General features: G+C 36.1%; 409 protein-coding genes, 11 tRNA genes, 1 other RNA gene and 5 pseudogenes (2 of these 426 only partly in view). 227 read left to right on the top strand and 199 right to left on the bottom strand.

Annotation, left to right across the window (positions count from 1 at the left end):
• From ribB to C4H12_RS03840, 6 genes are all read right to left on the bottom strand, one after another.
• On the bottom strand, positions 1–98 hold the start of the coding sequence (gene ribB / locus C4H12_RS03860; RefSeq protein WP_106097758.1) for a 3,4-dihydroxy-2-butanone-4-phosphate synthase. The gene continues 1,027 nt to the left of window position 1, outside the view; only the first 98 of its 1,125 coding nucleotides appear in the window; the start codon lies at positions 96–98; the stop codon falls past the left edge of the window.
• A gap of 52 nt (positions 99–150) precedes the next feature.
• Positions 151–696, bottom strand: coding sequence for a hypothetical protein (locus tag C4H12_RS03855; protein ID WP_106097757.1), 546 nt, complete (start codon positions 694–696; stop codon positions 151–153).
• The gene (locus C4H12_RS03850; RefSeq protein WP_106097756.1) at positions 696–2,213 is read right to left on the bottom strand and encodes a helicase HerA-like domain-containing protein; all 1,518 of its coding nucleotides are present in this window, start codon (positions 2,211–2,213) and stop codon (positions 696–698) included. Before C4H12_RS03850 ends, C4H12_RS03855 begins: the two co-directional genes overlap by 1 nt.
• A 124-nt stretch (positions 2,214–2,337) precedes the next feature.
• The gene (locus C4H12_RS13765; protein ID WP_217352120.1) at positions 2,338–2,538 is read right to left on the bottom strand and encodes an SGNH/GDSL hydrolase family protein; all 201 of its coding nucleotides are present in this window, start codon (positions 2,536–2,538) and stop codon (positions 2,338–2,340) included.
• The gene (locus C4H12_RS03845; RefSeq protein ID WP_217352119.1) at positions 2,535–2,978 is read right to left on the bottom strand and encodes a GDSL-type esterase/lipase family protein; all 444 of its coding nucleotides are present in this window, start codon (positions 2,976–2,978) and stop codon (positions 2,535–2,537) included. Before C4H12_RS03845 ends, C4H12_RS13765 begins: the two co-directional genes overlap by 4 nt.
• Before the next feature lie 77 nt (positions 2,979–3,055).
• The gene (locus C4H12_RS03840; RefSeq protein WP_106097755.1) at positions 3,056–3,649 is read right to left on the bottom strand and encodes a master DNA invertase Mpi family serine-type recombinase; all 594 of its coding nucleotides are present in this window, start codon (positions 3,647–3,649) and stop codon (positions 3,056–3,058) included.
• A gap of 165 nt (positions 3,650–3,814) precedes the next feature.
• On the opposite strand from C4H12_RS03840, the gene C4H12_RS03835 reads away from it, so the two are divergent.
• A complete protein-coding gene (locus C4H12_RS03835; protein ID WP_129588204.1) occupies positions 3,815–4,099 on the top strand; it encodes a hypothetical protein in 285 nt (94 codons plus the stop codon).
• The gene (locus C4H12_RS03830) at positions 4,096–4,620 is read left to right on the top strand and encodes a TaqI-like C-terminal specificity domain-containing protein (protein ID WP_106097754.1); all 525 of its coding nucleotides are present in this window, start codon (positions 4,096–4,098) and stop codon (positions 4,618–4,620) included. The genes C4H12_RS03835 and C4H12_RS03830 overlap by 4 nt, the downstream gene beginning before the upstream one ends.
• Before the next feature lie 147 nt (positions 4,621–4,767).
• Here C4H12_RS03830 and C4H12_RS03825 read toward each other — a convergent pair whose 3' ends face one another.
• The gene (locus tag C4H12_RS03825) at positions 4,768–8,424 is read right to left on the bottom strand and encodes an Eco57I restriction-modification methylase domain-containing protein (protein WP_106097753.1); all 3,657 of its coding nucleotides are present in this window, start codon (positions 8,422–8,424) and stop codon (positions 4,768–4,770) included.
• Between the two features lie 431 nt (positions 8,425–8,855).
• Between C4H12_RS03825 and bshA the strand changes: the two genes are divergently transcribed.
• From bshA to recQ, 9 genes are all read left to right on the top strand, one after another.
• Positions 8,856–9,974 (top strand): N-acetyl-alpha-D-glucosaminyl L-malate synthase BshA, encoded by a 1,119-nt coding sequence (bshA, locus tag C4H12_RS03820; RefSeq protein ID WP_106097752.1) that lies wholly within the window; start codon positions 8,856–8,858, stop codon positions 9,972–9,974.
• A 59-nt stretch (positions 9,975–10,033) separates the two neighbouring features.
• Positions 10,034–10,888, top strand: a complete 855-nt coding sequence (locus tag C4H12_RS03815) for a YicC/YloC family endoribonuclease (protein WP_106097751.1) — start codon at positions 10,034–10,036, stop codon at positions 10,886–10,888.
• Between the two features lie 61 nt (positions 10,889–10,949).
• Positions 10,950–11,516, top strand: coding sequence for a guanylate kinase (gmk, locus tag C4H12_RS03810; protein ID WP_106097750.1), 567 nt, complete (start codon positions 10,950–10,952; stop codon positions 11,514–11,516).
• Positions 11,513–12,097 (top strand): nicotinate (nicotinamide) nucleotide adenylyltransferase, encoded by a 585-nt coding sequence (gene nadD, locus C4H12_RS03805; RefSeq protein WP_106097749.1) that lies wholly within the window; start codon positions 11,513–11,515, stop codon positions 12,095–12,097. The genes gmk and nadD overlap by 4 nt, the downstream gene beginning before the upstream one ends.
• 71 nt (positions 12,098–12,168) lie before the next feature.
• The gene (locus C4H12_RS03800) at positions 12,169–12,528 is read left to right on the top strand and encodes a VOC family protein (protein ID WP_106097748.1); all 360 of its coding nucleotides are present in this window, start codon (positions 12,169–12,171) and stop codon (positions 12,526–12,528) included.
• 44 nt (positions 12,529–12,572) lie between these two features.
• The gene (locus C4H12_RS03795) at positions 12,573–13,040 is read left to right on the top strand and encodes a low molecular weight protein-tyrosine-phosphatase (protein WP_106097747.1); all 468 of its coding nucleotides are present in this window, start codon (positions 12,573–12,575) and stop codon (positions 13,038–13,040) included.
• A 4-nt stretch (positions 13,041–13,044) separates the two neighbouring features.
• The gene (gene recR, locus C4H12_RS03790; protein ID WP_106097746.1) at positions 13,045–13,665 is read left to right on the top strand and encodes a recombination mediator RecR; all 621 of its coding nucleotides are present in this window, start codon (positions 13,045–13,047) and stop codon (positions 13,663–13,665) included.
• 29 nt (positions 13,666–13,694) lie between these two features.
• Positions 13,695–14,270 carry a DUF3109 family protein gene (locus C4H12_RS03785; RefSeq protein WP_106097745.1) on the top strand — a complete coding sequence of 192 codons (576 nt, stop codon included), beginning with the start codon at positions 13,695–13,697 and terminating at the stop codon, positions 14,268–14,270.
• 114 nt (positions 14,271–14,384) lie between these two features.
• Positions 14,385–16,574 carry a DNA helicase RecQ gene (gene recQ / locus C4H12_RS03780; protein ID WP_106097744.1) on the top strand — a complete coding sequence of 730 codons (2,190 nt, stop codon included), beginning with the start codon at positions 14,385–14,387 and terminating at the stop codon, positions 16,572–16,574.
• 79 nt (positions 16,575–16,653) lie between these two features.
• On the opposite strand, the gene C4H12_RS03775 is transcribed toward recQ, so the two are convergent.
• Positions 16,654–17,826: an alanine dehydrogenase gene (locus tag C4H12_RS03775; RefSeq protein WP_106097743.1), complete on the bottom strand. Its 1,173-nt coding sequence runs from the start codon at positions 17,824–17,826 to the stop codon at positions 16,654–16,656.
• On the bottom strand, positions 17,826–19,244 hold the full coding sequence (gene dnaA / locus C4H12_RS03770; protein WP_106097742.1) for a chromosomal replication initiator protein DnaA: 1,419 nt from the start codon (positions 19,242–19,244) through the stop codon (positions 17,826–17,828). The genes C4H12_RS03775 and dnaA overlap by 1 nt, the downstream gene beginning before the upstream one ends.
• 199 nt (positions 19,245–19,443) lie before the next feature.
• Between dnaA and C4H12_RS03765 the strand changes: the two genes are divergently transcribed.
• The gene (locus C4H12_RS03765; protein ID WP_106097741.1) at positions 19,444–19,857 is read left to right on the top strand and encodes a thioesterase family protein; all 414 of its coding nucleotides are present in this window, start codon (positions 19,444–19,446) and stop codon (positions 19,855–19,857) included.
• A gap of 96 nt (positions 19,858–19,953) precedes the next feature.
• On the opposite strand, the gene C4H12_RS03760 is transcribed toward C4H12_RS03765, so the two are convergent.
• The 3 genes from C4H12_RS03760 to C4H12_RS03750 all read right to left on the bottom strand — a co-directional run bounded on the left by C4H12_RS03760 (position 19,954) and on the right by C4H12_RS03750 (position 22,736).
• Complete coding sequence (locus C4H12_RS03760) at positions 19,954–20,940, bottom strand: hypothetical protein (protein WP_106097740.1); 987 nt, start codon at positions 20,938–20,940, stop codon at positions 19,954–19,956.
• A gap of 131 nt (positions 20,941–21,071) precedes the next feature.
• Positions 21,072–21,899: a purine-nucleoside phosphorylase gene (locus tag C4H12_RS03755; protein ID WP_106097739.1), complete on the bottom strand. Its 828-nt coding sequence runs from the start codon at positions 21,897–21,899 to the stop codon at positions 21,072–21,074.
• A gap of 21 nt (positions 21,900–21,920) precedes the next feature.
• On the bottom strand, positions 21,921–22,736 hold the full coding sequence (locus tag C4H12_RS03750; RefSeq protein ID WP_106097738.1) for a M48 family metallopeptidase: 816 nt from the start codon (positions 22,734–22,736) through the stop codon (positions 21,921–21,923).
• A 608-nt stretch (positions 22,737–23,344) separates the two neighbouring features.
• Between C4H12_RS03750 and C4H12_RS03745 the strand changes: the two genes are divergently transcribed.
• From C4H12_RS03745 to C4H12_RS03725, 5 genes are all read left to right on the top strand, one after another.
• Positions 23,345–23,824, top strand: coding sequence for a leucine-rich repeat domain-containing protein (locus tag C4H12_RS03745; protein ID WP_129588203.1), 480 nt, complete (start codon positions 23,345–23,347; stop codon positions 23,822–23,824).
• A 103-nt stretch (positions 23,825–23,927) separates the two neighbouring features.
• Entirely contained in the window at positions 23,928–24,317 is a 390-nt protein-coding gene (locus C4H12_RS03740; protein ID WP_106097736.1) for a hypothetical protein, read from the top strand.
• A 124-nt stretch (positions 24,318–24,441) separates the two neighbouring features.
• The gene (locus C4H12_RS03735; protein ID WP_106097735.1) at positions 24,442–25,701 is read left to right on the top strand and encodes a lipopolysaccharide assembly protein LapB; all 1,260 of its coding nucleotides are present in this window, start codon (positions 24,442–24,444) and stop codon (positions 25,699–25,701) included.
• Positions 25,702–25,796: 95 nt separating this feature from the next.
• Complete coding sequence (truA, locus tag C4H12_RS03730; RefSeq protein ID WP_106099416.1) at positions 25,797–26,552, top strand: tRNA pseudouridine(38-40) synthase TruA; 756 nt, start codon at positions 25,797–25,799, stop codon at positions 26,550–26,552.
• A gap of 54 nt (positions 26,553–26,606) precedes the next feature.
• Positions 26,607–27,131, top strand: a complete 525-nt coding sequence (locus C4H12_RS03725; RefSeq protein WP_106097734.1) for a hypothetical protein — start codon at positions 26,607–26,609, stop codon at positions 27,129–27,131.
• Here the strand turns inward: C4H12_RS03725 and gldA are convergent.
• Positions 27,128–28,027, bottom strand: coding sequence for a gliding motility-associated ABC transporter ATP-binding subunit GldA (gene gldA, locus C4H12_RS03720; RefSeq protein ID WP_106097733.1), 900 nt, complete (start codon positions 28,025–28,027; stop codon positions 27,128–27,130). The two genes, C4H12_RS03725 and gldA, sit on opposite strands and share 4 nt — an antisense overlap.
• A gap of 365 nt (positions 28,028–28,392) precedes the next feature.
• On the opposite strand from gldA, the gene C4H12_RS03715 reads away from it, so the two are divergent.
• The 8 genes from C4H12_RS03715 (at position 28,393) to C4H12_RS03680 (ending at position 38,342) form a co-directional block, all read left to right on the top strand.
• Positions 28,393–31,059: an AsmA-like C-terminal region-containing protein gene (locus C4H12_RS03715; RefSeq protein WP_106097732.1), complete on the top strand. Its 2,667-nt coding sequence runs from the start codon at positions 28,393–28,395 to the stop codon at positions 31,057–31,059.
• A gap of 19 nt (positions 31,060–31,078) precedes the next feature.
• Positions 31,079–31,825: a 2,3-diphosphoglycerate-dependent phosphoglycerate mutase gene (gene gpmA, locus C4H12_RS03710; protein ID WP_106097731.1), complete on the top strand. Its 747-nt coding sequence runs from the start codon at positions 31,079–31,081 to the stop codon at positions 31,823–31,825.
• 125 nt (positions 31,826–31,950) lie between these two features.
• Entirely contained in the window at positions 31,951–33,279 is a 1,329-nt protein-coding gene (gene ffh, locus C4H12_RS03705) for a signal recognition particle protein (protein ID WP_106097730.1), read from the top strand.
• Positions 33,280–33,318: 39 nt separating this feature from the next.
• The gene (locus tag C4H12_RS03700; RefSeq protein ID WP_106097729.1) at positions 33,319–33,780 is read left to right on the top strand and encodes a DUF2750 domain-containing protein; all 462 of its coding nucleotides are present in this window, start codon (positions 33,319–33,321) and stop codon (positions 33,778–33,780) included.
• Positions 33,781–33,795: 15 nt separating this feature from the next.
• A complete protein-coding gene (gene folD / locus C4H12_RS03695) occupies positions 33,796–34,674 on the top strand; it encodes a bifunctional methylenetetrahydrofolate dehydrogenase/methenyltetrahydrofolate cyclohydrolase FolD (RefSeq protein ID WP_106097728.1) in 879 nt (292 codons plus the stop codon).
• A gap of 13 nt (positions 34,675–34,687) precedes the next feature.
• Entirely contained in the window at positions 34,688–36,430 is a 1,743-nt protein-coding gene (locus C4H12_RS03690) for an ABC transporter ATP-binding protein (RefSeq protein ID WP_106097727.1), read from the top strand.
• A gap of 23 nt (positions 36,431–36,453) precedes the next feature.
• Positions 36,454–37,548: a chorismate-binding protein gene (locus C4H12_RS03685; RefSeq protein WP_106097726.1), complete on the top strand. Its 1,095-nt coding sequence runs from the start codon at positions 36,454–36,456 to the stop codon at positions 37,546–37,548.
• A 38-nt stretch (positions 37,549–37,586) separates the two neighbouring features.
• A complete protein-coding gene (locus C4H12_RS03680) occupies positions 37,587–38,342 on the top strand; it encodes a DUF4369 domain-containing protein (RefSeq protein WP_106097725.1) in 756 nt (251 codons plus the stop codon).
• Between the two features lie 58 nt (positions 38,343–38,400).
• Here C4H12_RS03680 and C4H12_RS03675 read toward each other — a convergent pair whose 3' ends face one another.
• The 6 genes from C4H12_RS03675 to C4H12_RS03650 form a co-directional block, all read right to left on the bottom strand.
• On the bottom strand, positions 38,401–39,036 hold the full coding sequence (locus C4H12_RS03675) for a hypothetical protein (RefSeq protein ID WP_106097724.1): 636 nt from the start codon (positions 39,034–39,036) through the stop codon (positions 38,401–38,403).
• A gap of 111 nt (positions 39,037–39,147) precedes the next feature.
• Positions 39,148–39,543 carry an ankyrin repeat domain-containing protein gene (locus C4H12_RS03670; RefSeq protein ID WP_371514493.1) on the bottom strand — a complete coding sequence of 132 codons (396 nt, stop codon included), beginning with the start codon at positions 39,541–39,543 and terminating at the stop codon, positions 39,148–39,150.
• Positions 39,544–39,702: 159 nt separating this feature from the next.
• Positions 39,703–40,080, bottom strand: a complete 378-nt coding sequence (locus C4H12_RS03665; protein ID WP_106097722.1) for an immunity protein — start codon at positions 40,078–40,080, stop codon at positions 39,703–39,705.
• Positions 40,081–40,113: 33 nt separating this feature from the next.
• On the bottom strand, positions 40,114–40,542 hold the full coding sequence (locus C4H12_RS03660; protein ID WP_254424805.1) for a hypothetical protein: 429 nt from the start codon (positions 40,540–40,542) through the stop codon (positions 40,114–40,116).
• A 633-nt stretch (positions 40,543–41,175) separates the two neighbouring features.
• Positions 41,176–42,129: an acyltransferase family protein gene (locus tag C4H12_RS03655; protein WP_106097720.1), complete on the bottom strand. Its 954-nt coding sequence runs from the start codon at positions 42,127–42,129 to the stop codon at positions 41,176–41,178.
• 465 nt (positions 42,130–42,594) lie between these two features.
• Positions 42,595–42,668, bottom strand: a tRNA-Ala gene (locus C4H12_RS03650).
• 90 nt (positions 42,669–42,758) lie between these two features.
• On the opposite strand from C4H12_RS03650, the gene C4H12_RS03645 reads away from it, so the two are divergent.
• From C4H12_RS03645 to C4H12_RS03595, 11 genes are all read left to right on the top strand, one after another.
• Entirely contained in the window at positions 42,759–43,526 is a 768-nt protein-coding gene (locus C4H12_RS03645; RefSeq protein WP_106097719.1) for an enoyl-CoA hydratase/isomerase family protein, read from the top strand.
• On the top strand, positions 43,523–44,632 hold the full coding sequence (gene alr, locus C4H12_RS03640; RefSeq protein WP_106097718.1) for an alanine racemase: 1,110 nt from the start codon (positions 43,523–43,525) through the stop codon (positions 44,630–44,632). The genes C4H12_RS03645 and alr overlap by 4 nt, the downstream gene beginning before the upstream one ends.
• Before the next feature lie 69 nt (positions 44,633–44,701).
• A tRNA-Met gene (locus C4H12_RS03635) sits at positions 44,702–44,774 on the top strand.
• 299 nt (positions 44,775–45,073) lie between these two features.
• Positions 45,074–48,037, top strand: a complete 2,964-nt coding sequence (locus tag C4H12_RS03630; protein ID WP_106097717.1) for a SusC/RagA family TonB-linked outer membrane protein — start codon at positions 45,074–45,076, stop codon at positions 48,035–48,037.
• A gap of 18 nt (positions 48,038–48,055) precedes the next feature.
• Positions 48,056–49,672, top strand: a complete 1,617-nt coding sequence (locus C4H12_RS03625) for a RagB/SusD family nutrient uptake outer membrane protein (protein ID WP_106097716.1) — start codon at positions 48,056–48,058, stop codon at positions 49,670–49,672.
• Positions 49,673–49,687: 15 nt separating this feature from the next.
• The gene (locus C4H12_RS03620; RefSeq protein WP_106097715.1) at positions 49,688–50,785 is read left to right on the top strand and encodes a substrate import-associated zinc metallohydrolase lipoprotein; all 1,098 of its coding nucleotides are present in this window, start codon (positions 49,688–49,690) and stop codon (positions 50,783–50,785) included.
• 7 nt (positions 50,786–50,792) lie between these two features.
• Positions 50,793–52,142, top strand: coding sequence for a DUF4302 domain-containing protein (locus C4H12_RS03615; RefSeq protein WP_106097714.1), 1,350 nt, complete (start codon positions 50,793–50,795; stop codon positions 52,140–52,142).
• Between the two features lie 283 nt (positions 52,143–52,425).
• Complete coding sequence (gene pckA, locus C4H12_RS03610) at positions 52,426–54,009, top strand: phosphoenolpyruvate carboxykinase (ATP) (RefSeq protein ID WP_106097713.1); 1,584 nt, start codon at positions 52,426–52,428, stop codon at positions 54,007–54,009.
• Between the two features lie 168 nt (positions 54,010–54,177).
• A complete protein-coding gene (locus C4H12_RS03605; RefSeq protein ID WP_106097712.1) occupies positions 54,178–55,593 on the top strand; it encodes a S1C family serine protease in 1,416 nt (471 codons plus the stop codon).
• A 92-nt stretch (positions 55,594–55,685) separates the two neighbouring features.
• The gene (gene rlmH, locus C4H12_RS03600) at positions 55,686–56,159 is read left to right on the top strand and encodes a 23S rRNA (pseudouridine(1915)-N(3))-methyltransferase RlmH (RefSeq protein WP_106097711.1); all 474 of its coding nucleotides are present in this window, start codon (positions 55,686–55,688) and stop codon (positions 56,157–56,159) included.
• A 35-nt stretch (positions 56,160–56,194) separates the two neighbouring features.
• Entirely contained in the window at positions 56,195–57,340 is a 1,146-nt protein-coding gene (locus C4H12_RS03595; protein WP_106097710.1) for an MFS transporter, read from the top strand.
• Here C4H12_RS03595 and C4H12_RS03590 read toward each other — a convergent pair.
• The 6 genes from C4H12_RS03590 to C4H12_RS03565 all read right to left on the bottom strand — a co-directional run bounded on the left by C4H12_RS03590 (position 57,299) and on the right by C4H12_RS03565 (position 65,353).
• The gene (locus C4H12_RS03590) at positions 57,299–58,087 is read right to left on the bottom strand and encodes a 1-acyl-sn-glycerol-3-phosphate acyltransferase (protein WP_106097709.1); all 789 of its coding nucleotides are present in this window, start codon (positions 58,085–58,087) and stop codon (positions 57,299–57,301) included. The two genes, C4H12_RS03595 and C4H12_RS03590, sit on opposite strands and share 42 nt — an antisense overlap.
• Positions 58,088–58,124: 37 nt before the next feature.
• Positions 58,125–59,717, bottom strand: coding sequence for a DUF4139 domain-containing protein (locus C4H12_RS03585; RefSeq protein WP_106097708.1), 1,593 nt, complete (start codon positions 59,715–59,717; stop codon positions 58,125–58,127).
• 72 nt (positions 59,718–59,789) lie between these two features.
• Positions 59,790–61,358 carry a flotillin family protein gene (locus C4H12_RS03580; protein ID WP_106097707.1) on the bottom strand — a complete coding sequence of 523 codons (1,569 nt, stop codon included), beginning with the start codon at positions 61,356–61,358 and terminating at the stop codon, positions 59,790–59,792.
• Between the two features lie 173 nt (positions 61,359–61,531).
• Positions 61,532–63,316, bottom strand: coding sequence for a pentapeptide repeat-containing protein (locus C4H12_RS03575; RefSeq protein ID WP_106097706.1), 1,785 nt, complete (start codon positions 63,314–63,316; stop codon positions 61,532–61,534).
• A 54-nt stretch (positions 63,317–63,370) separates the two neighbouring features.
• Positions 63,371–64,108 carry a hypothetical protein gene (locus tag C4H12_RS03570; protein WP_129588201.1) on the bottom strand — a complete coding sequence of 246 codons (738 nt, stop codon included), beginning with the start codon at positions 64,106–64,108 and terminating at the stop codon, positions 63,371–63,373.
• Positions 64,109–64,444: 336 nt separating this feature from the next.
• On the bottom strand, positions 64,445–65,353 hold the full coding sequence (locus tag C4H12_RS03565; RefSeq protein ID WP_106097704.1) for a GYDIA family GHMP kinase: 909 nt from the start codon (positions 65,351–65,353) through the stop codon (positions 64,445–64,447).
• Between the two features lie 68 nt (positions 65,354–65,421).
• Between C4H12_RS03565 and pdxA the strand changes: the two genes are divergently transcribed.
• The 11 genes from pdxA (at position 65,422) to C4H12_RS03510 (ending at position 74,701) form a co-directional block, all read left to right on the top strand.
• On the top strand, positions 65,422–66,480 hold the full coding sequence (gene pdxA / locus C4H12_RS03560) for a 4-hydroxythreonine-4-phosphate dehydrogenase PdxA (protein ID WP_106097703.1): 1,059 nt from the start codon (positions 65,422–65,424) through the stop codon (positions 66,478–66,480).
• 11 nt (positions 66,481–66,491) lie between these two features.
• Entirely contained in the window at positions 66,492–67,382 is an 891-nt protein-coding gene (locus C4H12_RS03555; RefSeq protein WP_106097702.1) for a Ppx/GppA phosphatase family protein, read from the top strand.
• Positions 67,379–68,341 carry an SIS domain-containing protein gene (locus tag C4H12_RS03550; RefSeq protein ID WP_106097701.1) on the top strand — a complete coding sequence of 321 codons (963 nt, stop codon included), beginning with the start codon at positions 67,379–67,381 and terminating at the stop codon, positions 68,339–68,341. The genes C4H12_RS03555 and C4H12_RS03550 overlap by 4 nt, the downstream gene beginning before the upstream one ends.
• A gap of 163 nt (positions 68,342–68,504) precedes the next feature.
• Positions 68,505–69,035, top strand: a complete 531-nt coding sequence (locus C4H12_RS03545) for a hypothetical protein (RefSeq protein WP_106097700.1) — start codon at positions 68,505–68,507, stop codon at positions 69,033–69,035.
• Positions 69,036–69,049: 14 nt separating this feature from the next.
• Positions 69,050–69,595 (top strand): crossover junction endodeoxyribonuclease RuvC, encoded by a 546-nt coding sequence (ruvC, locus tag C4H12_RS03540; RefSeq protein ID WP_106097699.1) that lies wholly within the window; start codon positions 69,050–69,052, stop codon positions 69,593–69,595.
• An 11-nt stretch (positions 69,596–69,606) separates the two neighbouring features.
• Positions 69,607–70,752: a radical SAM family heme chaperone HemW gene (gene hemW, locus C4H12_RS03535; RefSeq protein ID WP_106097698.1), complete on the top strand. Its 1,146-nt coding sequence runs from the start codon at positions 69,607–69,609 to the stop codon at positions 70,750–70,752.
• A gap of 133 nt (positions 70,753–70,885) precedes the next feature.
• Positions 70,886–71,233, top strand: coding sequence for a 50S ribosomal protein L19 (gene rplS, locus C4H12_RS03530; RefSeq protein ID WP_106099415.1), 348 nt, complete (start codon positions 70,886–70,888; stop codon positions 71,231–71,233).
• Between the two features lie 101 nt (positions 71,234–71,334).
• The gene (locus C4H12_RS03525) at positions 71,335–72,663 is read left to right on the top strand and encodes an exonuclease domain-containing protein (RefSeq protein ID WP_106097697.1); all 1,329 of its coding nucleotides are present in this window, start codon (positions 71,335–71,337) and stop codon (positions 72,661–72,663) included.
• Positions 72,656–73,129, top strand: coding sequence for a hypothetical protein (locus tag C4H12_RS03520; protein ID WP_106097696.1), 474 nt, complete (start codon positions 72,656–72,658; stop codon positions 73,127–73,129). Before C4H12_RS03525 ends, C4H12_RS03520 begins: the two co-directional genes overlap by 8 nt.
• A gap of 245 nt (positions 73,130–73,374) precedes the next feature.
• A complete protein-coding gene (locus C4H12_RS03515) occupies positions 73,375–74,202 on the top strand; it encodes a transposase (protein WP_254424804.1) in 828 nt (275 codons plus the stop codon).
• A 19-nt stretch (positions 74,203–74,221) separates the two neighbouring features.
• Entirely contained in the window at positions 74,222–74,701 is a 480-nt protein-coding gene (locus tag C4H12_RS03510) for a hypothetical protein (protein WP_106097694.1), read from the top strand.
• Between the two features lie 285 nt (positions 74,702–74,986).
• On the opposite strand, the gene C4H12_RS03505 is transcribed toward C4H12_RS03510, so the two are convergent.
• The 3 genes from C4H12_RS03505 to C4H12_RS13810 all read right to left on the bottom strand — a co-directional run bounded on the left by C4H12_RS03505 (position 74,987) and on the right by C4H12_RS13810 (position 78,848).
• On the bottom strand, positions 74,987–75,475 hold the full coding sequence (locus C4H12_RS03505) for a DUF1735 domain-containing protein (protein WP_106097693.1): 489 nt from the start codon (positions 75,473–75,475) through the stop codon (positions 74,987–74,989).
• A 35-nt stretch (positions 75,476–75,510) separates the two neighbouring features.
• Complete coding sequence (locus C4H12_RS03500; RefSeq protein WP_106097692.1) at positions 75,511–78,246, bottom strand: carboxypeptidase-like regulatory domain-containing protein; 2,736 nt, start codon at positions 78,244–78,246, stop codon at positions 75,511–75,513.
• Between the two features lie 326 nt (positions 78,247–78,572).
• A complete protein-coding gene (locus C4H12_RS13810; protein WP_254424803.1) occupies positions 78,573–78,848 on the bottom strand; it encodes an outer membrane beta-barrel protein in 276 nt (91 codons plus the stop codon).
• A 522-nt stretch (positions 78,849–79,370) separates the two neighbouring features.
• Between C4H12_RS13810 and C4H12_RS03490 the strand changes: the two genes are divergently transcribed.
• The 11 genes and pseudogenes from C4H12_RS03490 (at position 79,371) to C4H12_RS03440 (ending at position 96,003) form a co-directional block, all read left to right on the top strand.
• Positions 79,371–82,514, top strand: a complete 3,144-nt coding sequence (locus tag C4H12_RS03490) for a TonB-dependent receptor (protein ID WP_106097691.1) — start codon at positions 79,371–79,373, stop codon at positions 82,512–82,514.
• A 21-nt stretch (positions 82,515–82,535) separates the two neighbouring features.
• Complete coding sequence (locus tag C4H12_RS03485) at positions 82,536–84,209, top strand: RagB/SusD family nutrient uptake outer membrane protein (protein ID WP_096088742.1); 1,674 nt, start codon at positions 82,536–82,538, stop codon at positions 84,207–84,209.
• Positions 84,196–85,572, top strand: coding sequence for a DUF4960 domain-containing protein (locus tag C4H12_RS03480; RefSeq protein WP_106097690.1), 1,377 nt, complete (start codon positions 84,196–84,198; stop codon positions 85,570–85,572). Before C4H12_RS03485 ends, C4H12_RS03480 begins: the two co-directional genes overlap by 14 nt.
• A gap of 12 nt (positions 85,573–85,584) precedes the next feature.
• Positions 85,585–87,042, top strand: coding sequence for a glycoside hydrolase family 32 protein (locus C4H12_RS03475; RefSeq protein ID WP_174688428.1), 1,458 nt, complete (start codon positions 85,585–85,587; stop codon positions 87,040–87,042).
• A 572-nt stretch (positions 87,043–87,614) separates the two neighbouring features.
• Positions 87,615–87,842, top strand: a pseudogene (locus C4H12_RS03470) (IS1595 family transposase); the annotation flags it as partial.
• A gap of 91 nt (positions 87,843–87,933) precedes the next feature.
• Positions 87,934–88,212: a SemiSWEET family transporter gene (locus tag C4H12_RS03465; protein WP_096088745.1), complete on the top strand. Its 279-nt coding sequence runs from the start codon at positions 87,934–87,936 to the stop codon at positions 88,210–88,212.
• 178 nt (positions 88,213–88,390) lie between these two features.
• A pseudogene (locus C4H12_RS03460) lies at positions 88,391–88,618 on the top strand (IS1595 family transposase); the annotation flags it as partial.
• Positions 88,619–88,640: 22 nt separating this feature from the next.
• A complete protein-coding gene (locus tag C4H12_RS03455) occupies positions 88,641–90,857 on the top strand; it encodes a GH32 C-terminal domain-containing protein (protein ID WP_106097688.1) in 2,217 nt (738 codons plus the stop codon).
• Between the two features lie 211 nt (positions 90,858–91,068).
• Entirely contained in the window at positions 91,069–92,229 is a 1,161-nt protein-coding gene (locus C4H12_RS03450; protein ID WP_174688415.1) for an MFS transporter, read from the top strand.
• 158 nt (positions 92,230–92,387) lie between these two features.
• Complete coding sequence (locus C4H12_RS03445) at positions 92,388–93,266, top strand: carbohydrate kinase (protein ID WP_095902078.1); 879 nt, start codon at positions 92,388–92,390, stop codon at positions 93,264–93,266.
• Position 93,267: 1 nt separating this feature from the next.
• The gene (locus C4H12_RS03440) at positions 93,268–96,003 is read left to right on the top strand and encodes a substrate-binding domain-containing protein (RefSeq protein WP_106097686.1); all 2,736 of its coding nucleotides are present in this window, start codon (positions 93,268–93,270) and stop codon (positions 96,001–96,003) included.
• A gap of 130 nt (positions 96,004–96,133) precedes the next feature.
• Here the strand turns inward: C4H12_RS03440 and C4H12_RS03435 are convergent, their stop codons facing one another.
• On the bottom strand, positions 96,134–96,421 hold the full coding sequence (locus C4H12_RS03435; protein ID WP_129588200.1) for a hypothetical protein: 288 nt from the start codon (positions 96,419–96,421) through the stop codon (positions 96,134–96,136).
• Between the two features lie 25 nt (positions 96,422–96,446).
• Here C4H12_RS03435 and C4H12_RS03430 point away from each other — a divergent pair, with 25 nt between their 5' ends.
• The 4 genes from C4H12_RS03430 to C4H12_RS03415 all read left to right on the top strand — a co-directional run bounded on the left by C4H12_RS03430 (position 96,447) and on the right by C4H12_RS03415 (position 100,164).
• Positions 96,447–96,887, top strand: coding sequence for a hypothetical protein (locus C4H12_RS03430; protein ID WP_106097684.1), 441 nt, complete (start codon positions 96,447–96,449; stop codon positions 96,885–96,887).
• Positions 96,888–96,963: 76 nt separating this feature from the next.
• Positions 96,964–99,219 (top strand): TonB-dependent receptor, encoded by a 2,256-nt coding sequence (locus tag C4H12_RS03425; RefSeq protein ID WP_106097683.1) that lies wholly within the window; start codon positions 96,964–96,966, stop codon positions 99,217–99,219.
• Between the two features lies 1 nt (position 99,220).
• Positions 99,221–99,568 (top strand): heavy-metal-associated domain-containing protein, encoded by a 348-nt coding sequence (locus C4H12_RS03420; RefSeq protein ID WP_106097682.1) that lies wholly within the window; start codon positions 99,221–99,223, stop codon positions 99,566–99,568.
• Between the two features lie 68 nt (positions 99,569–99,636).
• On the top strand, positions 99,637–100,164 hold the full coding sequence (locus tag C4H12_RS03415; RefSeq protein WP_106097681.1) for a DUF4136 domain-containing protein: 528 nt from the start codon (positions 99,637–99,639) through the stop codon (positions 100,162–100,164).
• Positions 100,165–100,253: 89 nt separating this feature from the next.
• Here the strand turns inward: C4H12_RS03415 and C4H12_RS03410 are convergent, their stop codons facing one another.
• Both C4H12_RS03410 and C4H12_RS03405 read right to left on the bottom strand, forming a co-directional pair.
• Positions 100,254–100,946 carry an LrgB family protein gene (locus tag C4H12_RS03410; RefSeq protein WP_106097680.1) on the bottom strand — a complete coding sequence of 231 codons (693 nt, stop codon included), beginning with the start codon at positions 100,944–100,946 and terminating at the stop codon, positions 100,254–100,256.
• Positions 100,946–101,290: a CidA/LrgA family protein gene (locus C4H12_RS03405; protein WP_106097679.1), complete on the bottom strand. Its 345-nt coding sequence runs from the start codon at positions 101,288–101,290 to the stop codon at positions 100,946–100,948. The genes C4H12_RS03410 and C4H12_RS03405 overlap by 1 nt, the downstream gene beginning before the upstream one ends.
• A 129-nt stretch (positions 101,291–101,419) precedes the next feature.
• On the opposite strand from C4H12_RS03405, the gene C4H12_RS03400 reads away from it, so the two are divergent.
• Entirely contained in the window at positions 101,420–102,400 is a 981-nt protein-coding gene (locus C4H12_RS03400) for a hypothetical protein (protein WP_106097678.1), read from the top strand.
• A gap of 21 nt (positions 102,401–102,421) precedes the next feature.
• On the top strand, positions 102,422–104,830 hold the full coding sequence (locus tag C4H12_RS03395) for a glycoside hydrolase N-terminal domain-containing protein (RefSeq protein ID WP_106097677.1): 2,409 nt from the start codon (positions 102,422–102,424) through the stop codon (positions 104,828–104,830).
• An 86-nt stretch (positions 104,831–104,916) separates the two neighbouring features.
• Here C4H12_RS03395 and C4H12_RS03390 read toward each other — a convergent pair whose 3' ends face one another.
• A complete protein-coding gene (locus C4H12_RS03390; protein ID WP_106097676.1) occupies positions 104,917–106,572 on the bottom strand; it encodes a ribonucleoside-diphosphate reductase subunit alpha in 1,656 nt (551 codons plus the stop codon).
• 178 nt (positions 106,573–106,750) lie between these two features.
• On the opposite strand from C4H12_RS03390, the gene C4H12_RS03385 reads away from it, so the two are divergent.
• Positions 106,751–107,584 carry an S-adenosyl-l-methionine hydroxide adenosyltransferase family protein gene (locus tag C4H12_RS03385; RefSeq protein WP_106097675.1) on the top strand — a complete coding sequence of 278 codons (834 nt, stop codon included), beginning with the start codon at positions 106,751–106,753 and terminating at the stop codon, positions 107,582–107,584.
• A gap of 85 nt (positions 107,585–107,669) precedes the next feature.
• Here the strand turns inward: C4H12_RS03385 and C4H12_RS03380 are convergent, their stop codons facing one another.
• The 5 genes from C4H12_RS03380 to pyrH all read right to left on the bottom strand — a co-directional run bounded on the left by C4H12_RS03380 (position 107,670) and on the right by pyrH (position 112,551).
• Positions 107,670–108,725, bottom strand: a complete 1,056-nt coding sequence (locus C4H12_RS03380) for an efflux RND transporter periplasmic adaptor subunit (protein WP_106097674.1) — start codon at positions 108,723–108,725, stop codon at positions 107,670–107,672.
• Between the two features lie 295 nt (positions 108,726–109,020).
• On the bottom strand, positions 109,021–110,016 hold the full coding sequence (locus C4H12_RS03375; protein WP_106097673.1) for a leucine-rich repeat domain-containing protein: 996 nt from the start codon (positions 110,014–110,016) through the stop codon (positions 109,021–109,023).
• An 80-nt stretch (positions 110,017–110,096) separates the two neighbouring features.
• A protein-coding gene (prfB, locus tag C4H12_RS03370) for a peptide chain release factor 2 (RefSeq protein ID WP_129588199.1) occupies positions 110,097–111,222 on the bottom strand; the annotation gives its coding sequence in 2 pieces (ribosomal slippage) (positions 110,097–111,158 and positions 111,160–111,222; 1,125 coding nt in all).
• Between the two features lie 48 nt (positions 111,223–111,270).
• A complete protein-coding gene (gene frr / locus C4H12_RS03365; RefSeq protein ID WP_106097671.1) occupies positions 111,271–111,825 on the bottom strand; it encodes a ribosome recycling factor in 555 nt (184 codons plus the stop codon).
• An 18-nt stretch (positions 111,826–111,843) separates the two neighbouring features.
• Positions 111,844–112,551, bottom strand: coding sequence for a UMP kinase (gene pyrH / locus C4H12_RS03360; protein WP_106097670.1), 708 nt, complete (start codon positions 112,549–112,551; stop codon positions 111,844–111,846).
• A gap of 695 nt (positions 112,552–113,246) precedes the next feature.
• On the opposite strand from pyrH, the gene C4H12_RS03355 reads away from it, so the two are divergent.
• The 11 genes from C4H12_RS03355 to C4H12_RS03305 all read left to right on the top strand — a co-directional run bounded on the left by C4H12_RS03355 (position 113,247) and on the right by C4H12_RS03305 (position 126,880).
• Positions 113,247–114,161 carry an LLM class oxidoreductase gene (locus tag C4H12_RS03355; protein ID WP_106097669.1) on the top strand — a complete coding sequence of 305 codons (915 nt, stop codon included), beginning with the start codon at positions 113,247–113,249 and terminating at the stop codon, positions 114,159–114,161.
• 4 nt (positions 114,162–114,165) lie between these two features.
• On the top strand, positions 114,166–115,224 hold the full coding sequence (locus C4H12_RS03350) for a YARHG domain-containing protein (protein WP_106097668.1): 1,059 nt from the start codon (positions 114,166–114,168) through the stop codon (positions 115,222–115,224).
• A gap of 8 nt (positions 115,225–115,232) precedes the next feature.
• Positions 115,233–116,183, top strand: a complete 951-nt coding sequence (locus tag C4H12_RS03345; protein WP_106097667.1) for a hydrogen peroxide-inducible genes activator — start codon at positions 115,233–115,235, stop codon at positions 116,181–116,183.
• Between the two features lie 46 nt (positions 116,184–116,229).
• Positions 116,230–118,326, top strand: coding sequence for a carboxy terminal-processing peptidase (locus tag C4H12_RS03340; protein ID WP_106097666.1), 2,097 nt, complete (start codon positions 116,230–116,232; stop codon positions 118,324–118,326).
• Between the two features lie 351 nt (positions 118,327–118,677).
• Positions 118,678–121,806 (top strand): TonB-dependent receptor, encoded by a 3,129-nt coding sequence (locus C4H12_RS03335; protein ID WP_106097665.1) that lies wholly within the window; start codon positions 118,678–118,680, stop codon positions 121,804–121,806.
• A gap of 14 nt (positions 121,807–121,820) precedes the next feature.
• Positions 121,821–123,287, top strand: coding sequence for a RagB/SusD family nutrient uptake outer membrane protein (locus tag C4H12_RS03330; RefSeq protein ID WP_106097664.1), 1,467 nt, complete (start codon positions 121,821–121,823; stop codon positions 123,285–123,287).
• A gap of 226 nt (positions 123,288–123,513) precedes the next feature.
• On the top strand, positions 123,514–124,113 hold the full coding sequence (locus C4H12_RS03325; RefSeq protein WP_106097663.1) for a hypothetical protein: 600 nt from the start codon (positions 123,514–123,516) through the stop codon (positions 124,111–124,113).
• Between the two features lie 160 nt (positions 124,114–124,273).
• A complete protein-coding gene (locus tag C4H12_RS03320) occupies positions 124,274–124,642 on the top strand; it encodes a hypothetical protein (RefSeq protein ID WP_106097662.1) in 369 nt (122 codons plus the stop codon).
• Positions 124,614–125,186, top strand: coding sequence for a mechanosensitive ion channel family protein (locus C4H12_RS03315; RefSeq protein ID WP_254424801.1), 573 nt, complete (start codon positions 124,614–124,616; stop codon positions 125,184–125,186). The genes C4H12_RS03320 and C4H12_RS03315 overlap by 29 nt, the downstream gene beginning before the upstream one ends.
• A 75-nt stretch (positions 125,187–125,261) precedes the next feature.
• A complete protein-coding gene (locus tag C4H12_RS03310; protein ID WP_106097661.1) occupies positions 125,262–126,683 on the top strand; it encodes a heparan-alpha-glucosaminide N-acetyltransferase domain-containing protein in 1,422 nt (473 codons plus the stop codon).
• Positions 126,684–126,807: 124 nt separating this feature from the next.
• Positions 126,808–126,880, top strand: a tRNA-Gly gene (locus tag C4H12_RS03305).
• 53 nt (positions 126,881–126,933) lie between these two features.
• Here C4H12_RS03305 and C4H12_RS03300 read toward each other — a convergent pair.
• The 9 genes from C4H12_RS03300 to guaB all read right to left on the bottom strand — a co-directional run bounded on the left by C4H12_RS03300 (position 126,934) and on the right by guaB (position 137,363).
• Entirely contained in the window at positions 126,934–127,467 is a 534-nt protein-coding gene (locus C4H12_RS03300; RefSeq protein WP_106097660.1) for an RNA methyltransferase, read from the bottom strand.
• 6 nt (positions 127,468–127,473) lie between these two features.
• Complete coding sequence (locus C4H12_RS03295; protein WP_106097659.1) at positions 127,474–129,672, bottom strand: bifunctional (p)ppGpp synthetase/guanosine-3',5'-bis(diphosphate) 3'-pyrophosphohydrolase; 2,199 nt, start codon at positions 129,670–129,672, stop codon at positions 127,474–127,476.
• 22 nt (positions 129,673–129,694) lie between these two features.
• Complete coding sequence (locus tag C4H12_RS03290) at positions 129,695–130,477, bottom strand: 3'-5' exonuclease (RefSeq protein WP_106097658.1); 783 nt, start codon at positions 130,475–130,477, stop codon at positions 129,695–129,697.
• Positions 130,478–130,497: 20 nt separating this feature from the next.
• The gene (locus tag C4H12_RS03285; RefSeq protein WP_106097657.1) at positions 130,498–130,788 is read right to left on the bottom strand and encodes an ATP-dependent Clp protease adaptor ClpS; all 291 of its coding nucleotides are present in this window, start codon (positions 130,786–130,788) and stop codon (positions 130,498–130,500) included.
• Between the two features lie 876 nt (positions 130,789–131,664).
• Positions 131,665–132,597: a hypothetical protein gene (locus C4H12_RS03280; protein ID WP_106097656.1), complete on the bottom strand. Its 933-nt coding sequence runs from the start codon at positions 132,595–132,597 to the stop codon at positions 131,665–131,667.
• Positions 132,598–132,896: 299 nt separating this feature from the next.
• A complete protein-coding gene (locus tag C4H12_RS03275; protein WP_106097655.1) occupies positions 132,897–133,556 on the bottom strand; it encodes a TrkA family potassium uptake protein in 660 nt (219 codons plus the stop codon).
• Between the two features lie 3 nt (positions 133,557–133,559).
• Positions 133,560–134,888: a TrkH family potassium uptake protein gene (locus C4H12_RS03270; protein ID WP_106097654.1), complete on the bottom strand. Its 1,329-nt coding sequence runs from the start codon at positions 134,886–134,888 to the stop codon at positions 133,560–133,562.
• A gap of 12 nt (positions 134,889–134,900) precedes the next feature.
• Positions 134,901–135,770, bottom strand: a complete 870-nt coding sequence (locus C4H12_RS03265) for a mechanosensitive ion channel family protein (RefSeq protein WP_106097653.1) — start codon at positions 135,768–135,770, stop codon at positions 134,901–134,903.
• 123 nt (positions 135,771–135,893) lie between these two features.
• Positions 135,894–137,363 carry an IMP dehydrogenase gene (gene guaB, locus C4H12_RS03260; RefSeq protein WP_106097652.1) on the bottom strand — a complete coding sequence of 490 codons (1,470 nt, stop codon included), beginning with the start codon at positions 137,361–137,363 and terminating at the stop codon, positions 135,894–135,896.
• Positions 137,364–137,866: 503 nt separating this feature from the next.
• On the opposite strand from guaB, the gene C4H12_RS03255 reads away from it, so the two are divergent.
• Positions 137,867–139,588, top strand: a complete 1,722-nt coding sequence (locus tag C4H12_RS03255) for an alpha-amylase family glycosyl hydrolase (protein WP_106097651.1) — start codon at positions 137,867–137,869, stop codon at positions 139,586–139,588.
• 19 nt (positions 139,589–139,607) lie between these two features.
• Positions 139,608–140,372, top strand: a complete 765-nt coding sequence (locus C4H12_RS03250) for a Mur ligase (RefSeq protein ID WP_106097650.1) — start codon at positions 139,608–139,610, stop codon at positions 140,370–140,372.
• Between the two features lie 86 nt (positions 140,373–140,458).
• Here C4H12_RS03250 and C4H12_RS03245 read toward each other — a convergent pair whose 3' ends face one another.
• From C4H12_RS03245 to mnmE, 34 genes are all read right to left on the bottom strand, one after another.
• Positions 140,459–141,475, bottom strand: coding sequence for a quinone-dependent dihydroorotate dehydrogenase (locus C4H12_RS03245; RefSeq protein ID WP_106097649.1), 1,017 nt, complete (start codon positions 141,473–141,475; stop codon positions 140,459–140,461).
• A 75-nt stretch (positions 141,476–141,550) separates the two neighbouring features.
• Positions 141,551–141,632, bottom strand: a tRNA-Tyr gene (locus C4H12_RS03240).
• A gap of 44 nt (positions 141,633–141,676) precedes the next feature.
• Positions 141,677–142,528 carry a glycosyltransferase family 2 protein gene (locus tag C4H12_RS03235; RefSeq protein ID WP_106097648.1) on the bottom strand — a complete coding sequence of 284 codons (852 nt, stop codon included), beginning with the start codon at positions 142,526–142,528 and terminating at the stop codon, positions 141,677–141,679.
• Positions 142,528–143,211 carry an ABC transporter ATP-binding protein gene (locus C4H12_RS03230; RefSeq protein WP_106099414.1) on the bottom strand — a complete coding sequence of 228 codons (684 nt, stop codon included), beginning with the start codon at positions 143,209–143,211 and terminating at the stop codon, positions 142,528–142,530. The genes C4H12_RS03235 and C4H12_RS03230 overlap by 1 nt, the downstream gene beginning before the upstream one ends.
• 28 nt (positions 143,212–143,239) lie before the next feature.
• Positions 143,240–143,818: a non-canonical purine NTP diphosphatase gene (locus tag C4H12_RS03225; RefSeq protein WP_106097647.1), complete on the bottom strand. Its 579-nt coding sequence runs from the start codon at positions 143,816–143,818 to the stop codon at positions 143,240–143,242.
• On the bottom strand, positions 143,815–145,590 hold the full coding sequence (locus C4H12_RS03220) for a DUF349 domain-containing protein (RefSeq protein WP_106097646.1): 1,776 nt from the start codon (positions 145,588–145,590) through the stop codon (positions 143,815–143,817). Before C4H12_RS03220 ends, C4H12_RS03225 begins: the two co-directional genes overlap by 4 nt.
• A gap of 16 nt (positions 145,591–145,606) precedes the next feature.
• Positions 145,607–146,755, bottom strand: coding sequence for a cysteine desulfurase family protein (locus C4H12_RS03215; protein WP_106097645.1), 1,149 nt, complete (start codon positions 146,753–146,755; stop codon positions 145,607–145,609).
• Positions 146,756–146,786: 31 nt separating this feature from the next.
• The gene (locus tag C4H12_RS03210) at positions 146,787–147,062 is read right to left on the bottom strand and encodes a DUF6722 family protein (protein WP_106097644.1); all 276 of its coding nucleotides are present in this window, start codon (positions 147,060–147,062) and stop codon (positions 146,787–146,789) included.
• 41 nt (positions 147,063–147,103) lie between these two features.
• Entirely contained in the window at positions 147,104–148,960 is a 1,857-nt protein-coding gene (locus tag C4H12_RS03205) for an SLC13 family permease (RefSeq protein ID WP_106097643.1), read from the bottom strand.
• A 51-nt stretch (positions 148,961–149,011) separates the two neighbouring features.
• On the bottom strand, positions 149,012–149,503 hold the full coding sequence (locus tag C4H12_RS03200; RefSeq protein WP_106097642.1) for a phosphoribosyltransferase family protein: 492 nt from the start codon (positions 149,501–149,503) through the stop codon (positions 149,012–149,014).
• A gap of 107 nt (positions 149,504–149,610) precedes the next feature.
• Complete coding sequence (gene queA, locus C4H12_RS03195) at positions 149,611–150,657, bottom strand: tRNA preQ1(34) S-adenosylmethionine ribosyltransferase-isomerase QueA (RefSeq protein ID WP_106097641.1); 1,047 nt, start codon at positions 150,655–150,657, stop codon at positions 149,611–149,613.
• Between the two features lie 29 nt (positions 150,658–150,686).
• Positions 150,687–151,250, bottom strand: a complete 564-nt coding sequence (locus C4H12_RS03190; protein WP_106097640.1) for a hypothetical protein — start codon at positions 151,248–151,250, stop codon at positions 150,687–150,689.
• A 27-nt stretch (positions 151,251–151,277) separates the two neighbouring features.
• A tRNA-Pro gene (locus C4H12_RS03185) sits at positions 151,278–151,350 on the bottom strand.
• 97 nt (positions 151,351–151,447) lie between these two features.
• Positions 151,448–152,806: a peptidylprolyl isomerase gene (locus C4H12_RS03180; protein ID WP_106099413.1), complete on the bottom strand. Its 1,359-nt coding sequence runs from the start codon at positions 152,804–152,806 to the stop codon at positions 151,448–151,450.
• Positions 152,807–152,865: 59 nt separating this feature from the next.
• Positions 152,866–154,035, bottom strand: a complete 1,170-nt coding sequence (locus tag C4H12_RS03175) for a hypothetical protein (RefSeq protein ID WP_106097639.1) — start codon at positions 154,033–154,035, stop codon at positions 152,866–152,868.
• Positions 154,016–155,188, bottom strand: coding sequence for an AIR synthase related protein (locus tag C4H12_RS03170; protein WP_106097638.1), 1,173 nt, complete (start codon positions 155,186–155,188; stop codon positions 154,016–154,018). The genes C4H12_RS03175 and C4H12_RS03170 overlap by 20 nt, the downstream gene beginning before the upstream one ends.
• Before the next feature lie 333 nt (positions 155,189–155,521).
• Positions 155,522–156,715, bottom strand: a complete 1,194-nt coding sequence (locus C4H12_RS03165) for a hypothetical protein (protein ID WP_106097637.1) — start codon at positions 156,713–156,715, stop codon at positions 155,522–155,524.
• Between the two features lie 94 nt (positions 156,716–156,809).
• Positions 156,810–158,015 (bottom strand): hypothetical protein, encoded by a 1,206-nt coding sequence (locus C4H12_RS03160; protein ID WP_106097636.1) that lies wholly within the window; start codon positions 158,013–158,015, stop codon positions 156,810–156,812.
• A 688-nt stretch (positions 158,016–158,703) separates the two neighbouring features.
• A complete protein-coding gene (locus C4H12_RS03155) occupies positions 158,704–159,444 on the bottom strand; it encodes a hypothetical protein (protein ID WP_106097635.1) in 741 nt (246 codons plus the stop codon).
• Between the two features lie 10 nt (positions 159,445–159,454).
• Complete coding sequence (locus C4H12_RS03150) at positions 159,455–161,347, bottom strand: SIR2 family protein (RefSeq protein ID WP_106097634.1); 1,893 nt, start codon at positions 161,345–161,347, stop codon at positions 159,455–159,457.
• 4 nt (positions 161,348–161,351) lie between these two features.
• Complete coding sequence (locus C4H12_RS03145) at positions 161,352–163,457, bottom strand: AAA family ATPase (protein WP_106097633.1); 2,106 nt, start codon at positions 163,455–163,457, stop codon at positions 161,352–161,354.
• 5 nt (positions 163,458–163,462) lie between these two features.
• Positions 163,463–164,392, bottom strand: coding sequence for a hypothetical protein (locus tag C4H12_RS03140; RefSeq protein ID WP_106097632.1), 930 nt, complete (start codon positions 164,390–164,392; stop codon positions 163,463–163,465).
• A 5-nt stretch (positions 164,393–164,397) separates the two neighbouring features.
• Positions 164,398–166,311 (bottom strand): AAA family ATPase, encoded by a 1,914-nt coding sequence (locus C4H12_RS03135; protein WP_106097631.1) that lies wholly within the window; start codon positions 166,309–166,311, stop codon positions 164,398–164,400.
• 74 nt (positions 166,312–166,385) lie between these two features.
• Entirely contained in the window at positions 166,386–167,063 is a 678-nt protein-coding gene (locus C4H12_RS03130) for a lipopolysaccharide assembly protein LapB (protein WP_254424800.1), read from the bottom strand.
• Between the two features lie 87 nt (positions 167,064–167,150).
• Positions 167,151–167,450: a DUF4236 domain-containing protein gene (locus C4H12_RS13805; protein ID WP_254424799.1), complete on the bottom strand. Its 300-nt coding sequence runs from the start codon at positions 167,448–167,450 to the stop codon at positions 167,151–167,153.
• Position 167,451: 1 nt separating this feature from the next.
• Positions 167,452–168,204: a hypothetical protein gene (locus C4H12_RS03125; protein ID WP_106097630.1), complete on the bottom strand. Its 753-nt coding sequence runs from the start codon at positions 168,202–168,204 to the stop codon at positions 167,452–167,454.
• 20 nt (positions 168,205–168,224) lie between these two features.
• Entirely contained in the window at positions 168,225–169,367 is a 1,143-nt protein-coding gene (locus C4H12_RS03120) for an IPT/TIG domain-containing protein (RefSeq protein ID WP_254424798.1), read from the bottom strand.
• Between the two features lie 402 nt (positions 169,368–169,769).
• The gene (locus tag C4H12_RS03115) at positions 169,770–171,089 is read right to left on the bottom strand and encodes a phage terminase large subunit (RefSeq protein ID WP_106097629.1); all 1,320 of its coding nucleotides are present in this window, start codon (positions 171,087–171,089) and stop codon (positions 169,770–169,772) included.
• A gap of 11 nt (positions 171,090–171,100) precedes the next feature.
• A complete protein-coding gene (locus C4H12_RS03110; protein ID WP_254424797.1) occupies positions 171,101–171,469 on the bottom strand; it encodes a hypothetical protein in 369 nt (122 codons plus the stop codon).
• Positions 171,470–171,524: 55 nt separating this feature from the next.
• Positions 171,525–172,403, bottom strand: coding sequence for a hypothetical protein (locus C4H12_RS03105; RefSeq protein WP_106097628.1), 879 nt, complete (start codon positions 172,401–172,403; stop codon positions 171,525–171,527).
• 2 nt (positions 172,404–172,405) lie between these two features.
• Positions 172,406–172,720: an AlpA family transcriptional regulator gene (locus C4H12_RS03100; RefSeq protein ID WP_254424796.1), complete on the bottom strand. Its 315-nt coding sequence runs from the start codon at positions 172,718–172,720 to the stop codon at positions 172,406–172,408.
• A gap of 90 nt (positions 172,721–172,810) precedes the next feature.
• Positions 172,811–173,578, bottom strand: a complete 768-nt coding sequence (locus tag C4H12_RS03095; RefSeq protein WP_106097627.1) for a hypothetical protein — start codon at positions 173,576–173,578, stop codon at positions 172,811–172,813.
• Positions 173,579–173,584: 6 nt separating this feature from the next.
• Positions 173,585–174,712: a site-specific integrase gene (locus tag C4H12_RS03090; RefSeq protein WP_106097626.1), complete on the bottom strand. Its 1,128-nt coding sequence runs from the start codon at positions 174,710–174,712 to the stop codon at positions 173,585–173,587.
• A 170-nt stretch (positions 174,713–174,882) separates the two neighbouring features.
• A complete protein-coding gene (mnmE, locus tag C4H12_RS03085) occupies positions 174,883–176,298 on the bottom strand; it encodes a tRNA uridine-5-carboxymethylaminomethyl(34) synthesis GTPase MnmE (protein WP_106097625.1) in 1,416 nt (471 codons plus the stop codon).
• Between the two features lie 92 nt (positions 176,299–176,390).
• On the opposite strand from mnmE, the gene C4H12_RS03080 reads away from it, so the two are divergent.
• Positions 176,391–177,083, top strand: a complete 693-nt coding sequence (locus C4H12_RS03080) for an SAM-dependent methyltransferase (protein ID WP_106097624.1) — start codon at positions 176,391–176,393, stop codon at positions 177,081–177,083.
• Here the strand turns inward: C4H12_RS03080 and C4H12_RS03075 are convergent.
• The 9 genes from C4H12_RS03075 to C4H12_RS03035 form a co-directional block, all read right to left on the bottom strand.
• Positions 177,067–177,936, bottom strand: coding sequence for a CPBP family intramembrane glutamic endopeptidase (locus tag C4H12_RS03075; protein WP_106097623.1), 870 nt, complete (start codon positions 177,934–177,936; stop codon positions 177,067–177,069). The two genes, C4H12_RS03080 and C4H12_RS03075, sit on opposite strands and share 17 nt — an antisense overlap.
• Positions 177,937–177,939: 3 nt before the next feature.
• A complete protein-coding gene (locus C4H12_RS03070; protein ID WP_106097622.1) occupies positions 177,940–180,021 on the bottom strand; it encodes an alpha-L-fucosidase in 2,082 nt (693 codons plus the stop codon).
• A gap of 26 nt (positions 180,022–180,047) precedes the next feature.
• A complete protein-coding gene (locus tag C4H12_RS03065; RefSeq protein ID WP_106097621.1) occupies positions 180,048–181,139 on the bottom strand; it encodes a CapA family protein in 1,092 nt (363 codons plus the stop codon).
• On the bottom strand, positions 181,136–182,278 hold the full coding sequence (locus C4H12_RS03060; protein ID WP_106097620.1) for an AAA family ATPase: 1,143 nt from the start codon (positions 182,276–182,278) through the stop codon (positions 181,136–181,138). The genes C4H12_RS03065 and C4H12_RS03060 overlap by 4 nt, the downstream gene beginning before the upstream one ends.
• A 292-nt stretch (positions 182,279–182,570) precedes the next feature.
• Positions 182,571–182,972: a hypothetical protein gene (locus C4H12_RS03055; protein WP_106097619.1), complete on the bottom strand. Its 402-nt coding sequence runs from the start codon at positions 182,970–182,972 to the stop codon at positions 182,571–182,573.
• A 141-nt stretch (positions 182,973–183,113) separates the two neighbouring features.
• Positions 183,114–183,842 (bottom strand): Bax inhibitor-1 family protein, encoded by a 729-nt coding sequence (locus tag C4H12_RS03050; RefSeq protein ID WP_106097618.1) that lies wholly within the window; start codon positions 183,840–183,842, stop codon positions 183,114–183,116.
• Between the two features lie 101 nt (positions 183,843–183,943).
• Positions 183,944–185,011: a class II fructose-bisphosphate aldolase gene (gene fbaA, locus C4H12_RS03045; RefSeq protein WP_106097617.1), complete on the bottom strand. Its 1,068-nt coding sequence runs from the start codon at positions 185,009–185,011 to the stop codon at positions 183,944–183,946.
• Positions 185,012–185,208: 197 nt separating this feature from the next.
• Entirely contained in the window at positions 185,209–185,922 is a 714-nt protein-coding gene (recO, locus tag C4H12_RS03040) for a DNA repair protein RecO (protein WP_106097616.1), read from the bottom strand.
• 10 nt (positions 185,923–185,932) lie between these two features.
• On the bottom strand, positions 185,933–187,201 hold the full coding sequence (locus C4H12_RS03035) for an acetyl-CoA hydrolase/transferase family protein (protein WP_106097615.1): 1,269 nt from the start codon (positions 187,199–187,201) through the stop codon (positions 185,933–185,935).
• Between the two features lie 114 nt (positions 187,202–187,315).
• Here C4H12_RS03035 and C4H12_RS03030 point away from each other — a divergent pair, with 114 nt between their 5' ends.
• From C4H12_RS03030 to creD, 6 genes are all read left to right on the top strand, one after another.
• Positions 187,316–187,726, top strand: coding sequence for a BrxA/BrxB family bacilliredoxin (locus C4H12_RS03030; RefSeq protein WP_106097614.1), 411 nt, complete (start codon positions 187,316–187,318; stop codon positions 187,724–187,726).
• 483 nt (positions 187,727–188,209) lie between these two features.
• On the top strand, positions 188,210–188,842 hold the full coding sequence (locus C4H12_RS03020; RefSeq protein ID WP_106097612.1) for a hypothetical protein: 633 nt from the start codon (positions 188,210–188,212) through the stop codon (positions 188,840–188,842).
• The gene (locus C4H12_RS03015; protein WP_106097611.1) at positions 188,835–189,581 is read left to right on the top strand and encodes a hypothetical protein; all 747 of its coding nucleotides are present in this window, start codon (positions 188,835–188,837) and stop codon (positions 189,579–189,581) included. The genes C4H12_RS03020 and C4H12_RS03015 overlap by 8 nt, the downstream gene beginning before the upstream one ends.
• Positions 189,582–189,592: 11 nt before the next feature.
• Positions 189,593–190,054 carry a hypothetical protein gene (locus C4H12_RS03010; RefSeq protein ID WP_106097610.1) on the top strand — a complete coding sequence of 154 codons (462 nt, stop codon included), beginning with the start codon at positions 189,593–189,595 and terminating at the stop codon, positions 190,052–190,054.
• Positions 190,055–190,092: 38 nt separating this feature from the next.
• The gene (locus tag C4H12_RS03005) at positions 190,093–190,392 is read left to right on the top strand and encodes a transcriptional regulator (RefSeq protein ID WP_106097609.1); all 300 of its coding nucleotides are present in this window, start codon (positions 190,093–190,095) and stop codon (positions 190,390–190,392) included.
• Between the two features lie 121 nt (positions 190,393–190,513).
• Positions 190,514–191,878: a cell envelope integrity protein CreD gene (gene creD / locus C4H12_RS03000; protein WP_106097608.1), complete on the top strand. Its 1,365-nt coding sequence runs from the start codon at positions 190,514–190,516 to the stop codon at positions 191,876–191,878.
• 72 nt (positions 191,879–191,950) lie between these two features.
• On the opposite strand, the gene C4H12_RS02995 is transcribed toward creD, so the two are convergent.
• On the bottom strand, positions 191,951–192,550 hold the full coding sequence (locus C4H12_RS02995) for a 50S ribosomal protein L25/general stress protein Ctc (protein ID WP_106097607.1): 600 nt from the start codon (positions 192,548–192,550) through the stop codon (positions 191,951–191,953).
• A 22-nt stretch (positions 192,551–192,572) separates the two neighbouring features.
• On the bottom strand, positions 192,573–193,517 hold the full coding sequence (locus tag C4H12_RS02990) for a ribose-phosphate pyrophosphokinase (protein ID WP_106099410.1): 945 nt from the start codon (positions 193,515–193,517) through the stop codon (positions 192,573–192,575).
• Positions 193,518–193,938: 421 nt separating this feature from the next.
• On the opposite strand from C4H12_RS02990, the gene C4H12_RS02985 reads away from it, so the two are divergent.
• On the top strand, positions 193,939–195,075 hold the full coding sequence (locus C4H12_RS02985; RefSeq protein WP_106097606.1) for a PLP-dependent aspartate aminotransferase family protein: 1,137 nt from the start codon (positions 193,939–193,941) through the stop codon (positions 195,073–195,075).
• A gap of 46 nt (positions 195,076–195,121) precedes the next feature.
• Positions 195,122–196,117, top strand: a complete 996-nt coding sequence (locus C4H12_RS02980) for an aspartate-semialdehyde dehydrogenase (protein WP_106097605.1) — start codon at positions 195,122–195,124, stop codon at positions 196,115–196,117.
• A gap of 68 nt (positions 196,118–196,185) precedes the next feature.
• Here C4H12_RS02980 and C4H12_RS02975 read toward each other — a convergent pair whose 3' ends face one another.
• The 7 genes from C4H12_RS02975 to C4H12_RS02945 all read right to left on the bottom strand — a co-directional run bounded on the left by C4H12_RS02975 (position 196,186) and on the right by C4H12_RS02945 (position 201,115).
• Positions 196,186–197,052, bottom strand: coding sequence for an outer membrane beta-barrel protein (locus tag C4H12_RS02975; RefSeq protein ID WP_106097604.1), 867 nt, complete (start codon positions 197,050–197,052; stop codon positions 196,186–196,188).
• The gene (gene arsC, locus C4H12_RS02970) at positions 197,049–197,399 is read right to left on the bottom strand and encodes an arsenate reductase (glutaredoxin) (protein WP_106097603.1); all 351 of its coding nucleotides are present in this window, start codon (positions 197,397–197,399) and stop codon (positions 197,049–197,051) included. Before arsC ends, C4H12_RS02975 begins: the two co-directional genes overlap by 4 nt.
• Positions 197,400–197,401: 2 nt before the next feature.
• A complete protein-coding gene (locus C4H12_RS02965; protein WP_106097602.1) occupies positions 197,402–198,166 on the bottom strand; it encodes a DeoR/GlpR family DNA-binding transcription regulator in 765 nt (254 codons plus the stop codon).
• 135 nt (positions 198,167–198,301) lie between these two features.
• The gene (locus C4H12_RS02960) at positions 198,302–198,895 is read right to left on the bottom strand and encodes a DNA polymerase III subunit gamma/tau (RefSeq protein WP_254424795.1); all 594 of its coding nucleotides are present in this window, start codon (positions 198,893–198,895) and stop codon (positions 198,302–198,304) included.
• A gap of 11 nt (positions 198,896–198,906) precedes the next feature.
• A complete protein-coding gene (gene dnaX, locus C4H12_RS02955) occupies positions 198,907–199,995 on the bottom strand; it encodes a DNA polymerase III subunit gamma/tau (protein WP_106097601.1) in 1,089 nt (362 codons plus the stop codon).
• Positions 199,995–200,507: a hypothetical protein gene (locus tag C4H12_RS02950; protein WP_106097600.1), complete on the bottom strand. Its 513-nt coding sequence runs from the start codon at positions 200,505–200,507 to the stop codon at positions 199,995–199,997. Before C4H12_RS02950 ends, dnaX begins: the two co-directional genes overlap by 1 nt.
• Before the next feature lie 134 nt (positions 200,508–200,641).
• Complete coding sequence (locus tag C4H12_RS02945; RefSeq protein ID WP_106097599.1) at positions 200,642–201,115, bottom strand: hypothetical protein; 474 nt, start codon at positions 201,113–201,115, stop codon at positions 200,642–200,644.
• Positions 201,116–201,442: 327 nt separating this feature from the next.
• Here C4H12_RS02945 and C4H12_RS02940 point away from each other — a divergent pair, with 327 nt between their 5' ends.
• From C4H12_RS02940 to C4H12_RS02890, 11 genes are all read left to right on the top strand, one after another.
• The gene (locus C4H12_RS02940; RefSeq protein ID WP_106097598.1) at positions 201,443–202,393 is read left to right on the top strand and encodes a transketolase family protein; all 951 of its coding nucleotides are present in this window, start codon (positions 201,443–201,445) and stop codon (positions 202,391–202,393) included.
• Positions 202,394–202,403: 10 nt separating this feature from the next.
• Positions 202,404–203,939 carry a DUF6138 family protein gene (locus C4H12_RS02935; RefSeq protein ID WP_106097597.1) on the top strand — a complete coding sequence of 512 codons (1,536 nt, stop codon included), beginning with the start codon at positions 202,404–202,406 and terminating at the stop codon, positions 203,937–203,939.
• A 153-nt stretch (positions 203,940–204,092) separates the two neighbouring features.
• The gene (gene tig, locus C4H12_RS02930; RefSeq protein WP_106097596.1) at positions 204,093–205,421 is read left to right on the top strand and encodes a trigger factor; all 1,329 of its coding nucleotides are present in this window, start codon (positions 204,093–204,095) and stop codon (positions 205,419–205,421) included.
• 95 nt (positions 205,422–205,516) lie between these two features.
• Positions 205,517–206,155 carry a hypothetical protein gene (locus tag C4H12_RS02925; protein ID WP_106097595.1) on the top strand — a complete coding sequence of 213 codons (639 nt, stop codon included), beginning with the start codon at positions 205,517–205,519 and terminating at the stop codon, positions 206,153–206,155.
• A gap of 42 nt (positions 206,156–206,197) precedes the next feature.
• Entirely contained in the window at positions 206,198–206,857 is a 660-nt protein-coding gene (clpP, locus tag C4H12_RS02920) for an ATP-dependent Clp endopeptidase proteolytic subunit ClpP (RefSeq protein WP_106097594.1), read from the top strand.
• Positions 206,857–208,104: an ATP-dependent Clp protease ATP-binding subunit ClpX gene (clpX, locus tag C4H12_RS02915; protein WP_106097593.1), complete on the top strand. Its 1,248-nt coding sequence runs from the start codon at positions 206,857–206,859 to the stop codon at positions 208,102–208,104. The genes clpP and clpX overlap by 1 nt, the downstream gene beginning before the upstream one ends.
• Positions 208,105–208,188: 84 nt before the next feature.
• The gene (locus C4H12_RS02910) at positions 208,189–208,800 is read left to right on the top strand and encodes a thioredoxin family protein (RefSeq protein WP_106097592.1); all 612 of its coding nucleotides are present in this window, start codon (positions 208,189–208,191) and stop codon (positions 208,798–208,800) included.
• A gap of 1 nt (position 208,801) precedes the next feature.
• Positions 208,802–209,437, top strand: a complete 636-nt coding sequence (locus C4H12_RS02905; protein WP_106097591.1) for a hypothetical protein — start codon at positions 208,802–208,804, stop codon at positions 209,435–209,437.
• Between the two features lie 4 nt (positions 209,438–209,441).
• Positions 209,442–210,119: a tRNA (guanosine(37)-N1)-methyltransferase TrmD gene (trmD, locus tag C4H12_RS02900; protein WP_106097590.1), complete on the top strand. Its 678-nt coding sequence runs from the start codon at positions 209,442–209,444 to the stop codon at positions 210,117–210,119.
• A 12-nt stretch (positions 210,120–210,131) separates the two neighbouring features.
• Positions 210,132–210,641 carry a hypothetical protein gene (locus C4H12_RS02895; RefSeq protein WP_106097589.1) on the top strand — a complete coding sequence of 170 codons (510 nt, stop codon included), beginning with the start codon at positions 210,132–210,134 and terminating at the stop codon, positions 210,639–210,641.
• A 29-nt stretch (positions 210,642–210,670) separates the two neighbouring features.
• Positions 210,671–211,735: a nucleoid-associated protein gene (locus tag C4H12_RS02890; protein WP_106097588.1), complete on the top strand. Its 1,065-nt coding sequence runs from the start codon at positions 210,671–210,673 to the stop codon at positions 211,733–211,735.
• 60 nt (positions 211,736–211,795) lie between these two features.
• On the opposite strand, the gene C4H12_RS02885 is transcribed toward C4H12_RS02890, so the two are convergent.
• From C4H12_RS02885 to C4H12_RS02815, 14 genes and pseudogenes are all read right to left on the bottom strand, one after another.
• A complete protein-coding gene (locus tag C4H12_RS02885; RefSeq protein WP_106097587.1) occupies positions 211,796–212,014 on the bottom strand; it encodes a hypothetical protein in 219 nt (72 codons plus the stop codon).
• 3 nt (positions 212,015–212,017) lie between these two features.
• Positions 212,018–213,343: an MFS transporter gene (locus tag C4H12_RS02880; protein WP_106099408.1), complete on the bottom strand. Its 1,326-nt coding sequence runs from the start codon at positions 213,341–213,343 to the stop codon at positions 212,018–212,020.
• Between the two features lie 10 nt (positions 213,344–213,353).
• Positions 213,354–214,283 (bottom strand): DUF368 domain-containing protein, encoded by a 930-nt coding sequence (locus C4H12_RS02875; protein ID WP_106097586.1) that lies wholly within the window; start codon positions 214,281–214,283, stop codon positions 213,354–213,356.
• Positions 214,284–214,429: 146 nt separating this feature from the next.
• Positions 214,430–217,357 carry a pitrilysin family protein gene (locus C4H12_RS02870; protein ID WP_106097585.1) on the bottom strand — a complete coding sequence of 976 codons (2,928 nt, stop codon included), beginning with the start codon at positions 217,355–217,357 and terminating at the stop codon, positions 214,430–214,432.
• 85 nt (positions 217,358–217,442) lie between these two features.
• The gene (locus C4H12_RS02865) at positions 217,443–217,778 is read right to left on the bottom strand and encodes a 2Fe-2S iron-sulfur cluster-binding protein (RefSeq protein ID WP_106097584.1); all 336 of its coding nucleotides are present in this window, start codon (positions 217,776–217,778) and stop codon (positions 217,443–217,445) included.
• On the bottom strand, positions 217,779–218,879 hold the full coding sequence (locus C4H12_RS02860) for a sugar-binding protein (protein ID WP_106097583.1): 1,101 nt from the start codon (positions 218,877–218,879) through the stop codon (positions 217,779–217,781). It lies immediately after the preceding gene.
• A 34-nt stretch (positions 218,880–218,913) separates the two neighbouring features.
• Complete coding sequence (locus C4H12_RS02855; RefSeq protein ID WP_106097582.1) at positions 218,914–219,972, bottom strand: NAD(P)/FAD-dependent oxidoreductase; 1,059 nt, start codon at positions 219,970–219,972, stop codon at positions 218,914–218,916.
• Positions 219,973–220,347: 375 nt separating this feature from the next.
• Positions 220,348–222,981: an alanine--tRNA ligase gene (gene alaS / locus C4H12_RS02850; RefSeq protein ID WP_106097581.1), complete on the bottom strand. Its 2,634-nt coding sequence runs from the start codon at positions 222,979–222,981 to the stop codon at positions 220,348–220,350.
• A 60-nt stretch (positions 222,982–223,041) separates the two neighbouring features.
• Complete coding sequence (locus C4H12_RS02845) at positions 223,042–223,998, bottom strand: nitronate monooxygenase family protein (protein WP_106097580.1); 957 nt, start codon at positions 223,996–223,998, stop codon at positions 223,042–223,044.
• Positions 223,999–224,001: 3 nt separating this feature from the next.
• Complete coding sequence (locus tag C4H12_RS02840) at positions 224,002–224,421, bottom strand: VOC family protein (RefSeq protein ID WP_106097579.1); 420 nt, start codon at positions 224,419–224,421, stop codon at positions 224,002–224,004.
• Between the two features lie 5 nt (positions 224,422–224,426).
• Positions 224,427–224,903: pseudogene (gene imm9, locus C4H12_RS13800) on the bottom strand (Imm9 family immunity protein).
• Positions 224,904–224,906: 3 nt separating this feature from the next.
• Entirely contained in the window at positions 224,907–225,371 is a 465-nt protein-coding gene (locus tag C4H12_RS02825; protein ID WP_106097576.1) for a hypothetical protein, read from the bottom strand.
• A gap of 12 nt (positions 225,372–225,383) precedes the next feature.
• Positions 225,384–225,806: a hypothetical protein gene (locus C4H12_RS02820; RefSeq protein WP_106097575.1), complete on the bottom strand. Its 423-nt coding sequence runs from the start codon at positions 225,804–225,806 to the stop codon at positions 225,384–225,386.
• 88 nt (positions 225,807–225,894) lie between these two features.
• Complete coding sequence (locus C4H12_RS02815; RefSeq protein ID WP_106097574.1) at positions 225,895–227,379, bottom strand: cellulose synthase family protein; 1,485 nt, start codon at positions 227,377–227,379, stop codon at positions 225,895–225,897.
• A 500-nt stretch (positions 227,380–227,879) separates the two neighbouring features.
• Between C4H12_RS02815 and C4H12_RS02805 the strand changes: the two genes are divergently transcribed.
• Positions 227,880–228,476 (top strand): peroxiredoxin-like family protein, encoded by a 597-nt coding sequence (locus C4H12_RS02805; RefSeq protein WP_106097572.1) that lies wholly within the window; start codon positions 227,880–227,882, stop codon positions 228,474–228,476.
• A gap of 30 nt (positions 228,477–228,506) precedes the next feature.
• Here the strand turns inward: C4H12_RS02805 and C4H12_RS02800 are convergent, their stop codons facing one another.
• The 3 genes from C4H12_RS02800 to gyrA all read right to left on the bottom strand — a co-directional run bounded on the left by C4H12_RS02800 (position 228,507) and on the right by gyrA (position 234,705).
• Entirely contained in the window at positions 228,507–229,715 is a 1,209-nt protein-coding gene (locus C4H12_RS02800) for an alpha/beta hydrolase (protein ID WP_106097571.1), read from the bottom strand.
• Between the two features lie 22 nt (positions 229,716–229,737).
• A complete protein-coding gene (locus C4H12_RS02795; protein ID WP_106097570.1) occupies positions 229,738–232,086 on the bottom strand; it encodes a hypothetical protein in 2,349 nt (782 codons plus the stop codon).
• Between the two features lie 105 nt (positions 232,087–232,191).
• Entirely contained in the window at positions 232,192–234,705 is a 2,514-nt protein-coding gene (gene gyrA / locus C4H12_RS02790; RefSeq protein WP_106097569.1) for a DNA gyrase subunit A, read from the bottom strand.
• 640 nt (positions 234,706–235,345) lie between these two features.
• On the opposite strand from gyrA, the gene nth reads away from it, so the two are divergent.
• From nth to C4H12_RS02775, 3 genes are all read left to right on the top strand, one after another.
• A complete protein-coding gene (gene nth, locus C4H12_RS02785; RefSeq protein ID WP_106097568.1) occupies positions 235,346–235,975 on the top strand; it encodes an endonuclease III in 630 nt (209 codons plus the stop codon).
• Positions 235,972–237,243, top strand: a complete 1,272-nt coding sequence (gene bioA / locus C4H12_RS02780) for an adenosylmethionine--8-amino-7-oxononanoate transaminase (RefSeq protein WP_106097567.1) — start codon at positions 235,972–235,974, stop codon at positions 237,241–237,243. Before nth ends, bioA begins: the two co-directional genes overlap by 4 nt.
• Before the next feature lie 136 nt (positions 237,244–237,379).
• The gene (locus C4H12_RS02775) at positions 237,380–239,071 is read left to right on the top strand and encodes a murein L,D-transpeptidase (RefSeq protein WP_106097566.1); all 1,692 of its coding nucleotides are present in this window, start codon (positions 237,380–237,382) and stop codon (positions 239,069–239,071) included.
• Here the strand turns inward: C4H12_RS02775 and dapA are convergent.
• Positions 239,068–239,940, bottom strand: coding sequence for a 4-hydroxy-tetrahydrodipicolinate synthase (dapA, locus tag C4H12_RS02770; RefSeq protein ID WP_106099407.1), 873 nt, complete (start codon positions 239,938–239,940; stop codon positions 239,068–239,070). The genes C4H12_RS02775 and dapA overlap by 4 nt on opposite strands.
• 11 nt (positions 239,941–239,951) lie before the next feature.
• On the bottom strand, positions 239,952–240,470 hold the full coding sequence (locus C4H12_RS02765; protein ID WP_174688414.1) for a hypothetical protein: 519 nt from the start codon (positions 240,468–240,470) through the stop codon (positions 239,952–239,954).
• Between the two features lie 65 nt (positions 240,471–240,535).
• On the opposite strand from C4H12_RS02765, the gene C4H12_RS02760 reads away from it, so the two are divergent.
• The 3 genes from C4H12_RS02760 (at position 240,536) to C4H12_RS02750 (ending at position 242,413) form a co-directional block, all read left to right on the top strand.
• On the top strand, positions 240,536–241,324 hold the full coding sequence (locus tag C4H12_RS02760; RefSeq protein WP_106099406.1) for a 5'-nucleotidase C-terminal domain-containing protein: 789 nt from the start codon (positions 240,536–240,538) through the stop codon (positions 241,322–241,324).
• 5 nt (positions 241,325–241,329) lie between these two features.
• Positions 241,330–242,244 (top strand): bifunctional UDP-sugar hydrolase/5'-nucleotidase, encoded by a 915-nt coding sequence (locus C4H12_RS02755; protein WP_106099405.1) that lies wholly within the window; start codon positions 241,330–241,332, stop codon positions 242,242–242,244.
• A gap of 89 nt (positions 242,245–242,333) precedes the next feature.
• Positions 242,334–242,413: transfer RNA gene (locus tag C4H12_RS02750), tRNA-Leu, on the top strand.
• Positions 242,414–242,543: 130 nt separating this feature from the next.
• On the opposite strand, the gene C4H12_RS02745 is transcribed toward C4H12_RS02750, so the two are convergent.
• The 3 genes and pseudogenes from C4H12_RS02745 to C4H12_RS02735 all read right to left on the bottom strand — a co-directional run bounded on the left by C4H12_RS02745 (position 242,544) and on the right by C4H12_RS02735 (position 245,535).
• Complete coding sequence (locus tag C4H12_RS02745) at positions 242,544–243,887, bottom strand: TolC family protein (protein ID WP_106097564.1); 1,344 nt, start codon at positions 243,885–243,887, stop codon at positions 242,544–242,546.
• A 3-nt stretch (positions 243,888–243,890) separates the two neighbouring features.
• Positions 243,891–244,502, bottom strand: coding sequence for a TetR/AcrR family transcriptional regulator (locus C4H12_RS02740; RefSeq protein WP_106097563.1), 612 nt, complete (start codon positions 244,500–244,502; stop codon positions 243,891–243,893).
• A gap of 98 nt (positions 244,503–244,600) precedes the next feature.
• Positions 244,601–245,535, bottom strand: a pseudogene (locus tag C4H12_RS02735) (phospholipase A).
• A gap of 353 nt (positions 245,536–245,888) precedes the next feature.
• On the opposite strand from C4H12_RS02735, the gene C4H12_RS02730 reads away from it, so the two are divergent.
• A complete protein-coding gene (locus tag C4H12_RS02730; protein WP_106097562.1) occupies positions 245,889–247,034 on the top strand; it encodes an alpha-hydroxy acid oxidase in 1,146 nt (381 codons plus the stop codon).
• A gap of 254 nt (positions 247,035–247,288) precedes the next feature.
• On the opposite strand, the gene C4H12_RS02725 is transcribed toward C4H12_RS02730, so the two are convergent.
• Positions 247,289–249,628, bottom strand: a complete 2,340-nt coding sequence (locus tag C4H12_RS02725; RefSeq protein WP_106097561.1) for a beta-N-acetylhexosaminidase — start codon at positions 249,626–249,628, stop codon at positions 247,289–247,291.
• A gap of 194 nt (positions 249,629–249,822) precedes the next feature.
• Here C4H12_RS02725 and pdhA point away from each other — a divergent pair, with 194 nt between their 5' ends.
• From pdhA to C4H12_RS02710, 3 genes are all read left to right on the top strand, one after another.
• Positions 249,823–250,821 carry a pyruvate dehydrogenase (acetyl-transferring) E1 component subunit alpha gene (gene pdhA, locus C4H12_RS02720; protein WP_106097560.1) on the top strand — a complete coding sequence of 333 codons (999 nt, stop codon included), beginning with the start codon at positions 249,823–249,825 and terminating at the stop codon, positions 250,819–250,821.
• Positions 250,822–250,858: 37 nt separating this feature from the next.
• The gene (locus C4H12_RS02715) at positions 250,859–252,448 is read left to right on the top strand and encodes a pyruvate dehydrogenase complex dihydrolipoamide acetyltransferase (protein ID WP_106097559.1); all 1,590 of its coding nucleotides are present in this window, start codon (positions 250,859–250,861) and stop codon (positions 252,446–252,448) included.
• Between the two features lie 184 nt (positions 252,449–252,632).
• Positions 252,633–255,809 carry an efflux RND transporter permease subunit gene (locus C4H12_RS02710; RefSeq protein ID WP_106097558.1) on the top strand — a complete coding sequence of 1,059 codons (3,177 nt, stop codon included), beginning with the start codon at positions 252,633–252,635 and terminating at the stop codon, positions 255,807–255,809.
• A 106-nt stretch (positions 255,810–255,915) separates the two neighbouring features.
• Here the strand turns inward: C4H12_RS02710 and pyrE are convergent, their stop codons facing one another.
• The gene (gene pyrE / locus C4H12_RS02705) at positions 255,916–256,554 is read right to left on the bottom strand and encodes an orotate phosphoribosyltransferase (protein ID WP_106097557.1); all 639 of its coding nucleotides are present in this window, start codon (positions 256,552–256,554) and stop codon (positions 255,916–255,918) included.
• A gap of 6 nt (positions 256,555–256,560) precedes the next feature.
• On the opposite strand from pyrE, the gene C4H12_RS02700 reads away from it, so the two are divergent.
• The 15 genes from C4H12_RS02700 to C4H12_RS02630 all read left to right on the top strand — a co-directional run bounded on the left by C4H12_RS02700 (position 256,561) and on the right by C4H12_RS02630 (position 271,561).
• Positions 256,561–257,145, top strand: coding sequence for an NUDIX hydrolase (locus C4H12_RS02700; protein ID WP_106097556.1), 585 nt, complete (start codon positions 256,561–256,563; stop codon positions 257,143–257,145).
• A gap of 226 nt (positions 257,146–257,371) precedes the next feature.
• Positions 257,372–257,743: a fluoride efflux transporter CrcB gene (gene crcB, locus C4H12_RS02695; RefSeq protein WP_106097555.1), complete on the top strand. Its 372-nt coding sequence runs from the start codon at positions 257,372–257,374 to the stop codon at positions 257,741–257,743.
• 11 nt (positions 257,744–257,754) lie between these two features.
• The gene (locus C4H12_RS02690) at positions 257,755–258,369 is read left to right on the top strand and encodes a DUF4230 domain-containing protein (RefSeq protein WP_106097554.1); all 615 of its coding nucleotides are present in this window, start codon (positions 257,755–257,757) and stop codon (positions 258,367–258,369) included.
• A 20-nt stretch (positions 258,370–258,389) separates the two neighbouring features.
• On the top strand, positions 258,390–259,160 hold the full coding sequence (locus C4H12_RS02685; RefSeq protein WP_106097553.1) for a DUF695 domain-containing protein: 771 nt from the start codon (positions 258,390–258,392) through the stop codon (positions 259,158–259,160).
• 28 nt (positions 259,161–259,188) lie between these two features.
• Positions 259,189–259,581, top strand: coding sequence for an orotate phosphoribosyltransferase (locus C4H12_RS02680; protein ID WP_106097552.1), 393 nt, complete (start codon positions 259,189–259,191; stop codon positions 259,579–259,581).
• Positions 259,581–260,648: a chorismate synthase gene (aroC, locus tag C4H12_RS02675; RefSeq protein ID WP_106097551.1), complete on the top strand. Its 1,068-nt coding sequence runs from the start codon at positions 259,581–259,583 to the stop codon at positions 260,646–260,648. Before C4H12_RS02680 ends, aroC begins: the two co-directional genes overlap by 1 nt.
• 12 nt (positions 260,649–260,660) lie before the next feature.
• On the top strand, positions 260,661–260,942 hold the full coding sequence (locus tag C4H12_RS02670; RefSeq protein WP_106097550.1) for a hypothetical protein: 282 nt from the start codon (positions 260,661–260,663) through the stop codon (positions 260,940–260,942).
• Between the two features lie 2 nt (positions 260,943–260,944).
• Complete coding sequence (locus C4H12_RS02665) at positions 260,945–261,301, top strand: hypothetical protein (protein ID WP_106097549.1); 357 nt, start codon at positions 260,945–260,947, stop codon at positions 261,299–261,301.
• Positions 261,302–261,308: 7 nt separating this feature from the next.
• A complete protein-coding gene (locus C4H12_RS02660) occupies positions 261,309–262,385 on the top strand; it encodes an AI-2E family transporter (RefSeq protein WP_106099404.1) in 1,077 nt (358 codons plus the stop codon).
• 2 nt (positions 262,386–262,387) lie between these two features.
• Complete coding sequence (locus C4H12_RS02655; RefSeq protein ID WP_106097548.1) at positions 262,388–263,815, top strand: DKNYY domain-containing protein; 1,428 nt, start codon at positions 262,388–262,390, stop codon at positions 263,813–263,815.
• A gap of 5 nt (positions 263,816–263,820) precedes the next feature.
• The gene (locus C4H12_RS02650) at positions 263,821–265,482 is read left to right on the top strand and encodes a DKNYY domain-containing protein (RefSeq protein WP_106097547.1); all 1,662 of its coding nucleotides are present in this window, start codon (positions 263,821–263,823) and stop codon (positions 265,480–265,482) included.
• Positions 265,483–265,488: 6 nt separating this feature from the next.
• On the top strand, positions 265,489–267,144 hold the full coding sequence (locus C4H12_RS02645; protein WP_106097546.1) for a DKNYY domain-containing protein: 1,656 nt from the start codon (positions 265,489–265,491) through the stop codon (positions 267,142–267,144).
• A gap of 6 nt (positions 267,145–267,150) precedes the next feature.
• Positions 267,151–268,797, top strand: a complete 1,647-nt coding sequence (locus tag C4H12_RS02640) for a DKNYY domain-containing protein (protein WP_106097545.1) — start codon at positions 267,151–267,153, stop codon at positions 268,795–268,797.
• A gap of 535 nt (positions 268,798–269,332) precedes the next feature.
• Entirely contained in the window at positions 269,333–270,730 is a 1,398-nt protein-coding gene (lpdA, locus tag C4H12_RS02635; RefSeq protein ID WP_106097544.1) for a dihydrolipoyl dehydrogenase, read from the top strand.
• Positions 270,731–270,814: 84 nt separating this feature from the next.
• The gene (locus C4H12_RS02630; RefSeq protein WP_106097543.1) at positions 270,815–271,561 is read left to right on the top strand and encodes a hypothetical protein; all 747 of its coding nucleotides are present in this window, start codon (positions 270,815–270,817) and stop codon (positions 271,559–271,561) included.
• Here C4H12_RS02630 and C4H12_RS02625 read toward each other — a convergent pair.
• The 4 genes from C4H12_RS02625 to asnA all read right to left on the bottom strand — a co-directional run bounded on the left by C4H12_RS02625 (position 271,503) and on the right by asnA (position 276,567).
• Positions 271,503–273,428: an ATP-dependent DNA helicase RecQ gene (locus C4H12_RS02625; protein WP_106097542.1), complete on the bottom strand. Its 1,926-nt coding sequence runs from the start codon at positions 273,426–273,428 to the stop codon at positions 271,503–271,505. The genes C4H12_RS02630 and C4H12_RS02625 overlap by 59 nt on opposite strands.
• Complete coding sequence (locus tag C4H12_RS02620; RefSeq protein ID WP_106097541.1) at positions 273,421–274,182, bottom strand: endonuclease I family protein; 762 nt, start codon at positions 274,180–274,182, stop codon at positions 273,421–273,423. Before C4H12_RS02620 ends, C4H12_RS02625 begins: the two co-directional genes overlap by 8 nt.
• Before the next feature lie 32 nt (positions 274,183–274,214).
• On the bottom strand, positions 274,215–275,462 hold the full coding sequence (locus C4H12_RS02615; protein ID WP_106097540.1) for an ABC transporter permease: 1,248 nt from the start codon (positions 275,460–275,462) through the stop codon (positions 274,215–274,217).
• 100 nt (positions 275,463–275,562) lie between these two features.
• Positions 275,563–276,567, bottom strand: coding sequence for an aspartate--ammonia ligase (gene asnA / locus C4H12_RS02610; RefSeq protein ID WP_106097539.1), 1,005 nt, complete (start codon positions 276,565–276,567; stop codon positions 275,563–275,565).
• 448 nt (positions 276,568–277,015) lie between these two features.
• Here asnA and htpG point away from each other — a divergent pair, with 448 nt between their 5' ends.
• The 8 genes from htpG (at position 277,016) to C4H12_RS02570 (ending at position 288,594) form a co-directional block, all read left to right on the top strand.
• Entirely contained in the window at positions 277,016–278,905 is a 1,890-nt protein-coding gene (htpG, locus tag C4H12_RS02605) for a molecular chaperone HtpG (RefSeq protein ID WP_106097538.1), read from the top strand.
• Positions 278,906–279,081: 176 nt separating this feature from the next.
• On the top strand, positions 279,082–279,654 hold the full coding sequence (locus C4H12_RS02600; RefSeq protein ID WP_106097537.1) for an alkylphosphonate utilization protein: 573 nt from the start codon (positions 279,082–279,084) through the stop codon (positions 279,652–279,654).
• A 164-nt stretch (positions 279,655–279,818) separates the two neighbouring features.
• Positions 279,819–281,366 (top strand): exo-alpha-sialidase, encoded by a 1,548-nt coding sequence (locus tag C4H12_RS02595; RefSeq protein ID WP_106097536.1) that lies wholly within the window; start codon positions 279,819–279,821, stop codon positions 281,364–281,366.
• 421 nt (positions 281,367–281,787) lie between these two features.
• The gene (gene pta, locus C4H12_RS02590) at positions 281,788–283,863 is read left to right on the top strand and encodes a phosphate acetyltransferase (protein ID WP_106097535.1); all 2,076 of its coding nucleotides are present in this window, start codon (positions 281,788–281,790) and stop codon (positions 283,861–283,863) included.
• A gap of 89 nt (positions 283,864–283,952) precedes the next feature.
• The gene (locus tag C4H12_RS02585; RefSeq protein WP_106097534.1) at positions 283,953–285,158 is read left to right on the top strand and encodes an acetate/propionate family kinase; all 1,206 of its coding nucleotides are present in this window, start codon (positions 283,953–283,955) and stop codon (positions 285,156–285,158) included.
• 89 nt (positions 285,159–285,247) lie between these two features.
• Positions 285,248–285,955 (top strand): hypothetical protein, encoded by a 708-nt coding sequence (locus C4H12_RS02580; protein WP_106097533.1) that lies wholly within the window; start codon positions 285,248–285,250, stop codon positions 285,953–285,955.
• A gap of 302 nt (positions 285,956–286,257) precedes the next feature.
• Entirely contained in the window at positions 286,258–287,649 is a 1,392-nt protein-coding gene (locus tag C4H12_RS02575; RefSeq protein ID WP_106097532.1) for an arginine decarboxylase, read from the top strand.
• Between the two features lie 18 nt (positions 287,650–287,667).
• On the top strand, positions 287,668–288,594 hold the full coding sequence (locus C4H12_RS02570) for a DUF4421 family protein (RefSeq protein ID WP_106097531.1): 927 nt from the start codon (positions 287,668–287,670) through the stop codon (positions 288,592–288,594).
• A 2-nt stretch (positions 288,595–288,596) separates the two neighbouring features.
• Here C4H12_RS02570 and C4H12_RS02565 read toward each other — a convergent pair whose 3' ends face one another.
• Positions 288,597–289,274, bottom strand: a complete 678-nt coding sequence (locus C4H12_RS02565; RefSeq protein WP_106097530.1) for a hypothetical protein — start codon at positions 289,272–289,274, stop codon at positions 288,597–288,599.
• Positions 289,275–289,689: 415 nt separating this feature from the next.
• Here C4H12_RS02565 and C4H12_RS02560 point away from each other — a divergent pair, with 415 nt between their 5' ends.
• From C4H12_RS02560 to C4H12_RS02515, 10 genes are all read left to right on the top strand, one after another.
• On the top strand, positions 289,690–292,725 hold the full coding sequence (locus tag C4H12_RS02560; RefSeq protein ID WP_106097529.1) for a virulence factor SrfB: 3,036 nt from the start codon (positions 289,690–289,692) through the stop codon (positions 292,723–292,725).
• A 2-nt stretch (positions 292,726–292,727) separates the two neighbouring features.
• Positions 292,728–295,517 (top strand): virulence factor SrfC family protein, encoded by a 2,790-nt coding sequence (locus C4H12_RS02555; protein WP_106097528.1) that lies wholly within the window; start codon positions 292,728–292,730, stop codon positions 295,515–295,517.
• Positions 295,489–296,217: a hypothetical protein gene (locus C4H12_RS02550; protein WP_106097527.1), complete on the top strand. Its 729-nt coding sequence runs from the start codon at positions 295,489–295,491 to the stop codon at positions 296,215–296,217. Before C4H12_RS02555 ends, C4H12_RS02550 begins: the two co-directional genes overlap by 29 nt.
• 3 nt (positions 296,218–296,220) lie before the next feature.
• Entirely contained in the window at positions 296,221–296,718 is a 498-nt protein-coding gene (locus C4H12_RS02545) for a hypothetical protein (RefSeq protein WP_106097526.1), read from the top strand.
• A 180-nt stretch (positions 296,719–296,898) separates the two neighbouring features.
• A complete protein-coding gene (locus tag C4H12_RS02540; protein WP_106097525.1) occupies positions 296,899–298,254 on the top strand; it encodes a S8/S53 family peptidase in 1,356 nt (451 codons plus the stop codon).
• Between the two features lie 4 nt (positions 298,255–298,258).
• Positions 298,259–299,227 carry a hypothetical protein gene (locus tag C4H12_RS02535; protein WP_106097524.1) on the top strand — a complete coding sequence of 323 codons (969 nt, stop codon included), beginning with the start codon at positions 298,259–298,261 and terminating at the stop codon, positions 299,225–299,227.
• A 10-nt stretch (positions 299,228–299,237) separates the two neighbouring features.
• Complete coding sequence (locus C4H12_RS02530; protein WP_106099403.1) at positions 299,238–300,620, top strand: hypothetical protein; 1,383 nt, start codon at positions 299,238–299,240, stop codon at positions 300,618–300,620.
• A 16-nt stretch (positions 300,621–300,636) separates the two neighbouring features.
• Positions 300,637–302,028 carry a hypothetical protein gene (locus tag C4H12_RS02525; protein WP_106097523.1) on the top strand — a complete coding sequence of 464 codons (1,392 nt, stop codon included), beginning with the start codon at positions 300,637–300,639 and terminating at the stop codon, positions 302,026–302,028.
• 7 nt (positions 302,029–302,035) lie between these two features.
• A complete protein-coding gene (locus C4H12_RS02520; RefSeq protein ID WP_106097522.1) occupies positions 302,036–302,269 on the top strand; it encodes a hypothetical protein in 234 nt (77 codons plus the stop codon).
• A gap of 11 nt (positions 302,270–302,280) precedes the next feature.
• A complete protein-coding gene (locus tag C4H12_RS02515) occupies positions 302,281–302,970 on the top strand; it encodes a hypothetical protein (RefSeq protein ID WP_106097521.1) in 690 nt (229 codons plus the stop codon).
• 57 nt (positions 302,971–303,027) lie between these two features.
• Here C4H12_RS02515 and C4H12_RS02510 read toward each other — a convergent pair whose 3' ends face one another.
• The 13 genes from C4H12_RS02510 to C4H12_RS02450 all read right to left on the bottom strand — a co-directional run bounded on the left by C4H12_RS02510 (position 303,028) and on the right by C4H12_RS02450 (position 318,006).
• A complete protein-coding gene (locus tag C4H12_RS02510) occupies positions 303,028–303,762 on the bottom strand; it encodes a shikimate dehydrogenase (protein ID WP_106097520.1) in 735 nt (244 codons plus the stop codon).
• Between the two features lie 4 nt (positions 303,763–303,766).
• Positions 303,767–304,378, bottom strand: coding sequence for a hypothetical protein (locus tag C4H12_RS02505; RefSeq protein WP_106097519.1), 612 nt, complete (start codon positions 304,376–304,378; stop codon positions 303,767–303,769).
• A 441-nt stretch (positions 304,379–304,819) separates the two neighbouring features.
• Complete coding sequence (locus C4H12_RS02500) at positions 304,820–305,671, bottom strand: hypothetical protein (protein WP_106097518.1); 852 nt, start codon at positions 305,669–305,671, stop codon at positions 304,820–304,822.
• A gap of 42 nt (positions 305,672–305,713) precedes the next feature.
• Positions 305,714–306,715, bottom strand: a complete 1,002-nt coding sequence (locus C4H12_RS02495) for an aldose epimerase family protein (RefSeq protein ID WP_106097517.1) — start codon at positions 306,713–306,715, stop codon at positions 305,714–305,716.
• A gap of 23 nt (positions 306,716–306,738) precedes the next feature.
• On the bottom strand, positions 306,739–307,995 hold the full coding sequence (locus C4H12_RS02490; protein WP_106097516.1) for a hypothetical protein: 1,257 nt from the start codon (positions 307,993–307,995) through the stop codon (positions 306,739–306,741).
• Positions 307,996–308,133: 138 nt separating this feature from the next.
• Positions 308,134–309,381, bottom strand: coding sequence for a methionine adenosyltransferase (metK, locus tag C4H12_RS02485; protein WP_106097515.1), 1,248 nt, complete (start codon positions 309,379–309,381; stop codon positions 308,134–308,136).
• A 478-nt stretch (positions 309,382–309,859) separates the two neighbouring features.
• Complete coding sequence (locus C4H12_RS02480; protein ID WP_106097514.1) at positions 309,860–310,423, bottom strand: hypothetical protein; 564 nt, start codon at positions 310,421–310,423, stop codon at positions 309,860–309,862.
• Between the two features lie 53 nt (positions 310,424–310,476).
• Complete coding sequence (locus C4H12_RS02475) at positions 310,477–311,514, bottom strand: DUF445 domain-containing protein (RefSeq protein WP_106097513.1); 1,038 nt, start codon at positions 311,512–311,514, stop codon at positions 310,477–310,479.
• A gap of 112 nt (positions 311,515–311,626) precedes the next feature.
• Positions 311,627–311,974: a DUF2853 family protein gene (locus tag C4H12_RS02470; protein WP_106097512.1), complete on the bottom strand. Its 348-nt coding sequence runs from the start codon at positions 311,972–311,974 to the stop codon at positions 311,627–311,629.
• 38 nt (positions 311,975–312,012) lie between these two features.
• Complete coding sequence (menD, locus tag C4H12_RS02465; protein WP_106097511.1) at positions 312,013–313,686, bottom strand: 2-succinyl-5-enolpyruvyl-6-hydroxy-3-cyclohexene-1-carboxylic-acid synthase; 1,674 nt, start codon at positions 313,684–313,686, stop codon at positions 312,013–312,015.
• A complete protein-coding gene (ppk1, locus tag C4H12_RS02460; RefSeq protein ID WP_106097510.1) occupies positions 313,687–315,792 on the bottom strand; it encodes a polyphosphate kinase 1 in 2,106 nt (701 codons plus the stop codon). It abuts the gene before it with no gap.
• Between the two features lie 2 nt (positions 315,793–315,794).
• Complete coding sequence (locus tag C4H12_RS02455; protein ID WP_106097509.1) at positions 315,795–317,075, bottom strand: ABC transporter permease; 1,281 nt, start codon at positions 317,073–317,075, stop codon at positions 315,795–315,797.
• Between the two features lies 1 nt (position 317,076).
• On the bottom strand, positions 317,077–318,006 hold the full coding sequence (locus C4H12_RS02450; protein ID WP_106097508.1) for an ABC transporter ATP-binding protein: 930 nt from the start codon (positions 318,004–318,006) through the stop codon (positions 317,077–317,079).
• A 522-nt stretch (positions 318,007–318,528) separates the two neighbouring features.
• On the opposite strand from C4H12_RS02450, the gene tgt reads away from it, so the two are divergent.
• From tgt to mgtE, 4 genes are read left to right on the top strand one after another with little or no spacing between them, the layout of a single operon-like run.
• Positions 318,529–319,659, top strand: a complete 1,131-nt coding sequence (gene tgt, locus C4H12_RS02445; protein ID WP_106097507.1) for a tRNA guanosine(34) transglycosylase Tgt — start codon at positions 318,529–318,531, stop codon at positions 319,657–319,659.
• Positions 319,660–319,672: 13 nt separating this feature from the next.
• Positions 319,673–320,749, top strand: a complete 1,077-nt coding sequence (locus C4H12_RS02440; RefSeq protein ID WP_106099402.1) for an LptF/LptG family permease — start codon at positions 319,673–319,675, stop codon at positions 320,747–320,749.
• Between the two features lie 4 nt (positions 320,750–320,753).
• Positions 320,754–321,527, top strand: a complete 774-nt coding sequence (gene rsmA / locus C4H12_RS02435; RefSeq protein ID WP_106097506.1) for a 16S rRNA (adenine(1518)-N(6)/adenine(1519)-N(6))-dimethyltransferase RsmA — start codon at positions 320,754–320,756, stop codon at positions 321,525–321,527.
• A complete protein-coding gene (gene mgtE, locus C4H12_RS02430) occupies positions 321,509–322,864 on the top strand; it encodes a magnesium transporter (RefSeq protein WP_106097505.1) in 1,356 nt (451 codons plus the stop codon). Before rsmA ends, mgtE begins: the two co-directional genes overlap by 19 nt.
• Before the next feature lie 76 nt (positions 322,865–322,940).
• Here mgtE and C4H12_RS02425 read toward each other — a convergent pair.
• The 14 genes and pseudogenes from C4H12_RS02425 to C4H12_RS02365 form a co-directional block, all read right to left on the bottom strand.
• Positions 322,941–323,507, bottom strand: a pseudogene (locus tag C4H12_RS02425) (Hsp70 family protein); the annotation flags it as partial.
• Positions 323,508–323,693: 186 nt separating this feature from the next.
• On the bottom strand, positions 323,694–324,485 hold the full coding sequence (locus tag C4H12_RS13795; protein ID WP_254424794.1) for an ATP-binding protein: 792 nt from the start codon (positions 324,483–324,485) through the stop codon (positions 323,694–323,696).
• Positions 324,486–324,488: 3 nt separating this feature from the next.
• Positions 324,489–325,439: an ATP-binding protein gene (locus C4H12_RS13790; protein WP_254424793.1), complete on the bottom strand. Its 951-nt coding sequence runs from the start codon at positions 325,437–325,439 to the stop codon at positions 324,489–324,491.
• 5 nt (positions 325,440–325,444) lie between these two features.
• Positions 325,445–326,467, bottom strand: coding sequence for an SIR2 family protein (locus C4H12_RS02415; RefSeq protein WP_106097504.1), 1,023 nt, complete (start codon positions 326,465–326,467; stop codon positions 325,445–325,447).
• Between the two features lie 79 nt (positions 326,468–326,546).
• Positions 326,547–328,478, bottom strand: coding sequence for a molecular chaperone DnaK (gene dnaK / locus C4H12_RS02410; RefSeq protein ID WP_106097503.1), 1,932 nt, complete (start codon positions 328,476–328,478; stop codon positions 326,547–326,549).
• Positions 328,479–328,654: 176 nt separating this feature from the next.
• Positions 328,655–331,243 (bottom strand): ATP-dependent chaperone ClpB, encoded by a 2,589-nt coding sequence (gene clpB, locus C4H12_RS02405; RefSeq protein WP_106097502.1) that lies wholly within the window; start codon positions 331,241–331,243, stop codon positions 328,655–328,657.
• Between the two features lie 462 nt (positions 331,244–331,705).
• The gene (locus C4H12_RS02400) at positions 331,706–332,488 is read right to left on the bottom strand and encodes a hypothetical protein (protein ID WP_129588198.1); all 783 of its coding nucleotides are present in this window, start codon (positions 332,486–332,488) and stop codon (positions 331,706–331,708) included.
• A 13-nt stretch (positions 332,489–332,501) separates the two neighbouring features.
• Positions 332,502–332,885, bottom strand: a complete 384-nt coding sequence (locus C4H12_RS02395) for a hypothetical protein (RefSeq protein WP_106097500.1) — start codon at positions 332,883–332,885, stop codon at positions 332,502–332,504.
• Positions 332,863–333,180 (bottom strand): hypothetical protein, encoded by a 318-nt coding sequence (locus C4H12_RS02390; RefSeq protein ID WP_106097499.1) that lies wholly within the window; start codon positions 333,178–333,180, stop codon positions 332,863–332,865. Before C4H12_RS02390 ends, C4H12_RS02395 begins: the two co-directional genes overlap by 23 nt.
• A gap of 50 nt (positions 333,181–333,230) precedes the next feature.
• Positions 333,231–335,345, bottom strand: coding sequence for an ATP-dependent DNA helicase RecG (gene recG / locus C4H12_RS02385; protein ID WP_106097498.1), 2,115 nt, complete (start codon positions 335,343–335,345; stop codon positions 333,231–333,233).
• A 20-nt stretch (positions 335,346–335,365) separates the two neighbouring features.
• On the bottom strand, positions 335,366–336,607 hold the full coding sequence (locus C4H12_RS02380) for an ABC transporter permease (RefSeq protein WP_106097497.1): 1,242 nt from the start codon (positions 336,605–336,607) through the stop codon (positions 335,366–335,368).
• Between the two features lie 38 nt (positions 336,608–336,645).
• Complete coding sequence (locus C4H12_RS02375) at positions 336,646–337,131, bottom strand: DUF2271 domain-containing protein (protein WP_106097496.1); 486 nt, start codon at positions 337,129–337,131, stop codon at positions 336,646–336,648.
• Between the two features lie 6 nt (positions 337,132–337,137).
• Positions 337,138–338,499 (bottom strand): ankyrin repeat domain-containing protein, encoded by a 1,362-nt coding sequence (locus tag C4H12_RS02370; protein WP_106097495.1) that lies wholly within the window; start codon positions 338,497–338,499, stop codon positions 337,138–337,140.
• Positions 338,500–338,513: 14 nt separating this feature from the next.
• Positions 338,514–339,200 carry a PAS domain-containing protein gene (locus C4H12_RS02365; RefSeq protein ID WP_106097494.1) on the bottom strand — a complete coding sequence of 229 codons (687 nt, stop codon included), beginning with the start codon at positions 339,198–339,200 and terminating at the stop codon, positions 338,514–338,516.
• Between the two features lie 634 nt (positions 339,201–339,834).
• On the opposite strand from C4H12_RS02365, the gene C4H12_RS02360 reads away from it, so the two are divergent.
• The 7 genes from C4H12_RS02360 (at position 339,835) to C4H12_RS02330 (ending at position 345,145) form a co-directional block, all read left to right on the top strand.
• Complete coding sequence (locus C4H12_RS02360) at positions 339,835–340,518, top strand: MarC family protein (protein WP_106097493.1); 684 nt, start codon at positions 339,835–339,837, stop codon at positions 340,516–340,518.
• 17 nt (positions 340,519–340,535) lie between these two features.
• Positions 340,536–341,324: a 3-deoxy-8-phosphooctulonate synthase gene (gene kdsA / locus C4H12_RS02355; RefSeq protein ID WP_106097492.1), complete on the top strand. Its 789-nt coding sequence runs from the start codon at positions 340,536–340,538 to the stop codon at positions 341,322–341,324.
• The gene (locus C4H12_RS02350; RefSeq protein WP_106097491.1) at positions 341,324–342,742 is read left to right on the top strand and encodes a CCA tRNA nucleotidyltransferase; all 1,419 of its coding nucleotides are present in this window, start codon (positions 341,324–341,326) and stop codon (positions 342,740–342,742) included. Before kdsA ends, C4H12_RS02350 begins: the two co-directional genes overlap by 1 nt.
• Positions 342,743–342,833: 91 nt before the next feature.
• Complete coding sequence (locus C4H12_RS02345; RefSeq protein ID WP_106097490.1) at positions 342,834–343,370, top strand: 30S ribosomal protein S16; 537 nt, start codon at positions 342,834–342,836, stop codon at positions 343,368–343,370.
• Positions 343,371–343,372: 2 nt separating this feature from the next.
• Complete coding sequence (gene rimM / locus C4H12_RS02340; RefSeq protein ID WP_106097489.1) at positions 343,373–343,906, top strand: ribosome maturation factor RimM; 534 nt, start codon at positions 343,373–343,375, stop codon at positions 343,904–343,906.
• Positions 343,907–343,950: 44 nt separating this feature from the next.
• Positions 343,951–344,370, top strand: coding sequence for a hypothetical protein (locus tag C4H12_RS02335; protein WP_254424792.1), 420 nt, complete (start codon positions 343,951–343,953; stop codon positions 344,368–344,370).
• A gap of 1 nt (position 344,371) precedes the next feature.
• Positions 344,372–345,145 (top strand): hypothetical protein, encoded by a 774-nt coding sequence (locus C4H12_RS02330; protein ID WP_106099401.1) that lies wholly within the window; start codon positions 344,372–344,374, stop codon positions 345,143–345,145.
• A gap of 123 nt (positions 345,146–345,268) precedes the next feature.
• Here the strand turns inward: C4H12_RS02330 and C4H12_RS02325 are convergent, their stop codons facing one another.
• The 5 genes from C4H12_RS02325 to uvrA all read right to left on the bottom strand — a co-directional run bounded on the left by C4H12_RS02325 (position 345,269) and on the right by uvrA (position 353,987).
• Positions 345,269–347,104, bottom strand: coding sequence for a HEAT repeat domain-containing protein (locus C4H12_RS02325; RefSeq protein ID WP_106097487.1), 1,836 nt, complete (start codon positions 347,102–347,104; stop codon positions 345,269–345,271).
• A gap of 9 nt (positions 347,105–347,113) precedes the next feature.
• Positions 347,114–348,943: a HEAT repeat domain-containing protein gene (locus tag C4H12_RS02320; protein WP_106097486.1), complete on the bottom strand. Its 1,830-nt coding sequence runs from the start codon at positions 348,941–348,943 to the stop codon at positions 347,114–347,116.
• Between the two features lie 123 nt (positions 348,944–349,066).
• Positions 349,067–350,512: an SWIM zinc finger domain-containing protein gene (locus C4H12_RS02315; RefSeq protein WP_106097485.1), complete on the bottom strand. Its 1,446-nt coding sequence runs from the start codon at positions 350,510–350,512 to the stop codon at positions 349,067–349,069.
• A 27-nt stretch (positions 350,513–350,539) separates the two neighbouring features.
• Positions 350,540–351,148, bottom strand: coding sequence for a DUF6707 family protein (locus tag C4H12_RS02310; RefSeq protein WP_106097484.1), 609 nt, complete (start codon positions 351,146–351,148; stop codon positions 350,540–350,542).
• Between the two features lie 7 nt (positions 351,149–351,155).
• On the bottom strand, positions 351,156–353,987 hold the full coding sequence (gene uvrA, locus C4H12_RS02305; protein ID WP_106097483.1) for an excinuclease ABC subunit UvrA: 2,832 nt from the start codon (positions 353,985–353,987) through the stop codon (positions 351,156–351,158).
• 536 nt (positions 353,988–354,523) lie between these two features.
• Here uvrA and C4H12_RS02300 point away from each other — a divergent pair.
• Entirely contained in the window at positions 354,524–356,386 is a 1,863-nt protein-coding gene (locus C4H12_RS02300) for an ABC-F family ATP-binding cassette domain-containing protein (protein WP_106097482.1), read from the top strand.
• A gap of 1 nt (position 356,387) precedes the next feature.
• Positions 356,388–357,233, top strand: coding sequence for a hypothetical protein (locus C4H12_RS02295; protein ID WP_106097481.1), 846 nt, complete (start codon positions 356,388–356,390; stop codon positions 357,231–357,233).
• An 83-nt stretch (positions 357,234–357,316) separates the two neighbouring features.
• On the opposite strand, the gene yajC is transcribed toward C4H12_RS02295, so the two are convergent.
• Positions 357,317–357,586, bottom strand: coding sequence for a preprotein translocase subunit YajC (yajC, locus tag C4H12_RS02290; protein WP_106097480.1), 270 nt, complete (start codon positions 357,584–357,586; stop codon positions 357,317–357,319).
• 32 nt (positions 357,587–357,618) lie between these two features.
• Positions 357,619–358,560, bottom strand: coding sequence for a transcription antitermination factor NusB (gene nusB, locus C4H12_RS02285; RefSeq protein ID WP_106097479.1), 942 nt, complete (start codon positions 358,558–358,560; stop codon positions 357,619–357,621).
• Between the two features lie 657 nt (positions 358,561–359,217).
• On the opposite strand from nusB, the gene C4H12_RS02280 reads away from it, so the two are divergent.
• The 14 genes from C4H12_RS02280 to C4H12_RS02215 all read left to right on the top strand — a co-directional run bounded on the left by C4H12_RS02280 (position 359,218) and on the right by C4H12_RS02215 (position 374,315).
• Complete coding sequence (locus tag C4H12_RS02280) at positions 359,218–359,493, top strand: HU family DNA-binding protein (RefSeq protein ID WP_106097478.1); 276 nt, start codon at positions 359,218–359,220, stop codon at positions 359,491–359,493.
• Between the two features lie 189 nt (positions 359,494–359,682).
• Positions 359,683–360,468 (top strand): DUF1444 family protein, encoded by a 786-nt coding sequence (locus C4H12_RS02275; protein WP_106097477.1) that lies wholly within the window; start codon positions 359,683–359,685, stop codon positions 360,466–360,468.
• A complete protein-coding gene (locus tag C4H12_RS02270; protein WP_106097476.1) occupies positions 360,468–361,157 on the top strand; it encodes an NAD-dependent deacylase in 690 nt (229 codons plus the stop codon). The genes C4H12_RS02275 and C4H12_RS02270 overlap by 1 nt, the downstream gene beginning before the upstream one ends.
• Entirely contained in the window at positions 361,154–361,393 is a 240-nt protein-coding gene (locus C4H12_RS02265; protein WP_106097475.1) for a hypothetical protein, read from the top strand. The genes C4H12_RS02270 and C4H12_RS02265 overlap by 4 nt, the downstream gene beginning before the upstream one ends.
• Positions 361,383–362,183 carry an orotidine-5'-phosphate decarboxylase gene (gene pyrF / locus C4H12_RS02260; protein ID WP_106097474.1) on the top strand — a complete coding sequence of 267 codons (801 nt, stop codon included), beginning with the start codon at positions 361,383–361,385 and terminating at the stop codon, positions 362,181–362,183. Before C4H12_RS02265 ends, pyrF begins: the two co-directional genes overlap by 11 nt.
• A gap of 71 nt (positions 362,184–362,254) precedes the next feature.
• Entirely contained in the window at positions 362,255–362,899 is a 645-nt protein-coding gene (locus C4H12_RS02255) for an epoxyqueuosine reductase QueH (protein ID WP_106097473.1), read from the top strand.
• Positions 362,900–362,939: 40 nt separating this feature from the next.
• On the top strand, positions 362,940–364,436 hold the full coding sequence (gene truB, locus C4H12_RS02250) for a tRNA pseudouridine(55) synthase TruB (RefSeq protein WP_106097472.1): 1,497 nt from the start codon (positions 362,940–362,942) through the stop codon (positions 364,434–364,436).
• The gene (locus C4H12_RS02245) at positions 364,436–365,488 is read left to right on the top strand and encodes a glutaminyl-peptide cyclotransferase (protein ID WP_106097471.1); all 1,053 of its coding nucleotides are present in this window, start codon (positions 364,436–364,438) and stop codon (positions 365,486–365,488) included. Before truB ends, C4H12_RS02245 begins: the two co-directional genes overlap by 1 nt.
• Positions 365,489–365,822: 334 nt before the next feature.
• Positions 365,823–366,074, top strand: a complete 252-nt coding sequence (locus C4H12_RS02240; protein ID WP_106097470.1) for a type B 50S ribosomal protein L31 — start codon at positions 365,823–365,825, stop codon at positions 366,072–366,074.
• A gap of 62 nt (positions 366,075–366,136) precedes the next feature.
• A complete protein-coding gene (locus C4H12_RS02235) occupies positions 366,137–369,682 on the top strand; it encodes an AAA family ATPase (RefSeq protein WP_106097469.1) in 3,546 nt (1,181 codons plus the stop codon).
• Between the two features lie 112 nt (positions 369,683–369,794).
• On the top strand, positions 369,795–370,829 hold the full coding sequence (locus C4H12_RS02230) for a VWA domain-containing protein (protein ID WP_106097468.1): 1,035 nt from the start codon (positions 369,795–369,797) through the stop codon (positions 370,827–370,829).
• A 33-nt stretch (positions 370,830–370,862) separates the two neighbouring features.
• Complete coding sequence (locus C4H12_RS02225) at positions 370,863–371,774, top strand: tetratricopeptide repeat protein (protein ID WP_106097467.1); 912 nt, start codon at positions 370,863–370,865, stop codon at positions 371,772–371,774.
• A gap of 31 nt (positions 371,775–371,805) precedes the next feature.
• Positions 371,806–373,548, top strand: a complete 1,743-nt coding sequence (locus C4H12_RS02220) for a BatD family protein (RefSeq protein ID WP_106097466.1) — start codon at positions 371,806–371,808, stop codon at positions 373,546–373,548.
• Between the two features lie 11 nt (positions 373,549–373,559).
• On the top strand, positions 373,560–374,315 hold the full coding sequence (locus C4H12_RS02215) for an SH3 domain-containing protein (RefSeq protein ID WP_106097465.1): 756 nt from the start codon (positions 373,560–373,562) through the stop codon (positions 374,313–374,315).
• Between the two features lie 66 nt (positions 374,316–374,381).
• Here the strand turns inward: C4H12_RS02215 and C4H12_RS02210 are convergent, their stop codons facing one another.
• The 6 genes from C4H12_RS02210 to C4H12_RS02185 all read right to left on the bottom strand — a co-directional run bounded on the left by C4H12_RS02210 (position 374,382) and on the right by C4H12_RS02185 (position 380,682).
• On the bottom strand, positions 374,382–376,088 hold the full coding sequence (locus C4H12_RS02210) for a phospho-sugar mutase (protein ID WP_106097464.1): 1,707 nt from the start codon (positions 376,086–376,088) through the stop codon (positions 374,382–374,384).
• Positions 376,089–376,227: 139 nt separating this feature from the next.
• Complete coding sequence (locus C4H12_RS02205; protein ID WP_174688413.1) at positions 376,228–376,983, bottom strand: carboxypeptidase-like regulatory domain-containing protein; 756 nt, start codon at positions 376,981–376,983, stop codon at positions 376,228–376,230.
• Positions 376,984–376,988: 5 nt separating this feature from the next.
• Positions 376,989–377,711: a carboxypeptidase-like regulatory domain-containing protein gene (locus C4H12_RS02200; RefSeq protein WP_106097463.1), complete on the bottom strand. Its 723-nt coding sequence runs from the start codon at positions 377,709–377,711 to the stop codon at positions 376,989–376,991.
• Between the two features lie 5 nt (positions 377,712–377,716).
• Entirely contained in the window at positions 377,717–378,472 is a 756-nt protein-coding gene (locus C4H12_RS02195) for a rhomboid family intramembrane serine protease (RefSeq protein WP_106097462.1), read from the bottom strand.
• Positions 378,473–379,213 (bottom strand): hypothetical protein, encoded by a 741-nt coding sequence (locus C4H12_RS02190; RefSeq protein ID WP_106097461.1) that lies wholly within the window; start codon positions 379,211–379,213, stop codon positions 378,473–378,475.
• Between the two features lie 2 nt (positions 379,214–379,215).
• Positions 379,216–380,682 (bottom strand): S41 family peptidase, encoded by a 1,467-nt coding sequence (locus tag C4H12_RS02185; protein ID WP_106097460.1) that lies wholly within the window; start codon positions 380,680–380,682, stop codon positions 379,216–379,218.
• Between the two features lie 303 nt (positions 380,683–380,985).
• Here C4H12_RS02185 and mutL point away from each other — a divergent pair, with 303 nt between their 5' ends.
• Positions 380,986–382,836: a DNA mismatch repair endonuclease MutL gene (gene mutL, locus C4H12_RS02180; RefSeq protein WP_106097459.1), complete on the top strand. Its 1,851-nt coding sequence runs from the start codon at positions 380,986–380,988 to the stop codon at positions 382,834–382,836.
• A gap of 35 nt (positions 382,837–382,871) precedes the next feature.
• On the top strand, positions 382,872–383,912 hold the full coding sequence (locus tag C4H12_RS02175; RefSeq protein WP_106097458.1) for a ferredoxin--NADP reductase: 1,041 nt from the start codon (positions 382,872–382,874) through the stop codon (positions 383,910–383,912).
• Here the strand turns inward: C4H12_RS02175 and rnpB are convergent.
• An RNA gene (gene rnpB, locus C4H12_RS02170) (RNase P RNA component class A) lies at positions 383,912–384,215 on the bottom strand. The genes C4H12_RS02175 and rnpB overlap by 1 nt on opposite strands.
• A gap of 128 nt (positions 384,216–384,343) precedes the next feature.
• Between rnpB and C4H12_RS02165 the strand changes: the two genes are divergently transcribed.
• The 10 genes from C4H12_RS02165 to C4H12_RS02115 all read left to right on the top strand — a co-directional run bounded on the left by C4H12_RS02165 (position 384,344) and on the right by C4H12_RS02115 (position 398,731).
• Complete coding sequence (locus tag C4H12_RS02165) at positions 384,344–385,186, top strand: transketolase (protein WP_106097457.1); 843 nt, start codon at positions 384,344–384,346, stop codon at positions 385,184–385,186.
• A 24-nt stretch (positions 385,187–385,210) separates the two neighbouring features.
• On the top strand, positions 385,211–385,690 hold the full coding sequence (locus C4H12_RS02160; protein ID WP_106097456.1) for a hypothetical protein: 480 nt from the start codon (positions 385,211–385,213) through the stop codon (positions 385,688–385,690).
• Positions 385,691–385,784: 94 nt separating this feature from the next.
• Positions 385,785–386,546: an endonuclease/exonuclease/phosphatase family protein gene (locus tag C4H12_RS02155; RefSeq protein ID WP_106097455.1), complete on the top strand. Its 762-nt coding sequence runs from the start codon at positions 385,785–385,787 to the stop codon at positions 386,544–386,546.
• A 57-nt stretch (positions 386,547–386,603) separates the two neighbouring features.
• Entirely contained in the window at positions 386,604–388,454 is a 1,851-nt protein-coding gene (locus tag C4H12_RS02150) for a DNA topoisomerase IV subunit B (RefSeq protein WP_106097454.1), read from the top strand.
• A 721-nt stretch (positions 388,455–389,175) separates the two neighbouring features.
• Entirely contained in the window at positions 389,176–390,345 is a 1,170-nt protein-coding gene (locus C4H12_RS02140; protein ID WP_106097452.1) for an AGE family epimerase/isomerase, read from the top strand.
• Positions 390,345–391,523 (top strand): cyclically-permuted mutarotase family protein, encoded by a 1,179-nt coding sequence (locus C4H12_RS02135; protein WP_254424791.1) that lies wholly within the window; start codon positions 390,345–390,347, stop codon positions 391,521–391,523. The genes C4H12_RS02140 and C4H12_RS02135 overlap by 1 nt, the downstream gene beginning before the upstream one ends.
• A gap of 11 nt (positions 391,524–391,534) precedes the next feature.
• Positions 391,535–392,782 carry an MFS transporter gene (locus C4H12_RS02130; RefSeq protein WP_106097451.1) on the top strand — a complete coding sequence of 416 codons (1,248 nt, stop codon included), beginning with the start codon at positions 391,535–391,537 and terminating at the stop codon, positions 392,780–392,782.
• 46 nt (positions 392,783–392,828) lie between these two features.
• The gene (locus tag C4H12_RS02125) at positions 392,829–393,752 is read left to right on the top strand and encodes a dihydrodipicolinate synthase family protein (RefSeq protein ID WP_106097450.1); all 924 of its coding nucleotides are present in this window, start codon (positions 392,829–392,831) and stop codon (positions 393,750–393,752) included.
• A gap of 47 nt (positions 393,753–393,799) precedes the next feature.
• Positions 393,800–397,138, top strand: coding sequence for a TonB-dependent receptor (locus C4H12_RS02120; protein ID WP_106097449.1), 3,339 nt, complete (start codon positions 393,800–393,802; stop codon positions 397,136–397,138).
• A gap of 12 nt (positions 397,139–397,150) precedes the next feature.
• Positions 397,151–398,731 (top strand): RagB/SusD family nutrient uptake outer membrane protein, encoded by a 1,581-nt coding sequence (locus C4H12_RS02115; protein WP_106097448.1) that lies wholly within the window; start codon positions 397,151–397,153, stop codon positions 398,729–398,731.
• A 277-nt stretch (positions 398,732–399,008) separates the two neighbouring features.
• Here the strand turns inward: C4H12_RS02115 and C4H12_RS02110 are convergent, their stop codons facing one another.
• On the bottom strand, positions 399,009–399,545 hold the full coding sequence (locus C4H12_RS02110; protein ID WP_106099398.1) for a shikimate kinase: 537 nt from the start codon (positions 399,543–399,545) through the stop codon (positions 399,009–399,011).
• Positions 399,546–399,686: 141 nt separating this feature from the next.
• On the opposite strand from C4H12_RS02110, the gene C4H12_RS02105 reads away from it, so the two are divergent.
• The 5 genes from C4H12_RS02105 (at position 399,687) to C4H12_RS13680 (ending at position 403,858) form a co-directional block, all read left to right on the top strand.
• Positions 399,687–399,759 (top strand) — tRNA-Lys (locus C4H12_RS02105).
• 36 nt (positions 399,760–399,795) lie between these two features.
• Positions 399,796–399,868 (top strand) — tRNA-Lys (locus tag C4H12_RS02100).
• Between the two features lie 31 nt (positions 399,869–399,899).
• A tRNA-Lys gene (locus C4H12_RS02095) sits at positions 399,900–399,972 on the top strand.
• Positions 399,973–399,985: 13 nt separating this feature from the next.
• Positions 399,986–400,069: transfer RNA gene (locus C4H12_RS02090), tRNA-Leu, on the top strand.
• A gap of 144 nt (positions 400,070–400,213) precedes the next feature.
• Entirely contained in the window at positions 400,214–403,858 is a 3,645-nt protein-coding gene (locus tag C4H12_RS13680; protein WP_164997587.1) for a gliding motility-associated C-terminal domain-containing protein, read from the top strand.
• 1,507 nt (positions 403,859–405,365) lie between these two features.
• Here the strand turns inward: C4H12_RS13680 and nqrF are convergent.
• From nqrF to C4H12_RS01965, 20 genes are all read right to left on the bottom strand, one after another.
• The gene (gene nqrF, locus C4H12_RS02060; protein WP_106097447.1) at positions 405,366–406,679 is read right to left on the bottom strand and encodes an NADH:ubiquinone reductase (Na(+)-transporting) subunit F; all 1,314 of its coding nucleotides are present in this window, start codon (positions 406,677–406,679) and stop codon (positions 405,366–405,368) included.
• Positions 406,663–407,409, bottom strand: coding sequence for an NADH:ubiquinone reductase (Na(+)-transporting) subunit E (gene nqrE, locus C4H12_RS02055; protein WP_106097446.1), 747 nt, complete (start codon positions 407,407–407,409; stop codon positions 406,663–406,665). The genes nqrF and nqrE overlap by 17 nt, the downstream gene beginning before the upstream one ends.
• Positions 407,410–407,429: 20 nt before the next feature.
• Positions 407,430–408,077 (bottom strand): NADH:ubiquinone reductase (Na(+)-transporting) subunit D, encoded by a 648-nt coding sequence (locus tag C4H12_RS02050; protein ID WP_095897812.1) that lies wholly within the window; start codon positions 408,075–408,077, stop codon positions 407,430–407,432.
• Positions 408,078–408,081: 4 nt separating this feature from the next.
• Positions 408,082–408,819, bottom strand: coding sequence for a Na(+)-translocating NADH-quinone reductase subunit C (locus C4H12_RS02045; RefSeq protein ID WP_106097445.1), 738 nt, complete (start codon positions 408,817–408,819; stop codon positions 408,082–408,084).
• A 3-nt stretch (positions 408,820–408,822) separates the two neighbouring features.
• Complete coding sequence (locus C4H12_RS02040) at positions 408,823–410,052, bottom strand: NADH:ubiquinone reductase (Na(+)-transporting) subunit B (protein WP_106097444.1); 1,230 nt, start codon at positions 410,050–410,052, stop codon at positions 408,823–408,825.
• A 16-nt stretch (positions 410,053–410,068) separates the two neighbouring features.
• Complete coding sequence (locus tag C4H12_RS02035) at positions 410,069–410,575, bottom strand: ClbS/DfsB family four-helix bundle protein (RefSeq protein WP_106097443.1); 507 nt, start codon at positions 410,573–410,575, stop codon at positions 410,069–410,071.
• A gap of 6 nt (positions 410,576–410,581) precedes the next feature.
• The gene (locus tag C4H12_RS02030) at positions 410,582–411,457 is read right to left on the bottom strand and encodes a hypothetical protein (protein ID WP_106097442.1); all 876 of its coding nucleotides are present in this window, start codon (positions 411,455–411,457) and stop codon (positions 410,582–410,584) included.
• A gap of 54 nt (positions 411,458–411,511) precedes the next feature.
• Positions 411,512–412,198 carry a suppressor of fused domain protein gene (locus tag C4H12_RS02025; protein WP_106097441.1) on the bottom strand — a complete coding sequence of 229 codons (687 nt, stop codon included), beginning with the start codon at positions 412,196–412,198 and terminating at the stop codon, positions 411,512–411,514.
• Positions 412,199–412,232: 34 nt separating this feature from the next.
• Entirely contained in the window at positions 412,233–413,588 is a 1,356-nt protein-coding gene (locus C4H12_RS02020; RefSeq protein ID WP_106097440.1) for a Na(+)-translocating NADH-quinone reductase subunit A, read from the bottom strand.
• Between the two features lie 87 nt (positions 413,589–413,675).
• The gene (ftsY, locus tag C4H12_RS02015; protein WP_106097439.1) at positions 413,676–414,638 is read right to left on the bottom strand and encodes a signal recognition particle-docking protein FtsY; all 963 of its coding nucleotides are present in this window, start codon (positions 414,636–414,638) and stop codon (positions 413,676–413,678) included.
• A gap of 113 nt (positions 414,639–414,751) precedes the next feature.
• Positions 414,752–414,904: a DUF4295 domain-containing protein gene (locus C4H12_RS02010; protein ID WP_002680984.1), complete on the bottom strand. Its 153-nt coding sequence runs from the start codon at positions 414,902–414,904 to the stop codon at positions 414,752–414,754.
• A 9-nt stretch (positions 414,905–414,913) separates the two neighbouring features.
• Positions 414,914–415,096, bottom strand: coding sequence for a 50S ribosomal protein L33 (gene rpmG, locus C4H12_RS02005; protein WP_002672545.1), 183 nt, complete (start codon positions 415,094–415,096; stop codon positions 414,914–414,916).
• 23 nt (positions 415,097–415,119) lie between these two features.
• Positions 415,120–415,356, bottom strand: a complete 237-nt coding sequence (gene rpmB / locus C4H12_RS02000) for a 50S ribosomal protein L28 (protein WP_106097438.1) — start codon at positions 415,354–415,356, stop codon at positions 415,120–415,122.
• Positions 415,357–415,619: 263 nt separating this feature from the next.
• Positions 415,620–417,662, bottom strand: a complete 2,043-nt coding sequence (locus C4H12_RS01995; RefSeq protein WP_106097437.1) for an HD family phosphohydrolase — start codon at positions 417,660–417,662, stop codon at positions 415,620–415,622.
• A 42-nt stretch (positions 417,663–417,704) separates the two neighbouring features.
• Positions 417,705–418,739: an OmpA family protein gene (locus C4H12_RS01990; protein ID WP_106097436.1), complete on the bottom strand. Its 1,035-nt coding sequence runs from the start codon at positions 418,737–418,739 to the stop codon at positions 417,705–417,707.
• Positions 418,740–418,923: 184 nt separating this feature from the next.
• Entirely contained in the window at positions 418,924–419,709 is a 786-nt protein-coding gene (locus C4H12_RS01985; RefSeq protein ID WP_106097435.1) for a zinc ribbon domain-containing protein, read from the bottom strand.
• A gap of 2 nt (positions 419,710–419,711) precedes the next feature.
• Positions 419,712–420,809, bottom strand: a complete 1,098-nt coding sequence (locus C4H12_RS01980; protein WP_106097434.1) for a Nif3-like dinuclear metal center hexameric protein — start codon at positions 420,807–420,809, stop codon at positions 419,712–419,714.
• 5 nt (positions 420,810–420,814) lie between these two features.
• Positions 420,815–421,354 carry a tyrosine-protein phosphatase gene (locus C4H12_RS01975; protein ID WP_106097433.1) on the bottom strand — a complete coding sequence of 180 codons (540 nt, stop codon included), beginning with the start codon at positions 421,352–421,354 and terminating at the stop codon, positions 420,815–420,817.
• Positions 421,351–422,013 (bottom strand): RNA methyltransferase, encoded by a 663-nt coding sequence (locus tag C4H12_RS01970; protein WP_106097432.1) that lies wholly within the window; start codon positions 422,011–422,013, stop codon positions 421,351–421,353. Before C4H12_RS01970 ends, C4H12_RS01975 begins: the two co-directional genes overlap by 4 nt.
• The gene (locus C4H12_RS01965) at positions 422,010–422,519 is read right to left on the bottom strand and encodes a GNAT family N-acetyltransferase (protein ID WP_106099396.1); all 510 of its coding nucleotides are present in this window, start codon (positions 422,517–422,519) and stop codon (positions 422,010–422,012) included. Before C4H12_RS01965 ends, C4H12_RS01970 begins: the two co-directional genes overlap by 4 nt.
• A 515-nt stretch (positions 422,520–423,034) precedes the next feature.
• On the opposite strand from C4H12_RS01965, the gene C4H12_RS01960 reads away from it, so the two are divergent.
• Positions 423,035–423,799 (top strand): ABC transporter ATP-binding protein, encoded by a 765-nt coding sequence (locus C4H12_RS01960; protein ID WP_106099395.1) that lies wholly within the window; start codon positions 423,035–423,037, stop codon positions 423,797–423,799.
• A 46-nt stretch (positions 423,800–423,845) separates the two neighbouring features.
• Here C4H12_RS01960 and C4H12_RS01955 read toward each other — a convergent pair whose 3' ends face one another.
• The 5 genes from C4H12_RS01955 to C4H12_RS01935 form a co-directional block, all read right to left on the bottom strand.
• Positions 423,846–425,831 (bottom strand): leucine-rich repeat protein, encoded by a 1,986-nt coding sequence (locus tag C4H12_RS01955; RefSeq protein ID WP_106097431.1) that lies wholly within the window; start codon positions 425,829–425,831, stop codon positions 423,846–423,848.
• A 107-nt stretch (positions 425,832–425,938) separates the two neighbouring features.
• Positions 425,939–426,769, bottom strand: coding sequence for a ComEA family DNA-binding protein (locus tag C4H12_RS01950; RefSeq protein WP_106097430.1), 831 nt, complete (start codon positions 426,767–426,769; stop codon positions 425,939–425,941).
• Positions 426,770–427,418: 649 nt separating this feature from the next.
• Positions 427,419–427,703, bottom strand: coding sequence for a hypothetical protein (locus C4H12_RS01945; protein ID WP_106097429.1), 285 nt, complete (start codon positions 427,701–427,703; stop codon positions 427,419–427,421).
• 26 nt (positions 427,704–427,729) lie between these two features.
• Complete coding sequence (locus tag C4H12_RS01940; protein WP_129588197.1) at positions 427,730–428,371, bottom strand: hypothetical protein; 642 nt, start codon at positions 428,369–428,371, stop codon at positions 427,730–427,732.
• Positions 428,372–428,401: 30 nt separating this feature from the next.
• Positions 428,402–428,776 carry a transcriptional regulator gene (locus C4H12_RS01935; RefSeq protein WP_106097427.1) on the bottom strand — a complete coding sequence of 125 codons (375 nt, stop codon included), beginning with the start codon at positions 428,774–428,776 and terminating at the stop codon, positions 428,402–428,404.
• A 166-nt stretch (positions 428,777–428,942) separates the two neighbouring features.
• Here C4H12_RS01935 and C4H12_RS01930 point away from each other — a divergent pair, with 166 nt between their 5' ends.
• Together C4H12_RS01930 and C4H12_RS01925 are read left to right on the top strand one after the other, a co-directional pair.
• Complete coding sequence (locus C4H12_RS01930) at positions 428,943–429,578, top strand: hypothetical protein (RefSeq protein ID WP_106097426.1); 636 nt, start codon at positions 428,943–428,945, stop codon at positions 429,576–429,578.
• Positions 429,579–429,598: 20 nt separating this feature from the next.
• Positions 429,599–429,943: a hypothetical protein gene (locus C4H12_RS01925; RefSeq protein WP_106097425.1), complete on the top strand. Its 345-nt coding sequence runs from the start codon at positions 429,599–429,601 to the stop codon at positions 429,941–429,943.
• 14 nt (positions 429,944–429,957) lie between these two features.
• Here the strand turns inward: C4H12_RS01925 and C4H12_RS01920 are convergent, their stop codons facing one another.
• On the bottom strand, positions 429,958–430,365 hold the full coding sequence (locus tag C4H12_RS01920; protein WP_106097424.1) for a hypothetical protein: 408 nt from the start codon (positions 430,363–430,365) through the stop codon (positions 429,958–429,960).
• 44 nt (positions 430,366–430,409) lie between these two features.
• On the opposite strand from C4H12_RS01920, the gene C4H12_RS01915 reads away from it, so the two are divergent.
• The 32 genes from C4H12_RS01915 (at position 430,410) to C4H12_RS01780 (ending at position 451,659) form a co-directional block, all read left to right on the top strand.
• Entirely contained in the window at positions 430,410–430,637 is a 228-nt protein-coding gene (locus C4H12_RS01915) for a hypothetical protein (RefSeq protein ID WP_095912999.1), read from the top strand.
• Positions 430,638–430,674: 37 nt separating this feature from the next.
• Positions 430,675–430,938 (top strand): hypothetical protein, encoded by a 264-nt coding sequence (locus C4H12_RS01910; protein WP_106097423.1) that lies wholly within the window; start codon positions 430,675–430,677, stop codon positions 430,936–430,938.
• 109 nt (positions 430,939–431,047) lie between these two features.
• A complete protein-coding gene (locus tag C4H12_RS01905) occupies positions 431,048–433,894 on the top strand; it encodes a primase-helicase family protein (protein WP_106097422.1) in 2,847 nt (948 codons plus the stop codon).
• A 9-nt stretch (positions 433,895–433,903) separates the two neighbouring features.
• A complete protein-coding gene (locus tag C4H12_RS01900; protein WP_106097421.1) occupies positions 433,904–434,188 on the top strand; it encodes an ASCH domain-containing protein in 285 nt (94 codons plus the stop codon).
• Positions 434,189–434,209: 21 nt separating this feature from the next.
• Positions 434,210–434,482 (top strand): hypothetical protein, encoded by a 273-nt coding sequence (locus tag C4H12_RS01895; RefSeq protein WP_106097420.1) that lies wholly within the window; start codon positions 434,210–434,212, stop codon positions 434,480–434,482.
• A 4-nt stretch (positions 434,483–434,486) separates the two neighbouring features.
• Positions 434,487–434,750, top strand: coding sequence for a hypothetical protein (locus C4H12_RS01890; RefSeq protein WP_106097419.1), 264 nt, complete (start codon positions 434,487–434,489; stop codon positions 434,748–434,750).
• A complete protein-coding gene (locus C4H12_RS01885; protein WP_106097418.1) occupies positions 434,722–434,973 on the top strand; it encodes a hypothetical protein in 252 nt (83 codons plus the stop codon). Before C4H12_RS01890 ends, C4H12_RS01885 begins: the two co-directional genes overlap by 29 nt.
• 108 nt (positions 434,974–435,081) lie before the next feature.
• A complete protein-coding gene (locus C4H12_RS01880) occupies positions 435,082–436,917 on the top strand; it encodes a hypothetical protein (protein ID WP_106097417.1) in 1,836 nt (611 codons plus the stop codon).
• Between the two features lie 14 nt (positions 436,918–436,931).
• Positions 436,932–437,708: a hypothetical protein gene (locus tag C4H12_RS01875; protein WP_106097416.1), complete on the top strand. Its 777-nt coding sequence runs from the start codon at positions 436,932–436,934 to the stop codon at positions 437,706–437,708.
• Positions 437,708–438,079: a hypothetical protein gene (locus tag C4H12_RS01870; protein ID WP_106097415.1), complete on the top strand. Its 372-nt coding sequence runs from the start codon at positions 437,708–437,710 to the stop codon at positions 438,077–438,079. Before C4H12_RS01875 ends, C4H12_RS01870 begins: the two co-directional genes overlap by 1 nt.
• An 11-nt stretch (positions 438,080–438,090) precedes the next feature.
• Positions 438,091–438,588, top strand: coding sequence for a hypothetical protein (locus tag C4H12_RS01865; RefSeq protein ID WP_106097414.1), 498 nt, complete (start codon positions 438,091–438,093; stop codon positions 438,586–438,588).
• Between the two features lie 123 nt (positions 438,589–438,711).
• Positions 438,712–439,158: a hypothetical protein gene (locus tag C4H12_RS01860; protein ID WP_129588196.1), complete on the top strand. Its 447-nt coding sequence runs from the start codon at positions 438,712–438,714 to the stop codon at positions 439,156–439,158.
• A 38-nt stretch (positions 439,159–439,196) separates the two neighbouring features.
• Positions 439,197–439,790, top strand: coding sequence for a hypothetical protein (locus tag C4H12_RS01855; RefSeq protein ID WP_106097412.1), 594 nt, complete (start codon positions 439,197–439,199; stop codon positions 439,788–439,790).
• 64 nt (positions 439,791–439,854) lie between these two features.
• On the top strand, positions 439,855–440,226 hold the full coding sequence (locus C4H12_RS01850) for a hypothetical protein (protein ID WP_106097411.1): 372 nt from the start codon (positions 439,855–439,857) through the stop codon (positions 440,224–440,226).
• A complete protein-coding gene (locus tag C4H12_RS01845) occupies positions 440,226–440,516 on the top strand; it encodes a hypothetical protein (RefSeq protein ID WP_106097410.1) in 291 nt (96 codons plus the stop codon). The genes C4H12_RS01850 and C4H12_RS01845 overlap by 1 nt, the downstream gene beginning before the upstream one ends.
• A gap of 7 nt (positions 440,517–440,523) precedes the next feature.
• A complete protein-coding gene (locus tag C4H12_RS01840; protein WP_106097409.1) occupies positions 440,524–441,462 on the top strand; it encodes a hypothetical protein in 939 nt (312 codons plus the stop codon).
• Entirely contained in the window at positions 441,440–441,589 is a 150-nt protein-coding gene (locus C4H12_RS13675; protein WP_164997586.1) for a hypothetical protein, read from the top strand. Before C4H12_RS01840 ends, C4H12_RS13675 begins: the two co-directional genes overlap by 23 nt.
• Positions 441,590–441,610: 21 nt before the next feature.
• Positions 441,611–442,111, top strand: a complete 501-nt coding sequence (locus C4H12_RS01835; RefSeq protein ID WP_106097408.1) for a hypothetical protein — start codon at positions 441,611–441,613, stop codon at positions 442,109–442,111.
• 12 nt (positions 442,112–442,123) lie between these two features.
• Positions 442,124–442,594, top strand: a complete 471-nt coding sequence (locus C4H12_RS01830; protein WP_106097407.1) for a hypothetical protein — start codon at positions 442,124–442,126, stop codon at positions 442,592–442,594.
• A gap of 1 nt (position 442,595) precedes the next feature.
• Entirely contained in the window at positions 442,596–443,141 is a 546-nt protein-coding gene (locus tag C4H12_RS01825; protein WP_106097406.1) for a hypothetical protein, read from the top strand.
• Positions 443,142–443,226: 85 nt separating this feature from the next.
• Positions 443,227–443,607 carry a hypothetical protein gene (locus tag C4H12_RS01820; RefSeq protein ID WP_106097405.1) on the top strand — a complete coding sequence of 127 codons (381 nt, stop codon included), beginning with the start codon at positions 443,227–443,229 and terminating at the stop codon, positions 443,605–443,607.
• 18 nt (positions 443,608–443,625) lie between these two features.
• Positions 443,626–443,919 carry a phage holin family protein gene (locus C4H12_RS01815; protein WP_106097404.1) on the top strand — a complete coding sequence of 98 codons (294 nt, stop codon included), beginning with the start codon at positions 443,626–443,628 and terminating at the stop codon, positions 443,917–443,919.
• Between the two features lies 1 nt (position 443,920).
• A complete protein-coding gene (locus tag C4H12_RS01810; RefSeq protein ID WP_106097403.1) occupies positions 443,921–444,427 on the top strand; it encodes a hypothetical protein in 507 nt (168 codons plus the stop codon).
• Between the two features lie 21 nt (positions 444,428–444,448).
• Entirely contained in the window at positions 444,449–445,033 is a 585-nt protein-coding gene (locus tag C4H12_RS01805) for a hypothetical protein (protein WP_129588195.1), read from the top strand.
• A gap of 3 nt (positions 445,034–445,036) precedes the next feature.
• Entirely contained in the window at positions 445,037–445,510 is a 474-nt protein-coding gene (locus C4H12_RS01800) for a hypothetical protein (RefSeq protein ID WP_106097401.1), read from the top strand.
• A gap of 63 nt (positions 445,511–445,573) precedes the next feature.
• Positions 445,574–445,726 (top strand): hypothetical protein, encoded by a 153-nt coding sequence (locus C4H12_RS13670; RefSeq protein WP_164997585.1) that lies wholly within the window; start codon positions 445,574–445,576, stop codon positions 445,724–445,726.
• Complete coding sequence (locus C4H12_RS13665) at positions 445,695–445,907, top strand: hypothetical protein (RefSeq protein ID WP_164997584.1); 213 nt, start codon at positions 445,695–445,697, stop codon at positions 445,905–445,907. The genes C4H12_RS13670 and C4H12_RS13665 overlap by 32 nt, the downstream gene beginning before the upstream one ends.
• Positions 445,904–450,439 carry a zincin-like metallopeptidase domain-containing protein gene (locus C4H12_RS01795; protein ID WP_164997583.1) on the top strand — a complete coding sequence of 1,512 codons (4,536 nt, stop codon included), beginning with the start codon at positions 445,904–445,906 and terminating at the stop codon, positions 450,437–450,439. The genes C4H12_RS13665 and C4H12_RS01795 overlap by 4 nt, the downstream gene beginning before the upstream one ends.
• Positions 450,440–450,442: 3 nt before the next feature.
• The gene (locus C4H12_RS01790; protein ID WP_106097399.1) at positions 450,443–450,646 is read left to right on the top strand and encodes a glutamyl-tRNA amidotransferase; all 204 of its coding nucleotides are present in this window, start codon (positions 450,443–450,445) and stop codon (positions 450,644–450,646) included.
• A gap of 21 nt (positions 450,647–450,667) precedes the next feature.
• The gene (locus C4H12_RS13935) at positions 450,668–450,793 is read left to right on the top strand and encodes a hypothetical protein (RefSeq protein WP_256387547.1); all 126 of its coding nucleotides are present in this window, start codon (positions 450,668–450,670) and stop codon (positions 450,791–450,793) included.
• A 154-nt stretch (positions 450,794–450,947) separates the two neighbouring features.
• Positions 450,948–451,208 (top strand): hypothetical protein, encoded by a 261-nt coding sequence (locus C4H12_RS01785; protein WP_106097398.1) that lies wholly within the window; start codon positions 450,948–450,950, stop codon positions 451,206–451,208.
• A gap of 1 nt (position 451,209) precedes the next feature.
• Positions 451,210–451,659, top strand: a complete 450-nt coding sequence (locus C4H12_RS01780) for a PIN domain-containing protein (RefSeq protein WP_106097397.1) — start codon at positions 451,210–451,212, stop codon at positions 451,657–451,659.
• A gap of 288 nt (positions 451,660–451,947) precedes the next feature.
• On the opposite strand, the gene C4H12_RS01770 is transcribed toward C4H12_RS01780, so the two are convergent.
• Both C4H12_RS01770 and C4H12_RS01765 read right to left on the bottom strand, forming a co-directional pair.
• Complete coding sequence (locus tag C4H12_RS01770; protein ID WP_106099394.1) at positions 451,948–453,114, bottom strand: site-specific integrase; 1,167 nt, start codon at positions 453,112–453,114, stop codon at positions 451,948–451,950.
• A 124-nt stretch (positions 453,115–453,238) separates the two neighbouring features.
• Positions 453,239–453,312: transfer RNA gene (locus C4H12_RS01765), tRNA-Met, on the bottom strand.
• Between the two features lie 321 nt (positions 453,313–453,633).
• Here C4H12_RS01765 and C4H12_RS01760 point away from each other — a divergent pair.
• Genes C4H12_RS01760 through C4H12_RS01750 form a run of 3 tightly spaced genes read left to right on the top strand, consistent with a single transcriptional unit; the run spans position 453,634 to position 456,202 of the window.
• A complete protein-coding gene (locus C4H12_RS01760) occupies positions 453,634–455,169 on the top strand; it encodes a YifB family Mg chelatase-like AAA ATPase (protein WP_106097395.1) in 1,536 nt (511 codons plus the stop codon).
• 31 nt (positions 455,170–455,200) lie between these two features.
• Positions 455,201–455,761: a hypothetical protein gene (locus C4H12_RS01755; protein ID WP_106097394.1), complete on the top strand. Its 561-nt coding sequence runs from the start codon at positions 455,201–455,203 to the stop codon at positions 455,759–455,761.
• A gap of 3 nt (positions 455,762–455,764) precedes the next feature.
• Positions 455,765–456,202 carry a hypothetical protein gene (locus C4H12_RS01750; RefSeq protein WP_106097393.1) on the top strand — a complete coding sequence of 146 codons (438 nt, stop codon included), beginning with the start codon at positions 455,765–455,767 and terminating at the stop codon, positions 456,200–456,202.
• Here the strand turns inward: C4H12_RS01750 and C4H12_RS01745 are convergent.
• Together C4H12_RS01745 and panD are read right to left on the bottom strand one after the other, a co-directional pair.
• A complete protein-coding gene (locus C4H12_RS01745) occupies positions 456,132–457,088 on the bottom strand; it encodes a lysylphosphatidylglycerol synthase transmembrane domain-containing protein (RefSeq protein WP_106097392.1) in 957 nt (318 codons plus the stop codon). The two genes, C4H12_RS01750 and C4H12_RS01745, sit on opposite strands and share 71 nt — an antisense overlap.
• On the bottom strand, positions 457,085–457,435 hold the full coding sequence (gene panD / locus C4H12_RS01740; protein ID WP_106097391.1) for an aspartate 1-decarboxylase: 351 nt from the start codon (positions 457,433–457,435) through the stop codon (positions 457,085–457,087). Before panD ends, C4H12_RS01745 begins: the two co-directional genes overlap by 4 nt.
• A 576-nt stretch (positions 457,436–458,011) precedes the next feature.
• Here panD and sucD point away from each other — a divergent pair.
• From sucD to fumC, 3 genes are all read left to right on the top strand, one after another.
• Positions 458,012–458,884, top strand: a complete 873-nt coding sequence (gene sucD / locus C4H12_RS01735; RefSeq protein ID WP_106097390.1) for a succinate--CoA ligase subunit alpha — start codon at positions 458,012–458,014, stop codon at positions 458,882–458,884.
• Entirely contained in the window at positions 458,881–460,035 is a 1,155-nt protein-coding gene (locus tag C4H12_RS01730; RefSeq protein ID WP_106097389.1) for a serine hydrolase, read from the top strand. Before sucD ends, C4H12_RS01730 begins: the two co-directional genes overlap by 4 nt.
• Positions 460,036–460,365: 330 nt before the next feature.
• On the top strand, positions 460,366–461,373 hold the 5' portion of the coding sequence (gene fumC / locus C4H12_RS01725; RefSeq protein ID WP_106097388.1) for a class II fumarate hydratase. 390 nt of this gene lie beyond the right edge of the window; 1,008 of the gene's 1,398 nt are visible here — the first part of the coding sequence; it begins with the start codon at positions 460,366–460,368; its stop codon lies off the right edge, out of view.

The raw sequence follows: 461,373 nt of genomic DNA, 5'->3' as shown, positions 1-461,373 counted from the left end.
TCATTTTCGCGGTTCTCGTCGTCTACAACAATAACTACTTTACCTTTTTTAATATCATCAATAGCTTCATCGATGGTATTTAGTTTGATGTTGTTCATTTTAGTATTTTATTTGATTTTTCACACAGATTGGACTATGTGAGGTTTTGTTTTAGAAATTAATAGTAATGCGAGTGATTTTAGCGTTTTCGTCTATATCATTCTCGGTAATAGCATCGGTAAGGCTGAAAGCATTTTTCAGTGCTGAATGAGCAAAAGTAAAATAGAAATTCTGTCCTTTTGGGCTTACAATAACACTGCTAAGAGAAGGTTCGATACTCAATTCAGGGTATTTGGTTTTTACATCTTTAAAAGTGCTTTCCAATGAAATTCCTTTTTCGGTAGTGTATTGAGATGAGAGTACAAATACACTTTCCACTACTTTTTCTCCTTTATCATTAGTGGTAGGAGTGATTTCAAGTAGTTCTTTACCGTCTTTGCTAAAAATAGTAATACGTTCAGCACTAGCATAGCGTAATTCGCCTTCTAATGAAGAGTTCACAATAGAATCTTTTGCAAAAATAGAATCTAATTTTTGTATAGGAGTATCTTTTTGTAGTACTCCTACATTGGTATTTGTAATTAAAAAGTCGTTTTTGCTGTTATTACAAGCAACAAGCCCTATAAGAGCTACGGCAGTGATAATGTACTTTTTCATTATTTAATAATTTTTTTTAATATTCCTAATACGCCACGCATAAATGTAGCACTAGTAACCATCTTTACTAAAGGGTTTTGTGTAGTGCGTTTTGTGCTTTTTGTGGCAGGAGCTTTTTCGGCAGCCTTTGTTTCCTCTTTCTGTTTTTCTTCTTCTTGGTGTACTTCTTCTATTTTTTTGTTTAGTATTTCGTAAGCACTTTCACGATCTATTACTTCATTATATTTTGTCACCAATTCAGACTTATCTACTAAGAGATTAATTTCCTCATCTGATAATACATCCATCCTACTCATAGGGGCGCGCATCATTGTAGATACTAAGGGTGTAGGGATACCCTTTTCATTAAGAGCAGTGATGAGTGCTTCACCTGTACCTAAAGAGGTAAGTGTTTCGGTAATATCATAAAATTCGGAAGTAGGGTAATTCTCGGCAGTGAGCTTAATAGCTTTACGGTCTTTGGCTGTAAAAGCACGAATGGCGTGTTGTACTTTTAAACCTAATTGAGAGAGTACTGCATCGGGTATATCGGTAGGGTTTTGGGTACAGAAAATGAGTCCTACGCCTTTAGAACGTATTAGCTTTACGATATTCTCTAACTGGTTAAGTAGTGGCTTGGAAGCCTCATTGAATATAAGATGCGCCTCATCAATAAAAATTACTAATTTAGGTTTTGCTAAATCACCTACTTCGGGGAAAGTAGTGTAGATTTCAGCTAACAAACTGAGCATAAAGGTAGAGAACAGCTTAGGGCGGTCTTGAATATCGGTAAGGCGGATGATGTTCACATACCCTTCACCTGCTGCATTGGTACGCAAGAGGTCTTGTGGATCAAAACTGCGTTCGCCAAAAAACAAATCGCCGCCTTGGTGCTCTATTTCGACCAGCTTTCGCAGGATAGCACTAGTGGATGATTTGGAGATTGTTCCGTATTCTTTATCAAAACTTGCTTTACCTTCTTCGGTAGCGTATTGTAGTATTTTTTTTAGGTCTTTTAGGTCTAATAACGGTAGAGAATGGTCGTCACAGTATTTAAATACTACTGCTAATACGCCTTCCTGTACATCGCTTAATTCTAAGATGCGTGAAAGGAGTACTGAGCCAAATTCGGAAATTGTAGCTCTCATACGGATACCTTTTTGCTTAGAGATACTAAGCAGCTCGGTAGGGAAAGCTTGAGGCTGAAAATCGAGCCCCATTTTGCCTAATCGTTCGAGTATAAAGGGTTTTACCTCACCACTCATACCAATACCACTAAGGTCGCCTTTAAGGTCCATTAGCAGTACGGGTACTCCTTTTTTGGAGAGGTGTTCTGCCATTACTTGTAGTGATTTGGTTTTACCTGTACCTGTAGCCCCTGCTATGAGTCCGTGGCGGTTTAGGGTTTTGAGAGGTATATTAACATACACTTTATCAAGAGGTTGTCCTTCATATACAGCTCCTCCAAGGGTGATGTAATCTCCTTTGAAGGTATAGCCGCTGTGCATAGTTTGTTTAAAAGTGTCGATATTAGCCATTGAGCGAATTAACAATTAAGAATTAGCAATTAACAATAAGTGATAGTGATTTGAGAGTGCAAAGATAGAAAAAAAACTGAAAAGTAGAAAGGGAAGGCTAAAAAAAGTTTTTTAGGGTGGCTATTTAAAGGTATGGTTTTATAATTTCGCTCCACAATAAATATCCTTCGCCCAGCAAATGCAATCCGTCATTGGTATAGATTTTATTCATTTTATTGGTTCCTTTTTCAAGGAAATGAGAATATATATCGATGTATTTTACTTTATACTCTTGGGCTATGTTTTGGTAGTGTAGGTTAATTTCTTGAATAAGCTGGGGTTTCATATGCCCTTTAAACATTTCGAAATCGGGATTGTTTGAATATAAATTTTTGTTTTGGGCGATTCGGTTTGTATTTTTTCAACAATTCGCCTCATATTCATTACAATATTTTCTACTTTTATTCCGCGAGAAATATCGTTAATACCGATGAGAATGAATATTTTAGCGGGCTTACCTTTAACAACGGGGTCTAATCGGTCGTAGACACCTTCGGAAGTATCGCCGCTAATACCTCTGTTTTTTACGTGTTTTTGAGGAAAGAGTTCAGCCCACTCGGCACCATTGGTAATACTATTGCCAATAAAGACAATATCTTTAGGGGTGATAGGCAGTTTGCTAAATAAACTAGCACGCTGCATATAAAAGGTTGAATATTTTTGAGTTTGTGCTTGGCTTACTTGAGTAAGTGATAGCGCAAAAAAGATAATTAAGATGCGTTTCATATTTCTGTAAATATTAAAAAAGTGCTACAAATGTATTATAAAAAAGTTGGAAAGCCTAATAAAATCAGATAATAAACTTATAATCGTTCTTTTACAAAAGCACTTACTGTAAGCCTATGCACCCCAAGAATACGCCCAATAGCCGAATACGATACTTTTTTCTCTAAAAGCTCCTTAATTTTCTTTTCTTGCCCTGTCAGTTTTGTTTTAGCGGACTTACTACCTTTAGGGCGACCGAGAACTACTCCTTCAGCTTTCTTGCGTGCTAATGCCTCTTTGGTACGCTGACTGATAAGGTTACGTTCAATCTCAGCAGAAAGTCCAAAAGCAAATGCCAACACTTTGCTATTGATATCGCTCCCCAAGCGATAATTATCTTTGATAGTCCACACCTGAATATCGCGGTTCATACACTCATTGAGCACCCCCATAATCATCAGTAAGTTACGCCCCAAACGCGAAAGCTCTGAACAAATAAGCACATCGCCTTTTTTCATTTTTTTGAGGAGTTTACCCAATTGTCGTTCTTGTACTTCTTTAGTACCTGAAATAGTTTCTTCAATCCACTTATTGACAACTAATTGTTGTTTTTCACAAAACTGATTAATTTCAAAACGTTGGTTTTCTACTGTTTGTCGGTCTGTACTGACTCTAATGTATCCGTAAATCATCTTTTAAAAATTATTTAAATAGTTATTAAAAAAACAATATACAAATTTTGTAGAAAATAAATCATTTTCTGTCTATATTAATACTGCTATACCCCTTTATTTTTTACCAGCCTTTACGTTAGGCAACACGCCCAATACACCCAATTTAAAAATGCAGATAGCTGGGTGATACTTTCCGATATAGAACAGCGTATCAAGGCTAAAATTGAAGCTATCGGTACCCCGCTTAAAGATTGGGATATCAATATTTACAGAGGAATTCTAACAGGTTATAATGAAGCCTTTATTATAGATAAAGCAAAAAAAGAAGAGATTTTAGCCAATTGTCAAACAGAAGAAGAACGACAAAGAACCGCTGAAATTATAAGACCCATTTTGCGTGGCAGAGACATAAAAAGGTATGGATATGAATTTGCTGATTTATACTTGATTAATACTCATAATGGATAAAAGAAAAAGGTATAAAACGCATAGATATAGATGATTATCCAGCTGTAAAAGTTCATTTAGATACTTTTTACGAACAATTAGAAAAAAGACAAGACAAAGGTGATACTCCTTACAATTTAAGGAATTGTGCTTATATCGAGGATTTTTATAGCCAAGTATTAGCTTGGCAAAGAATAACAAAAGAAAATCAATTTTGCTTAACTGAAAAAGGTATGGTAATACTTGATAGTATGGCTTTTATCTCAGGAATTGAACAATATAAATATTGGCTCTTAGCTCTATTGAACTCAAAGTTAATATATGCTTGGGTAAAATGGAATGTTCATGAATATGGAGACACCGGTTTTAGACTTTCAAATCAATATGTTCAAGAAATACCTATTATTTTTCCCAAGGATAAGGAAATTGAACAAGAAATAATTACATTACTCAATGAAAAACAATATCATAAAATAGATATAATTATATATAAACTTTATGATTTATCAGATGAAGAAGTTGATTTTATTGAAAACATTTAGAATGTGATAATAAAGTACCTCCTTCTTTTTCCGGAGGTACTTTATTGTTCTTACCTTAAATATTTTCTATAAAAGCAATTTCATCTTCATTAAAATTAAAAATATCATTTATAAAACAATTAATTTGATTTTCTAAATTATAGGTATCTATATTTCTTTTTTCAATTCGACAATCTCGGAAACTTTATTTTCTATTATTTTTATCTTATCAGACTTTAATTGAGGTATTGGAATTCTTGTCAATGATTGTATATTTAGCATAATGTCTCCCGCTCCTGTTGTATCACTATTGTTATAGATAAAATATTTTCCAAAAGAGCTACATAAAAAACCTAATATGTAATATAAGTTAATCTTAGCTGTTATAAAAGAAGCAGGAGCTGTAAGAAATTTTCCTTCTTCCAAAATAGAAAAAGCTAAATTTTTTCCTACTGCTTTCCACACAATTTTCTGTTTATAAAAATCCTCCCAATAGCTTATGCTATCTTGTGTTTCAAACCATTTATTATTAGTCTTTTTTCTCGCTCCTTTATCACCTGTTTGTTTCAGTCTATCATAACCGAAGCTTAAAAGATGTTGTTTTACAGCAGGATAGCTTTCTATATCTATCTTTAGGCTTGGAAAAGTGGTAATAATGTAAAGGTCTGCAAATTCATAACTATATCGCTTAATATCACGCCCTCTCAATATCGGTCTTATAATTTCTTCACTTTTAGGGTCTTGGGCTATAAGTTCAGCACGTTTTTTTCCATCTATGATAAAAGCATCATTAAAGCCTGTTTTGATACCATAGTTTATCTGTATATCCCAATCTTTAAGTGGGGTACCGATAGCTTCAATCTTAGCCTTAATGCGCTGTTCAATATCGGAAAGTATTACCCAGCTATCGGCATTTTTAAACTGAGTGGTTTGGGCGTGCTGCCTAACGTAAAGGCTCAATTCTTTTAACTCCTTATCTTTTACAATACAAGCCAACGTATTAAAAGTATTTTTTTCTTTGACATATAGCAGTATGTTTACATCTACCGTTGCCGTTTCAAACACTTTAACTCCTGCAAAATCTATAAGAATAAGAGGGTTCGTATTTTCTATAAAGAACTTACGAGTTGCTTCACCATAACCAGCTCTCATCCACTTATTAGAAGTAATAAAATTACAAATACCACCTTGTTTTAATAATTGATATGCTTTTTCGTAAAAGAGGCAATAAATATCCCCTGTACGTGCAAAAGTTTGAAAGGACATTTTTTCTAAGATAGTAGTCATTTCTCCCATCTTTTGCAATTGTATATACGGCGGGTTGCCCACTACTATATCAAAACCTATATAGTTCCCTTCATCATCTAAAACCTGCGGAAACTCAAAACGCCATTCAAAAGCATTTTCATAAATTTTATTACTATTAATAGCTTCTATTTCGGTTTCTATTTTTTCTATAGCTGACTCTAATTGCTTTTTATGCTTCTCTTGTTCGGGTGTAAGGGCATCCTGAAAAAGCTGTGCTGACTCATATTTTAAAAAGTACTCCGATTTAAGTTTTTGCAATTCTTTTACTTCTTTGCTATTCTTATTAATTTCAGTACGGAAATTATTTTTAATTTTATCTATAAAATGTTCTAATTCCCACTTTTGTTCCTTATTTTCAGCATTTTGGTACTTATGAAAAGCATTTTTATACTCTGCTATCGATATTTTAGTCTTTTTTAAAGCTGTTTTTAGGTCGGTATCAAGAGGAAAACGGCTTAATAAAGAGTTACCATTCTTGATATTGATATCAATATTAGGCAAAGTTTCTAATTCAGTAGCATTTTTGTAGTAAGCATTCTTCAAAAGCTCAATCCATAAACGCAAACGACAAATTTTTACTGAATTGGGGTTGATATCTACCCCGAAAAGACAATTTTCAATGATAGTCTTTTTCTCATTAAAAAGTGTTTTTTGCACTATTTGGCTTTCGGTATTCTTAGGGTTGTAGCGGAAAAAGCGTTCGTTATCATCAGCTTCATATACTAAAAGCTCGTCGTTTTCTATCTTTATTTGGTGATGAATGCGGTTTTTATGCTCGTCTTGCAAAATCTTCAAATCGCTTTTCATCGCTATAAACTCATTAAGGGCAGAAACCAAATAATGCCCCGACCCTACTGAGGGGTCACATATTCTAATTTGGTTAATAATAGCATTAGCTTCCTCTCTGGCTTCTTTATTAAAAGGGTCGATACGGTCTTTTAGTTCATCGAAGTTATTAAGGTGCCAACCTTTTATTTCATTGAATTTCTGTACAGTAGCTTTTCGCAAAGACTCTTCACACATATACATTGTGATAATACCAGGGGTGAAGAAAGAACCGTCTTTATAACCATTTATTTTTTCAAAGATAAGTCCTAATACTGCTGCATTGATAAGAGTTTTGTTTTCTTCTTGAATCTCAACAGAACCTTCACTACTAAAATCATAAGCATCTAAAAAATCGAGTAAGTATTGCAACGATTTAAGAGACCCTGTACGTTTTTTGCCTTGTGTATTTTTTAGCACTGTAGTAGGCAGCAAGGGGATTGTTTTATCATCAGGGAGATTACTTATAAGCAAAGTGCTATGCTCTAATTCAGTAGGTTCAAATAATGAACTATTCAGGTAAGGTATTTTCGGATAGGCAGCTGCAATTTCCTTGCTTCTATCATTGTAATCTTTAGCAAGTACTTCAAAAAATAAGCGTTCCAAAATATCATACTCGGTTATTTTGTTGAAGTTCAAAAATGCATAGTCTTGCTCATTATCTTTATGATAGGCAATAAGCTGAGCTTCTAACAATTTGAGGAAAAGCACTCTATTAATCCAAGTAATATTGAGTTCTAAAGCTACATTAAAAAGGCGTTCTTCATAAGTTTCGCCATACGAAGCTGCATTTTTTAGTTGCTTAATTTTATTGAGACTGTGCAACTTAGAAATGGTTTCTTCTAACATTGTCCCTTCGTTGCGTTCTCCCTCTTTAGGACGTTCTATAAGTATTTGTCCGCCGTTTTTAGTTTCAGCAAGCCCAATAATATGAAGCAGTTCAGCATAAAAGCCTTTATCTAAAGTATTACTGTCGTTTACAAAAGGTAATTTTAAAAGATGTTGGGGAGATAAGATTTTGTACAGAGGGATTAACTCATTATCATCTTGAGAATTATCATTTTCAACAATACTTTGAAAGTCTTTAAGGTTGAAATAAGTATAATGAAGTTCTTCTTTTACTTTCTCAATAAAAGGTTGTGCGATTTCTTTATAAAAATGTTCAGTTTTATTACCTAAAGCAGTGCCATTAATAAAATCAGTATAGTGCTTTACAAGAGTTTTATTTTGGGCAAATAATTTTTCAAATATTTGAGCATCAAAAATAAACCACTCATACACATTGGTAATGATAAGGTGTTTTATATCAATGTTTTTCTGTGTAATGCGCTCACCTAAAAAATACCATACAAGTTCTTGTAAAGCCTTAGCATTCAAGTCTTCACAAGTTACCATTTCGGACTTATTAGAGAACTTTTTTGTCTCAATAATCACACCTGCAGTATTATCAGGTAGCGCTCCATTGCGAATAACAAGGTCTTTACGCTCTTTAGTATTCATAAAGTACGCTTGCTTATAGTAAGTATTTTTGAGAAAATCAGAAATGAGATTTTTATTATACTCTTCACTTTCATTATCATTAATGAGAGTGAAGAGGCGCTTGAAATTTTCCTTAAATTCGTTTATTTCACTCCTACTAGGTTTAAGTTTTAGGAAAGCCTTATTAAGATTTGTTAAGATATTATTTTTCATATTATATGCTCTTTTTAACAGGGCAAAAGTAGCAAATGTTTTTGAAAGAGCAAAGTTTTATTGAATGAAAGCTTAGTATTGTTTGCATACTTTTGTATATCATATATTTAGCTGTGCTGGCTCACTGACTTTTTCTAGACTACGCCTATGTACATATTTATTTGTGTGAATTTGCTGATAATCCTTTGTTGTTTGTTCTTTTATTCTACGTTGTGGAGCCACTGTAGAGCCACTGTGGAGCCACTAGAAGAATTAGAAAATTAGCAAATGTGAAAATTAGGAAATTAGCAAATGTGAGAATTGGCAAATGTAGAAATTAGCAGATGTGAGGTGAGGGTTTGGAGTAAAAAGTTGTTGGGAGAGTGTGGTAGGGAGGAAAGTTGTTTTTTCAAAATAAAGTCGTATCTTTGCATTAACTTAAAAACAAAAAAATGAATATTGCCATTGTATGTTACCCTACTTTTGGGGGAAGTGGCGTGGTTGCTACTGAATTGGGACTGGCGCTGGCGCGCAAAGGTCACCAAGTGCATTTTATCACTTATAGCTATCCTGTGCGGCTTGATTTCTTGGAAATGAATATCCATTTTCACGAAGTACACGTGGAGGAGTACCCTCTGTTTCATTACCAACCATACGAGTTGGCATTATCGAGCAAAATGGCTTATGTGATAAAAACGTATCGTATTGATGTGCTACACGTGCATTATGCTATTCCGCATGCTTATGCGGGTTATATGGCTAAACAAATGCTTAAGCGTGAGGGGATTGAGGTTCCTATGATTACTACATTACACGGTACTGATATTACACTGGTGGGAAATCATCCCACATATAAGGATGCGGTGCGATTTAGTATTAACGAGTCGGATATAGTAACCTCGGTATCGGAAAGTTTGAAGAGTGATACGCTGCGTCTTTTGGGAGTGGAAAAGGATATTAAGGTGATTCCGAACTTTATCAATCTTAAAAAGCCTGCCCCTATATCACCTTGTAAACGTGCGATAATGGCGGCACCGGATGAGCTTATTGTTACGCATATAAGTAACTTTAGGAAGGTGAAACGCGTGGATGATGTGGTGAGGATTTTTAATGGCATTCAGCAACGGCTTAAAGCTAAGCTTATAATGGTAGGTGATGGGCCAGAACGTGAGATTGCAGACCAGTTATGCAAGGATTTGGGTATTAAGAAGAAAGTGCTTTTCTTGGGTAATACATCGGATATTGATAAGATTTTGTGCTTTACAGACTTGTTCTTATTGCCTTCGGCTTCGGAAAGCTTTGGTTTATCGGCTTTGGAGGCTATGGCTGCTGGGGTGCCTGTTATCTCTAGCAATGCAGGAGGTTTGGGAGAGGTGAATGTACAAGGGGTATCGGGCTATTTGTGTGATATAGGTGATGTGGAGGCTATGGCTGAAAAGGCTATTTACATCTTAGAAGATACAGAACGATTGGCTACTTTTAAAAAGAATGCTAAGAAAGCGGCGGAACGTTTTGACGAAGAAACTATCATACCTATGTATGAAAAATTGTATATGGAAATTGCTAATTAGCAAATTTGCTAATTTGTAAATTATTCGTATCTTTGCATTTAATTTAAAAAAACGATATTATGATACAATCGATGACAGGCTTTGGCAAAAGTGTATTTTCGTTGCCCGATAAACATATCAGCATAGAAATAAAATCGCTGAACAGCAAAAGTATTGATATAAGCACTCGCATTCCGTTAGTATACAGAGAGAAAGAGCTTGAATACAGAAAGCTTATAGGAGAGCAATTGTTGAGAGGTAAAGTAGATTTTAACATTTTTGTAGAAAATATAGGTACGCAAACGCCTTCGACTATTAATCAGAATATCGTAAAATCATATATCGAACAGATGCGCTCTATAGTGGATGGTGAGCCTGTGGAACTGCTAAAAATGGCAGTGCGTATGCCTGATGCCCTACAAAATAGCTCTGAAAGTATTTCGGAAGAAGAATTTGGTACGATAATGACTAATATACAGCTGGCTATAGCTGATTTGCAGGCATTTCGTACCCAAGAAGGTAAAGTGTTGGAAAAGGACTTTGTACTGCGTATAGGTAATATAGAGCAGTTGTTAAAAGAAGTAGAAGCCCTTGATAGTGAACGCCTTTTACTAATAAGAGAGCGCTTAGAAAAGGCAGTAACTGATATTAAAAATGTAGATGCGAACCGCTTTGAACAAGAACTTATTTTCTATCTTGAAAAGCTAGATATTACTGAAGAAAAAATACGCTTGAAGAAGCATTTGGATTACTTTTTGGAAACCTTACGCAGTAATGATAGTAATGGGAGAAAACTTAGCTTTATAGCTCAAGAAATAGGGAGAGAAGTGAATACGTTAGGCTCTAAAGCTAACTTTGCCCAAATACAGCAGTTGGTAGTACAAATGAAAGATGAATTGGAGAAGATAAAGGAACAAGTACTAAACGTTCTATAATGATGTACAGATAGAACTATAAAACAACATTAAACGTATCAAACTGAGGTTATAAAGAGAAATGAATAAACTGATTATTTTTTCGGCTCCTTCGGGAAGTGGTAAGACTACTATAGTGAGGCACTTGCTATCACTTGAGAAGCTGAATTTAGCTTTTTCCATTTCGGCTACTTCAAGAGCTCCGCGTGGGACTGAGGAGCATGGTAAGGAATATTATTTTCTGACGGCTGAAGATTTTAAAGATAAGATTGGACAAAACGCCTTTATGGAATGGGAAGAGGTGTATGCGGGGTGTTATTACGGGACACTAAAGGCAGAAGTAGAACGCCTTTGGGCTATGGGCAAACATGTAGTATTTGATATAGATGTGGCAGGAGGATTGCGATTAAAACAACAATACCCTGAGCAGACTTTGGCTATTTTTGTGCAGCCTCCTAGCTTAAAAGTCTTGGAAGAGCGCTTGCGCAACAGACAAACAGAAACAGAAGAGAAAATACAGATGCGCCTTGCTAAAGCTGAGCAAGAAATGGCTACCGCTAAGGGGTTTGATGTCATTATTAAAAATGATGATTTGCAACAAGCCTTACAAGAAGCAGAACGTGTAGTAACTGAATTTATCGGTAGATGAACAAGCAAGTAGGTTTATTTTTTGGGTCATTTAACCCCATTCATATAGGGCACCTAATCATTGCTAATCACTTGGTAGAGCATAGTACAATGGATGAGTTATGGTTGGTAGTTACGCCTCAAAATCCGTTTAAGGAGAAGCAATCATTATTGGACAATCACTTACGATTGGAGATGGTGAATTTGGCAGTAGAACAGTACCCTAAGTTACGTGCCTCAAATATTGAATTTCAGTTGCCACAACCGAATTATACAGTAAATACCTTGGCATATTTGGAGGAGAAATATCCTAATGTAAGCTTTGCCCTAATTATGGGAGAGGATAACTTAAAGAGCCTGCATAAATGGAAGAACTATGAGCATATTTTGGCACACTACCCTATTTATGTGTATCCGCGTATATCGGAGGGTGAATTTCCTGATACTTTAATACAACACCCACAAATAAAGCGAGTAGCAGCTCCTATTATAGAACTATCGGCTACTTTTATCCGTGAAGAAATAAAAGCAAAACGGAATGTACATCCGCTACTACCTGAAAAAGTGTGGCAGTATATTGATAAAACAGGGTTATACAGTTGATAATTAGCAATGAGTAATTAGCAAATAAAACTTGTTGAAGGAATTTATAAAAATTAGCTTTAAACTTTGCAATGAGTACAAATATTAAGAAGTTTGTAATTCCTATTACTACTCATAAGAAAGAAGAAACTATTGAATTTTACAAAATATTAGGGTTTGTTTGCTATAATAAAGATACTTTTTTTAATGGTAATTTCTTTCTGAATATTTATGAAAAGGATGCTTATGTAGTAAAGGGTTTGAGTGATAATATGCAACATAACAATCTCTTTTTATTTTCAATGCAAATTGAAGATTTAGAAGCCTTTAAAACAGATTTATTAACTCATAAGATTTCTATAGAAAGAATAGATGAAATACCTATTGGAGAATATATTACAATAAAAGATCCTAATGGGTATAAGATTGTTATATATGAGTTGTATATCTGATTGTTTCCTCTGATAAATAGGGAACTGAAATAGTAAAAAAGAAAATGAAGAAAACAAAAATACTTATGGTTTGCTTGGGAAATATATGTAGATCACCTTTGGCAGAAGGTGTGATGAGAAGCAAACTTCCTGCTGATCGTTTTGAAGTTGATTCGGCAGGTACAGCCAATTACCATGTGGGCGATGCTCCAGACCCACGCTCTGTAGCTTCGGGTAAAAAACATGGAGTAGACATCTCGGAACTGAAAGGACGACAGTTCTCGGCTGCTGACTTTGCTGCTTTTGACTATATTTTTGTAATGGATAGAAGCAATTATAAGAACCTTATAAAACTAGCAAGCACAGACCGTGAACTACAGAAAATTTCGTTCTTAGCTGATGCTCTTGGTACTATGGAAAAACATGAAATACCAGACCCTTACTATGGTGAAGCAGCTGACTTTGAGAAGGTATATCAGATGATTGATATAGCTTGCAATAAGGTAGCTGAGAAACTAATTTCTAATAATTAAAAAATTGGATTTTTCATCAAAACTATTAGAGAATGCAGTGTATGAAATATCGCAGTTGCCTAGTATAGGAAAGCGTACTGCACTGCGATTGGCATTACATTTATTAAAACAACCTGAAGAACAATCGTTGCAATTAGCGCAAGCTATTGTAGATTTGCGTACCCATATACAATACTGCCATAATTGTCATAACATATCGGATGTAGACCTCTGTGAAATATGCGCTAACCCTATGAGAGATATAGGTGTGATTTGTGTAGTAGAGGATTTTCGTGATGTGATGGCTATAGAAAATACAGGTCAGTTTAAAGGACAATATCATGTGCTGGGTGGAAAAATATCACCTATTGATGGTATAGCTCCTTCCAATCTACATATAGCTTCATTAGTAGAAAAAGTGAAAGAAGGTAAAGTAAGTGAATTGATACTTGCCTTGAGTAATACTATGGAGGGAGATACTACTAATTTCTATATTTACAAACAAGTAGAACCTTATAATATTACAATTTCGACCATTGCACGCGGTATAGCTGTTGGAGGTGAATTGGAATATACTGATGAGGTAACATTGGGGCGTAGTATAGCACAAAGAATTCCGTTTGAAAAGGCTATTAAAGCAGTATAGCTTTAGATTATGGATAACACAAAAAGAAAATGATACAAGTAGCAAATACGATAATTTCAGAAGATATAGTAGAAAATGAATTTGTGTGTAACCTCAATGCTTGCAAAGGAGCTTGCTGTATAGAAGGTGATGCTGGAGCCCCAGTAGAAGAAAGTGAACTGAAGGTGATGAAACGCATCTACCCAGAAGTAGCTCCTTACCTTACTGATAAAGGGCGTGCAGCTATTGAGGCACAAGGTGTGTATGTAAAAGGTGAAGATGGCGAATGGGAAACACCACTGATTGATGGAGGTGAATGTGCTTATGTAGTACACAATGAACAAGGATGGGCATTATGCGCAATAGAACAAGCGTATAATGACAAAAAGATAGATTGGAAGAAGCCTATATCATGCCACCTATATCCTATTCGCTTGCAAGAGTACAGCTCATTCACGGCAGTGAACTATCACCGTTGGAGCCCGATATGTGATGAGGCTTGCTCCTTAGGAAAAGAACTGCAAGTACCTATCTATAAGTTTGTAAAAGAAGCTCTTATAAGAAAATTTGGAGAGCAATGGTATGAAGAACTCTGCTTTATAGCTGAGCACTTAAAGCAGAAATAAAGTGTTATAGATATTTTTTTAGGTAAAACTTTTGTAGTATGGGAAAAAGCCGTATATTTGTAAAATAAAACGACTAACAAAATACTCAAGCATAAGAAATCAAAGAAATTTACTATGAAAATGACAACAGACGACTTACATAAATCCCTGAAACACTACTTTGGTTTTGAAGCGTTTAAAGGGCATCAAGAAGAGATTATAATGAGCGTAATTAACAGGGAAAATACCTTTGTAATTATGCCCACAGGGGGTGGTAAATCATTATGTTACCAGCTACCTGCCTTGGTATTGGAGGGAACGGCTATTGTTATATCACCACTTATAGCCTTAATGAAAAACCAAGTGGATGTGGTACGCGGTATCTCATCTACTGATAGTATAGCCCACGTGCTGAATTCATCACTTACAAAAAATGAAATACGTGAGGTGATGGATGATATTAGTAATGGTAAAACAAAACTGTTATATGTAGCTCCTGAATCACTTATTAAAGAAGAATATGCTAATTTTCTTAAAACAGTGCCTATCTCATTTGTAGCAGTAGATGAAGCTCACTGTATTTCGGAATGGGGGCATGATTTTCGTCCTGAATATCGCAATATTAAGACAATTATTGAGCGTTTAGGCAGTAATATTCCTATTGTAGCTCTTACAGCTACAGCTACTCCTAAGGTGCAGGAGGATATACTCAAAAACTTAGGTATGCAGGAAGCTAATGTATTCAAATCATCATTTAACCGCCCCAATTTGTACTATGAAGTACGCCCTAAAACTAAAAATGTTGATGCTGATATTATCAGATTTGTAAAACAAAATGATAAAAAATCGGGGATAATATACTGCTTAAGCCGTAAAAAGGTAGAAGATCTTGCGCAGACATTGCAAGTAAATGGTATTTCGGCAGTGCCTTATCACGCGGGATTGGATGCTAAAACGCGTGCTAAACATCAAGATATGTTCCTTATGGAAGAGGTAGATGTGGTAGTGGCCACTATTGCCTTTGGTATGGGAATAGATAAACCGGATGTACGGTTTGTAATTCATCATGATATTCCTAAAAGCATTGAGAGCTATTATCAGGAGACGGGACGTGCAGGACGTGATGGAGGTGAAGGACATTGCTTGGCTTTCTACTCATATAAAGATGTAGAAAAGTTAGAAAAGTTTATGATAGGTAAGCCTATTGCCGAACAAGAAATAGGACAAGCCCTTTTGCAAGATATAGTAGCATACGCAGAAACATCTAGTTCACGCCGTAAGTTCATATTACACTATTTTGGTGAGGAATTTGACGAGGTAAATGGTGAAGGTGCAGATATGGATGATAATGTACGCTTCCCCAAAGAAAAGAAAGAAGCTAAAGATGATGTAGTAAAATTACTAAATGTAATTATAGCTACAAAACAGAAATTTAAAGCTAAAGAGTTAGTAAATACCTTAATAGGAAAAGTAAGTGCTTTGATAAAAGCACACCGTATTGATGAACAAGATTTCTTTGGTATAGGGAAAGACAAAGAAGATGTGTATTGGATGGCATTGTTACGACAAGTAATGGTAAATGGCTTGATACGTAAAGATATTGAAACCTATGGGGTAATGTTTATTACTGATAAAGGTAGGGAATTTCTTAAAAAAGTACCTTCGTTTATGATGACTGAAGACCACTCTTTTGAAGAAGAACCTGAAAATATAAATAGTGATAATGCTTCGGTAGCTGACCCTGTATTATTGGAAATGTTGAAAGACCTGCGCAAAAAGGTAGCTAAACAAAAAGGCGTACCACCATTTGTAGTATTCCAAGACCCTTCATTGGAAGATATGGCGCTTAAATACCCTATTACTATTCAGGAGCTTACTAATGTACATGGTATAGGTGAGGGAAAAGCTAAGAAGTTTGGGGCTGAATTTGTCAAACTTATTGAGAAATATGTAGAAGAGAATGATATTATACGTCCGGAAGATCTTATTGTGAAGACTACAGGTTCTAACTCGGCATTAAAATTATTTATCATTCAGAATGTAGACCGTAAACTACCTTTACCTGATATAGCTCAAGCTAAAGGTTTAGAAATGGATGAGTTCTTGAAAGAAATGGAACAAATAGTGTACAGCGGAACTAAACTAAATATTGATTATTGGGTGAATGAAATATTAGATGAAGAACAACAAGAAGAACTTCATGAGTATTTTATGGAAGCTGAAAGTGATAAAATATCACTTGCTTCTAAAGAGTTTGCTGGTGACTATGAAGATGATGAACTGAGAATATACAGATTAAAGTTCATTAGTGAAGTAGCTAATTAAGAAAATAAAACTTTTATTATTTTTTGTATAACAAAAAAGGAACTGTTCAATAATAATTGAGCAGTTCCTTTTTTTATATCTATAAAAACAATAAATTAAGGGGTTTATAAGGCAAATCAAACCATTGGGAAACCGTATCATTGGTGAAAATTCCGTGGTATAAATATAGTCCGTTACGGAAGCCTTTATCAGCTTGTAGAGCGTTTTCAAAGCCGCCTTCTTCTCCTATTTTTAGTAGATAAGGTAGCAGTACATTACTAAGAGAAACTGAAGCTGTATGAGCATAACGTGAAGGTAAATTTGGCACTCCGTAATGTAACACCTCATGAGCTACAAATGTAGGATTATTAAAAGAGGTAAGCTGACTGGTTTCAATACAGCCACCTGTATCAATTGTAGTATCGATAATTACAGAACCACGTGGCATTAGTTGAACCATTTCATTGGTAATTACTACAGGTGAGTATTTTTCGCCACGCATAGCTCCTATTAATATATTACAATGTTTTAGGTTTTCTTTGAGGAGTGAAGACTGTAAAGTAGCTGTAAATACAGAAGGTAATAGTTGTTTTAGCTTTCGCAAATCGGAAAGAGATTTTGCGAATATCTTTACATTTGCTCCTAAACTTAAGGCTGTTTGGGCTGCAGCTGTTGTTATTTCATTGGCCCCTAAAAGTATTACTTCGGCAGGGGGCACGCCTACTATATTACCCAAAAGAACTCCGCTTTCTTGGCTTAGAAGCTCGGCGGCTATAAGTACAGATGCTACACCTGTTATTTCACTAATTGACTGGCGTATGGGGTAATTTTCTTGCTCATCCTTAATATACTCAAAAGCTAAAGCTGTAATTTGTTTTTGAGCAAGCGCCTCAAAATACTCAGTAGTAAGTGTATTAAGAGGTAAAACTGAAATTACTACGGTATTGGGTTTTATGTAGGTTATTTCTTCATAAGTAAGGGGGGCTACCTTTAATATGATAGGACAGGCAAATACATCTTGAGTATCATATATTATTTCAGCGCCTACCTCACTGTAATCTCTATCGGTAAAGTTAGCTTTTTTGCCTGCTCCGCTTTCTATCAAGATATGGTGCTCATTGGCTGTTAGTACAGCAACATCAGAGGGAGTAAGGCAGATGCGTTGCTCCCCAAAGCTATGCTCTTTAGGTATCCCTATTTTTAGAGACTGTTGCTTAGTGGCTACAGCCAAGCGTTCTTCTTGAGGTATGAGCTGAGCAAATGTGTGTGGCATTAGTCAGAAAATTTAGTTTCTAAATCGCTTACATATTTTTTGAATTCACGATCGGTTTCGATAAGGTTTTCAACCGTTTTGCAAGCGTGAAGTACTGTAGCATGGTCACGTTGGCCTATTTGGCTACCAATAGTTGATAGGGAACTTTTGGTGTATTTTTTACTGAAAAACATAGCTAACTGCCTAGCTTGAACGACATTGCGCTTACGTGTTTTAGAATGTAGAGACTCAATATCTAAACTAAAATAATCGGCTATGATTTGCTGAATATGATCGATAGTTAAATCATGGCGGTTATTTTTAACTGATTTTTCAATAATACTTTGAGCAAGCTCTATAGAATACTCTTTTCGATTAAAAGCAGCTTGTGCAATGAGTGAGTTACTTACCCCTTCTAACTCACGTATGTTGGTGCGTATATTCTCGGCTAAATAGGCTATAATATCTTCATCTATTTCGGCCCCATCGTTATAGAATTTGTTTTTTAGTATTTCATAACGGGTTTCATAATCGGGTAATTGTAGTTCGGCTGATAGTCCCCATTTAAAGCGAGATAACAGGCGTTGTTCAATATCAAACAAATCAACAGGAGCTTTATCGGAAGTAAGTATTACTTGCTTGCCGGTTTGGTGTAGATGGTTAAAGATATGAAAGAAGGCGTCTTGGGTTTTTACTTTACCTGAAAGGAATTGGATATCATCTACTATTAGCACATCGATAAGCTGATAGAAGTGAATAAAATCATTCAGGTTATTTTTATTGTCCTTGGCAGTAGAAGCGCTGATGAACTGCTGGGTGAACTTTTCGGCTGATACATAAAGTACTTTTTTCTTAGGGTGTTTTTCTTTAATATCAACCCCGATAGCGTGTGCTAAGTGTGTTTTACCTAGGCCTACCCCACCGAATATAAATAGGGGGTTAAAAGCAGTGCCTCCTGGCTTATTAGCTACAGCTATTCCTGCCGAGCGTGCTAATCGGTTGGAATTACCTTCGACGAAGTTATCGAAGTTGAGTTGTAGGTTTAGCTGAGGATCAATAGTAATTTCTCTGATACCAGGTATTACGAATGGGTTTTTCAGTTCGGGGTCCTTAGTTTCGGTAGCTAAAGTAACTGATTGTTTTGCCAACTCGGGGCGGTTGGTACTAGGTAATTGCTGCCTATTGGCATCCTTGCCTATAACATATACTAAGCGTGAATTTTGCCCTAAAGAGAAGTTCAAAGCAGATTTGAGGAGGGATATATACGTTTCCTCAAGCCACTCATAATGGAGCCGTGATGGCACCTTTATTTTTAGCTTGTTATCTTCTAAACTTTCGGGGATTATAGGGGCGAACCACATATTAAATTGTTGTTCTTCTATGTTGTCTTTAATGAAATCAAGACACTTTTCCCATACTTTTTCAGCTGCTTCTTTCATAAAAAAAATGTTTTTTAAGACATCTATTTTGCTAATCGTTTGATTATTAGATTTTTTTAGTAATTTTGCCTTCTAAAAATGCACTGTTATTTCAGTGAGCAAAATTGTGAATAATTTTTGAATAAAAAAAATATTTAACACTTGTTTTTTTACTTTCTTTTTATATGGGAGATTTAAGAATTTTTATATTTATATGATTATGAGTAGATTACAGTTTGACTATGAACTGCGTACTAGGTATGCAGAAACAGACCAAATGGGGGTTGTGTACTATGGGAATTACCCTCAGTATTTGGAATTGGGGCGTGTAGAGTGGTTACGTTCTATTGGTTTTACCTACAAAGCTATGGAGGAAGAGGGTGTTATGATGCCTGTGGTATCTTTGCAAATACAATATAAAAAGCCCGCTTTATATGACGAGCTTATTACTATTCGTACTATCCTTAAAGAACTTCCTTCTAAAAAAATAGAGTTTGATTACGAGATTTACAATGAAAAGGGCGAATTACTTTCTACAGCTAATACTGTATTGGTATTTGTAGATGCAAAAACTTTTCGTCCTGTACGTTGTCCTGAAAAGGTGTTACAACTTATTGGAAAGGCTATAGGTTAGCCTTTAATCAGCTTAACTTGTTAGTTGAAAAGGTAAAAAAAATAGGGAAACATACTGAAGAGAGATAAGACTTTGTGAGAATAGTGTTTATGCTTACTACTTCAGTCGTTTTAATAAAATATGCCACATTGCATCGTAAAAAAGAGCGGTGGATAAATGGCCTGTGTTCCAAACTTCCACTTCGAGATTTCCATAAGCTGGAGCATGCTGGTGAAGTGGTAAAAACGCATCATAGCGAGCCATCACAGGAAAAGCATTGGGTGATTGAATTTCCTGCCATTGGGCTGAGAAATTTAGGTGTTGTGTAATGATTTTGTTTCGTTCAATTTCACTTTCAGTGGTATTTTTTTTGGGGAAAATAAAAAACTTTTCGTGTGCTACTGTTCCTACTATTGGCACATAGAAATCGGCTGAATTATAGGCTACCCGATGCCTATTTGCTATTACAGCTCCTAAGCTGAATCCGCCAATTCCGATAGTTGGTACTCCTTTTTGTCGTAAAGAGTGAATTAGCTTTTCGGTTAATTTGACACTTGTTGCCATTGTTGCCATAAAGGTGGATAAGGAGGCTGTTCCTTGTTTCAAATTTCCTTTTTGCTTGTGAAAAGGAGTACGGACTACAATTAGGTTCACACTCAAATTATCTAGTGTTTCTTTTTTGAATATATTAGAGAAAATGCCATAAAAAGGATATTCTGATGCTCCGTGGTGAAAAATGAGTGTATTGGAAGTGTTGGAATTCCATTTATATACTAAAAAAGCGGGGTCTAAGATGCCTGCCTTGGTAGAAGCTTTTACCTCATATAATCCTTCGCTGTTCCAATCGGGAATATCTAAATTTATTGCTTCTAAGTGTTGAAAGAAATTGTCTGTTTGCACTCCGTTGGGAAAGTAAATAGGCTGAGAATAGGCTATTTTATCTACTGCGAAATTTAGATTAAAAGCAGGAATTTCTTTTTTAATTGTAGCATCGGACGCTTGTATGAATGTTTTATTTATTTTTTCATAAGATGGATTCCGGAATAGCCACATAAGAGCAATTGCTAAAAAGCTAATAAGTGATAATAAAAATAAGTATATCATCTTTTTACTTTAATTTTCAAGGAAAGGTTTCTTTAATAATATTTTTGGATTACTACAAGTTGAATTAATTAAAATCAGACCAGTTTGGCAAGTAAAACAAGCTAAACTGGTCTGATTATTAAAGGGAACTACTAACGGTAGTTTTTTATAAGGTTTTTAACTAGTAATATCACGTTGGGCATAGCGATATTGGCAGCGTTCAGTACTTCTTCGTGAGATACATCGGGGGATATTTCAGGGCCTCCTAAATCGGTGATTACTGATAGGGCGCATACTTCCATATTTTGGTGTCGTGCTACAATTACTTCGGGCACGGTACTCATACCTACAGCATCGCCGCCTAAGATGCGTACCATACCGTACTCGGCAGGGGTTTCAAAAGAGGGACCTTGTAGCCCTACATACACACCTTTTTGTAATTTAATATTATTTTCTTTGGCGATTTTTTCGAGTTCGGCAATCATAGCGTGGGTGTATGGTTTGCTCATATCGGGGAATCGGGTGCCGAAGAGGTCTAAGTTTTTGCCACGTAGGGGATGTTCGGGGAACATATTGATATGGTCACGGATTACCATTACATCGCCTATTGAAAAGTTGGGATTTACGCCTCCTGAGGCATTGGATACAATGAGGCGCTTGATGCCTAACTGGTGGAATACGCGTATTGGGAAGGTTACTTCTTGCATAGTGTAGCCTTCATAATAGTGTACGCGACCTGCCATCATTAGTACGTAACGTCCTTCGATTTTACCGTAGATGAGTTTTCCTTTGTGTCCTGATACAGTGGACTTAGGGAAGTTGGGGATGTTTTTGTACTTAATTTCGGAAATTACTTCAACTTCGTCTTCTAATTTGCTGAGTCCTGATCCTAAAATGATAGCAAACTCGGGGGTGTGTTCTGGAATATACGACTGTATGATGCGAGCCGTTTCATTAATTTTATCGTAAAACTGTTGCATATTGTTTATAGTTTTTATTATCTATTTAAATGAGGTTACGCCGAATTTGGCTGCTTCGGCACGTGCTTTTGGCACTAATTGGGTTAAGTTTTTGATGCGAGAAGCATCGGAGGGGTGTGTGCTGAGGAGAGGGTTACTTTCCTTACCACCTTTAAGGGCGGACATACGTTTCCAGAGTTCGGGGGCTTCGGCAGGGTCATATCCTGCGATGGCCATAATTTGGATACCTATAGCATCGGCTTCGGTTTCATTAGAGCGGCTAAAGGGGAGCATAACACCTACATTGGTACCTAAGCCATAGGCTAGCGAAAACAGTTCGTTATACTGACTTTTATTGGTAACTTGGAGGGCTACAGATCCTGCTGCTGCGCCTATTTGTTGTAGGGTGGCGGCACTCATACGTTGAGCTCCGTGATCGGCTAGGGCGTGTGCTACTTCGTGCCCCATAACTACGGCTAAGCCTGCTTCGGTTTTGGTAACAGGTAAGATGCCTGTATATACTACGATTTTGCCGCCAGGCATACACCAAGCGTTCACTTCGGGGCTATCAACAAGGTTATATTCCCATTGGTAATCTTTTAGATATCCTTTATATCCGTTGGCATCGAGCCATACTTCGGCGGCTTTGGCTATGCGTTGGCCTACGCGTTTTACCATAGCGGCATCGTTGGTACTGCTGATTACCTTATTGGAATTGAGGAAGGTAGAATACTGACTGAAAGCCATTGGAAAAACGGTACTATTAGGCATAAAGTTTAGGGTGCTTTTTCCTGTAAATGGGTTGGTTTTGCAAGAAAAGGCAGCTAACAATGATAATGAAATAATAAGTTTCTTCATAAAATTCTATTTTTTAATCGGTGCAAAGATAATAAATAATTATCAATTAACAAGTAAAAATTTATATTTTTTTTAGACTTTGGGAGTTAGAAAGAGGGAGTTAGAAGGCAGGTAAAGATTGAGAAAAATGCAATGTTTTTGAGGATTTGTTGTGAATTATATAAAAAATGGTTTTGTGAAAAAGTGCTTGATAATCAGTATGGTTATGTTTATCCTTCGTTTATAGTTCGTTTATCCTTCGTTATAGGTTCGTTCATCCTTTGGTAAAGGTTGGGTTATTATAGGGGTACACTTGAGATAAAAACTATTGATAATGAATGTATTACGGTTTTGAGGTTGAGATTGATTGGAGGTTGGGGGATATTGAAATATTTTTATTAAAATGGTATAATTATTGCGGCATTTGATTATATGGAAAAAGAGGTAGAGATAAAGTTTGGTGGGAATAAAGATGAGATGCCCCAATTAGCGGCTTTTGACTTTGTAGAAGAACTTTTTGTTTTTGGACTCGGATAGATGATATATCGGAAATTGAGCATCTTCACAATCTTAAAAAACTTTACTTAGATAATGGTGATAATACAAGGATTGATTTTTCAAACTTTCCGTTGCTGGAAGAGTTGCTATCGTGGAGTAGGAAAGGTATAGAGGAGGCTTGGGATATAGCGAGCTTGAAAGTACTTAAATTATATGGGCTAAAGAAGGAACAATACAAGAAGGGAAGGGCTTTGACATCGGTTTTGGAATTGGATTTAAGAAGTACAACGGTAGAAGATTTATCGTTTTTGGCTGATTGTAAGAACTTAAAGAACCTGCATTTATCTTATATGAAACGCCTAAAAGACCTTAACTTTTTAAAGAACTTAACAGAGTTGGAGGTTTTGGTAATTGAAGGGAATAAGATAGAAGACTTTGGTGTAGTATCGTGCTTAAAGAGACTAAAACAATGCAGTTTGGATAGCAAAATAGGAACAGCCAAGAGTGATGATTTTATTCATTTAAAGGCTCTGGAAAGTTTTGGTCTATACGGGAACAAAACAATGCAGAAAGTGAGCCGTGAAGTGAAAGAAGTATTGGGATTAAAGTAGATAAAGTATTATGGACAGAAGGTTCCTATTTATATTTAATAGGGAATTATAGGAGAAGTTAGCAGAAAAGTAAGGGAGCTTTTGAAAAACAAATTAGTAAAGCATGAATGTACTAAATATTATTGAGAGAAATTTCTTTTTAAAAGAACTTTATCCTAATGGGTTAAGTAACTTTTATATGGGTAGAATAGAGCTTACTGCTTTTGATAAGCTAACGCTTGTACTTCACTTTAGAGAAATACCTGCTATAGAAGTTGCTAAATGGGGCCGGTGGGGTAAAGACTATAACATAATTACAGCAGAATTAACAGGCTGTATGATTAAAAGTATACAAATAATAGATTGGCAAAACAACCAACGGGAGTTGTGCGAATGTGAGGTGGAATTGACAACTGATGATTATATTTTGCTTACTTTTAGAGGTACAGATTGGAAAGTGGTTATTGAATTAAAATCATTACTTTTGCAAAGAAATACGGTGTATATGGAATAAAAATACCCAACCTAATAGTTGTTTTATAATATCTAAGTCCTAAAAAAATTTGGTACTTTCAAAAATATGTATTACATTTGCCCCTTGAAAATGTTACTTAATTAAAAGTTAATTACAAAACAATATGAAAAAACCATTATTAATTGCTTCAGCGCTATTGTTTGCAGCTGTGGCTTTCGGTCAGAAAAAAGAACTTAAAGAGATTGAAAAACAAATCCGTAAAGGAGAGCTTCCTGCTGCTCAAACAGGTTTAAATGCTATTAAAGGAAGTATAGATGGGACAGAGTTTGCTCCTCAGTTTTACTTTTTAGAAGGAGAATTAAACATTGCTTTTGCTAAGAAAAACACAAGAACAGCGGCTTCATTACAAGCAGCTACAGAGGCTTTTGCTAAAGTAAGACAACTAGAGGGAGGTAAAGGAAAATACTCTGGACAGATTCCGGCTTTGGCAAATGAGGCTGTGAATATCGCGATTACAGAGGCACAAAATAGCTATGATAAGCAACTTTACAAAAATGCAGCTATAGCTTTTGAACAAGTATATCGTTTGAGTCCGAGAGATACTGCTTTCCTGTACAATGCGGCAGTAGTATCAGTACAAAATAAGGATTATGACAATGCTGTACGCATTTACAAAGAATTAAAAGACTTGCGTTATGATGGTAGCGAAAAAGTATACTATGCTACTGATAAGCAAACTAAAAAGGAAGTAGCTTTTGGTGATAAAAATCAGCGTGACTTGATGGTTAAAGCTAAGACTCACGAGCGTCCTCGTGATGAAAAAACCCCTTCAAAACGTGCTGATATAGTTAAAAACATTGCCTATATTTATGTAGAACAAGGTAAAAACGAAGAGGCACTTAAGGCTTTTGAAGAAGCAAGAAAATCATATCCTAAAGATGCAAACATTATCTTGAATCAAGCTAATATCTATTTGCAATTAGGTGATAAAGAGAAGTTCAAAGAATTAATGGCAGAGGCAGCTCAAATTGAGCCTAACAACCCTGACTTACATTACAATATGGGGGTTATTAATATGGAACAAAAAAACATTGCAGACTCACGTAAAAACTTTGAGCAAGCCCTTCGTATTAAACCTAACTACCCTGATGCTGCTTTGAACCTTTCAACAACTTATCTTGAAGAAGGTAATGCCTTGGTAGAACAAATGAACAAATTGGGTACCTCAAAGGCTGATAATGAGAAATTTGACAAGCTAAGAGGTGAAAAAGATGAATTGTTCAAAAAAGGAGCTAGTATATTGGAAGACTTTATTAAAGTTCATGGTAATACTGATAGCATTTTGGAGCAGCTTAAAATTATTTACGGTGCTTTAGGTGACACATCTAATTTCCAACGCATTAAAAAGATGCTAGATAAATAAGAATTTAGGAATTAGAAAATAAAGAAATTAGGAGTTAGGAAATAGCTGTTTCCTAACTCCTTTGTTAATTGATAACTACTAATTATTTTATTGTTTTGCGTTACTTTATCAAATTTTCTTTTTTTGGGAAGCATTATCACGGTTGGCAAATACAACCTAAGGCTATTACAGTGCAGGAAGTATTGCAACAAGCTTTGAGCACCTTGTTGCGTGAATCTATAGCTGTAGTTGGAGCAGGGCGTACTGATAGTGGGGTACACGCTGAAGAAATGTATGCCCATTTTGATACAAAAGACACTCTGCCTATTGACTTTGTACGCAAACTTAACTCGTTTCTTCCGAGTGATATTGCTATTGATAGTATTTTTGCAGTTACTCCTGAGGCACATGCGCGTTTTGGTGCTATAAGTCGTACGTACCAATATCACATAAGTACGCGAAAAGATGTATTTAAGCGTGATTACAGTATGTACTTTACTTTGCCACTGAATGTATCCTTAATGAATGAAGCTGCCCATATACTGTATTATTACACCGACTTTCAGTGTTTTTCTAAAACGCATACCGATGTAAAGACTTTTTTATGCAAAGTGTATGAGGCTAATTGGGAACAGGTAGGGCACGAGCTGATATTCACTATTACTGCTGATAGGTTTTTGCGCAATATGGTGAGAGCTGTAGTGGGTACCCTTATAGAAGTAGGACAGCAACGCCTATCACTTACTGATTTTGAGGATATTATTATGAGTAAGAGCCGTAGTAATGCAGGAGCATCGGTGCCTGCTTGTGGTTTGTTCCTGACACGTATTGAATATCCTGAAACTATCTTTATAGAAAAAATAACTGAATAATTAGGATATATCAATAATTATTACTAATTTTGCGGACTTTTAAAACAAATTTAAATGAAATATCTACAAAACAAATATCTAAAAATAGTATTAGCAGTACTAATAGTGGCGTGGGCTGTACAGCAGTTTGTACAGGGTAATATAGGGAATGGTATTGCCCTTATATTCTTATCATTAATACCTATTTTATTGTATTTTAGGAATGAGTATATTTTGCTTACTTTTTTGCGCTTGCGCAAGCAAGATATGGTAGGAATGGAGAAGTATTTGAGCAAGATAGTAGAGCCTGAAACTGCCCTTATGCGTAAACAACAAGGGTATTACAACTATATGTACGGTATTATCTATTCGCAAAAGAACCTTACTCAAGCTGAGAAGTATTTCCGTAAGGCTTTGCAATTAGGGCTTAATATGGATTATGATGTAGCTATGGCCAAACTTAGTTTGGCGGGTATTATGATGCAGAAACGCAAGAAACGTGAAGCACAAGAGCTGCTTACAGAGGCTAAAAAGCTTGACAAGCAACACCTAATGAGTGAACAAATACGTATGCTACAACAGCAACTTAAAAAGATTTAGTAACCACGAGTTACTTGAAGAAATTTCTCCTCCAAGTCAGTATGTTTATGATTGATTTGGAGGATTTTTAGTCCGTTTTGGTTAGCAAAATCAAATACTGTGGGACGCATATCGGTTTGGGTATCAAACTGTAACTGGTAGAGAAATTCATAAACATTGCTAACTGAAACAATATTGGGGAGGTTACGCAAGAGGCGTTCTTCGACACGGAAATCAAAAGCTACTTCTATAATTTGATCTTTTCCTTGTAGCTCGGTCATCTTCTTATCGAGCACTATGTTTCCTTTATTTATAACTATTACGCGGCTGGCAACGGCTTGTATTTCTTGCATAATATGTGAAGAAAGCAATACTGTTTTGTGCTTGCCAAGCTCTTTGATAATATGACGTATTTCGACTAACTGGTTGGGATCAAGACCGGTAGTAGGTTCGTCTAAAATGAGTATTTCGGGGTCGTGAATGAGTGTGGATGCTAAACCTACTCGTTGGCGGTATCCTTTGGAAAGTGCTTCAATCTTCTTATTACTTTCGGGCAATAAACCGGTAAGATTTATTACTTCTTCAATTCTGTTTTTAGGTACATTAGGGTAAAGTCCTGCCATAAAATGGAGGTACTCACGCACGTACATCTCGGTATAAAGGGGGTTATGTTCGGGGAGATAGCCTATTTTTTTTTGTGCTTCGATAGGGTTTTTAAGCATATTGATGCCGGTTATGGTTATGCTACCGGCTGTGGGGGTAAGAGCTCCTGTGAGCATTTTCATAGTGGTGGTTTTGCCTGCCCCATTGGGACCTAAAAAGCCTGTGATTTCTCCTTTTTCAAGTTGGAAATTAATAGCATTTACAGCGGTTTGCTGTCCGTATATTTTTGTTAAGTTTTGAACTTCTATTTGCATTTTGAGTTATATTTGCGGCAAAGGTACAAAACAATTATCAAATAACAAGATTTGGTGGTTAGTTTTTGGTGTGTGGTGCTTTTTAACTATCCTTCGTTTATAGTTCGTTTATCCTTCGTTTATCCTTCGTTCAACTTTATATTATATTATGTGGTTGTTATATGGTGATTGTATAGCTATTGTATGGGTTTTGTAGGGTGATTTTTGTTGTGGTTATTTTTTTGTTTCTGTTGTAATAGGTTTCTTTTCTGTTTTGAAGCGGATGGAGTTTAGGTGGTTTGCTGTAAAAAATTGAAGATAATGATTGAACATTGAAAATTATTTTGTACTTTTGCGCTCAGATAAAAATATAATAAAAAAGTGCTATGAAAATAGTTAAGAAAATACTGAAATGGGGAGGTATTGTGCTTTTGTTACTCCTTATTGCAATGGTGGCTATTCCTTACTTTTTTAAGGATACGATTAAGGAAAAGGTAATAGCGATGGTGAATGAGAATTTGAAGGCGACTATTGCTTTGGAGGATGTGGATATCAGTTTGTTAAAGAATTTTCCGAAAGCACAGGTTACCCTCAAGGACTTTGTATTGGTAAATAAAGAGCCTTTTGTGGGGGATACGCTTTTTGCTGCAAAACATATTGATGTGTCATTGAGTATTAGAGACTTAATGGCGGGTAATTACAACTTGTTGGGGGCTAATGTAAAGGATGCTTCGGCTTATATTCACCTTAATAAGGAGGGGGATGGTAACTTTGATATTGCTATTCCGTCGGACAAACCAGAAGAGGAGTCAGCTCCTATAAAGTTGGATATTCAGCAGTATAGTGTAGAGAATTTCAAGTTCACTTTTAAGATGGATGATGGTGATATTTTTATGCAAATAGGTGATATTTACCATAGTGGAAAGGGGAATTTTGCTGAAGAGGTGCTTGATTTGGACACTCAAACAAAGGCTAATGTTACTTTTGCGATGGGTAAAAGTACTTTTATGAAGGAAGTTCCTATTACTTTACAGGCTCTTTTGGGTATTGACCTTAAAAATCAGAAGTATACTTTTAAGGATAACAAAGCTACTGTAAACCGTTTGGATTTGGTATTTGATGGATTTATCCAACTGCTGGAGGAGGGACAACGTTATGATCTTACTTTCAGTACACCAACTAATAGTTTTCAAAATTTCTTGGCTCTTATTCCTGAAGAGTATTCAAAAAGTATTGAGAATGTAAAGACTACGGGAAATCTTACCTTGAAGGGATTTGCTAAAGGTGATATGGTGGGGGATAAAATTCCTGCTTTTGGGCTTGAAATGTATGCGGATAATGCTACTGTAAAGTATCCTAATCTGCCTAAGACAATACGTGATATTAGTATTGATTTAAAAGTAAATAATGCTACTGGTGTGATGAATGATACGAAGGTGAACCTTCAGAAATTTGCAATGAGTATTGACCAAGATAGTTTTTGGGCGCGTGCTAATGTGAGCAATATGATGGTAAACCCTTATGTAGATTTGGCTGCTAAAGGTACTATTAACTTGGCAAACTTATCACAGGCTTATCCTATTTCATTAGATAAAAAGTTGGCGGGTATACTAAAAGCAGATATAGCTACACAACTGGATATGAAATCGGTAGAGGCTAAGAATTATCAAAACATCAAGGCGCAGGGTCATCTTTCACTAGCACAGTTTGTGTATGCTGGAGAGGAGTTTGTGAAGCCTTTCCATATTAATGAGATGAGTTTGTCATTTAATCCTTCGCATATAGGTTTATCTAAATTTGATGCTCATACAGGGAATAGTGACTTGCATTTGGATGGTACTATTGATAATTTTTATGGTTTTGCATTTAGAAAAGAGACATTGAAGGGTAACTTTAATTTTTCGGCTAATAAGTTGGTTGTAAACGATTTTATGCAACCTACAAGTGCTACAGCTACCCCTACAGCGACTACAGAAACTACTAAGAGTGGAACTACAGCTACTGCAGCCTCTATAAAAGTACCAGCCTTTTTGGATTGTACTCTTAATGCTAAAGCAAATACTGTGGTTTATGATAACTTGAACCTTAGTAATGTATCGGGTAAGTTATTGATAAAGGATGAAAGGGTGAGCATTCAGAACTTGCGTACTGATATTTTTGGTGGTAGTATAGGTATAGGCGGGGGGTTATCAACCAAAGAAAAGACACCTACCTTTGATGTAAATCTAAACCTCAGTAAGCTAAATGTTACAGATGCTTTTACCCAGATAACAATGTTGGAGAAAATAGCTCCTATAGCTAAAGTAGTACAAGGGAAGGTAAATACAGTTATCAATGTAAAAGGGAATTTAAAAAATGATTTAACTCCTGATATTAATAGTATTTCGGGTGATTTTTTTGGGGCATTACTAGATTCGCACGTAGCAGCAGAAGCCTCTCCCCTACTCTCGGCCTTGGACAGTCAATTTACAGGTTTGAATTTATCTAAGTTGAATTTAAATGATGTTAAAGCTTCGGTTACTTTTGAAGAAGGAAAGGTAGTATTTAAACCTTTTACTATTAAATACAAAGATGTGGCTATTAATGTAGCAGGATCGCATGGTTTTGACCAACAAATGAACTATAAACTTACTTTTAATGTGCCACCACAAATGTTGGGTAAAGAAGCTGAAGGTTTATTGGCTAAACTTACTCCTGATAATCAGAAAAAAATAGGCAATTTACCTGTAGTAGCTACTGTAGGAGGTACTTTTCAAAAACCTCAGGTAAGTACAGATTTGCAAACAGTAGTAAAAGATTTGGCTACCCAAATAGCTAAGAACCAAATTAATAATCTTACGAATAAAGGAACAAATGCCTTACAAGAAGCATTGGCAAGCAAAACAAACTCGACCACAGCTGGAGAAGTAACACAAGCTATAGAAGGTATGATGAAAAACAAAGATAGTACTCTTACAGCTGTAAAAGAAAAAGCTAAAGAAGAGGCTAAGAAAGAAGCGAAGAAGCAGATAGGTAATTTTCTTAAAGGATTAGGAAAAAAAGAGGAAGAATAAAATATAAAAATTGAAATATATGTATAAAGTAGTACTTTTACGCCACGGACAAAGTGAGTGGAACAAGCTCAATCTATTCACAGGGTGGCAAGATGTTGATTTAACTGAGCAAGGAGTGCAAGAGGCACGTGAGGCTGGACGAGTGATGAAAGAAGAAGGCTTCAAATTTGATGTGGCTTATACATCGGTATTGAAACGTGCTATTAAAACCTTAAATAATGCCTTAGAAACAATGGGTGATTTGTGGGTACCTACTCACAAAAGCTGGCGCCTAAATGAAAAAAGCTATGGAGCATTACAAGGTTTGAACAAAGCAGAAACAGCTGCTAAATACGGTGATGACCAAGTGCTTTTATGGCGTCGTTCATACGATGTACGTCCGCCTCTTATTGAGAAGACAGATGAGCGTCACCCTTCACACGACCGCCGTTATGAAGGTTTAACTGCAGATGAAAAAACAGCTGGAGAGAGCCTTAAAGATTGCTACGACCGTATGTTGCCAATTTGGTTTAATGAAATAGCACCTGATATTAAAGCAGGTAAAAGTGTAATTATTGCTGCTCACGGTAATAGTTTACGTTCACTTGTTCAGTACCTTGATGGTCTATCAGAAGAAGAAATTTTGAAGCTTAATATTCCTACAGGGGTGCCTTTGGTATATGAATTAGATGCTAATTTAAAACCTACTAAGCACTATTATTTGGGTGACCAAGAAGCTATTGCAGCCGCTATTAACAGTGTTGCAAATCAAGGAAAAGCAAAATAATTTTTTGTTATTTATTTCATAAAAAGAAGAGGATACCTTATTTTTTTTGGTATCCTCTTCTTAATATTTTTTTTAGTTTCCAGTTTTTTTATTACCTTTGCCCCACTTTTATAAACTGAATAAAGATGTTTGACAATTTAAGTGATAAATTAGAGAAAGCCTTTCATAACTTGAAAGGGCATGGTAAGATTACCGAAATTAACGTAGCAGAAACGCTGAAAGAAGTACGCAGAGCCTTATTGGATGCTGACGTCAATTATAAGATAGCTAAAGATTTTACTAACAAAGTAAAAGAAAAGGCTATTGGACAACAAGTACTTACTACCTTACAACCAGGACAACTAATGGTTAAGATAGTGAAAGATGAACTTACCGAATTAATGGGAGGAGATGCTGCCGGGGTAAACCTATCGGGCAATCCTACTGTAATTTTGATGTCGGGGTTACAAGGATCGGGTAAGACTACTTTTTCGGGTAAATTGGCTAACTATCTTAAAAATAAGAAGAATAAGAAACCATTACTGGTAGCTTGTGATGTTTACAGGCCTGCTGCTATTGACCAATTACATATTGTAGGTGAACAAGTAGGAGTACCTGTGTTTTCGGACAAAGGTAATAATAATCCTGTAGAAATAGCTCAAAAAGGAGTACAATACGCTAAAGAAAATCACTTAAATGTAGTGATAGTGGATACTGCTGGACGCTTAGCAGTAGATGAGCAAATGATGAATGAAATATCAAACATTCACAAAGCACTTAATCCGCAAGAAACCCTTTTTGTAGTAGATGCTATGACAGGGCAAGATGCCGTAAATACTGCTAAGGCATTTAATGATGTGCTAAATTTTGATGGAGTAATACTTACTAAATTAGATGGCGATACTCGAGGTGGAGCTGCTATAACTATCAAATCGGTAGTAAATAAACCTATTAAGTTTGTAGGTACAGGAGAAAAGATGGATGCCATTGATGTGTTCTATCCAGACCGTATGGCAGATCGTATTCTTGGTATGGGTGATGTGGTATCACTTGTAGAGCGTGCACAAGAGCAGTTTGATGAAGAACAGGCTCGTAAGTTACAGAAAAAGATAGCTAAAAACCAATTTGGTTTTGACGATTTCTTGGAACAAATACAACAAATAAAGCGTATGGGGAGTATGAAAGATTTACTTGGTATGTTACCAGGAGTTGGTAAAGCAGTAAAAGACCTTGATATTAAGGATGATGCTTTCAAACACATTGAGGCCATTATTCATTCTATGACACCTAAAGAACGTAGTACTCCTGCTATTATTGATGTAAGTAGAAAGAAACGTATTGCTAAAGGTAGCGGACGTGATATTCAAGAAGTAAACCAACTGATGAAACAGTTTGAACAAATGAGCAAAATGATGAAGATGATGCAAGGTGGTGGAGGCAGAAAAATGATGCAGATGATGCAAGGAATGCGATAATTACTCAAATTAATAATTAACAATTAAGAGTCAGTAGATATGCTTGAAGATTTTGTTAAAACTGTGGTAAAGAATAGAAAAGTATATTACTTATGGTTAGGAGATACCTTTGCTATATTTGTGTCAAAAGTTTTTTATCAGGCTGAAAATCATAGAGAACTTCCTGTAGTGTATTTTTGGGATAGTGCTGCTAAGGCAGAGGCTTGTAAAGTAGAAGATTGGATTGAAGGAGAGATAAAAAGCCTTTCTTTAGAAGATTTTATTTATACATGCTTTGAAATGCACACTGAAACTATGATTGCAGGAATTAATTACAATGCAGACTTAACAATAGGAGAGGAATCTATACCTATGGATGTAGTAAAACAGCTTGTAGCAGAAATAGAAATGACTAAGACTCCAGTTACTTTTAAAGGCTCATTTACTTCATTGACAGATGTAAAACAGACAGCTAATGAAATGATGCCTGATATTGAAGATGAAGAAGAACCCAACAACTAAAAATAATAGCTAAATATGACTATCTTAGACGGAAAAAAAACCTCAGAAACACTCAAAAAAGAAATAGCTGAGGAAGTAAAACAACTAAAAGCCGCTGGTAAAAAAGCTCCTCACCTAGCAGCTGTGTTAGTAGGAGATGATGGAGCTAGTCTTACTTATGTGGGTAGCAAGGTCAAAGCTTGTGAACAAGTAGGTTTTGCATCAACTTTAGTAAAATTACCTGCTGATATTAGTGAGGAAGCCCTACTAGAAGAAATAGCTGAACTGAATGCTAATGATGATATTGATGGTTATATAGTACAGTTACCCTTACCAAAACATATTGATGAACAAAAGATACTTTTGGCTATAGACCCAGCTAAAGATGTAGATGGTTTTCATCCAGCTAATTTTGGACGAATGGCATTGGATATGGAGGCTTTTATTCCTGCAACTCCTTTTGGTATTATGGAACTATTGAAACGATACCAAGTACCTACAAAAGGCAAACATGTAGTAGTAGTAGGTCGCTCACATATAGTAGGTCGTCCTATCAGTATATTATTAAGCCAAAAAGGGGCACAAGGTAACGCTACTGTGACCCTTACCCATAGTCACACTCCTAATCTAGCTGAATTTACACGTAAAGCAGATATTATTGTTATGGCGTTGGGTATACCTGAATTTCTGAAAGGAGATATGGTTAAAGAAGGCGTAACTGTAATAGATGTAGGTATTACTCGCTTAAAAGATGATACAAGTCCAAAAGGTTACCGTATTGTAGGTGATGTAGCTTATAATGAAGTAAGCCCTAAAGCTAGTTTTATAACCCCTGTTCCGGGAGGAGTAGGACCTATGACCATTGCTATGTTATTAAAAAACACACTCTTAGCATACCAATGGAAGGACTTATAACAAACACAAATTAATGGCGCACCTTAAACACATACGCAAATATTTCTTTAAATATAAGTATCATCTGCTCTTGGGAGTTTTTATTACCGTAGTATCGCGCATATTCTCATTGTTTATGCCTAGGTATGTAAAAAACTCAATAGCTGCTATTGAGCAATATACCCAATCGGATAGTAAAGATGCCTCACAAATGACTTCTTTATTGGTGGAGTATGCTCTTATTATTATTGGGGCAACTATTATATCAGCTATATTGATGTTTTTTATGCGACAACTCATCATTAATGTATCTCGTTATATAGAATATGATATGAAAAATGAGATATTTAGGAAGTATGAGCAACTATCATTGAGTTTTTATAAACGCAATAGAGTAGGAGACTTGATGAATCGTATTAGTGAGGATGTTTCAAAAGTGCGTATGTATGCAGGGCCTGCTATTATGTATAGTGTACAGACTATTACTCTCTTCGCTTGTGTTATTCCATTAATGTTTATTATTTCTCCTAAACTTACCTTATTTACACTTATTCCTCTGCCTATCTTATCTCTTCTTATTTATAAGATGAGTAAAAGAATTAATGCAGAAACAATGAAGGTACAAGCATATTTATCAGATCTTTCTACTTTTTCACAAGAAACCTTTTCGGGTATTGGGGTAATTAAAGCCTATAACAATGAAGCCGCTACTGATGCTCAATTAGCTGTATTAGCTGAAGATGGAAGACAGAAAAACATTAAGCTGGCTAAGATACAAGCATTTTTTATTCCTACAATGATATTGATGATAGGCTTGAGCCTTATTTTTGTTATATTTATTGGCGGTAGATTGTACTACACAGGAGAAATACAATCAATAGGGGTGATAGTAGAGTTTAGTATTTATGTAATGATGCTTACATGGCCTGTAGCTACAGTAGGTTGGGTAAGTTCTATAGTACAACAAGCTGAGGCTTCACAAAAACGTATTAATGAATTTCTTTCGGAAGTGCCAGAAATACGTAATTATGTAGGAGAGCTAACGCCTATAAAAGGTAGTATTACTTTCAGGAAGGTATCTTTTAGTTATTCAGATACAGGTATCGAAGCTCTTAAAGAAGTATCTTTTGATATTAAAGCAGGAGAAACTGTTGCAATTATAGGTAAGACAGGTAGTGGGAAAACTACTATTTTAGACCTTGTAGCTCGTATGTATGACACTACTGAAGGTGAAATACTTATAGGGGGAATACCTATAAAAGAACTTAATTTACATAGTTTACGTAAAGCTATTTCGGTAGTACCACAAGAAAACTTTCTATTTTCGGATACCATTAGGAATAATCTTCGATTTGGTAATAATGCTACTGAAGAAGAAATGATAGATGCTTGTGAAAAAGCAGTAGTACACAATAATATAGTAGAGTTCACCAACCAATATGACTCAATTTTAGGAGAACGAGGTGTATCACTTAGTGGAGGACAACGCCAGCGAATAGCTATAGCAAGAGCTTTGTTAAAACCTGCAGAGATTTATTTATTGGATGATTGTCTTTCAGCAGTTGATACTGATACAGAAGAGAAAATACTCACTAACTTACGTGAAAGCTTAACAGGCAAAACGGTACTGATAGTAAGTCATAGGGTATCAATCACTAAATACGCTGATAAAATACTAATGCTTAGTGATGGAAAAGTGGTAGAACAAGGTACTAAAGAAGAGTTATTAGCACAAAATGGTGTATTTAAGGCCTTTTATGATACTCAAGCAATATAGGCATAAATGGCAGTATTTTTACTATGAAGATAGAACCTAAAGATTTTATTTTATTTGAAGAACTATTACAACTAGCACAACATAAATATGTTGAGCAGTTGCCTTTTGTATGTTTTAAATACCCTAATCATAAATCGGTGTGGCTTATAGGACAAGAGGATAATACACTTCATTACTTTACACCTCATAAAAAAGTTCAAAAGGGATTTATTTTTGCACCTTTTGATACTGCTAATTCTCCTATTATCCTAACCCCTGATAATGTTACTATAAGTAATCTTCCTATACAAGAAATAGCAGAAAGTAACTATTTTGGAACGGCACAAGAAACTGAAGCTGAAAAACAAGCTCATATAGATTTAGTAACGAAAGCTATTGAACAGATACATCAAGGTGCTTTTGAAAAAGTAGTACTTTCTCGTAAAATTACACTTCCTTTTGTAGCAAATCCTTTTAAGAGTTTTGCTAATATGGTAATACGTTATCCTTCAGCGTATTGTTATTTGTTTTTTCATCCTAAAGTAGGTACTTGGCTGGCTGCTACACCTGAATTATTATTGTTTAATGAAAATAATAATTTTAATACTATGGCTTTAGCTGGTACTATCCCCTCCCCCACCCTAAAGAAAAATACTATAGAATGGCTCCCTAAAGAAAGAGAGGAACAGCAGATAGTTACAGATACTATAGTACGACAACTGCAAGGATATGTAGATCAGTTTGAAATTTCAATACCTAAAACAATACAAGCGGGAAAGGTTATGCACTTATGTACTGAAATTAAAGGAAAAATAAAGGAAGGTAAGGTCTTTGATGTGATAAAAAGCCTCCACCCTACTCCTGCAGTTTGTGGTTATCCTACTAATAAAGCACGGAAATTTATCATAGAAAATGAACTTTATGATAGACAGTATTACACTGGCTATTGTGGAGAAATATCGGATAATTTTCAGGCATTATATGTGAATTTGCGCTGTATGCAAATTACTAATACAGAAACCTATTTATATGTAGGAGGAGGTATTACTAAAGATTCTATTTCTGAAAAAGAATATGAGGAAACACAGAATAAAGCTATGACAATGAAGTTAGTAGTTAGCACAGATACTAACAACTAAGAATGAAAATTAATACCAAAGACTAAATAATAGATACAATGAAAAGAATATTAATGGCTGTGTCGGCACTATTGATGATAGTAGCTTGTGACAAAAAAGAAGAAAACACAATGATTGTGGAAGGGAATATAGACGGACTAAAAGTCGGTACTATTTATTTGCAACAATATGTAAATGATAAACTTACTAATATAGATTCGGTAGTAGCTGATGGCAGTGGTAAGTTTACTTTTAAAAGACATCTAGAAAGCCCTGAAGTGTTTTATATTTACCTTGACCTGAAAAAACAAGCTGGCACTGATTTGGGAGACCGATTAATGTTTTTTGGTGAAGATACTATTATAAATATTAATAGTTCATACGATATGCTAGAAGTGAAGGCTAAAATTAGCGGTTCTAAATCACAAAAACAATATGAGGACTATTCACATACAATGAGACGATTTGGAATGCGTAATGCAGAGCTATTAGAAAAACAAATTAATGCATTTAAGGTAGGCAATACTACTTTGGCTGATTCACTGAATATGGCTTCGGAAAGGAATAACTACCGTAGGCATCTTTTTGTATTGAATTATGCACTGACCCATCCTGACTCATATATTACTCCTTATGTAGTGCTTGTAGATGCACCGAATACACGTGTAAAATACTTAGATTCTATTTATGGAAAACTTAATAAAGAGGTAGCAGCCTCTAAATATGGTAAAGAGTTTAAAACTTATATAGAAGTAGCAAGAAAACGTGAAAATGAAAGAACAGCTACAGATACTACTACAGAAAATGCAGAGTAAATAAATGCTAAAATTGTTATAAGAGGACATTACAAAAGTGATGTCCTCTTTTTTAGTTTTAATCTTTTATGTAAAACTTATTTTTGACTAAAGAACTTTCATCAAAAAAGTGAATGTCCTTTATTTCAATACGATATATTATATTGTACTCTGCTTCAGGAGGATTATAAGATTGAATAGAAAGTACTACTTTTCTATAAGTTTTAGGATTCTGATAAATATAGTTACTCTTTTTTGTGTCTTTGGCTTGAAAAACAGGATCATAAAAAACACTTCCTATTTTTTCTGTTAATTCAGGAAAAGAAATAGGATATTTGGCCTTATCATAACAAACTTCTCCTTTTATCACACTATATCTGCTATTGATAGAGAAAATTAATGTATATGCTTTTTTATCTCCTTTGGTATAAAATGATAGTAAGGCATTTTCATCATATTTTTCTCCTTTTAAATCAGCGAAGGCTACTTTTTCTTTGGTGAATCCTGCTAAGTTACTTTTCTTTTGGTTAGGAAGAAAATATACCTTCTCTGGGGATATACTTTGAAAAATATAATACATTTTTTCCTCTGAAGGATTTTCTTGAGTTATTTCTTGACAAAAATCAAGTAATATATCTATTAAGCGAATAGAGTTCTGTGCCTTTATAGGAAAATAGACACATAAGAATAGAATAATTAGTATCTTTTTTTTCATTGTTTTACGTAATTCTTGTTACTATCTTCTTTTAATTAAAATGTAAATATAACTTATATTAGGTTTGCTATAATTTTACTGCTTGTAAAATTATAGTTTGTATATAATACATTACTGGAAAAACTTCTTGACATCAGAGGCTATATTATTAGCCAAAGAATAAGCACTTACCCCATAATTATTTTCTAAATAAATATTAGCTCCTTTTTCTATCAGCTTATTAATTATTTCAGTATAAAAATCTGTATCTCGGTTATAATTAAAAACAGCAGAAGATAAAATACTATTTCCATTTATATCTTGAGCATTTACATCGGCTCCTTTTTCTATGAGATAATTAAAAGCCTCTAAATTTTTAGTAATAACGGCTAAATGAAGTAGAGAATATCCAAATTGTTTATCTTCTTGCTTTTGATTGATATTTGCTCCATATTTAAGAAATATATCCATTACTACTTGAAAAGATATTTTCTCATTTTTTCTAGGTTTTAAATAGTAATGTAATATAGAATTCCCGAATTTATCATATTCATTAATTTAATATTCTTTTAAACTTTCTTCCAGTTTAGCTAAATCTGATTCTAAAAGAATTATTTTTAGGTTGTCTATGTGCATAGCCTTAATAATTTAATATTTATATTTTCGTCTATTAATAGTGCTTTCTCTTTATAACTCTAACCAACTTATATTTGTAGGTTTATTATGTGTTTCGAAAAAATATTGAGTACTTTCATAAAATTTATTTATAGGAATTACACTAGATTTTGGGAGAAAAACTTCACAACCAAAACCTTCTGCTTCATAAAATACTTCATTCCCCTTGCTGTGAATATTATGACCTTTTGAAATAAAACTTTTTTGCGTATCTAAGTAGTATATTACTGATATATCTCTTTTTACAAAACAAGATAATTGAGGAAAACCATAATCTTGAAAGGTTAAAATGAAATGATTAGATTCTTGAAAAAAACGTTTCACTAATATATTATTTAATTCATTTAATGAATTTATTAAGTATTCCTGTTTAAAGTCATTCAAATACATAACTTAATTATAGTTAAAGGCTTTTTGTAGGCTTCATTCTCCCCACTTAAATAAGGTAGCTTTATTAAACATTGTTGTATCAATACTTTGAAAATTAAAGCATTTTGATTCTGAATTTTTTGATTTTATAGTATAAATATACTTGTCATATTCTCTGAAAATTTCATCTTTTTTCAATACAAAATCATTTTCTTTGAAATCATTATTCCAGCAGCAACTTGTGCTTACCTCTAATTCGACTTTTTGAAGTAAACTATCCTTAAATAGGAATCTTTTTTGAGATAATATTTTTATAAAACCTTCTTTTTCCTCAATCTTAGTAATATAAAGGCTATCATTATTGGGGAAAACTTCTAAATCTTTGTAAATATTAAATCTTTCTTGAATATCTTTAATCGTAGATTTTCCTAATACAAACGATTTTTCATTGATAAATCCGTTACATAAATCTTTATGACGCATTTTTATGCGCGATAAAAATATAAATGAAATCAATATACATATTGATATAATTATTTTTTTATTTGAGATTTTCATCTTACGTTTTTTTGGGTTATATAACAATTATAAAATCTGAAAAAGTTTGAGGATTATACCCATTAGAAACTTTTAGGGTTACTTCGTATCTGCCTTTTTTAAAATAAACTATAGCAGGAAGGAGGTGTGTTTTAGCCCAAAATAAAAGCTCCAGCTATTTCAGATATAAAGCGGTTGTTATTTTTCTCTCTCACTCAATAGGCTATAAGAATTTGTTTATGGCAATGAGGACACTCAAAAATAGTGTATAATATAGTTTTTTATTTTAATTGTTAATACAGTTTGTTTGCTTAAAATTCCCTTTTCGTATAAGTCTTTAAAAAGAAATGTTTTTGTGCCATAGTGAAATTCAAAAGTATTGAAATTCTCTCAAATACATTTAAATTTTAGATATGTAGGTCTTTGGTAAAATTGTTCAAAAATATACTGATGTAGCTATTAATATTGGTACGAATTTGTTATTAATTAGGCTTTAAAATCGTTTCTATTTATTATTCTGTTTATTCAACATATTTAACACTTGATCTTCACATTAGATTTATATTAACTTGATAGGAATTAAAATCTGCCATAAAGAAGCCTTCTGAGCCATTTAACTTGTTGGACTAAGCGTTGTATTACATCGCATAATGCAATAGCTAAAAGAGTAAATACAAGGGCATTAAGGTAGAGATTATCACCTAAAATGGTTTTGATATAAGGTACTAAAAAAATACAATAGTAATGAGTTACGTATATTTCTAACGATATTCCGCCTAAATATTTTAGTAGTTGTTTGGTTTTGGTTTGGTAATGGCAAAACTTTTCCCATAATACATAGGAGGCGGCTATGCCTGTAAGAGCTAAGGTGTATAACCTAATGGTATAGAGTATAAAGTTTGTTTTTTCGACAGGAAATAATAGCAAAAGGGGAAAGACTATGAGGCTTGCCCAAGCAAAGGGACGTAGTGTAGTGATTGCCTTTTCTTCGTATTTATGAAAGGCGTACCCTAAGGAGAAATAGATTAGGTACCAACAGAGTTCGGGCAGCCCATAAAAGATAGCTTGTGCGCCTGTAATGCGGTGTGTGAAAACGAGAATACTCCAGAGCCCTATCATTGCCCATAATTCATTATTTTTTTTGATTTTTAGGGCTATATACAATATGACGCATTGCCAAAATAATAGCCATAGGAACCACATCCCTTTTGTGGGTTCATAAATGAGCTGGGAGAGGTAATGATATACTTTTTCGGAATTGAGAATATAACCGTGATAGGCGGCAGAGATAAGAAACCATATAAAGAAAGGGATTACAAGTACTTGGAAGCGCTTGCTTAGGCTGATTTGTCCTTTTGTATTAAAGTTCACATAGCCTGAAAGGAACATAAAGAGGGGCATGTGAAAGGCATAGATGGTTACATATAAAGGGTTGGTGCGATCATCGGCAGTGAACCATTGTGAGGCGTGCCCTATGACGACCAAGATGATAGCAAATCCTTTGAGAACATCGATAAGAGGATTACGAGGCATAGCGTTTGTTTTTTGATGGAGCAAAAATACAAAATAATTTGTAATTAGCAATTTAGGGGATAGGGTTTAGGAAATAGGAATTAGTGGTAGGCAGAGAAAAGGGAGGGCTTATCTTAGATCATAACTTGGAATTAATAGCTTAGAACTATCGTTCGCGACATACTTAGCTGCACCAGCTGGCTAACTATCCTTCGTTTATAGTTCGTTTATCCTTCGTTATTCGTTCGTTCAGCTTAGAGTTATGGATTGAGGTATTCGGCAGTAGTTATAGGTAGAGGCAGGTGGTAGTTGAAGATAAGTTGGGGAGAGAGTGTTGGGGTGTGGTAAATGGATGAGATTTGGAGAGGATTTGAGTTGGTGATTTGTAGTGAGGAGATGATAGATATATGGTTTGATTATAAGGCTTATAAAAAAAAGAGCTAAAACAGAGATGTACTCTGTTTTAGCTCTTGTTATATTGTTTTGTGGAGAAGATGGGGCTCGAACCCACGACCTTTTGGCTGCCAGCCAAACGCTCTAGCCAACTGAGCTACATCCCCATTTTTGCGCTGCAAAGGTAAAATATTTTTTTAAGATTGACAAACTATTTACGAAAAAAATCATACTTTTGCAATAAATTTGTTGTAATTATGACTGATAGACAAGAAGGATCGTTGTACACGACGATAGATAAACAACTGGCAATCACCACCTTTGGTCATCCGAATGCTAATTCATTTCCTTTAGAGCTTTTGAGAAGGCTTACTAAAGAAATAGATATGCTTTCTGAAAATAAGGATGTAAGTATCATACTTTTAAGAAGCGAGGGCGATAGGGCTTTTTGTGCGGGGGCTTCATTTGATGAGCTTTTGGCAGTGAGCAATGAGGCTGAAGGTAAGCGTTTTTTTGAAGGGTTTGCTCATCTTTTTTTAGCAATGCGCCGTTGTAAGAAACTTATTATTGGAAGAGTACAAGGTAAGGCTGTAGGAGGAGGCGTAGGCTTATTGGCTGCATTGGATTACGTGTTTGCTACAGAAGCGCTGAGTATTAAGCTTTCGGAACTATCACTGGGAATAGGTCCGTTTGTAATAGCGCCTGTAATTTTGCGTAAAGCAGGACAAGCCGCTTTGAATGAGCTTTTTATGGCTCCTGACCAATGGAAAAGTGCTTATTGGGCTCAGCAAAAGGGATTGGTGGCGCGTGTATTTGAAAATAATAAAGATATGGATGAAGGCATAGAGCATTTTGTAACTACACTGTTAAAATCAAACCCTATAGCTTTATCGGAAATGAAACGTGTTACTTGGCAACATACTGGGCATTGGGAGGAAGAACTGATAGAAAATGCTGCTATCTCGGGTAGATTAGTTTTATCGGAACAAACAAGATTAATGTTGGAAAAATTAAAGAATAAATGAAAACTGAAGAAACAGTATTAGAAATTGACCTTAACGCTTTAGAGAGAAATATACATTATTTGAAAAGTAGGCTGAAACCTACGACTTGGTTTTTAGCAGTAGTAAAGGCCTCATCATACGGAAACAACTCTGTAGCTATAGCTACTCATATTCAGAAAAAGAAGTTGGCTAACTACTTTGCCGTAGCTTATACCTCTGAAGGGATAGCTCTACGAGAAGCAGGGATTACCTTACCTATACTAGTATTACACCCCCAACCTATTCATTTTGATGATATTGTAAAATACAATTTGGAGCCCACCTTATACTCAAAACGTATTACGGATTTGTTTTTGGAGTATGGTAAAAATCATAATTTAAATAAATACCTGGTGCACTTAAAATGTAATACAGGGTTAAATCGGTTAGGATTTAATATAGGCGAGGTAGATGAGGTACTTGATTTATTAAAAAATAACAGTGTGGTAGAAGTAAAAACTGCTTATTCACATTTGGCAGCTTCGGAGGATTTGGCTGAAAGGGAATTTACAGAGAACCAGATAAAGACTTTTATAGCTTTCCAAGAAAAAATAACTTCTGCTCTACCCTACAAGGTAATTTATCACCAATGTAATACATCGGGGATTTTGAACTATCCGCAGGCGCAGTTTGATATGGTGCGTTGTGGTATAGGTATGTATGGTTTTGCTAATGATGTTGTATTACAGAAGAATTTGACGCCCATAATGGCTTTGAAGAGTGTTATTTCACAAATTCATACTTTGCAAGTAGGCGATAGCTTAGGTTATAATCGTGGTTATATAGCAGATCATATTACTAAAACAGCAACTATACCAGTAGGACACGCAGATGGTATCAATCGTATTTATGGTAAAGGTAAAGGGTTTGTTTTTATTAATGGGCAGAAAGCACCTATTATAGGGAATGTATGCATGGATATGATTTTGGTAGAGGTTACAGACATAGCTTGTGAGGAAGGAGATGAGGTAATAGTATTCGATAAAGAGCATACAGCGGAGGTTTTGGCAGAATCGGCAGGTACAATTTCGTATGAGTTGATAACTTCTATGGCTCACAGAATCAGGAGAGTATATATTTTGAAGTAAAAAAAATAAAAAAAAGTTACCAAAAAGTTTGGTATTTAAAAAAAAGGTTGTACTTTTGCACCCAGAAATCGCGGGATAGAGCAGTAGGTAGCTCGTCGGGCTCATAACCCGAAGGTCACTGGTTCGAGTCCAGTTCCCGCTACTATATAGGCGTAATTAGTTTATTTAAAGCTGATTGCGCCTTTTTATTTGGGTTTAATTATTAAATTTTAGTTATTAGGGTAAAAAATTGGTATTTTGTTATTTAATTTATTATTCTTATTACAAGTTATAAGGTAAACATAAGGACTTCTTTTCTATTTTGATACAGAAAAATTTCCTATGCTTACCTTAATTTTTTATTAATTTTTTGTATTAGTATTTATTTTTTATTACATTTGCGCCCTGAGAGTAACAACTATTCTTACGAACAAAAAACAACTATCTTATTAAAATTAAAAGATGAATATGCAAAAACTAAAAACACTATTTTTTTTGCTATTAGTTATGAGTGGGTGTATGTCTGTTTTTGGGCAGATACAAACTCGTACAAGCACTACTACTCTTACTTCGGGTAGTGCTACTCTTACTACTGGCACAACCACAAATACTACTACTGCGCAAACACCAATGAATACAAATACACGTGGAGCTACTTCTATATCGGGGTCTACTAAACCGTTATGGGTGCTAAATGGTGTGGTATTGCAAGGAACTATAGATTTAAAGCCTGAAGATCTTGTATCGGATGATGCTAAGATGCTTATAGCAGCAGCTATACCAGGCCTTACAGCTGAGAGTATAGAGAGTTTTAAGGTACTAAAAGATGCTTCAGCTACAGCTATCTATGGGCAACGAGCTATAGGAGGGGTTGTAGCAATTACTACTAAACGAGGTAGTACAGGTGGTAGTAGCATTACCTATACAAATGAATCAACTTTTAGATTTATACCTACATACGGTGAGTATAATATTATGAACTCACAAGACCAGATGTCGCTAATACAAGAACTTATGAGAGGTGGGCACTTCAAATCGGAAAACCAATCTATTACTCAAAATAAGGGACTTATAGGGCGAATGTATGATTTGTTTTATGTATTAGATCGTAATGGGAACTCGGTAGTACCTAATACAGAAGCAGGCCGTACTGCTTACCTGCAGGCAGCTGAAAGGAGAAATACTAACTGGTTTAATGAGCTATTCCAAACAAGTATAATGCAGAATCATACACTCTCTCTTTCATCAGGTACTGAGAAATCGACCTATTACGCTTCACTAAGTGGTCTTTTTGATCCAGGATGGACAAAAGGAGATAAACTGAGTCAGTTTTCAGGTAACTTAAATGCAAACTACAACTTATCTTCTAAGTTTAAACTTAATGTTATTTCAGACCTTTCATATCAAAAACAAACTACTCCTAAGCAAGATATATACGACTATGCTATAACACACTCACGCAGCATGAATCCTAAGGAATATTACGTAAATGATTTTGCTCCTTACAATATCTTCAATGAAATAGATAATGCTTATAAAAATATCAATATCGCAAATCTCAGACTACAAGCTGAACTTACTTATAAAATTACTAAAAAAGTAGAAGCGACAATGATGGGGGCTATTAGATATTATGCTAATCAGCAGAATACTGAGTTTAAAGAAAATTCTAACTATGCACTATCGTACAGAGCAATGCCTAACTCATTAGTGCGCCGTTATAACCCTAATTTATACGATGACCCTAATGATCCTTACGACTTACCTAGTGTAGTTTTGCCAGAAGGAGGTGTGCGTGAACGAAGAGATCGTAGTATTACTAGTAATCACTTTCGTGCTACTTTGCGCTATAACGACAGCTTTAAAGGCGGACTTCATAGCGTATCGGCATTTGCTGGGGTAGAAATGGATAACTACAAAAGTACTGATGATAAAAACCAAAACTATGGAGTGCTATTTGACTCTGGCAACTATAGTTATTACACTTATCTGTTTTTTAAAAAACTACAAGAAGCAAATAGCACTTACTATAGCATTTACAATACTACAAGTAATTATCAAGCATTTTTCACTAATGGGAGTTATACCTTTGCTAACCGTTATACTATAAATGGTACTCTACGTTATGATGCATCTAATAAATTTGCTGAATCACGTTATATACGATGGATGCCAACTTGGAATGTGGGGGTAAATTGGAATGTGAGCAACGAAAAATTCTTTAGTAAACTTAAACCTCTTTCACACTTATCATTTAAAGCTTCATTTGGAGTAACAGCTATTTCGCCATCAGTTAGCAATTCACTTTCACAAATTTATACCTATGTACCTTGGCGGAACTCATCAAAACGTGAGATAGGGCTAAATATAGTTGATAATGCTAATCATGATCTTACTTATGAAAAGAATCAGGAGCTAAACCTTGGTACTCAGTTTGGTTTGTTTAACAATCGTATTAATATATCAGCAGAATGGTTTAACAGAAGGAGTTATGACCTGATAGGTAGTATAGCAACACAAGGTGTAGGTGGTACTATTACTAAAAAAGGAAATATGGCAGAGCTAAGTATACACGGAGTAGAATTAGGATTAGAAACTAATAATATCAAAACAAAAGACTTCAGTTGGAAAACTTCCTTTATATATTCACGTTCTAAAAATGAAATAACAAAACTTCTTACAAATCCTACTATACGTAATATGATAGGTTACTCAAGTAGTTCAAAATCAGTAGGAGGTTTTGCTAAGGAAGGTTATCCTCTGCGTTCTATCTTTTCAGTCCCTTTCAATGGATTGAATGATAAAGGACTACCTACTTTCTTAGATGCCAATGGTAATAGCACAGTAAGTGGTATCCGTTTTGATAATCGTAATGTAGACTTTTTAGAATACTCAGGTACACTTATACCTACTGATAAAGGAAGTTTTAGTAACTTGTTTAACTACAAAGGCATTTCACTAGGGGTGGTACTTACATATTCATACGGCAATGTAGTTCGCTTACGTAAACTAACTAATTCATATAACGACTTTTGGGTAGCACCACGTGAACTAAACAACCGTTGGCAATATCCTGGTGACGAAAATCACACTAATATACCTGTACTTTACACTACCTATATGTATGATCTTTATGGAGGTTATAGTAATATAAAACAAGCTTATGATACCTATGATTACTCAAATATTAGGGTAGCTAAAGGTGATAATATACGGTTAAAAGAAATTTCAATAGGCTATACCTTTGGTAGAGAATTCTTAAAGAAAAACAAATTGCGTCAGCTTAGTATGAAGTTACAAGGCACTAATCTTGCTCTACTATATGCAGATAAAAAACTAAATGGTGATGATCCCGATTATTTGACTAGTGGCTATTCGCCTATTGCGGCAAAACGGCTTATTTTCACCCTACGTGTAGGACTCTAATTTTTAAATAGAAAAGAAATGAAAAAAATATATATATTAATTAGTATTAGCGCTCTGTTTTTCACTGCTTGTAATGCATTACTTGATGAATTACCAGATAATCAAGTGCGTATTGATACTCCTGAAAAAGTAAGAAGATTAGTAACTATGGCCTACCCTACTGCAAGTACAGCAGTAATAAGTGAGCTTTCATCAGATAATATAGCTGATATAGGTACTATTATAACCTATGCGAACTATCTAAGTCAAGAAGCTTCATATTGGCAACGAATACAAGAATATTCTGATTCTGATGGATTACAAAATATATGGACAAGCCATTACAAAGCTATCAACCATGCTAATACAGCTTTAGAAGCTATTGAAAAAATGGGTAACCCTGAAGCTACTAATGCTAGTAAGGGGGAGGCTTTGGTAGCACGTGCTTATGCTCACTTTGTACTAGTTAACTTTTTTTCTAATAGCTATAACCCTAATAGTAGTGCTACTGATTTGGGGATTCCTTACATGTTACATTCAGAAAATGAGCTTGATGGCAGATATAAGAGGGGTACTGTGGCCCAAGTATATGCTCAAATAGATGCAGACCTAGATGCTGGTTTGCCTCTAATAGATGATAACAGCTATGAGATGCCTAAGTATCACTTCAATAAAAAAGCTGCATACGCCTTTGCTGCAAGATTTTATTTATATTACCAGCAATGGCAAAAAGCCCTAGATGCAGCTAATGTAGTTTTAACCACAAACAACGCTACGACTAAAAATATGCTGCGTAACTGGCAAGATTTTAGAGATGCTACTAAAACAGGAGGAACTGATATAGAAAAATTTGGCATTTATTACACTCGTGAGGATGAAACAGCTAATCTTATGTTACAGCCTGTTATTTCAATGCTTTCATCTAGTTATTTTGTTACTGCTTATGCAAGTCGATTTATACATAATCACCGTATAGCAGGTGAAACACTAGCTACTGCCAACCCTTGGGATAAACAAGGTAACTCGGGAAAACCTAATTTTGGTTATGAGTTTTATTGGTTTACCCCTTTTGATGTATTTGATAATAGGCGAGATGCTGTAATTTATGGTAAGTTTCCAACTTTCAAAGACAATAGTACTCGTACAATAATGATTCCTTTTACTACAGATGAGACTTTATTGGTAAGAGCTGAAGCTAAAATACTTTTAGGACAATATGATAGTGCTGTATTAGACCTAAATATGTTTACTTCTAAATTTATTCAGCAAACAACCATCAATGGATATGCTAGTAGTAATACAGTAACAAAAAATGAAATTGTAAGTTTTTATAATGGTATAGCTTACTCAGAAAGTACAGTAAATGGAGCTACCCAAAAGAAGCATCTCAATCCCTCATTTAGTATCACTAATGATGGAGTACAAGAACCTTTATTACATTACGTACTACAGTGTAGACGTATACTAACCTTAGGTGAAGGATTACGTTGGCAAGATGTACGTCGCTATAATATAGAAGTAGCTCGCTACCAAAGTGATAACTCAAATCGTAATGAAGCTACAGTAAAATCAGTATTACCTGCTAATGATTTGCGAAGAGCTATTCAGCTGCCTGATGCTGTAATAGGTAAAGGAATAGAGGCAAACCCAAGATAATAAAAAGAATAAACTATGAAAAAAATACTATATACACTTTTAGCCTTATCATTTTTAGGCTGTAATAATGACGATAAATTAGTTGATGAAAGTGTTATCATTCGGAATGGGGAAGAAAGCCAAAGTTTGAATCCTCAAAACGATTTGGATAAGTACTTAGATGAGAATTTTGCTAAACCATATAATATACAGATATTATATCGTTTTTTAGAACGTGAAATAAGTAGAACTTATACTTATACTCCTACTAAGTATAGTAAAGCTATAGAATTTGCTAACATATTCAATTATTTATTTATTGAACCCTATGTGAAGCTTACCTCTAAGGCTTTTATGAAAGAACATTCATTTAACACTCTTATCTTAATAGGAGAGCCAGCATTTAATCCTACAGGTACTAAGTTAGTAGGACTTGCTACTGCAGGTATAAAGATACACCTAACAGAGATAAATCACTTAGAACCTAATAATATTTATTGGTTAAATGATAATATCTTGGCAACCCTTTATCACGAAAATGCTCACACTTGGCATCAGGCAAAGCTATATACTACAGATTATGAAAAAATATCCGCAAGTGATTATAAGAATGACCGCTGGGTAAATGAATGGAATTTTAATACTAAAAATTACCTAAGAGCTGGATTCATTACAGCCTATTCAAGCTTTGATCATGATGAAGATTTTGTAGAATTATTAGCACGTTATATAGTATATTACAATGCAAGTTTAGATTGTGACTGTGCTACTACTGATAGTAGTTTAGATGCTAATGGAGATGGTTTTAACGATACTCTATACACTGCTTGGAAAGCAAAATTTAGTAATTATGGCAACCTCCTCTCAGAAAACTATACTCCATATGAATCAACTAGCGTATGGGAAGAAGTTCTAAAAAGAGCAGATAGAAAAATAAGACCTACTGAGACCTATACTGGTAAACAAAAAATAGAACAAAAAATAGCTATAATGAAGAAATATCTACAAGATGAATGGAATATTAATCTTGATGAACTACGTGCTGAGATTCGCAACCGATACCCATACGTAGCAGGTAAAACTTTTGATGGTGTGCCTGTAGAACGAAAAGATTTTACTAAATTAATCCGTTAATATAACAATGAAAAAATATATATTCTTATCATTATCTTTCCTTCTCTTTATAAGTTGTAATTATAAAGAAGAGGAAACTTTCACACAGAGAGCCTCAGAGCGTACTGTAAATTCACTTAATAGTTATAAGGAGATCTTAGAAAATGACAACTATTGGCTGTTAACTTACTACCCAGAGCAATATAAAGTAGGTTATTGGGTATACCCCTATCAGCCTGAAATTTTTGCTACTGATAAAGATTTCCCAAAAGCACACAGAAGCATAGGAGGTTATAATTTTTTGATAAAACTGAAAGATGGTAAAGTGGCAGCTTCATCAGAAGTAAGTTACACTAATACAGAAGAAACTTCTTTTTTTTCATACGATATTACAGAGGGACCTACTCTTAGCTTTGATACCTTCAATAACGTGTTACATCACTTTAGATTTGTATCTTCATCATTTCCTAATGCACGTGGGGGTGAAACTGACTTTATCATTTTGAAGTATGAAAATGATACTTTTACCTTGCGGGGACGTACTTCTAACAATATTATGACTTTAAAAAAGTTCACAGGAAATAGAGAAACTTTTTTGAATAAAATACGTGAGAATAGTAAAGCTCTCCTGTACAAAGGTCTTTTGCCTATCAATGTAGGAGGTACTGAGGTAATACTTAAGTTATTTCCGAGTTACAGACAACTTACTTTTATATACAATAACAATCAAAAATACATACAGTCAGCATTTATTATTACTGAAAAAGGTATTAAACTGTATGAACCTATTAAAATTAATGGAGTAACTTTTGAGGAATTCTATTTTAATGACACTAAAACTGCCTTAGTAAGTGCAGATGGCAGTATTACTAGTAATTTTGTAACCTCACCTATTACTCTAAGTAGTAATGCTGCGTACATAACTTTTGACACCTATAATGCTTCAGAAAAAGCTATGAATATATTTAATAAGGCTAAAAAAGCAGTAGAAAATTCGAAAGATAAAAGTTATACCTTACTAAACTATATCAGATTAGTAACTTTTATGGGTAATGACCAAGAACAAGCAGCAGGAATACATGGTTATATAGCAGAAAAAAATAACCTTGATAATACTAGCAGTATATATTACGAAATGGACTTTGTAGGGATGGCTAATAGTAGTAATGAAAAACAGTTAGAAATACTTATAAAAGATATGCCTACTATAGGAGATAACACTTACAAAAATAGTCTTTTTTATTATAGAGAAGCAGAACGTCTATTTTTAGATTTAGCTAAGGCAGGTCCCTATAAAACATCTGTTTATAATGATAATTACACATATTTAATAAGTGTGAAAGACCCTGATATATGGTTCTTAGTATATATACCTTAAAAAAATGCTAGAATATTTTTTTTATACAAATTTTATTTGTACATTTGCAGCGTTTTTCAAGGATACCTTGCTGTAGGTATGAAATAGGAATTATAGAATTCTAATTGAAAAACATAGTTTTTTGAAATGTCACCTAGGTATTTTTGAAAACATTTGTCTTTCATTCTGCTTATTTAGTAACAATAAAGTAGATTTTTTACTATTTTATTTTATAAATTGATCTATCTCTTTGAAAATATAAAATTGTAAATTACAGAATTATAAATAAAAAATTTAAGAAATTATGAGTAACCCAAAAACAATTTCAGTAGAAAACTACGGAATTAAAAATGCTAAGGTTCGTTACCAACTTACTGCTGACGAACTACACCAAGAAACTTTAGACAAAAAACTTGGAGTTGAAGCTTCTTCAGGAGCTATTGCTATCAACACAGGTAAATTTACTGGTCGTTCTCCTAAAGACCGTTTTATCGTAAAAGATGAAATTACCAAAGATCGCGTATGGTGGGGAAATATTAACATCCCTTTTGAGCCTGAAAAATTTGACAAGCTATATGAAAAAGTAGTAGCTTATCTTTCAAGTAAAGAAATCTATGTTCACGATGGTTATGTTTGTGCAGATCCTAAATACCGTACTAATATCCGTACTATTACTGAACTTCCTTGGAGTAACCAATTTGCTTACAATATGTTCTTGCGTGTAGAAGATAGTGAGCTTGCTTCTTTCAAAGAAGATTGGTTAGTAGTAAACGCTCCTGGTTTTGAAGCTGATCCTGCTGTAGATGGCACTCGTCAAACTAACTTTGCAATCCTTAATTTTTCTAAAAAAATTGCTTTGGTAGGTGGTACTGGTTATACTGGAGAAATTAAAAAAGGTATTTTCTCTGCAATGAACTTTGAATTGCCTGTGTTCCGTAACACTATGCCAATGCACTGTTCTGCTAACGTAGGTAAAGACGGCGATACTGCTATCTTCTTCGGTCTTTCTGGTACTGGTAAAACTACCCTTTCTGCCGATCCTAACCGCCACCTCATCGGTGATGACGAACACGGTTGGACTCCTGAAAATACCGTATTCAACTTCGAAGGTGGTTGCTACGCTAAAGTAGTAGACCTTACCGCTGAAAAAGAACCTGAAATCTTCGCAGCTATCAAAAAAGGCGCTATCCTTGAGAACGTAATTATGGATGATAAAGGTGTTGTAGATTTCGCTCGCACCGATATTACTGAAAACACTCGTGTTTCTTATCCTATTTACCATATCAATAATATCCAACCTGGATCTATAGGTCATAACCCTAAAAACATCTTCTTCCTTACTTTTGATGCTTATGGTGTATTACCTCCTATTTCTAAATTGACTCCTGAACAAGCTGCTTACCAATTCGTTTCTGGTTATACCTCAAAAGTAGCAGGTACTGAGGTAGGTATTACTACTCCACAAAAAACTTTCTCTGCTTGTTTCGGTGCTGCCTTCATGCCTCTTCACCCAGCTGAATACGGAAAACGTTTGGCTGAGAAAATCAAAGAAACAGGCGTAAATGTATGGTTGGTAAACACAGGTTACAATGGAAAAATGAAAAGATGTAGTTTGAAAGATACTCGCGCTCTTATCACTGCTGCTCTTACAGGCAAACTTAACAATGTTGAGTACAAAGAATTACCTATCTTTGGATTTAAAGTTCCTCAATCTTGTGAAGGTGTATCAGATCAGAGCATCTTGAACTCAGAAAACACTTGGGAAGACAAAACACAATTCAGTGCTAAATTAAAAGAATTAGCTGAATCATTCGTACAAAACTTTAAAGATAAGAAGTTTGAAGACGGTGCTACTCCTGATGTTCTAGCTGGTGCTCCTAAATTGTAATTTGATTTTTAAAAGAATTTTACAAACCAAAAAGGCTGCTTCCTAAAGAGGAAGCAGCCTTTTTTATATTCTAAATAGTTAATTCTCTGTTTTTTGAAAACTGAAAGCTGAAAAAACTGGCACACTTATTGCCTAATTCATTTTGAAAAATTAAATAAAACAAAGAATATAATGAAGAATTACACAACACTCATAACTGCTGCCTTTTTGGGAGGAGTTTTAACCTTAGGAGGTTATAAACTTTTTATAGACAAACATGATGCTAAGCAAGAAGCTTTAGAACTACTATCACGCCCTGCAATAGTACAAACTAATCATACCACTCCTGAAAGGGCTATGACTGGCGAGACTAACTTTGTGGAAGCTGCTAACAAGACCGTAAATAGTGTGGTGCATGTGAAAAACACTGTGAAATCTAAAGGACAAGTTACTTCTATTTTTGATCTTTTTTATGGAAATGGAGGAGATGAACAAACTCAAGTAGGGACAGGTTCTGGTGTTATAATAACTCCTGATGGTTATATTGTAACTAATAATCACGTCATAGCTGATGCTACAACTTTAGAAGTTACCTTAAACAATAATAAAACTTATTCAGCTAAACTAATAGGTACTGATCCTTCATCTGATATTGCTCTTATAAAGATTGATGCTGATGAAAAGTTACCTTTCCTTACTTTTGCTGACTCGGATAATACTCAAGTGGGAGAATGGGTATTAGCAGTAGGAAATCCTTTTAACCTTAATTCGACTGTTACAGCAGGTATTATTAGTGCTAAAGCACGTAATATTAGTCAGCGTAATGGAGACAAAATAGAATCGTTTATACAAACTGATGCTGCTGTAAATATGGGAAATAGTGGAGGTGCTTTGGTAAACCTTAATGGAGAACTTATTGGTATTAACACTGCTATTTCATCTACTACGGGAGTATATATGGGTTATTCGTTTGCTGTACCTAGTAATATTGCTAAAAAAGTAGTAGAAGACCTTATTGAATTTGGTAATGTACAGCGTGGTGTATTAGGTGTACGTGGTACTGATTTGGATTCGGAAAGTGCTAAAAAACTTAACATTAAAGAAACTGAAGGTTTTTATGTAGGTTCAGTAGAGGAAGAATCGGGAGCAGGAGTTGCTGGGCTTGTAAAAGGTGATATTATTAGGCAACTTGATAATGTAAAAGTACACAAATATTCAGACCTTAGCGGCTATATAGCTTCAAAACGCCCTGGTGATGTGATAAAAGTAATTTATGAACGTGATGGAAAAGAACGTATTGCTAATATTACTCTTAAAAAGAATACTACCTATGTAATACAATCATTAGGTTTGGAAGTAAAGAACTTATCAGAAGCTGACTATAAGCGTTTTAAAACAAAATCGGGAGTGAAAGTTACTGCCGCTGGACAGTTTTATGAGTACAATAATATAAACATTGTAGGAAAAGTATTGCTTTCTGTAAATGGCAAAGCTATTAAGGATGTAGATGAACTAAAAAGTACTATGTCTAGTTTATCATCACGTAATCGTAATTCATTAGAAATATTAAATGAAAAAGGAGAAAAAGAAAGATTCTTCTTTTAGGAAAATAGAAATTAAAGAATAGATACTTTTGCCAAAGGTGCAAGCCAAATAGGCTTATACCTTTGGCTTTTTTTAGGTAAAACTTTAAAAAGATGAATATTAAACTAATCGCTGTGGGGAAAACTGATAACTCTGCCTTACAACAGCTTATTGGCATGTATGAAAAAAGATTATCATACTATATTAACTTTGAGTTACAACTTTTGCCTGATATTAAGAATAATAAATCACTATCAGAAGAGCAACAAAAAGTAAAAGAAGGTGAACTTATACTTGGGAATCTAGAACCATCACATCATCTTATTCTTTTAGATGAAAGAGGCAAAGAATATACTTCTATAGCCTTTGCAGATGAACTTCAAAAGAAAATGAATGCTGCTATTAAGCAACTAACTTTTGTTATTGGTGGTCCATACGGTTTTTCACAGCAGGTATATCAGCGAGCTAATGGTAAATTATCTCTTTCAAAACTCACTTTTTCACACCAGATGATACGATTGTTTTTTGTAGAGCAATTGTACCGTGCTTTTACTATTTTGAGAAATGAGCCCTATCATCATCAATAATTTTTTATACCTTTGCGCGCTTAAAGATAAAAACTATGATTAAAAAACTTTGGCCTCTAGCTATAGGAGGCTTAGCCTTAGGAGCTACAGAGTTCCTAATAATGGGGTTATTGCGCGTAATAGGCGAAGATATGGGCCTAACAGATGCTATTACGGGTAGATTTATTTCAGCTTATGCTATAGGCGTAGTAGTAGGAGCACCTACACTCATTGCTTTGGCTGCCTCATATAACCCAAAGAAGATACTTTTGTTTTTTATGCTACTCTTCTCTCTCTTCAATGGACTTTCGGCCTTTTCACCTGATTATACTACTTTATTATTAGCCCGTTTCTTTTCGGGATTACCACATGGAGCTTTTTTTGGAGTAGGTGCTATTGTGGCTAAACAATTAGCTCCTAAAGGCAAAGAAGCTTTTGCTATCTCAATTATGTTTGCAGGGCTCACTATTGCTAATTTAATAATGGTGCCTTTACTTACTTATGTAGGGGCATTAGCAGGTTGGCGTATTGCAATGGGGTGTGTATCAGTGTTGGGATTACTTACTATGCTTTCTATATTCTTTTTTTTACCTAATGTGGAGAATAAGAGAGACCTCGGGGTGAAGCGTGAAGTGCGTTTATTCTTCAATCCGAGGTCTTTGTTAGTATTGGCTATTACTGCTTTGGGTTGTGGTGGGCTTTTTGCATGGTTCAGCTATATACAACCTTTAATGTTAGAATCAGCTCACATAGACCCTGATATGAAATCGGTAGTGATGATAGTAGCAGGGGCAGGAATGGTAGTGGGAAACCTCTTTGGAGGATGGCTCACAGACCGCTCATCGCCGGTTAAAGCTACTATTTATATTTTGCTATTGCTTATTAGTATACTACTATTAGTCTTCTTTTTCTCACATATACAACCTGTAGCATGGTTACTAACCTTTATATGTGGAGCTATGTCGATGTCATTAGGAGCGCCGCTAAATATGCTTATCTTTAGATGTGCACCACAATCGGAAATGATGGGGGCAGCTTTTATGCAGGCAGGCTTTAATACAGCTAACTCTATAGGCGCTTATGTAGGAGGGTTGCCTTTGCTATATGGACTTAGTACTAATTATCCATCACTAATGGGAGCAGGACTAGCTAGTATAGGATTACTGTTTACCTTCTACTTGTGGCGCATTATTCGGTTCTAACTTTTTAACTTTTAAGAATGACTCATGTTGCTCAATAGCCATTTCTATTTGAGTAACGATTTCTTCAACTGTATCATTCTCATAATCTATCTGTAAAGGGGGTTTAATAATCATTGATTGTTGAACCCCTTTCTTTTTAATGTTAATTCCCTTTTTATCAAAAGAACGCCTAAAGCCATCAATTACTATAGGTACAACTACAGGTTTGTACTGCTTGATGAGGTGTGCTGTACCTTTGCGAATGGGTTTCCAAGGAGAAGTAGTACCCTGAGGAAAGGTAATTACCCAGCCATCGGAAAGGGCAATACCTATGTTTTCGACATCGGCTTGGCGCACTTCACGATGTATTTCTTTGCCTTTTTCGCGCCAAGTCCTGTTTACTGGTATAGCTCCTGCATAGCCCAATATTTTGGGCAATATGCCAGACTTCATTGTTTCGGAAGCTGCTACATAATAAATGTTAAGCTTAGGATTCCATAAGTAGCCTACGTTATTTAAAGTATCTTTGCGCCCTTTGAGGCTTGCATTAAATACGTGATACATAGCCGTTACATCGGCAAAGTAGGTTTGGTGGTTAGAAATGAATAATACATTGGTAGGAGGTAACTCTCGAATCACATCTGAGCCTTCAATATTGAGTTGGTTAAAACCATCATAGCGACTATGAGTAATGAGTCCGAAGAGGCGAATGAGCCATCTTTTGACAAAAAGAGTATGCCCAAAAGGGTCTTTTTTAAATAAAGTCATTATTGATTTGCTAATTTACTATAAACTAATTTGTAACTTACAAATTGCCTATTACTTCGTTTTTAGGATATTTTACTTTATAGCTAATGCGGAACTTTTTAGTTTCGCCTGCCTTGAGGTTTGTATCCCAAGTAAGGACACCTATTTCTTTATTAATTTCAGCTTTTGACGACTCCAACAATTCTATTTGAATTTTCTCGTCATTACTAAGAGGGTATTGATCTTTTAGTTTGAGATCGATAGCCTCTTTTTTATTATTTTTTACAGTTATTTCATAGGTAAAGGTTTGCTCTTTATAACTTGAAATGAACTTAGTTTCTGATTTATCGGTTATCTTTTCGCGCTTTATACTTATCTTCTTATCATTACCCATTGTGAGCTGTATGCTCTCGGTAGTTTGGTTAGGATCAATAAGGGTTTTACCTACATACATATCTTCAAAGATAACGTTAGCCTCGCCAGTAAGTAGGTTGTACTGTGAATAATCATCAACTAAAGCGATTAAATACACCCCATTATCAACACGAGGGGCAGCATAATACTCATATTTTGCTTTAATTTTGAGTTCTTTGAGTGATACACTGTGGTATTTGTTATTGGACAATATATCATAAGGGGTAGTAATATCGAAAGAGGTATTAAGCTGATTTTCATTTAGGTTTGTATAATTGGATACAGTAGATTCTTCTACCTTATCTGCGGCAGCAACCTCTTTAGCCACACGTTTGTAAGCTATGCTATTGAGCATTAAGGTTTCTTGACGTTCATATCCAAAACGCAGATACCATGCCTTGAGCAAAGTAATCTGGTTATTTTGGTTGGGATTACCACTGGAAAGGGTAAGCCTTACGTGCTTCCAATCAACTCCTGTATTTTGGCGTATTTGAGCCTTATATAGCAAACTTATAGGCTGGGTAATACTCTCGGCTCGGAGGTCATAGAAAGGAGACCAAGATGCATTGGGACTTATGTAACTAAGAGTAAAATCGGCTTTGGTAGGAGTATCACACATTACCTGTAATACTAACTTACCATTAGAGAGCGTTTCTTCTTTCCCTACTTCGCCTTTTAAACGTTGTTCTAACTCATAACGGAGAGTGCGCAACTTATTTTGTTTATCGGTATAAGAATCAATATTATTGAGTGTAGTTGTTAGTTTTTCTTTAGAATAATCAATAAACTTAGCATATTCGGTTACATTTAGAGGAGTATTACCTAATACAGACTTGTTACTTTTTAGCTTTTCAAGAATTTCTTTTTCGGCTATAATTTGGTTATTGAGTTTATCTATCTGATTGCTAAGCAAATCAATACTATCCTTTACTTGCTTGGATTTAGGTAAAAGATTATTACTATCGGTAGAGGTATATTGTGTAGTGAACTGAGCTGATAACACAGTTACATTTTTAGGAGCTAAGATGCGTATTGTATTTTCATTAAGGCGATTGGCTACGTTCTTTACTACTATTTCATTAGTGCCTTTGGTAAGGTTTGCGCTGAAATAATGGGTTAACTCGGCTGAATTAAAGTATACAGTAGCAGCATCGAGTTTGGCATTGGTGAACTGTACTTTTTGTGCTAGCATAAAGGCTGAGCAGCAAAAGAATATAGAAGTTACTAAGTATTTCATTATGTGTAAGGTGTTAGGTTAAAAAATATAAAAGACTTTGACAAAGCTTAAAACTTTGTCAAAGTCGGGGTGTTATTCTACTTCTTGAGCAGGTATATCTTTTGTTTTTCCTGCTTCATTTTTAGTTTTTTCCGCCTCTTTGGCAAGGTAGGTAGGAAGGTTTAGCCCTGCCATATTAAAGAGATCATTTAAAGGAGGTACAGTCTTCATCATACCTGATACGAAGTTGGCTGTAGCGGTATTACCATCTTCATTTTTGCCAGAATCCCATACGGTAACTTTATCAATTTTGATATTTTTAACAGCTTCAACCTGAGTGCGTACCAATTCGGGTAGTTTTTCGATGAGCAATAGTTGAAAAGCTTTTGTAGGATCACCACCTGCAGCGCCTACCACATCTTTGTAACCTTCGGCTTGCTTGGTAAGGATTTGGAAGAGACCCTTAGCTTCGGCTTCCATTTTGGCATATATAGCATCGGCTTCCCCTTTTGCTTTTTCACGAAGGCGTTCGGCTTCGGCTTGAGCCTCGATAATGGCACGTTGTTTATCAATTTCGGCAGGGACAATGATGTTTGCCATTTGGGTAGCGCGTTCACGCTCTGAACGAGCTGTTTCGGCTTTTTCTTCGGCAGAGTAGGCTTCTTCTAACGCTTTGGCTTGTTGTACTTTTTCGGCTGAAATAGCTATGCGCAATGATTCGGCTTCTTTTTCACGGCGTAGCGCTTCGGAGTTGGCAATGGCTATTCGCGCCTCATTTTCACCTTGTATAGCTACTGCATTGGCTTCGGAAATCTTAATACGGCTATCGCGATCGGCTTCGGCTTTACCTATTGATTCAAACTTTTTAGCCTCGGCAATACCCACAGTTTCATCTTTTTTAGCTTCGGCGATGCTAATTTCTTTATCTTTTTGGGTGATAGCTATTTTTACATCTCTATCACGATGCGTTTCGGCAATTTGGGTATCTTTCTCACGGTCGGCAAGAGCTTTACCGGTCTCCCCTATTTTCTCTTGTTCGGCAACACTGATCTTAGCCTCGTTGATAGCTTTGGCAGCGGCTTCTTTACCCAAGGCCTCGATATATCCAGATTCGTCCTTAATATCGGTTACGTTCACGTTGATGAGTTTTAGGCCTATTTTTTTAAGCTCACTATCGACGTTTTTAGAAATATTTTCAAGGAATTTATCGCGGTCGGAGTTAATTTCCTCAATGGTCATAGTAGCAATTACCAAACGCAACTGACCAAAAAGGATATCTTTTGCCAACTCCTGAATCTGTTCGGGTGAAAGCCCCAAAAGGCGCTCGGCAGCGGCGTTCATATTTTCGTGTTCGGTAGAGATGGCGATGGTAAAGCGGCAAGGTACATCGACACGGATATTTTGACGGCTTAGGGCATTGGTAAGATTCGCCTCGATGGATAGAGGGCGCAAATCTAGATAGGCATAATCTTGAATTACAGGCCATACAAAGGCGCCCCCCCCGTGGATACACTTGGCTGAAGAGCCACCGGTTTTACCATAGATAACCAAAATTTTGTCGGAAGGGCAACGTTTGTAACGAGCTACGAGTGATGAGATTGTAACAAAAAGGACAATAGCGAGTATTACTATGAGCCCTATAGGTGAATTAAGTACATCCATTTTGAATATAATTTTTAAGTTTAAACTTTTGGAGGGACAAAAGTACAAAACAATTATGAATTAACAAAGAACAATAAAGATTTTTTATTTAACTATAAAACAGTAAAAGTAGCTAAAAGTGTGAAACTGTTGGTTTTTGCTTTTCTCTGCTAAGGGTGGGGCATTGTTATAGATTAAGATTTACCATATTTTCTAAAGGCTTGAATGGTTTGGTAATAGCCGTATCCTATAAATATACGACCTATAAAAAGAAATAGGTATGACAAGCCAGACAACTTTAAAATGTTATTTTCATCTTTTTCAAAAGGTTTTAAATCAATAATATTTAGTGTATTTAGATATTGCTGAATAAATGAATCCCAATTTATTGCAAAAGGAAAACTACAAAAGCAAAGAATAGTTACATATAAACAACATAAAAATACAAAAAAAACTTTACTGAGCATTTCATTTATACTTCTTGCCTTGTTGATTATTACAAAAAATGAAACATAAATTAATAACACGCTAAGTAAATTATTAACTTTTCCTTCTATAAGTAAAATTATTGAATAAGTAATAAAGCCACTTAACATAGTAAATAAAAGCCCTTTACCCCAATCTGTACCATAATTATTTGAAAACTTATTAGCTAACAGTATAAATTTATCTAATGAAAAAGGTTTTAGTTCTTTTTCATAAACTAACATTTCTTTTTTTGAAAACTCTAAAGCTTCTATTCTATTATTTTGAGAGTAAAAATAGCTTTTAATGATACGATAAGTTTCACGCATTTTTTTATATATTGTAGGAATATTTTTAGTAGATTTAGACTCTTCTTCAGGATTTTCAAAATCATCTAAATACTTGGAAGAGGTAAAAATGTCTCCCTCTTCTAACTCAATATTCCAAAAATTAACTTTATCATTAAAATTGCTACGAGAAATATCTAAACTTCTTTTAAATACAGCGCTCTCAAAACCTATATATGAATTGCTATCTGTTCGACAATAAAGAAATTGGGCTTCTTCGTGAAAAACAGTATTAGAAAAAATAGCTTTATCAAGAAAAATTGTTGAATAAAATTGTTGTGCTTTATAGAATTTAACTAAATGAAAATCTACTAATTTTTCAAATTTAGTATTTGTGAAATTAGTCATATTTTCAAATACACTTTCACGGAATATTGCATTTTCTTCAAAAACTGCATCATTAAATGTGATACTAAAAAAAGAGTTTTCCTCATTCCTATCATTTTTATTCTCTATAAATTTAGGTGTATTCTCCAGTAAACCTTTTAATTTCACCACACTCTCTTCAATACATTTTTCTAACATATATGTATATTCATCATATTCAAGATCATTTTTTTTATGACTTCCAAATTCTACATTAGAAAAATTAGCTTCTCCTTCAAAAATAGCTCTTTCAAACCAAACTATCTTTTTAAAATTTGCATGTGAAAAATCAATACTTGATTTTAGATTAATATTTTCACAATAAAAATCTTCAAAAGAATGGATAAAAGAAAAATTATTTTTTACTCCTTCAAATACTGTATCAGAAAAGTCAGATTTTGAGCAAAAAAATGCTCCTCTAAAATTTGTTCTTTCTTTGAAAATACAATTTATAAACCCTACTCGTTCATTAAAAGCACATTTTGAAAAAGATACTTCTTTTTTAAAAATACATTTTTCAAAACCGACACAATCTTTAAAAGAAATATAATTAAACTTTACTGATTCATTGAAAGTAATATCTTTAAATATTAGGGGTTTTTGCCAATATTTTCCATTATTATATTCCAAATAATCATCTACAATGATTTTATAATCTTGATTTTGAAAATGGGATATTATTTCTAATATTATAATGATTGGATTAATTGTAGGAGTATCTGAAAAATTTCCAATCCATATTTCTGTTTTATCAATATCAGGATTATATTCTTTCTTTTTTATATATTTTTCTAAATCCATAATATAGTTTTTATTGTTAATGAAAAGTTCTAAAAAAATAGTAAAGTGTGATGGTTATTTAGTTTGTTTGTTATAAAAATCTTTCCAATAGGCTATTTCTTGCTGGATATAGTCTTCGGTGAGGTGCTGTAGGGCATAATTGTTCTTTTTGGAAGATTGTTCTAATATATAACTATAAGCTTCTTTGTCTGAATCTTTTACTAAATAGATGGTATTTAGAACGGAATCACATCCTACAAGGCAAATTTCATAGTTGGAGAGCTTCAATACCTCTGTAACATACTTATTTACACGCTCTAACCAAGGTGTGCTGGAAGGTATAGTCATTTTAGGGTCTTTGTAAATTCGGTTGTTTATCACTACAATTGCAGGGGCTAAAACAGTGGCATAAACGGCTCTTTGCTGATCCTTAGCAAGATTGCCTGTGCTTTTGATAAGAAGTACTTCATTATCAGATACTTTATGCACATAGTATTTGCCCATATTTTTGGATGTATCGGATTTTGAATCTTTTAGGTGGAAACCTATATAATTATCATCACGCTTTTTGTAAGTGCCTTCGGTAATAGTAAAGTTCCCTATGGCACATAGCCCTGAAGAATAGCTTTGGAAAGTGCCGTTAGGAGAGAGGGTAATACTACTTAAAAAACCTCCTTTTTGGAGGATGTAAAAGTCGGTTTGCTGTGGTGCTGTACCAAATATTCTGTTGATTTCCCACTGCTGATCAATAAGATTTTGGGCTGAAATAAGGCAGGTATAAAGAAAAACGAGAGAGGTTAAAAGTGTTTTCATTTTTGGAGTGTTTTTAGTTATAGGAGGCAAATGTACAAAATAATTTTTAATAATCAAGTTAGTTTTAAGGGAAGGTAAGTTAGGGTGTGCAAGCTCACAACTATCCTTCGTTTATAGTTCGTTTATCCTTCGTTATTCGTTCGTTCAGCTTAGGTTGATCTTAAACTGACCTTATGTTTGTTTGTTAAGATAGCTAGGGGGTAATGAAGGGGTAAGTGTATTGAAGGTGGGAATATGCTGTATTTAAGTTGGTTATAAAGTGATGGATTGGGGGTATAAAAAAGAGGCTTCGGTACAATTGCGAAGCCTCTGAAAGAATAGGAAAATAAAGATAGATTAATTGATAATCATATCATTATAGGGGATGCAGGTTTCATACCCCTTATTTTTGAAATAGGTTATTGTGTTTTGATGCTGGGAAATAGCCATTACAAAATCGCCACCCCAAGCGCCTAAACTCTTGATAGTGCCCTGAAAATCGGGAAAAAGCTGGTCTTTAACCGTTGGGAGACCTATATATTGGCTGATGAGAAGCTCATGCTGTTGTATAATAGCACTGAAATCGGCTATAGTTTGGCTTAAAATGAGCTGCTCGGTGAGTTGGGTAATGCTATCGGCTAATTTGCGTTTGCTTTTGGTTATTTTTCGGTAACGGGTGATGCCTTCTTTACTGTTTTGCTTTTGATTGAGATAGATGAAATGAATTTGCTCCTTATAAGGGAATTGAAATTGCAAAGGATAAGTGTGGGGTTTTTCGTGTTCTAAACGATATAATATAGGGGTAGAGTTTTGGGCGCAAGCGATATCATACCCACTGCCCCCGAAGCTTTTGAAAAGCAGCTGATAGGGATTCACTTTCGCCCATTGAGCGATGTTATTGATAAGGGTAGATGAGGTACCTAGCCCCCATAGGCGAGGAAATTCTAAAAAAGTTTGTACATAGCAGTGAGTGAGCTGTTTTTTAAAGTTGGGGTTAAGAGAGCAGGCTGCTTGTAGGATATTGAGCAGGGTATTCCAGACTTTATGATCGGTTTCGGTATGTAGGTGTTTGCTACTGAACCACAAGCAGTTATCATTATCATAGGCCTCCCACAAGAGCTGTTTGTCGGGGTGAGAAGATACTTTTAAGGATTGACCTTTTTGAGTGGGGAGAGCGAGGCTGAGAGCGCCATCAAGCACGGCATATTCACCAGTGATGAGTAATTTTCCGTTACTATGAAATTCTGAAATTTGTGTTACTTGCATATTTTTTTATATCTTTGCACTTTCAAAACACAAAAGTAAGAAATATTTATTTTTTAGCCTAATATTTTATGAAAGAAAAATTAGTAAGAGTAGGTATCAGCATTGGTGATATGAATGGGATAGGGCTGGAAGTTATCCTGAAAACCTTTGAAGACCACCAGATATTGGAGCTGTGTACCCCTATTATATTTGCATCGAATAAATTGGTTTCTTTTCAGCGGAAGCACTTCAATACTATGACTAATTTTCAAGGTATTGAGAGTGTAACAGCAGCGCTGGAAGGGAAACTAAATGTAGTGAACTGCTGGAAAGAAACCCCTACAGTGAATTTTGGGGAGGAAACAGAAGAAGGAGGTAACTTTGCTTTTCTGTCATTACAAGCAGCAGTGGAAGCCCTTAAAGCAGGAGATATTGATGTGCTAGTAACAGCCCCCATCAACAAAAATAATATACAAAGCAATGATTTTCATTTCCCAGGACATACTGATTACTTGGCCAAAGAATTGGAAGGTAATAGCCTGATGTTTTTGGTAAGTGAGGAACTAAAAGTAGGCTTAATGACTGATCACGTGCCGCTGAAAGAAGTATCAGCACTCATTACAGAAGAGCTTATTATTGAAAAAGCACGCTTGATGAATGAATCATTAGTAAAAGATTTCCGCTTACAACGTCCTAAAATAGCAGTACTGGGAATAAACCCACATTGCGGTGATAAGGGAGTAATAGGTAAAGAAGATGACGAGGTGTTACGCCCAGCCCTTAAAAAGCTTTATTTTGACGAGAATATTTTAGTATTTGGTCCGTTTGCAGCAGATAGTTTTTTTGGTTCACAGACCTATAGAAATTACGATGCTGTACTAGCACCTTATCACGACCAAGGGCTTATAGCTTTTAAAACTCTTGCTTTTGGCAGTGGAGTGAATTATACTGCGGGATTGAATAAAGTGCGCACATCACCAGACCACGGCACAGCTTACGAAATAGCTGGTAAGGGCATTGCAGACCCTGAATCATTTAGACATGCTATTTTTATGGCTATAGATGTATTTCGCAATAGAGAAGAATACGCTGAACTGACAAAAAATCCGTTGAAAGTACGTACTTTAGAGTTAGATAAAGACAGGTAAAGGGAAAGACTATGAATATTCAGAAATTAGGAGCTATAGATATAGGATCAAATGGGGTAAGACTTCTTATTTCCAACGTATTGGAAGAGCAAGGAGAAGCGCCTAAATTCACGAAAGCCAGCTTGGTGCGTGTACCTATTCGTTTGGGAGCAGATGTGTTTTTGGATGGACTTATTTCGGAAGAAAACTTAAACCGGTTATCAGAAACAATGCAAGCATTTAGCTTACTAATGAAAGTGAACCAAGTGCGAGCCTACCGAGCTTGTGCGACTTCGGCGATGCGAGAGGCTACCAATGGGCAGGCAGTAGCGGATGAAGTATTTAAACGTACAGGAGTGCGCATTGAGATTATAGACGGAGCAGAAGAAGCACGTATTATAGCCTCAACCGATATATCGAGCTTTATACAGAAAGATAAGGATTATTTGTATATAGACGTAGGAGGGGGTAGTACAGAATTCACTATATTCTCCAAAGGAAAAGAGAAAAAAGCACGTTCATTCCCGATAGGTACTGTGCGCTTATTAGACAATAAAGTAACTGAAGATACCTGGCACGAGGTGCAACATTGGATAGAAAAACACACCAAAGATTGTGAACATATTGAAGCAATAGGCTCGGGCGGGAACATTAATAAAATACATAAAAACTCTAACAGTAAAGATGGAGACCCGCTTACATACGAGTATCTTACTGACTATTATAATTATGTATCGGGGTATAGTTATGATGAAAGGATTAGACTTTTAGGATTTAATCCTGACCGTGCCGATGTAATTTTGTACGCCTTAACAGTATTCATAAATGCGATGAAATGGTCGGGAGCACAGAAAGTACACGTACCACGCATAGGTTTGGCCGACGGTATTATCAAAACGATTTACAACGAAGAAAATAAATGAAAACAAAAGACATTATAGCTATTGCCCTGCAAACTATCACCGAAGAGGCAAAAGCTGTAGCCCAGCTTACTAATTACATTGATGAGGATTTTACCCAAGCGGTACAATATATTCTTAACTCAAAAGGGCGCGTAGTGATTACAGGAATAGGTAAAAGTGCTATTATTGCAAACAAAATTGTAGCAACAATGAACTCAACCGGCACTCCTGCTATCTTTATGCATGCTGCCGATGCAATTCATGGTGACTTGGGTATTATACAAGAAGATGATGTAGTAATTTGCATTTCAAAAAGTGGTAATACCCCTGAAATAAAAGTGCTAGTACCCTTATTAAAACGCGGTAATAACAAGCTGATAGCTATCACCTCAAACAAAGGATCAGTACTAGCTCAACAAGCTGATTGTGTGCTATATGCGCACGTAGAAAAAGAGGCTTGCCCTAATAACTTAGCCCCTACCACTAGTACTACTGCTCAGTTAGTATTGGGTGATGCTTTAGCAGTTTGCTTATTAGAGATGAAACACTTTGGCAGTAGTGATTTTGCTAAATACCACCCAGGAGGAGCTTTAGGGAAACGTCTTTACCTAAAAGTAGGTGATATAGTGGTGAATAATCAAAAACCTGAAGTAAGCCCAGAGACTGATATTAAGCAGGTAATAATAGAAATTTCGGCAAAGATGTTGGGAGTAGCTGCTGTAATAGCTAATGATGAGATAGTAGGAGTAGTAACTGATGGAGATATACGGCGTATGCTAAGCAAAACAGATACTATAAAAGGGCTTACTGCAAAAGATATTATGAGTGTGAACCCAAAATCTATTGATTGGGATAGCCTAGCTATTGATGCCTTGCACCTGATGGAAAAGAATAAAATAACACAGCTGCTGGTAACCCAAAACGGAAAATATGCAGGCATCATTCACCTACATAACTTAGTGCAAGAAGGACTATTGTAATATATGGTGCCTATAGCAGAGATGCTATTGGCCTAAGAATAAAATAGGAGCTTTTAAAATGGTTATGATAAGTTAATTTTTCTGTATTTTGATATAAAAAATTTTCTAAATCAAAAAAAAGTACTACTTTTGCCGTACGAATATTAATATTTTATATTTTACAATGAAATACATTTGGTTTTTAGCCCTAACATTATCATTAGTGGCTTGTAAGAAAAAAGGAACTGAACTCACTGCTGAACAAAAAGAGGCAAAGTTACAAGCGCAATTGGATTCAATAGCCAATATAAAATTTGAAGAAGTAATAAAAGAAGAAGTTGATACATATCCAATCTTTAAGGGAGTATGTGATACAGCTACGACTAAATTAGCACAAAAAGAGTGCTTTGAGAAGACTTTTGTAGCTATGTTTCAGGAGCGCCTTAAAAAAGACCCTTATGAGGTGACAGAACCTGTTAGCGATAGTATTATTTTAAATGTAAAAGTAGATAATACTGGTAAAGTAGTACTTATTGATATGCAAGCCGATGAGCGTACTAAAGAACTACTTACTACTGAGAATGAAACTTTTGAAGATTCATTACGCGCTAATCTTTCAATGCTTTCTGAAAATGATGCTATAACCCCTGCTACTAAAAACGGTCAGAAAGTGAGTACCCAGTTTAGACTTCCGGTTAAAATTAACGTTAAATAAAGTTATCGGTAGTTTTGGAACGCATTATTTTGGGTATAGACCCGGGTACTACTATTATGGGATTTGGGCTGATAAAGGTAGAGAATAACCAAATGAAGCTATTGCAACTGAATGAATTACAGCTAAGCAAGTATAGTAATCATTATATGAAATTGGGGGTTATTTTCAATCGGACTTTAGAACTTATAGATACTTATCACCCTGATGAACTTGCTATTGAAGCTCCTTTTTTTGGTAAGAATGTACAATCGATGCTAAAATTAGGGCGTGCACAAGGAGTAGCTATGGCTGCAGGACTATCACGTGAAATACCTATTACTGAATATGAGCCTAAAAAAGTAAAAATGGCTATTACTGGTAATGGAGCAGCTTCAAAAGAACAAGTGGCAAAAATGCTACAACAGCTTTTAAACCTAAAAGAACTTCCTAAACATTTTGATGCTACTGATGGACTGGCTGTAGCTGTATGTCATTATTTTAACGGTGGTAGAGCTGAGAAACAACAGAGTTATAGTGGTTGGGATGCTTTTGTAAAACAAAACCAGCACCGTGTAGGTTAATCTTCATTATTTTGTACAGTTTATATATTCATATTCCTTTTTGCCGTAGGGCTTGTTACTATTGCGATTTTCATTTTTCTACAACCTTGAAACACAAAGCTAAAATGGTAACTGCAATCTGTAAGGAATTGGAATTACGGAAGGAGGAAGCTGAGGGAACTGAACTACAAACAATATATTTAGGAGGAGGAACCCCCAGCATACTTAGCAATGAGGAATTGGCAGCTATCTTCAATACTATTTACTTGCATTATAAAATAAGTTCTTTTGCTGAAATTACATTAGAAGCTAATCCTGATGATTTTTTTAGAGATACTACTCCAAAAGAACGATTGCTTGCCTTACAACAATTAGGTATAAATCGGCTTAGTTTGGGGGTACAATCATTTTTTGCGGAAGATTTACAATTAATGAACCGCATACATACTACTGAACAAATAGAGACTTTACTTCCGATTGCACTTCAGTATTTTGATAACATTACTATTGATTTAATTTACGGTATTCCTACAATGAGTAATGAGCGTTGGCAGAAAAATATTGATAAAGCATTAGATTTTGGGATACCTCATATTTCGGCTTATGCTCTTACTGTAGAAGAAAAAACAGCTTTGCATAAGTTTATTGCTACAGGTAAAATACCACCTATAAATGATAACTTAGCTTATGATCATTTTATAACGCTTATTGATAAGCTAGAGACTAAGAAATTTGTACAATATGAGTTTTCTAACTTTGGAAAAGAAGGTTACTTTAGTAAGAATAATACAGCTTATTGGTTTGGCAAACCCTATATGGGAATAGGCCCCTCGGCACATAGTTTTAATGGTAAAGAACGTAGTTGGAATATAGCAAATAATATTAAATACTTACAACAAATACTACAAGAAGGTAAATTACCCCAAGAAAAAGAAATACTTAGCATTAATAATCGTTATAATGAGCTTATTATTACCCGTATTCGGACTATGATAGGTATTAATATAGATGAGGTAGCACTCAATTTTGGGAAGGAATACAAAAATTATTTATTACAACAAGCACAAAAATACCTTGAAGAAGAAATGTTATTAATAGAATCTAATCACCTGAAAGTAAGTAAGAAAGGGAAGTTTTTATCAGATGGTATTGCGGCCGATTTATTTAGGGTAGATTAGAAAAATTGTAAAATGCTAATTGACATACTTGCTAATTAGAAAATATTTTGTATTTTTGCCCCCGATTTGGTGTAACCTCTGGCGAGAGTCGTGTATGTTACCCATTGATAACATAATTTATTTTTATATTTTTATGGAACCACTATTAAAGTACGTACAAGACAACTTTATCGAGAAAAAAGATTTCCCTGAGTTTTCAGCAGGTGATACTATCACCGTTTACTACGAAATTAAAGAGGGTGATAAGAAACGTACTCAGTTTTTTAAAGGTGTTGTAATACAACGTAAAGGTCATGGTGTAACCGCTACTTTTACCATTCGTAAAATGTCGGGTACTATAGGGGTAGAACGTATTTTCCCTATTAATATGCCTGCCCTTCAGAAAATTGAAGTGAACAAGAGAGGTAAAGTACGACGTGCTCGCATTTACTATTTTAGAGGACTTACAGGTAAAAAAGCCCGTATTAAAGAAGTTCGCTAAGCTGTTAATGAACAACATAAAAGCAAAGAGAGAAGCACGTTTTCCTCTTTGCTTTTTTTATTACTAAAATCTAACACCTAAAATTTAATATTTAAAAAGAATTGTACGCAATACTGGACATAGAAACTACAGGCGGTAAATACGATGAAGAAGGTATTACTGAAATTGCGATCTATCAATTTGATGGACATGAAGTAACTGATCAAGTTATATCACTTGTAAATCCGGAACGCCCTATACAAGATTTTGTTACTAAACTGACTGGTATTAATAACAAAATGCTACACAACGCTCCTAAATTCTATGAACTTGCTAAACGAATTGTTGAAATTACTACTGATTGTATTATTGTAGGTCATAATGCAGCTTTTGATTACCGTATTTTGCAAACTGAGTTTCGACGTTTAGGATATGATTATGTACGTACTACTCTATGTACTGTTGAGCTAGCCCAGTTACTTATTCCTGAACAAGAGTCGTATAGTCTGGGTAAGTTGGTACGTTCTTTAGGCATTCCTATGAGTGAGCGGCATCGTGCTTCTGGAGATGCCTTGGCTACCTTGAACCTATTTAAATACTTATTAGAAAAAGACACTAAAAAAACAATTATTACTACTTTTGTTAAAAATGATGTTCGCCTTGAAATGGCTTCACGTCATCTGAAAATATTGGATGAATTGCCTGAAAAGTTAGGTGTTTTTTATATGTATAATGAGGAAGGAAAGATTATTTATATAGGGAAGCACAAAAGTATTAAACAACGTGTGAACCAGCTATTCACTTCAACTTCCAAACGTGACAGATACTTGCAACGCCATACTTATAAAGTTACTTATGAGGCTACAGGTAATGAACTGATAGCAATATTAAAAGAGCGAGAGGTAATACAGCTGAATCTTCCAAAATGCAATAATCTCAGTTTGCATAACAAAACTAATATACATTACATACTTACTTCTTTTTTTAATCAAGCAGGGTACCTTTGTTTTGCTATACAACTTATTGAAACTCAAAATAGAATTATAACTACCTTTGAAACTCAAACCCAAGCAAAGGCTTTTTTATGCAAAATAGAAAAAGAATTTCAGCTTAATGAGGCAAACTTCAATAGTGAACCTCCAGAAACTTATAATATTCGTGCTCAGCAAGTGCTTACAAAATATGGACTTTTCAAACAAAACCTTGCTATAGTAGATAAAGGTAGAAAAGTAGGTGAAAAAAGTATTATTTTGATAGTAAATGGAGAAATTAAAGGTTATGGATTTTTCAATCTAAACTATCAACTTACTCAACTATCAATACTGCAAAATATAGTTACTCCCTTACCTAATACATTGGCTAACCAACATACCTTACATACTTACTTACGCCAACATTCACAGTTAAAAATAATAAATCTTGACGAACAAAAACCTTTTCATAATGAATAAAATAACATCTTTTACCCTACTTAGTATTGTTACTTTTTTTACTGCGTGTCAAAATACTGACAGTAAGCTTAGTCACACTGAAATCAATGAAACAGCTCAAATTATAGCTAAGCTAACCGATTCTATAGAAAGCCTTACAGCACAACGTGATGAGGCTTTAAATTTCAGCTTAGAAACTAATGAGTTATCGCAACAGTATTTTGAAGATTTAAAAGTTAATAATCCTTCACAAATAGTTCTCAATGCCCTAATGGAACTGAATGTGAAAGATAAAAACCCTTATATTACAGCTGAAACTAATGGTAAATTTCTTATTAACAAAATTAGGATTTTGAATGAAAGATGGGTAATTTGTGAATTTACTGACAGTGAGATTTGGGGTGATTTACTTTTAGAATACCACATTGATGGGAATCTCTCACCTAGTTTCAAAGTATTAGACGAAATTATTCATCCAAAGAATTAGAAATAAATAATATTAGTATCAAATGAGCAATTAATTGGATTGCTCATTTTTTATTAGTGCCTGATAAATTTTAAAAGCTTTTTTGAATCTCATAAAAAAAGATCTAAAACGTATGTTAGAAGAAGATCAAAATAGACCTTCTATTAGTTCCTTTGTGTTATACAAACTATTGCTTATAATATGGAAGCTGTTTAAACTTTTTCCTATAATAAAATAAAAGTTCCCGAAAATTAGTAATTTTGTGTTTGAGAAAAAAAGAACACCAAAATTCAGGAACTTTGGGCAAAGATACAATAAATAATTGGATTATTCCCTTTTTAAGTGTAGGAAAAAGAGGATTTAAAAGTAATTTTGATTTGGCTACAATATTTTTATTGATTCTCAAGAGGTTAAAAACAGGGGTGCAATGGAGAGAACTTCCAATTGAAAGCTATTTTGAAAAAGGTGAAATCTCTTGGCAAAATGTCTATTACTACTTCAATAAATGGAGTAAAGATAGTAGTTTTCAGCAAGTATGCTTGAATCTATTAAGTAAGAAGAAAAGAAAGTTAGATATGTCTTGCGTTCAATTGGATGGTAGTCATACACGTTGTCGTCAAAAAGGAGCGTCAGCAGGTTATCAAGCAAGGAAAAAAGCTGTAACCACCAATAGTATTTTTTTGTGTGATAATAAAGGGCAAATGATAGCAATGGGAAGTCCTAAAGCTGGAAATCACAATGACTTATATGAAATAGAAGAAGTACTAAAAGAAATCTTAGCTTTATTAGAAGAAGCAGGAATAGAATACAAAGGTCTGTTTCTCAATGCTGATGCAGGATTTGATAGCAAATCTCTTAGAGAGTTTTTAGAAAGCAAAGAAATTATAGCAAACATTAAACCTAATCCTCGAAATGGAGAGCAACCAGATGTTTATTTTGATGAAGAATTGTACAAAAATAGGTTTAAAATTGAACAAGTAAATGGTTGGCTTGACGGATATAAAGGTTTGATAATGAGATACGAGTATCTTGATGTAAGTTGGATTGGAATGCTTTTATTAGGGTTTATCTCCAAGTTCCTAAAAAAAGTTTAAACACGTTTATGAAATAATTATGAAGTATATATATTTATTAAGTTTAATTACCTTATTATACTCTTGTAACATAATAAAAACGAGTAACTGTAGCCCTTATAACATCATTGAGATTACTAATTGGGGGACAAATGAAATAGACAAAAAGAATTTTATTTTATATGAATATGATACACTTAATGTCTTTCTAAAGACAATAGATATAAATGAAATAAGGGTATACAATAAAACAACTAATCCTGACTATTATGGATCGATGAGAATCTTTTTAAAGACATCTTTATGTCCTGATAAGAGTTATAAATTAATTATATCAGACTCTTTGCAATACAATATTCAAGAAATGGATATGATTAGTTTTTATAAAAGGGCGATGTTATCAAAAGTTCATTATAGGGGTATTAAATCATATAAGGTAAATAATATTAAACTTTCTCCGAAGGAAGCTCATGTTATTTATTTTGATAAAGATTTAGCCATTCCTTACAATAAAGAATAACAGTTACAAATATGAAGCATAGATATTAACTGTAAAACATATTGCTCTTAAAAGTAAAAGAATTATTGTAAAAACATTCGCACAAGCTTAGCATTAGTTCTATATATTTGGTGATTTTCTATAAATAGTACTCTTACTTATGATGATAAAGGCAAAACGTTTTTCTCAACTACTTGAAGGTAGTTTTGAATTAGTAAATTAGCCAATAGACTAATAAATCAATAAAAAATCCCCGTGCAGTACCTACTGCACGGGGATTTTTATTAGAGGTAAAGGAATAGATATTTATTCCTTTTTCTTAATAATAAGCAAACATTCATTTTGTCCTATGAGTACAGGAGTATTTTTAATTCCTAGTAATTGTACAGGCAAAGCATATACTTCATTGTTACTGAAATTAATATCTTTTAGAACCAATGCAACCCTTGATTCTCTTTCTCCCTCGTCAAAAATTACATTTTCATAAATATTGTACTTTGCAGGGGGTAATAATTGGTAATTAGTACCAAACTGTGTATTATAAGCTGTTAGCAGTTCTTCATTCCCTGAGATAAGAGGCAAAGCTATTATCTTTTTTGAAGGATATAACAATTTTACCTTTAGATTGTCAATGACATTTTCTTCAGTAGCTTTTACCTCCAAAGTAAGTGCTCTATTTACATCTAAATAAGCGCGTTGTTCACCTCCTAATGGGGGTTGGATACTATCGTCTTTCCATTCTTCTTGGCAAGCCATAAGGCTTAATAAACCAAGTATTAAAAATATTTTTCTCATTGTAGTCTTCTTTTAATCTGTGAAATACTAAAATACTAAAACAGTATATTTACATTAAGTCCGTAGCTTCTTAAGCTAGGTAACATAAAAAGATCATAACCAGAACGAGCCTCAGCCGATGGTATTATTTCAGGGTCAAAAGGAGCTTTGTTATATAACATAAGTAGATTATTACCTACTAATGATATATTAAACTCCTCTAATCCTTTTAAACGCTTTGTGTTTAATTTATAAGTAAGAGAAACTTCTTGCAAACGTACATTGGAAGCACTGTATAAGTAATCACTGTTAAGTGCTGAAAATCCTTGTCCGGCATCACGCACTACTCCCGAAGCTTTTGATACCCCATATTGGTCAAGGTACCTTTCAGTATCCGATAGTACTTTGCCACCCAACCGAGCACTTACTAAAGCATCAAGAGTTAATGTACGCCAACTGATATTTCCATTTAAACCTAATAACCATTTAGGGTTGTTATCAAACTCAAGACTATTAGGATAATTATGGACACTACGTTGATTGTAAGCTGCTACTAAACCTATTTTATTCATAATGTATTCATTATTATTAATATAGGTGTTAAGTAAATAACTTAGTTTCATTTCAACTCCTTTATTTTCTACTTTTCCTGCTTGTGTCCACTGTTGGGTATAATGAGCAGTGCTTAGTGGGGTTATTACCAACTGGTTGTTAGTAAGACTCCGGTAAAAAGTAGTATCAAAAAGAAGATGTTTGTTAAACCAACGAGTTCTAAAACCTACTTCACAAAGCTGGGTCTGTTCTCTTTGTAATTCTTGAGGTAAATACACTTGTTTTCCCCAGCCTTTGTAGTGAATAGGTGCAGCAATTTGGCTATAATTAGCTATCATATCCAAGCTACTTAGGGCTGTAGTACTATCCAAAACAAAAACAAATAAGTGATTCAAAAAAGCGTGTACTCCTACCGAATAGCTTATTATAGGGGCATTGTTTTGGTAAATAAGTTGTGAAGGAAAATCAGAACGTACAGTAGCTGTAAGGGAATGATAATTCCACTTCAATTCTCCTTGCATAAAAGCAGCAAAGTTTTGATATAAATTATCATTAGTGTTGTTTGTAGCTATGCTTTCAGTATGATTTATATTACTATAATCAAACTGATTAGGTTGTAGTAAGTTACCACTATAGCTTTCCCATAAATGTTTGTACTGTTCATGTGATACCCCTCCTAACAAATTAAAATGAAAAGAGTTTTTAAAAGCCCAAATGTGTCCTCTGTACTGAGCTATAGCATCAGCATATATGTGCTTTAAATTGCCATTACTAGTGCCATAATATCCATTTATGCCAGCATAAGAGGGTAAAGTAGATGCAAAACGTTTATCTTCTCCTTTCCACTGAGTTTTATCAGCTTTTATACTTGTTGATATATCAAAATTATCACCTGTCTTATAAGTAAGTTTTACTGATGCCATCATACGGTCTTTGCTATTGTGTCGCAAATTTCGGTAGGCTATCCAATAAGGGTTTTGAATACCAGCCCCCATATCTGTAGGATTATGAGTAGTACCTGCACCCGCATACCAATACTGTTTAGCATAACCTAAAGCAGAATCATAACGCTCAAAAGCTTCCTCCTGAGCAAATTGTTCTCCTCTCGGGTACAAGTATAAACCTACAATAGGGTTGAACTCCAGTCCGTCAGCTTTTTGGTTGCGTTCATACCCTTTGGTATAAGCAGTAGTAATATCTAAAAATAAGTCATCAATTAAAAACTTTCCTACACTGTGGTAAAACAGATTGTAACGGTTATATACGCTATTAGGTAGTACCCCTTGTGTACGCAGTGATGAAGCTGAAAGATAAGTATGGTCATCACTATTTCCTGTCCTATAGCTAATAGTGTTTTGAGCAACATAACCTGTTCTGAAGAAACTATTTATCTTATGTTGTGAAGGAGTACTCATTTTATTACCCCATGAAGTGTATTGCCCTATAGCATTACTATAGGTATCTTGAAATTCAGGAAGAAATAGTGGATTATTAAATGTAAGTGATGATGATATTTGTATTCTATTACCATACCCATCTTTACCATTTTTGGTGTTGATAAGCATAACCCCATTGGCAGCACTTGCTCCATATAGGGATGCCCCAGCTCCTGAAAGCACTGATACACTTTTAATATCATCAGGATTTAGATCTGAAGGGTTATAGGTAGGCATTCCATCAATTACATATAGTACATTATTATTACCTAATATTGATTGCTCACCTCGTAACACTGCCCTTACCTCGCCTATCCCTGTAGCAGGGATTTGTATCTGTAATCCAGCTACTTTATTACTCAATCTACTAATAACATTGGTTTGTTTTACCCTGTTAAGGTCTATTTGTTCTACTTGAGATAGCTGATAAGGCAAGCTTTCTTTTATGTGTTTTATTCCTAAAGCAATTGGAGTTTTTACTACAGTAAAAATGGGGTGAGAACAAATATAATCGCTCTCTTTTAGCTTTATATATAGATTTTTTTGTTTACCTACAAGTACGCTTTCATTTCTATACCCAAGATAGCTAAATTCTAACATACTTCCTACTCTTGTACTGATTTCATATTTACCATCAATATCAGTTTGAGTACCCATAGTAGTACCTTTAATAAGTACTGCTACTCCAAATAGAGGTAGTCCTTTTTCATCAGTTACTACCCCTTTAATTGTTCTTACTTGCGCCATTACTGTTCCTAAAAATAAGAGTAGTAGGCATACTGTGAGTTGTATTTTCTGTTTCATAGCGTTAAGTATATCAAATACACACCGCAAAGATAGAAAAAAAATCTCAATAAACAATAAATAAGAATAAAAAAATATTAGTATCTATTAAAATTAAAGGATTAGTTGTAAAGTTTAGCCAGATACTAATAATTTTCAACGTAATCAACTTAAGCAAATGTTATACATAGTGTACAACAAAAATCTTCTATCAATATTGTTTAGAAGTAATAAGCAAAACCTATATTCATATAGGTAGGATACATATTATAAAGGTAATGGTTTTGAAGTATTTTTAAAAATATTGTTTATTCCATAGGATAGTTCGGTATTGATGTTGAAATGTTTTAAAGCTTCCAAGCACCTCCTATCATTGTGCTCCAATGCCAATGGCGGAGATGATTGCTAAAATCATAAGAGGCTATCTGTTCGTTAGTAAAGCTCACTTTCTCACTAATAGAATTACCTTCTCGTAAATAACCTTCGGTTACATAGCCTGAGAAATTGCCGTCCATACGATAAGAAAGAAATGTGCCTAAGCGCAGTTTCCAACGGTTTGTAAAGCGATGATTTACAGCTATAGGTAGGGTGACGAATGAAACTTTTATAGATAGTATGTACATCACCCGTCCAATAGCTCACCACGTGATTGCCTTGTACTATAATTTTTATTCTATACTTCTTTATTACTGCTTTTAGTTCGTATTCCTAACTTTTTTCTTCCGATTGAACAAGTATTCAGTAAGTTTATTTTGAACGTATAACAAACTGCTGAATAGTATTAAACATAGAACTAATACAGTTTTACAAAACGAGAGACAGGACTGTAATGTTCAAAATGTTTAAAAGTTTCATCTTTATGAGTCTTGAGTTAAATAGATTGCAGAAATATCAAGTAATTAGTAAATTATCAAATTGTTTTTGTTTGTTAAAACAAAAACAAATAGAAAAAACGCTATCATTTTTTGTTCATTATTTGTTAAAATTAACTAAGTTACTCATTTATAGTATTTTATTTTATTACATCTATTGTTTTTACCCCAAAATTAGCCACAAATTTGGTAGTAATTGACCTGTTTTTGATAGTGCTTTGCTTTCTTTTGCCCTACCTTTGCCACCGAAAATTAATTGTAAAAAACACCAATATGATGAGTAGAAAAATAAACAAACGCATTTTGCTATCGCTTTTGCTCTGTAACTTTTCTGGTGCTCTTTTCGCCCAAGAGGTAAAAGGAGTGGTAAAAGCAAAAGCCGATAACAGCCCTATGATGGGTGTAACGGTGATGGTGAAAAACAAAACAGTAGGCGCTTCTACTGATTTTGACGGGAATTATACCCTTCATCCCGTCGCTGCCACCGATAGTTTGGTCTTTTCATACATTGGCTACAAAACCCAAACCGTAGCTGTGAAAGGACGCAAGAATATAAGTATAACCTTAGAAGAAGAAGTAACTGCCTTAGAAGGGGTTACCATATCGGTAGGGTATCGCGCTGAACGCAAAACCGACCTTACAGGGGCAGTATCGGTAGTAAAGGTAAACGAAATGATGTCTACCTCCGAGAACAACCCTATGAAAGCCCTACAAGGTCGTGTAGCAGGGATGCAAGTAACTGATAATGGTGGTCCTGCAGGGAAAGCAACCATTCGTATTCGCGGTATCGGTACGCTCAACAACAACGACCCTCTTTATATTATTGATGGAGTACCTACCCAAGGCGGTATGCACGAGCTGAACTCTAACGATATTGAGAGCATACAAGTGTTGCGAGATGCTTCGGCTGCTAGTATCTACGGGTCGCGTGCTGCCAATGGGGTTATCGTGATTACCACTAAAAAAGGTAAGAAAGGTGTGCTAAAAGTAGATTTCGACCATTATACTACTGTATCGATGTTCCACTCACGTATGAAAATGCTCAATGCTAATGAGTACGCACAAGTGCTTTGGAAAGCGGCGGTGAATCGTGGCAACAACCCTAACCAAAACCCATTAGGCATTCACTATGATTACACTACCGATGCCAATGGACATGCTACCCTCAACAATTTGTACTACCCCCGCGAGTATTTTGACAAAACAGGTAGCCCTATGTTACCTTCTAATACCGATTGGTTCAAAGAAATCACCCGTATGGGGGTAACCGAATCGTACAACCTTTCAGTTACTAATGGTACTGAAAAAGGGAATTACTTCCTCTCTTTGGGCTATTACAACAACGATGGTATGGTAAAGAATACTGATTTCTCTCGTCTTTCAGCTCGTATCAATACTGATTACAAGCTCTTTGGCGATGTGGTAACCATAGGTGAAAATTTCACTGTAAACCGTACCAGCGAGGTAGAACAACCGCACCAAATCACCGAATCGGCAATGATAGCGGTACCTTTCATTCCAGTACGCACTACCGATGGCAAACACTGGGGCGGACCTGTAAACGGATTGCCCGACCGTCAGAACCCTGCACGCCTTGTAGCCGATAATAAAGATAATCGCTACAACTATTGGCGTATGTTTGGAAATGCCTTTGTGAATATCCAGCCTATCAAAGGATTGAATGTGCGTTCTAACTTTGGTATAGACTATGGCAACTTCTACAAACGTGTGCTCAACCGCTCGTATGTTTCAGGATTTATGGAAGAAGGCAAAGAAAAAACTTTCTCTCAACTCGAGCAAGCCCACTGGACAAAATGGAACTGGGCTAATACTGCTACTTACGACTTTGAACTCGGCAAGAGTCGTTTTGAAACCCTTGCAGGGATGGAAATGTACTCAGAGAACGACCTTAATTTCGCTATCAAAGGGAATAACCTCGCGGTAGAAACACCTGAATATATGTGGCCTTCATTGGCAACTGGGGGTGTGAGTGGTAGTGGTTCAACTACGGGCTACAAGTTGCTTTCTTTCTTCGGAAAAATCAACTATGCTTTCGATAATAAATACCTCGCTTCAGTAACCCTCCGCCACGATGGTTCTTCACGTTTTGCCAAAGATAATCGCTGGGGTACTTTCCCTGCGTTCAACTTAGGATGGCGCATCTCTCAAGAGTCCTTTATGGAGAAAATCAACCATACTGTTTCCGACCTCAAATTGCGTTTCGGTTGGGGACAAAACGGTAACCAAGATATCAACAACTACGCTATCTACGACATCTTCGACCCTTACTATGGCGTAACAGGCGACTTTATATGGAACGGTATCTGGAAAACCTCTTACGACCTCGACGGTAAGGGCTCAGGACAATTAGCTTCAGGATTCCGTCGTACACGTCTTGGTAACAAAAACCTCAAATGGGAAACCACTACCCAAACTAACTTTGGTATCGATTTCGGTTTCTTCGATAATAGCTTGTATGGCTCAGCTGAATACTATATCAAGAAAACTAAAGACATCTTAGTAGAACCTCCTTATGCAGGTATTAAAGGAGAAGGTGCTTACCAATGGGTAAACGGTGCTGCTGTTGAGAATAAAGGTTTAGAAGTATCAGTAGGTTATCGCAATGAAACTAAAGGCGGACTCAAATATGATATCAACGCCAATGTCGCTACTAATAAGAATAAAATCACAGAGCTCCCTACTTCAGTAATCAACTCTTATGGTGGTAATGGTAAATGGGACAATGGTTTAGGTCGCCCTATAGGCTCTAACAACTTCTATGGCTATGTAGCCGATGGCATTTTTAAAACTCAAGAAGAAGTAGATCATCATCCTATACAAAACGGTAAAGGTATTGGTCGTATCCGCTACCGCGATTTGAACAACGATGGCAAAATCGATGAAGACGATCGCACTTGGATAGGCAATCCACAACCCGATTTTATCTATGGTCTTAACCTCAATTTGGAGTATAAAAACTTCGATTTCACTGCTTTCTTCCAAGGCGTACAGAATGTAGATGTAGTGTCTAACGTAAAACGCCACACTGATTTTTGGAGTGTACAAGATACTTATGGTAACAAAGGTCGCCGTTTGCTCGATGCTTTCGACCCCGTTACCAACCCTGATTCTGATATTCCAAGTGTATCAAGCGTAGACGACAACAACGAAGGACGTATGTCTACTTACTATGTAGAAAATGGTTCATACCTCAAACTTCGCAATGTACAATTGGGCTATACCTTGCCTAAAGAACTATCTGAAAGGATAAAACTCAGTAAGTTGCGCTTGTATGTAAGCGGTCAGAACCTATGGACACTCAAAAGCAAATCGTTCACTGGTAAAGACCCTGAAAATCCTAACTACGGCTATCCTATCCCAATCACCTTTACGATGGGACTCAATGCTAGTTTTTAGCCCACTAAAAATAACAGACAAATGAAAAAGATAATATATACCACCGCGATATGTGCAGCGCTTTTTACAACAAGCTGCAGTTTTTTAGACGATAATCCACAAGGGATTATGAGCGAAAAAGAGGCAATCTCTAAAGCCGATGGACTTGCAACCGCTGCCTATGCTGCTTTAGGTAACGACCACTACGATACACCGTTTAGCCTTTGGATATATGGCAACGTACGTGCTGACGATGCCTATAAAGGTGGTCAGGATGTGAGTGACATTCAAGTGTTTCACTTCTACGAAATAGCTCAAAATATCGACCCTACTTATGCGGAAGCTGATAAGTTCTGGTTTATGTGTTACCAAGCTGTTTCGCGTACCAATACCGCATTGAAAGCATTACAACAAGCATCGGATGCCGAAGTGCCTAACCGTCAATCACGTATAGGCGAAATGTACTTCTTGCGTGGACACTTTTACTTTATTCTTAAAAACGTGTTTGGGCATATTCCGTTTGTAGATGAGAATACTCCCGATGCCGATTACGAAACTACCCCTAACACCTTACCTAACGACGAGCAATGGCAAAAAATAGCTGCCGATTTCAAAAAAGCCTACGACCTATTGCCTGCTACTCAAGCACAAAAAGGGAGAGCAACCAAAGCAGCTGCAGCGGCTTACCTCGCTAAAACTTACTTGTACAAAGCCTATCGCCAAAGTGAAAACAATAGTGTAACCGGTATCAACAGCCAAGATTTACAAGAAGTGCTTACTTATACCAGCGCTGTGTTAGGCTCTACTTATGGTTTGGAAGAAGATTTTGCTTTCAACTTCCTACCTGGGGGCTATGAAAATGGTAAAGAGTCGCTTTTTGCGGTACAATATTCAGTAGACGATGGTACTCAATACGGAAGCCTCAACTGGGGTGATCAGCTTTCTACTCCACAAAAATTAGGCTGCTGCGACTTCCACAAGCCAAGTCAGAATTTGGTAAATGCCTTCAAAACAGTGAATGGATTGCCCGATTTTGATAACTTCAACAACAACGATTACAATGCGGCTAACGATAAAGCCGACCCTCGTTTGTTCCACACCGTTGCCTTACCTGGCTTGCCTTATAAGTACAACACCGAGTTGATTTACAAGAACGACTGGAATCGCAATAGCAATGTGTATGGCTTCTATGCTTCACTCAAAGAAAATGTAGACCCTTCTTGCTCTTGCTTCCGCAATATCAACCCTTTCCGCGCTAACTCTAAGAACCGTATCGTAATACGTTATGCCGATGTACTCCTAATGCGCGCTGAAGCCCTTATCGAGCTCAATCGTAGCAACGAAGCCTTGCCACTTATCAACCAAGTGCGCCAACGTGCCAAACAAAGTACTTCTATGATTCCTTATGCTACCAATGCTAATATTGCCCTATACCAAGATGGCGTAAATATCACTTGGAATCAAGAAAACGCGCGCAAAGCACTCCGTTGGGAACGCCGTTTAGAATTTGCTATGGAAGGCTCTCGTTTCTTCGACCTCGTGCGTTGGGGTATCGCCGACCAAGTGCTCAACGACTATTTTACTAAAGAGAAAACACGTCGCCCAGCAATATTCAGCAGTGCTTATTTCACTAAAAACAAGAATGAGTACATCCCTATTCCACAAAACCAAATAGGGTACGTAAAAGGTATTTACAAACAAAATGCAGGATTCTAATATGAAAACAACAGTACACAAACTCGCCCTCGGTATGGCAGCTTTGCTCGGCTTGTTTAGCTGCGACGAGAAACACGAAGGCGAACTCATCAACGATAAAGAGGCTAAAATCAATGCCTTCCAAGCCAATGGTATCGATGGAATCATCGACGAGGAGAAACAAACCATTACCGTTTACGCTCCTTGGTCGGCTACGCTTACCAATATGTCCACCTCCCTTAGCTTGCCCGAGGGAGCTACCTCAGTGCCTAAAGGTGCTACAGGAGTAGATTTGAGTAAAGGTGCCAAGTACCGCATCTTTAATGGTAACCTCTATTGGGATTATACTGTTACCGCTCAGTACCCTAAGATAGAGAACTTTGTAATCGGAAAATACAAAGCTACTATCGACCACAATACAGGTAAAATAAGTGTGAAATACCCCAAAGGAGAAGCAGTAACTGCGCTAACTCCTACTTTTAGCACTACCCCTAATGCTACCGTAAGCCCTGCTTCGGGAGTTGCCCAAAACTTCACTCAAAGCGTTACTTACACTATGAATTACCGCGGTGAGAGTTTTGCGTATAACGTAGAGATTATACCTACCAACTTTGCGCCTATTGCCTTTGTAGGTACAGCTAAGAGTGCTTCTGCTATCGCCAATGAAGATGAGAAAGCTGCTTACACTTGGCTTGCCGAAAACTATGACACCGCCAAATATATCTCGTTTAGTGACATCAAAGAAGGCAAGGTTAATCTCAACGATTATAAGGTGATTTGGTGGCATTGGGATAACAACAAAGAGTTGCCCGCTGAAGCCAAAGCAGATGCCGTTGTGAACAAGATGAAACAATTCTATGCTGCTGGAGGTTCGTTCTTATTGTCTTCTTGGGCTGTACAGTACGTAGTTGATTTAGGTATCGCCTTAGACGGCAAAGTGGTAAACAATATGTGGGGAGAAGGCAACAGTCCATTTGCAATTGGTGATGACTGGGGTATTTGCTATAAAGGCAACGAAAGCCACCCCCTTTTCAAAGGATTGAATAAGAAAACAGGAACTAACGATGTCGCCTTCTTACTCTCTAGAGGGGTAAAAGCCAAAGCACATAACGCCTTATGGAACTTTGAGTGGGGTGATTATGCCAATAATGTAGCAGGCTGGCAAACTGCCAGTGGTGCTAAGTTATTAGCAAGTTTCCACTGGAATGATGCTATGAACCGCGCAGCAATTTTTGAATATACCAAACGAGGTAATGCAGGTCGCACCATTTGTATAGGCATTGAAGGCTACGACTGGTATAACGAAGATAATTCCCCTGCTAATACCTATAAAAGTAATATCGAATTACTTACTGCCAACGCCTTAGAATATTTAGCAAACTAATAAATAGAAATGATGAAAAGAACACTTATATTAGCGCTTTGCGCTACCGCCCTAATAGCTTGTGAAAAAAAAGAATATTGTAGTAACGACCCTAATGCGGCTCCCGATGCCGCTACTTGTTATGCCGTACAAGATTACGGTCGTACTTATAAACATTTCTTCCAGCCCAAAAATGCGTGGGTAGGCGACCCTATGCCGTTCTACGATAACGGTAAGTTCCATATCTTCTACCTCTACGACCAACGTCCAGCACCTGCAACCTTCCACCCTTGGTACAGTGCCACCACTACCGATTTGGTGAATTATACTGATAACGGTGAAGCAATTGCTTGTGGTGCTGATGGTTCACACGAAGATGCCCTCGGTACAGGTGCAATATTCAAAGATGGGAATACCTATTACGCCTTCTATACAGGGCATAACGGTGATTTAGACCCAAAAGAAATCATCTATTGGGCTACTTCTACTGACCTGAAAACGTGGACAAAGGATACCCAGCACTCTTTCCGCGCCCCCGATGGCTACGACCGTAATGAGTTCCGCGACCCTATTGTCTTCAAAGAAGGAAATACCTACAAGATGCTCCTCAGCACTCGTGCCGATATAGGAGCAGGTGTGTGGAAAGCTGTCGTAGCCCAATTCACCTCTACCGACCTTAAGAATTGGACGAAAGACCCGAATACTCCTTTCTTTTATACTGACCCTTCTGCCTTTATGGTAGAATGCCCCGATGTGTTTACACAAGGAAACTACCAATACTTGATATTCTCCAACATCGAAGAAAGCGTGCGCCGTGTGCAATACAGATACCGCCGTGTAGGAAGCACCGATTGGATTACCCCTGCACAACAAGACTTAGACGACCGTGTGTTCTATGCCGGAAAAACCGCTACCGACGGCACTCACCGCTATATATGGGGGTGGAATCCGTCACGTATCAACTACGAAGATAATGCTGCCTACCACTGGGGAGGCTCTTTGGCTGTGCACGAGCTTACTCAAAATGCCGACGGTACCCTTAACGTGAAAATGCCTACCGCTTTCGATAGCAAGCAAGCCATATCCGCTTCACTTGGCAATATAGCTTTAGACAACAATAATCGTGTGTTCGACCGTCTTGGCACTGGGTTTAACAAAATAGTTGCCAAAATCAAAGCCAATACCGCTACCGAGTTCGGAGTGATGTTGGGCGCTTGTGGTAACCTTTATGAAACCTACCGCGTAACGCTCAATCTCAACAAAGGAGAGTTGCAACTCAACCGCGTGATTAGAGACGGAGGCTCTGCTACCATTAATAGCATAAAACTCCCCGTGAATGCTAACAAGGAATACACGGTGAAAATAGTGCAAGAAGGCTCGGCTGCAGCAATCTATGTAAACGATGCAGTAGCTCTTTCTATCCGTTGCTATAAGATGAACCAAAATCCTTGGGGCATTTTTGCTAACGGAACAGCCAACTTCCAATTCTAAAAATTGAAGAAATCGCAACGTTTCCTAAAATTCATTGCGAAATTCTTAAGTATAGCTTAAGTGGACTCTAAGTGGTTATTAAGTAGTTACTAAGTGGTGCTAAGCAACAGGAATCGCATTGCGAAAAACGCAAAAACTACCCGTGTAACTCGCATCTTTGCCAAAGTTTTAATTGCTTGTCGTGCTACGACCTTTGGCAAAGTTGATTGCTCTAATAGTCAGTTGCTTTTAGAGTATGTTGTGTAGGGGCGTTTTGCAAACGCCCCTAAAAGAAAAAGCTTTTCGGACACCGTATAATAAATTTCTAAAAACCAAATAAAATAACTACATTTGTCACACCAATAAAATAGAATAAACAAAGCCCCCATCACCTTTTTAGCTTGCCCCCTCTCCTTGGGAGTAGTCTCTGAATACTTGCAAGAGAGTATATGATGAACGAGGAGAGGAACTAAAATAAAAGTATTAAGGTGTAAAAATAATTTCATATATTTACACTCTGAAAATTAATGTATTATGGAATTATTTAAGGAACAAAGCCTCTTAGAGTTTACTGAACGCTTTAAAACAGACTTAGTAATAATGGGGAGAATTTTCCTACATTACATAAGATAATACATCAAGCAAAGTCTTGGATACGAGGTATATATTCTTGGGTATCAGAATTTAACATAGACCGATATTTAGCGGAATACAGTTTTAGAATTAATCGTTCACAAAATAAAGATACTATCTTTAACAAATTAATGAAAAGAATTGTAGAGCGTTCTCCCGTTTTCCAAAGTCAATTAATATGTATCTAAATAGACATATCAAAAAATTTTTCTAATTATTTTTGAGATTTCTTTGCAAAATACGAAAATTATTACTATATTTGCAGAAAACCACGTTATTATGAACGAAAAAAGAAATATCAAGCAAAAAATTAATTTGTTTATAGGTTCCATAGGAGCCTTTATAGGAGTGGCGGTATTTGTAGCTTATATTCCTCAAATTATAGCCAACTTAGAGGGGCACAAAGCACAACCTTGGCAACCTTTGTTTGCAGCGGGGTCTTGTCTTATCTGGGTGGTGTATGGCTGGACAAAAGAGCCTAAGCCAGATTATATTCTCATTATCCCCAATTTGGTAGGGGTAGTTTTAGGATTCTTAACTTTTATTACTTCGCTTTAAAGCTACTTGTATGTTTTTGCTTTGTCCTTACAAGCAAAAACGATCACTAATCCCTACTTTGGAATAAATTGAGGTATCAAAATAATTTCATATATTTACACTCTGAAAATTAATGTATTATGGAATTATTTAAGGGACAAAGCCTCTTAGAGTTTACTGAACGCTTTAAAACAGACTTAGTAATAATGGGAAGAATTTTCCTACATTACGTAAGGTAATACATCAAGTAAAGTCTTGGATACGAGGTATATATTCTTGGTTATCAGAATTTAACATAGACCGATATTTAGCGAAATACAGTTTTAGAATTAATCGTTCACAAAATGAAGATACTATCTTTAACAAATTAATGAAAAGAATTGTAGAGCGTTCTCCCGTTTCCCAAAGTCAATTAATATGTATCTAAATAGACACCTCAATAAAAGTATATGAATAACAAACTAATAGCAGGATTAGGAGTCTTAACGCTCACTGCCTGCCAGCAAAACACCGATGATATCATCATCGAGGACTTCGAGTCAGGCACTTATGCCAATTGGACGGTAGAAGGCGACGCCTTTGGCGCGACTCCCGCCACCGGTAGCTATACCGGTCAGCAGCCCGTAACAGGCTTTGAAGGGAAACACCTCGCCAACAGCTTCAACAACGGCGACGACTCTCGCGGAGCGCTTACCTCTAAAGAGTTCACCATCGAGCGTGATTACATCAACTTCCTTGTTGGGGGAGGTACTCACGCCGATACCTATATTGAACTTTTAGTTGAGGGCAAAAGCGTACTACAATCGCGTTCTCTCTACGAATCGGAGACCCTACAATGGCTCACTTGGGACGTAAAACCCTATAAAGGAAAGAAAGCTACTATCCGCATTATCGATAACCAACGCGGCGGATGGGGGCATATCCTCATCGACCAAATCGAACAAGGCAACAAACAAAAAAGCGTTTTTATGACTGATTACACCCGTACCTTTGAAGCCAAAGACAAGTACTTGCTCATTCCTGTTGAAGACCAAGCAACCGAAAATAAAGTCCAACTATCGGTAGATGGTACTCCTATAGGCGAGCCAATGACCATTCGCATTGCCCAAAACAAAATAGACTACTGGGTGCCTATCGCTATCGAGGCGTACAAAGGCAAAAAAGTAACCCTTACTTTTGCAGTAGCCAAAACTACCGATATAGGCTTAGCCGAAATCAAACAGTCGGCTGAATATAACTTCAACTACAACGAAAAATACCGTCCACTATACCACTTCACCCCTCAATATGGCTGGATGAACGACCCTAACGGAATGGTATACCTCGACGGAGTATTCCACCTCTTCTACCAATACAACCCTTACGGAGCGCGCTGGGGCAATATGCACTGGGGGCACACCGTTTCCAAAGACTTGGTGAATTGGGAATACAAGCCTTTTGTATTAGCTCCTGATAAGTTAGGAGCGATTTTCTCAGGCAGTGCTGTGATTGACCACGATAATACTGCCGGCTTTGGCAAAGGTGCTATGGTGGCTATTTTCACTTCAGCAGGCGACCGCCAAACCCAATCTATCGCTTATAGCCTCGATGGTGGAAAAACCTTCACCAAATACGAAGGCAACCCTGTCCTCACCGATGCTAATATCATCGACTTCCGCGACCCGAAAGTATTCTGGCACGCACCCTCTAAACAATGGGTGATGAGCCTTGCCACTACCCAAACGATTACCTTCTATGGGTCTAAAAACCTCAAAGAATGGACACGCCTCAGTGAGTTTGGCGAAGGCTTAGGTGGACACGGTGGCGTGTGGGAATGCCCCGATCTCTTCCCGCTTACTTATGAAGGAAAAACCAAATGGGTGCTCTTTGTGAGTATCAACCCAGGTGGACCTAACGGCGGAAGTGCTACTCAGTACTTCATCGGTAATTTCGATGGCAAAACCTTCACCCCCGATACTATGAACTATCCCCTTTGGTTAGACTATGGTCGCGATAATTATGCAGGTGTAACTTGGAGCAATGTCCCCGCTACCGATGGTCGTCGTCTCTTTATAGGCTGGATGAGCAACTGGGATTACGCCAATGAAATCCCTACTGAAAACTTCCGTAGCGCGATGACTGTTGCCCGCGCTTTGCGTTTAGTGCATAATGGTGAGCATTTGGTAGTAGCCAGTGAGCCCGTAAAAGAGTTGGAGAGTTTGCGTCGTGAAGCGGTACTTTTAGGTGATAAAACACGTACCAACACCTCCGATGCTATAACGTTCGAAAACTTCTTGCCCAATAATCAAGGAGCGTATGAACTCACTTTCACGGTAACCCCTAACGAAACCGATACTTTCTCATTTGCCCTTGAGAATGCCAAAGGTGAAACTATCAAATACCTATTTGACGGTGCTAATAAAACCCTATCGGTAGACCGCAGTAAGAGCAGTGTAGCCTTCAATGCTAACTTTGCCGAAACGCCTATCAAAGCACCAATGGTAGCTAAGAAAAGCTATACTGTACGCTTATTGGTAGACAAAGCTTCAACCGAGCTCTTTGTGAACAACGGCGAAGTAGTACAAACCAATGCGGTATTCCCTACCGAAGTGTACAATACCCTCCGCTTCAACACTAGCAAAGGTACTCTCACCCTTAACGATGTAACTGTCTATAAATTGAAATAATTAATTGTAGGGGACTGTCCGAAAAGTCTCAAAATCGCTTTTGCATCACTACACTTTGCCAAAGTTTTCAGACTTTGGCAAAGTTGACTACTCTGATTATCAATAATCTTTGAAGTATGTTATGTACGAGCGTTTTGTAAACGCCTACATCAATAAAACTCTTTTGACACCCACCTTTTTAATAATATTAAACACTTAATACATTCATAGTATGCAACAAAATAACAACTATCTAAAATATTTATTGCCCGTACTCCTATCATTCTTCTGTATGGGCTTCGTAGACCTTGTAGGCGCCGCCTCCAACTTTGTAAAAGATGATTTCGGCTTGACCGAAACCACTGCCAAAGCGCTTCCTGCGATGGTATTCTTTTGGTTTCTGCTTTTCTCAGTGCCCACAGGCGTACTAATGAGCAAGATAGGTCGTCGCAAAACTGTACTCCTCAGCTTGGTGATTACCATCTTAGCGATGGTAGTGCCCTTTATCAGCTACAACTATACCACTATGCTGGTAGCTTTCTCCTTACTTGGTATTGGTAATACACTGATGCAAGTATCGCTAAACCCGCTAATGTCAGCCATAGTAAAAGGCGACAAACTCGCCAGTTCACTCACTTTTGGTCAGTTTATCAAGGCAATAGCCTCGTTTTCTGCCCCCTTACTTATGAGTTTCTGCTTCGATAAATTCAATGATTGGCGACTTTTCTTCCTGCTCTTTGTAGCTATCTCGGTAGTAACCCTCTTGTGGCTGGGTGCTACTCATATTGAAGAAGAAAAAAACGACAGCAAGAACGCCACCTTTACCGAGTGTTTTGCACTGCTTGCCAACCCTTATGTACTCTTGTGTTTCATTGGTATTATGTGCCACGTGGGGATAGACGTAGGAGTTAATGCCTCAGCGCCCACTATCTTTATGGAACGTTTAGGGCTTACCACTACCCAAGCCTCTTTTGCCACTAGTTGGTATTTCTTATTCCGTACCATAGGATGTTTGTCAGGAGCTTATATTCTCACCAAAGTATCTCCTAAGAGTTTCTTTACCCTCAGTGTGCTTTGTATGGTAGCCTCAATGGCGATACTGTTCTTTTTCAGTGATAAGACAATGCTTTACACTGCTATTGCTTTGGTAGGTTTCGGTAACTCCAATGTATTCTCAATCATCTTCTCGCAAGCCCTCTTGCAGAATCCTACCAAGAAAAACGAAGTGTCAGGCTTAATGATTATGGGACTCTTTGGCGGTACTATCTTCCCTTTTGCAATGGGCTTAGCCTCCGATGCAATGAACGGCTCACAGATAGGAGCCCTTATTGTCCTCAGCATAGGAGTGGTATATCTATTGCTAATGAGCACCCGACTCAAAGCTAACGCCTAACAATATAGTTGGAAACTCTGCCTTGTCAGCCAAGTCTGCCTCGTCAGATAGTTCAGAAAACTCAGAAAACTCAGAAAACAATAGAAATTCTCAAAAAGAATTTATAACTTTGTACGCTGAAAAAGAAAAAGAATTAACAACAACACTCTCATAATACAATGAAAAATACAGTAGTAGGATTGGGAGAAATCCTTTGGGATGTCTTCCCTGAAAGAAAAGTATTAGGCGGTGCGCCCGCTAATTTCGCTTACCACGTGTCGCAATTTGGTTTCAACGGCTATGCTGTGAGTGCCATTGGTGGCGACCTCCTCGGTAAAGAAATACTAAAAAGTTTAGAAGAAAAAGAACTCAACTACATTATCGAAAAAACGGATTTCCCTACAGGTACCGTAAAAGTACAGTTAGACGGTCGTGGGGTGCCTACCTATGAGATTAGCGAAAATGTAGCGTGGGACAATATTCCATTCTCTTCGCGAATTGAGAACTTAGCAAAGAATACTAATACCGTATGCTTTGGGTCGCTAGCGCAGCGCAGTGAAGTATCGCGTGCCACTATCCACAAGTTCTTAGATTTGATGCCAGCCGAGAGTCTCAAAGTATTCGATATCAACCTCCGCTTGAAATACTTCAGCAAAGAGGTAATCGCCGATTCTTTAGACAAGGCAACTGCTTTAAAAATCAATGATGAGGAAATAGTGAAAATTGCCGAAATGTTCAATCTGCAAGGTAGTGATGAAGAAGTGTGCAAGCACTTGTTAGAGAAATACAACCTCAAATTCCTCATCTTAACGCAAGGCACGAGAGGTAGTTATGTGTTCACGCCTAATGAAAAATCGTTCTTAGGGACACCTAAGGTTACCATTGCTGATACGGTAGGAGCAGGCGACTCGTTCACGGCTGCTTTTGTAGCCTCTTACCTCAATGGTCGCAGTATTGCCCAATCGCATCAATTGGCGGTAGAAGTATCAGCTTACGTATGTCAGCAACACGGTGCGATGCCTCGCCTCGCCGATGCTCATTTAGAGTTGTTTAGATAAAATGACATTCAGAAGGTATCATATACTTTTTTTATATTTCGCTCTCTTTGCTTGCCTTGCTTGCCAAAGGGAGCGAAACCCCCGTTATGTGATAGGGGTGTCACAGTGCAGTGAAGACCTTTGGCGACAAACAATGAACGAGGAGTTAAAACGCGAAGTAGCCCTTTATCAGGCTGATGCTGAGGTGCTCATTCGCAGTGTGAAAGACGATACTCCCAAGCAAATCGCCGATATAGAGTGGTTCATAGAGCAAAAGGTAGATGTGCTCGTCGTTTCGCCTAACGAGTCGGAAGCCTGTACCCCAGTTATTGAAAAGGCTTACCAGCAAGGTATTCCCGTGATTTTGGTAGATAGAAAAATAGCTACCGAGAGTTATACAGCCTATGTAGGAGCTAACAACTACCAAATAGGCAAAGAAGCAGGACTCTATGCTATAGGTGTCCTTAAAGGCAAAGGCAATATAGCCGAAGTACGTGGTACCAAAGGCTCTACCTCCGATGCCGAGCGTCATAAAGGCTTTGTCGATGCTCTCAAAAACGCCCCCGAAGTGCAAATAGTAGCCGAAACTTGGGGCAACTTCCTTCAAGCTGATGCCAAAACACAAATGCAACAACTCTTCCAAGAGCAGCCTCATATCGACCTTGTGTTTGCGATGAACGACCCAATGGCAGCAGGTACGCACGAGGCAGCAATGCAGTTCAATGGCAAAATTCCTTTTATCATAGGAGTAGATGCCTTGCAACAAGTGGGCATACAAAATATAGAAAATAATGTGCAAGATGCATCGTTTATCTACCCTACAGGTGGTGAAAAGGTAATAGAACTCGCGATGAAAATCCTCCACAAACAGCCTTTTGAGCGCGAGAATATCCTCAATACCACAGTGGTAGATAAGAGCAATGTGCGCATTTTGCAGTTACAAACCGAACAAATTGCTGAAAAACAAGCCAAAATAGAGAATATCAATAACCAACTGAGTGAGAGCCTTATCCAACATACAAACCAACGAATGTTGCTTTACCTTTCTATTACAGCTATTGTGCTTATCACTGTTTTCTTACTGATGGCTATTAGGGCTTATCGCGCTAAAAGTAAGACCAATAGTGAACTGAAACGCCAAAAAGAACAGTTGGAAATCGTCTCTAAACAATTAGAAGAGGCTACCCAAGCCAAATTGCTTTTCTTTACCAATATCTCTCACGAATTTAAAACACCGCTGTCGCTTATCTTAGGACCTGTGCAAACGCTCTTAGCGCACAATTCACTCCCTAAAGAAGAACAAGATTTGTTATTCCTCATCAAAAAGAACAGCAACCGACTTTTGCATCTCATTTCCGAAGTAATTGAGTTCCGCAGTTATGAGAATAACAAAATGCAAATGTACTTCACCAAAGGTAATTTGAAGAGCTTCCTCAACGAACTCAATTCTTTTTTCACCGACCGTATCAAGCAAAAGAAACTCAATTTTCAGTTTGTTGCCGAAGACACTTCTTTTGAAATGGCTTTCGATAAGGAAAAAGTAGAGAAAATCTACTTCAACCTGCTTTCCAATGCACTGAAATTCACACCTCAAGAAGGGAGTATCAATGTTTCTTTAACCAAAGAAGACCTCCCTCTACCTCTTTCCAAAGGAGAAGTAGCTGTGCTGCGTGTGTTCAACAACGGTTCATATATTCCAAAAGACAAACAAAATGAGGTGTTTGAACACTTCTACAAAATAAATCCCGATAGCGAAGGTTCAGGTATTGGTTTGGCATTGGTGCAAGCCTTAGTCGCCTCACATAACGGAACTATCAGCGTGGAGAGTACAGAAGGGGAGGGGACAACCTTCGTCATTCGCCTGCCTTTCAGCCAAGAACAAGTATCGGCAAAAGCGGTATACGACAGTAATTATATCGAAACCCATCTTGACTTATTGCCTTCATTACCAGCATCTGCCGAGAAACTCAAATTACCAACAGCTTCACCTTCAGCTCCAGAGAAACCTACCGTACTGATTGTGGAAGACAACGAGGATATGCGCCAGTTTATTCGCTATATCCTCAGTGATAGCTACAACCTTATTGAAGCCGAAAACGGTGAAGAAGGTTTTGAAGTAGCCAAAAAACACCTCCCCGATGTAGTAATCAGCGATGTGATGATGCCTAAGACCGATGGCTTTGATTTATGTCAGTTGATAAAAACTAACGTGGCTACTAATCATATTCCTGTGATTTTGCTTACTGCCTATGCTTTAGACGAACAGAAACAAGTAGGCTTCGAGAGTGGTGCTGATGCCTATATTTCCAAGCCTTTCAACGTAAAACTACTGAAAACACGGGTACGCAAACTCATAGAAAATCGTAAGAAGATACGTGAGAGCTTTAGTAATTTCCTCCTAAACGAAACCAAACAAGAGACTTTAGGCAAAGTAGAACAACAATTTATCACCGATTTTACGCATTACGTAGAGAACTCTATCGCCAATCCTGAAATGAATATAGACGAAATAGCCGACGCCTTAGGTTTGTCGCGCTCTAACCTATATCGCAAAATCAAATCCCTCACCGACTATTCGCCTAACGAACTCATTCGCACCATACGAGTAAAATACGCCAAACAATTGCTCAACAGCAAAGCCAAGAGCATCTCGGAAGTCGCTTATGAAGTAGGCTTCTCCTCACCATCTTATTTTGCCAAATGCTTTAAAGATTTTTACAACGAAAGTCCAACAGAGTACTTAGAACGCATTAGGTAATCTAAAATTCAAAAATTAACAATTTTAAATTAGAGGGCAGTTATAACCTAGATTTAATCCTTAAACAGGATTACAATTGCACTTTTAATTTACCTTAAAAATAACAAAAAATTATTTTTTACATTTTCTATTAAACCCCGAAATAAGCCACATCAACACCTCTGCCTATAACGGAACACAAATAAACCAACCCATCAACATCACAGTAACCGACAATTTCAAAGTCATAGCCATCACAGTAACCATCACACACCAAAACAACACCATCGAAGAAGGAAACGCAACACTCAACAATGGCATCTGGCAATACCACACCACAACCCTCAACCCCCATATATCCAACACAAAAATAACAATAACAGCCACCGACAGACCTCAAAACCAAACCACACAAGAAATTATAAAAGAATAATGGCATGATTTTTGCTACATTTTCTTATGTAATGAAAAGAAAACTTATCAACATATTATTATCAATACTCATCCTATTCTCCAATTCAGGATGGGCTATTACTTTTCATTATTGCAAAGACACCCTATCATCAATATCCTTAGAGTACCTCACTCAGGTAACAAACACCCAAACTGATGATTGCTCAACAACCAACAAATGTTGTGCAGGTGATAACAACCAAGAAACTTCACACAAAAAATGCTGCGACGATACATCCGTTAGTTCTTCCATTCAGGACAGTACAACCCTTGTAAAATCGTTAGAATTACAGCTACAACCCTTCGTTGTAGCCACCCCTACCCTACCCTCGCTGGTAGTAGTACAGCCCACTACAAAGCCCATTAAGAACCTCATTCTTCCCGATTTGGGCTACAGGCTGAACCCTCCCCCGTTATATGTGCTGCATTGCCAAAGAGTATTTTATTGTTAATTAACAATTTATAATGAATAATTAGTGAGGAAAAACCTTACTAATAGTAATTTTATTAATTGTTAATTCAGAAATAATGTACAAAAAATATATCTTTTTAATAGGGCTATTATTGCCCCTAACCGCTATGGCTCAACACTTTAGCCAAGGCACAGTAGTCGATGAACAGAACCAACCCTTAGCTGGTGCCGATGTCTATTGGAACGGCACACAAATAGGCACTTCAACCAATGACGAAGGAACCTTTACCCTAAAACGCACTCAAAGCAGCAATACTTTGATAGTGAGCTATATAGGCTACAAGAAAAAAACGATAAAGGTAGAAGGCAATGAGCCTTTGCATATCCAGTTAGAAGCCGAGAACAACCTAGAAGAAGTAGTAGTAAGCAGCCGCCGAGCCAATACTATGAAATCACAATTTCAAGTAGCCGACGTGCATACTATGAGCAGTGGCGAACTCCTAAAAGCCGCTTGCTGTAACCTCTCCGAAAGTTTCTCCACCAATCCCTCCATTGATGTAAACTTCTCCGATGCCGTAACGGGTAATAAGCAAATAAAAATGCTCGGCTTAACAAGCCCCTATATACTAATGGCAGAAGAGAATATCCCCACTATGCGAGGCGCATCACAAGCCTACGGACTATCATTCGTCCCAGGCACGTGGATTGAAAGCATCCAGATTACCAAAGGAGCTGGCAGTGTTATCAATGGCTATGAAAGTATTTCAGGGCAGATAAACTATGAAATAGCAAAGCCCTTAAATAGCCATCCTTTCTTCTTAAACCTATATACCTCGCAGGATAATCGTTACGAAATCAATGCTCATACCAATAAAAAGCTATCCGATAAGTGGGCTACAACACTATTTGCACACGGCAACGTCCGACAGCAAAAAGCCGATCACAATCACGATGGATTTATTGATAACCCGATAGGTAACCAGCTAAACCTTCTCAACCGCTGGCAATACACCAATAATGAGAAAGGTTGGGTAGGATTTCTCAATCTGCATTATATGAAGGACGAGCGCCAAGCAGGCGAGTTACGCTTTAATAAGCTAACAGATAAAGGAACAACCAATGCTTGGGGCAGTGAGATTAACTCCCAGCGTATAGGCATTTCAAACAAAATAGGCTATGTATTTCCTGATATACCCCATAAAAGTATTGGCTTACAGAATGCCTTTCAATCACATAAGCAAGACTCCTATTTTGGTCTGAACCGTTACGATATACACCAAAAAAGCTGGTATAGCAACCTGATATATAACTCAATTATAGGCAATACCCAGCACAAGTTTGCCACAGGGCTAAATGCCACGTATGATGATTATAATGAAGCACTCAGTACCCTTGCCCTTACCGCAGATTTCTCACGAGTTGATAGGTCGATAGGAGCTTTCTTTGAATACACTTATGACAACTTACAGAACTTCAGCTTCGTAGCAGGCATAAGGGCTGATAGTCATAACCATTTAGGGAACTTCCTTACTCCACGCCTACACTTGCGTTATAATCCTTGGAAGCAAGCTACTTTTAGGCTATCAGCAGGCAGGGGCAAGCGCGCAGCCAACATAATAGCCGAAAATCAGCAACTATTAGCCTCTTCTAGGCAGCTATCTATCATACAGGCCAATGAAGGTAAGTTATACGGTTTAAACCCCGAAATAGCTTGGAATTACGGACTTAGTTTCTTACAATCATTTAAGCTATGGGGCAAAAATGCTGAATTCTCTATCGACTTCTACCGAACCGATTTCGATAACCAAGCTGTTATTGATGTAGATAATTCGCCTCAAAAAGCATTGTTTTACAACCTTCAGGGCAAAAGCTTCGCCAATTCATTACAAGCCGAACTAAGCCTAAACCCTGTGCAAGGCTTAGACATTAAGGCAGCATATAAGTATTATGATGTACAAACACAGTTCGGTGATAAGCTGTTAGAGAAAACCCTTACACCGCGCCATCGTTGGTTTGCCAATGTAGGATACGAAACCACCGACAGTCACAACAACCATCACGCACAATGGAAGTTTGATGTAACGTTTAATTGGTTGGGCGAACAGCGGCTACCCTCTACCGCTTCTAACCCCCAAAGGTATAAACTTACCGACTATGCACCGGCTTTTGCTACCCTAAACGCTCAAATAACAAAGGTTTTCAGCAAAACCTTTGAGATATACATAGGCGGAGAGAACCTCACTAATTACAAGCAAGAAAACGGCATTTTAGCATCCGATAGTCCGTTTAGTGCTTATTTTGATAGCACTATGCAGTACGCTCCTGCTTTCGGACTAATGTATTATGCAGGATTAAGATTTAAATTATTATAATATGAGAACACGATTTTTATTAATAGTACTGAGCTTTTTAGGGCTCGCTACTATGCAGGCGCAAGATACGCCCAACAAAAACAAGAAAGTAACCTTTGCTGTAGGTGGTAACTGTGAACAATGCAAAGTACGCATTGAGAAAGCAGCCTATAAGGTTAAAGGAGTAAAAAGTGCCAACTGGGATATAAACAGTGGCAATATGACTCTTATTTTCGACGAACGCAAATGTAGCGAGAAAGACGTTCAGAAAGCCATAGCTAAGGTAGGACACGATGCAGGCAAAGAACGCGCCGATGATGAGGTGTACAAAAAACTACACCACTGCTGCTTGTACGAACGACTTCCTTAGGCATTCCAAAGGTAATTTTCGGTACAGATTTTGCTGTAATTATTTTAGAAGAATAAAATCACAACAAAATGAAGAAGATTACTACTTTTATACTGTTAATGGTAGCTATGGGGCTCACATCGTGTGCTAGCGTATATGTAACTACCGATTATGATAGTCAAGCTGATTTTTCAGCTATGAAAACCTTTGCTTTTTTCAAAGAAGGAGTAGATAAAGTACCTATATCCGATTTGGATAAGAAGCGTATTTTGCGTGCTATTGAACAAAACCTAAAAGCCAAAGGTATGACCCTTTCAGAACAGCCCGACTTTTTGGTGAATATCTTTACCCGCGAACGCGAAAATGTAGATGTATACGACAACAGTCCATATTATTGGGGCTGGGGTTGGGGCTGGGGACCTTTTTGGGGCGGTGCCAACTATAATGTGAGCCGAAGCACTGAAGGAGTACTCTATATCGAAATTATTGATGCTAAAAAACGAGAACTAATATGGCAAGGAAAAGGCGCTGGAGAATTACCAAGATCGGTAGAGCGCAAAGAGGAAGCTATTCAGAACTTCGTCAATAAGATATTGGAGAAATACCCACCAAAGTAATCACATCTAATAATATAAGATCAAAAAAACAGGTAATGACTTCTAATGAAGCTCATTACCTGTTTTTATTATAGTATTATTGTAATTTGTTAGAAGAGTAGCTGTACCACGGTAGGCGATAATATAGCAGTGAATACCCCATTGAATATCATACCTAAACTGGCATATACAGCATATTTCTCACTGAGGTTAAAAGCTGCCATAATACCCAAAGCATGTGAAGCAGTTCCTAATGAAATACCCTTAGCCATAGGACTCTTAATGCGAAACCAATTAAGAAAAGTAATCCCAAATATATTACCCAAGAAACCTGTAGTCATTACCGCCATAACTGTAATAGGCTCAATCCCTTTAATTACGCGCGACACCTCCAAAGCAATAGGCGTAGTAACCGATTTAGGAGCCAATGAAATAGCTATATCATCAGCAAGCCCCAACCATTTGGCTACCAAGCAAACCGTAAGTATACCTACCAAGCTACCTGCAAACTGTGATATTACCAAAGGAATTATTTGCTTTTTAATTTTAGAAAGTTGTAAGTAGAGAGGCACCCCTAAGGCTACAATCGAGGGCTTCAACCAAAAATCTATATACTGACCAGCTTCCTCATATTTTTCGGGTGAAATATCAAAAATAAGCAAGTACGAAACTAAAACCAATACAGTAAGTAATACAGGATTTAAGAATACTGAATTGTATTTCTTTTGTAAGAATAAAGCCCCATAGTAAAGTATAAAAGTTATGGATAATAATAATACCTGATTTTCTACGATTGATTTCATTATTTTATTTTTTTACGGAAGAATTGATATACATGGCCAGTAACAATAATTACTACTACTGTACTAATAATAATAGAAAGAAAGATTGCTAAAAGATTTTCGCCTATCTGTTTAAAATAAGCCATAATTCCAATACTTGGGGGAACAAAGAAAAGTCCTAAGTTAGAAATAAGCAAATCGGAAAGCGCTTTGATAGCCTGCAATTTTATCCATCCCAAATGTAAGAAAAGAGTGAGAAAAAACATCCCAATAATACTTGATGGAAAAGAAATATGAGTAAGGGCTACTACTAATTCACCCAAACCCAAACAGCCAAAAATAATAGCAAAATAACGTATTAACATAGATGTATGTATTAGAAAAACGCTGCAAAAGTAGTATATCTTTTTAAAACAACACGAAAAAAAAAGTAAAAAAATTTGCTTATAATATATTTTTCTTATTATCTTTGCGCAATATTAAAAATTGAAATTATGAGTAATAATTACGATAAACCGATTTTTACAGATGCTACGCCACATACCGAAAACAATGAGAGCGCTCAGTCTTTGCCTTCGTATCAGCATTTTGATAACAATGAGCCTCCAAAAGGGGGTGGTATCCTTTCAAAAATTATCATAGCCTTATTAGCCTTAGCTACTGGAGGGCTAGGGTACTACACCTATTTGCTAAACAAAGATAAAAAGGCTACTGAAAGTGAACTTTTAGAAAAGAAGGATCAAGTTCTTAGCGAATTAAAATTGCTTAAAGGTAGCTATGAGCAAATTGTACTTAAGAATAAAGGAATAGAGGAAGACTTGCTAGAAGCTCAGAATAAAATTGATAAGTATATTGATTCTTTACAAGATTCAAAAGTAAGTATATCATCATTATTACGTTTTAAAAGCCAAGCCTTTGCTCTTGCTAAAGAACGTGATTTGCTACTTCGAAAAAATGATTCACTATTACAAATAAACAAAACAATACAAAAAGATTTGGACAGCGTATCAGTAAAGTTAACGAGTACTACTGCCAAAGTTGATTCGCTTGCCCAACAAGCTAACAAACTGAAAAAGGTAGTAGAAGAAGGGTCAGCTTTACAGATAAACAAACTTATTGCAGAAGCTGTAAAAGGTTCAAAAAATAAAACTACCGATCGTGGGCGTGCTGCAGATAAGATAAGGATATGTTTCACCGTTGTAGCCAACAAAATAGCTAAAGCAGGAAGTAAAACTTTCTACATAAAAGTAACTGCTCCATCTGGCATTACTTTAGGAGCCAACGATACCCAATCAGTGGCTAATATCACAGTGAATTTTAGCACAGCACCTCATTTTATATATGAAAATAAAAGTGTTGATGTATGTGACTTCATTTCTAAAACCTCCAAAGAATTTGAAAAAGGAGCCTATAAAATAACCGTTTATGATGATAACCTAAATGAAGTAGGTTCAACCGACTTAGTACTAAAATAACAAATATAAAAGTCAAATTTTATGAAAACCAAATTATTAATGTTATGTTGCTTTTGGGGTATGCTAGCTAGTGCACAACCTCAAGATGTTTCAGTTGTTTTCCACACACCAGCAACCCATTTTACCGAAAGTATACCTATTGGTAATGGAAGATTAGGTGCTATGGTCTTTGGAAAAACGGACACTGACCGTATTGTTTTAAATGAAATCTCATTATGGTCAGGCGGTGCACAGGATGCTGATGACCATAATGCACATACCTATCTAAAGGATATACAAAAACTACTTTTAAAAGGTAAAAACCTAGAAGCTCAAGCTCTTTTGCAAAAACACTTTGTTGCTAAAGGAAAAGGCTCATGCCAAGGTCAAGGAGCTAATTGCAGTTATGGTTGTTACCAAATACTTGCAGATCTATTACTAGATTGGAAAACCAAAGCTACTATTAATAATTACAAACGTGTTCTTCGGTTAGATGAGGCTACAGCTGTTACTACCTACCAACGTGAAGATAACTCTATTGAACAAACAGCTTTTGCCGACTTTAAAAATGATATTATTTGGGTAAAAATTAAAGCAGAAAAGCCTTTCAGCCTGAACCTATCTCTGTTCCGTAAAGAGAATGCAAAGGTTACTTATCAGGGAAATAAAATAGCCCTTAGTGGGATACTACCTGATAATAATAAAGAAGGAATGCACTTTGCCTCTGTAATTGATATACAAACTAATGGACAGTTACAAAGTGCTGATAAGGCTACTGAAATACAAGATGCTACAGAATTGGTACTACGTATTAGTGCAGCTACTAACTACAACTTTTTAAGTGGTGGTCTTAGTAACAGCAATGTGAACGAAGTAGCAAATGCTTACCTACAAAAAGCACCTACTAATTTTGATACAGCTCTTACTGAAAGTAAAACTGCCTATCAAACTATCTTCAATCGTAACCGTTGGTATGGTAAAGCTAATTCTAATACAGAACATCTCACTACTTATCAGCGTTTAGAAGGTTTTTATCGTAGAGATAAAGATGCTTTACTTCCTATATTATACTACAACTTTGGAAGATACTTACTTATATCGTCTTCACGTGAAGGACTCCTACCGGCCAATCTACAAGGTCTTTGGGCAGAAGAGTACCAAACTCCTTGGAATGGTGATTACCACCTAAATATCAATGTACAAATGAACTACTGGTTGGCAGAAGCTACCAATCTTTCAGACCTTACTGAGCCTTTAAATCGCTTTGCTAAAAACTTAGTGCCTAATGGTAGCAAAACAGCTAAAGCCTATTATAATGCAGATGGATGGGTAGCGCATGTTATTAGTAATCCTTGGTTTTATACTTCACCTGGTGAGTCGGCTACATGGGGTTCAACCCTTACTGGGGGAGCTTGGTTGTGTGAGCATATATGGCAACATTACCTATTCACTAAAGATAAAGACTTCCTTAAAGAATATTACCCCGTATTGAAACAAGCTACCGCTTTTTTTGAAAGTATGCTTATTAAGGATCCTAAAGGGTACTGGGTAACAGCTCCGTCCAACTCTCCTGAGAATGCATACATATTACCAGAACTAAAAGATGGTAAGAAACAAGTAGGATACACCTGCATAGCTCCTACTATGGATATGCAGATAGTACGTGAAGTACTAAATAACACTATAAAATCTGCAGAAATATTAGGCACAGACAGCAATAAAATAACTGAGTGGAAGAATATTGTTAAGCATACAGTTCCTAATCGTATTGGTAAAAATGGTGACCTAAATGAGTGGATGGATGACTGGGATGATGCAGAACCACAACACCGACATGTTTCACATCTTTATGGGTTACATCCTTATGATGAAATTACTCCTTGGGATACGCCTAAGCTTGCTAAAGCTGCACGCAAAACATTAGAAATACGTGGTGATGCTGGTACTGGTTGGTCACGTGCTTGGAAACTAAACTTTTGGGCACGCTTATATGATGGCGATCACGCTTTAGTACTTTTAAGGCAGCTATTACATCCTGTTATGCCTGATGGACGTACTGGTGGTACCTACCCTAACTTATTCTGTGCTCACCCTCCTTTTCAAATAGATGGTAATTTTGGTGGTGTAGCAGGTATAGCTGAAATGTTATTACAAAGTCATGGTAAAGATAGTGTTATTCGCTTTTTACCTGCTTTACCATCTCACTCTGATTGGGAAAGTGGAACTATGAAAGGTATGAAAGCACGTAATGGTTTTACTGTTGATTTCAGATGGCAACAACACCGATTACAACATGCTACTATTACATCAGAAAAAGGAGAAAAATGTAGCGTTTTACTACCTGCAGGTAAAATTTTATATTATAAAGATAATGTTATTGCTAAATCAGGTAAGAAAGCTAAGGTAATAACTTTTTCAACCCAACAAGGAGAAAACTATATTATTAAGTAGAGTTTCGTATCATAAAATATTAATATAATAAAAGGGCTGTTCAATTTTATATTGAACAGCCCTTTTATTATTTATTATCTAAATGTTTATGCTTCGCAGCTACTGCAATTCACAAAGTTCATTATCATTTCTTTAGCTACAGACTGACTGCGTTGATAATACAATGATTTCACTCCTAACTTCCAAGCCTCAATCATCACTTTATTTACATCTTTAATAGGCATTACAGAAGGAATATTTAAGTTTAAGCTCTGTGCTTGATCTATATAAGCTTGTCGTTGTGCTGCTTGAGATATAATCTCCATAGGAGATATTTCTTTAAAGGTTTTAAATACATTCTTCTCTAACTGAGTAAGCTCTTGCAAGTGTTGTACAGAGCCATTATTCAAGCGGATAGAGCGCCATATATCTTCATTATTTAATCCTTTTTCCTCTAATAGTTGGGAAAGATACTTATTTTTACGCATAAAGTTTCCTTTTGATAAGCCCACCTTGTAATAATTACTAGAATAAGGTTCGATACCAGGTGATACTTGCCCTAAAATAGCTGAACTTGAAGTAGTAGGAGCAATAGCCATAGTAGTAGTATTACGCCTACCATAGCCTTTTAACAACTCGGGTTCACCATAAATATGGGCTAACTCTTTAGTAGCTTTATCAGCTTCTTCACGAATATGTTTGAAGGCACGAGCATTAAACTGTGTAGCTTCAAAACTTTCAAACGGAATCATATTGCGCTGTAAGTATGAATGATACCCCAATACCCCTAAACCTAATGCACGATGACGCATAGCAAACTTACGTGCTGACTGTAAGTAATAGTTACCTTTAGTTTTTTCAATAAACTCTGAAAGTACTGCATCGAGGAAGAAAATAGCTAATTTTACTGCTTTGGTATCTTTCCACTCATCAAACAACTCTAAGTTCATTGATGATAAGCAGCATATAAAGGACTCATCGGCACTAGAAGGCAACATAATTTCACTGCATAAGTTACTAGCACGGATAGTCATATCATTATCCTTATACACCTGTGGACGCACACGGTTCACATTATCACTAAAGAAAATATATGGTAAGCCTTTTTGCTGACGTGATTCCAGCACACGTGCCCAAAGACGGCGTTTTTCCATATCACCATCAATCATTTCTTGCATCCAATAGTCGGGGACACATAGACCAAAGAAAAGGTTTTGTATTGGAAATTCTACATCTTTAATTTGCAAAAACTCTTCGGCGTCGGGGTGGTCTATATCTAAGTAAGCGGCAAAAGCACCTCGCCTTACCCCTCCTTGAGATACGACATCCATAGCAGAGTCAAACAGTTTCATAAAGCTCACTGCTCCACTTGATTTTCCATTATCGGTAACAGCAGAACCGCGACTGCGTAACTCGCCAAAATAACCAGAAGTACCACCGCCTATCTTGGTTTGCATAATTACCTCGCCTAACTTGTGAGTAATACCCTCAATACTATCGGGTACATGTACGTTAAAACAAGAAATAGGCAACCCTCTTTCGGTACCCATATTAGCCCATATAGGCGATGAAAAACTAATCCAGCCCTTAGTAATCATCTCTTTAAAAGCAGGCTGTAATTCGGGCTTATAAAGCCTACGAGCCGCCGCATGTGTAATGCGGTCGATAGCTCCTTCTACGCTTTCGCCCTTTAATAAATATCCTCGGTTGAGAATTTGTTCTGACTCATCATTGAGCCACCATATATCTTTTTGCTCCTCCATAATTTCTTTTTTCGGGGTGCAAATTAACGGCTTTAAATTCAATTTACAAAGTATAAGTTATCAACAAAGTTTTCAACAATATTAAAAAACTATTGATCGGGCTTTGGTATATCAGTAGAAAATTATATTTTTGCGCCAGAAAAACACTTCTTCTTTAGAAGAAAAAGGGTAAAAAAGTATGAAATTCATCACTCTTACAACTGATTTTGGCTTACGAGATTACTCGGTAGGTGCTGTAAAAGGGGCTCTTTATAGCAAGTGCCCTAATGCTTGTATTGCTGATATTTCGCACTTAGTCTCACCCTTTGATATTTTTCAAACAGCTTTTATACTAAAAAACGCTTATAAACATTTTCCTACAGGAAGTATTCATATTATAGGCGTAGATGCTGAACGTACTCCCGAAAAGCGTCATTTGCTAATGTTACTGAATGGTCACTATTTTATTGGAGCTGACAATGGTATTTTTCATCTTTTAGCAGAAAATAAAACTAATGCAAAGTTATATGACATCAGTGCTATTACCCCCCCTACTCTATTCCCTACTCTTTACCATTTTCCGCTAATAGCTGAACAACTATACAAAGGGGTAACTCCTGAGCAAATAGGTAGTGCTACTGACACTTATACTGAAGCTAGTTATTTTAAACCCGAAATAAGCTCAAACAACAATCACATTTACGGTTCTATTGTTTATATTGACCATTATGGAAATGGGGTAACCAATATTAGTAGAGAGGTTTTTGAGGAGGTAGGAAAAGGACGTCCTTTTGAGGTGATTGTGAATATCTTTTCATTCAAAAGAATTTACAATCGTTATTCTGACATACTAAACTTTAAAGTGCCTGCTAATAATAGAGCCATAATGGATGGAGAGAAGATGCTTATTTTTAATGAATTAGATTTACTTCAGTTCTGTATATACAAAAGTGATACTCGTACTGTAGGAGGAGCCTCATCACTTTTGGGAATTAATTACCACGATAAGGTAAGTGTATTCTTTAAGGATTAAAGTTTAAGCATAAGAATTCAAAAAGGTCAGGCTTGTGGGATATATCCTACAAGCCTGACCTTTTTAGGTTAATTAAAGATTAAAATTAATCGGTAATTACCTTTACAGGAGTACCGTTATCAATATTAATTTGTCCGCTAGTAATTACCTCTTCTCCAGCAGAAAGTCCGCTAATGATTTCTACTTTATCACCAAAGTTTCTGCCACTTTTTACAATTACCATTTGGGCTTTACCATCTACTACTTTAAATATTTTGTTTTGACTTACACTACCTACAAAAGCCTTATGAGGTACCACAAGAGCGGTAGCATTATCGGTAGCAGAAGCAAACTCGGCAGAGGCATACATACCGGCTTTTAGATTTTTATCTTTGTTAGCCACTAATATTTCGACAGGAAACTTCATAGCGCCATTTGACTTAGGGGCTATAAATGATATTTTACCTTCAATAAAATCAGTTGAAGCACTTGGTTTTATTTTCACCATGTTTCCTACTTTTAGCTTGCTTACTTGTTGTTCATCAACAGTGATTTTAAGTTTTAGATTATCTATATTTACTACATTGAACAAAGGCTGACCAGGATTCACTAATGTTCCTTCTTCAACCTCTTTGCTAGTAACAATACCGTTAATTTTGCTACGTACTGCTGTATTACCTGATACTATAGAAGCAGAGTTATAGTTAGCCTGAGCATTTTTAAGTTGTAGGCGTACTTGTTCAAGCTGCTGAGCTGTAACCCCGCCTGTTTTAAAAGCACTTTCAAAGCGTTGTAAATCGGCTTTTGCATTTTCAAGTACTGCTTTGGCATTGTCAAGCTGTACATTGGTTCTGTCGGCTTTTGTTTGAGCCAATACCTGACCTGCTTTCACATAATCGCCTTCTTTTACAAAGATTTTAATAACTTGTCCGCCTACTTCTGACGATACATTTAAATCTTGTTCTGCCTCAAAAGTACCATTAGCAGAGAAGAAGCTTGTTACTTTTTCATCAGCTACTTTGGCAGTACGTACTGCTACTTGAGCTTCTTTTTGAGCAACTATAGCTACTTCTTGAGCGTTCTTTTCTTTGTTAGAATAAAGTCGGTAGCCTGTAAAAGCAAAAAGGGCTACAATAATAATAATGGTAATTATTTTCTTCATTTGTTTAGATGAAATTTATGAGTCTTAAAATTCGGGGGCAAAGGTACGGCAAAAAAACTTAATAAACAAAAAAAGTTTCCATTATTTTAAGTGAGAGATTAGAAAAGGGAGGTAACAAGACTTGAAAAAGCTAATATTAAAATCACATTACCCCTTTCAAAGATTTGGGGTACCTATTGAGGTTCTTATTTCCGTTATTAGTATGAAAGCTGGTATAACTGACAATCTGTGGGGTTGATAGGCTGTACATAATAACATCACTAAAATAGTTTTAAACATTACATCATCTAATATATTATCCTTCTGGTATTATCCAAAGTGCAATATCTCGTTTCTCTATTTCATCTATTATTTTTAGAACCTTATGTTTTTCTATTTCTAATACTTTTAAATTTTTAATAAGCGATATATCATCTATTTCTTTGATAAATTCATTATCATACAAACAGAGCCTTTTTAAATTTGGCAATTGCTCTAAGCCTTCTAAACTTTCTATTTCGGAGCCATAACTCACATCCAAATGCTCAAGAGATTTCAACTTGCTAAACGGAAGAAAGTTTTTAAAAGGACAAGATAGCATCTCAATATATTTTAATTTTTTGCATACCTCCAAGCCATCAAAAGTTTGCTGGTCATCATAATAAGTATGAATTGCATACAATTCTCGCAAATTAGGAGTATTTTTGAGTGAATAGAAATCAAAACCTTTCAACTTTATATGTAATTTTTTGAGCTTGGGCAATGCAACATCTATTTCTTTAAAATGTTCAGCATCCAATTTCTCAAGCAAAGGAATATAAGCTCCTTTCAAACTATTAACCGAATAAGGCATTACCAACTCCCGTAAAGAAGGTAAATATACATCTTTTAAACTATGTGTTTCAAAACCTCCTATGGCTAAACTCCTCAGAGAAGGCAAATGAGCCTCTGCCAACGAATATACATAAGGATTTTCTTCTGGATAGTTTCGATTAGAAATAGTCAGTTCTTTTAAAGAAGGTAACTGAAGAAATTGACAAAATCGCTTTGAATGGATAATGCTATTAGAAATATATAATTCCTTGAGTTTTTTAAATTCAGTAAGTACACTCAAATCATCTAAAGTGCACCTCAAAAAATTTATACTTTTTACAGTATCAGCAAAAGGCAAAAAATCATCAAATGATTTTATATCCTTATCCATAAAAAATAATTCCACAGGTATTCCTCTGTATAATCGTATGAAATTACCATACCCTTGATGGGAATGAATGATTTTTAAATTGTATTTGTCGGTAAAATAGCTGTACATAAATAGATGTATTATTAAAAAACACTTTGCCAAAGGTTTTATAGCCTGTTGTGCTATAACCTTTGGCAAAGTATATGATATTACAAATTGGATATAGGGTTTGCATCGTCGCCTGAACGGCTTGTACCCATAAGCATTAAGTAGGCTTTGAGGAACTCATCGAGTTCGCCGTTCATTACGCTATCTACATCGGTAGATTCATAACTGGTACGTACATCCTTCACGAGTTTATAAGGGTGCATTACATAGTTACGTATTTGTGACCCCCATTCTATCTTCATTTTGCCTGCTTCTATCTCATCGCGTTTGGCTTGACGCTTTTTGAGTTCTATTTCATACAGTTGTGATTTGAGCAATTGCAATGCTTTGTTTTTATTATCGAGCTGGCTGCGGGTTTCGGAGTTCTCAATAATAATACCTGTAGGGTGGTGGCGGAGGCGTACTGCGGTCTCTACTTTATTCACATTCTGCCCGCCTGCCCCACTGGAGCGCATTGTCTCGAAGGTAATATCGGCAGGGTTGATTTCTATTTCAATGGTATCATCGGCCAGTGGGTATACATATACCGAGGCAAAAGAAGTGTGGCGCTTGGCATTGCTATCAAAAGGTGAGATACGCACTAAGCGATGTACGCCATTTTCTCCTTTGAGATAACCAAAGGCATATTCGCCTTCAATTTCAATAGTAACTGTTTTGACGCCTGCTACATCACCTTCTTGGAAGTTGAGTGTTTTGACCTTGTACTTTTGGTTATTACACCACATAGTGTACATACGCAAGAGCATTGAAGCCCAGTCGCAACTTTCGGTACCGCCTGCTCCTGCTGTAATTTGGAGTACAGCACTCATTGCATCGCCTTCATCGGAGAGCATATTGCGGAACTCTAATGCCTCGATAGCGTGTAGGGCTTGGGTGTATTGGTGATCGACCTCATCGGGGGTAGCTTCGCCTTCTTTAAAGAAATCGAGCAATACCTCGACATCGGAGGTAAGGCTTTCGGCTTCCTGATAATCTTCTACCCATTTTTTTTTGGTACGAAGCTCACGCATTATTTTTTCGGCCTCTTTGGCGTTATCCCAGAAATTGGGTGCAAAAGTTTTTTCTTCTTCGTTACTTATCTCGATGCGTTTGGCATCTATGTCAAAGATACCTCCTTAACGCACCGAGGCGATTCACTAAATCCTTAACTTGTTCGTTATTCGTCATTCTTATTAGATAAGAAGCAAGAGGTAAGGAGCTTACCTCTTACTTGCATTAAACTTTTAATATTTCGGCTTCTTTTACAGCTAATACTTCTTCTACTTTTTTGATATACTTATCGGTAAGTTTTTGTACGCGCTCTTCGGCATCTTTTTTAATATCGTCGGAAGTTTCTACTTTTTTGATTTCTTTATTAGCATCTTGACGAGCATTGCGCACACTGATTTTGGCGTCTTCGCCTTCTCCTTTGGCTTGTTTTACAAGTTCGCGGCGGCGTTCTTCGGTAAGAGGTGGAACGGTAATAATTACCATATCGCCGTTATTCATAGGGTTAAAGCCCAAGTTGGCTATTTGGATAGCTTTTTCAATAGGCTGGATCATTTTCTTTTCCCAAGGCTGGATGGAGATAGTACGAGAATCGGGCGCTGATACATTGGCTACCTGACTAAGAGGAGTTTGCGCTCCGTAATAATCGACCATTACGCTGCTTACCATTTGCGGACTTGCCTTACCAGCACGGATATTGCCTAAAGCCTTATCCAAGTGTTGCAATGCTTCTTGCATCGCTTCGTTTGTAGTGTCTAAGATAATATTAATTTCTTCGTTCATTTTATTAATTGTTACATATTAATTATTTACAGTTGTCCCGACATTTTCGCCTGCTACTACTTTGGCTAGGTTACCTTTTTTATTCATATCGAATACGATAATAGGCAATTTGTTTTCTTGGCTAAGGGTAAAGGCAGTCATATCCATTACTTTGAGGTTTTTATCAATACACTCATTAAAAGATATATGATCAAACTTTACTGCATTAGGGTCTTTTTCAGGGTCAGCAGTATAGATACCATCTACGCGAGTACCTTTGAGTATTACATCGGCATTGATTTCGATAGCGCGAAGTACGGCTGCTGAATCGGTAGTGAAGTAAGGGTTACCTGTACCTGCGCCGAAGATGACTACGCGTCCTTTTTCTAAATGACGTACTGCGCGGCGTTTGATAAAAGGCTCGGCTATGGCTTCCATTTTGATAGCTGTTTGCAGGCGGGTGAAGATACCTTCATCTTCCAAGGCGCTTTGCAGAGCGAGTGAGTTGATGACAGTGGCAAGCATTCCCATATAGTCGCCTTGCACCCTATCCATACCATTGCTAGCGCCTGCTACCCCGCGGAAGATATTTCCGCCACCAATTACGATAGCTACTTGTACTCCTTGTTTGACTACTTCTTTAATTTCGGTAGCGTATTCTTTTAAGCGTGCGGGATCGATACCGTACTGGCTGCTTCCCATAAGGGCTTCGCCACTTAGTTTGAGTAAAATTCGTTTGTATTTCATATATTTAGAAATGTTTTTCTATAATCAAAAGAGATAGTTCTTGTTAAAGATTTTACAAAAGTAGGTATTTTGTATGAAACTACCAAATTTAATTTTATTTTTTGACGGTAGTTGAATTTAATACCATCGCCTTATTCATACTTGGTTGGCAAGTGCTGAGAAGTTATTGCAAGGAAAGAGGGAGAAGCAAAGATGTGATTTTAAATTGAAGAAAATGCAATGTTTTGGGGTTTTTGTTGCGAATTTGGCAAAGAGAGAGTGAGAGATGGATATACCTGAGAATCAGATAGGTAAGGTTTATACTTCGTTTATAGTTCGTTATTCGTTCGTTATTGGTTCGTTCATCCTATAAGGTAGCTCTAAGCTTCTTTTGACAATGCTAATAGCTGAATGGTTTGATTATTAAGGAATTGTATTTCTTACCAAAAAACAGAATGGAGGGTAGAAATTTTTGGATTATTGGCAATGAAAATGAATTTTGGTAAAAAAATAAGCAATAAGTAATAAAAAGTGAAAAAGTGAAAAGAAGTGAGTTGGGGGGAAGGGGAAAAGACTTTAACAATGGGTTATTAGGGACTTTAAAGTTGTGCATTGGAGAAGTATTTTTTATATGCAAATATGGTGGAGGAAAAACTTAAAAAAATTTGTGCAATCAAAAATATTTTGTAATTTTGCGATTTAAAATAACATCGACTATGATAGATCCTAACAAACTTTCAGTTGGTATATTGTTACCTATTGAATCATATCAAGGCGCTATTCCGAAAATGGAACACCAGAAAGAGCTTATACAAAGGGCTGAGACTTTGGGGTTCGATACTGTTTGGGTGCGTGATATACCGCTTAACAATCCTGATTTTAAGGAGGTAGGTCAGATTTTTGATCCTTGGGTATATTTATCACATATAGCGACCCTTACTAAGAGCATAAAAATAGGTATTGCGAGTGTGATTTTACCTTTGCGTCACCCATTACATGTGGCTAAGGCATCGGCGAGTCTTGATGTGCTTTTTCCTAATAGATTTATGATGGGAATAGCCTCGGGAGACCGCCCTGTGGAGTATCCTGCATTCAATAAGCCTTTTGAGCTACGTAGTGCCCGTGTATCGGAACATATGCGTATGTTACAAGACCTATGGAGTAAGGAATTTCCTACTTACAACAACGATTATGGTACCCTTATGGCTAATGTAGGCGATGTAGTGCCAAAACCACTGCGCAAAAGTATACCTATGTACGTTACTGGACACGTAGGAGGGGTAAATTTGGATTGGATTGCAAAAAACTCGGATGGATGGATTTACTATCCGCGTGATTTTGCTTTTACAAAAAAAATAGTACAAGATTGGCACGAGACTCTTACTAAAGAAGGGCAACCTAAAAAGCCTTATATACAGCCCGTATATATAGACCTGATGGAGGATCCTAACTTTGAACCACAAAAGATGGACTTGGGTTTCCGATTGGGGCGTAACTACCTAATAGATATGTTCCAAGAGTTGGAGAAGATAGGTGTAAACCATACTATGCTTGTGCTAAAATACTGCAGTCGCCCTGCTGGTGAAGTATTGGAGGAAATAGGTACTGAAATATTACCACAGCTGAAATAAGGTAATGAAAAAGTTTTTGCTTATACTTTGGCTTTGGTGTACTTGCTTGTATGCTAACGATGGGGCTTTTTATATGGCTGGAAACCAGTTGGTGCCTATTAATGAGACAGATATAGCTGTACGCAAAGAGATATTATACATAAAGAAGACGAAAGATTTTGCCGAAGTATCGGTATATTACGAGTTTTTCAACCCTAAAGAAGAAAAGGAGATTATTGTAGGTTTTGAAGCAGGGTTACCATCGGGAGATGCTACTTTTGAACCTGTAAATGGGCATCATCCTTATATGTACGACTTCACGGTATCATTAAACAACGTTTTTTTGCCCTTTGAAATAGCTTATGTAAAAACAAAGGCTTATGAAAAAACTGGCAAAATTAAGCCTTCAGACCTTAATTCTGACAAGAAAATCATTCAGAGTGAGGATGATTTTATGTATGTATATCACTTCAAAGCTACTTTTAAAAAAGGTAAGAATATCATAAAACATACTTATAGATACAAGCTATCGGGAGGTGTGTGCTACTATTATAATTTTGACTATGTACTTACGGCAGCTACACGCTGGGCTAACAAACAAATAGATGACTTTACTCTTATTTTGGATATGGGTAATTTCCAAACAGCTTCTATAAGCAAAACCTTCTTTAAAAACGGTAATGATTGGACTTTTAATGGGCTTGGCAAAGTAACTGAAAAACCTGAATATACTAATTTCTATATACAACAAGGGATATTGGTGTATGAGATGAAAAACTTTGTACCAAAAGGAGAACTATCAGTAGAAGAAATGCGTCCGTGGGGTTGTAAAGAAGATAGCGATCAGAAGTTTTTGTTTTCATTAGGGAAAAATTGGGTAATAGGTAGCCCAGAAGAGAAAACCCCTGAAGAGAGGCGCATTATACGAAATCTTCCTTTTGCAAGACGTGGATATATATTTAAAGACAAAACCCTACAAGATGTTTTTAAAAATGAAGATTGGTATCTTCCTAACCCGAGTTATGTACCAGAAGTAGAAGCGCTTACTGAAGAAGAAAAACAACTCATTAAAACATTTAAATAAAGCTAATTATGACTATTACACAATACCAATACGTGCTGGCAGTAGCCAAATACAAAAACTTTACTACTGCTGCTGAACACAGCTTTGTTACCCAGCCTACCCTAAGTATGCAGGTACAGAAACTAGAGGAAGAACTGGGGGTTACTATTTTTGACAGAAGTAAAAAGCCTTTGCAAGTTACTGAAATAGGTGAGCAAATTATTAAACAAGCACAGGTAATTGTGAATGAGGCTGACCGAATGAGTGATATAGTAGCCCAGCAAAAGGGATTTGTAGGGGGAGAATTTAAGGTGGGTATCATTCCTACAGTAACCCCTACCTTATTACCTATGTTCCTGAATAACTTCATTAAGAAATATCCTAAAGTATGCTTAAAAATTGAGGAGCAGACTACTGAAAATATTCTGAAGAAAATAGAAGATGGTAGTTATGATGCTGGTATTTTGGCAACACCCTTACATAATCCTACCATTATAGAGCGACCTTTGTACTATGAGCCTTTTGTGGCTTATATACCTCAAAATCACCGTTTGCAGAATTCTAAAACTATTTATTCGGAAGATTTGGATGTGAATGATATCTTGATGTTGGAAGATGGACATTGTTTTAAAGACAGTGTACTGAATATTTGCAACCAAGATATGATAGAGGCTAAGGAACATTTTCAGTTAAAAAGTGGTAGCTTTGAAACTTTAGTGCGCTTGGCTAATGAGGGACTGGGTATGACACTTTTACCCTACTTACACACCTTAGACCTAAAGGAAGAGGAACAAAAGAGAGTACATTACTTTGCTGAACCTTATCCTGCTAGGGAAATAAGCTTAGTATACCATAAAAATGAATTAAAAAAGCAGATTATCAAAGCCTTACACGATACTATATCGGGGGTAATACGGGGGGCTATTGTATTCCAAAATGTAAAAATCATTAGCCCTACCCGAGAAAGGCACAGAATTTGATATAGGTAAGAGATAAAGTTACCTAACACTAAAAAACCATTTTAGAATGAAGAATATTTCAGCAGTATTATTTTTATTATTAATTTCGTTTGCATCATGCAGTTTCACAAAAAAGTTTGACAACCCTGATAAGGATAAAGATGGGATATTGTTGGACATTGTACAGTATGTGCTATCGAAAGCCCATTTTAGTCCGGTACAATTGGACGATGCTTTTTCAAAAAAAGTATTTGATAGTTATCTGAAGAACTTGGATGCACAAAAACGCTATTTTTTACAATCAGACCTTACTGAATTCAAAAAATATGAAACACAGTTGGACGATGATTTAAAGAATGGTGATATAACCTTTTTTAACCTAACATACGAACGCATTAAGCAACGTATGAAAGAGGCTGAGGATATTACGAAAGCTATCTTTGCTAAACCTATTGACTTTAATTCAAACGAAAGTATCAATACTGATTATGAAAAATTATTGTTTGTAAAGAACAAAACGGAATTACAAAAACGTTGGAAACAGATAATTCTTTTCTCGACACTTTCTACTTACTACACTAAGCAGAAAGAGGAAACTACTAAGAAAGAAAAAGATGCTAAATATACCCCTAAAAGTGATGAAGTACTGAAAAAAGAATCGGTAGAGGCTACACAAAAAACTTTGAACGATATGTTCAGTATCTACAACGATATCACCCGTGAAGAGTGGTTTAGTGTTTATGTTAATAGCCTTACAGAAACTTTTGACCCTCACTCTAACTACTTAGCTCCTGATGCTAAAGAAAGTTTTGACCGTGATATGTCGGGTAAATTTGAAGGTATTGGAGCGCAACTACAAAAGAAAACCGAAGGAATTAGTATTATGAATATTATTTCGGGAGGACCTGTATGGAAGGGTAAACTTTTAGAAGTAGGCGATATGATACTAAAAGTAGGACAAGGAAATGAAGAGCCTGTAGATGTAGTAGGTATGCGCTTAGATGATGCTGTAAAACTCATAAAAGGGCCTAAAGGAACTGAAGTACGCCTTACAGTAAAACGTGTAGATGGTACTATTGAAGTTGTTCCTATTATCCGTGATGTAGTTGAAATAGAAGAAACTTATGCCAAATCGGCAGTAATTACTGCTAATGGCAAACGATATGGCCTTATTAATCTTCCTAAGTTTTACATCAGCTTTGAAGATGTGAATGGACGAAATGCTGCTACAGATGTAGCCTTAGAAATAGAAAACCTTAAAAAAGAAAATATAGATGGGCTTATAATAGACCTTCGCAGCAATGGAGGTGGCTCACTAAAAACAGTGGTGGATATAGGAGGTATGTTCATCTCTAAAGGACCTATTGTTCAAGTAAAATCATCTCGCGGAAGTCGTGATGTGTATTCAGACAACGACCCTAATATACAATGGGATGGCTCACTTGTAATACTTACTAATGAGTTATCAGCCTCGGCTTCAGAAATATTAGCAGCTGCTATGCAAGATTACAAACGTGCTATTATCATAGGAGGTAAACAAACCTTTGGAAAGGGTACTGTACAGAATGTGGTAAGCCTAAACGAGTTTTTACGTCAAAATGATTATGGTGATCTTGGAGCTTTAAAAGTTACTATACAAAAGTTTTATCGTATTAATGGTGGCTCTACTCAGTTAAAAGGTGTAGAAAGTGATGTAGTTGTACCAGATAAATACAAGTATATTGATATAGGAGAACGTGATATGCCTAATGCTATGGCTTGGGATAAAATAGAAGCCGCTAAATATACGCCTTGGACAAATAATGGTAATTTTGACAAGGCTATGGAAAATAGCAAAAAGCGCATTAGCAACAATCAGTATTTAAAACTAATTGATGAGAATGCCCAGTGGATTAAACAGCAGCAAAACGACAACGTGTTCCCTTTAAATTACGAACGTTATAAACAAGTAATAGACAGAAATGAAGAACAAGCTAAGAAATTCAAAGCTATTGCTGATTACAAATCAGATTTAAAATTCAGCTCTGTTACTTCTGAAGAAAGAAAAGTAAAAACTAATGAAGACCTTAAACTACGCCGCGATCGTTGGCACGAAAACTTACAGAAAGACGTGTATATAGACGAAGCAGTGAAAGTTTTGGAAGACTTGAATACTAAGCAATAATTAACAATTAATAAAACATTGGCAAAGCTATGGGCTTTGCCAATGTTTTTTTATGTCAAAACACAAAAAAAGGGTTTTTCTTTGCTGATGTACTTTGTAACTTATGCCCTCAATTCGTTTTATCATATCATCAACTTATCAACATTTTTTTTGCATTTTCTTCAGTAAAAAAAAATAAAAACTGACGATCTTTCAATAAAAGACCTTTTTGTTGTTTTTCTTTTTCTGTTTTATCAAAATAAAAGATGTTATAAAATGATACAAAAAAGTTGATGTTTATTATTTTTTATTTTTTTTCTTGGTAATTACAAAAAAAAATGATACTTTTGGAGCGTTAAAATAAATAAAAGTATGGATAACACACACAAATTCGTTTTGTTTATTTTCTGTTTGCTTTTTCCATTTTGGCTTATAGCTCAGGAAGTAACTATCAAAGGAACCGTAAAAGATGAAGACGGGATCGAGTTGCCTGGTGCAACAGTTGTTATTAAAGGAACAGCTAAAGGAACAGCTACCGATTGGAATGGTAACTTTGAGATGAAAGCTCATCAGGGCGATATCTTAGTTTTCTCTACTATTGGCTATCTCCCTAAAGAGGTAAAGGTCGGTAAGGAACACACTTTGCATATCGTTCTCTCTACCGATGAGCAACAGATCGAAGGTACTGAGGTGGTAGCAGTAGCCTACGGTACTACCAATAAAAAATCGTTTACGGGCTCTATGGCTACTGTCAAAGCAGAGACTATTCAGGCCAAACAGACTACCGATGTGGCTAAAACCTTAGAAGGGGCTGTAGCAGGGGTGCAAATCTCAACTTCGTCAGGGCAACCAGGCAGTAGCTCGTCTATCCGCATTAGGGGGATAGGTTCTATCAATGCATCGAGTGCTCCGCTTATCATTTTAGACGGGGTACCTTTTGAAGGGACTCTTAACGCTATTAACAACAGCGATATAGAGAGTGTGAACGTGCTAAAAGATGCTTCTTCATCGGCACTCTATGGGGCACGTGGTGCTAATGGAGTGGTGCTTATCACTACTAAAAGTGGCTCGAAAGGCAGGTTGTCTATCTCGGTAGATAATAAGTTAGGCTTCAACTACCGCGGTATCCCTGAGTATGATATTATCAGCAGTCCTGGCGAATACTACGAAACACTTTGGTCAGCACTTTATAACCAAAATTTGTATACTCAAAACCAAGCTGATGCTTTGGCGCGCAGCAATGCTAGTAACTCGCTTATAGACAATGTGGGAGCAGGCTATAATATCTATAACGTAGCTGATGATAAGGTGGTACTCCCTACCACCGGTAAGCTCAACCCTGCGGCAGCTATCAGATATTCTGATGCGGCTACTTTCAACCAATGGGAAAAGGCTCTCTTCAATAGTCGTGTGCGCAAAGAGCACAACCTGAGTATGACCAAAGGTACTGAACACAATAGTTTTTACTTCTCTTTTGGCTATTTGGGCGATGAGGGCTATAATATGAATAGTTATTTTAACCGTTATTCTACTCGTTTTGCTTACAAGGGCGACATTACTTCTTGGCTAAAAGCCAATGCTTCTTCGATGATTACTTATACTGAAAAACAAGGAAGTACTGAGAGCAATAGTTATGACAACCCTTTTGCGTGGACACGTACTATAGCGCCTATTTATCCTATCTATGAGCACGATGCCAATGGCAATCGCTTGAGTACATACGATTATGGAATTACCCGAAAATTTAATGACAATACAAACCCTGTGGCTACACAAAATGAGAACCTAAACTACAGTCGCAATTATTATTTCAATCAGGCACTTTCGTTAGATGCACAGCTACATAAGAATCTCACTTTTTCAGTAAATGGTAATTTTTATGCAAACTTCTATGATGTGAATTACTTTACCACTCCTTTAGGTGGTGCAGGTAAGAACTATGGGGGGGCATCAAGTAAGTATAAATCTGATAATATAGTAATGACCTTTAACCAATTATTGCGCTATAGCAAAAACTGGGATAACTATGGTATAGAAGCTCTTTTTGGGCACGAAAGCTATCAGAAGCGTTTCGGTACTATAGAAGGTAGCAAGAAGAACTTTGTAGACCCCCGCAATAGCGAGTTTAACAATGCTGCGGTGCTCAGTTCACTCACCTCATATACTCGGCGTTACTTTGTAGAAGGCTATTTTGGTCAGCTAAATGCTAACTATCAGCAAAAGTATTACCTTTCAGCTAGTTTGCGCCGTGATGGCTCGTCAGTATTTGCACCCGAAAATCGTTGGGGTACTTTCTGGTCGGTAGGAGCCTCGTGGTTGCTAAGCGAAGAGAAGTTCTTAGAAAAAGTAGATTTTGTAGATTTGGTAAAACTTAAATTGAGCTATGGAGTGCAGGGGAATGACGAGCTTTACTTACCAGGGGGAGGACGTTCGTACGTGCCTTATATGACCCTCTACAGTGTGAGTACTAATGGCAATACACCAGGGCTTGTAGCTAGCTATAAAGGTAATCGCAATATCACTTGGGAAGAGAGTGGCAACCTCAATGCAGGGATAGAATTAGGTTTCTTTAGAAACAGACTCACCTTAGAGGCTGACTACTTTGTAAAGAAAACTAAAGATTTGTTATTCAATATGCCGTTACCTGCTTCTACGGGCTTTAGTTCAGAACCGCGCAACGTAGCCAATATGGTAAATAAAGGGGTAGAGTTTTCGTTAGGAGTGACCCCTGTGCAAACAGATAAAGTACAGTGGACAGTATCAATAAACGGCTTGCACTACAAGAATGAAATAACTCGCCTACCTGGAGAATTACGTGAAAAAGGACTAACACGCGGCTATCAAACACTGAAAGAGGGAGGCAGTATATACGATTTTTATTTGGTGAAATGGGGAGGCGTAAATCCTACCAATGGCGATGCCCAGTTCTATGTAAAAAATGCTACTACGGGCGAATATGAGCTGAAAGGCAGTGCAGATTACGATAGTTCGAGCAAGCAATATGCAGGCACTTCTATTCCTGACTTACAAGGGGGCTTTGGTACCACTCTTAGTGCTTATAATTTTGACCTTGCAGTACAGTTTTCTTACCAGTTGGGTGGTAAATTCTACGACTATCAGTACGCTGGACTGATGCATTCAGGCGACTTGGGTAGAACTTGGCATACTGACATTCGCAATCGTTGGACGCCCGAGAATACCACCTCAGACATTCCGCGTCTTGAATTTGCTAATCAGAAGATGCTTAATCTTTCTGACCGCTTTATGGTATCGTCAGACTATCTATCGCTGCGCAATATAAGTTTGGGGTATACTTTCACGCACCAGATGGTAGAGAAATTAGGGCTTACTAAGCTGCGCTACTACCTTACGGCTGATAATGTGTATTTGTGGAGCCACCGCAAGGGCTTAGACCCTCGTACTAGTTTAGCCGGTAGTAATGACTATGCAGTATATAGCCCAATACGCACGGTATCAATGGGATTAACACTCACTTTCTAAAAATTGTAACAGCTATGAAAAAATATATATTTTCCGCCGTTTTTGTATCACTGCTTATTACTGCTTGTTCTAAGAGTGATTTCGACCCCGAGGTAAATGAATACCTTACCGACCAGCGCAAAGAGGAGCTAAAAGCCAATGTAGAGACCAAAGCCAACCTATTACAGGTAGAACTCAATGGTGTTTACAATAACAATGTAGCTAAGCAAAGTACTTATGACGATTCATTTGGGCTTAAATCTATCCATATGTCGTCAGACCTTACGGGCTTAGATATGGTGCAAGCTTCGTATCACTGGTATGGCTATGATTATTATTTTGATATGCGCAATGCTAACTATTCGCGTACCAGCTTTATGTGGTCTTTCCTCTACCGACAAATCAGTGCTATCAACACCATTTTAGCCGATTATTTTGCTGAAGCTCCTACCGAGCAAGTACTTTATCAGAAATATGCAGAGCTGAAGTCGCTGCGAGCACTTTATTATTTCTATTTGGTGAATTTGTATCAGCATTCTTACAAAGGCAATGAAGCAAAATTAGGGGTGCCTCTAATGCTCAAGCCAACCGATGGCAAGCTACCGCGTGCTACAGTAGCCGAGGTATACGCCCAAATGGAAGAAGACCTATCGGTAGTAGATGATGCCCGCTTCACCATCACCGAAAGCAAAGAAGATGTTGATAAAGCCGTAGCAGCTGCTTATTTGGCTAAAGTGTATGCGCATAAAGAAGAGTGGGCAAAGGTAGCCCAATACGCCCAAATAGTGCTTGCCGCCTCTGATTTCAATTATACATCAATGGCTGAAGTGCAAGGCGCTAAATGGGATATTAGTAACACCTCTTGGCTTTGGGGGTATGATATTACCCAGCAGACAACAACCTCTTGGGGCTCTTTTTATTCACATATCGACAATACTATAACACAGGGCTATGCTGGTGGTTCAGGAGCTTATAAGAATATGTATAGCAATCTCTACGCTAAAATAGCCAATACCGATGTGCGTAAGAAAATATACATCAATAGTACGCTTTTCCCTGCGATAGCCAATCGCTATAGTTTGCCTGATTATGCTAATGTGAAGTATGCTACCGACCAACGATTTTTGAGCGATTACTGCTTCATACGCATTGAAGATCCTTTCTTTCTGTATGTAGAGGCTTTAGTAGAGCAAAACTATTTGACTACTGCCAAGACTACCCTCGAAGACTTTATGCATAACTATCGCGACCCCTCTTATACATTAGCTGCTACCACTCAAGCGGCTATGCGCGAGGAGGTGCGCACGCAACGCCGTATAGAGCTTTGGGGAGAAGGTACATCTTTCTTCGATTTTAAGCGTTGGCACTTAGGGATAGACCGCACAGAGGCAGGCAGCAATCATACTTTTAAGGTGACCGTACCTGCAGGAGATAAACGTTGGGTATACCAAATACCACAAGATGAGATAGAATCGAACTCACAAATGGTACAAAACGAATAAAAAGATAAAACAAGAACCTAAATTGATGAGAGCTACCTAAAAAAAGGATACTTTTTTGGGTAGCTCTTTTAGGAAACAATGAAGTTTTGTTATTTTTAAAAGGTGAGTTAGGTGTGCCATTACAATTTTGTGTGTTTAACCTAATAAACCTATTTTTTTGTTTTTGGTATATTAAAAAAATATTGTACTTTTGCCGTACTAAATATATCTTTTCTCATTCTGATAAATGAAGCTATTCACTCTTATATTATTGTTTTTCAGCACTTACCTGTACGCTCAGAATCCCGATAGCCTTATCCAGCGCAGCATACAAAACGAGCTGGAAGCTATTAAAATTTTTCGCCAGAAAGACTCTATACGGATAGCTATGCTACTGAATGAAATTCAGGAGATGTTGCACACTGAAATTCCAAATAAATTACAGAATAAAGACTCATTAGCTACCTTAGAAAAGAAAAAAGAAATAGAGAGCTTACGTGAAAAAATGCGAGGGAAACCTATTGTTTTTGAAAAAGACACTCTGTATTACATCTATACCTCCTATGGTCCTTACGATGCTGATATACGCGTAAAAAACACAGAAGATAAGCTCAAAAAACTTTATGATGATCCCTTCTTTATTGCTGATTCTATTAAAGTAAAACCTTCTGGAGACTACTTAGCAGTGATGTACAAAGGAAAATCGATAGCAGGGATTAGTGTAGTTGATGCCTTGTGGGAAAACAGCACTCAGACAGAGTTGGCCAACCGCTATGCCAATGTTATTAAAAATACTATTATAAAGTACAAAGAACAGAATAGTTTAAAAAGTATCCTAATAAGATGAGATATGTTTAGTACTTTTTATTGCTTTTATATTGGTATGGGCTATCAATAAGCTTTTCCGTTTTCTACAAAAGTTAGCAATTAATTCGCAAGACCGTTTTGTTTCTGGCATCAAAGTTAAAAACTATTAAATTATAAAGAAACGTAGTATAATCAAAGTAATGTTAAGAATACTAGCTGTACTGCGAATTATATTCTTGTTTTTGTTATTAGTAACTATTATTCCTCTCATTTTTGAAATTTTTCCGTCTACCCAATACTTATCACATATTATTATACAATGGATTTCGGAGCCTATTAAAAATGTAGGAAAGGCTATTTTAAACTATCTGCCTCACCTATTTAACATTGTTATAATTGTTATTATCACTCGTTATGTACTAAAAGTACTAAGATTTTTTGCTTTAGAAATAGAGTGCGGCATACTTAAAATACATGGCTTTCACCCTGAATGGGCACATACTACCTATGTACTAATACGTATGATATTATGGGTACTTTATGTTCCCTCATTTACCAGGGTCGGATAGTGATGCTTTTAAAGGAATTTCGGTATTCTTAGGATTACTTATTTCACTAGGGTCTTCCTCTGCCATATCTAATGCCATAGCAGGTGTAGTAATTAGTTATATGCGTCCGTTTCAAGTAGGTGACTGGATAAAATCAGGGGAAATTACAGGTATAGTAATTGAAAAAAATGCCTTAGTAACCCGCTTAAAAACTATTAATAATGAAGATATTACCATACCAAATTCTTCTATACTTAGTGGAGCAACAATGAACTTTACTTCGATAGGTAAAGAGAAAGGATTAGCTTTAAATGTACATATAAAAGTACGTTATGATTACTCTGATAATTTAGTAGAAGAACTTCTTATTGAAGCAGCTTTGATGACTAATGGTATTTCACCTCACCCTCACCCTTATATTTTCCAGCTATCACTAGATGAACGGAATGCCTTATATGAACTGAATGCCTATACTTTTCATCCAGAAAATATGTACTTTATAAAATCAGACTTGGTAAAAAACATACAAAGTACTTTTCGACAAGCAAATGTAGAGATTTTCTAAACCCAATACATTGAGATACTACCTGAAAATGAACTGAGAAATAAAAAGAATAAATTATAAATAATAACAAGAAGAATGAAACAACGACTTATATTTATTGATGTTATTAGAGCTTATGCTATCTGTATGATGTTACAAGGGCATTTTATCACAGCCCTACTTGCTGAACCATACTGCGATGAAAATAATATTTATTACCATATTTGGCACTATTTCACAGGCATTACTGCCCCTGTATTTCTTACCATATCAGGATTTATATTTACGTTTTTGCTTATTCGCGAAGGTGAACGCAGTGGTATAGGATTAAAAAATCCCCGTGTAATTAAAGGTTTTCATCGAGGAATAATGCTTATAGCAGTAGCTTGCCTATTGAGAAAAAGTATTTTTTTTGTTGATATTTTGCATTGTATAGGACTTGCTCTTATTATAATGGTAGGTATTTACTTGCTAATAGGAAAACATGTGCGGCATGTACTCCCTATAGTACTTATCAGCATTACATTACTACTTTTTATTTTTAATGAAACTTATAATCAGTACGAATATTCATGGTTACCAGAGGTAATAGCTAACTACTTACCACATAAAAATAATACAAACTTCTTTACGATCTTCCCTTGGTTAGGTTTTGTTACTTTAGGAGGCTTTATAGGATCTATGTTTTATTATAATCATAAAGCCAAACACCTATACCTTATATTCACCATACTACTAATTGTTTTTGGTTGTATTTTTCATTTTCAGTTTCATACTTTTCACTTTTTATATGAGCTTACTGGTTGGGAACACTTTGATACTTTATCTCGCAAAGGATTCCTTTTCCTACGGACAGGTGATATGCTTTGGACATTTGCGGTATTTGTTATGTTACGTAATATACTCACAGCTCCATTTTTGCAACGAATAGGTCAAAACACACTCTCTATCTATATTATTCATTGTTTAGTATTGAACCAAGTAATTCCAATGTTCAACTTAGATTTCTTTTTCCATAAAAGCTTAAATCCTATTCAAGCTATAATTGGAGCTATATTTTTTGTAGTAGGAGTGGTAGTATTGTCATTCTACTATCATAAAATATATAAATACATAAAGGAAAGATATTTTGCAGAAAGTATGAGTCGAAAAATGGTTTATAAGCTGTTCACAGTCCTTTTTATAAGTTTCTTTTCATTTATAATAACTAATGCTATATATACTCTCTCAGGTGAAGACTATAGTGCTGTAGTAAGTTATAGCATTTTATATTACTTACTACCAGCTGCTTTTGTAGCTAGCATTCTTCTATTTTTAAAGAAAAGATCCTTATTCTGGATCCCATATTCTATTTTATGTTTTTACATTTTGACAGAAGGTTTTATAAATGGTTGGAATAATCCTTTACGTTCTATTTATTTATTAGTTGCAATAACTGTTGGTTATGGGATATTAGGAGTTTTAATTACTTTCTATTTTAAGCGACTTAGAGAAAAGAAAAGTTATTTACCTAAGTAAGTTATTTCACTGATTATCAATGAACAAAAACAAATGAAGAATAAAAAATAAAAATAATAGTCTAAAAATTTGGAAGTAACACAAAAAATACTGTATCTTTGCAGCGTTAATAATTAGTAAAATTGCGGGAGTAGCTCAGTTGGTAGAGCGTCAGCCTTCCAAGCTGAATGTCGCGAGTTCGAACCTCGTCTCCCGCTCAATATAAAAAATCCTTGATAGTAAATGCTATCAAGGATTTTTTATATAAATACTACAACTGTTTTAGTTTCATGGCTAATTCCCAAATTATGATTCCAGCACTTACTGATACATTTAAAGAATGTTTAGTCCCAAATTGTGGTATTTCAATCACTTGATGACTTGCTGTTACCACCTCTTGAATTACTCCCTTTACCTCGTTACCAAAAACCACAGCATATTTAGTAGTAGGCTCAGGATTAAAGTCTTGCAACATAACACTATGTTCAGCTTGTTCAATACTAATAACCACAATTCCTTCTGCTTTAAGCTGTTCTACTATTGTAAGAGTATCTGTCACATACTCCCAATCCACACTATCAGTAGCTCCTAGAGCTGTTTTGTGAATTTCTTTATTAGGAGGAGTAGCTGTAATACCACATAAATAAATTTTCTCCACTAAAAAAGCATCTGCAGTACGAAATACAGACCCTACATTATTAAGGCTTCTTACATTATCAAGTACTACTATTAAAGGTGTTTTTTGGGCTTGTTTAAACTGTTGTACATCCAAACGATGCAACTCTTCATTTGCTAACTTACGCATATATCATTATAATCGGGTTACTTTATCTACCCCTTTAATATTCTTTATTTCTTGTATCAGTTTTTTCAAGGTTGCATTATTATTAATTGATATAGATACTTTTCCACTAAAAACATCTCCTTCTGTATCAATATTCACATTTGTAAGTTTCACAAACTTACTTTCCAAAATAGCTTTAGATATATCACTAATAAGTCCGTCCCTATCTATACCACTTATTTTTAAACTTACCTTAAAGTCTCTCTCATCCGATTTTACCCACTTAGCCTGAATAATACGATAGGCATAGTTAGATTGCATTGAGATAGCATTAGGGCACGTTTTCTTATGTACTTTTACTCCTTCATTAATAGTTACAAAACCAAAAATAGGATCACCAGGAATAGGACTACAACATTTAGAAAAACTATAGTCTAAAGTCTCTTCTTCTTTACCAAATACAATGCTATCATAATGTTCTCCTGTTTTATAAGTAGGTTCTTCCGTAGGGCGTTTTACTTGTTTGCTTTTAAAGAGCCCAAAGAAAGAGGTACGATTAGAGGCAAACTCTTTCAACATAGTACTTGATATTTCTCCAGTACCTGCTTGATAGTAAATATCTAAGCTTGTTTTAGTTTTAAAATAGTTCACCAGCTCATTCATTACTTCTTCAGTAAGATTTATTTTAAGCTGTTTTAGCTTGCGTACCAATATTTCTTTACCTTCTGTAGCAACAATTTTAGTTTCTTCTTTTAAGGCATTTTTAATCTTACTTCTAGCTTTAGAAGTAGTAGCATAGTTCAACCAGTTCTTAGTAGGCTTTACATTCTCAGCTGTAATAATTTCTACTGTATCGCCACTTTTAAGCACTTGGTTTAAAGGTACTAATTTGTTATTCACTTTAGCCCCTCGTGTTTTAAGTCCTACTCCTGTATGAATAGAAAAGGCAAAGTCTAATGGTGTAGCTCCCTTAGGTAATGATTTAATTTCTCCATTAGGGGTAAATACAAATATCTCTTTTGAATAAAGGTTTAACTTAAAATCTTCTACAAAATCAACTGCATTAGCCTCACTATTTTCAAACACTTCTTGTAAGCGGTTTAGCCATACTTCTATACCTTCTTCTTTTTGACTTCCATGTTTGTATTTAAAGTGGGCAGCATAACCTTTCTCTGCTATCTCATGCATACGTTCACTGCGTATCTGCACTTCTACCCATTTACCTTTGGGTCCCATAACTGTAATATGCAGTGCCTCATAGCCTGTTGATTTTGGTGATGAAATCCAATCACGTAAGCGCGTAGGGTTCGGACGAAAGTGATCCGTAACAATTGAATATATTTTCCAAGCCAAAAACTTCTCTTCTGCAGGCTCGCTTTTATAAATAATACGAATAGCAAACTTATCATATACCTCTTCAAAACTCACCCCTTGTGATTCCATCTTTTTATAGATCGAATAGATGGATTTCGGTCTACCTTTAATGTAATACTCTATCTTTTGCTCATTCAGCGAAGTTTCTACTATCTTAGTGAAAGCCTCAATATACGATAACTGCTCATCTTTAGATTCTTTCATTCGGTTCAATATACCAAAGTAGCGTTCTGGGTCAGTATATTTAAGGGCAAGGTCTTCTAGCTCTGTCTTGATATTATACAGTCCTATACGGTGTGCTATAGGTGCGTAGATATACAGTGTTTCCGAAGCTATTTTAGCCTGTTTATGTTCAGCCATAGCCTCCATAGTTTCCATATTATGCAACCTGTCAGCTATTTTAATAAGGATTACACGCACATCATCATTCATAGTAAGCAATAGCTTACGGAAGTTTTCTGCTTGTAATGAGATATCGCTATCCCTACTCATATTAGATATTTTAGTAAGCCCAGCTACTATATGGGCTACTGTATCGCCAAAAAGGCGTTGCATATCCTCGTTGGTATATTCAGTATCTTCTACCACATCATGCAAAAGGGCAGCAGCTATTGATACAGCATCCAACCCTATCTGCGAAGCTACTATCTTAGCTACTGCTATAGGGTGAAATATATAAGGTTCTCCACTTTTACGACGCTGACTTTTATGAGCCTCCACAGCAGTATCAAAAGCCAAGCGGATAAGTTTCTTATCTTCCTCACTAAGGGTCTGATAGCTAATGCGCAACAGTTCTTTATATTCGCGTGCAATAGCTTTTTGTTCATCTTCGCTGTAATAATCTGTTTCCATAGCATTTAATATAAGAATGTGCTTATTTTATAGTAGTAGTGAGTTTACGTAACTTAATGTTTGAAAGTACTTTTTTGGTATATAAAGGGAAATCAGCATTCAATAGCCAACCAAAATAACCCGGCTCTTGTTCAAAAATATCCTCTACTCGCTTACCTTTGTGCTTACCAAAAGTAAACACCTCTTCCCCTTTCTCATTATAAGCAATAAATCCAGCAAAGTCCACTATTTGCTTCCGGTATGTAAATTCGCTCAGCTTCTTCACATTATTCTCCAAGCTACCTTCATAACGGTCTAATTGTGCTTTAAGTATCTCGTAAGTAGCATTAGTATCAGCAGCAGCACTATGCGCATCAGCAAGATCTTTATCACAATAAAACTTATAAGCTGCCGATAGGGTACGTTGTTCCATTTTGTGAAATATTGTCTGCACATCTACCGTCACACGGTTGCCAAGGTCAAACTCATCTACCCCTGCTCGTAACATCTCTTCAGCCAAAAGCGGAATATCAAAACGGTCAGAATTATAGCCTGCAAGGTCAGAGTCCTTAATCATATGGTATATTTGCTTTGCCAATTCCTTAAAAGTAGGCTCATTAGCTACCTTTTCATCTGTGATACCATGCACTTCCGATGCCACTGCAGGTATCGGGATTGTAGGATTCACCAACCACGTCTTGCTTTCCTTATTACCATTAGGATATATCTTTAAAATTGAAATTTCTACAATACGATCTTTAGTAATGTCAATACCTGTCGTTTCAAGATCAAAAAAACAGATAGGTTTTGATAGCTTTAGTTCCACTGTATAAGTCTGATTTTCTGTTATTCTTCTATTTGCGCAGATAGTCCAGCATCAAGTAATGCGGTGCAAATCGGCAACAAGTATTCATAACTTCCCGTCTTTACATCACATTTCCCTTTAAAGTGTGTGATAATAGCACATTGCTCGGCTTGTTCAAAAGTATGATTACAAACCTGCACAAGCGTATCAATAACATACTCAAATGAATGATGCTCATCATTATACAAAATGATATGACACTCCTCATCTATCTGTTCCAGTATATCCACCTCACCAAAGGTTTCTTCTTGATATTGACTATTTTGTAACATATTTGCTTTTATAATGCTACAAAAGTATAACAAATATTTGAGCTGTGCAAATATTTTTAGAAGTTTTCACAACCTTTCTATTCAAAAAATAGCTTACATTTTTTTTGCCAAACGATGCCATTTAAGCCTGTAATAACACACAAAAAGCCATCTTTTTCTTGTCAATAACTCACCTCTATTCAGCCTGCTCCTATTCACCTTTTATTTCTTATTTTTCACCCAAATTTCATTTTTATTGCGAATACTTCAAAAATTAATACCCTACACTTTCCTTTTCAGCAGAAAATACAATCCCCTAATAATCAACACACTTAACCACCAACATTATCATACAAAACCTAAAGAATGAACGAAGGTTAAACGAACGAATAACGAAGGATAAACGAACTATAAACGAAGGATAAGCATTCCTCATCTGATTATCAGCTGCTTTACCCTTACACTCCTCCTTTGCAAAAATCGCAACAGAATTGCCAAAACATTGCATTTTTCTCATCTTCTCTTACCACCCACCTCCCCTACCCTATGTTATATCTAAAAACTCCCCCTTATCCTCAGTACTACCCTATATACAAAAAAAAACTATTTCCTCAGTATCTAATAATACCTCGGAAATAGTATCTTTTTCTATTCTCTCTCAAAGTAAAAATACTCTCCCACTAGAGCCTCTTATGTCAATTTCATGTGTTTACACAAGTAAAAGTTTTGTTTTTACACTTTCTTTATCAGTTTCTGATAAGGTTGCATTTATCAAATTTTCCATAGTAAAAATATTTAATGGGTTAATAACGCCACAAAGGAACGAATTTTTGTTTGGAAAGACAAATATTTTAACAAAAGTTTAACAATTATGATGTAAAAAATCTTAATTATTTTTTATTTGATTTTTTTTCTTCTTTTTATCCAGTTATATAAAAGCTTAACTCCATCAATATTATTAACGTATCCAGCATTATTATTACTTATATTATAAAACTTTTTTTGTTTTTTAGTAGATATTTCTCTAGTTATACTAAAAATATCATTAATCATACAAGGCAAAAAGACTATTAATCTTCTATTTATATCTTCATACTTCAGCTCAAATTGTACCAATATTGATTCTATTCCTTCTGTCATAATAATATTTACACCATCAATTTTGTCTTCATAAGGAGATGCAAAACAAAAATCCTGGGGATATATTCTTTTTTCTGGATTTAAAAGTTGTTCTCTCACAACATCAAAATTTGAATCAAAAAGTAATAAATCTCCAAATTTTTCAAAAGCCATAATATAAGCTGTTTTCAATAATGCATACTTTACTTTATTAAAATCAATTCGATTTTCAATCAATTTTATTTTATGCATATCTCCTTCCTTTATTTTTTTCATTTTTTCATCGAGTCTCAATTTATTATTGTTTTTACGACTACTCTTTACTTCTGCAGATCCATCATTATTAATTTTAAAAGTACCCTTAAATATATCATCATTGAAAATCATTTCTATAGGTATTTCTTTTCCTTTGGGAAGACTCTGATTACTTAAATCTTTTAACCTATTTACCAAATATGAATCCATTTTTGTACCTGCTATATTGTTACATTTCTTACAAGTAAGTACTTTTGCTTTTCCCCCAAGCGATTTTGGAGGTGCATCTTCCAAGGTTAATGGATTATCCCCATTTATGCTATGATAAACTCCTTTACATATAGGGCATAAATAAACATCTTTTTCTCCTATTATAAATCCATTGTCAATTAAAGAATTTCTATTTTTTACAAATCTATCAAAAATAACTTGTCTTTTTTGTTCTCCTTTATTCATTGTAAAATAAATTATCAAATTATTAATCTATGCAATTGAGACAAGTAAGTACATAGAATAAAAAAATAAATCTTATACTAATCTAAAAATATTACAAAAATTTAAAACCTCAGCAATATTAATACCTAAAATATTGCTTATATAATCAAAAATATTGTTTCTGTAAGCAATATAAATTGCTTCTACAATCTAAAATATTGTCAACAGAAGCTAAAATATTGCTTCTGTAAGCTATTTTTTTTGGAAAAATAAAATATTTTCTAACTTCTCAACTTGATATCTAATGCAAAGTTCAGTCCCTAATTCACCTTCGTAACCCTTTCTATCACATTCTCCCTTGATAAGATAATCAGCAAGTCATCCTTATTCAGCTTAACATTAGGATCAGGCGTCACATTCATCTTACCGTCAGAATGCTTTACTGCCAAAATATTTATCTCATATTTATGCCGTAAGTTAAGCTCCATAAGTGATTTCCCCACATAAGTCTTAGGCACCTTCACTTCATATATAAAGTAATCTTCAGCAAACTTAAAGTACTCAATAATAGTAGGGCGTAATACCGAATAAGCCACCTTTTCTCCCATCGATTCTTCAGGGAATACCACCTGTGTAGCCCCTATCTTATATAGTACTTTCTCTTGGGTATGATTCACTGCCTTGCAAATAATATTCTTCACCCCCAGCTCCTTCAGCTGTAAGGTAATCAAAATACTAGCCTGAATGTTATCACCCACACTCACAAAAGCAGTATCAAAATCATCTTTTACCACATTCTTAAGGGCTATCTCATCAGTAGCATCCAGAATAACAGCCTCCTCTATAATCCCCTCACTTAAGGCTTGTTTAATAAGCCCCTCGCGTGAGTCTATTACCAGTACTGTTGCCTTGTTCTTATAAAGAGTCTTAGCTACCGATTTACCAAACTCTCCTAATCCTATGACTAAAAAATTCTTCATAATCTATCCTATTAAAATATTTTCTTTTGGGTATTTGTAATTTCCTTCAACTCGTGGTCTCGATAAGGCGAGCGCAATGGTAAGCGGTCCTACCCTACCTAAAAACATTGTAAATATCAAAATAAATTTGGAAAAAATGCCTAATTGTGGGGTAATCCCGGTTGAAAGTCCGCAAGTGCTGAATGCCGAAATGAGTTCGAAAGCTATTTTGGTAAATTCTAAATCGGGTTCTAAAGCTGTGAGGATTACAATCATTGTAATCACATACATCATCGCAATAAACACAAGTGCCGATGCTTTATTAAAGAGTTTCCAAGAGATGCGTCTCTTTGAAAATTCGATATAGTTCTTATTGAGTAATGCTGTTTTAATACCGAGAAATAAGATGCCAATAGTAGTAGTTTTCACGCCAGAACCTGTTGAGTTTGGCGATGCCCCTATAAACATAAACGTTACGCAAAAAAGAATGGTGGCACTGCTTAAATGCTCCAACGGAATCGTATCGAAACCTGCTGTACGTAAACTTACGGAGTGAAAAAAGCTAATAAGCATCTGTCCAAAGAAACTTTTCCCGTAAAGTGTGTAATAATTTTTATATTCTAAGGTAAAAAACAAGAACGTACCCGCAACGAGAAAGATAATAGTTGTTATAATTGAAAACTGAGAGTTAATATCGAGTCTTCGTCTCTTTTTCCGAAGGTATTCATAGGCTTGAATAATGGTTGTAAAGCCTAAACCACCAAAAATAACCAAAAAAGTGATGATAATATTCACAAAAACATTGTAAGTATAACCTTCGAAGCTATGAGGAAACAAAGAAACGCCCGCATTACAAAAAGCCGATACCGAGTGAAACACCGAGAAAAATAACGCTTTCCCAAAAGGGAAGTCTTGAATGAAAGAAACAAACAAACACAGCGCTCCTGTAGCTTCAAAAAGCAAAGTAATATACACCACACGCTTTGTTACGGCATAAATATCGTAACTTTTGTTGTGATTAAGCCCTTCGGCTACTATTTTTTTAGTATAAAAACCAATGCGTTTAGCAATAAGCAACACCAAAACAGAGGAAATAGTAAGCACTCCCAATCCGCCAAACTGAATAAGCACCAATAAAATGAGTTTCCCATAAATAGTAAAGGTCGTTCCTATATCTATCACCGAAAGACCCGTAACGGTAACCGCCGAAGTAGCTGTAAAAAGCGCTTCGAGGAAAGAAATATCTTTCTGAGGCGTATGTGCAAAAGGCATCATCAAAAGCAAAGCACCTACGACTATTAAGCCTATAAACGAAAGCATTATAAGGTTATATGGTGATATTTTTTTTAACATTGGGTTCAATTTTTATTGTTTATCCATCTGAACGGTACGAATAGGGAATGGTATATTAATATTATGTGCATCAAAACATTTCTTAATAGCCATTATAGCTTCTGATTTATACGAAAAAGACTCCGAAAGTTTCTTGGAAGGAATAGTAAAATACACAATAAAGTTAATAGAACTATCGGCAAACTCAGTATAATAAAAAGAGATAGCTGTATCAAGTTCTTTTTGTTGCATCATCTTCCTAATAGTAGTTTCAGTAAGCATTTTCACCTGCTCCAAATCCGATTCATAACCTACACCACAAGTAACTGATACATTAGCAGTATCACTTTCAGAATAATTCTTCATAGGATTGTCCACTATAAGCTTATTAGGTATCGATACATAGTTTCCATCAGCCATTTTAAGCTTAATAGTACGCAAATTTATATCTTCAATAGTACCTGTATAGCCCATAGTTTCAATCTGATGCCCTATACGAATATTCTTGGTAAAAGATAAAGTAATACCCGAAAAAGTATTGCTAAGCGTACCTTGTAAAGCCAAACCAATAGCCAAACCTGCTACTCCTGCCCCTGCCAAAATAGTTTTAAACATATTCTCAAGGTCTAAAATATTTAGCGAAAACATAAAGAAGGTAATAACCACCAAAACAGAGATAATATTACCCAGCATTATGCGTGAAGAAGGTTTTACGCCACGCCTTTCTAAGATACGAATAGCTATTTTTTTGATAAGTCTAGAAAGATAAAAACCTAGAATAAAGACTAATAAAGCTATTACAATATTAGGTGTTTTATCAATAAAGAGTTGAATCCATAGATGTATTTTCTTAGTGAATACTTCTATAATATTAATGTAGTCATTTACTATTCCGTTTTCCATTAAGTCTAATTAGTTTATTTTACCAAAAGTCAAAATATGATAGGCACTTTTTGTTATTTATTACATAAATGAGGCTGTCCAATCTTTTCAGACAGCCTCATTTTTGAAAGTTTTATTCGTTTATTATCGTGAATAGTTAGGTGCTTCTTTCGTAATGGTAATATTATGTGGGTGACTTTCAGCTATACCACTAGCTGTAATACGCACAAAGCGTCCTACCTCTTGTAGGGTTTTCACATCCTTAGCACCACAGTAACCCATACCCGCACGTAAGCCTCCTATAAATTGGTGCATACTTTCTTGTAATTCACCTTTATAAGCCACTCGCCCTACGATACCTTCTGGTACAAGTTTCTTAATATCATCTTCCACATCTTGGAAATAACGATCTTTACTACCTTGGTTCATAGCCTCTACCGAGCCCATACCACGATATGATTTATATTTTCTACCTTCAAAAATAATAGTCTCTCCTGGTGATTCTTTAGTTCCTGCCAAAAGTGAGCCCAACATCACGCTGTCTGCTCCTGCAGCTATAGCTTTTACTATATCACCGGTGTATCTAATTCCTCCATCTGCTATCACAGGCACTCCTTTTCCTTTTAAGGCTGCTGCTACATTCATCACTGCCGAAAATTGTGGGAAGCCTACTCCTGCCACTACACGGGTTGTACAGATAGAGCCCGGACCTATACCTACTTTCACAGCATCTGCTCCATTCTCTGCCAAATACAAGGCCGCTTCTGGGGTAGCTATATTACCTACCACTACATCCAAATCAGGAAACGATGCTTTTACCATCTTTAAGGCACTTACTACTCCTTTAGTATGTCCGTGAGCCGTATCTATCACCACAGCATCTACCCCTGCGTGTACAAGCGCCGAAGCTCTTTCTACCACATCTGCAGTAACTCCCAAGGCTGCCGCTACGCGCAAACGTCCTAAGCTATCCTTATTAGATATTGATTTCTCTTGCAAATTAGCTATATCTCTAAAAGTAATAAGCCCTACCAACTTGTAATTCTTATCCACTACAGGCAGTTTTTCTATCTTGCTGCGTTGCAATATGCCCTCCGCTTCTTTCATCGAGGTACCTTCATTGGCTATCACAAGATTTTTAGAGGTCATAACCTCTGTTATTGGCCTATTATTATCATGTTCAAAACGCAAGTCCCTATTAGTAACAATTCCTTTTAAAATACCATTATCATCTACAATAGGAATCCCTCCTATCCCATTTTCCTTCATACAGCGTTTAGCATCGCTCACTTTGCAACTCAGCGGCAAGGTAACTGGGTCTATAATCATTCCACTTTCTGCCCTTTTCACCTTGCGTATTTGCTTAGCTTGCTCCTCAATCGTCATATTTTTATGCAGCACTCCTATACCTCCCTCTCTAGCCATAGCAATAGCCATAGCCGCTTCAGTAACGGTATCCATAGCTGCTGAAATAATAGGCACATTAAGGGTAATATTACGTGTAAATTGCGAAGTAATATTCACCTCTCTGGGTAAAACCTCCGAGTAATTAGGAATTAGAAGCACATCATCATAAGCAAGTCCTTCTGTAATTATTTTATTCTGAATATCCATTTTGGTAAAGAGAAAAATTAGTTGCGTGCAAAAGTACAAAACAATTTTCAATTAGCAAGTAACCTTTAATAATTTTTTTTTCACCCCTCATCTCCCTTAGCCATAGCACCCCATTGTAAAATTCTCAACAAACATCCATTTTTATTGATAATCTTTCAATTTCACTCTCTTCCTATCCTCTCACTATCCCATTCCTATAATCACCTGAAAATAAATACCCTACAATCCCACCCACCCCCTGTTCACACCCCAAGAACCTTATAGGATAAACGAACCTATAACGAAGGATAAACGAACTATAAACGAAGGATAAACGTCAATCAACTGATTATCAGGTATTTTTTCACAAAACAACTCTTTAAATAATTCGCAACCTTTTTCCCTAAATATTGCATTTTGTCTAATTCCTCAGTCCTCTAATTCATCTTTTTGCCTTCATCTCCATTTGCCTATTCGCCAATTATTTCTTACTTTTGCAACCTAAATTATTTAAGCTAATTTCAATGAACGATAAAATAGTAGTTTATCAAGTGCTTACAAGGCTCTTTGGCAATACCAACACCTCCAACAAACCTTGGGGAACAATAGAAGAAAACGGTGTAGGTAAATTTGCCGACTTTACCGAAGAAGCACTACTACAAATAAAAAAACTCGGGGCTACTCACATCTGGTTCACAGGTGTCCTACACCACGCCCTCACTACCAGCTATACCAGTTACGGCATTAGTGATGATTTCCCCGCCGTAATCAAAGGCCGTGCTGGCTCCCCCTACGCTATTAAAGATTACTACACCGTAAACCCCGACCTCGCTACCAATCCTGCCCTCCGTTTAGAGGAGTGGGAGGCGCTCATCGCTCGTACACACCAATGCCAACTAAAAGTTATTATGGATATAGTGCCCAATCACGTAGCACGCCGTTACGAAAGTATCGCCAAACCTAAGGACGTAACCGGTTTTGGCGAAAACGATGATACCACACTCCAATATGCCGTAAATAATAACTTTTATTATAATCCCAACGAGGCTTTCCAGCTTCCCGAAGGTATCTATGGCGAATACTACGAGTTTCCTGCCAAATGGACCGGCAATGGCACTCGCGCCTCTCGCCCCGATCGTAATGATTGGTATGAAACTGTCAAACTGAACTATGGCATCCGCCCCGATGGCACTAAGGATTTCCCTACCCTGCCCTCTGGCTTTGAGCACGAAAATACCGAAGCTCACTACCACTTTTGGGCAGACAAAACCGTCCCCGATACTTGGCTGAAATTCAAAGAAATAGCCCTTTATTGGCTCGATAAGGGCGTCGATGGCTTCCGTTATGATATGGCCGAAATGGTTCCAGTGGAGTTTTGGAGTTACCTCAATTCAGCCATAAAGCACCACAACCCCAACGCTTTCCTTCTGGCCGAAGTCTACAACCCCAATGAGTACCGCCCTTACCTACATTTAGGTAAAATGGATTACCTGTATGATAAGGTACAACTTTATGACACCCTTCGTAACATTGTAGCCCACCAGCATAGCACCGATGCCATTGCAGCCATACAGCGCAGCCTTGCCGATATTTCACACCGTATGCTGCACTTTCTAGAAAACCATGATGAACAGCGTATTGCCTCGCCCGAATTTGCTGGCTGTGCCGAAAAAGCCAAGCCTGCAATGGTAATCTCTACCCTTATCAGCCAGTCACCTATAATGCTGTATTTCGGTCAAGAAGTAGGCGAAAAAGGCGCCGAAGCTGCAGGCTTTGGCAGCCCATCACGCACCTCTATTTTTGATTACATAGGTGTCCCTGCCCACCAACGATGGCTCAATAATAAGGGCTTCGATGGCGGACAGTTATCCGAGAATGAACTCTCCTTACGTGATTTCTACCAGCGTCTGCTCAATCTAGAAGTCAATGGCTCTTATACCGATTTGCATCTCCATAACCGCCAGCACACCGAGTATTACAATGATAGGGTATACAGCTTCGCTCGAGGCGATGAACACAATCAGTGGGTAATTGTCAGCAATTTCAGTCCCCAACAGTCCTTCGGTTTTGAGCTACAACTCCCTCCCTATTTATTAGGTAGCTGGTTCTTAAATGATGGAGTTTACACCCTCACCGATACTCTTTACGGCAGTAAAACTACCACCTTGCACATCAAGCAAGGCAAAGGCACTATGCGGGTCGATATAGCCCCATTAGAGTCTTTAATATTCAAAATCAAACGTTAATCATTAAATATCTATTATTGTGAACATTCATTTCATAGTAGCCCCCAGCACACATCTACGCCCGTTAATGACCGAGTTACACGCTCTTGCGCCCATTACTACCCTTCCCCAGCAGCTAAGCACTGCTATTGATTATGTAGTTGCCGATCCTCATCTTTCTCCTTCCCACCCCGATTTGCTACAAGCACAACAGTTAGGTCTGCAGTTACTATCACCTACAGCCTTTCTTTACGAATACTTTAAGCACAAAACTCGTGTAGTTATTACGGGTAATGAAGGCCGAAAAGAAGTATTAGCACGGGTGCTGCACACTATGCAATTCTATAATCAGCCCCTTAGTTATTACTTTGATAGTCCTATCAACGGCAAGCAAGCACATTTCATTGATAGTGAATTTGTATTGTTAGAAGGCAACACCGATAGTGCCACCCTACACCCTACCGTTGCTCTCATCACTGATATAACAGAAGAAAATAAAGAAGTTTATGACCATTTTATAAGCGGAATTACTAAAGGAGGTATTCTCATTTACAATGAAGAAGATAAAGCGCTAAATGAGCTTGTTACTTCCGATAAGGCACATATTCGTAAAATAGAGTATCGCACTCCTGCCTACGAAATACATAATGAAGAAACCTACCTACTCACCCCCGAAGGCGAATTACGTTTAGGGCAAACCTCTCCTGCACAGCTTAGTTATATTGAAGCTGCTATGTGGGTATGCCAAAACATAGGCATTGATCAAGCCGATTTCTATGAAGCTATGGTAAGCTATAATAACTAAAACGTTATTAGTAGCCACAAAAAAATAGGCAATATCAAAGTAGGTACTTTGATATTGCCTATTAAGTTATCTGTAACTCTTTACTATTATTCTTTAATAAGTCGTTTATTAATACGTTTTACAAGTCCAGCTCCTTCGTATATAAAGCCAGTATATAACTGTATTAATGAGGCACCTGCCTCCAATTTTTCAAGCGCATCCTCTTCACTAAAGATACCACCCACACCTATAATTGGGAAGGCGTGATTACTCTTCTCTGCTAAAAATCTAATTACCTCAGTAGCTCGTTTAGTAAGAGGCTTCCCGCTAAGCCCTCCTGTTTCTTTCTTATTTGCAGAAGTTAATCCCTCTCTACCAATAGTAGTATTAGTTGCTATTACACCTGCTATATGAGTTTCTTTTACTATTTCTATAATATCCAAAAGCTGTTCATCAGTTAGGTCTGGAGCTATTTTCAATAGTATAGGTTTAGAAGTAGCCTTTTCCGAGTTCCTTTGCTGCAGAGTGCTCAGCAGTTGTTTCAAAGGCTCTTTCTCTTGCAATGTACGTAAGTTAGGGGTATTAGGCGAACTCACATTTACTACAAAGTAGTGAACATAATCAAAAAGCTCTTCAAAACAATAAAGATAGTCATTTACAGCTTCCTCATTAGGGGTAATTTTATTTTTACCTATATTGCCTCCTATAAGCACATTTTTATTCTTTTTAAGTCGTTTTACAGCTGCTTCTACTCCCTCATTATTAAAGCCCATCCGGTTAATAATACCTTGGTCACTAATAAGCCTAAACAATCGCTTTTTAGGATTACCAGGTTGGGATTTAGGGGTAATAGTACCTATTTCTATAAATCCAAAGCCTAAGTTTGATAGTTCATTGTAAAGTTTAGCATCTTTATCTAGCCCAGCTGCCAAACCTATAGGGTTTTTAAAATGTAACCCAAATACATTTCGGTGCAAGCTGGGGTGTTCTATTTTATAAATAGCCCTAATAAGAGCAGGCACAAAAGGTATTTTATGAATAAATTTAAGGTAAGAAAAAGTAAAATGATGAGCTTTTTCAGGATCAAGCCTAAATAATAAAGGGCGAATGAATAACTTGTACATGATAATAAGATTTAAAAAAAAGAGGTTAGAAAAAATCTAACCTCTCATACAATAATACAATACTCTTAGGTATAGTGGGGAGAACAGGATTCGAACCTGTGAAGGTATAACCAGCAGATTTACAGTCTGCCCTCGTTGGCCGCTTGAGTATCTCCCCATTAAATCGGGTGCAAAGGTACAATTTATTTTTAATCTTGCAAATTATTTACTATTTTTTTTCAGTATATTCTTCCATCGGTATCTTCGTACCCATTTACCTTCTTCTTTAGTAAGCAAGTAAGACTGTTGCTGTTTTTTAGCTTTCAAATAGCCTTTGCAATAGTCAAAAAAAAGTTTTAAACTATGTTTTCTTAGTGCTAATTTTGCAGCAGCCAGAAAAGATAGTATAACACCATAACGTAATCGGTAAAAAACGCTTCCTTGTAAGTAATGAGCTTTACTTTTATAACCTGCTCCTGTAGGACGCAAGTGCTTCACCCGTAGGGTAATATCTGTTTGTACTTGCCACCCATAAAATCGTGCCAAGAGCTCATCAGCAGTATCCCATCCCATAGCCATTCTAAGCCCTCCTATAGCCTGAAAGCACTCTTTTCTATATGACTTCACAGCTCCTCGTAAGTGGTCTCTATTAGTAAGATTTTCTAATACCCAATCACCATTTTTTTGGATATAACAAAAACCCCCATACATTCCTAGTGTGGGAGTTTCACTATATTGAGTATTCATTACTTGAAAATAATTATCAGGAAAGATAAGATCTGCATCAAACTTACAAATAACATCTACTTCCTCTTTAAGGAAAGGCAAACCTGTATTAAAAGTCTGCACCACTTTTGCACCTGGCAAATGCTCTCCTTTTTGAGTTCGTTGCACTAATTGTATAATAGGATTTTCTGCTGCAATTTCAGCTACTATTTGGGCTGTATTATCAGTTGATGCATCATCAACTACAATAATTTGATAAGGAAGATAAGATTGTTGCAGCAGTGATTGAAGAGTAAAAGCAATACTTTTTGCCTCGTTATAAGCAGGGATAATAATTCCGAAATTCATTAAATTTTAGGATTATCAGACTCTATAAGCCCATCTTTTAAGCGAATAATACGTTGAGCATATTGGGCTATATCTTCTTCGTGAGTTACTAAAATAACGGTATTACCATTTTGGTAGATTTCATTAAAAAGGTTCATTATCTCGTATGAAGTTTTTGAATCAAGGTTACCTGTAGGCTCATCAGCTAAAATAATAGAAGGATGATTTACCAAAGCACGTGCTACAGCCACCCTTTGGCGTTGCCCTCCTGATAATTCATTAGGTTTATGAAGCATACGATCTTCCAATCCTACTAATCTAAGTACTTCTTTAGCTCGTTCATGACGCTTTTCCTTATTCACACCTGCATAAACCATAGGTAAAGCTACATTATCTAAAGCAGTAGTACGTGGCATCAAGTTAAAAGTTTGAAATACAAAACCTATTTCTTTATTGCGTATATCTGCTAGTTCAGCATCAGTCATTTTGCTTACATCTTTACCATTCAATATATACTCTCCGGATGTAGGTGTATCTAAGCACCCTAATATGTTCATCAAGGTAGATTTTCCTGAACCTGAAGGCCCCATCAAAGCTACATATTCTCCTTTTTCAATAGTGAGATTAATACCTTTTAACACATGTAAAACTTCAGATCCTAACCTAAAATCACGTTTAATATCTTTAATTTGTAATAGGCTCATGGTAATTTGTTTCATTAATAATTGATGCTTAACTCATCTGCTTAAAAAAGTGCAATAGTTTTTCAAATGCTTTAGCACGATGGCTTATACGATTCTTTTCTTGAGCTGAAAGCTGAGCAAAAGTTCGTGTATAACCGTCAGGAATAAAAATAGGATCATAACCAAAACCATTATCTCCCAAAGTTTTCTCAGCTATAGTGCCTTTAGCAATCCCTTCAAAAGTATAAGTTTTATTTTCCCAGCACAAAGCAATAATAGTCTTGAACTGAGCTTGTCTATTGATCACATTCTCCATATTTTTCAAAAGAAGCTGTACATTCTCAGTATCATTCGTATGTTCCCCTGCATAACGTGCTGAAAATACTCCAGGAGCATTATTAAGAGCAGCTACTTCTAAGCCTGTGTCATCAGCAAATACACTATATCCATACTTTTCATTTATATACTTAGCCTTTAGCAGAGCATTCTCTTCAATAGTAAAAGCTGTTTCAGGAATATCTTCAGTACAATTAATATCATTCAGGCTTAGCACCTCAATAGTTTGAGGTAACAAAGCCTGAATTTCTTTCAATTTATGAGTGTTATGGGTTGCAAAAACTAAAATCATAACAAGTGTTGTTTCAGCTCACGAAGTTTATTTTCCCAAGTTTTAAGAGTTTCTTTTTGATGATTGATATTTTTAATCACATCACGTACTAATGGATTTTTTTCATCTATATTAGCAAAAAAAGCTAAATTATTCTCTAACTGTAACACTTCCAATTTTATTTCATCAATACGGCGTTTTACAAATTGCACCTCATTATTCAGAGAATTTTCATCATCATCATTCATAAGGCGTTCTAACTTATTATTATATTTGATAATTTCAATTTCTTGTTTGCCAAAATTGAGTTTCTTGTAAAGAGCATCTATAATCTTATGAAACTTAATATCTATAGTCTTTTTGGAGTGCCCCTTTGTATCTAAATCATTCCATTGATGCACAAAGTGTTGCAAATTTTCTAACTCTTTTTCACGGTCATCACTCAATTTATATTCTTTAAGTTTATCTAAGAACTCTTTCTTTTGCTCTAAAACATCATTTTCCTTATTTTTCTTTATTTTCTTAGCCTCAGCAAAACTATTAAAGTAAGTATCACAAGCTTTTTTAAATTCTTTCCATATTTTTTCAGTATTCCTTAATGGTACACTACCTATTTCTTTCCACTCTTTCTGAATATTTTTCATTAATACTGTAGTAGCTTCCCAATCAGTACTATTTTGATTTGCCTTTGCTATTTCTACTAAAGCTAATTTTTTAGTAAGATTTTCTTGTTGTTCTTTTTTGAGATCTTTATAGAACTGGTTTTTCTTCTTATTAAAAGTACGCAAAGCTACGTTAAAAGATTTCCAAATTTCATCTGATTGTTGTTGAGATACCTTTCCTATATTAATAAAAGCTTGTCGCAGTTCATCAACTTGGTCTGATAATTGTTTCCAAACATTGTGGGAAGTAGCTTCTTTTTCAGTAATAGCAATAATTTGTCTTATAATATCTTGTTTTTTATTTGCATTTTCCTCATACACTTTATCTAAGTTTTTAAGGTAGTACTGGCGTTTGTCATGTATTTGTTTAGTAAGCTCACTAAAACGTTGCCAAATAGGCTCCCTATATTCTTTATCTACAGGCCCTATTTCCTCCTTCCAAACTCTATGTAACACTTGTAGTTCACGTGAGGCTATAAGAGCATCTACATTATCTCTTGCAAGCTCTTCAGCTCGTTGTATGATTTTCTGTTTCTCTTCTAAGTTACGCTTAAAGTCTATATCTCGTAGGTCTTTGCTCAAATGAATGTAATCATAGAAATTTTCAACATGATGACGATAAGTATTCCATAAATCTTCATAATCAGTATTAGCTACTGCCCCTGCTTTGCGCCAACGTTCTTGCAACTGTTGAAATTGCTTAAAAGTAGTACCTATATGTTCTTCAGTATTAATGAGATTTTTAAGTTCTTCAATAATAGTCTTGCGTTTCTCAAGATTTTCTTTATGAGCTTTTTCTATCTCTTTATGATACTGATTTCGTTTATCGCGGTACTGACTAAAAAGAACATAAAATTCCTTATAAAGCGGACTTTCATACTCAAATTCATACTCCAAACCGCCTTCAGCTATATACTCTTCTTTTTTTTCTTCGAGTAAAGCCTCATATTTTCTATCAAATTCCTCACGAATGGCTTCTACAGGTTTTCTGATAGTTTGTATTTTATCAGTCTGAAGTAAGTTCCTTAATTCGTTAGTAAGTGTTTCTAATGACATAGTTTCATAATTTACTGATGAAACTTCTTCAAAAATGTTTTCCTCAATGGGCAAAGTATTTTTTTCCTCTGACATAACTTATGGTTTTATTCTAGCTCTGTGCTATTTCTCTCAATATTGTCATAAAAATATCTATTTCCTCTTCTGTATTAAACACAGAAAATGAAAAACGCAATGATGGATATTGCAGTTGCTCAGCTAGCAAAAAAGCTGATAGTACATGTGACTTTTCTACACTACCGCTTTGGCAAGCACTCCCCTTGGAACAAGCCACTCCTTTCAAATCTAGCTGAAATAACAAAGTATCATTTCTTTGTTTGAATGATGGAAACCCTATATTTACAATAGTATAAGCTCCTTTAGTAAGTTCTCCTGAGTTTCCATTTAGCAAAATATCAGGGAAGTTTTTTTGTATTTCTGTAATAAATTTGTTTTTATAATATTTCAGATAAACAATATTTTTTTCTAACTGTTCATAACTTTTAGTAATTGCTATTTCCATTCCTGCAATATTATGTACTGCTTCTGTACCTGCACGCAACCCTTTTTCTTGCTCACCACCAGTAATAAGACTATGTAAGGTTATTCCTTTTCTAACAAAAGCAAAACCTATACCTTTAGGACCATGAAACTTATGAGCTGAAGCTGTTATAAAATCTATTGGAATTTCTTGTAAATCAATAGGGTAATGCCCCACTGATTGAACTGTATCTGAGTGAAAATAAGCATTATACTTTTTACAAATAGTAGCCACCTCTTTTAATGGTAAAATGTTTCCAATCTCATTATTAATATGCATCAAGCTTACTAATATATTTTTACCAATATATTTTTGTAACAAAACTTGCAAATTATCAAGGCATACTTCCCCTTTTTCAGTAAGTTTTACATATTCAAGTATTATTGAGTGTTCTTTTTGTAATATTTTTAGTGTATTAAATACTGAATGGTGCTCTATAACTGAACTAATAATTACCTCTACATTCAAATAACGTACTGCTCCATTTAAAATAAAATTATTAGCTTCTGTCCCTCCAGATGTAAAAATCAGCTCCGATGGATGTGCTTTAAATTGTTGTGCTATGTTTTTTCTACTACTCTCTATTACTGATTTTGCACTTCTACCAAATGCATGTGTAGCTGAAGGATTCCCATAAGTATTGTTTAACACTTCTGTCATTCTATCAATCACCTCGGGATATAGAGGAGTACTAGCAGCATTATCAAAATAGATTTTCATAGTAATTGAGCTATAATAAAAATAATATCTATTAGGGTTTTACTTGGTCAGATACTTTTTTATTACTAGTGTTTTTGGTTTTTCTAAAGTTTTTATTTCTGTTTGTATTGCTTGCCTTATTGTTATTAGAGTTCTTTTTTTGTTTTGAAAGATATAAACCTATTAAAAGAAAACTTACCACAACTATAGCAGCTATCAAACAAGATTCATCACAAAGTAAATTTTTACTAATAAGAGGTACTATAAAAAGCCCTGCTAATACATACTTCGATACATCTAACAAATAATCTGAAATCCTTTTCTTCATTCTTTATTTCTAAATTTTTGCGGCAAAGATACAATTTTTTATTAAAATGGAAACAATAATGGAAAAACAAATATCATTACAATACCCATTATGATTTGTAGAGGTAAACCTACTTTGATATAATCCATAAAGGTATAACGCCCAGCCGACATAACTAATGCATTGGGTGGAGTAGAAAATGGTGAAGCAAAACACATACTTGCTCCTACTGCTACAGCAAACAAAAAGGCGTGAGGCTGCAAACCTAATGATAAAGCTGTTTTCATTGCTATTGGAGCTAATAATACTGCTGTTGCTGTATTGCTAATGAACATAGTCATTAATGAGGTCGTGAAATATACACCTGCTAATAATACATAGGGACTCTTATCTCCAAAACTACCTACCAAAGCTTGGGAAACCAAAGCTGAAACTCCTGTTTTTTCTAATGCTAATGCCATTGGTAACATACCAGCAATAAGTACAATACTTTCCCAGTTAATAGTTTTATAAGCAGCCTCTATATTACGCAAAGCTCCTGTAATAACCATTAAAAGAGAAGCTATAAGTACTGCTGTTACAGGTGCTACTGGTATAAAATCAAACATCATAGCTACTACCATTCCTATCATTATAAGGGCTGCAATAGGTGCTTTATGAGTAAGTGTTACCTTTGAGGCTTCTGCAAGAGGTTGTCCTAATACTACTAACTGACTGCGTTCAGCATCCATTTTAGCTATATGTTCCCAAGCACCTTGTACTAATAGAATATCGCCAGCATGCATTTTCTCATCTTTTAAATTCTTAAGTATATAAGTATCTTGTCTTTGAATGCCTAAAATATTCAAACCATAATGCTCACGCAGTTTACTTTCACTAATTGGAGTATTTACAAATTTAGAGGCGGGCATTATTAGTACTTCGGCTATTCCAATATCATGAAAGTGCAATTCATTGGACAATTGTTGTTCAGGATGATGAGTATCAAGAAAATTCAATTTATTATCTATATTCATTTGCTCAATAGCCTCAAAATCACCACGTAAATATAGTATATCTCCTTCATAAATAACAGTATCAGCATTTACTACTTCTTGAGTTCCTGTCTTAAAAAAAGGATTGTTAGAAGCAGGCTTCCTTCTTATTTCTAATACTGAAATATGATAGCGTTGTGATAAATTAATCTCTTTCAATGTCATCCCTTTAAATAAAGTATGCTCGCCTACCAATACCCTATACAAATTCTTTGACAATTGGTACTCACCCACCAAATCATTCAGTGATTTTCCTCCTTTGCTTTTATCAGTTTTCCCCTCTCCTTTTTTGGTTAAAAAGATTTTAGTAATAGGTATTAGTACAAACATTCCTACTAATAAACATACTAAACCTACTGGAGTAAATGAAAAAAATGTAAGTTTATCATAACCATTTTTCACCAATTCACCATCAATTATCAAGTTTGGAGGAGTTCCTATCAGGGTCATCATCCCCCCCATACTACTTGCAAAAGCCATAGGCATCAGTAACCGACTACTATTAATACTTCCACTCATAGCCATACTAACTACTATAGGCATCATTAGGGCTACTGTACCAGTATTGCTTACAAAAGCCCCTATAAAGGCCGTTACTAACATCACTAAAACAAGTAACTTAACCTCACTATCACCTGCTAAACGCAATATTTTGCTACTCATCATCTTAGCTAATCCTGTTTGAAAAATAGCTCCCCCTACTACAAACAAACCTATCATCATCACTACTACCTTATCTGAGAAACCTGATAAAGCTTCTTCAGGACTCAAAATATCAAATAGCACCAAAAACACTAAGACACACATTGCAACCAAGTCCGAACGGACTTTGCCGCTCATAAAAAAAAGTGATGATATTAGTAAAATAATAAGTGTTATATACATATTTTTAAAGATCACATTTTAAGAAAGTGTTAAACTTTATGCTACTCCCTATTATTGTAAGTATGCTTTATAATCACCTTCATCAAAAGCTATAGCTACATGTTCCTGTAAAGAAGTAGAAAGTGATATCCCTTTAAAATCAGCTTTAATAGGATATTTTTTGTGATTCCGATTCACTAATACTGCTGTAGTAAGACTTTTTAAAGGAACCTCTAAAAAGTGTTTCACACCATAAATAAGGGTAATACCAGAGTTTAGCACATCATCTACTAATATAACAGCCTTATTTATATAAGCATCTGCAGGTTCTGAAGTAGTAATACCTTCTAAAGGATTTTTCTTGTTCATCATAACTTTACAAAGAGTTACTTTTAGAGGGGCAATAGCGGCTAATACTTCATTAAGTTTTTCAGCAAGAATATAACCATTACCTACAATCCCTGCTAAAACAATCTCTTTTTCAGCAAGATGATTTTCATATATTTGATAAGCAATGCGTCTTATTTTATTCTGAATATCAGTATGATTTAAAATTTGTGTCATTATTCTATATATCATTTCAGACCCCAAAGGTACAACTTATTTTTGAAATAAACAAAAAACCGCATAAATATTTCCATATTTATACGGTTTTATCTCACTTTTCTTTTTTACAAAATTAACATCGCATCACCATAGGAATAGAACTTGTACTTTTGTTCTACCGCCTCTTTGTAAGCTCGCATAATAAGATCATGTCCCACAAATGCAGATACCATCATCAATAAGGTTGATTTAGGAGTATGAAAATTAGTAATCATTGCATTAGCTACACTAAAATCATACGGAGGAAAAATGAATTTATTTGTCCATCCATCAAACGGATTGAGATAACCTTCAGATGATACTGAACTTTCCATCACACGCATTACTGTAGTACCTACTGCACAAACTCTTTTCTTCTTTTCCTTGGCTGTATTTATTATCTGCGCTTGATCAACAGGAATATGAATTTCTTCACTATCCATTTTGTGTTTAGATAAGTCTTCTACCTCTACAGGGTTAAAAGTTCCTAAACCTACGTGTAAAGTTACTTCAGCAAAAGTAATTCCTTTAATTTCCAAGCGTTTCATTAAGTGTTTTGAAAAGTGTAACCCTGCTGTAGGAGCTGCTACGGCACCTTCATGCTTAGCATAAATAGTTTGATAGCGTTCCTCATCTTCAGGTTCCACAGGACGAGAGATATACTTAGGCAAAGGTGTTTGTCCTAATTCAACCAATCGTTGGCGAAACTCTTCATAAGTACCATCATACAAAAAGCGAAGTGTACGTCCACGTGAGGTAGTATTATCAATCACTTCAGCTACTAAATCACCATCACCAAAATAAAGTTTATTACCTATACGTATTTTACGAGCTGGATCTACAAGCACATCCCACAAACGTTGTTCCGCACTAAGTTCTCGCAACAAAAATACTTCTATTTTAGCTCTTGTTTTTTCTTTATTGCCATATAATCGTGCAGGAAATACTTTGGTATTGTTAATCACAAAAACATCACCATCATCAAAATAGTTAATAACATCTTTAAATAACTTGTGTTCTATCTCACCTGTTTTACGATGTATCACCATTAAGCGTGCTTCGTCACGGTTTTCACTTGGGTATTCTGCCAATAGCTCTTTGGGTAGGTCAAAATTGAAGTTTGAAAGTTTCATATATCTTCTTACTTAAGTAAATCATTCTATTACAAATTATAAGCTAATCCTATTGATACATGTCCATATCTGTAATTATCAGCTCCTATATATTCTTTTCTATCTGCTGGCGGAAAATGAAGGTTCAGTCCTGCCATTGTTATTATTTTTTTGTATTTAATATACATTTCTATCAGCCCTCGGGCATTTATACCCTTTGCATCACCCCAATTAAAAGCAGGTCCTAGCCCAAATTGTAAACCATACGTTTTATGCATCCCTCCTAAAATATAAAGCACCGACATCTGCTGTAGTTGGTTGTAAATACCTTTTTGTTCTTTTTGAGGGGCTTGTAAATAGGTATAATCAACTCTAAAACTAAACTTGGAACGAATTCCATATCGGTTAGGATCATAAAAATCTGTCTGTATAAAAGTGTTGATGCAAAAATGATAACCAGATAACTCATTAATTGAGGTTTCGCTGTTATCTTTATTTTTTTGGGTATTAAAAAGGGGTAACTGGGCACCTATTACGAAGTTTTTCTCAAGGGATTGTGCCCACATAGCCACTGAGGCTAAAAGAAATAAGATGGTAATACTTACCTTATTCATTTTGAATAACTATCAAAAAAAGAAAAGTCGGGATGACTGGACTCGAACCAGCGACCACACGCACCCCATACGTGTACGCTACCAACTGCGCCACATCCCGATTTTATTTCGGGCGCAAAAGTATAAAGTATTTTTTAGTCTGCCAAATTTTTCAAGAAAAATATTTTTATACTCTTGCGCTCTCTATATCTCAATTATCACTTTTTCAACCAATTATTTTCAAACTTACAGTTACGGTATTCTCCTTTTATTGCTATATAAGTTTTTTCAATATGTTCTTTCATCCATTTGGTAACAGCTTTAAGCTGTTTTTCTTTCAGTGCCAAATCTTGTATCTTTACATAATCTTTAGTGAAATCAGCTTGATGTTCATCAATACGATTAGTAATTTTATAAATACGATAGCTCTTTTTGCCTGTCCTATCCTCATCAAGGAAAGGTACAGATACTTCATTATCTTTCAAGTCTGATATACGTGCATATAATGAAGGTTCAATACGTGTAAGCTCAAAACGGGATGAAAGGTCTTCAGGGTTAATAAGTTGTCCTCCATCATTACGAGTCTCTTTCTCATCCGAGAAGTTACGCGCCGCTTCATCAAAAGTAAGTTCTTTATCAATTATACGTTGGCGAATTTTAGCTATTTTCTCTTTTGCTTCATTCAAAGCTTCATCAGGTATATCAGGCATTATAAGAATATGACGTACACTCACTTCTTTACCTCGTATCTTTACCATCTGTATAATATGCCAACCAAAACTAGACTCAAAAGGTTTTGATATTTCTCCTTCTTGTAAAGTGAAAGCTACATCTTTAAAAGCCTTATCAAAAGCAGAGTTACGGTTAAAAGTAAGTTCTTGCCCTCCTGTAGCACGATCTTGTGAATAAAGAATTGCTTTAGTAGCAAAACTCATTCCGTTTTTCTCTACATCTTCTTTAATTTCATTCAGTTGGTCTATTACTTTCTGTACAGAACTTTTAGGCGCCACAGGATTCACCACTATTTGAGCAATCTCAAGCTCAGTACCAAAATGCGGACGTTCTTCAGCAGGAATAGCATTAAAGAAGTTACGCACTTCTTCAGGCGTTACCTCAACATCTTTTACAATCTGTTGTTTCATTCTCTGAGCCAGTTGGTTCAGCTTCAAGATATTAAAAAGCTCATCTCGCATTGATTGTTCATCATCTTTCCGATAGAATTCCAACAACTTTTTAATATCACCACCTAACTGAGCTATAAGGTATTCAATACGTTGGTTTACTTGCTCACGTACCTCAGCATCTGTAAGTTTGATACTATCTTGCACTGCTTGGTGTGCATAAAGTTTATCTTCCATCAGCTTGCCCAACATTTGGCAACGGGTAATATTTTTTGTATCTACTTCCTGCTGATTCAAATCAATATATGCCTTATCAATGTCCGATTCCAATATCAAATAATCTCCTACTACAGCAGCTACTCCTTCCACCTTTTTACGATCAGGATTGTTCTGAGCAAAAAGCGGAGTTGCTAATAATAACATCATAAGGACTGTACCAATAGTTTTTTTATTCATAAATATTGTCATTAACGTTTTTAATTCTATCAAAATATATGCCTAAATGGCTTTTATAATCACTTATTTTTAATCACAGCTACTAGCCACCCTATAGCTGGCAATATAAAAAGAACTGTTGCTGCCAGCAAATACTCCTGAAAATGAGCTATAAGTGGATACTGAAACAGTATAGCTCCTCCTTTATAGGTTATTAGGCTTTCTGTAAGCAAAAAAACCAATAAATAAATATATACCCATATTCTCTTTATTGTAAGCTGTTCACTTAAAAATAGTAACATCCCTATAGTTACCACTCCTAAAAAGTTGAAATGCAAATAACTCACCAACAAATCAGTATTTCCAAAAAGTTTCTCTGTAAGTGGTGGTATAACTCCCATACTCATTACCAATACTTTTAGTATAAAAAAGCTGATAAATACAGTAGTTAAGTAACTTTTCTGTTTCTCTTTTATGTACAAATAAGCAATTATTATAAGCGCAGCAAGCCATAATCCTACTGAAATCGCACCTATTACATAGTACATAGGATAACTAAAATACCCCACCCACGAAATAAATAATGTACCTATTATGCCTGCCTGAAAAAGTATAAATATATTTTTTAATAACTTAGGATATAGCTGTGCCCATTTATAACGCTCCACTAATAAACCCATTAAGCTACTCAGCATCCATCCATTGTACTGAAAGTGCAAGAAAAAAGCAATAGCACTCATATACATATCCGAGAATTTCCCATATTTCACTATGGTTACTGGCATTAACCATATTCCTATACTTGATAATACAAGATAGAAAATACCCATACGCACAAATGGGTTATTCTCACTATACTTCAAATAAAATCTCGCAAAATAATAACTGCAGATAATAAATACCGATGAAAAACTGATTGATACCGCTCCATACCCCTGAAAAGGAAAACTAAAAAGCATCCCTAATACCGAAAACTGAGTTATATAGAACAGCCTTTTGTATTTCTTTTCAATTTCAGCAGTAAAAGGAACAAATGTTCGTATCAGCAATGCCAAAAGCAGTGTATATACAAATCCTAAGATAGCTAAGTGTGAATGCGCATGCACTATATAACGATAAGTAAATCCAAAAGGATAATCTACCACAGCTGCCGAGCGCAAAAAAATACCCAAACACACTACTATAACAAAGTACGCAAACCCCCAGCGTATTTCAGTCTTTATATTTTTTCTAATATTCAAAGGTACCATATTCACTTTGTATAGTAAGGCATCTGCTGTCCGAAGCCTCTACCCTACCCACTATTTGGGCTTCTACCCCAAATGATTCAGAAATAGCTATAATATCCTGTGCAATATCCTCATCCACATATAGTTCCATACGATGCCCACAGTTAAATACTTGATACATTTCCTTCCAATCCGTCCCCGATTCTTCTTGTATCAACTTAAAAAGAGGCGGCACACTAAACAGATTGTCCTTTATAATATGAAGGTTCTCTACAAAATGTAATATTTTAGTTTGAGCCCCTCCACTGCAATGTACCATTCCGTGTATCTGGCTATTATCGTATTTTTCTAATATTTTTTTAATGATAGGAGCATAAGTACGCGTAGGTGATAGCACCAATTTTCCTGCATTCAAGGGGCTACCCTCTACCCTATCAGTAAGTTTTTTAGTACCTGCATATACCAGCTCATCAGGCACAGCAGCATCATAACTCTCGGGGTATTTACTTGCCAAAATCTTAGCAAACACATCGTGGCGTGCCGATGTAAGCCCATTACTACCCATACCTCCATTGTATTCCTTCTCATAAGTAGCTTGCCCGTATGACGCCAACCCTACTATTACATTACCTGCCTTAATATTAGCATTATCAATCACCTTATGGCGTGGCATACGTGCCGTAACTGTCGAATCAACAATAATAGTACGCACCAAATCACCTACATCAGCCGTTTCCCCTCCTGTCGAGTGGATATGTACCCCAAAAGTTGAAAGTTCAGCAAGTAACTCTTCCGTTCCATTAATAATAGCCGAAATAACCTCACCAGGAATAAGATTCTTATTACGCCCAATAGTAGACGAAAGCATTATATTATCCACAGCCCCCACACATAGCAGGTCGTCAATATTCATAATAAGAGCATCTTGTGCAATCCCCTTCCATACACTTAGGTCACCCGTCTCCTTCCAGTACATATACGCTAATGCCGATTTAGTACCAGCACCATCCGCATGCATTACAAGGCAATACGCATCATCATTCGTAAGATAATCCGGCACTATTTTGCAGAAGGATTTCGGAAACAATCCTTTATTAATATTTTTAATAGCTTTATGCACTTCATCTTTCGCAGCCGATACACCGCGCTGTGCATAACGTTTGCTTACTTCCATAGTATTATAGTATGAGATGGCAAAAGTACAAAATTATTTTTAATTAGCAAGAAGCTTACCTATCTTTACAACAAAACAAATAAAAAATACACCAAGCCAGCCTATACATCTAACCATCTTACAACCCTCCCCTAAACTGAACGAACGATGAACGAAGGATAAACGAACTATAAACGAAGGATAGTCAGCCAGCCAAGTATGTTATCCACAACTCCCCATATAAAACAAAAAACTGTTTTCTCAACATCTAAAAAATGTATCAAAAACAGTCTCTTATCTATTTTCTATCAGTAAATGTATATCCCTAATAATCAACAAAGCATTGCCATTCAACTATTCATTTTTAATAATGTAAGTTCTGCCCCTATCATTAAATAGTTTATAGTGCAAATTCTTATTACTATACAGCTTCAGGTGAGCAAAAACCTCCATAGTTTCTGTCGGAGTACTGAAATAAGTTGTAAGCAATTTTAGGTTAGAGTTTCTTTCTCTATAATCTTTTATATTAAACGTAACCCCATCTATTACCAAATCATAGTAAAAATCTTTGTTATCATAGCTCGTATATTGCGGTTGTATAGCTTCACTTTGTTCACTTTCACGTTTGGTGAACTTCCCTTCTTCAAAATTCATAAAGCTTTTTACTCTATTTTTGGAAATAAGACCTCGCAGAAAACCATCTTCATCACGTTCTTCATATTTTCTGTTAAAAGGAAGAAAAAAATAGTACCACTCATTGTCTTTGCTAAAAATAACCTTCAAGTCATTTAACTGCCTATTCTCAGGTTCTTTCCTGTATATATAGCCTTCATTTTCAATAAAAAAAGCATCAGTTGTTTGTTTCATTTCTTCAAAAAAAGCTTCACTTTCACTATCATTCCACTCTGCCGATTCTTTTAAAAAAGTTATAGGTTTTGGTACAGTATCACCATCAATAGCCCAAGTAAGGTATTTGTTATTACGCGTGTCAAAGTAACAACTCTTCATCATATCATTTGCGTAATATCCTTCCCTAATGTAGTATTCAGCTATAAGCCCCCCATAAGTATCATATTTATAGAGCCTTTCAGCCCCTTCTACCAAGATAAGCTCATTTTTATCATTCAAGAATACAATACTAGTCGCACTACCATAACCAGGACCATCGCGTTTAGAAAGAAAGCTAATAGTCTTGCCTTGTTTATGATAAGGTATACTACTGAGCAATACTTTATAGTTCTTGTATTTCTTCGGAGTTCTCATATCCGAATAATAATCTATAATAGTATCATGAAAAAAATTAAATAGAAGTATAGCTGTAAATACCAGAAGTCCAAACACCCCCCAACGGGCCCATTTGTAATACACACTAAAGTAAGTAAAAAATAAAAATGCTATAACAATACTAACTCCTATTGCTAAAATAAAAATAAGAATGGCTCCCAATCCACCCTCAACAACAAACATTAGTCCAGAAATTAGCATTATAACCGATATGATAAAAAAAACCACTTTAGCTGGTTTTTCAGGATTTGGTTTTGTACTCATTATAATTGATATTAAAGTTTTTTGAATATTGTTTTTATATACATTAAAGCTATTTCATAAAGAAATAAAGCTAAAAATAACTCCTATATACTCTCTATTTAATAATGTACATTCTTTTTTCAACATTAGTAAATAGTTTGTACTGAAGATTTTTGTTACTATAAATTCTAATCCCCGAAAAATCTTCTAAACTTTCAGTTTTATTACTAAAATAGGATGTAGTTTCTTTCATAATGTAATCATAAGCATAATACCCCCTATATTCCTTTATATGGAAAGTCACATTATCTACAACTACATCTGTATATAAATAGCCTTTATAACTTACATATTTAGGGCGTATCATACCACGTTTATGCGTTTCCTTTACTGTTGCCTTTTTATAAAAACTTTCTATAAGATCTATGTTTTTACCTTTGGAAAGTATTTTACCCCCATAATAATCTTCTTCGTAATAATCAAGAGCTTCAATAGGTATATAAAAATACATCCATTGGTTATTTTTCTGGAAAAAGACTTTAGCACCATCCTTTGCCGATTGAATACTATCATTAGTATTCGTATATTTATTAATTTCGGTAAGATACAAATAATCTGCAGTGTTTAATGTTTTTTCTAAAAATTCCTTACGCTTAGGTGTATCCCAATCATCAGTCTCTTTTAGGTAAGTAATAGGTTTAGAAAGGGTATCGCCATCTATAGCCCAAGTATTATAGTAATTATTATTAATGTTCAAAAAATAATTCCCTACAAATGTAGCCCGCTCATAATTAGTACGAATTGTAAGGCTATCAATAATATTACCCTGAGTATTGTATTTCAGTAAGTATTCTTCACCTCCCTTATCTCTTGAGTATATAAGTTCATTCTTATCATTCAAGAACACAAGGCTATAAAAGCCTTTTTCACGTTCCGAAAGATAACTAATAGTTTTACCATTTTCAGCATAATGTGCTATTTCTTCAAGATATTTATAGTTTTTATACTTATTAGGAAGAGTAATATCCGAATAATAGTCTATTGCTCGCGATTCAATTTCGTTCCAGTAGATTCTTATTAAAAAGGCAGCAGTTATAACCGTTACTACTGCCAACCCCCATCGCGCCCATCGATAGAAGAAACTAAAATATATGAAATATAAAAAGGTAAGTACTACACTAATAGCTATAGCTAAAAAAAAGAGGAAAAGACCAAGATAGCCTTGTTCTATAGCCAAGAAAACAAAAGAGCACACCAATATAATGGCTACAAAAATAAAAATCTTTTTAGCAGATTCTTTAGCAGATGGTTTGGCTTTCATAAATATTCATTATTATGGACACAAAGGTACAAATAATTTGTTAATTAACAAACTTATTAATTAAATTTTTCAGAGTAGCTTTTAGCCCTCTACCTTCGAGTTTCTTTTAAAGGAGAAGTTTTTTTGGAAAGAAAAAGATAAAAGTGAAGAAAATTTTAGGCATTTTCTGCTTTCTTCTATGAACACAGAAAACTCTCTCATTAAGAAAAAATAAAAAAGGCTATCCAATAAATGTTACTTCAAGACAGCCTTTGTTTTATATAAAAATAGTATTATTATTTACCTATACAGAATATGAAGTTTATCTACTAAATATCTGTTTATTAATTAATTATATCATTTTTTGAAGTAAAAAAATGTAAAAACGCAACCAAAATAAAGAAATTAAGGTCAAATAAGGTCAAAAATACTTTGTTTTTGAGCTTTTAAAAAAAGTGGTTTTCATCTCTGTGCAAAGGTACGTGTTCTTTGTATTCTAACAAAATTTTTGTGTTATATTATAAACTTAGAACTTTAAGGAAAGAAGAAAAAGTTGTTAATGATAAAGTAACTCTAATTTTTTTCAATAAGCTAAGAATCTTGTATTTTATAGAATAGTTGTCATTATAAAGATGATTAGATATTTGTAGGAGGCTCCTAATTTTTATATAATGAGATATTCAAAGTCTATCAATATGAATAAATAGAATTAACCCTTAAAATATTGAAAATGACTGAAATTATTAATTTCTAAACTTAAATATTTACCATTGAAAAGTCCAAAAACAACAAAACTATAAGTATCTCCTTTTCCAAAATTAAATTTTTCTTTTGTTTTCTTATCTCCTGTCAAATTTATTCTGAAAATACGTTCATCATTTCCCTTGAATATAAGAGATTTTGCCTTAAACTTCTCTTTTGTCTTACTATTTTCTCTTTCTTCAACTTCAGTTTCTTCAATTTCAGCTTTACCATAGATAACAATATACTTATCTTGATATTCAAGCCTGTTTTTTAACAAGTTAGATATATGAACTCTCTTTATAGTATTTACTTCTTGAACTCTATTTTTGTTATTTATAGATTTTTTAGGTTTATTATTTATTTCTTGTTTACTTATTAGAGATTCATTATTTTGTTTACGAAGTAAGTTTAAAGCATTTCTCATATTCATCTCTATTAGAAACTTTAATCGTTCTTCATCTACTTCCTTTTTACTCTCTATAAGTCTTATAACCTCTTCATTAGATATAAGTTCTTCATAGAAAGAACAACCTTCTGAATGGTTTTCTTTATTATTCACCCTAAAAAAAGTTTTCTTTTGTTGTCTTACAATGTGAACAGGAGCTTCACAACACTCAGGGCAATATATTTTAAAACGATGTAATTCATCTTTATATTGTTGAACTGATATATATTCTCCTGTTTCTTTTATATATGCTGTTTTCATATCTTTGTGTTTAATTATTAAATGTTATTATAGCTCTTTTAGAGCGACTTTCAACAATAGGAGATATTGTTCTATCATTTATTATTTCTTCATAATTTGAAATAAAAGCATCTGATATTTGTTTTGTTATTTCTCCCATCTTAAAAGTTTGATTATGTACAACTATATCTTCTGAGTTATTAGTAAAACATAAATTAAAATCTTCTTTATGTTCTGTATAATCAAAACACTCTGGGTTTAGAGAAACTTTAGGATTTATTTCCTCAATAAAATTATTCTCAAATTTTGCAATAACTATGAGTAATAGCTTATAATTCTGAAAAGTAACATCTTCAATATTAATTCTGGAGAAGCGAAGATTGCCTAATCTTTCAATTTTCTTTAAACTTTCAAAATATGTTAAATAGGCATTATTCTTTTTGTAAATAGGATTTAACCCTTCTAATGATTGTCCTTTAAAAATTCTTTTTGAATCAAAAACTCTCTCTCCCTCTATATAAACAGAAAACGATTGTCCTTCTGAAAAACATTCAATTAATTCAAAAAAAGCTATTTGTTTAGAAACATTATCAATTTTTTCTGATATTGTATAAGTAAATAGTGCTTCTGATTCATCATTTACCAATGGAGATGTTACAATTTCTAATTCACTACCATAGAGCTGAGTTATTACCCTTAGTTTTGTATCAATCTGACTTAATGAAAAAATTTTTATCTCTACATCATTAAATTCTTTCCCATTTTCAAAAATAATATCTACTTGCTTATCAAAAAAAGCTTGTGGAACAATCTTTAGATTTTTAACATCATCAATATCTCTAAAATTAATACCATTTATATTAATATTGAATGCAGTTAAACTTTCTCTATCAATAGTTATTTCTCCTGAAATATCACCTTTATTTATTAAAGCATCTAACTTATGTATTTCTTCGGATGAACTACTGACAGAAAAAGTCATTTTAATCTTTGTGTCCTTACCTTCTATCCCTGTAAGATTTTTTACAATGTTTTTCCCTATTGAAGAATCTACTTCTATTTCAGATTTCAATCCAAAATTACCTATAAACTCAGAATAGATCTCAGAAGAAATATCTTTATTTTCAAAGTTTTTTTTGATATTCTTCTTGAGATATTCTATTAGCTCTTCAAAGAGTTTTTCTCCTGTAAGAGAAATAGGATGTATATTTGCTCTATTTAATTTGATTGACTTGGTGGTAGATATATTAGGAGCTACAAAATAACATTCTTTCCTATTTTCTCCTATTTTCTCTCTTATTTTATTGAAAACGACCTCAACATTGGTATCCTCTAAACTATATCCAATGAATAGAATGCTCTTAGTAGCAATTATTCCTTTGATAACACTCCAAATTGTATTTTGTTCTGTATCTTTGCTAAAAAAATTATTATAATCTGACTCTGTTATAATTATGGAATTAGGAGCTGATAAATCTCCGTGTATTTTAAAAAGATTCACTTTTTTATCATCTATATACGGAGTATGGTCATCAGAGAAAATTATATTTAGTTTATTACTATCATATACTCTCTCAAATAAACTATCATAGTTAGTTGTTATTATATTTCTGAAATGAGGTATTTGAGAAATAACCTTATGCGTTTCTGTTGATAAAAAATTCCCTGCAAAAATTCTTTTTAAAGTTTGGACAATATAGTTTCTATTTCCTTTAAGCACACAAATTTCATCTGCCAAATGAGATAGGTCTGATTCTTTTCCAACTTCTTCTTTTTCTAAAGGAGTTAGACCTTCGTATAGAATCTCCCTAAGCTGCACTCCTGATGGCAAACCAGCATACAAAGACAAGCCAGCTCCTGCCCAAAGAACCACTTCTCCTTTACTTATAGCCTGAAATAGACTTTCTTTATATATATTCTCCATAGATTTACTTGTTTTGTTTAATGATTTCTATATTTACACCTAAGCGTTTTGCAAGAGTTTCCACTTCCTGTTCTTTTTCCTGTTCCTTTTTTAAAGCTTTGTCTTTTGTTTCTACAAATTTCTCATAGTACATCTCTATTAATTTATTTCTTAATATAGGCTCATCTATTAACCTTATAGTTTTTAAAATATTCTCTTTATCGTTGTTATTCTCTTTATCATTACTTATTTTGTTTAGCTTCTCAATAATATTAGTAATTTTTGTTTTAGCAAATTCTCCTATAAGATATTCCATAAAGAAAGAACTTGCTAAAGATGTTGTAATATTAGCTCCAAAAGTTTTGAAATCCATTTCATCACCCAAGAACAGCACATTTTCTTTTGGTATATCTGATAAGATAAAAGGAGAGTGGGTACAAAATAGAATGTTAATCCCTTTTATGTTATCTATATTACCTCCTTTCTTTAGACTATCAAGACGTTCCAAAAGTTCAAATACAAATCTTCTTTGGTATTCAGGGTGAAAATAAAGCTCTATTTCATCAAAAATAATATTGATATACTCATATTTTATTTTTTCCACTTCTGAACTATGTACAGAATTAACATTGAGTATATGATACAATACAGACGGCATTGTATGTAGTAAATGTTGTTCTCCTGAACTCAGTACATTTATATTTGATACTGAATCATTGTTATTTGTATCATTTTTTACATTAATAATAAAACGATAGCAACCAATAGGAATTAACTCATCTTTTTTAAGATTAGAAGCATTAACTTCTTTAATCCTTTTTATAAAGTCATCTATTTTGAGCTTAAAGTGTAATACTCCATCCTCTTTCATCTCCCATTTAGAGCCATTATTCTGTATTAATAGATTAAAACGTATGATATTAAGTACTTGTCTTAATTTTAGAGTAATATGACTTTTATCATCAGCAAGTTTTTCTAAGAACTTTTGAGAAACTTTATTACCTTCAAAAGGAGCTATATCTCTATATTCTTTATAGACTTCTGAAATCTTTTTTACTTTACATAGCACATAATTCATCAACTCTTTAAAATGAGGAATTTTCTTTTCCTCTCCTTCTTCTAAGTAGTAGTTATTACTATCATATAGAACGTTGTATACCTTATTAAAAGTACCATAGTTACTTTTAACTGATATATCCTGTTCTTCTGGTTTATTCTTATTAGTATCTAATTCAAAACAAACTGAATCAATTTCTTTACCGCTGAGAATTGCTTTATTATCAGTTAATAGAATATTGGTTATTAATCTTGTTTGTGCAAGGTGTAATTCTGAATTTACATCTATATTTCCTTCTCTTCTATAAGGATTGATAACTATAGGTGTTTGATAACCATCGTTCTTATGGAATAAATCTGAAACCCAATCACCTAAAATATTTTCATTAAGCCCATATATAGAGTAATTTATGACAATGTTATAAAACTTAAAATCAGTAATAGTTTTGTTATTACTAATATTATAGATTTCTATATTAGAGTGAGACGGAGATAAAAGAATACGATAGTATTCGTCCTCTATCTCATAGAAAATCTGAACATATAGTTCCTTATATATATCTTCTATCTGTTTTTTCTTAAAATTCAGGGCTTCTCTTTTCTGATTTTCAGTTGTATAATTAATTTTTATATTTGTATTTTGATATGAAATAGGAATGTTTTTTTCTACTTCTTTAAAAAATTTAATATCTCCTTCAGTAGGGTATTCAGAAGGTTCTATTTCTTCTATTTCTTTACTAACAGAATCTATATTAGGTAAAATTCCTTTTTTTGAGGCAATCACATAACAAGAAGCATATAAAAGTTCTAACAAACTACTCTTACCGCTCCCATTCTTTCCTACTAATGCAGAAATCTGTATGTCTAACCCTGATTTTTCGTAAAATTTCTCAGGAACAGTGTTGTTGCATTCTATCTTTGAAACCTTTTTATCACCGCCTTCTATTTCTTGATTATTTTCATCAAGAAAAGAGTAATCATTATAAAATTTGTATATCCTATCTTCTTCTAAGTTCTTTAAGAATCTTGCACTACACCCTTTAAGAGGTCTGATGGCTAATAATTTAAAACTCATTCTATTTAAATAATTCCTAACTCTGTTAATATATCTTTTTTCAATTTGCTAAGAGGTCTTCTATCAAATTTATCTTCTTCATAATGAACTCCAAAAGCCAAGCGGTAAACTTCCTCTTTGCTGAGGTTTACCCCCTCTAAAGAATCATTGAGCATATCAATGTATTTATCAGAATAGGCTTGACGTATTTTTATTAAATCTTTCACTTCGTCCTCGTGAGCCTGATAGATATTTTCTAACTCAAATAATTTTAATGACTTTTCAAATTTTTCTTTCTCATCAAACTCTCCTCTGAAACCAATTTTAATTTTATAACTATCATAATCCTTTAGTTCATAGCTAAATATTGGATTGAAATTATTTATAGGATTATATGGATGAAAATGATATTTTAAATCAGTTTTTTTTCCCCCTTTTACATTACTATTACAAATATGACAACTTGGAATTAAATTGTAAAAAGATAATGCTAATAAGGGATATTCACTTTTAGGAAACCAATGGTCAAATTCAGGACGAATTATTTTTTCTCCTTTTTGGGTTATAACAGTTTTCGTGTAAGTACGATTACAATAAGGACAAGTTGGAATATCTAATTTTTTAGCTAAATCATAAGCATTATACTTATCATAGCTTAACCAATTATCATAATGAAAAATTTTTCTAATACCTTCATCTTTACGAAATTTAGACTTTATACTATCTAATTCAGTAGGTAGTCCTATCAAAACTCTTTTTAAATTATCTTCATCTTCAAAATATTTTTTAATACTATCACTAACCCTACTTATATATTGTATCTTCATATTTTTTAAAGGAGGTTTTTCTTTAAATTGGTTACCTTTTATTTTTTTCAAGATAATATATCTCATTATACGATAATGATGTTCCCTTGCTTCTATTATATTAGCCTTAGTAATGTCTATTGGTATCATTGTTATTATTTTTTTTGATTCTGTAATTTTTCAATTTCTTTGTCTATCATATCATTATAAAATGTATTATCAGGTAGTAGCTCAGTTATCATCTCTGAGAGTTTTAACTTAATTACTCTTTCATCAATCAACTCAATTACATCTTTACAATACTCAAGTTCTTCTTCTAAAAGTACTTTACGTTTACTCTTAATATCATTAATCCAATCAATTACTTCTTTTATCTTGCTTTTAGCAAAATCGCCTATTAGTCCATCTTGTATGAAAAATGAATCAGCTAATAAGTCTGTTATGTTAGCTCCAAATGTTTTTTGAACCCTTGATGAAATTTGACATTTCTCCTCTTTTGCTTTCTTTAAAAATATTACATTATGCTTGGGAATATCAGACAAGGTTAAGGGGTCGTGAGTTGTTAAGATAATTTGCAAGTTAGGTTTAGAGTTTAGTCCTTCAAAAAAATAAGGAACAGACTGCAGTATAGTATCAATAAACCTTTTCTTCCACATAGGATGTAACCCTAAATCCGCTTCATCTAATAAAAGAATAAAGTTCTTTTTGTCAAGTAATGTAGCTGGTTTGTTTTTAAGAAAAAAGTATAACTTTGAAAAGAAGTTTAGTATAGCAAACTCACCAGAGCTCATATTTCTATAAACATTAATGCTTATAAATTCATATAGATTTAAATTCTTATCTTCATCTTTATCAAAATAGGTTACTAATTTTTTTACACACTCTCTATGTAACTTAATAATTGGTTCTATATCTTTAAGTTTGGTGTGGAGTGTTTGGTTAGTAACATCTCTTGGATTTGATATAGGCAATAAAACTTTATCTATTTCATCAAATAGTTGATAATATAAATTTTCATCAAAAATTTTCTTTTTTTTACCTACATTAGTATAAGCGTTTTTAAGAAAGAGTAAGAATAATTCTTCTGCACTATTTTTTTTATTAGTAAATAACTCTTCTTCTTCAACTTCTCCTTCCTCTAAATAAAAATTTCCAGCATCTTCTTCTAACATTCTACATATTATTGATAATATAGCCCGTATAATAAAATTTCTTAAAAGATATTTATTAACCTTATCTTGATTTGTTACATTATTATTTTTATCAAAAATCCGTATTTTATGCCTATCTTCTCCCTCCTCTTCTAATTTTTCTTTAATTTGAGTTATAATATTTCTAAATTGTGAAGGTGTATTCCAAGAATTATTATCAGATAAAAGGTCTCTAAATATTAAATCTACTTTATCATATCCTGATAATTTAAAATGTTCTGAAATTTTTTTAAAAGGTATAGAGTCCATAAATTCAATTATTCTAAGAGTATTTTTGAATTTCAACTCTTGGTGTAGCTTATACTTCCACCCCTGCCCATTAGTACCTTTTCTATCAATTTCATCTAAATCCTCTTTTATATATTCATCCAAAGATATATCATATTTATCTAATTCATAATAGTTTGGGTTATATTTTAAATCAAAATGAGGGGAATAATAAATAGACTGATAAGACTCACTTTCATTTACTTTTTCTATTTCTTTGTCAGATTCTTTTAAATAGTATTTAAAGGATGTATTAGAGTATAATACCTTTGTCTTTCCTTCAATTTCTGCTAAAACGACTGCCTCATTATGTGTAAAGCCATATGATTTAGAAAAGATACTTCTAATTATATCTAAAATAGAAGACTTCCCAACTCCGTTTTCTCCAACAATAGCACTTAGGAGTTCTATTTTAGAACCACTTTCTGAAATGTTGAAGAAGTTCGGTATATATTTCTCATTTTTCTCACGAGAAATAATTAAACTTTTACCTATTTCTTCAAATGAATACAAATATTCTCCTCCAAAATTTAGGGTTAAAGGTTTATCTGTTAAATAACTATGTTCTTTTATATAAATGCTTGCTATCATTTCATTTGCAAAAAATTTTGACAAAAGTAGTTATTATTCAACAAAAAAGCAAGCCTTTCAGCTTGCCTTTTGTTCTAAGTGTCTAACTCTTGTAACCGTTGTGCTACATCCTTATACTCTATGCTGTGTGTATAGACTTTTTGATAGAGTTGCTTTGCCTGCTCCTTCTCTCCTTTTTCTTCATAGAGATTGCCTAATAGAAACATAATGTCTATCAAATCATCATCAGGATTAGAAGTACGCAAAGGTGCTTTTTTAAGGGGTTCTATAGCTAAATCTATTTGATTCTTACCTATGAAACTATTAGCTATACCTTGCAATGCTTTTAGGAATAAATCACTGTTTTTAGGTATCTTCTGAAAGTACGAAATTGCCTTATCATAGTTCTCACAAAGGTAGTAACAATTCCCTGTCAATAGTACTTGTCTTTCATCATATTTGCGAGAAAGCAAATCTTCGTATAGCTCAATGATTTTAGGACAATCAGTCTTATCATCCTTCAGAATAAGCGTTTCTACATAAAGGAGCTTTAGCCTTTCAGAACTTGGATTTAACCTCAAAGCCTTACCAAAGCAATCGCTTGACTCTGCATACCGCCCTAAATAATACAAACAAACTCCTTTCAAATCTACTATATCAGATTCATACGGACTTAAAGGTACTTTATAGAGAGCGGTATCTAATGTAGCAACAGCTCCTTCAAAATCTCCCTTATAAAAATTAGAAATAGCCGTTTCAAGATGAGCTTTCACAACCTTCTTAGGAGAACGAGACCTTCTAACTAAGAAGAAAATCATTATCACTCCTATTACAAAAGGAATCAAACAGATAGCTATAAACTAAAGGAGAAAGGTCAAACAACCATCGCTATTACCATACTTGTTTTCATCAATAGAAAAGCCTAATAGGTTTATTCCTTGCTGATAGGAGTTTGACGATTGCGATGTGTTTCTACTTCTTAATAGGTTAGAGTGATAAGTAAGCCCTGTATTAGGAATATTGATAGTGTTATATAGCTGTCCATTGCTACTTAGTCCCAATCTGAAACCGCCAGCTCCTACACTCATTCCAACTCCTGATGTGCTAAAATTGAGTCTGAAAGCTCCGAATGATTGACTTCTACGAAAACGAAACCCCATATTATTTTACATTAGGATTGAACTCTTTTGTTTTAACATACTTTCCTACATTAGGATTGTCTTTAGAAGCAGCAGGAAAGATATACAACGTATTATAATGCATATCTGCACTATTTTCTCCTGAAAAAGATGCTATACTATGTTGAGCTAATAAGTTATTTTCCGACTTATTTAATAACTCTCCTATATTTATTCCATAATTACTATTGTAATAAAGCTCTAATGCTTTTTTATTGTCAAAAAAATCAATAGTAATTTTTCCTCCTTTTTCTGAAACAATCTTATTTATAACTCTTTCTATTTCAGTTACAAAACTATCATTTTTCAGATTGACTTTGTCTATCAAAACGAAGTAAGAAGGAGCTTTGTCATAATGAATAACAGTAGTCAAATCTTCTTGAATTTCATACTTTATTAGAGGTTCTTCTTTTTGAGCAGTTGCTGGTTCTTGCTCTGTTGTATTTTCTTCTGTCTTGATGACAATTTTAGGTTTGTTTTCTTCTTTTGAAGAAGATGTTTCAGCAGATTTAGGGACAGTAGCTCCTGCTATTGTAAATAGTACAATATAAGAAACATACCTAACTATTTTGTTTTGCCAAAAACTCACATTTTCCTTGAGTTTATCAGAAACTGTAGGTAAAAGAACAACCCCAAGAATTACAAAAGCAATTCCTGCTATAATGCTTTTTTGAGTAATAACACCTAAACCTGTTATTATCAATAATATTCCTAAAATATATTTTGCTACTTTCATAAAATGAATTGTATTTAAGATTAATAATTTGCTATTATAAGGTTCTCATAGTTTTTAGTGGGAGTTCTTGTTATTCGTTTGGTTTTCAACTTGAGCTTAAAAAATATTTCTTCAGTACCTGATTGTATCCCAATAATCTCGTTGGTGCTCTTAGAGAACTGAATATGGTCTAAATACCCTTTTCCTGTTTCTACGATAGTCTCTAATTCTTTGCCTGTTGATAGATCTAATTTTACGATTTTACGATTACCCCAATCAAAAGCATACAACTCATCATTAGCTATTACAAGTCTTTCATATCCATTAAAGGGTGCTTTTACAATCTGTTTTGTTGTCAAATTAAGTTTGAACAGACTATTCTTTCTCTCTGATGTTTCAGCATTATATTTTGTTTGTTCTCCAATAATCTCATTGGTACTTTTAGAGAAGCGAATATGACTTAAATAATCATTCCCTACCTCAGCAATAGTTTCTATCTCTTTACCTGTTTGAAGGTCTAATTTTACAATTTTATGATTACCCCTATCATAAGCATACGGCTCATTATTAGCTATTATGAGCTTCTCATAAAGATTACAAGGTAACCTTACAATTTCTTTTGTAGTTACATTAAGTTTGAATAAATAATGTCCTGAATTTCCTGATTGTATGCCTACAATTTCATTAGTACTGTTTAAGTAGTAAATACCGCTTCCTAAGTATTCCTTACCTATTTCAGCAACGGTTTCTAATTCTTTACCTGTTTGAAGGTCTAATTTTACAATTTTACTATAGGCTACATAAGCATACAAAACACTTGGTTTAGGAAGAATAGTTAGGCGACCTATACTCTTAGAAGTTTCATTGGAAGATAGAATAACTTCTCCAGATGTAGCCTCTTCAGGAATTTCTACTTTTAGATGGTTGGAGGTTACTTCTTTGATAGTCCCTTTTACTCCATTAAAAGTAATTGTGTAGGTTTGTGAAGGAATAAAATTCTCTCCTTCAATGGTAATAATATCTCCTACAATAACCTCTTGTGCAGAGAAGTTTTTAACTGTAGGAAAATTAGTTTGTTGAGGTGTAGGTTGTTCTTTTGTTGGAACTGGAGCAGGTTCATCTTTAGAACAGCTCACAATGACTCCCATACAGAACAAAGTCAAGAAGATTTTTAATGCTTTCATAAGCTAAAAAAGATAGTTTTTGAATGCTTTTCAGCCCCTAAAAGCGATTAATAATATGAAAAAAAAAGCGTGGGACTGTATAACTTAATCTTATTTGTTTCAGGTATCGCCAAACACCCACACTCTAATAAGTACAGCCCACGCCGAAGCGTGAGCGTTCTCACTTATTATTTTGTAGAGTGTTTAAAAATTTGGCGATTTTGAAACTAACAAAATAAAAGCTAAACGCTAATATGTCTTTATGTTAAAAAATAATTTTTCTGTTCTATATACTTTCTTTTTAAGAATGATGGGACAAAAGTAGTATTATTTTGTGATATTACAAAATTTTTAACAGCTGTAATTTTTTTATTCTTCGATTATCCTTCGCTGAAGGTTCGCTCATCTAATAAATAAAGAAAACTAAAGCCCCCCACTAATAGCCATATACCATTTAATTCCTCCTCTATAAGTCTTTACCCAATTTGCATATACTAAACTATCTGCATAATCAGGGCTTCTACCTAAGAGTTTTTTAATAGCTTCTTTGCTGATAATCTTCACTTTCTTATCTGAATAGATTTCATACTGAATAGACTGCAATTCTAACTTTAGAGTTTCATCAGTGAGGTTACCTATTTGTCCGTTCATCATATCTCTTCGCAATTCATAGTACATTTGTGAGCGCAAATTAAAAGGTAAAAAGGCTTCTTCATATTGGCTTTCTTCAGGCTTTGAACCGCCCTGTAATTCAATCACATCATAGCCTGCTGACTTTAAATTATCAACTACACCAGCACCCACTCCCACGCTATCTATTCCTACATAATTGGGGTCTATATTGTAGTCGTGAATAAGCTGTATGGTTCGTGTTACTATCTCTGTTATAGAAGTCTGTTCATAGCTCTCTATTAGCTCAATATTACCGTTTTTAAGAATTGTGAAGACGGTCTTATCATCTCCATACCTTGCCACATCAATCCCCATAGAAGTAACTTCTAAACCATTTTCTATCCGTTCAGCACTACTTATGATTACTTCACTTGGAATAAGCTGATTAATCATATCTAAAGCACTCCAATCAGCATAAAGATACTTCCTCAAAAACTTAGGATTATCCTTAAAGGCTTCCTTTAGAGTGATAACATACTCACTGTTTTCATCATAGTTATCTGTAGTTAAACTTTGGATATATACCTCATCAGGATTGGTAGATTGAATGAAAGTAGAAATAAGCCAACAAGGTTCAGGATTGCTGGTCAATCGCCCTTCATAGCGAGGTTTTTGCTTGTTGGGCAGCACCCAACGCAAACGAGTTTTGAGCATATTATACACCTCAACGGATACTTCATTAGCTTCATCAATCCCAAACCAACCTATCTCTAAACCTTTTATCTTTTGAAGCATTGGGTCTTTGGCTATATTGGCATCAAGAAACAGCAACTTTGAATCATTGATGAAGGTTACTTCTAAGCTCGTTTGATTAAAGCTCCTAATAATTTCCTTTGGGCAGATAGAAAAGAAGGTAACCAATGTAGTCCTACGGAGAACAGAGAGTTCCTTTCTCACAAGTACTAATCGGTTACCTTTGAATTTCATCGCATTTTTGATAGCCTCTGCACAAAGGAAATAGCTTTTTCCACCACCTAAAGCCCCTCCAAAGAGCATATACTTTGCTCTGCATTTATGAGCAATTAGTTGCTTAGGTTTAGGCTGATAATAAAGTGAAAAGTCTATTCTCATAACGATTAATTTTAATCAGGTATATTACAGATAAACTCTATATTACCTGAATGTTCTACTTCTATTTTAAATAGCCCTTGTAGGGTAGTTAATTCTTTATTCACTGACAAGGCGGTTTTGTAGTCCTTTTTCTCTATGCTCAATCTGTATAGCTCTTCATATCTTCTAACTGCTTTAGCATAATCATAAGCTACTTGCTTCTTTACTGATTGCTCTATGAGAGTTCTTGCCTTGCTGATATACTTATCTGCTTGCCTTTCTCCTATATTCCAATTTTCAGAACAATATAGAACTATAAATTCTCTGTTATTACCATTAATGAGCATTGAGGATATGGACTTTATCCGCCTTTCTATTGTGTTCTTGTCTGATTTTGGCATACCCATATTTCTTCTATTTTTTATAATCTTCCTACTATATTACAAGTTTGATAACTTATAAGCAATAAAGTTCTATATACTTGTTATCCAATAAATTAACAAAATTCTTCTTAAACTTATTGCTAAGATATTTTTCCTTTAGTTGCCTTATTTTTGACTTTATTATTTTTGTATTGCTTTTATTTAGCTTTTCTTCAACTTTTATAAAATCAGGATGTAAGGAAGCATAAAAAAGCATTCTATCTTCATCAGACATTGAACTAAAATCTACTTCTTCACTAAAGGTAACCTTTGAGAAGCTATCTTTCAAATCTTTATACAAATCCCTGATTTTGTTATTATCAGCTAAATCAGAGAGAGTTCTTATTGTTTTAGGCAACTTTCTTTTCTGATTATAACAAAATTCAACTCTAAGTGTATTTTCTGGGATTAAGACATTATTCATTATCTTAACCTGTTGGAATTTATCATAAACTTTTAAAGCATACTCACTCATCACACATTTTCTTCCATAGAAAATATGCTTATGTTTCATTTTTTCAAATTCTCGATTGTGATATTCAGCAAATAAGTTGAGGTATTCTTTTGCTGGTTTGTGGGTAGTTATATTGAAGCCATATTCTAATTTCCTAATTACAAATTGACTTGCTTCTGTCTCTAAATATTTAGTTATTATATTGATACTGTCAGTAAGTTCAGAAAAGGTGAAATCAGAATAGTTATTTCCTTTGCAGAATTTATGCAAAGAATTTGTAATCCGTATTTTATCCTCATACAGAATAACTTTCAATCCTTTAAATTCACTTTCAAAACCATTTAAAAAGCCTTTCTTGAATTTCGGTGTAAAACACAAATCTTTCCAATAGAAAGGCTCATACGATTCTGAAGAAATTTCATAAGAGAAAGGAGCTTCAATATCTACAAAATCAATCATTTTTAAAATCGTTTTTGTGCCAAAACTGATTTTGTAGCTATTTCCCTTTCTATTTCCTGATTAGTCTTATTCCTATTAGTAAGTAGCCATTCATCTATTTCGGTTCTCTTGAAATATAGTTGCTTTCCATTTGGTTTATAATAAGGAATATCTCCTTTACTTGTAAGTTTATAGACATAACTTTTAGAAAGATGTGTATATTCAGCCACCTCTTCTAAAGTTAGAATATTTTTAGCTTCTTGGGCTTGAATATCAAGTTTTCTTTCAATATTCGCTAATCTCTCTTCTATGCTTTGCATTGATTCTAAATTTGTCATAACTAATTCATTTAATTATGGCGCAAAATTAGAAAGGAAGGGAAAGAATCATTAAATACCTTTTTGAAAGGTAAACATTAAGGTAAACAATTACTTTGTAAGTTTATTTACTATATCTTCTGTAATCAACTTGAAATCAGCACTTATCTTTATCTCAATATCTGTTTTAAGAGACTTAGCTTTTTCGGTGAAAATTTCATCATTATTCTTCACAAAACAAGAGTAAAGTTGCTTATAATCAAAATTAGTTTTAGTTGAATCTATAACTTTACTCTTCTTTAGTTGCATTATGAGGTAAATAAGTTGAGTTACATTTTCATTTTTCCAAGTGATAGCTTTTTTAATTTGAGTAATTGGAGTTTCAGAAAATATAGCTTTGAAACTCTGAAAATCTATGCTATCTATTAGTTCATAGTCTATCAAAAGTTTTTTTAATTCATATATTTTGTCTTCTTTAAGCAACCATTTATAGGTAAGTTTAGAGTTTATCTTTCGTTTGGCAGGTTGAGGTTTATTGCCACCTTGCTGAATTAACTCTTCTATAAATTGCTTGATACTAAAAATATAGTCTAATAAGGCGCTATTGCTTATCCCATATATTTTTTCAAATTTAAGAACTCCAGATTCTATATCATTTAGTTCTTCAATTAAAGAATTATAAAATTCTATTTTAGTAACAAATTTTCCTTGTTTCCGTTGAGACTTATAGAAATTTCGAAATTCCGACTCAAATGTTCCGTATAGCATTTTTTCTTCCCCTGCTTCAATAAGTCTACGAGGATAAATGCTCTGTTCAATTTCAAGAACTCTTTTCTTTAAAGGTTCTACTGCAGTTCTAAATCGTGGATAGTTTTCCATAGCTTATTATTTCTTAAAATCCTCATCAAAAATACTTGCTGCTTCTCTTTTCTTTTGGTCAATAATTTTAGCATAAACCTGTGTTGTTTTCAATTCTCTGTGTCCTAACATTTTTGAGACGGTATATATTTCTACTCCTTTGGTCAATAGAAAGGTAGCAAATGTATGCCTTGCACAGTGAAAAGTGATTGTTTTAGTAATACCTGCCTTTAGAACCCAACGAGCCAAAGCCGTATTCATATAAGCACTATATTTAAGCCCTACAAAAACTTTCTCATCAGACTCTCCTTTTTCTCCCATATATTTAAGAGCAATATCAGGTATATCTAAATACTCAACACCTCTTGTTTTCTTTTGAGTAAAGTGTATTCTGTATCTATTTTCAAACTTCTGTACATCTTTCCAAGTTAATTTATTAACATCAGACCAACGCATACCTGTAAAACAGCTAAACAAAAAAGCTCTTTTCAGAATTTCATACCTACAATCTGTTTCTATAAGAGCTTCAACTTCTTCTTTTGTTAGATACTCTCTACTTGATTCATCTGCTTTAATATTCTTAATTCTCTTTGCGGGATTTTCATTAATAATTTTATCATCAAATGCTTGGTTAAGAGCGGCTTTGAGTTTGTTGAGATATGAGATAACTGAATTTTTAGCCAAAGGTTTCCCTGTCTTAGTTTTATTAGTCAATAAAAACTCCTTAAAGCCTTCACAAAATTCAGTAGTAACATCTTTGAAGGGAACTATCTTTCCTCCATATTTTACAAGTTGCTTTAGAGCACTATCCCAATTACCATAATTTCCGTTACTTTCTTTTCGTTCGTCTGTAAGTTTTTGGAAATACTCTATGAAGTTAGCATTTAGTAAATGAAGATTATTGAAACCATAAGTTCCATTTTGAATTTCTAAAATTCTTTGCGCTTTTACAGCTTCTGCAAATTTCAATTGTTCAGCATTATGCTGTTTCTCTACTTGATTCTTTGGTTTCTCATACAAGAAATAATCTAAATATTCATAATCCCTAATATGCTTAATCTTTCCTTCTTCTTTGATATATCCTTTATATATCTCCAAATATAAGGATATTTTTCCTGTTTTCTTAGAGAGTCTTTCTTTTAAATGAACTTTCATAATATTTCTATCTTTACAAATTTTACTGCAAAGGTAGTAAAAAAAAGTAAATACACAGTAAAAAACGTAAAAATAAAATCAAACAAGAGAAAACAAAAGTACTAAAATACAGTATAACTAACTGATTTATTTTACTTTATTTTTATTTTGTTTTCTCTTGTTTGACTACTTTACTTTCCTATGCAGAAGCGAGAAAATATATTCCCCAACAGTTCATCATTGGTCACTGCTCCTGTGATACTACCCAAGTGATAGAGTACTTCTCGTATATCTATAGATAACAAATCACCTGATAGATGATTAATAAGTCCTTCTTCTACTTTTTCTATTGCTTGCAAGGCATTATTCAAAGCTTCATAATGACGTATATTAGTAACAATAGAGGCATTTCCTTGAGAAGATATATATTGGGCATATTGGGCAAGTGCAGCTTCAAGTTCAGTAAGGTTTTTCTTATACCGTGCCGATATACCTATGATACGATCAATATATTTATCAGGAAATTCTTCTAATAGTTCCATTTCAAAAGGAGAAAGCCCTGTGTTTATAAAGTCTTCTGCCTTATTAAGCAAAAGAATAATTCGTACTCCTTCACGATAATTTTCTTTAATAAATTGTTTTACTTCCTCAACAGTATTTTCTTTTCGATTATATAGGTACAGAATAATCTGAGCTTTTTCCATTTTTTCTTTAGCTTTTTGCACACCTATAGCCTCTATTTGGTCACTTGTATCACGAATGCCTGCAGTGTCAATAAAGCGAAAAGCTACTCCTCCAATATGGATAGTTTCTTCAATAGTATCACGAGTTGTACCAGCTATATCAGATACTATAGCGCGTTCCTCATTCAGTAACGCATTAAGCAGGGTCGATTTACCTGCATTAGGCTTACCTACAATAGCTACAGGTATACCATTTTTAAGCACATTACCTACAGCAAATGATCGGAGCAACTTTTCAATAGTAGTTTTTATAGTACTTAATAGTGTTTTAAAGGCATCACGAGAGGCAAACTCTACATCTTCCTCAGAAAAGTCTAACTCTAATTCAATAAGAGAAGCAAAGTTAAGAAGTTCTTGTCTTAATTCTTCTATTTCAGAAGTAAAACCTCCTCTCATTTGCTGTAAAGCTACTTTATGCGAAGCCTCACTGTCTGAAGCTATAAGGTCAGCAACAGCTTCTGCTTGGTTAAGAGCCAATTTCCCATTAAGGAAAGCGCGTTTGGTAAACTCACCAGCTTCTGCAAGCCTACAACCATTAGCCAAACATAACTTGATAACTTCTTGTACTATATAGGGGCTTCCATGGCAGGAAAACTCTACTACAGGCTCTCCTGTATATGATTTTTTACCTTTGAAAATAGTAGCTAAACATTCATCTATTATTTTATTATTAGTACCTAAACTGCCTAAGTGTACGGTATGTGTAGAGGCCTCTGTAAGAGGCTGTTTGCTATAGGGTATAAAAATACGGTTGGCTATAATAATGGCATCAGTTCCAGAAAGGCGTATTACAGCAATAGCTCCTACCCCCATAGCGGTGGCAAGAGCTACTATTGTATCATTAGTATGTACTATTTTATTCATCTTAAAATGATTTAGGCGACAAAAATAGTACTTTTTTCTGAATATTCACGTATTAATTCCTATCTTTGCGCCTGCTAACAATAAAATTACAAATGGGAAATATATATCTAATACCAAATTTATTAGGAGAAAGTAGTCTTGAAGTTCTACCCTCACAAGTGGCTACCATAGTGCAATCTCTCACATACTTTGTAGTGGAGAATGAGAAATCAGCACGGAAGTTTATTAAGCAAATAGCACCCAATAAAGTACAAGCCGAGCTACAAATAGCTGTTATCAATAAGCATCACGAAACTGATTTTGCTCATTTCTTAACACCTTGTTTACAAGGGCATTCTATAGGTATTATTTCAGAAGCTGGCTGCCCAGGTATAGCCGATCCTGGTGCTGATATAGTACGTATTGCTCACCAAAAAAAAATGAGGGTAATCCCACTAGTGGGTCCCTCATCTTTATTATTAGCTATGATGTCCAGCGGACTTAATGGGCAAAACTTTGCCTTTAATGGTTATCTACCTATTGAAAAACAAGAGCGATATAAAACTCTTAAGAATTTAGAGAGTAAGGCTCGTAAAGGTCAGGCTCAGCTTTTTATTGAAACACCTTACCGTAATAATAACCTCCTCACCGATCTTACTAGTACCCTTCAACCTGATACTTTATTGTGTATAGCTTGTGATATTACACTCCCTACTGAAGAGATTTCAACCCTGCCTATTCACCAATGGAAGAAAAAAACTATTGACTTACAAAAACGCCCTACTATCTTTATTTTAGGGAGTTAATGTTCCATTTGTACTTTCTCCCAAAAATGTAAAGCAATAATGGGAAGCACCCTATCAAGGGCACCCACATAGTCAAACCTAAAGTAGGTTCAGATATATCTCGCAATATTGAAGGTACTTGAAAAACTGTCCAATCAGAAGTTACCAATAAGGCTGTAAAAAGATTGTTGGCTGTATGAAAACCAAGTGCTAATTCTAACCCATCATCCATAAGAGTGGTAATTCCTAAAAAAAGACCTGTACCTATATAATAAATCAGTAAAGTATAACCTAACTTTTCTACTTCAGGGTTAGCTATATGCATCAAACCAAAAAGTACTGAAGTGGTAAGCAGTGGCAACCACTTATTGCTTACAGTAAGCCCTAAGGCTTGTAGCAAATAACCTCTAAAAAAGACCTCTTCAAAGCCTGTTTGCAGTGGTATAAACAGAACTACTATCAACAATAATTTTAAGAAAGGTAACCACTTGAAATTCCATATATAATCTTCAGGACTAATAAATAGGTAATCTATCAAAGTAATACCTACTGTTATTCCTCCCCATAGTAAAAATGAAAACCAAAAGCGTTTCCAATCAATATTTATTCGAGCAGTAATAAGAGCTACTAAAGGTTGGCGATGTACATACTTCACCCATAATAACAATAATCCTAAAAAAATAGCAAACACTACTAAATTCTCAAATAAGAACTGTAGTTCTCCCTTTTTAGTTATTTCAGATCTAATAATAGTAGCTGTATCAAATAATTGAGCTACTAAAAAGTTCAACCCTGTAAACAAGAAGAACAGGGTTGGAACTATAATATAGAGCCATTTAGGGCTTTGTGATAATCGTGCGTTTTGTAAATACATAGCTTATTTTGTAATAACTCCTATTTCACCATACAATATTGTTTCAGCATTATCAATAGTACGTACAGCAGTAAGCCTGATATAGCGTGCCTTTTCTTCAGGAAAACTAATACGTTGTTCAATAGGGTTATTTTTAATATTACCAAATTCACCTTCACTTACTTTCTTCCAATGGGTATTATCACTACTCACTTCAAAAGTATAATGACTTATAGTACCCGATGCCCAGCGATCTTGTGAAGGCAAATAAGTAAAACCTCTTAAGCGAAGTAACTCACCTAAATCAATAGTAAGAACAGCAGGTTGTGAGCCTACTTTATGAGCAAATGAAGTATTTGGATTGTTGTCAATTACTTTATAAGAGTTCTTAGCCTCATCTGCAGAGATATTAAGTACTTCCCATAGAGTTTTAGGAACATCTAAAGCGTATGTTGCCACAGCACTGTATTGTTGTGTATTATGGTCAAAACCTACTACTTTTAGTTCAGTAGGAGCACTTACTACAAAAGGAGCTGTATAACGATTTGATTGTTTAGTGGGTTCTGTACCATCTAAAGTATAATATATTTCAGTAGCTTCATCTGCAGGAATTAAAGTAACTTCCCCTTTCTTATTACGGACTACTTTAGGAGTAAGCAATAGTATTGGTGCATTATAAAAACCTACATTACTTATAAGTGGTGAGGCTTTAGCGTCTTCTATAGTAAAACGCACTTTAGTAGCTGTAACTGCAGGAAAACGCAACAAGCGTTTATAACCAATAGTAGTTTGCTGATCTATAGTCTTCCACTGTCCATTTTGTTCATATTCTAACTTAAATTTCTTTACACGTTGTCCTAATGTAATATACTCTTGTGCCATAAAACGGTTAAATGTAGTAGGCTGTGCAAAAGTAAACTCTAATGAAGCATTTTTCACCCCTTCATTGGTTGCCCAATAGCTTTTTGTATCACTATCAATAGCATTTTCAGCTTTGAATTGTTGGTGTGATTTACGCACATCAGTAGCTTTTACAGTAGCTTGAGTAGCAAGATTATGAGCAAAGTCAGCCTCAATTACCTTTTTGAGCTCCATGAGTCTTTTAACATCATTCTCATGAACCAAACCACGACGATCTACAGGCAAGTTAAGCAATAAGCTGGCATTACGACCTACTGAACAATAATAAATATCTACCATCTTTTCTAATGGGTGCACTTGATGATCTTCGCGAGCGTGATAGTACCAACCTGGACGAATAGATACGTCTGCTTCAGCGGGTATCCAGTTTTTTCCATCTTCATCTCCTTCAGCTTGATGCTGAAAACGAGGAGCGCCAGTCAATTCAGGTCGTGAAGTAAAAGATGACCAGCTGGTAGGAGTTCCATAACCACGTTCATTACCTATCCATCGTACTTCAGGACCTTCATCACTAAATATATTGGCTTTAGGTTGCAATTTACGGATTATTTGATAGGTTTTATCCCATTGGTAATAGGTATCTGCATTAATTTTGCGAGTTTCGTTAGCTCCTCCATAGTAGCCACTACCTCCATTTGCACCATCAAACCATACCTCAAATATCTCTCCATAGTTAGTAAGTAGTTCACGTAACTGGTTATGAAAGTAAGTTACATAGGCCTCTCTACCATATTCCGCATGATTTCTATCCCATGGTGATAGGTATACCCCAAACTTTAAGCCTACCTTTTTACAGGCATCTGAGAGTTCTTTTACTACATCTCCTTTACCATTTTTCCAAGGTGAGTTCTTTACAGAATGTTCAGTGTATTTTGATGGCCATAAGCAGAAACCATCATGATGCTTAGCGGTGATGATAACACCTTTCATTCCTGCATCTTTTATCACTTTTACCCATTGGTTTGCATCTAATTGTGTAGGATTAAACAGTTTAGGATCTTCACCTCCTGTACCCCATTCCATTCCTGTAAAAGTATTCATGTTGAAATGTATAAAGGCATAATATTCCATTTCATGCCAAGGTAATTGACGCGGATGCGGTGTTGCCCCTACTGGTTTAGGAGCTTGAGTGCTCTTACAAGCCATCAAGCATAATGCTGAGGCTAAAAATAGTAATTTCTTCATAAATGTGATTAATTATTAATGACTAATTATTCTTTTTCTTTTATAAAAATATTATGTTTTTCAAATAGATTACGTGAGTTATGAATAAAGATATTCATACTATCTTTTGCTCCTTCGCTAAGGTCTTTATAGTTATCTGTTTCATATTCTTTACAGGGCAAGATTTCAAAAAGATACTTCTTATTAGGCTTAGATATACGGTTTACCCATACCAAATAATATCCTTTATCAGCTATATAGGTACCATAGCTATCTTTAAAAAGAGTAAGTTCTACCATTACACCTCCATCCGAAGGGCTTTTACGCTGATTAGACACAAAATTACCAAGTGAGTAAACCACTAATTGTTCTTTATACAATCCTGTTTGTGGTCTATATTCCATAGGTTGCACCACATGGGGGTGACCACCAATAATAATATCTACCCCATTATCAAACAAAAACTTAGCAACTTCTTCCTGCTGCTTATTCTGCTTCTGCTGATATTCTATCCCCCAGTGAATTACTACTATCAGTTTATCAAGTTTCTCTTTTTTAGCTTTTTCAATATCGTGCTTCATTAACTCTAAGTTAATGCGATTCACAATTGTAGGTTCTGGTACAGGTAAGCCATTAGTACCATAAGTATAATTTAAAATACCTACTGAAATACCATTTTTACTAAGTACCAATAAGTTATGTTTATCAAACTCTTCTTTATTCCTAAAAGTACCTGTATGGGCTATTCCTAATGAGTCCAATACATCTAAGGTACGAATAATTCCTTTTTTACCTCTATCACAAGTATGATTGTTAGATGTAACTAATACATCAATACCACTATCCCGACAGGCAGTTGCTAAAGCATCTGGAGATGAAAATTGTGGATAGCCTTTATAGGGTTTCCCTCCCAAAGTAACCTCTAAATTAGCTATAGTAAAATCAGCTTTTGCAAATTTATGCTTTATTTTAGCAAATACAGGCATATAATCGTACTGTCGAGTCTTAGCATCATAAGCTCCCTCTACCTGAGGACCATGTCCCATTATATCTCCTATAAATAATAACGATAACTTATTACCTGCCTCTTGAGCAAAAGTTACTGAAAAAAGAAAGAAAAAGAGTATTACACGTATCATTTAAAGCCTATTTTAATTTCTTTTTGTTGTTCTTTAAGCTCTTTCACATCAATATTAGTTAGTTCTGCTAATGAGTAAGGCTTATCTACTGTAAAATCTCGGTCTGTAGATCGCAAATAACTATTACATTTATCTACTGATAGTTCTTTAAACTTATATTCAGCTATGAGTCGCCCTTTACGTAATAATGCTGGATCTATTTTTGATATATCAGAATTAAATGTACATATTAACTGACATTCAATTACATCCGACAAAAATCCATCAGCTATATTTAAAATAGATGATACAACATCTGTATTGTTATTTTGGGCAGTTCGCTCGGCTATATAGTTTTCACAATCTTCCAATACCAATACTGAATTGTTATTCTCAATAAGTAACCCCATAAAAGAAGGATCTGTAAGTGAACCTATAACTGATGTTGGCACAAAAATAAACTTCTTATTCGGGATTTGGCTTGTAAGCCATTTTATGTAATTTGTTTTACCAGAACCTGCTATACCATGAAAAAGTACTACCCCCTTGCTCTCATTAGTAAGAGCATTCTTCACACGGTGATGTACCTCAATAAAATCATCATTATACATTGTTTGGAAGTCAATACTATAAGGTTTAATAGTATGCGTATGAAGATCTAAACCATCTGCAGAATTTAGCAATATTGATACTTTAGATTCTTTTGAAACATATTTTTCCAAATAATCCGAGAAGAACTTGCTCAAATTTTCTTTAGCCTTAGGGTTTGTACTATCATAGTATACACTTTTCACCTTGTATAAACCCTCTTCAAAAATTTGTCCATCATATTTATTTGATAGATTTCTGCCTACAATAAAAAACAACTCCAATTCATGATGGTAATAACATTCCTCTGCTTCATAAAGCTCATTAAGTTTAGATGAGTAATCTACCACATAAAAATCTGTACATTTATCAAGTTGTTTTAATTTATCTTTTTGTATTAGTAATACCTCATTTCTCAAACTAATAGATGGCATTAGTTCACCAAGTATACTAGTATATGGTCTCCCATAACTTACCAATAAATGCTTATCAGCTATTTTTATACTTTCTTCATCATCCTCTGTTACTAAAATATTAGTAGGACGATAAAATTTTGAATCTTTTATATTCATAAAATTCTTATCAATTCAGAGGGCAAAAATAGCACTTAATTTACAAATAAGCAAATTTATGAGTTAGCAAATTATATATTTGCAAATTCTCATAATATTTAGTTATTTTAAAAACTATTGTTTTACCTATTTGTTTACTAAAATCACTTAGTATAGGCCTCTTTTTTACAACATATAATTACTCAAGTTGTAATATTTGCTCCTTTATCTTTGGAACTTTTAATTTCCCTTTTATAGGCTAAACAACAATGTCTTTTAGGCATCAAAAGTCATATATTCCTTTTCTATAATACTAATTACTAGTTTTATCCTCTCTACTTTTATACATTTCATAACGTCGCTTAAGATCTATACCTAATTTTGAGTACTTTTCCTCCAAAATTTCCAACAAATTCTCAAATACCTCATAATAAAAAAATTGCTCATTATCTTTATTCTCCTTAAGCTTATTTTTTATATACACATAAGTACTAAAACTACCTTCATACCATAAATATTGTTCTACTATTTCAACAAGTCTTTCACTTAAATACTCAGGAGCTTTTATAAGTGCATTTAGCATTACTATTAATGATAGCTCAAATGAGTGCTTTCCCAATGCTAAGCTTTCTTTTTGTAATACCTCTCTCGTATTTGTATAGTCTAATCCTTCTGTAAAAGCTACTAATTCTTTATATTTTTCTATTACATTCATTTCTCTTTTATCTATTTAAAACATCTCTTTTTATATGTTATTTATATATAAAAAAACTTTGTCAAAGATTTATCTCCAACAAAGTTTTTATATATTATTTTTCTTTTGCTAATTCGTTAATCTACAAATTATCCAATTGTATTACTCTCTTCTTGACATCAATATTCTCAATACATACCAAAACAGCAACATTATTGATGAGAATAACTGCAATGCAGCTCCTACATATTGGTCTGTACTATATACATTTTTAATATTATAAGTCTCATATAGTATACCACCTGCTGCCAAAGCTACCATTGCTACCAAAAACCAAAGTCCTAAGTCAAAGCCAAAGATAGCTCCTGCCACTATAAGCCCTAAGGCTATAAAACCACCTATTACCAATACACTACGTAAGAATGAGAAATCTACACGGGTAAGAAATACCACCGCAGTAAGTCCTCCAAACAGAGCCAATGTAATGATACCTGCTTGTGAAAGAATTTCTAAACTCTTAGTAAAGTAAATTGCCATAAATATAAGCGGCATAAATATAATTGCCTCCAATAGAACATAAACTCCTAACCCAAGGTATTGTGTAGTTCTATCTTGTGCTTGTGTCCATTTGTTGGCAAGAATAGATCCCAACCAAAATCCTCCTAAAATAAGTAACCATACCCATTTGCCATTTACCATCTTTATAATAAAAGCTGGCGGGATTACATTTAGCAAAATGGTTTCAGTCACTATAAAAGCCAGCAACGCTAAAGCTACGTGAGTGTAAGTCTTGCGATAAAAAGTTGCTTGTGCCTCATTAGTAGCATAATTTACTATTTGCGGCGATTGATAGTTGGTGTTGTAATTGTCATAATTAGAATTATATCCCATAATATTCCTTTTTTAAGTGTTTATTCTCTATAAATCAAAAACTTTGCCAAAAAGCTATTGTTGTGTAACAGCCTTTTAGCAAAGTTCGTAAAAGGCAAATACTACAAAGTATTTACGTTATTAAGGTCTTCAAACGCTTTTTTCAAGCGTGCTACAAAGGTTTTTTCTCCTTCACGAAGCCATACACGTGGATCGTAGTATTTCTTGTTAGGTGCTTCAGGACCTTCTGGGTTACCTATTTGTCCTTGTAGGTAAGCAGCTTTAGCCTTCATATAGTCACGAATACCTTCAGTAAATGCATATTGCAAGTCGGTATCAATATTCATTTTTACCACACCGTAAGAAATTGCTTCACGAATTTCTTCAAGGGTTGAACCTGAACCTCCGTGGAATACAAGATCAAGTGCGTTATGAGGCAAGTTGAATTTCTTTGAAACGTAATCTTGTGAATCTCTTAAAATTTTTGGAGTCAATTTTACGTTTCCTGGTTTGTACACACCATGAACGTTACCAAAAGCAGCTGCAATGGTAAATTGTGAACTTACTTTGCTAAGCTCTTCGTAAGCAAAAGCTACATCTTCTGGCTGTGTAAATAGCTTGCTGCTATCCACATGTGAGTTGTCTACTCCATCTTCTTCACCACCAGTCATACCAAGCTCTATTTCCAAAGTCATATCCATTTTGCTCATACGTTCAAGGTAACGTTTGCAAACTTCTATATTTTCTTTGATAGGCTCCTCTGATAGGTCAATCATATGTGAACTGAACAACGGTTTTCCTGTCTCTTTAAAGTGCTTTTCTGATGCTTCAAGCATACCGTCTAACCAAGGAAGCAATTTCTTAGCACAGTGGTCTGTATGCAAAATGATTGAAGCTCCATAAGCCTCAGCTAATTGGTGTACATGTTTAGCTCCTGCTACTGCACCAAGTACTGATGCACGTTGGTTCTCATTGCTCAAACCTTTACCTGCCATAAACTGTGCTCCACCATTAGAAAACTGAATAATCATAGGGGCATTCACAGCTACAGCTGTTTCCAAAGCTGCATTAATTGAGTTAGAACTAATAACGTTGGCTGCTGGAAGTGCAAAGCCTTTTTCTTTGGCGTATTTAAATAGTTCTTGTACTTCTTTTCCAAGAATTACGCCTTTCTTAATGTTATGTGCCATTTCTTTATATTAATTTAATTTTTAGCCTAAATCTGTATTATCACCTAAGATTCTATACCTGCATCATCTGTGAAACCTGCGTGATACTTTCTAAATCTTAGCCTAAACCTGTGTTATTAATAAAATATATAACACTTTTCTGTGCCGCAAAAGTACGCTTTTTTGCCGAAACATCAAAATAAATTCCATATTTTTTTTCAGAATACTGCCTGTAACACCTCTACCGACTTTATCTTCTTAAAGTTAGGAAAATGCCACTCATAGTACTTTAATAAGTGGTGTAACAGTGTATTACGATCCTCTCTATTGCTTTTAATTTCTCCCAAAGTATCGGTTTCAGTTTTTAACAAACTGCTAAAAAGTTCTACTGCTCTACCTCCAAAAGTATGCTCTGTAGTCTCTTGGGCTGTAAACACTCCTTCTTCTAAACTGAAGTACGGCAAATCAAGCCGAGTAGTATCAGGATAAAATCCCAATACACGTGTCATATCTATTAAGAATTTCAAGTGAAAGTGGGCATTAAAAGCTGTTGTATCAAAGTACTGTAATTGTTTACTCATAAAAGCAAATAATCCCTCATCAGCTGTTTCTGGCTCACAAATATTACTACATACCTCTGCCAAAAACATACATACTGTACTTTTGTAAATATCTGTATGTAAGCTGTTATAGGCAAAACTAATCTTAGCATCCTTAATGTACCCCAACGCTCCACTTTTGTGTGTTACTACCAATTCCAACTGCGTAAGGGGCTGAAACAAAGCTCTTGTTATGCTAGTCCTTTTCTGTGATAATATTCCTTTTAGCAAGTAGCTACACGTACCATACTTTTCTGTAAAACACCTTACTATTAAGCTATTATCACTATACTTAAGGTCTCCAAGTACTATGGCAAGCGTTTTCTCATACATCTCTTATTTCTTACCTAACTATAGCATATACAGCCTTTTCCAATGCCTCTCTATGGTCTGGATGTGCAATAGCAATAAGGGCTTTAGCTCGCTCTTTTATGCTTTTTCCAAAAAGCTCAGCTACTCCGTATTCGGTTACTATATACTGCACGTGAGCACGTGTGGTTACTACTCCTGCTCCTTGTTTTAGGAAAGGTACTATCTTGCTCTCCCCCTTATTAGTTACCGACGGGAAGGCAATGATTGATTTTCCTCCCTCACTAAGCATAGCCCCTCGCACAAAATCTATCTGTCCGCCAAATCCCGAATAAATTGTACTACCAATAGAGTCCGCACATACCTGCCCTGTAATATCCACTTCTATAGCCGAGTTGATAGATATCATCTTAGGATTCTGCCGTATCACTGCCACCTCATTTGTATATGAGGCTTCTGCCATTTCTACCGATGGGTTATGGTCAATAAAATCATATAGTTTTTGCGACCCCATAGCAAATGAAGCTATTATCTTACCCTTATCTATCTTTTTCTCATAGCCATTAATAACTCCTTTCTTCACCAAATCAAGCACTCCTTCTGTCAGGAGTTCAGTATGAATACCCAAGTTTTTCAAGTGTCCCATTTCGCCCAAAGTAGCATTAGGTATATTCCCAATACCCAATTGCAACGTACTACCGTCCTCAATAAGGGGCACAATATGTCTTGCTATTTGTTTTTCTAACAAATCAGGTTCAGTGAGTTGTAACGAAAAAATAGGCGCATCGTGCTCTACCAAGTAATCTATCTCATCTATATGCACTAAGGCATCTCCATAAGAGCGTGGCATCTGTTTATTTACCTTTGCTATCACGTACTTAGCATTACGTATGGCCGATTTGCAAGCCTCCACACTCACACCCATTGAGCAGAACCCAAATTTATCAGGAGGTGATACTTGTATCAGCACCACATCCACCTTCACATGTTTGCGGTCAAATAAAAGAGGCATATCACTCAAGAAAATAGGAGTATATGAGCCATTACCCTCTTTAATAACATGTCTTACATTTCTTGATATGAAAAAAGAATCTACATAAAAACTATCTTTATACTTAGGGTCAGCATAAGGTGCCTCTCCCTCAATATGAATATGCCCTATCCTAACGTTGCGCAATTCTGGCGCACGTGCTACAAGTGCATCTACCAATATTTCGGGTACAGCAGCCCCCCCGTGAATATAAACAAAATCACCACTTTTAACTACTTTAAGTGCTTCTTCGGCTGTCGTTACTTTTGCCATTTCAATTACTTTTTCAGTTAGCGGCTCAAAAGTACAACATTATTTTGAACTGACAAAATATTTGTTATATATTTTTTTTTACTACCTTTGCACCGAATTAAAAAAAGAAATATTATGTATCCACCCGAATTGGTAAAACCAATGATAGAAGAACTAACAAACGTTGGTTTCAAAGAGTTAAAGACAGTCGAAGCTGTTAAACAAGCTATTGAAAGTGAAGGAACTACCCTAGTAGTAGTAAACTCCGTATGTGGTTGCGCCGCACGTAATGCCCGCCCTGCAGTACTTTACAGCTTGCAAAACGAAAAAAAACCCGATCACCTCACTACAGTATTCGCTGGGGTCGATCGTGAGGCTACCGAAGAGGCTCGCCAGTATATGTTGCCCTTCCCCCCTTCTTCACCCAGCATAGCCTTATTTAAAGACGGTGAACTCGTTCACATGTTAGAACGCCACCACATCGAAGGACGTATGGCTGAAGTAATTGCCGAAAACCTACAACAAGCCTACAACGAGTTTTGTTAATCATCAAAACCTCGCCCCTCTCACACCACGAGAGGGGCTTTTTTTATCTAATCAATACCCCTACCTTCTCCCCAAAATTACCAAATCCTCACCCTTTCTACCTTTTTATTAACAATTCTTCAATACACACCACCCTCCAAATCCCTACTACTCAAAAAACACAAAACATTGATAATCAATATATTTTAATTACACCTTGCTTAAAGAGTAATCGAACGATGAACGAACTTATAACGAAGGATAAACGAACTATAAACGAAGGATAAACGTAACTATACTGATAATCAGTATTTTAAAACACAACTCCTCTTTTGCATTTTTCACAACAATTTTCCCAAAAACATCATTTTTCTTCATTACCCTCATTCTTTAACATTTAACACCTGATAACCAGCACATTAATTATTTTATAGCAAAAAAGTCACAAAAAAATTTGGTCACTCCAAATATTCTTCGTTACTTTGCATTACAAAGTACTTCATTATGGAAGAAAATAAGTATCTAAACGATCTACAACACATACGCCAAATGATGCGAAAATCTACCCTTTTCCTATCCCTTAGCGGATTATCAGGGGTGCTCTCAGGCGTATACGCACTCATCGGCGCAATAGCTATGTACCTGCTAATTAAGCAGCATCAGCTCTATTACCCTTATGTGTATATTGAAAGTAAAACATTTAAAAGCATCATAGCCATAGCCTTAGCAGTATTAGTAGCATCTCTGCTTACTGCTTACTTGTTCTCAGCCCGCAAAGCCAAGCGTAATGGCGAACGTTTAGCAAGCCCTACCGCCAAAAGGGCTCTCTATAACTTCGCTATTCCTCTGCTCACAGGCGGAATCTTAAGCATATTGCTCATCCGTAATGGGCACTATGGGCTGCTAGCTCCTATAACACTCATTTTCTACGGATTAGCCTGCGTAAATGTAAGCAAATACACCTTTAGCGATGTACACTACTTAGGCATTACCGAAATCATTCTTGGGCTATTAGCAGTCTATTTCTCAGGCTACGGACTCCTTTTTTGGGTACTTGGCTTTGGCTTCTGCCATATTATCTACGGAGGGGTAATGCACTTTAAATACGAACAAAATAAGGACAAAAACAATGACTGAAATATTAAAACGTTATATTGATGCCTCCAACGCTTTTCGCAAAGCCAAAGGCTCTCACCAGGGGGCTATTGCGCTTTACGACTTATTGTATGATTTGCAAGCCAAAACCCAGCGCACTAAAGAAGAAGAGCGTATCCTTACCGATACCTATACCTTATTAGAATACCACCTCTCAGCTTATGAGACTTTTTCACGCATTGCCGACACTACCAATTATAAGGAAAAAAGCAAATTATTAGTTTTAGAGGACAAAGCCAAAACACATAAAAATACTTTCTGTATCAAGGATATTCGCAAATTGAAAACAAAGAAAAAGCAGCAACCTCTTAAAATTAGTGATTTTAAGAAAGTAGAAGAAATTAGTTCAGATATTGAGTATGTACTCTCAACAAAAAAAGTAGTGATTTTCAACAAAGAGGTAGAAGGAGAGGATTTTTCATTCTTAATAAACAAAGATATTCCTTTAGAAAGTTGTTTGCATAATATAAATAAATATTTAGAATGGCTTTCCGATGCTAAAGCAACACTCATTAGCTATTACAATCAGCATTGTACTGAATATACACCTCAGGCTGATGACAATTGGTACAACACTTTAGAGGTATACAGTGGCAGTATATGGGTAGATGGTGAAGGGATTTCGGCACATATCTCGGCAGGAGATATTTTCACCCCCGACCATTTGTTAGAAATAGATTTTAGCGACAAACAAATTACCGATATAGGTTGGGACGAATAAAACAAAATATTATGAAAGCAAAATTTTTTATCACAACACTATTCTTCCTTATTGGAGCAACAGTTTTAAAAGCCCAAAATGAAAGTAGTGATACACAAAAGGCTATCGCTACTTTGAAGGAGTTTTACAAAGTAATATATGATGATAATTTAGGAGGGAAAGAAGAGCAATTTTTAAAATATGTATCTAAGGAATTGTTCAATAAAGTATTTCCTCCCTCTCCACCAGGCGAAGACGATTCACCAGGATATGACCCTTTTATACGAGCACAAGACTATGAAGCAAAAACTCTTAATCGCAGTTTGAAAATTACCTCTTTAGGTAATGATAGATATAGAGTATGTTTTTTGCTTTCTGACTGGGAAAAGAAGAAAACTTGCGTAGATTATCAATTGAAGAAAAATAATAAAGGGAAATATATGATTACTAATATTTTGAGCGATAAAAATTTCTATATCAAACCTAAAAAGTAATAGTTTTAATCCCTAACACTTGATATCAGACATCTGAATTGAAGACTTTTTTAGCACATATCAACAAGGCTTTTGACCACCGCATTCGCTTAGCGATTATGTCGGTGTTGATGGTCAATGACAGTGCCGACTTTAATACCCTGAAAGAACTCTTAGGGGTAACCGACGGCAATCTGGCAAGCCATACTCGTGCCTTGGAAGCTGAAGAGTATATCACTATTGAAAAAACGTTTATAGGGCGTAAAACCAACACTTGTTATAAGGCCACCCCAAAAGGCAAAGAGGCTTTTCAAGAACATTTAAATGCACTTGAAAAGATTATTCAATTAGGCAATTAGCCAATTTTTCAACATTATTTTATTAATTTATGACGCAAGAGCGTCTTATTTTTAACCTACACACTTTGAATCACAAAGTACTTTTATCAAAATGAATTATTAATTGTAAATTTTAAATATTATGTATCCAGAAAAAACATCCACATCAACACCTACATCAGGTGGCTTTATGCAATCAAACACTTTCCGTTTAGTGCTTATTGGAGTTCTTACTTTAGTATTGCTCATTCCTCTCCTCTTTGTACAAAACTTAGTAGGCGAACGCAAAGAACGCCAGCGCGAAGTTATCAATGAAATTGATAGCAAATGGGGAGGCGCCGTATTTGTATATGCCCCTATACTCAAAATTCCTTATAAGGTATATAAAGATAAAGGAAAAAATACTTATGAAGAACAATATGCTTACTTCTTCCCCGAAGAACTCAAAAGCACTTCCGATGTAAAAACTGAAGTAAAAAAGCGCAATAATTACGAGTCGGTAGTGTTTAATGCCTCTATGAACTTTAGCGGTAACTTCTCTACCCCCGACTTCTCTACCAAAGGTATTCCCAATGAGGATATCAGTTGGGACAAAGCTACTATTTTAATTCGCACTACCAATCTTGCCAGCATCAAGAATGTAGTAAGCATTCACTTAGGTAATAAGGATTACTCTTTTGAGCCTATTTACAACCAGCAAGAAAATGAAAGTAATTATTACAGTAACACCAATGATGAAGTATCATCTAACCTTATATCATCATTGGAGACAAGTTTTATTAACTATCAAGAGTTTCTTGCCAATCCTACCTTTAGCTTTACTTTGCAGTACGACGGTAGCAAGAAACTTGCTATAGTACCTATTGGCAAAACTACCGAAAGTACCCTTACTTCCAATTGGGCTAACCCTAGCTTTACAGGTAATTTCTTACCTTATGACAAGCAAATAAGTGCTAATGGTTTTACAGCTTCTTGGAAGGTGTTACATATCAATCGTCCGTTCTCACAACAGTCATTTGGTAGTTTGCCTAACATTGCCCAATACACCTATGAGGTTGATTTTATCATTCCAGTAGATGAGTATCAGCAAAATGAAAGGGTTGCTAAGTATGGCTATTTGGTTATCTTTCTCACTTTCTTGATATTTTTCTTGATACAAAGTATCAGTAAGATAAAGATACATATCTTTCAATATTCAATGATAGGCTTAGCCCTTATATTGTTCTACACCTTACTTATTTCTATTACCGAGCACAGTAGCTTTTCATTTGCTTACTTTATATCATCGGTAATGACGGTAGGGCTTATCAGTTTGTATTCGGTTTCTATACTTAAAAACAAGAAGTTTCCTACTTTTATAGGACTTTCATTAGCGGCACTTTACGGCTTTATCTATGTAATTATTCAGCTTGAAAACTATGCTTTATTAGTAGGTAGTATAGGCTTATTTGTTATCTTAGCTATTATAATGTATGTATCACGCAAAGTGGACTGGGAGAGCAAATAAGTAATTAACTAAAAACAAAAAAGCTGTTTGAACGCAATGTTCAAACAGCTTTTTTTATGGTTAAATAGAATGCTATTTTTTCTTACCAGTTTTTTCAGCTTTAGCAGCATCTTGAGCGGCTTTCATAGCAGCACGTGATACTCTTATCTGGCAAACTACAGTATTATCTGGGTGCATAATCTTGTAGTTTTCTTGAGGTAATTTAGTAATATACAATTTATTACCCATTTCTAATCCTGAAATATCTACACGAACGAAATCAGGAAGATTATCGGGAAGGGCTTTAATTTTTAGTTTACGGTTTACAATACGCAATGTACCCCCTGCCATAATACCTGGTGAAGTTCCTTCTATTTGGATAGGCACTTCGATGGTAATTTCTTTGCTTTTATTTAGCTGATAGAAATCGATGTGGATGATTTTATCAGTTACAGGGTCAAACTGAATGTCTTGCAAAATTGCATCGTAAGTTTTTCCTCCTAACTCAATTGCAGCCGTGTATACGTTTGGTGTGTACACAAGGTTTTTGAAAGCTAGTTCGGGTGCTGAAAAATGCAGAACGCTATCACCTCCGTATAACACGCAAGGTACCTGTCCAGCATTACGTAAGGCTTTGCTTGCTGCTTTGCCCACGCTTTCTCTTTGAGATCCTTTGATTGTAATTGATTTCATTTATTTATAAATAATTATTAAGTTACATAATGAATTTAGAGCTGATAGGCTCATTGTGGTGTACGCGGTGCATTACATCGGCAAAAAGTTCGGCACAGCTTAGTACTTTTATTCTGGTTGATGGTTGTTTTAGCGGAATAGAGTCGGTTACAATAAGTTCTTCTAAAACTGAACCTTCGATACGTTCGTAGGCATTACCGCTTAGTATGGCGTGGGTGGCTACGGCGCGTACGCTTATGGCTCCTTTGTCTTTCATCAGCTGGGCTGCTTTTACCAAAGTTCCTGCTGTATCGACCATATCATCAACTAATACTACGTTTTTGCCTTCTACTTCGCCAATGAGTTCCATTGTTTCGATTACATTGGCTTGCTTGCGTTGTTTGTAGCAAATAACTACATCGCTTTTTAAGAATTTTGAGTAGGCGTAGGCTCTTTTAGACCCTCCCATATCGGGTGAAGCGATGCACAAGTTATCTAATCCTAAGCTTTGTAGGTAGGGTATAAAGATACTTGAAGCAAAGAGGTGGTCGACTGGTCGTTCAAAAAAGCCTTGAATTTGGTCGGCGTGCAAGTCCATTGTCATAATGCGGGTTGCTCCTGCTGCTTGCAATAGATTTGCTACTAATTTAGCCCCTATTGGCACTCTGGGTTTGTCTTTCCTATCTTGGCGAGCCCAACCAAAGTATGGGATTACTGCCGTGATATGGCGTGCCGAAGCTCTTTTAGCGGCATCAATCATCAGCAATAGCTCCATTAGGTTATCGGAGTTTGGGAAAGTGGAGCACACCAAAAATACACGTGCGCCTCTGATTGATTCTTCAAATGAGGGCTGAAATTCACCATCGCTATAGTATGATAGTTTAATTTCGCCGAGTTGAGTACCGTATTTTTCTGCAATCTTTTCGGCTAGTTCTATGCTTTTAGAACAAGCGAAGATTTTTGAATTTGGGGTGGTTTCACTAAACATTTTATCAGTAAGTGTTAAGGATAAAACTTCTAACTTTTCAGGGCGCAAAGGTACGAATTAATTATTAATTAGCAATGAAGTGTGGATATTTTTTTCTACATTTTTTATAAAATACTAATTATTAGAAGGTAAAGAGCTTTTAAGAGGTAAAAGATTGGGGTTGGGGTGCAAGGACGGAGGGGTTCTCTTTTCCTTTATTTGTGGTAGTGTTGGTTATTGTAGCTGGGCAACTATCCTTCGTTTATAGTTCGTTTATCCTTCGTTATTCGTTCGTTCAGCTTATATTGGGCTTTTATGAATGCTAAGGTTTTTCTGTGGGGAAGATGGAAATAGAAAAAATTTCTTATTAAATTTTGTAGTTACCTAAAAATATACTACTTTTGCGGCTGTTAAACGTATTTTATACTTTGCAGGAAAACATATGAGATTTGAAACTAAAGCTATTCACGGGGTACGTACTCCTGAAAAAGGTGTAGAAAATTGGGGAAATACTATTAATTTGGCTACTACTTTCCCTATAAAGGAATATAATGTGATGCAGGAATTTGAGTATTCCCGCGTGATGAGTCCTACTCGTAAAGACTTTGAAAGCCTTGTAGCGCAGCTAGAAAGTGGTAAACACGGCTTTGGTTTTGCATCGGGTATGGCTGCCATTACTTCTATTTTCACGATGTTCAAGGCTGGCGACCATTTTGTATTGGGGTTGGATATTTATGGGGGTACTTTCAGGATAATGAACGATGTTTTTCGTCAGTTTGGTTTTGAATCGACTTTTGTAGATATGACTGATTTGGGCAAGATAGAAGCAGCTATACGCCCTAATACGAAAGCTATTTTTGTAGAGACTCCTTCTAACCCTTTGCTAGATGTTACCGATATACGTGGGGTGGTAGCTATTGCTAAGAAACACGAACTGCTTACTATTGTTGATAACACTTTTATGTCGCCTGTACTACAACGCCCTTTGGAACTTGGAGCGGATATAGTGCTGCATAGTGCTACTAAATTTTTGGGTGGACATAACGATATTGTAGCTGGAGCAGCGGTAGTGAATCGTGATGATTTGGCTGAAAAAATAACTTTTGCACAAGTAGCTATGGGGGCTTTGGTTTCGGCTTTTGATAGTTGGTTATTGCTGCGAAGTATGAAAACCCTTAAGCTAAGGGTGGAGAAGGCGCAAGCTAACACTCTCAAACTGTTGGACTTTCTGCGGTCTCACCCGGAAGTAGAAAAAGTATATTACCCTACTGCGCCTGATAATAAAGGCAAAACGATACAAGAGAGTCAGGCAGAGGGTGGTGGCTCAGTATTTTCTTTTACAGTAAAAAGTGAAGAAAAAGCGAAGTCTTTTTTTGAAAACCTTAAAGTAGCACTGTTTGCTGTGAGTTTAGGTGGTGTGGAAACTTTGGTAACTCACCCTAGTTCACTTACCCATACTGAGTTTCCTGAAGAAGAAAAGGTAGCACGTGGTGTGACCCGTACACTTATTCGTGTAGCAGTAGGCATTGAGGATGCTGATGATTTGATAGAAGATTTTAAACAAGCACTGGCTAAATAACCAGTTTGCTAATTATATTATAGATTTTAAATTATTAATTGAAAATATGAGAGTAGCAGTAGTAGGCGTTACCGGAATGGTAGGTAACGTAATGTTAGAAGTACTTGCAGAACACAACTTCCCTGTAACGGAGCTTATACCTGTAGCTTCGGAAAAATCGGTAGGGAAGAAAATCACCTTTAAAGGTACAGAACATACTGTGATAGGCTTACAACAAGCAGTATCATTAAAGCCGGATATAGCCTTATTTTCGGCTGGAGCAAGTGTATCAAAAGAATGGGCTCCAAAATTTGCCCAAGTAGGTACTACAGTAGTTGATAATTCATCGGCTTGGCGTATGGATGAGACTAAGAAATTAATCATCCCAGAAATTAATGCTGATGTACTAACCAAAGATGATAAGATTATTGCTAACCCAAACTGTTCAACCATACAGATGTTGGTAGCTTTAGCTCCTTTACAAAAGAAATATGGCATTAAGCGTGTGGTTGTATCTACCTATCAGTCTATTACTGGTACAGGAGTAAAAGCTGTGAGACAGCTAGAAAATGAATATAAGGGAGAGAAAGGCGAAATGGCTTATCATTATCAAATTCACCGCAATGCTATACCTCATTGTGATGTATTTGAAGAAAATGGTTATACTAAAGAAGAAATGAAGCTAGTACGTGAAACTAAGAAGATATTACGTGATGATAGCATAGCCGTAACTGCTACAGCAGTACGTATTCCTGTAGTAGGAGGACATAGTGAAGCAGTGAATGTAGAGTTAAAATCTGAATTTGACATTAATGAAGTACGAGCTCTCCTTGCCCAATCAGCAGGGATTAAGGTGCAAGATAATACCGATACTAATACTTACCCTATGCCCTTATATGCACATGGTAAAGATGATGTATTTGTAGGACGCATTCGTCGTGATGAATCACAACCTAATACCCTTAACCTATGGGTAGTAGCTGATAATTTACGCAAAGGGGCTGCTACTAATACTATACAAATAGCTGAATACCTCATAGCTCACAAGCTATTAATACTTTAGTAAAAAGAGATAAAAAAAGAGACTACTTAAAATGAGTAGTCTCTTTTTTATATTAGTTAATCTGACTTTTAAAAAGTATAAGTAACTCCAAAATGAAATCCTATTGATGAATAAGGAGCATCAGGAGCATTTTTACCATCCCAACTATAACTTTCTTCTAATAAAGGGGCTACTTGGGCTGCCAATAGTTTCAAGTTTTCAGTTTGAGGTGAAGAAGGTAACTGTTGTAATCTTGCCATATAGCCTTTAAAATCAGTTGCTGAAAGAGCTTGAGTTACACCTCCTATAGTACGACTTGCTTCAAAATTATTCAATCTAGATTCTTTGCGTGGCACATTAATATTTAAGTATTCACCTTCTATAAAGAAACTAACATTATCTGCAACTTTAAAACGATAACCAACACCTCCTATAAATCCAAAAGGCATTTTCCCGTGAAAGTTGGTTTTAAAATTAGTATTAATATTGACCATTGTTGTTGCAGGTGCTGAAGAATCAAACAAATACAAAGGCAAAGCTGCATTAAGTTCTGTTTGTACTTGAGTTTTTCCTCCTATTTTAGTAACTCCTCCAGCACGTACATATAGGTTATCAGTAATATTAAATACAGCTGAAAGTGATGCTCCAAAAGCACGACCATAGGCATTCATTTCTAATATCCGATTTTTGTTTGTGAGGATATTAGTTCCATGTAAGTAACCTAAAGCCAATTCTCCACCCCAACGTTTATGGAAGAAATATCCTCCACGTAGTTGTACTTGATAGCCTGCTCCATAGCTGCCTTTTAAATCAGTAATACTAGTAGGGTTAGTAGCATCTCTACCCAATACTTTAGTATTAAGCTCAAAACCATAACCACCACTTACTGATACATAAGTTTGTGAGTACATTGTTGTTACTCCTAATAACGCAATAGCTAATAATAATCTTTTCATTCCTTAGTTATAATTTCATTTATTTTTTCTGTAGGTCTCCCAATAACAGCCCTATCACCTACCACTACAATGGGGCGTTCTATTAGTTTAGGGTTATTTACCATAGCAGCTATGATCTCATTATCAGTAAGAGGCTTATCACTATAGTTCTCTTTCCAAATAGCTTCTTTAGTACGTACTAACTCTATAGGTTTTAGCCGTAATTTAGCAAGTAAATCCTTTATTTCATCAGCAGTTATACCCTTTTTTAGGTAATCAAACACTTGATATTCCTTGCCTGAATTTTTCAAAAGTTCCAAACCACAACGAGATTTAGAGCACTTAGGATTGTGATATATTTGTATCATAATTAGCAAATTACAACTTCTACTCCTCGTTTTTCAAGTTCTTCTACAAAATCTGGGTCAGCACCAGCATCAGTAATAAGCATATCTATTTTTTCAACATAGCAAATAAAGCCAAAGCCTCTTCTGTGAATTTTAGTAGAGTCAGCAAGAACAATCGTTTTATCTGCCCGCTCCATCATTTTTCGGTTCAGATGAGCTTCTCCTACATTAGTTGAACTTAACCCATAATCAAGATCAATACCTTCAATACCCATAAAAAGAGTTGTACATGAAAAATTACTTAACGTTTCTTCTGCCAATACACCTATGGTTGAAGTTGAATTTTTGCGTACCTCTCCCCCTAAGTGAATTGTATTTACATTAGGATTTTTACATACTTCTAATGCTACCCTAAGTGAGGGGGTAAGCACCGTAAGACTCCTAAATCCGTATAGCTTTTGTGCCATAAGGTGTGTGGTAGAGCCTGATGACAAAATAATAAAATCATTTTCTTTAATATTTTCTAAAGCTCTATCTACAATACGATTCTTTTCATCAACATTTTTAGTCTCTTTATCACCTACATTTTGATCAAACACATAACGCATTTGTTTGCTTGCTCCCCCGTGAGTACGATGAAGGTATCCTTCTTGCTCTAACAAGGTTAAATCTTTACGGATAGTTACTACTGATACCTTTAGTTTTTCACTTAATTCAGTAACACTTACATATTTTTTAGTCTCTAAGAACTCTAAAATCTGGTCTTGACGTTCATTTAATACTTTCATATCTTATCTATTTTAATGCTTGTAATTGCTTCTTATTTTAATGCCGCAAAATTAATACAAATCGGAATAAAAACAAAGAAAATAATCATAAAAAAAGCTATCTTTTCTTCTGATAGCTTTTTTATATGTTAATTTTTAAGCTTTTAGCTGTAAACCAAAAGCTGTTCTAAAGTCTTGTAATAATGGATTCTCTTCCAATAATTTATTATACTTCTCTTCAGGAGTTACCAATATTTTTTTTGATATTTCTTCATTTACACTAAGCTGCAAACTAATATCGTAATTGCGTAATGCTTTGTGCAGATACCCTAACAGCTTGCTTTCCATCTCTAAAACATCTATTTTAGCAGCATTACTAGCAACCTGCAAATTAATCACAGTACCATCTAGTTCTAAGTTAGCTATTTTCAGTATAGAGGCTTGTATACGTTCGCCTTTTGCCAATAAATCACTTATATACTGTTCCCATGACTGCTCAAAAGCCTCTTTTGTAAAGCTCTCTTTAGGAAGCGAATTAGGGTCTATAACTACTTCTTTTACAGTCTTCTGGTGCTCATTTTTTAAGTGAACACTCTTAATCGAAAATCCCGACACCGCCCCTATGCGTTCTTCCTTTGTTATGATAGGAATATTAGGTGTAGTTTGTTGGGTAGCTGTTGTGGTATAATTAGGCTGAGGGGTAGTTAAGGTAGCTTCAGGAGTTTCAGTAGGTTCTTCTCCATTTACCACGTAGGCAGGGATTATGAAGCGTCCATCATTTTTTTTTTATCCCCTTCATAGGTAATTGATGCCAATTGCATAAGAGCTATTTCTATAAGCAAACGTTGGTTTTTGCTAGTACGATATTTCAAGTCTGCATCATTAGCTATGGCTATAGCTTCCATAAGGAAAGGTACTGTAGCACGTACACTCTGTTCAGCATATTTTTTCTGAGTCTCCTCCCCTACTTCCATCAGGTTAATAGTTGCAGGATTTTTACATACCATTAGGTCTCTAAAATGGCTTGCCAATCCTGCTATAAAGTGATTTCCATCAAATCCTTGTGCTATAGTATCATTAAATGCCACTAATAGTTCTGGCAGCTTATTAGCCAAAATAAGGTCTGTAACTTTAAAATAAACCTCATAATCTAACACGTTTAGTATTTCTGAGGTAGCTTGTCGTGTCAGCTTTTCTCCTGAAAAACTCACTACTCTATCAAAAATAGAAAGTGCATCACGCATCGCACCATCTGCTTTTTGTGCAATAATTTGTAAGGCTTCATCTTCAGCCTCAATACCTTGTTGCTGGGCTATATATTTTAAATATTCTCGTATATCGTTAATAGTAATACGTTTAAAATCAAATATCTGGCAGCGCGAAAGTATCGTAGGTATAATTTTGTGTTTTTCAGTAGTTGCAAGTATGAAAATAGCATGTTTAGGCGGTTCTTCCAAAGTCTTTAAAAAAGCATTGAAAGCTGCTGTTGATAGCATATGCACCTCATCTATAATATAAACTTTATATTTCCCTACTTGGGGTGGTATCCGTACCTGCTCTATCAGTTTGCGAATATCATCTACACTGTTATTTGAGGCAGCGTCTAGCTCAAAAACATTAAAAGCAAAATCATTCTCGTCTTGTACTCCTGTCTGCTCATTTATTTTTTTCGCCAAAATACGCGCACAAGTAGTCTTCCCTACTCCACGCGGACCAGTAAAAAGAAGTGCCTGTGCCAAATGATTATTCTCAATGGCATTTAATAAGGTATTAGTGATGGCTTGCTGTCCCACCACATCCCTAAATGATTGCGGACGATATTTACGAGCTGATACTACAAAGTGATTCATTACCTATTTGTTCTGTAAGTTCCGAATATAAAATTTGAATCTACAACCTTATTCCCTTGGTTGTTCACTATTACCAAGTTTGATATGCGTATAAGGTGGTCGTAACGTAAAAGGTTACCTGTATTTTCGTCATATATAGGCTGGGTCGTGATTGATACATTTCCCCCTGTAGCCTCTATTTGTGCGGTTACTGCAGGGGTTGCAGGTGGTATATTAGCACAAAAATAACTATTGCTTACTGCATCACTAAATGTGCGGTAATACAACTTGTAGTTAGTAGGAATAGTACCTCCCACCTCCTTTGCTTTGTTTTCCAAACTATTTACAGGCAAAGTAAGAATAAGCGCTTGCTTTTGATTGTACTTAAATAAAAAAGTAGCAGTAGTGTCACTAGTGCATGAAAGTACATCTGTATTATCAAATGAAATAGTCTCCACTTCAAGCTCACCATCGTTACAAGCCAACAGTAAAAAGCCTAATAACAAGCCACTTATAATGATTATTTTGTTCATCCTGTTCTAATATTTTTGGCAAAGGTACAAAACATTTTTCAATTAGCAATGAACAATTAAAAAATAACATAAGCCAACTGGTCAAACCTGCATCACAAGCTCAACCTGCCTACCCCATAATATTAACTTGCTCCCTAATCTTTTAGTTCTTGAGCAAGTGCATCAATACGTTTCGAAAAATAAGGATAGTAAATAGTACCCCACACAGGTGCTTTTAAGTAACGATAAGCCTTCTGCTCTTCTACATCAAAAACCACAGGAATTTCAAATGCCGAAAAATGTTTCTTAGAGAAATTCATCGCCAAAATCCTTGCATCATCAGTAGTTTTACCTTTCAACACAGCTATACTACCTACCCCCGCCTGAAGCCCTCTTGGCCAACCCTTGTGGTTTTTAATAGCATACTCAAAACAAGCTGCCGAAAAACTTTCTAAAAGCTGTGCATCAATAGGTTGTTCTGTCTCACCTACTATCACAAAAGTATTAAGTTGAGTCGCAAACCAGCTCCATCTAAACTCCTTGTTATAGCCAATAGTGCAGTCAATACCATTGATAGTCGCTTTACCAAAAAAACGATTTTCCTTTTTAAATATTTCCTCTGCTGTCATAATACTAAAATTTAAGTTATTTTTCAACAAAACTTTTCGCAAAGGTATATAACATTTTTCAATTAACAATGAACAATTTAAAAATTAACATATCTCCTATACTCCCCCAACACTCCCCAAAGCCGCCTCCAGCTTGAACGAACGATAAACGAAGGATAAACGAACTATAAACGAAGGATAGTCACCAAGCTGGCGCAGCTGAGTATACCGCGAAGGATAGTCAACAAGCTCCCTCTATAATCTAAACTCTAAAACTAAAACTAAATCTTGTAATTTATAATTTATTTCGTACATTTGCACCCAAAACTCATAAACACCATTTTACCAATGAAAAAATATATCGATTCAGGAAAAAAAGATACTCGTAGCGGCTTCGGGGCTGGCCTTGCCGAATTAGGACGCACCAACCCTAATGTTGTCGCTCTTTGTGCCGACCTTATCGGCTCACTCAAAATGGAGAAATTTATTGAAGAAAACCCCACCCGATTCTTCCAAATAGGTATAGCCGAGGCTAATATGATGGGAATTGCTGCCGGACTTACCATAGGAGGTAAAATCCCTTTTACAGGTACCTTCGCAGCCTTCTCCACCGGACGCGTGTATGACCAAATACGCCAGTCCATAGCCTACTCTCACAAAAACGTAAAAATATGCGCCTCTCACGCCGGACTTACCTTGGGCGAAGACGGCGCTACTCACCAAATATTAGAAGACATTGGGCTGATGAAAATGCTCCCTAATATGGTAGTTATCAACCCTTGCGATTATAACCAAACCAAAGCAGCTACCCTCGCTATTGCCGATTATGTAGGACCTGTATACCTGCGCTTTGGTCGCCCTGCGGTAGCCAACTTCACCCCCGAAAATCAAACCTTCGAAATAGGAAAAGGCATCCTACTGAACGAAGGTACCGATGTAACCATTATCGCTACCGGTCACCTCGTGTGGGAAGCCCTTTTAGCTTGCGAAGCCTTAGAGGCAAAAAGCATTTCAGCCGAAGTAATTAACATCCATACTATCAAGCCTTTAGATGAAGATATCATCATCAACTCTGCCAAAAAAACCAAAGCAGTAGTTACCTGTGAAGAACATAACTATTACGGCGGTTTAGGCGAGAGCGTAGCCCGTGTACTAGCACAGCACGCCCCTACTCGTCAGGCTTTTGTTGCTGTAAATGATACCTTTGGCGAGAGTGGTACCCCCGATCAGCTAATGCAAAAATACGGCTTAGATAAAGACGGCATTATTAGGGCTGTTGAGTCTGTCCTAAAAAAATAATAGCACGTATATGGTCGATAAAATATTAGAATGCTTAGAGTCTTCATTAACCAAATATAGCTTCTCAGCTCCTTACGAAGGTTTTGAGCTTAGCGATGGTCGCTACAATTATATCGGCATAAAACAATCAGAGTACAGAGTCCATATCTATTTGTATGAAGAACTTGATTTTAGTAAAGACAAATACACCATACTTGAACTAAAAAAGGCAACCGAAAGTGAAATAGCCAATATTTTAACCTCTCTTGAACAAAAAATCACTGAAAAATTCTTTGCCGAGTCCTATACCGGTAAGTTTAAATACAAACTGCACGGCGTTTTAGAGTTTAACAGTGAGCGTAAAGAGTTCTTTTTGGTAAATCAAGAGCGAAAAGTAGAATTAAAACAGCATTACGATAAGTATATAACCGAGGTCATTAGCAATCGCACCCGTAAGATGCAAGAGTATGATTGGGCTTCTGTTTTGGAAAAAGCTTTTGATTTTGAACTCACAGGCTATACCGAAAGCCAGCTTACCCAAATACTGCTGCAAGGCTTAGAAGCAGCCAAAGCTACTCGCAAAAAAGACTTTATCCAAAGCTTTCAGGACTGTATGATGTCCCATTGTAACACTTGGAAAGAGAAAACATTTTTGCCCCTGTATTACAATATTGAAAAAGTTACCTTTTTCTCCAATAGCTACACCCTGAAAGAAAACATTAAAGTCGATACCGAAAAACTTGACTTTTTTGTACAACAAGCTCTTTGGGCAATTCAGTTTCAAAAGTACAGCTGGGACGTTCCTTATGCCAAAGAAGATTTGGACCGTGCCGCCAAAGATTTTAAAAGTGAAAAAGCAAAAATGTACCTCAAAAAAGGCTCAGGTCTGTTGCCCGAAAGCCTTATACATTACAAGGACGAAGAGGTTGAATGCAAGGCAAATGATATCTTTGCTACCATCAGTGTAACTATCAAGCAAGAAAACGCCTCTGCCTACCGCAAGGCTTTAGATTTTAGTATCAACTTGCTACAAAACAACTTCCCTCGCAGTTATGGCTTTAAACTGAGCTCAAAAGCCGAAAAGTCTTTTATAAAGATTAAAGGCATAGCCCAGTCAAGCACCAATCGTTTTTTTGCGCAAGCCCTACAATATCAAGAGTTGCATCCCAAATTAGTAGAGTACGCCGAAGTAGCTATGGTAGAGTTTCAGTGGTATAATGATGTTGCCCCAGGCGAAAAAAGTTGTATGCTCGGTAGTTATGCAGTGTTTGGCTTAGGACTCATTAGTGAGGCATATTTCCCCTTAGTACTCAAATATTTCAACCTTGTAGATGATGAGCACCAAATGGTACACAAGTACTTTGTTGAAGCTCTTATCAGTAGGTATGGTATAACCCAAGAAAGCCTACCTGTAATATGCGACGGCATAGATTCAGCTCAATTTAGAATGAAATATAAAGAACTGAAAAAAGCAATGCAGTTGCCCGAAAACAAAGCCCTCTTGGAAGAAGTGTTGAAAGGAAAATCTGCAAATTATAAGGAAGAAGTATATTACGCAATAAAGTAAAAACACTTCGTTTGAATGATGTATTGATGTACCCCTTGGCAAAACTTTCTATTACCTTTACAAAAAAAATATGCATTGTTCATTGCCAATTATTAATTATTTTGTACCTTTGCATTTTGAAAATTATATAACTGATAAATATCTTTTAAAAAAATGAATATAAACAGAGAGCAAGTTGATGCTTTAAATGCTGTCGTATCGATAGCTATTGAGAAAAATGACTACGCTGATAAAGTAGAGAAAGCCCTTAACAATTACCGTAAAACTGCTAATATTCCTGGCTTCCGCAAAGGACACGTGCCTATGAATATGGTAAAAAGACAGTACGGAAAAGCCGTAAAATTCGACGAGATTAACCGTCTTCTACAAGATTCTTTGTACAAGTACATCGCCGACGAAAAACTTAATATCTTAGGAAACCCTCTACCAAAAGAAAATCAAAATCTAGACTTTGATGCCGATAATATCACCTTTGAGTTTGAATTAGGTTTAGCACCAGCTATCGAAGTTGATTTACAACCTAAAAAAGGCATTGTACGTTACGAAATTACCGTATCCGATGAACAAATCGACAAACAAGTAGAGCGTATCCAAAAACAATTTGGCAAGCTCGTGTCTAAAGGCGAAGTAATTAATGACGATAGCTTAGAAATAACTGGCACCTTCTTTAACGAAGAAAAAGGTATTGATACACAAGCCACTTTCTCTTTAGAAACACTATCTGCCGAGGCTCGCAAAGAGTTTATAGGCAAAAAAATAGGTGATCAGTTCCAACTGCAAACCAAAAACCTATTTGCCGATGCTCACAGCCTTATGCATTACCTTAAAGTATCTCATGAGGAAGCACATCATTTAGATGTAGAAGTCACTTTAACTATCGAAGAAATTAATGAACGTGTAGGAGCCGAACTAAATCAAGATTTATTCAATAAGCTTTTCCCTGACGGCTCTGTTACTACCGAAGAACAACTACGTGAGAAAATAAAAGAAGGTGCTCAACAACAATACAATGAGCAAGCCGACCAACATTTCTTAAACACCGTTACCGATTATTTGGTTGATAACACTCAGTTTGAATTACCTTCTGCTTTCTTAAAACGCTGGTTGCGCACCTCTGGTGAAAAAGAACTTACCGCCGAAGAAGCTGAAGAAGAATACAACCGTTCCGAAAAAGGATTGCGTTACCAACTAATTGAAGAAAAAATATTAAATGATAACAAGCTACAACCTACTTATGATAAGTTAAGAGAGTTTGCTGTTGTTTATATCAAAGCTCAGTTAGCACAATACGGTATGCCTACTACCGATGATAGTTATGTAAATGACATTGTCGACAGAGTACTTAAAAACCGTGACGAAGTGCAACGTATACAACAACAGTTAGTATTCAAAACACTTATCGATTTCTACAAAGAAAACGTTAAAACTGATGTGAAAAAAGTTTCTTTTGACGAGTTCGTAAAAGTAGCATTCCCTGAATAGTAATTTTTACAAAATACTATAAACCAGTCCAAAATTGCTAATGATAAATACTATTTTTGTATCTTATTTAGCAATTTTGGACTACATTTATTAAAATGAAACAATCAATTCTCAACCGAATACAAGCCCTTGGCGGTGATATTAGCAAAGTAAAAGGCACTTCATTACAAGAAGACCTTTTATCCATTACTTTCAATACAGTCCTTTATGAAAAACCTGAAGATACTCCTTGGGCAAAAGCTGATGAAGAAGAACCTATTTATGGTTTGGGTGAATGGGTCGACACTCACTTCAAGCTGTATAAAAGTGATAAAAAGGCATTCTATGATAAAATGATTGCTGAGTTTTATTGCCTCACCGAAGAACCTCGGGGGCAACATTTTTGGGTAGCAAATCTTTTTACACCTTTCAAAGAGGGTACTGCCGATTATGAAGAATGGTATGATGATTTTTCTGAAGAAGAATTTGTAGATTTAACAGAAATCACTAAGCTAACTAGCAATAAAACTCCTGATTTTATACAACTTTTCTATACATATAGCTATCCCGACCATTTGTATATAGCTCTTTCCGATCCTAATCCTGAAAATCCTACACTTTTTGGGACTGACCACGAGGTATTTTTCAGCGAGGTAGACAATATGGGTTGTTTGGAAGACTATCTCAATACTCTAATGACCCCAGAAGAGCTCATTGATGTTGTAGAAAAAGCATTAGTTGATTATAAACCTTAATCATCGTAATACTAACAACTTACGATTAATAACTAAAATATAATGAATTTATCAGACGATTTTAAAAAATATGCTATTAAGCAACACGGAGTTAATAGCCTTTACTATGATAAAATAGTAGGGAGTATGACTCCATATATTATGGAAGAACGCCAGCTAAATGTAGCTCAAATGGACGTTTTTTCCCGCCTAATGATGGATAGAATCATCTTCCTCGGTACCGATGTGAATGATCAAGTTGCCAATGTAGTAACTGCACAACTCCTTTTCTTGGAAAGTGTTGATAGTGCAAAAGATATCCAAATCTATATCAACTCACCTGGAGGTAGCGTATACGCAGGCTTAGGTATTTATGATACTATGCAGTTTATCAAGCCCGATGTAGCTACTATCTGTACAGGTATCGCTGCCTCAATGGCTGCTGTATTGCTCTGCGCTGGGGCTACTGGCAAACGCTCTGCCCTACCCCACTCACGTGTTATGATACACCAACCCTCAGGAGGAGCTCAAGGGGTAGCTAGTGATATGGAAATCAATCTAAAAGAAATGTTGAAACTCAAGAATGAGCTTTACGAAATCATTGCCAAACACTCAAGGCAACCTTTTGCCAAAGTGTATCAAGATTCAGAACGCGACTATTGGATGATAGCTCGCGAAGCTAAAGAATACGGTATGATTGATGAAGTATTAGAAAGAAAATAATGGCTAAAAAAGATATAGAATACTGCGATTTTTGTGGCAGACCAGAAAGTGAAGCCGATTTGCTCATCAAAGGTATGAATGCCAATATATGTAACATTTGTGCCGAACAAGCTCATATTATTATAGAGCAAAGCTTTGAAACAAAAAAAGACAAAAAGAAATCTAATAAAACAAAAGAACCTTTAAGCGATGAGCTTAGCCTCAAAACACCACAAGAAATTAAACGTTTTCTTGATCAGTATGTAATAGGGCAAGATTTTGCTAAAAAAATCCTTTCAGTAGCAGTATATAACCACTACAAACGCTTGCAGCAACCCGATGCCGATAATGAAGTAGAAATACAAAAAAGTAACGTGATAATGGTTGGCGAAACAGGTACAGGTAAAACCTTAGTAGCACGTACCATTGCCAAAATGCTAAATGTACCTATTGCCATTGTCGATGCTACTGTACTTACCGAAGCTGGTTATGTCGGTGAGGATGTGGAGGGTATCCTTTCACGCTTGCTACAAGCTGCCGATTATGATGTAGAAAAAGCCGAACGTGGCATTGTATTCATTGATGAAATAGACAAAATAGCTCGCAAAAGTGATAACCCTTCTATCACCCGCGATGTATCTGGCGAAGGGGTACAACAAGCTTTATTGAAACTCTTAGAAGGTTCAATAGTAAATGTACCTCCTAAAGGTGGACGTAAGCACCCCGACCAGCAGTATGTTCAAGTCAATACCGAACATATACTCTTTATTGCTGGTGGGGCTTTTGATGGTATCAATAGGGTCATATCCAAACGCCTTAATATGCAGGCTGTGGGTTATAACTCATCAAAAAATACACAAGTGGATAGAAAAAACTTAATACAGTACATCATCCCTAAGGATTTAAAAGACTTTGGCTTGATACCTGAAATCATAGGTCGTCTACCTGTACTTACCTATATGAATCCCTTGGATAATAGTACTTTGCGAATGATACTCACCGAGCCTAAAAATGCTATTATTAAGCAGTACAAAAAACTGTTTGAAATGGACGGCATAGATTTTGATATTACTGAAGAGGCTCTTAACTTTATTGTTGAGAGAGCGTTGGAATACAAACTTGGAGCTCGAGGTTTGCGCTCTCTTTGTGAGAATATCCTTACCGATGCAATGTTTGAACTACCCGAATCTGGCATAAATAAGTTAACAGTAACTAAAGAATATGCTGAAGAAAAACTGAATAAATCATCTTTGCACATACCCTCATAAAAACACAACTTTGTAAAAGCCTTAAATACTTTTACAAAGTTCATCTTGTTAATTACTAATTATTTAATTGCTAATTAATTGAATATGGACACAACAACAATTATTCGTAATAGTTTATTAAAAGCTATTTCATATAGCACTTATCGCAACCTCATAGATAAGTATGAAGCCGAAGGAAAATCAAGTGGTACAGAGCAAACTCAAGATCAAGTACATTACACTGCTTTAAATCAAAAACGCTACAAACGCTTAGATAAAACTATTGAAATTCCTGAAGATAAGGCGCAATATTTTGCTTCTTATGATAAAAGTGTATGCCTATTGGTAATAACCGAAAGTTGGTGCGCCGATGCAGCTCAAATAGTTCCTGTAGTACACAAAATAGCTGAGTGCAATCCTAAACTCACTATGAAACTTGTTTTCCGTGATGAGAATGAAGAATTAATGAATCTCTTTCTTACTAATGGTGGTAAAGCTATCCCAGTAGTAATATTTTTAGACTTAGAAGATAAAGTATTAGCTCATTGGGGGTCACGTCCTTCTACAGCTACTCAAATGGTAGCAGAAGAAAAAGCTAAAAATGGCAAACTTACCCCAGAGTTTAAAGAAGAACTTCAAAAATGGTATAACCAAGATAAAGGAACTACTATTATAAGTGATTTTATAAAGATATTAGAAGAAATAAAAGATAAATAAGATGAAGAAAATAATAATAGCTCTTAGCAGCCTCTTTGCTCTTTCAGCAAATGCTCAAACTGACTCTATTGCAGCTCGTACACAACAAGTAATGCAAAACACACAAGCTTCTGTTGTACCTCAAGAAGAAACTCACCCTACTACTTTAGAAGGAGTTTTCCAACAACTAATTGATAAGTCAGGATCTTGGCAAAACTTTAAAATGTTAGATAAAGCTAAGTTAGCTGTATTCCAACGTAGTATGGCTGATAGTATTAACAGTGTAAGAGCTCAACTAACTACCGAAAAACAACAAGTACTAACCCACGAAGCTACAATTAAAGAACTCAATGACAAAATCACTGAACTACAAACAACTCTTACTGATACACAAAACCAAAAAGACAGTGTAAACTTTTTTGGGGCTTTGGTATCGAAAAGTGTATATAACTCCATTATGTGGGGTATAGTAATTGCTTTAGGTTGCTTATTAATTTTGTATATCTACAAATATTCAAATGGCAATGCAATAACTAAAAAATCAATTGGTGATTTAACTGATCTACAAGAGGAATACGAAAGTTACCGCAAAGCAGCTATTGAGCGCGAACAAAAAGTACGTCGCCAGTTGCAAGACGAAATTAATAAACACCGTTAAACCGATGCGTATTGATATTATTTCTGTAGTACCTGAACTAATGGAGAGTGCTTTTAACTACTCCATTATCAAAAGGGCTATTGATAAAAATCTTGTAGAGGTACACTTTCACAACTTGCATAACTATGCCAATAATGCTTACCGCCAAGTAGACGATTATCAATTTGGGGGGGGAGCTGGCATGGTTTTAATGATAGAACCTATTGATAAGTGTATTTCAGCACTGAAAGCCGAGCGTGATTACGATGAAATAATATTCCTCACCCCCGATGGAAATACACTCCAACAAAAGATGGCCAACCAGCTATCTATGGCTGAGAATATTATCATTCTATGCGGACATTTTAAAGGGGTAGATCAACGTGTACGTGACCATTTTATTACTAAAGAAATTTCTATTGGTGATTATGTACTCTCTGGAGGTGAATTAGGAGCAGCTGTACTTTGTGATGCTATCATCCGGCTAATACCAGGAGTACTTTCCGATGAAACTTCTGCCCTTACCGATTCTTTTCAGGATAACTTATTAGCTCCTCCTGTATATACCCGCCCTGCTAACTACAGAGGATGGGAAGTTCCTGAAATACTTACCAGTGGCAATACCCCAAAAATAGAACAGTGGCGTGAAGATATGGCTTATAAACTTACAAAAGCCAAACGCCCCGACTTACTTAATGAATAAAATATTATAGTTATGGTTTATAAATTTAGAGTTATACTCGATGTTAAAGAAGATGTTTTTAGAGATATAGCTATTCAAGAAGACGCTACCTTAGAAGACCTTCACAATGCTATCAACCAATCTTTTGGATTTACTGGTGAAGAAATGGCGTCCTTCTATCTCACTGACGATGAATGGAATCAAGGAGAAGAAATCACTCTTTTTGACCTTTCAGAAAGTGGAGAAACCCGACTAATGGAAGAAGTTACTATTGATTCTGTAGTAAGTGAAGATGAACCTAAATTGCTATATGTATATGATTTTATGGCAATGTGGACATTCTTTGTTAACTTAGTAGCTATTGATGAGGAACAAGCTGGAGCAAGTTACCCTACTGTACTACTCACTCACGGAGCTATCCCTGCCGATGTACCTGAAAAATCATTTGTAGCTAATGATTTTAATGAATTTGACGATGAGTTCAATGATTTTGACCTTGATGAGGAAGACTACGAGAACTTTACTGAAGAAGAATATTACTAATCAATTAATAATTAGCAATTAACAGCATTATGCTGAATTTATATACTACAAATATTGAATCCCTTTCTATTCATCGAGTAGGAAATCAAAGCAAAGGAGAACCTTTATTCATTTCAGAAAAACCTTATGCTTTGAATGATGAAATTATAGGTTTGTTAAAAGAATACTTCTTTAAGCCCTTCCGCGAAAAAGAAGAAAACTATTTTCATTTTGTACATGATGCCGATGTAGAGTTTAATGAGCTATATCAGTTAGTAACTCCTATCTTTGAAGATGAAAGCTCTATTCACCAACAATCACAGAAAATAGCTCAACATCTCTATAATCAATCCAACCACCCACATATAAAAAGTGGTGAGGTATATATCGCTCTTTTGCACGACACTTATTTGGATAATGAGAAAGTAAAAGCTATTGGTATTTTCAAGTCAGAAATAAAAAACAGCTTTTTACAGTTTGAAGAACATCCCAACCAGCTCGAAATGATTATTCAAGAGGGTATAAACATCCAACGATTGGATAAAGGTTGCATCATTTTCAATGTTAATAAAGAAGAAGGCTACAAAATTCTCTCGATAGACAGTAATCGCTATGATACTAAATATTGGCTCGAAAACTTCCTTAATATTGATGCTCTCATTGATGATAATTTTTATACTAAAAAGTACTTGAAGTTTAGTCAAGATTTTGCAAAAGATGTCATTCTACCTGCTGAGGACAAGAAAGAAGAAGTACTTTTTATGAATCGTGCTATCAATTACTTTGCTAAGAATGACGACTTCGAAGAGACTTCATTTATGAATGAAGTATTTGAAAATCCTGATTTAATACCTGAATTTAAACATTATAAGGTAGAGAAAGGTCCTAAATATCAAATAGAAGATGTCTCAACTTTCCCTATAGCTAATAAAGCTGTTTCAGATGCTCGTAAAAAGATTAAGAATGTAATTGACCTAGACACAAACATACAAATCCGTATGGACTTTATCAACCCTGAATCAGCAGAAAAATTCATCGAAAAGGGCTGGGATGAAGAAAAGCAAATGTACTACTATTTAGTATATTTCAATAAAGAACAAAAAAATAATTCTTAGCTAATTTTTGTTCAAAAATAAATGGTTAATAACTGTTAGTTATTAACCATTTATTTTTTTCTACAAGTCAAAAACAGAGGTGCGTTTAGTATAAAAAAGATCTTTTACTCTTAGTAGTGAAGCTAATAGTAAATACACACCAAACCAAGCTCCTAAAGTAGCAAAAGCCCCATAAATAAACATAATACGTACATCTTTAGCTCGTAAGCCTAACTTTTCTGCTAAACGCGATGATACTGCAAAACCATATTTCTCTAGAAAAAAACGAAACTCTGACATATTTTACTCTTTATTTTTAATAAATTGTACTTTGAATAGTAGGCACATTCCTATAGCAAAGAACAACATCAGTGATAGGGTAGCATTCCGCATATTGTTAGTAAATTGGTCTATTAATCCGTAAATACCCATCCCTATTACAATACCAAGTTTTTCTGTTACATCATAAAAACTAAAAAATGAAGTAGTATCAGTTGTAATTGGTAAATACGCTGAATAAGTAGAACGTGAAAGAGTTTGAATACCTCCCATTACCAATCCTACCACAGCTGCTAAAATATAGAATTCATTAGGTTTAAACACCCAATATGAAGCAATACAAATAGTTACCCAAATAGCATTTAATCCTATTAATACATTTACATTACCCCAATATTTTACAGCCACAACAGTAAGGCGTGCTCCAAGTATAGCTACTAACTGAATAAGTAATACACTTACTATTAAACCTATAGTACTTTGTTCTGTAGTTTCCCATTGTATCTCTTCTCCTCCAAAATAAGTAGCTATCAACATTACTGTCTGTACCCCCATACTATATACAAAAAAAGCTACCAAAAACCATTTTAAGCGTGGTGAATCCGTAAGTTGTTGCCATACCTTACTCAGTTCTCTAAAGCCTCCTAAAAGTACATTTTTGGTCATTTTACCTCTTTCTTTTGGATAGTTAGGTAAGTATGCAAATGATATCTGACTAAAACCTATCCACCATACCCCCACAGTGATAAATGATAAACGCATAGTGAATAGAGTCGTTTCAGATGTATTAGTATCAAAACCTATCCATTGAGGGTTCATTATTACAATAAGATTGAATATAAGTAATAATACACTACCTGCATATCCTAAGCTATATCCTTTAGCACTAATTGTATCGTATTGTTCTGGTAAAGCTATATCTGGCAAATAAGAGTTATAGAATACTATACTCCCCCAAAAACCTAATACTCCTCCAAAATAGCATAAAAGAGAAAAGTAAATATGCTCTAACGAAAACCAAAACAAACCTATACTTGAAAGTGCCCCTAAGTAACAAAAAAAACGCATAAAAGCTTTTTTATTACCTAAATAATCTGCTATACCACTTAGTATAGGTGATAAAACTACAACTACAGCAAAAGCTAAAGCAGTGATAAAAGTTATGAGAGAAGTGCTTTTAATAAGCATCCCAAAAATACTAATGTGGGTAAGTCCTGCTGTTTCAAAAAGAAGATTATAAAAAATAGGAAAAATAGTAGAGACAATAGTAAGTGAATATACCGAGTTAGCCCAATCGTAAAACGCCCACGCATTAAGTAGTTTTTTATTACCTTTTTCTAAAATAGTCATTATCTTTTTCTTAGTGTTTTTTATTTTTATTTGCCCATTTTTCAATCCCATAAATCATAAAAAAACCTACTGTTCCAAGCAAAAAAGCATATAGAAGTTGCGGCTCAGTATGTGTGATTTCCTTAAAGTAATAAGGTGAAACACTACGTTCTAAAATAACTTCACCATTTTCTGGATCAGTTATTACGGGTTCTTTCCAAGGCCATACTTTATTCAGTGAGCCAATAATAAATCCTGTAAGGCCTGCCAAGGTAAGTTCCCTATACTTAGCAAAAAACCATTTCAAAGCTCTTGAAAAACTGAGTATTCCTATGATAGCACCAAAACCAAAAACTGCTATGAGAGTAAAATTCCAATTGCTTAAGGCTTCCAACACTTTGTGATAAGCTCCTAACAATACCAGAATAAAAGCACCTGAAATACCAGGTAAAATCATAGCACAGATAGCTAAAGCTCCACAGAAAAATATAAAAATAAGCCCATTATTACCAGCAAGAGGAGGTACAATAGTAATAATGTAAGCAGCTACAGCTGCCAGTCCAAGTATTAAGAAAGTAGCTATATACCATCGTCTGATTTCTTTTATCAAGAAAAAAACACTTGCAATCATCAGTCCGAAGAAAAAAGCCCATACCATTATAGGGTAAGTAGTAAGCAACCAGCGCATTAGCTTTGCAAGAGAAAGAATACTTGTACCAATTCCTAGTAGTAATGCTAAGAAGAAATTACCATTAATATATTTCCAAAAGACTACAATCCCATCTTTAAAAAGAAGTTTTAGAGCCTCACCATTAATTTTACTAATAGAACTTATAAGTTCCTCATAGATACCTGAAATAAAAGCAATAGTACCTCCTGATACGCCAGGAACTACATCAGCAGCCCCCATAGCTAGCCCTTTAAAACTGATTGTAATATAATCAAAAAAATTTCGTTGCATAAATAAGAATATTTGATATAAATCGGCGCAAAGGTACAAATAATTAAGAAATTAGCAAAGCTATCAATTAGTAATTTCAACAAAAAAAAAGGACTATCCTAAAAAGAATAGTCCTTTGATTTATTAAAAAAGGGATTTTGAAAATTCTAGTATCCAAAAAGTTCTTCTAAGGTAAGTTTTTTGAACTCACCTATCTTTTTGAGCTCATCTTCTGAAAGTTTCTTTTCTGAAGCTAAAATAACGTATGTATATGGTTTCTTTGATATATATTTATCATGAAAATCTTTTATATCTTTCATTGTGACATTATCTATACTCTCGTATACTTTTTTACGTATATCTTCTTTTAAGCCCATACGTTGGTCGTATAAATAGCTATAGATAATACCATCTTGTGTAACTCGTTCTGTTTCTATCTCTTGCTTAATTTGTAGCTTAGCTAACTCTAAGTTTGCTGGCAACTCAGGCATAGTTGTTAGCAATTCATTCATTGCTTCTACTGCTTCTTTAAACTTATCTGCTTGTGAGCCAACATAAGCAAGTATATGGTATTTGTCTGTTTTCTTACCAGGGGTTGCATAATAACCATAAGTACTATATGCTAAAGCCTTACTTTCACGTATAGTTTGAAATACTAAAGATCCCATACCTCCACCAAAGTAGTTATTAAAGGCTCTAATCACTGTACTTTCTACAGGATTATAAGGTACTGTATTTCGTACCCAACGGGTTTCCGCTTGTACCATTTCATAATCTGCAAATAACACTTGATTTTTAATTTGTTCTACTTGTTTAAACTCTTTTTTAGTAGCTACTTTAGCAAACTTAGCAGGCACTTTGTGTAGTGGTTTTAGCTTAGCAGTAAGTTCTTGTAAAGTTAAAGGACCATAATATATGATAGTTTGCTCTACACTGTTTAGATTTTTAAGTTTCCCGACTAATTCTTTTCCTGTAGTAGCTTCAATTTCAGCATTAGATAAAGTGTAGTTAGATGGGTTTTTAGGTCCATACATAGCATAGTTTGTCAAAGATTGCATAATAGAATTTCTATTAGCTTTTGAGTCTATACGTGATTTAACTATACGTGCTTTTAAAGCTTGTAGAGCTTCTTCATCTACTTTTACATTAGCAATAAAGTCTTCATAAATTTTTACTGCTGCTTCAAAATTTTCTTGCAAACCTGATATATTTACAGTCGTGTACTCTCCACTAGCTGAAATACTAAAACTTGAAGCTATCTTATATAACTCTTTAGTTAATTGCTCTGCCGATTTCTTATCTGTACCTAAGAACTGACTATAATTAGTAGCCATTGCTAATTTCAAATCATTTAGGGTACCTACTTTATAACGGAAACTTAAACGATATAGTTCATTATCTTTATTTTGTACATATAACACTTCTGCTTTCCCTAATTTACCTTTTTTTAGGTCTTTATTATAATCTAAGAAAACAGGTTTTACAGGAGTACTTGGCATTTCATTCACCATTTTCACAAATGCCGATTGCTTATCTGCATTAGTTTCAACAGGTGTAATGGCTGGCTTTTCTATCTTCTCTACATTGGTGCGTTGTCCTTTTTCTTTATAGACAGCTACATAGTTATTACCTAAGTATTTATTAGCAAAAGCTACAATATCAGTTTTTGTTAGCTTAGAAAGGTTATTTACATAAGTTACTCGGTCTTTCCAGTCTAAATTATCTGTGAAAGCCTCCATTAACATATTAGCACGATTTGAATATGATTCTGTACTTTCTATAGTGTACTTTTTCATATTATTGATAATAGAAGGAATTAAATCATCATCAAAGTTTCCTTTTTTAAGGTTATCTATTTGTTCAAGTATCAAGTCTTTTACTTGCTCTAATGATTGTCCTTCTAAAGGGCTACCTGATAGGTATAGCAAACCATAATCTATAAGTGTATAAGCTCCTGCACCTGCACCAAGTAATTTTTGTTTTTTCACAAGGTTTAAGTCTATAAGTCCTGCTTTACCATTGGTAAGTATTTCTCCTACTAAGTCAGCCAATAAAGCATCTTTATGTTGGTTACCTGGTAAACGAAAAACTATTGATACATTTTCAGCATCTGGACCTACTACTTTTTTAATAATAGGGGCTGTGATAGGGTCCTCTTGCTCAAAAGTATACTGAGGGACTGCTTTTGGCTGCATATAGCTGAAAGCTTTATCTATTTCAGCAATAGCTTGGTCTGGATCAAAGTCTCCAGAAAGTACTACTGCCATATTGTTAGGCACATAGTAAGTGTGGAAATATTTGCGAATTTCTTTAAGTGAAGGATTTTTAAGATGTTCAACAGTACCTATAGTAGTTTGCAAACCATAATTATGTTTTTTAAACAATGAAGCAAAAAGAGTTTCAAAAACCTCACTATTATCACTGTCTAATGAACGGTTTTTTTCTTCATATACAGCTTCAAGCTCAGTATGAAAAATACGAAGTATAGGGTTACGAAAGCGTTCAGCTTGTACAGTAATATATTTGCTGAGAGCGTTAGCAGGAACATCATCTGTATATACTGTTTTTTCAAATGAAGTAAAGGCATTAGTATTTTGTGCCCCCATTGCAGTCATCATTTTATCATACTCATTAGCAATAGCATACTTACTTGCTACTCCTGATACAGAATCTATTCTTTTATATATAGCTTTGCGCTGTACAGGATCCTTAGTGTGATTATACTCTTCATATAGTGCATCAATTTTATCAAGTTGCACCTTTTCTTTTTCCCAGTCTAATGAGCCATACTTATCAGTGCCCTTAAAAAGTAGATGTTCTAAGTAATGAGCCAACCCTGTATTAGTTGCAGGATCTGTCTTGCTGCCTGCTTTCACAGCTACATAGCATTGTATCCGGGGTTCTTTATTTGTAGGACTCAGAATAACTGTCAGTCCATTTTTTAAGGTATAGAACCTTGCGTTAGTAGGGTCATTAGTTACATATTTATAACTATAACCACCACTTTGTGCCTCTTTCCACTCATATTTCTGAGCAGAAATACCAAATGTCATAGCCACTGTAAAGAGCCATAGCAATAGATTTCTTTTCAACATAATTTGGTAAATTAATATTTAACAGCGCAAAAGTACATATTATTTTCTAATTCACAAGTAAAATAGAAAATATTTTTGACATAGATTATGAAAGTGGAGCTAACACTACCTTAAGTCCATCTATTTGTGAAGTAACAGGTATTTGGCAACCTAATCTACTATTAGGTTTTACATAAAAAGCTTCAGAAAGCATGGCTTGTTCTTCATCTCCCATTTTGGGCAAAACTACCTCTTCTTCATTTTGAACATAACATTGGCAAGAAGCACACATTGCCATACCTCCGCAAATACCTATCTCACCATCTTGAGCTATTTCGTACGCACGCATTACCTCCATTAGGTTCATATTCATATCAGTAGGGGCTTCTATCTCATATAGAAGCCCCTCACGGTCCGTTATTTCTAAATGTATATTATTCATTTATTTAAAATATTCTATTTTACGGATACGAGCACAAATAGGCCTACCATCTTCATACATTAGTACTTGTATCCAGTTTCCTGCTTTATCAAAAGTATAACGGTACTGATATTTAAATTCAGGTGTAGTGTATGATGTAAGAAGATTATGTTCATCAAACACTTTAGTTGAAGCTACTTCCTTACGAGTCTTCACTACTTGTGTCTCTCCCGATTTGTTGAACATATAATTAGTTTCAACATAAAAATTAGGATCATCGTTAGCTGTACAGATACTCTGGATTAGCTTACCTCCCTTATTGTATTTATAGTTACAAATTGTCTCTTGGTTCGATTCATTTAAAAATGTAGCCTTTGAAAGGCGACCTTCTTTATCGTATTCATTTTCTGTTTTTAGAAAAACATTTTTGTTAAGTAATTTATCCTCAGTCTCAGCTACCTTATTTTGATTATTATATTTGTACGATTTTTCACGAGTGTATTCAGGTCGTATCTTCTGCTCTAATATGAGATTTTTTTGTTCATAACGCTGAATATCCTTCTCCAAAGCTGATACACTTGCTACTTTATTTTTCTCAATACAATTACCAAAATCATCATACTTAAAAGTAATTGTAATAAGCCAAGTAGGTCCATCGTACTCATCAATCTTCACCAGTTGGCTTTTCTCATTGTAGAAATACTGACGGTCTACTGTAAATTCACCATCTCCTACCATAAATACCGACTGACTTTTATTTACTCGTCCGTTTTTATCATAAAAAAACCTCATTCCTCCAAAAGGTTGATTTTCAGCATTATAAGTAATCACCTCTTGATTTTTACCACTATTATCAAAAATATAAGTAATATTGGTTTTAGAACTTTTAATAGGATCTTTTTCTAAGCCCCACTCTTCTGCATAAGGAAATACATTGTATTTCTTACCATCAAAAGTTTTAGCTCCTTTAGCATTGGGTTCTAACAGAAAAGAATAATCCTCTACCTTTTTAATTTTCCCCTTCATCAGAAGTGTTTTGCTGCTAATAGTATCTATTTGGGCCTGTAATGAAGTAGAGATTACCACAAAAATGCTCGCTAATAGAATATTTATACTCCTCATTTTTATTTAGTTATTAGTATTATTATCTTTTTTATTAAATAGCTTTTACTACTGCTTTTTCAGCCTCTTTACGGCTACCATCAAAACCATCAATCCCTACCACAGTAGTGTATTTCAATATATATTTTTTGTTTGGGTAAATACGATTATAAACACTTTGGCACATTAGAGTTGCTTCATGAAATCCACAAAGTATCAGTTTCAGTTTACCAGGGTAAGTATTCACATCTCCTATAGCATACACTCCATCAATACAAGTTTGATAATCCAAAGCATTATTCACTTTCACAGCATTTCTTTCTATTTCAACTCCCCAAGTAGCTATCGGACCTAATTTTGGAGTAAGACCAAAAAGAGGAATAAAAGCATCTGCTATAAGAGTTTCCTTTTCACTTCCTTCTTGTTCTAGTACTACTCGTTCTAGTACAGCTTCTCCTTCTAGTCCAACCACCTCATAAGGTGTTTTAAGATTTATTTTACCTGCCTCTTTAAGTATTTTTACTTTTTCTACCGAATCTAAAGCCCCTCTAAATTCATTTCTTCTATGTACCAAAGTAACTGAAGCTGTAGGCACTTTTTCAGCTAAATAAATACTCCAATCAAGGGCAGAATCGCCGCCTCCTGCTATTATGACATGTTTGCCTGCATAACTTTCAGGGTTTTTCACAAAATAAGCTACTCCCTTATCTTCATATTGCTCTATATTAGCCAATTCTGGCTTTCTAGGTTCAAAAGTACCCAAACCACCTGCAATTGCTACTGCTTTACCTTTCACTTGTGTACCTTTGTCCGTGGTAACTACAAAAGTACCATCATCATTTTTAGTAAGAGTAATTGCAGTCTCACCCAAAGTAAACTCAGGCTGAAACTGTTTAATTTGTTCCTTTAAGTTGTCTACCAATTCCGATGCTCCAACACTGGGAAATCCCGGAATATCAAAAATAGGTTTTTTAGGATATAACTCTGTAAGCTGACCTCCTATTTGGGGTAGTGTATCAATTAAGTGACACTTAAGGCGTAACAATCCCGCTTCAAAAACAGCAAATAGCCCCGTAGGTCCTGCTCCTATAATGATGATATCTGTTTCTTTCATCTATTATTATTTTTGGGGCAAAAGTACGAATATTTTATCAAATACCAAATTATTTATTATATAAAGCAAGTCAAATACATCAAATTTTCCATTAATACCGAAACAGTTTTTTCTATTAAAGATATCTCAGAGAAAGTAAGCTAACTAACACCGTTGAAATAGTAATGCTGCTCACTGTACTTCCCTCCTATTTTATTCATCTATTCTATTGATAACAGAAGTAAAAACTGTTCATTATCTAATAAAAAACTGTTTTCTCTGCATCTAAATAATGCTTCAAAAACAGTTTCTCTATATTACTCAAAAAAAGATTCTTAACACATATATGTCTATATGTTTTTTGGAACTTTTATCCAAAATTATATTACTAATATATTACAAATATTCTGTTACTTTGCTCAATGCTTCAGCAATACCTTCAGGTTTTTTACCCCCTGCGGTAGCAAAGAATGGTTGTCCACCACCACCTCCATGTACATATTTACCTAATTCTCTTACTATTTTTCCTGCATCTAATCCTTTAGCAGCTGCCAATTCTTTATTAATATAGCATAATAAGAGTACTTTACCATCTTCTTGTGCCGAAGCAAATAAGATAAATGCATTATCTACTTCATTACCCAACTGAAAAGCAAGATCTTTAAGAGTAGCGGCATCCAAATTCAGTTGTTTTATTAATGCCCGTATTCCTTTAATCTCTGTAAACTCTGCTTTTAAGTTTGTTTTAAGCTGTTTAGCTTGTTCCTTTTTCAGTTGTTCTAATTCTTTATGTAAAGCTGCATTTTCCTCTTGTAGGTGAGTGATTGCTTTCACAGGGTCTTGTACATTCTTAAGAACATCCTTAATTTGATTCACTAGAGCTTCTTGTTCAGCAAAATACTTCATAGCTCCTCCTTTTGTAATAGCTTCTATACGGCGTATACCTGCAGCTACTGCTCCTTCCGATATAATTTTAAAGAACCATATATCAGCTGTATTATTCACGTGAGTACCTCCACAAAGTTCTCTACTTTCGCCAAACTGAATCATACGCACATAATCTCCATATTTCTCACCAAATAGCGCCATGGCCCCTGCTTCAGTAGCCTGATTAATAGGAATATTACGATGTTCTTGCAAAGGTATTTTTTCAAAAATACGTTTGTTCACTAGGCGTTCTACCTCTTTAAGTTCTTCATCTGTAAGTTTAGAAAAATGTGAAAAGTCAAAACGCAAAGCTTCAGGAGCTACTCGTGAACCTTTCTGTTCTACGTGTTTACCCAATACCTCACGTAAGGCTTGATGTAGCAGGTGAGTAGCGCTGTGATTAGCTTCTGTCATATTTCTGCCTATCTCATTCACTTCTGCCTTAAATGGATCATTCAAATTAGTGGGTAAGTGTTCAGCTATATGAATAATAAGATTATTTTCTTTCTTAGTATCTAAAATATAAATAAGTTCACCATTAGCTGCTTGAAGTATACCTTTATCACCTACTTGTCCACCTCCTTCAGGATAGAAAGGTGTAGTATTAAATACCAGCTGGAAGTATGTACCATCTTTCTGACTCTCTACTTTACGGTATTTTACCAAGCGCACTACTGCTTCTAAAGTATCATAACCTATAAATTCTTCCTCTTCATCATCACGAAGCACTACCCAATCATCTGTTTTTACTTGAGCTGCTGCACGTGAACGTTCTTTTTGCTTTTGTAATTGTTCTTTAAATCCTTCCTCATCCATAGTGAACCCTTTTTCAGAAAGGATAAGAGCTGTCAAATCTTTAGGAAAACCGTATGTATCATACAATTCAAAAGCTTTGCCTCCTGATAGTTGCTTACCTGAAGTATTTTGTATCATGACTTCCAACATCAACAATCCTTGTTCAAGCGTACGCAAGAAAGAGGCTTCCTCTTCCTTAATCACATTAATAACAAGAAACTGCTGTTGTTTTAGCTCACTAAAGGTATCACCCATTTGGTTTGCAAGCGTTTCAACTAATTTATAGATAAATGGTTCTTTTTGATTCAAGAAGGTAAACCCATAACGAATTGCTCGGCGCAATATACGTCGTATCACATAACCTGCTTCATTGTTAGAAGGTAGCTGTCCATCAGCAATAGCAAAAGCTACTGCTCTTATATGGTCTGAAATAACACGAATAGCTATATTCACTTGCTCTTGTTCAGCAGTTACATGAGTTCCAGAAGTATATTGTGCCTTAGTTATTTCCTCTATTTTATGAATAAGAGGTGTAAATACATCCGTATCGTAGTTTGATTGCTTTTTCTGCAATACCATACAAAGGCGTTCAAAGCCCATACCTGTATCTACGTTCTTTGAAGGGAGTTTTTCAAGACTACCATCAGCCTTACGGTTAAACTCCATAAATACATTATTCCAAATCTCAATTACTTGAGGGTGATCATTATTTATAAGATCACGCCCTGCTATTTTAGCTTTCTCTTCTTCTGATCGTATATCTACATGTATTTCAGTACAAGGACCACAAGGACCTTGATCACCCATTTCCCAGAAGTTATCCTTTTTATTACCAAGTAGAATATGATCTTCTGCTATACGTTCTTTCCAAATATCAAAAGCTTCTTGGTCAAAAGGAACTCCATCTTCTTCACTTCCTTCAAAAACAGTTACATAAAGATTTTCTTTAGGTATTTTATATATTTCAGTAAGCAGCTCCCATGCCCAGCTAATAGCTTCTTTTTTAAAGTAATCACCAAATGACCAGTTACCAAGCATCTCAAACATAGTATGGTGGTAAGTATCTATACCTACTTCTTCCAAATCATTATGCTTACCCGATACACGTAAACACTTTTGAGTATCAGCTACTCGTTTGTGTTTAGGTTTAGCATGTCCTAAAAAAAACTCTTTAAACTGGTTCATACCAGCATTGGTAAACATTAGTGTTGGGTCATTTTTCAGAACAGTAGGAGCAGAGGGTACTATAATATGCCCTTTGCTTTCAAAAAACTTTAGGAATTGCTTTCTTATTTCTTGTGAAGTCATCTTTTTCTATTAATAATTAAAATAAACTGTTGTCTTTTTTGAGGGTGCAAAACTACAAAATTAATGCGATATGAGCAAACTTTTTAACCGTTGCATCTCAGTTTCGCAGTCTGTCACAAGCTCACAAATAACCTCTTGTACACTTTGCACTTTTGTTATAAGTGAGGCTACTTGTCCTATTTCTAATTCCCCTTGTTCCATATCTCCTTCAAACATTCCTTGTTTAGTACGGCGATTACCCACTAAGGCTTTTAGGTTCTCAATAGTAGCTTGTTGGGTATTATATAGTTCTTTTACTTGCTCATAAAACCCATTTTTAAGCAACCTTACTGGAGCTAATTCTTTCAATGTAAGCTCAGTATCTCCTTCACCTGCTGCTACTACTTTTTCTTTAAAATTAGAATGTACAGAAGCCTCTGTAGTAGCGACAAATCTACTCCCTATCTGTACTCCTTCCGCACCCAATGCAAGAGCAGCAAGCATCCCATTACCAGTCGCAATTCCTCCTGCAGCAATAAGTGGAATATCTAATACTTTACGTACTGAAGGAATAAGTACCATAGTACTAGTTTCCTCTCGCCCATTATGACCACCCGCTTCGAATCCTTCTGCCACTACAGCATCAACTCCAGCGGCTTGTGCTTTTTGTGCAAATTTACTACTGCTCACCACGTGTACTACTTTTATGCCTTCTTTTTGTAGTAGAGATGTATAGGTTGCTGGATTACCTGCCGAAGTAAAAACTATCTTTACTCCTTCTCTCAAAATCACTTCAATAGCCTTATCCATTTCAGGATACATAATAGGAATATTCACTCCAAAAGGTCTATCTGTAGCCGCTTTACATTTGCGTATGTGTTCTGCAAGGGTTTCAGGATGCATAGAGCCTGCTCCTAACAGACCCAAACCTCCTGCATTACTTACTGCCGAAGCCAATCGCCAGCCACTTGCCCATATCATTCCTCCCTGAATTATAGGGTATTGAATATTAAAAAGTTCTGTTATTCTTGTTTTCATTGTCTAAATTTTAAGATTACCATTTTCTTCAAGTTCCAAAAAAGGATTATAAGCAACTTCAAATACATAGCCGTCCAAATCCTTAAAGTAACCACTATACCCTCCCCAAAATACTTTCTGAGCTGGTTTTACTATTGTTGCCCCTAGTTCTTGAACCTTAGCCAATACCGCATCTACTTCACCTTCTGATGTAGTATTATAACTGATAGTAATCCCTGCAAATGTACTTGGCTCATAAGGCAAAGTACTGTCTGCCGAAAGTTCTTCTAAAGGGTACAATCCCAGCGCAATACCCCCTAAAGGAAATAGAGCGTAGTCTTCCATACTTTTATCAGACTTTTGCCAACCTAAACCCTCATAAAATCTAAGAGATTTCTGAAAGTTACGAACTCCCAAAGTAATTAATGTTAATTTCTGTCTCATACTATTTATGTTGTTTTGTTTCCTAATATTATTGCCTTTCCATAAAAGGTAAATGGCTTTGCAAGAGCTGTATCTATTAATTGTTTAAAACTTTCCAACACATACTCTTCTAAGTTATGATAGTCATTAAAATCTGTAGATAAAATATAAGAGTACTTTTCATTAGCTGCCTTAAAAAAAGCCTGTTGCACCTCCCTTATTCCATAAAGTGCTTCACTATCATCAGGAATTGGAACCGACATATAAATAGCACACTACTTTTCTGACGGGTATTTACCCAACTGCTTAGCTAAGCTTATAGTATCTGTTCTTTGCAAAAGCACATTGAAGGTCAATTTCCATCCATCCAAAACAGTGAGGTTTATTTTTTCACCAAGTGTATCTATATAACTATTGAAACTTGCAGTAATTGCATTTATAGATAACTTCTTATCCAGCTGTGGAATTTCATTTGTTATATATACTTTTATATCTCTATCCATTTTTTATTCCTTATCTTCTATATGTACTATATCACCAAAATAATACTCCAGCTTTTCAATAAGTAGTTTTTCTGGAACTCCTAAATATCGAAAATGATAAGCAGCATAATATACTGCCGATTCATCATGAGGGTCAGTATTAACAACAAATAAACAAAGTATAAGATCAAAAATTTCTTCTTTTATTCTAAAGTAGCCTTCTTTATAAAAATCAGTAACATTAGCTATAGCTTTCTTTTTAAGTTCCTTTGTCCTTTGCTCATAACTTACAGCATCATTATTTGTCTTAACATTCTTTATTTGAGCTTCAATAGCCTCTTTATCAAACGGATACTTGCTTAAATCAACCATTGGGAGCAACTCTGCTATAAAAAGCGCACCTTTCTTCAGAAATAAAAAATCACCATATATATTTTCGTAATAGTAATCATCTATTTTATCAATATAACTTTCAAATTTATAACTCATTTAATAATATGCTCATTTTATTGCCAATTCATAAATAAAAAAAGATCCTTTCTTCTTGTCTTCATAATACAACTTTCCCTCTTTTTGTTTGAAATCTGTGATGGTATCCTTACCATCTATAATCCGATGACTAACAATGTCTAAGAGTATATGATAGTTTAAGTATTTATCTTCATATAAAGGTAACTGTTTCTCTTTTGGAGCTCGGTAATAGAATATCCCCGTACCTGTTAGTAGCGAATCTACTTTCCCTAACGGAGAAAACCATAACTGTTCCCTGATAGCATATTCTTTATGCTGAAAACAGTACATATAAGCTTCAACAAAATTAGGATTATTCTGTATCTCTACCCTACTTTGTATATAAACTTCTTCTCTTTGAGTCGATTTACATCCCAAGAATAAAGCTATTAATATCAATCCTAATCTTTTCATAGTTTAACACCCCTATTATTAGAAAAAAGGGTTGCCCTTTTATATAAAGACAACCCTTTATTTATTATTATAACTTACTAATTTTTAACTATGCTTTTGAGGTAAGTGATTTGAAAAATACAAAACCAAAACCTAAGGTAAGCATACAGTGGAATGGAAACATACCAAAGTCATTAAGTCGAATAGCACTGTACAATCCAAAAATAAAATACAACATCAAGAAAAACTCTACTATCATATTAGGCGATAGTTTCGTATTGATATATTTATTATTTTTCCACGTATCGGTAAGTGAACTAATGTTAAACTTAGGTGTACGTACAAACTCACTGCGTTTTCCACTATGCCCTTCAAGTACTGCAATAGTATTATGGAAAGAAAACCCTAAAGCTACTGAGAAGAATGTAAAGAATAACTTTATATAATTCAAAAAGTCATCAAAAGTCTTCCCTTGTAAGTTCTTATAAGTAAACCAATAACAAATAAAAAGAATAATGGTACTTGTAATAAAGAAACTAGTAAAATGGAATATCCATCCCAAGTGTCCATACATATTCTTAAGATATAACATCGGAACACTAAATATAGCAGTAATAAATACCCATAAAAACATCGAGCTGTTTAAAAGGTGCATCACTCCGTGAAACTTAGTCTTCCAACCTATATTTTTAGCAGCAAGTACTCTACCTACGCTCTTGCGGAAGTTCTCAGCCCCTCCCTTATTCCAACGAAACTGCTGAGAGCGTGCTGCCGAAATTACTACTGGTAACTCAGCAGGAGTTTCCACATCTTCCAAATACTTAAACTTCCAATTCTTAAGCTGTGCACGATAACTAAGGTCAAGGTCTTCTGTTAGTGTATCTCCCTCCCAGTTTCCTGCATCGTAAATACAAGCTTTACGCCAAATACCCGCAGTACCATTAAAGTTAATAAAATAACCCTTAGAGTTACGTCCCACCTGCTCCAAAGTAAAGTGCACATCCAAAGCAAGGGCTTGTATTTTAGTAAGGATAGAGTAATTTCTATTGATATGACCCCAACGCGTCTGTACTACCCCTATTTCTGGATCTTTAAAGTAAATAACTGTACGTTTTAACCAATCTGGCTGAGGCATAAAGTCCGCATCAAAAATAGCTACAAATTCTCCCTTAGCTACTGCCAAACCTTCTTTTAGGGCTCCTGCTTTAAAACCCTCACGGTTAGCACGTCGTATGTGCTGAATGTCTAACCCTGTAGCTTGCAACTCCTTTACAAGAGCAGCTGTCTCTGCTACCGATTCATCAGTCGAGTCATCCAACACTTGTATCTCAAGCTTGTTACGCGGATACTCTAACTTAGCAATGTTTTCTAGCAAACGTGGTACTACATATTTTTCGTTGTAGAGTGGTAGTTGAATGGTCACGTAAGGAATTTCACGAGGGTCAAGCAGGTTAAATTTAGGCGCCTCATCATTTTGCTTACGGTGTTTTAAATAATTTAATAATAAACTTAACATCGAGAGACTGTAAAGAAAAATTCCTAACAGTGCCATACAATAAATTACGATGATAGTGTAATTAATAATTGTTGCCATAAATTATCGTTTTATGTTCTTTCATTACAATTTGACTTTGCAAAAGTACGCGTTTTTTTGGATATTGCAAGCAAGTCAATATCTTTTTTTGATAAATATTTTCTATTACAATTATAAACCATTGATTATCAAACCAAAAATTAAAAGACCCCATTAATCCAATAATTTTTCCCATTACCTACCCTTCATCCTACAACACACCTATACAATTGATAAAAAATAAACAAACGAAAATAACAATCAATAAATAGTCACAGCTAAAGATCAGTACAAAATCAGTCCAAGATAAATAAAGACTGAACGAACGAATAACGAAGGATAAACGAAGTATAAACGAAGGATAGTTAGCAAGCTGGGCAGCTGAGTATGTGGCGAAGGATAGTTGCTCTTCTATCACAGCCGAGTATGTAATGCAAAATAAGCTAAAAAAATGATCTGCAACCTAATGCAACGGCATACTTTTTGATAGTATTTTACAAATTTTTAATTTTATTTAACTAATGAAAATACTCAAAACACTATTATTTGCTATCTTGTTGGCAGTAGTGCCTATTTATGGGCAAGATGCATCCAAAGCACTAAAAGTGGGCGATAAAGCACCTAATTTTACACTTAAAAATGCTTTAGGTAAAAAAGTAAAACTCTCTACTTTGCTGAAAAAAGGAAATGTAGTACTCACTTGGTATCGCGGTGGTTGGTGCCCGTACTGTAATCGTGCATTACAAAGCTGGCAAGAAGCCCTACCCGAAGTCAAAAGTCAAGGTGCTACTTTTATAGCTTTAACCCCCGAACTCCCCGATCGTAGCTTATCAACCAAAGAAAAACATCATTTACAATTTGAAGTTCTAACAGACTTAAATAATCAAGTAGCTAGTTCTTATGGTTTGGTTTTTACATTAGACGAAGCTACAGCCTCTCGGTATGAACAAGGTTTTGGTCTATCTGCTTATAATGGCAATAATTCAAACCAATTACCTATGCCAGCCACTTACATTATCGATCAAAAAGGAATAATACAATATGCTTTCGTCAATCCCGATTATACCCAACGGGCTAATACTGAAGAAGTCATTAAAAAATTAAAAGAGATAAAGTAAAAAAAAGCCGCTCTGTACAGAGCGGCTTTTTTATTTTAACCCTTCTAATACCGAATCAAAGAAGAGTAACATTTGGAGGGCGTGATATTTGCCGTACTTATTAAAAGTATCTTGAGTACGAATATCTGGTTTCCAATCAAAAAAAGCATGATTAGCACCTCCTATTTGCAGATATTCCACCCTCTGACCTGCTTTAGATAGTGCTCGCTCATACGTCTTTACCTCCTCATCTTTAATAAGTCCATCTTCCGAACCTCGCAATAATAATTGAGGCACTGCCCTTTGGCTAACTTCGGGAATATCATTAATAGGAGCTATTTCATTTAAATAAGGATAACTTTTAAACATAAAAGTAAACGTTTCAGGTCTAAAAACTCCATAGCTTGGTGCTGCTGCTTTAATAGCTTTAGCCAATTCATTACGCACCTCAGCAAGAGTTTTTCCTTTAGGCATATAAGTAGGCAGAAACTCATAAACACCTTGTGTTTTTCCAAAGCCTCTATCCCCTACTCGCTCTATAAAATTAGCAGCCGAAGCCGATAAGTGTCCTCCTGCACTGTCACCAGTCAGAAACAGTTTGGTGTTATCACCCCCATACTTAACAGCATTCTCCATAATATGAAGCAAAGCCCCATATACATCTTCTACTAGTTGGTGTAATTGTGTAGGTGTTTTATCCCCATCTAATTTATCAATCCAGCGGTAATCTATATTGAAAACTACATATTTACCACTATTAGCCAACTCACGTGCCAACCCTCTCATCACCGATTCAGTATTGGAACTCCACCCTCCTCCGTGAATAATCACAATACAAGGTAACTTCTGTTTTCCTTTAGGACTATATACATCATATTTAAGAGGTTTCACACCAGGCTGCGCATATACTACATCCTGCACTACGTTCAAATTAGATTCGGTAGCTTCAGGCACAAAACACGCCCCTACATTCATATTTTTATCCACTTTCACCTTGAACTCAGGGGTAACTTCTTCATAGTACATCATCCCCCATTGTCCCACCAATGAATAGTAACCACTATCAAAAATATAGCCCTTGGCAGGAGTTGCTTTAATGGTGAGTACTGTACCTTCCTTTACCATTCCATCTTTAGGAAGCTGAGGGGTAATAGTGTAAGAGCCATTACGAGCCTCATCAAGGGTTACTTTAAACTTATTTTGTGCTAAAGTTCCTACTGATAAGAACACAATAACACTGAATAGTAAATATTTTTTCATATCTTTTATTTATTAAGTTTTGCTACAAAAACAGTTCATTCACCTTTCCTTGTGATGCCCACTGCAGGTCATATACTTCATCGGCAAGAGACTTATTAGTAACAAGTTCAAGGTTTTGTACTTCAGCTTTTAGAGCAAGGAGGTTACCAATAGTAGTTTTAGACTGCAATTTGCTTAGTAGGGCTTTTACAGTTTCTAACGATAAGTCATTGGCTACTTGTCCTTGAAAAGGTACTTCTAACCATATTATTTCCTTATTTTCTACATCTAAGATACCAAAGAGCAATCCTTTTTGCAGAGATTGAGTGATACGCACCTGATGTATAACGGCAGAAGGGTCATAAGCTACCCCAGTGCGTTCGGATACTTTCATTTTGTGCTTACTATCCATCCAACCTACTACTAAATTAGGCGACAGAGCCCCATTGGAATAGGCATTACAGATAAAAGCTGCATATTTAGCTTTCTTTTGGCGTAAGGCATTCACATCGATATTGATATACTCGGCTGTACCTACTTTGTTAGGAATACTGCGAATATCTCCACTATGTTGGCAGCCGGTAGCTGTAAGCCTACCAAAAAAGCACATCTCATTTTCCATTCTACATTCTTCTTCAAAGATAATATGGCAAGACAAGTCCATATCCAAGTGCTGGGCAGGAAGGTCTTTACCCCATTGCATAAAGAGGCGTATTTCATTACCTTCTAAAGGAAAACGGGTACCCATTAACGTAGCATTGAAATCGTGTATGGTAGTGCTTCTATCACCTATTGGTAAGGGGATATTGTATAGTTGTTCATCTATAAATATCGTTTTATGAGAATTGGGTTGTGCAGCAAACTTTCGGCGTATTGTCCACAAGCAAAGGTCTTCTACAGCTGTTTTCATTTGGGCTAATTGCTCTTCATTATAGCCTATCACCCATTGGTTTTTAGGAGCATCTACATAATCGCCTGTTATGATTTTTATAGGGCGTGTACCCTGCGGTGTAAAGTAAAGGTCAGCGTAGCTGTTAAGGGTAAAAAGCAAGCGCATAGGCACTTGGTCTATCACTTCTTTGAAGGCTGCAATCGTATCATCAGCTCCTACCCATAGCATTGTAGCAAATAGCGAACGTGCAAACTGAGAAGGACGTTCTTTTAGATGGACTAAAACAGCATCGGTATCTACATTTAGATAAGCCTGTTGTAGTTTACCTTGCCACACTTCATATTTCTGATGATAGAAGGTATCTAACAGCGTAGCTAAGTTTTCAAAGCCTTTTTTCTTGCTATATTCGGCTAAACGCAAGGCACGAATAAAGCGCACCCACATCTCACGCTTGGGGTGCATTAACTCACAAGATTTTTCAGCTGAAAGAGGTAGGTTATTTAACCAGCGTGCTACTGTAGCACATTCGCTGCGAGAGTATTTAAGTTTAAGAGCTTGTTGTGCTTCGGTTTTAGCTTGCTCACTCTTATCTAATTGACGCATTATATGTTGATGATTTTTCATATTTTTAGCGACAATTGTTTTAGGCGGAACTATCTGTAAGAAGCCTGTCTTTTTATACCACAAATAGCGTAAAATATCGGTAGGAGTATGGAAACAAGCACTTGCTTCGGTTTCTTTTCCTTGAGAAAGGTAGCTATTGACTACTAAGATGAGTGTTTCTTTCATCTGGATAGTTGTTTCTTTGGCTACTGAGAAGTAAGGCAACAAGAGCTTAAGAGAATTGGATTGAGTAGCATCTAAAGCTGTTTTGGAAGCTAACAGATTTTGGTAATAAGTATTAGCTTCTGCCTCACGCCAAAGGTCGAGAATTTTGAGCTTGCTACCTTGCTCGGTGTGTTCTATCTTACCTGACTCAAAAGGTGTACCACAGAAAGGACAGCCATTATAACGCCACAGAGGGAAAGTACCATAAGGAATATAGTGCCCACAAGCTAAAAAGCGCTCGTGCTTATGAGTGAAATATTCTCTGTTATAGTTTTCAATACCCATTGCCTCATAGTAATCATCATAATCATACCAATAACAAATATAATCATCATACTTTATCAAATCAGGGTATTGGTTGTAGAAAGCCGTGATAATATGATCGATAGCACTCTCGCCGGTAGGTACTTCCCAATTCTTAATAAGAGGAGCCCAATTAAGCTTGACATTGAGTATCTCATTAATAGTGCGCACTATGAGTTGGCGATGCTCACTATTAGTACCATTGATAGCATGCAAGAGGGATTCGGTAACACCAAAGCCGTGCTTGCGCAGGGCAGCTACCAGTTCCAAAGTGCCTGGTTGTATAGCCCTTTGTGAGGCCATACTATCAGGGATATAAAGGGCATTTTGCCTAAGGGCAACTTTTAGTAAAGCGGTTGTTTTTTCCATAGTATAAAATAAAAAAAGAAAGGTAATCACGGAAGTAAGTTCTTACCTAAAGAGAAATGAAGTAACTTCCGTTTGACCTTTCTTTATTAATTATGAATAGAATTTTTATTCTTCAGTAGGCAGTGCTACTTCTTCGGTAGGGTCGCCTTCTTCATCATCTTCTTTCATTACTTTAGTAACAGCTGCGATAGAGTCTTTACCTTTGATGTTAATGAGTTTTACACCTTGGGTAGCACGTCCTGAAATACGTAGGGTATCAATAGAGAGACGTATAGCTATACCTGATTTGTTGATAATCATCAGGTCTTCGCCTTCTAATACGCTCTTGATAGCTACTAACTGACCTGTTTTCTCGGTAATAGAGATGGTTTTCACTCCTTTACCGCCACGATTGGTCATACGGTATACTGCTTCGTGAGTTTCGGGATCATCGATATATGAACGCTTACCGTAACCATTTTCTGACACTACTAAGACTGTTTCCTCACGAGGGTTCTCAATAGCAATCATACCTACTACTTCATCGGTTTCGGTATCGAGATCAATACCGCGTACCCCTTGAGAGTTACGGCCTACGGAACGTACTTTATCTTCTTCAAAACGTATTGCACGTCCTGATTTCACTGCCAACATCAGCTGGCTGTTACCTGAAGTAAGTTTGGCTTCGATAAGTTCGTCACCTTCTTTGATTGTAATAGCGTTGATACCATTTTGGCGAGGACGTGAGTATTCTTTTAATAAAGTTTTCTTCACGACACCTTGCTTGGTAGCCATTACGAGGTAGTTATTATTGATATACTCCTCATCTTTGAGGTTTTGTACGCTTACGAAAGCCTTAATCTTATCATCTTGTTCAATATTGATAAGGTTTTGTACGGCACGCCCTTTGGCTGTTTTGCTACCTTCGGGTATTTCGTACACTCGCATCCAGAAGCATTTACCTTTTTGGGTAAAGAACAAGAGGTATTGGTGATTAGAGCTTACGAATAGGTGCTCTAAGAAGTCTTGATCACGGGTGGTAGAGGCTTTTTGCCCTACCCCACCGCGGCTTTGAGTTTTGTACTCGGTAAGAGGAGTACGCTTGATGTAGCCTGCGTGTGAAATGGTTATTACCATTTTATCATCGGGGATCATATCCTCTACACTGAACTCGCCGCCTGCGTATTCAATTACTGATTTGCGCTCATCACCGTATTTTTCTTTTATCTCTAAAAGTTCTTCTTTGATGATTTCGACACGGCGTTCTTTGCGTGCTAAAATATCTTCTAAATTGCGTATTTCGGCTAATTTTTCTTCGTATTCTTCTTTGGTTTGTAGAATCAATGCTTTGTTGATACGACGTAGGGCTAAGGCTAAGATAGCTTCGGCTTGTACATCGGTAAGATCGAACTCGGCAATTAAATCTTCTTTAGGTTTGTCGTGGAAACGTATAATTTCGATGGCTTTACCCATAGTATCTTCGGTAGCCATTACTTTCATAAAGCCTTCCAAGATGTGGATACGTTCTTTGGCACGGCGCAATTCAAAATCGGTGCGGCGGTATACCACATCGTGGCGATGCTCGACAAAGTGATATATAAGTTCTTTGAGGTTAAGCAGCTGTGGGCGACCATTAACCAAAGCGATGTTATTCACACTGAAAGAAGTTTGTAATTCAGTATGTTTAAATAAATTGTTTAGTACCACATTAGGTACAGCATCGCGTTTTAGGATATATACTATGCGTATTTTGCCACGAGCGGACTCATCACGTACATCGGTGATGCCTTCTAACTTACCGTCCTTTATAAGGTCGGCTGTTTTTTTGATAAGTTCGGCTGTATTTACTTGGTAAGGTACTTCGGTAACTACGATACACTCTTTGCCGCGTACTTCTTGGAACTCGGCTTTGGCACGTACGATTACGCGGCCACGCCCTGTATGAAAAGCATCTTTTACGCCTTCGTAGCCATAGATAATACCTCCGGTAGGGAAGTCGGGGGCTTTGATGTATTTGATAAGTTCATCGATTTCAATATCGTTGTTATCGATATAGGCAATAGTACCATCAATGACTTCACTAAGGTTGTGGGGAGCCATATTGGTAGCCATACCTACGGCGATACCTGCGGAGCCGTTCACGAGCAGGTTGGGAATACGAGTGGGGAGTACGGTAGGCTCTTCGCGAGAGTCGTCGTACGTGAGTTGGTGGTCTACCGTTTCCTTATCGATATCTATCAGCATATCTTCGGCGAATTTGCGCATACGAGCTTCTGTATAACGCATAGCCGCTGGTGAGTCGCCGCCCATAGAACCGAAGTTACCTTGCCCATCGACGAGCATATAGCGGAGGCTCCAATACTGAGCCATACGCACCATAGTGTCATAAACTGCGGTATCGCCGTGGGGGTGGTATTTACCGAGTACTTCACCCACTACGGCTGCGGACTTTTTATAAGGGCGATTGCTGAGCACCCCCATATCGAACATACCGTAGAGTACGCGGCGGTGCACAGGTTTGAGACCATCACGCACATCGGGTAGTGCACGGGAAACGATTACCGACATCGAATAATCGATGTAAGCGGATTTCATCTCTTCGCTGATATCAACAGGAATCAGTTTTTCTCCTTCTGTCATAATATTGTTTTACTTAATGAATAAGGTTCATTCTAATTAGCGGGCTAAGTTACGGCGTTTTTTTGGAATGGCAATGAAAAAAGTGAAGTTTTTTTAACGATAGGGATATAACACGCTGTTAATCAAGAACTATTGATTTCTATTTGTTATATATCCTATTGGCAGTATTGAGAAGGAAAAGATGGCAAGGAGTGGTTTTTTTATCTTGGAAGAAGCATAAGAACTGCAATTTGGGGAGAAGGATAAAAGAGGCAGAAAGGGAGTGAGAAAAATGCAATATTTTGGGAGATTTGTTGCAAATTATTCAAAAGTAAAGGGAGGAACAGAAGTGGCTGATATTCAGTAAAGTACTTTTACAGTTCGTTTATCCTTCGTTTATAGTTCGTTTATCCTTCGTTCATCCTATATGCTTCCTCTGGTTAAAATTAGGGTATCATTTTAGTAATATTAATTGATTATCAATGATTTATATTTCGGACATAGAAGAAAGGAAATTATTGAAGAATTGGTATTAAAAAGGGAAGTTTTAACAAATAATACAAAATTGAGAAGTAAGCGAGTGAGATAGTAGAGAATTGCTGTTTTTTAATTGTTAATTCATAATAGTTTTGTACTTTTGCAGCGTGATTAAAACTTTGTGATGAGAAAAGCTGAAAAAGTAAAATTTATTATTGATACCTTAGAAGAGATATATCCGGAGATAAGCATTCCGCTGGCGCATACAAGTCCGTACACACTGCTTATTGCGGTATTGCTATCGGCACAGACAACTGATGCGCGGGTGAACCAGATTACCCCTACCCTATTTGCTAAGGCTGACAATCCTTATGATATGGTACTACTAACGGTAGATGAGATTAAGGAGATTATCAAACCACTAGGATTATCGCCGCAAAAATCAAAAGGAATACACGGTTTGTCGCAAATACTAATAGACAAATACGAGGGAGAGGTGCCGCAGACCTTTGAAGCCTTGGAGGCATTGCCATCGGTAGGACATAAAACGGCAAGTGTGGTACTTTCACAGGCTTTTGGCATTCCGACATTTCCGGTAGACACCCATATTCACAGGCTGATGTATAGGTGGGGATTATCGGACGGGAGTTCGGTAACACAAACTGAGAAAGATGCAAAACGATTGTTCCCAAAGGAAAAGTGGAATAAACTACACATACAAATTATACTATACGGACGAGAATACAGCCCCGCGAGAGGTTGGAACCTTGATAAAGATATTATTACAAAAAGCATTATACAATCAAAAAAATGAATTTACAAGAACGAGACGAACAGCATTTATGGCACCCTTATACGCAGCACCAAACAGCTGCCAAACCGATAGGTATTGTAAAGGGAAAAGGAGCCCTCTTGTGGGATGAGGAAGGCAATGAGTATATTGACGCTATTGCAAGCTGGTGGGTGAATCCTTATGGGCATAGTAATGAACGGCTGGCGCAAGCAGCTTATAAGCAACTTACGCAGCTAGAACACGTACTTTTTGGAGGTTTTACACACAAACCAGCAGTAGAATTGGGGGAGAAACTTATAAGCATACTACCTAAAAACCAGCAGAAAGTATTCTTTTCGGATAATGGTTCGACAGCTGTAGAGATAGGCATTAAGATGGCGTTACAGTACTTTTACAACAAAGGAGAAAAACGCTTCACGGTAATAGCTTTTGAGGGGGCTTTTCACGGAGATACTTTTGGTGCTATGGCAGCATCGGGGATTTCTTTTTTTACTGAAGCCTTTAAAGAGCATTTGCTGAAAGTAGTGCGCATCCCCCTACCTAAAAAAGGCAGTAAAGCAGCAGCTGAGGCAATGAAAGCTGTAATTGCGGAGCATCAGCCCGCTGCTTTTATATTTGAGGCTTTGGTTCAGGGAGCATCGGGAATGCAGATATACGAGCCAGAAGCTTTGGATGAGTTGATAGATATAGCTAAATCACACAATGTAATTACCATAGCCGATGAGGTAATGACTGGATTTGGGCGTACAGGACGTACTTTTGCATCGGACTATTTGAAGCACAAACCCGATATAATGTGCTTATCAAAAGCGCTTACTGGAGGTACCATTCCGCTCGCAATAACAACAGCTACCCAAGAGATATTTGATGGTTTTTATAGCAAAGATGTAAATAAAGCTCTTTTTCACGGACATACCTTTACTGCTAACCCTACGGGTTGTGCAATAGCATTGGAAGCTATCAGTATTTTGGAAAGCGATGAGATGCAGGCTAACCTAAAACGAATAGCACAGAGACATCAGCAGTTTTTGGAGCGTATTGCTAAATACCCAGAGGTAGAAAATCCGCGTACATTAGGTGTTATTTTGGCTTTTGATTTGAAAACGAACCAGAATACAGATTACTACGGAGCTTTTAGAGATAAACTTTATAATTTCTTCATATCAAAAGGAGTTATATTACGACCTGTGGGGAATATTATCTATATTTTACCACCATATATCATTACTGATGAACAGCTAAATAAAGTATATGATGTACTAGAAGAAGCTATATTATTATTCAAATAACAGACTAATTTCAGGTCTTAAACTTTGCCAAAGCTTAAGGTTTTGGCAAAGTTTTTTATTGTACTAATTTTGGCACTAATTTTGTGGTATCAGGAAAATATCATACTTTTGTGCCCTTAATTATACATTAAAGAAAATGAATAAGACTTTTATTGCCTTATTAATAGCCCTTATAACGCTGCAATCATGTAAGCGAGAGCCTTCTGACCACCCAGAATCATCACTTAGAGAAACAGGAGAAGAGATATATACTGAAGCCTTGACAATGGCAGTAGACACCTCATCTGTTTTGTTTTCAGCACTACCTATAAATGATGCTACTTATAAGAAGAGTATTGCATCAGAAACACATAGCTATTATACAGAGAATGGCAACAAAACACGTTGGCTATACACTGATATGCCTTCACGCCTTTTTGGTGAGTACTTAGCTGTATTGGATAGTGTAGCTAATGACGGCCTAAACCCTGAAACCTACAGACGTAGCGCTCTAAAAAAAGCAGTAGATAGTGCTTACGCAAACCAGCTTTCGGAAGAATACAAAGTACAGCTGGATAAAGAAATAACAGCTTCATTCCTTTTGCTTACTAAACATCTTACTAGTGGGAGATTCAGCAAAAAAGTATATGGTACCCATTCATGGATTAAGCCTAAATACGCTAGTAAAAATACAGACCTACTACTGCAACTACCAGATGATAAACCACTGGCAAGTGTAGTGGCTACACTCCTACCTAAAAGTGAGCTATATCTGCGAATGAAGGAGAAATATGTAGAACTAAAAAAACAAGAGCTTGATACAGCAACAATAATAGAGTTTCCTAATGTTAAAGATTTTGTGTATGGCTATTCAGATCCTGTGATTGAAAAGATACGCAAGAGCCTAAAAGCTAAAGGTTTTGAAGCTGTAGCTGAAGGAAATGCTACTACAGTAGATAGTACCCTTATTAAAACTATACAGAAGTTTCAGCAAAGTAATGGTCTTACTCCTGATGGTATATTTGGTAAACAAACCCTTTACTATCTTAATATGAATGAAGGACGTGAGCGAGACCTTTTGCAACTGAATATGGAGCGTATGCGAATTTTCAACAACTATTTGGGAGATAACTATGCTGTTGTGAATGTGCCAGAATACAAATTAAGGCTATATGATAAAGACTCTTTACTATTTGAAACACGAGTAGTAGTAGGAAAAGAAGCTACCTCTACCCCTATTTTTACTGATACAATTAAATATGTAGAGTTTCGCCCTACATGGTCGGTACCACAAAGTATTATCAAGAAAGAAATGATACCACAAATAGTAGCCCAAGCAGACCCTGAAAAGTACCTAAGACGTGGTTATACGATGTATGAAAAAGGCAAAAAGATAGACCCAACTACAGTAGACTGGAGAGACCCCTCTGTACACAAACGTGGTTTTCACTTTGTAGAAGCACCTTCGGCACAAAACTCATTAGGGTTAGTTAAATTTATACTTACCAATGATATGAGTATTTACCTACACGACACCCCTTCTAAACACTTTTTTGAGCGAGAAGAACGAGCCCTAAGTCATGGGTGTGTAAGGGTACAGAGTCCTAATCAGTTTGCTTATTATTTGCTTAAAAATGAAGATGAGAAGAATCCTTGGACACAAGAACGAATAGATGAAGCGATGCATAGTGGTAGACACCAAAATCGTATTAATTTAAAGAAAAAATTCAAAATAAATATTATCTACTATACAGCTTGGGTAGATGAAGCAAAAAAAATCATCATCAAGAATGATATATACAAACTTGATGATGAACAATTACAAGAAATAAAGCGCTTTGAGAGTTAACTCTCAAAGCGCTTTATTTCTTGCTTTAAACTCTCGGAAGCCTCAACTAAGGGCAAACGTACATAAGGATCACACAAGCCCTTAGCCGCCAAAATAGCTTTAATTCCTGTAGGATTTCCTTCTTTAAAAGCAGCTGCCATTTTTGGCATTAAAGCATAATGTAAACGGTTAGCTTCAGTTGTTTTTCCTTGCAATCCTAAGCGCACCATTTCCGAAAACTCTTTGGGATAGGCAATACCTATTACTGAAATAGCCCCACTACCCCCCATATATACAGAAGGCAAAGTAGTACCATCATCACCAGAGAGGAAAGTGAAGTTAGCTGGCATATCTTTAAAGATAGACATATCTAACTGCAAATTACCTGAAGCTTCTTTTATAGCTACAATATTCTCAAAATCATTAGCCAAGCGCACAACAGTTTCGGCAGTAAGTGATACACCTGTACGACCAGGCACATTGTAAAGAATGATAGGCAGTGAGCTTTCTTTAGCTACAGCTGCAAAGTGTGCATAAAGTCCATTTTGAGAAGGCTTATTATAGTAAGGAGTTACTGATAAAATAGCTGCAAAACCACTCAAATCAGTATTATGAAGTTCATCAATTACCGACTGGGTATTATTACCTCCTATACCTAATACCAAAGGCAAGCGCCCTTTATTAGCAGCTATAATAGTTTCACGTACTACTTGTTTTTCAGTTTTAGTAAGGGTAGGAGCCTCACTAGTAGTACCTAAGACTACAATAAATTCTACTCCCCCTTCAATTACGTAATTTACTATATTAGTAAGTGCTACAGTATCTACCTCGCCCGTAGCAGTGAAAGGTGTTATGAGGGCTACACCTGTTCCTTTTAGTTGGTTTGCAATCATATTTTTCCTTATTTATGAATAATTGTACTTAATACTTTTTTGACTTCATTTACAAATATATCTTCCTGATTGAGAGTACAGCCAATGATAATATCATTATATTGGAGATCAATACCCTCAAAGCCTATACGGAGCTTTGCTTTAATAGAAGAGGAAAGCAATAACAATGGAAGTTTAGGTTCACTAAAATAGTTAATAAGCAAATCGTACTCTTGTTCGGCTAAACGATCGGCATGATAGTTTCTGATTTTTCCTTGCCAATTAATTTCTTTATCAATAAGAAAAGGAGTGCCATTAGCATGGGTTTCTTCAGAAGTACGTTTGTACCCCAATACTATATAGTTTTCAGGGCGTATGGCATAGTGCTTAATAAGCCCTAATAGAGGAGTAACATCTTTCACTAAGTCCATATCTACAATGCAACCTACTTTAGTTAACTCATTGTTTAACAACTTATTATAATTTTCTAAAGCCTTGAAATTTTTGCGAATTTTATTTTTTATATAATAATTCTTTATTATTTCCATAAATATTTGTACTTTTGCGTGTGATTGCAAAGGTAGCAATAAATTTTAAATTTAAAAAATTATTTATGAGAAAGTTTCAACATTTAAAAAAAATCTTTCTTGTATCACTTGTAGCAATAGGATTTTTTACAGCTTGTTCTACTTCACAAAAACAGCAATTAGCAAGTGTAAAAGCTAAAAATATTGTTATTACTGATACTATTACACAAGTAGCAGCTATTGATGAATTTATTCGTCCGTATAGGGAACATGTAGATGCTGAAATGAATAAAGTGTTGGCACAAAATGCTAACAACTTAGTAAAAGATCGCAACACAACCCTATTAAACACAGCTATTGGCAACTTTATGGCTGATGCTACTTACGAAATTATAACTCCTGCCTATAAAAAACGTACAGGGGAGGGTGTAGATTTTGTAATACTAAACTGGGGTGGCATCCGTTCTGACTTGCCAAAAGGGGCTATCACAATGGGATCTGCTTTTAACTTAATGCCTTTTGAAAACTCGGCAGTAGTAATTACTATGACGGGTGAAAAAGTGCAAGAAATGGCTGATTACCTTATTAAACATCGCAAACCTCACCCATTATCTAAACAGATAGCTTTACAAATCACTAAAGATGGTAAAATAACAAAATTTACCATTAATGGAAAACCTTTTGATCCTAAAGCTAGTTACAATGTAGTTACATCTGATTACCTAATGAATGGAGGTGATGAAATGTACTTTTTTAAAGATGCTGTAAAAGTAGATACTTTAAACTACAAACTACGTAATGTACTTATAGACTACTTTAAACAAATTGACATACTTAATGCGGAAGAAGACCATCGATTTGAATATAAACCTTAATGATTATGCAACGACGAACATTTATTAAAAACACTTTTGCTTCATCACTTTTACTTGGTATGGGTGGCTTATCATCTTTATCAATGAAAGCTGCCAATAGCAAGCAAATTACAATACTACACACTAATGACACTCATAGCCATATAGACCCACTGCCAGCTAATGACCCTTTTAACCCTAACAAAGGAGGAGCTGCACGCAGGGCTTACCTTATTGAGAAAATTCGGAAAGAAAATCCTAACACCTTACTGTTTGATGCTGGAGACATTTTTCAAGGGACACCTTATTTTAATTTCTATGGAGGGGAACTAGAGTTCAAAACTATGAGTATGCTAAAATATGATGCTGCTACCCTTGGCAATCATGATTTTGATAATGGTGTAGAAGGACTGTATGCACAACTACCACATGCTAAGTTTGATTTTATAATATCTAACTACGACTTTAGCAATACTATAATGAATGGACATACTAAACCTTATAAAATATACAATGTAGATGGCATCAAGATAGGTGTTTTTGGTTTAGGCGTTGAGTTAGAGGGATTGGTAAATAAAAAAATGTATGGAGAAACAGTTTACCTAAACCCTATTGAAATAGCTCAAGATATGGAACGCAAGTTACATAATGAAGAGCAATGTGACCTTATCCTTTGTCTCTCACATATAGGCTACAAATATCCTGATAACCCGCAAAAGGTATGTGACTTACAGTTGGCTGCTGCTACCTCACATATTGACCTTATAATTGGAGGACATACCCATACTTTCTTACCTAAACCTGATTTAGTCACTAACAAGAGTGGTAAGACTACATTAGTGAACCAAGTAGGCTGTTATGGCATTAATTTGGGACGTATAGATTTCTTTTTTGAGAATAAAGAAGTCACAAACAACAAAGCAATAAGCATTGAGGTTTAAGTAGTTATAAAAAAATTGCAAAAAAAGTTGCTCTTTTTTTTGCAATTTCAAAAAACTTATGTACCTTTGCACCCGAATTAAAAGAGCAAGCCTGAGTGGCGGAATTGGTAGACGCGCACGACTCAAACTCGTGTTCTTCGGAGTGAGGGTTCGATTCCCTCCTCAGGTACAACAAAAGCTATCCTAATAAAGGATAGCTTTTTTATTGATCATACTTTTGATTTTGAGTATATTTATAAATAAGAAAGGCTGCCTTTAGCTAAAGGGCAGCCTTTCTTTATTAAAAACAGATATGGATTTTACTTCATTGTTCCTAACTTTCCTTGTGATTTTAGCAATTCAATTTCGGCTAATTTATAGTTTAGCAAGGCTGTGGTATAGTTGTTTTTCGCATCGGAGAGGGAACGCTCGGCTTGTAACAAATCGGTGAGGGAGGCTAAGCCCTGCTGATAATTGTTCTGAGTGTTAAGCAACACTTCTTCGGCTAATTTCACATTTTCCTTTTGCGAATCAATAGTAAGGAGGTTATTGGTGAGCTGACTTTGAGCATTTTCATAAGCTAAATCCATAGCGAGACGGGTATCTTTGAGGGTTGCCTCTAACTGCTCACTTTCTATCTGTGCTTGGCGTATTTTAGCACGAGTACCAAATCCTGAAAAGATTGGGACCTTGAGCCCTAAACTAATAGCTGAGTAATCACTCCAATAGACTTTATCTTTTTCGCCGTAATAAAGAGGCATTTTAGGCCCCATACCCAACCAACCGTAAGTAGCTTGTAGACCTAGTGATGGATAAAGAGCTGAGCGTTGTACTTTTACATTTAGATTTAGTAGTTCCTTTTGTTTTTCAAGTACTTGTAGCTCGATACGGTTATTATTGCTTTTTTGGAAGGCTAAATCATAATTAGCTTCAAAACCTTCTTTTGGCAAGGTAACTGTCTCGCTCATTGGCATTCCTATCATATACTTTAGAGCGTTTTCGGATAATTGTAATCCGTTTAGAGCTTGTTGGCGTGCTGACTTGAGGTTATTGATGGCTACAGTGGTACGATCGAGATCTATTTTTTTAGCTAATCCTGCTTCATAAGAGCCTTTTACTACAGTAGCAGTCTTCTCGGTAAGAGCGAGGTTACTCTCGATATTCTCTAATATTTGGCGTGTTTGGTACACTTGGTAATAAGCTGTAGCTACCTTCTCGATAATTTGATTTTCGGTGAGCTGCTGGTTAAGCATATAGAACTCACGAGTAGTTTGTGCTGCTTTTAAGCCCATAAATACTGTTTGGTTAAAGAGTACTTGTGTAAGCTTAGCTTCGGCTGTTGATGCCCATTTCTGCCCCATTTCCATTTTAATTACTTCATCGGAAACTGGCATACCAGGCATAGCAAAGGTACTAGCATCGATATAAGTTGCTTGTAACTTAGGGTTATAGGATATTCCTCCTGAAGCTGCTATATTGGGTAGTGCATTGGCTCGTACTTCTTGTATTTTATATTCACTTTTTGCTACTTCTAAGCGAGCTTTCTCGGCATCGGCCTTATTTTTCAGGGCATATTGTATGGCCTCTTTAAGGGTCAGTTCTTTTTGTTGTGCAAAGTTAAGTGCTGTGAAGCACAACAAGGCTGTTGTAATAATTCTTTTCATTTTTTAGTTTCTATTTCTTATATTTGTAAGTACGCGCTCTAATTCTGCAAGGCCTTTTTCATTTACCAATATTCTGAAAAAATACTCCATTAGGGTATAGATGGTTTCCCAGAAAGGAAATTCTTGTTCAGGAAAAACATTGGTAATTGATCGCAAGCGCTGTACATTTATGTAAAATTTTTTATAAAAATCTACATTAATATCTTTTCTGAAGAGCCCTTCTTCCCAGCCTTTTTGTAAGAGCTTTTCTACAAAGCGTGCATCGGACTTGGCAAACTCTACTTCCATACGTTTGTAGGTTTTGGGATAGTATTTTTGCAACTCCCAAATGGGGCGATCACTATTGATATTGAATATTTCTTTAACTTTTTTCTGATTAGTGTATACATTTTCAATTACTGCCCCTTCGCCTTGAATGAAATTCTCTACATTTGTACAGCTCATTTCTAAAGCATAATCTAACACTGCTTCTACCAAGTTATGCTTTGAGGGAAAATGTTCATAAAGAGTTTTTTTGGACATTCCCATTGTACTTGCCAAATCATCCATCGTAAAGGTTTTAAACCCGTACTGCATAAAGTTATTCAGAGCATTTTTTACGATTTCTTCTTTCATAGTGTTTTATAGTTTCGGGCGCAAAGGTACGTCAGAAAAACTTAATAAACAAAAAAAGTTTCCATTAATCATATTAAAGGTAAGGTTTTGAAGAGAGATTAAAGATTTAAAAATGTAAAACCTAGCCCAAAAACGGTTTGTTTGTAATTATAGTCGATCAAGGAATCGCCATAGCCGTGAGAGGCTTGGAGGAGAATACGCAAATCACGACTTAGAGGGTATATCCAATTTAGTTCGGCATGACCACGATTATTACTAAAATTTAGATTATTACGCAATCGTAGGTTGAATACATTTTTGCGGAAAGGATAGGCTATTCCTATTTCGCAGCGCCCTATATAGTTTTCAATATCGGGGTTATCGTCTTCACGAGGTTTTTCGGTAAAACGTTTCCAAAGGCTCATATTAATTAATATATCATTGTATTGAAAAATGCCCAAGAGTATAAACCTATTCCAGCTACGTGAGTGGGCGCCTCTTTGCCATTGGATTGGTGATTGATGGATAGTCCTGCCATTTTCATCTTAAAATTACCTGCTGAAAGGTTGAGAGGATAGGTAAAAATAAGTTCAGGTTCATAATTCAGTTCACGAAAGGGACGAGAGAGCTGTCCGTTGTACATTTGCCAATAAGATTGCTGAGTAAAGGCGACCCATACATCGCCTTTTCCAAAAGCATCTTGGAGGATTTTGGCTTTTAGACTTACTTGGAATTTTGTTTCGATATGTTGATAATCGCGCCACTCGGGTATGGGGCGATCGGGATTGAGGCTTATAGGCTGTTCGGTAGGTTTGTTGGTAAAGCGAAAGGGCATTACGTACATAGGTTGGTAATCGAGAAACTTAAAAGTACCGCGTTGGTCTTCACGATCGAGCTCCCAAATTTTGGATATGGCGCGTTCCAATATAACTTTTTTATTGATATTTTCTTCAGGTTTGGGGAGTTGGGTTATGGTATCATTAGATGTTTCTTGTGCATTTATAGTGCTGATAGTAAGTGCTATAAGATTTATTATTAATATTTTATTCTTCATTTTTTTACTATTTTTCGGGCGCAAAAGTACGTTAAAAAAACTTTATAAACAAAAAAAGTTTTCTTTATTTTAAACTTTATAGGTTGAAGGGGTAGATTAATAGAGAGAGAAATGTAAGTGCTGTAAAATTTCTGATAGAACAAATGTAGAAAAAATCTGTTTTTCAGATTGTTTTGCTGAAGCTTAGATTTCATCTATCCTTCGTTTATAGTTCGTTTATCCTTCGTTATTCGTTCGTTCATCGTAGGGGATAGCTGGGAGGTGGTGGGAGTGGTGGGATATTAACTTTAAAATCTTTTTTGTTGTTTAAAAATTATTTCCTACATTTGCATCAATAACTAAAAGAAACTTATATGAGAGATTTATCAAAAATGACTAATATTGAGGACTTGCGGATAGTATGCAAACGCAATGTTCCTAAAATGTTTTATGAATATGTAGATACCGGTTCATGGACAGAAGCTACTTATCGCCAGAATGTTACTGACTTTAACGATATTAAATTCAAACAACGTGTATTGGTGGATATGGATAACCGTAGCCTTGAAACTACCCTTTTGGGACAAAAGGTGAAGTTTCCTGCTATGACAGCCCCTGTGGGTTTTATGGGGATGATGTGGGCAGATGGTGAAATACATATGGCTCGTGCTGCCCAGAAGTTTGGTATTCCATTTACACTTTCGACAATGTCTATCTGCTCTATTGAGGACTTGGTAGAGGCGGGTGTGGAACCTTTTTGGTTTCAGTTATATGTGATGCGTGATCGTGAGTTTATGCGTGACTTGATAAGGAGGGCTAAAGAAGCTAAATGTTCGGCCTTAATGATTACTGTGGACTTACAGGTGTTGGGTAACAGGCATAGAGATATTAAGAATGGTCTTTCTACTCCGCCTAAATTCACGATTCCGAACCTTATTAACTTATCGACAAAAATTCCTTGGGGCTTGCGGTATGTATTAGGTAACCGCAGGTGGACATTCCGCAATATTGCAGGACATGCTAAGAATGTATCGGATTTATCATCTTTATCATCATGGACAAAAGAACAGTTTGACCCTAGCCTTAGCTGGAAAGATATAGCTGATATTAAAGAACTATGGGGAGGACCTATCATCTTAAAAGGTATTATGACCCCTGAAGATGCAATGGAGGCAGTGAAATATGGGGCAGATGCTATTATTGTTTCTAATCATGGAGGACGACAAATGGATGATACTATTTCTACTATCAAAGCTTTGCCCGATATTGTGAGTGCTGTAGGTAGCCAAACTGAAGTGTGGATAGATTCTGGATTCTATACAGGACAGAATATGCTGAAAGCATGGGCATTGGGGGCTCGTGGTATAATGTTAGGACGCGCTCCTGTATATGGTTTGGGAGCTTATGGTGAAGATGGAGTGACTCGTGCCTTACAGATATTATATGACGAAATGGATACAACTATGGCTTTCTCTGGACATAGAAACCTGCAAGATGTAGATAGGAGTATTTTGTATTAGATAAAATTACCTAACACAAATAATTATACCTAAACATTTCAAGTAAAATGAAACTTTGTTAATGGTAGTTTTGAAAGAAAATAATAAGTTGTATTTATTTACTAAACTTTAAGATCTGAGATTTAATTAGTACAACTTATTGTGCTTAAATTAAAGAAGAAGGACTTATTATATATGATACAACATATATAGAGAATAAAAAAGGTGCCCTGAAATTCATCAGGGCACCTTTTTCAATTAATAATTAGCAAATCTTAATTTACTTCAATTTCATCAATAAATAAGAAACCTGGTTTGCCGGCTGCATCTTTGTGGAAAGCAGGTATTTTATTTACTTCACTTATTTTTACCTTTAAGTAGGTAACTTCTTTTTCTGAAAATGAAAGGCTGTAGGTTTTAATTCCTTTGAAAGACTCTTTAAGCATTTTATAATTTTCTTTTGCAAGAGTTTCATAGGTTTTACCATCTTTTGAGCCTAATACTTCAAATTGAGTAGGAGGATAAACCCAACTACCTGTATCAATAAGAGCATTAAATTTTACTTCTTTTACAGGAGTATTATTGTTTAGAGTAATTACTACTTCACAAGGAGCTTGACTAAAGCCTAACCATTCACCTGACCCAAAATTAGTACCTCCTTTTCTGCCATCAACTAAAGTAATAGCTCCGTCAAAAGTATAATTTTGAGTAGGCTTGCTAAGAAACTCGATAGGACATACTGTGGCTTTATTAAAAGAGAACTGACGTACAAAAGAACTTTCACCTTCTGATCCGAATACTTTAGCTTTGAGATCAGTAGTTTGGTTAAATCTTAAAGGTTCTTTATATACATTAGAGTTTTTAGTAGGTTCAACTCCATCAGTAGTATAATAAATAGGTGTATCTTGTAAGCAAGAAAGGGTTACTTGTATATTGCCTACCTCTGGCTTTACTTCACCACGAAGGTTAAAGATATGTTTTGCATAATTATAACCTTCTAACTGATAGATTTTGATAAGTCGCAATAGTTTTTGTAAAAACTGGGGATAATCTTTAGTATGACCTGGTGCCAACCATTGCACTTCAGACAAAGCTGCGTAACGAGGCAGAGCCATATATTGAACATGTTTGAAGGTTTTCATATACTCTGTCCAGATATTAGCTTGTACTCCTAAGATATGTTTATTTTGTTCAGGAGTAAGTGCATCAGGATAAGGGTTAAATGAGTAAACACGTTCTACAGGTACATAGCCTCCTATAGCAAGAGGTTCTTCTTTTACGTTATCGCTTTGGTAAAAATCAAAATAGCAATAAGCCATAGGAGTCATAATAGCATCGTGACCTGACTTAGCAGCCTCAATAGCTCCTTTGATACCTCTCCAAGACATTACTGTGGCATTAGGAGCTAAGCCTCCTTCAAGGATTTCGTCCCAACCAATCATTTTTCTTCCTTTTGCAGCTAACACATTTTCAGCAAAAGTAATTACATGACTTTGAAGATATTCTTCGGCTGAGTGTTTTTCATCACCTTTAATACCGAGTTCTTTAATTTTAGCTTGACATTTAGGGCATTTTTTCCAACTTACTTTTGGACATTCATCACCGCCAATATGAATATAGTCTGAAGGGAATAGTTCGGTTACTTCTTCTAATATATTCTTAATAAAGTCATAAGTTTCTGGATTACCAGCACAAAGAACTTCTTCAGCAATACCCCAAGTTTCACGTACTTTATAAGGGCCTCCTGTACAACCTAAATTAGGATAAGTAGCTAATACAGCTACCATGTGACCAGGAAGGTCAATTTCAGGAATAATGGTAATATTACGATCTGCAGCATATTTTACAAGCTCTTTAATTTGCTCTTGAGTATAAAAACCACCATGAGGTTTGCCATCAAAAGTATCCCATTGTTTATTTACCATAGTTTGGCTGCGATTAGAGCCTATAACAGTAAGTTGAGGGTATTTTTTTGACTCCAAACGCCAACCTTGGTCATCAGTAAGGTGCCAATGGAATTTATTCATATTATGCAAAGCAAGCATATCAATGAATATACGCACTGAGTCGGCAGAGAAGAAGTGGCGTGAGCTGTCCAAGTGTCCGCCACGATAAGCAAAATACGGATAATCATTGACTTGAACAGAAGGGAAGAGTACTTTTTTAGTTTTCTCAGCAGGGATGGCTTTTCGTAGGAACTGAATGCCATAAAAAGTACCTGCTTTAGTTGCTCCATTGATAGAAATGTTATTAGAGGTAACATTCACTTGGTAAGCCTCAGTATTGGTATGGTTATAGTTTTGTTCTAAGGCGATAGTATTAGTTTCATCACCTTGAGCTAGTGAGGTTTTTACCTCAATGCCAGTTTGCTTTTTAATGTAATCTTGTAAAAAACCAGCATAACGTTGCAAATCAGCATTAGCTTTTGGGTAGGTAATTTTGGTGTTTGCAGTAAGCTCAAAAGGCTTAGAAGCATTGGTTTGAGGGTTAGTGATGGACTGAGGAGTAGGAATTACCTGATAATTAGCTGTACTAGCCCCCTCATTGGTAGTTGTTGACTTGCACGAAATCATTGTCATCAATAACAAAAGTGCGGAAGTTAATTTCATCTTCATTACATTTAATAATTTAAATTAATGGGACAAAGGTAATATTTTTTTTCAAATATTTTTGGCTAGGTGATATTTTTTTTGCACCTTTGCAAATATTTTTAGAGTGTTTTAGAGACTACGAAAAGTTAATCTATTTAAAATCAACGCTTTAAACTAAGAGAAATATTTTAGACTTTTATTTATATACATAAAAACAAATGAAAAAATTTGATAAGGAAGTGTACCTTAAGTGGTACGAGGACATGCTTTTTTGGAGGAAGTTTGAAGATAAACTTGCCGCTGTTTACATTCAGCAAAAAGTAAGAGGTTTCTTACACTTGTACAACGGACAAGAAGCAGTAGCTGCTGGCTGCTTGCATGCTATGGACTTGAGCAAGGATAAAATTATTACCTCTTACCGATGCCACGTACACCCTATAGGTTTGGGTGTAGATCCTAAGCGTATTATGGCTGAGCTTTATGGTAAAGCTACAGGTACTTCACATGGTTTGGGAGGCTCTATGCACATCTTTTCGAAAGAACATCATTTTTATGGTGGTCATGGTATTGTAGGAGGACAAATAGCTTTAGGTGCTGGGTTAGCTTTTGCTGATAAGTATTTTAACCGTGAAGCTGTTACTCTTACCTTTATGGGAGATGGTGCAGTAAGACAAGGCGCTTTTCACGAAACTTTAAATATGGCAATGCTTTGGAAATTACCAGTAGTGTTCATTGTGGAAAACAACCACTATGCTATGGGTACATCAGTTGAAAGGACTGCAAACCATGTAGATATTTGGAAATTGGGCTTAGGTTATGAAATGCCTTGCCAAGCTGTAGATGGCATGCACCCTGAGACAGTAGCTGAAGCAGTTTATGAGGCTATAGAACGTGCACGAAAAGGTGAAGGGCCTACCTTACTTGATATTCGTACTTATCGTTATCGTGGACACTCAATGTCGGACGCTCAACACTATCGCACTAAAGAAGAAGTAGAAAAACACAAAGAAAATGATCCTATTACTAATGTACTTAAAGTAATTAAGAAAAAAGGGTATGCTACTGATGCTGAACTTGATGCTATTGAAGAGCGAGTAAAAGAACATGTAGCTGAATGTGAAAGATTTGCTGAGGAATCTCCTTACCCTGAAACTCACATTATGTACGATACTGTATATGAGCAAGAAAACTATCCTTTCTTGCCCAATAGATTATAATTTGAAATAAAACATTAATTTAAACATAACAACATAAATGGCAGAAATTATTACTATGCCACGCCTCAGCGACACTATGGAAGAAGGCGTTGTAGCAAAGTGGCTTAAAAAAATAGGAGATAAAGTAAATGAAGGTGATATCTTAGCTGAGATTGAAACCGACAAAGCTACGATGGAGTTTGAATCATTTCACAAAGGTACCTTATTATACATAGGATTACAAGAAGGTGAAGGGGCCAAAGTTGACACTCTTTTAGCTATCATTGGTAAAGAAGGAGAAGATATATCAGCTCTTATAGGTGGAGGAGCTCCTGCAATTGCCTCTGCAACTACACCTGAACCAACACAATCAGCAACTACTGCTACCCCTACAGCAGCTATACCTGCTGGTGTAGAAATTGTTACTATGCCTCGCCTTAGTGATACTATGACTGAAGGTACTGTAGCTTCTTGGCTTAAAAAAGTAGGTGACTCTGTAAAGGAAGGTGATATTTTAGCTGAAATAGAAACAGATAAAGCTACTATGGAATTTGAATCGTTCTATGCTGGTACCTTGCTTTATATTGGGCTGAAAGAAGGCGAAAGTGCTTCAGTAGATTCATTACTAGCTATCATAGGTCCTGCTGGTACTGATGTAAATACTATATTAGCTGGTTTGCAAGGAGGTACTCCTGCTGCATCAGCACCTAAAGCTGAAAGCAAACCTGCTGAAACAGCAGCTTTAGCTGCTGCTCCAATAACTAATGCAAATGACCGTGTATTTGCTTCACCTTTGGCTAAGAAAATTGCTCAAGATAAAGGTATTAACCTTAATGAAGTAAAAGGAAGTGGAGAAAATGGACGTATTGTAAAGAAAGATATAGAAAACTTTACTCCAAGTACTAAAGCGGCAGCAGCTACAGCTTCAACAAGTCCTGCCATCCCAACAGTAATTCCTGTAGGCGTAGAAGCAACTGAAGAGATGAAGAATTCTCAAATGCGCAAAACTATAGCTAAACGTTTGGCAGAATCTAAATTTACTGCTCCTCATTACTATTTGGCTATAGAAATTAATATGGATAGTGCAATGGAATCACGTGCCCAAATTAATAACTTACCTGATACTAAGATATCATTCAATGATATGGTAGTAAAAGCTTGCGCTATGGCTCTTAAAAAACACCCACAAGTAAACACTTCTTGGAAAGGAGATACAACCCTTTACAACAAACATGTGAATGTAGGAGTAGCAGTTGCTATTGAAGATGGCTTGGTTGTACCTGTTATCAAATTCACTGATACACTTACCTTAACACAAATAGGTGCTTTAGTAAAAGACTTAGCAGGGAAAGCTCGTAACAAAAAACTTACTCCTGCTGAAATGGAAGGAAGTACTTTCACTGTATCTAACTTAGGAATGTTTGGTGTAGATGTATTTACTTCTATTATCAATCAGCCTAACTCAGCTATCCTTTCAGTAGGTGCTATTGTTGAAAAACCTATAGTAAAAAATGGTCAAATAGTAGTAGGTCATACTATGCAAGTTACTCTTGCTTGCGACCACCGCACTATTGATGGGGCTACAGGAGCTCAATTCCTACAAACCCTAAAAACTTACATTGAAAACCCTGTAACTATGTTGGCATAGCCTCATTATTACTAAATTACAATATTAAGCCCTAATACTAAAGTAGTATTAGGGCTTTTTTAATTATCTACTCCAATTTCACTTGAAAGTGGAATTGGAGTTCAACTGAATTAAAGGAAACTTTTTTTGTTTATTAAGTTTTTTATCGTACCTTTGCGCCCGATTTAGAAGAAGAAACATCAAAATGAATTTAATTAAACTTTCTATTAAACGTCCTAGCATCCTGATTGTGATGCTTTTGCTGCTTTTACTTGGCGGCTTTTATTCGTATAAGCTATTAAACTATGAACTTATTCCTAAGTTTGAAATTAATGTGGTAACTATCTCTACTGTATATGCAGGTGCTTCTCCCTCTGAAATAGAGAGCACAGTTACTAAAAAGATTGAGGATGCTGTATCCGCTTTGGAAAATATTAAGAAAATACAATCATATTCGTATGAAAGCCTTTCTATAGTAGTAGTACAACTTAATAATGGTGCAAATGTAGATAATACACTAAATGATGCTCAACGAAAAATTAATGCAATTAGAGCTGATTTACCAACAGATGTAAAAGAACCTTCATTAAGTAAATTCTCTCTTTCAGATTTACCTATTGTTTCTATAGGAGTTACTTCTAATCTATCATCACAAGAGTTATATGATTTAGTAGATAAAAAAATACAGCCTGAACTATCACGCGTAACTGGAGTTGCTCAAGTAAATATAATTGGAGGTCGCAAACGTGAGATCCGAGTAAGTGTAGATGCTAGAAAATTAGAAGGTTATGGAATTTCAATAGCGCAAGTACAACAAGTTATCGCTGCATCAAATATAGAAATCCCTGCTGGAAAGCTCAAAACCCGTGAAAATAATACTTCTATCCGATTGCTGGGTAAAATACAAGATATAGAACAACTACGTAACCTTACACTAGCTTCTAAAAGTGGTATTGAAATACGCCTTTCAGACGTCGCTGATGTACAAGACACTGAAGAAGAAGCTGAAAAAATAGCTCGTATCAACCAAGAAAACACACTTCTTTTACAAGTGCTAAAACAAACAGATGCTAATGCTGTATCAGTAAGCGAATTAGTTCGTAAAAAAATGGCTCAAATAGAGAAAAATTACAAAAATGAAGGAGTAAAAATGCTTTTAGCTGAGGATACTAGTGAGTTTACCTTAGCTGCTGCAAACTCAGTAATGTTTGACTTAATTTTAGCCATAGTACTCGTAGCTTTAGTGATGTTCTTCTTTCTTCACAGCTTACGCAACGCTCTTATTGTTATGGTTTCTATTCCTACTTCACTAATAGCTGCCTTTATAGGTATGTATTTCTTTGGTTTTACTCTGAACTTGATGAGTTTAGTTGCTCTCTCAATGGTAGTAGGTATTTTAGTAGATGACGCTATCGTAGTTTTAGAGAACATTCACCGCCATATGGAAATGGGTAAAAACAAAGTACGTGCTGCCTATGATGGTTCCAAAGAAATCGTACTTACTGTAATGGCTATTACCTTAGTAATTGTAGTAGTTTTTGTACCTATCTCTATAGGCGATTCTATTGTGGTAAATATCTTACGTGAATTCTGCTTAACAGTAGCTATAGCTACAATGTTATCTCTCTTAATGTCATTTACTGTAGTACCTTGGTTATACTCTCGTTTTGGCAAGTTAGAGCACGCTAATCCTAATAGTTTCTTTGGTAAAATGTCTATAGGATTTGAAAATGGCTTAAAACGTTTTACTCAGTTCTTTTCAGACCTCTTAATATGGGTATTTGCCAATAAATGGAAAACTATTATTTTAGTATTCTTCTTATTCGCAGGTTCTTGTTCCCTTATTCCTACAGGATTTATTGGAGCCGAATTTATGCCTAATATGGATAGAGGAAAATTCTTAATACAATTTGAACTGAACAAAGATGCTTCACTGGAACAAACTAACTTTATTACTCAAAAAGCTGAAAACTATCTTCGCAATCTAAAAGTAAATGATACTGATAAACCTCTTATTAAAAGTATGATTACGACGGTAGGGCAATCTACTAGTGGTATGGGAGGTTCTCTTTCTACAGCTTACAAATCAGAGATACAGCTAAAAATTATTGATAAAAAGGAACGTGAGGAATCAACCAATGTAATTGCTGCAAAACTAAAACGAGAACTAAGTCAATACTTGGTTGATGCTAAAGTTAAAACCGTGCCTGTAGGTATGATGGGTGCTGAACAAGCTCCTATTGCCTTGGTTGTTACTTCCGATAATGTAGAAGCCGCCCAAGAATATGCTGAGAAAACTGCTCAATTACTCAAAACTATCGATGGAGCAACCGAAATTAAACTTACATCAGAATCAGGTAATCCCGAAATAAACATACAACTCAACCGCGATAAAATGACAATGTTAGGACTCAATATTGCTACTGTTGGGGTTACAATGCGTACAGCTTTTAATGGTAATGATGATAGTAAATTCCGAACAGGAGATTCTGAGTATGATATTAATATCTTATTTGAAGATGGAAATCGTCAATCTATAGACGACATTGAAAATATGATGTTCCTAAACCAAACTGGACAACAAGTAAAATTATCACAGTTTGCAACTATCAGCTATGCTTCAGGCCCTACTCAATTAGAGCGTTATGACAAATCTCCTTCTGTAACGGTACAGGCTCAATCAGTAGGTAGACCTACTGGTACTATTGTATCTGAATGGAAAGATAAGATCAAAAACTTGGAAAAACCTGCTAATGTACACTTTATGTTCTCTGGTGATCAAGAAATGCAAGATGAAGGTTTTGGAACTCTATTTGTATCACTTTTTGCTGCTATTTTATTAGTATATATGGTAATGGTTGTATTGTACAACAGTTTCTCTCGTCCATTTGTGGTACTATTTTCGATCCCATTATCTTTTATAGGCGCTTTACTAGCTTTAGGTTTAGCTAATATGTCTCTTAACATATTCACCCTATTAGGTATCATTATGCTTATTGGATTAGTAGCTAAAAATGCAATTATGTTGGTAGACTTTGCTAACCACCGAAAGGAAGAAGGTGAAGATACTGTTACTGCTCTTATCCAAGCCAATCACGCCCGCTTACGACCTATCTTGATGACTACCATAGCTATGGTGGCTGGCATGATACCATTGGCTATTGCTAGTGGCGCAGGAGCCGAAATTAATAATGCTTTGGCAATTGTTATTATTGGTGGGCTTATCTCATCACTTTTCCTTACACTTATTATAGTACCTTTAGTTTACTTGATTTTTGACAATATAAGCAAGCGTTTAGGTAAGGATGTCAAGACCGATTATGAAAAGCTAATGATTGCCGATTATGAACACCATGAAATAAAAGGAGAACACGAAGTGTAAATCCACTTTCTATCTCTCATCAAAAAGGCTGTACTGATTTTACTTCAGTACAGCCTTTTTTGTATCTTCACATATCTGCGCTACTCCTACTATTTATATAAGATTATTATCCCCAAGTATCAGGACTCTTGCGCCATTGTTGTAGGGTATCTAATTCTTCCTTCTCAATCTTACCACAAAGCAAAGCCTTTTTAAGTAAGCTATCATAATCACCTGCTGTGTAAAGAGGTACTTTTTCTTCTGCAAAACGTTCGTTAGCAATATCAAAGTTATAAGAGAATAGGGCTATCATTCCCAGCACCTCAGATCCATACTCTCGCAAGGCTTTTACAGCATTTAAGCTACTCATCCCTGTACTAATAAGATCCTCCACTACTACCACTTTTTGATCAGCTGCTAAAAGCCCCTCAATCTGATTCTGCCTTCCGTGTTTCTTAGGTTCAGGACGCACATATACAAAAGGTAATTCCAATGCATTTGCTACCAACATACCTATACCAATAGCTCCAGTAGCCACTCCTGCAATAACTTGTACATCAGGATATTTTTCTTTTATACCCTTCACCAATACACTTGCAAAGTAGCTTCTAACATCTGGAAATGAGAGAATTATACGGTTATCACAATAAATCGGTGATTTCCAACCACTCGCCCAAGTAAAATAATTTTGAGAATTCAATTTTATTGCGTTAATTTGCAATAAAAATTCGGCTGTTCTTTCAGCCACTGTACTATCAAATACCATAATGTTATGTATGAAATTTTTTTAGACGATAAGTCAATTATTTTGACAAATGTACGTGAAAATATTGAGAGCAACAAATATTTTCATCTAAAAGATGTTACTCTTGATGCTATCTTGCGGGAAATCAATACTAAAGGAGTTGATAAAATTTATCTATATCACCCAAAAGAAGAAAAACTATTAAAAAAATTCAAGAAACTCATCCCCACTATCAAAGCTGGAGGAGGCATTGTTACTAACCCCGAAGGGAAACTGCTCATTATGAAACGCAGAGGTAAATGGGACTTCCCTAAAGGAAAAAAAGAAAAAGGCGAAAATATTGCAACTTGCGCCCTTCGTGAAGTTGAAGAAGAAACAGGTGTCAAAAAACTGCTTATTCAGCGCTATCGTATGACCACCTATCACATTTTCAAACGCGATCACGAATATTACCTAAAAGAAACTTTTTGGTATGATATGACTACAACTTATAAAAAGAAACTAGTCCCTCAAACCGAAGAAGATATAGAAAAAGTATATTGGAAATCTGAAACAGAAGTTCGTGAACTCATCAAAAACTCTTATATGAATATTCAGAAGTTATTCAATTGATAAATCCTCAATATATTTTCAGCTTAGGATGAACGAACGAATAACGAAGGATAAACGAACTATAAACGAAGGATAGTCAGCGAGCTGGCACAGCTGAGTATGTTGCGAAGGATAGTCAGCGAGCTAGCGCAGTTCAGTATATCTATAAAATAAGCACAATTCAATTATTGAAACACCAGCAAAAAAATATCTTATTGCTTCTAATTCAATTCTTTAAAGAAAAAAGATGTTAAAAAATATACTCATAGTAGGCTTAGGAAGTTTTGCCGGCGGTGCCCTACGTTATACTCTCTCACTCCTACTCAGCAAAGTTGGGAAAATACTCGCTTTCCCCATAGCAATTTTCATTATAAATATTTTAGGAAGCTTTATGATAGGGCTACTTTACAGCTATTTTAAACACAAAACAGCTTCCCCTACCCTACCCTTGCTACTAATTACTGGCCTCTTAGGAGGCTTCACAACTTTTTCTACCTTTTCACTGGAAACACTACAACTTTTTCAGCAAAATCAAGAACTAAAAGCCTCTTTTTACATAGTAGGAAGCATAGGTCTCAGTATTTTGGCGTGCTTTTTGGGGAGTAAAATCTATAGTTAATATATAAAGATATGAAAAAATTTTTATTAGGAATGGCTCTCGCAACTGTATTGTTGCTATGCTTTAAATATTTTATTGATAAAAAAGAAAACCAAGAACGACTGGAAGCCGAAACAGCTTTGATACAAACCCAAATAGCCAACGTAAGCAAACTCATTGTTACCGAGGGTCATTTTACCGAAATCCTCAGTTATACCGATACGAAAAAGTACTTTATGGATTTATTTTCCTTTGATAAACAAATCCTCACAGTAGTTAATGCCGATGTAACTGTAGGGTACGATCTCCACCAAGTTGATTTTGAAGTAAATGAAGAACTGAAAAAAGTCATCATTAAGCATATCCCCGAAGCCGAAATAAACATCTACCCTACAATGAAATATTACGATGTAACCCAAAGTCAGATAAACCCTTTTAGTGCTGAAGATGTACAGAAAATAGAAAAAAAAGCACGAACTATGTTAGAAAAGAAAATAGAAGGATCTCCATTAAAACGCAATGCCGAAAACCGACTCATTAGCGAGCTCTCATCTCTTATCTTCGCCACAAGGGCTGTTGGGTGGACTTTAGAGTATCACAACAATCCTATTGCAAATGAAGAAGACCTTAAAGCTATAAAAAATTAACATTATAATAATCAACAAATATGGAAAAGATTCAAATCCCCGAAAACTGGGCAGTCTATATCGGTAGAGTAGAAGATAAGCCCGCTGTGTTTCGCATCAATTTAGGTATTGGCGAAATAGACTTCCCTATAGAGGGTTATACCCAATGTGTAAGGCTAAACCTTGTCCTTAAAGCTCCCGATGAGCACGGTTTTACTACCGATGAGGAAAGAGAACGCTTCTACAACATTGAAGATATTATAATGCCTTCGCTAAAAGATACTGATTTTTTAGCAGGAGTTGTAACTTATCAAGGCAATACAACTTGGTTTTACTATACCCAAGAGGCTCCTTTATTGGCAGCCAACATCGAAAAGGCTTTCACAAATATTGCTGATTACGAACCTGAAATACGTATCGTAGATGACCCTAATTGGGAGATATATTCAGACTATCTTTACCCTAACATCTATGAACACCAAAGCATCAAAAACAGTGCGGTACGCCGCCATTGCGAAGAGTCTGGCGACCATACCGACCAACAGCGCCCTATAGAGCATTGGCTATATTTTGACACTGAAAAGGATATGAACAACGCCCTTAGCAAAGTAATAGCTTTGGGGTATAAGGTAGAAGATAGTGGCAAGGTAGAGCCCGAAGAAGGTAATACTCCTCAAGAGCCCTACTACCAACTTATCCTTTCTAAAATAAATACTGTTGATAATATTAACAGTGACACTTGGGATCTAATTGATGTCGCTCTTGACACCAATGGGCAATATGATGGGTGGGAAACAGTATTAGTAAAATAAAAACAAATAACTTAACAATAAGTAACAAATGAAATTAGAAACTTCAAAAACCTTAGTACAAAAAAGTGCAAAAAACCTTTTCGAATCATTAGACAATGTGGCAAACTTTAAACAACTAATGCCCGATAACATCAATAAGTTTGAATTGCTTACTAATAACTCCTTTGTCTTTGCTCTAAAAGGTATGCCCGAAATTTATTTAGAAAAGAAAAGTACCACCCCCTACAGTCAGTTAGTGTTAGGCGAAGCTAATGGAAAAATTCCTTTTCAGCTCACTACTAATATTACCGAAATATCTGATAATGAGAGCGAAGTACAACTAGTTTTTGAAGGTAATTTCAACCCCGTAATGGCAATGATGGTCAAAACTCCTATCAGCAAATTTATGGAAACCTTAGTAACTAAAATGCAAACATTGTAATGGCAGGAAACAGTATAGGTACCCTTTTTAAACTCACTACTTTTGGCGAGTCCCACGGCGAAGCTCTTGGAGGAGTCATTGATGGGTGCCCTCCCAATATTATTTTAGATTTTGAAGCCATACAACATGAACTAAATCGCCGCCGTCCTGGTCAGTCAGCTATTGTTACCCAACGAAAAGAAGGCGACAAGGTACATTTCCTTTCTGGCATTTTAGACGGTAAAACTACCGGCACGCCTATTGGCTTTATAATCGAGAATGAAAATCAGCATTCAGCCGATTATGACCATATTGCCCAAGTATACCGCCCCAGTCACGCCGATTATGTGTATCAGCAAAAATACGGTATTCGTGACTATCGCGGGGGCGGACGCTCATCAGCACGTGAAACTGCCAGCCGTGTTGTTGCAGGAGCTATTGCCAAACAAGTACTCAAAGGAATACAAATCAACGCTTATGTGTCAAGTGTTGGCGAGCTTTCCCTTACCAAACCCTATACCGACCTCAATTTAACCATAGCCGAAACCAATGCCGTACGCTGTCCTGACCCTATTTTAGCAGAACAAATGGAAGCCTATATTAAAGCCATTCGTAAAGAGGGCGATACAGTGGGCGGAATAGTAAGCTGTGTAGTAAAAGGGGTGCCTGTAGGTTGGGGCGAACCTGTGTTCGACAAACTTCACGCACAGCTCAGCAAAGCGATGCTCTCTATCAATGCAGTAAAAGGCTTTGAGTATGGCAGTGGCTTTGCGGGTACTACAATGCGTGGCAGTCAGCACAACGACCTTTTCAACCCCGATGGCACTACCCAAACCAACTATTCTGGAGGTATACAAGGGGGCATAAGCAATGGTATGGACATTTATTTTCGGGTAGCTTTTAAGCCCGTAGCAACCCTTATGCAACCGCAACCCGCTCTTGATAGCCAAGGCAATATTGTAGAGATGCAAGGTAAAGGCCGACACGACCCCTGCGTAGTACCCCGTGCTGTCCCCATTGTCGAGGCAATGACCGCAATGATACTATTAGACTTTTGCTTGATTAATGAGACTATAAAAACATTTTAAAGTGTATTAACTATGCTTGATATACTCAAAAATAATTGGAGTGATGCACAAATAGTAGATGTATCCTACCAGAAAGGAATCTTATTATTAGCATTAAAAGACTATCAAAATACAATACATAAGCACCTTTTTGAGAATGTCATTGCATTATCATTTGAGAATTATCTCAATGAAGATATTAGTGAAATACGTTCTTCTTTTTGGAAAGAAGAAAATGATAGCATTTGCCAAATAATCATTCTATCGGCTTGGACAAATAAAGAAATTATACGTTTTTCATTTTTTACATATTAACTATGGCAGCTGAAGCTTATGTAATATTTGAAGATACTACTTGGTATAAAAAACATAAAGAAGAAATCAGACAACAAATTTTTCTATTAGATACTTATGTGCGTCATCCAATACAAATAGGCTCCTATCTAATGAAAGAAGGCGAATATTGGCTAAAAGGTATTGAGAGTAAGCTTCCCCCAGCTGATTGGCCATATAGTGTACGTATCTTTTTAGATAAAGAGGACTATATTTTTATAGAAATCAGTGCACACCCCCCAAGTATTGAAAGAACTCTCACACAATTTTTAAATTGGATAAGAAAGCAAACCTCTATCATTTTTCAAGATGAAGATGGAGAGGAATTTGGTTATCAATAAATTAATTATGAACTCAAAAGAAATAGCAAATGGCATATTGCGTGCCGTAGGAATTATTGTTTTAGTAGTATTAGGGCTCTATACCCTTTATTTGCTACAATCTATTATCATTTATCTTATTGTATCATTAGTACTGACACTAATGGGTAAACCCCTTATTTACTTCTTCCGTAAAAAACTAAAAATAAAGAGTGAAACTCTCTGCGTGATACTTACTATGTTACTTTTTGTACTACTCAGTCTTGGAGTATTCAGTTTGTTTATTCCATTGCTCATTTCACAAGGAAAAAACCTATCAAGCCTTAACATTGATTTACTGAAAGATAATCTTGACGCTCTTATACACCAAACTCTTAGTAAGGTTGGGTTAGAAAGAGAAGATTACTCTTTTGGCGTACAAGAAATGTTAAACTTTATTGATATACCTAACTTTCTCAACTCCTTTATTTCCTTTATCAGTAGTTTTGGAGCAGGGTTCTTTTCTGTACTCTTCATTACTTTCTTTTTTATGAAAGATGGCGACAGAATACTTATCTCTTTACTTTCTATTTTTTCACCTAAACGTAAACGCAAATTAAAAACCTCTATTTTTAAAATAAATGATCTTTTATCTCGCTATTTCGTAGGGTTAATACTACAAATTACAATACTATTTATTGTTTATACTGCTGTATTACTTATCTTTGGGGTAGAAAACGCTCTTATTATTGCACTACTCTGCGCTTTGCTTAATCTTATCCCTTATATAGGTCCAATGATTGGCTTTGTATTAATGGCACTACTTACAATGAGTAGCAACCTACAAAACGATTTTATGAGTGTGAGTCTACCTACTACTATCTATGTACTCATTGGCTTCATTGTTGGGCAATTTATTGATAACGTATTTTCACAACCTATTATTTTTTCAAATTCAGTAAAATCAACCGCTTTGGAAATTTTCCTAATTACCCTTATCAGTGGCACACTTTTTGGCATTACTGGTATGGTAGTAGCTATTCCTGCTTATACCGTTCTAAAAGTAGTACTAAAAGAGTTCTTCCCTAATAATAAAGTAGTTGGACTACTTACTAAAAATTTATAGCAATGAAACATTTTCTATTACTTACATCACTTTTTTTGTTTGCCTCACATAGTTACGCTCAAAAACAAATAGTCGATGCAAAAAAAGTAGAACAGCTTACAATGCAACAAGATCCTAATGATCCTTGTCGTTATGTGAAAGGTTATATTGTAAATAAGGACTATATCATCTATCAAAATTGTAACCAGCGTATTATTCTACCTGCCGATACAGCTACCTTCGAGCTGCAAAATGAAGACTTTGCTTTAGATAAAAATGGGGTATATTATCAGGGAAAGTTCTTTTCGGTAGATACTACTGGTTTCAAAATAATAGGCGAAAAAGAGGTTCAGAATGAGGATGAAAAGGTGATTATTTGGCGCACTAACCAAAAAGTATTCTTCGGACAAGAACCTGTAAAGGTAGCTCACCCTGCTACGTTTGAAGAGGTATTCTTTTGCTATTTCAAAGATAAAGAATTTATCTACTATTGGGACAAAAAAATAGAAGGATCCGATAGCCAATCCATTATAACATGTGGTGATGTCTCTGCTATTGCCGATAAGAATCATACTTATTACAAAGGTAAAATACTAAGCTACAAAGGTGAACCTGTTACCCTTATCAACAATGTGCTTTTCAAAACTTCACATCACGTACTAGGCTTAACTCTTGATAGTGGAGACGATACCCCTACATGGGAAGAACTTCCTAATATAGATGTTGCCTCTCTAAAAAGGCTGTCTGATAGTTATGCAATTGATAAAAATGCTGTATTCTTCAATGATAGCCAAATGTCTATCAAAAAAGAAGATTTTGCTAATCTTCGCATTTTTGAAGAACCTTATGTCTATCGCTTTATTACTGATGGTAAGGCAATCTATAAAGGGGGAAGCAAAACTAAATACCATTTGCCTACCTTTGGTATTTTCACTAATACTAGTGAGGAATTATGCTACGACAAAAATGGTGTTTATAAAGATGAAGAAAAACTTCCTTTTAAATATACTGATTCCCCTCTATTAGGTAAAAATCTTTTTTTAATAAAGAAAATAGTTGTCTATAAACAACAAGCCTATAACATAGATTATGACAGTAAAAAGTTTTATCCTCATGTAACCCCCGAAATGTTAGAAGAGTTCAAATATGGAAAAAAACAAGCTATTACTATACGTTATGGCAAACTACAACCTAAATTTAATATTCATACCTTACCTCTTCGAGAATCTTACTTGAGTACTGATGATGAATACTTATACTATTTACACGAACGACTTATCAAAAAACAAAATCTTGAACTATTAGCCATCTATAAAGGCTATGACAGCCAAGATGATGACGTAAAATACCATCTTTTTAAAAATGTAGAAGGCTATTGGTTAGCACAACTAAAAAATCGTAATAGCAAAATCTGTTTTTTAGGTACTAAACTTAACAAATTCAAATTATAATCGTTATGAAACATCTCATTTCTCTTTTGCTTCTTTATTATCTGCAAAACCTTTCAGCCCAAACGGAACCTCTAAAAGTCACTGATGCTATTAAGGTTAATAATCTAAACATAGAACAAAATTGGAATAGTGGTTGCCGATATGTAGAAGGTTATATATTGAATAAGGACTATTTGGTTTACCAAACTTGTGATACTCGTAAAGTATTAAAAGCTGATATGTCTTCTTTTCAAATACAAAGAGAAGAAAGCTTTGCTATAGATAAAAACGGAATTTACTATCAGGGTGTTTTCTTCCCTATTGATACTGCTGGCTTTAAAATCGTAGGAATAAAAGAACGCCCTAGAGGAGAAGGAGATAGTTATAAAGGAAATGAATATCTATGGAGAACTAATAAGAAAGCTTTTTTAGGTACTAAAGAAATTAACATTTCTCACCCCGCTAGCTTTGAAGCGGTAGAGTACTTCAATGGCTGTTATTTCAAAGATAAAAACTACCTTTATTACTACGATAAGAAAATCAAGGACTCTGATGCAACTTCTGTACGCACTAATAACCATTTAGAGCTTATTTCTGATAAAAATAACACTTATCACAGAGGAGTTCCCATTACCTACAAAGGAGAAGGAATACAAAATATAAATAATAATCTTTTCAAAACTTCAAAATATGTGCTATACTCTCCTTCTTTTGCAGTTGGTGGCACTATCAGGTGGATTGAGCTCAGTAATATAGATGCAAAAACACTGCATTCTCTTTCAAGAAACTATGCTATGGATAAAAATCATATATTCTATGAAAGAGGAAAAGTAACCCCTATAAAAAAACAAGATTTTAACAATATACGTATTTTTGACCAAGTTAATAGTTGTTATATCTCCGATGGAAAAATAGTGTATGCAGGAGAAAATTATAAAACAAACTATGATGCTCCCACTTTTGGCATGTTACCAAAATCAGATTTTAAATACGATAAAAACGGTATTTATTACAAAGGTAATGAAAAAATGCCTTTCCATTACACCGATGTTCCCGTATTAGGAAAAAATACTTTCTATAATTTCGATAAAGGCGCTTATGTAATTTACAACCAACAAGCATTTTATCCTTTTGGAAATAATGACTACTACCCTAATTTAAATGAACAACAAATAAATGACCTTAAGGAAGGAAATATACATTTAGCACTTACTTCTAATAACAAATCTGCTAAAATACAAGAGGTTTTTGAATACAATTTGTACAAAGCAAACAATACCATATATATAGGCAAAGTAGCTCAAAATGTAGATGTTGCTACTTTTCAAAATATAGGAAACTATTCTTTTTACAAAGATAAAAATAATGTGTATTACTATGACAGATGGGGAGATGATCCCAAATTACTTGTTATAACTGGTTATGATACTGCTACTTTAGCAGCTACTACCAATGGTTTCTTTGCCGATAAGAATTTTTGGTATTATCGTACTATAAAACTTTTTAAAAATGAATCTGTAGAGCTTTTAGCTATTTATTCAGGTTACCGAAAAGGTTGTGGGTTTGATAAAAATCCAAGTACAAATTACTACTTATTTAAAAATAGTGAAGGTTATTGGCTTACCGAATTAGGAGGTGAAAATACTATTCAATTCTTAGGTTCTAAACTCAATAATTTCAATCTATAATTCCTTATGAAAAATTTTCCATTTTATCTATTCCTTTCCTGCTTTCAGTTTATTGCTGCCCAAACAGAATCCTTAAAAATTACCAATGCTACCAAGGTAGATAGCCTAACTGTAAAAAAGAATTGGAACGTACGTTACAAGTATGTAGAAGGCTTTATTTTTAACAAAGATTATGTTATATTCCAAAACTCTGATAGTCTTTTTGTACTCCACCCCGATATGCTGACTTTTAAAGTAAAAGACTATGATTATGGTATGGCTATTGATAAAAATGGAATTTATTACCAAAATAACTTTTTTCCTATAGATACTAATGGTTTTAAGATTATAGGTTCAGACCTAATAATTGATAAAAAAAAGGAAATAGTACCTATTTGGCGTACTTCCCAAAAGGCTTATATTGGAAACAAAGACATTGCTATTAGCAGCCCTGCTACTTTTGAAAATATCTATTATGATTATTTAAAAGACGAACATCACCTATACTACATTAATAATGGAAAAGTGAGGATAGTACAAGGTGCCGACGTTGCTTCTATTCGTAAAGACTTAGCTACTGAAAACTATATTTCCGACAAAAACGGCACCTTTTACCAATCTCAACCACTTATGTACAAAGGAGAAAGGGTACAACAAATTACCAAAAACATACTAAAAACCTCCCAACACGTATTATACTATGATAAAGAACTTATTGAATTACCTAACTACTTTCATATTCCTACTCTCAAAGCTCTAAATGAGTCATATCTCATCGACCAAAACCATGTTTATTATATCGATTACTACTCCTACAAAACAGAGGGTAAAGACTTTAGACTACCTATCGCTACTAAAAATTTAAATAAAATAAGAGTTTTCAATAATTTCGTTACCGATGGTACTATGGTATACCGCGATAGTACCCCCAAACCTCAATACGATGCTGCAACTTTTGCTGAGCTTCAGGATGCTTATTACTATCAATATGACAAAAATGGAGTCTATAATTGGGATAAAAAGTTATCTTTCTTCTATACTGAAGCTCCTATTTATGGCAAAAACTTATTTAAAGACAAGGCTGGTGGAATACTCTATAAAAATCAAATATATAATAGCTCAACCGAAGAGGTTTTTATGAACCTTACCTCTAAGGAAGTACAACTCGTAAAAGAAGGAAAAGTCACTGTTTATGATTTTGTTCATATAAAGAGAAAACGCATTCTAAAACAAAAATATTTTGATAGTGAGTTATACAAAGCTAATAACCTAATTTATGTAGGTGAAACACCTCAAAAGGGGGTAGATGCTGCTACTTTTCAAAAAATATGGCACAATATTTATAAAGATAAAAATAAAGGCTATTATTATGATGAAAGCAATGAGTATGATCCTAAACTCATCCCTATTGACGGGTATGATATAACAACCCTTAGCCTTCTAACAGCTGATCTTTTAGCTGATAAGAATTATATCTATTTTCAAAAATATAGACTTATCAAAAATGATAAGGTTGAAATACTCGCTATATACCCAGGCTATCGAATGGGGTGTAGTCAAGATTTTAAACCTAATACCAATTATTATCTTTTAAAAAATACCGAAGGTTATTGGCTTACAGAAATTGGTAATGGAGCTAAAATCCGATTCTTAGGTACCTACCTAAATAATTTTAAAATATAATTTCTTATGAAAAAGATCTTATTTTACCTATTCCTTTGCTGCTTTCAGCTTATTCCTGCTCAAAATAAACCACTAATCACCAATGCTACCAAAGTAGATAATCTAACTATAAAAAGAGGCTTTTATAGTGATTGCAAATATATCGAAGGATTTATATTTAACCAAGATTACATCATATACCAAACCTGTGATAGCCTTTTTATACTACACCCCGATATGCTTACTTTTAGAGTAGAAAGCTATGATTATGGTATGGCTATTGATAAGAACGGTATCTACTCACAAGGGGTATTTTTCCCTATTGATACTACTAATTTTAAGATTGTAGGTTTTAATATTATAGATAAAAAAACTACTCCTATTTGGCGTACCAACCAAAAGGCTTTTATAGGTAATAAAGAACTCGCCATCCCTAATCCCGAAACTTTTGAATGCATTCATTATCCATACTTTAAAAATAAAAACAATTTATACTATATCACAAACGGAAAGGTAGAAACCATAACCAATATCGACCTTCCTTCTATACGTACTGATTTAGTTACCGAAAACTATATTTCCGACAAAAATGGCACCTTTTACCAAGCTCAACCTCTTATGTATAAAGGTGAAAGGGTACAACAACTTACCAAAAACATACTAAAAACCTCCCAACACGTATTATACTATGATAAAGAAATTATTGAATTACCCAACTACTTCCATATCCCTACCCTCAAAGCACTAAATGAGTCTTATCTTACCGACCAAAACCACGCTTATTATGATGATTATTACGACTATGAAAAGGAAATCAAAGTTTCCAAAGTACCCATACCTACCAGAAACCTAAGCAAAATAAAAGTCTTTAGTCATTTCATTACCGATGGCTATACTGTATATTTAGGCACCGAACCCCAACCTCAGTACAATGCCGCTACATTTGCCGAATTCCCCCAAAACTATTACTTCCAATACGACAAAAATGGAGTTTATAATTGGAATAAAAAACTTCCTTTCAAATACTCCCAAACTCCTATTTATGGTAAAAACCTGTTTGAGGTTAAGTACGATGCCATTCTTTATGGCAACCAAGTATATGATAACATAGATGAATACCTCATCAACAACCTCACTCCCAAAGAAATACAACTGCTAAAAGATGGTCAAATAAGTATAAATGATTTCAGCTATCTAAAAGGGAAACGCATCATAATTGAAAAATCCTATGCCTATAATCTATACCAATTCAACAACCAAATTTATATAGATAAAACACCACAAAAAGGGGTAGACGCCTCTACTTTTCAAAAATTATGGTATGACATCTATAAAGATAAAAACAATGTTTATTACTACAACACAACCATTGTAACTACACCCAAACTCATTCCTGTCAATGAATATGATGCTGCAACCTTAAAGGCTCTAAATCACCACTATCTATTAACCGATAAAAACTATTTGTATTTCGGCAGAATACGCCTTATCAAAAGCAATAAACTCGAAATACTCGCCATCTACCCGGGTTACCGAATGGGCTGCAGTCAAGATACAGAATCACCTACCGACTTCTACATCTTCAAAAATATTGATGGATATTGGCTTGCCGAATTAGGTGGCGGAGCTAAAATTCGCTTCTTAGGCACCCCCGATAACACGTTCAAACCCTAAAAAATACCCCTCCCCCTCATTACTTAGCCAAAGTCCCAAACTTTGGCTAAGTTTTTTTATTACCTTTTTCACAACAAAATCAGTTTTTTTCTAAAAAATCCTCAACCCCCACTTTTCTTTTACCTTCATTACAACTATAAAACAGAAACCATTAACTATCAATATATTACACTTTTAACTAACCCTATTTTTGATAAAGTTAGAGCGAAGGATAAACGAACCTATAACGAAGGATAAACGAACTATAAACGAAGGATAAGCATTACACACTCATTATCAACCTATTAAATCAAACCTCCTATTTTACGAAAATCTCAACGTTTTCTCATAAATACTGCATTTTCCGCATATTCAAAACTGAAAAAATCCGTGTAAAACACCAAAACCTTATAACCTACTGATTATTAAAATATAACAATGAAAAAACCACAAAAAAATTAATTTTCAAAAATAAAAAACAAAAATATTATATGGTTATTCAAAATATTATTCGTACTTTTGTAGCCTAATATCAAACTTGATAAATTTTAAAGAAATGAGTAAATACGACGTTATTGTATTAGGAAGCGGTCCCGGTGGTTATGTAACTGCCATTCGCGCTTCTCAATTAGGCTTCAAAACTGCGGTTATCGAAAAAGAAAACCTTGGCGGTATCTGCCTTAACTGGGGCTGTATCCCTACCAAAGCCCTACTAAAATCAGCTCAAGTATTTGAGTACCTTAAGCACGCCGAAAGCTACGGTATCAAAGTAAAAGAAGGATCTTTTGATAAAGACTTCCCTTCTGTTATCAAACGTAGCCGCGATGTAGCCTCTACTATGAGCAAAGGCGTTCAGTTCCTTATGAAAAAGAACAAAATCGACGTGATTATGGGCTATGGTACCATTAAACCTGGTAAAAAAGTAGACGTAAAAGATAAAGACGGCAAAGTAACCGAATACAGTGCCGACCATATCATCATCGCTACCGGTGCCCGCTCACGTGAATTGCCTGCCCTACCTCAAGACGGTAAGAAAATTATCGGTTACCGCCAAGCACTTACTTTGCCCGAACAACCTAAAAAAATGATTGTAGTAGGTAGTGGTGCTATAGGTATCGAATTCGCATACTTCTATAACTCTATGGGTACCGAAGTAACCATTGTAGAGTTTATGCCTAACATCGTACCTGTTGAAGATGAAGACATCTCTAAACAATTAGAAAAAAGCCTTAAAAAATCAGGCATCAACATTATGACTTCTGCCGAAGTTACTAAAGTTGATACCTCAGGCAAAGGCGTAAAAGCATTCGTCAAAACAGCTAAAGGCGAAGAAGTCCTAGAGGCCGATATCCTCCTTTCTGCCGTAGGTATCAAAACCAATATCGAAAACATAGGCTTAGAAGCAGTAGGTATCAAAACCGAACGCGATAAAATCTTAGTAAACGAATACTACCAAACCAACGTTCCTGGCTATTATGCTATTGGCGACGTAGTTCCTGGTCAAGCCCTAGCACACGTAGCTTCTGCCGAAGGTATTCTTTGCGTTGAAAAAATAAAAGGCCTACATGTAGAACCTATCAACTACGGCAATATACCTGGTTGTACCTACTGCACTCCCGAAATTGCTTCAGTAGGACTTACCGAAAAACAAGCTAAAGAAAAAGGTTACGAAATTAAAGTAGGTAAATTCCCATTCACAGCATCAGGTAAAGCCAATGCTGCCGGAACTACCGAAGGTTTCATCAAAGTAATCTTCGATGCTAAATATGGTGAATGGTTAGGCTGCCACATGATAGGAGCAGGTGTTACCGATATGATTGCCGAAGCTGTAGTAGCTCGTAAGTTAGAAACTACCGGACACGAAATTATCAAAGCCGTACACCCTCACCCTACTATGAGCGAGGGCGTTAAAGAAGCTGTAGCAGCTGCTTACGGCGAAGCTATTGATATTTAACATTTATTTCTCATACACAAACAAAAAACTCCAAGTACAACCTTTTTTACTTGGAGTTTTTTTTATAAATAATCCTATTTACTTATGTTAGACTACTTAGAACCTTATTTTGATTTAACCGAAGCCATCTTAAAACTACTCTTAAGCTACCAAACCTACTTGTACATTTTTTTAGTGTACTATTTAATTAAAAACAGAAGCGATTGGCAAAAGATGAGTTATCAACTCTTTGCTGTAACGACTTTTTTTTCAGTAATAGCACTATGCTTCAAATTATATCCTTTTTATAAAAATACTATAGGTCTTTTATATCTTTGGGTATATGTAGGGAGTATTTACCTCCTATACGGACTCATAGCCTATTTCTTAGAAAACGACAAAAAACCGCGTTACAATATGAATATATGGGTATTGCTACTTGTTACACTCCTTTCCTTAGGAGCTTATATACCCATTTGGGTAATGAAGAAATACAAGCAATACAATATTGAGGCAAAACACTTTTGGATAGTACTTGTTTATCTATATATTTTTCAATTACATCACAGTCTCTTATTAGGAAGTTATTGGGAAATATATCATATAAAAAACATACACTTTATAAAACTCTTCGCTGTATTATTTATAATAATTTGGACGATAGTAATACTATTTTTCTTGCAAAATCAAATAGAAAAGAAAAGCAAGGTAATAGAATTCAAACAATGGTATTTTACCCTATTGTTTGGCATTCTTTATATACAATATAAAATTAATGACGAAGTAAAATTCTTTAAGAAGAAGGAGCAAGCTCGTGAGCAGTTGGAACAAACAGCTCATTACACACCGTAAAAGCTATTTTATTCATCGTAAGCCATTCTTCTAGCAGGGCATTAATAGCCTCTTTTGGGTATGGCAATACCGATACTACCTCAGCCGGAGTTATAGGTTTTTGTTGTAATAACTGCCATAACTGTTGTCGCAATAATTTAGTATCTATTTTAGGCTGAGGTATCTTAGCCAAACAGGTAGAACACATTCCACATTTATGTACAGTACGCTCACCAAAGTACTGCAATAACTGTACACTCCGGCAGGTAGTAGTATTCTCCAAATAGGCATATACCTGCTCTTGCAATGTCTTTTTTGTATGATTGTATTGTTTCACATTCTTAGCAATGGTATTAATAGTACGATCATCATCACGGGGTACATTAAAGGTAAGTTGCACATCGGTTGAAACAGTAGTAAGCACCCCAATACCATCATTGTGAATTTCGTGCAAATAGCGCATTAATTGCGGATAAGTAAGGTCGGTGCGTTCAGTAATCTTTTCTATTTCTAGTGCCACTGGCTGACTAAATATATACGGATAAGTATGCCCAAGATAAAAAAGAAGAGAGCTTAGATGCTTATGCGTTTGGTTGTATGTTATCTGCTGTTTAGCCTCAGCCGATAGGTGCAGTGTCACTTTTTGATAAAACTGCTGACTTAAAGAAATTACTGAAAATCTATCAAGAGTTTGCAAAGCACTATAAGCTTTAAGAGTAGGCAGATTGTAACGCTTACAGAAGTCGGGAAAGAAAAAACGATGCGCTTCCTCACTAAGGTCACCAATAGCAATTTGAAAATACTGATTGAGCTTGGTATAAACAAGTTTCAAGAAAGTTAAATCAATCAGTGAGTCATTAAGAAGTTTTTTAGCAGTATTAATGTCTGCTTCATCATAAACAAGTATAGCCTCAGCAAAGGTACCATCACGCCCTGCACGTCCAGCCTCCTGAAAATAATCTTCTAAAGTAAGAGGGATATTCCAATGCAATACCATACGTACATCAGGTTTATCAATACCCATACCAAAAGCATTGGTAGCTACCATAATACGCACTTCATTATTAAGCCAACTTTTAAGGCGAAGGTTCTTTTCATCTGAAGTAAGTCCACCGTGAAAGAAAGTAGAGCTAAAGCCCTTAGCATTCAGCACCCCCGATAGGTAACTTGTAGCATTCCTACTGCGAAGATAAATAATAACACTCCCACTACTTTTGTGTAGCAAGTTCAACAAATAAGGAAGCTTTTCTTTTATTTGATATACTTTATAAGCAATATTAGGGCGTTGGAGTGAAGTACTGATAACCTTAGCCCCTTCAATACCCAATAGTTCTAATAAGTGCTGTTGTACTTTAGGAGTTGCCGAAGCAGTAAGAGCCAACATTGGCACTTTAGGAAATTCCTCTTTAAGCCATTTGCACTGTAAGTATGCCGGGCGAAAGTCATTACCCCAATGTGATACACAGTGAGCCTCATCAATTACGATTAGGTTAATAGGCATCGCTTTGAGGTAGGTGCGTACTAACTCATTCTGCAAACGTTCGGGTGATAGATAGAGGAACTTGTATTGCCCATATAGGGCGTTATTAAGCAACCTATCCAACTCGGGGTAAGGAAGAGCCCCTGTTAAGGATAAAGCCTTTATATTCTTTCTTTTTAAAGCTTCAACTTGGTCGGTTATAAGAGCTATTAAGGGTGATACTACAATACAGATACCTTCTTTGATCATAGCTGGTACCTGAAAAGTAATTGATTTACCCCCACCGGTAGGCATTAGGGCTAAAGTATCATTTCCTTCTAAAACGTGCTTAATAACAGTTTCTTGAGGTTCACGAAAACTATTATAGCCCCAATACTTTTTGAGTATATGTAGGGCAGCCTCATTCATATATACGGCGTGCTAATTGAGGGAAGTCGATAAAGGGGTTACGGTTACCTTGTGCTCCCTCAATTACATTATTGCGTTGGTGCTCTAAAGGTGATACAGGATCTTCATCATTCCATTTAAGGAGTAAGGCTATACCACCTGTGCTTATAGAGGTATCTAACTTTTCATTATAACGAAGATTAAGATAGAATATCATACGGGCTATATCACCTTTCCACTCATCACCAGGGTACCAACCTTTACCAATAATTTTGCAGTTGCCCTTACCCTGAGTAAAAGGGAGATTACCATGCCTTGAGTTCACGCTTTTATCACAGGCACGCAAGTGATGCAAATCACCTTTGGCATTATTTTGATACTTTGATTGTGGGTAAATATGCTCGGTATTAAAGGTAGTAGGGCTGTAGTTTTTATTACCTTCATACTCTTCCCAATAACGTTCTTCACCTGTATACATAAGCACTACATTATTGGGGTTTTGCAAGCTAGCATCGGCTTTGTAAAGATATTTATGACGATCATAATAGGTAAGGAATTTTGTATGCTTGCTAATGGTAAGCACAGCTAAATCGTCATATAATGTTTTGCCTGTTTTATCAAAATCAATTGTTTTATAATATTGGGCAAGGTTTTCGGGTACAGTTATTTTGCTATACTGAGGATTTTCTTTTTGATTACTAGGTATATGAGTATTGGGTGTTTGTGCGCACGATAGCAGTACGCTTAAACATAAGAAAATATAGAAACGTTTCATTTGTTATTCTATTTTATTATTAAAAATTATAATTATTGACCAGTTCTGATAGCTTCGACAGGGTTAAGGCGTGCTGCCGATGAGGCAGGAATAATACCTGAAAGCAAGCCTACTACTGATGAGATTCCTAAACCTATAAGTATATTGGGCAGTGAGAGAACAAAGTTAAACTCGGTAGTAATGCTTGATATAACCATAGTGAGCAACCATACAAAAAGCAGACCAAACAGACCTCCTATAAGGGCTAAGAGTACCGCCTCAAAAAGGAACTGAAATAGTATAAATTGGTTTTTAGCCCCTAAAGACTTTTGCACACCTATAAGGCTAGTACGTTCTTTTACGCTTACAAACATAATATTGGCAATACCAAATCCTCCTACTAAAATTGAGAAGCAGCCTATTACCCAGCCAACCATATTCATCATTCCGATGGTATTATCAATCATTTCGGTAAGAGAGCTAATTTTGTTGAAGAAGAAGTTATCAATTTCATCGGGTTTTAGGCCGCGATAAGCACGGAACTTTTGGCGTAATACCCCTTCAAACTCTGCCATATCAACTCCTTTTTTTGGTTTTATAACAATAGCGCTAGGGATACCTTGTGCGCCTGTATTCATAAAAGTACGAATAAAATTGGCAGGGACATAGACTTGTTCATCAGGGCCATCACCGAACATTGAGCCGTATTTTTTTAGTACCCCTATTACTGTTATTTTTTTACCAAAGAGCCGTATTTCTTTATCAATAGGATCTTCTTCGCGAAATATTTGTTGTGCTATTTCATAACCTAATACTGTTACTCCTGCCCCAGCATTGGCTTCGGTATCGTTATAAAAGCGACCTTTTTCAATCTTAATATCGCTAATTTGTTCGACTCCTGCAGAGGCAGCACTCACTGCTACTGAAATGGTTTTGCCATTATATTTAAGCTGAGATGAGAGTCCGTAATACTGATAAGCTGCTACCTCGATATTAGGCACTTCCCGCTTTACAAACTCATATTCTTGATTGGTAACTTGTGGAAAGCTTAGGCGTTGCCATTGGGGTACTGATGTAGGTGCAAAAGAAAACTTAGAGATGTTAATCATATTTTTATCCAAACCTGCAAGGCTTTCTTGAATGCTGCGGTTAAGCGAATCGACAGCTGCTAATACTGAAATAATAGAAAATATACCCACCGTTACGCCTAATAACGACAGGAAAGTACGGAGCTTGTTATCACGCAATGACTTGATAGCAAAATTAAAGCTTTCTTTTAAGAGTTGTAAATAAATAAGCATAGGTTAGTTTTCTGTTTTGCTATTTTATTGGTGCAAAGATACAAAAGAATTATCAAATGGCAATGAATAATTGAATTTAAAAGTACAACAATTTGGTGGTTTACAAGAGATGAATTCCGTTTTCTTCGCAAAGTTGTAACATATCATCTGTCCAGATAGAGGCTTGTACTTCGCCTATGTGTGCTTTCTGCATCAGTAGCATACAGATACGCGACTGACCAATACCACCGCCTATGGTAAGAGGGAGTTCGCCTTTGAGGAGCATTTGGTGGTACTCCAAGGTTTTGCGATGCTCGGCATTGGCGAGTTGCAATTGGTGTGCTAATGATTTTTCATTTACACGTATGCCCATGGAAGAGAGCTCTAAGGCATTGTTCAGCACTGGATTCCATAAGATAAGGTCGCCGTTGAGTTCCCAATCGTCATAATCGGGAGCGCGGTTATCGTGTTTTTTGCCTGAACGCAATGTTTTACCTATCTGAGTGATGAAGATAGCTCCTTTTTCTTTGGCAAATACTTCTTCGCGTTTTTGAGGTGATAATGTAGGGTATCGATCTTCTAACTCCTGTGAGCTGATGAAGGTTATTGTTTTTGGCAAGAAAGCCTTACACTTAGGATAATGAGTTACAAGGGCATTTTCGGTTTCGAGAAAGGCGTTATAGAGCTGATTAACTGTTTGTTGTAGGTATTGCAAAGATCGATCGGAAGGGGTGATAACTTTTTCCCAATCCCATTGATCGACATATATAGAGTGTGTATTATCTAAGGTTTCGTCACGACGGATAGCGTTCATATCGGTATAGATACCTTCGTGCTGAGCGATGCCATAGCGTTTTAGGGCTAAGCGTTTCCATTTGGCAAGGGAGTGAATAATCTCAATGGTTTGTCCTTGGGCGTCTTTCATTTCAAAACTTACAGGGCGCTCGACACCGTTGAGGTCGTCATTAAGTCCTGTAGCCCGTTTTACAAATAAAGGGGCTGAAATACGGGTGAGTTGTAGGGCACGAGCTAAAGCAGTTTCAAAGGTATCTTTGATGAGCTTAATGGCGCGCTCGGTATCCATAATACCATAGGGTGATGCATAGTTTTTGGGGATGATAATCATAAATAGTGAGTTTGCTAATTTAGTAATTTGCCAATCATAACATTTGCTTTTAATTTAGGCAGCAAGCTGCTGCTTAATCTGACAAGTGATGTGGTTGTATAGTTATGAAAGATAGAGATGTGAAGTGCAAATTTTGTACCATTTTAAGGGGTTGTTTTGGATTAATTTAAGTATTGGCTTGGGAAGATTTAAGGAATGTAATATACTTAGCTACGCCAGCTTGGTAACTATCCTTCGTTTATAGTTCGTTTATCCTTCGTTATTCGTTCGTTCAATCTAGGGGATAGTTTTAATAAAGATAGATTGAGTTTGGGGAGTAGGTAGATTTTGAGTGGATATTTGAGTTAAGATGGGTAGAAGGTGCTTAGAAGCTGACAATTTGTCAGTTAAAAGTAGTTTGGTATTCTTTTAGCTATAATTGAAGCGTTAAAATAAACAATAGACATTTATGAAAGGAAATATAAACGTTTCGGTGGAAAACATTTTTCCGCTTATTAAAAAGTTTTTATATAGCGATCACGAGATATTTTTGCGTGAGCTTATATCAAACGCTACTGATGCTACCCTTAAACTTAAACACCTTACCAGCATAGGTGAAGCGAAGGTGGAGTACGGCAATCCTATAATTGAGGTGAAGGTGGATAAAGAAAATAAAACCCTTCATATTATTGACCAAGGGATTGGTATGACGGCTGAAGAAGTGGAAAAGTATATCAACCAGATTGCTTTTTCGGGAGCGGAGGAATTTTTGGAGAAATATAAGGATACTGCCAAAGATGCTGGTGTGATAGGGCATTTTGGATTGGGATTCTATTCGGCTTTTATGGTAGCCAAAGAGGTAGAGATTATTACCAAATCATACACTGATGCTCCTGCTGTACGATGGGTGTGTGATGGTAGTCCTGAGTTCAGCTTAGATGAAACAGACCTACGCAAGGAGCGCGGTACTGAAATTATATTGCACATAGCTGATGACTCGGTTGAGTTTCTGGAAGACTACCGCATAGAAGAGCTATTGCGCAAATACAATCGTTTTATGCCAATACCTATTAAATTCGGCACTAAACAAGAACCGCTACCGCGCCCAGAGAATGCTCCTGAAGACTATAAAACAGAGTATGTAACGGTTGATAACATAGTAAATAATCCGACCCCTGCGTGGACAAAGCAGCCTACTGATTTGAAAGATGAGGATTATAAAGCTTTCTATCATGAACTTTATCCTATGCAGTTTGATGAACCGCTGTTCCATATTCATTTGAATGTAGATTATCCGTTCCATCTTACTGGTATACTGTATTTTCCTAAGCTTAGCAACGATATGCAGTTACAGAAAGACCGCATACAGTTGTATCAGAACCAAGTGTTTGTTACAGATAATGTAGAAGGTATAGTGCCAGAGTTCTTGACAATGCTTAAAGGTGTGATAGACTCACCTGATATCCCGCTAAACGTATCACGCTCATATCTTCAAGCTGATGGTAATGTAAAGAAGATTGCCAATTATATTACTCGTAAGGTTTCGGATAAGTTAAAATCACTATTCACTAGCAATCGTGAGGACTTCCAGAATAAGTGGAATGACATTAAGATAGTGCTTGAATACGGTATGCTTACTGATGACAAATTCTATGAAAAAGCAGGCGACTTTATGCTTTATCCCACTACAGATGACAAATATTACACTTTGGCGGAGCTAAAAGAAGCTATTAAAGACCAACAAACAGATAAAGAAGGTAAATTGGTTGTGTTATATGCTCAGAATAAAGAGCAACAGTACACTGCTATTGAGCAAGCTAAAGAAAAAGGATATGAAGTGCTTTTATTAGACAGCCCTATTGTATCACACTTGATACAAAAGTTAGAAGGTGATAATGAAAAACTCACTTTTACGCGTGTAGATGCTGCCCCAATAGCGAAACTCATACAGAAAGAAGAGCCTATTATTGCTAAACTATCGGAAGAAGAGAAAAACACCTTAAAAACTGAAATAGAAAAGGTAATCCCTAAGGAAGGTTATATGGTGCAGTTGGAAGATTTGGATAGTGATGACACGCCTTTTGTTATCAATCAGCCGGAGTTTATGCGCAGAATGAAAGAAATGAGTGCTACTGGTGGCGGTGGTATGTTTGGAGCCTTCCCTGAGGTATATCACGTAGTGGTAAATAGCAACTCGGCCTTGGCAGGGGCTATTATACACGCGAGTGATGAAAGTACTAAAGAATCCATTATAAAACAAGCCTTTGACTTGGCACGCTTATCACAAGGATTATTAAAGGGTAAAGAACTTTCAGAATTTGTAAAAAGAAACTGGGAATTGGGCAAATTGGGCAATTAACAAATCAAGAGATTTGGAGAAAGCCTTATAGATGATAATTTGCCAATAGAATACATTTTGTACTTTGCCAAAAGCTGTAGAAGAATATGCTTTTACAACTTTTGGCAAAGTTTTTTGTGTAGTTTAATAGAAAGTTATATATTTGCACACTGATAAATTAATAAATTGAGTTAATAATGATAGAAATCTTAAAATCCCGTAGTGGTAATTGTTGCGAGCTTTGTGGAAACACTGAGAAGCTAAGTGTATATACTGTACCTCCTGCTAGAAATGAAAGTACTGATGATAGTATTTTGGTATGTAATACTTGCCTTAGCCAAATACAAAACCCTGAAACTATGGATAGCAACCATTGGCGTTGCTTAAACGATAGTATGTGGAGCGAGCACCGCCCTGTAAAGGTTATGGCATGGCGACTGCTGAATAGGCTAAAGAATGAAGGATGGTCATTAGACCTTTTGAATATGATGTATCTGGATGAAGAAGAGTTAGCTTTTGCGCAAGCTAGTGATGACCACTTGGAAGAAAGTGAAAAAGTAATTCATAAAGATAGTAATGGAGCTGTACTTGCTAATGGTGATAATGTAGTACTAATAAAAGACCTAAAAGTAAAAGGTACTAGTATGACTGCTAAACAAGGTACTGTAGTGCGCAAAATAACTCTTGACCCTGAGAATGCTGAGTATATAGAAGGTAAAGTAGAAGGGCAACAAATTGTTATCCTTACCCAATATGTGAAGAAAGCATAACCTTACAGAATAAAAGAGACGCACCCATTTATTAATTAATGAGAAAATTAATAAATGGGTGCGTTTTTATTTTGTCATTTAAAAAAAACATTCTATCTTTGCAAAAATTATCAAACTATTACTATAACAAATAGATGAATTAACAAATTAGCAAAATTAATTATATGAAACAAGTATTTACTATTTTCAGTTTGTTTTTCCTTAGCGTGCTATATGGCCAGAAAGGAAATACCTTTTCACAACAACAGATGCCTTTAGTAACTGATAAAGAGAATTTAGTAACCTCATTATCATTACCTGTAAAACAAGGAACTTCCCTTAATGAAATTGCATTAAATTTCAAAGCTAAAAAGCTTGATCTTAGTGAGGTATTGGTATATGTAGGTAATAGTTCAAAAAGAGAAAATTCTGTTCTTTTTGGTAAGACTTCGGTATTAGGAAAGAAAACTAAAGTACAAGGAAACTTCAAAGCTACTAATGACTCTGTTTTTGCTTGGGTGTATGTGCGTACTACTAAAAACCCTGATTTGTTAAACAAAGTTATTTTATCGGGTATTCAGTTTAATACTAATAATGGTAAGGTAAGGTACTGCAATAAGAGTAAGGAAGGACAGCGTTTTGGTATTACCTTACGCCACCGCAATCAAGATGGTATTAACTGTTACCGTATACCAGGCTTGGCTACTACTAACAAAGGTACCCTAATTGCAATATACGATAACCGTTATAATAACTGCAAAGACTTGCAAGAAGACATTAATGTAGGTATGAGTAGAAGTACTGATGGTGGACAAACTTGGGAACCTATGAAAGAAGTTATTGATATGGGTGAATGGGGAGGACTTCCTAACCGATTAAATGGAGTAGGAGATGCTGCTGTATTAGTAGATGAAAAAACTAATACTATTTGGGTTATGGGCTTATGGCAACATGGCCTTTCGCCTGATAAAATGAGTTGGTGGGGTTCTAAAACTGGTATGACCCCAGAAGAAACAGGACAAATAGTAATAGTAAAAAGTGAAGATGATGGTGTTACTTGGAGTAAACCGATTAATATTACTTCACAAATGAAGGATCCTTCTTGGTATTTGTTCTTTGATGGTCCTGGTCGTGGTATTACTATGAGTGATGGTACTCTTGTTTTTGCGGGACAATTTAAAGATAAAGACCAAGTACCTCATTCTACTATTATTTACAGTAAAGATAGTGGTAAAACTTGGCATGTGGGTACGGGAGCAAAATCACATACTACTGAGGCGCAAGTGGTAGAGCTTGCGGATGGCTCGCTAATGCTAAATATGCGTGATGACCGCAATCATTTTAACTCAAAGGTAGCTGATAACTTAAATGGGCGTTCGGTAGCTATTACTAAAGATATGGGTAAGACTTGGGTAGAACACTCTACTTCACGCAGTGCGCTGATAGAGCCAAACTGTATGGCAAGCATCATATCATACAAAGATAAAAAAGGTAAACAATACCTTTTCTTCTCGAACCCTGCTGATAAACGCCAACGTGTAAATCTATCTATTAAAGTAAGTGATGATGAGGGAAATACTTGGGATAAACTCCCTGAGGTATTGCTTCATAAAGAAGCGAATATGGGTTATTCTTGCTTAACTATTATTGATGGTAAATATATTGGTATTTTATATGAAGGTAATGGTGACTTGTATTTCCAAAAAGTGCCTATTAAAGAATTTATCAAATAAAGCACACAAACTTATATAATTAACTTGTTTTTCAAGAAAAGAAGCCTGAGTGGTAGCACTCAGGCTTCTTTTTTTATATAGGTACTATATTGATATTCTGGGAGTAAAGATATAGGTTTTTGGGGAGTGTAGTTTGCACATACTGAGTTGCGGGAGTGAGATGACTATCCTTCGTTTATAGTTCGTTTATCCTTCGTTATTCGTTCGTTCATCCTATATTTATCTTATGGGGTGGTTTCAAGATTATTTTAACAGAGATATTTTATGGTTGAGGTATGTGTGGATTCGGGGGATATTGTGCTAAGTATTAACACAAATTATAAGACTATTAAAAATAAAAATAGTATTTTTGTATTGCTATATTAAATTATATTATTACCTTTGCGACCTATATACGAAACCACTAAAAAGTAAATAAAAAATGAATAAATCAGTTTATATCATCGCTACTAATGCCCACAGTGGTAAGTCGGTGGTAAGTTTGGGTGTATTGCAAATGATTATGCGCAATACTACCAAAGTAGGTTATTTTAAGCCTATCATTGAAAGTAAATCAAAAAAAGACCAGCTTATTGAGACTGTTTTGCAATATTTTAAGCTGGATATGAGCTATGACGAGGCTTTTGCTTTTTCGCGCAAGGAAATTATTGCTCTTAAGAATGAGGGTAATATAGGTGAGGTGTATGACACTATCATCAAGAAGTACAAGGCTTTGGAGAGCAAGTTTGATTTTGTATTGGTGGATACTTCGAGCTTGGTGGAAGATAGCGTTTTTGATAGTAATTTTAATGCTTCGATAGCTCAGAGTTTGAATATTCCTGTGCTGATGGTATTGAAGGATAATTTTGCTTCGGAAGAGGAGCTTATTAACCAAGTGCAAGTGGATTTGAACAATCTTTTGGAGCAAGATGTGCGTGTACTTAGTGTATTTGTGAACAAGGCTGTGAATGCTACTAAAAGCACTCAAGATAAATTGGAGCAAATTTTTAAAGGAGTTACCTTTACTATGATTCCGCGCAGGGAAGAGCTTTCACGCCCTACAATTCGTGAGATTGCTAATGCGCTGAATGCTGAGTTTTTGTACAAGGGTGATAACATTGATGTTACTACTAAGCAGACTGTAGTGGGTGCTATGCAACTTTCTAACTACTTAAGTAATCTTAATGAGGATAGTCTTGCTGTGCTTCCTACAGACCGTACTGACTTAATAGCGGGTACTTTGGTGGCTAACTACTCTAACTATTCAAATGTAAAAGGGATGGTGTTATATGGTGGTTTTGAGCCTGATAAATCAATATTGAAGATATTGGAGGGCATCCAGAAGAATATTCCTATAATGCTATCAAAGAGTAATACTTTTGAGACTGCTAATCTTATAGGCAATATAAAATCGGGCATTTATCCTGAAAATACTGAGAAAGTGAATATGCTTTTGCAGTTATTTGATGAGAATGTAGATGAGCAAAAGTTGAATAATAGTATTTCGTCATTCAAATCGGAAACTATTACGCCACGTATGTTCCAATATAATATGGTACAGAAAGCACGTAAAGGGCAAAAACATATTGTACTGCCTGAAGGTACTGATGACCGTATTCTTACAGCTGCTTCACAACTAGCTGAAGATGAATTGGTATATATTACTATTTTGGGAGAACCTGAAGCTATTAAAACGCGTGCTAAGAACATTTTGAGCTTGAAATGGAATGAGGAGCGCATTAGCATAGTAAATCCTGCTGATAGTCCTAAATATGAGGCTTATGCTGAAAAGCTGTATGAATTGCGCAAGAGCAAAGGATTGGAGCTTTCTCAAGCTAAAGACTTAATGCTTGATGCCTCTTACTTCGGTACTATGATGGTATTCTTGGGTGATGCTGATGGTATGGTATCTGGAGCTGTGAATACGACAGCACATACTATACGCCCATCATTACAATTTGTAAAGACTAAACCAGGTGTGAATACTGTATCATCGGTATTCTTTATGTTATTACACGACCGTGTATTAGTGTATGGTGACTGTGCTGTAGTACCTAACCCAACAGCAGAACAATTAGCAGATATTGCTATCAGTTCGGCTGACTCGGCTATTGCTTTTGGTATAGAGCCTAAGGTAGCCTTACTTTCATACTCATCAGGAAACTCGGGTAGTGGGGCTGATGTAGATAAAGTACGTGAGGCTACTGCGCTTGTAAAAGAACGCCGCCCTGAACTATTGGTAGAAGGACCTATACAGTATGATGCTGCTGTTGATCCTAAAGTAGGTAAACAAAAGATGCCAAACTCATTGGTGGCAGGACAAGCTAATGTGCTTATTTTCCCTGACCTAAATACTGGTAATAACACTTATAAAGCTGTACAGCGTGAAACAGGAGCTTTGGCTATAGGACCTATGTTACAAGGTTTGAAAAAACCTGTGAACGACCTGAGCCGTGGGGCTACTATTCCTGATATTTATAACACTGTACTTATAACAGCGATACAATCAGAGTTTTAATTAGATGTTAGTCATTAGTTGCTAAAGCAGTTAGAATGCAGACAACTAATGACTAACTATTAAATACTAACACCTAAAATATACTAAAAATGGAAATTTTAATTATCAATTCGGGGAGTTCATCCCTTAAATATCAGTTGGTAGATTCGACTACAGGTGAGGCTAAAGCTAAAGGAGTAGCCGATCGTATCGGTATTGACGGCAGCTTTGTAAAATATGTAGCTGTAAAGAATGGTAAGGAAGTAGAAGTAAAAAAAGAACAGCCTATCCCTAACCACGAAGTGGCTATGGATATAGTAACTACCTTACTTACTGATCCTGAAGTAGGGGTTATCAAAAACCCAGAAGATATTAAAGCTATTGGGCACCGTACCGTACACGGAGGAGAGAAGTTTGTTCAGCCTACTATTATTACTGATGAGGTAATAGCTGAGATAGAGCGCCTTATTCCTATATCACCTTTGCACAACCCAGCATCACTTGAAGGAATACGTGCTGCTCAAAAACTTTTTACCAAAGCGACTCATGTAGGTGTATTTGACACTGCTTTCCACCAAACAATGCCAGCGCGTGCTTATCGATATGCAATTCCTAATGAATATTACGAAAAATATGGGTTGCGCTCATACGGGTTTCACGGTACCAGTCATAAATTTGTAGATGCTGAAGCGCGTAAATACTTAAACAACCCATACCTTAAGAATATTACCATTCACTTAGGCAATGGGGCAAGTATGGCTGCTGTAAACCAAGAGGGTAAATGCATAGATACCTCAATGGGACTTACTCCGCTTGATGGACTTATTATGGGCACACGCTCTGGACAATTAGACCCTTCTGTTGTTTTCTTTTTAGTAGAGCAATTAGGACTTAGCTTAGATCAAGTGAAGAACCTCTTGAACAAAAAGAGTGGTATGATTGGGCTTACAGGTTACTCGGATGCACGTGATGTTGCAGCTCTTTACCGCTCTGGAGATGCTAATGCTGCCCTTTGCTATGAAATGTATGGTTACCGTGTTAGGAAGTTTATAGGAGCTTATACAGCTGCTCTTAATGGAGTAGATAGTATAGTATTTACAGCTGGATTAGGAGAACATGATGCTCTTACCCGTTCATTTGCTTGTAAAGAAATGGAGTTTTTTGGCATCAAACTTGATGAGAAGAAAAATGAAGAGTTAAACCATCCTACAAAACCAGTTGAAATACAAGCAGCTGATAGTAGAGTGAAAATTTTGATAATACCTACTAATGAAGAATGGCAAATAGCTAAAGAAGTAGTAGGATTGGTAAAATAAGTCTCATAAAAACTATTTTTCAATAACTTTGCCTGAAATAAGTTCATATTTTTGGCAAAGTTTTTTTATAATAAATATGCTTTTTGAAGATGAAAAATCTGATAGTTTTCTTATTACTACTTAGTAATAGTATCTTTGCACAAATAGAAGGCGGTTTTGCTATTATAAAAGATAAAGACGGTTATGCAAATGTACGAAAAGAGAGAGATATCCATAGTAAAGTACTTAAAAAGCTGAATAACAATACTCTTATTTATGTTTATGAATATAATAAAAAAGAGGAAGGTAATTGGTTAAAAGCTGATGATGAAGGATACATCTACTACAATAGAGTAAAATGGATAAACAGACTACCTCAAATAGCCAAGGTTTTTCAAAAAGATAATATTGTTTATTTTCAAAGTAAGGGAATTAGCATCACCCTTACAGGACAAAAGTTTGATGAAAAAAAACATATCTTTACACGTGATGTTCAAGGAGGATTTATAAGCAAAATAGATGGAAAGGATTTTCAAGGTACTGATGGTAATATGCCTATAAAAGAGTATAAAAACATTGAAGTTGTTGTTAATAGAAAGCCTGTAGCTATCCCTAAAATTGCTTATAACGATTTGTATAATCCTAACCTTGATATGGCAAACTCAAACAACTACAGTTATAACACAGTTTATTACGATAAGGAAACAGATACGATTTATATAGTAACCTCAAATAGTGATGGTGCTGGAGGGTATGAGGTATGTTGGCAGATAGAAAAAGGTATTTATAAAGGCAGAAAAATAGCAAGAGGTTTTTGAAAAAATACTTTTTTCTATTCAATGTATTTGTAATTCAAAAATAATAATTATTTTTGCACTCGAATAGTAATATACTATTTCTGAATTATAAGATAATTTAATTACTAAAACCTTTGGTCGCTGAAAATGAACATTTTATTTTTAAGTTATTTTCACTCTTCACTCACACATTCATTGCAAGATAAGTTCAAGGCAAAACGCCTTTCGCCACTTCGTATCTGAAATCAGGTAATTTTAGGTTTTTTGATATTTTATATTGACTGCAAAAGAGATCAGTCACCTTTAAAAATTATACTGAACAGATGAAAAATAAATACATTGACTTAATTGACCAAACCTATTACTTCCCACAAGATGAATTTACCTTAGATAGCGATGAACTTCGCTTTCATAATATAGACCTAATGGAATTGGTGCGCCAATATGGTGCTCCGCTGAAATTTATGTACTTGCCTCGTATATCTGAAAATATACAAAGAGCGAAGAAATGGTTTGAAAAAGCTATTAAAAAACATAAATATAAAGGAGCTTATAATTACTGCTATTGCACCAAAAGTTCACACTTCAAACACGTAATGGTAGAAGCCTTGAAGAATGACATTCATATGGAAACTTCATCGGCTTTTGATATTAATATTATTAACAATCTTATTGGTGAGGGACTTATCACTAAAGATAGTCATATACTTTGTAATGGCTTTAAACGTGATGGGTACATTGATGGTATTGCTGATCTTATTAATAGAGGGTTCCATAACTGTATTCCTATTATTGATAACTATGAGGAAATTAATTTGTTTCAAAAGAAAATAAATGATTCATATAACATAGGGATACGTATTGCATCGGAAGAAGATCCACGTTCAGAGTTTTATACCAGTAGGTTGGGTATAGGATACAAAAATATTGTACCTTTCTACAATCGTGAAATTAAGGACAACAGCAAAGTTAAGCTAAAAATGCTGCACTTTTTCATCAATACTGGGATTAAAGATAATGCTTATTATTGGAATGAGTTACTGAAGTGTTTGCGTGTATATATTCAGCTTAAAAAAGTAGCTCCAGAGTTGGACAGCCTTAATATTGGAGGCGGGTTCCCTATTAAAAGCTCTTTAGCTTTTGAGTATGATTATGCTTATATGGTAGATGAAATTATTAGGCAGATAAAGATTACTTGTGATCAAGAAAAAGTACCTGTGCCTAATATCTTTACTGAATTTGGTAGTTTTACTGTAGGCGAAGCTGGCGGGGCTATTTATGAGATTATGTACCAAAAGCAACAAAATGACCGTGAGAAATGGAACATGATTAACTCATCATTTATTACTACCTTACCTGATACATGGGCAATTAACAAACGATTTGTATTACTACCTATTAATCGTTGGAATGATGAGTATGAACGTGTACTATTAGGCGGACTTACTTGTGATGGTGATGATTACTACAACAGTGAGCAGAATATGAATGCCATCTACTTGCCTAAATATAATAAAAATAAACCACTATATATTGGTTTTTTCAATACAGGGGCTTACCAAGATACAATTGGGGGTGTAGGAGGCTTGCAGCACTGCCTTATACCACAACCTAAAATTGTGCTTATCGATAAAGATGAGAAAGGTAATCTTACTTCACGCCTCTTTATGGAACAACAAAAAGCTGATGAAATGCTGAAGATTTTAGGATACTAACACAATAAGTAGCGGATAATGAGGTATATCATTAACTTTTTCTTATTGGTTACTACCATATTATGGGGGCAGGACAGTACCTCGGTAAAACGACATTCATACAAAGTGTGGGTTCGTCCTTCTATAAGTATAAATTATCTTTCAATAGATGTGGAAGATAGACCCTATAATGAAGTATTAGGCAACAAAAAGCTATTACCTAACTACCCGCTAACAGCTGGACTGGGAGCGGGTATTGATAATACTTACATCAGCTTTGATTACTCCAAAAATATAATGCCACTAAGGAATGTGAATACTTATGGCAAAACTACTTTTTTTGACTTCCAACTGCACAGTTTCTTGACTAAAAAACTGTTATTAGACTTCTATTATCAGAATTATAAGGGATTTTACTACGAAGATAAAGGCAAGGTATATTTGCTTACCGATACCCAAATACAACAGGTAGGAACTGAAGTACTCTTTTTTAAAAATTGGAAGCAGTTTCCTATTGAAAATGTATTTTCAGAAAAGAAAACAGTTATTGAACCTTTGCTGGGATGGTATGTAGGGGGTGGTGTGTATTATCACAAAGCGGCTATACCACTAGAATCTTTTGAAAATACTGATATTTTTAGGCATTTACAAGCAGGAATTAGCGGGGGTATTACTCTGCAATTACAACTATCAGAACAGGTTAGTTTTTGGGGCTTGGGTGGCTTGGGAGCTTATTTTGGCAGAGAACTATCATCGGTGAGTAGGCTGAAAGTGAAAGATTATATGAACTTTAGGGTATATAGCTTACTTAGTTATACTCATAAGAACTGGGCTTTAGAGTTCAGTGTGTTATATAACAACAAAAGACTTTACTTTAAAAACTCTGACCTGATGAGTATTAATAGTGAGACTTTTAAACTGAGTTACATCAGGAGGTTAAAGGTAAAATCAAAGTATAAATTGTAGATTTAACGGAATTTTTTAATAGCATCCTTTATGGCTTCGTCATAAAGGATGTTTTTTTTGCTATAAGTAGCGCGATAGTGCTTTAAGGAGGCTAGTACTTGCTTTTTCTGTTCGGGGGTAATGGTGTTTTGGGTTACCAATGCCTTGCGATACTGTGCCATTGCTTTGTGGTAGGCTATTTCAAACTCGGGTAGATACTCTGAAGGGGTATATTCATTGGTTAGGGCTATTACTTTATCAAATTTAAGGGCTGCTAAGGCTTTTTTGAGGTTGGGTAGTTGTGATTGGGCTAACGCTTGGTTACGAAGTGCTATAAAATCGGTTTCGGTGGAGGGATATTGAAGTAGTTCAGTATTTAGGTTAGCTATAATTTCGCGCCCTTTGGGATTGGTAGCTACCTGAAGATAGTTACTGATATTTCTGCGTAGGCTAACAAGTTGATTAAAATCAAAAGAAGTGATATCGGCTTTGTAATTGGTAGTTACTAAGCCATATTCAGCCCTGATGATGAGATAAAAGGCTTCAAGATTTTGGTAAGGGTCTTCGTTTTTTAATATATCGAGTGTTTTTTGGTAATTGTTGTTTTTGAACTCTTTAAGGGCTGATAGCATTTTATCATCGGTGGTTTGTGCTACGGCTGTTAATGATAGGCATAGGGCAAAAAGGGTAAGTATTTTCATTTCAAAAAGAATTAACATTTTGTGCTGCAAAAGTACAAAATATTTTTTAATAATCAAGTTAAGGGTTGTTTGGTTTCAGGGGTTAGGCAGCAGGTATTGATGTGCTTACTGAGCTGCAATAGTGAGATGACTATCCTTCGTTTATAGTTCGTTTATCCTTCGTTATTCGTTCGTTATTCGTTCGTTCAGGCTAAATTCATCTTAGATTGATCGTAGAGTCATCTTAGAATTATTCTTTAATTATTAATTAAGATTGTTGGTTGATTTATCAAGATGGATAGAGGGTAGCTGGGGGTATTGTGGAGTGTGGTAAAAATTTGGTAAAATTGAGTTTTTGGGGGTATTTTTTTCATTGTTAATTGATATTTTTTTATTAATTTTGCAGCCTATATTATTCAGTAACACTGAACACTTTATGAAAAGAATATCGCTCATTGCCAATTCTGGTATCCAATACATTAAATTCTCGACAGAGATTGATAAGGATTTTGGAAAACAGCCTGAAAATAAAATCTATTATCACGAACCTTTTGACAATAATACTGATGAGTTTGTGCTTGACCCCTTGCTGAAGCATTCGCAAGGAGGTGATGCTATTTACTATCGTTATCAGCAGCTATATGAAAATAACTTGCTGGCGAATGGGAGGATTAAAGATGAGGTGGATTTGCAGCAGCTTACGCCTGTATTGGTAGCTGAGGAGGATGGGAATTTGCGTCGTGCTTTGAAGGCTTATCAGCGCAAGTGGATACCTTTGCCATACTTTAAAGATAATGCTATTAATAAGGATTTGTTATTTCCGACGGATTGGGTGAGGGTATTTATCGATTGTGATGAGGAATTTAACTTAGCAAAAGTTATCATTGCGGTTGATACTCTTTTGGCTCAGAATGAGAGCGATAAGACAAGTCCGCAATTGAGTTTGAATATTGATGAGAATCTTTTCAAATTAGAAAAATCGGTATTAAATATTGCTAATGCTTTATCAGATCCTTATTTTGCTTCGGCTTGGATAGGGGGGTATTTGGCTGATGTGTATTATGGCAAGAATGAGGATGCGCGTTATGAGAAGCCTTACAAGCAGTATTTGGCTTCGTACTTACTGATAGTAAAATGGTTGGGAAGCTTAATGCAAATGCCAGAAATACAGCTTTTTACTGATAGAATGAAGAAAAGAGAAGTGGATTTGGTGATTGATATAGGCAACTCGGCTACTTGTGCGTTATTATTTGAGAATAGGGATGATAACTCATTTGATTTTGAGAGTGTGAAGAAGCTTATCATTCAGGATTATACTGAACCAGATAAGGAGTATGCGGAGCCTTTTCCTATGAATGTAGTGTTTTCGGAATCGAAGTTTGGTGATATTAATGATATATCGGACAATAAGAAATTTACTGTTCCGAGCTTAGTACGCATAGGTTGGGAGGCGGAGCATCTTATTAATGCATCGGTTACTGATTTGAGATTGGGATATGAATTAAAGACCTATAATTCAAGTCCTAAGCGCTATTTGTGGGATGATAGTGCTACTGAAAGAGAGTGGGAGTTTATCCCTAAAGGAGAAAAAGATAAGATAAAAAAGGTTTACCTAAATGGTATTACCAATCAGCTAAAAACCAATGGTGATTTAGTTAATAAGAATGAGATATTTGGCTCTAAACCTTTATACTCACGGAAATCACTGATGAAGTTTGTATTCTTGGAGATATTGGTACACGCAACAGCACAAATAAACTCATACGAGTTTAGGGAGGAACACGGACAGATGATGGTACCAAGAACACTGAAACGCATTACGATTTCGTGTCCTACGGCTATGATACAGGCTGAACAGGTAGCCTTACGCCAAGCTGCTGAAGAAGCTTGCTTATTATTAAAGAATTATGCAGCTTATTATTTTGATGATAATTATGAGGATTATTGGTTTGAGATGCCTGAAATAATTCCTAGTACTAATGATATCAAGAAAAGCCTCTCGCAGTTAGAAGAGCGTACTGATTGGACATACGATGAGGCTACTTGCTGCCAACTTGTTTTTCTTTACAGTTTGATTGTAAAGAAACTAAAAGGTAATAATTATGTGATTGACAATTACCTATTTAAGGGCAAGAATACATTTAAAGTAGCTTCGGTAGATATAGGGGCTGGTACTACTGACATACTGATTAACCAGTATCAGTTGGAAGAAAAAGGGAAGGACACGGATTTGCTTACCCCTACCCCACTGTTTTGGGACAGTTTTAAGTTTGCAGGTGATGACCTACTAAAAGACTTAATACAGAAAATTATTATTGAAGGTGAAATTAAAACCCCTGAAGATAAAGGTTGTACTGGTGTGATTCAGAACTATGGATTACAACAGGGGATAACTAATATATCGGAACGATTAAATAACTTTTTTGGTGAGGATGCTAATAATATCAGCTATAAAGGGCGAGTGATACGGCAAGCCTTTGTGCATCAAGTAGCAATACCAATAGCTTTGGCATACATCAAACAAGCTAATAAGGTAGAAGAACCTGCCCCTGAAAAGACTTTTGAAGAACTTATAGGCCGCAAATTCCAGAATACAGAGATGCTGAAATATTTTGAGAATCATTTTGGATTTAGCCTTTTAGACATACGCTGGAAGCTAAGTGCTGAAAAAGTAAATACGATAGTAGCCTCGGTATTTGATACGCTTATTAGGCAAATATGTGTGGTGTTCAATCAATATCAGTGTGATTTTGTAGTATTATCAGGCAAACCAGCATCGTTAAATAGTTTTGAAAGTCTGTTTAAAAAATACCTTACTATTTCACCTCAAAATCTTATAAACCTAAATACTTATTGGGTAGGGCGTTGGTATCCTTTTGCTGATGGCAACGGCTTTATTAATGACCCTAAGACAGTGGTAAGCGTAGGGGCTATTGTTGCCCTTATGGCAGGAAAGCTATTCAAAATACCTGATTTAAAGATTGACATAAAAGAAGTTAAGGAAAAACTGATTTCAACGGCTGATTATATAGTACGCACTAACAACAGCGAGAAAGAGATGATATTGAGTCCTAAGAGGAATGAAAGCGAACTGATAGTAAGCTCTTTGCCTTTTTATTTCGGCTATTCTAAGTATTTATCAAAAAACTACCCCTACTCAAACTTGTACAGTATTAGGATAGACGAGGCAGAGGTAGGTGTTAATGTAAGACGCAAATATAGTGGGCAAACGGAAGATTATATACAGAGACAAATAGAGGTAGAAAAGAATGCTATAAGGCAGAATCTGCCTCTTAAAACGCGTTTGGAACGCCCTTATGACGAGAGCAAGGAAGAAATTAGAGTAGAGAGTGTAGAAGACTCCGAAGGCAATGAAAAGCCTAATAAATACTTTAAGATACATTACCAAACCCTTGAAGATGAAAAGGGGTATTGGCTAGATAAGTGTGAGTTTATCCTAAATGTTAAATAGCAATGAGAAGCAATTATTCGCAACAAGATATAGAGGTAATCAAGAGTTTTATTCAGCAAAAAAAACACTTGGTACATACAACTGTGGAGTGGGTAGAGAGAAACCTAAAATACGAAGACCGCAATGAAGTGTTGCTACAACTAAAAGGAGCTGTTAATACTTTTAATAAGATACTGCAGAATATAGATTCTAAACCAGTAATGGCACTATTCGGTGCTAGCCAAGTAGGAAAATCATACCTTATTAAAAACCTACTGAGCACAGAGAAGAACCCTTTTGAAATACAGAATGGTAGTACTGCATACGATTTTTTGCAACATATAAATCCTGCTGGTGGTAAAGAAAGTACAGGATTGGTAACCCGATTCACTATCAAACAAGAGGTGAAATACTCTGAGTTTCCAGTAAAAGTAAAACTGCTAAACGCTAAGGACATTCTTATCATTATACTTGATGCTTTTTTCTTAGACCTTAAGAAGATTACAACTTTTATTAGCAAACGGGATCTAGAGGCTCATATCAAGCGATATGAGTTGCAAAGTGCTGCAATACAACAAGAACACCTTACTGAGTTTGATATTTTAGAAATTAAAGAATATTTTGACCACCACCTCTCTAAGCATACCATATTATTTGAGGGATTGGTTGAAACACGCTTTTTTCAACGTATTGCTAAAATCATTGCTCAATTTGACTACACACAGTGGAGTGGTATTTTTGAAGTATTATGGAATAAAAACGAACACCTTACTCAGATTTTCAATTCTATTATTGAAAAACTACACAAACTTAGCTACGCTACAGAAGCTTACCTAAAATTTGACACTGTATTGCGTGAACAAGGGGGTATTTTAGATGTAGAACGTATCAAGCAATTAGAAAAAGTACATGATGAAACTATAGTAAAAACTGCTATAGGTAATGAGGTAAGTATTGATATAAATTATTTATCAGTACTTATTATGGAACTCATTTTCTCAATACCTGAGGGCTTAGTCCATAGCAAACGATTCCTACAAAACTCAGATCTATTAGATTTTCCTGGAGCTCGTACCAGATTGGCTATTGAAGAGGCAGGTATAGCTAATGAAGATAACCAAAAGCAGATGCTTATACGGGGTAAAGTGTCATATTTATTTAACCGTTATTCTGACGACTATAGCATCAATAACCTACTGTTCTGCAATAATGATAAGCAATTAGAAGTTAATGAGCTCTCATATTTGCTATTTAACTGGATAAGCAAGAATATAGGAGAAACCCAAGAGCAACGCAGCCTTACTTTAGCCAATGCTTCAATACCTCCTTTGTTTGTAATATATACTTTCTTTAATGAACAGCTATATTACAAAGATGGAGCTGATAACAATTATTTAAACGACTACACTGCTCTTAACCACAAGTGGATAGCACGCTTTAATGCTATATTTGAGGGAGAGATAGTTACTAAATCACGTAATTGGCATACCCATTGGGCATTACAATCACCTTGTTTTAAGAATATGTATTTGCTAAGGGATTTTAATTACTCTAAGCATACTTTTAATGGTTTTGAAACTGAAAAAGAAGAAACAGAATTGCGTCCTGACAGAGTGGACTTTATGAATGCCCTACGCAAATCATTTATAGAATTTGATTTTGTAAAGAAACATTTTGACACTCCCGAAGCTGCTTGGGATGCCGCAGCCCAAACAAATGCTGATGGCTCACAACTTATAGTTGAAAACTTAGAAAAAGTATCAAATAATTTTATTAAAATAAATCACTATATTGCAATACTGAATGAAACTCTTCTGCAGCTTAAAACTGTACTTAACAAATACTTGCATACTGATGACGTACAAGCTATGCGTAACAAGAATATGCAGTTAGTAACCCAGTTTCAATTACAGTTTAATAGGGCTCTTACTCTTGATTTTTCATTGTTTAATAAGTTTATTGAGCAACTAAGTGTTACTCCTATTCAGCTATACAATCTGCTAAATGAGCATCTTATTATTGATGTAGAAGAAGAAACACACAACAATTTAAGTGATGCTGCAATTCTTTTCACACAATACCCAGAATTACAGAATGCTACTACCGAAGAAGAAGTAGTAAATATCCTTAAAACTAATATGTGGCTTAGTAGCAAGGAAGAGGTAGAAAAACAATTAGAAATATACAACATTAAAATAAGTGATTTATTTACTCCTGCCAAAACCAAAACTAAAGCTGAACACTATACCGAACTAATGTTAGAGACTTGGCGCAAACAGTTAACTAACAATCCTTTTACCGAATTTACTCAGTATAACATTACCAAAAGTAATATTGAAGCTATTACCGAGCACTACCAAACCATTATCAAAAAGCGCAATATAGTAGATAAATTAGTAAAAGTGTTTGACAATATGGTTTCTGAAATTAAGGGTATACAAGGTGAAGAAGTGTTTATGGCTGAAACTTTTGCCTTATTACTAAATGATATTATCTATAATTTTGATATGCAGTTTATCAGTAATGATGAGGCTCGTGAAATTAAAGAAATGCTAAAAGACAAACCTCATGCTTATTTCTTGCGCGAGAATATGACTGATGATAATACCATTGCTGCCCTTTTCGACAATACTAAAATGGATGTGAATACCATTGCCCTCGAGAAGTATAACCGATGGATGGAGTTACTCCGCATTTCACTGCTTATCAATAGTGGGTTTGTTAATTATAACGAAACTGAAAACAATACTCTTAAAGCTCTTTTAGAGCAATATACAAATTTTGATGAAAAAGTTTTATTCTCTCTCAACTGATAGTTTCATACCTATTTCACACGACAACAAGCACCTTTTCAATACTTATGAATTGGTGAATAACTTTGTACGCACTCGCTTCTCTGGGGCTTACAAAAACATACTTGCTAAACCTATACTCCAAAACTACACTGTTGATTGGTATTCACCTTATAATAATTTGCAAGAAACTATAGATGTGCAAACCCAACGCAAATACTTTGCCTTTAAGGACGAACTCCAAAACCACATCAATAGCCTATCACAAAGTGCCGATCCTAATGATCGTAATTGGGCTGGCTTATTAGCTAAAGTATTTCATCAGCAAGATAATAAGCTTTTTAGCAATGGTAATGACCTATGCATTGTATGGGGGTGGGCATTTAAAAATGACCAAATCAAGCGTCCTAATATAATAGAAGAAGAAGCTGAAATAACTCCTACCGCAGAAATCCTTCCTACAGATCCTACTCCTATACCCCAAGAACCCATTACACCTATAGCCGAAGAGCCTACTCCTATGGATGAACCTCTACCCGAAGAGGAAGAAATTATTGAAGAAGAACCTCTTCCTATTGAGCCCGAGCCTATAACAATACCTACTCCTAAAAAATCATTTTTAGGGTTCCTCAAAGAGTTTGCTGCTATTTATGGATGGCTATTAGTGTTACTTTTGGTGCTTATATGCCTTACCTTTTTCTATAAATCTCTTATCTATTAAGCTATGAAAAACCGTTTCTTTTACCGATATTGGTGGTTGTACTACCTACTCTTTTTCTTGTTATTAGGTCTGCTTATATATGCTATATTGTGGGAACCTCAGTGCAAAAATGCTTACCCCTCCCCCACCTCACCTCAACAGCAAACACAAACACCTCCTCCTAGTGCCGTAGCCGATCCTTCCACTCCTACCCCACCAGCAGTAGTCGATTGTAATTCCGAAGTAAATTCAGGAGGCTATGGGCGTACCATAACCACACACCGATTAGGCAGCACTTCTGGTAAGGTCGTAATCTGGTATGAAATGTACACTGTTGCCGATAGGCTTACTGTTTTTTATGATAACAAAATAGTAGCCTCTACAAAAGATTTAGTAAGTGGAGAAGGCTTCTTAGAGTTTAATTACTCCGCCACACAAGGTAAACCCCAAGAGTGCATTGTCGAAGTATATGGTCCCGATACCCAAACCGAATGGGAATACCAGCTTAATTGCCCTCAATAACTTTCTTGCCCTCACCCAAGCTTAAAGAATCTAAAACAACAATTACACTCACCAAATAATTATACTACTTGATGAACGAACGAATAACGAAGGATAAACGAACTATAAACGAAGGATAGTTGATGAGCCAATCAGGTATCCCAAAAAATAAAAAATGACACATTTACTAATTAAATTTATATGAAAAACAAATATCCTTTTCATTATTACTTGGTGCTAATGCTTATGTTACTGGCAAGTATCGCTTTTTGGTATTTTGTAATTAAAAATTACAAACTCACCCAGCATAAGCCTTTACAGCAGTATGCCAATACACCTGCTCTGCCACAAGGCGGAGCAGTAGGCCTACCTCTACCAGGTAATTACTACATCGTAAAACCTATTAACCGTAATAGGATTATTATCGATACAATTAGCAAACGCGAAATAGTATCCGATATACTAAATGTAGCTATCAAGGATACTTTGTACCGTACCCCTCGCTTTATTACTGATTTTTCACAGAAATTTGATACTACTCAATACCGTATTAATTATGTAGATAGCACCATTAACTATATGCAATTCAAAGTAGCCGATTCGCTACGTGAAAATTTTAAAAAGAAAGTAAAAACCGAAATGGCTTCCTATGACGTTTTGGTATGGGACGAAGCTCTGTTCGACAAAACTGCTGCCGCCCCCGATGCCAATAACAAGTATATGCACACCGAAAACTTATACCCTCTTAGGAATATCAATGCCAAAAACATTACAGTTGCAGTTATCGATAATGGTTTTGATTTACAACACCCTTCATTGGCAGGCAAATATCTAAAACCCTATAACGCTACCAATAACAGTACCGATGTACGCCCCTCAGCTAAAAACCACGGCACAGCAGTAGCAGGTATTATTGTAGGTAATCGTTATAATGATATACAAGGCATCGTACCCTCGGCACAGCTCATTCCTATAAAAGTAGCCGATGCCAATGGCTTTATGAGTTCAACCTATATCATCAAAGCCATATTATATGCAGTGAAAAACAAAGCCGATGTAATCAATCTCTCATTAGGAGCCAACTTAGAGGGCTTTGACGAATTATCTTTACAATATCAGCAAGATTTTATAAAAAACGGAGCTAAAGATGAAGAAAGTTTCTGGAAAGAACTTTTTAACTATTGCGAAAAGAACAAAACTGTAATAGTATTAGCTGCCGGTAATGATAATGTGCTCACAGGCTTCGACCCCCTACAACGTGCCGAAACCACTATAAAAGTAGGAGCTGTAAATGAACACAACCAAAAAACTGATTTCTCCAATTACGGAGCATTAACTACACTATATGCTCAGGGTGTAAATGTAAAAGTAGCCCATAGTGGTAATACTACCGAAATTACACAAGGCACTAGTTTTTCAGCTCCCATAGTAAGCGCTTTTGTAGTAGCTCTAAAAACCAAATTTCCTCAGCACAGTGGGGCTGAAATCATAGAGCTGCTTAAGCAAAATACAATTGTGCATAATCAGTTAAGAATACTATACAATAAAACTTTTTAATATTATGGAATTTAAACAAGATAATTTCGCATTTGTAGATGTAGTATCTCTCATCTTTTTAGTAATTCTTTTTATAGGAAATTTCTTTGGTTTACTCTATTTTACCGAAGGTTCATTTGCCATTAGCATAGCTATAAGCACACTAGTAGTAGTATTGTATTATGCTATTATACAAGTACTAAAAAAAAGTAAGCAAACCATAGTTACCAAGCGGTACAAAACCCCCGCTATGGCTCTTTTTGCTATTTTTATTGCTTTAGCAATAGGTAGCCTAATACCTCTTACCCACGTTATCAATATCGAAACCAATGTAAAACCCAAAATACAAGCCGAAGCTGCTGATAAAATAGGTAAGGTAACAGAACTTTCCAAAATATACGAAAATCGCGCTCATACCGATTTGCAAAACTATGAAGGCGAACTTACCAACAAACTCAAAGTGTATATACATACCAAGCAACCTTTTCTAAAAAAACAACTCAGCGCCCTTCCTTATAATATTGATATACAAACCTTAGCCTCTCCTCAATTTATCGATGTCGATAACTTGGTAGCCTCTAAGCTCACTGCTATACGAAAAAAGGTTCAAGAAAATCAAAGCGAAATAGATAGTGTAGTAGATGAAGCTCATAAAAACTTAGAGCGTTTTGATAGTTGGAGCCGGCTAAAAGTAGCTGCCGAATACAAAAAACTAAACCAATTTGTATGGAGTAGCTATGAGTTAGTGAATAACAAATTAGCTGATTTACCTCTAAATAAGGAAAAAATTCCTTTAATGATGAACCCTACACAAGTACCTATCAACCAGTTTTTTTCTCTAAATAAGATATACCCTCCCAATTGGTTGTTGCCTATTATAGCAGTAGTGGTAATACATTTGTTTATCCTCATTCCTTTCTTCTTATATAAAGTAAGAGTGTATGTCGATAACAATCCAGATGAGAACTCAAAGCCTAAAGTAATTGAATATTAAAAAATTAGCAATGGATAAAATAAAAAAAAGACACATATTAAATGATTGTAATAACCCTAATATCTCTATTGATAAGCTCGATCAATTTGTTACCAATGGTGATATTAGCATTGATGAGTTCAAGCAGTATAATCTTGAAATATCTAAGGTAAAAGAGCTAGAACGCCGTCAAAGGGTACGTGAGGGTATTGAACCTGAAATAGTACCTGTAACGGAAGCTCCTAAACCTATTACTGATATTTTCGATACTGGTAACTCTTCCATTTTTGGTAATAGCAATGATTCTTTTATTTTTAGTACTGATAATAGCCTTTTTGGTAATATTCAGCAGCAGGCTCCTATTACTCCTACACAGCCCAATGTAAGCCAGTTACAAAGCAAAGGCATTGAAATTCAGAAAGTATTAACAGAAGAAGTTACCATACAACACATTATTGAGTGCCTAAATAATAGGATATATACCTATACCGATTTAGAAGCTGCTGGTGTGCCCAACAGGATAATTAACGCTTTTAAATACTACCAAAAGCAGTTCCCTACCCGCTATTATAATGTCGACGACCTTCCTCCTATGGATAAAGGTCGTACCGATGTTTTCTTTGTAGGAATACCTGCTTCTGGCAAATCAGTAATGCTATCAGGGCTTTTGTATTACACTAAGAAAAAAGGCGTAAGTGTACCCGATGCCTATAACCAAGAAGGCGAAAAATATGCTGCCCAAATCACTGCCGATTTAGAAAAAGGGGTACTTCCCAAAGCTACAGGCTCAGGAACTTATAACTATATTGCTATTTCATTAAAAGACGAGCGCCGCAAAGCCCATCCTTTAAATATAGTAGAAGTACCTGGCGAAAACTACGCTAAAATATTTGATAAAGGTTTAGATAACGATGAAGTACGTGGCTTTGTGAACTATGTAAAAAACAGCAATCGCAAGATACTCATCTTTGTACTTGATGCCTTAGAACATCAAAACCGCTTAAATGCCGATTACGCCAATGCTTACGGGCAGGGAGATATTTATGTGAGCATCCTCAATATGTTCAAAACCTATAAAATATTAGATAAAACCGATGCTGTTTATATAGTAGTGAACAAGTTTGATATTATCAAAAAAGAACACGCACAAAGTCCTAAGGACGACTTGGAATTAGCAGGTGAGTTTGTAAATGAAGAGTTCAAAAACTTGTTAAATAACTGTATCGATGCCAAAGAAAACAGCAGTAATAAGTTTAAAATAAAAGTATTCCCCTTCTCAATAGGTGAAGTTTGTTATGATAAGATTCTCAAAACCTATAATGAAGAATACTCTAAAAACATAGTGGAACAAATACTTTCCGATAGCTTTATTGTAGGCGGAGGAAAAGGTATTTTTGGTAGTTTGTTCCGTTAATTCTTATTAGCAATATATGAAAGTAAATCTATTAATACAACGTACCTTTAATGGGCTAAATACCGAGTACAGTAGCAGCCCTACCATTACCAAGTTAGATGCCAAGCACTTTCTTACTGATGAGCGCAATATGGCTATGCAACTTACCGATGCTCCTCTCTTTTCATTAGCTAAGAATGAGCAATGGATATGCTATTCATTTGTTAAAAAAGTACTTGATCGAGAAAAGCGTGCTGGCTTTTATGCTATTCGCCTCTTTTTGCCTGTTAGATATACACTTACCAATGTTCGCGAATGCTTAGTTACTATTGCCAAACGTTATGAAAGTATAGTACAAGCTGGTAATCTTCCCCATAATTATAACGATTTGCTCACCCAAATTGATGCTAAAGCAGTTAAAGAAAAACCTCAGCCTACTATTAATGAAAATAGCATAAAAAAAGGTGATTTCTACACTATTGCTACTCTTGATAACTTAGAAGCTCTTTTAGCTGCCGATAAAAATGAGTTTTTAGAAAAACTGTATCTTTTTACAGCTCCTATCAGCAGTCAGCACACTGAAGATTTTCACCTACAATCAGCTGAAGGAATAACAACTCGCAGACTACAAGTAAGTGATCCTGAACGTACCTTACAAGGGCTTTGGATAGATGAAAGTCCTGTTTTACCTACAGCCAAAGAACTTTTAGTACTAACAGAATCAACAGTATATTACCAATTTGTAAAACAAGAAAAAAAAGCGTTAGATAGTAGTATTACAGAAATACAAACCAAAAGGGTACACGTTTCCGACCCTAATGGTTGCTTGCAGGCTTTTAGGGTTAATAATACTCCTCTAAAACTAAAATCTGAATTTTATGCTTATGGCTTTTCCTCTGATAGTTTTTACTACACACTAAAAGGACAAAAAGAAACTCTTTTAACAGGTAATCAGTTAAAAACAAGAAAACTAAGTATAAAAAATCCCGATGATTATTTAGCTCATTTCTGGGTAAATAATATTGAAGTGCCTATTCAAAAAAAGTTTGATGTATATGGGTTACAAAGTGATAAATTAGAATATTCTTTATTAGGTAAGGCAAATGAGCGAAAAGCTATTACCTTATATGAAGAAACATTAGTAGTACGTTTGCCCGAAAACCGTAGCAAGAGTACTTCTACAAATAAACTAAACTGGGAGAACTTACTGTTATATGGCGTTCTTTCTCTGTTATTAGGAGGCATAGGAGGCTATTTATTCCGCAATTACACTCTCGGCAATGAAGTAGTTCAAAAGCAAACAGAACTTAGAGTTATTGACTCTATTCTAACAGCAAAACTCAAAAATACAATTCCTGCTGCAACAATAAGTATTACTACACAAACTGTAAGTAACACCACACAAACTATCACAACAACCTCTAAGTAACAATAAAATGAACAAGACAATATCTATCCTTATAACTGTAATTGTAGGCTTAATAATAGGAGCTATAAGTGGTTATTATTTTAAAAACGCTGATACTAATGAGGCTTTACAAGGCATTGAAAACCAAATAGCCAACAAGCGAATTTCTTTGGAGAAGCTCAATACCCAACTAAACACATCTAAAGAAACTATACCTACAGCTACAGCCTCACAAACACAAACCAATACTAATAAAAATTAATACACACAATTATGACCGACAATAAGCGTACACTCTACTTTATGCTCATCACCTTAGGGATAGTAGCTGTAATAGCCCTCTATACGTGGGTTTCAAGTACCGATTTTAACTTTAGTAATACTACTTCAGTAAAACATACTTCTAATGATAGTACTTTCGTACAAACTCTCAAAAATAATATTGATGCTATAGAGGTAGCTACTATAAGCCCTCAGCAATACAATAACTTGCGAGTAGAAATTATCAGCTATTATGACCAAGGAGACCTTACAGAGTCTCTTAAAAACAGCTTATTAACTCGTCTTAATGATAATTATATTGCTAAAGCATTTACCAAAACCCAAGAAATGCTCCGTACTGAGCCCCTACCCGAAATTGAAATTAATAAGCTACTCACTCATCTTTCTTCATTAAAAGCTGATAAAACTAAAATACAACAAATAAAAAGCAAGCTACAGTGGTATCACTACTACACCGAAAGCTTGCCCGCTGAAATAAAATCCTTTGCAAAAAGACCTTCTTCTATGTTCAAAGATAGTACTCACGAAGAGTATAAGAAAAAACTAGAAAATATCAAATACAAGGAGTTTGCTCATTTTAAAAAAGTGAAGGAAGTACAAGCCGAAGGAGAAGAATTATTAAAACAATGCTACATCCGCTATATAGAATACATTGATAAAATGTATAACCTAAATGACTAATCCTATTATTTATTACTTGTTGGTTATAAAATATCAAAGTTTCCAATCAAATATCAATTATAAAGTCTGCCAAATTTCCCAAGCCTTCTCCGCTTGTAATTCTAGCATATATTGTCCATTACAAGTAGCCGCACCTCGCTTAATTCCTTGAGTAAGAAAAGCTGTTTGAGGAGGGTTATAGATAAGGTCATATAACAAATGTGCTGAAGTAATATACTGATAAGGAAGAGGTGGACACTCATCTATATTAGGATAAGTACCTAAGGGAGTACAATTAATAATAAGAGAATAAGATTGTAATATTTCTTGAGTAAGTTCATTATAGCCTAACTGCCCATCATTAGGAGTGCGTGATACAAAGCGATAAACTATACCCAATTGTTTTAAAGCATAAGCTACTGCTCCCGAAGCTCCTCCTGTACCCAAAATCAATGCTTTATTGTGATGAGGTTGTAATAAAGGCTGCAGAGATTCACTAAAACCATAACAATCAGTATTAAATCCTATCAATCCATTGGGAGTAACTTTAATAGTATTCACAGCTCCTATAGCGTAAACAGTAGGATCTATATCGTGAAGTAAGGGTATTATCTCACGTTTATAAGGTATTGTTACATTTAGTCCCCTCACGTTAGGTATTGTATGCAATAATTCTGGGAGTTCTTCTATACTCTGAATATCAAAATTAACATATTGACTATTAGCAATACCCTCGCGCTCAAATTTTTCCTTAAAATAATTTCTTGAAAATGAATAAGCTATATTTTTACCCACTAAAGCATACGTATTCATAAAGTTAGGATTTAATTTTATCTATTAGCTTTTGAAAGTCTCCTCTATTCTCCATAACAAATTGATTATCTCTTTCTTCTTCCAAAAACATTATGATTTCATCTTTATATTCTAAGGGTATTGTATTTATATTTTTCTCTACAAATTCTAAAAATTTGCATCTACCAAGGTAAGTAGGTGTCATTGTTTTCATACTCATATAATACTCCCATTTATTTTCAAAATGTGCAAAATGTTTCATATTAGGTAAGTAAATAGCTACATAAGGAGCTATACCCTTCTGCTGACAGTGGGCTACCATTAGCTGATATATTTGTTTTGTTTCAGGCAAATCATAACGCCACCACATCATACCTATAGCTGTAATACTACTCAGTACTATTTTACTATTATAGGAGTATTTATAGGTGATTTTAACCAACTCTTCAGCAAAAACACTATCAGTAAATTGTTCTATAAGGCAATAATCTCCTTCATCTCTGGTAGTCTTTTCAAATGCTTTTAGTAGAACATTAATTTCTTCTTCTGTCTTTTCTTTCCATTTTCTCAATTCTGACTTTAACACAATGATATTTTCAAGTTTCTTCTGAAACTTAGGAGTTATTTCTTGTTCCATAATATAATACTTTTAGAAGTGTTTCTAACTACTCAAAATTTCCCCTTTCTTATAAGGAAGAAAAGAATCCTCTTTTACCTAACTTTTTTACCCCTCTTTTAGAAGCATACTATCATATTACTTAATTTGTTTAGATTTGTAAAAAAACGTAGTTATATATGTAAATAAGTGAAAACTACAAAACGGAACGCAGTCAATGGTAAAATTAAAATCTAAGACCTCTATACCCACAAAGACAAAGACAAAAACAAAGTTTTAATTCTAAAGGTTGATAAACCTTTTGTTTGGGTACAACACCATTCCCCATTAAAACAGTTTTGGGTACAGAGCGAAAAATATCTAAGAGGTGTGTTTGCTATCTTGATGAATCCGCTTTGTAGTTTTCTAAATAAGGGCAAGAAAAATCTGTTATAGGTCAACTATTTTCTCCCACCCCTAACCCTATTTTTTTAAGAGTGTCTCAATAGTATTCTTATAGTCATTTGGCATTATAATTCTATAACTCGCTATCTTTTCTTTTAGCTTAGTAAGCTCAGCTGTTTTTTCTACTACTAGAGCCTTTACTTGATTTTGTCGCTCTTGTAATAGACGTTGATGTTCTTGCTCATATTGTAATTTACAGTTATTCTGATAGGTACGAAACTGTGCTTTGTAGTAATTTACTTCACTCTCATACTCACGATGTTCAGCCAATAATTGTTCTTGTAGCTGTTGTAGCTCCGCAAGATTGTACAAAGGTGTATTTTTCACTTTGAATACTTGTTCCCCTACTTCTCTAAAGCTAATAAGTTCTTTTTTAGTAAGCTTAGTACGTATGTCATCAAAAGAGTGAATGTACTTACCTATATGTGCTGCTTTCGCTTCTGCCTCTTTATAGCGTACTACAGCTTCTACTGATAAGGTTTTTAAATAATCATCTATAGTAACATCTCTAAGACGGTGTAGTGGTTCATAGTCAATAGGCTTCACTTCTTCCTCAGCCTTAGCTATTACCTCATTCAGTTTTCTATTTACTATCTCAAGGCGCATTTCTTTCTCTTTAATAGCTGTGCGTAAGTAAGCCGAAATAGCATATAAAGCCCCTATTTCACTTAATTTAGCCCCAATATTATCTACCTTAGTGAAAGTATCTAAAGGTTCTCCATCAATGCTAGAAGTGTGAGTTTCTATACTACTCACAAGGTCTTGAATAGGTTTTAAACGTTCTTTTATACGCTCACACACATAATTTGCCTCTGAAGATGTTAACCCCGAAGTATTAAAGTACGGGTTCTTAGTTTCTAAATATTCCATATTAAGTATTAGTAATTATTAGTAATGAAACTAGTCTAATGACTAAAGAGTATTAAATTTAAATTCAGTAAAATAATTGTATTCTTCATTGGGCAGTAGTACTACACTGTCAAACTGTGGATGTTTAGTAGCATCAGCATAACCTTGCGCTTCAAAGCAGATTCCTTTATTCTCTCCAATAGCCTTACGTTGGATAGGTTTTAGTTCAGGTAGGTAATAACCTGCATAAATATGTAGTACAGGATGATTAGTGCGTACTTCCATACTAAGTGTTTCCTCACCATTGGTAAGAGTAGCCATTACTTCATCTGCAGTTATTTCACGTACAAATGAGTTATCAGTATGTGCATACACTCTTTGCCCCTTACGATAATCTAAAGGAGTTCCTGCTACTGGAGGACGTTCACCTGTAGGGGTAAAAAAGCCTTCTTCTAAAGGTACATATTTCTCAGCTTTTATCTGTAAGGTATTATTTAACACATTAGTGTCATTTTCATTAAGATTAAAATAGGTATGTTGTGTAAGGTTTAATATAGTTGGTGCAGTAGTAGTCCCATAATAATCTACCCGAAGGCGGTTATCTGCGGTAAGGGTATAAGTTACTTGAGCTATCACCTCACCTGGGTAGCCTTCTTCTCCTTCTTTACTTATATATTGTAATGTTACAGAAGAATTATCTCCTTTTTTTTCAGATATCACATCCCAAAAAACGCTATCAAAACCTACTTCTCCTCCATGTATCTGGTTTTCACCCAAATTACAATGTAATTGTACTTCCTTTCCTTCAATAATCGCCTTTCCGTACTTAATACGTCCAGCATTACGCCCTATAATGGCTCCCAAATAAGGATACTCAGTGCGGTATTCGTCACTTATATATTCATCAAAGCTATCAAATCCCAACACACACTCTATTTTATTGCCTTTTACAGGTACTTTTATGGAAGTGATTATTCCTCCAAAGTTCATTATAGTTACTTCCATACCACCCGCATTATGAAGGGTAATAGTTTTGAGTTGTTCTTTATTATATTTCTTTTTCATTATTGTTTAATTAAGCTTCTTATTTATAATTCTATTTGGTATTGCAATACAAAAGTACCTAAGCGTCTTGTTTCTTCCTTGCTTATTTTACTGAATACAGGTCTATTTTCATAACCTAAGCTCAGTTTGCTTTTCTGACCGTTGAAATAAGTATTTACCCCTACCATATAAGCATTCATATAACTATTTAGTGCTTTATAATCGGCAAATTTCCAACCTATATTAGGCTGTACTCTAATCTTCGTACTTTCCCATTTAGGAAATAAGTAACCTAATTGAAGAAAAACAGTATTACCTGTACCTGTTACAGGATAAGCGTTACCTGCTCCATTCAGTGAGGTTCCTCCTTCAAAAATACTATTAGCACCCACATTCCTAATGTAATCATTACCAAAATGTATAGTATTAAGAGACAAATAAGCCGTAATAGCATCATTTTGGTCTGATATTGGGGTATCTAAAAATAAATCAATTCCTAAATTAAAGTAATCATGGGTTGTAGTAGCTGTTCCTGTATTTATTTCTCGCATATTAGGCAAATACTCATAACCTATACCTACATTTAAAATGCGTTTACTACCTAAATAAGTGCCAGCACCACCAGTTGTAAGTAGCCTACTAGCTTCATCATCCCAAAATTCATATTTCAGATAAGAAGATGTAAGTAAGTTTGTATGTCCTTTGGTGTAATTAAAGTCTCCTCGCATCTTTTCTGTAGGATAAGCTGGACTTTGTGCCGAAACAAAATATTCAAACTTCCCTAGTTGTCCTTTAGCATATACCCCTAAGCGTCTCCCTACATCATCAAAATGACCTGAAGTATTAAGGTAATATATCGAAGGGTCAAGGGTAAGCATAGATCCATTGGCAAAATTATTAGAATAACGCCCCGCAGCAGGAAATGTTGCCTTACCTACTCCTATACTAAGCTGCGGACTAAAACTATACTGAGCCATCAAATCTAATAACCGAAAGTCTGTCGTACGGAGGGTATTTTGGTTCAGATTATTATTCCCCATAAGTACATAAAAAAGCCAGTTTTTTTGTACTTGGGCAAAAAATCCTAAACGGTATCTCCTTACCGAAAGGTCAAAAACATTATTCACAGGCCTCCCTTGTACCGTAGTACCTGGATTGGTTTCAGTATAACGCGCCCAAAACTGAGCTCGTGCTATACCCTGAATAAAAGTATTACCTTCTTCATCAAAATTATGGCGAAGTAGCTGTGCCGATACAGGAATAGTAGCTGCCAAAGCCACTAAAAAAAATATTTTTTTCATCTAAATAAGTCTTTTTGGAGTTTAATGAATATGTTGCAAAGGTACAAAACTTTTTCTAAATAACAATAAAGTATTAGCTACAAAAAAAGGGATTATCTAATTGTTTAGATAACCCCTTGTAAAGTGATGTGTCTATTTCTAAAAAAATGCAGCCTTTACTTTCTCTACATAATCTAATTTCTCCCAAGTAAAAAGCTCTACTTCTATTTTCTTTGTCTTGTGATAAGGTGATGAAAATACTTTTGTTATCACCTCAGGAGTTCTACCCATATGTCCGTATGAAGCAGTTTCACTATAGATAGGATTCCTAAGTTTAAGACGCTGTTCTATATCATAAGGGCGAAGAGGGAATATCTCTTGTATTTTCTCAGCTATTTCACCATCAGTAAAAGGCACTTTACTTGTACCATAAGTATTTACATACACTCCTGTGGGCTGTGCTACACCTATAGCATAACTTACTTGTACCAAAACCTCATCAGCTACACCTGTTGCCACTAAGTTCTTAGCAATGTGCCGCATAGCATAAGCCGCACTACGGTCTACCTTGCTAGGGTCTTTACCCGAAAAAGCTCCACCTCCGTGTGCTCCTTTACCTCCATAAGTATCTACAATAATCTTACGACCAGTCAATCCTGTATCTCCATGAGGGCCACCAATAACAAAAATACCTGTAGGATTAATATGATAAATAATTTTATCGTCAAAATAAGGAGCATACTGCGGATATTTAGCTATGACACGCGGAATCAAAATATGCACTATATCTTCTTTAATCTTCTTAAGCATTTTGCTCTCAGTATCAAAGTTGTCATGCTGGGTCGAGATAACTATAGTATTAATACGCACAGGCTTGTTATTATCATCATATTCCAAAGTTACTTGGCTCTTAGCATCTGGACGAAGATATGTAATTTCCTTATTCTCACGTCTAATGACAGCCAGCTCTCTTAACAAAGCATGTGAAAGGTCAAGCGCAAGAGGCATATAGTTTTCAGTTTCATTCACCGCATACCCAAACATCATCCCTTGGTCTCCAGCACCTTGTTCCTCTGGCTTCCCACGCTCCACTCCCTGATTAATATCAGGTGATTGTTCGTGAATAGCCGAAAGCACACCACATGATTTTGCCTCAAACATATAATCACTTTTGGTGTATCCTATCTTTTCGATAACATTGCGCGCAATCTGCTGCACATCAATATATGTATTTGATTTTACTTCACCTGCTAATATAACCTGACCAGTGGTTACTAAGGTTTCACAAGCCACTTTAGAGTGAGGGTCAAAAGCAAGAAAATTGTCAATAAGAGCATCGCTAATCTGATCGGCGATTTTGTCAGGATGTCCTTCAGAAACGGACTCAGAGGTAAATAAATATCCCATTGGTATAAATATATTTTAGAAGAGGCCTATTTGCAATGGCGGAAGGGGTACTAAGCGGAAAAGCAAGTAAATATTACTGTTTTAGCATTTTTCGGGGAGTACCCCAAGAGGTTGCAATCAGTACAAATTTGTCCTCTTGATTATTACTTTCGGCTGCAAAGGTACAAAATAAATATCAATATGCAATTAATAATAAATCTTTTTTAAGTCAAATACACAAAATCCCTAAGCAAACTTCTTCTCACCCAAAAACATCTTAAAACTACCTTATAGGATGAACGAACGAATAACGAAGGATAAACGAACTATAAACGAAGGATAGTTGGTCAGATTTTACTACTGTATATAGTAAATAATAAGCACAAAAAAACTGTTTTCTAAGCATCTAAAAAATGCTCCGAAAACAGTATATCTTTCTATTTTTCCCCAAAATAACAAAGGCTCTTATCCTATAAATAGCAAGAATTAAGCGGTGCTTTTATAGCCCTATCACTATCCCTATATTAGGCACAAATCCTGTACTAAAAATACTACTATCGCTCTTATAAAGCACATTATAAGTAGCCCCTATCTGCAAATAAACATTATCACCTAACTGCTGCATATAACCACCCCCCACATACAAAGCATCCTCTTCAGTATTATAGGTATTATTATACAATTTGCTTTTCTGCGAAACAAAATAATGCTGATATGAAGTCGTCAAATAAACCACACGTCCCAAATAATAAGACAAAGCCGGACCTACCGAAAGAGATAAATTCCTATAGTATTCCGTATGATGTAATGAACCATTCACAATAGCAGCAATTTCAAGATCATTAGTTATTTTATAACCCAAACGAGGAGATAAATCAAGCCCAAAACCATAAGTATTGTAGTTAATACCTACATTACCACCATAAGTAAAACCACCCAAACCATTGCTGTTTTGGTATGAAGGTGATAAAATATTAGGACTTTGAGCTTGAGCCAAATAGCTAATGGCAAAAAACACTAATGCCAACAAAAAACGAGAAGTAATAAATGATGATTTGTTCATAATATTTATTTTTAAAATACAAAGATACACATAATTAGCTAATTAACAAATTATCAATTAGCAAATAAATGAGTAAACCAGTAAATCAGTAACCCAACCATACCACCCACTAAGGTACCATTAATACGAATAAACTGAAGGTCTTTACCTACTTCAAGCTCTAATTTCTTGCTAAGCTCACGCCCTTCCCATTGGGATACCGTACTACTGATAAGCCTACCCACTTCTTCTTTGTTTCGCAACACAAACTGATAAGCCGTTTTCTGTGCCCAAATATCTATTTGTTGTTGTAAGTTTGTGTTTTGTTTCAGTTCAGCAGTAAGTTTGCTAATACTTGTTTGCAGCAGCTGGGCTATAGGAACTTCCCATTCAGTACTATTCAGTTTATTAGCCAAAGCGTATAGCTGCGCTGTAATTTCAGTTCTAATAGGATGATATTGGTTTGTCGAAGCCTTGCTTATAAACTCATAAAGTCCATTACTTACCTTCCGAATAATAGAATCTTTTATAAACGACGGAATAAGGGGTGGAAACTGGTTATCTATCTCACTCTCAATAATTTCCTTATGAGTATTTAAATAAGCCGCTACTTTCTCAAAAGCTTGCCCTACAAAAGGCTGATGTTGGTTATCATCAATAAGAGTAGTAAGCCAATTAGCTACTTTACCTTTCAGCGGACTTTCTTTTACCATCTCATTTATTTTAGTAGCCGTATTTTTATTTGAAAGCCATTCTATAACAAAAGTCGAAACCCTAATATGAGTAATATAAGGCCGTATTTGTTGGGGCTTTAAAAAGTTTTCTACCACAAATGAGCCTAAGTTCTCTCCTATATCATTTTTATGAGCTTCTATAAGGTTAGTATGCGGAATATTAAGCCCCAAGGGCTTGTGAAAAAGTGCCGTAACAGCAAACCAATCTGCAAGAGCTCCTACCATAGCAGCTTCAGCAAAGGCTTTTATATAGCCTACAAAACTAAGTTCAGGGGCTTTATTTTGAAGTATTACAGCCCCTATATAAAGGGCAAGCATCAGGAAGAAGAGTCCTGTTGCAATACGTTTGTGGAATTGTAGTTTTTGTTTTTTATCCATTCTTGGGGAAAATCTCCTACCGATTTTATCCATTTCTCTAATTCAACTGATATGAAAAGGTTAAAAAAAAGGCTGTCCAATATTATCTTGAACAGCCTTTTAAAAGTTGTTTTTACTTGTTGTAAACGCTTTCTTTCTTAAAGTGTTTAGCCAACAAATAATAGACTACTGCACGGTGTTTGTTTCTGTTTGATTTACCGTATTTTTCTATTACACTATTGATAGCTTTGTCTAATTCAGGACTGTCGGTAAGACCTAATTTTTTAATCAAAAAGTTTTGTTTTACACGATCTAACTCAGTTTGATCAGAACCTGATACCTTTGAAGCATCATCATTGTAAATAGAAGGACCTAATCCTACAGTTACCTTTGTTAAGAAATCAACATCAGGATTTGCTTCACCACATTTTTCTTTCAAATCTTTGGTGTACACAGCGATAAGTTCATCACGTTTACTCATAATTTTTTACATATTTAAAATTAATGCCGTAAAATTACTCATTTTTTTAATACCTCAAAATATTTTAACAAAACTTTATCATTTATTTTCCTTGGGGTATGTATTTCTAATAGCTTAGGTGTAACCGAAGGCGTGTAAAAATCAACCATAACTTTCTGCAAATCAGTTATATTATTAGTTACTTGATAAGCAATATCATACATTTTGCAAAAATGTTCAGCTGTAAGTTTATGAGGGGTTTCAAAGAAGTATTCAAAATTAGGATCAGCTTTATCTCCTGGCAATATTCTAAAGATTCCTCCCCCTTGGTTGTTAATCAATATGACCCTAAAATTATTAGGAATATAACGGTTCCAAAGGGCATTACTATCATAAAAAAAACTCAAATCACCAGTAATAAGCACTGTAGGTTTAGCACTACCTACAGCTGCCCCTATGGCAGTACTCATACTACCATCTATACCACTAGTACCCCTATTACAAAATACCTGCAATGAAGGATTAGCTTTCATTAGTTGGGCATACCTAATAGCCGAACTGTTACTTATCTGTACCACGTAATCATTAGGTATGTTAGCAAAAAGCTCACTGTACACTTTTAGGTCTGAATAAGGAGCATCAGCCACATATTCCAAGTGTATTTGTTGTATTTCATTTTTCACTTTAAGCCATTGCTGCTGATATGTCGAAGGCACTACCAGCAAGTAATGTCCTAATTTCTTAAAAAATGTATTAATATCTACTTTAAAATGAGCTGTAAGGCAGTTATATGAGTCATACCCCTGATGTAAATCAATATTGTAATGATAAGAAGGCTTTATTCCACGCAAAAACTGCTTTATTTTCTTAGAAACTACCAATCCTCCAAAGGTAAGCAGTAAATCTGGTCGCAACGCCTCACGTAAGGCCGGATCTTTTTCAGTATAAGTAAGCAACTTATCAATATAAGGAGTAAAATGCGTGTGATGTAAGTTCGATGTAGTTTCAGTAAGTACCAAAACAGAAGGATCTTTAGCTAGCCTTTCTACATACTCAGCCTCTACACTATTAGGGGGCAATACTCCTACTAATACCATTTTCTTAGCCGAAGCATTCCAATGTTTGATAAATTCAAGTGCTTTAGCCTCATTAATAATGGGGCTACATTGTTTTGCAGGAATATTATCAAATAGAAAACGCTCTTCTGTAGTAAGGTATAGTGGCTCTTCAAAAGGCACATTAATATGCACTGGCAACTGTTGTTCTATAGCAGTATTTAAAGCGCTATTCAGCTCATAAAAGTTACTTTTATCACTATATCCCTCATCCGATAGATTCGCATTATAAGCACTATGGTTAGCCAATACATTCACTTGGCGTATAGTTTGCCCATCGCCTATATCTATTTTGTTAGTAGGACGGTCAGCCGATATAACCACCAAAGGAATATTGCTATAAAAAGCTTCCGAAAAAGCGGGATAATAGTTCAGTAATGCCGAACCCGAAGTACATACTACTGCTACTGGTTGCTTAGTTTGTTGGGCAATACCAAGTGCAAAAAAAGCTGCACAACGCTCATCTACCACACTATAACAAGTAAAATAAGGGTTATTAGCAAAGCCTATAGTAAGGGGGGCATTGCGCGAACCTGGTGATATAACTATATGTTTTATTTCTTTAGCTTTACAGGCTTCTATTACGTATTGAGCTAATTTGAGTTGGGGTCGTTTCATCTATTCCGTTAGCTTGTTTTTTTGCTGATAATATTCATATAAGGCTACTTGCGAACGCAAAGCTGGGGTTGTATGAGGTCTATAAGTATTATCTTGTGCTTGGTTTATTATGCGGGCTTTTACATTATCGGCCCAGCTTATTTCAAAAGTATCAATAAGTTCTTGCTTAATAGTCTCATCATAAATAGGGCACCCCACCTCTACCCTAAATGATATATTACGTGTCATCCAATCAGCAGATGATATATATACTTTAGGAGCTCCAGCATTACCAAAGATAAAAAGACGCGGGTGTTCCAAAAACTTATCTACTATACTTATCACCTCTATATTTTCACTCATACCTTGGATTCCGGGTACTAAGCAACAAATACCTCTCACTATCATCTGTATTTTTACCCCCGCACAACTAGCTTCGTACAGTTTATCAATCATCTTATAGCTGGTGATATTATTCATCTTCAGTTTTATATAAGCTTCTTTACCTGCTTTAGCATTCTTAATCTCTTCATCTATAAGCTGGCGCAGTTGCTTTTTGGTATAGTGAGGTGATACAATAAGGTGTTTATACTTCTGTACATTATAGTTAGTATCAAAAAAGTTAAACACTTTGTTCACTTCTTTCAGTAGTTCTTGATTAGCAGTAAATAGCGTGTAATCAGTGTATATTTTAGCTGTACTTTCATTAAAGTTACCTGTACTAATAAAGCCATAACGTTTCAGTTCTTTACCCTCTTTGCGTTCTATCACACATATTTTGCTATGTACTTTTAACCCTTTTACACCAAAAATAAGTTTTACCCCTTCAGCTTTAAGTTGTTCTGCATATCGTATGTTCGATTCTTCGTCAAATCGGGCTTGCAGTTCTATCTGTACAGTTACTTTCTTACCGTTCTTTACTGCATTTATAAGTGAGTTCACTACTTGTGAGTTTTTAGCCAAACGGTAAATGGTAATTTTCACCGATTTTACTTTAGGGTCTAAAGCCGCTTCACGTAAAAACCATATAATATTTGAAAAAGTATGGTAAGGAGCATATTGCAGATAGTCCTTTTCTGCTATCTTCTTTAGCAAACTCTCTTCAGAGGTAAGTCCTTTTACAGGCAATGGTTGTATAGGGGCATAAGTAAGGTCTTTTCTTCCTAAACTTGGGAAGCTCATAAAGTCCCGTCTATTGTGATACCTGCCTCCTGGTATAACGCTATCTGTCTTTACAATACCCATTTTTTCAAAAAGGAAGTGCAGTGTATCCTCATCTATTGTTTTGTCGTATACAAAGCGTACTGGCTCTCCTCTGCGTCTGCCTTCTACACTACTCGAGAGTTTTTCTATAAAGCTTTTGCTCAAATCATCGTCAATATCCAATTCAGCATCACGGGTAATCTTAATCATATTAGCCGTAAGTGATTCGTAATGAAAAATATTAAATATTTTGTGCAAACAAAAGCGTATTACATCATCTAGCATAATGATGTAATGTTTATCTCCCAGCTGCGGTAGTTCTATAAATCTATCAAGGGTAGTTGGCAGCTCTATTAGTGCATATTGTATTTTCTCTTTATAAGCTCTTGATGAAAAAAACTTCTGCACCCCCGATGCTTTCGCTTCATCTTCCTTTAAGGTCATTTTCACTGCCAAATAAGCCACATCATCTTTCAATTGTGGAAAGGTTTCCAAATCATTCAGGATAATGGTAAAAAGGGCTGGACGTACCTTATCGTAAAAATAAGTATTTACAAACGATTCGTGTGCTGGCAATAAGGTCTTTTCATCTACTATAAATATCTGCTCTTTCTCTAATTCTTTAGTAATAGAAGCTATAATTTTCAGACTCTCATTTTGCAGTTGTATTACCTCTTTGGTTATTTCTTCCAATAGCTCCTTGGCATGCACTCCCAATTCTTTTTCCGAGGCTTCATTCATAGCCACTCGTTTTACAGTAGCGTAACGCACTTTAAAGAACTCATCTAAGTTATTGGAAAAAATACCAGCAAAGCGCAATCGTTCCAACAAGGGCACTCGCTCATCTGCTGCCTCTTGCAGCACACGTGCGTTAAACTTTAGCCAACTTATTTCGCGGTTTATATAGAGGTTATTTGTTTTCATTATTACTTCATTTTAATCCACTTCCACACTTCTTTATAGCTTGCCTTTTTGCCGTACATAAGTATACCTATACGGTAGATTTTAGAGGATAGTCTAATAATTCCAAAGAAAGTGAGATACAGCAGTATCAAGGAGATTAGTACTTCCCACCACGCTACCCCAAAAGGCACACGCATTAACATTACCACAGGCGATGTAAATGGTATGTATGAGAATACTACCGAAATAGTGCCGTGAGGCTCTTCTATTACCGAGAAAGCTCCTACGTAAAAAGCCAACATTAGCGGAATGAGTATAGGCATCATAAACTGTTGGGTATCCGTTTCGTTATCTACCATAGCCCCTACCATAGCGTACAGAGAACTGTACAGCAAGAAACCTCCTACAAAGAAAAGCAAGAACAATATAAAAGTTTCTACAAAAGGAAAATGATACAAAGCGCCTACTAATAATTCTATTTTAGACGCTGATACTCCCTGTGCGGCTCCTGCCACTTGGTTAGCTGCTTCTACATTAAAGAAGGCTGGTGTCAAAGCCAGTAGTACCCCTGCTATCAATATCCATATTGCAAACTGAGTAAGCCCTGCAAGTGAAGTTCCCAATATCTTACCTAACATCAATTCAAAAGGCTTTACCGATGAAATTATGATTTCTACAATCCTATTGGTCTTCTCCTCAATCACACTACGCATAATCATATTTCCGTAGATGATGATAAACATTAAGATCATATACCCTGCTATCCCACCTATACTTATTTTCAAAACACTGCTCAACTCCGAAGATTTTTCACCTGTAAAGTTTTGTAACTCTACATCAATACGAGATCTAGCCGTATCTATTTCTCTTTTATCAATACCTTTTTGGGTCAGATTATACTGGAAAAGAGTAGCTTCCATAGCATTAGTAAGCTCCTGTGTAAATGATAACGAAGGCGATTCTTCACTGTAAAAAGTTACCGCCTTGCTTTTTTCTGCAGGAATATACAGCAGTCCATATTTGCTTTTCGCTAACACATCGGCTTGTGCGTCTTGTAACGAGGTATTAGCAAGGTATTCAAAGTGTACATTCTCTGTGTTCTCAAAAGTATTAGTATACAGTCCACTTTCATCCAATATCATTACATCTTTGGCTTTACTCTTTTTATTCATATCCGATAAAAAGGCAATCAGTGCCGCAAAAATAACCATTATTAGCGGACTCACAAAGGTCATTATGATAAATGATTTATTGCGTATTTTATTTAAATATTCTCGTTGAGTGATTATTGCTAAGTGTTTCATATTAATCTGCTAATTTATTTATGGTTGATATAAAAATCTCATCAACAGTAGGAATCGATTCCACAAAGTGTGTCACCTCTGCCTTTGTAGTAAGGTACTGCAATAAGTTATTAGCTGTTTCGCCTTCTTTCTGTTTGATATATAATTTTAGTTCATCATACAGCGTCTTAAAGTTAGCTTCACTCACCTCAAACTTATCTTTAAGCTCTGCCAAAAGAACCATCTTTTGCTCTTCAGGCAATTTTAACCCTACCTCATATTGGTTATTTTTATAAGCTCGTTTAATATCTATCAGCTTCCCGTCCAATATTTTATGTGATTTGTTTATAAGCGCAATATGGTCACACAGTTCTTCTACCGATTCCATCCTATGGGTCGAAAAGATAACAGTAGCACCTTGCTCGCGTAAGTAAAGTATTTCGTCTTTTATAATATTAGCGTTAATAGGGTCAAAACCACTAAAAGGCTCATCAAAAATAAGTAGTTTAGGCTGATGTAGTACCGTTACCAAAAACTGTATCTTTTGTGCCATACCTTTGGAAAGCTCTTGCACCTTCTTGTTCCACCAGTCCCCTATTTGTAGCCGCTCAAACCAAAATTTAAGCCTCTCCCGCGCTTCATTTTTGCTCAATCCTTTCAGCTGCGCCAAATACATAGCCTGCTCCCCTACTTTCATCGTTTTGTACAAACCGCGTTCTTCAGGTAAGTAACCTATTTGCGCCGTATGTTTAGGTTGCAAAGGCTCCGCATCAAAAAGCACTTTACCCTCATCGGGCAATACTATTTGGTTGATAATCCGTATCAATGAGGTCTTACCCGCCCCATTGGGTCCTAATAACCCAAAGATACTCCCCTTCGGAATATGTAGCGACACGTTGTTGAGTGCCGTATAATCACCATATTTTTTGTAGATATTTTCTATTGTAACCACAGTCTTAATACTTTATTTTTTCAGAGTGCAAAGATAACAAATAATTATCAATAAACAATAAATAGACAACTTTTTTTACTGTCTTTTCTCTATATTTTTTCATCATTCTTCTCTCCCCTAAAGTTCTAACAATTTCTCATCATTTTTCCATTTTCATTGCATTTTTCTCAATAATCCTCACCCTCCATCTATCTTCCTCCCCAATAACACAATACATTAATAATCAGCCTTTTCTTCCCCACCCCTCTTATCTCTTATCTCTTATCTTTTACCTACTTTAAACGAACCTATAACGAAGGATAAACGAACTATAAACGAAGGATACCCCTCACCTCCCTGATTCCCACCCCATTAACCTCCACCCCCTCCCCTTGCATAATCCGCAACAAAAATCGCCAAATACCATATTTTCTTCATTTTTCACCTATCACCTAACTCCTACCCCAAAAAACCCGAAACCTACCCCCTAAATATTGTCATTTGATAATTAATTCGTACCTTTGCAGCCCGAAATATACTCTTATGAATTTTGAAATATTAAAAACAGACGAGCATAGCAAAGCTCGCGCAGGCAAAATCACTACCGATCACGGAGTGATTGAAACGCCTATCTTTATGCCTGTCGGTACCGTAGGCAGCGTGAAAAGCGTACACCAACGCGAACTAAAAGACGATATTAACGCCGATATTATCTTAGGAAATACCTATCACCTATACCTACGACCTCAAATGCCTATCTTGGAAAAAGCAGGCGGACTACACAAGTTTATTAACTGGGACAGAAATATCCTTACCGATAGCGGTGGCTATCAAGTCTACTCCTTGGCAGCCAACAGAAAAATTAAAGAGGAAGGAGTCAAATTCAAAAGCCATATCGATGGCTCTTACCACTTCTTTTCTCCCGAATATGTAATGGAAATAGAACGCAGCATAGGGGCCGATATTATGATGGCTTTCGATGAGTGTACCCCCTACCCTTGCGAATACAGCTATGCCAAACGCTCTATGCACCTCACCCACCGCTGGCTCGATAGGTGTATCGCCCACCTCGAAAAAGTACCACCCAAATACGGCTATCAGCAAAGCCTATTCCCTATAGTTCAGGGTTCTGTATATAAAGATTTACGCAAGCAATCAGCCGAATATATTGCTAGCAAAGAGGCTGATGGAAATGCTATCGGAGGGCTATCAGTCGGCGAACCGGTAGAACAAATGTACGAAATGACCGAACTCGTGTGCGATATATTACCTAAGGACAAACCTCGCTACCTAATGGGAGTAGGTACTCCTATTAATATATTGGAAAACATCGCTTTAGGTGTCGATATGATGGACTGTGTGATGCCTACTCGTAATGCACGTAACGGAATGCTATTCACTGCCCAAGGAATTATCAACATCAAAAACAAAAAGTGGGAAGATGACTTTTCTCCTATCGACCCCGATGGGCATACTTACGTTGATACTTATTACACTAAAGCCTATTTGCGCCACCTTTTTGCTGCCAATGAGTTTTTAGGTAAGCAAATAGCCTCTATCCATAACTTAGGCTTCTACTTGTGGTTAGTACGTGAGGCTCGCCGCCAAATCGTAGCTGGCACCTTTGCTCAATGGAAAGCTAAAATGGTTGTTGATATGGCTAATCGCCTATAATAAAAAAGAAAATATGAAAATAATCGACTGGTATATACTGAAACGCTACCTACTTACCTTCCTTATGATGATAGTCTTGTTCATACCCATAGGTATTATCATCGATGTATCAGAAAAAATAGATAAAATGCAGCGCCGAAACGCACCTTTAGATGAGATTCTTACCTATTACCTCAGCTTTATAGTGTATTTTGCCAACATTTTGTTCCCAATACTGCTATTTTTGTCTATTATATGGTTCACCTCCAAGTTGGCAAACAATACCGAAATTATTGCCATACAAAGCTCAGGGGTATCCTATATGCGCTTTCTACGCCCATATATAGTAGGAGCAAGTATCATTTCTATAATCGTATTCTTTATGGGAATGTTCATTGTGCCAGCTGCTAGTAGTGTATATAACGAGTTTTGGAACAAGTACATTCGTTCTGGCTCAGTAACCAGTGTTACAAACCTGTATAACCAGTTCTCCGATAATGATTATCTGTATGTAAGCTCTTTTGATTATGAAAAGAAAATGGGCTATAACTTTTCAGTAGAACATTTTGAAGGTATCAAAATGACCGAAAAGATTAATGCTAGCACTATATTGTGGATTGATAGTACCCAAACATACCGCCTTACCGATTACACCAAACGCAAAATAGGCGAAGGTGATGATATAATCGAAAAAAAAGAACAGCTCGATACTATTTTCAAGTTTAAGATCGACGACCTTATGCCTATGGAATATACAGCCGAAAACAAAAACATCTTCGAGCTGGATAAATTCATTGAGCGAGAAAAAATGAAAGGATCTCCTAATATAAACGCCTATTTGTTAGTAAAATATAGGCGATGGGGAGCTATCAGTACAGCTTTCATCCTTACACTTATAGGGGTTGCCGTATCATCCGTCAAAAAACGCGGAGGTATGGGTATCAACCTAATGGTAGGAGTAGTAGTAGGCTTTAGCTTTGTGTTCTTTGATCGTGTATTTGGCACACTGGCTCAAACCTCAGGGGGGCTATCTCCTTTAATGGCAGTAGTATTACCCAATCTTATATTCCTTACCCTTGCCATTTTATTATTACGTCGAGTACGCAGTTAAAGTTATGGAATTAGTAAGAGCAAAAAAACACTTAGGGCAACACTTCTTAAAAGATTTAAACATCGCCCAAAAAATAGCCGACACGCTAACCCTTCAAAATTACTGTAAAGTAGTTGAAATAGGTCCTGGAATGGGTGTCCTTACCCAATTCTTGCTGCAAAAAAACACCGAAGTATATGTGGTAGAAATTGACCGTGAGTCTGTCGCATATTTAGAAGCTCATTACCCTCAATTACAGGGCAAAATCATAGCCGACGACTTTCTCAAATATAACATAGCAAACTCTATGGGCGAACCTTTCGCCATTATCGGCAATTTCCCCTATAATATATCCACCCAAATAGTATTTAAACTCTTAGAACTCAGAGAATGGGTACCAGAGTTTAGCGGAATGTTCCAAAAAGAAGTAGCCGAACGTATCTGTGAGCAACCAGGAAGCAAAACCTATGGCATATTATCTGTTTTAGCACAAGCATTCTATGATGCCGAATATCTGTTTACCGTATCAGAACACGTATTTAACCCTCCCCCGAAAGTAAAAAGCGGAGTAATACGCCTAAAACGTAAAGATAATTACCATTTAGATTGTAATGAAGAGTTGTTCTTCTCTGTAGTAAAAACAGCCTTTAACCAGCGACGCAAAACCCTACGCAATAGCCTAAAAGCACTACTAACAGACAAAATTAAAGAAAGTCCTATTTTCAACAAACGCCCCGAGCAATTAGCTTGGCAAGAGTTTGTAGCAATCACTAAAATGATATGGCAACATTCAAGATAACATCCGAACTTGTTGAGAAAATTCAACAGCTGATAGAGGAAAAACAAAATAAGGAACTCACTACCCTCTTAGGTGATTTGCACTATGCCGATATAGCCGAAATCATTCACGAACTCGACATTGAAGAAGGGGTATACATCATCCGATTGATAGATGCTCAAAAAACTTCAGATGTACTTACCGAGCTGGATGATGATTACCGAGATAAGATATTAGAACACCTATCAGCTAAAGAAATTGCCGACGAGATATTAGAGCTCGACACCGACGATGCGGTAGACATCATCTCCGAACTCCCCGAAGAACGAAAAACAGAAGTTATTTCATATATCGAAGATGTCGAACACGCCAAAGACATTGTTGATTTATTGCGCTATGATGAGCATACCGCTGGGGGGCTTATGGCAAAAGAGTTGGTAAAAGTAAATGAAAATTGGAATGTGTTAAAGTGTGTCAAGGAGATGCGTGAGCAAGCCGCCTACGTTACCCGCGTACATTCTATTTATGTAGTAGATGATAATGATGTACTAAAAGGACGACTTTCTTTAAAGGATCTACTCACCACCTCTACTCGCTCCGAAGTAAAAGATATTTATATTCCTAAAGTAGATTACGTATACGTTACCGATACTACCGAAGAAGTTGCCCATATAATGAGTAAGTACGACTTGGAGGCCATTCCTGTAGTAGATGAAATGAAACGTCTTGTAGGGCGCATCACTATCGATGACGTTGTCGATGTCATTAAAGAAGAAGCTGAAAAAGACTACCAGTTAGCAGCGGGTATCACCAACGATGTCGAAGCCGATGACAGTGTATGGAAGCTCACCAAGGCGCGCCTGCCTTGGCTACTGATAGGAATGTTTGGCGGCTTAGGGGCAGCAAGTATCATCAATGGTTTTCAAGATGCGATGAACACTTTCCCCATACTACTTATTTTCATCCCATTAATACAAGCAACAGCAGGGAATGTAGGAGTACAATCATCAGCTATAGTAGTACAGGGGTTAGCCAACAACTCTATTGACGGAGAGCTTATCAAGCGGTTATTTAAGGAGTTCCTATTAGGACTTATCAATGGGGGAACTATTGCAGGGATAGTGATATTAGTAAGTCATTTTGCTTTTCAGGCAGAGTATTTAGTGAGTATCACCGTAGCCGTAGCCTTGGTTACAGTAATAGTAAATGCAGCAGTTATAGGCACATTCATACCCATACTGCTGCACAAACGTGGTATCGACCCCGCAGTAGCAACCGGACCCTTCATCACCACCAGTAATGATGTATTAGGAATTCTTATTTACTTTTTCATTGCAAAAATGGTATTAGGCTTCTAATAATAATTTTCAATAAAGCACAAAAAAACACCCTCATTCCTGAGGGTGTTTTTCATTTTATTACCTTTTAAAGTCACTATTTAACTTCTTCAAAATCTACGTCTTGCACGTTGTCGGCATTACCACCTTGCTGTTGTTGTCCGCCAGCGTTAGGTTGTCCGGTAGCACCGCCTTGTTGTGCTTTGTAGAGGTCTTCTGAAGCTTGTTGCCAAACAGTGTTGATTTTGTTTAACGCTGCTTCTATGTTGCCAAGGTCTTTGCTGTCATAAGCTGTTTTTAACTCACTTAACGCGCCTTCTATAGCCCCTTTCTTGTCAGCAGGTAGCTTATCGCCAAACTCTTTCAATTGCTTTTCAGTTTGGAAAATCATTGCATCAGCTTCGTTTAGCTTATCAGCTTTCTCTTTAGCTTTCTTATCGGCTTCGGCATTAGCTTCAGCTTCGCGTTTCATCTTTTCGATGTCTTCTTTAGAAAGTCCTGATGAGGCTTCTATACGTATATTGTGCGATTTGCCAGTACCCTTGTCAGTCGCCGACACGTTGATGATACCGTTAGCATCGATGTCAAAAGTAACCTCAATTTGTGGTACTCCACGTGGAGCAGGAGGAATATTGTCTAAGTGGAAACGACCGATAACCTTGTCATAGATTACACAGAATACACAGATTTTGACTCAAATGTTTCTTGATTTGACCAATGTTATGTGCTCAGATGGTTATCCACTGTTACTAGATTACATAGAGGAAGATTCTAAATGTTACTAAATTCACTCTAATATAGAATCAGGTTTAGTTAAAAGTTTTCTTTACTCTATGAGGTTACCATTGTATTATGATTTCGATTGTTTGCGAAGTCCAATTACTGCATTTGTAATATCTTGCTTAGCATTTACATTACTCCATTCTTTCCAAAATTTTATTGTCGCACTATCAGGCTTTATTGTTGGTTCTGAGATTAAAATCCTTGTTGGCAACAAAGAAGCATCTCCAACTACCAATGCTTCACCAATATCTAAAATTGGAAGAACCTCCGTTAATCCTATTAGATTATCAGGTAAAAGTCTTTTGATTACAGTCTGGTCTTCTGCATTAGAAAGCCGTAACGAAATAAAGTTGTTGCATTGACTCAGAACAGTTCTATTAACCTCTGCTGGCCTTTGACTAATTACGACTAGACTAACACCGTATTTCCTGCCTTCTTTTGCGATTCTTTCAAAACTTTTCAAACTTAATTCAGAAGCGGCATCTTGACTGGTTCTTTCAGGAATATATAAATGAGCTTCATCACAAAGCAGACAAATTGGATGTTGATTTTCTTTTGTTGTCCATTGTTGAACGGTGAAAATAATTCTTGCAACAAATCCAATTACTAATGGCAAAACATCTGATGGAACCTCCGAGAAATCAATAATTTTAACGCCTGCTTTTTTATCATTAAGTTCTGAACCATGCATTAAAGCACTACAAAAATCATTTAACCAATTTATCTGTAATTCATCATCTGAAACTTGGAAAAGAAACCCAATACGTTTATCGTCTTTTTTTGCTTCAAGTCGTTGAATAAATCTTGTCAACTTTCCAAAGAATGGACCTTGCTTTTCTTTTGCAGCTCCAGGAACCATTTCTTAGTCAAGGCGTTTTAATTCTTGAAGCACCTTTTCTAATTTATAAGGAATAGGGCTATCAATAGTAATACTATCTTTAAAAATAGTATCTTTCACTTCATCAAGATATTTTTGTTTTTCTGTAAATACGGTTTTAGAAAATAGCATTGCTTGATTGGGGGCATTGCTATCACTACGGTCAAGCAACATTGCTAACATCTCTTCGTAAGTCAATAACCAATAAGGCAACATCAAAACGCCGTTTGTAAGATTACCTTTTTTCCCTAAATCAGAAGGATTGGCAATTCTGAAATGCTGTATTCCGTCTGTCTTGAAATTCTCCCCACTATACTCTCCGTGTATGTCAAACAAAATAGAGTTTGCCATTGGCAATTTAGCAATCTGCTCAATAATTTTGGCGACACACCACGATTTACCCGAACCTGTACTTCCAACAATAACTGCATGCCGTTGGAAAAGTTTATCACCATCTAAAAAAGCTTCTGCATTTTCATCTATGGAATATTTTCCAATTGAAAGCGGAATTTCATAATTCTCTTTTGTAGAAATAGTTTCCATAAACTTAGTAATATTCTCCCCGTCTATCGGGAAACATTTCGCTTCAATTTCAGGGACGGTGTCAAGTGTTCTTTTAAACACATTTTCTTTTTCTCCGTGTTTATGTAACAATGTTCCTATCAAATTTACTTTCAAAATATTTTCAGTAAAAAGGAAATTGTTTAGCCCTAAATCATTTCCTTCAGATGGTTCTTCATGAGAAGCTTTACGAGTTATACGATTGATTATTCCAATTAAATGTTGTCCAGCCTTAGAGCTTTGAATAGCAACTAAATGATTTACTTGCAGCTTTCTTAACTTTTCAAGTTCCTCGACTTTTACGATAAGCGTCGCTGTGTCAACACTAAAAACTGTTCCAATTGAAGCATTATCTTCAAAATTAAAAATTGTCATTTTTCCTATTTTATTAGTTTGATATATTCTGAAAGTTGCCAATAGCCAACACCTTCAATTGTATGTTCCCCTTGATTTGAAGAGTATACTTTTGTATGATTGCCACTACTCTCTTCCATTAGTATATAATTCTTGCAATCTCCATCAATTATTGCCTCTTTTGTTTTGGAGGTTAATTCTTTTGTGATTACAATTATTGGTTTTGATTTAATCTGTTGAATAAGTTTTGGTTGAACATGTTCATCATTGAATCCATAACCAATACACAGAAATCCATTTGCATTTTGAATTTCTGTATCTGCTTGTGTAAAAATAGTTCTATATGGTTCTTTATGTGTTTCAGCATACTTGCTAAGCCCTGGAGTCACAATCAATGGCTTATGACCTTGTGGAATATTTTCACATAAAGGTAAATAAACATTTTCTTTATTGGGTGTTTCAAACCAATCTAATGACCCATGAACTTTCCATATATTAACTTGTCCTTTATATCCTTTTAAATTCACCAAGGTATTTGTATGAATACTGTCTGAGAAATGTCCAATGTAGTTGTGAGCATATCCCGTACAAATAAAAGATTTAACAATACTTGCACTATATTCTGCGATACGATCATAATTGGTAGTAACTATAGAAACTTTTCTATTGGTTGTTGAAAGTAAATACTCAATTAATGTTACTAATGGTTTTTCTTTTTTATCATCTAAGAAAAATTTGTTATAAGCTTCTAAATTCGTTTTAGAAATTAGTTCCCACGTTCTTCCAACTATAGAGTTTAGAACTGTTTCATTAAGACGTATATCTGACAATGCTCTTTCTAAATCACCTTCTTTTTCATTGAGAATTCTTTTAAATTCTTGAAATTGTTTTTTATCTTCATCATCTTCAAAAGTCAATGTATTTTCTAAGTGTTTGCCAAGACTCCACATTGAAGGTAAATTAAAAGGAACTGAAGCCCCACTACCCAATATAATCAATGGAACTCTACTCGTCCAATCCTGAAGTTGTTTTAATAATTCCTCATCCATTTTACATTTTTATAATATCATTCTACATTTTAACCCCCATCTAATAATTTCTATCAGATGGGGGTTGTTATTATTGTTTTTATTTTACTTCTTCGAAGTCTACGTCTTGGACGTCGGGACCGTTGTTGCCGCCTTGTTGTCCGCCGAATGGATTGGCATCTCCAAAAGGATTGGTTGCATTAGGATTTGGTCCTTGTGCTGCACCTCCTTGTTGTGCTTTGTAGATATCTTCTGAAGCTTGTTGCCAAGCTGTATTAATCTTACTTAAAGCAGGTTCTATATTGCTAAGCTCTTTGCTTTCAAAAGCTGCTTTAAGTTCACCAAGAGCAGCTTCTATAGCTCCGCGTTTATCAGCTGGTATTTTATCACCAAACTCTTTAAGTTGTTTTTCTGTTTGGAATATCATAGCATCAGCTTCGTTTAGCTTATCTGCTTTCTCTTTAGCTTTCTTGTCGGCTTCGGCATTGGCTTCAGCTTCGCGTTTCATCTTTTCAATATCTTCTTTAGAAAGACCTGAAGAGGCTTCTATACGAATATTATGTGATTTTCCAGTACCCTTGTCAGTAGCCGATACGTTGATAATACCATTAGCATCAATATCAAAAGTAACTTCAATTTGTGGTACCCCACGTGGAGCAGGTGGAATGTTATCTAAGTGGAAACGACCTATAGTTTTGTTGTCATTAGCCATTGGGCGTTCACCTTGTAACACGTGTATTTCCACACTTGGCTGATTGTCAGCAGCGGTAGAGAATAGTTGTGATTTCTTAGTAGGGATAGTGGTATTAGCATCAATAAGCTTAGTCATTACACCGCCCATAGTCTCAATACCCAATGATAGCGGAGTTACATCCAAAAGCAATACATCTTTCACATCACCGGTAAGTACACCCCCTTGTATCGCAGCACCTATAGCTACCACCTCGTCAGGGTTTACACTCTTGTTAGGTTTCTTGTTAAAGAATTTCTCTACCGCTTCTTGTACTGCAGGAATACGTGTAGAACCTCCTACCAAGATAACTTCATCTATATCACCTACGCTTAAGCCTGCATTTTGTAAAGCTTTGCGGCAAGGCTCAATAGTACGTTTTACTAGGTCATCTATCAGTTGCTCAAATTTAGCACGAGAGAGTTTGCGCACCAAGTGTTTAGGACCTGAAGCAGTTGCTGTAATGTAAGGTAAGTTGATTTCGGTTTCAGTAGTTGAAGAGAGTTCAATCTTAGCCTTTTCAGCAGCTTCTTTAAGACGTTGCAACGCCATAGGGTCTTTACGAAGGTCGATTTGTTCTTCTTTTTCAAACTCTTCAGCCAACCAGTTGATGATTTTTTCATCTACATCATCACCTCCTAAGTGGGTGTCACCATCAGTAGCGAGTACTTCAAACACGCCGTCGCCAAGTTCCAAGATAGACACATCGTGAGTACCACCACCAAAGTCGAATACAACAATCTTATGGTCGCTATGGTCTTTATCCAAGCCATAAGCCAATGCAGCGGCAGTAGGTTCGTTGATGATACGTTCTACTTTTAAGCCTGCGATTTCACCTGCTTCTTTAGTAGCTTGACGTTGAGCGTCGTTAAAGTAAGCTGGTACAGTAATTACCGCGCTTGTTACGGGTTGTCCTAAGAAGTCTTCTGCAGTTTTCTTCATCTTTTGAAGAATCATAGCTGAGATTTCTTGTGGAGTATACAAACGTCCGTCTATATCCACACGAGGAGTATCGTTGTCGCCACGTACTACTTTATAAGGTACACGAGAAATTTCCTTATTCAGTTCAGAAAACTTGTTCCCCATAAAACGTTTGATAGAGTATATCGTGTTTTTAGGGTTGGTTACTGCCTGACGTTTAGCAGCATCTCCTACTTTTATTTCACCTCCTTCGGTAAAAGCTACTACTGAAGGGGTAGTACGTTTACCTTCAGCATTGGTAATAACTACAGGGTCATTACCTTCCATAACAGAAACACAAGAGTTTGTGGTTCCTAAGTCTATTCCTATAATCTTGCTCATATTAATTTATTATCGTTTTTAAGTTCAACATTTTACTTTGTAAGCATTTTACTTACGTAATTAGTAGTAGTCAATGATTGTGCCAAAGGATTAAAAACTGACAAATTGTCATTTTTAAGAGTCTGAGAGAAGTTTTTAGACTCTAACCTGACATCTAAATCCTCCTCCCTTTTCTCCTACTCATTCTTAAATACCAATTTATCGTCACAAACATCTAACAATATGACAGCATCACGTTGAAGCTTGCCACTTAGTATCTCTTTAGATAGCTGGTTAAGTACTTCTTTTTGGATAACACGTTTCACTGGACGTGCTCCAAACTGAGGATCAAAACCTTTTTTAGCTAAGTAATCAACTGCACCATCAGTAGCATTAAGTATAATACCTTCTTTGGCTATCATACGGAATATTGATTGTAACTGTAAACTAACAATATTACGGATATTACTTTCACTTAGTGGAGTGAACATTATAATATCATCTATACGGTTCAAAAACTCAGGACGTACACTTTGTTTAAGTAATTGCAGTACTTCATTACGTGATTTATCTACAGCACGCTCAGTATCGTTAGGATACTTATCAAAAGTTTCTTGAATAATATGGCTACCCATATTGGAGGTCATTATAATAATTGTATTCTTAAAATCGGCTGTACGACCTTTGTTATCAGTAAGTCTGCCTTCATCCAATACTTGTAACAAAATATTAAAAGTATCAGGATGTGCTTTTTCTATTTCGTCTAAAAGAACTACCGAATAAGGTCGGCGACGTACTGCCTCAGTAAGTTGACCGCCTTCATCATAACCTACATATCCTGGAGGTGCACCTACCAATCGGCTTACAGAGTGTTTTTCCTGATATTCACTCATATCAATACGTGTCATTGCATTTTCATCATCAAATAGATATTCAGCCAAGGCTTTAGCAAGCTCAGTTTTACCTACCCCTGTAGTTCCTAAGAAAAGGAATGAACCTATAGGACGGCGAGGGTCTTGCAAACCTGCTCTACTACGGCGTATCGCATCCGATACTGCCTCAATAGCCTCTTCTTGCCCTACTACACGATGGTGCAATTCTGTCTCTAAGTTCAGTAGTTTTTCGCGTTCGCCTTGTAACATTTTGGCCACTGGTATACCTGTCCATTTTGCTACTACTTCTGCTATATCTTCTGCAGTAACCTCTTCTTTTACAAGTGCGTTTTCGTGTGCTTTTTCATCCAAAAGTTTCTGTAATTCTACCAACCTATCTTCAGCTTCTTTAATCTTGCCATAGCGCAATTCAGCTACTTTGCCATAATCACCTTCACGTTCAGATTTGCTAGCTTCCAACCTAAATTTCTCAATAGCTTCTTTGGTAGCTTGTACCTCATCTATTACATTTTTTTCACTTTGCCATTTAGCGTTAATAGCATTGCGTTCGTCTTTGAGGTTTGCCAAATCAGCATAGAGTGTTTTTAGCTTGTCATCGTCTTTTTCTCGCTTAATAGCCTCAATTTCTATTTCAAGTTGCATAATCTTGCGGTCAAGAACATCCAACTCTTCTGGTTTAGAATTGATTTCCATACGGAGTTTAGCAGCAGCTTCATCCATCAGATCAATAGCTTTATCGGGTAAAAAACGGTTAGTAATATAACGTTCCGAAAGCTCAACAGCAGCTATAATAGCTTCGTCTTTGATACGCACTTTGTGGTGGGTTTCATATTTCTCTTTAATACCACGTAGTATTGATATAGCGCTCTCGGTATCTGGCTCTTCTACCATTACTTTTTGAAAACGGCGTTCAAGTGCCTTATCTTTCTCAAAATACTTTTGGTACTCATCAAGGGTTGTAGCACCAATGGCACGCAGTTCTCCACGAGCTAAAGCAGGTTTTAAGATGTTAGCAGCATCCATAGCGCCTTCTCCCCCTCCAGCTCCTACAAGGGTGTGAATTTCATCTATAAACAGAATAATATTACCGTCCGAAGTAGTCACCTCTTTCACTACCGATTTGAGTCGTTCTTCAAACTCTCCCTTGTATTTGGCTCCAGCAATAAGTGCTCCCATATCAAGAGAGTAAATTATTTTATCCTTTAAGTTTTCAGGCACATCTCCTTTTACAATACGGTGCGCCAAACCTTCAGCAATAGCAGTTTTACCTACCCCTGGTTCACCTACTAGCATAGGGTTGTTCTTGGTTCTACGTGATAGTATTTGCAATACACGGCGTATTTCCTCATCACGCCCTATCACAGGGTCTAACTTACCACTATCGGCTAGCTGGTTTAGGTTTTTAGCGTATTTATTAAGCGAGTTGTAAGTCTGTTCAGCCGATGCCGAGGTTACTCGCTCTCCTTTTCGCAACTCTTGAATGGCTTTCTCCAATTCTTTTTCTCTCACTCCTTGGTCTTTAAGGGCTTGAGCTATTTTACTGTTACCTTTAAAAATTGCCAATATAAGATGCTCCAATGATACGTATTCATCATTCCATTTCTTGGCAATATTTATAGCTTCATTCAGCATAGTATTTGCCTCACGTGATAGCCCCATATCGCCACCGCTCACTTTTGCCAATCCTTGCAAAGCTGTTTCCAATTGCTTAGAAAGCTGTTCACGGTTTACATTTAATTTCTTGAATAGGAAAGGCAAAACGTTTTCATCTACCTGCTCTATAGCTTTGAAAAAGTGTTCGTTTTGCAACTCCTGATGCCCATACTGTTGAGCTATTTGCTGGGCAGTTTGTACCGCCTCTTGCGCTTTTATAGTAAAGTTATTAAAGTTCATATTCTTTTCAATTAATAATTAACAATTCTTTTTTACAATTCTATAATACTTCTTCCTCCCTCCCTGTCATCCCTTATAATGAACGAACGAATAACGAAGGATAAACGAACTATAAACGAAGGATAGTTAGCGAGCTGGCGTAGCTAAGTATGTCGCGAAGGATAGTTGGTGAACTAGTACAACCAAGTATATCGCTAAGGACAGTCACTTCATTTATAACCTCAACAGCATAATGGCAATATATATGCCAACCTCAGAAAACTGCCAAACTGTCAGTTTTACATCTTTTTATTATTTTTACAAAAACAACAAAAACACAACAAAATAATAATACAAAAAACTCATTAACAGAAACAATAAAAACTAAAACCTCTTAGCCAACACTTCTTTTTAGCACAAAAAAATACTGACACAATGTCAGTATTCTGTAATATCAATTTTCTATTCCACACTCATATTTCACTAATCAGCTAACATATACTCATATTCTATTTGGTTAAAACGAGTAAGCATATAAGGTGCTATATTCCACTCATTAGCGGGCTTATCATCTCGAAACTTTTCACGTACTGTATAGATGTTTTTACCATTAAACCGATTACGCCCTACCCCTACAAAATAATTAACATTACCCCTCCAGCTACCTTTTACTTTAGGAAAGAAAAGTACTAAGGTGCGCCTACGTGTCTCACAATGGTAAATAACATGCTTAGAAGTCGCCTCTATAAGCTCATAAGTATCTTTAAAATGATACTCTTCAAAGCCTGTTTGTTTCTCATAAAAAGGAAGTAAATCAGGAAAAACAATAGGGGTTTCTTTAGGCAGACTAAAGCGTACTTCAGTTGTATATGCATCTGGAGCACCACAATCATAACCATGAAGGTCAAAAGGTAGGGTTATAACAATACTATCGTTAGTAGTTTTAGCCAATTCTTGAAGGTAAAACTCTTCTAAACAGGTATTTTTAAGAATACTTTTCTTCATTTTGCTCAGCACCAAGCTGCGTACTGCATTCATATAACCATCATAATCCTCGCCATATTGTACTTTCAATTTTTGCAGTAAGCTATCTGTTTTAGAAAGAGGAGGTGCTATAATAGTATCTTTAGGACAAGCAGCTGCAGCGGTATCTATAACAATGGGGCGAATAGTATCCGTTAAAGCCTCTGTTGTAGTCACAGTTTTTTGCCCCTGATTGCAAGCCATTAGGCACAGTACTATAAAAAGAAGGGAAATATTTTTCATTACTATTTAATTTTTAAGGGAAGTAATATAAGCTATCTACATTTTCTTCTTCAAAATGAATAAGAGCATTACCTATAACAAGGTCATTACCTACTGTTTTCGTTCTAAAAACAGTAGCAATTTCATTAAATTTCTTACTAAAAAAATCTATATCATCTACAAACTCACATTGGTTAGTGCTTTTTCTTTCCTTACACTCTGCTTCTTCTATCATCAAGTAGTGAAGTGTATCATTTTCGGCAAAGCAAAACTCTATTTTGTAATGAGTATTATATATGGCAAATAGCTTTTGGTTTTCACTACACTCATCAGCTATACTTGTAATAAGGTTTTTATCATATAGAGCCTTGTTTATAGCATCTTTTGTAAAGAAATCAGTTGTTTTTAGTATATACATTTTTAACCAAATTAATAGATATAGTCAATACTATTGCCACTGAAAGCACCGAGACAATAAAAGTTAATAGTAATGTATAACTAGCCAAAGCAGTATGTAACCAAAAATCATAGGAGAAAAACACTTTCTGAAAGATAGTATTGCTAAGCACTGCCTTTTCAGAAGGATAGGCACTTTCTTCATATATTAGCAAATAAGGAAACAGCATTACATAAAGTGTAAGCAATAACAAGCAAGCTACTATCAGGTAAAAAACAAAATCTTTAAATAAGCAGCAGCCTAATATTTTTTTCATTACAAAAGTTTTTTACTAATCTGTATTACTCCCTACTATTTATACTGAAGTTACGAAATATACGTCCATAAGTTTTTATAACGTTGCAACTGAATAAGCGTATGAGCAACACACTTGTTTTGTGGCTGCTCCAAATGAGGGTCAGCCTTAAGCAAATCAATAGCTTGAAAGCGAGCTGCTTTCAGTATATCTTGATCTTTTACAATATCGGCTATTTTTAGGGCAAGTACACCACTTTGCTGGGTACCCATCAAGTCACCAGGACCACGTAGTTTTAGGTCTACTTCGGCTATTTCAAAACCATCGTTAGTGCGTACCATTGTCTCCATACGTGTACGAGTATCATTACCCATTTTATTACCTGTGAGAAGGATACAATAACTTTGCTCACTACCTCGCCCTACCCTACCCCGTAGCTGGTGCAACTGTGATAGTCCAAAGCGCTCGGCACTTTCAATAACCATTACCGAAGCATTAGGCACATTCACCCCTACCTCAATAACAGTAGTTGCTACCATTATCTGGGTTTCATTACGTAAGAAACGTTCCATTTCAGCATCCTTTTCAGCAGGTTTTAGCTTGCCATGCACCATTGATACTTTATATTTAGGCAAAGGAAAGCTAGCGGTAATATACTCATACCCCTCAGTAAGGTTCTTAAAATCTAAAGCCTCCGATTCTTCAATAAGAGGGTATACCACATAAGCTTGTCTGCCTTTATCTATTTCTTTTTTGATAAACTCATACACCTCTGCCCTATAGTTTTCATATTGGTGTATTGTTTTGATAGGCTTACGCCCTGGCGGTAGTTCATCAATTATTGATACGTCCAAATCACCATACACACTCATTGCCAAGGTGCGTGGTATAGGCGTAGCAGTCATTACAAGTATATGAGGCGGAATAGTATTTTTGCGCCATAACTTAGCCCGTTGCTCTACTCCAAAACGATGTTGCTCATCAATAATAGCAAGTCCTAAATTATGGAACTGCACCTTATCTTCTAAAAGGGCGTGTGTGCCTATAAGTATAGAAAGCTCTCCCGATTGTAGTTGTTCATCTAATATTCGGCGTTCTTTAGTTTTAGAAGAACCTGTAAGTAGGGCAACAGTTACGTTAGTACCCTCCAACAGCTTACTAATAGTTTGGTAATGCTGGTTGGCAAGTATTTCGGTAGGAGCCATTAAACAAGCCTGACATTGATTATCAACCGCCAAGAGCATTGTCATTAAGGCTACAATTGTTTTGCCAGAGCCCACGTCACCTTGTAACAACCTATTCATTTGTGCATTGGAGCCTACATCGGCACGTATTTCTTTTAGTACACGTTTTTGAGCATTGGTAAGAGGGAAAGGCAAATGGTGATTGTAGAAATTCATAAAGGTATCACCTACCTTTTTAAAAGGTTGCCCTAGGAATTTCTGTTTTTGCAAAAGATTTTTGCGCACCAACTGCACTTGTATATAGAAGAGCTCTTCAAACTTAAGCCTTATAGTAGCCTTAGTAAGTAATTCTTGATTAGGAGGAAAATGTATAGAGCGTACTGCTTCTTGTTTAGATATAAGATTCAAGGAAGTGAGTATCTTTTCAGGTAGATTCTCAACAAAGGTATTTCCCACTTGTTCAAAAACAGTATGCACTAACTGCCGCATCACCCTATTGGTAATGCCACGTTTGGCTAATTTCTCGGTAGAAGGATATACAGGCTGAATGCTACTATGCCCCACCTTATTAAAATCGGCAAGTAAGTCCATTTCGGGGTGAGGCATTGAGAAGGTATTAGCAAAGAAGTTTAGCTTACCAAAGATTACGTAAGGCTCATTAATTTTTAAGGTATCACGTATCCATTTAACTCCTTTGAACCACACCAAATCAATAGTGCCAGTTTCATCAGTAAAAGTAGCTACAAGGCGCGTTCCTTTTTGGTTGGCAGACTCAACAGTGCGCAAGTGTACTACTTTACCTATAATTTGCACTTCGGCATTATTGTTTTGTAACTCATTGATCTTATAAAACTTAGTGCGATCAATATACCTATTGGGGAAGAGATTCAATATATCCTGATACTCATAAATACCGAGCTCTGTTTTGAGAAGCTCTGCACGCTGGGCACCTACACCACGTAGGTAGCTAATGGGAGTATGTAGGACATTTTCTGGAATCATAGGTTGTTTTAGAAAGGGTTTTATTCATAGCGGAGTGCCTCGACTGGATCTAACTTAGAGGCTTTTATAGCAGGATATAACCCTGATATAACTGACACTACTAAGGCAATAAAGATAGCAATAAATATAACCCCCCACGGAATAACAAAACTAAACTTAATAGCTTTTGAGATAATATACCCCAAACTGATACCCAACACTATGCCTGTTGCAGCTCCTAACTGTGCTATTATAAGCGTTTCGATAAAGAACTGCAAGGTTATTGATTTGCGTTTGGCTCCTAAAGCCTTGCGGATACCTATTTCTTTGGTACGCTCGGTTACTGATACGAGCATAATATTTAGCAAAGCTATAGAAGAACCCAAAATAGTTATCAGCCCGATAATGAAGCCGGCTATGGTAAGTACCCCCGTAATCTGACCGATGCGCTGCAAAAGATCGTCGCTACGTTCAATACCGAAGTTATTTTCTTGTAAGGGGGCTAAGCCACGCAAACTACGCATTAATAAAGTTGCATCATTGATAGTACCTTCTAACTGGCTTTTATTATCTACACTTACTTTAATTTCGTAATTAGGGTTATTAACAGGGAAGATGTTACGGGCTACTGGTAGAGGAATAAGCACTTGGAAATTTTCATAATTACCAAAAGAAGAACTTTGTGATTTCATTACTCCTATAATACGGAACTGATAGCCACGTACTGAAATAACTTTGCCTATGGGATCAACCCCTTTGAGTAAAGAGTTTTTAAAATCGGGGCCTATAATGCATTGCATTAAGTTATTTTCAATATCAAAGTTGGTAAACCCTCTGCCCTCTTCTACTTCCAAGCCTGAATTGGAGATGTAATACTCATCAATACCAATGACTCGTGCTAAGGGGTCGGTTTTTTTGTTTTCATATTTAATTTCGGCAGCAGAAGCTACTGCTAATGACAAACTGGTATGGGCATAAGGCAAAGCTAACTGCTCTTTAAATGCTAAAGCCTCGTTATAAGTGATAGTTGGATTGATTTTGCGCTTGGTACCACTACCTTCGGCACGCTGGTTATACTGGTAGCGCATCAGCACAAAGGTATTAGCCCCCATACTAGAGAAGTTACCCTCCAGTGTGTTACGCAAAGCAGTAATCACACTTAGGATACCCACTAAGGCGGTGATACCTATGGCAATGATAAGCACTGTAAGTATGGTGCGCAACAGTTGCCCTTTGATAGCTTCAAAAGCTATTTTAACATTTTCACGAATAACTATCCACACAATCTATCAAATAACAATTATCAATTAATCATTCATAATTAGTTGTTCATTAGGCGTACATAACGGATATAGCCTTTTCCTTCTATTTTGGTGTTAAGGTTTTCAGTTTTCAGTTCTATTTCGGCATCTTTGGCATAGTAGTGATCATCTTCGACAACGGTTTCGAAGCGTATTTTATAGCCTTTGTTGAACTTACTTTCATCAAGGGTAATTACCTTGACGGCGCGTTCGCCACCACTAATGGTAGCGCCCGTAATACCGTCGATAGTTTCGCGTTTGCCGTGAAATTTCCACCACTGGGTAAGCTCACTATACCATTCGGGATTATCACCAAATATTTGTAGGGTTTGCTCGTATTTATCGTCTGGATTGATAAGTGATGCTACTATGTAAGCGCCTTCGCCTTTGTAGTTAGTAAGCTGGATAAGGCATTTATATTTTTTGGTACTTACTTGTGCTACAAATGACACCGCTACCCCTGCTACCAATATTAAAGTTAGTAGTAACAATAGTTTGTTTTTCATTGTTTTTTATTTTAAAAAATCGATATTTACTGCTTTGAGAGCCTCATTTTCTTGGGCTAAATCATATAGAGTTTCGCCTAAATTGGTAGTGAGAGTTTTGTCTGCTTTTTGGTTGAGCAAGAACTGTACTATATCTAACTTTTTGGCTATCATTACAGCTTTATGCAAGGGAGTAAGTCCTTCGTTATTTTTTTGGTTAATACTTAAAGAAGTATTTGCTAAGAGTTCTAATATCTTTATATCGGAACGTTTTACGGCGTAGTGATAGAGGGTATTTCCTTCATTATCGACTACTTGAGCATCGGCACCATTAGAGAGGAGGAACTGCACCATTTCGGGTTTGTTATTCTCGACAGCTAAGGTTAGTGCTGATTGACCATTTTTATCCTTATGATTGATAGCTGCCCCTGATTGTAGTAAAGTTTTTGCAATTTCGGGGGTATTAGAGGATGCTGCATTCATAAGGAGAGTTCTGCCTTCCTTATTAGTTTGCTGAGGATTGTTTCCTTTTTGGATAAAATAATTAATAACAGCTACTTCGGGATTTCTGGCTGAAGCCATAAACAGAGGAGTAAGCCCCTCTGTGTTAGGGCTATTAGGATTGAGTCCTAATTGCTCTAAATACTGAAAGAACTCCAGCTTATTATAGTTTCGCCTTGCGCCACGAGCTGCTGCAAAAATAGCATTTTCGGCGTTGTTATTGAGGCTATTAAGTTTTATTTTCTTCTTGATTAAAGCCTCTATAAGAGTCTTGTTACCTGTAGTGGCTGCGTAATGAATAGCATTATTGCCTTTTTTATCTTTAGAAGTAAGTTTTAATCCTTTTTTGAGAAAGAAATCAGCTTGGGAGAGGTCGGTTAAGTGAGGAATGAGCAACAATAGCACATTGGCACCGTCGTTATTGGTATCGGTAATAGAGGCACCGTGATTAAGAAGCAGCTTGTAAATGGCTGTATTAGTTTGCCCCCCAACAGCTGCAAAGAGGAGGGGAGTGAACTGGTGAGATTCGGTAATATTTACCTTAGCCCCTTTGGCAATAAGGTATTCCATTAGGGGTACATTATCCTGATAGGCTGCCCAAAAGAGGTAGGTACGCCTATCGTGAGTAAGTTTATCGACGCCATTACCCTCTAAATTTATTAGATAAGTAATGGTTTCATAGGGAGCGCCATTTAGGATAGCCATAGTTGTAGCATCGAAGGAACGAGTATTGAACTCGGTAGGGCTATGCCCTTGAGCAATAGCTTGCTGGAGCTGTGCTACTGTAGGTTTTGCCTTCCAATACTCGTTAGTAAGGAGAGGGTTTTGCTGCCCCCAAGAGATAGTATTGGCGACAAAGAGTGCTATTGTAAGTAAAACGTACTTCATTGGATATAAGCCTGTTAATTAGTAGAGAATAGTTTAGCAAAGAAGCTTTTGCGGTGTACCATAGTTTCGGCTTCTTGATGTTCTTCGCTAAAGATATCGTCGGATATTTCATAATCGGCAACGGTAGTGTCGGAATGAGTTGCGGGCTCGAAGTGTATTTCTTGCTCGTGAGACTCATCTAAAATATCCATAATATACTCGATATAAGACTTACCTTGTTTTTCTAAGAATCCTTTGAAATAGCGGTTACTAAGTTCCATACCTCCTATTTTTTCGAGTTTTAGGAGTGTTTCGTATAATGGTTCGATATGGTCGGTAATTACGTGTTGAGATACGGAGCGGCGGCGTGCCATAATGGTAACGACTTCGCCCATAATATTACGACCTACCTCAAAATCGGTAATTACCCAATAGTATTTGCCTGATTTGGCTAAGTTCTTGATAATGGCGTGGAAGTTTCGTCCTGCCAAGATATTATCCCAAGTAATTTTGAACACTATTTTGGGCATATCGGGGTGGCGGATGATATTGTGAGGCTGTCCTAAAAGTTCGGCAGCTGTATATCCGCAAACGTCTATAAATGTTTGGTTTACATCGGTAATATTACCGAAACGATCGGTAGTACTGATGATAGTTTTAGTTTTATCCCAAGCAACTTCTTCATTGACAGGGATGGGGCGATTTATGATTTGTTCGGACATAGCTTTTCTCTCTTTAATATTAAACGCCACAAAATTACGGATTAATTTTGGAGTTGCCAAATATTTTTGAAAGTTTTTTGAGCTGTATTTTTCTAAACAACTGAATATTAATAAAATAAAATAGTTATTTTATTTAAACTTAGGGTGCAAGCTGCTGATTTTAAAGTGTTATAGATTTTACAGGCGTTAGGGATAGGCAGCCTTACTGCTGGATTACACAAAAGTAGGAACAAGTTTAAATAAAATGCAATGTTTTTGGAAAATTGTTGCGAATTTGGCAAAAGAAAGAAAAACACAAAACCGACTGATAGTCAGCAGGGTTACGTTTATCCTTCGTTTATAGTTCGTTTATCCTTCGTTATAGGTTCGTTCATCCTATAAGGTTTCTTGGGTTAGAAAATTAGAAAATAGGGTTGATTATCAAGGTTTTGTATTTTTGAAGTAGGAGGCAGATGGAAGATGATAGTTTTGAAATATTGACAATAAAAATGGAAAATAGATGAGAATATTTTAATACAAACTACAAGACCTAAAGTATAGGATTACATTGGCAGAAAAGAAGGAAAAGAAAAATTATTCCTTATTTATTGTTAATTGATAATTGTTTTGTACTTTTGCGGCAAATTTTGATATTATGAATTTTGATATAAAGGAAATTGCTTCGGCAACTATGGTATTGTTTGCGGTGATAGATATTATTGGTAGTGTGCCTATTATCATTAATTTACGCAAGAAAACAGGGCGAATACAATCGGAAACGACAACTATAGTAGCTTGTGCTTTGCTGGTGGTTTTTCTTTTCTTGGGGAAAGAGTTGCTGAAATTATTTGGCGTATCGGTAGAGGCGTTTGCGATAGCGGGGTCATTCATACTTTTCTTCCTTGCCTTGGAGATGATTTTGGGTATTACTATTTATAAGGGGACTACGCCAGAATCGGCTTCTATCATTCCGCTTGCCTTCCCTATGGTAGCTGGAGCTGGGTCTTTGACTACTGTTTTATCACTTAGAGCGAAGTTTCACGTTGAAAATATCATTGTAGCTATCCTTTTGAATATGATTTTTGTATATATTGTACTAAAATCGTCGGAAAGGATAGAAAAAGCGTTAGGAAAGCAAGGGATTACGCTTGTACATAACCTATTTGGGGTAATTTTGCTAGCTATAGCAGTGAATTTATTTACTGCAAATATCAAAAAGATATTCTTCACCCCTGAAGAACCTGTTCATATTGAGCAAAAAATACAATTACCTAATGCAGATTCTAAAGACGATATAAGATTAAATCATACGACTTATATGGTTGATGTAAATGTTTAAAACCTAAATAAAAGAAGATGAATAAAGAGAATAATTTTTTCCTTTTGGCAGGCCCTTGTGCTATTGAAGGAGAGGATATGGCAATGAAAATTGCTGAACGGATAGTAGATATTACCCAAAGACTGAACATACCTTATACTTTTAAAGGGAGCTTTAAGAAAGCAAACCGTAGTAGGATAGATTCATTTACAGGAATAGGCGATGAAAAAGCGTTGAAAATACTGCAAAAAGTAGGACAAACTTTTGGGATTCCTACAGTTACAGACATTCACCAAGTGAGTGATGCAACTATGGCAGCTGAATATGTGGATGTGCTACAGATACCAGCCTTTTTGGTAAGACAAACAGACTTAGTAGTGGCTGCGGCTGAAACAGGAAGAGTGGTGAACTTGAAAAAGGGACAGTTTATGAGTCCGGAAAGTATGCAGTATGCTGTGCAAAAAGTGTTTGATAGTGGCAATAAGAAAGCACTTATTACCGATAGAGGTACTATGTTTGGCTATCAAGACCTTATTGTGGATTTTAGGGGTATACCCACTATGCGGCAGTTTGCCCCTGTGGTAATGGATGTTACCCACTCACTACAACAGCCTAACCAAAACACAGGTGTAACGGGGGGTAGACCAGATATGATTGAAACCATAGCACGTGCTGCTGTAGTGAACAACATAGATGGACTATTTATAGAAACGCATTTTGACCTAGCAAATGCTAAGAGCGATGGGGCTAATATGCTACACCTTGACCTGCTGGAAGGGCTTTTAACGCGTTTGGTTGCCATTCGCAAAACAATTAACGAATTTTAATGAACTATACTGAAGCACTTACAAACCCTATTTTTGCACTTATAAGCGATATTTCGGCAGAAATACCGTTAGAGAGTTATGTAATAGGAGGTTTTGTACGCGATTATCTGCTAAAAAAGAAACTCCCAAAGGATATAGATATAGTATCAATAGGAAGTGGTATTTCATTGGCTGAAAAAGTAGCTGAACGCCTACCTAACAACCCAAAAGTATCGGTATTTAAGAACTTTGGTACTGCGATGATTAAGGTGGATACCTTAGATATTGAGTTTGTAGGAGCACGCCGTGAGAGTTATGAGGCGAACTCGCGCAAGCCTTATGTAGAAAGTGGTACCCTGCAAGATGACCAAAACCGCCGTGACTTTACTATCAACGCTATGGCTTTCTCACTAAACAAAGATACTTTTGGTGAGCTGATAGACCCTTTTGACGGATTGGGAGATTTGGAACGCAAATTAATACGGACGCCTTTAGATCCTGATATTACCTACTCGGACGACCCGCTACGTATGATGCGCGCTATTCGTTTTGCTACACAACTAAACTTTGAGATAGAAACAACATCACTAAAGGCAATTACTAAAAATAAAGAACGACTTAAAATCATATCGTACGAACGCATAGTAGAGGAGCTGAACAAGATATTGGCGGCCCCTAAACCTTCTGTAGGGCTTAAACTACTATACGATACAGGATTATTACACTATATATTACCTGAGCTTATCGCCCTACAAGGGGTAGAAGAACACGATGGACAGCGCCATAAAGATAACTTTTGGCATACACTGGAAGTAGTAGATAACATTTCGGAAAATACTGATAATGTTTGGCTACGATGGGCAGCATTGCTACACGACATAGGGAAAGCCCCTACCAAACGTTTTGACAAAAAGATAGGTTGGACATTTCACGGTCATGAATTTGTAGGCAGCAAGATGGTGTATCACCTTTTTAAGCGCTTACGTATGCCCTTGAACGATAAAATGAAGTATGTACAGAAAATCGTGAAAATGAGTTCTAGACCTATTATCATAGCTGAGGATATAGTTACTGATTCGGCAGTACGCCGCTTGGTATTTGATGCAGGAGAAGAGTTTGAAGACCTTATGACCCTATGTGAGGCAGATATTACGACTAAAAATCCTAAAAAGTTCAAGAAATACCACGATAACTTCCAGATAGTACGCCAAAAAGTAGTAGAGGTAGAAGAAAAAGATCATATACGCAACTTTCAGCCACCAATAAGTGGAGAAGAGATAATGGAGACCTTTGGCTTGCCACCTTCACGGCCTATAGGAGTACTAAAAGAAGCTATAAAAGAGGCTATTTTAGAAGGAAAGATACCTAATGAATATGAGGCAGCAAAAGCCTTTATGCTAGAGAAAGCAAAAGGAATGAAACTAACCCCTATAAATTAATTACTTTTTTATTTGGCTGTTAGAAAAAGATGTTGTACTTTTGCGCCCGAATTAATAACGAGGTCGAGTACCTCACTAATTAAAATTATTTATGCCAGTAAAAATCAGACTACAACGTCACGGTAAAAAAGGCAAACCTTTCTATTGGATTGTTACCGCAAATTCACGCGCTAAACGCGATGGTAAATTCCTTGCTAAATTAGGAACTTACAACCCTATTACTAACCCTGCACAAATTGAAATAGATGTAGATGCAGCTGTAAAATGGTTACAAAATGGGGCACAACCTAGTGATACTGCCCGCCGTATCCTTTCATATAAAGGGGTACTTTTAAAACACCACTTGCTTGGTGGGGTAGCTAAAGGAGCTCTTACTGAAGAACAAGCTGAAGCTAAATTTAACGCTTGGGTAGAAGCTAAAAGCAACAAAGTAACTACTAAAGAAGAAAAATTGGCTAAAGACAAAGCAGCTGCTAAAGCTAAAGCCTTAGAAGCTGAAAAACAAGCTAACGAAAAACGTAAGAATGAAGCTGCTGCTAAAGCTGCTGAAGCTGCTGCAGCCGCAACTGCTGAACAAGCTGAAGGAGAAGAAGCTACTGCTGAAGAAACACAAGAAACTGAAGCATAAGAATGACACTGAATGATTGTTTTTATATAGGAACAATTGTGCAGAAGTTTAGCTTTAAAGGGGAATTACTAATCAAATTAGATTCGGATGACCCTGAAATGTATGAAGAATTGGAATCAGTATTTGTTGCTTTGGGCAACAACCTGGTTCCTTTTTTTATTGAACGAAGCTCATTGCACAAGGCAAACCTATTACGAGTGAAATTTGAAGAAGTAGATACAGAAGCTGATGCTGAAGCACTGCTGAAACACAAATTGTATTTACCTTTGGCTGCATTGCCTAAACTTAGTGGTAACAAATTCTATTACCACGAGGTTATAGGTTTTGAGGTAGAGGACAAACAATTTGGAAAAGTAGGAAAGATAATAGGTGTAAATGATACTACTATGCAGGCTCTGTTTGAAATAGAAGATGAGCAAGGCAATGAAATACTTATCCCTATCATTGATAGCTTTATTGAAAAAGTAGACCGTATAGGACGAAAAATCATTGTAAATACTCCCGAAGGCTTGATTGATTTATATAAAGAGAACTAAAACTAAAAAGAGGCTGTTTTGCAAAAGACTGCCTCTTAATGATTATGAACTTTCTGAACACTCATAATGGAGACTTTCTTCTTATAGAAGGAGAAATTATCAATACTAAAACTACTTTTACAGCCCTTAAAGAGCGTTTCCCTGATAACAAAGTATGGGAAGTAGGGACGGGGTATTTTTGGCTATACTTTTACAATTGTCCTTTTGAAGGGAAACTGTTTAGTATATCACTTTGTTTTAAAGGAGAAAAACTAGAGAACTTATGTTTTGAAATGAATGAAAGATGCACTTCATGGGATAATTGGAGTGAAGAACAGGAGTTAGTAACCCAAAAGTACTATGACCAGTGGCTTACAGCTCATATAGGTAAAGAACGTTCTTTTAATTGGGGTGCTATTGAATCTATTTATGATAAGAAAGGAGGATGTACTTGTGTTTGGATCAATTATTTAGATAATGAATAATATGAAGAAATACAGACAATTAGAACCTTATATAGAAGAAGGATATAAGATTTTTTCAGCTTATAGTATTAATAAACATTTATCGGTTTGCGATTGTGGTAATTGTATTACTCCAGCTGAAATTGAAGATTTGATATGCACACCTTTGCATAAACTTAGTGCTACACAAATAGGTAATTATGTAGGAGCAATGTTAGCATCAAGTGATAAAGCTATTATAGAAGTACATTATTTTTTACCTCGTATGCTAGAACTTCTCACTCAAGGTAAGATTTTCTATATAGATGAAGGTTTTTCTCTATCTAAATGTCATTTTGAGCGCACTGATATTTGGAAACCTACAGAGTTAGCATTTGTTAAACAGTTTGCTTCAGCTTTTTTTAAAGCTGTATTAGATGAAGAAAATTTTGAATTAGTAACTGCTGAAGATTGGTTAGTTTGCTTTGGTTTGTCGGGCTTATCCTTACAACCTTTATTAGAATACTGGATAAGCAGTGCTCATAAGATAAGTGCTATTCGGCATTTTGAAGAAATTTTCATATATAGCTTACAACCTATAGGCATTATATATAAACATTCATATTTTAAAGATGAACATAAAGAACTTAATAATGAAATTACAGAATGGCTTAACAATAAAAAAACACTAGAGGCATTTGGTAAAGGTATAGAAAACTTATTATTATCTGATGAACCTCTGAACCAAGGACTAATATATCAGCTTGAAAATATGTACAATATTATAGAATTTGAATTAAAAAAAACAACAAAATAAAAGCGTACATTCAAAAATGAATGTACGCTTTTGTTTGCCTCTTAATTACTTATTATTGGTTCTTACTTCAATATAGATAATTTATTCCTACATAATAAAGAAGCTTTATGCTTTAAACTATTATTAGTGTGTTTGTTCAATTTGCCATGCTATTTCTTTAAAGAAATCGCTCTTTGTTTTCTCGTGTAATTCGCGGAATTTTAGAGCATATTCTTTAGGAAATAGTTTCCAATAGTCGGTATCATTAACAAGAGTATGGTAAATATACACCTGATTTTTGATTTTAGACATATCCTCAAACAACACCTCAAACTTATTAACAATATTGCTTTTCATAATAAAGCGATACATAAATTCTTTCCCATAATGATAGACTTTAGGAAGCACCTTAAGAGTAAGTTCTTTAAGTCGCTCACTATTTTCTTCTAAAATATTGAGAATAGCAAGTGCATCTAAATCATAGTGACTATCATACTTCTTAAGTCCTGCAAAGTAATTATAGAAAAGGTCTGCCCAACGTGGGTCTAACTGTTCTTTAGTAATAGGTTTAATTTCACGGTTTGCATAGCCTGAAGAGTCATAAATAATACGTGTTTTACCACTAAGAGGTTGCATTATATCCTGAGGAGTGAATACTTTACCAAACTGAGGAGCAAAAATATCGTATATCTTTTCTTTAGAAAAATTACCTTGTCCTTCGAGTACACGATAATAAAAATCAAGACTTAGCGAGTATGTCCAAGTATTACCTAATACCTCAGTATTATACTCATCATAAAAAGCAATTACCTTTTCGGTATTAAAAGTTGCTAGTACTGAACGTATTTGAGGTGCAATATAATAATTACTTACTGAACGCTTTTTAGCCATTGCATTAAAGGTTTTATTCCTTAATATTTCGCCTAAAATAGTATAGGTTTCAGAGTAATCTTTATTCTGGAGAGTACTTATCTCAATAGGTAGTTGCTCAAAGGCTGCTACTAGAGTTTTTTCATCTGTTTCATCCATTGAAAGCACTGCTTTAAAGCGTTCGTGTACCTTTTGAACGAACGGCCGATAACACGAGGCTAACGGAACTGTAGCAATAGCATTTGCTAAGAGTTCCGCATTTCCTTTCTGTTTGTTATTGCTGTACAATTCGTAAAGTTTGTCAATACTGCGTTGCGTACCGAGTTTGGCTAACGCTTTATAAGCTGCTCCTCGTACCACTTTATTCTTATCACTTGCCAAACTAATGATAAAGTCTTCTGTCTTTTCATCTTTCTTGTCTGAAAGTATAATGACGGCTTCAGCTTGTAGGTTAGGCAAGTTTTCGGCAAATATTTTATCTACCAAAGCATCTATTCCTTCATAACCTAATTGGTGTAGCAAACGCAATCGGCGTACGTGTTCTGTTTTGTCCTCAAAATGAAAGTCTGATAAAAGGAAGGGGAGCATTGCTTTCCCACAAGGGGGGATAATAGTTTCCTCTACATAATCGGCAAGTTCAGTGTATTTATCTGCTAAAGCATAACTCAAGTAACCATAAGTCCGCGAATCGTCAAACAGCTTGCGTTCAAAAGCATCTTTAAGCACTTCCAAGCGTCCCGACTTGCTCTCAGTAAGAGCTTGTAACACGGGTTTCAGCTGTAAATAGGAATAGGTAGTATTCACATCTGCTAAAGCGATAGTGGGAACCTGATCGCTCTTTTCGGCTTCAGCCTCTACAGTAACACCTTGTGTGTAGAGTACTGAATAGAGCAAAGTAGCAACATTCAATAACTTTTCGGCAGCTTGTGTACTTTCTACTTGTAGCAAAGATTCTACTTCTTGGGCTAACTTATTGAATACAGGGGCTTTTTCACCTAACTTTTTCAGTATAGGAACGTGCTTCTGTAGGCGTGGGTCATTCTTCGCAAACTTACTTCCCGCTATAAACAAGCGATTCAGTTCTTGTTGTAAATCGTATAAGGGTTTCATTTTAATCTACTATTTAACTGATTTCTCAATCTCATCTGCTATGTCTTCAAATACATTTAGCCTATTCTTCTTTGCCAAAGCTCTAAACTTCTGTACATATTCCTTAGGAAACTGATTCCAAAAGTCTGAATTAGAAAGATAGTAAAGATAGTAATAAGAATTACCTGCTTTTATTTTTTCTAATGAGTGATAAATTAATTCGAACTTATTAGGAAAATTGCGCTTTAATATCAAACGATATAACCATATCATATCATCCGAATATGATTGAGCAAGTGCTTTTAAGAGTAAATCATCTAATCTTTGGCTTGTTCCTTCTAAAGCATCAAGGATAAAAAGCACTATATGAGTATAATTATTGTTAAGCTTTTTAAGGCTTTCAATAAAAGAATAGAAAGTGTTTACCCAGCGAGGGTCTAACCTATCCACTCTCACTTTTGATTCTTTAAAGCTATGATAAGCATAACTGCCCTCTATACCACTAAAAGTTCGCAATATTTCTTCTGTCGCTGCCGATCTTCCTAATTGAATACTAAATACCTCAAAGAGCTTTTCTTTACTGTAGTTCTCATTCTTGAAAGCGCCACAGAAATAGTTAATCCACATTTCGCTATAACCATTGTTATGAGTAAGAAACTGCTTGTGAGCGTCATAAAAGGCAAGCACTTTATCATTATTAAAAGTATTAAACACGCCCATCATATTAGTAGCGGTAGGGTCGTAAGTATTTTTAAAAACTCTTTTGCGTAACGCATTGAAGTCTTTGTTCTGCAACATCTCGGAGAAGAGCCTATATACTCCTTCACAATCCTTATTTGCTAAAATATCTATATCAATAGCAAAGCGTTCAAAAGCTGTTGCAAGGTTTTTACCATCTGAAGTGTCTATGGTTAATAACTGCTGATAGCGCTCCTGTATTTTATCTACAAACGGTAAGAAATACTCAGGAGCAGCTACTTTGGCGATAGCTTCTGCTAAGAGCTCTGCATTGCCTTTCTGCTTATTGGTGTTGTACAATTCGTAAAGTTTATCAATACTGCGTTGCGTACCGAGTTTTGCTAAGGCGCTATATGCTGCTCCTCGTACGGCTTTGTTCTTATCACCCGTCAAACTGATGATAAATGCTTCAGTTTGTTCATCTTTCTTGTCTGCTATTATATCAATAGCTTCTGCTTGCAGATTGGGAAGATTTTCACTAAATATTTTGTCTACTAAGGTGCCTATTTCTGCATATCCTAATTGGTATAACAAACGCAATCGGCGTACATTCTCATTTTTGTCTTCTAAACGGAAGTCGGCAATGAGAAAAGGTATCATCGCTTTTCCGCAAGTAGGAATGATAGTGTTTTCAACGTAATAAGTGAGCTCTGAATACTTGTCAGCTAAAGCATAACTCAAGTACCCATAAGTGCGTGAATCGTCAAATACCTTGCGTTCAAAGGCATCTTGCAATATTTCCAAACGTCCTGAGTTGCTTTGTGTAAGGGCTTGCAGTACAGGTTTCAGCTGTAAATAGGAATAGGTAGTATTCACATCCGCCAATTGTATCGTAGGAATTTGACTTTCTTTTGTAGCCTCTGCCTCTATAGTAATACCTTGAGTATAGAGCACAGAATAGAGCAAAGTAGAAACACCCAATAGTTTTTCAGCAGCTTGTGTGCTCTCTACTTGTAGCAAAGCTTCTACTTCTTGGGCTAATTTATTGAATACAGGAGCTTTTTCACCTAACTTTTTCAGTATAGGAACGTGCTTCTGTAGGCGTGGGTCGTTCTTAGCAAACTTACTTCCCGCTATAAACAAGCGGTTCAGTTCTTGTTGTAAATCGTATAAAGGCTTCATAATAATTGACAATTGATAATTAACAATTAACCCAAAGTCCGCATTAAAATAATTATTCGCTAATAAATACTTGCTTTTGCGGATTGTCCCTCTTCTAGGGAATGGGGGCTTTTTAGCTATCTATTAGTATAGTAGTCTAATTACTTTCTCTTTAGTGATGAGTGAAAGTGGTTGCGCTGATAGCAATCCGCTAGCTACATCGTTGTGCATCATTACTACAAGTGAGAGTCCATCGGCATTTGCTGGCAAAAACGACTTCAGATTGCCTGTTGGTGATACAGCGCCTTCCTTAATATCTCTTAGGGTGATAGCAAAACCATTGGCATCTTCTACTACCAAGTCCTCCCCTACTCTATAAGCCTTATGCAACGCCAAAAGCACTACAGGGTGTTTATCCATTAGTGGATTCTTAATAGTGTTCTTTACAGCCTTTATCGTCTCGGCAAATTGCCCCGAAGCAAAACCTTTCACTGTTGCAAGGTCAGCTTGTGATAGCGGACACTCTGAAGCTCCATCAGCCTCCCAACGAATACGCGGATTGGTATCCCCAGGATAGATGTAAAGGTCTTTTAGTTGTAACACGCTGAACACACTATTATCTTCCTTGATATACTTCGCGGCTTTATAAGGGCGGTAGTTGAGCGTTTTATAGATTTTACCCGTCTTGAGGTTCAGCCATACGCCCTCATCTACATACTCTTTGCGTGCCTCATTGTCATAACTGTTGAATGACAATTGCACCAAAGAAGCATTTTCTTCATATTGCCCATATTGCATCAACTCAACAAGTTTCCACACATAGCCTATTTGCTCTTCAATTGCTGAAGACAGTTCAGGAGTCCCTTCTGGGTCTTCTTTGCGTGCTTTTAGATACTCAGATGACTTCTTAAGCAAAGCTGAAAGATAGTTTAAGTTGTCTACCACCGCAGTATATTCCTCTTCCTCTACTTCTTCAATCGATAAAAGCAAGTTATTAAAAGCCGTTTGAATACCGCCTATGTAGTAGTTTCCTAAGTCTTTTACCTGTGTCTTGAGGGTTGCACGCATTTTAGCATCCACTGAAGAAAGCCCCGTATTCACTATATCACGCAACAACTTTTGGGCAGTTTCGATACCAGTGAGCTGAGCATCAACCTTCTTAGTGAAAGCAGCCTTATTTACCTTCTTAGGTTTCTCGGCTTTCTCCTTGATAGATTCCTTTTCTTGAGCTTTCTTCTCTTGTTTCTTCTCTATCTTGTCACGCTTAGAGAGAATGTCCTCAGGTACTTCTCCTTCGGTAAACTGACCAGCATTCGCTTCAAAACAGTAAAGCAAACCCACAGAGTGTTTACACGGAAACTGTCTACTCGGGCAGTTACAGCGGAATACAGGGTTATTAGGGTCTATATAATCGGCAGAGCAGTAGTAAGGATTCTTCCCACTCCCTGCGCATTCACCCCATATAAGGTTCTTTTCTGAGTTGATTTTTAAGTTGCTGAATTTGTTTTTCTTCACCAACTCACGTCCTTTTTTAGCCGCCTCAGCATTGGGGGCAAGCTCTTCAATCTTCTGTTGCGTTACTTCTATCATTTTTATATTATAAATTATGTATTTTTTCTAAAATAAAGCTTTATCAATATGCTTAGCTATAAACTCCTTCTCATCAGCTATCATTTTTTCTAAGGTAGTTACAGGGTAAAGAACCGAGCCTCCCATAGTACGCATAAAGTTAAGTTCTCTAAAATGACTAAACCGCCAAGTAATCTCTCCTTTAAGGTCATTCTCATTTTGTTTTTCTTGTATTTCGTTAAAGCAAAGCAAGTCTCCATTAAGCCTTCTAAGAATAGGTTTTATAGTTATTTGTGGCTGTTCAGCATAGTCATCTCCTAAATGAGCTGATTTAAATAGATGTAAGGATTTGGCAGCCTCTTCTTCTTCTCCTCTTTCTGTATGAATAAGATGTTCTATTTCCAATACTCCCGATACACTATTCCAAATATGCCAACTCCCTTTAAAAGGAATATGATTGATAAGTTTTGCTACTTCCAAAGCCAAATCATATCTATCTACTATATACAGTAATCCACATAACTGACTAATAGCCGATACTGTATCATGCTTGGTAAAACTGTAATTCTTCTTTATCTGTTTTACCTTTTTCACAAAGATTTTCTGTGGGCATCCTCGTAGTACACCTTCCAATAAGTTTTCTACTTTCTCATCCATTGTATTTCTATTTTAAGTATTCTGCTGTAAAGCTTTTTTTGTTTTTTGCTACTTCTTCAGGGGTACCAAAAGCTACTACCTCTCCTCCACCTTTACCGCCATCATATCCTATATCTATGATGTAATCCACTTTGCGTATTACATCTATATTATGTTCAATCACCAGTACAGTATTCCCTTTATCAACCAAGCGGTCAAGCACATCCAATAGTACTTTTACATCTTCAAAATGTAACCCTGTAGTAGGCTCATCCAATATATAAAAAGTATTACCTGTATCAATCTTGGAGAGTTCTGTTGCCAGCTTTACTCGTTGGGCTTCTCCTCCCGATAGGGTGGTTGATTGCTGCCCCAAGGTAATATATCCCAAACCAACCTCTTCAATAGTTTTGAGTTTTCGGTATATTTTAGGAATAGGTTCAAAGAATTGTACTGCCTCACTAATAGTCATATCTAGCACATCGGCTATTGATTTGCCTTTGTAACGCACTTCCAAGGTTTCTCTATTAAAACGCTTTCCTTTACAAGTTTCACAAGGCACATACACATCAGGCAAAAAGTTCATCTCTATCACCTTCATACCCGAGCCTTCACAAGTTTCACAACGCCCGCCTTTCACATTAAAACTAAACCTACCTGGCTTATACCCGCGTATCTGTGCCTCGGGTGTTTGGTTAAAAAGAGCTCGTATTTCATTAAACACTCCCGTATAAGTAGCAGGGTTTGAACGTGGCGTACGTCCTATAGGCGATTGGTCTATATCTATTACTTTATCAATATGTTCCAATCCTTCAATGCTCTTATAAGGCATTGGCTTCTTCACTCCGTTAAAAAAGTGTGCATTAAGTATAGGGTATAGTGTTTCATTAATAAGGGTCGATTTACCACTACCCGATACCCCTGTTACGCCTATCATCATTCCTAAGGGGAATTTCACACTCACATTCTTCAAGTTATTTCCTGTACAGCCTTTCAGTATTATCTCTTTACCATTGCCTTTGCGCCTTTGGGTAGGTATCGTTATTTGTTTGCGCCTACTCATATAATCTGCAGTAAGTGTAGGAGCTTTTAAAAGCTGCTGGGGGGTTCCTTCAAAAATAATATTACCTCCATTCACTCCTGCTTTAGGCCCTATATCTACCACATAGTCAGCTTCCTGAATCATCTCCTCATCGTGTTCCACTACTATTACCGAGTTCCCTATATCACGCAAGGCTTTCAGTGAGCTGATAAGCCGCTTGTTATCCCGCTGATGTAGTCCTATACTAGGCTCATCCAAAATATAAAGCACTCCCGTAAGTTGCGAACCTATCTGGGTAGCCAAGCGTATGCGTTGCGCTTCTCCTCCCGAAAGTGATTTAGAGCTTCTATTAAGTGATAGGTAAGTAAGCCCTACATCTATCAGAAACTGTAGCCTACTGGTAATCTCTTTTATAATCTCCTCTGCTATCTTGTATTGCTTGCTGCTTAAGTGCTTAGGAAGCTCCTTAAACCACGCCAATAATTCTGTAATATCAAGGGCTGATAGCTCTGCTATATTCTTATCATTTACTTTGAAATAAAGGGCTTCCTTTCTTAAACGCGTCCCTTGGCAATGCTCACAAGGCACGGTATCCATATACTCTTCAGCCCAGCGCTTTAAAGCAGTTGTTTCGGCATTCTCATGCTGGCTACTAATAAAATTGACTATACCTTCAAAGTCTATTTCAAAATCACGACTGATGCCCAACACTTCCGATTTTACAGTGTACTTCTCTTTCCCTCCGTATAAAATAATATCCAAAGCTTCTTTAGGTAGTTTGCTTATAGGGTCCGAGAGCTTGTAACCAAACTTCTGTACAATCATATCCAGCTGTTTGAATATCCACGTATTCTCTTGCTTCCCTACTGGCAGAATACCTCCATTCTTAATAGAGACTGAATCATCTGGAATCATTTTCCCTACATTAATCTCCTGTACTTCTCCCAGCCCATTACAATGCGGGCACATCCCTTTGGGCGAATTGAATGAAAAGGTATTAGGCTCTGGCATAGGATACGATATACCCGAAGTAGGACACATAAGGTGCCTGCTAAAATACTGCACCTTCTTCCCTTCGTGTTCCAATACCATCAGCACATCATTGCCGTAGTTCATCGCAATCTTTATCGTTTCTTGAAGGCGTTTTTGTGCATCCTCGGTATCATCCATTAGCATGCGGTCTATTACAATCTCAATATCGTGATTCTTGTAACGGTCAAGCTTCATACCTTTCTCAATATCACGTATATCCCCATCGGTACGCACCTTCACAAAGCCTTGTTTGGCTATCTGTTCAAAAAGCTCACGATAATGCCCCTTGCGTGATTGCACCACTGGGGCTAAAATATTAATCCGCTTGCCATTGTATTCTTTGGTAATAAGCTCCTGAATTTGATTATCAGTATAGCTCACCATCTTCTCGCCCGTCATATAACTAAAAGCATCCGAGGCTCGAGCAAAAAGCAAGCGCAAAAAGTCATAAATCTCCGTAATAGTACCCACCGTTGATCGAGGCGATTTGGAAGTCGTTTTTTGCTCTATGGCAATCACTGGCGACAGCCCATCTATCTTATCCACATCAGGACGCTCCAAGCCCCCCAAAAACTGACGAGCATAAGCCGAAAAGGTCTCTATATAGCGGCGCTGCCCCTCAGCGTAAATAGTATCAAAAGCTAATGATGATTTCCCACTCCCCGAAAGACCTGTAAATACTACAAGTTTCTCCCGCGGAATCGTAAGATCAATATTTTTAAGATTATGCACACGTGCCCCTTGCACGCTAAGACTATCATTTATATCTGAAGTTTTCTTTTTCATCGAATGTAGTATGAGGCTGCAAAGTTAATAAAAAAATATCAATCCACAAGGCTCAATTACCAACTAAAATCATACAAAACATCAAAATCCTAAGCTCATACCCCTCACATAACTCTTCCTAATCTCTCACCCTGCCTACCCCCTACCCCTCTCTCTTACCTAAAAATTAAAAATCCTCAACCTTTTCTCATTTTCATTGCGAATATTTCAAAACCAACCAACCTCTATTCTACTTTCCCCTTGAAAATACAATCCCTTAATAACCAGCCCATTCAGTTGCTAAGATAGCACCAAAAACCTCAAAGCATAAGCGAAGGAATAACGAACTATAAACGAACTATAAACGAAGGATAACTGATTTTATAACTTACTTTACTGAATATCAAGCCTCTTAACACCAAACCTTCCTTTTGCCAAAATCACAACAAAACTCCCAAAACACTACATTTTTTTCATCACCCTCCTGCACCCCTAATCTCTAAACTTGCTAATTGATAATTGTTTTGTATCTTTGCACCAAATATTTGCACAATAAAATGAATTTACTATCTGTCGAAAATATAGCCAAAGCCTTTGGCGAACGTGTCATACTACAAAACATCTCTTTCGGAATCAATAAAGACCAAAAAATAGCCTTTATTGCTAAAAACGGAACAGGAAAAACCACCCTACTGAACATTATTGCCGGAAAAGACCAACCCGATAGTGGCCAAGTGGTCTTCCGAAAAGGCATTCATATAGGTTTTCTATCTCAAAACCCTCAGTTTAATGAAGAACTAACGGTAGAAGAGACTATCTTCGCTACCGATAACCCCATTCTATGCCTCATTCAAGAGTATGAACACGCCTTGCAACACCCCGAAAACGAAACCGCCTACCAAAAGGCTTTCGAACAGATGGAACGCCATAACGCTTGGGACTTCGAAACCCAATACAAGCAAATACTCTTCCGCCTTAAGTTAGACAACCTACAACTAAAAGTAAAAAGCCTATCAGGCGGACAAAAAAAACGACTCGCATTAGCCAACGTACTCATCAGCAAACCCGACCTCCTCATATTAGACGAGCCTACCAACCACCTCGATTTAGAGATGATTGAATGGCTCGAACAGTATTTTGCCAAAGAAAACCTCACTCTCTTTATCGTCACTCACGACCGCTATTTCCTTGAGCGCGTATGCAATGAAATATTAGAGCTGGATAATGGCGAACTCTTCAGTTACAAAGGCAATTACTCCTACTTTTTAGAGAAGAAAGAACTGCGCTTAGCCCAAGAACAAGCCTCTGTCGAGAAAGCCAAAAACCTATATGTAAAAGAGCTCGACTGGATGCGCCGCCAGCCTAAGGCTCGCACTACCAAATCAAAATCTCGCATCGACGATTTTTATAAAATAAAAGAAGAAGCCCACAAACGCCGCAAAGAGCACACCGTACAGCTCGAAATCAATATGGAACGCTTAGGCAGCAAAACAGTCGAGTTCCACAACGTAAGCAAAAGCTTTTCCGAGCTATGTGTGCTTGATAAGTTCAACTATAACTTCCTCCGAGGCGAACGCGTAGGTATTATAGGTAAGAATGGCACAGGCAAATCCACCTTCCTAAACCTCCTTACCGGCACCTTGCAGCCCGATAGCGGCAAGATAGTAGTAGGCGATACCATCAAATTTGGCTACTATACCCAGAACGGTATCGAGGTACAACAAGGGCAAAAAGTAATTGAAGTCATTCAAAAATACGGCGATTATATCCCTTTACTAAAAGGACGCACCCTCTCTGCCGGTCAGCTATTGGAGCGTTTTCTTTTTGATCGCAAAAAGCAATATGATTATGTCGAGAAGCTTAGTGGAGGCGAACTAAAACGCCTCTACCTATGCACCGTACTCATACAAAACCCCAACTTCCTAATATTGGACGAACCTACTAACGACCTCGACATCGTTACCCTCAATGTATTGGAAGAGTTCCTGTTAGATTATCCCGGTTGCTTAGTGGTAGTCTCACACGACCGCTATTTTATGGATAAAATAGTCGATCATCTTTTTGTATTCAACGGCAATGGTGAGGTAGACGATTTCCCTGGTAACTATACCGATTACCGCGTGTATGAAGAAAGCACCCCTCCCCCCGATGATACCCCCAAAAAAGAAGCTACTAAAAACACTTGGCGCAAAGATGGGATGAAGGGCTTAAACTTTAATGAACAGAAAGAGTATAACCGCTTAGAAAAAGAAATAGCCCAGTTAGAAGAGAAAAAAGCAACTATTGAAGCCGCCTTTGCCCAAGGAACACTTAATAATGATGAGATTCAAACACAGTCAGTCGCCTTACAAGAAACACTTGCAGCTATAGAAGAAAAAACCGAACGCTGGTTTGAACTCACCGAAAAAATGGAAAATTAAAATGAGAATAGCTATCCTTTTAAGCCTTATTTTGCTAATAGGTTGTGATGTAACACCTCCTAAGCACCGCCTATCGATTTATACTACCGAGTATTGGCAGCTAAAAGGCAAAGTCAAAACAATTGATTTTTATGATATCACTACCGATAGTCTTAACAACTCTACCGAACACACCATGCAAATTGTTTTTAACGAAACAGGACTTGTTACTAGGATAATGTATTACAACCAAGAAGATAAAGACGATTACACTACTGAGTTTTATGAGTACGATAAGCAAGGCCGAATTAAAGAGATTAAAAAGAAAAGTGAAAAAACAGAAGCTATTGGCAGTGGTTTCTATAAAATAGCATATAGTTATAATCAGGACAATTCAGTAGTAAGAGAAGAACACTTTAAGGGCAAAAACCTCACAATGATTGCGGAACATTACTATAACAAGGATTATAAAGAAACAGAGCAAAGGGTATATGGCATAGATAAAAATTTGGAGGAAGTGTATCATTATAGTTATGACAGCAATGGCTACTTAGGCAAATTAGAAAAATATGACCATAATAATGTCCTGCTTGATACAATAAAATATATAAACAACTCCAAAGGAAAGCTCATTCAGTACATTACTTATGATGAGCTTGGCAATATCGACCAAGAAGAGTACACTTACAATAACAATAATGATAGGATAACTGCAAAAATAAGGAAGGGTATATGTCCTTTAGTAGGATATAAGGATTTCAGTTATGTATATGAGTATGACCCGAAGGGTAATTATACTAAGTGCTATGTTTATGAGAATGAAAAATTTTCTTTTATTGAGAAGAGAGTTATTACCTATTATGAATAACATTTAAGCTTTAGAGGCAAAAAAAATGGTCAATAGTGAATTACAAACTTCATTATTGACCATTTTCTATTGGTTAGTAAGGCTTATTTCTTTAATTTAGCCGATAATTCCATTGAGATTGCCGAGCGCTCAAACTTGATTTTACCTGCAAGCGTTTCAATTACACAGCTTTCTTCAGTAAGCTCAACGATGCGTCCGTGCATACCGCCTTTGGTAATTACTTTATCGCCTATTTTCATTTCTTGAATGAAGTTGCGTTCTTGCTTTTGTCGTCTCATTTGAGGGCGAATCATTAGGAAATATAGCACCACAAACATAAGGATAAAGGGTGCTAATTGGTTCAGTGCATTCATTTTTTAATTATTAATTGTTTATTATTAATTGTTTATAGGAGTCCGCGTCCTATTTTTTTGATAAGGTTCTTCTCTGTTAGCTCTTGGTGTACTACATTTAGTATGCCATTAATAAACTGGGTACTTTTAGCGGTAGAGTACTCTTTGGCAAGCTCTAAATATTCATTAATAGTTACTTTAACTGGTATGCTAGGAAAGTATAGTAGCTCGGCAACTGCCATTTTAAGTAGTATTTTATCTAATACTGCTACGCGTTCATTATCCCAGTTGGTAAGTTTATCGGCTATAATCTCATTAAGTTTAGCGTCATTAAGCACGGTTTTCTTAAGCAGGTCGGTAAGAAAAAGTTTTTCTTCTTCATCTTTATAAAGAGCGGGAATAAAGTACTTTTCAGGAGGGGTAGGACGAAGGTTTTGGAACTGGCGTACTAGGAAAGTATTTACAATGGGGTAATCGGATAGCCAAGTAAGGTTATGATCTTCTATAAAATCATACAACTCTTCATTAGGAGCTATAATTTCTTCAAAAATAGTGAGTATGAATTTTTTGTCGGCATTAAAGTCAGTAGGTTGCTGTATATAGTCATTATAGTAAGGGCTTTCTATAATTTCTTTATATAGGTTTCTTACATATTCATAATGAATATCAAAAAGGTTGATATGATTTTCATTGATGTTATTTTGCAGAAGCTGGTTTTGGGTTATAGCTGTTAGCAGCTGGTTATTCACTATAGGTTGGTGTTGTTTTTTCTCGGTAGGGGTAGCTAAGTATTTATTTTGAGCTACTTGGTGCTGCTCGGTAGCGTGTTTTTGCAACTCGGTAAGAAGAGCGAGTTGTAGGAGGTATAGGTTGTACATTTCGTTAGCGTTTTGCTGAACGAATTTCAGTTCTTTGTCTAAATCTTGACTTTGGCTTTGTTGCATTGCATAGATGGATTGCAATACTTTAGCCCTGATATGGCGACGTGTAAGCATAATTTGTAAGAGCGTCTTATTAACTTTTTCAGGGCGCAAAGGTAGTAAAAAAGGAGTTACCAAGCAAGAAAAAGGCTAAAAAATAAGGGATAAGGCTTCGTTTAAGGCTTTGAATGCAGAGAGAGGAACTTTTAGTAATTGTATTTTGGCATTTAATTGTTGGCTTGGGGAGTGGTTTAACTGCTATTTGACACCTGAAAATGACAATATATAAAAAGTATGTTTTTCTGCTTTTAATAACTAAAATAGTTTTTTGTTCTGTTTTTAGGTTATTTAACAGAAACTCGGGGTTCGATAATCGTTCGTTTATCCTCTATGCTTCCTCTATGGTTCCTCTATGGTAGCTCTAAGGTAGCTCTAACAGAAAATTTTTCTTTTTGGGTTTGGGTAGATTTTAGGTATGAGTTTTTGGGGTAGAAAGCAGAAGAGAAGGGCAATATCTGAAATGCATTTTCTGCTCTAAAAGTATTTTTGAGTTTTGCTCTGTTTCTTGTTAAATGAGAGTGTGAAAAATGAGTAAAATAGGATTGGTATGGAGTAAAAAGGCTTCGAAATGTTAATTTTTTGCTAAAATTGAAATTTTTCTAAGAAAATACTTGCTATGAATAAATATATTAGTACCTTTGTGCCATTAACTTCATTTTAAGAGTTATCATTATGAACAAAACAGATTTAATTGATGCAATCGCTGCTGAGCTTTCAATATCAAAAGTAGAAGCTAAAAAAGCAGTAGAAGTATTCTTTTCTACCATTGAAAAGGGTTTAAAAGAAGGCAAAAAAGTATCTATCGTAGGCTTTGGCTCATGGTCAGTAGCTGAGAAAGAAGCAAGAGATGCGAGAAACCCTCGTACTGGTGCAGTGATTAAAGTACCTGCTAAGAAAGCTGTAAAATTCAAAGCAGGAGCTGAATTGGCTGAAGCAGTGAACAAGTAATTGTATCTTACAAAAAAAGCCTCTTTCTAAAAAAAGAGGCTTTTTTATTCCTATTTTTTTGTTCATTAATATACATTCGGCTAGGTTAAATTTGCTGACTATGTTTATTCTTCATTGAAAGTTATGATAGATAAGGTTTGTGATATAAACAACCACAACTAATGATTAACAATATACAACTAAATTATTATGACAAATCTGATTAACGAACAAGAATTTACCGATATATACATTGAGGTACTTAAAGAAGAGTTTCCTACTATTAAAATACAGTCATCGGCACCTTTAGAGGTTAGTAGCTTTATTCCTGATAATGAGAAGGAAATAAAGCATTTTTTGGACAATTGCTATAATGAGTATCTTACACACCCTAATGAGCTAAACGAAATTTTAACACGTTATATTCAGCCTCTATACGCAATGTACAAACATGAGGAGAAGCCTATTATAGAGCAGATTTTTCCGATGATTAAAGACAAGGAGTACATTAGGCAAGTAGAAAAGGTTATGCCCAATGGAGGCAAGCTACAAATGAAATATGTGCCTTATAATAGTGAGCTTTTTGTATTTTATGGTATTGACAGAGGTAGCAGTATACAATCACTGCAAGATGATGATTTTGAGGCACTAGATATTACCGATGAGGAACTACACGAAATAGCGCTAGACAACCTTGCTAACACCCTTGAAGTGCAAGCACAACAGGATGAACACCTTATTTTTTTGGTGGCTGATGATAACTATGAAGCAAGCTTGATTCTGCTTACTGATATCTGGACAAAAGAGAATTTTCCTGTGGAAGGAGAGATTGTAATAGGTATACCAGCGCGTAATGTATTGGCAGTATGTGGTAGCGAAGACACTGAAGGGATGGCAGAGTTACAAAATATTATTGATGAGGTGTACAAAAGTAGTAATCACATTATAAGCGATAAGATGTTCGTGTTTAGAAACGGAAAATTTGAGGTGTTATGATGAAAAAGAAGAAAATAGCTGTACTAACGGGTGCCGGTATTAGTGCTGAAAGTGGGGTAAAAACCTTTCGAGATGCTAATGGATTATGGGAAGGGCATGATGTAGAACAAGTAGCAACCCCCTACGGATTTGAGAAAGACCCAGAGTTAGTATTGAATTTCTATAACAAACTTCGGAGACAGCTTAAAGAAGTAGAACCTAACCCTGCACACCGCTTATTGGCAGAATTGGAAAAAGATTATGAAGTAGTAGTAATCACCCAAAATGTAGATGACCTGCATGAGCGTGCCGGTAGCCATCATATTATTCACCTACACGGTGAACTACTAAAAATGCGCAGTGTAGATGACTCTTATACATTGTATGACTGCAAGGAAGATATTAAAGTAGGCGATATGAGCCCTACTGGAGTACAACTGCGCCCTCACATAGTATGGTTTGGCGAAGATGTACCAATGATAGGTAAGGCTGCTGAGGAGGTAGAAAGTGCTGATATAGTAGTGATAATAGGCACTTCACTACAAGTATACCCTGCTGCTGGACTAATGAACTGTGCTAAGGAGGGAACTCCCATATATTATGTAGATCCACGCCCTAGCATTGATAGTAAAAATAATATTACTGTAATAAAAGATGTTGCCTCGAGAGGGGTAGCGAAAGCTATTGAACTAATAAAAGAACTAAAATGAGTAATTTTCCCAAATTTATATTAGGTGATAACACCGATATGCCTGATGCGATGTTTGTGGTACATTTGGAGTATCCGCGTTTTGTAATGAACTTAGAAACCGATGAAGTAGAATGGTTAGAAGAGTTTGATGAAGAGGATACTAAAGAATTAGAAGCTGAAAGTGAGAACCTGATAGAGGAAGCTCTTGCTTTTTATGAACGCGAAATAACCCGTATTGAAGAAAATGACTACTAAACAGCTTACCGAACAAATACGCACTAAGCAATCATTATTATGCGTAGGCTTAGACACCGATATAACTAAAATACCCCCTCACCTACTGAAGGAAGAAGATCCTATTTTTGCTTTTAACAAGGCTATTATTGAGGCTACACACCCTTATGCTGTGGCTTATAAACCTAATACGGCCTTTTATGAAGTACAAGGAGAAAAAGGGTGGCGTGCTCTTAAAAAAACAATTGAGTACTTGAATAGCAATCACCCTGATATCTTTACTATTGCTGATGCTAAAAGAGGAGATATAGGTAATACATCAACTATGTATGCCAAAGCTTTTTTTGAAGAAATGGATTTTGATAGTGTTACTGTTGCTCCTTATATGGGAAAGGATTCGGTAGAACCTTTTTTGGCATTTAAGGATAAGCATACCATTTTATTAGCACTAACCTCAAATGAGGGAGCTTTTGACTTTCAAACACAAAAAATAGCTGATGAAGAGTTATACAAGAAAGTATTGCGTACCTCACTTACTTGGCAAAACAGTGAAAACCTTATGTACGTGGTAGGAGCTACTAAAGCAGAATTCTTAAAAGAAATACGAGAGATAGTACCTCAGCACTTTTTGTTAGTACCCGGTGTAGGAGCGCAAGGAGGCAGCTTGGAAGAGGTGTGTAAGTATGGACTAAACGATATATATGGACTGCTTATCAACTCGTCACGAGGTATTATATACGCTAGCAAAGGAGAAGATTTTGCTGAAGTAGCAGCTTTAAAAGCAAAAGAATTAATAGGTATAAGGCACTAAGTATATGAGAGATACCCGCTGCATAAAACAACCTGACCAACAACACAAATAGCATAAGATTTTAAAGAAAAATGGAATTAGTACATAAGAACCTTATACTGCCCAACAATGGTAAGAAATTATTGTTGCATACTTGCTGTGCACCTTGTTCGGGCTCTATTATACAATCAATACAGGCTTCGGGAATAGACTTTACTATCTTTTTTTACAACCCTAACATTCACCCTAAAAAGGAATATGAGATTAGGAAAGATGAAAATATTCGTTTTGCCGAAAAATGTGGTGTACCTATAGTGGATGCAGAATATGATACAGACAATTGGTATGCTCGTGCCAAAGGAATGGAGTTTGAACCTGAACGAGGAAGCCGTTGTGCAATGTGTTTTGATATGCGTATGGAGCGCACTGCTTTATATGCCTATGAAAATGGTTTTGATACAATAGCTACTTCATTGGGTATATCACGCTGGAAAGATCTTAACCAAGTGAATGGGGCAGGTAAAAATGCCGCTGATAAATACGAAGGCTTAACTTATTGGGATTACAATTGGCGCAAGAATGGAGGCTCTGCCTGCAATATGGAAATCTGTAAAAATGAACGTTTTTATATGCAAGAATATTGTGGTTGTGCTTTCTCATTACGCGATACCAACAAATGGCGCTTAGCTAATGGCAGAGAGAAAATAAAAATAGGAGAGAAATACTACGGAAATTAGCTAATTTATCAATTAGCTAATTTACTAATTTGCTTATAATATGATTACAGCTGAAGAATTTAAGGAAGGGCGTATATTACTTATTGATAAACCACTGGAATGGTCGTCTTTTCAGGCAGTAAATAAGATAAAGTGGGCTATCATTAAGAATTACAAACAGAAAAAGATAAAAATAGGGCACGCCGGCACGTTAGACCCTTTGGCTTCGGGTTTATTGGTAATATGCACGGGTAAGTTCACAAAAAAAATTACTGAAATACAAGATGCCCCTAAAACTTATACGGGCACTATTACAGTAGGGGCAAGCACGCCTTCATACGATATGGAAACCGCTGTAGATGCCCACTACCCTACCGATCATATTACCCCCGAACTTATTGAACAAATACGCCAGCAATTTCTAGGTGAGTTAATACAAACACCGCCTGTATTCTCGGCTATAAAAAAAGAAGGTAAACGTTTGTATGAATTTGCTCGTGAAGGAGAAGCCATAGAAGTTCCGCAACGTACTATATATATTCATAGTTTCAATTTAGATATAAGCGAGTTCCCAAACTTACATTTTGAAGTAGAATGCAGTAAAGGCACTTATATACGTTCTCTTGCTCACGATTTTGGCAAGGCTTTAGGTTCAGGAGCATATCTATCTGCTTTAAGACGTACTAAAATAGGGGACTATTCGGTAGATAATGCTACAAGTCCGGATGACTTTGTAACTAAACATATACCCGATATACGGAAACAATCTCCTATTATTCTTACTACTATAGTGCAAAAACCTGTAAAAAAAAAGAGTAGTTTAGCTACTGAATGGAAGTACTTTTCACAAATGTTTAGCCGTACTGACAAAGCTATCGCACTTACTTTATTAGTTCTTTTTGGTACTTTTATTGCTATTACGGCTATGCAGTTGCCTAACAAAAGTAATGAAATATACATTGAAATGGCACTTGACCCAAGTGATTTGCCTTATACCCCTACTGATCTCACTGAGGTTTCAGACAACAATCAGAAGGGAGAAGCTACCCATCCCTCTACTCCACTCACCACTAATGCTTACAACCAAGCTGATTTGCACTTACAACATTCGGCTGAAATTAAGACTTTGGACGAGCTAATGGCAGAGCGCGAGGCTAAGGAAATGGTAGCTGCCCAAGAAACATTACTTAACAGCCCTAATAGTACAAGCAATTTAGTAATTAATAACATACCTTTACCCGAAAGCCAAACTCCCCCTTTGGTTAGCAATAAAGTAAACAAACACACCTTAGTAAAATATGCATTAGAAGGCAGAAACGGTAACATACCCAACCCTGTATTTACTTGTGAACACGAAGGACAAATAGTAGTTAATATAGTTGTAAATGAGGCAGGGAATGTTACTAAAGCTACTATAAACAAAGAAAACACTACTACTACTGATGACTGCCTAATAGAAAACTCTTTACAATATGCCCAAAGAGCTAAATTTAGCATTCTGATGGGCAAAAAAGAGCAAATAGGCACTATTACTTATATTTTTAAAAGCAAAAGATAATGAAAATATATCATTTATTACCTTTCATAGTTCTTAACTTAGTAATAGTAGCTTGCAATAGCACTAGTACTACCCAACAAGAGCTCTTTAGTATTGATATTTCACCCAAAAAGAAAGAATACCACTTAGGCGATACATTACAAGTAAAAGTAGTATACCCACGTTTTGATGAAGCTATACAAAACGTAAGTTATAGGTTACACCAACGTGTGCTACCTGCTATAGGTGATACTATAATTTTAGATAGTGTACTGTTAGGAAAGCAACACTTAGCAGTAACTGTACACACTACTACAGGAAAACAGTACACTGCTAAAAGAACATTACTTCTTTTAGCCTCTACACCTCCTAAACTTTATGACTACAAAATTATTAATGAATATCCTCACGACAAGCAAGCCTATACACAAGGTTTAGAGTTTATAGGTGATACTTTGGTAGAAAGCACTGGACAATATAACGAATCAAGTATACGAAAATGGAATCCTTTTACAGGTGAAACTTACAAAAAAGTATCCTTAGCCCCTAGTTTCTTTGGCGAAGGAGCTACTGTTTTTAGAGGACAAATTTTGCAACTTACATGGCGAGAAAAAGTTGGATTAGTATATGATAAAGACTTAAATCTACAGAAAAACTTTGATTACAACAAAAGTAAAGAAGGTTGGGGTTTATGCCATAATGGCAATAATAAACTTTACAAGAGTGATGGAACTGAAAAAATTTGGCTACTACATCCTGAAACCTTTGCCGAAATAGATAGCCTACAACTATGCACTGACAAATCACTCTATACCTATGCAAACGAATTAGAATTTGCTAATGGTAAAATTTATGCCAACACCTTTTTAAAAGATGGCATTATGATTATCAATCCACTAAATGGAGCTATTGAGGGAGTAGTAGATGTACGTGGCTTAAAAGAAAAAGTAGAAAAAACTCCTGATGTAGATGTACTAAACGGCATAGCCTACCACACAGGGAGGAAAACTTTTTTTATCACAGGAAAAAACTGGAGTAAGATTTTTGAAGTAGAGTTTTTTGAAAAACAATAACACAAAATATATAAAACTATCATTCATATCTCTATAATTTTTCATCTGGAGATATCTTATAGAGACTCATTGAAAAATTATTAGTAAATGGGATAGACATATCAAATACCTACAAAACAAGTCAAGAATAGTTTTTCGTATTAATTGACGATAATAAAAAGATTTTCACCCGTACAACACCTCGATAGTTTACCTAAAAAGTAATATTTAAATAACTGATAAACAATAACTTCATTACTTATTTCTGTTTTTTAAGGATAAAAAACTTGTCAATTCAAAAAAAAGTTGTACTTTTGCGCCCTGAAAATTACGTAATAAAAGAACAAACATTGCAATGAAAAAAGAAATTCACCCAGAATCTTATCGTTTGGTGGCTTTCAAAGATATGTCTAACGACGATATCTTCATCACAAAGTCTACCGTTGAAACTAAAGAAACTATCGAAGTAGAAGGGGTTGAGTATCCATTAGTGAAATTGGAGATTTCACGTACTTCTCACCCATACTACACTGGTAAAGCTAAACTTATTGATACAGCCGGACGTATTGATAAATTCAAAAGCAAATACGCTAAGTTTCAAAAATAGTAAAGAAAGCCTCCTTTTTAGGAGGTTTTTTTAATTAATAAATTAGCATACAACTTAACCTTATGAAAATTCTCTCTGTTACACTTCACAATATAGCCTCAATAGAAGGACCTTTTACTTTAGATTTAGAGGGTGAACCTCTAAAATCAGTAGGATTATTTGCTATTACAGGGGCTACAGGAGCAGGAAAATCAACTATTTTGGATGCTATATGCCTTGCTTTGTACAACGACACACCACGCTTATCGGCTACCAAAAGTACTCTTTTTATAGCTGATGGATCTAATGAAGTACAAGTAAATAACGTAAAAAACCTACTGCGCAAAGGAGCAACAGTAGGTTATGTTAAAGTACAATTTTTAGCGGTAGATAATAAAGAATACGAAGCTCAATGGCAGGTGAAGCGTGCTCATGGCAAGCATAACGGGAGTATACAGAACGAGGTGCTTCAGCTAACTTGCCTTACTGATAACCAACCATACCCCGAAAACCGTAAAACTTTAGTATTAGAGAAAATTAAATCATTAATAGGACTTTCATTTGACGAGTTTACCAAGTCAGTCATTTTAGCACAAGGTGACTTTACTTCTTTCTTAAAAGCCAATGATGATAAAAGGTCGGATATTTTAGAAAAACTTACTGGTACTGAAATTTATAGTAAACTTTCTAAGCAAATATATGAGATAAACAAGGAAAAACAGCATGAACTTCAGCTGATTGAAGTGCAACTTAACAACACTCAATTACTCACAAAGGATGAACTTGATAGCCTTAAAGAAAACCTTATAATAGATGAAGAATCTTTGGTTCAAGTACAAAAACAACTTACTACCCTTAAAGCTCAACAACAATGGTTCGCTGACATGCAGTTATACCAACATCAGTTAGAAGAGGCTAAGTTGAGAAAAGAAAAGGCTTCTGAGGAGAAAACAACTCAGTATGAACGTTTTGCACTACTTGCTAAAGTAGAGCAAGCACAAGCTATTAAGACAGATTTTTCTGATTATGAGCGAGAAAATAAACATCTTAATGATATAAAGAAACAACTTACTACAGCTGAGGCTGAAAAAGAATATTTGACCCATGAGAAAGCTACTCATTTTAATCTAAAGTCTTCTGCTGAAAATAAATTAATAACTGTACAAAACACTTATTCTGAAGCAAAGCCTTCCATTGAAAAAGCTAAAGCCCTTGATGTACAACTGCAAGAAGTTTCACGTAATCTAAATACCAAAGAAACAGAGATAGCTGATAAAGAAAAATGTTTAGAGGAGAAAAAAGAAACTTTAACAACGATTACTAGTCGCCTCTCTTCAGGGCAAGCTTTTATAAAACAAGAAGAAATATGGTGCCAAACAAATACAGATGCTGAGAAATTATATAATAGCAAAATATGGATAACTAAACTTGCTGAAGACCAACAGCAATTATTAGAAGAGTTAGATAAAAACCAACATAACCAACACCAAATAGAAGCACAACTAACAGCTTTAACCTCACAAACACCTGAGTTATCAGATGACAATATTTCAGTAACAAACCTTAACAAAAGACGACAAGAAGAGCGCTTTTTATTACAACACTATCAACAGGATAAGACTACTGCTGAATGCTGGGAAACTTACTTGCTGCAAATCGAAAAAAAAGATATAGAGCTAGCCCTACTAGTTAAAAAAATAAAAGAATTAGAAAAGGAAGTAAGTGCTTTACAACCAAAAACACAATCAGCACAAATAGCTTGTGATATGGCTGAGGTTATCTATCAACGCACTCAGTTAGAACAATCAAACAATGTAGTTGCATTGCGTGAGCAGCTAGAAGAAGGAAAACCTTGCCTTGTATGTGGAGCTATTGAACATCCTAATGCTCATAAAGATTTTTCAACACTGCTAATTAATACTGTAAAAGAAGAGTATTTAAAAGCTAAAAAAACTTTAGAACAACTACAAAAAGAGCTTACCACTAAGGAAACCCAACTAAAAGAACAGCTACAACACTCTAATACCTTACAAAAAGAAATTATTAATGATAAAGCAAATGCTGAAAAAGTATTACAGGAATTAAGAAACTCTAAATATTTTAGCCAATACCCAGCAAAAGATATAGCTGCCTATATAGGGCAACAAATAGAGAGAGTACAACAGGAACAACAAACAACAGACTTTCTTTTAGATCTGTTCAATAAATATAGAATTCTTAGCGAAACACTTAAAACTTTAGCTGATAAAACTTCTATTTTTAAGCAACAAATAGCAAAAAACAATCAAAAAATAGCTAATATAGAGCTATCAGAGGAAATTAATTCTCTTTGGAATAAAAACTTAACTTCTTTTATAAAGAGAGTAACTGAAGCTCAAAAAATGTGGGAAAACCATTGGGCTCTTTTGGATAAGTACCAAAAAGCTATAGAGGTAATTACACGAGAACACACTAAGCTAAATACCGAAATAACTACTTTAAAAAAAGACCTTGATGAACAAAAATTTGTACTTAATGAAGAGCAACAAGTTTTTAAAACACTAACAACTAAACGAGAAAAGTTATTAGAAGGTAAAAAAGCTGAGGAAGTAGAAAGTAGCTTTGAACAGCAAATAAACAAGCTAAAAGCTGAAGTTACTGATACACAAAACATTTATAACGCTATTCTTTTGCAAATCGCAGCCAATGACAAGAGCATTGAATCCTTAAAAGATGATCAGGAAAAAACTAAAAAGATAATAGCAGTATCAACAGAACGTATTAATCATTGGATTGCTATTCATTATCCTAAAGAAGAAATGTTTGCTAAAGAACAATTACCTTTATGGACAGGTAAATCTATTGAATGGTTACAAACAGAGCGTACAGCCCTACAAGAACTAAATGAAACCATAGCTAGGTATAGTACTATTGTTACCGAAAAAGAAGAACAACTAAACTGTTTATTAGCTAAACGACCTACCAAGTTAAGCGAAGAAGAGACCAAAAATAACTTAGAAATTGAGCTTTCTGATGAAGAAAAATTACAAGAACGTGTGGTAAATGCTAAGAGCAGACTAATAGCTGATAATAAAGAAAGACTTAAAGCTGATAATCTATACCAAGAGAAAGCAAAAAAAATTATTAGTGTTCAAAGGTGGGATAAACTAAGTAATTTAATAGGTAGTGCATCTGGAATGTCTTTCCGAAAGTATGCTCAAGAATACACCCTTGACATACTATTGCAATACGCCAATGCACAAATGAAGTATATTAATAAGCGATATACTTTGCAGCGCATTCCAAACTCTCTAAGTTTGCAAGTGGTAGACAATGATATGGGAGCAGAAATACGCTCAGTTTATTCATTATCAGGAGGTGAATCTTTTTTAGTATCATTGGCATTAGCACTAGCTCTATCATCCCTTTCTTCTACTCAAATGAATATTGAAACTATGTTCATTGATGAGGGATTTGGTTCTTTGGATAGCAATACACTTTCAGTAGCGTTAGATGCTTTGGAGAGTTTGCAAAACCAAGGAAAGAAAGTAGGAGTAATCTCTCATGTACAAGAAATGGTAGAACGTATAGCAGTTAAAGTTATAGTGCAGAAAGAAGGCAATGGAAAAAGCAGTATAATGATTGAATAGAAAATTATTTGCAATAAATTGTAATTTATAGTATTTTTGCAGCGGTTTGGCGCAGTATTTGATTAATGAGCTAATTGAAAAAAAAGCTTAATTAAGAAGTTGATAAGTTATTATGATTCATATAGATGAGAAGATATACTTTTGGTTAATAGCGGTAATAGTGCCGTTATTCATTATTTTTGTAATTTCAATGCTCAAACGCAAACAAAAACAAAAACAGTTTGCTAATCAGGCTATGTTAAAACGTTTGGCTCCAAATAGGTCAGCGTTTAAACTATGGGTGAAATGGAGCCTTTTGGTTGTGGTTTTTATTCTTTTAAGTATTGCCCTTGCAAACCCAAAAATAGGCACAAAACTTGAGACAGTGAAGCGTGAAGGAGTTGATATTGTTTTCGCTATAGATGTGTCAAAAAGTATGCTAGCAGAAGACGTCGCTCCAAATCGTTTAGAGAAGGCTAAACGTATTGTTTTCGAAATTATTAGCAGTTTAAAAGGTGATCGTGTTGGGATTGTAGCTTATGCTGCAAGTGCTTACCCACTGTTAGCTCTAACTACTGACCACTCTGCTGCCAAGATGTTTTTGCAGGGAATGAATACAGATATGCTATCCTCTCAAGGAACTGCGTTACAAGAGGCTATACGTATGGCAAGTAGTTATTTTGATGAAAAAGTTCCTACAGCACGCTTATTATTTATTATCTCAGATGGTGAAGATCATGAAATGGGAGCTACAGAAATAGCAAGTGAGGCTAAAGAAAAAGGAATTCATATTTATACCATTGGAGTAGGAACTGAAAAAGGAAGCCCGATACCAATGAAAGAACTGGGACAGCAAACTTACAAGCGCGACAGCAATGGTGAAGTTGTAATTACTAAACTAAACCCTGAACTTTTAAAACAAATAGCTTCCAATGCAGGAGGTATCTACCTTAATGGAGATAATACCCAAGAAACTGTAAATGAGATAAGCAAAATATTAGATAGTACTGAGAAAAGCCAATTTGACACACAACAATTTGTTGATTTTAAAGACCAGTTTCAGTGGTTTGTAGCTGCTGCATTATTATTACTTATATTAGATCTTACTATCTTTGAGCGGAAGACACAATGGGTAAAACGATTGAATTTGTTCAATGAAAAAAAATAGAAATATTTTATAGTACAATTTGCACTGATTTTTATGAAAAATACAGCTTATATATCAATATTACTGATTAGTTTTATTAGTTTTGCACAAACAAAGACTGAGAAAGAGTTACAACAGTCAATTGCAAACTCAAAAAAATATACTTATGAGGGTAATAGAGCCTTAAAAGGTGATAAACCAACTCAGGCAGAGGTAGAATATCGTAATGCTATTGCTGAAGATAAGAGTAATGTTGCAGCACAGTATAACCTTGGTACAATGTATTATAAACAGAAGAGTTATGGAGAGGCTTTTTCACAACTAAAAAAAGCTGGAGAAGCAGGGCAAATGACCGATAATGAACGGCATAAAATATTCCATAACTTAGGTAATACTTATATGCAAGGTCGTGTTTATGACCAAGCTGTTCTTGCTTATAAAGAAGCTCTTAGATATGACCCTAATGATGAGGAAACACGTTATAATTTAGCTGTAGCTAAAGAAAAACTAAAGCAAAATCCACCAAAGCAAGATCAAAATAATAAGGATAATAAAGATAACCAACAAAATCAAAACAACCAAGATAATAAGGACAACAAGGATAATAAAGATAACAAGGACAATAAGGATAATAAGGACAATAAGGATAACAAAGACAATCAAGACAAAAACAAAGATAATAAAGATAATAAAGATAATAAAGACAATAAGAATCAGCAAGGAGACAACAAACAGAACAAAGACAAGGATAAGGGAGATGACAATAAGCAGCAACCTAACCAAAATAATGGGCAAGATAAAGACCAGAGTGATAAAGACGAAAGAAAACCAAGACCTTCATCACTTTCACCAGAGCAAATGGAACGTATTTTAGAAGCTATGAACAATGAAGAACGCAAAACTCAAGAGAAAATAAATGCTCAAAAAGTAAAAGGACAACGTACTAAAGCTGAAAAAGATTGGTAGATTTAGGTAAAAGGTGAGATAGAATAAAGCTATGAAATATAAAATACTATTCTTTATAATATTCTTAATACAGACTCTCAGTGCGCAGGTAGAGTTTAAAGCCGAAGTAAGCAAGAATCAATTAGGAGCTAATGAACGGCTGCGTATAGAGTTTACTATGAATAAGAACGGTGATAATTTTACACCACCAAGTTTCCACGGATTTACAGTAGTAATGGGTCCATCACAATCTGTTTCAGAATCATGGATAAACGGAGTAAGAAGTTTTTCCAAAAGTTATATTTACATTTTACAACCTACTGCCAAGGGTAAATTCACTATTGGTCAAGCAAGTATAGATATCGATGGTAGAAATTATAAAACATCTCCTATTAATATCACTGTAACAGAGGCTGTAACAACCCCTTCTATAGAAAAAAACAGTGGTGATATAGCCCGTGAGAATTTATTTTTACTTGCAGAAGTATCAAAACCTAATCCTTACCTAAATGAGGCTGTAAGTGTAACTTATAAGCTGTATGTAGGTAGTCAAGTAGGGCTTAATAATTTACAATGGCTTACCGTACCTAAATACCCCAACTTTTGGAGTCAGGATATTAAAATGCAAGAGTACGAGATGGATAACTGTACTTATCAAGGAAAGCCTTATAGATGTATTACAGTTAAAAAGATAGTACTTTACCCTCAAAAAACAGGTATAATAACCCTTGAACCTCTTACAATGGATGCTATATTGAGTGTACCTAGCAACCAACGGGACTTCTTTGGTCGTATATTTTATGAGGAAGTAACTCACAGAGTAACATCGGGTAACAGAACTATTAATGTAAAAGAGTTACCTGAAGAAGGAAAACCTGAAAACTTTAGTGGAGCTGTAGGAGACTTTACATTTGCTGTAACATCTACTAAACAGGCTCTTAAAGCTAATGAAAGTACCCAACTAAAAGTAGAAGTATCAGGAAGTGGTAATTTTAAACTATTTGACTTACCGAAACCAACTTTTCCTTCATCATTAGAAGTGTATGCTCCTGAACAAAAAGAAGATATTAGTACTTCTCTAACAGGAATGAAAGGGCGTGTAGAGAATATCTACACTATAGTACCAGAGCACAAAGGAAAGTATCCTATTAGTGGACTTAGTTTTTCATACTTTAATCCTACTACTAAAAAATATGAAACAATTAAGACTCATGAACTTTGGATAGATGTTCCAGAAGGTCCTTCAGCCAATAGTAATACTAATGCAGGTACTACTGATCATAATACTGTTATTATAGGTAATTTACAGTCAGGAGATAATTTAGAGCCTATAGGTAGACAACCTTTTTTTGGCTCAAAAACTTATTACTGCTGGTTATTATTACCTTTAATACTAATTCCACTTGTATTGCTTTGGTGGCATTTTAAGAAACAGCGTAATAATGATATAGAGGGTACTAAAATAAGGGTAGCTAATAAATTAGCTAAGAAATACCTAGGCGAAGCTAAACGTAAATTGGGTGATAAGAACATCTTCTATGAAGCCTTAGAACGCGCTTTGCATAACTATCTAAAAGCAAAACTAAAGATTGAAACTACTGAAATGAGTAAGGATAAAATTACTGAATTGCTATTAGAGCGAAAAGCTACTGAGGTTACTATAAAACAATTCATAACATTACTTTCTAACTGTGAGATGGCACGCTATTCACAACATAACAATGCATCAATGAAAAATGATTTTGGTGATGCTGTACAAATCATTTCAGAATTGGATAAACAAGTTAAGAAATAAGAAGAAAAATAATGAGACACTATATTACAATTATTATATTATTACTTTTTGTAAGTAGTTTTGCACAGACTGATAATACAGCTGTTTTTAATACAGCTGGAGAGTATTACCAAAAAGGAGCGTATGAGGATGCTATTAGGCAATATGAGACAATATTGAACAACAAACTAGAGTCGGGGATGTTATATTACAATTTGGCTAATGCACACTATAAGCTAAATCATGTGCCAGAAAGTATTTATTATTATGAGAAAGCTTTAAAGCTAAACCCTGATAATATTGAAGCGAAGAAAGGTTTACAAATAGCTCAGCAAATGACTATTGATGTTATTACTCCTTTACCTAAAACATGGTTACAGCAACTATCGGGGGGTATTATAGGATTATTTAGTTTACAAACATGGGCTGTACTATCTATTATAGGAGTTATGGCATTTGTATTGAGTTTTTTATGCTACTATTTTGTAGAACAAACGGCCTTGAAACGATTATTTTTCACGCTCCTTTTTATAAGTATACTATTTACGATTGGCACTTACAGCATTGCTCATTATTCTAATTACAAACAGGAGAATGAGGTATATGCTATACTATTTGATAAAACAATAAAAGTATTTACTGAAGCTAATGCTTATAGTACAGAAGTAATACAACTACATGAAGGAACTAAAGTAAGTGTTACTGAAAGAATGAATGATTGGGTAAAGATACGCCTAGCTGATGGTAAAATAGGCTGGGTTAAAGAAAATACACTGAAGATATTATAAAAAGTTCTTATAATAAAAAATAGGCTACCTTCGGAATGGAGGTAGCCTATTTTTTATTATAAAATATTACTTGAGTTTTAATTCCTCTGTAATTGCTTTAATTTTGGCATCTAGTTCTTTTTCAGCAGTAGGGAATTCATCAAGTGATTTTAATGCGGTATTAGCACTAAAATAGAACTTAATTTTAGGCTCAGTACCACTTGGACGTGCTGCTACACGGGTACCTTTATCGGTATGGTAAATAAGTACATTGGATTTTGGCACCTTAATTTCTTCTACCTTGCCTGTGAGAGGATGATGTGCTTTAGAAGTTTGGTAATCACAAATAAGAGTTACCTTTTCACCGTTAATTTCCTTCAATGGGTTTTCACGAAGGTTTTTCATCATCTGGGCTATTTCTTCAGAGCCTGAAATACCCTTTTTCACTAATGAAATGAGGTATTCTTTATAGAAACCATACTTCACATAGGCTTTTAGCATTTCTTTATAGAAAGAACTATCTTTAGCTTTGGCAGTAGCTGCTATTTCACAAGCTAATAGAGTAGCTGTAACGGCATCTTTATCACGTACGAAATCACTAACCATATAGCCAAAACTTTCTTCACCACCACCTATGAAAGTAAGTTCAGGGAAATCTTTAATCATTTTAGCTATCCATTTGAAACCTGTTAATCCCTCTTTGTATTCAACTTTATAGGCATCGGCAATGGCTTTAACCATAGGAGTAGATACAATGGTAGAAGCTACAAACTCATTGCCTTTAAAGCCTTTTTGGCTTTGGTGTTGCAAGAGAAAGTCGGTCATCATTACCATAGTTTGGTTACCATTAAGAAGTACCATTTTGCCACTAAGATCACGAACAGCAATACCTATACGGTCGCAATCGGGGTCGGTACCTATTACGATATCGGCATTGAGCTCTTCAGCTTTTTTAAGTGCTATAGTAAGCGCTTCGGGTTCTTCGGGGTTAGGTGATTTTACAGTAGGGAAGTTACCATCGGGTACAGCTTGTTCTTCGACAATATGCACATTAGTATAACCAGCACGTTTAAGAACTTCAGGTACCATAGTAATGGAAGTACCGTGTAGTGAAGTAAATACTATTTTAAGCTTATCTTTTTGAGGTGCTTTAAAGTCGGCGTGAGCTATTGAAGCATCGGCAAATGCCTTATCAAGATCTTTATCGATGTAATTGATAAGACTTTCGTTGGCATTGAATTTAATATCTTTAAAATCAATAGCATCAATAGCTTTCATAATATCACCATCTTCGGGTGGTACTGTTTGTCCGCCATCTTCCCAATACACTTTATACCCATTGTATTCTGGTGGGTTATGAGAGGCAGTAAGCACGATACCAGCTTGACATTTTAGATAGCGCACTGTGAAAGACAGCTCGGGAGTAGGGCGTAAATCGGAGAATAAGAATACCTTAATGCCATTGGCAGCGAATACATCGGCTACTACTTTAGCGAACTTTTTAGAGTTATTACGACAATCATGAGCAATAGCTACTCTAATTTCTTGATTAGGGAAACATTGCTTAAGGTAATTACTAAGTCCTTGTGTATTTTTACCTAAGGTATATTTATTAATACGGTTGGTACCAATACCCATAATACCACGCATACCACCTGTACCGAACTCTAAGTTCTTGTGGAAGGCTTCATTGAGCTCATCGGGATTACCATTGATGAGTTCTTGCACTCGGGTGCGAGTTTCTGCATCGAAAGTGTCAGAAAGCCAAGTTTTTGCTATTTCAATACTTTTCATATAATTGATATATTATGATAAATCTCATTTGGAATTCACGGATAACACAGATAATCACCGTAAAAATTACAATGTTAAGGATACACGGATAGTAATGGCAAAGGTATAACTTATTTTTTAAATTGCCAAATTTATTTTGCTAATTTTCTAATTGTAGTTGCTTATATTCATTCCACCATTCATAGAGAGATATTTCTAACTGTTTGTTATCCTTCTTTTCTATCAGATCGTGTAGTTCAGGCTTTTCCATTACATAGAAAGCTAAAATGGCTATTTCTTCTTCAGTAAGCTGGTGTTCTATTTTGAGGTAAGTAGTCATATTTTGCACAATATAAGCAGCTGCTAAGAGGTTCTTCTCATTGGCAGCTTCTTTTTTTATAATTTTACTTTTACCACTAATAGCATTAATAAGGGCATTGAAGTTAATAGCTATATTTCCCATTAAAAGCTTAAACAGGAGATTTTGGGTATCTATAATTTTAGTTTCGCTAATTACTCGCTTTTCTTGATAGGTGCGTTTTTGAGGGGTGTGCTGTTGTATGCCTAAGTTCTGTGCTGTAATTTTGGGAGCTTGTTTTACTTCTACCTCATCCAATTGAATAGTAAGATCAGTCATTTTGAAGAGTATCAGCTTTGTAAAATCAAGCTTGGTGAGGCTGTGGTAGATAGTTTTTTTGCCTACATAAGTACATTTTAAACTGTTACCTACATTGGCTTCAATAACAAACGAACCTTGAGCATCGGTAGTGGTGAAGTGTTGGTTATCAATATTATGAATGTGTACCCCTTGCAAAGGGTTATTATTGTAGAATATCTTACCCCTAACTAAAGCTCCCTCCTGCCCTATCAGTAGTAAAGGCAGCAAGCAACATAGTATGGTGGTAATTTGTTTCATTGATTTTAATCTTCCTTTTCACTAGCAGCTAATTTTTGGTATTCAGTCCAAGCTTCTATAAGCATAAACTCCATAGCCTTATTGTCTTTACTGCGTACTAACTGATGAAATTCGGGGCGTTCCATTACGAAATATGCCAATACGGAGACTTGCTCATCGGTGAGTTTAAGTTCTTTTTGGCAAAAAGGTTTTAAGTTTTCAATAATATAATTGGCTACTGCTAAGTTTTTTTCATTGGCTACTATTTTTTTTAGCATTTTGGTACGCCCTGAGAGAGTATTGACTAGGAGTTGTATGCCAGGTAGCCCGCCGCTATGAGTGGCTTGGTAGAGTTGTTTTTCGGCATCGGTACGCCTTACTATATCATTTTTCATAATGCCAAGTTCTTGAGAAGTAACTTTGCGATATTTAGATACCTCGACTTCGTCCAGTTGATTAATAGCTTCTTTCATTTGGAGTAGCAAACCACTAAAACCAAAATCGGTTTTGAGCAGTAGACGGTAAGAGGTTTGCATACCTACAAAAGAGATTTTTAAGGTATGATTTTCGCGAGCTTTGAGCTTAAAATATCCATTAGCATCGGTAGTGGTAACGGCATTATTAGCAAGATTTAGCACGTGTGCTCCTGCTAAGGGTATAGTATCATGCATTACCCTACCTCTTATTTCTTGCGCACTGGCCGTTAGTGAGAAGCATAAGAAGCAATATATGTATATTAACTTTTGCATATTTGTTATCTGTTACCTATTTTTCGCTTCCAATAAAACATTATGAGGAAGCCTATGAGAGCCCCACCTACGTGGGCAAAGTGAGCTATATTACCTCCGAAAATAGTAGCAGTTTTGGTAAAGCCTAAAACAATATCGAGAGCAACTATTATAGGGATAAAGTAGCGAGCTGCTATAGGGTAAGGCACAAAGAGTAGCATTAGTTTGGCATCGGGGAAGAACATTGCAAAACCTACTAATATACCATAAATAGCACCTGAAGCCCCTACTGTAGGAGCAAAGAAAGTATCCATCATACTATCATAAGTGCTTTTGTTAATAATTGTTTCCCAATTAGTACTATACATACCTCTGCTTAAAAGATCTAAAGCCTGATCGGCAGGGAAACCAGCGCTTTGGAGCGCTTCTAAACCTTGTTGTACATAGAAATAATTGACTCCCATGTGCAGTAAAGCTGCTCCTACTCCGCAAGAGAAATAGAAGAAAAGGAATTTATTTCGCCCCCATATATTTTCCAGAGGTGCTCCAAAAGCCCATAGGGCATACATATTGAAGAGTAAGTGGAAAGTATCGGCGTGCATAAACATATAAGTGATGTACTGCCACCAATGAAAGTTTTGATTTTGGTAGTAATGAAGGGCTAATACATCTCTTAAATTTACAGCAGGGAGAAAGGTGCCTTGCTTATTGAGTGCATAAAGCACAAACATTATAGTATTAATGATGATGAGATGTAGTACTGTTTTAGATATTCTTTCCATTTACTTAGTGTTATTCATTATTTCGTTTAATAATTTACTAGCTTCCAGTACCAAATTAATTTGGTATTCTTTGAAATAGTTGGTAATAGACTTCTTCCAACTTTCATTGCTCATTACAAGTTTTTCCAAAGGGTTAAGTATCATAGTACGCTCAGAGGTGCGTTCTTTTTGACTAATAAAAGCGTATTTTACTACAAGCTGCTTTTTACCTGTGGTAATATTGGATATGCTATTTTTAGCATCTTCCTTTTCTTGATAATCACGCATACGCTTATCATATTCTGTTTTAGCCTCATTAAAATAGATGAGTTTATGCTGGCTTTTATCAATGAAATAGAAGTCGTTAGGGACTTCTTCGATACGGATATAGAGTTTTTTACCTTGTTTTTCTAATATCTTAGGTAAATCAGTCTGCTGGGCTAAATAGACAAATTCTTGTTGAAAATATTTGGCTATAAGTTCGGGTGATATGAAAAGCTGTAACCTCTGATCCCAACCGGAGTTTATTCCGTTCAAATCAATAGGGAGTGGTTGTGTTCCTCTTTGCCCGTGTTGTATCATAAAAGGCTTGCTGAAGGTGTGTTGTAGAATGGTATCGAACACACAAAAATTATTGGCTGGGACTTCAGTTTGCGTTAGCTTATGTATAAAAGGCTGGGTGTAGCGTGTTAAACTTTCTTCGGAAAGTGTGCTACAAGCGGTGAGCAACAAGAAAGGGAATAATAGTAATATTTTTTTCATCTTTACTTATACATTTCATTATAGCCTAAATAGGGAGTAGTAGAGGTACTTATTTTAGTATATTTCCAATCATTCACTGAGGCTGCTGGGCGCGCTGTACTTCTGCTAGTTTTTCCTGTAATGAGCTCTAATGCTTTGGCCAAGAAAGGCTCGGAAGGGTCGCCTAAGACACCATATTGGGTAGGATTTTCTTGTAAAAACACATCGGGAGTTATACCTTTTTCATAGTCGCCTTTATCTTGTGCGTTTGTAATTTTGAGTACTATGGGTTGCATTGCCCATTTGTGTTGTGTATTTTTAACTTTACCGGCATTATCTGTCCAGTCATAGACAGTTACTGAGCCTTGATTTTTACCAACGGTAGTTCCGCCTATTTGGATTACTTGTATGTAGGGTTTTAATCCGTTAATAACCAGCTCACTTGCGGAAGCTGTATCGCCAGTGGTGAGTATGTAGACTTTGCTGAGCTTGAGGCTATTGATAGTGGCACCATCTTTAAGACGTTCGACAAAATAATTATTTACATTCCTACTACGGCTTACTATGGGATGCATTTTGGTATTCCATTGTTCTTTAGCAAAAATCTGTCCGCTGAACTGTCCTGTAATCATTGAGGCTAAGGCTACGGCAGTATCGATACTGCCGCCGCCGTTATAGCGAAGATCCAGTACCAAATCGGTAGCGCCTGCTTTGGCAAAATCGGCAAAGGCATTATTCAAAGCATTATCAAAGTCGGCAATAAAGGCGTTATACATTAGGTAAGCTACTTTATGATTGCCTTGTGTGATTAATTTCTTTATTAGGACAGGGTTTTCGGGCGTTTGGGTCTGTTGTAGGGTAATAGTTTTGCCTGTGGGCTTAAATTCATCATTTACAAAGCGATAGGTTAAAAAAGTAATAGTAGATGTTTCGCGCAATAGTTTTTTGGCATTGCTTTTTGTAAGAAGTTGGTTATTGATTGCTAGCACTATATCGCCACGTTGCATACCTTGCTGGTGGGCTTCGGAACCTGGTACTACATAGCGTACTACTAATATTACTTTATCATTATAATCACTTTCAGCAAACAAAGCATAGTGGATACCGGTACTAGCTGTGATGCCTTTGAACTGGTTTTCGAGCTGGGTATAATCGTTGGTAATATAGCTAAAGCGATCGATATTTTGATACTGATTTAGCAAGCTGTAAAACAGGTTATTGGGGGTATCAAAGCTTTTGAGGAATGTTCTGTAGGTGTTATTGGTTTCGGGATTGGCATTGTAGAGGCTTCCGAAACGGTTATCTTGGAGGTTGGTAACGTTGGGTTGCCATAGATAGTATTGGTTCAGTCCTTTCCAAATGAAGTCGCGAATGCGTAAATCGACATCTTTTCCTGTATAGTTTGAGCCTGTAACAGGTTTTTCTTGAAAATCTTTTTCGCAAGCTAATAGGCTGAAAGCCAATAATATATATAATACAAGTTGTTTCATAATGAAAATAAATTTCTACAAAAGTAATACTTTTTTTATTTTTGCACAAATTTTGTACCATTTTTGTTTAGGTGAAAGAGGAGGTAAGAGATAGGAAGTGTGAGCTTGCTGAGCAATTATCCTTCGTTTATAGTTCGTTTATCCTTCGTTATTCGTTCGTTCAGGGTAGGATGAGAAAAAGGATAAGAGAGAGTGTGCTTAAGCCTTGAAAGAATAGGAACTAAAATTAGGATGGGGATACAGAACTATTGGCTGCTAATAAGAGGCTGCTAATAACTAAGAAATAATGGCTAAGAAGTAAATATGACAGATATAATTCGTTTATTGCCCGACCATGTGGCAAACCAAATAGCAGCTGGAGAGGTGATTCAGCGTCCGGCTTCGGCAGTGAAAGAGCTGATGGAGAATGCTATTGATGCAAAAGCTACAGTTATTAAACTGCTTATTAAAGATGCGGGTCGTACCTTAGTGCAGGTAATTGACAATGGGATTGGTATGAGTGCTACTGATGCCCGTATGGCTTTTGAGCGGCATGCAACTTCAAAGATACAGAAGGCAGAAGACCTTTTTAGGCTACAGACCAAAGGATTTAGAGGGGAGGCTTTGGCATCAATTGCTGCTATTGCGCATATTGAGCTACAGACCAAACGCCCTACTGATGAGTTGGGTACTGAAATACGGATTGAGGGGAGCAAATTCACTTATCAAGAGCCGTGTGTATGCCCTGAGGGTACGAGTATTGCGATGAAGAATTTGTTTTTCAATATTCCTGCAAGGCGTAACTTCTTAAAATCGGACACGGTGGAAATGAGGCATATACTTGATGAGTTTCAGCGAGTGGCACTGGCACACCCTGCTATTCACTTTTATCTGTTCAACAATAACAATGAGCTTTTTAATCTGCCACCTACTAATTTTCGTCAGCGTATAGTACATCTTTTTGGAGGTAAGACGAATGAGAAGTTGGTTCCTATTATATCGGAAGATACGCCTGTGGTGAAGATTGGTGGATTTATTGTAAAACCGGAATTTCTGCCGAAAAGCAAGAGTTTGCAATTTTTGATGGTGAACCATCGTTTTGTGAAAAACCAGTACTTGAATCATGCTATCGCCTCGGCTTATGAAGGGCTTGTTCACGCAGACCAGAAGCCGGAGTATTTTTTAAGCTTGGAAGTAGACCCTTCGACCATAGATATTAATATTCATCCTACAAAAACGGAAGTAAAGTTTGAAGAGGAACACAGTATTTACGCTTTGCTAAAATCGGCAGTGAAGCACAGCTTGGGGCAGTTTAATATTGCTCCAACTCTTGATTTTAGTAAAGATCCTACTTATGATATACCTTACCAATACAAAGATCGTGAGCCAGAGATGCCGCGTATTAGTATAGATCCTACTTTCAACCCTTTTAAAGAAGAAACCTACCAAAGAAGCAGTGGAGATACAAGCCACAAGCCTGCCTCGGCGTTTAATTACAATTACGCTAAGAAAGCAGCAACATGGGAGAGCTTGTACAATGAATTACCTTCATCTATCAACTTTGAGGAGCCTGAAGTGGTAGAGAGTTCACTTTTTTCGGATGAGCTGGCCACTCCGCAAACCAAAAAGATCATATCACTTGCCAAGAAGTATTTAGTTACCACTCTTGGTGGGGATCTTATCATTATAAATAGTAATAGAGCACACCAACGAGTGCTATATGAGGGCTTTATGAAAAGCTTGGAGAATAGTCATACTGCCAGCCAGCAATTGATGTTCCCGTACGAATTACCTTTTTCTAAAGCAGAACTGGATACTATTAAAGCATTGAAACCTTTGTTTGAGAATATAGGATTTATATTCAATATAGCTCCTGATAAAATAGTGATTAGCGGTATACCAATGCATATTACTGATAGTGAAATACCTAACATATTCAATGAACTATTACAACAACATATAGAGGAATTACCTACTACAGAAAACTCTCAGAAAGAAGCGTTTGCAAAGGCTTTGTGCAAGAATTTGGCTATTAAAACAGGACAAGTGCTAAGTGATGAAGAGCAAGAAAGTTTGGTAAATAATTTGTTTAGTTGCCAAGAAGTATTAATTTCGCCCTTTGGGAAGCGGATTTACTATAATCTATCAGTAGGAGAAATTGAGAAGTTGATATAAATGACAATTAATACTTAATATTTAAAAAGAAAGACGTGAATCGATTTTACGAACTAAAAGTATCCAAAATAACACATCTTACGAGTACCTCGGTAATGATTACCTTTGAGGTACCTGAATTGCTACGTAAAGTATTTACTTTTGAAGCAGGTGAATACCTTACCTTACAACAGACTTTGGGAGGACAAAAGGTAAGACGGGCTTACTCTATATGCTCTGGAGTAAATGAAGGAGAGCTAAGTGTAGCAGTAAAGCGTGTGCCTAATGGAGTTTTTTCTACTTATGCTACGCAAGAGCTACGAGAAGGTGATGTATTGGAAGTTATGCCTCCTATGGGATCGTTTGTGTTTTTCTATGATATCTTTGGGAATAGAGATATTATGCTTTTTTCGGCTGGAAGTGGAGTAACCCCTATGATGAGTATTGCTAAAACGGCTTTGGCTAAAACCAATATTAAAGTAGTGTTTGTATATGGTAATAAGAGTAAAGAAGAGACTTTGTTTTTTGATGAGATAGAAGCCCTACGAATACAATACCCTGACCGATTTTTAGTGCATTATGCCTTTAGTAAAGAGCCTTGGGGCGACCATTACACTGGGCGTATTAATAACGCTATTGTAAATGATATGTTCACCAAATATGCAGATTTTAACTGGGGACGTTATTATGCATGTGGACCTACTGAACTAGTAAAAAACCTGCGAGAGATATTATTATTACGAGGTATAGACCAAGACCGTATTTTTACAGAATTATTTGAATCATCAGCTGCTGATGTAGATTATAGTACATTAGAAGGTAATGTAGAGATAACTCTTAACTTAAATGGACAAATACATACTTTTGAGAGTGCTCGTAACCAAACACTACTGAGTTCTGCCCTGATGCGAGGTTATGACGCCCCTTATTCGTGCTTAAATGGGGTGTGTAGTAGCTGTATAGCTAAAGTAGAAGAAGGTGAAGCTAAAATGGCTAAGAATGAAACTTTAAGCGAAAAAGAAGTCGCTGATGGGTATATACTTACTTGCCAAGCATACGCCATGCAAGATAAGATAAAGGTACGGATAGAGAAATAAAAAAGAGCAAATCATAAGCCGGATTCTGTACCTACTTTTAGAAGCAGGTGCTTATCATTTATCTCGGATAATGATTGCTCATTAGCTCAAACCGCCTACCCTCCAACATCGGGCGAGCAACCCTCGGGCGTTGGTTTACGCGGCGTTGCACCTCATAGAGTTTACCTGATTTCACTATGGCATTACCCATACATTCTTTCTGTTGCACTTGTCCTCGCCTTACGGCGGACGGGTGTTACCCGCTATGATGCTCTGTGGTGTCCAGACTTTCCTCTACACTGTAGCGATAAGCTGATTTACTCTTTTTCGGGGCAAAAATAATAAAAAAATATTAATTAACAATTAGAAACGAACAAAATACTAATTATTTATTGTTAATTAGTAATTAATTTGTACCTTTGCCACATCAAAAATAAAACTAAAGAAATACGATGAATATACAACAACTTTCCGACCTTACTACACAAGTACGCCGAGACATTTTACGAATGGTACACAAAGTAAATTCAGGGCACCCAGGAGGCTCATTAGGCTGTGCTGAGTTTTTAGTATGCCTTTACAATGAGGTATTAGATTTTAAACTACCTTTTACAATGGAAGGTAGAGATGAAGATTTGTTTTTCCTTTCAAACGGACATATATCACCATTATTTTACAGTGTGCTGGCACGTAGAGGATTCTTCCCCGTGAAAGAGTTAAATACCTTCCGCTTGCTAAATTCACGTTTGCAAGGGCACCCCACTCCGCACGAAGGTTTGGAGGGTATACGCGTAGCTTCAGGATCATTAGGGCAAGGACTTTCGGTAGCTATAGGTGTTGCTTTGGCAAAGAAGCTAAATGGCGACACACATTTGGTATACACCCTTCATGGTGATGGTGAATTGCAAGAAGGGCAAATATGGGAAGCTGCAATGTACGCTGGAGGCAAAGGTGTAGACAATCTTATTGCTACTGTAGATTATAACCAAAAACAAATAGATGGTCCTACTGATAAAGTTCTTCCTTTGGGTAACCTACGTGCTAAATGGGAAGCCTTTGGCTGGCATGTAATAGACATTGAGAAGGGCAATGATATTAGTGCTATTTTGAAAGGCTTGGCTGAAGCTAAAGCACTAACTGGTAAAGGGAAGCCTATATGTATATTACTGCATACTGAAATGGGTAATGGAGTAGACTTTATGATGGGTACTCACGCTTGGCATGGTAAAGCTCCTAATGATGAACAATTAGCCAAAGGTTTGGCACAGAATCCTGAAACATTGGGAGATTACTAATTAGAAGATTAGAAATTGATATTTATGGCTGAAATTACTGAAAGATTAGCTGATAGTGAAGAAAAAGAAGAGCTATTAGCTTTGAAAGAAAAAGCTATTGACTTGCTAAAAGAAAATAGTTTTGCCTGTGATGAAAGCAATCCTAAAGAAGTAGCTACTTCTTTAAGGCATTTTATTGATGCTTATAAAGAACAAAAAGTTACTGCTGATACCTTGGCATACGATAAGGTAGATTTAGCTTATGGTTTAGGAGAATTATTTGCTAATGCAGTAATGAATTTCTATCAATGGGAGTATTTTTATCTTGATAAAGGTAATGACCACGGAGGTTTTGCAGTAGTAAATCCTAACAAAAAATGGTATATCTTTGTTCATCATTACCTTTACGACTTGCTTTTTGATGAAGAAAAGGAAAGCAACCTATTACTTAACTTTAATACTCTTAATCCAAACGAGTTAAAGCCTTATGAAAAACCACATATTAATTATATGGGGTTAAGTTAAGAATTATACATAATACAATACAAACTACTTTGTCAAAGTCCTTAAAGCTTGTGCTAGGGCCTTTGACAAAGTTTTTTTATTTTCAAAAAAGACTATGTACAAAATTGCTACTTGGAATGTAGAACGTCCTAAAAAAGGAACCCAAAAAACAGCTCTTGCCATAGCAAAAATTGAAGAACTTAACGCTGATATTTTAGTACTTACTGAAAATGCTAATAGCATATCATTAACTGAATTATATCCTTTTTCTGTACATTCATTAGCTTATGAAAGAACTCCTGAAGAACATTGGGTTTCTATCTTCTCTAAATGGAAAATAAGTGAGCAAATACAAACTTTTGATAACTACCGAACAGCTTGTGCTATAATAAAAGCTCCTTTTGGAGATATTGCTGTTTTTGGAACTATCATTCCTTATCATCAAGCAGGTGTATCAGGAGGGAGGTATGGAAATTTAGGATATAAGCTGTGGGAATATCACGAAATGGACTTACACCAGCAGGCTAAGGATTGGAAACGCATTGTAGAAGAAACTCAAATACCTTTATGGGTAATAGGTGATTTTAACCAAAGTAGAAATAACCTTAAAGGATATGGTACTGAAAAAGTAAGGCAACTTCTGACTTACTATCTGAAACAACTAGATTTAACTTGTGTAACTGAAGGCGACCTCTCCCCTTTTCTACATCCTGATCCTATTAAAAACAAGATAAGGAACAATATTGACCATATTTGTATTTCTAATTCTTTTATTGAAAGAATGAAACAGCAGCAGATAGGTGCTTGGGATCATTTTGACAAAGAAGGAAAATATATGTCGGACCACAATGGTGTTTTCATCAGTTTTAATGTATAAAATTTGTTAATAAATATATTTTAATTACTTTTGCCCCGTACACATAAAAAAATCATTATGGAAGATATAAAATATGATGAAGATAGTATTCGCTCATTAGATTGGCAGGAACACATTCGTACCCGCCCTGGTATGTATATAGGAAAACTGGGTGATGGTAGTAGTGCTGATGATGGTATTTACATACTCCTGAAAGAAGTTATAGACAACTGTATAGATGAGTTTGTAATGGGAGCTGGTAAGACTATTGATGTAAAAATTAACGATAATAGAGTAGAAGTACGAGATTATGGGCGTGGTATCCCACTGGGTAAAGTAGTAGATGTTGTATCTAAAATGAATACTGGCGGTAAGTATGACTCACGAGCTTTTAAGAAATCAATTGGACTAAATGGTGTGGGTACTAAGGCTGTGAATGCACTATCTATTTATTTCAAGGTAGAATCGGTACGTGATAACCAAAGTAAATGGGCTGTATTTGAACGTGGGCTACTACAAGAAGAAAGTCCTATAGAAGAAAGTAGCAAAAGAAGAGGTACGGGAGTAACATTTATTCCGGATGATACTATTTTTAAAAACTTTAAATATAGGAACGAGTATGTAGTGCGAATGCTTAAAAACTATGTATACCTAAACCCAGGACTTACTATTAATTATAATGGGGAGAAGTACTATTCGGAAAACGGACTAAAAGACTTACTTACTGAGAACAATAATGAGGAAGATTTTCTGTACCCAATTATTCACCTAAAAGGTGAGGATATAGAAGTTGCTATTTCGCACAGTAAAACTCAATACAGTGAAGAGTATTACTCATTTGTGAATGGACAAAACACCACCCAAGGAGGTACTCACCTGAATGCTTTTAAAGAAGCCTATGTGAAAACTATTAGGGAGTATTACAAGAAGAATTACGATGCATCGGATGTGCGGAAATCTATTATTGCGGGGCTATCCATTAAGGTGATGGAGCCTGTATTTGAGAGCCAAACGAAAACCAAATTAGGTTCTACCGAAATGGGAGAAGGGATGCCTACAGTGCGGACTTACATCAATGATTTTATCAGCAAGCATTTAGATGACTATTTGCATAAAAACACTGAAATAGCTGAAGCTATAGAGCGCAAGATACTACAAGCCCAACGTGAGCGTGAAGACTTGGCAGGAATACGCAAATTGGCCAAAGAACGTGCGAAGAAGGCAAACTTACATAATCGTAAATTACGTGACTGCCGCATTCACCTTACTGATACTAAAAATGAGCGCAATTTGGAGACTACGCTATTTATTACTGAGGGTGATTCGGCTTCGGGGTCTATTACTACTTCACGTGATGCTAATACACAAGCTGTTTTTTCACTGCGTGGTAAGCCTCTGAACACCTATGGAATGAGTAAGAAAATAGTGTATGAGAATGAGGAGTTTAACTTATTACAAGCTGCCCTAAACATAGAAGAATCAATGGATGACTTGCGCTATAACAATATAGTTGTAGCTACTGATGCCGATGTAGATGGGATGCATATTAGGTTACTACTTATCACGTTTTTCTTACAGTTTTTCCCTGAAATTATTAAAGAAGGACATTTGTATATACTACAAACTCCATTATTTAGAGTGCGCAATAAACAGCAGAAAATATACTGTTATAGCGAGGAAGAAAAGCAAGCTGCTATTGAAAAACTAAAGGGGAAAGCTGAGATTACTCGGTTTAAAGGTTTGGGAGAGATATCGCCTAATGAGTTTAAGGAATTTATAGGTGAAAATATGCGTTTAGACCCTGTAATGCTAGATAAAACGATACATATTGAACAGCTTTTGGAGTTCTATATGGGAAAAAACACTCCTGATAGACAAGATTTTATCATTAATAACTTGAAAGTTGAGATTGATAATTTTGAATCGTAATATCTTATATAGATTTTATTATTAAACACTAATACATATTTAACTTTGCTAAGGTTTGAAACTTTAGCAAAGTTTTTTTTTGCTTTATATTCAAGTATTTAAGGTGAAAGATAAGAGGTAATAGATAAGGTGAGGCTGATGGGAAAAATGCTACAAGCTTGAAACTTTTGACAGTGTGGTAATTTTGTTACATTAAATACTCAGTTGCGGTAGCAGACAAACTATCCTTCGTTTATAGTTCGTTTATCCTTCGTTATTCGTTCGTTCATCTTAGACTCATCTTAGACTGATGCTTTATTGTAAAGGGGGTGTTGGTTTATTTGCTCTATATACTTCTTTTGATTATCTTACAATCATCTTGTTGTTTTATTTATTTCACTACGTAGTTGATTATGGTACTGGCTGATTATCTTTTGTTTATCCTTCAAAATAGAGCTAATAGAAAAACTTTCTGTTTGGGGGATGAGAAGGGATTTCATAGGGTAAAGCTAATTAAATATAGGATTGAATTTGAAGTATTTTTACATAATGAACTGATAATTAGTATTTTGTTTTTTATATCAAAAGAAATTGAATCTCATTTATGAAAAAAGTTTAAAAAATATTTGCATAATAAAAAAATAGTTTTTACTTTTGTGCCGTATTTTATTAAAATAGAAACATATCTACTATAAAGATATCAAACAGAGAACTCAATATTTAGAATGCATAATTATTCATTATGGACTTTCAAAAACTAGAAAAACAATATCGCGATGAATTACTGCAAAATGTAATTCCTTTTTGGTTAGAAAAATCGCAAGATAAAGAATTTGGTGGTTATTTTACTTGTCTTGACCGCCAAGGAAATGTATTTGACACTGACAAATTCATTTGGTTACAGGGGCGTGAAGTATGGCTCTTCTCAATGCTTTACAATCGTGTAGAGAAGCGCCAAGAGTGGCTAGATGCTGCTATTCAAGGGGCGGAGTTTCTTAAAAAGTATGGACATGACGGTAATTTGAATTGGTATTTTTCATTAGACCGTGAAGGTAATCCGTTAGTAGAGCCTTATAACATCTTCTCATATACTTTTGCCACGATGGCTTTTGGGCAGCTAAGTATTGCCACTGGTAATAAAGAATACGCAGATATAGCAAAGAAGACTTTTGATATCATCCTCTCTAAACAAGACAATCCTAAGGGCAAATGGAGCAAAGCTTACCCAGGAACACGCTCACTTAAAAACTTTGCCCTACCGATGATACTTTGTAACTTAGCGCTTGAAATAGAGCCTCTTTTGGATGAAGCTTTTATCAAACAAACAATGGAGACTTGTATTCACGAGGTGATGGAAGTATTTTTGCGTCCGGAATTGGGTGGTATAGTAGTGGAAAATGTGAATACAGATGGTAGTTTATCGGATACTTTTGAAGGTAGGCACCTTAACCCTGGTCATGCTATTGAGGCGATGTGGTTCATAATGGATTTGGGTGAGCGACTAAAGCGTCCTGACCTTATAGAAAAAGCGGTAGAAACTACACTTAAAATGATTGACTATGGCTGGGATAAACAATATGGAGGTATCTATTATTTTATGGATAGGAAAGGTTGTCCGCCACAACAGTTGGAATGGGATCAAAAGCTATGGTGGGTGCATATAGAGACGCTTATTTCACTTATCAAGGGTTATCAGCTTACAGGCAGCAAAGAGTGCTTGGTATGGTTTGAGAAAATACACAATTACACTTGGCAACATTTTAAAGACCCTGAATACCGTGAGTGGTGGGGTTACTTAAACAGACAAGGAGAAGTATTGCTTGAGCTAAAAGGAGGCAAATGGAAGGGCTGTTTTCACGTACCGAGAGGTCTATTCCAAGTATGGAAAACAATTGAAAAAATTAATGGTTAATGATAAATAAATGGTTAATGATGTGGGTGTTAGTAATAGCATTGGCATCGTGTACTGAAAGTCAAAAACAACAATCTATGGAAATTAATGTAAAAGAGCTTGGGACTGAAGGCTTAGAAGGTAATTTGCAAAAAGGAGTATCGGCAGCTTATGCTGGGGTGCTAAATGGTGAATTATTGGTAGCTGGTGGTTGTAATTTTCCTGATAAATTGGGTTTTGAAGGAGGAAAGAAAGTATTTTACGACGAAATAGTTCATTTCGACACAGCTGCTAACACTTGGAAAACAGTAGGAAAGCTACAACAAGCTGCTGCTTATGGTGTATCGGTAGCTATTCCTGATGGTTATCTGTGGATAGGAGGGCAAACAGCTACTAATTCATTAGCAGATTGTTATAAAGTAGCTTTTTCAAGAGAAAAAGGTGTTACTCTGAATTCTTTTCCTACTTTGCCAGAAACTATAGATAACTTTGCTGGTACCAGTGTAGGGAGTAAAGTATTTGTAGCAGGAGGTAGTGCCTCGGGCAAAGCCTCTAACAAAGTATTTTATATAGATGCTGCTAAGGACAATGAATGGAAACAGTTGGCAGATTTTCCTGGTGATGCGAGAGTACAGCCTGTATTGGCTGCCATAGAAAAAGAAAACGACACCCTGCTGTATGTATTGGGAGGTTTTTATGGAGGTGATGCTAGTAAAGCACCTACTATGGGTGAAAAGGTATTGGCTTTTAGTTTGAAACAACAACAATGGCAGGAAGTAGCTATACAAGAAAACCCTAATAAAGAAATATTTTCACTTACTGGGGCTACTGCATTGGCTATAGACAATCGTTATATAGCTTGTTTTGGAGGGGTAAACCATAATTTATTCATCAATACTATTACAGACCTTTACAACTTAGGTAAAGATACTACCCTTACAGATGAGCAACGCAAGGAGAAGAATTATGACTATATGGCGCATTATATGACACAACCTATTGATTACTATAACTTTAATAAAGAGTGTTATGTATTTGATACTGACAAAAAACAATGGTTAGTACTTGCTAAAAAAGCTGATTTTGCGCGTGCAGGAGCTACTTTAGTGGGCAATACTGAAGAGTTCTACCTTATACAAGGTGAGTTAAAGCCAGGTGTGAGAAGCCCTAAAACGTATAAACTTCAGATTAAGAAATAACAGATAAGAAAATGAGAAATAGTAAAGTATATCCTTGGATAGTAGTAGGGTTACTATGGGTAGTAGCCTTACTGAATTACTTAGACCGACAAATGCTATCGACTATGCAGGAGTCGATGAAAATGGATATTACAGAGCTTGCGGTAAGTGAAAATTTTGGTAGGCTAATGGGTATTTTCTTGCTCATTTATGGCTTAATGAGCCCTGTAGCAGGTATTCTTGCAGACCGGTTGAACCGTAAATGGATGATAGTAGGGAGTCTTTTTGTATGGTCGGCAGTAACATACGGTATGGGGTACGCGACTACTTTTGACCAAGTATATTGGCTGAGAGCCCTTATGGGAGTGAGTGAAGCTCTTTACTTAGCAACGGCTCTATCAATGATAGCTGACTATCACACATCAAAAACACGATCACTAGCAGTAGGTATTCATATGTCGGGCTTATACGCTGGGCAAGCCTTAGGAGGCTTTGGAGCTACTATAGCCGCTAACTACACTTGGCACACCGTATTCCACTGGTTTGGTATTGCTGGTATTGTATATTCTATTTTCTTAATCTTTGTATTATTTGATATTGAAAGAAAGCCTTTAGTAAGTGGTACTGTAAAACAAGAGGTAGCTTCTGTAGAAAACAAAGGCTCGGTATGGCAATCACTTACTCTTATTTTTGGAACTTTTTCATTCTGGATACTGCTGTTCTACTTTATGGCACCAAGTTTTCCAGGTTGGGCTACTAAAAACTGGTTACCAACTCTTTTTAAAGATAACTTAGGAGTAGAGATGGCTATTGCAGGACCTATGGCCACTATCTCTATTGCAATAGCATCATTTATAGGAGTATTAATTGGAGGACCTTTATCAGACCGCTGGGTACAAAAAAATATACGTGGACGTATCTACACTAGTACCATCGGGCTTTTCCTTACCGTACCATCACTAATACTATTAGGCTTTGGAGATTCATACTTTGCTATGATAGGAGCTACTTTGCTATTTGGTATTGGCTACGGAATGTTTGACACTAACAATATGCCTATCCTCTGCCAAATTATTCCACAAAGACAACGTGCAACTACTTATGGTATTATGAATATGGTTGGTGTATTTGCAGGTTATGCAGTTACCCTAATGCTTGGTAGCTCAAAAGATACTGGTAACTTAGGACTTGACTTTAGCAAGCTTTCTATCATAGTACTCATTGCTATAGTACTAATGTTAGCTTTCTTAAAACCAAAAAGAGAATTGTGTGGTAATTAGGATTTTTTTTAATAACTAAAAACCGAACAACTAAATATATAATAAAATGACATTTGAAAAAATTAACGGACTTATTGTAGCACCTTTTACTCCTTTTGACAAAAAAGGAGAGGTGAATTTGGAACCTATTGATGCTTATGCAAAACTATTGCAAAAGAATGGTTTAATAGGTGTTTTCATCAATGGTTCATCAGGCGAAGGCTATATGATGACTGTTGAAGAACGTATGAAAATAGCTGAGAAATGGGTATCGGTAGCTCCTAAGGGCTTTAAAGTAATAGTACACTGCGGAGCTACTTGTATTAAAGACAGCAATAAGATGGCGCAACACGCTCAAAAAATAGGAGCTTTTGGAGTAGGAGCTATGGCTTCACCTTTTCCTAAAGCAGGTCGTGTGGAAGAATTAGTAAAATACTGCGAAGAGATAGCTTGTGGAGCTCCTAACTTGCCTTTCTATTTTTACCATATACCTGTATTGAATGGCGTTTACTTACCTATGTTGCCTTTCTTAAAAGCAGCAGATGGACGTATCCCTAACCTAGCTGGTATTAAATACACCTACGAGCCTTTGTATGAGTACAACCAATGTATGTTATACAACAACGGTAAGTATGATATGCTTTATGGCTTGGATGAAACTATACTAAATGCTCTTGTAATGGGAGGAGCTCGTGGAGGTATTAGTGGTACTGGTAGCTATATAGGTAATATATTAGTAGGCATTATTGAAAACTACCACAAAGGTGATATTGCTAAAGCAGTTGAATTACAAAACTACGCTCAAACAGTGATTAATGTAATTGCTAAATACCGTGGTAATATAGTATGTGGCAAGCGCATTATGAAACTTTTAGGACTTGATTTGGGTATCAATCGTACTCCTTTTCAAAACATTACTGATGAAGAAGAAATTGTAATTAAGAAAGAATTGGAAAGCATTGACTTTTTTAGTAAATGTAACCAAATTTAATTAGAAAATATAAGTAACTCATTAGAAAATTAAATATATTTGTGATTATGAAACAAAAGTTTTCATTTTTATTGCTCTTTATGTTGCTCTTTTCTGCAGTGGGATGGGCGCAACAGGAAAGGAAGATTACTGGTACAGTAACTGCTGATGGCGCACCGCTGTTATTTGCATCGGTAATGGTAAAAGGTACCTCTCATGGTACTCAGACAGACGAAAATGGTAACTATACCATTAATGTTAAAGAAGGTGATGTACTTGAGTTCAGTTTTATGGGCTTTAGCACTGTAACACGTAAAGTATCGGGAACACGCCCTATAAATGTAACTTTGACAGAAGAAGCTAACCAATTAGATGAAGTAGTAGTAATGGCTTATGGTACTACCCAAAAGAAAGCCAAAGTTACTAACTCGGTAGCTACGGTAAAGGCAGAAGCTCTTTCAACTGGTTCATTTGCAAACCCAGCACAAGCTCTTTCGGGAGCAGTTGCAGGACTTAGAGTTGCTCAAACTTCAGGTAGTCCAGGAGCTGCACCTAGTTTAGTGCTTCGTGGTGGTACTAACCTTGATGGTTCTGGTTCACCTCTTATTATTATCGATGGACAAATAAGAGGAGGCTTAAACGATATCAACCCTGATGATATTGAATCAATGGATATCTTAAAAGATGCAGGAGCTACTGCCATTTATGGAGCAAGAGCCAGCAATGGGGTGGTATTAGTTACTACTAAGAAAGGTAAATCAGGAGCTTCTTCACTTAGTGTTAAGTTAAAAAATAGCTTTTCTTATATGAACAATCAGGTAGAATTTCTTAATGCTCGCGACTATCTCTACTGGCAACGTACTGCTATACGCAATGCTGCAAGAGTATGGCAAAATAGTTCGGGTGACTGGAAAGGCTTTACTAGCGAAGGTAGCTTAAGTGGAGTACAACCTTATGGTACTGCTAACAAACATTTTGCTAGTATGACTGATGACACAGTACTAAATGCTAACGAAAATGGCAATGCATATTGGTCTACTATGTTTTCTGAAAGCCTCTCTGCTTCTCAAAAACAAAGGCTTCTTTCAGAAGGTTGGCAAACTATGACTGACCCTATCACAGGTAAGGAACTTATATTCTATGATTTTTCTTTCAAAAAAGCAGCTTTCCGTCCTTTTGCGCTTACTAAAGATTATTCAGTGTCAATGACTGGTGGTAATGACAAAGGAAGATATTATGCAGGTTTAGGCTATTATCATCAAGAAGGTTTACCTATTATGAGCTGGTATAAGCGTCTGACTGGGACATTGAATGCTGAATACAAATTAAAACCTTGGCTTACCTCTAATAGTAACTTTTCAATAGCCTATGCTACTTGGTACAAAAATGCTAATGCGATAGGAGATGAAGCTTATTTTGGGCGTATGCTTTCAGCCCCTCCTACCCAAAAAGAAAAAGTAAACGGACAAATAGTTATGGGACGTGGTGGTAATGATGGTAACCCTCGTTTTTATGAAGGAGTATATCTTCGTGATAACAACACTAACAAAATTAACTTTGGACAGAGCTTAAGAGCTGATTTGTATAAAGGTCTTTCACTAACTGTGAGCGGACAAATAATGTTTGATGAAGAATTTTATGAAGGATTCAATAAAGACCATCAAACCTCACCAGGTAAAACAGAAAGTGTATGGAGTAGAAGTAGAGGTACTTCAGCTAGTTTTGATAGAACTATACGCCAAACTTATAATAGTATCTTAAATTACAAGTTTGATGTTAAATCTCATCATTTTGATGTTATGGCTGGTTATGAGTATTATGACAGCTATACACGTGGACTTAGTGCCTCAGGATCTGAAGCTCCTACTGATGAGTTCCAAGATTTAGGGTTAACTTCTAACAAAGAAGGTAAACGCGGTGTAGATTCTTATCATTATGGTAACAGAATTAAATCATATTTTGGTAGGATGAACTATGATTATGCTGATAAATATTTATTATCACTTACTATTCGCCGTGATGGATACTCTCGATTGATTAATAACCGGTGGGGTAATTTCCCTGCAGCATCTTTAGGTTGGATTATTACTCGTGAGGAATTCATACCTGATAATATAAAAGAAGTACTTTCATTTGCAAAACTAAGAACCAGTTTTGGATTAAATGGTAATGTACCTAGTGATTTTATAGGTGATTATACTTTACAAGGTTCTTATGGTACCCATAAGTACAATGGGGCGATAGGTTATGCTATCGGTAATTTCCCTAACAAGGGACTTCGTTGGGAAAAAACACGCACCTTTGAAGTTGGTTTAGACTTAGGCTTTCTAAAAAACCGTATCAATACTAACTTTACTCTATATGATCGTTTGACAAGTGATAAGATACAGTCGATGACCCTTCCACACTCATCAGGGGCATCATCTATAAATACTAACAATGGGTCTTTTAGAAATAGAGGGGTGGAAATAGAAACTAATTTCCAAATTATTAGAAAAAATGATTTACGTTGGGATTTAGCTATAAATGCTGCTTATAACAAAAACACTGTAATAAAACTACCTAACAATGGTTATCCTAATAACCGACAAAATGCTTTTGAAGTATATGATGGTACTACAGGCAATAAAAAATGGGTGGGCGGCTACCAAGAAGGACAAGAGCCAGGAGATCTGTATGTTCACGAAGCACTAGGTATATACAAAAATGAGGAAGAGGTACGCCGATTAGCTAATAATTTAGTAGACGAAACTGGGGGTAAAAAACTATATGGCCCTGCAGCTTGGGCAGCCCTAAGTGACGCTGAAAAAGAAAAAGGACTACCAATTCAGCCTGGTGATGTGATTTGGAAAGATGTGAATGGAGATGGAAAAATAGATAAGTATGACTTAGTAAAAGCAGGTAATGTATTCCCTAAATGGACAGGAGGTATCAATACCACTTTAAGCTATAAAAACTTACGCCTCTCTGCCCGTATGGACTATGCTCTTAAATTTAAACAAAGTATATCAGCAGGTAATTCATTACGCTGGTACTTAGGTAATATGCAAGGGACTTTTAACACAGTTGAACAAGTGAAAGAGACTTGGACTGCTGAAAACCCTAACGCTAAATACCCAAAATACTATTGGGCTGACCAACTTGGTAAACGCAATTATGACCGTAGTTCGACTATGTTTGTTTATGAAGGTAGTTACTTAGCTTTCCGTGAGGTAGCTCTTAGCTATAATTTTGAAAAAGATATAGTAAGTAAAATAGGACTAGACAACTTAGAAGTTTCTTTGATAGGACAAAACTTAGGTTACCTTACTAAAGCCGAAACCTACTCACCAGAAGCTTTAGGACAATCAAGTTCAGGTTATCCGCTACCAAGAACTATTATTTTAGGATTGAATCTAACCTTTTAAAAAATGCAACATATGAAAGTTTTAAAATATATAACAATTACTGCAGGGCTATTGCTTACAGCTTCTTGTAATGATTTAGACCTTGCCCCTTTAGATTATAATGGTAGTGGAAACTTTTGGAAAAATGAAGCTCAGGTAGTAGGTGCTATTGAGGGCGCTCATAACTATTTTAGAGGCAACAACTTCAACTACTGGTTATTAGGTGAGGCACGTGGAGGCACTATGATACCTGGCGGCACCTCATCATTAGATCAAAACTTATATTATTCTGATATAAAATCGCAGAATATTAGTGCTAAAAATCCTCAAAACAGTTCTTGGTTTGGTTTTTATGGAGATATTTTTAACATCAATAATGCGATTAAGAATATAGAAGACGCAGGGTACCTAAGCGCTGCTAATAAAAGTTACTATTTAGGTCAAATGTATGGGATGCGTGCGTGGTACTATTTTTGGCTTTACAGAACCTACGGAGGGGTACCTATTAAAACAGGCACTGAGATATTAGATAATACACCTACTAGTGGTAAAGAATTGTTTACCCCACGTAGTACTCCAAAAGCTACTTTAGACTTTATCAAGGCTGATATTAATAAATCGGAAGCTCACTTTACCGATTCTAATAAAGTAAATAATTTTGATAGAGTACATTGGTCCTATTATGCTACCTTAATGCTAAAAGCAGAGATTTATCTTTGGTCGGCTAAAGTAACTACAGGCGACCAAAGACCTGCAGTTAATGATTTAGCTACTGCTAAAGCAGCCTTAGATAAGGTAGTTAATTCGGGCAAATTTAGCCTTATGCCTAACTATTCAGATGTTTTTGATTATAAGAAAAAACAAAACAACGAGATTATCTTTGCTATGGCTAATTTAGAAAACGAATCAAGTACTCCATTTAGTTCATTTATGTACTACCCATCTAACTTTAACAATAAATTCGATGAAAATGGAAATGCTTTTGATAACAATGACCCTTTAAAACTTCAAGGAGGTCACTTATTTAATGAGTACAAATTTGAACTATTTGAAGCTTTTGATGCTACAGATACACGTAGAGCAAAAACTTTCTTATCTTTCTACAGCAATTCTGCTAAAACAAAAGGAAGAGGTTTAGCACTTATTAAATACATTGGTTTCATTAACACTGCTGGTACTCGTGTATATGCTGATGATATGCCTGTATATCGCTATGCTGATGCATTATTAATGTATGCTGAAATAGTTAATAAAGAGAATGGAGATCCTTCAACTTACATTAATCAAATAAGACAACGTGCTTATGGTACTAATTATTCATCAGCTGTAACCTATACTAATGGTACTTTTGCTGAAAATGAGTTAGCTATTTTGAAAGAACGTGATAAAGAGTTTGTAGCTGAATCAAAACGTTGGTTTGATGTTCTCCGCTTGCAAGATGCTGCAGGCAAGCCTCTTGTATTCTCAAATGAGGCTAGCTACGGTAAAGTAGCAGGTAGTGTACATCCTATATTAAAAGAAGCTACAGAAGCTTATAAGGTACTTTGGCCTATTAATAAGGATGTTATGAATAGAGATGAAACTGTTGAGCAAACACCTGGTTATACTGAATAAAGTGTTTTATCCATCAAAATACAATTAAATAAAAAAAGCTGTCTGTAACAGACAGCTTTTTTTATTTAATTAATCAGTGCAAAGTATAGAAAATTGAAATAAAAAATATATAATTAAAACTCTTTTTTTGCAAATAAAACAGAAAAATCTATTCTTTTAATTTTTTTATAGATGTTAGGAGTTTATCTTAAAATATCTTTATTCATCATGAATCCTAAAAGGCACCTCTAATTGTTTTTATTTTGATAGTTGAAAGATTTTTTGACATTATTACTTCTTATAAGAAATGAGGATGTGAAGAATTCATAATCTTTAATAATTGCTGAAGACTTTCCTCTAAAGTGAGCCCATCCATAATAACTGTATAGGTAGCTTGATGATAGAAAGGAGCACGTTCAAAGAGGTGTTTACTAATGAATTCCTCTAAATCTTCTCTTTTAACGCCTTTTAAAAGGGGACGGCCTTTTTCTTTTTCTAAGCGTTGATAAAGACTATGAGGACTGTATTTTAGATAAATACTTAGAGTATTAAAGGCTTGTTGTATGAGAAGCATATTATTACCAAAACAAGGAGTACCTCCGCCTAAGGAGAGAATAAAATTATCCTCTCGGTTTAAAAGTTGTTGGAGGTAAAAAGCTTCTTTTTTACGAAAGTAAATCTCGCCTTTTGTAGCAAAAATATTCTGTACTGATATTTTTTCTTGTGTTGCAATATAATCATCAAGATCAATAAAAGGGATTTTTTTAGTAGTTGCTAAAGCTTTTGCAAGGGTTGTTTTACCACTTCCCATATAACCAATTAAAATTATTTTCATATATAAACTACTGTTAAACAAAGGATTGAAAAAATAATTAAAAAATAAAGTGCAAAAATAATGATTTTTTCTTGTATAGAAAAAAAAAAAGTTATACCTTTGCACCCGCAAACAAGGAAAAAGAACTTGTTACCGTGGCCTGACTCGGTAGCTCAGCTGGTAGAGCACGACACTCTTAATGTTGGGGTCCTGGGTTCGATCCCCAGCCGGGTCACAGGGTTTATACAATTTGTTTTTCATTTTATGAAAAGACTTGGTAGCTCAGTTGGTAGAGCACAACACTTTTAATGTTGGGGTCCTGGGTTCGAGCCCCAGCCAGGTCACAGGTTATACAATTTGTTTTTATTTTTTTAAGACTTGGTAGCTCAGTTGGTAGAGCACAACACTTTTAATGTTGGGGTCCTGGGTTCGAGCCCCAGCCAGGTCACATAATAAGTCTTGCCTACGTGGAGAAATTGGTAGACTTGCCATCTTGAGGGGGTGGTGCTCATTAGGGCGTGCTGGTTCGAATCCAGTCGTAGGCACACTTTAAGTTAATAATTATAAAAAAAGGAGTATTCAAGTCTTTGGATACCCCTTTTTCATTATTGCAAAAAAAATATTATTTTCTATTTGCTTGATTCAAAAAATATTATTAGCTTTGCAGCATAAATTAACAACTAATACTTATGAGAGTAATGCAACCACAAACTAAGACCTCATCTACATTTTTTCTTGCTTTTTCTTTATTTTTCTTTAATATTTTTGCAACAACAATTGCTTCTACTAATTTAAAGATACATTATTCTATTATTAATAACCTACCCAAAATCACTCTTATTACAAAGAATGATACTTATACTATTACAACTTCATCTGAAAAACAATTAGTAGGTAGTGTGTATGAAAATGATAGTTTGGATGGGATTACACTTGCTGGAAGAAAGTTAGAGCCTAAAATTATATCTACTACTACCAGTGTTATAGGAGGAGAGCCTCTAAGAATAATGAACTTATCGGGGATGATAACTATTCCTGCTAATACTCCTATTGGTACTTATATTTTAGTATATCAGCTTTGTAATGAAGATAATCCTAATGAGTGTAGCGAGGCTAGTGTGACGATTAATGTTATAGAAAAAGTAGCTATTTCAAATACACAAAGTCCTACTGTAACAGCTCCTACTACTATTATTGCACTAGACGATACTTATACTATTACAACTTCATCTGAAAAACAATCTGTAGGCAGTATATATGATAATGACCTAATAGGTTCCTCTACTCCTACTGATGAAACTGTTAATTCATCTGTTGTATCAGGTTCTGATAAAAACATTCTTAATATAGCACTAGGAGGAAAGATTATTATCCCTGCAAATATACCTGTTGGGACTTACTCTTTAATGTATCGTATCTGTGAAGAAGCGGATCCTAAACATTGTGCAGCTGCTACTGTAACTGTAAATGTAGTTGCTACTATAACGACTCCTACTACTCAAACTCCTACTACTCAAACTCCTACTACTCAAACTCCTACTACTCAAACTCCTACTACTCAAACTCCTACTACTCAAACTCCTACTACTCAAACTCCTACTACTCAAACTCCTACTACTCAAACTCCTACTACTCAAACTCCTACTACTCAAACTCCTACTACTCAAACTCCTACTACTCAAACTCCTACTACTCAAACTCCTACTACTCAAACTCCTACTACTCAAACTCCTACTACTCTTATTGTAAAAGATGATACTTATACTATTACAGTTTCATCTGAAAAACAATTTGTAGGTAGTGTATATGATAATGACCTAATAGGTAATGCTACTCCTTCTGATAAAACTGTTAATTTATCAGTTGTATCTGGTTCTGATAAAAACATACTTAATATAGCCTTAGGAGGAAAGATTATTATACCTGCCAACACCCCTGTAGGAACTTACTCCTTAGTATATAGTATTTGCGAAGAAGCTTATCCTAAACATTGTGTTACTGCCACTGTAACTGTAAATGTAGTTGCTTCTGTAACTACTCCTACTACTACTCAAACACCTACTATACAGACTCCCACTACTCTTATTGCTCTAGATGATACTTATACTATTACAATTTCATCTGAAAAACAATTTGTAGGTAGTATATATGATAATGACCTAATAGGTAATGCTACTCCTTCTGATAAAACTGTTAATTTATCAGTTGTATCTGGTTCTGGTAAAAGCATACTTAATATAGCCTTAGGAGGAAAGATTATTATCCCTGCCAACACCTCTGTAGGAACTTACTACTTAGTATATAGTATTTGCGAAGAAGTTTATCCTAAACATTGTGTTACTGCCACTGTAACTGTAAATGTAGTTGCTTCTGTAACTACACAGACACCTACCACTCAAACACCTACCACTCAAACACCTACCACTCAAACACCTACCACTCAAACACCTACCACTCAAACACCTACCACTCAAACACCTACCACTCAAACACCTACCACTCAAACACCTACCACTCAAACACCTACTACTCAAACTTCTACTACTTTTATTGCTCTAGATGATACTTATACTGCTACTGTTTCATCTGAAAAACAATTTGTAGGTAGTATATATGATAATGACCTAATAGGTAATGCTACTCCTTCTGATGAAACTGTTAATTTATCAGTGGTATCAGGTTCTGGTAAAAATATTCTTAATATTGCATTAGGAGGAAAAATTATTATTCCTGCCAACACTCCTGTAGGAACTTACTCTTTAGTGTATCGTATCTGTGAAGAAGCATATCCCAAACATTGTGCTACTGCCACTGTAACTATAAATGTAGTTGCTTCTGTAACTACACAGACTCCTACTACTACTCAAACACCTACTACTCAAACACCTACTACTCAAACACCTACTACTCAAACACCTACTACTCAAACACCTACCACTCAAACTCCTACTACTCTTATTGCACAAAATGACACTTATACTATTACTGCTTCTTCTGAAAAACAATTTATAGGTAGTATATATGATAATGACCAATTGGGCACTGCTACTCCATCTGATAAAACTGTTAATTTATCTGTATCTAGCTCTAGTAAAAATATTCTTAACATAGCCTTAGGAGGAAAAATTATTATTCCTGCCAACATACCTATTGGAACTTACTCTTTAGTATATAGTATTTGTGAAGAAGCTAATCCTAAACATTGTGCTACTGCTACTGTGATTATAAATGTAGTAGCTATTGTAACTACTCCTACCACTCAAACTCCTACCACTCAAACTCCTACTCTTATTGCACAAAATGACACTTATACTATTACTACTTCTTCTGAAAAACAATTTGTTGGTAGTATATTTGACAATGACCAACTGGGCACTGCTAGTCCCACTGATGAAACTGTTAATTTATCTATTGTATCAGGTTCTAGTAAAGACATTCTTAATATAGCACTAGGAGGAAAGATTATTATCCCTGCTAACATACCTGTTGGAATTTACTCTTTAGTATATAGTATTTGTGAAGAAACTAATCCTAAACATTGTGCTACTGCTACTGTAATTATAAATGTAGTAGCTACTGTAACTACTCCTACTATAACTCCTACTATAACTCCTACTATAACTCCTACTATAACTCCTACTATAACTACTCCTACTATAACTACTCCTACTATAACTACTCCTACTATAACTACTCCTACTATAACTACTCCTACTGTAACTACTCCTACTGTAACTACTCCTACTGTAACTACTCCTACCTCAATAGGAATCTCTCTAACTCCTATAGCCATAGATGATAATATTACAACTTTTATGAATATCCCTATAGAAATTCCTATACTCAATAATGATACTACCTATAATAGTACACCTACTATAACTATTTTTCCTCTTAAAGGAATTGCAGTTCTTAATGAAAATAACACCATATATTACCAGCCTAATAATAATTTTATTGGTTTTGATAGCTTTGTTTACAACTTATGTTCAGATAATTTTCCTGAACATTGTAGTTCTGCTACTGTCACTATAAAAGTAACCCACAAAGTAGAGGTTTTCAATGGTATTTCAGCTAACAACGATAATAAAAATGACTATTTTCATATCTTAGGCATTGAAAAGTACCCTAATAACAAAGTTCTAATTTTCAGTAAAGATGCTAAAAAAGTATTTGAGTGTTTTAATTACAATAATGAAACCAATGTTTTTGAAGGAAAGTACAAAAAAACTTTAAAATCTTTACCTTCTAATACTTACTTTTATTTCATTGAATATAAAGATGAAAACCAACAAACTCAAAATCTCAAAGGATGGTTTTATCTAAAGAACTAAGTTATGGTAAGATAGTTTTTCTTGTTAAATATCACTAGTGTCCAATAAAAAATGACACTAATCAAAGTTAAATAATAATGTTCCACTGAACTATTTCGTTCTTTGTTATTATGAATATAGTTTTGTCAAAAAGTTCTCTCAAAGGAGTTTTATCTGTCAACGAAATACTGAATAGCTGCAGGAGTTTATAATCACTTCTCTTAAGTTTCATATCATATTGTATAATAGCAACTAAACAGTAAGCAGATATAGCTGCATAGATTTATATTCTTACAGCACAGATTTTTTTTGATCTTGAGATTTTATTTGAGACATTTAAAGAAAAACTCAACTTGTCATCTGTTTTTATGAAGTTTTGCAATTTGTTAAGCCGTTAGATGTTTAGCATTGGTAAAATAGGTAAACTCTTTGTTCGACTCGTTATCTCAATAACGAATAAGCCTGAGAGATTCTGGATAGTATTGATGAGGATAGTATCCAATCAATTCAATCTCTGCATCAGGCAATATGTTCTTCGGAAATCGACGTTTATATTTAATACATTTATATTGAGAGTTTTTCTTGGATCTGACAACAAAGAAAGAGTTTAATGTTTTGATTTTATAGAGATGCTTGAAGTCATTGTATCCTCTGTATGAACCTATCTCATAAGGAATTATATCCATAGCATTTACATCATTTACTTTGGCATTTGTAACATTAAAGATCATTGCCTTTTGATTTTCAATATCATAGAGGGCATGTATCTTGATCTATCCTTTATATTTACGAAACTTAGCCTACCAAAATACATCTAAACATAAGTTTATAGTAGTTCAATCAAAAGCATACATATTGCCTCCTAACTTAAAGATATCTATAGTGCGTTTACTTCTAACTTCATTAATAAGGAAGTAAGCAAAATCCTCGAAGATATAATAATCTCGGTTTTGATTTGTTTTTGCAAGATCACTCTTAGTTTCATGTTTACCAAATCCGAGATGATAACTCTTTTTCTAATGAGCATTAATTGCTACTATCAGGTCACAAAGACTTTAACAATTACTAAGTTGACCAAACATGAGTATAAGTAACTGATTTGAACAGCTGAAGAAATTGAGATACTTATCACTCTCATATTACGAACTAGATAATTAAAATGATTTCTGTTAAGAAATGAGACTAACTGAACGAAAACAATTTTATCTTGATGCACATACACAATCTTATGATGTTCTACAAAGGAATGAAATCAAATCCGTTAATTCAGAAATTATATAACTAACTATATTTCAAAGAACAATTATTAATTTTAAATAGACAACAGTGGTTTAATATATATTCTATATTATTAGCTAAGTAATATAAAAACTTTTAAGCATTGTACTAATCCAGCACAAAAAATTATTAGTATAAAAAAATATTGTTATGTTGACAATAATTATAAAAAACGAAAAGAAACTTTTTCTATATCATAAAAAAATCCGACCTATTACTAAGTCGGATTTTTGTATAATGTAGGTAGTTATTAACCACCAAAGTCGTCGAAACGGATGTTTTCATCAGGCATACCAAAGTCTTGCCCCATTTTCTGAACAGCTTTGTTCATCATTGGAGGACCGCAGAAGTACAATTCTATATCTTCTGGGGTATCGTGTTTGCTCAAATACTGCTCAATTACAGCGTTGTGAACAAATCCTAAGAAACCATCACCTTCGGTATCGTGTATATCTTTCTTCACTTTCCAATTATCCTCTGGTAGTGGTTCAGAAAGCACGATAAAGAACTTAAAGTTAGGGAATTCACGCTCTAATTCACGGAAATGCTCTACATAGAACAACTCACGTTTTGAACGACCTCCATACCAATAAGTTACAATACGTCCTGTCCTTAAGGTTTTGAATAGGTGGTACAAGTGCGAACGCATAGGCGCCATACCTGCACCCCCTCCTACGTATAACATCTCTGCATTAGATTCGTTGATAAAGAACTCACCATAAGGGCCTGAGATAGTTACCTTATCACCTGGTTTTCGAGAGAAGATGTATGATGAAGCAACCCCAGGGTTTACGTCCATCCAACCTCCTTTAGCTCTGTCGAACGGAGGGGTAGCAATACGTACGTTTAGCATAATCTCACGTCCTTCAGCAGGGTAAGAAGCCATAGAGTAGGCACGTTCAGCAGGCTCAGTATTTTTCATCACCAATGGCCATAGCTTGAACTTATCCCATTCCATTTTGAACTTATCGGGTTCACCTGGGTGTTCTACAGGGTGTGCAGTGATATCGATATCGGAGTATTTTACCTCACAAGGTGGGATTTCAATTTGGATGTATCCCCCTGGTTTATAGTCCATATCCTCAGGGATTTCTACCACAAACTCTTTGATGAAAGAGGCAACGTTGTAGTTACGCACTACAGTAGCTTGCCATTTCTTGATACCAAACACTTGTTCTGGCACCCCAATTTTCATATCTTGTTTTACTTTCACTTGGCAAGCCAAACGCACTCCTTCTTTCAATTCTTTTTTAGTAAAGTGAGGAGTTTCGGTAGGGAGTGCTTCTCCCCCACCTTCGTATACGTGGCATTCACATTGTAAACAAGACCCTTTACCACCACAAGCTGATGGCAAGAAAATCTTTTCGTTACCTAAAGTAGAGAGCAGTGAACCTCCAAGAGGCACTTCAACTACTTTTTCGTTATTGATAGTAATTTTTACAGGTCCCGATGGGGTTAGTTTCTGTTTTACGTAAAGCAAAATAGCAACCAACAATAGGATTACAACTAATAATCCTATCACCGTTACTGCAATAGTTGTTAATATTTCACTTGCTAATATCATTGCTTAAATCTTTTGTGTTATGAGCTAATTTATCAGTTTTAACTTCTTGTTGGATAGTAGTCTCTTGTTTAGGAGCTTCTTTAGCTTCTTCTTTTTTGCTGCTACCACCTGTAAGCATGCCACCAAAGCTCATAAAGCCGATAGCCATAAGACCTGTGATGATGAAGGTGATACCTAAGCCGCGCAAAGGTGCAGGCACGTGTGAATAACGTATTTTCTCACGAATAGCAGCCAATGCTAAGATAGCGATAGCCCAACCCAATCCTGAACTCACTCCATAGGCTACTGAAAGACCGAATGAGTGAATTACTTCAGCACGTGATTGCATAAAGAGAGACCCCCCTAAGATAGCACAGTTTACCGCTATCAAAGGTAAGAAGATACCCAATGAGTTATACAAAGATGGTGAGAATTTCTCTACTATAATCTCTACTAACTGTACCATTGTTGCAACCGTAGCAATGAACAAGATATAAGTAAGGAAGCTCAAATCGTAATTAGCGTACTCTTCGCCTAACCAACGCAAAGCACCCTCTTTGAGTATGTACTCATTAAGTAGCCAGTTCATAGGTACAGTAAGAGTTTGTACGAATATAACGGCAGCTCCTAAGCCTATGGCAGTAGATACTTTTTTAGATACAGCCAAGTACGAACACATACCTAAGAAGGTAGCGAAAATCATATTCTCAACGAATATTGATTTAAAAATCAGTGTTAAATATTCTAACATTTTCTTTTCTTTTTAAATGATTAATGACTGTCTTCTATCAAGGCTTTGTTACGTGAGCGTTGTACCCACACTACTATACCATAGGTTACCAAAGCCATAGGTGCTAACAACATAAAACCGTTGTTCTCATAGCCTAATGCATAAGCTCCCGTTTTTTTGATAGGGTCTCCTAATACTTGGAAACCGAGCAAAGTACCAGAACCTAATAGTTCACGGAAAAAAGCAACGATAAGCAAAGCGATAGAATAACCACCTGCATTACCAATAGCATCTAAGAACGATTTTCCTGGAGGGTTACCCAAGGCAAACGCCTCAAAACGTCCCATCAAAATACAGTTGGTAATGATAAGCCCTACATATACTGATAGCTGTTTGCTAAGGTCGTACACATAGGCTTTAAGCACAAAGTCCACCACGATTACCAAAGCAGCTGCTACAATTAGCTGAGCGATGATACGGATTTTAGGTGGTATTACATTTCTAAGCAAAGAAATGGTTACGTTACCCATTACAAGTACAAAGGTAAAGGAAAGGCTCATTACGATAGCGGCTTTCAGTTGGGCTGTAATTGCCAAAGCAGAACAGATACCCAACACTTGTACCGTTACGGGGTTGTTATCCCATAAAGGGTCAGTTACTAATTTTGTATCTTTTTTTGATAGTCCCATAGTCTTATTTATTTAAACTTTTAATATAGGATATATAAGGCTCTAAGCCATCGCGTATCATATTTTGTACTCCATTTCCTGTGAGGGTTGAGCCAGCGATAGCGTCTACTTTACCATCTTCTTTACGTTTGTTTTCAGGGTCGCCATTGCTTTTTGAAATTTGAATGCTTTGGAAGTTACCTGTAGCATCTAAGAGGTGTTCCCCAATAAAGTCGTCCATAAAGAAACGTTCTTTGATATTAGCCCCTAAACCGGCAGTTTCTCCTTTATGGTCGAAGAAAACGCCACGTACAACAAGATCTTTATCTACGGCTATATATCCCCAAATAGCATCCCATAAACCACGTCCATTTACGGGAATGATATAGAGTGTAGTTCCATCTTTTTCACCTACATAAAGAGGCAGACCTTCACGATGACCGTTGAAGTTGATAAGGTCGTTTACACCTTCTACTTTCTCAGCGGTATTTCCTTTGATAAGGTATTGTTCTTTCACATAGTTAGGGAACTCTTTTTCAGCATCAGTGGTAGAAAGAAACTCTACTTTACCTCCTCCAAGCTCACCTTGGTTGTGATTTACTCCCATAGCATAGAGAATGTTTTGTTTCTTTTCTAACTTTTTATTGTTACTGATATCACTGCTCAATGCTGATGAAATACCAGCGAGCAAAGCTCCTACGATTACCACCATTATAATGGCGAAAATCACTGTATACGAATTACTTTCTGTTTTTACTGCCATAATTTATGCGGTTTTAGTAACTGTTTTTAAACGTTTTTTACGACGAGATACATTAGCTTGTACTACAAAGTGGTCGATAGTAGGAGCTAGTACATTCATCAATAGGATAGCGAGCATTACCCCTTCAGGATAAGCAGGGTTGAAGCAACGGATAGCAATTGCTATGAAACCTGCTAAGAATCCGTAGATATACTTACCTGTATTTGTTTGTGCTGCGGTTACTGGGTCGGTAGCCATAAATACAGCTCCAAATGCTAAACCTCCAATGAGCAAGTGTTGATAAGCTGGTATACTCCAAATAGCGTGGAATGAAGTGCCTACCATATTTGGCGCTAAAGTATTGAAAATTAATCCCATTACCCAAGCTCCTACAAACATACTCACCATTACACGCCAAGAAGCGATTTTGGTATAGATGAGGAATAAACCTGCTAAGAGGATAAGAATTGTAGAAGTTTCACCTACTGAACCTGGGATAAACCCGAAAAGGAGGTCAGAATCGGTGTAGTGAATAGAGTGCCCTTGTGCCAAGTTACCTAAGATAGTTTCTCCTGAAACCGCATCTAAGTTTGCACCTGCAGCGATTTCTTTAGAACGACCTAATACGCCAGTTACCCATACTTTATCCCCTGTCATTGAAGTAGGATAAGCAAAGAATAAGAAAGCGCGAATGGTAAGTGCAGGGTTTAAGATATTCATACCTGTACCCCCAAATACCTCTTTACCAATGATTACTCCAAAGGCTACTGCCACAGCAAGCATCCAAAGAGGAATATCTATAGGAACGATAAGAGGTACTAACATACCAGTTACTAAATATCCTTCTTCTACTTCGTGACCGCGGATAGTAGCAAAGATAAACTCAATGCCCAAACCTACCACATACGAAACGACTACTAAAGGAAGTACTTTAATAAAACCAATACAGAAGTTTGTCCAGCTCCAAAAATCACCACTACAGAAAGCTAAGCCTTCAGCAGGATGCGTTAAGTGACCAAAAGCCACTTCGTGCTGGTAACCTGTATTGAAAATACCAAAAATCAAACAAGGAATGAGTGCTAAAACCACCATATTCATTGTTCGTTTTAGGTCGTCGGCAGCCTTAATATGGGTACCTCCGTGAGTTACCTCATTAGGCGTATAAAGGAAAGTGTGGAGCGCATTGAAAGTGGTCTCCATCTTAGTTCCTTTATACTTTTCTTTTAATGTATTTAATTTACTTTTTAAACTCATTTTCTTAATGAATAAGTTAATTATTTCTTTTTATTGATTTGCGAATTAGTTTTAAAGCCCAATCATAATGACTTGATGTTGCCGAAACTAAGTAAGAGCCAAGTGAGGTTGTACCCGTCCAATGATACTTCTTTTTGGTAAAAAGCTCTTCATCTGAGTGTTTCTGTATAAGTTGAAACACTTTATTATGAGAAGCTTCAAAAAGGGAGAGTATCTCAGCAAGTGATACTTTTTGACATTGCTCCCATATTTCTCGGTTGAGTTTAGGAGTATCAGAAAAAGTATAACCCTCTTTAGGTATTTTAGGTTTCTCACCTCGCATTCCTACCTCATACCAATTTAGGAATAATAAATGCCAATGATATAAGTGTCCTATAACATCGCGAATATTTCTATTCATTGTACCTTCTGGAAAGGAGTCTTCTCGCTGCCCCTCAGGTAGTGTTTCTATCAAAGAAAGTAACTTTTGGTAATTTTCTTTAGCTAAAAACTCTAAATCTATTTTCGTTGCAGGTCTTGCCATTTTAATTTAAGCTTTTGACTTTAGCATATCGTAAACAGTTTTATCAATACGTAGATATTCTATAAAATTATCTGTATCAAACTCTACTTTATCTTTCTTAGCTACCTTAGCTTTTTCATTAGTTACTGAAATGTAATATTCATTACCAGAAGCAAACAAAGTAAAAACACTATGACTTTGATCTTGATTACCTTTTTCAATAGTAGTTCCTAATTCTTCCCAATTACCTTGTTCTGCTAATTGTTTAAAGTTATTAGAATTTTCTATATAAGAAAAAACTGGTAATTCTTCTTCTTTAAACCACTCATCAAGAGTTTCATTAAAGGGTTCTTTAGAACGTGCTATCGAACCTATTACAGCTATTATTACGATAATCAAAAACTCTATCACCCAAATAATAGTAAGGAAAGTACCTGTTACTACGGAACCTTTAAAGCCCCATGTCCCTTCTTCATTGATAAGACCTATCAATCCAAAAAGTTCTGACGGATTTGCTAATAAATAAAGTAATTGATCAAATTGCACATTGCTTACTGCAACACCTATTTTTTTATTACCAATTACTTCACCTGTATTAATAGCTAAATCAGCCCATACTATCCATTGTAAGTAATAAGCTACAAGTGATGCTATAAGAGCAAAGAAAATAGCTAAGCCATAATTACGGACTTTACCTATCTTAATTACTATTTGCCCAACTGCAATAGCAATAACAAAACCAAAACCTGCTGTAACCAAAAAGTTAAGATATACAAATGGTATATACCATATAGCATAAGCATAAATAGCTGCTAATATAGGTAATACTACTGCACAAACTAATAATAAATATACAAATGATAATGGTGAAAATTTGCCCGAAGGCTTGTAATAGTTTGACATATTCTGTTTTTTTTTTTAAAACTGTTTACTTATTGTATCTATAAATTTATATGTTTACACATACGAATTTTGCCTTTCTAAATCGGTGATGAGCAATGGATTGTCTTCTCTGATCTTATTAATGAGTTCCTCTACTCTATCGGTAGTAGGATCTTTATACAGCCAATCCAATTCTTGTTGTGTAATCGCTACCATTTGTAAAAAAGCTATCTCACCATTAGGAGTTTCAATCGTACCCAACTGAGGATCGGGTGCAAAGGCTATCCCTACTAACTTGGTGTCGCATTCCAAACGTATAGGACCATTGGCTGGAATAAAGTGATAGGCTTCAAACCATTTTTTGCTATTGAATACATAACGCGCTAAATTCTGCATCATATTCATAGCCCAAGAAGGTTCGTTTTTAGCTCCTTCCGCATTTTTATCTCCTTCAAAAGGTACCACGCGGAAAGTAAACTCAAACCCCCAACCACTAAATTCATTTTCAGCACTTTCAGGAGAATAATACAACTCACTCATTCCATAAGAAACTATATGACGGTGGAAAGTTTGCTCGTGGTTGTCGTAGATACTAATACCATCAAGCGGGTCTTCACCTCCCAACATATATTTTAGAATAGTACCATAATGACGAGGCTCTTGCTCAGGATAAACCTTCAATAAAGCCTCATCCATAGCCTCCCACCCTACAGCATCTTCTTCTTCAAATTGTGCTTTGTATTGTTCTTCTGTATAACTCATCGTTAAAAAGGTAAAATTCTTACTTTATAAACTATTAGCCTAATTCTGCCATCATTAAATCAAGTCCGTCTCTGATGATTTGTTGATGTGGTTGTTTAGACACACACACAAATTCAGTAAGGGCAAAATCCTCAGGGGCTACTTCATAAGCTCCTAAATTTTCCAATTCATCTAAATCCTTATACAAGCAGGCTTTTAGCAACTGCATAGGGTAAATATTCAATGGGAAAACTTCTTCATACATACCTGTTACCACAAAAGCGCGGTGTTCACCATTAGTATTGGTGTTCAAGTTGTATTTTTTCTTAGGATTTAACCAAGAGAAGGTAAGCGAACGTGTAAGCGAAATTTTATTAGCTATAGGTTTTGCCCAACCAAATAAATCATAGTCATTCCCTTCAGGAATAGCTGTTATTTGGTCGTCGTAGAAACCTAAGAATCCTGTTTCACTCGCTTGTGTACCTGTAAGCACATCACCACTGATAATACGTGTATTACCAACTTGTTGTACTTGGCTTCCTACTACTCCAGTAATTTGAGCACCAGCAAGCACAGTAACATAATGCGGCTTCTCAATGCGTGAGCCTGTAAGGGCTACAGTACGTGTGAGATTAAGTTTACCTGTAAGGAAGAGTTCCCCTATCACCACCAAGTCTTGAGGAGTTACTACCCATATCACTTCTCCCTTATTTATTGGACTTATTTGTGCAATCTGTGTACTAACATTCCCAGCTGGATGTGGTCCTGTAACATTGTGCACCTCTATGTCCTTAAGGTTGCGGAAAGGTGATAACGAGCTGTTTTTAAAAACAGACACGTGTACTTTACCTGTGGTGAGTTTAGCTAAGGCTGTAAGAGCTGTTTGTAGTGTTTCCTCTTTGCCTTTTAGCACATAATCGTAATCTGGAGCAAGTGGATTAGTTTTGCAAGCTGATACAAAAATAGCCTTTGGCTTTCTATCAGGATTTGCAATCACATCGTAAGGACGTTGTTTAATAAAAGGCCAACAACCTGACGATAAAAGGTGTGCCTTAATCTCCTCACCTTGCATCTCATTTACATTTTTCTTTCCATAGTCTTTAAAAACTTGTTCTTGATTTGGAGTAATGTGTATTTCTAACACCTTACGTCTTTCACCTCTCACAATCTCCTTAATGGTACCACTTACCGGAGAAGGAAATAGAACACGCTCATCACTCTTTGAAAAGAATAGTGCTTCACCTGCTTTCACTTCATTACCCTCACGCAGTAATAGCTTAGGAATAATTCCGTGAAAATCAATGGGTTTAATTCCATACAAAGGTGCAAGCGGAAGCTGTTGCGTTGTTTTATCAGCTTCGCCTTCCAAATGTATGTCTAACCCTTTTCGAATGCGGATGTCGTTTGACATATCTAATAATATTAGTTAGTTTTAAAATTAGGCGCAAATATACGAATTTATTTTTGATAAAAAATAATCTTTGCTCTTTTTTATTTTTTAAACTTTGAAGAAAGAATCTACAAACTCATATTTATTAAAGATTTGCAGGTCATCCATCCCCTCTCCTACTCCTATATATTTTACTGGAATTTGAAATTGATCTGAAATACCTATCACTACTCCTCCCTTAGCTGTTCCATCCAATTTAGTAACTGCCAAAGCTGTCACCTCAGTAGCTTTTGTGAATTCTTTAGCTTGTTCAAAAGCATTTTGCCCCGTTGAGCCATCTAGTACTAATAACACTTCATGAGGAGCATCTGGAATTACCTTTTGCATCACTCGTTTAATTTTTGACAGCTCATTCATAAGGTTAATTTTATTATGTAATCGCCCTGCTGTATCAATAATTACTACATCAGCATTTTGTTTCACAGCCGAACTCAAGGTATCATAAGCTACTGAAGCTGGGTCACTACCTAACTGTTGTTTAATCATTGGCACTCCAGTACGATCTGCCCATACTTGTAACTGATCAATAGCTGCTGCACGAAAAGTGTCAGCAGCACCCAATACTACTTTAAGCCCTTTTTTCGTAAACTGACTTGCTAATTTACCTATAGTTGTAGTTTTTCCAGCTCCATTTACCCCTACAACCATCATTACATAAGGTTTTTCATCCAAAGGAAGAACAAAATCAGTAGCCTCACCCGTATGTGTTTCAGAAAGTAGTGCTGCTATTTCTTCCCGTAAAATAGCATTTAGCTCATTAGTACCCAAATACTTATCTTTAGCTACTCGTGCCTGAATTCGATCTATGATTTTAAGAGTTGTATTAACTCCTACATCACTAGCAATTAGCACTTCTTCTAGGTCATCTAACACCTCATCATCTACCTTTGATTTTCCTACAAGTGCTTTTCCAAGCCTATCAAAAAAAGAATTCTTTGATTTTTCCAACCCCTTATCCAAGGTTTCTTTTTTTTCTTTTGAAAAAATGTTCTTTAAAAATTGAAATGCCATAACTTTTATATTTTTTGTAAATCACGTGCAAAGGTAATAAAAAAGTTGATATATGCAAAAAAGCCGTCTCACGACAGCTTTTTTTAGATATGATAAAAATAGAGAAAATTTAATTATTTCTTCTTCAAAAATTCATCAACAAGTTCAGGAGCCATTACACTTTCTACAAAAGTGTAAGCACCTGTTTTAGGTGATTTCACCATTTTGATAGCTTTAGTAAGCTTTTTTGATTTCCCTTGTAGGGTTGCTACTGTTTTCTTTGCCATATCGTTGTATTATTTTATTTCTTTATGAACGGTTACTTTTTTTAGAATAGGATTGAACTTTTTAAGTTCTAATCTATCGGGAGTGTTTTTTTTATTTTTGGTAGTGATATAACGAGAAGTTCCTGGTAAACCTGATTCTTTGTGCTCAGTGCACTCCAAAATAACCTGAATTCTATTTCCTTTTTTAGCCATTTTTCAGTACGTTTTTTTTTAATTTAGTTAATATATCCGTTGCGTTCTACCTCTTGAAGCACTGCATAAATACCCTTCTTATCAATAGTCTTAATTGCAGATGCTGATACTTTAAGAGTAATCCAACGATTTTCCTCAGGAATGAAGAACCGTTTAGTACGAAGATTCACATTAAACTTACGTTTTGTTTTGTTCATTGCGTGCGACACGTTGTTGCCCACCAATGCTTTTTTGCCTGTTAAGTCACAAACTCTTGCCATTTTTTTCTCTATTTATTTTATGTGTTATTTATATTCAGGGCGCAAAACTACAACTATTTTTTTTAATACCAAAACTTTTTTAACAAAAAAAGAATACAGACAACATAAGAAAACACCACAATACGCTATAAAACATTATAAATCAAATTATTATAATCAAATTATTTAATCTATAACTTTTTTGTCAATATTCTAAAAAAACTAACTCAATAACATTTTTTAGCCACTCAAAGTAGAAATTAATACTTAAAAATTATCACTCCTTATTCAGGATAAGCAATTCGCACATGATATATATTTATCAGTTTACTTTTAAATACCTTTTTTATACACTCTATCTCTTTAAAGGATATATCTGAATTGGCAAACTGATTATCTTCTAACTGTTTTTTGATAATACGTTCCACAAACTCTTCTAAAGCTTCATAAGTAGGATTCTTAAGACTTTTAGTTGCTGCTTCTACTGAATCTGCCATCATTAGTATAGCAGTTTCTTTTGAAAAAGGAATAGGACCTGGATACCTAAAATCTTCCTCTTTGGCATCTGGATTAGTATCCAACTCTTTACGATAGAAATAATAAGTAAGACTACGTCCGTGGTGAGTTCGTATAAAGTCTATAATACGTTCAGGAAGCTTGTTTTTATGAGCAAGTTCTACACCATCTGTCACATGTTTAATAATCACCTTTGCACTTTGGGAGGGAGTAAGTTGGTCATGAGGATTTAAACTTGTCTTTTGATTTTCAATAAAATAAAGTGGGTTTTCCATTTTACCTATATCATGATACAATGCGCCTACCCGCACCAATAGGGTATTTGCTCCTATCTCAGCAGCAGCAGCTTCTGCCAAATTAGCTACTTGCATTGAGTGCTGAAAAGTACCTGGTGCCTTTTCCGACAATTGCCTTAAAAGTTTAGAATTAGTATCCGATAGTTCCAAAAGAGACACATCCGATACCAACCCAAAAGTACGCTCATAAATATAAGTAAAAGGCTGCGAAAACAATATTCCTATTCCATTAAGTATAAATAATGTTAGTAACGATATGTCAATCCCTTTTAAAGTCCCCTCTGTAATAACATGAAAAGCTATGTATATAAGTAAATAGGCTCCAGTAATAAGCCCTGCCGATATAAAACTACTCAACCTATAATGAACACTTTTAGGAGTGAGAATAATCGTCATAGCAGCTATAATCTGAATAAAAACAAACTGAAAACTATTAGGTACTATAAAACCTGTTATTAGTATAGTACTAATATACATAAATAGTACTGTACGAAGATCAAAAAACGATTTAAGTATCAGTACCATCATTGCTATAGGCACTAAGTAGATATAGTCTGGAAAGTGACGCGCCATTAAGCCTACTAATAGTATCATTGATAGCATATTCAGCAAAATAACACTTAACTTCAAATTGTTTTTATATACTTTCTTTTCATAAATTTTCAAATACAAAAGCATTACTACAAGTACTACTGCTACCAAAAAGTAATACCCCACTTGTGACCAGTTATAATTATTCTGACTCCAAGTCTGACTTTCGTATTCATCTTTCAAAGAAGACAACATATTATACTTCTCTCCTTCTACCAACTCACCTTTAGCAATAATAATTTTACCTTTGCTCACCCAACCGCGTGTATAAACTATCTCCTTTAAATTCTGACGCAAGTTTTTCTGTGTAAAATTCTGATCAATAACAAGATTAGGTGTAAGTATATCAAAAAACAAATCGTAATACTCTTTTTGATACTCATCATAAGGTGGTTGACTAAAATAACTCTTTACAGCCTCTTTAATACTTTCTAATGATAAAATATTAGCTGTCGGAAGTTCAGTAATTTGATTATTACTATCTATCACTGCTATTTTAGAATCATTATTCGCTGTTTTTTTTAACAATATCCCTCTTTGGTAATTTTCCACCAAAAAAGAATGAGCTCTCTTCCTCAGCAACTCTGCTTTTGCCATCGGTATACGGTCAAAATAGTAATGTTGTTTTTGCTGATACTTCTGCATAGCGACCCCAAAAGCTGCTGTATCCTTACGGTAATATACAGTCGATTGCTCTGTAATATGCCGTTCTTCTGCTTTTATTTGCTCATCTGTTTTCTTTAGAGGAAAATCAAATGGAGCATAAAGGTTTTCATGTTGCCACAATTCTCCCTTCCGAAATTCATATTTAAACTTCGTTTTCCCAGGAAATACTTGTAAGATAAGTATCAAGGCCACCAATAATGATAGCAGTTTAAAAAGAAGTGATGTTTTTGCTAATCGTTTTATATTCTTCACAGTCATTCTAATAAACAGTTTCAGGGCGCAAAAATACAAAATAATGCCTTATTTTATAATAAACTCTACCCTTTTGTTTGCTTGATGTTGTTCTTCAGTACAAGACGAATCATTTTCACAATCATATACTGGTTGTGTTTCTCCATAGCCCTTAGCTGTAATACGCTTAGTTTGTATGCCTTTATCTACTAACCACTGCCATATAGACTGTGCCTGACTTTCTGATAATTTCATATTGTAATCTTCATCCCCTCGGCTATCAGTATGTACCTTTATATCCAAAGACACCATAGGGTTCATTTCTAAAAACACTAATATTTTAGCCAGTTGTACTGAGGCATCATAACGAATGTTTAACCTACCATAGTCAAAATGAATATTCTCAATCTCAAAAGTAATAGCTAAGTTATCTCCCGTATTCACCTCTTGTACCAAAGGATCTAACTGAATTATTTGCTGCATTTCACCAGTTTTTTGAAATACCAAAGGAGTAGTTGAAACCTCATATTCTGGTTTTACTACCTCCAAATAACCGTATTCAAAAAGAGCTTGCGACTGTTTATCAGATAACACAAAAAAACTATTAGAATCCGACTTTGTTGTAAGAAATACATTCATTTGAGCATCAAAAAGTGTAATAGCTGCCCCTTCAATTTCTTTCCCATTTTCACCATCAAGAACCAAACCTATCAGTTCTTTATAATCTCTATTATTAGGATTAGGTGGTGCAACAGCAGTCTTAATAAAATCCGTAAAAAAGAGTCGTGAAACGCTAGTAAATCGTTCCATTTGTTTTTGAGCTTCTTTATTCTTCCCCAATTCTTTCAAGGTATGTGCATAGTGGTAATAGTCTATAGCTGTAGGCATATACCCCACTGTTGTAACTAATTTTTCATACCATGTCTGTGCTTGTGAATAAAGATGCAAGGCATAATAATAATTTGCCAACCTAGTAACTACCTCTTGAGTAGTATAGCCTTTTTCAGCTATATTTTGGTATACCAAAGCAGGAGTAAAACGAATTTGTGCTTCAGCACCCGATAAATAGCAAATAAGCAAGATAATAAAAAACCTTATTCTCATAGCTTCTAATTTTTAATCTTTCAGTTGGGTACAAAAGTACAAAATTAATATCAAATAACAATGAATATTACACAATTATTTTTACGAAAATCTTTACTTTACATTCTATTTCTTACAAAATAAAAAGTCCGAAAAGCAAAAAAAACACTTTTCAGACTATAAAGTAATAACAACTTTTAAATTTCTATTTTTGGAAGCTCTTAAACAAAGTCTCCATTTTTTCTCTTTCTTCTTCAGCCAAAGCAGCATCTACCAATATACGGCCACTATGCTCATCGGTAATAATTTTCCTACGTGAAGCTATTTCTACCTGCACTTGAGGCGGAATAGTAAAGAATGAGCCTCCTGAAGCTCCACGCTGTATAGGCACTACCGCCAATCGGTTCACTACACTACTGCGTATACGCTGATAAGCTTTCAGTAAGCGCTCTTCAATTTTAGCCGCATACTCTTCTGCTTTTTCTCTTAAGAAAGCTTCTTCTTTTTCAGTTTCAGCCAATACCGAACTAAGCTCTGCTTTTTTATGTTTTAAGTGGGCATCACGTTGAGATTTGCGTTCATCTACTTGCTTGATAGCTTCTTTCTTTTGGTCTACTTGAGCTTTACCTTCTTTAATGCGTTTCTCTGCTAATTGTACTTCCAACTCTTGGAATTCAATTTCCTTAGCCAGTGAGGTATACTCACGGTTATTTCGCACATTTTTCTGTTGGGTAGTATATTTTTTTATAAGCTCTTTAGCCTCCTCAATTATAGTTTTCTTCTCTGCTATACCTGCTTGCAAAGCTTCCAATTCTTCTTTAAATTTTACGTGGCGCTTTTTCAAACCTTCTACCTCATCTTCAAGGTCTGAAACCTCTAAAGGTAGCTCGCCACGAGTATACTGTAACTCATCAATTTTTGAATCAATAAGCTGTAAATCATACAGTGCTCTTAACTTTTCTTCTACGGTAATATCCACTTTTTGTGCCATATTTACGAATAATATTTGATAGGATTTGTATCTACTTTTGATATTTTGGGGGCAAAGGTAGGAATTTTTTTTGAAAGATACTCAAATAAAAGTATTTTTATGTATTGTTCACTTTCATAATGCCCTATATCAGCAAGAATTATTTGTCCCTCAGCCCTGAAAAAATCGTGATATTTCAAGTCTGCAGTAATAAAAATATCTGCACCTGCTCTTTTAGCATTTTCTATAGCAAAAGCTCCACTGCCTCCTAGCATCGCCACCTTTTTCACGGCTTTACCTCTTAGTGCCGAGTGTCTTACTACACTCACCTGCATACGTTCTTTAAGGAATGTCAAAAAGTCTTCCTCATCCATGGGCTCTGGCATCTCTGCTATCATTCCTAACCCTATGTGCTGATGATTATTTTCCAACACATACACCTCGTAAGCAATCTCCTCATAAGGGTGATGTTCTCTCAAAGCTCTCAGCACCTTACTTTGCAAGTGTTTCGGAAATATTACCCCTATTTGGGTTTCATTTTCGGTATGGAACACATTAGGTTCCCCTATAGTTGGGTTCGAAGCCTCATTGCCTTTGTAAGTACCCCTACCTTCCAAATTGAAACTACACTCTGCATAATTACCTATATTACCTGCTCCTGCACCAAATAGCGCTTGCCTAAGTCTCTCCGCATCAGCTTGAGGTACATAAGTTATAAGCTTTTGGATAGTATGTTCTTGCGGGATAAGTATTTGCCTGTTTTTTAACCCCAAACGATCTGCTATGGTTGCATTCACTCCCAGCAGCTGGTTATCTAATGCTGTATGCATGCTATAAATAGCAATATTATGCCTTATAGCCTTCATCACTACTCGTTCTACATAAGTTTTCCCTGTAAGTGATTTAAGCCCACTAAAGATGATAGGATGAAAACTCACTATAAGATTACAGTTATTCTCAATAGCTTCATCTACCACTTCTTCTAGCGTATCCAATGTAATAAGCACTCCCTCCACATTAGCATTCACATCACCTACCAATAAGCCTACATTGTCAAAACCTTCAGCGTATGGCAGAGGGGCTAGAAGCTCTAATTCGTTTATAATTTCTCTTATTTTCATTATACTTACAAAAGTCTACGCACTTCGTTTACAGTACTTTCAGTAAATAGTGCTTCTAAGTTTTTCCAAACACTATGGTACCCATAAGGACCATTAATCATTTCTTTTTTAGCTTGTTCTATCGTCCAATTATGATATATTATGCGGTACATCGCCACCATAATACCAGTACGATCAGCCCCGTGATAACAGTGTATAAGCACAGCTCCTTCCTTTTGGCGTTCTTTAATCAGCTTAAGAGTTGCTGCTATTTCTGGAGCCTTAATCCTCCAAGTAAGTAAAGGATGATTAATAAGCCTTACTCCATCAGTAGCTTTAAAAACCTTCTTATCACCCGAGCGTGTAAAATAACGCAGATTGATAATGCTTTTGATAGGGATGTTTTGGATAACAGCTTTATCCTCACTTACCAACTGTTCACTCCGGTACAGTAAGCTATCTACCTTATACAAGTTTGCATCGCTATGAATAAGGGTCGCCTTATGTTGTCCCAATAAACTAAAAAAGTTCAACAACAAAAAAGTTATACACAAAAGTTTTCTCATAAAGTATCTTTTATTTCTTCATATCGTTTTAATACATCTTTCACATTCCGAATTGATTTCTTTGTCCAATCTATAAGAATTGAAAAACGCTCCTCATCTGTTAATTGCCAAGCCACTTCACTACGGCGAAGTTTATCAGTAAGTTGCTGTAACACAATAGCCACTGCTACCGATATATTAAGGCTTTCTGTAAATCCTACCATCGGTATTTTAAGATAAGTATCCGCTTGTGTAAGCACCTGTTCCGATAGCCCTTCCTTTTCTGTCCCAAAGAAAAAAGCACTCTTTTTACTAATATCAAAATCATTCAGGTAATAAGCATCTTTATGGGGCGTTGTAGCCACTATCTGGTAGCCTTTAGCTCGAAGCGAATCAATACAACTCTGGGTATCATTATAACGAAATACATCTACCCACTTTTGTGCCCCCATAGCTATTTTAGCATCCAATCGCTTACCATAACGTCCCTCTATACTATGAGCTTGCTGTACCCCAAACACCTCACAGGTGCGCACCACAGCACTTGTATTGTGCATCTGGAATACATCTTCCATAGCCACAGTAAAATGATTAGTACGTGCATTAATAATACTCAAAAAGCGCTCCTTGCGCTCTTCTGTAATAAAACGCTCTAAATATGTTAGTAATTTTTCATTCATAGTTTCTTTTCAAATGCTTTCCTTGCAGCCCCCCTCAGCATTACCTCTCCGCAATACTCGTAGCCCAACTTCTCAAAAAGATGTAACATAGCTGCATTATCATAATTAGTATCTGCACGCACTGATGGCACCCCCTGCCCCTTGGCAACACATTCTATTTCTTGAAGCATTAGCTTAACCAATCCCCTACCCCGATATTTAGAAGCAATACCCACACGATGAATAACCAAAAAATCTCCATCAGTAAGCCACTTCCCATCAATAGTATTATAAGCAGGTTCATTGTTTAAAATAAGAGCACAATAGCCTATAACCTCATTCTTTTCAGTAAGCACATAACCATATTTATGGGCAATATCATCAGCCACAACCTGCTCATTAGGGTAACCATCCTGCCATTGGTTGCTACCTTCTGCTTTCCTAAGCGCTATAGCTGCCAAAAGTATTTCCCAAATAGCCAACGCATCAGCGGAAACAGCTTGCCTAAAAATTAAATTTTCTGCCATAAAAGCTATTGTATTCATCTACTAACAGCCCCCCCTATATCTTCTCTTCCCTATTACCTCTCCCCTTCTAAAATCTTATATTTAATACCCTCACACCTAAAACCAAAAGATTTTCATCATTTTCTCATTTTTATTGCCAATACTTCAAAAATTATCACCCCCTTAATTTCCAACTCCTGTCTGCTAACACCTATCTCCTATCCCCTAATAATCAACCTATTTCACTATTAAGGTTAGCAAACAAAACTCATAGGATAAACGAACGAATAACGAAGGATAAACGAACTATAAACGAAGGATAAGCAGAGAAAACACATCACATCGCTGATTATCAGTCGCCTTACCCCCAACCTTCCATTTTGCCAAATTCGCAACAAAACTCCCCAAACATTACATTTTTCTCATCCCCCTTACCTCCTATCCATTCCAAAAAACTAACTCCCATCACTAAAATACACCCCCTCAAAGCGCGCAAATATACAAAAAATTTTGCTATTAGCAATATTTTAATTACCTTGCACCGCTTTTTCAAAAACAAACAATATGAATACCCCCCCAATGCTATTGAAGTAAAACACCTCAGCAAGCAGTACAAAGAAACCACAACCCTTGCTCTAAACAATATATCTTTCAACGTAAAAAAAGGCGAAATATATGGTATTTTAGGACCCAATGGCGCCGGCAAAACCACCCTTATGTCTATCCTTTTTGGCAGCATAAAGCCCACTATGGGCAGCTTTAGCATTTGTGGTATGACTTATAAGCAACGCGCCCTGCGGTATAAAATAGGAGTAGTACCACAAGAGTACGCCCTCTACCCTACCCTTACAGCACGTGAAAATCTAACCTATTTTGGCAGCTTGTACAAATTAAAAAACAAAGAGCTCAAACCCCTTATTGAAACTGCCCTACAGCGCGTAGGTTTAACCGAAGTAGCCGATAAGAAGATTGCACATTTTTCAGGAGGAATGAAAAGGCGTATCAACCTTTTAGCAGGCATACTCCACAACCCCGAAGTACTTTTCTTAGATGAGCCTACTGTTGGTGTCGATGTACAATCAAAAAACATCATTATCGATTATTTAAAAGAACTAAATCAAGGCGGAATGTCTATATTATACACCTCGCATCATCTGCAAGAAGCACAAGACTTTTGTCACCGTGTAGCAATACTAAATGAAGGGAGTATTATAAAAGAAAATACGCCTCACAACCTTATTAAGGAAGTAAAGGCGTATAATTTAGAAGAAGCGTTTATACAACTAACAAATAACAATTAACAAAAAAAGCTACCAAGTTGGTAGCTTTTTTTTAATATATATCTCTCTATCTAATTAAATCTTGATAATTAGGGTTTTTTGTCTTATATTCATTTACACTTGCGTGAGGCACATAAATATTGCGTAGCCTTGTTGCTCTGAAAGTATTTTGTCCAGCTTCATCAATATTGAAAGCAACTGGCTGAAGAATAACAAGAGTATGCAGATTTGCACAATCTTGGAAAACACGCTTTTCAAACTTAGTTATTCCTTCAGGAATAGTAAGCATAGTTAGTTTCTTACAACTTGCAAAAGCATTCTCTCCTATAAAGGTCAAACCATCAGGCAGATCAATATATTGCAGATTTTCACAATAAGAAAAAGTACTTTTGTTAATTTTGGTAATACCATCAGATAGCTCTACGCGTCTTAATTTTCTACATGTACTAAAAGCAGCATCACCTATCTCTGTAACATTATCTCCAATGATGATAGTTGTTAATTTATAGTCTTTATTAAAATCTACAAAAGCTCTATCAGCTATTTTTGTCACCTCTCTTAGTTTAGGATCTGTATTCATATCAATAAAACGAGTTTCTAAATTGTTCCATTTCTCGAGAGTTTTCCCATCAGCACTTAATTTATAGTCGTCATTAACACTAAAATCCTTCCCAGTCAATGAAATACCTATAGTAGGCCATACATTATTTGCTTTAGGTCCATAGAAAATCTTAGCTTCTGTATCAATATAGTAATCGCCATCCTTACCTTGTGTATTAATAGGTTTTCCTTTAGCAGCATAAATTACTGAACCATCTTTACCTGGAGTACCTTGTGCACCAGGAGTTCCATCTGCTCCTTTTTCTCCTTGGGCTTTTATTCCTGTACTTTCATCACCTATATACCAAACGCCACCTCTTATATTAGGTTTTGGAGCATTTTCACCTTTTTCACCTTTCTCTCCAGTTGCTCCTTTCTCTCCTTGAGGCCCTTGTGCTTTTACTCCTAAACTTTTAGTACCTACATACCAAAAGCCATCTTTACCAATATAGGGAGTATCACCTTTTTCTCCTTTCTCTCCAGTTGCTCCTGTTGCTCCTTTTTCACCTTGAACTCCTTGTGCCCCTTGTGCTTTTACTCCTAAACTTTTAGTACCTACATACCAAAAGCCATCTTTACCAATATAGGGAGTGTCACCTTTTTCTCCTTTCTCTCCAGTCGCTCCTGTTGCTCCTTTTTCACCTTGAACTCCTTGCGCTCCTTGTGCTTTTACTCCTAAACTTTTAGTACCTACATACCAAAAGCCATCTTTACCAATATAGGGAGTATCTCCTTTTTCTCCTTTCTCTCCAGTTGCTCCAGTTGCTCCTTTTTCACCTTGAACTCCTTGCGCTCCTTGTGCTTTTACTCCTGTATCATGAGTCCCCACAAACCAATTGCCATTATTGCCAATATGAGGAGCTACACCATCTGTTCCTTTAGCCCCTTGTGCTTTTACTCCTGTATCATGAGTTCCCACAAACCAGTTACCATTAGTGCCAATATGAGGGGCTACACCATCTGTTCCTTTAGCCCCTTCTGCTTTTACACCGGTATCCTTAGTTCCTACAAACCAATTGCCATTAGTACCAATATGAGGAGCTACACCATCTTTACCATTACTACCATCCTTACCATTACCTCCATCTTTACCTTCTGCTTTAATGTTAGTATTGGTATCACCTATATACCAATAACCATCACGTATATTGGGCACAGGAGCATCTTTTCCGTTTTGCCCATCTTGACCTTTAGCACCAGCTTCACCTTGTAAGCCGCGCAAACTAATAGGGCTACCCCAGCCTTGTGCTGTTTTAGCCCCATACAAATTAGCTGTTTGTAGGTCGATATAATAATCGCCCACTGCACCTACATTGGCTCCTGGAGCCCCGGCGCCCGATAAAATTGCATTAACACGTTCACGTATTTCAATACGTTCTTCAATGGTTTTAGTACACTGAACTGCAGTCAGACCAAAACCAATCATAATTGCTAAAAACAGATTCTTGTTCATTGTTTTATGCGTTTTAGTGATTATTTAATATTTTTCCGGCTCGATATGCAAAAATTATGCCATTTGTGTAAAAATAGAAACAAAATGTATACTAAAAATAAAAGCAACTAATTTTTAATAGTTAAGTACAGTTGCAATCGCTCTATACGTTCTTTGTCAAAACCTTCTATTTGCAGTAGTTCTTCAAAGTTACTTATACGTCCTAATGCACTGCGCAATCCTACTATTTTCTTGCCTTCTCCATAATGTATATAAGGTATTTTACCTAGCTCATACATATTAAGCAGATTAATATCTTTCTTCTCAATAACAGGCAAAGTTTTCACTTCAAAACGCTCTGCTACTCGCTCATACACTTCCTTTTCTAACTTATAAACTTCTGCCACTTGCTCAATATAAGTAAAGCCTTGTAATTTCTCTCTATACTTTAAAATACGTGCCGAAAATCCTTCGCCTATACCATATATTTTCATCAAATCTTCAGCAGAAGCTGTATTAATATCCTCCTTAGGCAAAGGCTTAGTATTAGTATATGTAAAGTTCTTTTTGCTTGTCACCCATTCAGGAAATTTAAACGAAGGAGCTATTTTTAGCAACAAAGTATCCGATACACCTGTTACTCGCTGAAATTCTTGAGCCGAATTAACAAATTTACCCTGTGCCCTAAAAGCCTGCAAACGATCTATTTGCTCAACAGTAAGCCCCAATCTATAACCTTTATAATCAGTAATAAAATTAGGGTTAAAAGGGTAGATAGTATCTTTTTTAGGTTGAGAAGCAAGCCTTTTTAGTGAATCTATCTCTTTATCAAGTAATAAGTTCTCGGTAAAAGTATAATTACTACCTCTAAAATGGAAGAAATAAAAAAACAGTTGTACTGCCATTATAAGCAAAAGCAACCATAATATACCTCGGTATTGAGATTGGTTAAAGTGCATAATTTATATCTTTATTTTGAATATTTAGCAATAATAACGCAAAAGTATAAATAAATCACTAATTAGCAATGAATATAAACTTTCCTTTCCTTCTTTAACTCTTAAAAACAAAAAAAACACCTCTACTCACTTGTTATCTTCTACACTTATTTTTTTATTAGAAGTATCTTGATATTACTTTAAATAAACAAAAAATCAGTGAAATGACACAGTCGAGTATAAGATGTAAAATTTGTGAAAAAGTTTTTATCCAATATTCAAATTTTACATATAGAATTTTACTTCAAACTTGATATATTATGAAAAAATAATTGGCGTAATTAGCTGATTATCAGACTAATTACGCCTATTTTGTAGCGAAGACGGGAGGGGGTTCCCGAAAAGTACAAAACGTAAAAGTCTCATTATAAAGCCTTTTTTTATTAGTGAAAGGCAATAAACATTACATATAAGTCCCGTGATAGACCCAATACACGGGGCTATATATAATAATATATTTTATTTTATTTTTTTATGTATATTAATAGTAATATTATTTATGTGTTTTATGTGCAATAGGTTAAGTTATTGATTTTCATATATACTTCTTGCACACAAAATGCACATAAATTCATTTCTGCACATAAATAATTTATGTGCAAGCTGCAAATTAGTCTTCAATAGGCTTGAAAATCTCATCAAAATACTTTTGGGTATCATCTAAGGTTTGTTCTAAGCTCTCAGTTTTACTTTGCTTATCATCTAATGTATCATCACTAAATGGCAGAGTAAATATCGACACATCAACGCCAAGTTCTTTGTATTTCAGTATTCCGAGTTTATCCAATTTTGCGTTTACCCCTACGAGCAATTGATATATTTGCTCCATAAGTTCCCTATCGGTTAGCTGCCGATGGTTTCTAATGTTGTTATTAGCTGCAAATTCTTCTTTCATTGCTTTATTTCTTTATTTTCTTAACATCAGCTGTATAAGTCTCCACTTAGCGGCTTATCCCCTGCTATTTCCATTTCGTGTTCCTCTTTTAGGTTTAGCACAAGGGCTTTAAGCAAGTTATCTACCTCTTTAGATTTCTGGTTGATACTCTCGGCATCTATCTTGCTTTGTTCACATTCTCGTTCAGTCCTTTTCGGTAGCTGGTAATAATAATCATCAGTAGGCTCTGAATACATTTTTAGCGCAGCAAAACGGTTGAGTTCTTCTATTTTCTGTGCCAACTGTTCTACCGCCTTACGGGTTTCTTTATGACCTATAAAGTTACTTAGCTTGCCCACCTCTTCTACAAAGCTATATGCATAGCCAACCACCTCTTTATTATAGCCATACCAAGCGTTTTGGTTGCATATATACTCCCTAAAAGTATCTAAATGCAACGTTTTAAAGAGGTTTTGCAGCGTTTTTTTGTCTGTTTTACCAAGTTTGTTAGCTTCTAAATAAAAATGACGAGCACGGGTGTAAAGGAAGATACAAGTAAGCAATAAGCTCACAATAGTTACTGTTTTAAAGTCGTACATATTGAAAATATAATTAAAGATATATGGTGCAAATATACAACTTATAATCCAATATTGTCCTATTTCCTTGATGATATTATACTCTTTCATTATAGTTTTTTCTTAGTTTATATGCTTCCATTACTTACTCATTTTCTCCTCCATTAGCTGTATTATTTTATCTTTCAGCCCAGAGTTCTCTTGTGTCAATCGTTGGTTTTCCTTTTTTAAGGTTTCATAGTCTTCGGGGGCGTGTATTGTTTGGTGTTGGGTTATCGTGCTGCTTATATTATTGTGTGCTTGCTGTACCAACCCCTCTTTCTTTAACATTTCCCCTTTGCCTGTTAGAAGCCAATCTAGATTTATTTCGGGATAAACACAGTAAATTTTCTCTAAACTATCAGAAGAAATACCACCTTGCTTGTCTAAAATTCCATTAGAAAGCCCTGTTTCCTTATAAAACTTATTTTTGCTAAGCCTCTTATATTCAATGAATTGCAATATTCTTTCTTTCATAATTGAGAAATTTATCTAAAAAAATTTGGTAGTTGAGAAAAATAACTATACTTTTGCCCTCGTAAATGAATGCCAAAAGAGGCTTCCACTTTAGGCATCTCTTTTAGGCGACAAATATACGAACTATTTTTGACATTTAAAACAGAAACCCAAAAAAAAGAACGTTATGTACACAGAGAGAAAAACAGAAAACCAAAAACGCATCGCCATAACAGAATGGCTCGAAGCTCATTTTAGTGAGTTTAAAAAAGAAAAAACTAACTTTTTTGAACTGTACAATGCTGTCAAACATGCCATAAACTATACGGTAAGCATACAATATATTAAAATGCTTCTTCAAGAAGTAGCCCAACAGCAAGGGTATAATGTTAGCTTTAAAACAGAAACAATCAAAGCCGAAAGACGGAATATAACTGTTTTTGTTTTAACACAAATACAAACCCCTCCAGAAACACCCCAAAAGGACAGCGTTGAAACACCCCTAACCATAGACATTCGCGCTTGTAGCTACAACCCGGATGTACGCAGCGGCAAAGCCCCCATTACCGCATTCGATGTACTACAGTGGTTGCACGCTAATACAGACAGTAACATAACCCCCAATATCACTGCTGACGGCTCTATATTCCTAATGATAGGAAGTAATAACTTCTACATACCCCAAAAAATAGCCCAATGGGACGTGTGTCACCCTTACTTCGACCAGCAACCTATATCGCTGATTAAGGCACTTGCACCCTATTACCAGTTCACTAATTTCCTTGAAAAAATGCAACACATTAGCAACGCTGCTAATAAATAAAAACCTAAAAAAAGAACGTTATGAACACAGAGAACAGCAAATCCATTATAACTTTTAACAAGCCAACACAACCATTATTACATAATGCTGATAATAAACAAGAGCACTATATAGTTGGCGCTATGGGGGCTATTTTACAAATTATTTTAAAAGATAACTGTAATAGACAAGAACTATCTGTTGCTGACACGATGAGTCCTATTTTACCAATTATTTTAAAAGATAATTGTAATAGACAAGAACTATCTGTTGCTGACACGATGAGTCCTATTTTACCAATTATTTTAAAAGATAGCTATAATAAAAATGAACAGTCTATGTCTAAATATATAAAGTCCTATTTTTACAAGAAAAATACACTATGAAAAAAGAACCCTCCCTATTGACCATTTTGGGCATCAGTGTTTGTCTTCTCGCGGCTCTTTATTTGTCCAAAAATGTAACCAATAAGGCTACTTATCAAGGTTGCATAAATAGTCTCGCTAACGCACTTTGTAAATACCAAAATACTAAGTACAATAAAAAGGATAGCAATCAGCCCCGTGTGAGTGAGAAAGTGAACGCGCCTATTGAAATACCACAATTGCATACGCCGCTCCTCAAAGGAGAGCCTACGCTCAACAGTGGGAGCGTTATCAACAGTAGGGGCGTCTCCCTTTTTGTTGATGAAATTAGCAATACTAAGCAACAGAGCCTGCCCCGCTTCTGTTTTAGCAATATTCTCGAGGAAGTTGCTGCCATTGCTTTCCTCTTTGCAGTTGTCCTGCTTTTTTTGTTCGTTTTGCATATGTTATAAATGAATTAAAACACAAAGATAATAAATAAATAAATATGATACAAGCCCACACCATACAAGTAAACCTAAAACCAGAGATAATAGCACAGATAGACGACACTGCTATCGCACACCTGCATATTAAAACCTCCGAAAACACCAGCACACTAAAAAAGTGGATGCGCTACGGAAGCGAAAAGCTAACCCATTATTCGTTCCTCATAGCCCTTTCAGAAGTATTTAGCCTGCCTGTAGAAGACCTTGTCGAGGTACACCGAAGCTAAAGCGAATACATAGTATAAAAATTTAAACCATAAAACAATGAATCACATAACCCAAGTAACCCAAATCCTAAACCAACTATACACCATACAAGGTATTAACATCAATTACACAATGATAGATAACAATTTTTTCATTATTGATTTTTCTTTCTTTAACCATAGCACCCTTGCACAAATATACAACACATTACCCGGTGGGCATCTCGCTATACACCCCAATAAAAAAGCAGCACAATTAACATTTATGCTTACCCAACAAGATAACAAATCAAATGCATTTGCCTACCCCGATGAAGATTAAATAATGTTAGTCAGTTCGTTAGTAAAGCCGTGCCACTTGCGCAATATCGGCACGGCTTTCTCTTTTATTAACAACTGATAATTATCCACTCCTTAACACCTAATAACTAATGAATAGCGACTACAAATACACCCCAGAAAAACTATACGAAAATACCGACAACGGACTCGACATACTCCACCGTTACCTCCCCGATTGCATAGGTTGCGAACGCACCCGCAAACCATTTCGCTATCGCAATGAGCGCACCCCTTCAGCCTACCTATATTTGCCCCCACAAGGCAAATGCTGGATCGTAAAAGATTTCGGTGGCGACACTCACACCCCCATACAAGTATACCAGCACCTCACTGGCGAAACCGATTACCACCGCACCCTACAAGCCCTATATGCCGAATTTAATATAGGCGAAAACTCACTAAACCTCACCCCAAACAAAACATTTGCACCCCGCGGAAACCACCCCGACGGCTATTTCCGCATATACCCAAAAACACAAATCGAAAACCTACAAGTAATACACCCCTTCCTAACCCCCGAAATATGCGCACGCTATAACGTACACGAACTACAAAAAGTAGAACGCGTAACCTCTAACGGCAAACTAATGACCATAGAAGCCACACCACAATACCCTATGTTCGCCTATTCCCCCGATTTAAACAATTGGGCTAAAACATACTACCCAGCCGAGAAAAAACGCAAAATAACCGACGAAAACGGAAATACCAAAACCGAAAATTTCAAACACGGATACCTCGGAAAAAAACCTCCCGTATACCTGCACGGACTCGCATACATCAAATCCATAATCACCGATGAACGATACCAAAAAATACAAGAACTACGCACACAAGTAGAAAACTGCGACTCCCCAGAATTCAAAAAACAAATACAAGAACTCCTAAACGAAGAACTCTTACCCTACATAATTATATGCTCCGGTGGCTCCGACGGGCTCACCCTCGCTTCTCTATCCCCCGACTTCTACCCCGTTTGGGGAAACTCCGAAGGCGATATAATACAATATACAGACTATGAGTACCTAAAAACCATAAGTCAGCACCTCATAAACCTACCCGATGTCGATACATCAGGAATCGAATTTGCCTATAAATATTCCAGAAAATACTGGAAACTCCCCACCGTATTCCTACCAAAATACTATTTAGGCGAAAAAGGCAAAGACTTCCGCGACTACGTAAACTATTTCAAAGAAGCAACACCACAAACCGTCGCCAACGAATTTAAAAAACTACTAAAAATACCAGTATCCTGCGATTTCGTAACCTTAGAAGACAAAAAATACACCATAAACCACGAAAACCTATTCTACTTCCTACAAGTAAACCACTATTTCGTATTCCAGTCCGATATAGCACAAAATACCGACAACGAAAACAAAGGATATTTAGTAAAAGTAGACGACTATAAACTATCAATCCCACAAACCGCCACCATACGCGACTTTTGTGTCAATTACTACGTTCGCAAAGGAACCACACATCAAGTGCTCAAACTATTGCGCACCTGCAAAGCCCTATCAGCCCCCGAACTCAAAAACGCCACCTACAAAAAATTCGACCTTACCAAGCACGGCAAAGAATTTCAGCTATTTTTCTTTCAAAATACCGCCATAAAAGTAACCCCCGAAAAAATCATAACACTAAAACGCGACGACATCAACAACTACATATTCGATAACGCCGTACTACCCGCCAATATCCGCCTGCTCAACGAACCATTCTTTCAGCCCTATATCGATGAGCAAGGGCGCAACCGCGTACGCATAAGCACCGATAAATGCGAATACCTAAACTTCCTCATCAACGGAAGCCGAGTCTATTGGGCTAAAGAATACCCCCACGAAGCACACCGCTGGGGAACATTCTACACCCTCAACAGCCCACACCTCACTGAAGAAGAACAAATCACACAAGAACAACACTTCTTATCCAAATGCTACGCCATAGGATACCTATTACACCGATATAAAATGCCCCATTTCGAAAAATTTATATACATAGTAGACGACGAAATGAAAGGAACCCTATCACAAAGCAATGGCGGTACCGGTAAAGGCATATTCTCCAATGCAATAAAACTATCAACAAGCGTATTCAATTGCGCCGGTAAAGACAGCAAACTATTCGATAACACACACATATTCGACGAACTCAACGAAAACCACGACGTAATATGCTTCGACGATATGGCAGAACACCGATTTGAAAAACTATACAACTACATCACCGACGGCATACGAGTAAACCCCAAATTCCGACCAAGTTTCTTTATCCCACCCGATAAAAGCCCAAAACTATTCGGGACATTCAATCACGCACTAAAAAACGGAGCCGATAGCGATTTCCGCCGACTATTCTTTGTAACATTCTCATCATACTACCACTACTCACACCCCGAAATGAAACGCCAATGGCAACCCACTGACGACTTCGGGCACAGCCTATTCGACGACTGGAACGCCTCACAATGGGACTTATTCTACAACTTTATGCTACGTTGCACCCAATTCTATATGCAAAACAAAATGAACCCCTATTTCGCCCCAATGGACAGAATAAACTACAACAACCTAAAAGCCTCAATAGGCGACAACTTCCTTGAATGGGCTGAAGAATACTTTGCCGACCGACTAAATACCGAAGTACAACGCCGAGAAATGCAAGAAGACTACAAAGCCTCCTGCGGTAATTTCAAACTCACCGCACAAGGCTTCCGCACCAAGTTAGCACAATACTGCCAACTCAAAGGATACACCCTATCCGATATCATCAAAAAAACCGAAACCACCCCCGACAATCGCCGTGCCTCCGTCGATTACTTTATGATCACCTCGAAAACCGAAACCACCACCCCGTCCCACCCGTCCACCTTGTCCGACCCGTCCAACGACGACAACGACCCCGATTTATTCACCGATTTACCCTATTAAAAAAAAACAATGAACACCCTACACCTAACCATCAAAAAGAAATGGTTTGATATGATACTATCGGGCGAGAAAACCGAAGAATATCGCGATATCAAACCGTATTACAACCTTCGTCTTATTGGAAAAGAGTACGACACTGTTGTATTTCGCAATGGTTATGCTCGTGATGCTCCAAGCCTCACCATAGAATTAAAATCTATACGCTTTGGCACTGGCATACCCGAATGGGGCGCAGAAGCCAATAAGAAGTATTTCGTACTATACTTAGGCAAGATTATTAACAGTAAATTGTAAAAGATTAAAAATAATAAAACAATGAACACCGAAAACAGCAAAACAGATTTTAAACTAATAAAATTCTCATTAGAATTTGAACGTGGTTATTCTTGGGAAAAAGACTCTGAAAAACAAAAGGACAGATACGAGGGGTATGTAAAATTCAGCAATGATATAAATGAAGAATTTATCTTAAAAGTCGATGATGATATTTCATTGCAAATAATAAAATTTATAGCCAATAAACTCGCTGAAAATACAGAAAGCCTTGTGAAAAACATTACTAACTGCATAAATAACGAAAACCCATAAGCCTATGAACCTCGACCTATTCCCCACCGCATTCTCCTACTGCCTACAGCGCGGCATAACAGTAGAGTGCGAAGCAAAAGACTACTACGGCAACCGCATACAGCTACACGTAAAGCGCAAAGGAAAAATAGTAGACTCCTCCAAACAATACTACAACAACAAAACCGCTGGACCTAAACAAAAAGAAATATACATTACCCTATACGAACGAGAATTAAAAAAAGCAAACCGCAAAAACTATGAAAATCCTACACTACATCAGAACTAAAAAACATCTCTTTTCGCTCTATCTATCACAGTACAGTGAGCGCCTTATACGTACCTATATCAATGATATTATAGCACAATACCGCCCCGATGAAAGCCCAAAATGCCGTAATATAAGCCTACAAGAGTTTTTGACTTTTATCGAACTTTACGGCACTCCCATAGGCTACACTCTTTCTGATGAGCTACAACACGAACTCAAAAGCCGTAAGTTAAAAGTATAATAGCCCTCTTATCTTTCTTAATGTGACCTATTGTGTCATTGTGTGTCCTTATGTGTCACTTTCCACCTCCCTATATCCTATATTTGCGGCAAAAATAATAACCTAATTTTGACCGCTACCGATATAAATAACGCACTATACCGTCCAGTACGCTCAGGAAACTTATACGCTGCCTATATGCCACCGTCCGACTGCTCTTCAAAAAAGCTCGGCAACGGTGACACTTCTTTTGCCATTCAAAATATGGCAAAAACAGCACAAAAATACAAACACCATACGCGAGCCCTTACTCTCAAGTTTTTCTCAGGAGGCAATCTTTCTTCTCTATGCAATAGCCTCCACCAATTTCTCTACTGGCATTTTCAGTACGCTATCGACGGCGAAGCCCAACTGCTGCGTTCCCCAGCTTGCAGTTGGGCATCCCGCTTTAGCGGTATTGATTGTAAGAGTTACACCATTTTTGCCTCTACTGTACTGCTAAATGCTGGTATCACACACTATATGCGTCGTATTAAGCAAGAAGCAAACCCTAACGGCTACACTCACGTGTATATTGTGGTGCCAAAAAACCAACAAACTGCTTCACTTTCCAGCGGTTATTACGTTATCGACGGTACTATTAACACCACTCAAGAACTGCCTTACCTCGCTAAAGACGATGTGTTAATGACTGCTCAAAACACAAAAAACCAAAAAGCACAAATCAACGCTTTAGCTGCCCCTGCTACTCTCGAAAGTCAAATGCAAGAACTTCTTGCTCAGTCTTACGAAATCAGTAAGCAAAATGCACATACAACTGGCAATGTACATAAAAATCAAACCATTAACAAAATAAATGCAGTAGGTTCAGCTGCTTCAGCCACTGCGGCTGCTATCACGGCTCTTGGTACTAAGGCAGCTATCGTTAGTAATGCCGTGCCAGGTATAGGTACCATTGTAGGGCTATGTATTGCAGCTGTTACTGCCGTAGTCGCTCTTGCAGTACTTTTTTTTGGCAATCCTTGTGCTGGAGCCTTCTACACTTCCGACACTATCGATAAAGCACTTAAAGAACAATTTTATGAACAATTCAAGAACACTTTAGAAAGTGTACGCCAAAAGTTTGCTCAAGGGCTCGAACCTGTAGCCATTAGTGAATTGAACCTGCTATTAAAAGAAATTGATTTAGGAGTAGCTCATTACCGCCATGAATGTCAAGTACATGTTCAAAAATGTAGTGCCGAAAGTTTACTAAGTTACCAAAGTTTTGTAAGCAATGTGCAACAAGCTGTTAATACAATGTTACAAATGCTACAGTTCAAACTTTCCGAGCATTTTAGCGTAACAGTCGAAGAAAAACGCACCACTACTGCGAATCGCTCTTGGTATTTTATAGTGCCAGCAGCCAAAGAGCCTATTTTTGCTACATATAGGGCACTAAAAGTAGAGCAACGTACCCAGCGCAAAGGAGCCTATCCATATAATACTCCTTTGTCTTTCCAACAGTGGCTACAAGCCAATGCTACACGCATACAAATTGATTATGGCATCACAAAAGCCAATGATTACAAAGCCGAAATGCAACCCTTTGAATCTAAAATATTGGCTATCCGCCGCAACGTATTCTTACCAGTGGTAACCCAATTTACTTTAGAAGAAGAATTACAACGCCAGCAAGAAAGCATATACATAAAGTACGATTTAGCCTATCAACAAGCTCTCAAAAACGAGGAAAAAGCACGCCTTGAAGCCTATATTAACAGTAATCAAGCCTTTTGGCAAACCCTTACAAAGCTACATACCTCACGGCAACTTGATGAAAAAGGCAATTACGATAACCAGCACAAAATAGCCAACTACGAAGCAAAACAGCAACTGAACATTGAAAACAAAAAAATCATAAACTTACTCCTTATCGGAAGTTTAGGCATTCTCCTTATCAAAATGATGAATAATAACAAATAATAATACCTTATAATATGTTTGATACTTTATACCTAACACGCCTTACTGCAGCCCTAGCCTCTCCTTGTCAAGGCTTAGGAGGCTGCGATAATCATCGAGCTCGTGCCGCAAGAGCCGAAGAACATTTTAATGCCTTACCAGGTCAAATAGATTCCGTAAAAGCACAAATTACCGAAATTGAACACGGACAACAACAGCACGAGTTCAATCTACTCAAACAAAAACAAGACTCTTTATCTCAAAAAAACACAGCTCTAGACCAGCAAATAACGCAAGCTAAATTACTTGCCGATGCGTGGGAAATGAACCCCGCCACACAAGCCAACCTTGAAGGACTAGGCTGGTTCGGCAAGCGCCTTTGGAATAAAGCATTTTCGTGTGAAACTTACGAAGAACGCGAAAAAAACTTTACAGCACAAGCCCTACCCCTTGAACAAGAGCTTTCTAAAGTACAAGCGCAGCTTAACGAACGCCGGCAACGATTAAGCCCCGAAAACATACAGATACAACGCAATGCCGTTTTCAAACTTGAAAAGGAAAAAGAACAAAAAGAAGCCCTTTTAGCCTCCCATAATCAGCGAATCACAGCCGCACGTAACAGCTACATAGCCAACCGCGATGCAGAACGATTAGCTACAGAACAACAAGCCCGCGATGCAGAAGCAAAACAAGCTGCTGAAAACACTGTTAAAGACAAAACAAAGCAAACACAAACATTAATCCTTTTAAGCGCTGCCGTTATAGGCGGATATATCTTACTTAAACCATCTGCTAAAAAAGTAACTGTATAATGAATGTAGGAGCCATACTTGATTATTCTAACACCGCCCTCCAACTCGCTAACCAAGGTGCTAACCTATACTCTGCTTTCAGCAATAAAAGTACAGGTACCGAGGGCAATGGTAATGTAGTGAATGAAAATCATTACCACATCACCAAAAGCCCCGAAGAAATAGCTATCGAAAAAAAGCGCCTCGAATTACAAGAACAACAAAACCAGTTTAACCGCGCTACATACCGAGCTCAACACGCCGAAAATATTCGTGAACGCCGCAAGATAATAGATGAGATTACCGGTAAAAACAAGCCCGATAATACAGCTCTATATATCCTTAGCGGTATCATAGTCTTAGGCGTAATATTTTCTGTAATCAAAAAATAAACACAATAACAATGGAAACAAAATTAGCCGTATATCAATTAGCCGCACCTTGCACCTCTTGCAGCGGCTTAGGAAATGCCGAGAAACGAGCACAACGACAACAAGAACGAGCCCAACGCCGTGCCACCGAAGGTAACTTTTTCAAACGTAATAATATCACTGTCGATAACGCTATTAACCGTGTTAATGACTTAATAGACCTCGCAGGAGGTGTAGCCGACATCGTAAACAAATTCAAAGGTGGGCAAAATATAAATGTAGAAGGTAAAACCCTCACCCCCGAAGAAGCTCGTGAGCTTTACCAAGCTGCATTAGCCAAACAGCAAGGTCAATTGGATAGTTATCTACAAAATAACCTTACCAATCCAAGCACTAATGACTCTTTCTTGCAAGATTACTTAAAAATGCAGGCACTTAAGAAAAAAGACAACACCCCCCTATACATTGGCTTAGGGATAGGAGGTGTACTTTTTATTACTGTAATGATAATGATGATGAACAAAAAGTAGTCCGTAGTCTTTCTTAATGTGACCTATTGTGTCCTTGTGTGTCCTTGTGTGTCACACCCTACAATCTCACATTGTATATTTGCACAAAATAATGAACCTAATACCATTTTAACAAACAAAAAAATGAATATCAATCAGCAAACAATCACCCAAGCAGGTATCACCGCTGCCAGTGCCCTCGGTGGCGCTATGGCTTCACGCGTAGTAGCTTCAAAGCTTGATGCCGTAATTAAAAAACCTATCTATCGCCACTCTCTTGTTGCCTTAGTGGGTATCGCCCTTATTGCTGCTGGTAACACTAAAGAAACCAGTGGAAAAATTATGCAAAGTGCCGGCACTGGTATTGCCGCTACTCAACTCTCTGAAGTCCTAAAGTTAGCTCTTACCCCTAAAGACAAACCTATGGAGGACGGAATCCTTAAAACAGCCGTAGGACTTGCAGCTCCTGAAACTGTATATGTTGAGAGTACTACCCCTTATGACTACTATGACTATGAGGAAGTGCCTAACGATACAGAACAAACAATGTTTCTTTCAGGCAGCACGAGCTCCTCATTTGCCGAAGTGTAACATTTTATAATTTAATAACTAAAAAAAACAAAGAAAAAATGAACGAGTTTCTACAAAACGAAGAACAACTATTACGCGTACAAAATTTTTTGCAACGCAACGCCGCACGCTTTAACTTGCAGCCGCAAGAAATGGGACGAATGAAAGTCACCCCGAGTGAATTATATGTACATTCAAAAATTGTTGCAGGAGGCAATGTTCCTTTGCTAACAGGTAACACTACCCAAGAAGTAGGGGTAACTAACTTTGACGGTAACCGCCTTGAAAGTGGTCGCTTTTTTGTCATTGAATCTATAGCGCTCCTATATGGTGAAGCGGCTGCTAATACCAAAGTTTGGGATGTAAAGTATGAAGATGGCAACCTACCTGCTCAGCTTCGTGCCTCTCACGCAGTGGTACGCCAAAATGGTGAGGTAATTGTAAGATTGCCAGTTGAAAGTATTTTCCGTGCTCAAAAAAGTGAAAACGAAAAATACCGTAAACTTGGTGCTTTAGCTGTACTTGAGCCAAGCCAAACAATCGAAATAACGATTGAAACACCTCAAGGCAGTACCATAACACCTGCTACCAGTGGTCACGAAAGTTTTGTTTCCTTTATGTTAAAGGGTTACGAAACCTATTTAAAACGCTAATATTTATTATTTAGTCGTCGGGGAAAGCCCGACGACTAAATAATAATCTAAAAACGAAAAACAAATGACAAGCAGTATTATCACTAACCGCGTGCCTATTCGTATTCAAGCAGGGCAGCGCGCACAAACCGACTATGTGACTTTAGAAAAGGGAAAATGCGTAGGAGTACATTACATACCATTTAAAGACGAACAGCCAAAATTTGCTGTCGAAATGAGTGTGCGTGACCCTCAGTCTAACACTATCATTGAGCCTGTCGATTATCGTGATTTTAAACACAAAGGTGGAGGTTATATACAAGGTATGAAACAAGTAGGTTTTGATTGTAACAACAATAAATTTCAAGTAAGTGTTCTTGCCGAAGAAAACCTAACTGATGATTTTACCGGCGAAATCGTTTTTACTATCCAACGTGAATGTAATTGTTCTGAATAATGACAAAAGGACTACTCAACCGCATACGTATTACCAATGATACCGTTTTCAATTTCTTTGAAGATACCAAAGGCGAAGGAGCTGCCGGTATATCAATCTATAATGACGGACAAACAACCCTAATTATAGATGACGGCACAAATGAAGAAATTGCCCCTGGTCAATATTTCTTTGTTGAAAATGATATACCTATAATTAATACATCCTTTCGTATACGCTTCAAGAAGGAAGTCGGCAAAGCCAATAATGCCATAATGAGCTATATTGTGCCTATTAAGCAAGCAACCTAAGTAACAAATGAATGTAGCAGAAAAAATAACGCAATTTCTTAGCACTCATCCCGATAACGTAGTAACCGTTACACAAGGAAACTACCGGCTGGCAAAGTCGGAAGCTCCTAAGTATGGTTTTTCTCTCAATGATATAAAATCTAAATTTGGATCATCTGAAGCCTTCATTAAATCCCTACCCAATAATGGTTTTACCAGTGGTGCAAATCTTGATTTTCGGCGTTTGTATTTTAGAAATGGAAAACAAAATAGCTACAAAATGGACTCCCTTACGTTAACATTTAAAAAGGAAGAAGAAATGACCCCCAACGAAGTACCCCCCTCAGAAACTACTATGATGCCCAATGCTCCTATAGTTTCACAACAACCACAGCCTACAATTGGTTTTTCAAACACACCAACTGCGTCTATGGCTACACAAAATATGCCTAATGCTATGGGGTACCCTATGGGGCTTGGTTATACACCTGTGGCTACTACCGATTGGATATCCTCTAAGGTTACCGAAGAACGTTACCGAGACCTCTTGCGTGATAACGACACCCTACGTGAAGACAATAAGGATTTGCGTTCTCAAGTACGTGTGCTACATGAAGAGAAAGCCGCTCTTAAACTACAGCTTGATACAGCTGACAAAAAACACGAATTACAGCTAAAAGAAGAGATACTTAACAAAAAAAGCTTTTGGGAAAGTCCAGGTTTTGAAAAAGTATCAGAGGCGTTAGGAAGTATAGTCCCTTTTGTTATCGAAAAAGTATCAGCTTCCTCAGCTGCTGCTACTGCCGTACCAGCCTTAGCGCAACCAAACACATCTCTCTCCGAAACCAAACAAGCCTTTATGCGTATCATAGCAAGTCCACACGTTTCCGATGAACAAGTTAACCTATTGTACGAATACCTACAACAAGCACAATCCTTAGAAAATGAACAAACAAGAAGCAATTGATAAATTAGCTAAATTAGACGAAACTGTATTAGTCCGTTTAGCCTCTTTGTCTGAAAATAAAAAAGCATTAAGTTACTTTTCCAACACTTTACTTTGGAACACTCTTAAAGCATTTTTGAAAATATAGCACTTTTTAATCCTTAAAAAAATGAGTAAGCAACAACCTAAACTCTCAGGGGCAGCCTCAATCATAGCACGCTCTGCGGTGGAGAATAACAAAACAGCTGTAACTACAACTATCAATATAGGATTTATATTGTTAGGTGTAAGCGTTCTTGCTATTGGGGGAACTGCTTTCTATTACCTTTTTTGGAAAAATCGTTTTGTTAAAGCTAAATACAATGGAAATATGCCGCGTAGTAACGTTTCTCCAGCAGCGGCACAAGCCAAGGCTGAAGCTCTTTATCAAGCAATGAAAGGAGCAGGAACTAATGAGGAAGCTATAAAACGAGCCCTTGCAGGTGTAAACTATAATGGTTACATTGCTATTTACAATGCATTTGGTAAGAGAGAGCCAGGTGGGCTAACTTTTTCTCTTGGTAATGGAAATTATGAAGATTTAACTTCATTCCTACACGGCGACCTATCAGAATCAGAACTTGCCGCTGTGCGCCGAATAATGGCTCCTGGTGCAGGCGACCTAATATAAAACCTTATTCCTATGAAAGTAACAAAAACACAAGCATACATCATTGGAGGTATTGCATTAGTAGGCTTAAGTATAGGCGCCTATTTTGCTTTCTTTCGCAAAGAAAAAGGAGAGTATGATGCTTCTGAAAATAATGCCCAAAATCCCACTGCAAACCCCGATTACAAAAAACAATTACAATCTTTTCGTAACGGTAGTAAGATAAAACAACTTACCCACTCACTTCTTACTGAAATGAACAAACGAGGAAGTGTTAATAAACAACAGGTAAAAAACCTTATTTATGAAGGTGTGCCAGATGATGAATATATGAAAATTCTTAAGAGTTATTTTCATTGTCATTATTACAAAGGCAATATCCTACCTGTTAATGACAGTAAAATGGATTTAGTAGGCTGGTTACGTGAAACACTTAGCTCTACGGACTTCAATGACCTGTTAATGAAATACCCTTCTTTAAACTATGTAATAACCTGTAAATAATATGAGAACAATCCTACAAAACCCACAAACAGCTAAAGCCGTATCCGTAGGTATGATTGACCTCTATAACCCTCTATGTTATATGAACCGAATAATACAAATCATTGATAGCAGTACTAAGCTACCTATATCTAATGTACATATAATTAATGTGTTTCGTAACCTTGGAACTACTTCTAATGCAGCAGGTCAGTTTAATACTGAACCATTAAAGTTAGGTATTACCGATACCATACAATTTAGTCATATAGGTTATGGCACCATAACCCTACAAGCTCGCCAATTAGTTCTCGTGCCTATTATACAGCTTACCCCACAAGCAGAACAGCTACCAGGTACTACGATTGTTGGTAAAAAACCTAAGCCATCTTCACCAACAGCTCCAGCTACTCCATCAACACCGACTACCCCTATCACCCCTACTACACCACTGGTTCAACCTTCCCAAAATGATGAGGTTAAGAAGAGTAAATTTTGGCTTTGGATTGCTCTTGCCTCTCTTGTAGGTGGTACAGTTACTTATTTTGCTACTAAAAAAAATAAATAAATGTTCAAATATAAATGAATGATAAGAAAAGATGTTTGTAAGAATTAGTATGTTTCAAAGAATAAACTATAAAAACTAAAACATTATGACTGGAAAATTTAACCTATCAATCACAAATAATAGTAATTCTGCTGCTACTCCTCCTCCTATTGTAAGTGGAGGAGGTATACCTATATATGTACCTATTATTATAGACCAATCAGCAAGCGTATTAAATCAATTTGCAGGAGGTATGCTTCTTATTTTAAACTCTTGTTTTCTTGATTTTACGGAAGTTACTGATAATACAGCTGTTTTTTTTATATATGCGATTAATACTACAAGCCTACCCGAAATAACAATAACAATAACTGATAATAATAGAATTATTAAAGGAGATAAAACATTCCAATTTCCACAATTTAATATGACACCAAACCCTATTTTAATAAATAACGGGACTATTTATACACAGCCAAGTACCTAATACTAAAAACTATAAAAAATGCAAGAATTTTTCTACAAATACAGCGGGTTTTTACTTGCTGGAGCTATAGGAGCCTCAATTAACAAACTACGTAAACGTATGAGCTGGAGCCGTTTTTTTCGCTCCTGTCTAATTGCAACATTCACTTCATTATGTGCTGGTGTATTATTCCTTCACCTAATGAACCTTCCTATACCTGTTGTAAATGCCTTATGTGGAATAGTAGGTGTATTTTCTGAATCTATATTAGATGAAGTAGAAGATATGATACGTAAAGCATCAGATTATATTGAACGAAAATTAAACCAGTAAAATGAGTACACGTTTTTTTCATATTGTCATATTTTTATTTAGTTCTTTGTGGTTGGTGGGGTGTAAAACTCAACCAACCACTAACTCTAATACCTCCCAATTAGTCCTCTCCAAAACCGATACCCTATACCTCGAACGCACCCTCCCTATTCACGACACCCTATACCTACCAGTACCCTCCCTACGCACCACAAACCCCAATTGCGACTCCCTTTGCCAGCAAGCCCTCTCCAACGCACTCGCTCACCTCGCTACCCACAAAACATCAGGAAATAATAGCTACGGACTGTATTATAACAAATACCGCCAGCAGCTTGTCCTATATCAGCAACTACAAGAACAAATCAATAGCCATCAATCCTCTACCAGCAGCCAGCAGCACACCATAATACAAAAAGAACAAATACCAACCCCCTACATACCCCTACCCATAAAAATATTAGCTTACATAGGTGCCGCCGCACTCGCCTACTGCATCATTCGCATATATATAGCTTTCAGAAAATAGACCCCTAAATTTCTAAAAAATATGAAACCAAAATACCTTATCATCGCCGGTACAACTATCTTGGCAATCTCATTAATGAGCTTCATCAAAGCCAAAACAGCACAAGCCAAAGATGTATTCTCTAAAATACTATATAAAATATCCCTCCCTAAGCGGCTCGATATTAGTATTAACCGCCTGCGCTTCTATATCGATGTAACGCTACAAAATCCCACCGCGCAAGATTTTACCGCCTCTTCCGGCGGACTAATAACTGCCAAAGTATTTCGCGTATATCGCGGTACCGAACTCCTCGGCTTCGGTCAGTTACCCAATATCAATAGCGTAGCCCTACAAGCTGGCGGCAAATGCTCCTTTAACGATATATATATCGAAATCCCTACTACCGACCTCGCCCGCCAATTATGGAATGTAACCGGTGGTGCCGATAGTTGGAAAAAACTATTTAATAATATCTTTCCTAAAGACACCCAATCCCCACAAACCAACCAGCAATTTGTCGAAACTCTCAAAGCCAATTCAATGAAACTCCTATCCGAATTACGCTATGAACTCGATATCGAAACACTCGGACAACTATACACCTTTAACAAAAATATTATCTAATCTATGGACTTACGTAACAAATCAAAAATTCGTGGACTGCGTAACAACAACCCCGGAAATCTCGAAAAACGCACCACCCCTTGGCAAGGAAAAGTACCACATACCCAAAATACCGATGGGCGTTTTGAGCAGTTTGAAACAATAGAATACGGATTACGCGCCCTAATGATAAACGCCCGAACCCTTATACAACGAGGCAAAAACACCCTCGAAAAACTCATCTACACTTGGGCTCCCCCTTCCGAAAACAACTCAAAAAACTACGCCGATTATGTAGCCAAACAAACCAACATACCTAAAACACAAATCTTAGAAGCAAGGCATCTTACCCCCAGCTTTTTCATCACACTTGCCAAAGCTATAACTGCTATGGAAAACGGCGAGCAAAGCCTAAACTTAATACCCCATAGCTCCTTTGAACAAGCCCAGAAGCTAATGAGTACAAGCCTATTCACCCTCGAAAAAAAAAAGGAATAACCATCACTGTCGGTTTCCTCCTGCTACTGCCACTTTCTTATTATCTATTATCAGTTAAAACCAATGGCAAAAAAACAAACAAAAAAAAGCACCCAAAGTCACGATAGCACCTACTGGAAAATATCCATAGCCCTATCAGCTATCAATGTACTTATAATGCTATTCCAAATAAACACAACAAAAAATGAACCTAAAACCTATCATACAAGGATATAGTAACGCCCTTTTTCGTGATGACCTCCAAGTCGAAGCCGAAGCCGCACGCCGCCTCCAAATATGTAATAATTGCCCCTTGCAAAAAATAATAATGGGAGTAAAATGTTGTGGAGTTTGCTGCTGTCCACTCGCAGGACTCACTCGCCAAAACACCAAAGTATGCAAAAAATGGAAAATATGAAAGAATTTATAGCCCTACATAACCGCACCGTATCACGCACCCAAATACAAGAAGTAATCCAGCAGGCAAAACAAGAAAACAATACCGAAGTAATCTATCGCCTCTCCAAAATCCTTAACGAATACCCCAATAACAACCGTTTCGTTATCAATATCCAAAACTACCCGCAAGACACCATACCCACTGCTCTTGCGGGAACTCGCCATTTAGGCGACTACCGCGAAGCCCTCGATGAAAACGGACGCCTACGCAAAGGCTATAAGTTTGTAAAAGGCAAAATCATTCCAACCCAATCGTCCCGCCCCTCTCAAGACAACGAAATCGCCTTCCTCGCCGCTGCCGGCATCGACTATTTTGAGGAAGCCCCCGATGATGAACCACAAGGGCTTGGCAAACCCATACCCGCTGCCGATATATACCAAATGATAACCGATAAGATTATCAGTATGCTAAAGTCCACCAAAGCCTCCGATTACAAAAAGACTTGGGAAGACGATGCTTTCTTTATACCCCTTAATTTCGACAGCAAAAAACCATATCGAGGCGTAAACCGTATGCTCTTGCAAGAACGTATCGGACTTACAGAAGCCTTTGCCAACCCTTATTTCCTTACCTTTAAGCAAATCAAAAAACACAAAGGCACCCTAAAAAAAGGTGCAAAAGGCTATGAGGTAGTATATTATTCTATCCGCTACGTTGTCCCTGCCGACAAAAATACCGGACGCAAAGCCTATTCATCTACTAATGCTCATAAAGTAATAGATTTCATAGACAAACACAAGTTACCAGAAAATATAGTTACCCGTATCCCAATGATACGCTATTACAACGTATACAACGGCGAAGATATTACAGGTATAGACTTTAAACTGCCAGAGGTAAAGATAGGGCGTGCCGTACCCGATACAGCCCCCGAAAACCAAGCCGCCGCCCTTATAGTCGAAAACTACCCCAACCCTCCCGCTATTAAGCACGGAGGCAATGAGGCATATTATAAGCTAAGTGAAGATTTGGTAAGAATGCCAAAAGTCGAGCAATTCGATAGTGTTAATGACTATTACCGTACCCTATTCCACGAACTTACGCACTCTACACGCCACGAAAGCCGCCTAAATCGTGAAAAGATTTCATTTAGATTTGGTGATACTGGTTATGCCAAAGAAGAGTTGGTAGCCGAATTTGGTGCCGTATTCCTAAGTGCGTGGGCGGGCATTATGTGGTACAATAACAAAAATCACGCTGCTTACCTCAAAGGCTGGAATAGTGCTATAAAAGAAGCCGAAAACGATAACAAATTCCTAATGAAAGCCGCCTCACTTGCCCAGCAAGCCACCGACTACATTCTAAACCTCAATTCTGCAGGGTTACCCGCTTTTCTATCTAAGTACGAAAAACCCAAGAAGAAAGCCAAAAGCCCAAAAGAGCCGCAAAAAAAAGTAACCCAAGAGCCAGAGCTCTCAACAGTTCCTGAAACTACTAATGATAGTAATAATTTTTTATATTTCAACATAGACCGCTCTAATCCGCAGCCACAGCCTATTTCGCGAGTAAAAGCAAAATATAAAAACATTGATTTTGAACAAGAATACAACCGTATTAGCGACAAAAATGGTTATTTCAAACCTAATTTCAACAATAAAAGAGATTTACAAATATTGCACGCTTTGTGTAGCGATTTTATAGGTACTATAAACACCGAAGATTACTTTGAAAGAGCTCCAAAATCTAAAACAACAGGCATAATGAGCCTTAAAAAGATTGTGAGCAAAGACAAATTGCGTCCAGTACTAACAGGTGTATATATCGACAAAGACTATTACATCGCCACAGATGCATTCAAATTGATATGGTTACCTCGCCCTAAAAACGATGAGTACAAAACAGGGTCGATATTCGACCTAAATTTTAAGTGCCAAAAGTTTGGAGGTTGTAAGCCTGAAGACGCACTTATAGAGGGTAGATTTCCTATTGATAGTACTGTTAATATGAAAAATGCCCCTATAGCCTACACCTCACAGCAGTTAGACATTACCATATTGATTGACCACTTATATAGGGGCGAAAAAGCTATTAAAAGTTTAGCCCCTTACCAAAATCCTATGGTTATAGCTTTACATATAAACAAAGAAAACATCTATATAGATATTAAAAACCTACTAGATGCCTTAGATGTGCTACGCGCTAATGGTGCTAAAAGCCTTACTATGAACTTTGAAAATTTAAGTGGAAAATCACCTATACATATACAAACAGACAATAAGCTGCAAGCCCTCATTATGGCGCGCTATTTTGCTACCGAGAAAGATATACCAACGGTCGATACCTGCCTAATGATAGCCCCACTGCCTCTTACTCTTACCGAGATTTCTAAGCCTACAAAAGGACTATCAGCCCCCGCCGACGGCACCCTTTTCGGCAAATACCCCGAAATCTCTACAGATACTTTTAAAGATATGAAAGTATCAGAACTTAGAGCCTTTACGCTTTCATACTACCTTACACACCTAAAAGGCAAAAAAGTAGCTATCAAAAACCACCTTAAAGAAGTGATATTTACTACTAAAGCAGGGCGTAAAATAGCTAAAGGTGAAGCTATGTATAAAGAAAAAGCTGCCGTTATAGAACGTTTAGAAGAACTTATCAAAAATTCAACCTATAATAATTGGGGCAGCCGCAAAACGCAAGATAGCCCCAATATATTAGGCTACCTCAATTTCAAAAGCAAACTAACAATAGACGGTGAGAAAAGACACGTACGTATAGCTATTTCATTAACAAGAGAACGGAAAACAGAACTAAAAAATGTAGAAGTAGGAAAGAAAAAAAGTGCCTCATTTCGGAAGGCGACCGTAGTCAATCCTCAAGACGGGCGAAATGAAACACTTTCTACCAATACTGCTGCAAAAACCGTGCCTAAAAACAAAAAAGTGCCTCATTCCGCACAAGACCCAGTAGGCACCTTGCAAGACGGGCGAAATGAAACACTTTCTACCAATACCACCGCAAAAACCGTGCCTAACAATAGTATAAGCAAAAAGAAAAGCCAAGCTCCAAAAGGGACTTTACCCTCAGCCGAAGGAGCTCAGCTTTCTACCAATATCCCAGCAAAAAACGTGCCCAAATCTTTAAATGCTCCCCGACACGCGGGCATTCTAAAAGAAGCATTAACCGAAAAAGGTAAACTAAAAAAAGGTTGGTATTTCCAAGACTATGGCATTATAGACCCTAAAGGAGAATATCACACCTTAGAAAGAGATTATTCATTAGAGTATAATCTAATCGAAAAAGAGTTAAGAAGCAGAGCCTTTTTACAAGATGAAAAAAGAAAAATAAAAGGATTTGAAGAAAATAAAGAACTTGATGAGGAAATAAAAGTTTTCTTGCGAGAGCTTTCAAAAGAAAATAGAAAATATTTCAAAAGCCATAAGGCTGCAGAAGTTTTTTATTGGGCATTCCCTTTTACAGAGGAACATTATAGTACCTTTTATACTTTTGAAGAAAGTAACCCCTACATTAATAAAAGATTGCAAGAACTTGACCAATACTTTACTGATAATAATGAACTATTTGAACGTTTAGAAAATTACGAAACTCTAAGAAGATACAAATTAAAATCATTAGGTTTGGATTTTAGTACTAAAATTACAAGTTTTATAAACAAGCAAGGTATGAAAATACGAGGAAATAGTGCAAAAATAAAAGAAAAATACGGATTATCTACCCCTCTTACAGTCCCAACCGTATACGTAGAGCACCTGCCCGAAGAAACAAACCAGCAAATCAACACATCGGCAAACACCCTCGATGCCAAAATGGCAGCCTTGCAAACGCGCAACTGGGAAACCTTTGTCATCGCCAACCCACAAATGCAAGCCTTCCTTGGCGATGTAGAACGCAAACCTGCCGAAAGCACCGTTATCACCATAGCCGGTGGCGCTGGCAGCGGCAAAACACGCTTCGCCTTTCAGTTCATCAATGCCCTGGCACAAAACTACAAAGTAGGACACGCCAGCCTCGAAGAGCACCCCGACAGCAAGCTGTATTATGACAAAGTACAACAGTACATTGATAACACCGCACTGCCCAATATCGAAGCACCCGAAATAAAGAATCTGGACCAGCTCGAAGCCCTTATACAGCGCAATGATGTAATAGTAATCGATAGCTTTGCCAAGCTGCAAGAACTCAACCCGCGCTTCCTCCTCGACCGCGACCTACGCAAAAAGTATGACGGAAAGCTATTTTTGCTCATCTACCAGCTTACTGGCGAGGGCAAAATGCGAGGCGGTAGCAAGTCAGAGTTCGACGGCGATATAATCCTACTCACCCACGTAGCCCCCGACTACCGAGAAAATTATATTTATCCCAGCAAAAACCGCTACAATGCCCTACCAGCTACCGCCTTGCGCTATAGCACCTACTATCAGCAAATGCTCGATATACCCCAAGAGTTAAACACAGGCAGCCAGCCCTCCCAAGCCAATAGCTTGCCCCCAGCCCCACAAACCAATGTATACGAAGTAATTTATTAAAATATGAACACCACAGTAATAACAAACGTAGTCTCTTACCAAATAGGCGTTGATATATTAGGCTTTCCAGTATATCACGAACACTATTTTGTCCAGCAGCATATAGTCGAAGAAAACACCACTAAACAAGGCAAGAATATGAGCAAGCACAGCCAAACACACAAGGTTTTCCCCTTCATATACAGCCTTTTTGTAAAACAATTTTAGTAACCTAAATAATTATTTAGTATGCCGACAACCCGCAAAGTAGGCTTAAAAGCCAATGGAAAATTAAAAAAAGGATTCCGTTACAATGAAAACGGACGAATCGTTAAAGCAAAGGCAAAAACCACTGCCAAACGCAAAACACGCTAATACCCCTTTTCTCCAGCCCCGTAAGGCTGGTTTTTTAATACCCAAACAGAAATTTTTCCTGTTTAAACTATGAACGAACTATAAACGAACTTTCATTTCCTAATTTGCTAATTCCAAAATTATTTGCTACCTTTGCATAAAAATACAGAATATTATGCCATACACAATAACAATAGATAGCAATAGCAACATAGCCAAAAACTTAGTGCAATACCTAAAAACCTTTGATTTTGTAACCGTTACAAACACAAAACAAGTCAGCAAGAAAAAAACAGCCCTTGATCAGCCAGTTTTTGAGGAAGAAACGCCAGAACAATACGAGGCTATTATGGCACTATCAAAGATCGCCAACAGAAACATAGCCCGTAGATTAGCCAAAGCTAAAAACTTAAACTTACCTTTTAAAAACAAATAGTATGATCGTAATCGCTGATAGCAATATCTTTTTTGGATCACTAATAGCACCCAATGGAGAGTTAGCCTCTATCCTAAAAGATAAAAATATGCAGTTTATGGCTCCTGATTACATTATAGAAGAGGTAAAAGATCATTTGGATACCATAAAGAAAAAACGAAAAAAGGATAAAACAAACCGACAAATTTTAGCTGATTTGGCTTTACTATTGAAAAATATCACTGTTGTACCGTTAGAAGATCTATCAAATAAAAATATCCAAAAGGCATTTTCTATTGTAAAAGACATAGATGAAGACGATTATCCTTTTATTGCTATGCACCTGCAATATAAGCATAAAATATGGTCTCGTGATGAAGATCTTATAGAGGGATTAACCCAAAAAGGCTACGGGCACTTCTTTACATCTACTGAAGAACTAAAAAAACACCTCTACAAAAAGAAAAAATAACCCCCTCTGAATATCAAACACTTACAAAAAACTTTCGCCCCACAGCGAAAGTTTTTTCGCTTTTTGCTTGCAAGTTTCAAAGAAGGGGGAAACTTATATATAATCACGTTCACCCCGCGCCCAAAATTTATAAATTTATGTGCAAAAACATAGATTTGTGTGCAAAATAAAAATTTGTGTGCAGTTTTGTGTGCATTATATAATTCTGAAAAACAGCGTTTTACATAGCAAAAATACACTTTGCACACAAAACACACAAAAAAAACACTAATCAATAGGAGTAAAGCATTAAAAAGCAAACGTAGCACTCTTCACCATTTCATCGGCAAATTTATTACGAGCGGTGTAGCTTTCGGTAATCTTCAAATCATAGTGCCTTGCTTGGTCTCTTACCTTAATAGCAGGAATACCACTATTGAGCAGGTCGGTAATACCAGTATCTTTCAGAGAGTAAAACTGGAATTTGCTATCAAACTTGTGCAGCTTGCGAAACTTAGCCCACTCGTCCGAAATCTTTTTAGGGGTTATTTGGGTAGGACCAGCTTTAAACTTATTCGCGCTAAAAAGGTAGTCGCTATTATTTGCCGTGGTGAGGTGCTGGGCGAGGTCGGGCAAAAACACATCGGGTATGGTAACGCTTTCGGTTTTTCGGTTTTTAGAGTTTGTGCCGTCAATCACTATATACCCTCCGTGCAGGTACACATCGCTTACTTTTAGCTTTGTCAGTTCAGTACGCCTAATGAAGCAGTAGTAAGTCAGCATACACAGCACGTAATAATGAAAATTAGTCTCGCGCAGCGTACGCACCTTTTCTTTAATATCCACCGCCAGCACTTCACGTTTCTTTTGTGTTTTTGCTTTGGGTTTTATGCTTTCAGCAGGATTTACATTGATAAAGTTTTTTATTTTGCACCAGTTTAGGAAGATATTCAGCAGGCGCAAGTGGTTATTATAAGTATTAGCACTATTCTTTCTCTCGTAGTACAAGTAATCCAAGTAGTTTTGTAATGTATTTGTGTCCAACTCTATTACAAATTTGAGTGGTATTTTCTTATCTGTGATGTATTTTTGAAAGAGGTCCAGACAAGAAGCATAAGCCCTTAGCGTGTCGGGGCGTTTAATACCGTCTTGCACCTCTCGTTCTTGCATTTTCAGAAACAAGTCAGCACAAAACTGTAATGATTTGTACTTAACATTATTATCCTCATAGAAAGGAGACCAGCCACTATCCAATTTTTGATTGATAGAAGCGATCATCTTTTTGGCGTACTTTTCACGCTCGCGAGTAGGGGAGAGGGGAGGCACACGCTTACGAAAACGTTTAAACTCATTTTGAGTAGGAATTTTAGCGTAGAATACAACGCGCCATTCGTTATTATGCCCTTTTTGAAGTGTAGCGGGCTTATAATCAACGTATATAATACGTGAAGAAATATTTTTTTCGTTTGTAGGCATTTTTTTATTTAGGGCTACCTCCCACACGGTAAAAACGTGCTAAGAAAAAGCCCCAAACAAGACCCATACATTTTAAAAAACTTAGCGTAATTAGTTGATAATCAAACTAATTACGCTAATTCTGTAGCGAAGACGGGATTTGAACCCGTGACCTTTGGGTTATGAATCCAACGCTCTAACCACCTGAGCTACCTCGCCATTAATTATTATGTATTTCTGTTTTGCGGGTGCAAAGGTACTACTTTTTTCTATTCTACCAAATTTTTAGTACACTTTTTATCTATTATTCATCAACCTTCTTTGTAAATTATCTGAAAATCAACAATATAAAAAGATTTTATAAAACAGATAATAATACTCTAAAAATACTTTTTTACGCTCATTGTTCGATTAGCACCGAAAAAAAGTATACCAATATTTGCTATTTAAAAAAAATACACTACCTTTGTCAGTCTAAAACAAAAAACTATTTAAGTTTTTGAACTATTATCAATTCAATCAAATATTAATACCCGAAAAATGTTAGTAAAAGTTTACGGAAGCGCCGTCTTTGGGGTCGAAGCTACTACTATCACTATTGAAGTCAATATTGATAAAGGCGTAGGATACCACCTTGTTGGCTTACCCGATATTGCTATTAAAGAAAGTAACTACCGAATTGCTGCCGCCCTACAAAACAATGGCTATAAAATACCGGGCAAAAAAATAACTATCAATATGGCCCCTGCTGATATGCGCAAAGAAGGCTCGGCTTATGACCTTAGCCTTGCTATTGGCATATTAGCTGCCAATGGGCAAATCATCAGTGATAATATCGATAAATACATTATTATGGGCGAGCTATCCTTAGATGGTAGTTTACAGCCTATCAAAGGTGCTTTACCTATTGCCATACAAGCCCGTAAAGAGGGGTTCAAAGGTTTTATTTTACCAGTCCAAAATGCTAAAGAAGCTGCTATAGTTGATAATTTAGAAGTTTATGGCATTGAGAACATCAAGGAAGTTATCAGTTTTTTTAACGGTGAAAAAGAACTTACCCCTGTAGTAATTGACACGCGAAAAGAGTTCTTCAAAAACTTAGAATTTCCAGAATTTGACTTTGCAGATGTTAAAGGACAAGAAACAGTAAAACGTTGTATGGAAATAGCAGCTGCTGGAGGGCATAATATCATCTTGATAGGGCCTCCTGGTTCAGGTAAAACAATGCTTGCCAAACGCCTGCCTAGCATCTTGCCTCCTATGACCTTGCACGAAGCTCTTGAGACTACCAAAATTCACAGCGTAGTTGGGCGTATTAAGGATAGTGGACTTATGAGCCATCGCCCTTTCCGGAGTCCTCATCACACCATTTCGGATGTTGCTCTAGTAGGTGGAGGTACATATCCCCAGCCTGGTGAAATATCATTAGCACATAACGGGGTACTATTTTTAGATGAACTACCCGAATTCAAACGCACTGTTTTAGAAGTAATGCGACAGCCTTTAGAAGATCGAGAGGTCACTATTTCACGAGCTAAATTCTCTATCACCTACCCTGCCTCATTTATGCTAGTAGCTAGTATGAACCCTAGCCCAAGTGGTTATTTCATTGATCCTAATTCTGCTATGAGTTCCTCTCCTGCCGAAATGCAACGGTATATGAGCAAAATATCAGGACCTTTGCTAGATAGAATTGACATTCACATTGAGGTAAACCCTGTTCCTTTTGAAAAACTATCAGATGAACGGAAGGGAGAAAGTAGCAACGAAATTCGTCAGCGCGTAATTGCGGCCCGCAACATACAAACCGAACGCTTTAAAGAGTATGAGCATATTCATTACAATGCCCAAATGAATACTAAACAGATCCAAAAATTCTGTAAGGTAAATAATGAGTCTCTTTCTTTGTTGAAGAATGCCATGCAAAAACTTAACCTATCAGCTCGTGCCTATGACCGAATTCTAAAGGTAGCACGCACCATTGCCGATCTTGCTCAATTTGAAGAAGTACAACCCCAACACATAGGAGAAGCTATCCAGTACCGCAGCTTAGACCGCGAAGGATGGTTTAGCTAATAATTAACAAATAGTATTTAACAGTATAACAATGAAGAAATATTTTTTACTAGCAACCTTAAGCCTACTTGCTATGGTAGGCTGTAATCAAAGCAACCAGCTTGATAATAGTGAAGTAACTGAACTTATTGCTAACTATTTAGATGAAAATCCTCTGTATGAAACTGGTAAGTTCAATACCAACAAACAGAAACTTAGCAATAGCACCGATAAAGAACTTATTGATGCCATTCAGCAACTAACTGATGATGGGCTTATAGAAATCAACAATGAGAAAATACGTAAAAAGTGGTTCTCTAAGGACAGTGTGCATATCATCACTCCTGCTCTTACTAAAGAGGCTTTGCCTTATTTAGTAAAACAAAATAAGAACAATGCCGAAGTGAAGACTATAATCTACAAATTCAATGATAAGAAGGTAACATTGGAGAAGAGTACAGAAAATGTTTCAGTTTGTACTGTAATTTTAGATAAGGAGAAAACCCCTTTCTACTACTTTGGTAAAGACCCATACCCTAATGCCTCCTTTATTACTCAGAAATTTAAACTGAAATACAACGAAAAGAACGGTTGGAAGATTATCAAAAAATAAACTATGAAAAACCTTAGTATCCTTACCCTTATACAAGCTGTAATGAGTCTTATTTCAGCAGTACTCATTTCCAAAATGTCATTTATTGGCAAAATAGGTGTAAGCACCTACTATAGCCAGTATGCTGTATTTAAAACTTGGTGGAAAACTGCCATTATTCTCTTTATCGTTCAGTTAGTACTGATATTGTTTTTACAAACCTTCCGCACCAAGGTAAGCCCTAATTTCGCACGTCTATTAGCTATCCTCCTTACAATTATAGGAGCGGTAGGCTTTTACTTTACTTATGTTGATTTTACTACTACCTCACACAAAGTAATGAAGTTCAGTTTCCATTTAGGCTTCTATCTTTTTTGGGTAGCTTGGTTCATTAGCTGTGGGTATTTTCTTTTAGCAAAGGAAGTAAAGCAAATGCCAGCCCCCCCAACAGAAGAGTCATAGCAAACTGTGAAGTCCATACTAGCCAACCAAAAGCAGTTCCTATAGGGGTAGCTACTCCAAATAAGAATAGTACTTCAGCGATAAAAAAGGGATACGAACCAAAACCTGCATTAGTAAATGTCATTGCAAAACTTCCTACTACAAAGGCAGTAAGCACATTGGGCATACTGATATTGGCTGTTTCTGGCAATGCAAAAAAAGGAATATAAAACATCAAAAAGTATACAGCCCAAATAAAAAGGGTATGTAGCCCAAAAAGCATACGATGGCGTATTTTCAACACTGAAAGTACGCCTTCTTTTATACCATTCAAAAATGTTTTTACCTTAACAAATAGCTTCTTTTCGGATGTGTACACCAAATACAAAAATACTACAAATGATACCCCTCCTATCACTCCTAACCATAATAGTTTTTGAAAAGGAATTTTCGATAGTACAAAACTGCTTATCAAATCAAACTGTAATACAAAAGCTGCAGCTGTGAAAAGCAATAACAGCAGTAAGTCTATTACACGTTCAGAGATGATTGTCCCAAATGATTTTTCAAAGGGTACCTTGTCGTATTTACTTACCAAAAGGGCACGTGTTACCTCGCCTGAACGCGGAATGGTTACATTTACCAAATACCCCATAAATACTGCCATAGTGCGATGCAGTAACGAGGTGCGATAGCCCATAGGGCGCAATAAAAACTCCCAACGGACTGCTCGCGATATATCGGCTAAAAAACCCAAAAATACCGCCAAAATAATATAAAAATAATCAGCCATAACAAAAGTTTGTTTAATCTCAGCAAACTGCTCTTCTGTAAACTGCCGATAAGCATACCAACATAAAAACCCTCCCACAAGTAAGGGGAGGGTTATTTTCAACCATTTTTTCATTCTAATAAGTTCGTTTGTTCATTAGGAAAGATGATAGAAGGCCTAAAGGTTTTCGCCTCTTCAAAATCCATTAGCGCATACGATATAATAATTACCACATCTCCACGCTGCACTTTGCGTGCTGCTGGGCCATTCAGTACAATAGCCCCTGAGCCTCTTTTACCTTTAATAATATAAGTATCAAAACGTTCTCCATTGTTCACATTCACAATAGATACTTTTTCTCCTTCAATCATTCCTGCTGCTTCGATCAAATCCTCATCAATAGTGATGCTTCCTATATAATCCAAATCAGCACCGGTAACTCTTACTCGGTGTATTTTTGATTTCAATACTTCTATTTGCATTTTTTGTTTATATTTGAAAAACGCGGCAAAAGTACAAATAATTGGTGAATTACCAAATTAGCTTTTTAATTACTCCCATCCCCTCCTCTCCTACGTTCACTCTAAAAACTGACAAAAATTCATCTTTTTACCCATTTTATTAATAATTCTTCAACCCCAACCTCCTTCTACTTTCACCCTCCTAAAACACACAATCCATTAATAATCAATCTTTTCAAAAAAAAACTCCCACCCTATCTTTACCGAACTATAAGCGAACTATAAGCGAACTATAAACGAAGGAATAACGAACTATAAACGAACTATAACACTATCTCACTGTATATCAACCTCTTCCCTCCTACCCCTCACCTTTAAATAATTCGCAACAAAACACCCAAAACCCAACATTATTCTCACTCCTCATCATCTTCCCTCTCTTTTTCCACCTCCTTGAAAGCTAAAACCTAAAACTTAAAACTATAACCGTCTGATTACAAGTGTTTTAAAATTCACGTCAACATTTTTGTTTGTCAAAAAATTGTTATTACAAAAAAAAGTTTTACCTTTGCTGCTATAAACTAAAAACAAAACGAAATGAGTGTATTAGTCAATAAAAATTCTAAAATCATCGTACAAGGCTTTACTGGTAGTGAAGGTACCTTCCATGCCGAGCAAATGATCGCCTACGGAACTAATGTTGTAGGTGGTATTACCCCTAATAAGGGCGGCCAAACACACTTAGGCAAACCCGTATTCAATACCGTTGCCGATGCCGTAAAAGCTACAGGAGCCGATGTCTCTATCATCTTCGTCCCTCCTGCTTTCGCTGCCGATGCCATTATGGAAGCTGCCGATGCCGGTATTAAGGTTATCATCACCATCACCGAAGGCATCCCAGTAGCCGATATGGTCAAAGTAGCTGCCTATATTAAAAACCGCGATTGCCGATTGGTAGGCCCTAACTGCCCCGGAGTAATCACTCCCGAAGAAGCCAAAGTAGGCATTATGCCTGGTTTTATCTTCAAAAAAGGACACGTAGGCATCGTCTCTAAATCTGGTACACTCACCTACGAGGCTGCCGACCAAATAGTACGTAACGGCTTAGGAATCACTACCGCTATCGGTATCGGTGGCGATCCTATCATTGGCACCACTACCAAAGAAGCGGTTGAGTTATTGATGAACGACCCCGAAACTCATTGCATTGTAATGATAGGCGAAATCGGAGGCCAGTTAGAACCCGAAGCAGCCCGCTGGATCAAAGCCAATGGCAATAAAAAACCTGTTGTAAGCTTTATCGCTGGCGAAACCGCTCCTAAAGGGCGCACTATGGGGCACGCAGGTGCTATCGTAGGAGGCGCCGATGATACTGCCGAAGCTAAAAAACGTATTTTGCGTGAGTGTGGCATTCACGTAGTCGATTCTCCTGCCAAAATAGGCGAAAAAGTTAAAGAAGTACTCGGATGAAAAAACAATTCATTTTGTTAGCCGCTATACTCTCTTTTTTTAATAATCTTTTTGGTCAGAAAAAATTAGTCGATACTGAGGTGTTCCGAAAAAACCCCTCAGAGGTAACTTCTTTTGACGAAGCCAAACAAGAAGCCGAAAAAATATTGTATTATCTCATCCAAGAAGAAATAATACCAGGAGCATCGGTAACCGTTACCAAGCGAGGCAATATAATATGGCAAGGAGGTTATGGCTATGCCGACCTTAACAAAAAAACGCCTATTGATGCCAAAACTACTATATTTAGGGTAGCAAGTATCTCCAAAGCTATTACAGGAGTACTGCTGGCTCGCTTGCAAGAACAAAAAAAATTCGACTGGAATACCTCTCTGTATGAATACGTCCCCAATTTTCCTCCCAAGCCGTTTGATTTTAATATAAAACAGCTTGCAGGACACTTAGCGGGCATCCGCACATATAAAGCTAATGAGTATACCCTCAATAAAAACTATAGCATAGAGGAAGGAATAAGCTTATTTAAAGACGACATACTACAAGCTGCCCCAGGTACTAAATTCCTGTACAGTAGCTTTGGATTTAACCTCATTTCTCTAGCAATTGAAAAATGCCTCAATCAGCCCTTTGAGGTAATAGCCAAAGAGGAGGTTTTCAAACCGCTTAATATGTGGCGTACCTTCCCCGATAGAGGTAAAATCATCACCGATGAGGCGACTCCCTACACTCGCACTAAAAAAAAGTTAGACAAAGCTACTAATGTAAATAATTACTTTAAGTTAGCTGGAGGCGGTTTCCTTTCTACATCGCATGATATAGCCAAAATGGGTACAGCTATACAGCAGCATAACTTCCTCAGTCAGCCTATCGAGAACGAAATGCTTAAAAAGCAATGTACTATCGATGATGAGGAAATAAGCTATGGTATAGGTTGGCAAAACCAACGCGACTGGAATGGACGCGATTACTATGGGCATACCGGTATGGGCGTAGGTGGCTACGGCTGGCTATCAGTATACCCTCGAGAAGAGGTCGTAGTAGTACTCCTTTTCAATGTAACCGATCCACAAATAAACATCTACCTACAACGCTTAGTCGATTTTATACTCGAAGGTGCCGAACTCATCGACGACAACAAAACAGATAACAAATAAGACTGATTTAAAAAGTAAAAACTCCTCTTCAAATATTTCTATTTTGAAGGGGAGTTTATACAATAGTCCAATTCCATATATTCACCTATCACCTAGCAGTAAGTCTCATTCTTATAAGTACAGAGCTCAATCCAAAGCTCCTTGCCAAAGGCATAGCATTCTATGATTTTTATAACACAAAAGCACATATCAAATACTTAAAAACACATCTGTTTTAACCATTAACAATTTTATAGCGTTAATTATTAATTCTTCATTGTTAATTAAATTTTTATTTGTACTTTTGTGCCGTCATTAAGAGATAATTATTTTTAATAAAAAAACCAAAATATGAGTTACAGAATTGAAAAAGACACTTTGGGAGAAGTGAAAGTGCCTGCCGATAAATATTGGGGCGCACAAACCGAACGTTCTCGCAACAACTTCAAAATTGGAGCACCAGCTTCTATGCCAATTGAAATCATTCGTGGTTTTGCTTATCTTAAAAAAGCAGCCGCTTATGCCAACTTTGATTTAGGCGTATTACCTGCTGAAAAACGCGATGCCATCGCTCAAGTATGCGACGAAATCTTAGAAGGTAAGTTAGACGACCAATTCCCATTGGTTATTTGGCAAACAGGTTCAGGAACCCAATCTAATATGAACGTGAACGAGGTAATTGCCAACCGCGCTCAAGTATTAGCTGGCAAGCAAATAGGCGAAGGCGACCCAGTCCTTAAAGCCAATGACGATGTGAATAAATCACAATCCTCTAATGATACCTTCCCTACCGGTATGCACATTGCTTGCTACAAAATGGTAGTAGAAAAAACCATTCCTGGTGTTCAAAAATTACGCGACACCCTTGCTGCCAAAGCCGAAGCTTTTAAAGATGTAGTGAAAATAGGTCGTACTCACCTTATGGATGCTACCCCTCTTACTTTAGGACAAGAACTCTCTGGCTATGTAGCACAATTAGACCACGCTTTACGTGCTATTAAAAACACTTTAGCTCACCTTTCCGAACTAGCTTTAGGTGGTACTGCTGTAGGTACTGGTCTTAACACCCCTAAAGGTTATGATGTAAAAGTAGCCGAGTATATAGCTAAATTCACCGGACTACCATTCGTTACTGCTCCTAATAAGTTCGAAGCCTTAGCATCTCACGATGCAATAGTCGAAAGCCACGGGGCTCTTAAACAATTAGCCGTATCATTGAACAAAATAGCAAACGATATCCGTATGATGGCTTCAGGTCCTCGTTCTGGTATAGGCGAAATTCTTATCCCCGAAAATGAACCTGGTAGCTCTATTATGCCTGGTAAAGTTAATCCTACCCAATGTGAGGCTATGACAATG

It is taken from the genome of Capnocytophaga sp. oral taxon 878 (assembly GCF_002999135.1).
In the GTDB taxonomy this organism is placed as follows: Bacteria; Bacteroidota; Bacteroidia; order Flavobacteriales; family Flavobacteriaceae; genus Capnocytophaga.
This window is presented reverse-complemented; position numbering and strand designations above follow the sequence as displayed.

Coding starts and splice junctions, on each gene's coding strand:
- pta (WP_106097535.1), top strand. CDS start 281,788: ATGAATAAATCAGTTTATATCATCGCTACTAATGCCCACAGTGGTAAG.
- C4H12_RS02415 (WP_106097504.1), bottom strand. CDS start 326,467: ATGGATGAGGAATTATTAAAACAACTTCAGGATTGGACGAGTAGAGTT.
- C4H12_RS02390 (WP_106097499.1), bottom strand. CDS start 333,180: ATGAAAAAAATATTAGGCTGCTGCTTATTTAAAGATTTTGTTTTTTAC.
- C4H12_RS02500 (WP_106097518.1), bottom strand. CDS start 305,671: ATGGAATATTTAGAAACTAAGAACCCGTACTTTAATACTTCGGGGTTA.
- alaS (WP_106097581.1), bottom strand. CDS start 222,981: ATGACTTCACAAGAAATAAGAAAGCAATTCCTAAAGTTTTTTGAAAGC.
- C4H12_RS03620 (WP_106097715.1), top strand. CDS start 49,688: ATGAAAAAAATACTATATACACTTTTAGCCTTATCATTTTTAGGCTGT.
- C4H12_RS02190 (WP_106097461.1), bottom strand. CDS start 379,213: ATGAAAAAAATATTACTATTATTCCCTTTCTTGTTGCTCACCGCTTGT.
- rpmG (WP_002672545.1), bottom strand. CDS start 415,096: ATGGCTAAAAAAGGAAATAGAATTCAGGTTATTTTGGAGTGCACTGAG.
- C4H12_RS03840 (WP_106097755.1), bottom strand. CDS start 3,649: ATGATTTACGGATACATTAGAGTCAGTACAGACCGACAAACAGTAGAA.
- C4H12_RS02665 (WP_106097549.1), top strand. CDS start 260,945: ATGGCAGCTGAAGCTTATGTAATATTTGAAGATACTACTTGGTATAAA.
- gmk (WP_106097750.1), top strand. CDS start 10,950: ATGAATAAACTGATTATTTTTTCGGCTCCTTCGGGAAGTGGTAAGACT.
- C4H12_RS03340 (WP_106097666.1), top strand. CDS start 116,230: ATGAAGAATATTTCAGCAGTATTATTTTTATTATTAATTTCGTTTGCA.
- C4H12_RS02890 (WP_106097588.1), top strand. CDS start 210,671: ATGCTGAATTTATATACTACAAATATTGAATCCCTTTCTATTCATCGA.
- C4H12_RS02945 (WP_106097599.1), bottom strand. CDS start 201,115: ATGACAGCAGAGGAAATATTTAAAAAGGAAAATCGTTTTTTTGGTAAA.
- C4H12_RS02845 (WP_106097580.1), bottom strand. CDS start 223,998: ATGAAAACAAGAATAACAGAACTTTTTAATATTCAATACCCTATAATT.
- C4H12_RS02800 (WP_106097571.1), bottom strand. CDS start 229,715: ATGAAAAAATATTTACTATTCAGTGTTATTGTGTTCTTATCAGTAGGA.
- C4H12_RS02875 (WP_106097586.1), bottom strand. CDS start 214,283: ATGCAACGAAATTTTTTTGATTATATTACAATCAGTTTTAAAGGGCTA.
- C4H12_RS01840 (WP_106097409.1), top strand. CDS start 440,524: ATGAATGTAGCAGAAAAAATAACGCAATTTCTTAGCACTCATCCCGAT.
- C4H12_RS02540 (WP_106097525.1), top strand. CDS start 296,899: ATGAAAAACAAATATCCTTTTCATTATTACTTGGTGCTAATGCTTATG.
- C4H12_RS03625 (WP_106097716.1), top strand. CDS start 48,056: ATGAAAAAAATATATATATTAATTAGTATTAGCGCTCTGTTTTTCACT.
- C4H12_RS03595 (WP_106097710.1), top strand. CDS start 56,195: ATGATTAAAAAACTTTGGCCTCTAGCTATAGGAGGCTTAGCCTTAGGA.
- C4H12_RS03300 (WP_106097660.1), bottom strand. CDS start 127,467: ATGCGTAAGTTAGCAAATGAAGAGTTGCATCGTTTGGATGTACAACAG.
- C4H12_RS03190 (WP_106097640.1), bottom strand. CDS start 151,250: ATGAATAAGGTAAGTATTACCATCTTATTTCTTTTAGCCTCAGTGGCT.
- C4H12_RS01890 (WP_106097419.1), top strand. CDS start 434,487: ATGAACCTCGACCTATTCCCCACCGCATTCTCCTACTGCCTACAGCGC.
- pyrE (WP_106097557.1), bottom strand. CDS start 256,554: ATGGTATTTGATAGTACAGTGGCTGAAAGAACAGCCGAATTTTTATTG.
- C4H12_RS02630 (WP_106097543.1), top strand. CDS start 270,815: ATGTTAGACTACTTAGAACCTTATTTTGATTTAACCGAAGCCATCTTA.
- C4H12_RS02200 (WP_106097463.1), bottom strand. CDS start 377,711: ATGCAAAAGTTAATATACATATATTGCTTCTTATGCTTCTCACTAACG.
- C4H12_RS02980 (WP_106097605.1), top strand. CDS start 195,122: ATGAGAGTAGCAGTAGTAGGCGTTACCGGAATGGTAGGTAACGTAATG.
- C4H12_RS03855 (WP_106097757.1), bottom strand. CDS start 696: ATGAAAAAGTACATTATCACTGCCGTAGCTCTTATAGGGCTTGTTGCT.
- C4H12_RS03400 (WP_106097678.1), top strand. CDS start 101,420: ATGAGTAATAATTACGATAAACCGATTTTTACAGATGCTACGCCACAT.
- C4H12_RS03055 (WP_106097619.1), bottom strand. CDS start 182,972: ATGAATGTAATAGAAAAATATAAAGAATTAGTAGCTTTTACAGAAGGA.
- C4H12_RS01875 (WP_106097416.1), top strand. CDS start 436,932: ATGTTTGATACTTTATACCTAACACGCCTTACTGCAGCCCTAGCCTCT.
- C4H12_RS13665 (WP_164997584.1), top strand. CDS start 445,695: ATGAACCTAAAACCTATCATACAAGGATATAGTAACGCCCTTTTTCGT.
- C4H12_RS02700 (WP_106097556.1), top strand. CDS start 256,561: ATGTATGAAATTTTTTTAGACGATAAGTCAATTATTTTGACAAATGTA.
- C4H12_RS01850 (WP_106097411.1), top strand. CDS start 439,855: ATGACAAGCAGTATTATCACTAACCGCGTGCCTATTCGTATTCAAGCA.
- C4H12_RS13790 (WP_254424793.1), bottom strand. CDS start 325,439: ATGACAATTTTTAATTTTGAAGATAATGCTTCAATTGGAACAGTTTTT.
- C4H12_RS03160 (WP_106097636.1), bottom strand. CDS start 158,015: ATGAAAGCCAAACCATCTGCTAAAGAATCTGCTAAAAAGATTTTTATT.
- C4H12_RS01965 (WP_106099396.1), bottom strand. CDS start 422,519: ATGGCAGAAAATTTAATTTTTAGGCAAGCTGTTTCCGCTGATGCGTTG.
- C4H12_RS03235 (WP_106097648.1), bottom strand. CDS start 142,528: ATGAATTTCGGAATTATTATCCCTGCTTATAACGAGGCAAAAAGTATT.
- C4H12_RS02535 (WP_106097524.1), top strand. CDS start 298,259: ATGGAATTTAAACAAGATAATTTCGCATTTGTAGATGTAGTATCTCTC.
- uvrA (WP_106097483.1), bottom strand. CDS start 353,987: ATGAAAAAGAAAACTTCAGATATAAATGATAGTCTTAGCGTGCAAGGG.
- C4H12_RS02350 (WP_106097491.1), top strand. CDS start 341,324: ATGAACTATACTGAAGCACTTACAAACCCTATTTTTGCACTTATAAGC.
- C4H12_RS03325 (WP_106097663.1), top strand. CDS start 123,514: ATGAAGCTATTCACTCTTATATTATTGTTTTTCAGCACTTACCTGTAC.
- C4H12_RS03165 (WP_106097637.1), bottom strand. CDS start 156,715: ATGAGTACAAAACCAAATCCTGAAAAACCAGCTAAAGTGGTTTTTTTT.
- C4H12_RS03395 (WP_106097677.1), top strand. CDS start 102,422: ATGAAAACCAAATTATTAATGTTATGTTGCTTTTGGGGTATGCTAGCT.
- C4H12_RS03575 (WP_106097706.1), bottom strand. CDS start 63,316: ATGGATTTAGAAAAATATATAAAAAAGAAAGAATATAATCCTGATATT.
- C4H12_RS02530 (WP_106099403.1), top strand. CDS start 299,238: ATGGATAAAATAAAAAAAAGACACATATTAAATGATTGTAATAACCCT.
- C4H12_RS02935 (WP_106097597.1), top strand. CDS start 202,404: ATGGTCGATAAAATATTAGAATGCTTAGAGTCTTCATTAACCAAATAT.
- C4H12_RS13935 (WP_256387547.1), top strand. CDS start 450,668: ATGCCGACAACCCGCAAAGTAGGCTTAAAAGCCAATGGAAAATTAAAA.
- C4H12_RS02150 (WP_106097454.1), top strand. CDS start 386,604: ATGGAAGATATAAAATATGATGAAGATAGTATTCGCTCATTAGATTGG.
- recQ (WP_106097744.1), top strand. CDS start 14,385: ATGAAAATGACAACAGACGACTTACATAAATCCCTGAAACACTACTTT.
- C4H12_RS03100 (WP_254424796.1), bottom strand. CDS start 172,720: ATGACAAATTTAGAATCAATGCAAAGCATAGAAGAGAGATTAGCGAAT.
- panD (WP_106097391.1), bottom strand. CDS start 457,435: ATGCAAATAGAAGTATTGAAATCAAAAATACACCGAGTAAGAGTTACC.
- C4H12_RS03175 (WP_106097639.1), bottom strand. CDS start 154,035: ATGGTACCTTTGAATATTAGAAAAAATATAAAGACTGAAATACGCTGG.
- C4H12_RS03155 (WP_106097635.1), bottom strand. CDS start 159,444: ATGAAAACAGCATATATAAAAGAAACAGGAGAATATATATCAGTTCAA.
- C4H12_RS03210 (WP_106097644.1), bottom strand. CDS start 147,062: ATGAAGAAAAGGATTTCAGATTATTTGTTAGATGTATCGAAGTATGTA.
- C4H12_RS02160 (WP_106097456.1), top strand. CDS start 385,211: ATGGCTGAAATTACTGAAAGATTAGCTGATAGTGAAGAAAAAGAAGAG.
- C4H12_RS03015 (WP_106097611.1), top strand. CDS start 188,835: ATGACTGAAATATTAAAACGTTATATTGATGCCTCCAACGCTTTTCGC.
- C4H12_RS03715 (WP_106097732.1), top strand. CDS start 28,393: ATGAAAATAGTTAAGAAAATACTGAAATGGGGAGGTATTGTGCTTTTG.
- lpdA (WP_106097544.1), top strand. CDS start 269,333: ATGAGTAAATACGACGTTATTGTATTAGGAAGCGGTCCCGGTGGTTAT.
- C4H12_RS03070 (WP_106097622.1), bottom strand. CDS start 180,021: ATGAAGAAATTACTATTTTTAGCCTCAGCATTATGCTTGATGGCTTGT.
- C4H12_RS02660 (WP_106099404.1), top strand. CDS start 261,309: ATGAACTCAAAAGAAATAGCAAATGGCATATTGCGTGCCGTAGGAATT.
- C4H12_RS03270 (WP_106097654.1), bottom strand. CDS start 134,888: ATGTTAAAAAAAATATCACCATATAACCTTATAATGCTTTCGTTTATA.
- C4H12_RS03785 (WP_106097745.1), top strand. CDS start 13,695: ATGATACAAGTAGCAAATACGATAATTTCAGAAGATATAGTAGAAAAT.
- C4H12_RS03430 (WP_106097684.1), top strand. CDS start 96,447: ATGAAAAGAAAACTTATCAACATATTATTATCAATACTCATCCTATTC.
- C4H12_RS03455 (WP_106097688.1), top strand. CDS start 88,641: ATGAATAACAAACTAATAGCAGGATTAGGAGTCTTAACGCTCACTGCC.
- C4H12_RS02490 (WP_106097516.1), bottom strand. CDS start 307,995: ATGAAAAAAATATTTTTTTTAGTGGCTTTGGCAGCTACTATTCCTGTA.
- C4H12_RS01820 (WP_106097405.1), top strand. CDS start 443,227: ATGACTGGAAAATTTAACCTATCAATCACAAATAATAGTAATTCTGCT.
- C4H12_RS02225 (WP_106097467.1), top strand. CDS start 370,863: ATGAAAAATACAGCTTATATATCAATATTACTGATTAGTTTTATTAGT.
- metK (WP_106097515.1), bottom strand. CDS start 309,381: ATGGGATATTTATTTACCTCTGAGTCCGTTTCTGAAGGACATCCTGAC.
- C4H12_RS02230 (WP_106097468.1), top strand. CDS start 369,795: ATGATTCATATAGATGAGAAGATATACTTTTGGTTAATAGCGGTAATA.
- C4H12_RS13680 (WP_164997587.1), top strand. CDS start 400,214: ATGAGAGTAATGCAACCACAAACTAAGACCTCATCTACATTTTTTCTT.
- C4H12_RS03700 (WP_106097729.1), top strand. CDS start 33,319: ATGCTTGAAGATTTTGTTAAAACTGTGGTAAAGAATAGAAAAGTATAT.
- C4H12_RS02115 (WP_106097448.1), top strand. CDS start 397,151: ATGAAAGTTTTAAAATATATAACAATTACTGCAGGGCTATTGCTTACA.
- recO (WP_106097616.1), bottom strand. CDS start 185,922: ATGTATGAGAAAACGCTTGCCATAGTACTTGGAGACCTTAAGTATAGT.
- C4H12_RS03315 (WP_254424801.1), top strand. CDS start 124,614: ATGTTCCCTCATTTACCAGGGTCGGATAGTGATGCTTTTAAAGGAATT.
- C4H12_RS03510 (WP_106097694.1), top strand. CDS start 74,222: ATGAAGTATATATATTTATTAAGTTTAATTACCTTATTATACTCTTGT.
- C4H12_RS02270 (WP_106097476.1), top strand. CDS start 360,468: ATGAAAAAGAAGAAAATAGCTGTACTAACGGGTGCCGGTATTAGTGCT.
- C4H12_RS01805 (WP_129588195.1), top strand. CDS start 444,449: ATGAAACCAAAATACCTTATCATCGCCGGTACAACTATCTTGGCAATC.
- gldA (WP_106097733.1), bottom strand. CDS start 28,027: ATGCAAATAGAAGTTCAAAACTTAACAAAAATATACGGACAGCAAACC.
- C4H12_RS02600 (WP_106097537.1), top strand. CDS start 279,082: ATGATAGAAATCTTAAAATCCCGTAGTGGTAATTGTTGCGAGCTTTGT.
- C4H12_RS02315 (WP_106097485.1), bottom strand. CDS start 350,512: ATGATAGAAGTAACGCAACAGAAGATTGAAGAGCTTGCCCCCAATGCT.
- C4H12_RS03380 (WP_106097674.1), bottom strand. CDS start 108,725: ATGAAGAAAATAATTACCATTATTATTATTGTAGCCCTTTTTGCTTTT.
- C4H12_RS03675 (WP_106097724.1), bottom strand. CDS start 39,036: ATGAAAAAAAAGATACTAATTATTCTATTCTTATGTGTCTATTTTCCT.
- C4H12_RS01815 (WP_106097404.1), top strand. CDS start 443,626: ATGCAAGAATTTTTCTACAAATACAGCGGGTTTTTACTTGCTGGAGCT.
- arsC (WP_106097603.1), bottom strand. CDS start 197,399: ATGATACAAATATATCACAATCCTAAGTGCTCTAAATCTCGTTGTGGT.
- dnaX (WP_106097601.1), bottom strand. CDS start 199,995: ATGAATCACTTTGTAGTATCAGCTCGTAAATATCGTCCGCAATCATTT.
- C4H12_RS03255 (WP_106097651.1), top strand. CDS start 137,867: ATGAACGATAAAATAGTAGTTTATCAAGTGCTTACAAGGCTCTTTGGC.
- recG (WP_106097498.1), bottom strand. CDS start 335,345: ATGATTCCAGAAAATGTCCTACATACTCCCATTAGCTACCTACGTGGT.
- C4H12_RS02710 (WP_106097558.1), top strand. CDS start 252,633: ATGAATTTAATTAAACTTTCTATTAAACGTCCTAGCATCCTGATTGTG.
- C4H12_RS03285 (WP_106097657.1), bottom strand. CDS start 130,788: ATGTTACAAAATAGTCAATATCAAGAAGAAACCTTTGGTGAGGTGGAT.
- C4H12_RS02905 (WP_106097591.1), top strand. CDS start 208,802: ATGAAGAAAATAATAATAGCTCTTAGCAGCCTCTTTGCTCTTTCAGCA.
- C4H12_RS02240 (WP_106097470.1), top strand. CDS start 365,823: ATGAAAAAAGAAATTCACCCAGAATCTTATCGTTTGGTGGCTTTCAAA.
- C4H12_RS02670 (WP_106097550.1), top strand. CDS start 260,661: ATGCTTGATATACTCAAAAATAATTGGAGTGATGCACAAATAGTAGAT.
- C4H12_RS13670 (WP_164997585.1), top strand. CDS start 445,574: ATGGCAAAAAAACAAACAAAAAAAAGCACCCAAAGTCACGATAGCACC.
- clpB (WP_106097502.1), bottom strand. CDS start 331,243: ATGAACTTTAATAACTTTACTATAAAAGCGCAAGAGGCGGTACAAACT.
- C4H12_RS03120 (WP_254424798.1), bottom strand. CDS start 169,367: ATGAAAGCATTAAAAATCTTCTTGACTTTGTTCTGTATGGGAGTCATT.
- C4H12_RS02495 (WP_106097517.1), bottom strand. CDS start 306,715: ATGAAAAAGAAATATAATAAAGAACAACTCAAAACTATTACCCTTCAT.
- C4H12_RS02215 (WP_106097465.1), top strand. CDS start 373,560: ATGAGACACTATATTACAATTATTATATTATTACTTTTTGTAAGTAGT.
- C4H12_RS03245 (WP_106097649.1), bottom strand. CDS start 141,475: ATGTACAAGTTATTCATTCGCCCTTTATTATTTAGGCTTGATCCTGAA.
- C4H12_RS01730 (WP_106097389.1), top strand. CDS start 458,881: ATGAAAAAACAATTCATTTTGTTAGCCGCTATACTCTCTTTTTTTAAT.
- C4H12_RS03775 (WP_106097743.1), bottom strand. CDS start 17,826: ATGCCACACACATTTGCTCAGCTCATACCTCAAGAAGAACGCTTGGCT.
- C4H12_RS02195 (WP_106097462.1), bottom strand. CDS start 378,472: ATGGAAAGAATATCTAAAACAGTACTACATCTCATCATCATTAATACT.
- C4H12_RS03075 (WP_106097623.1), bottom strand. CDS start 177,936: ATGTATTTACAAAACGCACGATTATCACAAAGCCCTAAATGGCTCTAT.
- C4H12_RS02040 (WP_106097444.1), bottom strand. CDS start 410,052: ATGAGTTTAAAAAGTAAATTAAATACATTAAAAGAAAAGTATAAAGGA.
- C4H12_RS03760 (WP_106097740.1), bottom strand. CDS start 20,940: ATGATATACTTATTTTTATTATCACTTATTAGCTTTTTAGCAATTGCT.
- C4H12_RS02280 (WP_106097478.1), top strand. CDS start 359,218: ATGAACAAAACAGATTTAATTGATGCAATCGCTGCTGAGCTTTCAATA.
- C4H12_RS02505 (WP_106097519.1), bottom strand. CDS start 304,378: ATGGAACAAGAAATAACTCCTAAGTTTCAGAAGAAACTTGAAAATATC.
- C4H12_RS02205 (WP_174688413.1), bottom strand. CDS start 376,983: ATGAAACAAATTACCACCATACTATGTTGCTTGCTGCCTTTACTACTG.
- gpmA (WP_106097731.1), top strand. CDS start 31,079: ATGTATAAAGTAGTACTTTTACGCCACGGACAAAGTGAGTGGAACAAG.
- C4H12_RS02730 (WP_106097562.1), top strand. CDS start 245,889: ATGAGAGATTTATCAAAAATGACTAATATTGAGGACTTGCGGATAGTA.
- C4H12_RS02325 (WP_106097487.1), bottom strand. CDS start 347,104: ATGAAACCCTTATACGATTTACAACAAGAACTGAATCGCTTGTTTATA.
- C4H12_RS02655 (WP_106097548.1), top strand. CDS start 262,388: ATGAAACATTTTCTATTACTTACATCACTTTTTTTGTTTGCCTCACAT.
- C4H12_RS03765 (WP_106097741.1), top strand. CDS start 19,444: ATGAGTAGATTACAGTTTGACTATGAACTGCGTACTAGGTATGCAGAA.
- C4H12_RS03220 (WP_106097646.1), bottom strand. CDS start 145,590: ATGTCAGAGGAAAAAAATACTTTGCCCATTGAGGAAAACATTTTTGAA.
- C4H12_RS03580 (WP_106097707.1), bottom strand. CDS start 61,358: ATGGATGTACTTAATTCACCTATAGGGCTCATAGTAATACTCGCTATT.
- C4H12_RS02010 (WP_002680984.1), bottom strand. CDS start 414,904: ATGGCAAAGAAAACAGTAGCAACCCTACAAGGGAAATCAAAAAAGCTT.
- C4H12_RS03110 (WP_254424797.1), bottom strand. CDS start 171,469: ATGCCAAAATCAGACAAGAACACAATAGAAAGGCGGATAAAGTCCATA.
- C4H12_RS03655 (WP_106097720.1), bottom strand. CDS start 42,129: ATGCCTCGTAATCCTCTTATCGATGTTCTCAAAGGATTTGCTATCATC.
- C4H12_RS03750 (WP_106097738.1), bottom strand. CDS start 22,736: ATGAAGAAACTTATTATTTCATTATCATTGTTAGCTGCCTTTTCTTGC.
- C4H12_RS02775 (WP_106097566.1), top strand. CDS start 237,380: ATGAATAAGACTTTTATTGCCTTATTAATAGCCCTTATAACGCTGCAA.
- C4H12_RS03415 (WP_106097681.1), top strand. CDS start 99,637: ATGAAGAAGATTACTACTTTTATACTGTTAATGGTAGCTATGGGGCTC.
- C4H12_RS02975 (WP_106097604.1), bottom strand. CDS start 197,052: ATGAAAAGATTATTATTAGCTATTGCGTTATTAGGAGTAACAACAATG.
- C4H12_RS02035 (WP_106097443.1), bottom strand. CDS start 410,575: ATGGCAAGACCTGCAACGAAAATAGATTTAGAGTTTTTAGCTAAAGAA.
- C4H12_RS02565 (WP_106097530.1), bottom strand. CDS start 289,274: ATGAAAATACTTACCCTTTTTGCCCTATGCCTATCATTAACAGCCGTA.
- C4H12_RS03685 (WP_106097726.1), top strand. CDS start 36,454: ATGAAGATAGAACCTAAAGATTTTATTTTATTTGAAGAACTATTACAA.
- C4H12_RS02560 (WP_106097529.1), top strand. CDS start 289,690: ATGAAAAGAATATCGCTCATTGCCAATTCTGGTATCCAATACATTAAA.
- C4H12_RS01915 (WP_095912999.1), top strand. CDS start 430,410: ATGATACAAGCCCACACCATACAAGTAAACCTAAAACCAGAGATAATA.
- nusB (WP_106097479.1), bottom strand. CDS start 358,560: ATGCTTACACGTCGCCATATCAGGGCTAAAGTATTGCAATCCATCTAT.
- C4H12_RS02985 (WP_106097606.1), top strand. CDS start 193,939: ATGAGATTTGAAACTAAAGCTATTCACGGGGTACGTACTCCTGAAAAA.
- C4H12_RS03230 (WP_106099414.1), bottom strand. CDS start 143,211: ATGAGCCTATTACAAATTAAAGATATTAAACGTGATTTTAGGTTAGGA.
- C4H12_RS03500 (WP_106097692.1), bottom strand. CDS start 78,246: ATGAAACAGAAAATACAACTCACAGTATGCCTACTACTCTTATTTTTA.
- C4H12_RS03490 (WP_106097691.1), top strand. CDS start 79,371: ATGATGAGTAGAAAAATAAACAAACGCATTTTGCTATCGCTTTTGCTC.
- C4H12_RS02745 (WP_106097564.1), bottom strand. CDS start 243,887: ATGAAAAGAATTATTACAACAGCCTTGTTGTGCTTCACAGCACTTAAC.
- C4H12_RS02815 (WP_106097574.1), bottom strand. CDS start 227,379: ATGGCAACAATTATTAATTACACTATCATCGTAATTTATTGTATGGCA.
- C4H12_RS03825 (WP_106097753.1), bottom strand. CDS start 8,424: ATGAAAAATAATATCTTAACAAATCTTAATAAGGCTTTCCTAAAACTT.
- C4H12_RS02570 (WP_106097531.1), top strand. CDS start 287,668: ATGAGGTATATCATTAACTTTTTCTTATTGGTTACTACCATATTATGG.
- C4H12_RS03850 (WP_106097756.1), bottom strand. CDS start 2,213: ATGGCTAATATCGACACTTTTAAACAAACTATGCACAGCGGCTATACC.
- C4H12_RS03435 (WP_129588200.1), bottom strand. CDS start 96,421: ATGCCATTATTCTTTTATAATTTCTTGTGTGGTTTGGTTTTGAGGTCT.
- C4H12_RS02135 (WP_254424791.1), top strand. CDS start 390,345: ATGATAAATAAATGGTTAATGATGTGGGTGTTAGTAATAGCATTGGCA.
- C4H12_RS03660 (WP_254424805.1), bottom strand. CDS start 40,542: ATGCGTCATAAAGATTTATGTAACGGATTTATCAATGAAAAATCGTTT.
- C4H12_RS01920 (WP_106097424.1), bottom strand. CDS start 430,365: ATGCAAAACGAACAAAAAAAGCAGGACAACTGCAAAGAGGAAAGCAAT.
- C4H12_RS03590 (WP_106097709.1), bottom strand. CDS start 58,087: ATGACTTTATTTAAAAAAGACCCTTTTGGGCATACTCTTTTTGTCAAA.
- C4H12_RS02275 (WP_106097477.1), top strand. CDS start 359,683: ATGACAAATCTGATTAACGAACAAGAATTTACCGATATATACATTGAG.
- C4H12_RS02865 (WP_106097584.1), bottom strand. CDS start 217,778: ATGAATAATATACATTTAGAAATAACGGACCGTGAGGGGCTTCTATAT.
- C4H12_RS02335 (WP_254424792.1), top strand. CDS start 343,951: ATGAACTTTCTGAACACTCATAATGGAGACTTTCTTCTTATAGAAGGA.
- C4H12_RS02440 (WP_106099402.1), top strand. CDS start 319,673: ATGAAAATAATCGACTGGTATATACTGAAACGCTACCTACTTACCTTC.
- C4H12_RS03740 (WP_106097736.1), top strand. CDS start 23,928: ATGAATGTACTAAATATTATTGAGAGAAATTTCTTTTTAAAAGAACTT.
- C4H12_RS03665 (WP_106097722.1), bottom strand. CDS start 40,080: ATGTATTTGAATGACTTTAAACAGGAATACTTAATAAATTCATTAAAT.
- C4H12_RS02165 (WP_106097457.1), top strand. CDS start 384,344: ATGAATATACAACAACTTTCCGACCTTACTACACAAGTACGCCGAGAC.
- C4H12_RS02245 (WP_106097471.1), top strand. CDS start 364,436: ATGAAAATATATCATTTATTACCTTTCATAGTTCTTAACTTAGTAATA.
- clpP (WP_106097594.1), top strand. CDS start 206,198: ATGAATTTATCAGACGATTTTAAAAAATATGCTATTAAGCAACACGGA.
- C4H12_RS02550 (WP_106097527.1), top strand. CDS start 295,489: ATGAAAAAGTTTTATTCTCTCTCAACTGATAGTTTCATACCTATTTCA.
- C4H12_RS02210 (WP_106097464.1), bottom strand. CDS start 376,088: ATGAAAAGTATTGAAATAGCAAAAACTTGGCTTTCTGACACTTTCGAT.
- C4H12_RS02515 (WP_106097521.1), top strand. CDS start 302,281: ATGACCGACAATAAGCGTACACTCTACTTTATGCTCATCACCTTAGGG.
- C4H12_RS02885 (WP_106097587.1), bottom strand. CDS start 212,014: ATGTCAGAGTTTCGTTTTTTTCTAGAGAAATATGGTTTTGCAGTATCA.
- C4H12_RS01860 (WP_129588196.1), top strand. CDS start 438,712: ATGAATATCAATCAGCAAACAATCACCCAAGCAGGTATCACCGCTGCC.
- C4H12_RS01975 (WP_106097433.1), bottom strand. CDS start 421,354: ATGAGAAAACTTTTGTGTATAACTTTTTTGTTGTTGAACTTTTTTAGT.
- mgtE (WP_106097505.1), top strand. CDS start 321,509: ATGGCAACATTCAAGATAACATCCGAACTTGTTGAGAAAATTCAACAG.
- nqrE (WP_106097446.1), bottom strand. CDS start 407,409: ATGTTAGAATATTTAACACTGATTTTTAAATCAATATTCGTTGAGAAT.
- C4H12_RS03330 (WP_106097664.1), top strand. CDS start 121,821: ATGAAAAAATATATATTTTCCGCCGTTTTTGTATCACTGCTTATTACT.
- ppk1 (WP_106097510.1), bottom strand. CDS start 315,792: ATGAAAACAAATAACCTCTATATAAACCGCGAAATAAGTTGGCTAAAG.
- C4H12_RS02805 (WP_106097572.1), top strand. CDS start 227,880: ATGAAAATACTCAAAACACTATTATTTGCTATCTTGTTGGCAGTAGTG.
- C4H12_RS13810 (WP_254424803.1), bottom strand. CDS start 78,848: ATGTACATACTATCTATAAAAGTTTCATTCGTCACCCTACCTATAGCT.
- frr (WP_106097671.1), bottom strand. CDS start 111,825: ATGAACGAAGAAATTAATATTATCTTAGACACTACAAACGAAGCGATG.
- C4H12_RS01865 (WP_106097414.1), top strand. CDS start 438,091: ATGGAAACAAAATTAGCCGTATATCAATTAGCCGCACCTTGCACCTCT.
- C4H12_RS03205 (WP_106097643.1), bottom strand. CDS start 148,960: ATGTATATAACACTTATTATTTTACTAATATCATCACTTTTTTTTATG.
- C4H12_RS13805 (WP_254424799.1), bottom strand. CDS start 167,450: ATGGGGTTTCGTTTTCGTAGAAGTCAATCATTCGGAGCTTTCAGACTC.
- C4H12_RS02480 (WP_106097514.1), bottom strand. CDS start 310,423: ATGAACAAATCATCATTTATTACTTCTCGTTTTTTGTTGGCATTAGTG.
- queA (WP_106097641.1), bottom strand. CDS start 150,657: ATGAAACTTTCAAACTTCAATTTTGACCTACCCAAAGAGCTATTGGCA.
- C4H12_RS03845 (WP_217352119.1), bottom strand. CDS start 2,978: ATGAAACGCATCTTAATTATCTTTTTTGCGCTATCACTTACTCAAGTA.
- C4H12_RS03795 (WP_106097747.1), top strand. CDS start 12,573: ATGAAGAAAACAAAAATACTTATGGTTTGCTTGGGAAATATATGTAGA.
- C4H12_RS02140 (WP_106097452.1), top strand. CDS start 389,176: ATGGACTTTCAAAAACTAGAAAAACAATATCGCGATGAATTACTGCAA.
- C4H12_RS03335 (WP_106097665.1), top strand. CDS start 118,678: ATGGATAACACACACAAATTCGTTTTGTTTATTTTCTGTTTGCTTTTT.
- C4H12_RS03570 (WP_129588201.1), bottom strand. CDS start 64,108: ATGAAAACACTTTTAACCTCTCTCGTTTTTCTTTATACCTGCCTTATT.
- C4H12_RS02715 (WP_106097559.1), top strand. CDS start 250,859: ATGGCAGAAATTATTACTATGCCACGCCTCAGCGACACTATGGAAGAA.
- C4H12_RS02555 (WP_106097528.1), top strand. CDS start 292,728: ATGAGAAGCAATTATTCGCAACAAGATATAGAGGTAATCAAGAGTTTT.
- clpX (WP_106097593.1), top strand. CDS start 206,857: ATGGCTAAAAAAGATATAGAATACTGCGATTTTTGTGGCAGACCAGAA.
- C4H12_RS02640 (WP_106097545.1), top strand. CDS start 267,151: ATGAAAAAGATCTTATTTTACCTATTCCTTTGCTGCTTTCAGCTTATT.
- C4H12_RS02455 (WP_106097509.1), bottom strand. CDS start 317,075: ATGAAACACTTAGCAATAATCACTCAACGAGAATATTTAAATAAAATA.
- C4H12_RS03310 (WP_106097661.1), top strand. CDS start 125,262: ATGAAACAACGACTTATATTTATTGATGTTATTAGAGCTTATGCTATC.
- C4H12_RS01760 (WP_106097395.1), top strand. CDS start 453,634: ATGTTAGTAAAAGTTTACGGAAGCGCCGTCTTTGGGGTCGAAGCTACT.
- menD (WP_106097511.1), bottom strand. CDS start 313,686: ATGAAACGACCCCAACTCAAATTAGCTCAATACGTAATAGAAGCCTGT.
- C4H12_RS01950 (WP_106097430.1), bottom strand. CDS start 426,769: ATGCACTTTAACCAATCTCAATACCGAGGTATATTATGGTTGCTTTTG.
- C4H12_RS01855 (WP_106097412.1), top strand. CDS start 439,197: ATGAACGAGTTTCTACAAAACGAAGAACAACTATTACGCGTACAAAAT.
- C4H12_RS02585 (WP_106097534.1), top strand. CDS start 283,953: ATGGAAATTTTAATTATCAATTCGGGGAGTTCATCCCTTAAATATCAG.
- C4H12_RS03545 (WP_106097700.1), top strand. CDS start 68,505: ATGAAATACATTTGGTTTTTAGCCCTAACATTATCATTAGTGGCTTGT.
- C4H12_RS03440 (WP_106097686.1), top strand. CDS start 93,268: ATGACATTCAGAAGGTATCATATACTTTTTTTATATTTCGCTCTCTTT.
- C4H12_RS01780 (WP_106097397.1), top strand. CDS start 451,210: ATGATCGTAATCGCTGATAGCAATATCTTTTTTGGATCACTAATAGCA.
- C4H12_RS03645 (WP_106097719.1), top strand. CDS start 42,759: ATGACTGATAGACAAGAAGGATCGTTGTACACGACGATAGATAAACAA.
- C4H12_RS03425 (WP_106097683.1), top strand. CDS start 96,964: ATGTACAAAAAATATATCTTTTTAATAGGGCTATTATTGCCCCTAACC.
- ftsY (WP_106097439.1), bottom strand. CDS start 414,638: ATGGCATTTCAATTTTTAAAGAACATTTTTTCAAAAGAAAAAAAAGAA.
- truB (WP_106097472.1), top strand. CDS start 362,940: ATGATTACAGCTGAAGAATTTAAGGAAGGGCGTATATTACTTATTGAT.
- C4H12_RS03095 (WP_106097627.1), bottom strand. CDS start 173,578: ATGGAAAACTATCCACGATTTAGAACTGCAGTAGAACCTTTAAAGAAA.
- C4H12_RS02155 (WP_106097455.1), top strand. CDS start 385,785: ATGTACAAAATTGCTACTTGGAATGTAGAACGTCCTAAAAAAGGAACC.
- C4H12_RS02265 (WP_106097475.1), top strand. CDS start 361,154: ATGAGTAATTTTCCCAAATTTATATTAGGTGATAACACCGATATGCCT.
- C4H12_RS03035 (WP_106097615.1), bottom strand. CDS start 187,201: ATGGCAAAAGTAACGACAGCCGAAGAAGCACTTAAAGTAGTTAAAAGT.
- dnaK (WP_106097503.1), bottom strand. CDS start 328,478: ATGAGCAAGATTATAGGAATAGACTTAGGAACCACAAACTCTTGTGTT.
- C4H12_RS03410 (WP_106097680.1), bottom strand. CDS start 100,946: ATGAAATCAATCGTAGAAAATCAGGTATTATTATTATCCATAACTTTT.
- C4H12_RS01905 (WP_106097422.1), top strand. CDS start 431,048: ATGAATAGCGACTACAAATACACCCCAGAAAAACTATACGAAAATACC.
- C4H12_RS03735 (WP_106097735.1), top strand. CDS start 24,442: ATGAAAAAACCATTATTAATTGCTTCAGCGCTATTGTTTGCAGCTGTG.
- C4H12_RS02855 (WP_106097582.1), bottom strand. CDS start 219,972: ATGAAAGAAACAGATATCATCATTATAGGAGCAGGACCTACGGGGCTA.
- C4H12_RS02765 (WP_174688414.1), bottom strand. CDS start 240,470: ATGGAAATAATAAAGAATTATTATATAAAAAATAAAATTCGCAAAAAT.
- C4H12_RS03150 (WP_106097634.1), bottom strand. CDS start 161,347: ATGGAGAATATATATAAAGAAAGTCTATTTCAGGCTATAAGTAAAGGA.
- C4H12_RS02520 (WP_106097522.1), top strand. CDS start 302,036: ATGAACAAGACAATATCTATCCTTATAACTGTAATTGTAGGCTTAATA.
- alr (WP_106097718.1), top strand. CDS start 43,523: ATGAAAACTGAAGAAACAGTATTAGAAATTGACCTTAACGCTTTAGAG.
- C4H12_RS02950 (WP_106097600.1), bottom strand. CDS start 200,507: ATGAACAAAATAATCATTATAAGTGGCTTGTTATTAGGCTTTTTACTG.
- C4H12_RS03180 (WP_106099413.1), bottom strand. CDS start 152,806: ATGAATAAAAAAACTATTGGTACAGTCCTTATGATGTTATTATTAGCA.
- C4H12_RS03140 (WP_106097632.1), bottom strand. CDS start 164,392: ATGATACCAATAGACATTACTAAGGCTAATATAATAGAAGCAAGGGAA.
- C4H12_RS03295 (WP_106097659.1), bottom strand. CDS start 129,672: ATGGAAACAGATTATTACAGCGAAGATGAACAAAAAGCTATTGCACGC.
- C4H12_RS02910 (WP_106097592.1), top strand. CDS start 208,189: ATGGACACAACAACAATTATTCGTAATAGTTTATTAAAAGCTATTTCA.
- C4H12_RS01790 (WP_106097399.1), top strand. CDS start 450,443: ATGAACACCACAGTAATAACAAACGTAGTCTCTTACCAAATAGGCGTT.
- C4H12_RS01995 (WP_106097437.1), bottom strand. CDS start 417,662: ATGACTGTGAAGAATATAAAACGATTAGCAAAAACATCACTTCTTTTT.
- C4H12_RS03225 (WP_106097647.1), bottom strand. CDS start 143,818: ATGATTTTAGTTTTTGCAACCCATAACACTCATAAATTGAAAGAAATT.
- C4H12_RS02925 (WP_106097595.1), top strand. CDS start 205,517: ATGAAACAATCAATTCTCAACCGAATACAAGCCCTTGGCGGTGATATT.
- C4H12_RS03275 (WP_106097655.1), bottom strand. CDS start 133,556: ATGAAGAATTTTTTAGTCATAGGATTAGGAGAGTTTGGTAAATCGGTA.
- C4H12_RS02680 (WP_106097552.1), top strand. CDS start 259,189: ATGAAATTAGAAACTTCAAAAACCTTAGTACAAAAAAGTGCAAAAAAC.
- C4H12_RS01895 (WP_106097420.1), top strand. CDS start 434,210: ATGAACACCGAAAACAGCAAAACAGATTTTAAACTAATAAAATTCTCA.
- C4H12_RS01835 (WP_106097408.1), top strand. CDS start 441,611: ATGAGTAAGCAACAACCTAAACTCTCAGGGGCAGCCTCAATCATAGCA.
- C4H12_RS01900 (WP_106097421.1), top strand. CDS start 433,904: ATGAACACCCTACACCTAACCATCAAAAAGAAATGGTTTGATATGATA.
- aroC (WP_106097551.1), top strand. CDS start 259,581: ATGGCAGGAAACAGTATAGGTACCCTTTTTAAACTCACTACTTTTGGC.
- C4H12_RS03615 (WP_106097714.1), top strand. CDS start 50,793: ATGAAAAAATATATATTCTTATCATTATCTTTCCTTCTCTTTATAAGT.
- C4H12_RS03520 (WP_106097696.1), top strand. CDS start 72,656: ATGAATAAAATAACATCTTTTACCCTACTTAGTATTGTTACTTTTTTT.
- C4H12_RS02400 (WP_129588198.1), bottom strand. CDS start 332,488: ATGAAAAATATTTCCCTTCTTTTTATAGTACTGTGCCTAATGGCTTGC.
- C4H12_RS02475 (WP_106097513.1), bottom strand. CDS start 311,514: ATGGATAAAAAACAAAAACTACAATTCCACAAACGTATTGCAACAGGA.
- C4H12_RS02625 (WP_106097542.1), bottom strand. CDS start 273,428: ATGAATGAGGCTGCCCTACATATACTCAAAAAGTATTGGGGCTATAAT.
- C4H12_RS03465 (WP_096088745.1), top strand. CDS start 87,934: ATGAACGAAAAAAGAAATATCAAGCAAAAAATTAATTTGTTTATAGGT.
- C4H12_RS01930 (WP_106097426.1), top strand. CDS start 428,943: ATGTACACAGAGAGAAAAACAGAAAACCAAAAACGCATCGCCATAACA.
- C4H12_RS02120 (WP_106097449.1), top strand. CDS start 393,800: ATGAAACAAAAGTTTTCATTTTTATTGCTCTTTATGTTGCTCTTTTCT.
- C4H12_RS03320 (WP_106097662.1), top strand. CDS start 124,274: ATGTTAAGAATACTAGCTGTACTGCGAATTATATTCTTGTTTTTGTTA.
- C4H12_RS02370 (WP_106097495.1), bottom strand. CDS start 338,499: ATGAAGTACGTTTTACTTACAATAGCACTCTTTGTCGCCAATACTATC.
- C4H12_RS01990 (WP_106097436.1), bottom strand. CDS start 418,739: ATGAGAATAAGGTTTTTTATTATCTTGCTTATTTGCTATTTATCGGGT.
- C4H12_RS03350 (WP_106097668.1), top strand. CDS start 114,166: ATGAAAAAGTTTTTGCTTATACTTTGGCTTTGGTGTACTTGCTTGTAT.
- C4H12_RS03065 (WP_106097621.1), bottom strand. CDS start 181,139: ATGATACGTGTAATACTCTTTTTCTTTCTTTTTTCAGTAACTTTTGCT.
- tgt (WP_106097507.1), top strand. CDS start 318,529: ATGAATTTTGAAATATTAAAAACAGACGAGCATAGCAAAGCTCGCGCA.
- C4H12_RS02940 (WP_106097598.1), top strand. CDS start 201,443: ATGAAAAAATATATCGATTCAGGAAAAAAAGATACTCGTAGCGGCTTC.
- crcB (WP_106097555.1), top strand. CDS start 257,372: ATGTTAAAAAATATACTCATAGTAGGCTTAGGAAGTTTTGCCGGCGGT.
- C4H12_RS02545 (WP_106097526.1), top strand. CDS start 296,221: ATGAAAAACCGTTTCTTTTACCGATATTGGTGGTTGTACTACCTACTC.
- C4H12_RS02510 (WP_106097520.1), bottom strand. CDS start 303,762: ATGAATACGTATGCTTTAGTGGGTAAAAATATAGCTTATTCATTTTCA.
- C4H12_RS03170 (WP_106097638.1), bottom strand. CDS start 155,188: ATGGAAGTAAGCAAACGTTATGCACAGCGCGGTGTATCGGCTGCGAAA.
- C4H12_RS03030 (WP_106097614.1), top strand. CDS start 187,316: ATGTATCCACCCGAATTGGTAAAACCAATGATAGAAGAACTAACAAAC.
- C4H12_RS02375 (WP_106097496.1), bottom strand. CDS start 337,131: ATGAAAAACAAACTATTGTTACTACTAACTTTAATATTGGTAGCAGGG.
- C4H12_RS01745 (WP_106097392.1), bottom strand. CDS start 457,088: ATGAAAAAATGGTTGAAAATAACCCTCCCCTTACTTGTGGGAGGGTTT.
- trmD (WP_106097590.1), top strand. CDS start 209,442: ATGCGTATTGATATTATTTCTGTAGTACCTGAACTAATGGAGAGTGCT.
- ffh (WP_106097730.1), top strand. CDS start 31,951: ATGTTTGACAATTTAAGTGATAAATTAGAGAAAGCCTTTCATAACTTG.
- C4H12_RS03390 (WP_106097676.1), bottom strand. CDS start 106,572: ATGGAGGAGCAAAAAGATATATGGTGGCTCAATGATGAGTCAGAACAA.
- C4H12_RS03815 (WP_106097751.1), top strand. CDS start 10,034: ATGATACAATCGATGACAGGCTTTGGCAAAAGTGTATTTTCGTTGCCC.
- pckA (WP_106097713.1), top strand. CDS start 52,426: ATGAGTAACCCAAAAACAATTTCAGTAGAAAACTACGGAATTAAAAAT.
- C4H12_RS03375 (WP_106097673.1), bottom strand. CDS start 110,016: ATGTACAGCTATTTTACCGACAAATACAATTTAAAAATCATTCATTCC.
- mnmE (WP_106097625.1), bottom strand. CDS start 176,298: ATGAATAAAATAGTACATACTAATGATACAATAGTAGCTCTTGCCACC.
- C4H12_RS01870 (WP_106097415.1), top strand. CDS start 437,708: ATGAATGTAGGAGCCATACTTGATTATTCTAACACCGCCCTCCAACTC.
- yajC (WP_106097480.1), bottom strand. CDS start 357,586: ATGAATGCACTGAACCAATTAGCACCCTTTATCCTTATGTTTGTGGTG.
- C4H12_RS01935 (WP_106097427.1), bottom strand. CDS start 428,776: ATGAAAGAAAGAATATTGCAATTCATTGAATATAAGAGGCTTAGCAAA.
- C4H12_RS03755 (WP_106097739.1), bottom strand. CDS start 21,899: ATGCAACAGTTTTACGATAAAATTAATGAAACGGCTCGCATCATACAG.
- dnaA (WP_106097742.1), bottom strand. CDS start 19,244: ATGAAAGAAGCAGCTGAAAAAGTATGGGAAAAGTGTCTTGATTTCATT.
- C4H12_RS02825 (WP_106097576.1), bottom strand. CDS start 225,371: ATGAGTTATAAATTTGAAAGTTATATTGATAAAATAGATGATTACTAT.
- rimM (WP_106097489.1), top strand. CDS start 343,373: ATGACACTGAATGATTGTTTTTATATAGGAACAATTGTGCAGAAGTTT.
- C4H12_RS01800 (WP_106097401.1), top strand. CDS start 445,037: ATGGACTTACGTAACAAATCAAAAATTCGTGGACTGCGTAACAACAAC.
- C4H12_RS02870 (WP_106097585.1), bottom strand. CDS start 217,357: ATGTTGAAAAGAAATCTATTGCTATGGCTCTTTACAGTGGCTATGACA.
- C4H12_RS02690 (WP_106097554.1), top strand. CDS start 257,755: ATGAAAAAATTTTTATTAGGAATGGCTCTCGCAACTGTATTGTTGCTA.
- C4H12_RS02840 (WP_106097579.1), bottom strand. CDS start 224,421: ATGAGACAGAAATTAACATTAATTACTTTGGGAGTTCGTAACTTTCAG.
- C4H12_RS02620 (WP_106097541.1), bottom strand. CDS start 274,182: ATGAAACGTTTCTATATTTTCTTATGTTTAAGCGTACTGCTATCGTGC.
- C4H12_RS02310 (WP_106097484.1), bottom strand. CDS start 351,148: ATGGATGAGAAAGTAGAAAACTTATTGGAAGGTGTACTACGAGGATGC.
- nqrF (WP_106097447.1), bottom strand. CDS start 406,679: ATGATATTAGCAAGTGAAATATTAACAACTATTGCAGTAACGGTGATA.
- htpG (WP_106097538.1), top strand. CDS start 277,016: ATGAAAGGAAATATAAACGTTTCGGTGGAAAACATTTTTCCGCTTATT.
- rsmA (WP_106097506.1), top strand. CDS start 320,754: ATGGAATTAGTAAGAGCAAAAAAACACTTAGGGCAACACTTCTTAAAA.
- C4H12_RS01985 (WP_106097435.1), bottom strand. CDS start 419,709: ATGGCACAAAAAGTGGATATTACCGTAGAAGAAAAGTTAAGAGCACTG.
- C4H12_RS02320 (WP_106097486.1), bottom strand. CDS start 348,943: ATGAAGCCTTTATACGATTTACAACAAGAACTGAACCGCTTGTTTATA.
- bioA (WP_106097567.1), top strand. CDS start 235,972: ATGAATTTACAAGAACGAGACGAACAGCATTTATGGCACCCTTATACG.
- C4H12_RS02470 (WP_106097512.1), bottom strand. CDS start 311,974: ATGAGTAAACGTGATGAACTTATCGCTGTGTACACCAAAGATTTGAAA.
- C4H12_RS01795 (WP_164997583.1), top strand. CDS start 445,904: ATGAAAGAATTTATAGCCCTACATAACCGCACCGTATCACGCACCCAA.
- fbaA (WP_106097617.1), bottom strand. CDS start 185,011: ATGGCACATAACATTAAGAAAGGCGTAATTCTTGGAAAAGAAGTACAA.
- C4H12_RS01910 (WP_106097423.1), top strand. CDS start 430,675: ATGAATCACATAACCCAAGTAACCCAAATCCTAAACCAACTATACACC.
- C4H12_RS02755 (WP_106099405.1), top strand. CDS start 241,330: ATGCAACGACGAACATTTATTAAAAACACTTTTGCTTCATCACTTTTA.
- C4H12_RS02130 (WP_106097451.1), top strand. CDS start 391,535: ATGAGAAATAGTAAAGTATATCCTTGGATAGTAGTAGGGTTACTATGG.
- C4H12_RS03480 (WP_106097690.1), top strand. CDS start 84,196: ATGCAGGATTCTAATATGAAAACAACAGTACACAAACTCGCCCTCGGT.
- C4H12_RS02525 (WP_106097523.1), top strand. CDS start 300,637: ATGAAAGTAAATCTATTAATACAACGTACCTTTAATGGGCTAAATACC.
- C4H12_RS02360 (WP_106097493.1), top strand. CDS start 339,835: ATGAATTTTGATATAAAGGAAATTGCTTCGGCAACTATGGTATTGTTT.
- C4H12_RS01750 (WP_106097393.1), top strand. CDS start 455,765: ATGAAAAACCTTAGTATCCTTACCCTTATACAAGCTGTAATGAGTCTT.
- gyrA (WP_106097569.1), bottom strand. CDS start 234,705: ATGACAGAAGGAGAAAAACTGATTCCTGTTGATATCAGCGAAGAGATG.
- C4H12_RS02050 (WP_095897812.1), bottom strand. CDS start 408,077: ATGGGACTATCAAAAAAAGATACAAAATTAGTAACTGACCCTTTATGG.
- C4H12_RS03135 (WP_106097631.1), bottom strand. CDS start 166,311: ATGATAGCAAGCATTTATATAAAAGAACATAGTTATTTAACAGATAAA.
- C4H12_RS03145 (WP_106097633.1), bottom strand. CDS start 163,457: ATGAGTTTTAAATTATTAGCCATCAGACCTCTTAAAGGGTGTAGTGCA.
- C4H12_RS03800 (WP_106097748.1), top strand. CDS start 12,169: ATGAGTACAAATATTAAGAAGTTTGTAATTCCTATTACTACTCATAAG.
- C4H12_RS01970 (WP_106097432.1), bottom strand. CDS start 422,013: ATGAATGAAAAATTACTAACATATTTAGAGCGTTTTATTACAGAAGAG.
- guaB (WP_106097652.1), bottom strand. CDS start 137,363: ATGGATATTCAGAATAAAATAATTACAGAAGGACTTGCTTATGATGAT.
- pyrF (WP_106097474.1), top strand. CDS start 361,383: ATGACTACTAAACAGCTTACCGAACAAATACGCACTAAGCAATCATTA.
- C4H12_RS03050 (WP_106097618.1), bottom strand. CDS start 183,842: ATGGGATATAATTCTAATTATGACAATTACAACACCAACTATCAATCG.
- C4H12_RS03385 (WP_106097675.1), top strand. CDS start 106,751: ATGAAATTCATCACTCTTACAACTGATTTTGGCTTACGAGATTACTCG.
- pyrH (WP_106097670.1), bottom strand. CDS start 112,551: ATGAAATACAAACGAATTTTACTCAAACTAAGTGGCGAAGCCCTTATG.
- rlmH (WP_106097711.1), top strand. CDS start 55,686: ATGAATATTAAACTAATCGCTGTGGGGAAAACTGATAACTCTGCCTTA.
- C4H12_RS03200 (WP_106097642.1), bottom strand. CDS start 149,503: ATGACACAAATTTTAAATCATACTGATATTCAGAATAAAATAAGACGC.
- kdsA (WP_106097492.1), top strand. CDS start 340,536: ATGAATAAAGAGAATAATTTTTTCCTTTTGGCAGGCCCTTGTGCTATT.
- bshA (WP_106097752.1), top strand. CDS start 8,856: ATGAATATTGCCATTGTATGTTACCCTACTTTTGGGGGAAGTGGCGTG.
- C4H12_RS01925 (WP_106097425.1), top strand. CDS start 429,599: ATGAACACAGAGAACAGCAAATCCATTATAACTTTTAACAAGCCAACA.
- C4H12_RS03080 (WP_106097624.1), top strand. CDS start 176,391: ATGGGAAATATATATCTAATACCAAATTTATTAGGAGAAAGTAGTCTT.
- C4H12_RS03630 (WP_106097717.1), top strand. CDS start 45,074: ATGAATATGCAAAAACTAAAAACACTATTTTTTTTGCTATTAGTTATG.
- C4H12_RS03585 (WP_106097708.1), bottom strand. CDS start 59,717: ATGAAATACTTAGTAACTTCTATATTCTTTTGCTGCTCAGCCTTTATG.
- creD (WP_106097608.1), top strand. CDS start 190,514: ATGTATCCAGAAAAAACATCCACATCAACACCTACATCAGGTGGCTTT.
- C4H12_RS02300 (WP_106097482.1), top strand. CDS start 354,524: ATGAATTTACTATCTGTCGAAAATATAGCCAAAGCCTTTGGCGAACGT.
- nth (WP_106097568.1), top strand. CDS start 235,346: ATGAGAAAAGCTGAAAAAGTAAAATTTATTATTGATACCTTAGAAGAG.
- C4H12_RS03010 (WP_106097610.1), top strand. CDS start 189,593: ATGAAAGCAAAATTTTTTATCACAACACTATTCTTCCTTATTGGAGCA.
- C4H12_RS03690 (WP_106097727.1), top strand. CDS start 34,688: ATGGCGCACCTTAAACACATACGCAAATATTTCTTTAAATATAAGTAT.
- C4H12_RS02760 (WP_106099406.1), top strand. CDS start 240,536: ATGAGAAAGTTTCAACATTTAAAAAAAATCTTTCTTGTATCACTTGTA.
- C4H12_RS02345 (WP_106097490.1), top strand. CDS start 342,834: ATGCCAGTAAAAATCAGACTACAACGTCACGGTAAAAAAGGCAAACCT.
- folD (WP_106097728.1), top strand. CDS start 33,796: ATGACTATCTTAGACGGAAAAAAAACCTCAGAAACACTCAAAAAAGAA.
- C4H12_RS03405 (WP_106097679.1), bottom strand. CDS start 101,290: ATGTTAATACGTTATTTTGCTATTATTTTTGGCTGTTTGGGTTTGGGT.
- C4H12_RS02125 (WP_106097450.1), top strand. CDS start 392,829: ATGACATTTGAAAAAATTAACGGACTTATTGTAGCACCTTTTACTCCT.
- C4H12_RS02685 (WP_106097553.1), top strand. CDS start 258,390: ATGGAAAAGATTCAAATCCCCGAAAACTGGGCAGTCTATATCGGTAGA.
- C4H12_RS02030 (WP_106097442.1), bottom strand. CDS start 411,457: ATGTCAAACTATTACAAGCCTTCGGGCAAATTTTCACCATTATCATTT.
- C4H12_RS02235 (WP_106097469.1), top strand. CDS start 366,137: ATGAAAATTCTCTCTGTTACACTTCACAATATAGCCTCAATAGAAGGA.
- C4H12_RS03125 (WP_106097630.1), bottom strand. CDS start 168,204: ATGAAAGTAGCAAAATATATTTTAGGAATATTATTGATAATAACAGGT.
- C4H12_RS02860 (WP_106097583.1), bottom strand. CDS start 218,879: ATGAGGAGTATAAATATTCTATTAGCGAGCATTTTTGTGGTAATCTCT.
- C4H12_RS03550 (WP_106097701.1), top strand. CDS start 67,379: ATGAAAACAAAAGACATTATAGCTATTGCCCTGCAAACTATCACCGAA.
- C4H12_RS03475 (WP_174688428.1), top strand. CDS start 85,585: ATGAAAAGAACACTTATATTAGCGCTTTGCGCTACCGCCCTAATAGCT.
- C4H12_RS01955 (WP_106097431.1), bottom strand. CDS start 425,831: ATGAACAAGAATCTGTTTTTAGCAATTATGATTGGTTTTGGTCTGACT.
- C4H12_RS03060 (WP_106097620.1), bottom strand. CDS start 182,278: ATGAATATAAAAGATTCAAAATTTTATCGTCCTACTAATATTTTAGTA.
- C4H12_RS02990 (WP_106099410.1), bottom strand. CDS start 193,517: ATGTTTAGTGAAACCACCCCAAATTCAAAAATCTTCGCTTGTTCTAAA.
- C4H12_RS02185 (WP_106097460.1), bottom strand. CDS start 380,682: ATGAAACAACTTGTATTATATATATTATTGGCTTTCAGCCTATTAGCT.
- C4H12_RS01945 (WP_106097429.1), bottom strand. CDS start 427,703: ATGAAAGAAGAATTTGCAGCTAATAACAACATTAGAAACCATCGGCAG.
- C4H12_RS01785 (WP_106097398.1), top strand. CDS start 450,948: ATGCCATACACAATAACAATAGATAGCAATAGCAACATAGCCAAAAAC.
- C4H12_RS02045 (WP_106097445.1), bottom strand. CDS start 408,819: ATGGCAGTAAAAACAGAAAGTAATTCGTATACAGTGATTTTCGCCATT.
- C4H12_RS02330 (WP_106099401.1), top strand. CDS start 344,372: ATGAAGAAATACAGACAATTAGAACCTTATATAGAAGAAGGATATAAG.
- C4H12_RS03485 (WP_096088742.1), top strand. CDS start 82,536: ATGAAAAAGATAATATATACCACCGCGATATGTGCAGCGCTTTTTACA.
- C4H12_RS02110 (WP_106099398.1), bottom strand. CDS start 399,545: ATGAAAATAATTTTAATTGGTTATATGGGAAGTGGTAAAACAACCCTT.
- tig (WP_106097596.1), top strand. CDS start 204,093: ATGAATATAAACAGAGAGCAAGTTGATGCTTTAAATGCTGTCGTATCG.
- C4H12_RS03020 (WP_106097612.1), top strand. CDS start 188,210: ATGGAAGAAAATAAGTATCTAAACGATCTACAACACATACGCCAAATG.
- C4H12_RS02220 (WP_106097466.1), top strand. CDS start 371,806: ATGAAATATAAAATACTATTCTTTATAATATTCTTAATACAGACTCTC.
- C4H12_RS01810 (WP_106097403.1), top strand. CDS start 443,921: ATGAGTACACGTTTTTTTCATATTGTCATATTTTTATTTAGTTCTTTG.
- C4H12_RS13795 (WP_254424794.1), bottom strand. CDS start 324,485: ATGGTTCCTGGAGCTGCAAAAGAAAAGCAAGGTCCATTCTTTGGAAAG.
- C4H12_RS03105 (WP_106097628.1), bottom strand. CDS start 172,403: ATGATTGATTTTGTAGATATTGAAGCTCCTTTCTCTTATGAAATTTCT.
- C4H12_RS02880 (WP_106099408.1), bottom strand. CDS start 213,343: ATGACTATTTTAGAAAAAGGTAATAAAAAACTACTTAATGCGTGGGCG.
- pdhA (WP_106097560.1), top strand. CDS start 249,823: ATGAAAAAATTTGATAAGGAAGTGTACCTTAAGTGGTACGAGGACATG.
- C4H12_RS01980 (WP_106097434.1), bottom strand. CDS start 420,809: ATGAAAATAAGAGAAATTATAAACGAATTAGAGCTTCTAGCCCCTCTG.
- C4H12_RS03355 (WP_106097669.1), top strand. CDS start 113,247: ATGATAGATCCTAACAAACTTTCAGTTGGTATATTGTTACCTATTGAA.
- C4H12_RS03505 (WP_106097693.1), bottom strand. CDS start 75,475: ATGAGAAAAATATTTTTAATACTTGGTTTATTAAGCCTTATGGCTTGC.
- C4H12_RS03345 (WP_106097667.1), top strand. CDS start 115,233: ATGACTATTACACAATACCAATACGTGCTGGCAGTAGCCAAATACAAA.
- C4H12_RS02995 (WP_106097607.1), bottom strand. CDS start 192,550: ATGAAATCAATTACAATCAAAGGATCTCAAAGAGAAAGCGTGGGCAAA.
- C4H12_RS03215 (WP_106097645.1), bottom strand. CDS start 146,755: ATGAAAATCTATTTTGATAATGCTGCTAGTACTCCTCTATATCCCGAG.
- nadD (WP_106097749.1), top strand. CDS start 11,513: ATGAACAAGCAAGTAGGTTTATTTTTTGGGTCATTTAACCCCATTCAT.
- C4H12_RS03090 (WP_106097626.1), bottom strand. CDS start 174,712: ATGAAAGTTCATTTAAAAGAAAGACTCTCTAAGAAAACAGGAAAAATA.
- C4H12_RS03420 (WP_106097682.1), top strand. CDS start 99,221: ATGAGAACACGATTTTTATTAATAGTACTGAGCTTTTTAGGGCTCGCT.
- C4H12_RS03265 (WP_106097653.1), bottom strand. CDS start 135,770: ATGGAAAACGGAATAGTAAATGACTACATTAATATTATAGAAGTATTC.
- C4H12_RS03725 (WP_106097734.1), top strand. CDS start 26,607: ATGAAATATCTACAAAACAAATATCTAAAAATAGTATTAGCAGTACTA.
- mutL (WP_106097459.1), top strand. CDS start 380,986: ATGACAGATATAATTCGTTTATTGCCCGACCATGTGGCAAACCAAATA.
- C4H12_RS03450 (WP_174688415.1), top strand. CDS start 91,069: ATGCAACAAAATAACAACTATCTAAAATATTTATTGCCCGTACTCCTA.
- C4H12_RS13765 (WP_217352120.1), bottom strand. CDS start 2,538: ATGAAACCCCAGCTTATTCAAGAAATTAACCTACACTACCAAAACATA.
- C4H12_RS02395 (WP_106097500.1), bottom strand. CDS start 332,885: ATGTATATACTAAAAACAACTGATTTCTTTACAAAAGATGCTATAAAC.
- sucD (WP_106097390.1), top strand. CDS start 458,012: ATGAGTGTATTAGTCAATAAAAATTCTAAAATCATCGTACAAGGCTTT.
- pdxA (WP_106097703.1), top strand. CDS start 65,422: ATGAAAGAAAAATTAGTAAGAGTAGGTATCAGCATTGGTGATATGAAT.
- C4H12_RS03280 (WP_106097656.1), bottom strand. CDS start 132,597: ATGAATAAAGGAGAACAAAAAAGACAAGTTATTTTTGATAGATTTGTA.
- C4H12_RS02795 (WP_106097570.1), bottom strand. CDS start 232,086: ATGGAAAAAACAACCGCTTTACTAAAAGTTGCCCTTAGGCAAAATGCC.
- C4H12_RS02575 (WP_106097532.1), top strand. CDS start 286,258: ATGAAAAATAAATACATTGACTTAATTGACCAAACCTATTACTTCCCA.
- C4H12_RS13675 (WP_164997586.1), top strand. CDS start 441,440: ATGAACAAACAAGAAGCAATTGATAAATTAGCTAAATTAGACGAAACT.
- C4H12_RS01770 (WP_106099394.1), bottom strand. CDS start 453,114: ATGCCTACAAACGAAAAAAATATTTCTTCACGTATTATATACGTTGAT.
- C4H12_RS03445 (WP_095902078.1), top strand. CDS start 92,388: ATGAAAAATACAGTAGTAGGATTGGGAGAAATCCTTTGGGATGTCTTC.
- C4H12_RS02580 (WP_106097533.1), top strand. CDS start 285,248: ATGAAAAATCTGATAGTTTTCTTATTACTACTTAGTAATAGTATCTTT.
- C4H12_RS02965 (WP_106097602.1), bottom strand. CDS start 198,166: ATGAAAGTATTAAATGAACGTCAAGACCAGATTTTAGAGTTCTTAGAG.
- C4H12_RS01885 (WP_106097418.1), top strand. CDS start 434,722: ATGAAAATCCTACACTACATCAGAACTAAAAAACATCTCTTTTCGCTC.
- C4H12_RS02725 (WP_106097561.1), bottom strand. CDS start 249,628: ATGAAGATGAAATTAACTTCCGCACTTTTGTTATTGATGACAATGATT.
- C4H12_RS02020 (WP_106097440.1), bottom strand. CDS start 413,588: ATGTCAAACGACATCCGCATTCGAAAAGGGTTAGACATACATTTGGAA.
- C4H12_RS02255 (WP_106097473.1), top strand. CDS start 362,255: ATGGAATTAGTACATAAGAACCTTATACTGCCCAACAATGGTAAGAAA.
- C4H12_RS02295 (WP_106097481.1), top strand. CDS start 356,388: ATGAGAATAGCTATCCTTTTAAGCCTTATTTTGCTAATAGGTTGTGAT.
- C4H12_RS02820 (WP_106097575.1), bottom strand. CDS start 225,806: ATGAAAAGATTAGGATTGATATTAATAGCTTTATTCTTGGGATGTAAA.
- C4H12_RS01755 (WP_106097394.1), top strand. CDS start 455,201: ATGAAGAAATATTTTTTACTAGCAACCTTAAGCCTACTTGCTATGGTA.
- C4H12_RS02645 (WP_106097546.1), top strand. CDS start 265,489: ATGAAAAATTTTCCATTTTATCTATTCCTTTCCTGCTTTCAGTTTATT.
- C4H12_RS02615 (WP_106097540.1), bottom strand. CDS start 275,462: ATGCTTATTTATTTACAACTCTTAAAAGAAAGCTTTAATTTTGCTATC.
- C4H12_RS01845 (WP_106097410.1), top strand. CDS start 440,226: ATGACAAAAGGACTACTCAACCGCATACGTATTACCAATGATACCGTT.
- asnA (WP_106097539.1), bottom strand. CDS start 276,567: ATGATTATCATCCCCAAAAACTATGCATCACCCTATGGTATTATGGAT.
- rpmB (WP_106097438.1), bottom strand. CDS start 415,356: ATGGCAAGAGTTTGTGACTTAACAGGCAAAAAAGCATTGGTGGGCAAC.
- C4H12_RS02650 (WP_106097547.1), top strand. CDS start 263,821: ATGAAACATCTCATTTCTCTTTTGCTTCTTTATTATCTGCAAAACCTT.
- C4H12_RS03555 (WP_106097702.1), top strand. CDS start 66,492: ATGAATATTCAGAAATTAGGAGCTATAGATATAGGATCAAATGGGGTA.
- C4H12_RS03115 (WP_106097629.1), bottom strand. CDS start 171,089: ATGAGAATAGACTTTTCACTTTATTATCAGCCTAAACCTAAGCAACTA.
- C4H12_RS03565 (WP_106097704.1), bottom strand. CDS start 65,353: ATGCAAGTAACACAAATTTCAGAATTTCATAGTAACGGAAAATTACTC.
- C4H12_RS02025 (WP_106097441.1), bottom strand. CDS start 412,198: ATGAGTTATACAGAAGAACAATACAAAGCACAATTTGAAGAAGAAGAT.
- rplS (WP_106099415.1), top strand. CDS start 70,886: ATGGAACCACTATTAAAGTACGTACAAGACAACTTTATCGAGAAAAAA.
- C4H12_RS02595 (WP_106097536.1), top strand. CDS start 279,819: ATGAAACAAGTATTTACTATTTTCAGTTTGTTTTTCCTTAGCGTGCTA.
- C4H12_RS01825 (WP_106097406.1), top strand. CDS start 442,596: ATGAGAACAATCCTACAAAACCCACAAACAGCTAAAGCCGTATCCGTA.
- C4H12_RS02740 (WP_106097563.1), bottom strand. CDS start 244,502: ATGAAAGAAGAAATCGTAAAAAATGCTCTGAATAACTTTATGCAGTAC.
- C4H12_RS02895 (WP_106097589.1), top strand. CDS start 210,132: ATGGTTTATAAATTTAGAGTTATACTCGATGTTAAAGAAGATGTTTTT.
- C4H12_RS01830 (WP_106097407.1), top strand. CDS start 442,124: ATGAAAGTAACAAAAACACAAGCATACATCATTGGAGGTATTGCATTA.
- C4H12_RS01940 (WP_129588197.1), bottom strand. CDS start 428,371: ATGAAAGAGTATAATATCATCAAGGAAATAGGACAATATTGGATTATA.
- C4H12_RS02365 (WP_106097494.1), bottom strand. CDS start 339,200: ATGTCCGAACAAATCATAAATCGCCCCATCCCTGTCAATGAAGAAGTT.
- C4H12_RS03680 (WP_106097725.1), top strand. CDS start 37,587: ATGAAAAGAATATTAATGGCTGTGTCGGCACTATTGATGATAGTAGCT.